Here is a 458732-nt window from a genome sequence, read left to right as displayed (position 1 = left end):
GTCCTCGAACTGGGCGGCTCCGACCCCTTCATCGTCCTAGCCGACGCCGATGTGCAAGAAGCGGCAAAGATTGCAGTCAAGGCCCGCTTCACCAACGCCGGCCAAAGCTGCGTCAACGCCAAGCGGTTCATCATCGAAGACGCCGTCGCGGACGAGTTCGTCGCGGCCTTCACGAGCAATGTCCAAGCCCTCACAGTCGGTGACCCCAGAAGCCCCGAAACCCAAATCGGACCCATGGCCCGCGGCAACCTCCGCAGCGACCTTCACAGCCAGGTCCAGCGCACCCTCGAAGCTGGAGCCACGCTGCTCACCGGCGGCCGCCCCGGCGAAGGCGACGGCTACTACTACGAGCCCACGGTGATCGACAACGTCACCGCGGACCAGGCCGCCTTCACCGAGGAAACCTTCGGTCCGGTCGCAGCGATCATCCGCGTCTCCGGCCCTGCCGAGGCCATCGAACTGGCTAACCAGACCGAATTCGGCCTCGGCGCAGCACTCTGGACCACCGACCTGGCCCGGGCCGACAAACTCGTCCGCGCCATCGACGCCGGTGCCGTATTCGTCAACGGAATGGTCGCCTCCGACGCACGCCTTCCCTTTGGCGGGATCAAGAAGTCCGGCTATGGGCGCGAGCTTGGACCCCAGGGCCTGCGCGAGTTCGTCAACGTCAAAACCGTCTGGTACGGCCCCACTACCGCCCCAACAGGCGCCGTCAACGACACAACAGGAGAATAACCGTGACTTACATACCAACCTCAATCTCCTCCCTGGATGCTGTAATACTTCGCCCCAAGGAGCTGCCACGAAAAGACCGCGGCAACGGCGCCTCCACCGTCCCCCTGGTCGGATCCCACCTGGGCTCCACAACGTTCCTGAACGGCATCACCACCTTCGCCCCCGGGGCCGCTATCGGACACCACTCACACAACTGCGTCGAATCAGTAGCCGTCATCGAAGGCACCGCCTACGTCGACATCGACGGCACAGAGCACCACCTGGAGACCTACGACACCACCTTCGTCCCGGCCAACATCGTTCACCGCTTCCGCAACGCATCAGACACCAAAGAGATGAAAATCTTCTGGACTTACGCCTCCATCGACGCAACCCGCACCATGGCCGGCACCACCGACCGGAACCGGATCGACGAAGAACAAGCCAACCAGCCCCCCGTCACCGAAGGAGCCACCCAGTGATCCACGAAATCGCCACCCTCACCATCAAACCCGGCTCAGAAAAAGACTTCGAAGAAGCAGCCGCCCAAGCAGTCCCTTACTTCCAGAAAACACCCGGCGCGCTGAGCTTCCGCCTGGACCGCACAATCGAAACCCCCAACGAATACACCCTCACCGTAGGCTGGGCGACCCTCGAAGACCACACCGTTGGATTCCGCGAATCACCGGAATTCCAGCAATGGCGCGAACTCGTCGGGCCACACTTCGCGTCCCCACCCCACGTCAAGCACCTACAGCACGCTTACGTGGGCTTCTAACCACATAAGCCAAGCTGACGATTCCGGAAGACACCAGTCCTCCGGAATCCTCGCCACAACCGCGGCCCCAAGACCTGAAGGCTTGGGGCCGCTCGTTGCTCCGGCTGACAAAAGAATTTCGGGCATACTCAGGGACAACCTCGCCGCTCCCGTCGCCCTCACACTGCAGGACCCTGCTACTACGGAAATACTCGCCGTAGCTCGAGACTCCCTCCAGAGCCAATCGAAAGGGCCCAGGCCCTTAGCGAAGAACAATCGCTCAAGTGCGGTGCCATGCGCCGAACGAAGTGGGAGCACTGGACCAATTCTCAGGTTTTGGACGCGGTCCTTCCTGGCCAGTGAGACGTTGATTGATCATCGTAAAATGAGGCCGTCAGGTGGACGTGGTTCAACCTCCGAATTGGCCTCCTACCGTCATACGGAGCTACACCCCAACCTGACGCAAGGGTGTGCTGACAAGGGAGGAATGACCTGTCGGTGCAGCTCCGGGCTGGTTCTCAGACACCTGCCGAGCCGCCGAGTCCCACCGCCGCCCCTTTCGTCCTACGCGTTCCACTTTGCCCCCGTTTCCTAGGGCTATTTCGATGATTCTCGGGCTACCGAACCTCGGTTTCCTGCGCCTGTGACTGTCAGGGTTGGATCTGAGACCGTCATGAGCCAGTGTCAAGAAAACTAAAACTTCGAGTCATTCTGACGCCGGCAGACCGTCAAGTCGAGATTCGCTTACCGTAGGAGACCGGCAGACCGGCGCCGCAAGTAGCCCGCTCCCCCGCTCCCCCGTTCGGCCGGCTCTGCAGTAAGGCGACCTCCGACAGGCCGCGCCCTCTTACGGCTTCGGCTCTCGCGGAGAGGCATGAGCGCTGAGCGCGCGGAACGCATGGGACTGGGTGTTAGCCATCGCGCGGGTCAGTGTTCGCTTCCAGGAGAGCGCACCTTACTCGCAACGCGCGTTGATTGTGCTAGATTTTATCCATCAGACATCGCCCCCCTCTGAGCCTCGGCTCAAGGGGGCGATTTTCATTGTGCGACAAACTGTGCAGCGTGGAGTATACGAAGGAATTCAAAGAGCGCGACGAGCTGCTTCAACAACTCGAAGACCGTGGCCTCGCCGTTCCTGACCGCGATGCAGCCCTGAACTTCCTCACCCGCGTTGGCTACTTCCGCTCCGGCGCGTACAGATACGTCTTCCGTCGCCTGCTCCCGGCGGACCAGATTAACGAACGGCTGCACCAGTACCGCTCGGACGATTACATCCCTGACGCGAGCATTGAGCACGTCATGAAGTTAGAAGCATTCGACTTCAAGCTGGCTCGGATCTGCCAGGAAGGCCTGCTGGAATTCGAAGTCCGGTTGAGGGCAGCTATCGCCCACACGCTGGCTTCGAAGGACGTTGCAGCTCATGCCTCTAAGCAATTTCTTGATCCGCAAAGCTGCGATAGGCCCGCGGGTGAGAAAACGAAGTTTGAAGCATGGTCTAAGACGTGGAGGGAAGCTGTAGCGTCCGCTGCGGAGGATGAAGACTTCCTTAAGCACCACCTGTTGAAGTATCCAGAGCAGGATGTGCCCATCTGGGCCGTCACCGAAGTTTTGAGCTTCGGAAGTCTTCCGTTCCTCTATGAACTCATGCAGACCCCGGACGCGCGTGAGGTGGCCCGGATGTTCGGGTTTAACCACCCCAGCCGTTTCGGCGCTGTGGTGCGTATGATGGTGGACTTTCGCAACGCATGTGCACACGGATCGCGGCTCTTCAACCGAGCTTTCAAAAGATCACTTTCCCTGGGCAAGCACGACACCGCGGGAACGCTGCTAGAGCACTTGCTCGAGCCCGGCTTCACGAGAACCCCCAAAGCAAACCGCAGGCTCTAAATTTACGCGGCCGTTTTGGCGTACATGCTCGGATCTCACACGAGTGGCACCAACTGGCACCTGACCTTCAAGACACAAGTAAAAAAGCTCGATCTCAAACTTCAAGCGCCGGACGGCTTCGAACTCCTGTCGCCCGACTTGAGCATGGGCTTTCCCGTGGAATGGTCTGATTTAGACCTGTGGAAGCCGACCCGCTAAAGCTGTTCTACGTGTGGACCTCGTCAGCAAGCACAGTCAATCCCTGCCTTTAGGTTGACGGAATATCCACTATCGGCGCTTTGGGGTGCGCGGGGGAGATTTCGAAAAGGGCTTCTTTTAGCTGCCGACAAGGTTTCAGTCCGATGCGCGGGAAGCTCACCGCGGACCGCTGAGTTCTGGCGGGCTCCCGAGCTGCTGCAGAAGTTGTCCAGCCAAAACACCGCTGCTGCTTAACGGCTGCCCATACCTTCTCCTCTGCTGCTGTGCCTGGTCAAACTGACAGGAATCTACGGGCCGAAATATTCAAAATACCGGCACCATGGAGGCAAGTAATTCGTGAATGGTTGCGGGAGTATTCGCAGGCGGGCAGGGCGTTGGTATCGTGAGGAGGCCGTGCCAGCGGCCCTGATCGTGCCAAGGAGTATGACGTTTGTCCGAGGATCGTGTGTCGTACGGCTTTCCCCTTCCCGCTGGCGAGGGATGCCCTACCGGGACCTTCAGGCTGTCGATGAGTACCGGCCTGACTGAGTGGTCCGAGGGCATGTACCTCATCCACGGATATACCAAGGGTGAGGTCGTGCCCACTGTAGAGCTCGTTCTCTCCCACAAGCACCCGCAGGACCGGGACGCGGCACGCCAACTCATTCAAACCCTCACCCGTGAGGGCGGCCAAGGTTCGAACTTTCACAGGATCTTGGACAGCAAGGGCCATGAACACCGCGTCCTGACCGTCGCAGAGGCGGACCGGGACGAAACCGGGAAAGTTTCGGCCATTCATGGTCTGACCATCGACCTGACCCGCGCGATCGCCGTCGAGAGCGGACGTGCCGCCGCGGAGGCCCTTGTCAACGCCTACGCCACCCGCGGCATTATCGAACAAGCCAAAGGCATCATCATGGGTTACTTCAACGTCAGCCCCAGCGAGGCCTTCGACCGGCTCGCCGAACAAAGCCAAAACACCAACATCAAAGTCGCAATCCTCGCCGCCCAACTGGTGGCGGCGGCCGAGGAGCTCTGCATCCACGAAGTACTGGGCCAATGGCCGACCCCGCGAGCAGCGCGACAGGGCCGTGGGAGACCCACCACCCCGCTTGAACCAGGGCTCTAGCCGAGGGCAACCGGGCAGGAGATCGGTTGTGATCGGCGCGCACACTCTCAGCCCTTCTCTTTTACAGGCCGGCGAGGAGAGTTCGGGCGGACTCGAGGTAGGCCGGCCCTGCTCCTTCTGCTCCGAGGGCAGATTGAATGGCATAGCCCTGTATCAGTCCCATGACGGCGGGGGCGAGGCGGCGCGCCTGTGAGGCAGCATCCTCCGGAGGGTGGGATGTACGCAGCCATGCCTCGAGATAGTGTTCGATGCGGCTGCGGATTTGGGCGAGAATGTCCCTTGCGACCGCGCCTAACTTGTCGTTCCGGACGGCCTCACCCCACACCTGCACCGCGACGCCCGGAAAGAAGTCCATCTGCATCAGACTGGACATGAGCGCCACCACTGCCTCCGCAGGCGGCGGGACCGAATCATGGCCGGTTAGTTGTTCGAGGGCCTCCATGCGTTCTTCGAAGACCCGTCGGCCGGCGTCGACAATCAGTTCCTCTTTACTGCGGTAATAAACGTAGACAGCACCGGCCGAGAGGCCGGCTTCGGCGATGATGTCCCCCATCGAGACGTTCGACAGGCCCTTCTCCGCCACGCATGCCAAGGCGGCCTGCTGGATGCGCTCCCGCATTGCGACCCTGTGCTCGGCACTTACTTTCGGCATAGCACCCACCATAGCGGAAAGAAAACGAATGCTCGTTCTTGACCGTGGGACACGAACGCGCGACTATAAAGAACGAACGTTCTTTTTCCCGCTTTCCGAAAGGACCAGCATGTCCACGACAGCTGAACGCGCCAAGGTTCCGGCACGGACACCCGATCCAACAACGGGTCCCCACACGCCGTGGCCGCATGCCCTGCGCACAGCCTTGCTCGCAGCGGTTGCTGTCTGCATAGTTTTGTTGGCTTTCGCGTGGCCGAGTGTCACGGCGAAGGTTCAGAACCTGCCTGTCGCCGCCGTTGGCAGTCCAGAGCAGGTCTCCCAAATCATCTCGAACGCTCCGGCAGGGGCATTGGATGTGCGCACGGCTTCGAGCCGCGACGAGGCAGTTGCGCTCATCAAGCACCGGCAGGTCTACGGTGCCATCGTTCTCGGCACCTCGCCCGAGATCCTTATCGCCAGCGCCGGAAGTCCTGTCGCATCGCAGGCCCTGACCCAAATGGCCGCCCAGATGCAGTCGCAGATCCAGGCCCAGGTCATTACCAAACTCCAGGCTGCACTGGCCCAAGCCGCACAGGCCGCGCAGGCGGCTGCGAAAGGACAAACACCCGTGAACGGGCAACCGGCCCAGACCCAGCAGGGCGCCCAGGCCGCCGCGATCCCCCAGGTGGCCGTGACCGACGTCGTGCCCCTCTCCCCTGACGACGCCCGCGGCACCGGACTCGCCGTCGCCGGTCTGCCACTCGCTATGGGCGGCATGATCGGCGGCGTGCTCATCTCACTGCTCGTCTCAGGCACATGGCGCCGGCTCGGAGCGATCCTCACCTACGGCGCCACCGCAGGGCTCGCACTTGCCGGCATCCTGCAGGACTGGTTCCACACCCTCCAAGGCAGCTTCTGGGCCAACGCGGGTGCCATCGGGCTGGGAATTGTCGCTACAGCGGCGATCATCGTCGGCCTGAACGCGCTTATCGGGAAGGCCGGCATCGCGGTGGGCGCGGTCATCACCCTATTCATCGGCAACCCGCTCTCCTCCCTGACCCAGCCCAAAGAGTTCCTCCCCGCACCATGGGGAGATGTGGGCCAGTGGCTGGTCCCGGGCGCCACCGGGACGCTGCTGCGCGATCTCTCCTACTTCCCCGACACATCCACAGCCTTCCCGTGGCTCGTGCTAACCGGATGGGCCGTAGCCGGGGCAGCCCTCATCGCTTTCGGCCACTTCCGAAACGCCCCCGCCATCGCGGACATCTAACACGCTGACTCCGCGCGCCATTCGGGATCAATCCGTGTGGGCGAATACTAGAGAAAGGATTAACAAAGGTTGCGCTCTCCAAGTGATAAGGCATGGCGTTTGCCCGTGAAGCGAGAATTCTCATTGTGCGGCAATCGCGCCGGGCACGACCTGGTCCCCACGGCTGCGGCCAAGGCAGACGGCAAACATGTCTGACGCATTTATTCGTCCCCTTGATTCCCTGCGTGCGACGGATATTCCCCTGGCGGGTGGCAAAGGCGCGAACCTCGGGGAGCTCGTGCGGGGAGGGTTTCGTGTCCCTCCGGGCTTTGTCGTCACGACATCCGCCTACGCCGCGATGGCCGGACGCGCGGGACTCGGCAGGCTGGTCGAGAAGGCTGTCGGTGAGGGAATGTCCACCGGCGATTCGTCCGGTCAGCTGCGCGCGGCCGTTCAGGGTATTGGTGTACCGGAGGAGGTCCGGGAGGCGGTCGCGCGTGCCTACGATGAGCTCGGCGGCGGTCCCGTTGCCGTCCGCTCAAGCGCGACCGCCGAAGACCTCGAAGGTGCCGCTTTTGCCGGTCAGCAGGACACCTTCCTCAATGTTGTCGGCCTGGATGCTGTCCTTGATGCGTTGGTCGGCTGCTGGGCATCACTGTGGACAGACCGGGCGGTCGCCTACCGTGAGCGGGCAGGAGTCGACCAGGCTGGCGTGAGCATTGCCGTCGTCGTGCAGCGGCTCGTTCCGGCCGAAACCGCAGGTGTGCTCTTCACGGCGGACCCGGTGACAGGCGAACGCGGCCACGTCTTCGTTGACGCTGCCGCAGGGCTCGGAGAAGCCGTCGTCTCAGGTATGGTCACACCGGAACACTGGGTCCTGGGAGCCGGCGGCAAGGTCCTAGAGCACCTCTCCGGCGGCGGAGAAGCCGTGGTGCGTCCTGCCCTCCCCGGCGGGACTGTTGTCGAGCATCCACCTTCAGGGGCCGAGGACGCCCCGCCGCTCCTGATGCCCGCCCAGCTCGCTGAACTGGCCAGTCTCGCACGCTCGGCCGAAGAGTATTTCGGGCGGCCGCAAGACATCGAGTGGGCCATCTCAGAGAACGTCGTGTGGCTCGTTCAATCCCGCCCACTGACAGGTTTGCCGCCCCAGCCGCCGCACCTGAACCGCATCCAACGCAAGGTCACAGGCCCCCTCTTCCTCGAGATGTTCCAGACGCGGCCGTATCCACTGGACGTCACCGGGTGGCTCCGTCCAGGAATTTTGGAGATGCTCCGCCGGATGACCGGCAGCATCGGCGTCGTCTTCCCCGATGAGTCGGAACTCCTGCCCCAGGAAGACGGCGTCGTCGTCCAACTGGTGCCGCCCCTCCCCCGGCCCACGCTGCGCATCCTCACCGCCCCGGCTTCTGTCCTGGCCCGCGCCCGCCGCTACGACGCCCGACACTGGACAGAAGACCCCCGGCTGGACGCATTCCTCGCCGAAATTCGAAGGCTTAACGCCATCGTCCTGGATGATCTCGCCTGGTCAGAGGTAACAGGCGCCGCGGAAGACGCCCTCGCCGCGCTGGCCATTGTTGCCGATCTGCGGGTCTCCTATCTGCCAAGTGCTTTCCTCCCACAAGTCTCGTTACGGCTATCCCTCATGCTGCTCGGCCGCCGGAACCTCGGGCCGGCCCTCGTCGCCGGCGCCCCGACGCGAACGAACGCTGCCAACAAAGCGCTCGAAGCCCTCGCCCGGCAGGCAACCTCGGACCCGGAACTGTCCCGCGCCCTCGTCGACGAACCACCCCTGTCCGTCCTCCACCGAGTCAGGACCGAAGACCGGTTTACCGTGTTCCGGGCAGAGCTTGAGGCGTTCCTCGCCGAATACGGCCATCGCGAGACCATAAGCGTCGCCATCGCAAGTGCACCCACCTGGCGAGATGCTCCTGAAACCGTCCTCGGCATCGTCCGAACGCTCTTGAGCAAAGGCCCCACCGAAACGACCGACCGGACTGCCGACGCTCTTACGGAGCTGTGCGGGCACCCTCTCGTCCGTGCCATCACCCCGCTGCGGCGCATGTTGACCGATACTGTCGAACGGGCCCGTGCCGGACTGGCCTTCCGTGAAGACACGCATTTCTACGCGACCATGGTCCTCCCACCCCTGCGCCGCGCGTTTGTGGACCTTGGCCGGCGCCTCACTCACGGCGGCGTGCTCGACACCCCCGACGACGTCTGGCACCTCACTTACGCCGAGCTCGCCGCAGTCACAGACGAGGATGGGGCTCTGCCTGCCTGGGTCCGCGACACATACCGGCCGCTCGTCCAGGCTCGCAAGGAAGAACGCCACCGCCTCGAACCTTTTCCGCTGCTCGACCCACAGCTTCTACTCGAAGACCGACCTGCAACGGAAGGCGCCCTTGTATCCGGAACCGCAACCAGCCGCGGACGAGTGTCAGGCCCAGTTCGCGTGATCCACGGGCCCAACGAATTCGGCCAATTGGCCGCCGGCGAGATTCTCGTCTGTCCCTACACCAACCCCTCGTGGACACCCCTGTTCCAGCGCGCCGCCGCTGTGGTGGTCGACACAGGCGGGCCTGGATCGCACGCCGCCATCGTCGCACGCGAGTATGGCATCCCCGCCGTCATGGGAACCGGGAGGGGCACCTCAGTCCTCAGCAACGGGCAACACGTCCTCGTCGACGGCTCGGCTGGCGCTGTATTCCGCGGAGAAACAGCGTGAATCACGCAGCAACCGTCGGCTCGATGCCGGACCCGCGCTACTGCGACACCCGCTTCTTCTTCAACCCCAATCAGCTGGACGACGAGTTCCCGGACGGCGTCGTCAACGACGGTCGTAATGCCGCTGCTCAGCGAGCAAGACCAAAGTCCTAACAGACTGCCAGACTGCAGCGGCGGTCCCTAGCTGGTTCCCTGACGCTTGGCTACACCCCGTTGACTGACATAACCCATAGGTTGACGAAATCTTCATTATCGGCTCTTTTGGAGCCCGTGGATCTGTCGGATCCGGGGAGTCGATTAAGACAAACAAAAGGTGGATAAATCGTTCCTCCGCCATGGTCGGCGCGCGTTCGACGGTGTGGCGGCGGGCTGGTCGTGGTTTAACCCTCAGAAGCGTCGCGGTCGCTGAACTCGTCATCGGGTTGGTAGTGGTGGAACTCCGTTTCCTGGTCCAACTTCGCCGTCGCGGACGACTTCCCGGTCCATTCGGTGCTGATTTTAGCTGTCGAGCACCTGCAGATCCTCATCCGGCATTTCGCTTAGGTTTCAGCTTTGGCTTCCTTGCCTGAGCGGCGGTGAGGAGCCCGAGGGAAAGAGCCCCTGTCCGGGGCGTACTCTTGGGTTCATTCCCGGCTACAGCCGGGAGTGAACCCAAGACCTCAACCGTGAATCAGCACATACCCGCGCCGCTTACTCTCTTGAAATGAGTAGCGAAGCTCTCGCTGAACTTGCTCTTGGAGGTAGCCAGGAACCTGGCAGCCCCCTCCATTGCCGGGGCCGTAACCCTGGGGCTGCGCTGGTGGGCACCGAAGCTCCGGGGGTACTCCTCGATGGACTTCGACGCAGAGCTCGTGTTCGTGACCCGTGCGGCATCGGAAAATAGTCCGCACGCTTTGTTCCTGCTTCATGAATAGTCCCCTTCATCCTTTGGCGGCAGCACGATGCTTCCGTTTAGGAAGCTATTTGCAGGGTCTGACAAATAGTGCCGGGTGCAGGCCGGCAGTGCGGAACGGGACGGCTCTCTAAGCATTTACTTAAATGACATAAGTTATCGGCGCTTCGGTCGTGTGATTCGGGGTGTGATTTGCCCGTTTTTAGCGAACAGAAGTCCTGAAAGCAGTTGCAGGAGCCCGCGGAGGTCTCAAGGCACAAGATTCCATCCGGGTGTCCGAACCGGAGCTGGACCGACCCGCGGGACATCCTCGGCGCGAAGCTCGTTGCCCACATCGGCTCGGTGAAGGAGACTCGGGCCGTGCGCCAGCGGGCCGACGGCGAACGGAAACCGTCAGCCGAGGTCATGACCCGGCTGCGCCATGCCTACCGCGTGGCGGCATTGCTGGCCGAGCGGGACTCTAGGTCCGTGGTTCAGGCGTGGTTCCAGGGCATGAAACCCTAGCCGGGCGACGTCCCGCCGGCCCGCCTGTTGCGCGAAGGCCAAGTCGAGGACGCAGCGCAGGCCCCGGGAGTGGCTTGACGCCCGCACAGCGACGTTAGCCAAAACTGACCGGCAACTACTGCTCCGTGACAGACTCCCGGTCCATCGCTGTCCTTCATCCGCACTTCATCGGCATGGCACACAGCTTCGGAATACTGGACCTTGGCGCGGCAGCCTTGAAGGATGCCCGGCCACCCGAACTGACCGAGTTCGCGTGTGCGGGGCGCGCCCAACACGAGGCCCCAGCTGAGGGCGCGGGGCAGGAGTTCGGAGACGCCGTCGCGAAGGTAGGTTGCCGCATCCCGGCCGGACCACGACGTTGCCTAGGATTTCCAGGGCTGCCAGTGCCTCTCGTACTGCGGAACGGCCTACGCCAAGCGAGCGGCGAGTGTCCGCTCGGCAGGGAGCCTGACGCAAGCGAATGTCACCGCTGGTGAAGAGGGCCAGCAGGCGCTGAGCTACTTGGGGCACCACTGAGCCCTGCTCTAGGGAGAGGCACGCAGGTCAGGGCCCAAATGACAGTCCAGGCCAGGGCTGCAACAGCGAGGACCTGAACGGAACGGATGCTGGCGCGGCCGAGGCCGTCGGACCACATTGCCGGAAACCTGGCGTCAGTATCGGGCGTACACGTTCAATCCCTTCGCTCGTCGGCTGGGAGTTCACTGAGATTTTCCCTTCACCGCCTCCACCCGCCCGTGACCTGTGGAAGGCTGTGTTGGTGGGGCCTCCTACTAGTGCGCCACCGTGCCGTTACCACCCATTTGAGAGGATCACTATGCCCGTACGAAACGAAGCCTGGCCTGAAGGAACACCGAACTGGATCGACGCCCAGGTGGACGATGTTGAGGCCGCCGCGAGCTTTTACTCCACCTTGTTCGGCTGGGACATTCAGGACGCCGGACCCGGCGCTGGCGGCTACCACATGGCCTTTCTCGACGGATCCGTCGTGGCCGGAATCGGCCCAAAACCAGAGAACGCCGGTCCCATGCCTTCGGTGTGGAGCACATACATCGCTGTTGACGACGCCGATGCCACCGCAGCGAAAATCACCGAAGCCGGCGGATCGCTGATGATGCCGCCATTCGACGTCATGGAACAAGGCCGGATGACCGTGGCCTTCGACTCCGCCGGCGCCGCATTCGGGCTCTGGCAGGCCAAGGCGCACCACGGCATCGCCCGCCACGGCGAACACGGATCCGTCAGCTGGAATGAGCTGCACACTCGCGACTACCAGCGGTCCCGGGACTTCTACGCGCAGGTCTTCGGCTACACCTACACCGACCTCGAGGGCGGGGACGAATTCACCTACGCCACCATCGAACGCGCCGCAGACTCTCAGACCGTCGGCGGCATCAGCCACGACACCTCCCTGGCCGAGGGAATGCCCAACTACTGGCTGACCTGGTTCGCCGTCGCCGACCCGGACGCCACCATCGAGCAAGCCACCGGACTCGGAGCCGGCGTCCTGTTCCCCGCCACCGACAGCCCTTTCGGCCGAATGGCCGTCCTCCAAGGAGCCCAGGGCGAAGTCTTCGGCATAATCCAACCACCCGTCACCCAGCCCACGGATAGTGACCAGGCCTGAGACGCTGGTGGGTAGCCGGTATCCATCCTGCCGGCTACCCTCCGAGGTCCCTGAGGCGAACAAACAACGGCTTTACAGGTGAGGGGCTGGCGGGCCCGGCCAGCGAACCGGAAAGGGTCCCTGCACGCCAGCGAACGGACTGCTGGCGGGAAGGCCCTGCCTTGCTTACAGTTGGCGGCTGCTTTTCGGGCTCAGCCAAAAACGTTCACACTGCTACTAGTTGAAAGGTAAAAATGGCCCACGCCGAAAGTGAGATCACTATCCGCCGCTCACCACAGGATGTCTACGCCTTCCTCGCGGACGGATTGCACAACCCGCAGTGGCGCCGGGGAGTTCAGTCGGTTGCCTTGACAGGTGGAACTCCCGGGGCCTTGGGCGCGGTCTACAGCCAGACACTCACAGGACCGGGCGGCCGTCCGATCGCTGGCGACTACACGATCACCGCCTCCGACCCCGGGAAATGCCTGGGCTTCCAAGTCATCGCCGGTCCGGCGCGCCCCACCGGTGAGTACCAGCTGACCGAAGCGGCCACCGGGACCGTTGTCCGTTTCACACTGGACCTGCAGCCTAAAGGCCTGATGAAACTCGTTGAACCAGTGATTAAGCGGACCATGCGGGCCGAGGTCGACCAACTAGACAACCTCAAGAACATCTTGGAAACGACATAATTGAGTTCATCGGGATAACCACACCACGCGAGGTAGGAATCAGGTGGGTGCGGCTAATTCTTTACGCCCCGGACGTAACGCTCAGAAGGGCAGCCCCGCCACGTGCAACGGGAAATGCGGCCGCACTTTGCCTGCGGCCGAGTACCGCGCTGGCGCCCCCGCCTTCGGCGACGAAGGGCCCCCGCCTTCGGCGACGAAGGGCCCTCACTTGCGGCCCTCGCCAAACAGCACACCGGGCTACCGGTCATCGCCAACGGCAACCTGGACGAACCGGAAGCAGGCCGCAGCAACGAAAAGCCTCGAAGAACTCGACGGAAGCGTGTTCGCACCCCTCGCGGACGTCAAGGACTGGGAACTTGAACCCACCGCCTAGGCCGCGGGCGCATCAGCTTCTCACAAGGAGCGAAACGATGACACTTCTTCCCACACAGACAGCCCCCGACCTTGGCCTGGAACTGGTCGGCGGAGGAACCACCGACGACTTGAACCTGGGCACCGGGGCGGACGGCCACTTCACCCTGGTGGTTTTTTACCGGGGCCTGCACTGCCCCATCTGCCGCAAGCAACTGGCCGAGATCGACAAACGGATCGAAGACCTGCAGGCCGCGGGCATCGGCCGAACCGTCGCCGTCAGCATGGAAACAGCCGAGCGGAGCACCCGCGTCATGAACGATTGGCACCTGGCCAATCTCCCCGTCGCCTACGGACTCAGCGAGACCGCCGCACGGTCATGGGGTTTGAACCTGTCCCGGGCGATCAAGGACGGCGAGCCGGACCTCTTCAACGAACCGGGCATCTTCATCCTCGATGACGACGGAACGCTGTTCTGGTCCAGCACCGCCACCATGCCCTTTGGCCGCCCGTCGCTGGACGACATCATGGCCGGAGTCCGTTACGCCCATGACCACGACTACCCCGCCCGCGGAGCAGCATAGGCTCCGCAGCCACGCTTGCACTCTCCCCCGGCCCTTACGCCTTCGGCTGTCCGCTGCGAAGGCGTACGGGCCGAACCCACCAACGAAAGGTCAGCCTGTATGAAGAAGCCTGCAGTCATTGTTTTCGACGTGAACGAGACCATTTCGGACATGTCCCCCATGGCCCAACGCTTTGCCGACGTCGGGGCAGCTGAGCACATGGCCAAGCTCTGGTTCGCAACCCTGCTTCGGGACGGGTTCGCCCTCACCGCCGCCGGCGACAACGGGTCGTTCGCTGACATCGGAGCCGAAGTCCTCCGCGGCATGCTCACCGGAATGAAGCTGAACCGGGACACCGAGAGCGCCGTCGAGCACGTCATGACCGGCTTTTCAGGTCTCGGCCTGCACCCGGATGTGGTCGAGGGTGTTCAAGCCCTGCACGATGCAGGCTACCGGCTCGTCACGCTGTCCAACGGCTCCACCCAGCTCGCCGAAACACTTTTCACCACCGCCGGCATCAGGGACAAGTTCGAGAAGCTGCTCTCCGTCGAAGACGCCGCGATCTGGAAGCCCGACAGAACGTCCTACGAATACGCCGCTACCATCTGCGGCGTCAACGCGGCGGAGATGATCCTGACCTCTGTCCATCCGTGGGACATCCACGGCGCCGCCCGCGCCGGCCTCTCAACGGCCTGGATCAACCGTGAAGGGGCCCAGTATCCCCAGTACTTCCAGGCGCCTGACCACACGGTGGCCAATCTACCCCACCTCCTCGACGCCCTGGCCACCGAAGGCTAACCCGCGCAGCCGCCAGGAAATCGTCCTCTGCTGACGAAGGGTTCGCTTGGGCGTAGCCCGTCCTCGTGGCCGGCATCGTTACCCGTGCCCGTTGGGATGGGTCTACCGCTGTCTCGGTGCGGTGAGCTCTTTAGTGAGCTGCGGGCTTTACGCGAAGGGCGTCCTTGAGATCCTCCAGAGAGGGTAAACCTGCCAATCCGGCGCTTGTTCCGCAGAGCCTGCATGTTAGGGCCGGTGGCGTCAGGGCAGGGAACAGATCCTGCCCCCCCAGCATGAACGAGGGCGAACCGTGGAAGTGTAGCGACTTGGCTTGTTTCAGTGTGCTCATGCACCACACGCATGTCTCCAGCAGCGTCTTCAGCAGCCAATGCCCGACGGAACAGGTCCAGAGCCGGAGTACTGTTTGGGGAGTCAGAGATGATCAGCAAACGTCATCCATGGTCTCTAGTATCAGGCCCGCAGGCGGGTGCTCTTGGAGGCTCCAGCCTTCCTCGCGCCCACTGTGGGGGGAGCGTGGCCTGACGCCGCTAGTCGTTCCGGCGCCAGATGGGACCGTCTCTGGGTGGAGTGCGGCCACGGCGATCGATTGAGGGGCTCTGGTGGGTCCGTAAACCGGGTTGGAGGCAGCTTCATGCCCAAAATTCGTCGGCGCTGGCTGTATCGGTGAAGTATTCCCGGCCCTCTATTACCTTGCCATCCCGCAGCACGAAAGCGATAACTGTTGCGGCGTCCAGGGTCTTTCCGTTGTTGTGGGCGTGACTTTGCTGGATCCCGACCGTGTGCTCTTCGCCTCCCACGATGTCTTGGACGGTCGCCTGGAAGGTCCCTTGTGACCGGCTTCCGAGTTCCCCAAAGTAGGCCAGAACGGCGTCCCGTCCTTCCTTCTTTCCGGACAAGACGCCAGTGCCTGCCGCATACCAGACGGCATCATCAGCAAAGAGTTCGGCGAGGGTATTCATGTCTCCGGCGTTGAAGGCATCGTAGCCGCGACGGATGAGTTCTGTGTTTTCCTGAGCACCCATTTCAGGCACCCTCCATCAGTATTTGTAAAAAGGGATCATTTATTGCCAGGCCCGCTGCTGGCCTGTTGAGGACGGCCATGGCCGACGTTTGTGCGGAGCTTCGGTGGGTTTTCCGTTGCAGTTGGCAGTAAGTACTGCGCTTTACATACGGGGCATCAGGCCGAGTTGCCCCATCATTGAAGCGACATCGGGGTGGGCGCGGAACGAGACGATCTTTCCGTCCTTGACCGAGGCGAAGTAGGTTCCCGTGCCGACCACTGACTTGCCCGTTGCCGGAATCTCCTGGTCACCCATGCGCAAGGGACCGGTGTTGGTGCCAGTGAATTCCACTTCAGCGGCCACGTCGTTGTCACTGACTACCCGGCTGGTGGTCTTGACATGCATGTCGGGAAAGGCCGAGAACCACGCGTCCATGTAGGACTGGACCTGGTCCCGTGTCCGGAAGGGCTCGGGGGCCATTACATCCGAAAAGGTGAACTCGTCAGCCAGGAGGCCAGCGAATCCGGCCGAATCGTGCTGGTCCCAGGCCGCCATCCCGCGGTCGTCAAGCTGCTCGACTTCAGCGCGTGACATCACACATCTCCTTCTTGAAATTGTCCTGACGCGGATGATGGTAGCCCTGCCGGAGCAAGAATCAATAGGCCGTTGGACCCGAATACCTGGACCACCGCGCTCGAGGGACCCGGCCCCGGCTTTCTTCATCCAAAGGTGTTCATGGTCACCCCTGAGCTTCGCCCCGCGGGATCTCCTTTTTCCAGGGAACCAGAACTGGTGGTGCCGGCGACGGCCTCGTCGTTGTCTGATGTTTGGGCTGTGGAGCAAGTGAAATTGCGGCGTGTCCGCGGCTGCCCTGTGGAGGCGGTCGCGGACACGCGTGGCACTATCTCTGCCCGCTGTTACATCCCGGGGATTTGTTGGGCCTCGTGGACCTCGATCTCGCAGCCGCCGGGCATGGTCAAGTGCGGGTGGATCTTGGCGAGTTCCACGGCCGCTTCAAGACTGTCGGCTTCGATGATGCTGTATCCGGCGACCTCGCGCTGGCTCGGCGCCGTGGCTCCGCCAGGGGATACACGGACGCCGTTGGCCAGAGGCGTTCCGAAGTCGATCAGACCGTTGCCGACCTTGCCGGCCCAGACGTTCCACTGTTCCATGACCGCTGCCATGTCCTCCGGTGCGGGTGGCGCGGCCTCTGCGGGGGTCATCGGGGCGTGGTAGATAAAGACGAACTTGGACATAGTTGTTCCTGCTTTCCTGGAGTGTGTTTGAGGGGTAGCGGATGGAAAAATTCAGACGGTGATGCTTCGGCCGGTGAACGCGATCAGGCGCTCCAGGCTGCTGGCGGTTTCCTCGACCGGCCGGGCAGCGGCGAAGCTGCCGCTGGCCCGGACCTGATCAGAGATGGTCAGCACGGCCAGGGCCTCAACGTGGTCGGTGACAACATCGGAGACGACAAGGTCCTGGCCGGTGGCCTTAGCGAAGTCCCAGGCATGCACGAGCAGCTCGAGATTGACGATCCCGGCAACGACTGTGGCCGGCAATTGCGCGAAGCCCATGTCGATGTTGCCTTCAACGCCGCGGCGGCTGAACGCCTCCAGGGTGGCCTGCGCGAGTCCGGCGATGCGCACTTCCGGGCCTGCCCCGGCGTCGTCCTTCACGTCTGCGCCCAAGGCACCGCCGATCTGCTTCAGTGAACCGGCCAGGTGCTCCAGCAGTTCGTGGGCCGTGAAGTTTTCGCACGGAGTGGCTTTGTCCCGGTCTTCCGGTGTGAGCTTGCGCAGCACGCCAAGGAGCACGGCGAGGGATGCCTCAGCACAACTAATGTGATCGATCGGGTCGGGGGCCGCTGACCACTCGTCCGGACCGGCGCCGGCCGGCGACGAAGTTTCGGCGACCAGCCGGTCCAGATAATGGTTCCAGCCCTCGGCATGTGCTGCGGCCTGTTCCGCGTTCAGCCCGTCGTGGACCAAACGGAGCATGGTCCCATCAGCGTCGGGCTCCAACGTGATGGTCACGGTGGACGCGCCCGGCGCCAGGTCCATACCGGACTCCCACCCCCAGGTGAAGACGACCCGCTTTCCCGGTTCGATCTCCTGGAACGTACCGGCCGCGTGATGGCCGGGAGTGACGGTCCAGCGGTATTCGCCGCCAATCCGCAGGTCAACCCGGGCCGCCACCGTCTGCCAGCGGCGCAGCCGTTCCGGCTCGGTGATGAGTGCAAAGGCCTCGTCCGGGCCAACGGGCAGGTGGATGGTCTTATCGAACGTCATGAGAGTGGTCCTTGTCTTGAGGCGAAAAATCGGAATTGGCCGAAATGTGTTCCGGGAGCCCGGGACGCAGTGCGGCAAGCGCCGCCGCGTCTGATGCCAGCAGATCCAGTTCGGAGGTCCAGAACTGCTCAACGAGTTCACGGAGCCGGCCCATGCCCCCCGGGTCGAGCCTGTAGTACCGGTTCCGGCCCTCTTTGCGCGCAGATACCAGTCCGGCCTGCTCCAATAACAGCAGATGCTGGGAAACCGCGGAGCGGCTCACCGTGAAATGGGCGGCCAACTCCCCCACCGCCTGTTCGTGACTCGCAAGCAGATGCAGCAGGCGTCGCCGGTTCGGCTCCGCTGCTATCTCCAAGGCATCCAACACAAGAAATACGTTAGCGAACACTAACCTATTTCGCAAGGCGCTTCTGGCGCATTTGCTCCAGCCCGTATTGCCTTTGTGGTCGGATCTCGTACGAGTGGCGCCAAACTGGCAACTGACCGTCAAGACACCAGTGAAAAATTCGACTTCAGGATTGAAGCCCCCCAACGCTTCCAATCTCGAGTTCAATGGTCTGACTTAGGCAGGAACCCTGAAGTTGTTCCACATATACCTGTCCTCGTCATGCACAAGGCTGTTCACACGCGAAGGCCGCTGACAGTAGCTCTGCGAATAATTGACCAGTGTCTACATGTCGGTGACCGTGGGAGTTCCCGCGGCCTCCAATAGCCTTAGGAGATGCTTTGGCGAAGTTTCTAGTGACTTATCACGGACCAGGCCACCCGGACGCGGCAGGAATGGAAAGCGCGCGCAAAGACTTCATGGCATGGCTGGGGAATGCCGGATCGGCCGTTGCAGATCCAGGCGCACCCGTGGCCTATACGGACCAGATCTCCGCAGGGGCACCCTCTCCCGCTGCTGAGATTGTTGGCTACTCCGTCATGAAAGCCGATTCAATCGAGGCCATGCAGGAACTGCTGGCCAGCCATCCTTCGTGGCCAGGGACGGAACTCTGCAGATCAACCATGCCATGGCCCGCGCATTCCCCTCACGTGTCCCGCGTTCTAGCTAGGTACCGCGGAACTTCCGTGCCTATGGGGTCTTTGAGGCAGTCACAGCAGCGCTGGTGAGAGGAGCGTTTCGTCGTGCGAGAAGCTGCCAAAAAATCATGCCGGCGGTAATCCACAGGATGGGTACATATACGGCCAGAATGAACCAGGACCAGTTGCTGGCGGTGTCAATCAGGTGGCCGCTAATTCCTGCGACGGTGGCGGATGCCAGATCTGCGGTCCCAATGATCGCCGTTGCCCAGACGAGGACTCTGGCCACGCCCGGCCCGCGACGGAGTGCCGCGATCGAGATCAGCGCCAGTACGGCCGTGATCAGGTCTCCGAATGCGATCGTCTGCAGCGTCCCGCTGGTCGCGTTCAGGCCTCCGACAGCGGCTGCGCTGAAGATCTGCAGTGCTACGTAGCGGAAGGCATGGAACCAGAGCAATGTCGTGAGCGCCACGGTGAGCGGTTTCCGGTTGAGGGCGGGAGCGAGGTACCAGACCGCGATCATGGCGAACGCAACAAGCGAGAGTATCGAGGCGATGAGGTTGGCGGTGAGAAGGTCCATCGGCGTCAGCCCACCAGCCATGTCATGGCGCTCTCTCGGGTCCTGAACCATTGGGTGGGAAATTGGGCCGCAGGGCCATCGAAGATAGGGGCAGCCCCGGATTCCGCTGTAGGTCCGGGGTATCCCTCGGGCATCACGAAAGCGAATTTGTGCACGCCAGCGTTGTTGTAACGCGGGATGACCCTTGCATCCCGCCAGGACATCGCGGACTCCTGGTCTTCAAACCCGTGCCGAAAGGCTGTGGCATCGATCAGGATCGCGGATATCTCTGCTGCCTCGGCTTCTGCCGCGAGCATCATCAGGCCGGTCATCCAGTCCTCGTCAGACATGGCAGCACTTGTTGGCAGCCACGTCAGCTCCAGGACGGCGGACTCTGCCTGCCTGAGAACAAATCCAAATCTGTAACGGGCCAGTTCTTCGGGGGCGATGATTTCAGTATTCACGCTTTCGAAGTTATCGGCCGTGCGTCCCCGGCACTAGCGTCCAATCGGACAACCCTGGGGCGTAATCGGACGCGATGTTGTTTTACCGTTGGCGGTTTCCCGGGCAGTGGTTCAATGATGAGATGGTTCGTGTAGTTGTAATCGCGCCAGTAGAGACAGCCTCAATCACTATGACGGGACTGTTCGATGTCATCGGAAAAGCCGACAGGGCCTTCGGCGCACTGCACGGCCGTCCCGGCCGGGACACAGTCTTCGACGTGAAACTGGCCAGCCTCGACGGGAAGGCCGTCCACTACCAGGACAGGGTGACGGTCAACGTCGACCTCGCCGCTGACGACGTCAATGCCCCAGATCTCGTGATTGTCCCGGGCCTGGATGATGATCTCGGCCCTTCATTCGCCCTCAACGCCGCTTGGGCGCCATGGCTGGCGCAATGGCATGCGGCCGGATCCGTTGTTGCCGCCAGCTGCAGCGGCGCGTTCCTGATGGCAGAAGCCGGGCTGCTCGACGGCCGCACAGCAACAACACACTGGCTCTATGCCGACGATTTCCGCCGACGGTTCCCGGCGGCGCGGCTCGCTGCCCACCGGCTGATCATCGACAACGGCGACGTGATCACCAGCGGAGGCGCGACAACTTTCCTTGACCTTGCCCTCTACCTGGTCGAACGATTCGCCGGCCGGGAACGGGCCAACGCCGCCGCCAGAGTCCTGCTGATCGACGGCGCCCGCACCAGCCAACTGCCCTACGTCACGACCGGAGCCGAATACCGGGACCACGACGATGATCTGGTCCGCAAGGCCCAAAACCTGATCGACACCAAGCTGTCAGGATCGCTTCGGGTAGAAGACTTGGCCGGAAAAGTAGGGCTAAGCAGTCGCACGCTCTCGCGGCGTTTCCACGACGCCGTCGGACAGGGACCGCAGGCCTACATCCAGTACTGCCGCGTGGACACCGCCCGCAAGCTCCTGGAGACAGGCGACCAGCCGATCGAAAACATCCGACGCCAAGTGGGGTACCGCGACCCCACAGCATTCCGCCGCGCATTCAAAGAACAAACCGGCCTCGCCCCCTCCGAATACCGCGACCGCTACGGCTGGACCACCAACGCGGACGCAAGACGACCCTAACGCCCCGACTCTCGACTCGAAAATGCTTGGGGACGCAGCGGGCTCCAACAAAATGAACGTAAACCGCCATTCAAACTGCCGACCTAACCGCCATTTCCTGAGTAACTGAACTGCCTAAAAGTACACCGAAACCTGACGCCCAAAGCGCCTGACATGGGAGGACTCCGCCTGCAGCCGGAGCTTCCCCTTGTTCTCCGACGCGGCGATCCAGCCACAACATGTGACATAGCCACCATGCAAGCTCGCAAGTCCAGATTCACTGCCCTATTCGACTATTCCAAGCCTCCCCAGCCCTATTTCTTGGCCTTCGACCGTCAGGGTGGGATCTGGGAACATCATGAGCCACTGTCAATGAAACTGGATTTCGCACTATTCTGACGCCGGCCACGAAGTCAGCTACCGTTTCTGCTCCCCGGGACAAGTCAAACGTCTACGTGACGAAATCTTAATGGGGCTGGACGGTTTTGCGTCCAGCCCCATTAACTTTTCTCAACCCTCTCGGGCTGGGGACCTGGGCCGGTTAGTGTCAGTCGTCCTCGTGGTTCGTGGATCCGGCAGGGATGCCCGGGACGTCGTCGGGGCCGTAGATCTTCTCATCCCCGGGGTACGGGGTTGCCCAGTTGTGGGCCTGGTACCAGGTCCAGCGGTTGAACAGGTTGGGGTCCGCGTAGTCTTCCTTCGCACCGTTACCTGTCAGGTGCTGCTTCGCGGACCAGTCGTCCCACTTTTCGGCGGTGTCCTTCATCGGGGCCGGGACGGCGGCGGCCTTGGCTGCGGCGTCATTGACCGCGGCGGCAGCGGCTCCGGTCTGGCCCAGGGTGTCGGGCCCGCAGGCCGGTACTGTCTTGACGCCTTCGGTGAGAGGCACCTGGTTCGGGACCGCAGCGTACGATGTCAGGTCGGCCTTGTTGGTGAAGGCGTCGAACATCGGCGTGGCGGCCGCGACCTTCTGGTTCAGCGGCTGGGCCCCCAGAATCTGCTCGATGGTCCGTACCATGTTGATCTGGGAGTAGAAGGTGCTGACGGTCTTGCCGTGCACGGCATAGGGGCTGATGACCTGAACCGGGGCGCGGTGGCCGTCAACGTGGTCGGTGCCGTTCTGGCTGTCGTCCTCGGCGATGAAGATCGCGGAGTCCTTCCAGTACTCCGAGTGCGAGATCTCGTCCACGATCTTGCCCACGGCGAGGTCGTTGTCGGCGACCTGGGCTTCGGGGTCGGCGGTCCCGCCGGTGTGGTCGCTGGAGAGCCAGGTCATCTGGAAGTTCTTCGGGCCGTTCTTCTCGAAGTCCTGCTTCCAGGTTGCATAGCGGTAGATGTCCGGCACCGAGGTGTCGAAGGGTGCCGCGTTCGGGTCCGTGATCTCGTTCAGGGACGGGATGGCCGAGCTGGCGTGCATCTGCAGTGCCGGGGTGAAGAGCTGGGCGGGGTCGCCGCCGGCCATGGTGCTGGTTGCTGCACAGTAGTACTGCTGCCAGGTCGCGCCTGCGGGCTTGCCTTCCTCGGAGTCGAACTCGCCGTAGTTCCTGGCGGTTTTGCCTGCGTCCTTGATGGCGGTCCAGAGGAAGCCGGAGCGCTGGTGGCCCAGGACGTCGTCTTCGGTGTCGTAGGAGCGTTTGTACTCACCGGCGCTGGTCTCGGTGTAGGCGGGGTCGTCGCCCTGCATCATCCAGTTGTGGCCCTCGGCAGAGTTGGTGCCGATGTCGTAGGTGTTGTCGTAGAGGCCGAACTGGCTTGCCAGCGCGTGCTGGTTGGGCGTGATCTTCGCGCCGAATTGTGCAAGCGCTGCATCGCCGTTGCCCTGCTTCATGTCGCCGTAAACCTGGTCGTAGGTGCGGTTTTCCTTGACGATCAGGAAGACATGTTTGATCGTGGACGGCTCGCCGATCCGCTTCGGCACGGCGACTGCCGGGATCTTGGCGGCCTCAGCAGCTGTCGCTTCCTTGACCGAGCTGCCGTCCCAACCGTTTTGCTCGAAGACCGTTTCGGTGTTCTTCTGGATTTCTTCATCGCTGGGCAGGGTGAATTTGGTGAGGGATGCCGTGGTGGAGTGTGTGCCGTGCCCGGTGGCAGCCGTGGTGTTCGGGCCTTCGTTGATGGTCACCTCGGGGCCGCGCGCGTCGATGCCACGGATGTTGGTGACCACGATCTGGCCGTTGACCGCGGTGACGTTGCCCGGGTAGTAGTCCGTGGGCAGGAGGCCGATGTAGCTGGCCGGGTCCTTCGGGTCTTCGTTGTTGACCTTGTAGACCGCGATGGCGTTGGCCCGGCCGAGCGAGATCAGCAGGTGGTCGCCCTGCATGGTGATCGCGGTGGGCTCGTAGCCGACCTGGGAGGAGGCCCAAGGCTGGGTGGCGATGGTCTGGAGGACCTTGTTGCCGTTCGTGTCCACGACGGAAACGGTGTCACTGTTGGTGTTCGCCACGTACAGCGCGGCGCCATCCAGGAACATCGCCGTCGGATGCAGCTGCACGTCGATCGAGGCAACCGGCGCGGCGGCGTTGGCCGTGTCGATGACGCTGAGCGTACCGGTCGTGGTGGTGCCGAGGTTGGTGTCCGCCGGGATGTCCGTGCCGTAGGAGTTCATGGTCGGTTCCCCCGGGAGGGCCGGGCGGCCGCCTTCGTTGGAGACGTAGAGCCGGGCGCCGACGAATTTCAGCTGCCGAGGGGCGATCCCGGTGCCGAAGGTCTGCTTGATCGTGCCGGCGACGGGGTCGATCGCGACAACGGTGTTCTGTCCGTTCACGGCGGCGTAGAGCGTCGAGCCGTCTGGGGAAAACGCCATGCCGGCCGTCAGAGCCTGCTTGTCATCGGCGGTGGGGATGCTGATCTTCGTACCGGCGCCGAGCGAGCCGTCCGCATTGAACGGATAGCGGACAATCCCGGTCGCGACAGGTTCATAGAGGAACTTGCCGTCGGGCGAGAAAACCGGCCCATCCTGGCCGACCGAACCGTCCGTGATGTGCTGGTATGCCATGTTCGCGTACCCGGCGTTGGACGCCGCGGTGGCAAATGCGGTCGCGGCTTGGGTGCCGGCGGCAGCCACCGGCTTATAGGTCGTGAGGTCGAACACCTGCAGGTCAACCGAGCGGTCGGCGCTCGTCCCGACGAGGTAGCGGCCGTCCGGGCTGACGGTAGAGCCCATAATCTTCCCGAAGGGCGTCATCAGGCGGTCACCGATGGGCTTGATCTCCTGGTTCGAGGAGACCTGCTCCCCCCTGTCGTCCTCGGAGCCGACCTGCTGCTTGCCGAACGGGATGGTGGAGGCGGCCGCGATGCCTGCGCCGCCCAGAACGGCCAGCGTGCAGCTGGCTGCAACGATCGCGAGCGGCTTGCGGCCACGTACGAAGGCGGACAGCTTTCGCAGGCTGGAGGCGTTCGGTTCTTGCTCAGTGGTGGATGTACTGGCGGACTCTGTGGGTCTTTTCACGGAAGCGAACCTACGGGTCGTGGATTAAATCCACGTGGCCGTTTTGGTTACTTCAGGCAACGGTTTATCGCCCAACCCGTGCCGTGGGTCTGCTCCCGAAGGCCGTGGACCGGACGTCACCTCGTGTTCACGAAGCAGTCGCCGGGGAGTAACTACCGATTAGTAACAATTGGAGGGCGCTTCACAGCCACCCCCTTCAGCCACTAAAGACTGGATCCCTCATGCCTCATCTCCAGGCTCAACGCAGATTCACCCGTAAAGGCGCCGCGGCTACCGGCGTGGCCGTCCTCGCAGCGTCGGCACTGACGTCAGGCTTGTTCGGTGTCGGCACCGACACCGCGACCGCCGCCGAAAACGCAGCGGGAACGGCAACACCGATCAAGCATGTGGTGGTGCTTTTCCAGGAGAACGTCTCCTTTGACCACTACTTCGCCACCTACCCCAATGCTGCCAACACCCCCGGCGAGACCCAGCAGGGCACCGGCGCCGCAGCTGCCGCGTTCAAACCATCTGAGGACACGCCCAAGGACATCAACACCCTGGCCAACGCGGGCCTGCTGGCACCGAACAACCCCAACTCTGTCCAGCCGGCACGCCTGTCGCCGATGCAGGCCGTCACCTGCGACCAGGACCACGAGTACACGGCCGAACAGAAGGCCTACAACGGCGGGCTGATGGACAAGTTCGTTGAGTTCACCAGCAAGGATGCATGCGCGCCCAACCAGTACGGGCGCCCGGGGCTGACGATGGACTATTACGACGGCAACACCGTCACCGGGATCTGGAACTACGCCCAGAACTATGCCATGAGCGACAACCACTTCAGCACCGTCTTCGGCCCGTCGACCCCGGGCGCGCTGAATCTGGTGTCCGGACAGACCCACGGTGTCCAGGAATTCACCGCCACCGGGCAACCAGTGAAGCCCGCCACCAGCGACTACACGGTCCGCGTCCCCGACGCCAACGGCGTTGGCACCATGATCAATGACCCGGACCCGGTCTACGACGACTGCTCCAACAACAGCCACGCCAAGGCCAACAACCTTGCCGGCATGACCGGGAAGAACATCGGCGATCTCCTCAATGACCAGGGCGTGTCCTGGGGCTGGTTCCAGGGCGGCTTCGCCCCCACCACCCCGGCTACCAGCACCACCCCGGCCACCTGCAAGAGCACCCACAACAACGTGGCAGGAGTCTCCAGCTCGGACTACAACCCGCACCACCAGCCGTTCCAGTACTACGTCTCCACCGCCAACCCGCACCACCTGGCCCCGGCGAACGACGCGGAAATCGGGCACAACGGCCAGGCCAACCACCAGTACGACCTGACCGACTTCAACAAGGTGGTCAACAGCGACAACATGCCCGCGGTGTCCTTCCTGAAAGCGTCCAACTTCCAGGACGGCCACGCCGCCTACTCCGACCCGGTCGATGAGCAGAACTTCGTCACCAAGACGGTCAACGAGATCCAGCAGTCGAAGAACTGGGAGGACACCGCCATTGTCCTCGCCTACGACGATTCCGATGGCTGGTACGACCACGTCGCCGCGAAGGTGAAGAACGCCTCCAACAGCCCCGACGACGCCGCTTGGTGCCAGAACGCAGCTGCAGCCGGTGTTCCGGTGGCCCGGGGCTACGCCGACCGCTGCGGCCCCGGCCCGCGACAGCCGCTGGTCGTCATCTCCCCGTACGCGAAGAAAAACTTCGTGGACCACAACGAGACCGACCAGGCATCCATCCTGCGCTTCATCGAAGACAACTGGCACACCGCCCAAATCGGCGACGCCTCGGCTGACGCGGCAGCTGGGTCCATGAACGGCATGTTCAACTTCCACCACGAACGTAACGACAAGGTCCTGCTCAACGAACAGACCGGCGCCGTCGCCACCATCACCCACAACGGCCGCTGAGCCTAGCTTCTGCCCTCCCCGGGGCAGCGGCAGGGACCCCTACGCGGGGCCGGCGCCCAAACCGGCCCCGCACCACCCCAACACCTATGGAGAACCCATGAAGTACACCAAGCTGCTGACCGCGGCCGCCATCACCGCCGGCCTTGCCCTGGGAACATCCCTCCCGGCCCACGCCGCGGACACGAACCCTAACGGCACCGACAATCACTTTGACCTGCAGGCACACCGCGGCGGCATCGGTCTGACCGTCGAATCGACACTGGCCTCCTTCGCCAAGGGCATCGAGACCGGCGTGTCCACCTTGGAGATGGACCTGCAGATCACCAAGGACGGCCGCGAAGTCATCACCCACGACCGGAAGATCGATGGCCGGAAATGCAGGGACACCGCCCCCGTCACCCCCGGCGACCCGTCTTTCCCCTATGTGGGCAAGTACATCAAGGACCTCACCTTCGACCAGGTCCGCAGCCTGGATTGCGGCTCCCAGACGCTGCCCCAGTTCCCCGGCCAGCAAGCCTCCCCCGGAGCCAAGATGCCGACCCTGGCAGAGGTCTTCGACCTCGCCAACCGTTACCGGGCCAGCCAGGTCAAGTTCAACATCGAAACCAAGGTCGAGGCCGGCGCCCCGGAGCAGACCGCCCCGCGCGAACAGTTCGTCGACGTCGCGCTGCGCGAAATCAACAAGGCCCACATGGCAGAGCGCGTCTCCATCGAAAGCTTCGACTGGGGCTCCCTGCGCCTCGTGAAGGAACGCCAGCCCGGCATCCGCACGGTGGCACTGACCAATAAGGACTTCCTGCAGGCTGGCCAGCCGGGCAAGTCGCCATGGCTCGGCGGCATTGACGCCGATGACTTCGGAGGGGACCTCGTGGACGCCGCCGGCAGCCTCGGCTTTGACGCCATCTCCCCCGTCCACGGCACGCCCCAGAACGGCACCGTCACCGACCCAGGCTACGTCCCCTACGTGAACGCGGACATGGTGACCCGCGCCCACGCCAAGGGCATGCAGGTCATCCCCTGGACCGTCGACGACAAGCCGACCATGCACAAGCTCATGGACGACGGCGTCGACGGCGTCATCACCGACTACCCCAACATGCTGCGCGACGCAATGGCCGAACGGTCCCTGAAGCTGCCCAAGCAGTACACCCTGGAACCGGGCATGTCGGCAGCCAAGTAGCCTGGCCGACAGCGCTTCGAGGCCCAAAGCTTCTGCTCGGCAGACTTGCCAACCAGATCCTAAGCCTGCTTACTATGGATACAGCCGAATGCGAACGGCTGCCAACCAGAGGAGGAAACACCATGGGACTGGGCGACAAGATTGACAACGCTGCCGAGAAGGCAGGCGGCAAGGCCAAAGAGACGGCCGGCGCCGCAACAGGCGACGAAAGCCTGCGGACCGAAGGCCAGGCAGACCAGGCCAAGGGCGATCTGAAGCAGGCCGGAGAAAAGGTCAAGGACGCCTTCAAGCACTGACAGGCATCACGGGAAGGGCGCGCTCAGCGAACGGGGCGCGCCTTTTTCGTGCCCCGAAGTTGCGAGTTCTGACGGTCAGTCCGTCGCACCTTTGGCGTACTCCTCAAGCCAGGTCAGAGCTTGCTGCTCGGCCTCGAAATACTGAACAGGGCAGCCGGGCCAGGCGAGCCCTCGGAGGCTGTGAGCGATCATTCTGTCTACCGCTGAGCGACCGAGAAGCGCGAACGCTGAGACAGTGGCTGCCTCGCTGTAGAACTCGATGGCTTCCCTGCTAACGGACTCGACGCCCGTGATTTCCAGGAGAACTGCTACGGGCCTGCCCTTGGTGAGCGCCAGCAGTCGCGTTTTCGTCCAAGCTCCGTCGGCCTGGGTGATCCGCGACTGAGGCTGGAGAACCAGCCGCAGCATGTCCGCCCCAATACGGGTAATCGTGACCCGAGGGGCGGACTAGTCTTCCGGCGGCTCAATGCCCACGACCATGCGGGCGTCAGTCCACTTCCGAGATGCCATGACCCCTTATTCAGACCGGCAACCCGCGTTGGATGACATAGGGCTGCGCTCCTTGTGCCCGTCTGCTCCAGGCTCTCCGACATGCTATGAGAAAGACGCAGCTAGGTCGAACTGTGACGCACGGCACAGGTTGGTGACGTTCGTTGGAGTTCATTCGGCGACGGAGTTCCAGACGCACCGCCCTGACAGGGTCGTGCCACCTTTTCTAGAGGCCGGGGCGGCTACCTTTTCGTCAGTTGTTGGTCGTGGATTGGCTGGTGCGCCAGGTGTGTTCCGGTTCGAAGCCCAGGAGCCCGCGGGCCTTGTCGATCGAGAGCATGGTCTCGTGTTCGCCCAAGTCCTTGGTCACCTTGACGTTGGGGTAGACCTCCGCTGCGAGGCTGGCGCTGGAGCGGCTCATGACAGTGTCGGCGTTGGCGATGATGAAGGCCTCGAACCCCGGCTTGCCGTTTTCCAGGGCCCGGAGTACTGCCTGCGCGCCATCACGGCCGTCAATGTAGGCCCAAAGGTTCCATTTGCGCAGCATGGCGTCGGCATCGAAGGAGGGGAAGGCGTCGTAGTCTTCCGGGTCCATCACGTTCGAAAACCGCAGCCCGACGATGCTCAGCTCCGGATCCCGGCGTGCCATCTCGACAGCCATCTGCTCTTCCAGGCGTTTCACGAGCGAATACGTCGTTTCCGGCCGGGCCGGGTACTCCTCGTCCACCGGGATATAGGGCGGGTCGACGTCGAACGGCGTGCCCAGCACCGTCTCACTGGAGGCATACACCACTTTCTTGATCCCGGCGCGCCGGGCGGCCTGAAACACGTTGTACGTGGAGAGCATGTTGTTCTCAAACGTTGCTGCGTCCGCCATGAGACCCGGAGCGGGGACCGCGCCGAGATGGACGACGGCATCGAAGCCTGTGTGCCGGCGGTCCACACCGAGGAGCGCATCCAACACCTGCCCATAGTCCCGCAGGTCCACCACAACCAGTTCGGGGCTCCGATCCCCAAGGCGGTCAAGATTCAGAACCCAGTGTCCTTCATCCTTGAGGCGCTGCACTACATGCCTGCCCAACTTCCCACTTCCACCCGTCACTGCAATCCTCATTGAACTCCTCCAAAGTGTTTTGTCCGCCGCCTATAAGGTCATGGCCGCAGGGCTTTATAGCGGACGATCTGCCCGCTCCTTACTAAACCTAGACCGCGTGCCCTCCCTACGCGTGGCCCTCCTGGTCCTAGTTGTACTGCCCAGGGACGTTGGTTCGGTGAATGTGATGACTCGCTGGAGTCGTTGAGCCAAAGGTGAGGACCTCCGGTTGCACAGTGGAGTTGCTTAGACAACCGCTGCAGCGACCAGGAGGTCCTCATGTCCCACGCTAATGCCGCTTTGACTCCGCGCCAACGTTTGCGCGTCGCGCGTCTGGTCGTTGACCACGGCTGGCCGGTATCCCGGGCTGCCGAGCAGTTCAACTGCTCCTGGCCGACCGCGAAACGGTGGGCGGCCCGTTACGCCGCGATGGGTGAGGCCGGTATGGCTGATAGGTCCTCCCGCCCGTACCGGGTGGCCAACCGGACGCCGCAGCAGCTGGTGCGCAAAGTTGTGCGCCGGCGCTGGAAGCAACGGCTGGGACCGGTCGCGATCGGGGCGAAGCTGGCCATGCCGGCCTCGACCGTGCACGCGGTCCTGGTCCGGTGCCGGCTGAACCGCCTGCATCACGTGGACAAGCGCACCGGAGAAGTCATCCGCCGCTATGAGCACGTGACTCCCGGAGCGATGATCCATGTGGATGTGAAGAAGCTCGGCAACATCCCCGACGGCGGCGGCTGGCGCTACGTCGGGCGGCAGCAAGGCAAGCAGAACCGTGCTGCGACTCCGTCAAAGCCGCGCAGCAGACACCGTAGCCCGCTGATCGGGACCGCCTACGTACACACGGTCATTGACGACAATTCACGGGTCGCCTACGCGGAGATCCATGGCGATGAAACAGCGGCCACCGCAGTAGCAGTCCTGCAAAGGGCTGTGTCCTGGTTCGCTGCCCGCGGCGTCATCGTGGAACGGGTTCTCTCTGACAACGGGGCGGCCTACAAATCACATCTCTGGCGGGACACCTGCCAAGAACTGGGGATCAGGGCAAAGAAGACCCGGCCATATCGCCCGCAGACCAACGGCAAGATCGAACGCTTCCACAGAACCCTTGCCGACGGGTGGGCCTTCAAGCGCTTCTACGCCACGGAATCAGCCCGCAGAAACGCCCTCCCGGCATGGCTGCACCACTACAATCACCACAGGCCCCACACCGCAATCGGAGGCCACCCGCCCATCAGCCGCTTAACCAACCTGCCTGGGCAGTACACCTAGGACAGCCGAACCTACTTCAAGTCACGGTGAAGGCGGCCCCGTCAGGGGTCCACGGCATACCCTGGCCGTACTCTTCTGCCCACTCCTTTTGAGAGGTGCGTTGCTGGTCGCGGAAGTCATCCTGGAACCGTTGCCTGGACCGGCGAGGTAGGTCAACCGTCCACAGGCCCCTGTCTGCGCTCAGTTGGGGGCGGCTAGGCTGTGGCCATTCGCTTGAATGACAGGAAAACTCAGATGGGGGACCGTTGGATTCAGCAAGAAGAGCAGCGCTTGCGGCCGGTGTGTTTTACCTCGTGACATTCGCCAGCTCTATTCCCGCCGTCTTCCTTCTGGGACCGGCGCTGAGCGACCCCAACTACGTCACCAGCACCGGCAATGACACCAGGGTGGTCTGGGGCTGCCTGCTCGACCTGGTCAACGCCGCAGCCTGCGTGGGCACCGCAGTGGCCCTGTTCCCAGTGGTTAGGCGGCAAAATGAGAGCCTCGCGCTGGGCTTGGTCACCTCGCGCATGTTCGAAGCCGCCGTTATCGCCATCGGCGTCGTCAGCCTCCTGACGGTGGTGACCTTGAGGCAGACAGGAACTTCCGGAACGGACCACAGCTCCCTGATCGCCGCCGCCCGGGCACTCGTGGACGTGCGGGACTGGACGTTCCTCATAGGACCCGGGATGGTCCCGGCCATCAATGCTCTGCTGCTGGGCTACCTGCTGCTCCGCTCAGAACTCGTACCGCGCCTCATTCCGGTGATGGGTCTCATCGGCGCCCCGCTACTGCTCATCTCGGCAATAACGACCATGTTCGGAATCAACGACCAGGTTTCCGTGCTGTCGGCGGTTGCGACGCTTCCCATCTTCCTCTGGGAACTGTCATTGGGTCTCTACCTGACCTTCAAGGGATTCAAGCCGGCAGCTGTCCTCACCGGACTGGGTTCAAGGCCTACGACCCGCTGACCACCACTAGCCCTTACGGCTTTCACTCCGGCAGCGTAAAGAAGCCGGCCGGGTCATCAGGCCCCAGCAGATCGTGGCAGAAGGGATCGTCCACCGGCCGGGTGTCCAGGAACAGCACCGGGTTGCCGTTTAGCTTGACGCCGTATCCAGGAGCACGTCAGTGACCAGATCGGGATGAGTCACGTAGGGCAGGTGTGGGGCGTCGAGCTCGGCATATCTCCACACCCTGCTCGAACGCGCAGCCTCGGCGAAAGTGTCGAAAGGCGCCGGCTGGCGCGGGCACCGAACGTAGAGCCGATCAATGGCACTGAGGTCGGTGCCGGCAAGGGATAAGGGATCGGTGAAGTGACGATACGGGGTAGGCCGCAGCCGAGGCAGAACCCATTTGATGTCAGCCTCATTGGTGATTTCCCACATCTCGCGCACGATTGTCAGCCAAGGAGGTGGGGCAAACCGTGGGAGGAGCCAGCCGCCGCCTTCGGTCTCCACAAGCGAGTCGAGGGTCGGCCGCCGCTCGGGCGATAGCAGGTCTCGGGTGCACTGGCCGTCGGACGGTACGAAGGCGTCCAAGTAGACGAGCGAGACAACACGATCAGGTATCCGAGCAGCCACGGCGGTAATGACGGTACCGGAGGAACTGCAGCCTACGAGCACCACGTCGCGCAGGTCATCGAAAAGCACGACAGCCGTGACGTCCTCCACATGGGTCAGCAGCCCGACATCCGGACTAGCCAGATGGGCACGCTCCGACAGGCCCGTTAGCGTTGGCGTGTAAACCTGATGTCCATAGGCACGGAGTTGGGGTGCCAGTTTGTCCCAGCACCACCCACCAAACCAAGCGACTTCCTCTGCAAAGAGAAAGCGGGAAGCTGCTGAGGGCTTTGAGACGCTTTAGCTAGGGAGCATCGCTTGCCTCCGGACGGCGGACATGACAATGCCTCGGGCGGCCTCAATGGTTCCCTACCCTCCGGAACGGTCAAGGAGACCCATCTCAGCGACGTCCCTCCCGTGTGGCGGCGAGGACGGTCAAAGGGATGAGGGCGAACAGCCGCCGGCAAGGCGGATAAAGGATCTAGCAGGACTACGGGTCCAGCTCCGCCAGATCGCCAGCGAACACCATCCGGGGGTCCAGGCCCACTGCTTCGAGGATCGCGCGGGCCAGGGCCGGGGCGTGCTCGGCCCGGTATGACAAGGCGGCCGTCACCCCGTCTGCCTGGTCGATCTGGATCGTGGCGTCCTTCTCTGGGCGCGGGATTGGTTTCCACACGTCGAGGTGGTCTTCCTCGATGATGGTGTCCTGGTGGCGATGGACGAAGAAGTCCTCTCCTGAAATTGGGCAAGAGAGCACTATAAGCACCAAGGAGGAGCCCCTGCCAGATGTTGCGCCGTGGTAGCCGAAACTTCATCCCGCCGTCATGTGCGGCTGGTAGTGTCCGGTCATGGATGAGCTGATGACAGACCAGTTCTTGGCCGCTGCTGCCAGGGACTTGGCCGGCCGGGCAGGCTACAACCCCGGATTCCTGGGCGTCCCTGTCCCGATTCCGACACTGGCCGGTGTGAAAACCGTGCTGCTGCACTACACCCACTTCTCGGTCGTGATGCGTCCGGACAAGCGCCTTGCCGCGGTCACCGCTCTGGCGATGGACGGGAAGAAGCTGATGGACCTCGCGCGGGCCGGGATCCCGTGGCGCCTCGATCCCCGCCTGCCGGAAGACCAGCAGACCGGGGAACGGGTGTATGTGGGCAACGACATTGACCGCGGGCACCTGGTCCGCCGCGCGTCCGCCGTGTGGGGCGATACCCGCGCCGAAGCCGAGCAGGCAAACGAGGACACGTTCCACTACACGAACGCGGCCCCGCAGGCGGCGAAGTTCAACCAGGGCATCGAGCTCTGGCTGGGACTGGAGTCCTACCTGCAGGAGAACGCCGCCGACAACAGCCGGCGAATCGTTGTCTTCACCGGGCCCGTCTTCGGCCGCCAAGACCCCCTATACCGCGGCGTGGACATTCCACTGAAGTTCTTCAAGGTCGCAGTGTTCGTTCAGGGCGGGAAGCTGGCGGCAACCGGCTACGTCGTGGACCAGACACCCGAGCTGGCTGACCTGCCGGAAGTGCCCAGGGCCGCCGTCACAGACGAGGCTCCGCCGCTTGGTCCATTCCGGACATTCCAAGTGCCCATCCGTGACATCGCCGCTCTCACCGGGCTGGACCTTGGCCAGCTGGTGGCTGTGGACCGGATGCCGATCGCTTCCGAGCTGCCCAGCGCCCGGGTAACCTCGACATGGCGGCAGCTGCACTCCCCCGAGGACCTGGACCTGGACTTCGACCTGGGCGGGTAAGGGTCATGCCGGTAGAAGGTTTCTGGGCCTGCCGCTACTTCGCAGCCGGCGGGTCCCCCGGGAAGCGTTCCGGGTGCTTGGGGTCCCTGCCCCGCTCGCGCCAGTATTCGTCGCGCTGCCAGAGCGAGAATCGGATCGACACGAACCCGAGGACCACGACCAGGATGGCCATGAGTGCCAGTTTGGCGATCAGTAGCGGCAACGGCGGATTCGGGATGAAGGTGAGGACCAGTGCAACGGCCAGTGCGGGCAGTGAGAAATAGTTCAGCCTGCGGAGCCGACGCGTAGCAGCCTGCTTCGCGGCGGACAGGGGTTGTTCTTCTCCCCTCGGTCCTGTCGGAGTTGCTGCCATGGCTGAACTGAATCACCACCCAAGCCTCCGAGCAAGGGGCTTGACCGGATCTTGCTCCCGGAGCCTATGAAGATGCCGGCCCGACGGCTTCCAGGATCTTCTTGACCGTCGCAGGGCTCGCGGCGATCTCGATGACTCCCCCGTCGGAGTCCAAGGTGATGACCTCGAAGTCGAACGGCACGGCCTGCTTCTTGTCGTAGCGGCCGGCTGTCCGTGGCGGCAGTCCGGTGGTCCCGAGGCCGGTGAGAGCCCTGCTGCGGCCGCTGGGAATGAGTTGGTCGTAGACGGCCGGCTGGAAGTCGATCCGGCTTGGCGAGGGCGTGGCCACACCCATCTGCCAGACGCCGCTCAAGGAACCCGGCAGGACATTCGGGTATCGCAGGAACATCAGCGACTGGCCATGCTCTTCGAGCCTTGCCGCGGTCCTACGGAAGCGCTTCTGGGCGAAGTAGGTCCCTCCGGCCAAAATAAGCGCGTAGAACATTCCACTGAACAGGGCGCTGATGAACTTCTCTCCGAAGATCAAGGCGCCACCTGTGTAGAAGGCAAAGGCGACGACAGCGATGATCGCCACCCGCAGCCCTGGAGGCAGATCAAGCCACCACTTCCTCATGGCGAGAGTCTAGGGTCGACCCCGTGCTTCCGCTACGCCTCCTCGGCGTCCGACCCGGCGTCCTCCAGCTCGCCGGCGGCAATACGTTCGGCTGTGCGCCGGTACGCTTCGGCGATGTAGTCCTCAAGGTCCTGCCGCCCTATGCGCTACATGCCGCGGCCACCAACCTGAAGAGCGCGCAGGCCACCGGCTTTGATCAGCGCGTGGACCTGGTTCGGCTTCACGTTCAGCTCCTCGGCGACCTGGGTGGGCGTCAGGAAGCGGGGCGCTCTGGGTTCGTCAGTCACCCGGCCATCCTATGTGTGGCAGTTCCACCCCACGGCCAACTCACTCGGGCCGGCGCGGATAATCAAGTTCTTCCTCTTCAGCGGTGCCGGCTGGATCCTGACCAACATCTTCCATCTCCCGTGGCCCCTCCCCCGTAGAAGTAGGCACTTCGACCCATCAAAGGCAGCCGATCCACATCCCCAGGCTTTGATCAAGACGATTGCCACACAGCTTTCCCCCGAATAGCGTCTGCTTTTGGGGCGCAGCCCGAACAAGGGGGGACGGATGCGTGGGCTGGACGACTTGCTGGCTGAGTCCGAGGATCGCTGGGCCAGGGCGGAACGGCGCGCTCAGGGAGTCGCCGACAAGGGTCTCGGCAAAGCCCTTACGACCTATTTCAGCTTGTACTTGCCCGCCGCTGTCGTGCTGCTGTTCATTGTCGGGGCTGCGCTCGGAATGCAGCTGTTCCAGGGCGAGTGGGCCAACGTCCATACGTACCTGTTCGCTGGGACTATGCTGGCTGGGATTGTTGCAATCGGCGCGGGCATCACATACAACGCGAAGGTCATTGCTTCCGCAGTGAACATGGGCAGGATGAATGTCACGATGTCCCTTAACGCCGATGAGCAAAAGGCCATTCGACGGGAAATCCTGGGACAAGTCACGCTCAGCCGGAACACCTGTCAGTGAAACGTGCGGCTGCAGTTCAGCTAAGAAAAGCGCTGTCAACGCAGCTCATCGTGCTCGCCCCCATCCTTGAATTCCAGTTCCCGGTGCAAGTGCTGAACGACAAGAATCCCATCGGGTGGCTGTCTGCGATAGTCGGGACCGCGTTCACCGTCTCTCTGGTCGTGCCAGTCCGTCAGTTCTTGGCACTCGGACGACGGAAAGGCGGCAATGGCCGACGACGATCCCTCTGACAAGCTTGCACCTTACGTGCTGGGCACCGGCTGCAGAGGTCGACGCCGGTCAGTAACATTCGGACTGCATTGGATGAGGAAGTCCTCGAAAGCCGGCCAGCAAGGCGTCGGGACGGTGGCAGGGGGAGCCCTGGTCACTCGATAAAGGCGAGGCCAGCGACGGCCAAGATAAGTATCACCACGAATGCAATTAATTCCGGGTAGACAAGGCAGAACGCAACCACGCGACCCACCAGCGAACTTCTCTTGTCCCCGTCATCTTCGTGCTGCACGCGCGCCCCCGGTCTCACGCATCCTGGCGAAAGAGTGCGGTTACCGTAAGCCCGCGCCAAGATCGGAGGGCGCCCGCCAGCCTTTGGCTCCTAGCCAACTGTTGCTTTGATCCAAGGCACGGAGCAGCCCATCAGAGTCCGGGACGTCAAAAAAGGCCATGGCTTGCCCCATGCCTAGGCTGAAAAAGTCCATCCCAGTGTTCTGGTACATCCCCATGCCGAACGCCCCGGCCATGCCCTGAGACCCGAAAGTGACGCTCACATGCCGGCCGTCCTTGGACCGATCGACCTGGTAGGCATGCCGTTGACGGGCGAATCAGATACGGAATTGTTTCCCGTGCAGACGATCGCCCGGCGATCGGTAAGGCCGTACACCGTGCGCAGCTTCCGCCGCTTCTTATAGATGAACCTACCGAAGATGAATTAGAGGCCCACCAGTACGAAGGGGATGCCCCACAGCATGAAAAAGGGCTCCTTAGCCGTGGTCACAACCATGAACTCCCAAAACGCTGCGAACCCACCCCAGAGAATACTGAACGGCACCAGTAAGGCATCCGCGCCGGTAAAGCGGACCCGCGGATCCGGCTGACCGACCCACAGAAGCCTTTCACCTTGACGCAGGAGCGGCAGGATACGGCTTCTGGGATCGTCCATGCCATGAAGTGTTACACATGAGTTGCGGCCAGGGCGGACAGCAATGCTCAGGTGCTCCCAGATGCTCACCGGACCACGACGTCTTTCCAGACGGCCAGACGCCCGGCGGCGGCGGCCAGTCCGACGGTAGTTCAGAGCCCCAGAGCCTCCGGTGTCCAGCAAAACCCAATCAGGGACCCCAATGCGCAAAAGCAGAGCGTTGGGACGATGAAGAACGCGCCCAGGTGGGTCCACTGGTTCCGGACGGGCCGGAGCAGGCGTCCAAGGATCCAGCCCAAGGGCACGCCGATGACGAAGGAGACGCCGTACCCGTACACCAGCACCATCAGGCCCAGGTTAAAACCAGAACCCCTGCGTGGTCACAGCCAGGACGGCATACAGGCCCATCAACCATAGGCTTGTGGTGATCGCCCAGCCCTTGAAGAGCGCGCGGGCGGTGAGGATCACGCCGGGACGGAGCAGGCCGTAGCGCTCCGGCAGGTCCTTCCCGGCGGCGTCGTGTGTCATACAGCCGGCCTCCGTTTCCTTCGCCGCGGTTGCTGCTGGATGAGGAGTCGTCCGGACTCTTCATCGCCAGCATCAGCGGGGGCGGACCCTCTCGAACGATTTTTGTCCGGTTGGAGCAGTAGGTCGTGGCACGAGTCGATAACACCAGGTTCATCGATCATGGTTCGTCCTTTCAGGTCCGAAGGGCACCCCCAAGACCTATGGTCTCGGGGCAGGGTTATCTGCAGGTGTCTCGAAGATGGTTTTTCCGCGGACGTTTCCGAACGCACGCCCTGCAAATGCGCGGCGCATTCTCACCGTTGGTGGCTCCTCTCGCCCCGGACAACGGCCGTCCGACCCGGCAGGGGTAGAACCCCGCCGTTGAATGGCATGGGTTCCCGGGGACAATTTTTCACTCGCCGATAAGTGCCGGCGCCGTCAGCGGTTCAGCCTGTCTTTTGCCGCATGCTCAACCAGAATCGGCACGTAGTCCCGTACCCTGCCTGCATCCAACAATCGGTGCTCCTGCTGCACGATGTCCTCGATATGCTCCCGCGGGACAGCCGGATACTTATCGACGAGCCGGTCCACCACATGGCTGAGTGCCCGCAATTCTTCATTGACTCCCATTCAAGGATTGTCAGCTCCGATCGAGAGATGTTGCAAGACTGCAATTCTGACGCCCGCCATGCTGCAGATTCCCTCGAACGCAAAGGGCTGCTCCCCCTATCGGCCCATTAATGCTGCGGATACCGGGCTGCAACCTTTCCGCGGCATGCTGGACGCATGAAAACCACGGAATTCCCGCCCGCAACCCCCAAAGGGCGCGCCGTGCGCTCCACTGCAGACCTCACCTGCGGGGATCATATCGAGGCGGCATATGGCGGTGCCATAGCCCATCGAGGGCAGGTCATCCGGATCGCTCCCGGACACGAACTGTTCTGGATCACCGACCGCCCGGGCGGGCCCCAACGACTCCTGGACCTGACCGAGTTCGACATCACTCACCTCTAGCCGGTACCACACGTTGACCCGCGCGGACTACGAAAAGCCCATTTGGCGCGGGAATCAGCCCCTGGACGGGCCATCGGGCATCCAGGACCGTGGATCCCGGTCCACGATCATCACGGCCCGCGTACCGCTGCGGTATCAGTTACTGCCCCTCTGCGGCTGGGCCCCGCTGCGATCCGGTGGTCCGGATGGTTTCAGCGGGACCGGCTCCCCCATTGGCTGAGACCGGGAGCCAGTCCCGCCTTTCTTGGCACCTGCCCCGAACGCTGGGGATGCGAGTTCCCATCCCTGTAGTGCGGCGCAGACACCGTCGCATTATCGTCGTGCAGAACCCCGTCGTCAGACAACGAATTCCAGGTGAACAGTAAGCGATCAGTGACCTCCGGTGTGCATAACGCTCCGATGGTCCGGGATCAGGGCCCGGGGTTCGGGCTGGATCCCGGGGACCGGAAGTAGTCCAGCTGGGCGGCGGCGAGCTGCCAGGCCCGGTGCATGGCAGCATCCGAGGCCGCGGCGAGTTCCGTTTTGCCCCTGACCCGATAGAGGTCACTGGCCCATTGAAACTCCGCCGCCGCATCACGGTAGAGGGCTTCGTCAAACAACCGCAGACCAATCTGATGCCGGACCCTCGCTTCCCGGACCGGGGTCCCGGCAAGACGAAGGGCCTGTTCGTGGAGCCGGGCGGCGTCACCCCACAGGTAGCGTCGTTGCAGGATACCGGCCAGAACAAGAAGCAACTCCAACGGCTCTGCCGAGCTCCTCAGCAGGGCCAGCCCTTCCTCCAGTGCCTGTTCCTCCTGACCGAGCAGCGTCATCAGCCATAATTTCTCGGGATCCGGGCACACGGGGATTCTCGCCCGCGCCGCTGTGGCATCAACGATGTAGTCACGCAGGGTGGCGGCGTCGGTCCGCCATAGCTGTTGAGCATTATCCATCCCCACCCCACTGTCCTGATCACGGGCCGACGTCCTTGGTACCCAAGAGTAGCCGCTGACTACGGGCCCCGGCCGGGTCAGTGCAGAGGAAAAACTTCGACGCCCCGGACGCGCCCGCCTGGAAGAGCAACCAGCAGCTGGTGGCGAGGAAAGCCCGCCGGTGGGGGGACCGACAGGCTTTCGAGTTCAACCCTACGGGCACGAGATTTCGCTATCGAATAGACCGATTCCCGGGCGGGTCGACCACCCGATGATCACCCCGGCGGTGGCCCCGGGTTCCGGGAGTTTCGGCACTGGTCGCCCCGTGGGCCTGGCCCTAGAATCGGTGCACGGCCGGCGCAGAAGGCGCGCTGCGGGGTCCGTTGTTGCCCGCGCCAAGACTATGGAGGCGTACAGTGGCCAACATTCATCCATCACAGCCTGTACCCAAGGCCGGGTCGGGAGGCCGGGCATGACAGCGGGGGACAGCACCGAAACGGAGCGCAAGTACGATCCAGGTCCCGGCCCCGGGATACCGGAGCTGACCTCGATCCCCGGTGTTGAGGAGGCCGGGGCGGCCTCCGAGAGGTCGTTGGAGGCTGTCTATTACGACACCGGCACCTTGGAGCTCGCGGCCCGGGGCATGACGTTGCGCCGGCGCACGGGCGGTGTCGACCCTGGATGGCACCTAAAACTGCCCGCCGGCCCGGACAGCCGCACCGAAATTCACAGTCCGCTCGGACAGCCCGACCATGTCCCGGCGGAACTGCTCGACCGGCTCGCGGCCATCACCCGCGGCCGCGACCTCTCCCCCGTTGCCCGGCTCTCCACCCGGCGCACCACCTACGCCCTGCACGGGGCGGCCGGTGAACATCTCGCGGATTTCACGGACGACGTGGTCCATGCCGTCCCGCTGCGCGATACGGGCCCGGAATCGCAGTGGCGCGAATGGGAGATCGAGCTCGTCCACGCCGGACCGAAATTCTTCTCCGCCGCGAAACCAGCGCTGAAAGCTGCCGGAGCCGTCCCCTCAGCCCACGCGTCCAAGCTCGCCCGTGCCCTGGGCGGATCCTGGCCGGAAACGAAGGCCACCGGCACCCGCCCGGCCCGGAAGAAAGGACCGGTCCGTGACGTCGTGACCGCTTACGTAGGGGCACAAATCAGTGCCCTGCTCGCCCAGGACCCCGGGGTGCGACGTGGCGACCCCGACACCGTGCATCAGATGCGTTCGGCCGCCCGCCGGACCCGGTCGGTGCTGCGGACCTACCGCCCCCTGTTCGATAAAGAGACCGTGGCCGGGTTGGAACGGGAACTGCAATGGCTCGGCCGGATCCTGGGCCGGCCCCGGGACGCCGAAGTAATGCGCCGAAGGATCCTCGCGAACCTGAACACCCTGGCCCCGGCGGAAGCCTCCGGTCCCGCCCGTGGACAGCTGGAACACGAGCTCGACACCACCTACAACGCCGGCTACCAGCACGCCCTCACCACCCTGGAATCACACCGGTACTACCGGCTCCTGGACGCCCTCGAACACTTCCGCAACACCCCGCCAGCCAAGGCCAAAGCCGCCAGGAAGGCCCGTAAGGCCAGCGCACGATTCGTGAACAAGGTCGCCAAACGACTCGATAAGGCCCATCGGGCCGCTACCAAGGCCAGGGAAACTCCCGGCTACGACACCGCCCTCCACCGGGTGCGCAAGGACGCCAAACGACTGCGTCACGCCGCCGAGTCCGTCCTGACCATCCACGGGAAACGGGCACACGCCCTGGAAAAGACCAGCCACCGGATCCAGAGCATCCTCGGCGACCACCAAGACGCGATCGTTGCCCGCGATTTCCTGCTCCGGCTAGCCGCGGCACCGGACATCGCGCCCGGAACCGCCGGCGTCTACCAGACCCTGATCGAGCAGGAAACCCGGACCGCAACGAACGCCGAAACCGCATATCGCACACACCGCAAGAAAGACCGCGGTCGCCGCGTCTAAGCACGTCCCGACATCCCGCACCCACCAAGGTGACCCAAACGTGGGTGACGGGCCCTTACAAGATGGGCCATGATCTGACCATGAGCCGCTCCGGGAGGATCCGACCTTGGCGGCTTCCGCCGGTCCTGCGTGGCTACAAGATCGAGTGGCTGCGGCACGACGTGGTGGCAGGCGCCGCGCTCTTCGCGGTGCTGGTCCCCGCGGGCATGGCCTACGCCCAGGCGGCCGGCCTTCCGCCGGTGACCGGCCTCTACGCCACCGTGGTCCCCCTCATTGTCTACGCAGCAGTGGGGCCCTCCCGCGTTCTCATATTGGGACCGGATTCCGCGCTGGCCCCGATGATCGTCGCCGCCCTAGTTCCACTGGCCGCAGCCAACGAACAAAAATTCGTCGCACTGGCGGGCCTCCTGGCGATCCTGATCGGAGCCATGATGCTGGTCGGATCGGCGCTGAGATTAGGACTCGTAACAGGACTGCTCTCGAAGCCCATCCGGCTCGGCTACCTCAACGGCATCGCCTTGCTGGTCACGGTGTCCCAGCTGCCCACCCTCCTGGGGATCTCCGTGGAAAGCGGATCACCCTGGGAGAAACTCCTTGCGGCGGCGCCCCGGGTTCTTGCCGGCGAAACCAATCCGACCGCCGTAGCGGTCGGGCTGGCCTCCCTGGTGCTCATCCTGATTCCCCGCATGCTGAAATGGAGGATCCGGGGCGTGCTCATCGCCGTCGTCACCTCCTGCGTTGCCGTTGCCGTGCTGGGGCTCCACGACCAGCTCAAAGTCACCGGCGCCCTCCCGCAAGGGCTGCCGGCACCGGCACTCGGCGGCCTCGGCTGGGCAGATGTAGTGGCCCTCCTGCCGGCCGCGGCGGCCATCACCCTGATCGTCTTCGTGGACACCGGAACCCTGTCCCAGTCCTTGGCCGCGGCGGAAGACAGCAAGGTCTCCGGCAACCACGAAATGGCAGCCCTCGGCGCAGCGAACGCCGCCAGCGGGCTGCTGGGAGGCTTCCCCGTCTCTGCCAGCGCCTCGCGGACGCCCGTAGCGGTAGAGTCCGGATCAAAAACCCAACTCACCGGAGTTGTCGGCGCCATCCTGGTGCTCGGCTTCATGCGCATCGCACCCGACGCCACCGAATTCCTGCCCGCAACCACCCTCGCCGCCATCGTCATCGCCGCTGCCGCAGGAATAGCCGACCCCGCCGGCGTGCGCCGGCTCATCCGCATGAGCCGCAGCGAATCACTGGTAATGCTTGCCGCCTTCCTGGGGGTCACGGTCCTGGGCGTCCTCCCGGGCATCGCCGTCGCCGTCAGCCTCGCGATACTGGACTTCCTGCGGCGGGCCTGGGACCCGTACCGCGCCGAACTCGTAGATGTCCGCGGAATCCCCGGCTACCACGATGCGAGCCGCCATCCGGAAGGCGACCGCATCCCCGGATTGCTGATCCTGCGCTTCGACGCACCGCTGTTCTTCGGAAACGGCGCCCTCCTGCGAACCTTCGTGCGGGACACCACGGACGCGGCACCGCCAGGCACCGAACGCGTAGTGCTCGCAGCCGAACCCGTAACGGGAATAGACACCACGGCCCTGGACGAACTGGTGCAGCTTGACGAATGGCTGGCCCGGCACGGCGTGGACCTGGTATTCGCCGAGCTCAAGGACCGGTCAAAGATAGACTCCTGCAATACGGCATGGGCTCCCGCTTCACACCGGAGCACTTCTACCCCACAGTGACCCAGGCGGTGCGCTCGTTCCAACGGAAACGGTGAGCCGACAGGAGGTGTGCAACATATCGGGTGATATTCACCATCCGGCGGCCCAAACCCCACCGTCCGGAGGGTGTCTGCAGTTACCGTGAGCATCATGCACATTCTTGAGGCCGCGACACTGATCAACGCCCGGAGCTCCACCGTATGGGAAATCCTCACCGACGCGGGCAACTACACCGTGTGGGACTCAGGGATCACCGACATCGACGGGGAGGTCCGCAACGGAAGCACCATCCGCGTCCGGACGACCAGCAGCGGCGACCGCCGGTACCGGCTCCGTGTGGAACAAATCCCGGGCGAGGTGATGACCTGGACCGGCGGCCTGCCGCTCGGGCTCTACAAGAACGTCCGGACGTTCACCCTCTCCCCTCAAGCGGCGATGACGCACCTGCGCGTGACCGAAGAACACACCGGTCCCCTCGCCGGTCTCCTCGCAAAGCCCGTCCCCGATGCCCAGCAATCCTTCACCAAATACGTCCAGGCCGTGAAAGCCCGCGCCGAATTGTTCGGCTGACCCCCCCTCCCCCGGGCCGGCCGGGATCCATCCAGGCGGTTATTTGCGTTCCGGCCGTGACCGGTAGACATGCCCGGGAGTCAGCGGTGTTCCTTCGAACATCTGCGGGACGGTCACCAGGTGGTAGCCCTGGGTTTGCAGGGTCGTGATCAGTTCCTGCTGGCCCGCGATCGTCGTGGGGTCCACATCATGCATCAGCACCACCGCGCCCGGGGTGATTTCCTTGAGGATTTTCGGGACAAACACCCCCGGGTTTTTGCTCTGCCAGTCGAGCGAGTCGACCGCCCAAAGAATCAACGGCTTACCCACCGCCATCTGGACTGCAGCGTCCGCGGCCCCGTACGGCGGCCGCATCAACGCCGGGACCGAGCCCGTCGCAGCCCGGAGCGCGGCATCGGTCCGGTCAATTTCGCTCCGGACCGCCGCCGGCGACAGCTTGGTCAGATAAGGGTGGCTGAAGGTGTGGTTGCCTATACTGTGCCCGGCGTCCGCGACCTGCCTGGCGATGGCCGGATTGGCGGTCGCGTTGGAGCCGGTCATGAAGAATGTCGCCTGCACGTTCTTCTCTTTGAGGATGGCCAGCAGCTGGGGTGTTGTCCTGGCATCAGGTCCGTCGTCATAGCTCAACGCCGCGCACGGGACCAGATCACAGTTGACGTGTCGCTGCGCCGGCGGCACAGCCGGCGGGGACACCGGAGCGGCCCGCAACCCGCCCAAAACTCTTCGGCCAACCTCACTCAACATCGCATCGGCGTCCCGCGCACCGATGGTTGTTCCCTGCCTGGCCTGGCCGCGGCCTGCCGGGTGCTCCGTGCTGATATGAAGGTCGCCGGAAACATCCAGCACCACATCATTCAAAGCCAGAGCTTGCGACGGTGGGCCGGCGATGCCGGCCGGGACACCAGTCACCCTCGATCGGATGCCGTCCAGGGCCTCTGACCGCAGCAGCTCGGCACCACGACGAACTTCTCCCGAAACCATGTCGGCGTAGACGGTCGCCGAACTCCCGGACCGGGATCCATCCGAGCCCGTATCAACCGTTTCTTCCCGGAAGACAACGACAGTTCCTGCCGTCAACACGGGCTCCGCCGAAACTGTGAGGGCCGGGACCCGGGGCGGTGACGTATTCAATGCCATCGCCGGGCGATAGCGGCCGCCGCCAGGGGCCGCTGCGGTGTCCAGGACGCCCAGCAGCCACGAATCCAAGTGCCCATTCAAGCCAGGTATCCCGTCCACGTACGCCCAGGACGCCTTCACCCGGCGTCCGCCGACATTCGCGGTCAACGACATCCGGTAGCCACCCTGCACAGCAACAGGGGCCCTGAACACCTCCGACAGCGGGGGCCGCGGGGGCCGCGGCAGCGCCGGCAAATTCCCGTCGATCGTCACGGTTGCCTGCGATCGCTGCAAGGCCACCGGAGATCCGGTAACACGGTCGCCGGCGCAAACAAGCCCCAGCGCACCTAACCAGCCCACCGCGATCAGCGCGGCAGCCGCGACCGGCCCGCGCCGGAGCCATGGGTTTTGCCTTGCCAACGAAACAAACTCCTCGGAGTTTCAAGTCGGTTGACGGCCGCGCGGCCCCGAAACCAGGTCCACCGTGCAGCTGATCCCACAACCCGAGAACAATCAGAATACCGGCATCATAAACGATCGCCCCCAACAGAACATGAACAAAGCCCGCGCACGAACCCGCAGCCAGCAAATAACCAAAATCGACACGAGGACCGCCCTCCATGAGCTACCGAGTAAGCGCTAGCTGACATCCACCGGCTCGTGCTTTGAGTCCTACATCGAAGCAGTCAATTTCCGTGCTGAACTATTCGAATTTCTCCTAGCCGAAGGAGCTTTCCCCATTCCTCGACTCATCGCGGATGATGCTGCCGGCTTTCCCGGCCGAAGCTGTTCACCGTCCGTTCACCGCGACGGAGTAAATTCGCGCAGTGAATGTTTCTGATCTGACGGGACCGGCCGGGAAACAGGCAGCTTCTGTCGAGAGTGCCCGAGGGCTGGTTCCCGGTCAGAATAGACGTGTGGCAGCGTACTTGCCCCAGCTGGGTGCCGCCGGGAAGGCCGCCCCGCCCCGCACACTGGTTCAGGTCTTTGAGGAGACGGCACGGCGGTTTCCTGATGCTTCGGCTTTGGATGACGGACGGGTCTCGTTAAGTTATGCCGACCTGCATTCGGCGGCAAAGGAATATGCCCTCCGCCTGCACCGGAACGGGATCGGTGCCGGAGACAAGGTGGGGATCCGGATTCCATCCGGAACCAATGAACTCTACATAGCAATTCTCGGCACACTTTTGGTGGGCGCAGCATACGTACCGGTGGATGCGGATGACCCGGAGGAGAGGGCCAGTCTCGTCTTTGGAGAAGCGGGCGTGGCGGCTATCCTGCGCGACGGCGGGATTTCCGCTGTTCCCGGCAGGGGGAAACCCTTCGCGGCACCCCGGCGGCCCCGGGTCGAGGATGACGCGTGGGTGATCTTCACCTCCGGTTCCACGGGCAGGCCCAAGGGCGTCGCGGTGACCCACCGGTCGGCCGCCGCTTTAGTGGACGCCGAGGCGCGGTTGTTCCTCCCCGCGAATCCAGTGAACTCCACGGACCGCGTGCTGGCCGGCCTGTCCGTGGCGTTTGATGCCTCCTGCGAGGAGATGTGGCTGGCCTGGCGTAACGGGGCATGCCTGGTGCCTGCTCCCCGGTCACTGGTCCGGACCGGGATGGATCTGGGGCCATGGCTGATCACGAATGGGATCACTGTCGTTTCCACCGTCCCTACTCTGGCCGGCCTCTGGCCGGCCGAGTCGCTTGAAGCGGTCCGGCTTCTGATCTTCGGCGGTGAGGCGTGCCCGCCCGAACTGGCTGCCCGGCTCGCCGTGGACGAACGCGAAGTCTGGAACACATACGGACCCACGGAGGCGACCGTTGTGGCCTGCGCCGCCCGGATGGACGGGAGCGCACCCGTGCGGATCGGCCTGCCGCTGGACGGGTGGGATCTCGCCGTCGTTGATCCTTCTGGGATCCCCGTCAGCGAAGGCGGGACAGGTGAATTGATCATTGGCGGAGTTGGTCTTGCCCGGTATCTGGATCCGGCCAAGGACGCGGAGAAGTATGCGCCTATGGAGACCCTCGGCTGGGACCGTGCATACCGCAGCGGGGACTTGGTCCGGTACGAAAGCGAGGGCCTGGTCTTCGTGGGCCGCGCCGATGAGCAGGTGAAACTCGGCGGCCGACGGATCGAACTCGGAGAAATCGACGCGGCCCTCCAGTCCTTGCCCGGTATCCAAGGGGCGGCGGCCGCAGTGAAGGACACCGCCGCTGGGAGCCAGGTCCTCGTGGGCTACCTCGTGCCGGCACCGGGGACGGCCGCGAACCTGGAGCAGGCACGCGACCTGCTGGCCACTCAGCTGCCCGCGGCCTTAATTCCCTTGCTCACCGTGATCGATGGCCTTCCTGTGAAAACCAGTGGGAAGGTAGACCGTCACGCCCTGCCCTGGCCGCTCACCTCAGAGGCTGGGGAACCTGCGATGCCGGACCTGGACGGTCCGACAGCGTGGATTGTGCAGCAATGGGTGGATGTTCTGGGGACCCCGCCCGACAGCCTGGACGCTGATTTTTTCGCCTATGGCGGCGGCAGCCTGACCGCTGCCCGGCTCGTCTCGGCTCTCCGGGTGCGGTATCCCAGCATTGCGGTGGCGGACGTTTACGCGCGCCCGCGGTTGGGCGCCTTGATCGAGTACGCCAGGCTTTCAATGCCCGACGGCGGCATGGAGGCTTCCCCGCTGGCCGAACGTCAGGTGCGGCCCACCGCCCGGAAGTCCCAGGTGTTCCAGTTCGTAGCCGGGTTCCCGCTGCACGTGCTCGTATCGATGCGCTGGCTCACCTACCTGATGACCATCAACAACGTCCTTTCCATGTGGGGTGTGCTGACCGGCGCCCCGACCGTGTCCTGGTGGTGGGTCCTGGCCTCCTGGGTGGTTTTTGTAAGCCCGCTGGGCCGCATGGCAGTCTCCGTAGCGGCGGCCCGCCTCTTGCTCCGCGGTGTGGTTCCCGGCAGCTATCCCCGCTCGGGAAAAGTCCACCTGAGACTGTGGCTCGCTGAACACATCGCGGATCTTTCCGGGGCGGTCAGCCTCGCCGGAGCCCCCTGGGTCCCGTACTACGCCCGTGCCCTTGGCGCCAAGGTGGGCAAGGACGTTGACCTTCATTCCATCCCGCCAGTCACCGGCATGTTGAGCCTGGGCTCCGGTTGCTCGATCGAACCCGAAGTGGACCTTTCGGGCTGGTGGATCGACGGCGACCTGGTACACATCGGCCATGTCCGGGTCGGCCCGGGTGCCACAGTCGGGTCGCGGAGCACCCTGATGCCGGGTGCGCGGATCGGTGCCGGCGCGGAAGTAGCCCCGGGCTCGGCCGTCCTGGGCAAGGTCAAGGCAAACCAGCGCTTCGCGGGCTCTCCCGCCCAGCGCCTGGGCAAAGCCGAACAAAACTGGCCCGCACGGCCGCCGTCGGGCCTGAAGACCGTGCTGGCGTTTGCCGCCTACGCGCTGGCCGCAGGGCTGCTGGCGCTCATTCCGTTCGTCTCTGCCGCTGTGGGCGCGCTGCCCGTCATCGCCGCCATCCGAGGGGCGAGTCTCTGTTCTCGTCGGGTGTCCGGCTACTGTGGGCGGTCCCTTTGGCAGCATCGCTGTGGTTCCTGTCCAACATGACCCTGACCGCCGTCGTCGTCCGTTTGCTTGGCCTTGGACTTCGCGAAGGCCGTTACCGTGTGCGTAGCTTCACTGGCTGGCGGGTTTGGGCCACCGAGCGGCTACTGGATATGGCACGGGACCTGCTCTTTCCCCTGTACGCAAGCCTGTTTACCCCGGTCTGGCTGCGGCTGCTCGGGGCAAAGGTGGGACGGAACGTCGAGGCGTCAACGGTGCTCCTGCTGCCCTCCATGACTACCGTCGGGGACGGGGCCTTCCTGGCCGACGACACGATGATCGCCTCCTATGAACTCGGCGGCGGTTGGATGCGGATCGCTCCGGCGAAGATCGGCAAACGCGCTTTCCTGGGCAACTCGGGGATGACGGGCGCTGGACGAAGCGTGCCCAAAAATTCCCTGGTCGCGGTGCTGTCAGCGACGCCGGCGAAGGCGAAGTCCGGGACATCCTGGCTGGGCAGCCCGCCCGTGCGGCTGCGCCGGGCACGGATGGAGATGGATCAGAGCCTGACGTTCAACCCTCCTCTCCGGCTTAAAATTTACCGGGCGTGCTGGGAACTGTGCCGCGCCGTTCCGGTGGTCCTCACGGCCGCTATTGCGATAGCCATTCTGGTGGTCCTGGACTGGGTGGCAGGCTTCGCCGGATACGCCGCCGCCGCGCTGCTCGGGGCGCCCGTGCTGCTCGCCGCGGGCGGTGTGGCCGCGGCAAGTTCGGTGGCAGCCAAATGGCTGCTCGTGGGGAAGATCGAGGCAAGCGAGCACCCGTTGTGGAGTTCATTTATCTGGCGCAACGAGGTGGTGGACACCTTCATTGAAATGGTGACCGCTCCCTGGTTTGCCCGTGCCGCTGCGGGTACCCCTGCGTTGGTCTGGTGGCTGCGCGGCCTCGGGGCCACCATCGGTCCCGGCGCCTGGTGCGAGAGCTACTGGTTGCCGGAAGCGGACCTGGTCTCGCTCGGCGCGAACTCAACCGTCAACCGCGGCTGCGTTATCCAGACCCACCTTTTTCACGACCGCGTGATGAGCATCGATACCGTTACGCTGGAACCGGGGGCAACCATGGGTCCGCACGGGGTCATCCTGCCGGCTGCCCGGATTGGTGCCGGCGGTACCGTTGGGCCGGCATCTTTGGTGATGCGGGGTGAAACCGTTCCGGCGGCCAGCTACTGGATCGGCAACCCGGTCAGCCCGTGGACCTCCCCCGCCACCACTTTTCCTGCCCGGGAGGCCCAGCGACAGTGACCGCGCACCACGAGCATTCGCCGGGCCCGGCAAGCGGGTTGAGCTCAGCCCCTGCCTCTTGCCCGCTGCCTGATCCCTACACACCCGGGCACGGGTCCGCGGACTACCGGGTTTCCCGCTACGAGCTCTACCTGGACTACCGGGTCACCACCAACCGCCTGTCCGGTCACGCCGCGATCACCGCGCAGTCCTGCGCTCCATTGGACAGAATAGTCCTGAATCTGGCTGGCCTGCGCGTCCTGAAAGTCCAACTCAACGGACAGCGGGTCCAGCGGTTCAGCCAGCGCGGAAACCAGCTCATCATCATCCCGGCACGTCCCTTGGCCACCGGGACGGACTTCAGCCTGGACATCCGCTACGACGGCACGCCCGGGCCCCTGCGTGGCAACTGGGGCGACGTCGGATGGGAAGAACTTACCGACGGCGTCCTGGTAGCCGGGCAGCCCACCGGTGCGCCGTCGTGGTTTCCCTGCAACGACCACCCCAGCCAGAAGGCCAGCTTCGGGTACACCGTTACCACCGAGGCCAACTATCGGGTGATCTGCAACGGGGTGCTGGTCTCGCGGCATGCCAAAGCCAGCCGCGAAACCTGGGTCTTTGAACAGGCCGAGCCCATGGCCACCTATCTTGCGACCGTGCAGATTGGCCGCTACGACCTACGTCCCCTGGCCTTCCAAACCCATGACCCGGCGCACCGGGCAGATGCCCCGCACGGCAGCCGCGGCCCTGTACCGCAGTACATCGCGGCGCCTCCTGCACTCATGGCATCCGCCGCTGCAGCCCTGGGCCGCCAGGGTCAGATGATGGAAAGCTTCGAGGCCTGCTTCGGCCCATACCCGTTCGCCAATTACACAGTGGTCGTGGCGGATGACGACCTCGAAATCCCCTTGGAAGCCCAGTCACTGGCCGTTTTTGGACCAAACCACCTCAGCCAGCAGTGGAACGACCAGCGGCTCATCGCCCACGAACTGGCCCACCAATGGTTCGGGAACTCCCTAACCGTCAAGACCTGGGCTGACATCTGGCTGCACGAGGGCTTCGCGTGCTACGCCGAGTGGATCTGGTCCGAGGCCTCGGGACAAGCAACAGCTCAGCAGCGGGCAACGGCCGCGTGGCAGGGACTCTCCTCCCAAGCCCAGGATCTGCTCGTGGGCGACCCATCCCCCGAGCTCATGTTCGATGACCGGGTCTACAAACGCGGCGCCCTGGCCCTCCACGCCCTGCGGCGCGCGTCCGGCGACGTACCGTTCTTCGAGTTCCTTCGCAGCTGGGCGGACAGCTACCGCCATGGCGGAGTCACCACAGCCGACCTCATGGACACGGCGGACCGGGCCTTCGTCGAACTCCCCGGATTCAACGCCCGCACCATATTCACCCCCTGGCTCTACCGGGCAGCACTGCCTCCGCTACCATGACACCCACCATTCATGGGCTCTCCCTGGCAGCGGTGCGGCTGTCCGACGTCGACCTTGGCCTCATACATATCCTGGACGAAGCGGAGATTATTAGGGCCAACACGTTCCGCTTCCCAGCCCTGCGGGACCGGTTCGTGGCCGGCCGCATAGCGCTGCGCCTTCACATCAGCGCCATCACCGGTGACAATCCCGGCGCCCTCAAGGCAACCTACTTTTGTCCATCCTGCAGCAACCGAAGCGATCACGGACACGGAATCCCTCAGTATCAGCTCCCGTCATATACCGGCAGCCTGCACGTCAGCCTCAGCAGGTACGGGAACTGGTGCCTCCTCGGCGCCAGCCTCGATGAGAACATCGCCGATGTCGGACTGGACATCGAGAACGGAGCCGCGGCCGACTTTGCGGGATTCCAGTTTGTCGCGATGACGGCGAATGAGCGCCGACAGCTGCGAAAGCTGCCCCCTGCATCGAGAACGACCTTCCAGACCCGGCTCTGGGTCCGCAAGGAAGCTGTCCTCAAAGCACTCGGCACAGGCATGGCAACAACCCCATCGCTGCTTGACGTGTCAGGATCAACCCCAATTGGGCTCGGCCGGCCGGAACAGGAACTGTGGAACATAGAAGACCTAGGGCCTGCCGAGGTTGGTCTTCCGGAAGACTTCGCCGCCTCAGTCGCGATACGGCAACATCATCGCGGCAAGTCGGACTAGCCCGGCACTTGTGGATGCCAAGGTGTGGAAGGCGGATTGCTTCGTGTTCGGGCGGATCGCTATGGCGCCAACCGCAGGTCAGAATGTCCGGAATCCCGAATATCCCATGGTCCGGTCTACTTCGGTAGCCTGTCAGGTTGGACGACGCCGCACGTTGCGAGGCCCCCCGGGACAATGATTCGGTAGCAACAACTTCGTGAGGTAGACCTCGACCTCATCACGTGCTGACGTTCGGATTTTCACCGTCCCTGTTCACTTCGCAAGGGCTCAGCGAGGGGACCGCCACATATGTCAGTTGGTGAGCACCGACATACTTGGCGGCACCAGAGAACCGCTGCTCGTAGTGCGGCTGGAGCAATCCACAGGAAGACCGCGGCCGGGCGCATGCGCGCTGGCCCTGATGAGGCTAGCTTCGATGCTCGGGAACGACTAGGACGGGCCTGTTCTGGGTTCGGGTAAGCCTGGAGGCTACAGGACCTTCAATTATCCGGTTGAGTTGCGCGAAAAGACCTTCGCGCCCGTTACCGACCACCAGAATGCATGCGTCGGAGCTGTCGGCCAGTCTGGACAGCGCTGCGCTGATGTCACCGCGAAGCTCTCGGAAGGACCAATGCGTTCCGGGCGGCCCAAGTATTTCTGAGAGTCGGGCCGTAACTGAACTGGCGGGGTACATCGCCTCTTCATTGACGGTCGGATCGAGGGACGCCGCAGTCCGCGACTGGTACGGGTCCCACTCCGTCAGAACACCGGACGGTTCGATATAAGCACACACCAAGTGGACACTCAGGTCGGCAGCAAACTTTGCCGCGGTCTGAACCAGCAGGTGAGGCACCCGCCAAGGAACCCCAAGGACTACAGGCCCGATAGGGGAAGAGGCGTTCCAGGCATCTGCGGAAGATGGATCCGACCCCTGCATCATCTATTCCTCCCTCCAAACGTGCCCATTCTCGTCCCACCAGACCATCCGCCGAGCAGAATGCGATCAAATAACGGTGCCAGCGCGTCCCAGGGGTGCTGTCCTGTAGCGTGCGTCAAGTGACCGTTTATCGCAGGACCGTACGGTGATGTGGACAAACTGGGCGGCTTCGGCCGACCCCTTCCCGCACGATGCTTCCCACTCGAGGATCATTATGGAGCATCGCGGCACAGATTTTGCGAGAACGGTCACAGCTAGTGACCGGAAGCATGAACAATCAGCTGGAAGCTGCTTACGACCGTTCGTGAACACGCATTGCGCGAGGAGGTCCGGTGCGGGCTGACTGAGGAACGGGACGTCTCGAACTGAATAAGGCAGCCTTACGTCTGGTGTATGGGGGCTGCAATGGGATCCCGCAACTTGACGCTTGACGCTGCGGAAGGGCCCGGGGCGCCCCGCCGTCTCCAGCTAGGTTCTGTGCCGCGGACGATAGGGCCCAAAGCATCTGGCCTCAATTGCCTCAACCAGCGGCACCGCGGCCTCGGAACGGCTAATCTAACGGGATATGTCCTTTGCAGCAGCCGCTCTGATCAAAGCCCGCTCCGCCACCGTCTGGGAGATCATCACGGACGCCGGTAACTTCATCGTGTGGCCATCGGCAATTACGTGGATCGACGGCGAACCCGTCGACGGAAACGTGATCCGAATCAAAACCGCCAGAACAAATACCCGGACCATTCGCACCTGCGTGATGCACCTTACCGGACAAGCGATGCGCTGAACGTCCGGCCTACCCCTTGGCCTGATGGATGTCATCCGCACCTTCACGCTCACACCACAAGCGGACCTCACCCATTTTTGTGTGGAGGAAGACTTTACGGGCTTCGTGGCCCGCTTAGCGCACGGACCTCCTCACGATGTGCGGCAGGAACTGGACGACTTTGTCAACGCTGTCAAATACCGCGCTGAACTACTCGACCAGGTACTGTAGCGCACCCCGCGATGGTCCCGTCACGGCCAGACCCGGCGACCCCGCGAAAGGTCTTGACGCAATGCATGGTGCCAGACATCCGAAAGCCCCCTTGGGACCTTGTCCTTGGAGTCGCCACACAGGCTTACGCATCTGATGACCAGGCTGACAGGTGAAGACGTAAGCACTTGTCGATTTATTTGTGCTGAGTCCGCGGACTCCGTTTCTTAGAGTTCTCGCCCGCCCCGGTCGCCGCGAGATTCCCGGACCTGGGTCAACGGCAGCAGGGCCAACGTCCCAGCGGCGATGACCACGGTCTTCGCCGTCCTGCGTGTGGTGCGGGGTTTTCGTGGCTCTCTCGTTTCGGTCAGAGGATGATGACGTTGACAATGAAGGCGACCGGACCGCCTGCAAGCGCCGGAAGGGTTCGACGCCGCAACTCCCGGTCGACGGATGCGACGACGGCCGGCGGCAGGGCCCCCGCGATCAGGCACACTGCGTCCGCCACGCTGACGGCCGGTATGAAGGCCTCGTTCAGGGAGAATGCGTTCGCCAGTACCCGCCAGGCGGTAACGGCCAGCAAAGTGCCCGCAGCGGCGGCGGCCAGGTCTGCCGTCGGCCATCGGGCAAGCCGGCGCTGCTGCAGTCCGTCAGCCTTCGCACTCGATGCAGTAGGAGCGGCCCTTGTCTTCGCGGGCGAGCTGGGACCGGTGCCGGACCAGGAAGCAGGATGAGCAGGTGAACTCGTCCTTGCCCTGCGGGATGACCTGGACGATGAGTTCCTCGGAGACGATTTCCCCGCCCGGGGTCAGCCCTTCGTCCAGGGCGTCGGCTTCGTCCAGTTCGGTGACGACGCTGCGGGCATCCGGGGCGCTGGCGGACTTCAGCGCCTCCAGCGAGTTGTCCTGGGATTCCTTGACGTCGGAACGGACTTCGTCGTAATCGGTAGCCACTTTTGGCGGTTCTCTTTTCTTCTGTGGTGCCGGTTGCTGTCCTGACCAGAGAGCAACGTACACCATCTCGGGCTTGTCCCGTACGGCAAGCAATGGGTCCCCCGGAGAGCCCGCTGTTCTTGCACGTATGGGCGACGCCGGGCAGCGGAGCGTCTTGACGTGTTCGTTGGGGGACCCTGACACTCGTTCTCACAAGTCGAGCATTGGAGGTCGCCGTGAATGGTCAGCGCATCGGCTATGTGCGGGTGAGTACCGTGGATCAGAATGGGGTCCGCCAGCTCGACGGCCAGGTCCTGGACCGGGTTTTCACCGACAAGGCTTCCGGCCGGGACACCGCTCGGCCGCAGCTAACGGAGCTGCTGCGGTTCGTCCGCGACGGGGACGCGGTAGTCGTGCACAGCATGGACCGGCTCGCCCGAAACCTCGATGACCTGCGTGCCCTGGTGCAGAGACTCACCAAGCGAGGGGTGCGGGTGGAGTTCGTCAAAGAACAGCTCGTCTTCACCGGCGAGGACTCCCCCATGGCCAACCTCATGCTCTCAGTCATGGGCGCCTTCGCCGAATTTGAGCGCTCTCTGATCAGGGAACGCCAACGCGAGGGCATCGCGCTGGCCAAGCAACGTGGCGCGTATAAGGGGCGGAAAAAGACCCTGACGCCGGAACGGGCGGCAGAGCTGGTTCAGCGCGCCGACAGCGGCGTTCCAAAGGTCGTCCTCGCCCGTGACTACGGAATCAGCAGGGAAACGGTCTACCAGTACCTTCGCCAAGCGGCGTTGAAGTAAACCCCTTACCCTCCCCAGCTTTCCCAGCCAACCTCAAGGTTTACCCTGCCGGGTTATGTATGGAACTTCGGTCAGGCCCCGCCAGTCGTCAGCCAAGTCCAGATCGTAGGAATCCTGAATGACTTCGACCTGATCAAGAGGGCAGCGCAGCGCCAGCTCCTGTGCCACGCAGGAAGGGCGGCCCCATCCCCGCACCAACGCCCCGGTCATGTCCGCGGCAACCACGAGGAACCTCTGAACAAAGCCGACATCGTATTTATGAGCGAGCCTGGGCGGCAGCCAGGACAGGACCGAAGTACTAGCGATGTCCTCGCGGTCAATTGAGTGAAGCTTTCTCAGGCCGGCCAGATCCTCAAAAAGCTGATCGATCAGGACGGCAGAGGCCTCCCATAAAGCACCGGCCAGCAGTCTTGCCTGAAACAGGCTTCTGTCCCGAACCTCGGGGGTGATCGAGTCCATCCACTCGATGTCATCGGGGCAAAGCAGGCTGCGCTGCTCCGCCGTCAGATCCTCCAACCGCGGTTCAAACCCCAGCTGCTCCAAGCTCAAACCTGTCAGCCTCTCCCCTACCTCCAGGGCGCGCTGGACGTAGTTGTCTTCATGGCTCATGCCCCGATGCTAGCGGCATGCGACCCTCCCTCCCGGCTGGGGCAAAGATGCGTGCTGAACGCCTTGACCGAATCGCGGTTAGCTGTGTTTAGGAGGCTTGAACCTGTGCGGCCAGCGCTTGATTCAAGGCCGGGATGTCCAGGAAGGCGGGATCATAAGGTTCTGTTGAGCCGGTGCTCTCTGCGACCCACTCTGCGTGCCCTGCGTGGTCTGGATGGGTCGGGTCGGCCAGGGCCTCCAGGATCACTTCATACCCTGGGAATCCTCCAGAGTCTTCCAGCGGTCCGCGGCGGGCACCGTCGAGAACTCGGGCCGGCGGCGTGTGTTCGCCCGTCGAGTGTTGCGAAACCAGCTCAAGCCTGTGCAGACAGCTGTCGCCGAAATCGTACTCATAAAAGGCCGCGCCATCGCCCAGCGCCAGCAGTTGAGCAAGGGTTAGATCTTCCTCTGGCCTGTCGTCCGGTTCGTCGCACTCCTGCCGGGGAAGCCATTGCGGCGTCTCTGGAATGTGCCCATCCACTGGCCTCAACGGCGCGAAGGGGTCATCGGCTGTAAACCTGTGCAGGTGGATGTCCTCTCAGCCCAAGGCAATTTGCAGGATCTTGTGGATCCGGTCGAGAGTAAAGGAGCCCCGGACTTCAAGCTGGCGCCAGATTTGTGGCTCGATGTCGACTCGCGCTCATCACGGCAGCAGCGTTCATGCAGGCCATTCTTTCAGCCTCCGCAAGCATGCCTCGGGAACGAGGCGTCTCCCATGCTGTGGAACTCCAGCCGTACAGAACGTTGGCTATCAGTGTCGCATTCGGTCCGGTAGGAGTTGGTGTCTTTGGGCTGCTCCCGAGAGGAGGGTCACTTCGGCTGGATAACAGGCGAAACCTTGCGCCGACAGGCGTCCCTGCGAAAGACTCGGGGAACGCATGCTGAATTGATGAAAATTTGGAGCGGGAAACACCTCGAAAAGCGCAGGCAAAGACGCCTTGCGCCTACTGGCAGCAAGGACGCAGCCCTCGGGATCCCGCAAACCGAAAGGATCGCAATGGCAGGAATGTTCGAACTGTTTATCGATGCAGAATCAGCCTTCAGGTTCCGACTCACAGCCCCGGACGGCACCATCATGGCCGTCTCCAGGCCCTTCGACACCAAGACCGACGCCGTGGCAGGCATCGCCGCCGTCCGCGAGTACGCCGGAATGGGACTAATTACCGACCACTCGACAACGACCACCAATTCCGCACCGCCCCAGATCCACGATGACCCCGCCGCGACGGACGACTCCCTACGTGCCCCAAAGATCGACTTCCACGCGCGCCAGGGCGGTTCGCAGGGCCGTCTCAAGCCCCCGCTGGGCCGGGGCAATACACAACCTCTCCTGAGCGCCGGAGAGGGCTCCCACTGCCCCTTTTCTGCCAGCTTTACAGAGTCTTCATTGTCGGCGTTTCAAAATAGGCGGGGGAATGCCTGCAAATGGGGTGTCTCCCGACAGTATGTGCCGGCGCAGTACGCACCGTCTGGCCTGGCCTGTGACGACTTCTGCCACTGGGATCTGGCCGTCACAGAAAGATTGGACGAGCTGAACGCGTGGACTCCGAAGCGGGGGCTGCGTCCTGGTCAGTGCGCCCACAACGCTCAGCAGTCCCGGCCAGGAATGCTTTCAGAGTGCTTCAGCTGGGAGCACCCATGGACTTTCTGCGCGAAAAAGCCCTCCCGGTGTGTTGAGGAATTCTCGTGCAGGGGGGCTGAAGCACGGGTGGTTCAAGGTCCGCACCCCCGGGTGCTGATGTTAAGCCGACGCGGCGCACAGTCGATGCTCTGAACGGCGCCGACGGGGCAACCGAGCCTAGACTCCTGATCATGATCTCAGTCGAAGAGCAGGGCCAAGCCGAGCATCGCTGGCCCGCCGTGATTGGCCTCCTCACTGCGCTGGGCTTATACGGGACGCTGCCGACGACATTCCTGCCGGGCGTCCGCTACGTCGTCGTGGTGGTCGGACTTGGCCTCCTGATTCCGCTGGTGGTCCTGAATCCTCGCCGGCTCACCCGTGAAACCCGCTGGTCCAGAGTTCTTTCCATTGGCCAGGCGCTCCTCCTGGTCGTGGCCAACGAGGCTGCCTTGGTTCAGCTGGTCATTGCCCTGACGACAACCAACAGCAACGGGCCCACCCTTTTGCTCGCCGCACTTCAGGTATGGGTGACGAACGTGATCGCTTTTGCCTTGGTCTATTGGGAACTGGACCGCGGCGGACCCGTATCCCGCCGACACACCCCGCGGCCCCACCTGCCCAGAGCAGACTTCCGCTTCCCGCAAGATGAAGACCACGACGCCGTCAAGGAAGTTGCCGCCAGATCTTCGGTCAAAACCGGCTGGACGGCTGCGTTCATTGACTATCTGTACTTTTCGCTGTCCAACTCCATGGCATTCAGCCCCACGGATACGATGCCGCTTTCAGCCCGGGCCAAGGGACTGATGGGGTTGGAAGCCTTCGGCGGCTTCGTCCTGCTGGCGTTGGTCATCGCCCACGCCGTCTCCCTGCTCGGCCAATAACAGCCCACGGTGGTTGAACAACCTACGCGTGATCCGCCCGGGACCTTAGTGGCGGCCTCGTTGGCGTTGTCCAGTCCGCGCTCCAGGGCCGCCCCATACTGTTCAGCCATGAACTTGCGGCCTTGGAGTTATCCGCGCATTGACCCGTCTGCACCTACACGTCCTCCCCCGGTTTGAAGGCACTCGAGGTGAGCTGTGCCTTTGCCTGCTCCAAGGGCCATAAATGAGGCCGTTTTTAGGCTCGGGGTCGCGTTAACGGACGCCTCAGAATCTTCGGTGCTAAGAGCTCCCAGGATTCGCGACAACCTCACTTGCAGCAACTTTATGAATTCGGTTAGGAAATTGATCGCCAGATCAGGGCCGCCGGTATCTGCGGCAATCTCCCCATCGTTCTGTGGAGCCAGTACGGGGATCTTCTGCTCATCCCCTGGCCTTGCAGGCACAGATGTTGGTGCTTCATGTCGAACCGGGGCGGGCTCGTGGACGAATGTGGATCGCTCCTGAGGGCTCTTCGCGCTGGTACTCAACGGGATCCTCAAAATGACGAGCGATCGCCGGTACCCCATACACCGAATGGCCACCGCTCTGCATGATCTGACCTCGTTAACCCTGCCCAGAAGCTATCAAGTTCGCGCTTGGACTTGATCAAGGTTCCCGCGGGCTTGAGAGCTGCCCGGAGGCGAACCCTAGCGAAGTTCAAAGGGTTAGCGTTGACTTGGTGTTCTTTGCGCCACGGATCAGGGTGAGCATCACGGATGCCCCGCCTGGGTAATCCTGGACCGCTGCAGTGATTTCCCCGGCATCCTGGATGCCCCGGTTACCGATTCTAGTGATGATGCTCTCTACCACCCGGCGGTCGTCCCGGAAAGGGCGATCCTGCCGGCGGGAAGAGGACGGCAGTAACGGCTGGGTGCGGGCCCACTGCCCGTCACTCAAAACAGAAGTACGAGACGCCCGTCGAGCATCCAAGACGCCGACGTCAGGATTTGGGAAACATGCCCTAAGCGCCCCCGAGTGTCGTGAGGAGGTTGTTCAATGTTTTCTGCTCTGTGGCCGGGTTCGGGGTGTGTGAGCGGACAGCGGACAGGACCGGGTCGATTTGCTTGTCGATGTAGTTCCACGCGGCGCAGTCGGCGGCGTTCAGCGTGTCCTGTTTCTGGTCCCACGCTGTTTCAAGGTCCGTTACCCGGGTCGAGGCTGCGGACTTGTCGCCCTTTTGAACCAGGGCCAGAGTATCGGAGGCGATGGTGCGGAACTCTTCGATGTCCGTGGCCGGGAAGTGCGCCTGCGCCGCTGATTGAGCCTCTGCCTGGGTTAGCGCGTCGGATCCGGGACCACAACTTGGTGCTGACTCCTTTTCGGCGGCCACACTGGCGTGCGGCAAGCTGTTCGTGTATCCGAGGAGCGCGATCGTGGCCGCCGCGACGGCGGCAAGGATCCCCAGTGCTGCACGCCGCCGTGCCGGGGATACTGCCCGGGGCGTCGGGCCCGGCGCGCCCTGAGTGCTTTGGGCGATATCGGCCTTACTGATCGAAAGGTACACCACGGTGACGAGGATAGCGACGAGGAAGACAATGCTCGTCGTCAGGGTGCCAAGGCCCAGTCCGCCCTCGCCCGGGGCCAGCCCGAGCCAGTCTCCGGTATTCGCTCCGAGGGGACGGGTGAGGATGTACGCGATCCAGAACGCGAGAACGGGGTCGGCACCAAAGCGCCAAAGGGCGGTCACGATAACGATGAGTGCCAGGGGCAGCAGGATCGAGCTGCCAGGGCCCCAGCCGGTGAGTTCCAGAGTCCAGTCCCCGAGGGCCGTGCCCAACGCGAAAGTCACCAGAACAGCGAGCCAGTAGAAGGCCTCCCGTGGCAGGGAGACGATGCTGTGGATGGAAAGGGTCCGTTCCTTGGCATACCAGATGCCGAAGACAACGGCGAGCACGGCAGAAAACACTGCGGCGCTCAGCCACAGCGGCACGCCGGCCTGATCCGTGAGCAGGTCAGTGTAAAGGGTTCCAGTGATACTCATCACGACGACGGTGAGCCAGTACACCGCGGCCACGTAACGCCGCAGACGCATCTGCGCGGCGAGCACGACCGCCAAAACCCCAGTGAAGATGCTCGCGGTCGGGACCAGCCCGGCGCCGAGGGCCACGTTGATGAAATCAGCGAAGCTCTCCCCCACGGTGGTGCAAAGAATCTTGATAACCCAGAACCAGACCGTGATTTCGGGGACTTTACTCAACATCCGTCCCGTGAAGGGCGGTGATGTCACCTCTTGTGTACTCACAGTTGCACTCCCTCACTCGATTCCCATCAGGACCGCCCACACGGCAGTGTGAGCAGAGTCTCACACGGCAGGCTGGGAGGAAACCCGAAGCAAGAGAAAGAAATGGTCGGAAGAAGTGCGATAGTACCGTCACAGCGCTCGTGGAATTGTTGCGGGTCCTTCTTCCCATACGATCCCAACTCACCGGATCAGGCAAAATTTCGAGCACGTGGACTGGTCCCAGTCAGACGAAAGATTCGCCGCGTATGCCAACGGTCGACTTCCTTGGACAAGCCAGGGCGGTCCGTCCGGGCCGCCTCAGACCTTCGCTGGGCCGGGCCAATCCACAGCCTTTCCTGAACGGCCAGGGGAGAGGTTTCTCATCTTCCTCCCACACGCAGCTTCACCTAGGCCTTGGATGGCCCTGCGTCTTTTGCTCCGGCAGTTGGCACGAAAAGTCCTGGGCTGGAGAGCTGGTACTCCCTTGACCGCATCAGCCCGCGGGCTCATGCTGGTTGCCTGGTTGTGGTTAGCTCTCGCTCGGAAGGCCGACGATGTTCTTCACCAACTATGCACCCCCTTCTGCACGTTTCCGGTCGTTTTTGGCTGCATCGGCAGCCGCTGTGCTGATGCTCGTCGGCGGACCAGCACAGGCAGTCACCACCGCTGGTCCCGGCAACGACGTGTCCTGGCCTCAGTGCGGCCAAACCCTGCCCAAGACCCAGACTTTCGCCATCGTTGGTGTCAACAACGGTCTAGCGAACAACACCAACCCCTGCCTTGCCGCCGAGCTGTCATGGGCGGCCACTTCGACGGGCGGGACGGGCCAGTCCTTGGTCGCCCTGTACGTGAACACCGCCAACCCGGGGACCGCCGGATCCTGGTGGCCGGGCAGCAACACGTACGGCGGGACAACCGTGCCGAACCCGTACGGGCAGTGCACCAGCGGATCGGTCGGGGCAGCATGCTCATACATGTACGGGTACGCCAAGGCTTATGACGATGCGAACATCCGCGGCGTGAGCAACCCGGCCTCCTACACCTGGTGGCTGGATGTAGAGACAGTCAACAGCTGGTCGACGGACAAGGCGGCAAACAGGGCGGACCTGGAGGGCATGGCGGCCTACTTCGCGAGTATCGGCGCCGGAGTCGGCCTGTACTCCACGAGTGCCCAGTGGACGCAGATTGCCGGCATCGTGCCCGCGACGAGCAACCTGTACACCCTGCGCAGCTGGCTTCCGGGGGCCAGCTCGCCGGCCGCGGCCAAACGCAGGTGCTCCGACGTCCCGCTTACCGGTGGAGGGAAGGTCACGCTCACCCAGTACACCTCGGGCAGCTTCGACTACGACATTTCCTGCATCTAAAAACACCATGGCGGTCAACCGGGAATCCGGATGTCCAGGGCACAGCAATTAGGCGTCCCCGGCAAGGTTGCCCGCGTTGGCCGGCTCACAGGGAAGCCTCAGATTCGGGTGCACATAGCGGACCGAAGCTCCGGTCAACCGCTTTTTGACTGTCGCTTGGCCAATCCCAAGCGCCCGTGGCATGGGTGAAACCGCAGCCGGACACACGAGGAATCACTGCTGTTAACGCCATCCTGGAGACAACCGGGGATCCTCCCGGAAGCCGTCGAGGAGCCCTTCTCAGCCGCAGTTCGGCTTTCAGTCGAGACCGCTTCCAGCTGAGCGCAACGCGCATCTACACGACGGATTTTGCACATACTTACCCTGCCCGCTGCGGGCGCTGTTCAGGATTAGCCCGGGCCCTTGGCATGCTCGCTGCTGGTAGCTCGTCGACGTAACCTACCCGAGGATGTGCGGGCCGATGCAAGGACGCGGTCACGTCGGCCGCCATACGCACCATGGTTAACTGGCCCCAGTGCCCAAGGGCACCGTAAGTAGAGACCGGACAGAAGGAGAGCAGCATGGCTGGAATCAACGCGAAGTTCGACAAGGAATACCTCGACAAGGGCATCGACGAACTGGCCAAAGCGCCGGTTGAAGCCTTGAAAGGCCTCTCGGAAGGCGACGCCCAAAAGCTCAAGGAAGCCCTGAACATCAAGACCGTCAAGGATCTCGGGACCAACAAGTTCTTCCTTTGGGCCCAGTCCGTCGCGAAGCTGGCCGAATAGACCCGTCCTCACGGACTGCCAGGCATTCCGGGAAGGGCGCGCTCAGCGAACGGGCGCGCTTTTTCGGGCTCTCTTGGCGCCGAGTCCTCATCCTAACGGGCGGCCCAGGCCATGTGTCTCTCAGCGGTGATGGCCCGGCGGATACGGCCGGATCGCCCGGTACCATTCCTCCCCCAATACGAAGAAATATACTTTGTCGCACCATTCAGCAAGGCCTGCCCCAGGGAAGCGTGGTCCTTCCCGACGCTGGCCCTGCCACAGGGCCAGCGCCTGCCTAGCGGCACCAGCCGACAGAGCGGGCAAAACTCGACGCCAGCGCTCAAGTCCTTGAACCGCCGCCCCCCAGACGGAAAGTAGACGGCACCAAACTCAGCCCCCGGGCCTCGATCCGTTCACGAGCCCAACTTATGGCGTCCTCTATATCGTTTGTCGGGATGCTGTCCCGGATGGTGACGCCGGGGCTGCGGTGGTGTCCGACTGGTACTACCCCCTCCTGGGAAGCCGGCATGGTGGCCCGAGCTAACGAAATAATTGGCGTTGCTGAACCTGCGTGTCTCTTGGCCGGGGGAACTGAGTATGGAGCCCCCCGCGCGGGGCCACGAAAGAACGGTCCGCGAAGCTGGCAGGGACACCGGGCGGGGTTATTGATGAAGTGAGCCCGATTCGGCACTTGTGGGTTCGTGGCGACAGTCAAGCGCCACGCAGGATGTTGCAGGCCGGAGATCCCGTTGACATTGGCCTGGGAAGACCCTAGCGATTTTTCCGGGCCCGGGGCGGCGATTGCGGCGCGCCTGGACCTGAGCCACCAGAGCGGGTCAGGTCGATTCCTTAAGTGCGCAGTACCCGCACCAGGTCGGTCCTTGGACCCGGGTCATCTCTTTGGTTTCGACGAAAGCGGGGCTGGCTCCAGACGTGCTGAGACCGGGAACCAGCCCCTCCCCCTGCAGCAGGTGCTCCCGGGCAAGGACATGAGAATCGCTCCCCCGACAAGGAAGAACGCCTGCCGCCCCAGATTATCCGGTAGGAAACCGGACATTACCAACCTTTCTTGTGCCCAGCGCATCGAATCCGGCCCGGGCTATTTTCGGGTTGCCTCTGCCAGAGCCGCGGGTCAGTCCACCCGTGCGCTGACTATTTGCGTTCTGGCCGTGACCTGTAGACATGACCGGGCAGCAGCGGTGTTCCCTCGAAGAGCTGCGGCACTGTGACGAGCTGGTAGCCCTGCGTTTGCAGGCTGGTGACCAGTTCCTGCTGGCCCGCGATGGTTGTCGGGTCCACATCGTGCATGAGAATCACCGCGCCCGGAGTGATTTCCTTCAACACTTTGGGCACGAACACTGCAGGGTTCCTACTTTGCCAGTCAAGGGAGTGGACGGCCCAGATGATCAGGGGTTTGCCGACGGCTGCCTGCACTGTGGCGTCGGCTGCCCCGTACGGGGGGCGCATCAGAAGCGGCGCCGAGCCGGTCGCGGCCCGGATCGCGGCATCGGTGCGGTCCATTTCGTTCTTGACCGCCGCGGAGGTGAGTTTGGTCAGGTATGGGTGGCTGTAGGTGTGATTGCCGATGGCGTGGCCGGCGTCGGCGACCTGCCTGGCTGTTGCGGGGTGGGCGGCAGCGTTGGCACCGGTCATGAAGAAGGTTGCCTGGACGTTGTTGTCTTTCAGGATGGTCAGGAGTTGGGGCGTTGTGTTGGCGTCCGGGCCGTCGTCATAGGTCAGGGCCGCACACGGGACCAAGTCACAATTGACATGGCGAAGTGCTGCCGGAACGGCCTGCGGGGCAACTGCAGGAGTCCGTAGTTGGGCCAGTACTTCGCGGCCGGCGCCGTTGATCAGGGCCTCGGCTTCAGCGGCAGGGATAGTGGTCGTCTGCGCCCGGCCGGACGGCCCATGTCCCGCGGCGACGTGAAGCTCTCCGGACGGTGCCAGGACCACATCGGTTGGTGCGGGCTGCTGCCCGGCCGGCGCGGCGATGCCGACGGGAATCCCTCTGGCGCGTGAGCGGAACCCGTCCAGGGCCTCGGGCCGCAGCAAGTCCGAAGAACGGCGCACTTGACCCGAGATCGTGTCGACGGTGAAGGTTTCCGAGCTCACGGTGATTTTGCCGTCCGGACCGGTATCCCTCACTCTCTCCCGGAACATGATGACAGTTCCACCGGCCAGCACGGGCTCGGCCGTGACGGTGAGGGAAGGGACCGGAGCAGGGGCAGCGTTCACGGCCATCACCTGGCGGTAGCGGCCGCCGTAGGGTGCGGCCGCTGCGGCCGCTTTGTCCAAAGTGGCAAGCAGCCAGGCATCCAGGTGCGTGTTTAATCCTGGCAGGCCGTTCACGTACGTCCATGACGCCCTGACTTGGCGTCCTCCGACAACAGCGGTCAAGGACATCGCGTAGCCGCCTGGAACTGTCGCGGCAGGTTGATCCGCGAGCTGGAGGGCTGCCGGGAGCACCAGCGGGGCGGTTGGTTGGCGGACCTTCTCGGCGGGTTGGGACCGGGCCCGGGAGGCAGAGGAGGCGGGTATGCCGTCGCCGCCTGCGAACATGATGGCAGCGGCACAGAACCCGGTCACCGCCGCCAGCGAAACGGCAGCGACCCTCCACCGCCACGGGATTTGCCCCGTCAAACCCAGACCCCTCCTCAGCGCTGCTTCGAAAGGCCCCTGACCATTGAGGGCCCCGAACGGAGCTTACTGTGAAACTGACGCTGCACGGCAATAGATGGAACCAACCGTCACGCTCACGGCACCCCGTGGATGGACCGTTTGGTCGTCCCGGCTATGTCGAGGTTTTGTAGACATCGGGTCCGAAGGGGGTGATGCCGGGTTCTGCTGCTGTGCCGAGGCGGGACAGGGAGAAAAAGTCCTCGATCGTGGCCAGCAGGCTGTAGTGGTTGTACGGCTGCGCGGACGTGCCGCCCGGAGTGCTGTAGGGGGAAAGGACCAGGGCGCCGATCTGTCCGCCAGCGGTTCCCCCGGTCAGTCGATATTGAGGGGCCTGCTCGGCCGCCGTCGGCCTCATCGAAGGTGATGATGAGCATCCCGTCCTGTGCGAACGCCGGAGAGGACAGGATCGGGGGGAACGCGGTGCGTAGCCATTGATCTGCAGCTGCCAGGCCTCCGGGGGTGCCGTCGGAACAGGGCTTGTCGTGGCCGTCGTGGCAGACATTGGGCGAGATGTACGCCAGGTTCGGGGTCGCGGCCACGGAACCGAGGTCCCTGGATAGCTGGTTGTAGTCGACGTCGTTCCCGGCGCAGCTCGTGGAGTCGATGATGGAGCGGAAGTAGACGACGGGGTTGCGCCGCGTCGCGTACTGGTCCTGCGGGGTCTTATGTGAACTGTCTTCAGCGCCGGGGGCCGGGTGCAGGCAGGCGACGGCATGTCTTCCATGTAGCCCTTCCATGTCTCCCGGCAACCGTTAGTTGGCCCGCGAGGGTCGGGACACCGGACCGATACACGCACCCGTCGCCCGTCAGGCGTCCCTTGCTGTCGGTGCCTGTGGTGACGAACGCGCTGAAGGCGTGGCAAATCAAGGGCCGTGCTGTCGTTGGGTGGCTGCCCGGAGATCTGGGCCAGATAATTAGGCAAGGAGTCATGGGCGATGCCGTAATACTGGGTCAGCAACACTCCTTGGGGCCGCAGCGTGCCCGAGAGATACGGGGCCGCCGATTCAGTCCCAAACACCCGGTCGTATCCCTGGTTTTCGAGGTTCAGTGTGGGGCATCGTGCTGGGCGCCGCCGGCTTCGTGGTGGGCGCAGCAACTCTGGGGCTCGTCCTCGCCGGACGCCGTACCCGCAGCGACGCCAAATAACGTTAACCCCGAAGGGCTGCGGCGGCCCGTCCCGCCGCAGCCCGGGCCTCACTGAAAGGACCCTCATGAAGACACAGCGTCACGGTCCCACAGGCCGGCTGTCACGGACACTGCTCCCATTGGTAACCCCTGCGTTACTGATGGCACCCACCGCGGCAGCGCAAGCACACGATGCCCTGGAGTCCAGCGACCCAGCCAATGGCTCCACCGTCAGCACCGTTCCGGCCAAGGTCGGATTGACGTTCGACCACACACCCATTGCCATCAATTCGATCGTCCGCGTGCAGGATGCCACCGGCACCGATCAAGCCGACAGGCCCGTCACCATCATCGACAACCACGTCACCCAAGCCATCAAACCAGACGCTCCGAACGGCAAATACACCGTGGTCTGGCGGGTCGTTTCCTCCGACGGCCACCCCATCGAAGGCACCTTCACCTTCACCGCCGGCACAACCAATACAAACGCACCGACGCAGGCACCATCCGCCGCGGCAACCGAAGGCCCCAGTTTCCAAACAAGGCTGATCACGGCGGTGGCCACTGCGATTGTCCTGCTCATCGCGTTCGGTGTCCTTGCCCTTTTCGTCAGGCGCCGATTGCGAAGCCCCGAAACCGAGAACTAAGCCAGGCAGGCCGTCCAGGCACCCGGGCGAGCTTGAACCACTACCTCGAAAGGGTCCGCGTCCGAGTCCGCGGGCTATCCAGCGCTGCCACTGGCCAGGGCGCTACCCAACGGTTCCGGTTCGGAACCGTGGATGACCCGAATTTACCCCAACGGTGGACCGCTCACAGTCACCGTGCTGGGCAGCGAGTAACTGTCGGTCGGGGCGTGGGCAGGTGGAGGAAATCTCTCTTATCGGCGTTTGAAACCGTCCGGGCAGCACGGCAGGTATTGTGTTCAGTGGCGGCAAACACCGCAGGATTGACCCGCAACGGGGAAAGCCGCCTGATTCGCGAGACTGTCGGTGTTGCTTATGGGGTGTGTGTGGCAGGGCGCAGCGGCCGTCGATGCCGGTGATGTCCCGGGACGGACGTGCCATCGATGTCTCATCCCGCCCGTTTGCCCGGTTGCCCCGCAGGGAGCCGGGATACCAGCACGGTGTTCCAGACGGGCGCGCACATCATGAGAGCAGCGGTGACGACCAGGACGGACGCGGTGACATCGCTGATGTAATGCACGCCTAGGTACACCCTGGAGAACGCGACCACGACGACGAACACTGCACCGGCTCCCAGGCTTGCCAGCTGTGCCTTCCTGCTCCGGGCTAAGACCAGCACGACTGCCACGACAAAGGCCGCTGCGAAAGCGGTATGACCCGAGGGATAGCTGTTGTATCCGGTCTCGGCTATGACCGGATGAAGCGATGCAGCCGATGGCCGTGGCCGTGCCACAAGCATTTTGGCAAGCGTCGCCGCCAGCCAGCCTGAGCCGACGATGAGGGCGAAGGCCAGGGCCTGGGCCGGCTTCTTTCTGATCCAGAGCAGATAGGCGCAGATAATGACCACCAGGGCGGATGCCCCAACGGGGCCGAACGCGTAGTGGATACCTTCGCTCAGAATCACCAGCGCAGGCACCCGGGAGTCGGCCAGGGCAACGTCGACGGCTATTTCCGGATTTCGCTGCCCCAGCAGCGTTAGAGCGCTCCCGACCCAAAGAGTGGCCGCATACAGCCACACGCCCGCCGCTGACCACCACCAGGAACGCATGACAGGAAGCAAAATCCGCTCCTCCATGTGGGCCGCTCCTGACTCCCAATGCACCCGCCCAGGCTTTGCGCCCCACTTTCACACCAGCTTGGACCCGGGCGCTGGGAATGAACTGGGAGAAAACAGATTAGCGAGTGTGGTCAGTCAGAGGCCGTCCTTCGCGTGTGCTCACGCTGCGGCAAGTTTTTTCGCATCAGCTTCGGGCGGTCGCTGACTTTCGTCCCGCCCTACCGTCCGGGATCGTACGGGTCCGCTTGGATCCCTCCCGCGTTCCCGGGAGTATGCGTCGGGCTGCAAGAACGAAAACCTCATCACAGTAGAGCCAATGACGAGAATGAGAATGGCCACGATGACCAGCTTGGCGATCAGGATGGTAAAGGCGCGGATTCTTGATGAGTCCAACATGAGCTCCAAGACTGCGCGGACCAGAGCAAGCAGGTTTGCGCGGCCTACTCGACGCAAAGTGACTTGTCTCTCCGCGGAGGAGGCCTGCTCCCTTCCGGACGTCGGTGAGGTTGCCATGACTGAACTAAAGGGCGCTGAATTCGTGGTGAACTCCCAGACGTTACCCGGGCCGTTACCGGGGTGGATGTGCGATAGTACCGAAACCGGCAAGTCCTGTAACCCAGCCATCAGGAGCGCCACATGGACACAACACGCCTGCTGCATGCACCACAACGATCGTGGAGGCTGCCCCGGCGGCAGCTGCCGGCAGTGTTCATTGTGCTGGCCCTGCTGACGGCCGTCGCTGCCGGGTGCGCGCCATCTGCACCGGGCCCGACAGCACAGGCCGGCACGCCAGGACACGTCTTCGTGATCAACCTGGAGAACAAGGGGTACGACGAGGTGTGGGGCAGCAAGTCCCCTGCACCCTACCTGTCCACAACACTGAGGCAGCAGGGCGTCCTGCTGAGCAACTACTACGGCATCGCGCACAACTCGCTGCCGAACTATCTGGCCCAAGTCTCAGGCCAGCCACCCAACAGCAGCACGGAAAAAGACTGCCCAACCTACACCCGGTTCAGGTCATCCGGCACAGACTCGCAGGGGAGGTTGCTGGGCACCGGCTGTGTCTACCCCGACAACGTTCAAACCATTGCCAGCCAACTCAGGGACGCTGGCAAAACCTGGAAAGCGTATATGGAAGACATGTCCACCCCATGCCAGCACCCGACCCTGGACAGCGCGGACGAAAACGCAAAAGCCACCGCCAGGAACCAATATGCGACCCGCCATGATCCGTTCGTCTACTTCCAATCGGTAACCTCAACGCCTGCCTGCCAGACCAACGTCGTCAACCTCTCCGCCCTCCAGCAGGACCTGAAGTCCGCCGGAACCACCCCCAACCTTTCCTACATCTCCCCTAATCTTTGCCACGACGGACACGACGACCCCTGCGCCGACGACACCCCCGGAGGCTTGCCAGCAGCCGACACCTGGCTGCGCGACAACATCCCCAGCATCCTGGCCTCCCCTGCATTCCAAAAGGACGGAATGCTTGTCATCACCTTCGACGAAACGGACGGGGGCACCGTCGGGCCCTCAACAGGCGTCACAGGCGGAACCGCAGGAGGCCAAGTGGGCGCGCTGGTCATTTCCCCGTTCACTCTGGCCGGCGCCACCTCGGATCACCCTTACAACCACTACAGTCTGCTCGCCAGCATTGAAGGCTTCTTCTCCCTCCCCCGCCTGGCCGGCGCGGGCGAGCCGGGAGTTGACGCCTTCGGCAAGGACGTCTACCGATCCAGAACCTAGGACGAGGGGACCGCGGCCAGTTGCGCCGATGGTCTCAAGAAGCAGCCCTGACCTTTCTCGGGCATCGGAACACTCTTGGTTCCGATGCCGGCGAAACTTGAACCCGCAACCCAGGTTGCACCCAACGCCTTTCCACGACGCGGCGGACGGTATTGCGGGTGCCACCGGTAAGGTCCCCAGCGCAGACCCGGTATGTCTCAGTGTCAGAACGGCCAGTACGCAGCCGACGCCAAATCGCACATCTTCTCCCAGCCGAAATAATGGTCGGCCACTAGTCCTCCGGGGTGAAAGGAGCACAGCAGCGTGATAGTCCCATTTCCACCCAGGCCCGGGGCCGACAAACGAAGCTCACACAGACGCGCCCCTACGGTTCGGCTGCTGCTCCTGGCTCTCGTCACGGTTTCGGCCTGCCAGCCCCAAACCGCACCGGTGCAGCCCACAGTTCCGGCCCCGACTGCCCAGACGCAGAGCCGCGAGGCGACGGCGACCCCGAGCCCCAGCCCCAGCCCCACGCTGACCCCGCAGCCGGCCAATGGTATGTGCGGGGCCCCCGGTCCGGCGCCGGCACAGTACCAGCACATTATCTGGATCACCTTTGAGAACCTGACACTGCAGCACGCCCAGCAGAAGATGCCGTACTTCAATGGCACCGTGGTGAAGAACTGTGGACTCGCTACCAACTTCACGACCGAGCTGCACCCGTCCCTGCCCAATTACATCGCCATGACCTCCGGCTCGACCCAAGGCATCACCGGGGACTCATCGGGCATGTTGAGTGCGGACAACATCTACAACCAGGTCAAGCAGTCCGGGCGGCAGTGGCGGAACTACGCCTTCGGGATGCCGTTCAACTGTGACCACAACGACAGCGCCAACAAAATCTACACGGCGCACCATGAAGCGGTGAACTACTACTCGAACATCGCCGAGGACTGCGCCCAATGGGATGTTCCGGTCGGAAGCCAGAACGTGGTCACCGATACCACGGACGTGACCAATTCACCCCTGGCCACAGCCTTGGATACCGACACCCTGCCAGCCTTTGCCACCCTAGGTCCAACCGATGACGGCGGATGCTCATCCTGCGGCGGCGAGGTTGACCCCGGGCCCGGCGACCTGTTCCTGCAGCGCTGGCTTCCAAAGATCACCAACAGCGCGGCCTACAAGGCAGGTACCGTCCTGGTCTACGTGACCTGGGATGAGCCGGAGGACTTCACCACCGTCCCTTCCCCCCAGGTCGTGGCTACAGCCGTGATCGCCCCGACCATCCCGGCCGGGACAACGTCAGATACAGCGTTCAACCACTACTCGATGCTCCGTGACACGGAGGACGTCCTGGGCATCACCAACCACCTGGGCAACGCGGCCACCGCACCGTCCATGCGGAGCGCCTTCGGCTACTAAGTAAAAACCCTTGGGGGTCCGGCCCCTCGGGGAACCGAGATGCCTATTTGAGGACGGCGCTGGACCTTCATGGAATTCTGTTTGAACTGATCCCTAGGGGCGGTGGCGTCATGGCCGCATGATTCGGGCTCGCCCGATCAATAGGCGTCATGCCCTACTACTTATATTGGCTGACCTCTGCCCCGGCGCTGCTGACGCAGGTTTCACCGCACACCCAGCCAGCTGTGGCGACAAGCAGAGATCATCAACAAGGCAGTCGAAAAGGCAAACGTCGGCCAAGCTATCAGCGTGCCACCGGCCCGCCGCGAAATGACAGTCGTGGAAGCAGCCCTGTCAACCGCATCGGATAAAGACGAAAATTCCTCCGCGCCATGGCCAATGACGACGGACCCGCTGCCGCCGGCGACGTCGACCAAGGGGCCCGCTATTCCCCAGCCCCTGGGAATAGCGAAATTGGCGCTGGTCCCCGGAGCGGGAGCCAATGTCCCCAGCAACATCTGCAGCGCATTGGCGCGCTGACCCTGACGACTAAATCCGCGCAGACGCCTCTTTGCTCCAACGTTTCCCTGATAGCTGGCCGGCTGCAGGGCGCATGGCCAAGGCCTGGAGGTTTAGGAGGGTCGGTGGTAGACGCTGGCCACCAGCGAACGTCTCCATCGAGGATCAGTGCCCTGCCAGGTAATGCCCGACGCGTCGGGACACTTGTTTTCCCGCTTCATGAGTGGCAGCCAAAATCGAGTACTCATCACTCGTGCCCGGCAATCGTATTCGGGTTTAGCATCCATTCCAATGTTCCGAAGCCTAAGAACTCGATGAGGCGACCCGAATGCTCTTAGCACCTACGCCAAAGCTCAAGGAGCTACGAATTACAGTTCCATGTGGGTATCTTCCTCGAGTGCAGGGCCTGCTTCTCTTCTTGTAAGGAAGTGCGAAATGAGCTTTGCTTATGTGTCAAAGGGACCTGTGCAGAAGGGGGTTGACTCGGCACGGACGCGATTGGTGGTTCTTCCGCAATTGCGGCATTGGTTGCAGTGGCCTGCCGTGATGGGCGCGGTGGTTCTGGCTCTTGGCTTTGGCATGAAAAGCCTTCCGGGCCTCACCTCAGCGGAATTCGCGATCGACCAGGACATGAGCACCCACCATACCGGGGCGCTGAATGCGGTGGCCCTCACTTTAGACGCGTTGTTCGGTGACCTCAGTGGCGCGATTCTGCTCATCGTGGCATGCCTGTATCTGTTGGTCATTCGCCATGCCCCCGTGAACGCAATCGCTTTCGGTGCCGTGACTGCTGTCGGCTGGCTTTCCTGCTATATCGTCAAGGCGGTTGTGGGGCGGCGAAGGCCCGACCAAACCCTTTTGGCGGACCCGCTTGTTACTGTGCCAGCCACCCACAGTTTTCCGAGCGGCCAGGTATGCCTGGCCACCGCACTGGCCTTCGCCCTTTACTACCTTGCGCGGCGAACGACTTGGCAGAGGCCAACCTTGGGTTTCGGCATTATCTTGGTCCTCGTTGTGGCTTTGTCCCGGCTCTACCTCGGGGTTCATTACCCAACCGATGTTGTCGCGTCCATTGCTACAGCCTCCGGTGCGATCCTGTTCTTCTCGGGCCTGTGGAACCGGCATACGGTAGCCATTATCAGCAGGATGGGCTTCTTGGCTCCGTTTGGGCCGCTACCCAGCCGCACCGACAAAACCCGGAACCATAAATAATCAAGTTTTCGGCAGGGCTTGCCGATCCCGCGGGCAGAGTCATTTACACCAATCCTCGCCCAGAAGCGGCGCCCTGGGCCGAGTTGCGTCAATTTACCGTCCGAGACCTCAGGCATCGATTCCGGATCTGCAGAGGAATACGCGGACGTTCTGGAACTGGAAGCATCGGTCCACGACCACCCCGCTCCCGACACAGGAGACGAGATTCTGAGGGTGACCCTGAATCAACTGCTTCCATTCCCGTGAAATGCTGCAGCATCAGGCCGACCGGAGCATGGTTCTCCAAATTCGTTGGGCATGCCTGTTTCACGTCAGGGTGGCGCTTCCGAGGCGCCACCCTGGCCGCGCTGTGGCTTAGGTCGGGTCCTCGCAGCGGTCAGGGCGAAGCTGGTCGCACGACGATGGCGGAGCCGCACTGGTTGATGACCGTGCCGGAGCCTGATGCTGCTGTCGCGGTCTTGGTGCCGGTGGCGGACGTATCGGTCAGCGGAAGGGCGTTGACTTCGATGGCCGCATTCGACTTCGCCGCGATGTTGGAGGTCGCGTCGCCCAGTTCGGTTGTCCCTGCCGGTGGCGTGAAGGACGTGGTGGCCGAGTTGGTGCCGTTCCTGACGCCGTGCGCAGTCAACAACAGCGACCCCGGCGTAACCGGCGTGTTGGATGGCGCCCGCACGCCGGGGTAGGCGAGCCCGCTGTTGGTGTCCGTGGTGGGCGTGACGTCCAGCGGCGTGGTGGTGTTGGCGCCCTGCACGGCAACCGTGGACCAGGCATACCGGGAGGCGGGCTCAGGTACGCTCGGCGCGGTGTCGCCGGCCTGCATCACCCGGTACCAGACCGCCTGGTGCGCGGAGGTGGACCCTGCACTGGTGAAGTCGCCTACCGCCCGCGTCCACCCTGCTGGGGCCGTGGTGTTCGCTGACGCGGACGCGGTGATCTGCGAGAACAGGAAGACTGTGTCGCCGGGCTGCCAGCCTGCCGGCAGGGAGGGCGTGTAGGATCCGGCGACCGTCAGTTCACCGGCTCCGGCAGTCGAGGACCGGACCGAGACGGCTGTTGCCGGGGGCGGCGGTGTTGGGGTTGGGGTCGGGGTCGGGGTCGGGGTCGGGGTAGGTGTAGGTGTAGGGGTTGGCGTTGGTATCGGTGTAACGCCGCCGCTGCCGGTGGGGTCGTAGTAGTGCCAGTACCGGCTCGTGGCGTTCACATCGGCGAGCACCAGGAGACCGCTGTTTGCTGTGCCGCGCGCCGCACTGTTGAGGTTTTGTTTTGTCGAGGTTACGTTGTGCACGTACTGGTCGGCGTCAACAATGCGGGCTGTCTTGGTGGTGGTGAAGCTGATCTTGTCCAGCGGTGTGGACTTTTCGTAGATTGCACCCCCCGTAGTGGTGCAGACGCCGGCATTGGTTGTGCCAGCCGGCTTCGGATAGGTAGCGAACGTGCGCAGCATTTGGGTGCTCTCGTCAATCATGACGATCACCCGGTTGGGGCACTCGGAGACGGTCGCGATGGTGTGCGCGGACCAGGTCGTTCCGCTTAAGGCCAGAAGCTGGATCAGCGGCTCGGACGCGGAGGTGAAGGATGTCTTGACGGCGGCGAAAACCCGGCCGCCCGAAGAGTCCAGCCATTTCAGGTTCATGTGGTCATCACCACTCCGAAGCCCGGAAACCGCTGCCACTGGAGTGCTCCAGGACGTGTTCGAGGCGCCGTCGATGTGGTAGCTCCAGTACATGCCGTCGGTGGCGTCGCCGACCTGCCGGCTCCACATGACACCGATCTTCCCGTCGAACGCAATGACGGCTGATGTGTCGTCGACGGAGACGTTGCTCATCGATGCCGGATGCTGGAAGGGGGTTCCCCACGTTTTGCCGTCCGGGGCGGTCACGTTCAGGTAAATCTGGTTTCCTTGCTGCCACGTGGCCCAGACCCGGCCCGTGGAGTCCTTATCGATGGTCAGGACCTCAACTTTGGAGTTGTTGATCTGGGTCGAGCTCAGCAGGGTGTACTTTTTGGCGCTCGAGTCATAGCTGTAGCGGCGCATCGTTGTGGGGAAGTTCGGCTCAGCGGGCAGACCGTCGTTGACGAACCGGTAGCTCGCCACGTTCAACGTGTTTCCGTCCCACAACACGTCGTGATGCGTGCTGGCCCGTGGATCCGTCACCACGCCCGTGTCCACCCAGGAACTCGTTGTCGAATTAAACCTGAAGATGTGGAACTTGGAGCTGGCGGTGTCCCACAGGTTCCCCCACCAGGTCCCGTCGTTGAACCACAAGGCACTGGTTGCACGCTTGGTGCCCGTCGGCTTCCCCGTACCGGAATGCGAAGGACCCTCAACCCCAACATCACCTGCAGCAGCCGAGGCCGCAACCGGCACCACTAAACCACCCAACAGAAGCAACAACGCTGTCAGCAGCGCAGGGAACTGCAAACTAAGCAAGCCGCGACCACCCGGATGAGCTGAATAACCAACTCCCCGCCATACGAAAAGCCAGCGGTTATTGGGACTACCCTCGTCCGTGGGACTCTGCGGATAACGCAGCATTTCTGCTCCCTGAAGTCGAATGGCCGAGCCACTCCCCCGTTGCTTCAGTGTCAGTGGTTGAAACCCCAAAAACAATCCCCGTAATCCCCCCCGTGTGGATACTGTGGATTCCCCTATAGCAATCTCCGGATCCCAGAAACAGCCGGTCCTGAGGCGTGGCCGCGCAGCGATCCCAGACTCTTGATGGGGCCAAACAGCCCATCCGCCGGGGCCACGAATAGGTTTGCCTGGCACATCATATGGCATATCCCGGGGCGCACCCCGGGGGTGAATGAGAGAAAGAAGCCAGGCATGCGCAGTGGTCCGGTACCCGCCGGAGCAGGCACACAGTCGGAACTGTCCTCCTAATGATCACGGCCATGGCAGCCGTGCTGTCGGGCTGCGACGCTGCTCCCACGGGGACCAACCCCACCACGTTAGCCAGTAAGCATGGTTTCACATCGGCCCCGTCCGAAACAGGACACTCGGCGCCCTACCAGTCACCAGCGGCCGGCACCCCGGTACGCCACCGCAGCCGGGCCAGCTCGTTGGCCACATGCCCGGCCATGCCTTCATAATCAACTTGGAGAACAAGGGCTACGACAAGTCCTGGGGCACTGACTCACCGGCCCCCTATCTTTCCCAAACTCTTCGCTCCCAAGGTGTGCTGCTGCGCGAGTACTACGGGATTGCCCACAATTCCGCTCCCAACTACCTCGCTCAGATCTCCGGCCAGAAATCCAATGCAATGACCCGGGCTGACTGCCCAACCTACGAACCCGTAACAGTTACCGGCACAGCTGCCATGGGGCAAGTGGAAGGGAACGGCTGCGTTTACCCGGCATCAGTGCCCACACTGGCCGGGCAGCTAACCTCCGCCGGCAAAACCTGGAAAGGCTATATGGAGGACATGACCAAACCGTGCGAACACCCGGAGCTCGGCGCCGAGGACGACCATCAGAAAGCCACCCCCACGGACCAGTACGCCACCCGGCACAACCCGTTCGTTTACTTCGAGTCGATCACCTCATCCCCCGACTGCGCACGCAACGTGGTCAACCTCGATCAACTGGGCGGCGACCTGAAGTTGGCCGCGAGCACACCCAACCTCTCCTACATCACCCCAAACCTGTGCAACGACGGACACGACAGTCCCTGCGCAGACGCACGACCCGGCGGACTGGAAACCACCGACGCCTGGCTGCAGCACCACGTGCCGACCATCCTGGGATCCCCTGCCTATAAGAAGGACGGCATGCTGGTCATCACCTTCGATGAATCCGAAGGACAAACAACCGGGCCCACCGGAATTGCCGGAGGAACCGACGGCGGCAAAATCGGCGCCCTGGTACTCTCCCCCTTCGCCAAGGGCGGCACCACCTCAGACGTTCCGTATAACCACTTCAGCCTGCTCGCCAGCATCGAAGACATGTTCTCCCTGACCCGCCTCGGATACGCCGGCGCGCCCGGCCTCAACACCTTCGGAACCGACGTCTTCAACGCCCTGACCTAAACCCGACAGATCTGCCCATAGCGCGACAGTACCTTGGGGGCTATCACCGTTCCTGCTGCTGAGGGAGCTTCTTTAGTGACTCCCGATCCAGGCGCAGATAACCTGAGTCGTTCGATTCCTCATCATCCAACGCCGAATTCATACCGCCGACCGCTCCGACACCCTGTTCAGCAGACACCACTCCGTCATCCCGACAAGCATCGGCAAAACGAACTCGTTCACGGTGGGGCCCATCATTGTCCCGACCCGGAATCGTGGTTCCCTTCATCGACGAATTCGGCCACCACCTATGCATTGCCGTCACCAGCGATTCGCTCGAATGTGACCCGAGGGCCCCCGGTAAGGGCGGCCATGCCGCAAGGTGCAAGCCATGGGTAAATCCTCGCCCTCACCGCCGACGAATATATGCGGCTCCCATCTCCGGACAACTGAATTAAATCCAACGGGTCGTATCCTGATCTGGAACAGGGGAACCAAAAGCTGGGAGTCATGTTTGGGGATATTCGAACCTGACACCGCCCGGCCAGGCTGACGGTTCCAATACTCGGCTCTTTGGCGTGGCCTGCTGGAAGGGGGTCGGCAACGCCCTCTTGCTGCCCCTTGTTTCGTTGGTCTGGCTGAGTTCTCGGTGAGATCCCTAGCGGACCGCAACCGCGGGGGTGTACTTTTTGGACACGGAACTCCGTCCTACGGCTCTTGGTCGGAGTTCCGCTACTCGGACCACCATCAGGGAACCGTAGGCGCGTTTGGCGGCCCTACTCGCATGAAGCGCGGCAAGAACAGGCAGTTGACGGTGGATGTGCTCCCCGCGGGCGAAGTCCGGCGTCCAAAGCAGCCCGGCAAGGGAAGGACTGACCGTGCGTGACCCGATCCTGACCCTGACCGGTGCAGCCATCGTTGCCGTAGCCATCGGACTGGCGATTGTCCTGGCCAGGGGCGGCAGCCGGGCGGGGGCAGGCCGGTCGGCAACGGAGGAGATCCGGCAAGAGCAGGCAACGGCCAGGGGGGTGGGCTACCGCTGGGGAATTGCAGGCTGCGCGGCCGCTGCCGCAGCCGGTCTTGATGTCGCGATAGTCCACGGAATCGGCACCTCGCCGACCGCGGGATCCGGCATCACCGTCGAACTCGGTTTTGCCATGATGGGCCTGGCCGTCGTGTGGTTCATCTTCCGTCACCACGTCCTCAGCTATCAGCTTCGGATTGCAGCAGCACTCTACGACACCCCGGATCCGGCTGAGCCGGAGCAGGTCAGAGCCGCCGATGCAGTCGGAAGGGTCCTGCGCCTGGTGCTCTTCCTGCCTGGACTCTTCATCGTGTTGGCCAAGTTGATCCTTCGCTATTAGGGCCGCCACCTATTGGTGCCCCGCCAGAGGGCCACCTACAAAATCCATAGGCCGCTGGAAACGTCCTGCTTGAGGCACACTTCGTCGAGCCTCCCCGTCCGGCTGAGGGAGGTTCCTCGCCTAGAACATATGAAGTCGCTCAGCCCAGTTGGTGGGAGCCGCGGGACAGGAAGGCCTGAGGTGGAAGGTGGCGCCCTTCTTTCAGCCGACAGATAGTTTCAGTCCGGCATGGGTGAAGACCGGAGACGGTCCACTTGACGTCGCACTCAACCTGAACCGGCCGCACATGGGTTCAAGACCGCGAACCGGGCTGTGGCGAGGGCCTTTGGTATCTTTTCCGGGGAGCCTTCAGCGAATGTGGGTCTCCCGGGGGCCTTAGTTGCTGAACCTGCAACGGGGTAACTGTTGCCCACGAGCGGAAGAACGGGAGCGAGCATTCGCCAGGACCAGCAGTGGGATGCGGACACATTATTCAGGGCTCTCTTCCTGGGCGACCCAGCCGTCGGCGCGGGTATAGGTCGCGAGGACGGACCCAGTGCCAAAGACCGGGATTGGGGCAGGGGAATAGAGAACGGCCGCACTCAGGCCATCCAAGCCCCGTACAACTTCATTCGCCTGGACAGGATGATATTGAAATCCAGTCCGTCCATGGCGAAATGTCCGACACTAAGGCCGGTGACGTATTCCAGGACGCACGGCATAGCGACAGCATGTCAGGCCCCACTTGCTGTCGGCTAAGGCCCAAAGGCCCGACCTACTGGCAAGTCGAGACCGGTTTTAATAAGGGAACACCTCGACTGAATCTCCAAGTGACCGGCGCCGGGTGTGACTACGACAACCCTTTGGCCCCGGTAGGACGGGGCCAAAGGGTTCTCCTAGTCACCCGATGAAGAGAGTAAAAACGCCAACGGACGTGCTCCGGCACAGTAAGTCCGAAAGGTAACAGAGGCTGGGAGACTACAGTTGGGAGCGACAGCCAGGACGAAGGAAAGGCGCGCAGTTGGCGTGAGTGCCCCGTTCCGTCTCCAGCGCGCCGCTGCCCTGACTGCTTCGATGTTTACTCTGGCGGCCGGAGCCCATGTGTTCGCTGGAGGCACGCTGCCCGAACCGGGGATTGCAGCTGGCCTTTGGGTGCTGACGTTGGCGCCGGTGATGATGCTGACCGGGGTCAGGATCAGTGCGCCGGTAATGGCCGTGGCGCTGTGGTCCGCCCAGATCACCTTGCACTGGGCCTTCAATGCGCTCTCGGTATCGGTGGGGTTCGGATCCGTTGCCGGGGCGCATTTCGACGGCACCGGGTCATCGCTGCCTGCGGGAGCATCACTGATGGCCGGTCACACGGCGGAGCCGGGAATCCTGATGGTGGTCGTTCACGCCGGTGCGACTCTGCACACGGCCCTGGTTCTGGTCCGGGGCGAGGCGGCCCTGTGGGCACTGGCCGGGTGGTTACGTCCCCTGATCCGGCTGCTGACCGGGATTGTCATCCATCCACGTGGACCGCTCCTGTATGGCCAAGCGTTGTCATTCCTCCCCGGTGGAGACGCCTTCGCCTGCCGGCGCTGCGGGGCCCGCCTTCCGGTTTCCCCACTCCCTGAGGGGCCCCTTCCCACAGACCTGACAGGACGTGGGCTCAGCCCGTCCTGGTCCGGGGCTGGCAATCAATTCATTCCCTGCAGTCCAGTGCCACCGCAACATACCGGCACGCTGCCCCCTTACTCACGCCTGAAAGGCATCCTTATGAACGCCCCACTCCGCCGTACCATCAAGTCGCTGGCGGCCTGCACAGCCACCGCCGGGATTGTTGTCCTGGGTGCCACCGCGGCTTCTGCCCATGTCACGGTTAATCCGGATGACACCGGCGCCAACGGTTACGCGCACCTGACCTTTAATGTCCCGAACGAATCCCCGACGGCCAAGACCAGCAAACTGGAGGTCAAGCTCCCGACCCACACGCCCTTCACGTCCGTTTCGGTCAAACCCCTGGAAGGCTGGAGCGTCCAGGTCATCACCACTGACCTTCCCGCCCCGGTCACCATCGCCGGGACGACAGTGACCAAGGCGCCGAGTTCGGTCGTGTGGACCGCCGACGCCGCCCATCAACTGGGACAGAACGAATACCAGGGTTTCTCCATCTCGGTGGGCAGGCTGCCTGCGGCAGGAACCACTGTGACGTTGCCCGCCACCCAGACGTACACGGACGGAAGCGTCGTGAACTGGGCCGAAACGGTCACGGAAGGTCAGCCGGAACCCCAACACCCGGCCCCGTCCTTCACCACTACCGCCGAAGACGGGGCGGCCACCGCAGCGGCCTCAGCGACGGCCGCCCCAGCCGGTGCCGGCCCTGTCAGCCAGGCCTCCGAAAAGTCCGGAGACGGAGCACCGGTATGGGCCATCATCCTGGGTTCTGCCGGGTTCGTGCTCGGCGCAGCGGCGCTGGGCCTGGTTCTGACCGGGCGCCGCACCCGCGCAGCTAAATAATCTGCCCCGACGGTGGTGCGGAGAGGGTCCTAATCATCCTCGCCGCACCGCCGCCGGAACCCCACGACAAAGGACCTGCCCATGAAGACGCCCAACCTGTACAGCACCAAAACGACGGCGATGGGTGTCCTGATGGCCCTCGCCACGGCAGCGTTCCTGATGCTCCCAACCATCGCGGCACAAGCCCACGACACGCTCGAGAGCACCGTCCCTGCGAAGGGCTCCGTTGTCAGAACTGTTCCCACCCAGATTGGTCTGACCTTCGATCACACCCCTCTCGCGATCGGGTCTGTGATCCGGGTTGAAGACGCCAACGGCATCGACCGGGCGGATGGGCCCGTTGCTATCGTCGACAACCACGTCACGCAGGCCATCACCCCCGGCGCGCCGGAAGGCAACTACACGGTGATCTGGCGGGTTGCCTCCGCCGATGGGCACGCCATCGAAGGTACCTTCACCTTCACCGCCGGCACCGCGAGTTCCACCGCGGGCCCCAAGCCCTCCCCTTTAGCTGCCCCACCCGCCACCGGCACAAGTACCAGCACAGGCCCGCCCACGGGGATAATCGTGGCCGCCGCCGTCGCGCTTTTGCTCACCATCGCGTTCGTGTGGCTGGCGGTCACCGTCAAGCGGCGGCTGAACCGCCCCGACTCCTGACAGCAGGGCAGGACCCAGGTCGCCAAGGGGACTGCCCCATACTGTGTCGAGCAGTTAGCTGTAGAGCGTCTCATGTGCTTCTTGCAGGATCGGGGTGGCTTCCTCGCTGCTGTCGGCAGCATAGCTGTTGGCTGCACCTGTTGTGGCGTTGGTTTTGTGCTTCTAGATTTAGTCCATGACGGCGGGGGCGGGCATCAGTGACGGAGAGCGGCTGTATGCCTTGGTGGCGGCCGAAGACCTTCAAGGTTTCCTGCAGGGGTTGTGCGCGGCCGCTGCGGAGATGATGTACCGGGTGACCGGAACGTGGACCGAAACCGTGATCACTCTGAACAGGCCCAAACGCTCCACTCTGATTGCCGGCAACAGCCCGAACGCATCCAGGCTGGGAGACTCCGTACGACTTCTGTGCCAACGTTCCGGTACCGATGCGCCCGGAGCCGGGGCCCAGACTTTTGTCGTTGATAGTGGCACCGGTTTAGAGCGGGGGGGTCTTGAGAGGGACCTGCCCGGGCCGGAAGGCGGCAGTGTTGTTGGCATCGGGCTGCACCTTGGTAAGGAGGCCAGCGGGGTGCTGGGTTTCTTTGCCCCGGCCCCAGGTGTTTTCGGTGATGGCGTGGTCGCAGAGGCGGTGACCTTCGCTGACACTGCAATCGGGGCCATGCGGGTGGCTTTAAGAGTCGCTGCCGCCGAGGAGGTGTCAACCCATCTACGGGCCGCCCTGGAAAGCCGGACAGCCATCGATGTAGCCTGCGGAATGATCATGGCTGAGAACAGGTGTTCCAAGGACCAGGCCTTCGACATTCTTTGCCACGCGTCAAACCACCGCAACGAAAAAATCGCCTTCATCGCCCAGGAACTCATCACCCGCACCGCCGGCCTAACGGTCACGACAACGCATTTCGATGACTGAACCCGGCTGCTGACCAGAGGAATCCCCGGAAGGACTCCCCCCGATTAGGGGATTTGGTGGCGGTTTACTGCCCTGCCGTGGCAGATGCAGGCCGGGGCCGGCGGTCGAGATTCAGGGCGGTGGCTGCGAGGAGGACCGCGACGCCCTGGGCGAGGGCGGTGAGGGCTTTTTCGAAGAACCAGACCGGTTCATACATGGCGGGGAAGGGCCCGAACGCCGGGACGTCGACATAGCGGTAGAGGAGCAGGACGCCCAGGCCACCGCCGGCGGTGAGCAGGGCAAGGATCCAGGCCGGGCGGCTGCCGCGGATCAGGACGTACAGCCCGGACACCGCAGCGACGGCGGCCTCAGCGAGAAAGAGATTGCCCTCGCCGAAACCTTCGGGAGTGGCGGACTGGTAGCCCGGGGCAAGGCCGGCGTGCACGGCGGCGTCCACGGCCAGGGCCGCGGCGGCCAGGATCCGCAGGACCAGCCCTGCGGTTTTGCCCCGGCCGGCCCGGTTCAGCGGTTTCGTGTTTCCTGTGTCGCTGGGGCCCCGTGTGGATCCTGGGTCCGCACTCATTTGACGGCCAGTGTTCCGTGCATGTTGGAGTGGTAGGTGCAGTGGTAGGTGTAGGTGCCCGGCTTTGCCGGGGCGGTGAACGTGGTGCTCGCCCCGGCTTTGACGACGACGTCGAAGGATCCGTCATCAGCGGTGACCGTATGGGCGACGTTGTCCATGTTCATCACCGTCACCGTTGACCCGGCCGGAACACCCTCGGCGCCGGTGTAGGCGAAGGATTTGATGTGAATCGTCGCGTCGGCCGCTGCTGCGTTGGACCCGCTTGGGGTACCGGTCGTCGCTGCCATGGATGGCGGCATTGATGAGGGCATCGGAGAACCGCTCATGCTCATGCCCGGATCCATGGACGCCGTTGACGCGGTCGTCGTCGACGGGGCGGTCGATGAGCCTGTCCCGGTCCCGGCCGTGCCGCAGGCGCTGGCCCCAATGATGGTCGCGGCACCGATAAGGGTCAGGGTGAGGCGATGGCGGGCCGTGGTCTTCATAGTGTTGCCTCTTGGGGATCGGTGGCGGAAGGCCTGAAGACCGGCCGTGAACGGGCGGGCGGTGCAGGCGTCAGGAAGCTGGGTGGCTGGAGGTGAGGTGCGCGTAGACGACGGTGTTGTCCAGGTATTCCCTGGTGGCGGGGTTGTAGCCGCCGCAGGTGATCAGGCGGACCTCAGGCCGGTCGGCGTTCTGGTAGACCTCGATCGTGGGAAAGGTAGCTTTGCGGTATACATCGACCTTGTCCACGGTGAACACGGCGGCGGTGTGGTCCGCGCGGGTAATGGTGATGTCATGGCCCGGGGTGAGTTCGTGAAGCCGGTAGAACAGCCCGATGTCACTGTTGGTGGCGTTCACGTGGCCAAGGATGATCGCGGACCCGGTTTGGCCCGGAGTCGGTGAGTCCTGATACCAGCCCCCGGGCGAGCCGGGTTCACCGGAGGGGGTCTGGATTTCGCCGTTCGCCTGCTTGCCCAGCGGGGTCAGGGCCGCGTTGATTCCGACGGAGGGCACGTCGATCTGGACCGGGACGGAGGCCGGCAGTGAGGCATCCGGGGCCGGGGGCACTGGCGGGGCCGGTGCAGAAGGAATGTTCGCTGCGGCCGGGACCGGAGCGGGACCGGCCGGGCCGGTCGCGGTACCGGGTGGCGGCGCGGAAACCGAGACACTGGTTGCCGCGGGTGTGGGTGGTTCGGCGTGCAGGCCCAGGCCGATGGTGGTGATGCCGCCGGCCAGGAGCAACGCGGCCGCCGCGGAGGCGATAACGCGTCCGCGGCGGCTGCTGTTTTCAGTTCCCATCAGGGTTCCTGAACTTCCCAGGGCTTTCTTAGGCTCTAGGCTGCGATCTTCTTGCGGAGGGCGTAGGCTCCGCCGGCTGCCAGGACGAGGCCGCCACCGGCGGCGAGGAGGCCCAGGTCAGGGCCGGCCGGGGCCGGGGTGGTGATGCCGGTGCCGGGGGCGCCTGCGGGCATGGCCTTCAGCGTCCCGCAGAGGGCCGGTGAGGTCGCGGCCAGGGGCAGGGACGGAACGAGGTCGCTGGGTTCCTTCTGGGCTGCCGCGGGCAGGGTTGCCGGGTCCAGGCCGTGGACGACGACGACGGCGGTGCCGGCCTTGAGCGAATCGGCGGTCTTCGCGTCCAGGGTGAAGGTCCGGTTGTAGGTGTAGGAGGCGCCCATCCCGGCGACCTTCAGGTCGGTCCCGGCTGCGGGGCTGGTGTCACCGCTGGTGGAGAGGGTCGTGCCGATCCCGCCGTAGAAGGGGGCGCCTTCGGTGGTGCTGATCACGCCGTCCTTGCTGGTGTCGGCCGACATGTCAGGGCAGGTGCCCTTGGCGCCGATATGGATGTGCTGGACGTGCGGGTAGGGGGCGCCGTTGAACTCGGCGGCGAGACCGGAGACTTTTTCGGTGACGGTGGCCTGATCGCCGTTGACGGTGATCATGACGGATCCGGAGGCGTTGCTGCCGTTGATAGCGGCCAGGTTCGCCTGGTAGTTCGTGCCATCCGCGGCGAGGGCCGGGCTGACGGAGAGTGCGAGGGCGCCCAGGGCCAGGGCCGGGGCAATCAGGAAAGCGGATTTCTTCATGATTTTTGTTCCTCCATTGGAATGGACGCTCCCCTGATGGGCGCGCACATGACTGTGACACTAATGGTTCGTTGTGCCCCACGTCACGGATTGGTCAAATGCCAGAGAAACTTTTTCACCGCCCCCTGACCTGCGCAAATGTGGAAGCCTTCTTCTGGGGTCTGGTTCCGGTTGGTTCCGGTTGGCCCTTATTCGGACCAGCAGGCCAGGACCGTGGTCGCGACCTGGTAGGCGAACGCGGCCCGGGTGACCTGGTTGGGTCCCAGCGTGTCAGGCAGGGCTGCCGCGTCCACGGTCAACACGAAGTTGTCTTTGACGAAAACGGCGGAGGCCGGCGTTTGGAACGCCGGGAAGCCGAGGTTCGCTAATCCTTGAATCGGGGCCGCCGCATGCGTGCTCCGCTGCAGATCCTGGAACGTGACGCGGGCAGCATCAGGGTCCGCTGCTTCCTTGACCGAGAGAACGAGGGACCCGGCCGGCAGCGTATAGGTGCAGGTGTAGAGTTTGTCCGCCCAGGACGCCGCGGTCCCGGGAACGGTGGAAAGGGCCAGGATCTGGCTGATGTTGCCCCGGGTTTCCTCCCCACATACCATCAAGGCCGCTGCTGAGGGCCCCCCGGCTGCAGCAACCTGGGTATTAGAGAGCGGCGACGCTGATGGGCTATTGGCTACGGCAGAGGCCGTTATCGAAGTAGCCGGACCGGGCATGGGGTCAGCGGGTCCGGCGCCGCATCCAGCCAGAACCAGCATCGTCAGCCCGGCGAGAGCGGGCAAGAGCACCGGACGCGTTAGTGATCGTGTCGGCGGACTGACTCGTCCCATAAAGCACACACCTTTCAGAAGGTAGTTCTGGCCGACACCCTATCGCCCTGTACTGGGATTCGTTGCCGCGAGGGCCGTGGACGGGCACCAGGATCGACGGAACCGCGCTATCGCGCGCGTGCATCCCTGTCGGCATCAGGTTCCCGGGTCGGCGTACCCTCGGTGTCGGGCTTTCTCAGGACAAGATCGTCAGCCGTCGCAGTACCGCCCCGGCGGGGGTACCGATAACGGGTAACGGTCTGGGCTACCAGGGAGGCGGCCACGGGCACGGTGGCCTTCCCACAGTTCGACCCGCCCTGCCGCAGGCTGAGGACTCCCGCTTCTGGCCACATTGCCCCCGCCCTCGCCGGACGCCGCGATCACCGCCCCCGGACTCGCCGTAACCGACGCCGCCCCGCACGGAGAGCACAGCGGCCCCACCCCAATTCTCCCGGCCGATACACGCCACACCTCATGGGAGAGAGCGGGACCGGGGCAGGAACTCGCCTGGGTAGTCGAATCTTCGTTCCCGGTGTTTGCTCGGCGGTTGCCCCTGGTGCTCCCGTCCCGGAGGAGCCCATCTTTTGGTGTCTCTGTGCCGAATTATGGGCATGAACTATTACAGCCCTGCGGCCCAGGAACGGGTCAAAGACGCAGCCTACGATGCTCTGGAGAGGGTACTGTCGGGCATGTTCGAACCGTTGAGCAGACAAGCTCTTGCAGTTCGCTGGAACCAGGCCGTTGAGGCTATGGCCAAACACCTCGAGGCGCAGGACACCGGCTCCGACTAAGCCTCACGGGCACCAGGGCGGCCGGGGCCGGGAGAAGTACGGGACCCGGCGGTGCGGGGCAGCTGGCAACGCACCGCACCGCGCGTCCCTGGTCGGGCATGTCGGGTGACCGTGCCCGATGATTGGAGACGCACCTTCCCCCACGCTGCCGCGTGGGGGAAGGTGCGTCTCTCTTTTGCCGGACACATAGGGTGCAGGCCCGGCTTTTTGTTCGGTTGTTTTAGTCGTTGTCGTTATCGCCGCTGGTGTTGATGCTGCCATTGACGCCAGCGGGGAAGAAGCCGCCGGAGCTGACCTGCTCGGAGTCGAGGTAGGCGATGTTCAGTACCTGGGCCGCGGTTCGGCTGAAGGCCAGCCCGTTCGCGTCGGTCGGAACGAGGTTGGCCGTGGAGGCGGTGCCGATGCCCTGGTCCAGGTCCGTTGTCCCGTCCAGGCTGTCGCGGGCGTCCGAGATCTTTTGCACGGTGGTGTAAATGGCGGGTGTCTGCACACCGAGGGCGTAGAGCGTTGTGCGGATAATCCCGGCGTGATAGGCCTCCACGGCCAGTAAACCGGCTGCGGCCTCGAGGTAGGTTTTGTTACTGATTAAAGGGGCGGCGCCTTTGTAGGCGGTGACACCGACGTCTTCGAAGATGAACGCCCCGAAGAGGAAGTTCACTTCATTGGCGTAAACATCGAACGTATCGTGGGCACCGATCAATCCGGCGGCCCGGGCTGCGGCGGTGAAGCTGTCGTCAAGGCTGATGCTGGGCCGTGAGACTGCCGCGGAGCCGAGGGCGCTGCGCAGGAAGGCGACGTGGGTTTTTTCGTCCCCGGCGATTTCCTGGGCGTACTTTTGGATCAGTGGGGTTTTGAACGTCACCTGCCGTCCACCGGTCACCGGGCCGCGCTTGCCCGTGCCGGTCGTCATGTTCTCCGGCAGGCCGGTGCCGGTGACCGCACGGAGGTAAAACTCCGCCTCGAGGTATTCCAGGTTCAGGGCGAAGTTCAGGATCGCCGCGTCACTTGGCGCTCCGTCTTCTTCCGCGACGGCTGGGGAAGCGGCCGCGGACGCTGCGACAAACGCCGCGCCGGCCGTGATACCGCTTAGGCCGGCGGCACGGAAAAACCTGCGTCGGTCCACCGCGTTTTCGGCACTGCGGGAAATTGCATCAACTATGAAACGCTGTTCGAACATGGAACATTCTCCTGCCATTCAGATTGAAATGGCGGGGGCAGGACTCGGTCCTTTAGCGCACCCCAGCGCTGCGACGTGCCCTCGTCGCCACAGCCAAAACGGCCGTGATAAGCGCTACCGTACCCTCTCCGTCGATGATGAGGAAGGGAAAAGGCAATGGTGCCGGCCACGACGCGGGAACCTGCCCTCACGGGCGGTCCGGCCCATCCCCGGGCCCCGGCCCCCCGGCAGTCACCCGGCACGGTGCAACACGTGGAGGCCGGCACAGGACGTATGCTCACCCCCAGGCCGGCGGGTCAGCGGGGCTTTGGCGCAGCTTGCGATTCTCGACACGGGCTCACATCAGGGCACGCAGGGGCGTCGTTGCGCGGCTGGCGCACGCTACTTGCCGGGCATTGGCCTGGGGGTTGGAGATGACGGAATGCCGTCAGTGGGGCTGCCCGTGCTGTTGAGGCCGACGGGGGTGGCGTGGAAAGCGACGTCGATGAGGATTTCCGCGGCTGCGCGGGCGTGGTGGGCCGGTGCGGCGCTGGCTGCGATGGCCGCTGTGGTGATGGCCCCCTCGGCCAGAATGGCAAGCTGCGGAGCCAGCGCATCGGGTGCCCCGGCCTCGGCTGCCAGCCGGGCCAGGTAGTCCTGGAAGTGCCTTTTTTGTTCTCTGACGATGTCTTTGATGCGCCCGGAAGCACCTCCGACCTCACCAAAGGAGTTGATGAACGCGCACCCCCGGAATCCCGGTGAGGTGAACCAGTCGGCGAGGAAGTCATAAACCGCCAGGAGCTGTTCGCGCGGCTCCTGTGCTGCCTGGACCTGGGCGGTGATCCCGGCGGTCCAGACGTCTTTCCAGTGGTGGAGAACCTCTTCCACGATGGCTTCCTTGGCCGGGAATAAACGGTACAGCCGCTTGAGCGGGATACCGGATTCTGCCCGCAGTTCATTCATCCCCACCCCGGTAAATCCACGGGCGTAAAACAGTCGGCCGGCGGCCTCGAGTACCAGCTCCCTGGCGGCGGCATCATCGGGCCTGCTTGGGACGGCCCCATTCTCAACTGACTCGGATGGGGCCACAGTGAGTGTTTCTTTCTTGTCGCTTGCCTGGAGAACGATTGTTCTCTAGTGTAAGCGTCATCAGGGAGAACGGGTGTTCTCTCTAGTGATGAATAAGCCGTTTGGCGCCTGTGTCCAGGTTCTGGCCGGTGAACGCCATGGTACGCACGGTGCGGCGTGGGATCTGTTCAGCCTTGGCCGATGGCCTGGGCGCAGCAGCCCGCGCACATCAGGGTGGCCGGATTGCATTACCTGCTGGATCATGGCTGCCCGCTGGGGGCGGTCGTCCCTGACGGCTGAAGGCACGATGAACAGTTCAAGAGAGTCACAACAGCCCGTGCCCTTCGAGACGACCAAGGATTTCCTGGTGCATCTCCTGGGGCGGGCAGGGCAGGGCGATGATGAGGCCTTCAGCGATTTTTATGGCCGAACCTCGGCGCGGGTCTTCGGCGTGATCCTACGGGTGCTCGTTGATCACGGACTCAGCGAGGAGGTAACCCAGGAAGTCTTCGTCGCGGTGTGGCAAACGTCGGCGAAGTACAACCCGGCGGCGGGAAGTCCGATGGCATGGCTTATGACGATTGCGCATCGCCGGGCCGTCGACAGGGTTCGTTCGCACCACAACAGCCACATCCGGGACTTACGGTGGGCGGCCTACGCCGAGAACCGGCCTTACGACGAGGTGTCCGAGACCATCATTAAGAGGATGGATGCACAAGTGCTCCACCGGAGCCTGGGTTGTCTGTCTCCGCTGCAGCGCGAGGCCATTGTCCTGGCCTACTTTGGGTGCCTTACCTACCGCGAAGTCGCCGAACAGCTCGCCACGCCATTGCCGACGATTAAATCGCGCATCAGAGACGGCCTGCTGCGGCTCCGAACGGAACTCGAACCAGCATCACCGCTTCCCTCCGACACGGTCAGTGGCCTGCCCCATTGACCCGTCGAAAAGTCGACGGAGAACGGGACGTGCCACCGGCCGGCCCCACAGCGTCGACTGGAAGCCAGTCTGGTAGTTCCATTTGGAATCCACCCGCGCCTCTGAGTACCGCGGCGCGGAAAGTGGCTGTCAACGCCGACGCCCAGGAGATCAGGCGCCAATCCGCTGGGAGAGCGGCGCCGAATCGTTGTTGAGGTCCCCGTCCGGGGGCCACGACAGCACCGGCCCTGCGCTTTGACCCTGCGAGGGGCCCCGCTCTGAAAGGTCCATGTGTCATGCGCACTTCCCCCAACCGATTGATTGCCACCATGTTTGGTGCCGTTTACCTGCTCGTCGGTCTTCTCGGTTTCGCGGTAACCTCCGGCGTCGGCTTCTTCGCGACCGAAGGACCCCTCCTGATTATTTTTGCCGTGAACCCCCTGCACAACGTCATCCACCTCGCCATCGGCGCGGCCCTGCTGGCCGCCGGCCTGAAGTCCGTCCCCGCCTCCAGGTCGGTCAACACCACGGTCGGGGCGGTGTACCTCCTGGTCGGGATCGTCGGTTTGTTCCTGCTCAATACGTCCCTGAACATCATCGCCCTGAACGGCGCGGACAACGTCCTGCACCTGGCCAGCGCCGTGCTCCTGCTCGGCGTGGGCCTCTCCCAGGACAAGACCGTTAACCCCCACACAACAGTCCGCGCCGGCCGGGCATGAACCACGCGGCCGTAGCAGGGGCAACGGACCGGGCCCGGGGTGAAAGCCCGGCCCGGGGTCTGCTTCTGGCCGAGTCCGTCAGGACCCTGGCAGCGTTCGCCGGCCTCGGTGCCGCTACCCTCAGTTTCGGGACCAGCGCGACATTGCTGACCACGGCCAGCGGAAGTCCCTGGGCGATGGCAGGAACGGTCGCTGCCGGCCTCTGGGGTGCGCCACTCCTGCTGTGGGCGGTGCAAAGTCTCCGCACGGGAGCCCCGGCATGGCCCCGTGTGCTCCTTCGCGTGGCCCCCGTCTGGGTGTTCCTGCACCTGGCCGCCGTCGCGTTGAAGATCTGGTGGCCCGGCGGATCTTCCCGCTCACTGGACGGAACCGCTCTGAGTGCGGCCGTCCTGGAGCTGGTCATCCTTGGCTGCGTGGGCTGGCTGGGCCGCCAAACCTTCCGTCCGAGTGATCGTCCTCCAGCCGCAGGCCCCCTCCTGATGATGACCTTCGCTGCCGCCCTCATCGTCGCGGCGATCACCACCCCCGGCCTCGCCGCAACCGCAGCCGGCCAGCACGCCGTCCCGCATGGAGAACACGGCAGCAGCACCCCAAGTGCCCCGGCCGGCCACCACCACTGACGGCCATACCACCGATGGGAGAGGGCCGGGCCCGACCACGTCAGCCCTGGCCAATGCAATGTCCACCTCCGCTGTTAATCGGCGGTTTGCCGTCTGATGACAGGCCGGAAGCACTGATGGAAGACATTACCTATGACCTGGTCAGCGGCGGCGTTCTGGATCTCGCCGAGCTGTATGCCGCGGACTGCCTGGGCAGCCAGGCCGAGCAGGCGGTGGAGGACTTTCTTCGAACCGGCCCCGAACCGGTAAGACACCAATTTTTCCTTGGCGTCGAACAAACACGTGAAGCGCTGCTGCTTACCTCCGGGTCACTACACGCTGAGCCCACTGCAGACCTACTGCCCAGGATCCTGGCTCAGCTGCCCGTCCCACCGCCCACGACCAAACGCAATCTTTCTGCTGCCCCAGCCCTGCTGACGCTCCCCAACAAGCCCAAGACCGGGACCCGCCCAATGACACGCAAAACCAGCACGAGGACAATGAGAGATCTTCCGGCCCGGTGTGGGGATGCGCGGGTTCACGAAAATTCCCTGGCTCTGACCCATCCACGTCCTGACTCCGGCCGAATAGCCACTGAGACACCAGCCAAGGGCAGCTGTCGATAAACCATAGGTAAGCACGGCCCATCATCGTTCCGGCTCAGTACCATCCCACTACCAGGAGAACTTCAGATGCAGACAATCAAGCGCACCACCTTTACGATCGCAGGCGTTGCAGCGGCCGCTCTGCTCAGCCTCACCGCGTGTGGCGGATCCGGCAGTACCTCCGGGTCCCCGGTGTCCTCGGCGCCGATGTCCTCCGCCCCCAGCTCCAGCATGGCCTCACCGTCATCCAGCGCAATGGCGAAATCCTCCGCCGGCGCCATGGACCCGGCAGCAAACCTGGTCGGCCCCGGCTGCGCCGCCTACGCCAAGCAGGTCCCCACCGGCGCAGGCTCCGTAGCCGGCATGGCCCTGGACCCGGTGGCCGTCGCAGCCTCCAACAACCCCATCCTCACCACGCTCACCGCATCGGTGTCCGGCAAGCTCAACCCCAAAGTCAACCTGGTGGACACCCTCAACGGCGGCGAATTCACCGTCTTCGCACCGGTCGATGACGCCTTCAAGAAAATCGACGCCGCCACCATCGACACCCTCAAGACGGACGATGCCCTGCTGAGCAAGATCCTGACCTACCACGTGGTTCCCGGCCAGATCACCCCCGACAAGATCGCCGGCACCCACGCCACCGTCCAGGGCGGCTCCGTCACCGTCACCGGCAGCGGCAACAACCTCAAGGTCGACAACGCCAACGTCATCTGCGGCGGCGTCAAGACCAAGAACGCCACCGTCTACCTCATCGACTCAGTACTCATGCCCAAGTAACTCAGGTTTGTGCACGATCCTGACCTTGAACTCATCTGCTGCCTCCCGACGCGTGGGCGCAGAAAGATAAGACGAAGGCCGTGAGGGCCTGAGCCGGTACCGCACCGGCTCAGGCCCTTTAGGCGTTGCGGAGAAGCTCCCGCCACGAGGACCGGAGGTTGTATACCATCGCGGCCATAGGAGGACGGAGCCTTCGGGAGCCAGCCCCACCCGTGAGACGGTCCCCATCGACCCACGCCCTGTCTCATCCGTATCCCTGACGTTGTGCCGGGAAGCGGCAGGTGGCGCTATTTCTCACGCTACGGCCGGACGAATAGTGGATACCTCTCCGGCTCTTTCGCTAGTTCATTAGTCGTCGCTGAGACCGCCAGTCCGGATTACCTGCCGCTCCGAACCAGCACCATGACAAAGCTTCGGAACCGCTTGACAGGCCCCTCAGCCCTGGCCGCCCTGGCAGGTGTGGTGGCGGCCGCCGTCGTACTTGCCGTTGCGGAGCTCCTCGGCGCATTTTTCACCGCCAGGGCAACCCCGCTGTTCGCCCTCGGATCCACCTTCATTGACTTCACGCCGCCCCGGCTGAAGGACTTCGCGATCGCCACCTTCGGCACCAACGACAAGACTGCCCTGTTCGTGGGCATGGGACTGACCATCGCGGTGCTCGCATGCATCCTGGGCATCGTGGCCTACCGGAAATGGGCCTTGGGCGTCCTGGGCGTCCTGTTCATGGGCGCGGTGATCGTTGCTTGTGTCGTGACGCGTGCAGGCGTCAGCCGAGTTGACGCCATCCCGTCCGTACTGGGGACGGTGGCCGGCCTGGTGGCCCTCCGCCTGCTGGTGGCACCGCTCTGGCGGCTGAAGGAAAGCAAGCCATGGCCCGAGACTCCCGCGGACCAGGCAGCCGACGCCGACGCCCGGCCGGGGCACGAAGGCGCCAGCCGTCGGCGGTTCTTCGCTGCTGCCGGGGTTACCGCGGTGGCCGCCGGCATCGCCGCGACCGGCGGACGGTTGCTGGGCGCGGCGCGCAACAACGTGGCCAAAGCCCGCGAAGCGCTCACGCTGCCGGCACCTGCCAAAGCCGCCGCCGCGGTTCCCGCCGGCGTGCAGTCCCCCGTCCCTGGCGTCACGCCATGGTTGACGGACAACGCCGACTTCTACCGGATCGACACCGCGCTGAGCGTCCCGGAAATCAACGTCAACGACTGGGAACTGCGGGTCCACGGCCTCGTGGAGCAGGAAGTCACCCTCACATTCCAGGACCTGCTCGACGCCGAGCTCATCGAATCCAACGTCACGCTCACCTGCGTGTCCAACCCCGTAGGCGGCAACCTCGCCGGAAACGCCAAATGGCTGGGCCTTCCCATCCGCGATGTCCTGGCCAGGGCCAAACCCAAAGACGGTGCTGACATGGTGCTCTCCAAGTCCATCGACGGCTTCAGCGCCTCCACCCCCTTGGAGGTCCTCCAGGACGGGCGTGACGCCATGCTGGCCATCGGCATGAACGGCGAACCGCTGCCGCTGGAGCACGGCTACCCGGTGCGGATGGTGGTCCCGGGGCTCTACGGGTTTGTGTCCGCCACCAAATGGGTGGTGGACCTGGAGGTCACCCGGTTTGCGGACAACAAGGCCTACTGGACCGAGCGTGGCTGGTCCGAACGTGGCCCCATCAAGACCATGGCGCGCGTGGAGGTACCCAAGTCCTTCGCCAAGGTCCCCGCCGGAAAAGTCGCCGTGGGCGGTACGGCCTGGGCCCAGACCCGGGGAATCACAAAGGTTGAAATTCAAATCGACAACGGCGACTGGACCGAGACGGTCCTCTCCACGGAAGCGTCCACCATCACGTGGCGGCAGTGGTCCTACGAATGGGACGCCGCACCCGGCCCGCACTACATCAAGGTCCGCGCCACCGACGGTACCGGGCAGGTCCAGACGGACCAGCGCGCAGATCCTGTCCCTGACGGTGCGTCAGGCTGGCAGTCGGTGATGGTCACCGTCCAATAGCCGTCTGCGCCATTCGCACTCCATAAGCTTCCGCCAAAACGTGGGGGTGACCATTCCATCGACTTTTGCATGGGTCAGCTGATGTCCTGGAAAAGTGGCACTGTGTTGAGCGTCGCTGCAGTGAAGCGGTGCTTAGGCGCTGTCGGCGGCCAGGGCTGCGGGTAGTTCGGTCAGGGTAGTGACGGTGTGGTCCGGTGGGGTGAAGTAGGCGGGGTAGGGGGCGCCGGTGCGGTTGATCCAGGCCGTTTGCAGGCCCGCTTTGGCTGCCCCGTGGATGTCCCAGGGGTGCACGGCGACCAGCATCATCTGTGAAGGGTCCGTGCCGGTGACGTGTGCGGCGTAGCCGTAGGCGGCCGGCGCCGGTTTCCACGCGGGTGCGTTCTCGACCGAGAGCAGCGCCTCGAACGCGCCACGGATGCCTGCGGGGTCGAAGAGCTTCTCAGCGACCGTGGCGGAGCCGTTGGTCAAGGTGATAAGCCGGTACCCGGCCTGGTGCAGGGCCCGGACTCCGTCGGGAACCTCGGCGTGCAGGCCGAGTGAGGCCATGCCTGACATGATGTGCTCCACTGCCTGGCCCACGGTGGTGTTGAGCTCGGTCCCGGTCAGCAGGCCGCGCAGCGCTTGGGCTCCGATGCCGGCGAATGTGCCGTTGTCTCCTGCAGCGGTGAGGGCGAACCCGTCCCTGAGCAGGGTGGTGAACCAAAGCTTTGAGAGGGCCTCGGGCGCGCCGACCTCCGCGAAACGTCCTGCCATCGGGGACATGTCCGAAAGGGTTTCATTCACATCAAAGACAATCACTGAGGGGCTGGTGCTCACAACGTTCTCCTCCAGCGCTGGGGACCGGTTTAGGGACCCACTCTGCCTCATGACGGCCACAGATGATAGATGGATGGCCTCCTGACCCGGCCGCCCTGCAGCTATACGAAAAGGGCACGGTTGCAGGGTGGCTGCCTGGACATGCTCGGCTTGGAGGGAATGCGCGGGCGGCGGGCCTTGTTAGCCCGGCTATGACACTTCTTCCCACACAGGCAGCACCCGAGCTTGCCCTCGCCTTGGTTGGCGGGGGAACCACCGATGATCTGAAGCTGGGTACCGGTGCCGGCGGCCGTTTCAGCCTGGTTGTTTTCTACCGGGGCCTGCATTGCCCGATCTGCCGTAAACAGCTGACCGAGATCGACCGGCGGATCGAGGATCTGAAGGCTGCCGGCATCGGCCAGATCGTCGCGATCAGCATGGAAACAGAAGAGCGCAGCGCCCGGATCGTGGATCAGTGGCACCTGGCCAACCTCCCCGTGGGCTACGGGCTGAGCGAGGAAGCAGCCCGGGCCTGGAGCCTGAACCTCTCGCACGCGATCAAGGACGGCGAGCCGGACCTGTTCAACGAACCAGGCATTTTCATCCTCGATGAGGACCGCACCCTGTTCTGGTCCAGCACCGCGACCATGCCCTTCGGCCGCCCGTCCCTGGACGATGTCATTGCCGGTGTCCGCTACGCCCAGGAGCACGACTACCCGGCCCGCGGCGCCGCCTGAGCGGCCCGGCCCCAACAAGCCCGGAGCAGCCGGAAATCACCAGCGCACCGGATTTTACAACCGCCGCAGTGAACGGAAAGGCAACACATCGATGACCACCACCCAAGCCCCCGTACGGCGCGAATACGTCGAGGTCTCCGGGACATCCCTGTCCTATCTGAGCAGCGGCGCCGACCAAGCACCGCCCCTGCTCTTGCTGCACGGCACGTTCTGGAGCCGCGTGTGGCTGCCGGTCCTGCCAGCATTGGGAACCGTCCGGCGATGCATCGCCCTGGACCTGCCCGGATTCGGGCGCAGTGACGGCGAACTCGACCCCGACCAGGCCACCGTCCCGGCCCTCGCCGGAACAGTTCTCGCTGCCGCCGATACCCTCGGGCTGGACAGCTTCGATTTGGGCGGCCACGACATCGGCGGAGGAATAGCCCAACACCTCGCAGCCACCAGCGGCCGGGTGAACAAACTCGTGCTGATGAACTCTGTCATGTTCGACTCATGGCCGGTGCCCGCGGTGGAACGGTTCCGCGACCCTCAGGTCCGGGTAGCCACCACCGCCGCGGAGCTGCTGGAGGCCCGTGCGGTATCCACGCAGCGGGCCGTCAAACGCACCCTGAGCGAGGAGGAACTGGCCGATTACCTCTCGCCGTGGACCGAACCAGCCCGCCACAGCTCGTGGATGGCCATGGCCGCCGCCGCCGATCCCCACTACACCCTGGACCTGGTCCCGCTGCTGCAGGAAACCCACATACCCACCCGTCTGGTCTGGGGCACCGAAGACGACTTCCAAAAAGTCAGCTTCGCTCACCGCTACGTCACCGAGATCACGGGATCGGATCTCGTTGAAGTCAACGGCAAACACATCCCCACCGAAGACGCGCCCGACGCCGTCGCCCACGCCATCCTGGAGCACCTCGGCACATGACCGCGGCCGGAACCCCCTGCACAGACCGCCGGCATGAAAACTTACGTATCCGCCTGAACTCCGGGCACCGGGCTGAACCCGCTCCCCCTGCGCTTGCCCCCGGGCAGGCCAAGGCGCACCATGGCAGATAACCACAAGGGCCGCTCCGCATGGATCGGCCTGGTAACCGTAACGGAGGATCCATGACCAGGGACGCCAATATCCACGCCCAGGAGCGCTTCGGCGCCGCCGTGAACAGCGGCAAACTCGATGAATTCGACGACGTCGTCGCAGCCGGCTGCGTCGATCACGACCCGGCACCAGGACAGGGACCGGGTCCGCAGGGATTCAAGGACCTCTTCACAGGGTTGCGCTCATCTTTTCCCGATCTGCACCTCGAGGTCGAACACCTCACCGCCACCGACGAAGACGTCGCCTTCGCCTGCACGGTCACCGGGACACATCAGGGACCGCTCATGGGCCACCCGCCCACCGGCCGGAACATCAGCATTCGGGGCATGCAGATCGGACGGTTCGAAAACGGCAAACTCGTCGAACGCTGGGGAAGCAGCGACCAGCTGGGCATGCTCACCCAACTCGGACTGGCCCCCCAGCCATGAAACTTGTCCGCGCATTGGCCACCGGGGGCGCAGCAGGCGCAGCGGGGACCACAGCACTGAACACCCTTACCTACCTGGACATGGTGTGGCGTGCCCGGCCCGCCAGCAGCACACCGGAGGCCACCGTCAAAAAGTTGGCCGACATAACTGGGGTCAAGATCCCGGGCACCGACGAAGAACGCACGAACCGCCTGGCCGGGCTCGGCCCGTTGACAGGGCTTATCGTCGGTGTCGGCGTCGGCGCGGTCCTCGGGATTGCCCGGGAAGCCGGCTACCGGCCCGGACTCCTCGGCTCGTCACTGGCCGCCACGGCCGGCGCACTGATCGGCAGCAACGGCCCCATGACCGTTCTCGGAATCACCGATCCACGCACATGGTCTCCCGCCGACTGGGCCAGTGACATCATCCCGCACCTTGCCTACGGCATGGTGACCGGCGTCGCACTGCACGCACTGGACCCGTCCGCTTACCACCCGTCTTGACCTGCCCGGGGCGCGTAGCCGAGGGCACACATCAGCCGCATCCAAGCAAGGGCGTCGCTGTTCCCGTGCTCCTCTGCACTCGCGCCGCCGGCCACTGCTATGCAGCGGGTGCGCTCGTTCCCGGCCCGGAGTTTTCCTTGCCCGCTCCCCCACCAGGGGTGCTCTGAATGTTGTCCAGTGTGCCGGGTTCACTCAGACCCCGGCCCCAGGATTCGGGCGACCTTGGCAACTGCGATGTCGAGTGCTGTGGTGACCGGTCCGCCGCTGGATGCAGCCATCTCCGCTCCCGTCTCTTCATCCGTGATGACCCCGCCGTCGCCCAAGGTGAACATGGACAGGTGCGAGCGATCCCATCGGGAGAAAGCATCGTTGATGGCGTTGGCGAGATCCATGAAGGTGTGCGAGGGCCCGACCGCGAAGATGCGACCAGGCCAGGGCCACAGCTGCTCACCGCGACCACCGAGCAGTTCCACAGTCACCGATAACCAGGTCCGCGCCATACCCTCAGGATGGCACGAACCGCAGGGCCTCCCCCGTCGCGTCACTGCATGACACGGGCGCCAGCATCCCCAAGCACTGCCTTGCGCCCCGGCGTAGGCGGGCGCGGTAGTTTTTTAGCCGAGCAGGTCCACATACTGGGGGCGCGCCTTCATTGCATGAATCAGCAACTCATTGCCGCTGTCGAACCGAAGGACGACGAGTTCAAGCAGGCGGCCCGCGGCATCGAATCCGAGCCTCAACTGCCGGGCCGGGCTGTCCTCGTCGAGATCCGCAACGTACACCGCGTGATCTGCCGCGTGGATCCCATCCTCCGCACTGATGCCGTGTTTAAGAGCGGATGAATGTGCCTGCACTATGCGGCGCTGATCCAGGCCCGGACGGCGGCCCGGATCGCTTCCGAACGGCTTAGGTGATCATGCTCGGCTCGAGCGGTGAGCTCCTGCAGCAGTGCGGCATCCATGCGCACCGGCACCACTTCGCCGGGGCCCTCGCCGACCGGTCGGCGGCCTCGCTTGCGCAACTGCTCGACTGGATAGCCACGCTCCGCTTCGTCGGCCCACGCCTGGATCACCTCGTCAGTGACCGGCACGCCGTTAATCTTCTCATCACTCACATCCAAATCGTAATACGAAATTGAGGCTGATTGAAGGTCCTGACGAAAACTCGCTGCCCACAGCCGGGGACAATCCTGATGGGTTCCACCGCTACTGCTGCTGAGGGAGCTTTCTCGATGGCTCCCGATTCTTCAGCCGTGGATAACCCCTTGAACGTTGGCTATTAGCGCCAGGTTTAGAACAGCTCTGCAGGCGGTTCCTCGCACGGCAGTGGTGCGAGTTTGGTGCGGTGGCCGTCGTCCGGGGTGCAGCCTCTGAACGGGCCATCTGTTGAGAGCAGAACGGACATGTGGTGGTCTGCGTGGTCGCGCCACCACACGCTCATGCCTGTGGTTCCGTCCAGGCGCAGGAACTCCCAAGCCCGCCAGAGCGCTTCGAGGCGGCTGATCGCTTCGGCGTGCTTCCACCACTGCGGGCACCAGGTCACGCCGCCCTGCACGTTGAGCTGCCGGCGGTAGCTAGAGGCCCCTCCTAAAAGCTTCGCAGGGCAACCGAAACTACTGCCGGGTTACAGTGGTGCCATGAGCCGCTATCGTTGCGATCGGTGCAGGGCAGCTATCGAGCCGGTGTATGAAATGACCAACCCGATTGCGGGACAGCTGGACGCGCCGGTGGCACGGATACAACTGGGGTGGCGCTGCACGAATCCGGAGTGCGGAGGCCAGACAGGCAGCCCACACACGGCTAAGCCTCAGGAAGATGCGGGACCGCCCAATTCGCAAGCAATTCCTCTGTGAGAGAAGAGCTCGCGGCGCGAGACCCGTCGGGAATCTTAACCAGGTGCTTTTTGAATTCTCAGTTTGAGCGCAACGCCGATCATTATCGACCCGCCTTTCTCTCCTGATGACACTAAAGGGCCCTTGTCCTGCACTTGAAAATGCACAGACTGGAAGTAGCAAGGAGGAGTACACATGCCCAAGGTGGAATTTGATATCGACTCCCGCGTCCCACCGGAAAAAGTCCAAGGAGCGTTGCTGGACTTCAGCCCACGGCGGCCCGAGACCTGGCCGGGCATATACCCGCCCATGTACGAGGTCTACGAAGTGGGAGAGACCTACGCGGACATAAGGGAGGGAAGCAAGGCGCCCGGCGGCCCGATCTGGGCCAAGGAACACTACGACTGGTCAACCCCCGACACCGTCACCTGGACAGTGCGGGAAAGCAACTTCTGCGCACCCGGAAGCTACGTCACCGCCAGGCTCACGCCCAATGGCAGCGGCGGTTCCAGAATCCACATCACTTGGAACCGACACCCAACGAGCATGGCCGGGCGCATTGCCACGTTCCTTATCGTGGCAATGCGGGGCGCTCCAGTGGCAAGCTCCATGCGCCAGGGACTACGGCGGCTAGAAGCCCAAGGCGCGCCCTAAACCGCCGACGCAGGCTCAAGAGCCCCCTCCTACCACGTGGGAATCACCGCTGTGACACGAGGTTGTGTCATGTCCAGAATTCGTCTGCCTTGGCGGTGTCATCAAAGTATTCCCGGCCCTCGACGACTTTGCCGTCCCGGAGCACGAAAGCAATGACGGTTCCGGCGTCCAGGGTCTTACCGTTGTTTTCGGCATGCGTCTGCTGGATGCCGATAGTGTGGTTTTCGCCGCCGACAACGTCCTGGACCGCCGCCTGGAAGGTCCCCTGGGAGCGGGTTCCGAGCTCTCCGAAATACGCCAAAATCGCGTCTCGACCCTCTTTTGTTCCAGACAGCATGCCGTTCCCGGCCGCGTACCAGACCGCGTCCTCCGCGAAGATCTCGGTGAGTGTCGTCAAATCCCCTGCATTGAAGGCCTCGTACCCGCGCCGGATCAGTTCCGTATTTTCCTGAGCACCCATTTCAGGCACCCGCCTCTCCACTTTCTGCAATCAGGACAATTTAAGGCTATTCCGGTCAGGGAACACTGTCGACGTCGAAATAACAGGACAAGACTGCACCACCCCGTCGCCGACAAGGGACCACCCCCGAACACGGGTGTTATGAACTTCCGGCCACCAGCCACTTCCGGATGGGTTCGGCCACGAGGCCAGCTCCCTGCGCGCACATGCCCCAACGCCATTGGCATTAGCCTCTTGTGGGCGTCCCCGTTCGGTCTCCTGCGGACATGACTGGGTACAGGTAAAGGCTGCGGCGGTCTTGAGCGAACATTGCGCTCAGTATGGGCTGCCGTTTAGGAACGGGTTCTACCGTGGAGGCCAGGACACCGTCGTTGGGGGCAGTGCCCTGGAAGGTGACAGGGTCGGCGGCATTAAGGCATCCCATGAGACAGGGGTGCCGCCCCCCAACCGCCGCCGGCCCAATCCCTTCCATCCCTAGGTTGAAGGACGGTATCCAAGCGCATGCCCGTGGCGAATGTTCATCGGGCGTCGTGTGGCGTCTGTTGGTCACCACGCTTGATTCGGGACGGCTGCGCCCCACTCCGTCATGGCACCGGCTACGGGAAGCGCCGGGTAAATCCAACAGATCAGACCCGACCCCTGATCGGGGCTCGGATGGATGGCGCTACGCCGGCTGTGATGCCAGGACGCACTAGCCGATGCAGGTTCAAGCGGCCCGGTGGGTCGGGCTGAAGTCGGCACGGGGTTTCAGTTTGGGGTGTCCGGCATCTTATGGCATTACATAATTTTCGATTTAGAAGCTTCGATTTGATAATGCTTGGCTGTTCGGCTATGTTTTGGCGCCCGCCGCATCCGCTTGTTCAGCAAGCTGCTAGCCTTAATTCATGGCAAAAAAGACAGTGGTGCTGCTCGAAGACGATATTGACGGTTCGCAAGCCAGGGAAACAATATCTTTCGCCCTAGACGGTAATGAATATGAGATCGACCTCAATGAGGGACACGCTAACGAACTGCGTGAGGCCTTGTCCCGCTTTACCAATGCCGGCCGTAAAGTATCTGGCGGACGTGGCCGTCCGGCTGCCCGGACGAAGTCCCCCCAGACTGGGCCGGACGCCAAGGCGGTACGGTTGTGGGCGGCTGAGCACGGCATTCAGGTAAATACGCGCGGTCGTATCCAGGCGGAAGTCATGGAGAAGTATGAAGCCGCTCACTAGAGCTGGAAGAAATCAGAATCGGGGCTGGAATCCCTAGCAGGATTCCAGCCCCGATTTTTTTGGTTGGGAGCTAGGCCATCACGTAGCAAAAGCCTTTTATGCCGCAACAGTCCGTACATCGGGGAATCAGCCTTCTGGGGCTTTCTTTGGTTCGAGGTCTTGGGGGGGTCGCGGTGTTCTTTCATGTTGCAGGTATAGGACGGTCCTTGGGGGTCCAGGAGGACTCGCATGTGGTGGTCCGCATGGTCCCGCCACCAGACGATTATGCCTGTCGCGGGGTCGGGTCTGGGGTGTTCCGATGCCCACCACGGTGCTTCTATGTGGAGACAGCTTCCGGGTGCAAATACCATTCGCTGCACCAAAGCAGCAGGAATGCTCCTTCGCCGTGGTTAGGCCTTGTCGCCCGATCCGGCCCCTTCGGATCCGGGCAATGGGTCATGTAATCCTTCTGGGCCGGGCGCTAGACTTTGAAAAAATGTAGAAGCTGAGGGGGCGTCTGCCTCAGCCTGGCAGGCAGGCAGGTAATGCAAACTCCGCAATCACCCTCAAAGCGACATGAGTGGGCCCAGCGCATCGAGTCCCGGTAAAGATGCCGATTCAGGAGGCGACGTGATCTATTCCGATCCTCGCCGGGCAGCACTAACCTTGATTGAGTCAGGTGGTCTTTCCGTTGAAGATCTCTGGCATCAGTACCGCATCCGGGGTGGAAAAGCCGACGCCTGGGAGCTGGATGCCTTCATCCACGACGTCCCTATCATGAATGGGATGGAGGTCGAGATTCTGAGGGTGTGTCTCAACCAGCTCCTTCCAAATGTTTCAAAGGCCGGGAGCTCGAAGAGGGGCGGGAAAAGGTTGGTCTTTCCGATTCCTGTGGCCCTCAGACGGGCGCTGGGGCTCCGGACGGAAAGCCACGGGACCAGGGGCCGAAGGAAATCTCCACGGCCCCGAAAGTGACAGCCATGTCGTTCGCCTTTTTGTCGGTATCTGCCGTGGTAATCGTGGCCTCGCTGGTGCTGTACGACCAATGGCTCACCGCAGACCAGCGGGGCAAATCCAGGCAATACAAGAACAGGCGGCTAATCACTCTTTGGATCGGGATCGCAATGAGTGCTGCCTTCTTGCTCTTATTCCTCCAAGGCTGAAGATTCTTCTCGTACCTCCCCAGAAAGTGTCGAGAGGTCCCTGAACGTCCTGCCGGGCCGTCGAGAGCGTCCCCCACGCCAAATCTCTTGCTCCTAGGCGAAGGACCACCGTCGCGATCCCCAAAAGCCAATCGATGAAAGAACCAGAGTTCAGCTAGCCGGTGGTACTGCATGAACCCGCCAGCCGTCGTCCGGCGTGTAGGACGCGAGAACTGGACCTTCGCCGAAAGCGGCGTGTGATGCAGGGGCATGCCGCAGAACAGCGCAGGTGCACGGCAAACCCCCCGCCAGGACCTCCTTGGCCCAGCTGAGAGCATCACAAAAACTGACACATCGGATGACGCAACGGCCAGCGCGATGGTCATCCCCGTATTCGAGGACATACGGCATGCAGCGAAGCCTGACAGGCCAGCAAAGCCCCGTACAGGGCCCTCTGTCCCGTCTTCAGGTCCGTTTTGCGGGTGGCTCATCGCAGCTGCCTTTCAACCCAACCCAGGCAACGGCCCGGGTCTTTTATATATTTGGTGGTGAATCTACTCGCGGCCCGCATTGTGCATACCTTTGGGGTGGGCTCCCCTTGCATCAAAGTCCGCAGCGCTGATTCCGGCAATTCGAGATCTTCTTTGCCCAGGCAATTGATGAACAACGGGACAAGGACAGCGGGCTGGGCCCGGATGAGCTGTATGGCCTTTACACGAGCTGGTGCCTGCTGAACAACGAAGACCTGCAGCAGCCCGCTGCGCTGTGACGACGGTTCATCCACTGAATGAAGAACAACTAGGGCACAGCCCAACCTGACGTCAAGCAGCGGCGAAAAGCGCGTCAGAATAGGGTCCGAAAGGCAGTTCCTGCACATGCCCACTGTTGAGTCTCAGAGTCCTACCTGACAACCAGCTCGGAGGCGCCCACGACGGCAGCCCGATGCACAGAGTTAGGCTCAACGAGGCTGGAGACGTCGAAAATGCCTTCCTTGGTTGCCTCGCGGAGCCGCTGGAGCAGGGCGTGCTGGAGTTGGTGCCAAGATATTAATATGAAGTCTCGCCTCTTCGATCTCAACTCCACCTGGCAGCTCCCCGCCTCGCCCAACGAGGTCTGGGCCGTCATCGCAGACACCGACATGAGTTGGCCCCAGTGGTGGCCGCACTGCACCTTCGCTACGCCCTTGGAGCGAACCGAAGCCGCGAGCAACGCGCAGGAGGATATCCTGATGGCCACCACGGCCCACCTGAACTTCAAGGCGTTCCTGGGTTACACGCTCACCATCACCATTCATCCCACGAAGGTCGCCATGCCTCGTGAGATAGAGTTCGACGCCGGCGGGCACTTGCAGGGGACCGGGCGGGTAAGCCTCGTCCCCCAGGAACAAGGCCAGACAACTCGTATGGACATAGAGTGGCGCGTGCGGCCTACCCAACGCTGGATGAACGTACTGACACCGGTTGCCGCTCCGGCCTTCGTAGCAGCACATGCCCTGATGATGCGGCAGGGGGAAAAGGGCTTGCAGCGAGAACTGGCCAACAACCGCGCCAAGAAACCTGCGTAGACCCGTCTACATTCACCTAGCCAGCTGAGGACAACAGTTCTAGGATGTAAGCAAGTTAGCCGAGCTGGGGAGCCTTCGCAGCCCACAGTTCGAGTGTGCAGTAGCAAGCACTATGAACGGGGGCCACGATGAAGATTCATCCCACCCTCGCTGACAGCCTCCGGCGCCAGGAGAGCCCTTCCTCGAACGACTGGGAAACCACCTTCCGCACCATGGTCCTCTACGATCTGGCGGCAGACATTGAACTTGGCTTCTTCCTCTCGTACTACCGGAATTTTGCTATCCCGCGCATAGCGGCCACTCTCTACCGGAACGGCGAAATCCTGGAGCGTCCCATGAAGCGCTCTTACGACACTGCAATCGTCATTTACGAGCTCATCGCAAGCGGCCTCGATAGCGACCGGGGAGAGCACATGGTCGCCCTGCTCAATCGCGCTCACCGCAACGTCCCCGGCAGCGCGGACGATTACCTCTACGTCCTTCTGACCCTGCTGGTCGTCCCGGTTCGCTGGGCCCAGCAGCATGGGTGGCGCCCGCCCACAGGAGCAGAGCTAACCGCTGCAGCCCGTTTTTTCGCAGAGTTGGGATCCCGGATGAACGTACAGGGTATGCCGGAGACCTATGCCGAAGCGGAGCGTTTCTTCGACCAATACGAGGCAACCCATGTCTCTGCATCGATTGAAGGCCAAAAGCTGATGGACGCGACAGTTCAGGTCTTTCAGAGCCGTCTGCCGCTTCCTCTACGACCCTTCGCTGCAAGAATGATCAGTGTAATGCTCGCTGATGACCGGCTCGTTGGCGCCCTCGGGCTCCCCCGCAGCGGCCGAGGCTCCCGAGCCACCTTGAGAATTATTCTGGCAGTCCGCAACGCCCTCCACCGCCGGCTGCCGTTGCAGCGAAAGCCTCATTTCACGCCAGGAAAGGCCGGCTCGTCTTTGTACCCGGGCAGCTACTCGCTCGATCAAATCGGCCCCGTCAAGGTCCCTGACCCGTCAACCTTCCAAAGCAATGAACTATCGTGAAGCTCGAAAAGTAGCCCGCAAGGCCGAGCAAGGCTTTGGGTTGCCCAAGGCGCCAACGCTCCAGCTCATTCAGGACAAACTGGAACGGCAAAGAAGCCGCCCCATCATTGTCGACGAACTACCCGGCCTATCCGGATCGGAACTCTGCGGGGTCTGGCTCATCTGCGCTGACCGGGACATCGTGTTGCATGCCCCCGTGAAGTCGGCCTGGCACCGGCAGCAGATCGTCCTTCACGAGTTCAGCCACATGATTCTCTGTCATGACCTCGAACAAAGTAGCGCAGACCTTGCCGCGACCTTCCTGCCTGACCTGAGCCAGGACGTACTCCGCGTGCTCGGACGCAGCAGCTACACAGACGGCGCAGAACTCATGGCTGAAGTCTTGGCCGACCAACTCGCTACTCGGATCATCAACAGCGACGTCGATGCCATGCCCGAGCCCTTGGCATTTCGACAAGTATTCGGCTGATGGAAGCGGTCCCTGCCGGCGCACTCTGGGTCCTGACCGTTCTCAGGCTTCCAACAGCGCTCGATGCTCACCGTGGAAGCGTCTTCCGCGCGACTATCCTCGCTGCGATCGCCTGTACCCTTTATGTCCCAGCGGTCTACTACACCGTCGATCCATTACTTGGCGGACACAACCGCGTCGGGCTGGTTACCCTATTGTCCTTGCTCCTGGGGTTCTGGCAGTTTCGCACGGCGATTCTGCTGGCAGCGGTTACAGATACAGAAGTACGACGGCGGCAGCTCGTCTTGGGCAGATTCGCTGCTGCCGCCGTGTGCACCACAGTGACGGCCGGGTTTCTCGCCAGCCGCGTGGATGGCACCGATCCCAACTTGCCGCTGACCTACGCTGACCAGCCCGGGATGGCAGTCTTCCTCTGGACAGGCTCCGCTTTCATCATGTGGGTCTGCCTCGACATAGCCCGGGTGTGCCGCAGCAACGTCCCGCACATGCACGCACCGGCCTTCCGGTCGGCTTTTTCCCTCATCGCAGGGGGATGCGTCCTCTTCGCACTTGTCCTGCTGGACCGGCTGATCTACGGCGCTGTGATTGCAGCTGAAGGCGCCGACAGCCAAACAGCTGCCGCACTGACAGGCTTCTACTGGATCGGAGAGACGGCTGCTGTGCTCCTGGTCAGTCTTGGACTACTTCTCCCCCGCATGGCGGGACGCCTCCGGCAGGGCATCTTCGCGCTGCGGGCAAGGCTACTTCTCATGCAGATCAAGCCAATTTGGAATGACGTTACACGTTGCCAGCGTGAGTTGGTCCTGCAGGACCACCGCCCCGCTTTACTCGTGTTCTTCTCCCGCCACGCGGAAGCCCAGCTTCACCGGCATCTAGTCGAAATCCTAGACTGTGAATTGGCGAGTCCCCTAGCCCGCGAGCGCCTCAACGAACACCACTTGTCGGTAGTCGAACGCGCCGAGCTCTTACTCAAGAGCCGCTCCACGCCCCACCTTCCTCGTTAGAATCCACCCCTCACACCTCTGGCATCCAAGGCGCCAGCGTTAGATGCTGTCACGGCCAGTCATGTCGCCCCGCTGAGCCTCGCTGATGAATCAACGTGAACCAGAAGAATTGCGAAGAGTGCCGTACCACTTTCGAAGCGACGCGGAGGAGCCACCGGTTCTGCTCCCAACGTTGCGCGAACAGGCACCGGAGTCGTCGCCACCGAGCCACAATTCGACCTTCTACAGTGCCGGCAACAACTTTGAGCTCGCCGCACCTCAAAGCGCAGTTGCAGGCTACGAAGCGTCGCCTGGAGTCCGAGAGGATATCCTGCGAGCGCCAACGCCAAGTGGTTCAGTCCAAGCTCCGCTCTCAAGCCGCAGAGATCGACCGGCTCGAAGCCGAGAGTTCGGAACAGCGGCTGAGCACCAACCTCCTCCAGTCGGAGGTCGCACGCCTTAAACGAGCTCAACGGACTAATGTGCAGGACCTGGCGCACACCGCGGCCTTGCTTGTCTCAATCTCCCGTGCCAAGGGAGTGGCTCTTGACGTCCGAACCTTGGACATCCTCCGCCGGCGGGGTTGGGATCCAAGCAAACAGCAGGCAGGGGCACCCCGACTGTGACCATGTCTATCGCACGTCTGTCTGCCCGGTCGGGTCTGCGCTACCTGTTCAAGACAACGATGATGGATGACTTTTCCGGTTCTCCCCCGGACCCCACCACGTACTACATGAAGGCGGGCACACCCCAGGGGCGTTGGATTGGCGGCGGACTAAACGGCATCAGTAAGACGCTGGGTGACGCCGTCACGGAAATCGACGCAAGAGCGGTATTTGACATGGCGGTGCATCCGCTGACCGGCACTCCCCTGGGCAGGCCGCACGCCCAATCTGCCGCTGTCGAGAACAAGGCCGGCCAATCAGCTCAACGGCATGCGGTCATTGGCTTCGACCTGACGTTCAGCGTGCCAAAGTCGGTGTCCGTACTCTGGGCGCTGAGCCCACACAGCAAGCAGCAGCAGATCCTGCGAACCCACCACGAAGCGGTCGAGGCGACCCTTGCGTGGCTGGAAAAGAACGTCATCCACACAAGGGCCGGCCGTAACGGCGTCGCCCATATCGGCACCCAAGGAGCTGTTGCCGCCGCGTTCGACCATTGGGAGTCACGAACCGGGGATCCGCAGCTCCACACCCACCTTGTTATCGCCAACCGCACACAACGTGTCACCGACGGAGCCTGGGTCACCCTCGACTCCCGGGCTCTGTACAAAGCAGCGGTCGCGGCGAGCGAACACTACAACGGCCTGCTGTTCGACGCCCTCCAACGGGACCTTGGGTGCGACCCCGAGATCCGCGCTCCCCTCACCACAACGCACAACCCCAGCCAACAGCTCACCGGGATCGATGAAGAACTCATCCGCGAATTCTCCAATCGCTCCCGCCTCATCGACTTGGAAACTGATCGTCTTGTGGCAGCTTGGACCAAGGATCACGGCCAGACTCCCTCGGCTACGACCACCATCAAACTCCGCCAGCAGGCAACCCTGGCTACGCGCGCCCCGAAGCCCGAGAGTCCCACACCACTGCACCAGCTCTCTGAACAATGGCAGACTCGAGCAATTGCCAAAGGTTTCCAGCCATCTGACGTCCTCGCCCACACCATCAACCGCTCCCGCGTCGCCCCTCTTACCTTTCTGGACTTCACTCCCGACTGGACCTCCGCCGTCGCTACCGTGGTCAGGGAGCGGGTCGCTGGAAAGCGCTCAACTTGGAACCGCTGGAACCTGCTCGCCGAAGCGGAAAGAGTCTGCGCCCAAATCCGCTGCCGCACGCCCTCAGACCGGGCCGCCCTGATAGACGCAGTCGCCACCGCTGCCGAACAACAATCAGTGCCATTAAACGACTACCGCTATTCCCTTCCATCGAACGTTGGTCCGGACCTGCAGCTCAATCACCGGAGCGTTTTCGACTTCCATGGGTCACGCCTCTACACGGACGCTTCAACACTCGCTTCCGAGGACGTCATCATGACAGCAAGGAAGGACGATGGCGGCCCGGCTGTCCGCCCAGAAATTATCATGGAGTCCCTGGACAGTGGTCGCCCGCTGCAGGTCTCGAGGCTGCATTCCGATCAGCGCGCCGCCGTTGCCCACGTCATCCTCAGCGGAAACCGACTGGACGCCATCGTCGGCCCGGCGGGAACGGGAAAAACCACCACGTTGGGCGCGGTGAAGGCGGTTTGGGAGGCAGAGCATGGGGCAGGCAGTGTCATCGGGCTGGCGCCAGCTGCCGCGAGCGCGGAGGTGCTGGGCCAGGAACTTCGCGTGGTCACCGAGAACGTTACCAAGTGGCTGCACGAGTCAATGGGTCAGAGCGCAGCTACGAGGGGCGAGCGCTTCTTCCACATTCAGGAACTCCTGGGTTCGTCCAAGTACAGCGACCGCCGGAGCATTGCATTCGCCCAGGAAGCTGCCCGGCTAGCCGCAACCCAACAGCGCTGGTGCTTCCACCCAAATCAACTCGTCATCATTGACGAAGCGTCCATGGTGTCCACCTTTCAGCTAGCTGCCCTCGTGCAACAAGCAAGGGATGCCGATGCGAAAATCCTCCTCGTGGGAGACCCGGGCCAGTTGGACGCCATCGACGCTGGCGGCGTCCTCGGTTGGCTGGACCGCCAGGGACTAGCGACGCGGCTCAGGACTATCTGGAGGTTCCATGAGGAGTGGGAGCGCGCCTCGTCCCTTAAGCTGCGGGCAGGAGAATACTCGGCGATCGAGGACTATGAGCAGCATCGGCGGATCCGGCACGGCTCCTACCTAAGCATGCTGGACCAGGCGTATCTTGCGTGGCGGGCCGACATGCAGTCGGGTAAGTCGTCCATCCTGATCGCCGCAGACAACGAGACCGTGAACATGCTCAACGAGCGCGCCAGAGCAGACCTGGTGGCCCAGGGAGTTGTGGATGCAGAGCGTACAGCTCAACTCACCGACGGCTTGCAGGCCGGCTCCGGTGACACCGTCATCGCCCGAGCAAACAATCGCCGACTCATCGACAGCGAAGGCGAATTTGTCCGAAACGGCACGTTGTTCGATGTCAGGGCCGTCAACAAGCACGATGGCTCGGTTGCCGCAGTGCGGCGGGAGACTGGAGCAAGCGTCGTACTCCCCCGGACCTATCTTGAGACGTCCGTCGAGCTGGGCTATGCGACTACCGCCCACCGGTCCCAAGGCCTCACGGTCGATACCGGGCACACAGTGATCACACAAGGTCGGTTAACCCGCGAGCTACTCTACGTGAGCATGACCCGCGGCCGGTCCGGCAACTTCGCATACGTCAGCCAAGGCAACGACACTGACCACCAGGCCGTTGATCCTTCGCAGCAGCTGTCGTGGCGCAGCATCCTCGGCGAGGTGCTCGCCGCAGAGGGGGCGGAGCGGGCTGCACACGAGGTCCGCGAGGCAGAGAGGAGGAAGGCGGACAGCCTTGAACGGCTGTATGCCGAGTACGATTACCTCGCGCAGATTGCTGCCGGTGAGGACCTCAGACGCTGTCTGGGAACGCGTGCCCCGCTCGCAGTGCAGGAACTAAGCGCGTCACCGTCGTGGGGCGCCGCAGTTGCCGCCTGGCGAAAAGCTACAGCGGTCGGCCGTCACGGCGCAGAGCGCGTCATGGAGCGGACCGTGCAGGACAGCCATTCAGTGCACGACCCGATGGCCCTCCTTAGCGCGCGGCTTCGTCGCTGCACAAGAGGAACACCGACGACGGCGATAGACCCTTTGCGCGAATCGTTCCCTGTGCTTGGACCCGAGTTGGCAGACATGATCGTCCAGGTCCGCGAACGCATCCGGCAAAGGATGGAATCCGTCACTTGGGCCGCCCTGACGCAGGATGCTCCGTGGAAGGACGAGCTGGCTGCCGCCGTGGGTGCGACAGAATCCTTGGGCGGGCTGATTCGCGATGTTGCCCTGTTCAGGGATAGATGGGGAATCTACGATTCCCACCTGCCATTGGGAGCTCCCCCGGCGGACTACGAGTGGGAACAGTTGCAGCAGCGGGAAGAAATCCAGGAAGCAACTGAAAGCGCCCGAGGCTGTCAGACTGCCCCTCATCCAGAGATGAGTCCACCCGATATGCATCGATCCCAGCAAGTCGTCCTTACTAGTTCAGGCTGGCAGATCTAAGCTGATATAGAGGCAGAACATTGGTCGTGAACCCAGCGGTGAAACCGAGAGTTGCGACAGCCGGGTTGGTACTGGCCAGCGCGGTTGTTCTATCCGCGGCTGCCCTCTCTCTGGTTCTCCTTCTCTCCGCCGGCCTTCCCTTCTCCGCAAAGTTAGGAGGCTGCGCCACGCTGTTCGCTGCTGCACTACTTACTGGATGGCAATGGTGGCGACGGACTAGACAACGCCGGGCCTGGCAGGAACAGGCGACGGAACAGTGGAGATCGTTCAGCAATGCCAAAGCGCTTGGCGGCACAACAGCGGAGGTGACGCTCGTTAGCGTTAACGCAGTGCAGCCCACCGGCTCCTGGGTCACGATCAGATGGAATCGCTTCAACCACACTCAGCGGGCATGGCTGGAGTCGCTTCCGGAACCGATCTGGCCCGGATCTGTCCTGCTCATCTCCCCGGACCCAGCCCAGGTTATGCCTGGCGCGCCATGGCCGGACACGTACTTCATTCAGGCGGTCGATTGTTTGGCCTGGGCTCCTGCCGAAGGGCGCCCGGTGGGTGCTGTAAGGGCTACCGCACTGAATGCACCTAATACCTGAAGCTCCTCTCACTGACCGGTCCCCCGCAAACCGCATTCGAACATATGTTCTATAGTTGTTGCGTGATCAAGTCCGGCTCGCCAGAAGACCTCGAGCGCATGACGGCCCGGATGGACGCTGAGTCCAGCCGTCCGATCGATGATCCGGCGCCTATTCGGGACTTCCCCAAGTATGCCCGGCCGTTAGTGTATGTCGGCGGAATCTATGGCAAGGCCGTTGGCTGGACCCACAAGTACGGTCTTATCGAATGGCTGGATTCCTCCGGCAAGTACCACATGGGATGGGCCCACTCTTCGAGCATCAAGCGGGTGGAACCGGACGAATGGAAGGGCAGTTCGCGGCTATAGCAAGCATCGCGGTCCATCGGCGTGACAGCAAGACAATGGCCCGGTCCTCCGCGGAAGGACCAGGCCATTGCCATGTCTCACTAGCGGGCAAGCCCAGGAGACTCACCCAACGGCGCAGGGTCAGAGACTAACCTCATTCCGCGCCGGCTCGCCGAAAGGGGATACCGACACCGGCCCCTTGGTTGCGATGTTGTACGTCGGCTCCGGCGCCGCCTGCAGGCCTGCCTCGGTGGAAGCGCCAGGCCCAGCGGCACGCGCAGAACGTTGGTATGCAGCGGTACCAAAGCGAAGGTCCGGGCCAATGGTCTCGGCTACGATCCGACGAGCCTCACGCCGCTCCCCATCCTTTTCAAAGGAACGGAATTCCAGCTCACCCGAAACGGTGACGGGGTCGCCCTTCTTCAGCGAATTGGAGGCATTCTCGGCGAGCGCCCGGAACGCGGAGACGTTGTGAAAAACAGGTTCCCCGTCATGCCAGGATCCGTCTGGCCCCTGGACACGCTGGTTCACCGCAACGCGGAGCTTGGTGTGGGCCACCCCCGACTCACCGTAGGTCAGATCCGGATCTGCTACGAGGTTGCCGGCGATGTTGATCGGTATTTTGGTGCTCATATCGTGCGTCCTTCCTTCGCGGACGGGACTTTCCCATCCCACGCTTCAATGGCCGGCCTTAAGGGCCAGAAATCTCCAGACCACGCGATGGTTCCTCTGCCGGTTTCACGCCCGCATATGTTTCCTGGCCTTCAACGTGCAGGGAGGCTTCCGCAGCCGGAACCTTCCCGCCCTGTCCTGGCGGATCGGTCATTTCAAGAACTTCCTTGCTTGCGGCCGTCACCCGGCCGAGCACTGATTTGGCAATATCCACGCGTGAGGCCGGCGACTTTCCAGAAGTAGCCTCGGCTGCTGACTGCTCCGCTTCGATAACTGCATCAGCCCAGCCCGACAGATAGCTTGCTGATTGAGGCCCTCTATCAATTCCGTGCGCCTTAAGCACCGTGTAGGCCACTGACTCCGCCTCGACTTCGGCCAGCCCGCGGTGGTCCACGCTGCTTCCATACAACTTGCCCACATTGTCGTTCGGGCCGTGGAGCAAAACGTGCCCGAGCTCATGCGCGAGCACCGCTGCGCGTTCCTCTGAGTTCAGCCAGCCACCCACCTGAACGCGATGCTGGGCAAAGTCCGTGAAGCCGCTTGTGAGCCCGAACTGCGAGTCCGTGACTTGCACTGAGAAGCCGTGAGCGCGGGCAACTCCAGCCAGCGACTCCCACAGCCGCGGCACCTCGACTGACGTGAGCCCAGCTGATCGAGGAACCAGCAGCGGGGTACCCTCGGTCTGGGAGACGTCGAAGACAGCCTGGCCCCGCCAGCCAGTGATGAGCGTCTTCTTCCCCTCGTCAACGGCGCCGTTGGGAGCCTTGTCGCCAACAGGGATGCGGTGACGCGTGCCGTCCGGCAAGAGCACCTGTTGAACGCGGGCCGTCCTTGGCGCAATCACCCACAAGGCATGCTCACCACGAAGAACATTCCGCCCGTGCCGCTCCCACTCCTTGAAGCCCGCCACGAGCGTGGGCTCGTCGGTACCGCGCTGTGCCATCTGCATCATCAGCAGGGCAACGTTCCCGCCGGAATAGCGCCACAGGCTGGCGGAAGCGTCAAGGAGAACCTGCCAATGTGATGGCGACTCGACAGCCTTTTCAAGAATCGAGTGCAGTCCGTCCATCAAGGCAGCAACACGTTCCTCGGGCGCCAGTCGCTGAGGCTCCAACGGGGAGTTCGGGCCAGCGGAGGGGCTTGACGGAACTTCGGGTGCAGCGGCCACGACAGCCACCCTTCTGTTTCTTGGACCGCAGCTCAGCTGCGCAGACACCAGTTCATGGCGACCAGGTCATTGGAGCGACATGACTCAGAATTCGGGAACCAATTGATGGGCCGCCTTGCACCAGTCGAGGAAGGCCGGATCGTCGTTCGCAAGCATGCGCGGTGCGGGATCCTTGTGTGCCTGCAGTCCTACGCATCCGGCCGCCCTGGTGTGCGTCCTAAGACGTTCGACGGCGTGTGGGAGCCTTTCATGGAAGGCGAGCGGCCCGAAGCCAGGATCGTCCGTTGTGTAGGAGGCCAACTCCGCGCGGTGAAGCGCGTACAACTCAGCCACGATCTCAGGGTGACGCCACCAGCAGTCCGGGACGACCGACGTCGTCAGTTGGTAGGTGGCCACGAGCCATCGCACCCACGCAAATAGCGATCGCCATGCCTCCTGTGATTGCTCGGTCGTCATCTCCCGCCAGCGGCGGGTCACGGACTTGGGCCCAGCCTGTCCGGCAAATGCCGACCTGAAAAGTTGTGCAGTAATCTCGTCGTCCCCAAAGGAACCCGAGGAGGGAACATCAAACTCGTCGACGTTGTCACGGCTATGCATCAGGAGCCCCTTCGGTCTTCTGTTGACGCTGCTTGTGACCGTCGGCCAACAGGCGCTCCATCTCAGCCTTCAGGCGGCGCAGTTCCCCGGCGTCCTTGCGCTTGTGCCATTCCAGGAGATCCAACAAAATAGGCCGCGTGCGCCGACCCAGCATGAGTGCGGTGCCAGCTGGGAGGCGTCGAATCTCGTCCAAGGCGATCACCGGACGGTCGCGAAGCTGTTCGCCGTCCTGCCGGCCCTGTGACGACCAGGAACGCGTGGTGAGCGTCAAGCTGCGCTCGCCGAGCAGACCGGCGAGCGATCGGAGGTCGTGTTCGTCAGATCCGCCTCCGAAAATCACCTTGATGATGGCGGAGTCCCATATTGTTGACGCTTCATCGATGGACCAGCCCGAACGGGCCTGAGAAAGGGATTGGAGGACGACGAGGGTGGAGATGCCGATGCCGCCGCCATCAGCCAGCGCCACGGGTAGGCCCGGCCAGGGAGCCAGGTTGGCGATCTCATCGAGTATGAGGGACAGCGGCGGCTCAAGCCTGCCGCCTGGCGAAACGAACGCCATTTCGCGTGCCGCGCTGTCAATGTCGTCGATCAGGGCGGACATGTATGGACCGGCAGCAGCCGCGCCTGCGCGCGTGCCGATCAAATAGAGCGTGCCCCGTTCCCGAATGAACGCCTTCGGATCAAACTCCTCGGACTCATCCTGCGGGTTCAGTGCAGCCAAAACCTTCGGTGAAGACAGCGGGGCAACCGCTGCCGAGACACCGATCCAGGAGTTCGAGGTATTCCGCGGGTCGTCTTCCAGGATTCCCATCAGGTCTGACTGCCAACCAAGCGCCGCGCCAGGCGTGCCCAGGACTTCCAGCGCTTCCCGGGCAAGCACAGGGCTGGAGGACCAGCGTCGGAATGCAGCCACTCCCTCGCCGGACAGGGCAGCAGCATGGAGCAGGCATTGGAGGACGATCAGCGAGCGCTTCTGCCACGCAGCGTTTTCGCCCTTCATCTCCGTGTCCGCGGTAATGACCAGCGCTCGCCGGGTGGCAACGTCCGGGTCCTCACATCCCCGCACCGGTGACCAGCGGAGGGACGACGGCAAGCCTGACATGCCTTGGGGATCGAACACCGTCACCGGGCGCCCGTCAGAAGCCCTTGCCTTCATGGTCACTACAAGGTTGTCAGCCCGCGTAGACGTCGTTACGACGGCACCGGGCGCGTCGAGGATCGCATTGATGACCACGTAGAGGCCCTTGCCGGACCGGGGAGCACCCTGGATCACCATCGATTCTTCAGTGGAAACGTGGACCGTGACGCCGCGGGATCGACCCAGGGTCCAGGACAGATCCTGCACCGAAGGCTTCACCAGTCCCGGGCGCGTGAACTTCCCCCGCTTCTGCACCGCCCTCGCCCCAAAGTCGTGGACGATTTCGGCGCGACGGGCAACGCCGTCCCGGTTCAGGATGTCCTGCCGGAGCCATGCCCCCGATTGCTTCCACCGCCTCCACGCAACCAGCGCAGCCACGGCGAGCGCTCCGACCAGCAGCAGGGCCGGAGCCAAGATCCACCAAACGCTGTCCGTGCCGACTGCGCAGTCCCCACTGCGGATGACTATCCAGTCCATCCTGTTGGCCAAAAGTCCGACGACGGCACCCGGTTTGAAGGGCGACGGCGGCAAGGCGCCGCAGTGCCAAGAGGTCGCGAGCTGCGCCGCGGCCTGCACCAACGCGCAGAGACATACGTAAGCCGCCGCTCCAACGAGAGCAGCGGTGACGAGCGGATTGTCGCTGGCAGCCCGGGAACTCACTGGCTGTCTCACAGCATCCTGCCGTCAGTCCCGAAAACGTCCAACTCGTCCGTTGTCACCCGGTTGGCAACGATGAAGGAGCGGTTGCCGACCTTCCAGAGACCGACGCCCTTCGGAAGATTCTCAACGTGCTCGCACTCGGCTTCGGTAAGGCCCAGCGCTTCCTTGGTAAGCCGCATTGCGTCGTGCTTCTGGCGGTAGATGATCCTGGTGTCCGCTTCGGTGAGGAGACCCAGGGCTTTCTGCCGATGTCCGCTGGTGCTGTCACCGATCTCGTTGAGGTCAGCGACTTTATGCATGATCAGCAGGTTGGCGATGCCGTAAGTTCTGGCCAAACGCCACTGTTCGCTCATCTTCGCCAGCATGTAAGGATCAGCGAGCATCCGCCAACCTTCGTCGTAGACGACAAGGCGCTTGCCGCCGTCGGGATTGGTGATCGCCGCCTCCAGCCAGGTAGCGCCGCAAGCGGCCGCTAATGACAGGGCTTGCTCCGAAGCCCCAATGAGCGCCGAAGTGTCCATCACCATCATTGGGGCGTCCGCGTCGAAGGCTACGGTGGACGGAGCATCAAACATGCCCTCGAGATCACCGGACACCGTGCGTCTAAGGGAATGGCTGACGGCGGTTCCGCCCTCGACCCCGACGAGAGCCACCATCTCCTTCGACGGTCGCAGCAAATGGTCAAGCACCATGGGCAGCGTGGGGTTGGAGTTTTCCGCCATTGTTTCCATGAGGGCGATATCCAAGGCCGTGTGCTCGACGGGTCGGAGCGGCATTCCTTGACGCATGAGGGAGACAAGTGCCACCAGGAGATACCGGCGCCGCTGGCGAACAACAGCCTGCCACTGTGCTTCAGTGAGGGCGCTTGACCGTGGCCCGGCGTCCAGTGGATTTACTCGTGCGGGGCGGCCTGGTCCGACGGAAATGACCTTTCCGCCTACAGCTTTGGCGACGGCAACCCACTCACCCTTGGGATCGGAGGCGACGGCGGCTTTCCTGCCCAATGTGATGGACCGCGCGACGAGCGACTTGCCGCACATCGACTTGCCTGTGCCGACGGTTCCGATAACGACGATGGATGGGCCGCTGATGATCCCTTTGTCGTAAAGGATCCAGGGATCGTAGGAGAAGGCTCCTGACCCGAAGACATCGGTTCCGATGTAGGTGCCTTCATGCCCCAGCCCGGACTCTGTGAGGAACGGGTAGGCGGCCGCGAATGTCATGGTCGAGGCGCGGTGCGGTGCCGGACGCAACCGGTGTGGGCCCCGGAGCGAGTTCGGCTCCTTGCTCCCCCAATCTCCCGTGAAGCGAAGCTTCTGAAGTCCCGGCTGTTCATCCTCCGACGGAGCACTCGCCCGCTTGGACGCCCAAGGTGCGGACCGCCGTCGTGCTTTCTGATCCCCCCGACTTACCCCCGACGGAAGGTACTCGAAGCTGCCATTCGTCTTGTTCATCGCAGTCCTCTTCCCAAGGGCAAGGCGCTCGCAACGAAAGCCGCCCATTGCTGTCCGTAGAGAAGCCGCAGCTCAACGAAAGCTCCCGCTGCCGCGGACTCAAGCTCCTGGCGGTGTCGTGCCAAGTCCTCCAGTGAGGTTGCTGTGACGGTCATATAAGAGGCCGGACGGACGTCACCGTGGCCGGCGACAATCTCTTCTTCCCTCTGTGTCACTTCTTCTTCCTCGGCCCTTTGCTCACGCGTGAGCGGCCTGTCGAAGCGGGCATTGATACGGCGACGGGTCTCGTGGGCTTCCTGGGCTGAACGGATGTCGCGCAGAGCTTCAGCGGTCGGTACCGCCCGAATAACCTCGGTGAAGGTGTGGCGGAATTCGCCCACATAGATCAGAGGGTGGAGGAAGCCCGGGAAGACTTTCTGCCGCGGCCATTCAGCAATCCAAAAGGTCTGGTGGAAGCCGGAATCTGTCCGCAGGTAGGTCCAGTGCTCCTCTACACCCATCGGGCCTTGCCTCATGAGCTCATCCGTAGACTCTGCTGCTGGTGCACTCGACGCCGAAGCTGTCGCGGCCATCGCTTTACCGGCGGGCAAAAGGGCAGGATCGAAAGCGCCGCGAATGATGGCAAGCAACCCCGCCTCGCCGAACCATTCCTCGACCTTGACGTTGTGAGTACCCAGCGACGTTCGTATCGCATCGACTTCGAGCCGTAGGACGTGTTCAAGGCCGGTGACGCCCCCGCCCGACTCCCTGATCCGCCGTCGCGCCTTACTCGTGTCCAGGACAACCGCGACGACCAGCTCATGGCTCATAGCCGAGCCGGCGGCCCCCAGTAAGTCCTCGTATGCACGATGGCCCCACCCAGCGGCTTCCTTGTTGTCTCGCGCCGGCAGGGCATTTTCCCTGTAAAACTCCCAGAGTGCCGATGACGGGTAGGGCACGGTGTAGTCCTGAATGGCGATGCGGGCAATGCTTTGCCGTTGGGCCATGCCGGCCTGAACCCGTGACCAGGCCTGGACTGCCCACGCTTTATCGTCAGCGTCCAGGAGAGCAAAGGACCGCGTACTGCACCGCAGCACTACGATTGCCTCCTTGCCGTGGCCATCGACCAGGAAGCATTCCCCACGGGCGGTAGTTCGAATCTCCAGATTGCCCAACCCACCGGGAAGGGCAAGCCGGCCGGCGATGCGTGGAGCTTCAGGCTTTGCGAGGAACCTCGTCTGGCCCACAGCTGCGCGGTAGAAGAACGTTGCGATCTGTTGTGCCCAGACTGGATATGGGACACGGGAGTACTGCAGTATTCCGAGCAGTATGAGCACGAGCCACATAGGCCCAGTGGTGAATAGTCCGATTGGACCATGGCTCGCTGATGCAACGATCGCGACGGTAACTCCCGCGGCAACAATGAGCAATTGATACCACTTGAGTCCGAGGAAGAAACCGCGGCGCTCGTACCTTGGGAATTTGACGGCTTCCAACGCGCGCCCGTCTTCAGACATGAGAGGTGCCTCCCTTCGGCGGATCAATTCTGGGTGGCTGGGGTTTCGGAGGTTGCGGGCTCGACGGCGCGGGGCTGTAAGCGGGAGGCCGCGCTCGCGGTCCCAGTTCAGTAGGCGTGCTCTGCCGGGCTGGCGCTGGAACCGCGCCGCCTTGGCTCGGCGGACCTACACGCACGAACCCTGTGGGTTCTGCGGGCTGCGGTGCTTCCGGTGATCCGGTTGAGGGTCCTGTTTTCAAGGCTCTCTGTCCTCCATCGGGGCCTGGTGAGGTCAATCCTGCGGGCACAGGAGGAGCTGACACCTGTGTCGGGAAGACGTTACGGCTCGAACTGATGGGCCGTGTCATGGCGGAACGACTCACCATGTTCGCGAGAGTCAGTCGGCCGCCTGCCTGCCGACTAATTTGCCGGGCCGCAACACTGTTGCTTCGCGAGAGCACGTGGCCACCGCCCGCCGTTTGCGCGGCTGCAGCGAGTTCCCCTCCAGCGAAGCTCACGAGGCGCAGGGCCATCATGGGTGCCCCACATGCGAGGGCCATGCCTACGGTTCCGGCTGCCAAGCCCGCGAAGGACTTGGAATCAGCAAAGAGCTTTACGGCGACGGCCAAGACTGTTGCAGCCAACGGCTTGGCCACAACCAACGCGATGACGACCTCACACCAGCGACGAGCCCATGATTTTGTCTTGTCCCAGGGCAGCAGCATGAGGGCCACGGGGGCGACGGCAGCGAGGACAACGAGGGCGAACGAGCGGAAGATCATCGAGCACATCAGAATGAAGGCGAGTATCCAGACGACCACGACTGCCATCATGGTCACCACGGCCGCGCCCGCCGGGCCGCCGGTGTTTCCGGGAGCCAGTGAAACCAGGTTCCATTCCCGGCCACTTCCCTGCGGCGCTCGTTCAAAGCCGAAGAGCCGCATGAAGACAAGATAGGGGTCGGAACCAATCGATTGGAGGAGGGCGGCAGACGCTAGATCTGTTGTCCTCGTCAACTGCCGGACGAGGTAGACGGCTGCGCCCACCAGTGGGATGGCGACGGCGCCGCCTATCATCGCCCTTCCAATGCGTCTGGGTTGCTGGCTAATTAGCCCCGAGAGCAGCTGCAAAATCATTGCGACGGCGAGCGGAGTCAGCATTACTACCACCCACCAGCTCGTGAGTCCCTGGATGGACAACCACTGGGAGCCGTCGACGTTCGACACAGTGAAGGCACCCGTGATGAAGGCCCACAGCCACGACGCCATGTTCTGCAGAATGTTTGCGAACAGTGACGTGACCGCGCCGAGGGCGTTGTCGTTTGCCTGTGACACCAAGCCGCATCCGGGCGGCCACCATCCATTGAGATCGCACTCAACCGGCATGACCTAGAACCCGAGAGGGAATGCGGTTTGCGACCAGAGGATGTAGCCGTTGATGCCGCCAAGGATGGCAGCCACGGGGCCTGTCCATAGGAGGATCACGCCTCCGCTGGAGGCCAGGCGCGATGATTGGCTCAGCTTGCCCGCTAGCAGTAGCGCTGCGCCGATGATCGCCACGATGGCGATGATGATGAAGGCGCCAACGAGGATGCCGCCGCCTATCTGTTTGAGCGATTCAAGGAAGGGGAAACTCGCGTTCGGCGTGATCCCCGGGTCCACCGCTGCAAAATACATGAGTGCTCCGTCCGTCGTATTCCATGGAGTGAGCAAATGAGCTCAAACGTTCATGGGAGGTGAAGCATGGAACGACATGACCTGAACATCGAACACGCCTATCGGACACGACCACGACCAGACTTGCATTGACCCCAGACAAAGTTCGCAAAAGGGGTGGGTTGATCGCGGGGCAGACCCGTCAGTGCAGCTTAGACGCAATTGCATTGTCTTCGAGCTACCGCATGTCGGAGTCGACCATGTGGAGATGACTCCGGCCTCGCCGGGGTCGACCCAGCGAGGCAGCGTCCGTGCCGGGGCGAGTCGATATGGAGTTGTCCAGGTGGGGGAAGCGCCTGGGTCAAGGACAGCAGCGGATGAGACGAGGCGGCGCAAGTGGCTTCACCGGCTCATAATCTTCCGTTCAACTGTGGGCGTGTTGAAGCTCTTCATCCCTGTTATTCCGCGAATTCAGCGCTTAAGAATTGAGCTTTTACAGTTGGGGGATCTACCCGGCTTATCGTCTCGAGGCGCAGTACGATGGCTTCCCACTCGGACAGGAGCACTGCGGGAAAGTTGACCATGCTCGACCGTCCATGGAGAACGTCCGAAGTTCGCCGGTAAACGTGGCGCGCGAGTCTTAGGAGACCGAGTAGTTCCGACGGGGCTGCGCGGGACTCATAGGCAATCAGTACAAACGCCAGTTGATTGCTGATTTTAGCCTCGTCCACCTTGAGTGAATGGCTCGGAAATGCGTCAACCAAAGCCCGAGTTGCAACTTTCTCTATCCGGAGGCGCAGATTCATGACTGCCAGGCGCGTTCTAGAACCACTCGTCAAGCCATCTCTGGTCATAACGCGGCAGCCAATATCTTGCAAGCATCGCGCGCCGCCCGGATCTCCTCTTTTGTAGCATCGGTTAGTTGAGAATTTCCATGGATGGATTGATTCCAAAACTTCAAAGGCGTCTGGCATTTCTGAACGGCGCGCAAGACGGGATTGACGGCAGGAGCCATCCCCTGCCAAAAGGTCGCGGCGACCGCGAGCCGATCCTTAGTCGTGTATTTCTTGTCGAGCATTCTAAGGTCGGTTTCCGTGTCCCGTCCGAAGAGGACTGCGTTCCGAAGGACGAAGGTCCTGAGCGCGTTGTCGACACTCATTCGGCACAACCCGCGAATTCCGTCCGTAACATCCCTTGTGGATCCGGTCTTTTCGAGAGAGAGATCAAGAACTGTTCGTGCATCGAGCAGCAATTGGTCCCAGAAATGACGGCTGTCATCGACTTCAACCGCCCCTGTGGCACCGGAGCGTTCCACTAACCGCGTGTCGCATGTGTGAGCTCTAGCCGCCAAATGCTCTTTGAGTCGATCGTCATGTGTCAGGACGATCACCCGGCGCGTTTCAGCCAGCAAGGCCAGCGAACCAGCGAGCCTATCGATCCTCAGCTCGTCAAATGCGTGCACCGGGTCATCGAGAACGAGGAACTCAAAAGGTCCGGCGTCCACGGACGCGAGCAGGGGGGCCAGGAGGACAGCGTTTCTCTGTCCTGCGCTCAGCATGCCGAGGTCGACTCGATTGCCGTTCTGGTCGACAAGTTCCATCGATGCTTTGGTCGCCAGAGCGTTGATTTTATTCAGCTTTAGCTCAGCATCGGACAGAAGTTCAGCCACGCGCGCGCCGGCTCTTCCTTCAAGCGCGTCGCTTCGCCTCTTGCGCAAATGATTTCGGAGGTCGTCAACCCGGCTTGAGGTAGCCGTCCACATGGCCGACTCTGCAGCAGAACTGCCATCCGTTTCCCATATTGCCGCGAATTTCTCGACTGCCCGCGCTCTAGCAATGCGCCATTGCTTGGTAGCATCGGTCCGTTTCACGGCCTCATTCACCAAGGCTTTTGCCTCATCGGAGCAAAGCCAAGCCGCAAGTTCTGTCGTTGCAGTCAGGACCGCGTGCTGAGCGGCAATTCGACTCTCGCGTGCCAAGTCGAATTTGGTCAACAGTTTCTGCCCGGTGGAGGTCAACTTTCTTATAGGATCAGCGTCGTCCGCCTGAGAACCGACTTTGAGGACTGCGGTAAGCAACTCATGGGCAACGTCCGCCAAAGCCTTGGTGTCCGCGGCGACCTTTGCCCTCAGGGATGCCAGGCTTTGATTCCTCTTGACGGTCTCACTCAGAGTTGTCAGCCACTCCGTGTTGGCTGTCGCACAAACAGGACAGGTGCCGTCTTCCAGATGACGGTTCTTGGCCTCTTCATGCAAGTGCTCCAAGGTTCCCGCGAGAACTTGCTCCACAGTACTGCCGGCTTTTTCAAAATCATGAATAGTGGCTTGTATAGTCTTGGCCACCCGCGAAAGTTGCTCCCAACTGTCAGTCGGCAGCGAGTCAGAGTCTAGGCCGGGCTCCAGCAATCCAGCGTTCTTCAGCCACTCATCCCTGGAATCGCTTATGGTTGGCTCAGGCACCGGGTCGAGGGGCGTTACGTTCCCTGAAGAACGTCGATCGCTGTCGATCTGGGTAAGAGCACGCATGGCCTCACCTTTTGCACTGCGCCACGTGCTTAGTGCTTTTGTGGACTGGTTCCCACGGAGAGTGATCGTTTCTTGGAGGGCACTGAAACTCCCGCCCAGTGCCAACAGGCCTTCGAAGTAGGTCGCAAGGTCTTTGCTCAACTGAACGCGCCGCTCAAGCGATGCATAAGCAAATACGGGTTGATGGCTGGCCAATGCTTGGTGCCAGTTCGAACCGAGATCGACCTGTTCCGAGCCGTCCGCGCTTTCGAGGTGAGCTACATGGGACTCGACTTCACCTTTTTCATCTAAGACTGCCGCAAGAAATAGTCGATCACTTTGCGAAGAGAGAGTCACCTCGACATGTGCCGACGATGCCCCTCTCGCGAGATGTACAGGATCCCAGAGGGCAGCGTTCCCAGCCGTTCCACCCGTACCAGCGGGCGTAGTCCCGCTGAGTGCCAGATCTAGCGCGTCGCTGATGCTGGACTTGCCGGCTCCGTTTAAGCCATGTAAAACAGTGATCCCCGGCGTGGGGTCAAAGACAAGCACGAGAGGTTCTTCGTTAGAGATCCCGCGATAGTTGGCTATGGAGATCCTCTCTAGTCGCCAGCTCCGCCCGGGATTCATCCAATTTGTGTCGCCGCCTGATGAGCCGGCAAGTTCCACGGCAACAGCATGAAGCCGGTCCCAGCTTTCGGTCCCTTGGCGGGCCGACGCTCGCTTAAGTTCGATCTCGTGCAGAAGCTCCTCATACGAAAACATCGTGAGAGCCTCGGTTTGTTCTATGTCTGCCAACTGCGTCACGCAGTTCCCCCAAATTTTAATCGCATGTACGAAATTTCAGATTTCTCACGGCATATATACCGACTTTGTCACTTGGCTGGCACCGCTGAGCTTATTCAGTGAATATTTCCAGATCATCTAGTACTTTCCACCCAGTTTACGGAATAGCTGCTCGATGGCTTCCTTGGACGCTGCCCCGGCCAACTTTTTCTCCAGGGTGTCGTCGGTTTGGCCGAATAGCTGGATGGCTGACAGCGTTCCCGCAGAGTCTTTGATGACGATCGCAGCTCGGCGGAAGTCCTCATCGTGCTCTCGGACGTACCGGGCAAGGGCAGCCCACTTTCATCAGCTTCGCTACAGAGGCTTCAGACGAGGTAGCTACAACCCCCATCATGGACCGAATCGTCGTGAAATGGTTCAAGAACCACTGCCAAGAGGTCGGCCCCCTGTGGCTTACCTGGCATAGCGCCAATAGCTACCGCCGGTACACAGAACGCATGGCGGAATGGGCAGTCGTACTCGGCAGCGAACCCGAGCAGGTCGAACAGCTCATCTTTAGGCGGGACTGAGCGCGGAGGGGACTTGCGCCCCCAGAGGAAAATCCTTCGTCGCGCCTCTAGCCGAACCCAGGGTGCGTTCGATACAGGACGGCTGTAAACGAACCGTCTTCCATCTCTTGCCAACTCTGGTACGCGTATCCCTTGGGTACCCAGAAAATCACGGAATTTAAGCCATTGCTGTGGAAGGTTCCTTCACCCTTCCAGGAGATGGGTCCCTTGTCCTCAGCGTTGCCCTGGTCATCCGTGAACCGCACCCACCAAGTACCGTCTGGTCTCGGGTAGACCGTCATGCTGATTGGTTCGACCGCGTTATTCATGGCTTCAACCTACCGCGGCCCGGGCTCATTTACCGCGAGGTACGAGGCATAGGTACGCACCGTTCAAGCAGTCTCTTCATCATCTCCGTGCCCTTGTCTTCAGCGGTCCTTCCTTTCGAGATGCGTCGGCTCGTGGCGGCCAGATGTCGCGGCGCTCTTCGCTATGGAACGGTGAGGCCAAGCGCTGATCACCTTCCTGTCCCCTCAACCCGATCCGAAGCCAGCTCGACACAAGCTCGCGGTGCACATTCACCGAACTGCCCCAGCCCTGCTCCGATCAGGTTGAGACCGCGCCGGCTCTTTGTTGACTCGGGGTCTTCGGCCGGTAGGAGCGAGGTCCGCCTGATTTTTTCGTACTCGATCGGCGTGAGTTTTCCCAGCCGTCGATCCCGTCGCCGGCGGTGTATGAGCTCCCCACCTTTTCGGACGAGGCTCACTCTGTCACCACTTAGGACCCGGTACTAGCATGGGCTCGAACAACCAGGAGGTAGTGATGGCGATAACAGCGACTGAAGCCCGCCGCGACCTTGCCCGCCTCACCGAGCGCGTCAACGTCGACCGTACGGAGGTTGTGATCCTGTCGAAGCGGGGATCCGCGGTTTTGTTGTCTAAGGATGCGTACGACGCCTTGGTGGAAACAAGCTACTTGCTCAGCTCACCCGCAAACGCACCACATTATGTCCGCTCTGGAATCGATCCGCCAGGTCGAAACCGACAAGCACAAGCCTTAGAACCTAATAGGACACTCCGCGGCTCGGGCTGACTGTGTGAAGACCGTGTGCACGGCCAAAGCCGGCTCTCTGTACGGGCGGCGCTTTCGCTCATGGTCGAGGCGTCAATCAAGACGGATTAGCCGCCGACTTGGCGCTGTTACGGGCGCTTCAGTCGTGCCGGTCCCTCAGCTGGGCACGAAGAAGCGGCCATACCGTGAGGCGGCCTTGTCTTGGGCTTGCCCGCGTGCGCCGAGGTGGAAGACTTACGAAGTGATCAATAGCGATGAGACCATTCCTGGGTCGGTGCAGGTGAAGCTGGATCGGGCCCGCGAACATGTTGGGCATTTAACCGAGGCGGTACGGAACTATGTTCGCGATGAGTTGAGTGTCCGTCGTCAGGTCGAAAGTGATGGCCGGGAGCACGTGTTCTTTTGGGAAACATACTCAGCGCCGCCTCCGCGGCTTGGTTTAGTTATTGGTGATGCAGTTCATAACCTTCGCTCCGCGCTTGACCATCTGGTCGTGAGCTTGGCAAAGGAGGGTGCGCAACGGAGTGGCACCATGCTTTCGGTTGAGGATGAGCACCGGCTGCAATATCCAATTTTCACAAGTGAAACGAAGTTCAATCAGAAGCGGGCTCGCTACCTGAAGTTTGTCCCCGAATCAATGGTGGAATACATTCGGGGGCGACAGCCCTTCACGATCGCTTCGGCTTCCCATGTTCATTTTTTGGCTCGGATACACGAGTTGGATAACACCGATAAGCATCGCCAGATTAACGTTCCTGTCATGCTGCGACGCGATCTTCTCACTGATTGGCCGCCGGAGATCGAATGCACAGTCGTTGACCGAAACACTACCCCCCAAGTTGGCGCCGAACTGACTCGCTTTGTTTTCCGAACCCCCCAGGAGGCGAGGAACGTGCCTATACAGCTGACCTTTTCCGTACAGCTGCCGGGCCCGGGTTCTGTACAGAGCGCCGACTACGTCCTTAGTTCCTACATAGACAACGTCGAGGCTTTGATAAGGGACATCGTGACCGGCGCGGTCGCGGTCGGGTCGTTAATTATGCCCAACGAGGACAGTTAGTCCCTGAATAGCCCGCCGAATCCTGTGCATAGCGGTCTATTTAGGACCTCTTTCGAAACAGGGGGACCGATTCCTTCGAGGCCCGCGGTGTATATGATCCGGTGGTGGATGTGATTAGTTGTGGGGACGCCCTGTGGGTCTCCTGCGGCACGTGGGTGGCCGTATGGAATGGTGCCGTGGGAGCTTTTGTTGCCTCCGTAATCGGCGGCCTTGTTGCGTTGATGGTGGTTCGCCTCACGAATAAGCACCAATCGAAGGTCGCAACACACGGCCGGGTTGTAGCCGCTTTCGCCGACTTTCACGCCGCCCTTTCTCAGATGCCCCGCAGGTACATGGAGGGGCGGGACGTGATACAACGGCTGGTAATCGAGGCCGACGCGGCAAGCAACCGAATCACGATGGATATTGAAGACTGGGCGCTTGCAGAGGAGCTAAGCCTTTGGGCCTCCGATCTCGGATTACTGTCCATACGCGCGGCTGAATTCCGTGAGGAGGGATACCTGGACAGGTCCGAGGAATGTTGGCTGATGCTTCGTCGCGGTCTTGGTTTTCTCGTTGGGACGACACAACGCTGGGGCAGGATCCCGGCTAAGGACCGGAAAAACTGGGCCCCGGCCTTGACATCCCTGCGAGAAAAACTGGCGGCAGACCGTGATTCGCTTGGCGGGTAATGTCCTTGCGCGGTTACCGCTTGGATACTTCCGCCAGGCGTACGACAAGGTCGCGGGCGCTCGGCGTGCAAGCGCCTGAAGATATGCTCCAGCCATGACTATCGATTTAAACGCGGCAGGCTTGCTTGCCCAAGTAATTCCGGCCCTGTTGGTGTTCCTCGCACTTGAGGACCGGCTTTCACCTGTTCACATTCCGCGCCCGAAGGTGCGCCAATGGCTCAGAAAATGGCGGGAAGCTGCGGTGGTCCTCAACCTGGTTTCCCTTTTCCTTTGCCTCGCTACTGTCGTCACTCGGACGGAGTTCGAGCTCTTTGGCATTTTCATTTCATTCAGCATGATTTTCCTCCTCGCTGTGCTGGTTCTCCTTTTTGCTGGGATGTTCGCCAGGGAAGATGAACCTGTCCCACAGTCGGCTGCGGCTGAGGAATAGCCCCTGCTCAAGCTGGATTGAGATCCCACATGAAGACGATCCAGGACCGCTTCTGAACAGGATCGAGCTTCTCGTGATCGACAAGCGGGACAGGGCTGTGCGCCGGGCCTGTCAGGAACCATTCCCAGCCGTCGGCCGGCCCGCAGCCGGGACAGGCTAGAGCCCCTTGCCACCCTTCCATTCCTCCGCCGGCACTCGCTTGATGCTGGTGACGCGTTGTGGTCACCGACCGTGCCGTTGTGCACTGTAGGCTCTGGTTGTTTGGGGCCGTCAAAGAGCGCTCCCGCCGGCCACAAGGAGCGCCCGCCCGTATGAGCTATGACCAGCAGTCTTCCCACCAGCAGCAGTGGCTTTCGGAGCCAGGACCCGAGGTGGAAATCCTCTCCCCGGCGGACGACGCGAAGTCGCAACGGTGGCGGCTGGTCCTGGGATGCAGTTCTGTGTTCCTGGGCCTCATGTCCGGCTTCTACGCCTATACGAACATCTCCGCGCTCGTTCGGGTGATGGATACCGTCGCGAGGTCCGGAGGCTACATCCCCGGCGACGCCATGAGCCGCGCTATCGCGATCATCGCGGTCTTCTGCGTGCTCGCCCTCGCCTACGTCGGAGTAGGGACCTGGAACATCATTGCCGGGCACTCCACGTCCAAGCCATCTTTGATCGCGGCCATCGGCCTGACGGTGGCGGCATCCGTCCTGATCGTCCTCTATATGACGACAAAGTCGCCCGGCGGAGTCGAATACAGCGCTCTCGGCCTGAACGCGCTCATCATCTCCCGATGCGCCATCGTGTTGCGGATGAAGAAGGTCCCTGCCTCACGCAGCCTCGCTTAGACTGCTCCTGTGCCAACAAGGCACGGCGCTCGTCGTCTGTACCCTTTCCCCGCTCTCCCAGAGCGGTAAGAAATTCCGGTCCATCCAGCCGTGCTAAGAAAAGCTCGGTGACTACCTTGTCCAAGTGCGAATCACGCATAGCGACATGGAACCCGGTCTTGCCAGGCGCGCCGACGCATATGTACGTGTTGTAAGACGGGTACGACAGCTCATCGCCATGCTCATTTAGAGGGCGTGACAATGGCTCGCCTGTGGTTTTGTCTTTTCGGCGCCCAGCGTTTTGCTTCTCGATTCGCATAGGAGCCCCACAGACACCGCACGTAGCAATACCGGTAAGCAGGTGTCGGGCCGGCCAGTCATTAGTTCGCTTACGTTCAGGAGGACTCATCACGTTTTGCAGTTTCTCCCACTGAGTCGGGTCAATGAGCGCTGGCCACATGGCCTCGCAGATGATCGCTCCGCGGTGCTGGCGTTTAGCAGCGTAGGCGGCCATTGTCAGCATCTGTTTGATGGCCGGAGGAGTCCAGCCAAGACCTTGACGATGAGTCTTGAAAGTGTTCCGACGAGGCGGAATGCCTCGTTCGTTGAAGTCTTTGGCGATGGCATAGAAGGTCTCGCCGGCCAGGATGCGCCGTGCCGCCTCCTGCACAATAGGAGCCTCTTCCTCATGGGGTTTGACTCGGATAAGGGCACCCGTCTCGGCGTCCTTCACACGGCGGTAACCGTAGATCTTCCTGCCGCGCGGCCGGCCTTTCTCAGCATTGGAGCGCAAGTCTCTTTTCAGGCGCTTGCTCGTCTTGGCGCTCTCGTATTCAGAATCGACAGCGTCTTCAAGCAGGGACCGGCGGTCACGGGCGTTCGCCGGATCATACAACCTGCCGTGTGTCGCCAACCAGATGCGGATGCCGCGTTCCTCACACAGTTCGATCAGGTCGAACAATTCCCCTGTCCGCCGTGATCCGCGGCTGGACTCCCACAAGCCCAAGGCCCCGGCGGCGAAGGTGAACTGGTCCCCGAAAGTTGGACTCTTAAATGGCTGACGTTCTACTTTAGCGGTCAGCGATCGGCTTGGCTTTTTGAAGAAGGCTCCGTCCCACCAAGGACGGGGCCTTCTTTGCGTGGAGATGGACCAACGGCCCCCATCGTCATCCGATGGAACGTCGTGGATCAGGTTTTTCAGTGGGACGTACGCCTGTCACTTGAGCGCAATCAGGGTTAGCCTGAGCCATGGCTGGCGGCTATCAACCTCGGAGCAAACCTAGGCTAGTGCTGTGGATCGCAAGCGGCATCCTTGTCGGCGTGGTAGCCGGGTTGACTATGGGCTGGCAACTTGCGCCCGCTTTTGTCCTCATCTATTTCGCTGTTGGCTGGGCTGCGAACCAAGGCCAGAAGCATAAGCGGGAGACAGACATCTACCGCGAGCAGTGGCTAAATAAGCGCAGGACCGGCAATGACGGATTGCAGTCGCCGCCTGAGTAACGGATGAGGGCCTAAGCCGCGAGGGCCGTCAAACGGTATTGAATCGGGCTCTGGCCGTTGAGCTTGGTTGAAATCCTCTTAGTGTTGTACCAGTAGATGTATTCGTGCAGTGCTGCCGTTAGGACTTCAATGTTGAGGAAGCGGACACGGTGGAAGAGTTCTTCCTTGAGGTGTCCGAAGAAGTTTTCCATCACGGCGTTGTCGTAGCAGTTGGCCTTGCGGGACATTGATTGAACCGCGCCGGCGTTCGCCAAAAGGGTGCGCCACGATACGTGCTGATACTGGAAACCCTGGTCCGAATGCACGAGTGGCTGCTGCCCAGGCTCCAAGCATTCCAAGGCTGCGCGCAGGGAGTTGTTAGTTAGATCCAAGTTCGGCGATGTGCTGATGCTGTGGGAAATAATCTGGCGGTCGAAGAGGTCCATGACAGGCGAGAGGTAGAGCTTGCGGTCTCCGACACTGAACTCTGTCACGTCAGTGACCCACTTCTGGTTGGGTGCAGTGGCATCGAATTTCCTGTTCAGGAGGTTCGGCGCGATCATGCCTTGCTCGCCTTGGTAGGAGCTGTAGCGCTTCCTGCGCCGGACCTTGCAGAGCAGACCGAGTGCCCGCATCACCTTCAGCACGGTCTTTTTTGCAACGGTCCAGCCAAGGTTGAGCAGTTCTCTGTGAACGCGCCGGTGCCCGTAGCGCCCATGGTTTTTCTTAAAGATCTCCGCGATGGAAGACTTGAGCTCCCCTTGGGGGTCAGGGGCTTGAAGGCGCGCTTGGTGATAGAAAAACGTGGATCGGGGAAGGCCCGAGACCTGAAGAAGAATCGGCAGCGGGAAGTCAGCCTTGAGGGCGATGAGGGCCTGGACCTTCACCTTTGTTTTGGAGCCCTCAAGGCTCGCAATTTTCCCAGATACGCGACTTGGGCCCGCAGGCGTTCGTTCTCCCGCCGCAATTTTTCCAACTCGGATACCTCAGCCGGCGGTGGGGAGTCGGGCTTCCGGGGCCTGCCCTTGGGCTTGGGGCGTAAGGCGTCCACGCCTTCACGACGGTAGGTACGCACCCACGACTTGAGAAGCACGGCCGAAGATAAGCCGGCCTCTTCCGCCAAGGCCGGTGCAGTCTCACCAGCAAGGAACCGTTGCACCAAAGCGAGCTTGAATTCGAACGTGTATGACTGAGCAGGCTTGGTCACCAGCGCACCTTGGCCATGAATCCTCCACCGCCGATACAGCCTCTTAATAGGCCCACTAGACTCACGAGACACACCCAGCATGGTGGCTGTCGCCGTATATGCAAGGCCTTTCTCAAACCACGCTACAGCCGTCGCGCGCTGATCGGCCGACAAAGAACTACTTGAACGCAAAACTGCTCCCCGGAAGTCGAAACTGAATTTTCAGTCCAACTTCCGGGGAGCAGTTCAAGGCGTCTTCCTCCAGGTCGCTCATCAGCTTGGCGAAAGCCCTCACGCGCCTGCTAGGAGTAACGGCTGGCGCTTCTGTCGTTGTCCCGGTATGGCCAGGGTGGATGTCCCATCCCCGGTACTCGATGGCTGCAGCATTCTCATCATGCTGCTGGTCAGGGCTCTTACCCCTTCCGGAACGGTCCTTAATACGCGAAGATGTTCACGAACGAGGAGATTCTTAGGGTCCATGAACCCACCCTGGTTTATATAGTTGTCCCCACTCACCGCGGTGAAGTGGGTCTCCCAACAGGACGTCGCTTATGCGCTGACGCGCCTATGGCCGGGATGCCCACTGCCCGCGACACGAGCCCTCAGCGCGGAAGCAGATCAAAGTAGGCGGTGCCAGAATTCCAGCTAATTGGATGCAGTAATGTACCGACGGCGGGGTTCAAGGCGCTCCACATCATGCCGTTGCCCGCGTAGATGCCAACGTGCCCCCAGTTATCCGGTCCTTGGGGATTCTGAACCACCAGGTCCCCCGGCTGCGGGTCGTCGGTCCGTACCCCACCACGCCACTGCTCCACCCGCGGCAGTTCGATTCCAGCCTGCCGATAGATCCACTGCACGTAGCCGGAACAGTCCCAGGCTTTGAATGCTGTGCCACCCCACACGTACCGTCCACCTAGACCTTCCTGCGTGAACCGCAGGATGTCCTGGCGGAGCTGACTCAGGTTTTTCCAAGAGGCCGCAGGCCCCGCTTTGGGCGCCGAAGATGAGCAAGGAGCCGGCGATGTGTCCGGTTCCAACGCAGCAACGACCGCTGTCGCCGCACGCTCCCAACGCGCGTAAAGCTCGGGAAAAGCAGATACCTGGACTGCCTGAGCAGCCAGGTCTTTGTCCATCGCCTGCCACCCCGGTACGTCGAGCAGCCCTCGAGGACTTCCTCGGTTGGGACCCAAAGGGCCGCCGTAGAAGGCGCGAGCGTTGTAGAAAACGTCCATGAGCTGCTCAACGCTCCCCCACCCCGCCGGGGGACGTTGTTGAGCCGAGCCTATCGAGTCGTGGTCGCTCCCAGCTCCGTCATTCGGAAAGCCCATGGAAGCCGGCACCCTGGGGTTTGCGAGTACGCGCAAACTTGACTCCTGCATCGCCATCATGATGGCAATGATCTGTCCCGAACGGGGTACGCCAAGCTGTTTCCCGACCCCAATGTACGCGCGAGCCACGCTTTCCTGTCGCGAGTTCAGCTCGTATAGCACTTGGCTGCCATCGCGGACCTCCAGACCCTCGGCAGTCCCCATACCCGTGCTAGTAGATGCAGCATCGGCCGGAGCACAAGCGACAGTGGGCTCGGCTCTCGGACCGGCAACTAGAGCCACACCCGCGACGGACTCCATCAGGCCGAGAAGCACAAGGACAGTCACAGCGGCAGCGACACCCTTCAGCAGTGCCCGTCGCCTGACCAGACTCACCACTGCCACAAGACCGATCATCAGTAGACGATCCGGTCTGCGGTCGCATAGAAGGCAACCATGGCGCAGTGGTCCGCAGGGGCTGTAACCGCGGGCGGGCAGTTCAGGATCACCGTTATAGGTGTTGAATAAGTGTTTCGATCCCTGCTGGTCTCATCGACCACTTGCACGATCACAGTGCACACATGAAGGCCTGCCCAGGGAGGTGGGAATTCCTGAACTTTGGCCAACTCAAGATCGCAGCGAACAGATTGCGCTGTGCCGGTCCGGCGCGCCGACTCCCGTCCAAGGCTCGCGAAGGAAGTGGCAGTCACACCGGTGGCCTCGAACTCTTTGACCAACACCGATAAAGGGTTGGATCCGTCGGGAAGCAACTCCCACCACGAGCGCACCCGTGCATACACATCCGAATACGACGACGAGCGGCTGTCCCAGGTGTAGATTCCCCTTGCTGCCTCAATAGCGAGCGCACGGAAGTCGCGCGTTGGCGAAAGATCAACAGGCGACTTCCGTGCGGCCACATTGGTTTCGCCAGGAAGAGCAGAGGGCGCGCCCGTTGCTGAGGGTGTCCCGGAAGGTACTGACGCTGGAGGCATGCTTGGGACCGGCGCCGCAGCGGGCCTATCGACCGGCCAAAACAGGATGACAAGGCCGCCTATCAGCAACACAACGAAGAGTCCGGCAACGAACGAGCGCTGACGGCCCACCGCAAGGAGTGCACGCAGTCCCCGGCTCCCCATCCCCCAGCCAACCATGACTTATGCAGTCTGCCTGTTGGCCTCGTGTTGGAGCACGCGCCAAGCTGTCCGGTACAACTGCCGCGCGAAACCGATATTCACGGCGACATACCGCTCAGTGACACCAAGCTCCGTCGCCAGCGCCGCCATCTGCACAGACCTAGGCAGGCCGCGCAACCCTGGACGGACTATGGTCTCCGCGACTCTTCTCAGAACAGCCGTGGGAAGGCAATCCGCAGCGCACCGGCAAAGACCTTCCATGCTGACCCCCGGCTCGGGGTGGCAGTTCAAAGCAGCATTGATAGTCATGGCGGTCTGCCGCACGACGGTAACGGCATGCCAGCGCCTCCTGTCCCTTGGCGAGGGCGGCCCGTAATGTCTTGGCCCGACTAGGCTTGAGACAGCCAATTGCCAGATATCCTCCCTCACGTTTCTTTGCACCAGGCCAAGCATGGCCTGAGCCCAGGCGTGATCGACATACTTCTCGGTGCTGTCCCAACCCAACCCGGCGCTGACGACAGCAAGCACTTCAGGTGAGGGTTCCGCCGTCGTGAAATCCATGAGCAGCGGCAAAGTCTGATGACTAAGTTCGCGCCGGACGTGTGCCGCGCAGATCTTGTTGCAGACACCTTGGACCCAGGCTTCGAACGGAATGCCCGGCAACTCCCGGTAGCGCCCCTTCGTCACGCCGTCCCAGACCGCGACCCGAATGTCCTGCATTATGTCGTCCACATCGCAGGTACGCCCAATCCGCGCCAAGCGCGACACGACGTAACCCTGCACGCTGTTCACCGCGCTCATGATTTGGTCGAGCGGTATGTTGCACTCCCCTGCCGCAGGAGGGTTCAGCAACGAGACGTCGACAGTGACGGTCTTGGATGGTTCCGAGCTGTTTTGATTTGGCTTAGCGTCAATTTCCACGACTTCACCACTTTGTTCAGATCGAGTAGTTAGCAGAGTCGCGGGAAGAGGCCTCTCGCGGACGTGGATACGCAGATCCAGCAACGATTAGTAGAAGCTACAGAAATTATTGTCGAAGATACTTATATTATCGTCAAGGGTGCCGTTCTTACTTTTTCACCAACCTTCGGGAAGAATGACGCTATGCCGCGGATAACCCAGCCACACGACGCCGCTTGGTCGGCTGACGTTGAGGCTGCCGTCGCTACCTTTGGCAACCGGTCGCGGAACGAGATTCTCCGATTCCTCACGGCGAATGGACCGGCGACGCGAGGCGACATTGTCGCAGCCGTCAGCGCCGGCGAACCGAGCGTAGCTAAGCACCTCACCGTCCTGGAGGACGCGGGCGTGGTGATAGTCGACGTGGAACCTGGGCGCCGGCACGGGCGCTCGCCCCGGTACTCTGCCAACGCAGCCCGAATAAAGGAACTGCTCGACGCGCACCTAAGCTACCTGCTCGAGAAGTAGTGGCAACGTTTGCGACGGCGGTAGCGCCTGTTCGATCTATTCCACTGCTTCACCCGCGTCTGACGATGAACCCGCCGCTGCTTGCTCGCCTTCCGGCCGCCGGCTGATGTCTCTGTTCAAGTACTCTGTGATGGCACGAAGCGTCTCCGGGGACACATCACCAAGAGTTCTGGCGGCAAAGGTCTTCACACGCGCTGCACGCAGGGACTTCACAAACTCAAGCTGTGAATCAATGCGCTCGGGCAGGTCAGCGGCCTCGCCACCCTGCAGATACCCAGGGTCGACATTGAAGATTTCACACAGAGCTCCAAGCAATGCCGGGTCACTGACGAGCCTCCCAGTGCCGTCCTTCATGTAGAACCAGCGGGCTCTGGAAAGCTTGATGCCCCTGCTCTGCAGCTTCTGCTGAACTTCACGGAACGTGACGGGGTGACCTCGCTCGGCGACCACAACATCAAGCAAAAGGTTCAGGCGTCGTGCCAACTCTGCTTGTGGAGACAAGCCAGCACTGAATGCCTCTTGGTTAGAAGACAAGACCCGCCTCCCTCCTGGTGCGATGGTTCCCGCCGGCCCTGGTGCCAGTATTCCTTTGGCGAACGCCGCCTGCAACGACGGCCGCCGGACGCTTCCATCGCCCTATGGATGAGCGTATCGTTCTCCTGTAGACCCGTCTACACTTGACCTAGCCCCCCCAACGTCATTCGGTGGTGGTCTCCTTGGCAGAGGACATCTTGATGAACCGGACGCGAAGCCAACTACTTCGCTTCCTGATCGCGTTCGGCCCAGGGTCTTGCGAGGATGTCTCTCTTGCCCTGGGACTGTCACGGTCGACCGTCCGTCGCCAGATGGCGTTGCTGCGCGGCGCAGGCGTTGTCACGTTGTCGGCAGGAAGATTCACCGCCCAACTGGACCAGATTGAGCAGCAGCTTCGGGAGCTATCCGCCATGTTCCAAACTCCCACTGGCGACTTCGGGAACCCAACCGCTGACGCCTCCCAGCCAAGGGTAAGGCCGTTCCACTTATGCGAACGGCCCGAAACGTCAAAAGAAATTAGCTGAACAGGATCTAATCGACTCCTTGCGAATTGCTCTGAAGCTACAACAGGACTTGGCCTGGCCACAGTGAAATGGTGATGAGGTCGCCGACGACATGCCAAGGTCATCCAAACGGCCATAATTACCATGTCCGCAGCTCCGCGTTCCCTGCTGGAACTGATCCCGGCGAAGGGGCTCAGCGGAGGGTACGGCACTGGCGACAGCTTCAGCTTCCTGCGGCAGACGGTCCGGACCAACAACGCGGCCCTGTCGCTGACGGGGCTTGAAGCCAACGTCGGTGTACTCGCTCACCGCAGCTGAGGACCGGGTTCGGGTCATTGCCCACCTGTCGGAACCGGTCCCTGAGCGATACTTCGCGGACCACGCGAACCTTGAGGACTTCCTCCGGACCGAGATGGAGGCCGGGCTTTACCTGGCCCTATAGAACTAGGTCGTGCACGGCGACGGGACCGGGGAAAACCTGACCGGCCTGCTGAAAACATCCGCCATCATCTTCCAAGCCTTCGCTACGGACGCCTTGACCTCCATCCGGAAAGCCATGACCAGCCTGGAGGTCTACAGCTATACAGCATCACGCCGACCGCGTTAGTCCTGAATCCGGTCAACGCCGAAGCGCTGGACCTGCTGCGGGAGTCCGGGGCCACCGGACAGTACCTGCTGGGCGATCCGGGCGGCGACGGCGTGGAGAAGCTGTGAGAGGTCCCACGCGTTCTTCCATCGCGGTCCCGGCCGGTAGAGCGGTCTTAGGCGACTGGCCGCAACCCCAGGTCATCGTCCGGGAAGACGCAACTCTGGCCTTGGGACGGTCCGGGGAAAGCTTCACCAAGAACCTCGTCACCATGAGGCTCGAGGGACGCTTCGGGTTCGCGATGAAGCGGCCGAACGCGTTCGTAGACGTCGCGCTGGCCGGCTAGGTCACTGCGAACGGCGTCAACCTCACCCGGCACTGGCTTTTCCTATGCTTTTCACGGTGACTCGGGATGGATAGGAGCGGAGCAAATCTTTCCGGCGATGATGCCCCCAGCGCCTTGCACGAAGCCCTGCCTCCCTATGGAGGGCCGGGCTTCATTCTTGCGCACCTCCGGCCGTGGTTGCGAAATCTTCGCATGTAGGTGGATGGACCCTGCGGGGGTCCAGGCGGTCCGTCCGCCTCCTACGAAAGAAGGTAATAATCCATGTCCGAGCTATTCACCGAGCTTCTCAAATGGCTCGTCGTCCTGGCGCACCTGGCGATGAGGCGGTGCGCTGCGGCGGTCATCCTGGCCCTTCCGGGCGCGTGGCAAAAAGTCGAAGGAATCGTTCCGCCTGAGTAGATGACCGTCTTCAGCGTGCTGATCTGCCTGTGGGCGGTCTTCGGCACCGTCTACAGCAAGAGCGTGGCAGACAAGACCAAGCCCGGGAAAGCTATCCGCCTCTCTGCATCCGTCGTCTTCCGTGCCGTGTCCTGGCTCTGGCGGCACCTGGGCGGGTAGGGGCGCCTCAATCACGTGACGAAGCGTCGGCGGCCCCGTTTGCCGGGGCAGCGGTCCCTCTCCCCCCGACGTTTGACCGGGGGTCGCGCGTGCGCGCGAGGCACAGCGTCTAACTTCCTCTAGACGCTCAACAAGACCTACCCAGCAGCGCTGACAGGCCGCCCGGTGTGGTCCGACACGCCGTGCACTTACGACACGCCAAAGTGTGCAAAAGTGGCTAAGTACTCCACAATCTATGGACTACCGTCTAGAATCCCGCGTCATTCCGAGGATTTCGAGCCTCTCACCCTGTGGATTAAGGGGGCATTAAATGACATACATGTAATACATCATCTTGGGGTTCCAAAGAGGCGTCTGCACTACACGTAGTATCTACATACAGCTGCAGCCAGTAGCTGTAACGCAACAAACCCCGCCATGCGGACGAGGGTACGAACCTCAAAAGCAACAGGCGGGGTGTCCATCAGGTCTGGGCCGGTATCGATGCCATCAACCTAACAGGGGTTATGTTGTCCTCCCCAAGGTAGTGGTAGCGGATGCCAGAGTCAAAGACATTCTGTGAGTGTCCTGCCGCGTCAGGAAACGTTCAGGAGTGGCGGAGGCGGGGCCAGACCCTCCTACCGAAAGGGTCCAGTAGTGGGAAAGCAGTCCGCGCGGAAGAAGCGCACCAAAATTAAACGGTCTGCCTTTAACGAGGCAATCCACGAAACGGCACAGACAGCCAGGGAGTTGTCCCTCCTGGTAGCAGTCATGGCTCCGATCTGGTTGCCCCTCCTCAGGTAGCCGGGGACGTGGGGCGGTGGGCTCTTGGCCTTCAAGAGTCCACCGCCGACACTGGCCGGCGCAGTCGCAGCGCTCTGCTCAAACCCCGGGAAACGGCGTCTTCGCCTCACCATCGGCGCACCGGTCAACGTCGGCACCGTCCACAGTTACACTTCCGGACCAGCTGAACGTGTCACCCAAGCCAACGAGTTTGGCCAGTGGATAGCGGGTACTGACCGTCTTGTCTGCGGCGACCGCCCCATTGGTGATGTTTTCTTGTTTGTTCGTAACGACGTTATAGACGAAGTTGGCCACTTCCTTGCCGTTCTGAAACTTCGCGCCGAGTTGGTAGCCGGTCTTGCCGTCAGGGCTCCAGGCAGTCACGGAGTACAAGACCGTCCCTGAGGTGGGTATGTTGGCAGTCGTTGTAAAAGTCACGAACACGAGGCTGCCATCGCTCAACAGCCTGACTTGACCCAGGTCAACGGCACTGGATTTTGAGTCGCCTGCGGCGTCCTTGCAAATCGACTCCCCGATTTCCGCCTTGGATGATGCGGCGGTCGATGCGGTCGTCGCCGCGCTCTTTTGTGTCTGCACCGGGACTGCGTCGGCACTCGTTCCGCAACCCGTCAAAGTCACCGCGGCCACGACCAGAATCCCCCAAGCTTTCCCCATGGTGCTTATCTAACCATGAGGATGAGTTGCATGTATGCCGAGCACCGACGGTAGGGCCTGGGAATAATCCGCAGTGGAGGTGTTCTCCCCGGCAGGCATAGGAAGTGAGCAGATTTTGGGTTACTGCATTAGCCCTAGCGAAAGTGTGTTGCTTACGATCTTGACCCGACCCGGGCAAAGGAACACCCACGCTGATGGTCGCATCATGACTTACACGGCTACTGGCAATTCTTCAGGACGCCCGCGAGGGCGTCATGCTCGGCCGGCGTAACCCAGAGGTTGTGTTTGGCCTTGACGGCGGTTTGCCGCTCCACGTATTCGCATCGGAAGGCTTTGTTCGGGGGAAGCCAGGTGGCTGCGTCTTTGTCGCCCTTAGCGCTGTTGGTGGGTCCGTCGGCTGCCATGAGGTTCAGCGGGTCGTTCGCGAGTTCCTTGCGCTGATCCGCGCTCAGCTGCTGGGCACCTTTCTGCCACGCATCGCTGAGTGGAACGATGTGGTCGATCTGGATGTCCGCGCTGGTGTCCTGTCCCCGGACGAATTGAATAGTGGTCCCGGTGTACTTGTCCGCAAGAGTGCCTGACACGACGACGCAGTTGTTGGTGCCAGGCTTGAACGTCTCCCCGGTCAGGTCGCGGGCGAGGATGTCATTGCGGGTGTCGCAACCGTTGTGGTCCGTATCGGCCCAGGCGGGTCCGAACTCATCGCGGGTGTAACCAGTCTTTGGGGCTCGGCCCTTGACCGGGATGCTCTCAAGCTGGACGAGAGCCTGGGCTGCTTCACTGGCAGAGCCACCGCCGCTCGGGTGGCCCGCAGAGTTATTTGGAGCAGATCCGATGCCCTCAATGGCATGGGCGACAGAGTCACAACCAGCAAGCGGCCCAACCAGGAGGAGGGCGGCGACAGCGGTCAAGGCTGGGGCGATGGAGCGAATAATTTGAACGGCCCTTCTAGGTTGCGGGAAGTTGTTCCACGGTAGCGTCGGCTGCCTCATGGAAGCGGTAAGGGGACCTGTCGTGCCCGCCACACTGGATCGTGTGAAAAACCAAACCGAAAGGCAGCTGGGAGCTCGAATCAGTTCACCGTTGCCAGGCGGACCTTGGAACGCGTCCCAATGAGCCGCTGCTTCGTTAGTGGTTGCTCCTGTGCGTGTTCAGACCCAGTGCCGCTAGGAAGGATTTCGCTCAATCTCGCAATCTCCCGGATGTGCTCTGACGTGAAAATAATCTTTCCTTTGCCCCAGCAGGCGTGAGGGAATCGTCCGCTGGTCGCGCCATCGCGCAACCAGGACTCCGTGCAGCGCATGAGTGCTGCTGCTTCGGCCGGCTCAAAAAATTCGATGTCCACGGCGTCTCCAAAAGGAAAGGTGCAGGTTTCTCTGGTTCATGCGGGCCGCAACAGCCGCCAACATGACCAAAGCTCTCTGCCGTCAGGAAGGAGCGCTCTGCAGAACAACAACCAATTGCTCCCTACAGCCGCTGGAAAGCCGTCACGGACCGCTCAGTGGCGTCGGCACCCACCTGCAATGCCTCAGGCATCAAGTGCCCGTAAACCTGCTCGGTGGTCTTCGTGGAGGCGTGCCCGAGCCGGCGCGAGATAGTGAATAAGGGGACGCCGTCCTGGATCAGCCAGGACGCGTGCGTGTGGCGCAGGTCGTGGATTCGCGGGTTTTTGGTCAAGCCGATTGCCTGGGCCGTTCGAACGGCTGGGAGCCAGTAGTCATCCCAGTAGAGCTTGTGATAGATCCGGTCGCCCTTCGGCGACGTGAACACAAGTTCTTTTCCTGGCCTGCTTGCCACCAAGGGGATCAGGAGCTCAACCAGCGCGGGGTTCAGGCCGATGGTGCGCTTACCGGCTCCGGTCTTGGTCGGGCCAACGTAGAACTGGTTCTGCCCGTCCCGCTTCCATGCCTTGTTGATCCGAGCGGTGGGTGGTTTGGAGAGCAAGTCGACGTCGGCCACGGTAAGGGCAGTGGCCTCGCCAAAGCGGGTACCCGTCATGACAAGGAAATTGGTGAAGGCTTTGTACCGCTCCCCCATGCCCTCCATGATGAGGCTGAACTCAGCGTGGGTCAGAAACATGGCCTCATCCTCAGCTTTCTCAATGTTCGGCAGCTGCACCCCACGACAGGGATTGCGGCTAATGTACCCGAGCATCTCGGCGGTGTTCATCGAAGCTGAAATCAGGCCATGGATGTTATGGATAGTCTTGGGTGCCTTGCCCTTGGCCATCATCGACTTCACCCAGTGCGCGATAACGCGGTAGTCGAGCTTATCCACGGGAACGTGACCGATGACTGGCCGGATGTGGAGTTCCAGCATGGTTTGGTAGGTCTTGACTGTTCCGCTCGATGGGCGAACCAGAAGGTCGATGTGTTCCTGGATGACTTCCGCCACATTGGGCGGGCGCTTCTCATTCGTCAGGATGGCGTGCTGGGCGATTTCGAAAGACTGACCGTTGGCATCCAGCAACCGCTTCAGGGTTTCGGCTTCGGCGATGGTGGGAACTGTCAGGCCCTGTTGCTCGCGGCTCTTGGGGTCGCGCCACAGCACCATGTAGGACGATGTACCGTCCTTTTTGGTGCGTTTGCGAATGCTGGCCACACAAAAAACGGTACGCCGCTGTCAACACTTTGGGCGGCTTTGTCAACACCCAAAGACAAAACAGGCCCTTGACCTGCGGAAACACTGTGCCCGAGGTGGGACTCGAACCCACACACCTTTCGATACCGCATTTTGAGTGCGGCGCGTCTGCCAATTCCGCCACTCGGGCGCGGATTACATGAACCGAAAGTACGCCCACAGCTGACTGTGAGCAACGCGATCGCTTCACGTACGCGGAATTACTCTACATGCAGATAGGCTGAATTCCAGAATCGCGCCGCCGTCGCCGCAAACGAACCCTGCAAGCCAAGTACAGCCGCGGTGGCACCTAAGATAGTGATGTCCCGCCGTACCTTTTCAAGGAGATCCCGTGACTGAACAGACGGAGTCCAAGCCCACGTCCCAGCCGGCGCGCCGCGTCATTGTGGCAGAGGATGAAACCCTCATCCGCCTCGACATCATCGAGATCCTGCGCGGTGAAGGCTATGACGTCGTGGGCGAGGCGGACAACGGCGAGAAGGCCGTCCAGCTCGCCGAGGAACTGAAGCCGGACCTGGTCCTGATGGACGTGAAGATGCCCGTCATGGACGGCATTTCCGCGGCCGAGAAGATCGTCAAGGCCCGCATCGCCCCCGTGGTGCTGCTGACCGCCTTCAGCCAGAAGGAACTGGTGGAGCGTGCCCGCGACGCCGGCGCCATGGCTTACGTGGTCAAGCCCTTCACACCCGCTGACCTCATCCCGGCCCTCGAGATCGCACTCTCCCGCCACGAGGAAATCAAGGCCCTCGAAAGCGAAGTTTCCGACCTCCAGGAGCAGTTCGCCACCCGGAAGCTCGTCGAACGAGCCAAGAGCCTGCTGACCACCAAGATGGGCCTGACGGAACCGGAAGCGTTCCGCTGGATCCAGAAGACTTCCATGGACCGCCGCCTCAGCATGCGCGAGGTCGCCGAAACCATCATCAACCAGGTCAACTAGGCCCCGGCCGGGCCGGGATCGTACGACGACGGCCCGGCCCCAAGGCTCGAACGGTCACCAAACGGCCAGCACAACGAAAAGGACCCCTGCCAACCGGCAGGGGTCCTTTTCGTTGAAGCCTAGGCCTGGGTGGCCTGGTTCTTCTTCTTCTTTTCCGGCCAGGGGCCGAGCTTCTCACGGTTGCTGCCCGGCTCGCCGCCCTGGCTGCCTGCGTCGGCGAGGTCGCCCACCTTGTGGACCTTCAGCATGTTTGTGGAGCCGGCTTTTCCGGGAGGGGAACCGGCGGCAATTACCACCAGGTCGCCGTCGTCCACCAGGTCCATTTCCAGCAGGCTGCGGTCAACCTGGGACGTCATCTCGTCGGTGTGCCCCACCATGGGGACCAGCACCGGCTGGATGCCCCAGGTCAGCGCCAACTGGTTCCACACGTGCTCCACCGGGGTGAAGGCAAACACGGCCTTGATGGGCCGCAGGCGGGAAAGGCGCCGGGCGGAGTCGCCGGACTGGGTGAAGGTACAGATGTACTTGGCATCCAGCTGGTCGGCAATTTCGACGGCGGCACGCGTGATGGCGCCACCACGCGTCTTGGGCTTCGTCCCCAGCGGAGGAACGCGCTCCAGGCCATGGACCTCGGTGGACTCGATGATCCGGGCCATGGTCTTGACCGTCTCGATGGGGTACTTGCCCACGCTGGTCTCACCCGAAAGCATCACGGCGTCAGCACCGTCCAGCACGGCATTGGCGCAGTCGGATGCCTCTGCACGGGTCGGGCGGGGGTTGTCGATCATGGACTCCAGGACCTGGGTGGCCACGATGACCGGCTTGGCCCAGCGGCGTGCCAGCTCCACGGCGCGCTTCTGGACGATCGGCACTTCCTCCAGCGGCAGTTCCACACCGAGGTCGCCACGCGCCACCATGATGGCGTCGAACGCGTCGATGATCTCGGGCAGCTGCTCCACGGCCTGCGGCTTTTCGATCTTGGCGATGACCGGCACGCGGCGGCCTTCCTCGTCCATGATCTCGTGCACGCGGGTGATGTCCGAGGCATCCCGGACGAATGACAGCGCCACCAGGTCAACGCCGCGGCGGATGGCCCAGCGGAGGTCGTCCTCGTCTTTTTCGCTCAGCGCGGGGACGTTGACTGCCACACCGGGGAGGTTGATGCCCTTGTTGTTGGACACCATGCCGCCGACGGTGACCTCGGCGACCACCTTGACGTCGTCAACCTCGATGGCGCGAAGTGCCACCTTGCCGTCGTCGATCAGCAGGGAGTCGCCCACATTGACGTCCTCGGTGAGGCTCTTCAGTGTGGTGGAGCAGATGTCCTTCGTACCCGGAACGTCCTCGGTGGTGATGGTGAAGATGTCACCAACAGCGAGGGCGTGCGGGCCGTCAACGAAGCGGCCCAGGCGGATCTTGGGGCCCTGCAGGTCGGCCATGATAGCCACTGCCTTGCTCAGGTCGGACGCGGCCTTGCGGACGTTCTCGTAGGTGTTGTCATGCACGGTGTAGTCACCGTGGCTCATGTTCATGCGGGCGACGTCAACGCCGGCTTCCAGCACCGCGAGGGTGTTTTCGTAGCTGGCAATTGCCGGGCCGAACGTAGCCACAATTTTTGCGCGTCTCATATACCTACCCTATTGGTCTCTTGCATTGGTTAAGTTGTCTGCGAGGTGAACCCTCGATGCATCCCCCGGGACAGCGGTCAGAGGACGGCGATGGCGCGGTCCGTTGGCGCTACAGGCGCAGGAAGGATGGTGCTTCCCATCAGGTACTTGTCCACCGCGGCCGCGGCGGCGCGGCCCTCGGCGATGGCCCACACGATCAGGGACTGCCCGCGGCCGGCGTCACCGGCAACGAACACACCTTCGGTGTTGGTCATGTAGTAGCCATCGCGCGCCACGTTTCCGCGGCCGTCGAATTCAGCGCTTACCTGCTCGGTGATTCCGGCCGGTTCAGCGCCGGTGAAGCCGAGGGACAGGAACACCAGGTCGGCGGGAATGATCCGCTCGGTGCCGGCCTTGGGGAGCCGCTTGCCATCCACGAACTCGGTCTCGGCCACCTTCACCCCGGTAAGCCTGCCGTTTTCGCCCACGAACTCGACGGTGGAGGCGAGGTAGGTGCGTTCGCCGCCTTCCTCGTGGGCACTGGCAACCTCGAACAGGGTCGGGAACGTCGGCCACGGCTGGTGGCTGGCCCGCTCAGCCGGGGGCTGCTTGCCAATCGCCAGCGTAGTCACGGACGCGGCGCCATGCCTGTGCGCTGTGCCCAGGCAGTCGGCACCGGTATCGCCGCCACCCAGGATCACCACGTGCTTGCCGTGGGCGTTGATCTGGTTCTCGATGGTTTCCCCGGCCACCGCGCGGTTGGCGGGCACCAGATAATCCATGGCGAAGTGGACGCCGTCCAGGTCGCGGCCCGGGATGGGCAGGTCCCGTGGCACGGTGGCACCCGTGCAGACCACGACGGCGTCGTAGCGCCTGCGCAGCTGCTCCCAGGTGACGTCCGTCCCCACGGACACGCCGGTCCGGAAGCGGGTGCCTTCCGCCTTCATCTGCTCGACCCGGCGGTCCACCTGCTCCTTTTCCATCTTGAAGTCGGGGATGCCGTACCGCAGCAGGCCGCCGATCTTGTCGTCCCGCTCGTAGACGGCAACGGTGTGGCCCACGCGGGTGAGCTGCTGGGCGACGGCCAGGCCGGCAGGACCGGAGCCGACCACCGCAACAGTCTTGCCGGTGAGGCGCGCCGGCGGCAGCGGGTTGACCCAGCCGTTGTCCCAGGCCTCGTCAATGATCGAAACCTCCACCTGCTTGATGGTGACGGCGGGCTGGTTGATTCCCAGCACGCAGGACGCCTCGCAGGGTGCCGGGCAGAGCCGGCCCGTGAACTCGGGGAAGTTGTTCGTGGCGTGCAGGCGCTCGATTGCTTCATCGCCCTTGTCCCGCCACATGAGATCGTTCCACTCGGGAATAAGGTTTCCCAAGGGGCAGCCCTGGTGGCAGAACGGAACACCACAGTCCATGCAGCGTCCGGCCTGGGCCTTCAGCGTGCCCTTTTCCTGCGCCTCGTAGACCTCTTTCCAGTCCATGATGCGGACGGGAACGGGACGGCGCGGCTGGGTTTCACGCTGGCGTACTTTCAGAAATCCGCGTGGATCAGCCACCGGTAACCTCCAGGATTCGAGACCATACTTCTTCGCCGTCGGGGTCAAGGCCCTCTTCGATGGCGTCGAGACGGGTTTGCAGCACGGCCGCGTAATCGCGCGGCAGCACCTTGGTGATGCGGGCAGCGGTGTCATCGAAGTTTTCGAGGAGGCGTGCCGCCAGCTGGGAGTCAGTTTCTTCCACGTGCTTGACCAGCAGGTTGTGGACGATGTCGCGGTCCTCCGAGTCCAGCTCGCGCAGCTGCAGCTCGCCGGACTCCAGCGCCTGCTTGTTGACGCGGGTGGTCCGCAGGTCCAGGACGTAGGCGGTTCCGCCGGACATGCCCGCACCGAAGTTGCGGCCGGTGCGGCCGATGATCAGCGTCTGGCCGCCGGTCATGTACTCGCAGCCGTGGTCGCCGATGCCTTCGACGACGGCGGTGGCACCGGAGTTGCGGACCAGGAAGCGTTCGCCCACCTGGCCGCGCAGGAACATCTCGCCGCTGGTGGCGCCGTAGCCGATCACGTTGCCGGCGATGACGTTGGTCTCCGCCTTGAACACGTTGGTGCGGTCCGGGCGGACGATGATCCGGCCGCCGGACAGGCCCTTGCCCACGTAGTCGTTCGAGTCGCCGTACAGCCGCAGCGTGATGCCCGCGGGCAGGAAGGCGCCCAGGGACTGGCCGGCGGTGCCGTTGAGCGTCACGTCGATGGTGTCGGTGGCCAGGACGTCGGTACCAAAGGTCTTGGTAACCACGTGGCCCAGCATGGTGCCCACCGAGCGGTCGGTGTTGATGACGTCCACGGTAATCTTGACCGGGCTACGGTCCGTCAGCGCCTCGGTGGCCATGGTGATCAGGCGCTGGTCAAAGTGCTTGTCCAGCTCGTGGTTCTGCCCGGTCATGTTCCGCAGCGGCGCGTCGTCGTCGAACTCCAGGCCATGCAGGATCGGGTCCAGGTCCAGGCCGTCGGCCTTCCAGTGGTCCACCGCGTCGCGGGTGTCCAGGACCTCGGCGTGGCCGATGGCCTCCTCGAGGCTCCGGAACCCAAGCTCCGCCAGGATTTCGCGGACTTCCTCGGCCAGGAACTCGAAGAAGTTGACCACGAACTCCGGCTTGCCGCTGAAGCGGGCCCGCAGTTCGGGGTTCTGCGTGGCGACGCCCACCGGGCAGGTGTCCAGGTGGCAGACGCGCATCATGATGCAGCCTTCCACCACCAGCGGGGCGGTGGCGAAACCGAACTCCTCACCGCCCAGCAGGGCGGCGATGACAACGTCGCGGCCGGTCTTGAGCTGGCCGTCCACCTGGACCACCACGCGGTCGCGCAGGCCGTTGAGCATCAGCGTCTGCTGGGTTTCGGCCAGGCCGAGCTCCCACGGAACACCGGCATGCTTGAGCGAGTTCAGCGGCGAGGCGCCGGTGCCGCCGTCGTGTCCGGAGACAAGGACGACGTCGGCCTTGGCCTTGGTCACGCCGGACGCTACGGTGCCGATCCCCACTTCGGAGACAAGCTTCACGTGCACCCGGGCCGAGGGGTTGGCGCGCTTGGCATCGTAGATGAGCTGGGCCAGGTCCTCGATCGAGTAGATGTCGTGGTGCGGGGGCGGGGAAATCAGGCCGACGCCCGGGGTCGAGTGCCGCGTGCGGGCAACCCACGGGTAGACCTTCTGCGCCATCAGCTGGCCGCCTTCGCCGGGCTTGGCACCCTGCGCCATCTTGATCTGGATGTCGTCGGCGTTGGTCAGGTAGAGGCTGGTCACGCCGAAGCGGCCGGATGCGATCTGCTTGACCGCGGAGCGGCGCTTGGGGTCGAGCAGGCGGTCCACGTCCTCGCCGCCCTCACCGGTGTTGGACTTGCCGCCCAGCTGGTTCATGGCGATGGCCAGCGTCTCGTGGGCCTCCTGGGAGATGGAGCCGTAGCTCATCGCACCGGTGGAGAACCGCTTGACGATGCTGGAGACCGGCTCGACTTCCTCAAGGGGAACGGACGGGCGCTCGTTCTTGAACTTGAGCAGGCCGCGGAGGGTCATGAGGTTGGTGGACTGGTCGTCCACTCCCCTGGTGTACGCCTTGAAGATGTCGTAGCGGCGTTCACGCGTGGCGTGCTGCAGCCGGAAGACGGTCTCCGGGTTGAACAGGTGCGGCTCGCCGTCGCGGCGCCACTGGTACTCGCCGCCGCCCAGTAGCGGCCGGTGCGGCTGTTCGATGCCGCCCTCGGGGTAGGCCATCTGGTGGCGGGCGGAGACCTCCGCGGCGATGACGTCCAGGCCCACGCCGCCCAGCTGGGAGTGCGTGCCGGCGAAGAATTCGTCCACCAGGTCCTGGCCCAGGCCCAGTGCCTCAAACGTCTGGGCGCCGGTGTAGGAGGCCACCGTGGAGATGCCCATCTTGGACATGATCTTCAGGACGCCCTTGCCCAGGCCCTTGATGAGGTTGTAGACGCCGTCCTGCGGGGTCACGCCGGTGACGTCCCCGGCCGCGATGAGCTGCTCCACGGATTCCATGGCGAGGTACGGGTTGACGGCGGAGGCGCCATAGCCGATCAGGACTGCAACATGGTGCGTCTCGCGGACGTCGCCGGCCTCGACCACCAGGGCGGTCTTGGTGCGGTTGGCGCTGCGCAGCAGGTGGTGGTGCACGGCGCTGACCAGCAGCAGCGACGGGATCGGCGCCCACTGGGCGTTGGAGTCACGGTCGGAGAGCACGATGTACTGCACGCCGCGGTTGATGGCGCCGGAGACCTGCTCGCAGATTTCCGTGAGCCGGGCGCGGAGCGCGTTCTCGCCGCCTTCGGGGCGGTACAGGCCGCGGACCTTCATGGCAACGCGGTTGCCGTCGGCGTCCTCGATGTTGGCGATCTTGGCGAGCTGGTCGTTGTTGATCACCGGGAACGGGAGCTGGACCTGCGGCTGGCGGACCTGCTTGGTGTCCAGGAGGTTGCCGTTGGGTCCGATGGCGCAGGTCAGCGAGGTGACAAGCTCCTCGCGGATGGCATCCAGCGGCGGGTTGGTGACCTGCGCGAAGGACTGCACGAAGTAGTCGAACAGCAGGCGCGGACGCTTGGACAGCACGGCAACGGGGGTATCTGAACCCATGGCGCCGAGGGGCTCGGCGCCGGTCCGGGCCATGGGGCCCAGCAGGATCTTCAGTTCCTCGGTGGTGTAGCCGAAGGTGCGCTGGCGGATGTTCACGGACGCGGCGGTGTGGACCACGTGCTCACGCTCGGGCAGGTCGTTGAGGTCGATCAGGTTGTCCTTGACCCACTCGGCCCACGGGTTGGCCGCAGCAACTTCAGCCTTGACCTCTTCGTCGTCGATGATGCGGCCGGCATCGGTGTCCACCAGGAACATCTTGCCCGGGGACACACGGCCTTTCTTGACCACCTTGGAGGGTTCGACGTCGATCACGCCCACCTCGGAGGCGAAGACGATCAGTCCGTCCTCGGTAATCCAGAAGCGGCCGGGACGCAGCCCGTTGCGGTCCAGGGTGGCACCAACCAGGTTGCCGTCGGTGAAGGAGACGGCGGCGGGGCCGTCCCAGGGTTCCATCAGCAGCGAGTGGTACTCGTAGAAGGCACGGCGGGCCGGATCCATCGTGGCGTGGTTTTCCCAGGCCTCCGGGATCATCATCATGATCGAGTGTGTGATGGGGCGGCCGGAGAGCCACAGCAGCTCCGCCACCTCGTCGAAGGATGCGGAGTCGGAGGCGCCGGGGGTGCAGATGGGGTACAGCTCTTCCGGCGAGTCACCCAGCAGCGGGTTTGCAAGCTGCGACTGGCGGGCGCGCATCCAGTTCCGGTTGCCCTTGACGGTGTTGATTTCACCGTTGTGGGCGATGGTCCGGAACGGCTGCGCGAGCGGCCAGGACGGGAAGGTGTTGGTGGAGAAGCGCGAGTGCACGATCGCGAGCTTGGTCTTGAACCGCTTGTCGGACAGGTCCGGGTAGAACGGCTCCAGCTGCGCGGTGGTGAGCATGCCCTTGTACACAATGGTGCGGGAGGACAGCGACGGGAAGTACACGCCGAACTTGTTCTGGGCGCGCTTGCGGATCCGCCAGGCGCGGGAGTCCAGCTCGTTGCGGTCCAGTTCCTCGCCGTTGGCGGAAGCCAGGAAGGGCTGGGAGAAGTACGGCATGCACGCACGGGCCATGGCGCCTACCAGGTCGGCAACCACCGGCACTTCACGCCAGCCGAGGACCTTCAGGCCTTCGTCGGCGGCCAGGCCTTCAATACCTGCCTTGGCGGCGTCGGCCTCCCGCTGCTCGGCAGGAAGGAACGCGGTACCGGCCACGTACTGGCCGGGAGCCGGCAGCTCGAACTCGGTGACGGCCCGGAAGAACTCGTCGGGGATCTGCATGAGCAGCCCCGCGCCGTCGCCGGTCCCCTCGTCGGCGCCCACGGCGCCGCGGTGCTCAAGGTTGCGCAGCGCGGTCAAGGCGGCATCGACGATGTCGTACCCGGGTTCGCCGCGGAGCGTCGCAATAATGGCGAGTCCGCAGGCGTCCTTCTCCTGTTCCGGGTTGTACAGCCCGGCGGCCTCGGGCATGGCTGCGAAGCGCTTGAACGGCGACACTGCAACCTCAGGCTGATCCGGTCCGGACCAGCTGGGAGTGTTAAGAGTTTGGGTCATGGGAGACGTCCTTCCTCCTGATCGTGCGTATGGAAGGGACACCGTTGGCCCCACTCGTCGGCGCCGTTGCAAGGGCACAACAAAGTGTTGATTACTGGAAATTGTAGGTCAGCGCAGCCTGCTGAACTAACGGTTACGCAGGCACCTGCCCGGGGCAACACCGGACAGCAGCTTCACGCTGTCCGGACGGTGCCCCATGCCACGACATTGTGGTTCCGGGCTCTTCGAGCGGTGGCTCTACTGCCCTGCCTGGACGGCACCCTACTTTCCGGTGCCGGCCTCCGACGCGGGTCCCGTGGCTGTGCTGCCGGAATGTCCGGCAGCCGTTGCATCCGTTCCGGGCTTTGAGCCGGCCGGCGCCGCCGCGGCTTCTTCCGTGGGGTCGGAAGCATGCCTGGAACCGCTGTGGTTATCAGGGAGATTACCACGCGAATCACTATCTGAGACAACATTGTCCGGATCACGGACCTCTGTGACGGTCTTAGAATGTGGGCCGGCCGTAACCGGCTGGTCCGGTTCATGACCCGCGAGATACACCGTGTCCGGATCCGGGCGCCCCTTGAGCCCCAGGATAACGAAGAACGCCAGGGCTGCCAGGAACACGAAGATGCTGGTCCAGACATTGAGCCGGGTGGTGATGCCCAGGATGCTGATCTGCTCGGCGTCGTCGATCCGCATCGCTTCGATCCAGACGCGGCCCAGCGTGTAGTACATGGCGTACAGCCAGAAAAGCCTGCTCCGCCGGAAACTGAACCGCCGGTCCAGGGCCAGCAGGATCACCACGCCGGCCAGGTTCCACAGCGACTCGTAGAGGAATGTCGGGTGGAAAAGGGTGTCGGCCGGCATTCCGGCGGGAAAGTTGGGGTTGTTGGCGTCGATCTGCAGGCCCCACGGCAGGGTGGTGGGCCCACCGAAGAGTTCCTGGTTGAAGTAGTTGCCCCACCGGCCGATGGCCTGGGCCAGGAGCAGTCCCGGCGCCGCGGCATCGACGAAGGCGCTCAGCTTCACGCCGCTGCGCCGGCAGCCAATCCACGCACCCACGGCACCGAGGACGACGGCGCCCCAGATTCCCAGCCCGCCGCGCTGGATCTGGGGGATCAGGGAGAGGTCTCCGGTGCCGTTGAAGCCGGGGCCGAAGTAAGCGTCCGGGGACGAGACCACGTGGTAGAGCCGGCCCCCGATGATGCCGAAGGGAATGGCCCAGATGACGATGTCCCAGACGCTGCCTTCAGGGGCGCCGCGTTTGGCCCAGCGGACTGACGTCAGCCACAGGCCCACCACAATGCCGGCCAGGATGCACAGCGCATAGGCGTGGATCCGCAGGCTGCCCCAGGGGAGGGGGATGTCGAAGCCGGACCAGTCCGGGCTGGGGATGCTGGCGGACACCAACGTGGGTGCCAGGGCGGTTGCCTGAAGGAGCGGCTGCACGGCTACGCCCTGGTTTCCTGCGAAAGGCCGGATTGCCGGGCCAGGCCGGTGGCGAGGTCCTTGGTGAGGGCGCCGACGGCGTCCACTCCCCCGTCCCGAAGCGCTGCCACAAGGGCGGTGCCCACGATGACCCCTTCGGCGTAGGCGGCGATTTCGCGGACCTGGTCAGCGGTGGAGACGCCGAGGCCCACGCAGACGCGTTCTGCGCCGGCTCCGTGTGCGGCTGCCACAACATCCTTGGCGGCCGTGCTGACGGATGTCCGGGCACCTGTGACGCCCATGATGGACACGGCGTAGACGAAGCCGCGGCTTGCGTCCACGGTCCGCTGCATGCGCTCCGCCGTGGAGGACGGAGCCACCAGGAATACCCGGTCCAGCCCGTACTTGTCAGAGGCTGCCATCCATTCGGCGGCCTCGTCCGGGATCAGGTCCGGCGTGATCAGGCCAGCGCCGCCGGCCTCGGAGAGGCGCCGGGAGAATTCATCCACGCCCATGCGGACCACAGGGTTCCAGTAGGTCATGACCAGGACGGCAGCATCGGTCTTGCTGGTAATACCGGCAACGACGTCGAACACCTGGCTGACGTGGAAGCCCTTGGCCAGGGCCTCGGTGGTGGCGGCCTGGATGACCTGGCCGTCCATGACGGGGTCGGAGTAGGGGATGCCGATTTCGATCAGGTCGGCACCGTTCTCCGCGAGGGCAATGCCCGCGGCGATGGTGTCCTCAACGGTGGGGTAGCCGGCGGGGAGGTAACCGATGAGGGCCGAGCGCCCCTGGGCGCGCGCCCTGTCGATGGCTGCTGCCGACTTGCTGGTGGTTCCTGCCTGGCTGGCGATGTCTGCGCTGTTCACAGCTGCTCCCCCTCTTTGCCGATTTCGGATTCGGCGGAATTCTTGTCCAACAGGTCAAACCATTCCGCGGCGGTGGCCACGTCCTTGTCGCCGCGTCCGGACAGGTTGACGATCACGATCTTGTCGCCGGCGGAGGCCGGGTCTTCGGCGGCGAGCCGCTGGCCCACCTTGATGGCTCCTGCCAGCGCGTGCGAGGACTCGATGGCCGGGATAATGCCTTCGGTGCGGCAGAGGAGACGGAAGGCTTCCATCGCTTCACCGTCCGTGATGGGCTCGTAGCTGACGCGTCCGATGTCGGCCAGGTAGGAGTGCTCCGGGCCGACGCCCGGGTAGTCGAGTCCGGCGGAGATGGAGTGCGACTCGATGGTCTGCCCGTCGTCGTCCTGCATCAGGTAGGAGCGTGCGCCATGCAGGACACCGGGCTTGCCCAGGGTGATGGTGGCTGCGTGACGGCCGGTCTCCACGCCGTCGCCGCCGGCCTCGAACCCGTAGATCTTCACGCTGGGATCGTCCAGGAACCCGTGGAAGATACCGATGGCGTTGGAGCCGCCGCCGATGCAGGCGCAGACCGCGTCCGGGAGCCGGCCCTCCTGCTCGAGGATCTGGGCGCGGGCCTCCTCGCCGATGACTTCGTGGAAGTAGCGGACCATGGCGGGGAACGGGTGGGCTCCGGCGGCGGTGCCCAGGAGGTAGTGGGTGGTGGAAACGTTGGCTACCCAGTCACGGAGGGCATCGTTGATGGCGTCCTTGAGGGTCTGGGACCCGCTGGTCACGGGAATGACCTTGGCCCCAGCAGCTCCATCCGGGCAACGTTCAGGGCCTGGCGGCGGCAGTCCTCGGCCCCCATGTACACCACGCACTCCAGGCCCATGAGGGCGGCAGCGGTGGCACTGGCCACGCCGTGCTGGCCGGCGCCGGTTTCGGCGATGATGCGGGTTTTGCCCATGCGCTTGGCGAGCAGTGCCTGGCCCAGGACGTTGTTGATCTTGTGCGAGCCCGTGTGGTTCAGGTCCTCGCGCTTGAGGAACACCCTTACTCCCCCGGCGTGCTGGGAGAACCGCTTGGCTTCCGTGAGCAGGGACGGACGGCCGGAGTAGTTCTTGTTCAGGTCGGCGATCTGCGCCCGGAATTCGGGATCGTCCTTGGCCTTGTTGAAGGTCTCTTCGAGTTCGTCCAGGGCAGCGATGAGCGACTCAGGCATCCATCGCCCGCCGTAGTTGCCGAAGTACGGCCCGGGGGCGTGGCGCAGGGATCCGCCCTGCAGGAATGCTTCCGCGGTCTTGTTGTCAGCGTTTCCCGAGGGTGCGTCAGCCATCAGTCCTGTCCTGTTCGGTTGGTAGTGGTCAAAAGTGTGCGGCTCCGGCCGGAGGCCGGAAATATGTGCCTGCCCTGCCGGCCCGCCAGCGGCCCCGCAGGATGAATGCTGTGTGCCTCAGGCGCGGGCAGCGATCGCGGCGGCACCCGCGGCAGTGAATTCGGCGATCCGCTCCCGGGGGGTCGCGTGGCTCACCAGGGCCTCGCCCACCAGTATGGCGTTGGCACCGCTGGCGGCGTAATGCGTGACGTCGTCAGCGTCCCGGACGCCTGACTCGGCCACCACCACGGCCTCTGCGGGGATCATTCCCGCGAGTGAGGCAAACACGGAACGGTCGACGTCGAGCGTCTTCAGGTTGCGTACGTTGACGCCGATGATCCGGGCGTTGGCCGCCACGGCCCGGTCGATTTCCTCCTCGGTGTGCGTCTCCACCAGGACGTTCATGCCGAGCTCCCGGCTGAGGGCGCTGAACTCGGAGAGCTGGGCGTCCGACAGGGCCGCCACGATGAGCAGGATGAGGTCGGCGCCGTGGGCGCGGGCCTCCCAGACCTGGTACTCGTCGAGCGTGAAGTCCTTGCGCAGCAGCGGGATGTCAACTGCGGCGCGCACGGCATCAAGGTCGGCCAGGGACCCGTTGAAGCGGCGCTGCTCGGTGAGGACACTGATGACGGAGGCACCGCCGTCGGCGTACTGCCTGGCGAGCGACGCCGGATCCCCGATGCTGGCGAGATCGCCTTTGGAGGGACTGCGGCGCTTGATTTCGGCGATGACTTTCAGCTGTTCCCGCGTTGGGGACGTCCCGCCGAGGGCTGCCCAGGCGTCGCGGGCGGGTGCCGCGGCCTGGGCCAGGTCCTTCAGCTCGGCCAGGGTAACAAGGCGCTTCCTGGCGTCCATATCCTCCCTGACACCGGCGTTGATGTCATCGAGAACAGTGGCCATCAGTGGCCGGAGTTCTTCAGCTTGCTGCCCTCAACGCCGTAGCCGGCTTTGCGCATGACGTAACCGAGGATCAGGCCGATCACCATGACAACGGCGCCGCCGATGAAGATGGGGGTGCTGGCGATGACGAAGGCGATGGCTGCGATGAGCGCGCCGACGAGCATGACGATAACGCAGGTCCATGCGGCCGGGCTGTTGCCGTGGCCGAGTTCCTGGCTGTGGTCAATGGCGCCCGGGGCGACCTGGCGGGTGCCGGACTTGGAAACGGACGCAGGTGCTTTGCTCATGGAAAATCTCCTCAGGGTGGATACTGCTTACATTCTGCCATTTTTTGGCCGCCGCCCGCGTACCGCAGGGCTGGAGGCCCTTGCCCGGCGGTGGCGGCCGAAGGCCTTAGGTCGGGTCCTCGCCGCGGGAAAGCCGGTCCCAGCTGTCGATCTCATCCACCGGCCCGGCCGCTGCAGCGGTCCCGGCGGCGCCGGGTGCGTCATATTTCGTCCGTGTCTTCCAGTGGCGGGACGCCGGCAGGATCAGCAGGGCTGCCAGCGCCAGCAGGCAGCCGGCGACGACGGCGAGTGCCGGGAAGGGGGTGAGCTCAACGTGCGCCTGGCTGCCGGAGATCCCGGTGGCGCCTGCGATGGTGCCCTGCGCGGCCGCGAGCGGGTCCGCCAGGACGATCGCCGCGGCGGTAACAACGCCGGCGGAGGCCAGGACGATGATGGCGGTGATGACCCACCGGGCGATCCTGCCGGCAATGGCAGCGGCAAGTCCGCCGGCCAGGGCCACCAGCGCCAGGGCCGTAACGGTGGTGGCGGCCTTGCTGCCCTGCACCTGGATGACACTTTGCGCGGCGCCGGCCTGCCCTACCTGGTTGGGGTCAAGGGTGGCTGTCATCCAGGTTTGCGTGGTGCTGCCGAAGGCTGCCAGCGCGAGGACCGTGATCAGCAGCACCAGCGTGGACTTGCGTGCCCACGCGGGCGTGGCGCGGCGCGTCCCGGGTTTGCCGGCACCGCCTGGTGTGCCGGCGTTGCCTGCGGGGTCAACCGTTGCTCCGGAACCCGTCATCAGGAATCGGTCCCGCCGGGGAGGGATTCCGCCGAAATGTTGTGCAGGGATCCGGCGGTGTGGACCGCACGCAGCGGGGCGGCGGCCTTGTTGACGGTTTCCATGGCCTCGGTGGGGTTCACCGAGTCTGCCACGATGCCGCCCCCGGCCTGGACGTAGGCGCGCCCCTCGCGGAGCAGCGCGGACCTGATGGCAATGGCCATGTCCATGTCGCCGGCGAAGTCGAGGTAGCCCACCACGCCGCCGTAGATGCCGCGGCGGTGCGGTTCCAGTTCATCGAGGAGGCGCAGCGCCCTGGGCTTGGGGGCCCCGGAGAGCGTGCCGGCCGGGAAAGTGGCCTTAAGGACGTCATAGGCTTTGGCCTGCGGGGCGAGTTGCCCCACCACGGTGGATACCAGGTGCATGATGTGGCTGAAGCGCTCCACCTCCATGAACTGGGTGACATCGACGGTGCCGGCAACGCAGACCTTGGAGAGGTCATTGCGGGACAGGTCCACCAGCATGAGGTGCTCGGCGCGTTCCTTTTGGTCGGCCAGCAATTCCTCGGCCAGTGCCTTGTCCGCTTCGACGGTCTTGCCGCGGGGGCGGGAACCGGCGATGGGGTGGGTGATGACTTCCTCGCCGGTGACCGTTACCAGTGCCTCCGGGGAGGACCCGACGATGGAGTATTCGCGGTCCTCGGCGTCTTCAAGGCTGAAGATGTACATGTACGGGCTGGGGTTGGTGTTACGGAGCACGCGGTAGACGTCCAGGGCAGATGCCTTGCACTCCATCTCGAAGCGACGCGAGATCACCACCTGGAAGACCTCGCCGTCAACAATGGCTTCCTTGCCGCGGTCCAGGGCTGCCAGGTACTCGGCTTCGTCCCAGCGTTCCTGGACGCTGGACGCAAAGTCCAGGGCTGCCGGTGCCAGCACGGAGACCGGCTGCACCACGGGCGCGCTGATCCTGGCCAGGAGTTCCTTGACCCGGGCGACGGCGTCATGCCAGGCCTCATCGACGCGCTCGGAGCTGTTGTCGAAGTTGATGGCGTTGGCAATCAGCAGGACCGTGCCGTCAACGTTGTCGTGCACCGCCATGTCCGTGACCAGGTTCAGGGCCATCTCGGGCAGGTGCAGATCGTCCTCCGGCGGACTGACCAGCCGCTCCCAGTGGCGGACAGTTTCCCAGCCGAGGAAGCCCACCAGGCCGGACGTGAAGGGCGGGAGCCCCTCGAACCGGTCCGTGCGCAGGGCCTCGATGGTGTCGCGGATGGCGTCCACCGGGCTGCCGCTGACCGGTACCCCGGCGGGCGGCTCGCCCAGCCAGTGCGCCTGGCCGTCCTTGGTGGTCAGCGTGGCCCGCGACCGGGCACCGATGAAGGAATAGCGCGACCAGGCTCCGCCCACGGCGGCCGATTCCATCAGGAAGGTGCCGGGCTGCCCCTGGGCCAGCTTCCGGTAAAGGCCGATGGGGGTTTCGGCGTCGGCGAGCACCTTGAGCCGGACGGGAATGACGCGGCTGTGGCCGGCGAGTTCGCGGAACTCCTCAAGGCTGGGGCTGATGGTTCCGAGGTCCTGCATGGCTGTGCTTGTCCGCCTGTTCTTCGAAAGGCCCGGCAGCGCCGGTTCCTTGGATGTGCTTTGCATGGGATGCCCGCAGCCGGCTGCCGGCCGGCCCGGGCCATGTGTTCGGCCTAGCCTGCCTGGCCCGCGACGGCGTCAAGGTCCCTGCCGTCGAAGCAGGTCCGGGTCCCGGTGTGGCAGGCGGCACCCACTTGGTCGACGCGCACCAGGAGGGCGTCGCCGTCGCAGTCCATGGCTACGGACTTCACCCACTGGACGTGTCCCGAGGTGTCCCCCTTGCGCCAGTACTCCTGGCGGGAGCGGGAGTAGAACGTCACGCGGCCGGTGGTCATGGTGCGGTGCAGGGCTTCGTCGTCCATCCAGCCGAGCATGAGCACTTCGTTCGTGTCATACTGCTGCACCACGGCGGCCACCAGGCCCGCGCCATCGCGCTTGAGGGCGGCGGCCACCTCCTTGGGAAGCGGGCTCGCCGGTGAGGATCCGACGGACGACGCCGGCACGTGGGACGCGGCGGATCCTGCGGTTTGGACGGGGGTTGGCTGCTCAGACATCGCCTCAAGTCTAGTGCCTCCGCCGGAGCCTTCTCCTGATGTGAACAACGGCACGCCACCGGCCGCCGCAGTGCTGCCCATCTCCACACCACTCGTGCTAGTTTCACAAGTGATGCATTTCGTCGAACCGTCCCGAGAAGTCCTTGCCGAAACCCTGCTTGCGGCCGGCCCTGATGCGCCCACGCTGTGCAAGGGCTGGCGCACCAGGGACCTTGCCGCGCACCTTTACCTGCGCGAGCGGAAGGCCGCCGTCGGGCTCGGTTTGATCATCAAGCGCCTGGCAAAGGCCTCGGACCAGGCCACCGCGAAGCTGGCCGCCAAGCTCACCACCAACGAGGACTACGCCCGGCTGGTGAACACCTTCCGCGCCGGGCCGCCTGCCCTCTCTCCGATGAGCATCCCTGCGCTGGATGAGAGCGCCAACCTGATTGAATACTTCGTCCATACGGAGGACGTCCGGCGCGCCGTGGACCGGTGGGCGCCCAGGGCCCTGGACGAGGCCTACTCGGATGCGTTGTGGGACGAACTGGTCAAGCGTGCCGCCATCCTCTACCGCGGCGTGGACCTGGGCATTGTCCTGGTCCGTCCGTCCGGCCCCCGCCACGTCGCAAAGCGGGCACCTGTTTCGGTGGCAATCGTCGGTGAGCCGGGTGAATTGCTCATGCACGCCCATGGCCGCACCCGCCACGCCCTGGTCACCTTCGAAGGCCAGCCCGACGCCGTCGCCCTCCTCCAGTCAGCCGAAGTAGGACTCTAAAGGCGGGCCCAACGCCCGCAGGGGTCCCTGGCCGAAGCGGGGTGAGGGAGCGGGTGGGGACTACCTGACTTCGAAGCCTGCTTCGCGGATCGCGTCCTTGACCTGGGACATCATGTTGTCCGGTCCCCAGTGGAAGATCGAGGCGGCCAGGACCGCGTCCGCACCGGCCGCGACGGCGGGCGGAAAGTGCGCCGGCTCCCCCGCTCCGCCGGACGCGATGATCGGAACCCTGACCGCGGCGCGGACCAGCTTGATGAGTTCGAGATCGAAGCCGTCCTTGGTGCCGTCCGCGTCGATGGAGTTCAACAGGATCTCCCCCACCCCGCGGTCGGCCGCTTCCCTGGCCCACTCAATGGCGTCGATCCCGGTACCGGTGCGGCCGCCATGGGTGGTCACTTCAAACCCCGACGGCGTGGGCTGGGACCCCGGCCGGGTGCGGCGGGCGTCAACGGAAAGGACCAGCACCTGGGAACCGAAGTGCCGGGTGATTTCGTCGATGACGCCGGGCCGGGCCACGGCGGCGGTGTTGATGGAGGCCTTGTCCGCGCCGTAGCGCAGGAGCTTGTCCACCTCTGCCACGCCGCGGACGCCGCCGCCAACGGTGAGCGGAATGAAGACTTCCTCGGCGGTGCGCCGGACGACGTCGAACGTGGTCTCGCGGTTGCCTGAGGAGGCCGTGACATCGAGGAAGGTCAGTTCATCGGCGCCGGCGTTGTCGTAGCGGTGGGCGAGCTCCACGGGGTCGCCGGCATCGCGGAGGCCCTCGAAGTTAACGCCCTTGACGACGCGCCCGGCGTCGACGTCGAGGCAGGGAATGACGCGGACTGCTACTGCCATGGGAACTCCTGGATATTCAGTGCTGCTGGGGGTCGCCGATGCTCAGATGCGGCAGGCGTGGATGCTGCTGACCAGGATGGCGCGGGCGCCCAGGTCGTACAGTTCGTCCATGATCCGGTTGGTTTCCTTCTTGGGAACCATGGACCGGACCGCCACCCAGTCGGAGTCGCGCAGGGGGGAGACGGTGGGCGATTCAAGGCCCGGGGTCAGGCTGGCGGCCTTCTCTACGAGCTCCTTCCGGATGTCGTAGTCCATCAGCACGTACTGGCGCGCCACCAGGACGCCCTGGAGCCGGCGGATAAGGACGTCGATCTCCTTGGCCGTGCCGTTCGCTTCCCCGCCGGAACCGGTGCGCCGGATGAGGACGGCTTCGGATTTGAGGATGGGTTCGCCGAAGATTTCCATCCCGGCGGCCTTGAGGGTGTTGCCGGTTTCCACGACGTCAGCGATTGCGTCCGCGACGCCGAGGCGTACGGAGGATTCAACGGCGCCGTCGAGCCGGACCACCCTCGCGTTGATGCCGCGTTCGGCCAGGTAGTTGCGCAGCAGGCCGTCGTAGCTGGTGGCCAGGCGCTTGCCTTCGAGTTCGGCGGCGGAACTGAAATCGCCCACCGGGCCGGCGAAGCGGAACGTTGACGCGGCGAATCCCAGTGGCAGGAGCTCTTCGGCTTCCACCTCGGCGTCCAGCAGCAGGTCGCGGCCGGTGATGCCGACGTCGAGCGTTCCGCGGCCTACGTAGACCGCGATGTCGCGGGGGCGGAGGAAGAAGAACTCAATGTCGTTGTCAGGGTCCACCATGACCAGCTCGCGGCTGTCGCGCCGCTGGCGGTACCCGGCTTCGGAGAGCATGGCGGACGCGGCTTCGGACAGGGAGCCCTTGTTGGGGACGGCTACTCGCAGCATGGGAAATTCTTTCTGGGTGGAAGGTCTGGGTTTCAGGCAATGCAGGCCACAGGAGGCCGGCGGCAAAGCGCCGGCCGGTGGCTACAGATGCTTGTAGACGTCTTCCAGGGTCAGGCCTTTTGCGAGCATGAGGACCTGCAGGTGGTACAGCAGCTGGGAGATTTCCTCGGCCGCAGCTTCATCGGATTCATATTCGGCAGCCATCCATACTTCGGCTGCTTCCTCAACGACTTTTTTGCCGATGCCGTGAACACCGGACTCCAATTCAGCGACGGTGCGGGAGCCTTCCGGGCGGGTGGCTGCCTTCTCGCTGAGCTCAGCGAACAGCGTCTCGAAATTCTTCACGCCCTCCAGCCTACTTGCTGCGGACGCAGCGGCGCTTCCCGGGCGGTTGCATGACGGGCGCGATGTGAGGGAATACACACCGCGCCCGTGCAGCGCGGTGCCGCTTAGCTGCGGTACTGCTTGAGGACGACGGCGGTGGCCAGCGCCGCGGTGACGGCCTCGTGGCCCTTGTCTTCCTTGGAGCCGGGCAGCCCGGCGCGGTCGAGGCCCTGCTGTTCGTTGTCGCAGGTGAGCACGCCGAAGCCGACCGGCACGCCGGTGGAGACGCTGACGTCGGTGAGTCCCGACGTCGCGGCCTGGCAGACGTAGTCGAAGTGCGGCGTGCCGCCGCGGATCACGACGCCGAGGGCAACCACGGCGTCAAAGTGCGGTGCCAGGCGGGCGGCGGCAACGGGAAGTTCGAAGCTGCCGGGGACCCGCAGCACGGTGGGCTCGGCGATCCCGGCGTCCTTGGCGGCGCGGAGTGCCCCGTCCAGGAGGCCGTCCATGATCTGCGTGTGCCAGCTGGCTGCAATGATGGCCAGCTTCAGCTGCGAGGTTTCAGCCGGGTTGAGGGTGCTGAGGTCGATGTCGGGGGCGCCGTGTCCGCTCATGGGTTTTCAGTGTTCCGTTCGTTCGTGAAGACGTCAGTCTTGTTCGTGGTGGTAGGGGGTTTCGGAAGCCGGGACGGGCACGGGAGCCACCTGGGAGTCCAGCAGCAGCCGGTGTTCCATGCGGTCCTTCTTGGTGCGCAGGTACCGGATGTTCTGTTCACGGGAGGGGACCTCCGTGGGAACCATTTCCACCACCGTCACCCCGGCCTTGGCCAGCCTGTTCTGCTTGTCCGGGTTGTTGCTCAGCAGCCGTACTTCATGCAGGCCCATTTCGGCCAGGATCTGCGCCGCGGCCTTGTAGCAGCGGGCATCAACGGGAAGGCCCAGCTGTTCGTTGGCCTCCACGGTGTCGAAGCCGGCTTCCTGCAGCGCGTAGGCCTTGATCTTGTTGGCAAGGCCGATGCCGCGGCCTTCCTGGCCGCGAAGGTAGAGCAGTGTTCCGCCGTTGTCCCGGATCAGCTCCAGCGCGAAAGCGAGCTGTTCCCCGCAGTCGCACCGGTAGGAGCCAAAGACATCGCCGGTAAGGCACTCGGAGTGCAGCCGGACCAAGGGAGCTTTTCCGTCGGTGGGAGCGTTTGGCGAGCTGACGGCCAGGTGCTCCACACCGGTCACAAGGTCGGTCCACGCCTGCGCCACGAAGTCGCCAAAGGCGGTGGGCAGTTGCACTACCGGTCCTCCGCTGACGGGATGGGGCGCCTCGCCGGACACCGCGTGGGACTTGCGGTGACCGTTGTGCTGGCTGTCGTCGCTGGCTGCCGCTGCCGTCATCGTTTCTCCTTTTCTCCACCCGGGACCACCCGGGCATCCTCATCCGGGGCGCCCCCGGCCCCGGCTTCAAGATACGCCACCAGGTCCTCGATGGAGATGAGGGGGCACCCATGTTCAGCTGCGAACGAACGGAGCCCGTCCAGGCGCATCATTTCGCCGTCGTCGTACACCACTTCCGCGATCACCCCGACAGGCTCAAGGCCCGCAAGGCGGCACAGGTCCACAGCGGCCTCTGTGTGGCCCTGGCGTTCCCGCACACCACCATCAACGGCACGGAGCGGGAAAATATGCCCCGGCCTGGTCACGGACGCCGGTCCGGCCTGCGGGTCGGCCAGGATCCTTGCGGTCAGGGCCCGGTCCGTGGCGGATATTCCCGTGCTGACACCGATGGCCGCATCACAGGAGACGGTGTAGGCGGTGCCTTTAGCGTCCTCGTTGACAGCCGTCATGGGAGGCAGGGCCAGTGCGTCGGCGCGGTCCCCGGTCAGCGGCACGCAGATCACTCCGGAGCTGTACCGGATGGTCCAGCCCATCAGCGCCGGAGTTGCGTGCTGGGCGGCGAAGATGATGTCGCCTTCGTTTTCGCGGTCCTCGTTGTCGACCACCAGCACCGGGCGCCCGGCAGCCATGGCCCGCACGGCGTCCGCGATGGAGTCCAGTCCCCGGGCTGGTCCGGATGACGCGCCGACCGCCGAGGAGCCACCGGTTACCGGCTGGCTGGTTTGGGGATCGTTCGCGACGGCGGGTTCCAGGCGCACTGCAGCGTTCACCGTGCACCTCCCGCCAGGGCGGCTTCGCCGTTTCCTGCCGGTGAGCCGGCGCCGCGGAAAGCAAGCAGCCGTTCGGTGTATTTGGCCAGGACGTCCACTTCGAGGTTCACGCGGCTGCCGGTGGTCTTGGTGCCCAGGCCGGTTTCGGCGAGGGTGGTGGGGATCAGGCCCACTTCGAACCAGGGTTCCTGCTCCGCCGCCGGGCTGACGGCCGTCACGGTGAGGGAGACGCCGTCGATGGCGATGGAGCCTTTCTCGGCGATGTAGCGGGCCAGGTTGGCGGGAACGCCGAAGCGCAGCCGCTCCCAGTTGCCTTGGGCTTCCCGTTCCAGCAGGACACCCACGCCGTCCACGTGGCCTTGCACCACGTGGCCATCCAGGCGGCCGCCTGCGGGAACGCACCGCTCCAGGTTGACGGAGTCGCCTGCGGTGAGCTCGCCGATGGTACTCCGCACCAGGGTCTCCCCCATGACGTCGACGCTGAAGTCCTTGCCGTCAATCGCTGTTGCCGTGAGGCAGACACCGTTGACGGCGATGGAGCCCCCAAGTGCCAGGCCCTCGGTGGAGGCGGGCGCATGCAGCCGGACGGTGGCGCTGGTGTTGCCGTCCCGCTCGACGGACAGCACCTGCCCCTGCTCGGCAATAATTCCGGTAAACATCAGTAGCCTCCCTGGGCTGGCTCCGCGGCTGCGCGGGTTGGTGGGTGGTCAAGTGCAACATGCCGTTGCGGTCTGAGGTGGAGCCTGAGGTCCCGGCCCAGCGTCCGTACCGCGCCGCCGTCGGACGCATCCCATTCCCATTGCTGGGCGTCGGGAAGGCTGGTGATGCCCAGCCCGTTCAGTGCAGGGGTGCCGGATCCCAGCAGTGTGGGCGCCAGGTACACGATGAGTTCATCCACCAGGCCGGCCGCCAGGAAGGAGCTCAGGATGCTGGACCCCCCTCCACCATGACGTGCCGGATGCCGGACGAATACAGCGTTGACAGGGCTTCGTGCGGATCACGGGTGGGAAGGTGGACGGCCAGGCCGTCGTCCCCATGGATGGCGGCGTCCTCCGGGATGGCACGCAGGCCCATGACCGCACGAACGGGTTGTTTGGATGCCGGGTTGCCGGCGGCATCCCGGGCGGTCAGCCGCGGGTTGTCCACCATCACGGTCTGGGTGCCCACCAGGATGGCATCGATGCGGCCGCGGATCCCGTGGTTGTCCGCCAGGGACTCCGGGCTGGAGATCCACTGGCTGGTGCCGTCTTCGGCAGCGATGCGGGCGTCAAGGGTCTGCGCGATGTGGAGGGTGACGAAGGGCCGCTTGGCAGCCACTGCCTCGAACCACTGGCGGTTCAGGTCCAGGGCTTCATCGGCGCCCAGTCCGCTGCGGACCCGGATGCCTGCTGCACGCAGTGTCGCCGCGCCCCCGGCAGCAGGGTCATGGGGGTCGTCCACGGCGTATACCACGTCCGTGATCCCGGCGGCGATGATCGCTTCCGTGCAGGGACCCGTGCGGCCCACGTGGTTGCAGGGTTCCAGCGTGACCACCATGGTGCAGCCGGACAGATCCAGTCCGACGGCGGCGGCCTGGGCTATTGCGTCGGCTTCGGCATGTGCGGTCCCGGCACCGCGGTGGTGGCCGGAAACCAGCTGCCGGCCGTCAGGCCCGACGACGACCGCCCCCACGAGGGGATTCGCGCCGCGGGGGCCTTCCAGTGCTGCTTTAAGGGCGTCTTCCATGGCGCCCGTTTCGGCGGCGCTGAAGGCTGTGACCGCGCCGGCGCCCGGCTGGAGTTTCGCGGCGCCCGTCATGCGGCTGCCGATGCGGAGTAGTTGCCTGCCTTGGAAGCGGCAGGACTTGCGACGTTTAAGAGCCATCGCTGGGGGTTCATTGTGCGTCGTTCCTTCCCTGTCGAACCGCGATGGCTCCGGGGATACGACAGCAGAACGCTGCGGAGCCCAAAGGCTGCGCAGATACAGCTGTACGTGCTTCTCTCATCCAGACTTTAACTGTCGGTACCGGAATTCCACCGGTTCAACCGTCTGCCGGAATCCTCCTGGGAGGACACCGGCTCGCGGGTCGCGGACTGTCACCGCCGGTTCGGACTTACACCGACCCCGGAGCACGTATGTGTGTTGTTATTGTGCCACAACCCGGATGGCCTCCCGGTTATTCCGTCGCGGCACGTAATGTCCGGCTGCCCTTGGCTCGCAGCAGGTCGATCGCAGCGGACGGATCCTCGGCGCCATACACAGCGGAACCGGCCACAAAGACGTTCGCCCCGGCTTCGGCGGCGCGGGCAATGGTCTCTTCGGTAATGCCGCCATCCACCTGGATCGCAACCCCCAGTCCGGAACCCTCCACGGCCGCCCGGGCCCTGCGGATCTTGGGCAGGGTGATGTCCAGGAACGCCTGGCCGCCGAAGCCCGGTTCCACGGTCATGATGAGCAGCATGTCCAGTTCCGCCAGCATGTCCAGGTACGGTTCCACTGCCGTCGCGGGGCGCAGGGCCATCCCTGCTTTGGCTCCCCTGCTGCGCAGTTCCCGCGCCAGCTTGATGGGCGCAACGGATGCTTCCGCGTGGAACGTCACGGAGGCCAGGCCGGCGTCCGCGAAACCAGGCGCCCAGCGGTCCGCGTCCGCGATCATCAGGTGCGCATCGAGCGGTACGGGGCTGACGGCCTGGATCCGCTGCACCACGGGCAACCCGATGGTCAGGTTGGGAACGAAGTGGTTGTCCATGACATCGACGTGCACGGCATCGGCATTGCTGATCCGCTGCAGTTCAGCCTCAAGGTTGACGAAGTCGGCGGAGAGGATGCTCGGGTTGATGCAGCACTGCGTCACGGAAATGCCTTTCGCTGGTTGTTCTGGTCCCACGGCATGGATCACGCCGTGGCTGCTGGGTGTCGCGCCGTTCCTGATGGTCAGGCTTTCTTCCTGATCAGGGCAAGGAACATCGCGTCGGTGTGATGGATGTGGGGCCAGAGCTGGGCAGTCAGCTCGTGGCCGGCACCAAGGGACCCGGTCAGACTGACCGCGTCCAGGGCGGCTCCGGCGTCAAGGAGTTCAAGGTCGGTGCGCTTGCGCAGGACGTCTGATACCACCGCTGTTGTCTCCGCCGGATGCGGTGAACAGGTCACGTAGGCCACCACTCCCCCTGGCCGGACGGCGGCCAGGGCCGAGGCCAGCAGTTCGCGCTGCAATGGCCCGAGGTCCGCGATGTCCTTGGGCGAGCGACGCCACCGGGACTCGGGTCTGCGGCGGAGCGCGCCCAGGCCGGTACAGGGAACGTCAGCCAGGACACGGTCATAACGCTCCGGCTGCTCACCGCCCACTTCACGGCCGTCGCCGGTGCGGACTTGCCAGCTGCCATGCGGCACGGCGGACAATGCCTGGCTGACCAGCTTGGCCCGGTGCGGCGCCGGTTCGTTCGCCAGCAGGGTGGCGCCCCGCTGGTGCGCCAGCGCACCCAGGAGCGCCGCCTTCCCGCCGGGACCGGCACAAAGATCGAGCCACGCTTCAGCGTCGCCGTCCACCGCTGGAGCGCTGACGGCCGCGCTTCCGTCCGCCGGCCCGCCAAGATCCACCGCGGCCAGGGCCCTGGCCACCAACTGGGAACCGACATCCTGTACACGGGTGGTGCCGGCGCGGACGGAAGCCAGCCGGCCAAGGTCGCCGCCACTGGAAAGCGCTGAGCCTTCAACAAGCTCCCCGGGAGCGGCGCCACTTTCCAGTGCTTCGTCCAGGCTGCCCAGGCCGGGCAGCGCAACGAGGTTGACCACCGGGGCGGCGTTGTCAGCTTCCAACAGCTCGTCGATCTCCGCCGCGGACCGGCCGTGGGCCACGAGGGACTGGCGCATGGCGCGCACGATCCACTCGGGGTGCGCGTACTTCACCGCTGCTACCTTCGTAGCGTCGGTTTCGCCTTCCACCAACAGGTCCAGCCACTCCTCGAGGCTCCGGGCGGCGACCTTGCGCAGGACGGCGTTGATCAGTGTTGACGGTCCGGCGCCGATCACCGCGCGGGCGAGCCCCACGGTCTGGTCCAGGGCAGCGTGGGCCGGGACCCGCATGGCAAGCAGTTGGTGGGCACCGATGCGGAGCGCATCAAGGATGGCCGGGTCCAGCTGGGCCAGGGGACGGTCCACGCACCGTGCCAGGATGGCGTCATAGGTGCCTTGGTTGCGGAGTGCGCCATAGCTCAGTTCGGTGGCGAACCCGGCGTCCCGCTTGTCCAGGTGGTGGTGCCGGATCCGGGCCGGCAGCACGAGGTTGGCGTAGGCGTCTTCCGCCGCGACGGCGCGGAGCACCTCGAAGGCCACGAGGCGGGCGGGATCCGCGCGCCTGGTGCGCTGGGACGGAGCCTGCCCGGTGAAGCTCCGCTGCGGCCCGCGGTTGCGTTCGCGGCCCTTGGCGTTCCGCCGGCTGGCGTCCCGGGGACCGCCGTTGCCACGGCCGCCGCCGGGAGGTCCGCCGCTGCCGCCCTGCCCGCCTTTCCCGCCGCTGCCCCGTCCGCCTGTATTGCCTCCTGACCCGGTCATTCGAACACCACGCTCTCCAGTGAAGCCAAACCGCGCGCCCAGTCGGGGGCGGCCATCATCTTTTTCCCGGCAGGCTGGATACGCGTCAGTTCCACCGCGTGCGACCCTGTTCCCACCAGCACGGCTTTGCCGTTTAGTTCCACGGCTCCCGGGGCCAGCCCGGAAACATCCGGCCGCAGCCGGACCGGCTCGAGCTTGACCCGCTGCCCGTTGAGCAGGGTCCAGGCACCGGGCTCGGGGGTGACGCCGCGCGCCTGCCTGCTGATGGCCAGGGCCGGATGCGCCCAGTTCAGGTGGCCGTCCTCCAACGTCAATTTCGGCGCGAGCGACACATCGCCGGCCTGTGCCTGCGGCGCTGCTTTTCCGGCGTCGATGGCGGACAGGGTTTGGGCCAGCAGGACCGCGCCGCTGTGGGACAGCCGTTCCAGGAGTTCACCGGCGGTGTCCTGGGGCTTGACGGCCTCGGTCAGGGTGCCGAAGACGGGACCGGTGTCCAGGCCTTCCTCCAGCTGGAACGTCACGGCGCCGGTGACGTCGTCTCCGGCCATGATGGATCGCTGGACCGGCGCCGCTCCGCGCCAGGCCGGCAGCAGGGAAAAGTGCAGGTTGACCCAGCCGTGCCGCGGGATGCCCAGGGCATCAGGGGGAACCAGTCCGCCATAGGCGACGATGGCCGCGACGTCCGGCTGCACGGCGGAAATGCCGGCTATGGCATCGGCGTCGACGCGCGCCGCACGGATGACCTCGATGCCCAGTTCCGCAGCCCGCTGGGCAACGGGCGACGGCGTCAGCACGCGCTTGCGGCCCAGCGGCGCGTCGGGCCGGGTCAGGACGGCAACGACGTTGAAGCCGGCGTTGACCAGCGCGTCCAGGGATGGGACTGCGACGGCGGGTGTCCCCGCGAAGAGGACCCTCACCCGGCTGCGCCGAAGCTGGAGCCGGGGGTGCTGGTTCCACCAAAGCTGGCGCCGCCGAAGCTTGACCCGACACTCCTGGCGCGTTTGGCTGTGGTGCGTCCGGCGACGGCGTCGTAATTGGCGTTGCGGATGGACCTGAGCGCCGCCTTCCTGTCCTCGCCCTCGAGGCGGTCGGTGTAGAGGATGCCGTCCAGGTGGTCGTTTTCGTGCTGGAAGCAGCGCGCCAGCATCCCTTCACCGTCAATGGCGACCGGGTTGCCGTGCATGTCAACACCGGTGACGCGGGTGGCGCGGAAACGGCGCACCGGGAAGCCGAGGCCCGGGATGGAGAGGCAGCCCTCCACATGGTCCGGCTGGTAGTCCTCGCTGTTTTCCAGGACAGGATTGATGATGTGGCCCTCGACGCCGTCGATCCGGTACGTGAAGATGCGCTTGCTGACGCCGATCTGGGGAGCGGCGAGGCCGGCGCCTTCGACGTCCTCCATGGTTTCGGTCATGTCGGCGACCAGTTTGGCAAGGTCGGGTCCGAATTCCGTCACGGGATCGGCGACTGTGCGCAGCACAGGATCGCCGATGATGCGGATATTCAGAATAGCCATGCGCTGTGTGTCCTCACGGTTGGCGGCAAAAAGGGAACCTGTCCAGTTTAGGTGCAGTCTCTCCACGTGCACCGTTCCGTTAGGCGGTGCGGGCCAGGGGTGGAGGCGCGATGGGCAACAGCGCGGTGCCGGCGCTGAGGGTGTCTGCGGAGAGCTCCCAGACGCGGCGCAGGGCGCAGAACTTCCACCAGTGGTGCTTAAGGACTTCCGGGTTGGCGCGGACCGGGCGGACTTCCGTCTCGCCGATGGCCACGGCCAGCAGGACCGGGTCCTCGCCGTACTTCCAGGGTTCCCAGGTCCCCGCTTCCGGGTCCACGAGGCTCTCTTCCGCCTTCATGCCGGCCACCAGCTGCATGACCACTTTGTCATCCAGCGGCTTGACCTGCCCGTCCCGCGTTGTTCCCTTGGTCTTGTAGTCGATCAGGCAGATGCGCCCGTTGATCCTGGCCACGAGGTCAAGTGTGCCGGCGTATCCCACTGAGTCGTTCCAGACCGTGATTTCCGGAGCGATGGGCTCCACGCGGAAGAGCTCCCACCACTCGTCGAACCGAACAGCGAAGGCTTCCTCACCGTTGGCGGCCAGCGCCTCGCGGGCTTCCTTCATGGCATGGGGGCGGCCCAGTGCCCTTAGTGCCACCTGTTCGCAGTAGTTGTGGACACGGTCTCCGCGGCGTGCGGCGTCATCCCGGTAGGATTCGGCGGCTTTGGCTGCACGGTTGATGGCCTGCTTGATCTTGGCAGGGCTCCCCAGGCAGTCGGACAGCAGCGGATCGTTGGCCAGGCTGCTGGCGCCCATGTAGCCGAACCAGCCGTCGAGCCCATGCGGCTGCTGGCTGATTACCGTGGTGATGGAAGGCACCGAGAACTGCTCAGACGTTGACCGTGCGTACATCCGGCCGTATTCGGTGGCGTGGGCGAGAAGCGGATCAGTCATACAAAAGACTCTTTCACAGGGGGCCGACAAAAGCTCCGGGGGTCCGGAGCCGCACACAAAAAAGGTCCGTTTCCGCTGCTGATGAGCGGAAACGGACCTCTGCGGTGGGCGATACTGGGTTCGAACCAGTGACCTCTTCGGTGTGAACGAAGCGCGCTACCACTGCGCCAATCGCCCCGATGCATTTGAATGCTAGCCCACGTCCGCCCCAATTCAAAAATCGGTGATGCCGCAGCCCGGAGCGCTCCTTCCCCCGGCCTGCCGAACGCGGCACCTTCCAATCCCTTGACCCGGGAAGCCAACCGCCGCCGTCGGAAATTACACGCCTGTAACTCGACAAAATCCGCGTGGACGCTGGGAAGGACGGCGGTTCGCAGTTGCGCGACTCCCTCCGATTTGGAGTTTCCCGGAACCTCCTATATTGTTTTTACTCGTTGGAACGCGAGGAAATGCTGGAAACGGCAAGGAATCAAGCCTCCAAAATGCGGACGTAGCTCAGCTGGTAGAGCACCACCTTGCCAAGGTGGATGTCGCGAGTTCGAATCTCGTCGTCCGCTCGCAGGACACTGTCACGGCAAACATTCTTAGGAATCGGCGCCAGCACGGTGGGTTGGCCGAGAGGCGAGGCAGCGGCCTGCAAAGCCGTATACACGGGTTCGAATCCCGTACCCACCTCGGTGAAAACCAGGGTTTCCGGAGTTCCGGATGCAATGGGCGATTGGCGCAGCGGTAGCGCGCTTCCCTGACACGGAAGAGGTCACTGGTTCGATCCCAGTATCGCCCACTCGGCAAGGCAACTTGCCGGCAGTACCACCGGATCCTCCGGAACAACCTGCACAAATGCGGACGTAGCTCAGCTGGTAGAGCACCACCTTGCCAAGGTGGATGTCGCGAGTTCGAATCTCGTCGTCCGCTCTCTTACATCCCACAGCCGGTCTTCCGGTTTCGGGGCGATTGGCGCAGCGGTAGCGCGCTTCCCTGACACGGAAGAGGTCACTGGTTCGATCCCAGTATCGCCCACACACGAACAGCAGCTCTCCGGAGCTGCTTTTTTCGTTTCCGGGTATCCGCTGCAGGCGAACGGGATTCCCTTGGCACGCCTCCCGCGCCCGGCTAGGATCGAATGCGCGAGGAGCGACCTGGCTCCGCGATAGAAGGGAGGTGTCCGTGGGTTTGATTGACGATCTAAAGGGCAAGGCTCAGGGTCTCATCCGCGGCAACGAGCAGGCTATCAAGGACGGCATCACCAAGGCCGGCGATTTCGTCGACACCAAGACCGGCGGCAAGTACGCAGGCCACGTCGACAAGATCCAGGATGGCGCTTCCAAGCTTGTTGACCAGAACGGCACCCCGGGGCACGCACCTGCCACCGAGCAGGTTCCCCCGGCAGCTCCTGGTAATCCGGTTCCGCCGGTAGACAGGGCTCCGTAAAGGATTCGGCCAGGGCTCTTGCCCGGCACGTCAAGGAGGTGCGGGTCCCGCCGGGAGGCGGCACCCGCACCTTTGGCGCTTAACGGCTTCTTCCGGAGCTCCCGATTGCCGGTTGGGAAACCTGCGCCGGTACCCTGCCGGTATGCCCAAGTCCCCCGCACCCGCAACATCCGCCGGTCCCGGACTGGTCCGGACCGATTCCAGGCCGGTCATCGCCGGGATCGTCACCGCATTGGTCGGATTCACCTCATCGTTCGCTGTTGTCCTGGCCGGCCTCACGGCGGTGGGTGCCAATCCCGCCCAGGCGGCGTCCGGCCTGCTGGCGGTGACGCTCACTGTTGGCCTCGGCGTACTCTTCCTCTCGTGGCGTTCCCGGGTCCCGGTAACCCTGGCCTGGTCCACACCGGGCGCAGCGCTGCTTGCTGCATCGGGAGTGCCCGACGGCGGGTGGCCGGCCGCCGTCGGAGGCTTCCTTGGGGCGGGGCTGCTGCTGGCGCTGACCGGCCTGGTGCCTGCGCTCGGCAGGCTGATGGCCCGCATCCCGCCATCCCTGGCCCAGGCCATGCTGGCCGGTGTCCTGCTTCAGCTCTGCCTGGCACCGTTTAAGGCCCTTGGTTCGGTGCCCCTCTTCGTGGCACCGGTGATCCTGTGCTGGCTGCTGATGATGAAGTTCGCCCCGCGGTGGGCGGTGCCCGCCGCCCTACTGGTGGCATTGGGCGTCATCGGAGTGTCGCTGGCGTCGGCAGGAACGCCCGTTGCACCTGCCACTTTGGTCCCGGCCCTGGCGTGGACCATGCCCACATTCAGCGTGCAGGCCATGGCCGGAATCGCAGTACCGCTGTTCGTGGTGACCATGGCCTCCCAAAACATTCCAGGGGTGGCCGTCCTCAGGTCCTTTGGCTACGAAACACCGTGGCGGCCGGCCATGGTCGTTACCGGGGCAGGGACCCTCGCCGGTGCACCCTTCGGCGGCCACGCCATCAATCTCGCCGCACTCAGCGCCGCCCTTGCGGCCGGGGAGGAAGCGGGCGCGGACCGCAGCCGCAGATGGATCGCGGGCTTCACGTCCGGCGCGGCGTACCTGGTGCTGGCAGCCTTCTCGGCGGCCCTGGTATCGCTGGTCAGCAAGGCACCGGCCGGGATGCTTGAAGCCGTTGCCGGGCTGGCACTGCTGGGAACCCTGGCCTCGGCCGCCTCGGCGGCGCTGGCGGACGCCGAGGACCGGATTGCCCCCGCCGTCACGTTCCTGATGGCCGCCTCCGGCCTGGTATTCGGCGGGATCGGATCGGCCTTTTGGGCGCTCCTGGCGGGCCTGGTGGTCCGGCTGGTGCTGCAACCCCGGCCTGGTGGCCGGGCCGGCAGGAAGTCCGCCTAGGAAGGCTCGTGGTTCTGGCCTTCGCGGGCCAGGGCGGTCAGGCGGGACACGGCGCGGAAGTACTTCTTCATGTACCCGCCGGCCATCATTTCCTCCGTGAACAGCTGATCGAAGGGGACGCCGCTGGCCAGGATGGGCACGTCCTTGTCGTAGAGCCGGTCGGCAAGGACAACGAACCGCAGTGCCACGGCCTGCTCCGTGATGGTCTCCACGTTGCGCCACACCACGCCGTCGATGCCGTCGACCAGTTGGCGGTAGCGGCTGGGGTGGACGCCGGCCAGGTGGTGGATGAGGGTGGAGAACTCGTCCTGGGCCACCGTCTTCCCGTCGAACTCCGCCTTCATGTGCGCATTGAGTTCGCTGTTCTTCAACGGTGCCGGTGCGGCAGGGAGGCCGCGGTGCCGGAAGTCCTCGCCGTCGATGCGGATGACGTCGAACTGGTCCGCCAGGACCTGGATCTCACGCTGGAAGTCCACGGCGGCGAAGCGGCCGTCGCCCAGGGAACCGGGCAGCGTGTTGGACGTGGCGGCAAGCTTGACGCCGGCGTCTGCCAGTTCACGCATGAGCCGGGACATCAGGACGGTGTCGCCCGGATCGTCCAGTTCGAATTCGTCGATGCACACCAGCTGGTAGCTGCTCAGGGCATCGACGGTTTTGCGGAAGGAGAGGGCACCCACCAGGTTGGTGTACTCGACGAATGTACCGAAGGCCTTGGGTCCCGGTGATGCGTGCCAGAGGGACGCCAGCAGGTGGGTCTTGCCCACACCAAAACCGCCGTCCAGGTAGATTCCCGCCCTGGATTCGTCCTTCTTGCCGAACAGCTTCTTGAACAGGCCGCCCCCGTTACCTGACCCCACGCCGTCGGCAAATCCCTCAAGGGCACGCACGGCGGCGGCCTGGCTGGGCTGCTTGGGGTCCGGGCGGTAGCTGGAAAAGGAAACCTTTCCGAACCGGGGCGACGGGTAGAAGCCCTTGAGGAGTTCATCCACCGAAACTGCCGGAGTGCGGGCGGCAAGCTGTTCGATCTGTACCAAGGTGGTCCGTTCTGCTGGTGGTTGGTCCCCAGAAAGGATACCGGCAATGCGGGCCGTACCCGGTTGGAACGCCGCCCAGTCGCCCCTGGGCGTGACGAAGGCAACATTTCGCCCTATTAACGGAATACGGACAACCCTTCAGGCGCTGGCTAGGGTGGGAACAGGTTCCAATGCATGTTCCACGGTTTCCCGTGCTCTTACTGAAAGGCCAAGCCATGCCATACCCGGTTGAACAGAATGAGAAGTTCGCAGCCTACGCCCACCCGGAGCGGCTCGTTTCCACCGACTGGCTCGCGGCCGCCATCAGCAGCGGCGCAGTGGCCAACGGCGACCTCATCGTGGTCGAATCCGACGAAGACGTTCTCCTGTACGAAACCGGCCACATTCCAGGCGCGGTGAAGATCGACTGGCACACGGACCTGAACGACGAAGTTTCCCGGGACTATGTGGACGGCGCGGCCTTCGCCGAACTCGCGGCGTCGAAAGGTATTTCCCGCGACAGCACCGTGGTGATCTACGGCGACAAGTCCAACTGGTGGGCCGCCTACGCCCTCTGGGTCTTCACCCTGTTCGGCCACCAGGACGTCAGGCTGCTGGACGGCGGCCGCGACAAGTGGGTTGCCGAAGGCCGCGAACTGACCAAGGACCGGCCTGCTCCGGCTCCCGGAAACTACCCCGTGGTGGAGCGCAACGACGCCCCGATCCGCGCCTTCAAGGACGACGTCCTGGCACACCTGGGCAACGGCCCGCTGATCGATGTCCGCTCCCCCGAGGAATACACCGGACAGCGCACCCACATGCCGGCCTACCCGGAGGAGGGCGCCCTGCGTGGCGGCCACATCCCGACGGCAGCGTCCATCCCCTGGGCCCGCGCGGCCGCCGGGGATGGCACCTTCCGCAGCCGGGAAGAGCTGGCCGCCATCTACCTGGGCGAGGCCGGCCTGGCCGAGGGCGACGACGTGGTGGCCTACTGCCGCATCGGCGAGAGGTCCAGCCACACCTGGTTCGCCCTGAAGTACCTCCTGGGCTTCGAGACCGTCCGCAACTATGACGGATCGTGGACCGAGTGGGGGAACGCCGTCCGTGTGCCGATCGTGAAGGGCGCCGAGCGGGGTTCCGTTCCGGTCGCCGTCGGAGCCTGACCACGCCCCCCGCGTAGACTTGGAACGATGACTACTCAAGCTTTGCCTTCCGCCCTGGCGGCAATCGTGGATGACTTCCAGTCCGTGTCCGAACCCGAGAGGCTGCAGCTGCTGCTGGAGTTCTCGGAGGGACTTCCGGAACTTCCGGACCGGCTGAAAGACCACCCTGAGCTCCTTGAGCAGGTTGTGGAGTGCCAGTCGCCGCTGTTCCTCACCATTGAGACGGGAACCAACGACGACGGCGCGGTCCGCCTGTTCTTCAAGGCGCCGCCCGAGGCACCCACCACCCGTGGTTTTGCCGGTGTGCTGCACGAGGGGCTGGATGGCCTGACGGCGGCGGAGATCCTGTCCGTGCCCGACGACATGCCGGAACTGCTGGGCCTCACCCGCGCCATTACCCCCCTGCGCATGCGGGGAATGACGGCCATGCTGGGCCGGATCAAGCGCAAGGTCGCCGCAGCATCCAGCAGCCGGGCCTGACTACGCTGCATGGCACGCAGGAACAACTCCCAGGGAACCCCGGCCACAGCGGCACTGACCGCGGCCGGGGTTCCCTTTGTGCTGCATCCGTATACCCATGACCCCTCGGCAGCGAGCTATGGCACGGAGGCCGCCGAAGCCCTGGGGATCGACCCGTCCCGGGTCTTCAAGACCCTGGTGGTGGACGTGGAGGGCAGGCTCGCGGTGGGCATCGTCCCGGTGAGCGGCACCCTTGACCTGAAGGCCATGGCGGCGGCGCTGGGCGCCAAGAGGGCCGCCATGGCCGATCCTGCGGCGGCCCAGCGGCGCACCGGCTACGTACTGGGCGGGATTTCCCCTCTCGGCCAGAGGCAGCCCTCCCCCACTGTCCTGGATTCCAGCGCCGCGGCACTGGACACCCTGTTGGTGTCCGGAGGCCGCCGCGGCCTGGATATTGAGCTGGCCCCGGCTGACCTGGCCAGGCTGACGGGCGCCGTCACCGCGCCCATCAGCTCCCTGGCCGCCGGCAATCCCCGGTCATGACCACCCGGTCCTGGTACGGGCAGCTACTTGATGGTGTAGCGCTGCATCATGTCGTTGTCCTCGTGCTCCAGGATGTGGCAGTGCCACACATAGTCGCCCTTGAACGATGAGCCAATCGCCAGGGGCTTTCCGCCTGCCGCCCCTGCACCGAAGGGAACCCGGATCCTGGTGACTTCGCCCGGAAGCGCCACCACGGTGTCCTTCCAGCCCTGCTCGTTGGCGGCCGCATCCCTGGGCCGGCCAATAAGGAAACGCTCGACTTCCACCGCTTTGCCCCGTCCCGGCGTGACAAGGCCGGTGGCGGGATCAATATAGCCGGTCTCCTCCAGGTAGGCGTCCGCATGGAATTTTTGCCGGTTGAGCACCTGGAACTGGGTGAAGTGCAGGTGGATCGGGTGGGCGTCCTCGGTGGTGTTGACGAGCTCCCACTGTTCCAGCGTGTCGCTCTCCACCTCGGTGGTGTCCGGGCTGTCGAACATCCTGTTGTTCAGCAGGGCCATCACGGGAACGCCGTCCGTGTTGGCTACTTCCACGAGCGCCATCCGACGGATTTTCGCCGGTGCTGCCTCCCGAAAGCTGGTGACTTCCCCGCCCTTGTCCCGCAGCCGGGCAGGCAGGGGCGCGGTATAGCCGGTCCGGGACGTGACGGTGAACTGCATGACCTGCGGGAGCGGGATGGCGCCGCCCGCCACGGATTCCGGCCCGTCCGGGTACGGCACCCGGGCGCTGTTGCGCAGGACCACCCGCGATCCGGCCCGGAGCCCGGCAAAGTCCACTACGAGATCCGCCCGTTCCCCCGGGCCAATCACCAGCCGGTCCAGCCGGACGGGCGCGTTGAGGAGCCCGCCGTCGGACCCGATCTGGTGGAAGGCCAGTGCCGGGCCGCCGGCGTCGAACGTGAAGTCGTAGAACCGGGCGTTGGAGCCGTTGAAGACGCGGAAGCGGTACCGGCCTCGGGCGACGTCGAGGTTCGGCCGGACTTTGCCGTTGACCGTCGCCACGTCCCCGAAGAACTCGGGCGCCCAAGGGCGCGGGGCCCCGTCGGGGCCCTTGAGGTCCGGGTTTGGCGGGTAGGCGAGCGTACCGTCGGGGTTGAACATCTTGTCCTGGATGATCAGCGGCACCTCGTACGGCGGTGGGGGAAGCTGCGTGCCGTCCCCGGTGTCGATCCCGTCCCTGAGCAGGTAGCTGCCGGCAAGTCCTGCGTAGACGTTCAATCGGGTCATTCCAAGCGCGTGGTCGTGGTACCAAAGCCCGGCAGCATCCTGGTTGTTGGCGTAGTGGTACGTGTAGGAGTCGCCGGGCGCAAAGGCTTGGTCCGGGCCGCCGTCCGACTGCGGGCTGACGTTGCCGCCGTGCAGGTGTACTGACGTCCGCGGCCGCTTCGCATCGTTGCTGCCGCGGGGGACCAGCTCGCTGTCGATGGCGGAAGCCAGGGGATGGCATTCGGCTGCGTTGCGGACCTTCAGCTCAAAGGGAACTCCTTTCCTGGCGATGATGACGGGCCCAAGGTAGGTCCTCGACGAGCCGGCCTCCTGGTAGGCCAGGGTATTCGCCGGGCCCATGTTTTCCTGGAACCGGTGGGAGGCGTTACGGACCCACAGCGCGGTACGGCCCCCGCCCCGCATGTCCAGGACGCCCAGCTCGGCCAGGGTGGGCAGTTGCTCGGTGAACATGGCCTGCTGGCCGGCCGCAGGACCGCGCGCCGCGGCTGCAGATATGCCGGGCGGGGCCAGGAGTCCCGCCCCGGCCACAGCGCCGGCCTGTAACAGTTGTCGTCTTGTCATGCGCATTTCGGGGCCCCATTTCTTCGCAGGTTTCCCCCCTTGAGCAGCAGGATAGACCTCTGCGCCGGCCTGTCACAGGGTCACGGGCCCCCGCACAAAGCTGCGGGCCTACCCCGAATGTCCTCCGGTCCGGCCCGGGGCGCGGCCGGTGAAGTGGTCCATGGTCCGGTTGACTCCCAGGACATCCATGAGCCGGTCAAAGACGCCGACCGGAAGCACCCGCAGGACCGGGAGCAGGTTCACGAGGGGCGGCAGGACCAGCTTCCGGTGCCCGGCCTCGATCGCGTCGAGGACCCTGGCTGCCACGTCCTCTTCCTCGAGGATGGGGAGCAGGAGGGGCCAGCGGGTCCGGACGCCGTCGAACATCCCCGTGTTGATGTAGAAAGGGCACACCACCAGCGTGTTGACATCCGCGCGGTCCGCCCGGAGCTCCGCGCGGAGTGACTCGTTGAAGCCGACGGCGGCGAACTTGCTGGCGGAGTAGTCCGTCTGCCGGGCGACTCCCACCAGGCCGGCGGCACTGGCGACGGTGACCACGGTGCCGCGCCGGCGCTCCACCATCCCGCCCAGGAAAGCGCGCGTGACCCAGTACAGGGCCAGGACGTTGACGTTCATGGTCCGTGCGATGGCGTCTTCCGTGGCATCGAGGAGCCGCTGTCCGCTGACTACGCCCGCATTGTTGACCACCACATCCACCGTGCCTGCCTCTGCCGCGGCAGCCTTGACCGCATCCCGGTCAGTCACGTCCACGTACTGGGCGTCGGCCTGGCCGCCGGCCGCCCGGATCTCGTCGCGAACCGCCGCGCCCGCTGCCGCATCCACGTCCCAGATCACCACCCGGCTCCCGCGCCTGGCAGCGCCGAGCGCCATGCGGCGGCCCAGCCCGCTTCCGCCTCCAGTGACCAGCAGCGTTGCGCCGGCAAGTCGGGTTCCTTTGGCCATCCCAGTTCTCCTTGGGTTTTCTTCTGACTGTGTCAGCGGTTTCGGGGAAAGCGGCCCATCAGCGTGATGGCGCCTTTCATGATCCGCGCGTAGGCGTGGTTGGACATTCCCGGGGCGGGGGCTACCGGGAGCAGCCGCTGCACGGAGATGGTCTGCGGTTCCGTGTATTTGAGGATGCCCTCCCGGCCGTGGCGGCGGCCGGCACCGGAGTCCTTCATGCCCCCGATCGGAGCATCATGGGATGCCCAGGTGGCGGCGTAGCCTTCGTTGACGTTGACAGTCCCGGTCAGCAGCTTTCGGGCCACCTCTTCGCCGTGGGCGGCGGACCAGACGCTGGCGTTGAGCCCGAATTCCGAATCGTTGGCCTGGGCGACTGCTGCATTGTCGTCTGCGGCACGGTAGACGGCGACCACCGGCCCGAAGGTCTCTTCCCTGGCGAGGAGCATGTCGTCCGTGATCCCCGTCAGGACGGTCGGCTCATAGAACAACGGGCCCAGGTCCGGCCGGCGCCGTCCGCCTGTGAGCAGCTGCGCGCCTTTGGCGAGCGCATCCTGGACATGGAGGTCCACCCGCTCCACCTGTGCCGCGCTGATGAGGGACCCCATGCCAATCTCCCAGTCCGGCCCGGCGCCCATGCGGATCCCCTCCACCTTGGCGGTGAACGCCGCAAGGAACCTGTCATGGACGTCGGCGTGCACGTAGATCCGCTCGATGCTGACGCAAAGCTGCCCTGAGTTGGAGAAGCAGGCGTACACGGCACCGGCGGCTGCCTTGGCTATGTCGGCGTCCGCCAGTACCAGCATGGGGTTCTTCCCGCCCAGTTCGGCGGAGAAGCCGATCAGCCGCTCCGCGCACTGCCTGGCGACGGTCTTGCCGGTCTGGGAGGATCCGGTGAACATCAGGAAGTCCACCTGCCCGATCAGGGCAGGGCCTATGGAGCTTCCCGGCCCGGTGACGATCCGGAACAGGTCCTCCGGAAGGCCTGCCTGCCTGAGGAGTTTGAGCATCAGCAGCGCCGTGAAGGGCGTCTGTGAGTCAGGTTTCAGGACGATGCCGTTGCCCGCGAGCAGGGCCGGGATGGCGTCCGAAACGGCAAGGGTCAGTGGATAGTTCCAGGGGCTGATGACCCCTACCACCCCCTTCGGAATACGGTATTCGGTGGTGCGGGTCAGGACCGGAGCCGCGCCCTTCCGCCGGCGTGGGCGCAGGTGCCGCCCGGCGTTGCGTTCGTAATAGCGGGCTGTGAGGATGACGTCCGCGAACTCCTCGAAGGCGCTAAGCCGGGACTTGCCGCTCTCTGCCTGCACCAGGTCAAGGATGTCCTGCTCCCTGTCCAGCAGCAGCGCAACGAACCGCGCCACCACGGCACGGCGTGCGGCCAGGGAGCGGGCCGCCCAGAGCTGCTGCGCCGTCCGGGCAGTCTCGACGGCGGCCCCGACGTCGTCCTGCGTGCTGATGGGTACTTCGCCAAGCAGGGTGCCGTCGAAGGGGGCGTGCGAGGCCTGGACCGGCCTGCCCGGGGATGACGCCACCAGGGCCGCCAGGCCTGCGGCCAGTTCCCTGCCACGGTCGGTTACGGCTCCCGCCGGACGTTGTTTCGGCACCTTACGCTCCCGCGGGCGTCGGGCGGCCCGGCGTGTTCGAGTTAAGGCCCGGGTCCGGGCCGGATCCCGGGTTGAGGCGCGGCGCGAGCTGCTGGCGCAGCCACGCCTTCACCAGCCGCTCCCAGCGCTCGGGGTCCACGTTCCATTCCTTGGTGTGGCGGGCGTGGTTGAACGTCTCGAACGTGACCATCTCCGGGTTCCGTTCGGCCAGCAGGGCCGAGGGTCCGTACGGCACGTACTCGTCGTCGACGCTGTGGATGATCAGGCTGGGCGTCCTCAGCTCCACGGCGCGGGAGACCCAGTCCATGACTTTGAGGTCCACTGGCGCCGAGAGACCCGTGAGCCGCCGTCCCAGCGGGTGGCCCAGCATCAGCTGCCCATACTTGCCCACCAGGGACGGAATCCGGTTCAGCTGCGCATGGTGCGCCAGCACCGTCACCCAGTCAATGACCGGCGCGTCCAGCACCATCGCCCGGATCAGGTGGCGGTAGCGGGAGAGATCGGCGGTCTGCAGGCAGATGGCCCCTCCCATGGACCAGCCGAACAGGACAACTTCCTCGGCACCGTTGGCCAGGGCATACCCGATGGCGGCTTCAATGTCCTGCCACTCGGTGGACCCCAGGCCGTACCGTCCGTCGTCCGCCGAGGGCGCCAGCCCGTCATTCCGGTAGGACACCAGCAGGCTGGTCAGGCCCAGTTCCAGGGCCGGCCCCACCGCCCGGAGCGCTTCCTGGCGGGTTGCCCCGCGGCCGTGCACCATGATGGCCCAGGTCCGCGCGGTTCCCTTGGCCCGGACCAGCCAGGCGGGGGCTTCACCGCGTTCAACGGGGACCAGGACGTCCTCGGCCGGAATTCCGGCGGCGGCCGGGTCCGGGTAGGTGGCCCCGCTCCACCAGCCCCAGCGTGCAGTGGAAAGATCCCCGCTGTAGACGGCTTCCACCTCGCGCAGCACCGTCCGGTCCGCCGGCGAGTAGGAAACGATGCGGCCGATCCGCGCATGCCCCTTCCCGCCGTCGAAAAAGAATCCATAGACCCCGTCCACCGTGGTGTCCTCATTGGCGGCCAGGATCACCTGCTGCTTTTGCCCGTCGCGGATCACGGCCAGGACTTCCTTGTCCGCCGTCCGCTGACGGGCAGGGGTGATGACCCGGCGCGCGAAGTACACGGCGAGCGCCGAGGAGCCGGCCCCCAGCAGGCTCGCCACCGATCCCCCGGCGATGGCTCCCCCAATGGCCCACTTGGCTCCCGGCGACACGCCGCTGGTATCCCTGGAAGGTGCAGTCACTGCAGGGCGCGCTCGCCGGAAAGGTGCCATGTGACTATTGTTACCGGCACCGCCGCAGATGCCTGCATTCGGGAACCGGACGGGAACGGCGCGGCAAGGTCAAGGCGGAACCGGAAGTGGGCCGGAACCGGCGGAATGGCCAGTCAGTGCATGTGGCACGCGGGCGGGACTAGGCTAAGGCCATGAGTGATCCCATCGTCATCCTGACTGAAGAACCCCTCGGCGCGGACGACCGCCTGAACATTGAACGGCTGGTGGACGGCGCGGACAGCCGCCTGGTGGTCCTGGTGCCGGCGAACACAGAGCGCCACCTGCTGGTGGACTTCCTCGAGAACCTGTCCATGCTGGACGTTGCCAAGGCTTTCCGCGAACTGGCGGCACGCAACCCGGACGCCGCCGCAGAGCGGGCCCAGGCCGGCGAGACCCTGGCCGCTTCGCTCGCAGCGCTGCAGGGACTGGGCTCGGACGTGACCGGCCAGGTGGTGGACGGAAAGGCAGTGGACGCCCTGGTGGCCAAGGTCCGGGAAACGGGCGCCTCGCAGGCAGTGGTGATCACCAGGCCGCACGCCGTGGCCGACACCTTCCACACCGACTGGGCCAACAAGGCCCAGGACCAGCTCGGAGTGCCCGTGCTCCACCTCTATGCAGGTTCGGGATTTATCGGCGACTCCTAGGCGTTGGTAAAACTATGAGCATCTTTGGAAACAGCATCTTCGGCAACAAGGCACCGGGCGTCGACGGCGGGACACGGCAGGGCACCGCGCAGGAGGCTGCGGCCCAAGCCGGGTCCGTCGCGAAAAGCGATACCCAGTGGCGTGAGGAACTGACCCCGGAGGAATACCACGTCCTGCGGCAGGCCGGCACGGAACGGCCCTACACGGGAGAGTACTGGGATACGCACACGGAGGGCACGTACCAGTGCCGCGCCTGCGGCGCTGAGTTGTTCACGAGCAACGAGAAGTTCGATTCCCATTGTGGCTGGCCGTCCTTCTGGGCTCCCCTGGCCGAGGGCAAGGTCCGCTACATCCATGACCGGACCCTCGGCATGGAAAGGATCGAAGTCCGGTGCGCCTCGTGCGACTCGCACCTGGGCCACGTATTCGAAGGCGAGGGTTACGGCACCCCCACGGACCAGCGCTACTGCATTAACTCCGTCTCCCTCCGGCTCGTCACCAAGGATGAGACGGAAAACCAGGGGGCAGACCATGGGGCGCAGGGCTAACGGGGCGTAGCCCTGGATCCACGGATCCCACAGCCAAAGCACGGTCTCGATCCAGCAGGCAACGGCACTAGGCTAAGTTCTGCTTATGCAAAGGCCGTCCGGGCATAAGTCCTACTGGTTGCTTGCTACGCTCGCCAGAGAAGCAAGCAACCAGAAAGGCAGCCGACGATGACAGAGACCCTGACCACCGCCGTTACCGGTATTTCCGCGCAGAACCAGGACTGGCTGCGGCTCAAAGGCGCAGCCACCGCCCTCCAGGCACTCCAGGTCCAAGACGGATCAATTCCCGAGGCGGCCGACCACGCGACAGCTGCACGCCACGTGGAAACCATCGTGGACGCCGTCACGGCCCTCTCCCCTGCCTTTCCGCACGATGCCGCCTACCTCGAGGCCGCGTGCGCTGATTTCCGGGCATGGGCCGCGGGCGGATTCGCCGTTCCGGACTTCCTGTCCTCGCTGCTGGCGTTCCAGCCACAGGAGCAGCGCCGCGACGGCCTGCAGCACCTGGTGGTGTTCCCCATGTACACCCAGAACGGCAGCAGCAGCCGGCTGGTGGAGGCCGTGCTGGTGGAGGTGATCTGGCCGGAGTTCATCGCGGGCCTGGAAGCCGGCGGGCACTCCAACAAACTGTTCGTCCCCATCCGCTTCGTGGACTTCACCCCGGGCTACGACACCAACTCGGCCGTGCTCTTCCCCGAGACCGTGGCTGTCAGCCGGACCCCCACTTTCACGTGGGGTGCCATCTTTGCCGACCGGGAAGCTGCCCGGTTCCGCCGGGTACTCAAGGCCGCCGCGGAGATCACCTCCCTGGAACTCCCGGCGGGCGCCGCGGAACTGCTCGTTGACCAGGACCTCACCGAAGCGACCTTCGTCATGTGGGACCTGATCCACGACCGGACGCACATGCGCGGCGACCTGCCCTTCGATCCCTTCATGATCAAGCAGCGGATGCCCTATTTCCTGTACTCGCTGGAGGAACTGCGCTGCGACCTCACCGCCTTCCGCGAATCCGTCCGGATCGAAAAAGACGATGACGCCGACCCCGAAGCCCGCCGGCACGCCAAGCTGGTCCAGTACGCCATCATCTTTGACCGCATTTTCCGCTTTGCCATCACCGGCAGCCGCGTCCGCAACTACGACGGCCTCGGTGGCCAGCTCCTGTTCGCCTGGCTGCACCAGCAGCACGTTCTGCACTGGACGGACACACGGCTTACCATCGATTGGGATGAGGTGGCCGACGCCGTGATCGCCCTCGGAGCCGGCATCGACGATCTGTACTGGCGCTCCATCGACCGGCCCAAGACCGCCCACTGGCTGGCGGCCTACCAGCTGGTATCGGCCACCGTCACCCCCAACCCGGCCTCCGTGTGGGCCAAGGGCCCGGACGCGCTGCCGCTGGCGGGGACGCCCCGCGGACTCACGGACCAGGTCCTGGACGACGAATTCCCGTTGTCCATGTTCTACGAAGCATTGGAGAAGAAGATGCGCCCCGTCATCGAGTCGACCGCCGGCATCACCGGCCACTCCGCCCTGTGACCGGCCCCGGCGCTGCCCGCGTCCTGGTCACCGGCGGCAGCGGCCCGTCCGGCGTCGCCGTTGCGCGTGCCCTCGCTGCCGCGGGCCACCGCGTGGCCACCGTGGGATCGGACCAGGCCCGGATCGCGGCGGCGGCGGAGAAGGCGGGCGACGGCGTCGCCCCCTTCACGTGCGACCTCGCGGATTTCGACGGCGTCCGGCAGCTCCGGGAGCAGCTCGGCGGAGCCTTCGGGCCGGTTGACGCGGTGATCCACCTGGTGGGCGGCTGGCGCGGAGCCAAGGGCATCGCCGATCAGTCCGACGAAGACTGGGACTTCCTGGAACGCGGGGCGGTCACCACGCTCCGGAATGTCTCACGCGTCTTTTTTGACGATATCGCCGCGTCGCCTGCCGGCAGGTTCGCCATGGTGTCCTCCACCGCACTGGACAAACCCACCGCGGCGGTGGCCAGCTACGTGGCAGCCAAGGCGGCCGCGGAGGCCTGGACCATTGCCATGGCGGACGGCTTCCGCCGCGCCTCCGGGGACGGCGGGAGCCTTGCCGCTGCCACCATCCTGGTGGTCAAGGCACTGGTTGACGACGAACTGCGCCGCGCCCACCCCGAGCGGAAGTTCCCCGGGGCCACGGACGTGGCTGACCTGGCTGCCGCCGTCGTCCGGCTCTTCGACACCCCGGCGGCCGGACTCAACGGCGCCCGGCTCAGGCTGGCCGACTGAGCGCGGCCGTGACTGTACCTAGACTGAAAGCGTGAACAACCCCATGACCACCACAGCAGAAACAGGCTCGGCGCTCCGGCTGCACGATCCGAACGTGCGCGGCTTTGCCTCCGACAACTACTCCGGCGTCCACCCCGAGGTGCTGGCAGCCCTGGCCGCCGCCAACGAGGGCCACCAGGTGTCCTACGGCGAGGACGACTACACCGCGCGGCTCCAGGAACTCATGGTGGACCACTTCGGCCCGGGCATCGAATGCTTCCCCGTCTTCAACGGTACCGGCGCCAACGTCCTGTCCCTGCAGTCCATGCTCCCCCGCTGGGGCGCCGTGGTATGTGCGTCCACCGCGCACATCAACATGGATGAAAACGGGGCACCCGAGCGCATCGGCGGCATGAAGCTGCTGCAGGTCCCCACCCCGGACGGCAAGCTGACCCCGGAGCTGATCGACCGGGAGGCCTGGGGCTGGGGCGACGAGCACCGCGCCCAGCCGCTGGCAGTGTCCATCACCCAGACGACGGAACTGGGCACGTGCTACACCCCGGAGGAAGTGCGCGCCATCGCCGACCACATCCATGCCAAGGGCATGAAGCTGCACATGGACGGTGCCCGGCTCGCCAACGCGGCCGCCCACCTGGGCGTTCCCCTGCGGGCCTTCACCAAGGACGCCGGTGTGGACATCCTCTCCTTCGGCGGCACCAAGAACGGCCTCCTGTTCGGCGAAGTGGTGGTGGCCCTCAATCCCGAGGCAGCCCACGGCCTGGTCTACCTCCGCAAGATGAATATGCAGCTGGCGTCCAAGATGCGTTTCATGTCTGCCCAGTTCATCGCCCTGCTCGAAGGGGGGCTCTGGCTGCGCTCCGCTTCGCACGCGAACGCCATGGCAGCCCGGCTGCGTGCCGCCGTCGACACCATCGAGGGCGTCCGCCCCACCCAGAAAACCGAATCCAACGGCGTCTTCGCCATCCTTCCGCCCGGCGTGGCGGACAGGCTGCGCACTTCCTTCAGGTTCTACGACTGGGATGAGGCAGCAGGGGAGGTCCGCTGGATGTGCTCCTTTGACACCACGGAGGAGGATGTTGATGCGTTCGCCGCTGCCATCCGCCGTGAGCTGCGGGATTACCGGGACGGACGGGCAGGGTGACCGGCCGTTGACGGCGAGCCTTCCTCCCCGGCCGCGCCCCGCCCCGTAATCTGCCAAGGTGAACGCACTTGACCAGGTTCCCCCGGATTTTCTCCACGCCTTGGGAACCCTCAGGAAAGCCCGGTGCCGGAAGGAACTGCGCCTGGCCGAGATCCCTGCCCCCGCGCGGCTGGCCCCCTTCGCCGTCGCGCTGGGCGCTGAAGTCATGGCGCCCGGCACCGGTGCCCCTTCGACGCCGGTCCACGGGCCGGCGGCCCTGGCTTTCGCCGCGGCCGGCGGTCCAACCGGGGCCGGAACTGCGGACGAGGACGGGACCGAACTCGCAACCGGACGTTTCATCCTCCTGCATGACCCGGACGGCTCAGCGGTCTGGGACGGCGAGTTCCGCATCGTGACCTACATCCGGGCCGAGCTGGAACCGGAAATGGGCAACGACCAAATGCTGGGCACCGTGGCATGGACGTGGCTGGTGGAAGCGCTGGAAATCCACAAGGCCCCGTACCGGGCGGCCGGTGGCACGGCCACCCGCGTCCTGTCCGAAAGCTTCGGCACCCTGGCCGGCCGGCCAGGGTCCATCGACATCGAGCTCCGGGCCTCCTGGACGCCGGGTTCCTCCGATGTGCAGGCGCACCTGGAAGCCTGGTCCGACATGGTGTGCACGTTCGCAGGCCTGCCGCCGCTGCCCGACGGCGTCACGGCCCTGCCGCCCCGGCGGCGGGGCCAGCAGAACGGTTTCGGGGCAGCCCGGTAAACTGGGGGCATCATGACCCCAAACATTCCGGAAAACACCACAGCCGGCGTCCCGGCTGCTGCTGCCGCGCCGCACATCACGGTGGAGGGCTTTGACAGTCCCATCCCCGAAATCATCGATCTCGACGCACCCCGGGACGGCGTTCCCCTGGTCATCGAAACCCAGTCCGGCCTGGAACGCTGCGCCGCCGCCATCGCCGCCGGCACCGGGCCGGCCGGTGTTGACGCCGAACGCGCCTCCGGGTTCCGCTACGGCCAGCGCGCCTTCCTGGTCCAGATCCGGCGCGAGGGCGCAGGGACCTGGCTGATCGACCCCGAACCGTTCGGGAACCTGGACATCATCAACGACGCCCTGCGCGGGGTCGAATGGATCCTGCACGCTGCCAGCCAGGACCTCCCCTGCCTGTCCGAACTCGGGATGTGGCCGGACAAGCTTTTCGATACCGAACTCGCCGCGCGCCTGGCCGGGCTGCCCCGGGTGGGGCTGGCGGCGGTCATCGAACAGCTCCTGGGATTCGGGCTTGCCAAGGAGCATTCAGCGGCCGACTGGTCCACCCGCCCCCTGCCCGAACCGTGGCTCCGGTACGCCGCCCTGGACGTCGAGGTCCTCACCGAGCTGCGTGAGGAACTCATTGAGCTGCTCCAGGCCGACGGGAAGCTGGAATATGCCGAGCAGGAGTTTGCCGCCATCCTCGAAGCCGGCATCGCTCCGCCCCGGGTGGACCCCTGGCGGAAAACCTCCGGCCTGCACCAGATCCGGGACCGCCGCCAACTGGCTGCGGTCCGCGAATTGTGGCTGGAACGCGACTCCCTGGCGCAAAAACGCGACGTGGCGCCCGGCCGCCTCATTCCCGATTCGGCCCTGGTGGCTGCCGCGAAGGCGATGCCGGCCACTGTCCCGCAGCTTCTGGGCACCAAGGGATTCCATGGACGCGCCGCCCAGCGCGAGGCTCCGCGCTGGCTGCGCTGCATCGCCGCTGCACGGGACATGCAGGAACTCCCACCGCTGCACCTGGCCACCAACGCCCCACCGCCGCCGAGGGTCTGGGCAGACCGCGATCCGGAGGCGGCTGCCCGCCTGGGCACGGCCAGGCCCCTGCTGCAGGCAAAAGCCGAGGAGCTGAACCTGCCGCTGGAGAACCTGCTGACACCCGATTACCTGCGGCGGGTGGCGTGGCGGCCTCCTGCAGATGTCAGCGAGGACTCGATTGCTGCTGAGCTGCGTGCCCTCGGTGCGCGCAAGTGGCAGGTGGAACTCACCGCCCCGCTGATCTCCAGCGCCTTCCTGAACCCGCAGCCATTGCCACCCAAGGAACCCAAACCCGTCGCAGTTGCCGGCGGCCAGTAACCTTCCTGGACCAGGCCCTTGCAGGCTAAGTTACTCACGAGTAACATCGGTGTGACCGACGCTTGGCTGCTGCCGCACTCCGGCATGCACCCGGCGCGCCACATCTCGATGAGGAGTTACACGTGAGCCAGCACGGAAGCGGCGCATCTACGCGCACTGTCCGCGACGTCGTCTTTGTGGACGGCATCCGCACACCCTTCGGCAGGGCCGGTGAGAAAGGGATTTACGCCGGGACCCGGGCCGATGACCTGATCGTGAAATGCATCCGCGGCCTGCTGCGCCGCAACCCGTCGCTGCCCGCCGGGCGGATCGACGAGGTGGCCATCGCCGCGACCACCCAAACAGGTGACCAGGGCCTTACCCTCGGCAGGACCGCCGCACTCCTGGCCGGCCTTCCACGGACTGTTCCCGGCTTCGCCATCGACCGCATGTGCGCCGGCGCGATGACCGCTGTCACCACCACGGCCGGCGGCATCGGCTTCGGCGCCTACGACGTGGTGGTTGCCGGCGGAGTGGAACATATGGGACACCACCCCATGGGCTCCGGCGCCGATCCAAACCCCCGGTTCATGTCCGAACGGCTGGTGGACCCGGCAGCCCTGAACATGGGCAACACCGCGGAGAACCTCCACGACCGGTTCCCCGCCATCACCAAGGAACGCACGGACGCCTACGCCGTGGCCTCGCAGGACAAGCTGGCCGCTGCCTACCAGGACGGCCGGATCCAGCCGGACCTCGTTCCCGTTGCCGCCCGCAGGCCCGGAGAGGGCTGGACGGTCCACAGCAAGGACGAACCGCCCCGGCCCGGCACCACCCTGGCCGACCTCGCCGGCCTCCGCACGCCCTTCCGCGCCCACGGCCGGGTCACGGCCGGAAACGCCGCCGGCTTGAACGATGGCGCAACCGCTGCCGTCCTGGCCTCCGCTGATGCGGCCGCCGAACTTGGCCTGCCGGTCAAGATGAGGCTGGTCAGCTACGCTTACGCAGGAGTGGAGCCGGAGGTCATGGGCATCGGACCTGTGCCGGCCACCGAAAAAGCCCTGAGGAATGCCGGACTGACCATCGATGACATTGGCCTGTTCGAAATCAACGAGGCCTTCGCCGTCCAGGTCCTCAGTTTCCTGGACCACTACGGCATCTCCGACGACGACCCCCGGGTTAACCGCTACGGCGGGGCCATCGCCGTAGGCCACCCCCTGGCGTCCTCCGGCGTCCGGCTGATGATCCAGCTGGCCCGCCAGTTCGAGGAAGACCCATCGGTCCGCTACGGGATCACCACCATGTGCGTGGGTCTTGGCATGGGCGGCACCGTGATCTGGGAGAACCCGCACCACCCCGACTACAGTGGAACTCCCGCCGGGGAGACCGCTGCTACCGCTTCCGAAGGAGCCATGGCATGAGCGCCGCAGATTACCGCACGTTGGCGGACCTCTTCCCCAACGAAACCGTGACCCACTCCTACGTCCAGGACATCGCCCTGCCGGGAACTTCAGGGAAGCCCAGCCCGGGAACCTTTGCCCTGGTCACCCTCGACAACGGCCTGGACCACACCAAGCCCACCACCCTTGGCCCCAACACCCTCGTGGAGCTCGGCACGGCGCTTGAAGGCCTGCGGGAACGCGCAGCCCGCGGCGAAATCGTGGGCGTGGGCGTCACCGGCAAGCCGCACTACCTCGTGGCCGGGGCGGACCTCTCCGCCGTGAAGTCGCTCGAAAAGCGCGAACACGGACTGTGGATGGCGCAGCTGGGCCACGACGTCTACGCCACCCTTGCCAACCTGGGCGTCCCGAGCTTCGCCTTCATTAACGGCGTCGCACTGGGCGGCGGCCTGGAGATCGCGCTGCAGTCCACGTACCGCACGGTCTCCACGGGGGCCAGCGCCCTGGCCCTGCCGGAAGGTTTCCTGGGCCTGGTTCCGGGCTGGGGCGGCGTGTACATCCTCCCCCGCCTGGTGGGTCCGGAAAACGCGGTCAAGGTCATGATCGAGAACCCGCTGAGCAACAACCGGACACTGACCGGTGCACAGGCATTCGGCATGGGAATCGCGGACGCCGTCTTCGAGCCTGCCGACTTCCTGGAGCAGTCGCTGGCCTGGGCCGCGGGAGTCATCTCCGGCGACGTGGTCCCGGAGCGGCCCAACGCCGTCGACCCCGCCTCACCGGAGGCTGCCGCCCGCTGGACCGCCGCCGTGGCCGCGGGGCGGAAGTTCGTGGAGGGCAAGACCTCCAACGCCTCTCCGGCCCCCGCCAAGGTCCTGGACATTCTCGAAGCCAACCGCACCATGACCGCGGCTGAATCCGCGGTCCTGGAATGCGAAACCCTGGCCGACCTGATGCAGACCGATGAGTTCCGGTCCACCGTCTACGCGTTCCTCGATCTGGTGCAGAAGCGCGGCAAGCGGCCCGCCGGCGCTCCGGACAGAAAGCTGGCCCGGCCTGTCACCAAGGTGGGCGTGGTGGGCGCGGGCCTGATGGCCGGCCAGCTGGCACTGCTCTTCGCGCGGCAGCTGAAAGTACCGGTGGTCCTGACCGACATCGACCAGGCCCGGGTGGACAAGGGTGTGGCCTACGTCCATGGCGAGGTGGACAAACTCCTGGCGAAGAAGCGCGTCAGCCCGGACGCTGCCAACCGCACCAAGGCGCTGGTGACTGGCTCGGTGTCAAAGGAAGCCTTCGCGGACGCCGACTTCGTGATCGAGGCCGTCTTCGAGGAACTGCACATCAAGAAGCAGGTCTTCGCCGAACTGGAGGCCATCGTGTCGCCAGAGTGCATCCTGGCCACCAACACGTCATCGCTCTCGGTGACGGAGATGGCCGCGGACCTCAAGCACCCGGAGCGCCTGGTGGGCTTCCACTTCTTCAATCCGGTGGCCGTCATGCCGCTGCTGGAGATTGTCCGTGCCCCGCGGACCGACGACGCCGTGCTCGCGACCGCCTTCGAGCTGGCCAAGGCCCTGAAGAAGACCGGTGTGCTGGTCAAGGATGCGGCCGCGTTCGTGGTCAACCGCATCCTGCTGAGGCTCATGGGCGAAGTGACGGCAGCCTTCGACGAGGGCACCCCGGCGGAGGTTGCGGACGCCGCGTTGCGGCCCATGGGGCTGCCCATGACGCCGTTCACGCTGCTGGCCATGGTGGGCCTGCCCGTTGCGCAGCATGTCCAAGAGTCCCTGAACGCCGCCTTCGGCGACCGCTTCCCGGTCTCCGATAACCTCAAGAAGCTCATCGACAACAACGTCAAGGCACTCTGGGATACCGCCCCTGACGGTTCCCGGACCATCCCCCAGTCCACGCTTGAGCTGCTGTCCTTTGGCTCCAGCCCGTCCACGGCGGAGCAGGTGCTGCACCGCGTCCAGGATGCCCTGGCCGAGGAAATCGGCCTGATGCTGGACGAAGGCGTGGTCGCCGGACCCGAGGACATCGACCTGTGCATGATCCTGGGCGCGGGCTGGCCCATGTTCCTGGGCGGCATCACGCCGTACCTGGACCGGGTGGGTGCATCGGAGCGGGTCAATGGCAGGCGTTTCCTGCAGCCCGGCATCGCGTCGAGCAAGGCCCGGGACTAGGCGCAGCGGCGGTCAGGCGGGGTGCAGCCGGCCGCCGTCGAGCGCCAGGATGCGGTGCGCCGCCGCGCGTGCATAGCCCAGGTCATGGGTGACCAGCACGACGGCGGCGCCCGAGTCCGCTGCCGAGCGCACGGCAGTGTCAAGCAGGGCCAGCCCGTTCCCGTCCAGCGCAACGGTGGGTTCATCCAGCGCCAGGACGGCGGGCCGGCGGGCCAGGACGGTGGCCAGGGCCAGCAGCCGCTGGGCGGACGCGGGAAGCTCGGCCGGATGCTCCCGTGCCGCATCCGCCAGGCCAACAGCCTGGAGTGCCGCGCCGGCGCGCTCCGCAGCCTGGGCCGGCCCACACAGGCGGTCCAGGCCGAACCCGACCTCCCGCAGCACGGTCCGTTCGAACAGCTGCTCGCGGGGCTGCTGGAACAGCAGGCCCACGGAGGCTGCTGTTTTTCCCACTGGAGCTCCGGCAATGTCACTGCCGCGGACCAGGACAGTCCCTGAAGTGGGGCGCAGCAGCCCGTTGAAGTGCCGCAGCAGGGTGGACTTGCCGGCACCGTTTGGCCCGGTGACAGCCACGATTTCCCCCGGGTGGACTGCCAGGTGGACGTCGGCCAGCACCATCGCCCGGCAGCCAGGTTCCCGCCTCCGGCGCCTGAATCGGGATACTGGAGCGTCCGGGTAGCCAAAGGACACGTCCCGCAACTCCAGCGCTGCAGGCTTCGCTGGCGGCACCTGCCCCGGGCGGCTGGACGTTGCGGCGGTGGATGGCCCTGTGGCCTGGATGCCGCCGGGCCACCGGATGGCTGGCGGCAGCAGCCCGGAGCCAGGGCGCATCGCCGCGGGAGGCCCGCCGCCGGCGAGCCTGCCATCCGCGAGGACCAGCCACGTGTCGGCTTCCAGCAGCAGCGCGTCAACAGCCTGGCTGAGGATGACGACGGCGGTCCCACCCCTGATCAGCTCACGGACCACGGACGCCAGCTCGTTGGTCCCTGCCGCGTCCAGGGAGGCGAAGGGCTCGTCCATGACCAGCACCGGGGGCCCGGGGATGATCGCGCAGCCGATGGCCAGCCGCCGCAGCTGGCCGCCGGACAGCCTCGCGGGGTCCTGGCCCAGCAGGCTGCCAAGTCCGAGCAGGCGGGCGGTCCGCTCCACGGCGGCTTCCATCCCGGCACGGTCCATGCCGGTGTTTTCCAAACCAAACGCGAGCTCCTCGGCCACCGTGGCCCGGACTGTGGAGAGGACGGCGGCAGGGTCCTGCGGCACGAACCCCACGTGCCGGCCCCACTGGGCCGGATCAATCCGCGGGTCCCCCGGTCCGCCGTCGAACTCAAGCCGCGTACCGGCCAATTCGAGGAAGCCTGCCAGCGTGCCGTGCCCACCCGGTGGCAGCCAGCCGGACAGCAGCCGGCCCAGGGTTGACTTGCCGCTTCCGGATGCGCCGAGGATGGCCGTGAACGAGCCGGGTGGACACGAAACAGTGATATCCCGCAGGACAGGGGCGGGCGCCTCGTGGAAGGTGAAGTCCCTGATGCCGGCAGCCAGGACGGGAGCGGACGCACTGCCGGCTTTGCCGTCACTGTTGGGTACGCCGGAGCCGCCCGTGACCATGTGTTCAGCCACCGGTACCTGCCAGGACCACACGGACAACCACGGAGGCCAGTGCCAGGAGCACCAGGACGGACCGTGCCGCCCGCTGCAGCGTGGAATCCGGCACCATCCGGTAACTGGTCCGCGGCCCGGCGTTGCCCAGCCCACGGGCCTCCAGGGCAGCAGCCCGGGTACCCGCATCCTCAATCAGGGAGAGGACCAGCGGAATGGCCTGCAGCCGGAACGCCGCCGCCCTGGAGACCAAACTCCGGGAGATGACCAAGCCCCGCGATTCCTGGGCCTGCCGGATACTGCGTGCCCGCCCGGCGATGGCCGGAAGCAGGGTCAGCGTGGATGCCAGCACGAAAGCGAACCGGCCCTGTACGCCCCGGGCGGACAACGCCGCCACCAGGTCCGGGACCCTGACACTGAAGGAAAACACCAGCAGGGCCATGACGACGGCGGCCAGTTGCAGGGTGCGTTGCCCGGCAAAGTCCAAGCCCTCTGCCGTGATGCGTGCAGGCCCCCACGCTGCCAGCACTGTCCTGCCTTCCGGGAAGAACAGCCCGTGCAGGACCAGCAGGGAAACGCCGAGCGGAACCATGACCGCCGCCGCCGCCGGCAGCACGCGGTGCGCCGTCCCTGCAGCCAGTGACAGGACAATGCACGCGGCAACCACGGTGAGGGACCACGGCCAGCTTGCCGCCGCCGTCGTCATGACTGCCGTGCTGCCTGCGACGGCGAAGGAGGTCAGCGGGTTGAGCCGCTCCCGCTCCGCCGTTGCCGGTGCTGCCGTGTTGCCTGCCGGGGGTGCCGTCACGGTGCCCGGGTCAGCCGTTCAGTGATGAATCGTTGGCCGGCCCGGACCCATTCCCGTGGGCGGGTGCCGGCGCTGAAGCGTCCACCCGGGTTCCCTCCGGCGTCGAAGCAGGCTTGGCGCCGGCGAGCACCCGGTGGCGCCGGATGAAGGGGAACTGCTGGCGCGCCCGGCGGGGCAGCGCGTAGACCAGGATGGCAACGATGGTGAACACGATGGCCTTGTCCATGGGGTCGGACAGCAGTGCCTGCTTGGTGATGGCCGCCAGGAGGGTGTCCCCCATGGCCCGGAAGGCGCTGACGATGGCGCCGGTGGCCACGCCCGACGTTCCGCCGAAGACGAAGGCTGCCACGGGGGCGGACACCACACCGGCAATGATGCCGGTGATGAAACCCGCCACTGGTGCCAGGTAGAACCGGCGGAAGAGGCCGTAGCGTGCCGCGAGGCCGGCCAGGCAGCCGATGAGCGCGGCGCCAGCGGCGAACGGCAGTACCGTGGGGTTGAAGAAGGACCAGACGATGCTGCTGAGGGCGCCGGTGGCGGCACCGGCGGCCGGCCCGGCCAGGACGGCGATCAGCACGGTGCCGATGGCGTCGAGGTAGAAGGGAACAAGGGTGCTGCCGACGAATTGTCCCAGCACGATGTTCAGGACCAGTGCGACCGGGATCAGCACCAGGGTGGACGCCGGGAGGGTGGGCAGCACGGCAATGATCAGCAGGACCGCCCCTGCCAGGAACCCGGTGAGGGCGATCAGGGCCGACGCGCTTCCCGGGCCGCCGGTGATGTCTGCCGGCTGGTTGAGGACCAGGTAGACGTAGGTGGCCGCGATGGCCAGGGCGCCAAGGATCTCCAGCAGCCTGCGGCGTGCCGCGGGGCGTTCCTGGGACGGGAGCGTCAAAGAGGGCGATGACATGGGGAATGTTCCTTTGGGTGCAGGCGGTGGGCCCGGCAGTACCGGGCCGGAGTGGGGCTGCCTATGTCACCTCGGCAGAATCCGGCGGCAACTGCGCCGGGCCGGTCCGGAGCCTATTCTACCGGCGATTGCCCACGGAGGGGCGTTCCTCAGCCCACGCGGCGGGCCAGGCTTCCGACGGCGGACACGAGTTCGCGGAACGCCTGCTCCGGGTTGTTGCCGGACACGACCCGCGCGTTCGGGGGTGCTCCCCACAGTCCGCGGAAGTCGGCCACGGTTGTTCCCATCAGGAGCGGGGAGTCTGTTTCGACGTCTACGGTGGCTGGGCGGGCGGTGTACTCGAGCGTGCCCGCGGCCACCCCGGCCGCAAAGAAATCGTGGACGTGGGCCAGGTAGCCCTGGTCGTAGTGCCGGTGGAACTCGAAATAGAAACGCAAGGCATCGGACAGGTGCCTGACCAGGGTGTTGCCGGAGGTGCTGCGGAGCCCCTCCGGGTCCCCCGGGAGGACCAGTTCCGGAGCCGCGGCGCCTGCCGCCCGTGCCAGCGCCTCAACGTGGGCCGGGTGCAGTTCCATCCGCTCGGTGGTGTCCAGGGAGCAGACGATGGGTAGTTTCTCCGGCTGCCGTCCCCGGTACGCGGCGTAGACCTCCTTGGCCGCATGGGGGTCCACATGGGTGTTCCACTCGGCGGTGGGGGTGGTGTTGCCCTGGTGGTAGAAGCTCCCGCCCATGATCACCACCTTGGCAAGGAGGTCGGGGAGCTCCGGTTCCCGCCGCAGTGCCAGGGCGAAGTTGGTCAGCGGCGCCGTGATCAGGGCGGTGAGCTCACCCGGCCTGGCGCGGGCGTGTTCGATCCACAGGTCAACGGCGTTCCGCGCCGAGACCTGTCCGGCGGGCCCGGGCAGCACCGCGTAGCCGATCCCCTGCGGCCCATGGGTTTCGGGTGTGGTGGTGAGCGGAATGGACAGCGGCCCGCGCGCCCCGATGGCCACCTCGACGCCCGGCCTGCCGCACAGCTCCAGCAGTGCCAGGGTATTCCGGGCCACCTGGTCGGCATCGACGTTGCCGGGGGTGGCCGTGACCGCCACGAACTCCGTGTCCGGGAGCGCGGCAAGGTAGGCAAGGGCAAGGGCGTCGTCGATGCCGGTATCGACATCAAGGAGGTAGGCGGGCATCGTGGCCTAGAACAGCGCGACCTTGGGCACGGCGGGGAAGATGTCGTCGAGGGTGGCGATGTCCTCCGGGGTGGGGGTCCAGTTCGCGGCTTCGGCGTTTTGCCGGACCTGCTCCGGCCGGGTGGCGCCGGCGATGACGCTGGCCACCGAGGGCTGGGCGGCGAGCCAGGAGAAGGCCACCTCGATCTCCGTGAGGCCTCGTTCTTTCGCGAAGGCGCTGTACCTGCCCAGTTGGTCCCAGTCGGCGTCGTCCACCATGTTGGTGCGGGTGTGGCTGAGCCGCGACCCTTCGGGGGCGTAGCCCGGGGAGTACTTGCCGGTGAGCAAGCCGTTGGCCAGCGGGAAGTAGGGCAGGACGCCCAGGCCGAACTCCTCCGCGGCCGGGGTCACTTCCAGTTCGGCCCGGCGGTCCAGCAGGTTGTAGTGGTTCTGCGAGGAAATAAACCGGGAAGTCCCCAGTTCGCGGGCCACGTATTCAGCCTGGGCGATCTGCCACCCGGAGCGGTTGGAGTGGCCGATGTAGCGGACCTTGCCACCGCGGACCAGGGTGTCCAGCGCCGCCAGGGTCTCGTCGATGGGGGTCAGTGGGTCCGGGGTGTGGAACTGGTAAAGGTCGATCCAGTCCGTGTCCAGGCGCCGCAGCGACGCTTCGGCTGCCTGGATAATGTACCGCCGGGAGCCGCGGGCACCGAAGTCGGGGCCGTTGGCGCCCCGGGTGTCCATTCCGAACTTGGTGGCGACGACGACGTCCCCGCGCCGGCGGCCGAGCGCCTTGCCGAGCATGGTTTCGCTGAGCCCGGGTTCCTTGCCGTAGTTGTCTGCGACGTCGAACAGGGTAATGCCGGCGTCGATCGCGGCGTTCACGACGGCGTCCGTTGCGCCCTGCGACTCGGTGGCGGTGTTGGCGCGGCCCAGGTTGTTGCAGCCCAGGCCTACGGTGGAGACCGTCAGCCCTGATTTTCCAACACGGCGGTAACTGGTCACGAACGTCTCCTAGAGGCTGAAGCTGCTGGCGGGCTTGGCGGAATGCTTGAGCTTGTAATGGTCCGGCTGGCTGTACGGGGCAGCCCCGATGCTGAGCTTGGTGAAGTCGAGGTCCTCGTTGCGGGCGCAGACCTTGATGGCGCTGACGGCCTTGTTCACATCCGGGCACAGGCAGAAGATGCTGAGCTTGTAGTCGGTGAATTCGGAGCGTTCCACCGTTCCCAGGCCGCGCCAGGCCAGGTGGCTGACGAGGGCGTCCTTGGCCTTCTGTTCAAGGCGGCGGTCACGGTCGGTGCCGTCCTTGGTCTTGAGGGCGAACTGGGCCACCACCCAGGACTGCTCCTCGTTGGGGACCTCAGCGTAGCCGTCCTCGGCGCACTGGGCTGCGAAGGCGTCCAGGAGGCCGTCGGCAGCGGCGGCGTCGGGGACATCGGTTTCCTCGGTCTTGCTCTGGTGCCCCACGGCACCGAAGTTCATGACGAACTGGGAGTATTCCTCGTCAAACCAGGCCTCCCTGAAGTGCAGGGCGCCGTCGTCGTCGCGCTTGTAGACCCTGACAATGCCGCTCATATGGTGCGTCCTTTGGTAAACCATTCGACGTCGGTGCCGTCGAATGGCGCGTGCTGTGCCTTCACGGCATGGTAGAGCCCGTCCGCGGCAGCCTGGATATCCTCGATCAGCCGCTGGGGGTAGTGCATGGAGACGCTGTGCGCCGCAAACTCGTCCTGGTCGTCGATGAAGACGCCGCGGGCCTCGGTCCGGATGACGTCCAGATCCATGTCGATCACATGGAACTCGGTCACGGCAGGCCGGATGTGTGTCCACTCATGGCCTACCGCGAGGTCGATGTAGACCCGCACTCCACCGGGGTGCGCGGAGTCGTAGAACGTGGCCACCCAGTCCCCCTGCCGTGGCACCAGCAGGACAGCGTCCGAGCGCGTATAGAACGCAGCGCCTGGGCGGGAGCAGAATTCGTTGGTTCCCTGGAAGATCCACCATCCGTGCCGGTCCTCGCCGAGGTACCGCCCGGGGACCACCCAGTGGGCTTTGCCGTTCCATTTCCGGTTCCTGGAGACCACCAGCTGGCCCGGCTCCAGACCATTCGGAACCCGCGTGGTGGTGGTGTGCAGGACTGGTCCGGACTCCCCCGCCGGCCCGGGATACTTCAGCTCGTCTTCGTCCCTCACAGGATCGGAAGGCTGCCGGTGGTGGGGTGCTGCTGCCCGGGGAGGGGCCGCGCGAAGGGGACCTTGGTTCCCAGGACCTGCGCGACGACGTCGTGCGTGATCTGCTGGGCGGTCAGCCCAACCCGCTCCAGCACTTGGTTGCGGGTGCCATGGTCCAGGAACTCCACGGGCAGGCCTACCTCGTTCAGTGCCGTATCCACGCCGGCAGCGCGCATCTCCTGCCGGATGCGGGAGCCGACGCCGCCCGCGCGGACGCCGTCTTCGATGCAGATGACCAGGCGGTGGTGCGAGGCCAACGCGATGATCGAACGGCGGACGGGGAGGACCCAGCGGGGGTCCACCACGGTGGTGCTGATGCCCTGCGCGCCGAGCCGGTTGGAGACGTCGAGGGCCAGTTCGGCCATGGCGCCCACGCTGACGATCAGTACGTCGTTCTCGGTGGAACCTGACGGCCGGCGGGCCAGGATGTCCACGCCGTCGCTGAGCCGTTCCACTGCCTCGACGGCCGGGCCGACGGATCCCTTGGAGAAGCGGACAACGCTGGGCGCGTCGTTTATGGCCACAGCTTCACGCAGTTCCTCCCGGAGCCGGGTGGCGTCGCGGGGCGCGGCGAGGTGCAGCCCGGGGACGATCTGGACCATGGCCATGTCCCACATGCCATGGTGGCTGGCGCCATCCGGGCCGGTAACGCCGGCGCGGTCGAGGACGATGGTGACGCCTGCCTTGTGGAGGGCCACGTCCATGAGCAGCTGGTCGAAGGCCCGGTTCAGGAACGTGGCGTAGACGGCCACCACCGGGTGCAGGCCGCCGAAGGCCATGCCTGCGGCGGCGGTCAGCGCGTGCTGTTCCGCGATGCCGACGTCGATGACGCGCTTGGGGTGCTTGGCGGCGAACTTGTGCAGGCCCACGGGAATCAGCATGGCTCCGGTGATGCCCACGATGTCGTCGCGTTCGTCGGCGATGGCTGAGATCTCGTCGGCAAACACCGAGGTCCAGGACTGGGCGCCGCCGGTACCGGTGGGCTCGCCGGTTTCGGGGTCGATGATCCCCACAGCATGGAATTGGTCCGCTTCGTGGGCACGCGCGGGCGCGTAGCCGTGGCCCTTCTCCGTCATGGCATGGACGATCACGGGACCGCCGTAGTTCCTGGCGGTGGACAGTGCGTGCTCCATGGCCTGGAGGTTGTGGCCGTCCACCGGGCCGATGTATTTCATGCCGAGGTCCTCGAACATGCCCTGCGGCGCCCACCAGTCCTTGATGCCCTTTTTCATGGCGTGCAGGCTCTTGTAGGTGAACTGCCCCACGGGGCCGCCGTCCTGCAGCTTCTTTTTCCACCAGTCGAGCGCGCCTTCGTAGGCCGGGGCGGCGCGGAAGGAGTCGATGGTGGGGCGCAAGGACGCCAGGTAGTCGGCGAACCCGCCGACGGTGGGGGCGTAGGAGCGGCCGTTGTCGTTGACGACGATGACCACGCGGCGCTTCTTGTCCGCCGCGATGTTGTTGATGGCTTCCCAGGCCATCCCGCCGGTGAGGGCGCCGTCGCCGATGATGGCGACGACGTGCCGGTCACCTTCCCCCGTGAGCTGGCGGGCGCGGGAGATACCGTCCGCCCAGGACAGGGATGACGACGCATGGGAGCTTTCCACGATGTCGTGTTCCGATTCCGCCCTGTCCGGGTAGCCGGAGAGGCCGCCTTCCTGGCGGAGCGTGCTGAAGTCCTGGCGTCCGGTCAGCAGCTTGTGGACGTAGGACTGGTGCCCCGTGTCAAAGACGATGCTGTCGCGGGGAGATTCGAAGGTGCGGTGCACGGCAAGGGTCAGTTCCACGACGCCGAGGTTGGGCCCGAGGTGGCCGCCCGTCTGGGAGACGTTCGTGATCAGGAAATCCCTGATCTCCGAGGCCAGCTGTTCCAGCTGTTCCTCGGTCAACTCGTTCAGGTCCTGCGGATTCCGGATGGTGTCCAAGATTCCCAATGACCCCTCCTTCGGGTGGTAGACGTGCCGTTTAACTCTAACGCCTTGGCTTGAATGCAAAGCCGAAGCCCCGGCTGGTCGGTGACCGGCCGGGGCTTCGGGGTGGATCGTTGCTGCTGTTGGAACCCGCTAGTTCGCGGAGATCTGGCGCAGCACGTACTGCAGGATGCCGCCGTTGCGGTAGTAGTCCGCTTCACCCGGGGTATCGATGCGCAGCACGGCATCGAACGACTTGGAGGAGCCGTCCTCTGCGGTGGCGGTGACCTTCAGGGTCTTGGGCGTGGTGCCCTCATTGAGGGCGGTGACGCCCTCAACCGAGAAGGTTTCCGTGCCGGTCAGGCCCAGGCTGGCAGCGTTCTCACCGGCCGGGTACTGCAACGGCAGGACACCCATGCCGATGAGGTTGGAGCGGTGGATGCGCTCGTAGCTCTCGGCGATGACGGCCTTGACGCCCAGCAGGGCGGTGCCCTTGGCTGCCCAGTCACGCGATGATCCGGAACCGTATTCCTTGCCGGCCAGGACCACCAGCGGGGTGCCGGCTGCCTGGTAGTTCTGCGCGGCGTCGTAGACGTATGCCTGCGGGCCGTCGGCCTGGGTGAAGTCGCGGGTGAAGCCACCCTCAACGCCGTCCAGGAGCTGGTTCTTGATGCGGATGTTCGCGAACGTGCCGCGGATCATCACTTCGTGGTTGCCACGGCGGGAGCCGTAGGAGTTGAAGTCCTTGCGCTCCACGCCGTTGGCCAGCAGGTACTGGCCGGCGGGGGTGTCGGACTTGAAGGAACCGGCCGGGGAGATGTGGTCGGTGGTGACGGAATCGCCGAGCTTCAGGAGCACGCGGGCACCCGAGATGTCCTTGACGGGTTCGGGCTGGGCCTTCATGCCGTCGAAGTACGGGGGCTTCCGGACGTAGGTGGACTTCTCATCCCAGGCGAAAGTGTCGCCGGCCGGGGTGTCGAGGGCCTTCCAGCGGTCGTCGCCGTCGAAGACGCCCTCGTAGCCGCGGGCAAACATGCCCTTGTCGATCGAGGAGTCGATGACCTGCTGGACCTCGACCGGGTTGGGCCAGATGTCCTTCAGGAAGACGTCGTTGCCGGCTTCGTCCTGGCCCAGTGCGTCGTTCTCGAAGTCGAAGTCCATGGTTCCGGCCAGGGCGTACGCGATGACCAGCGGCGGGGAGGCCAGGTAGTTCATCTTGACGTCCGGGTTGATCCGGCCTTCGAAGTTGCGGTTGCCGGAGAGGACTGCGGTGACGGAGAGGTCGTTGGCCTGGATGGCCTCCGAGATTTCGGCGTCGAGGGGGCCGGAGTTGCCGATGCAGGTGGCGCAGCCGTAGCCCACGATGTAAAAGCCGAGCTTCTCCAGGTAGGGGGTCAGGCCCGACTTGTTGTAGTAGTCGGTGACAACCTTGGAACCGGGGGCAACGGAGGTCTTGACCCACGGCTTGGCGGCGAGGCCCTTTTCGACGGCGTTGCGGGCCAGCAGTGCTGCCGCCAGCATCACGGACGGGTTGGACGTGTTGGTGCAGGAGGTGATCGAGGCGATCGACACCGCACCGTGGTCCAGCTCGAATTCGCGGCCGTCAGCGGTCTTGACAGCCACCTTCTTCGTCGGGCGGCCGTTGGACTTCGGTCCGTGGGCGTGCGGGGCTTCCTCGGTGAGGTGGGTTGCCGTGGCGGTGAACGAGGGTGAGTCGGACGCCGGGAAGCTCTCGTCGATCGCTTCGTCCAGGCTGCCGTCGGCGAGGTCCACCTTGACGTAGTTGCGGAGGTCCTCGCGGAACTGCGCCTTGGATTCGGTGAGGATGATGCGGTCCTGCGGGCGCTTCGGGCCGGAGATCGACGGAACGACGGTCGACAGGTCCAGCTCGAGGTACTCGGAGAACTTGATGTCGCGGGAGGGGTCGTGCCAGAGGCCCTGTTCCTTCGCGTAGGCCTCGACCAGGGCGACGTTCTCGTCGGACCGGCCAGTGAGGCGCAGGTAGTCCAGGGTGACGTCGTCGATGGGGAACATGGCGGCGGTGGAACCGAACTCGGGGCTCATGTTGCCGATGGTGGCGCGGTTGGCCAGCGGCACTGCTGCGACGCCTTCGCCGTAGAACTCGACGAACTTGCCCACCACGCCGTGCTGGCGCAGCATTTCGGTGATGGTCAGCACCACGTCGGTTGCGGTGGCGCCGGCGGGGATGCTGCCGCTGAGCTTGAAGCCCACGACGCGCGGGATGAGCATGGAGACGGGCTGGCCGAGCATCGCTGCCTCGGCTTCGATGCCGCCGACGCCCCAGCCCAGCACGCCCAGGCCGTTGACCATGGTGGTGTGCGAGTCGGTGCCAACGCAGGTGTCGGGGTAGGCGCGCAGCGCACCGTCCACTTCGCGGGTCATGACCGTGCGGGCCAGGTACTCGATGTTGACCTGGTGCACAATGCCGGTTCCCGGGGGAACAACCTTGAAGTCGTCAAACGCGGTCTGGCCCCAGCGCAGGAACTGGTAACGCTCACCGTTGCGCTGGTATTCGATCTCCATGTTGCGCTCCAGTGCGCCGGAGTTGCCGAAGGCGTCGATCTGGACGGAGTGGTCGATGACCATCTCGGCGGGGGCCAGGGGGTTGACCCGCTTGGGATCGCCGCCCAGGTCCTTGACTGCCTCACGCATGGTGGCAAGGTCGACCACGCAGGGAACGCCGGTGAAGTCCTGCATGATCACGCGCGCCGGCGTGAACTGGATTTCTGTATCGGGCTCCGCATTCGGATCCCAGCCTGCCAAAGCGCGGACGTGATCGGCAGTGATGTTCGCGCCGTCCTCGGTCCTCAGCAGGTTTTCAAGCAATACCTTGAGGCTGAACGGAAGGTTTTCTGCACCTTCAACGGAGTTCAACCGGAAAATTTCGTATTCGGTTCCGGCTACATTAAGTTTGCCTTTTGAACCGAAGCTGTCCACAGTGCTCATCGCAGGACTCCTCTCGCAACAGTTTCATCTTTGTCGCGCGGTTGACCGCCTGCTAGTTAGGAAGCCCTAAGTAGCTCCAGGGCCCGAAAATTTGCACACGGCCGGCCGAGAATTCGGGCGCGACGTGGGACTACTACGGCCATCGTAGTCGATAACCGCAGCGGCATCACGGAGCCGGAGCCAGCAATGCGACCGTCTCGAGGTGGTGGGTGTGGGGGTACAGGTCGAAGGCCCGGAGCCCGGCGAGTACCCACCCGGAGCGGCGGAAGTAACCGAGGTCACGTGCGAACGACGCCGGATCGCAGGACACGTAGGCGATGGCCCGGGGCTGGGCGGCCATGAGTTGCCCGACGACGGCTTTCCCGGAACCGGCGCGCGGCGGGTCAAGGACCAGCGCGTCGAAATTCCGCGGTTTCTGGCGAAGGACCCGTTCCACGCGCCCTTGGACCACTTCCACCTGGGGCGCAGAATGCAGGTTCTTCCGGGCGTCGCGGCTGGTGCCCGGGGCCCCTTCGACCGAGAGGACGGATCCCGTCCCGCCTACGGCGTCCGCCAGTACGGCGGTAAAGAGTCCCGCGCCGGCGTAGAGATCAGCCACCACCGCACCGGGGTTGAGGTAGTCCCCCTGATGCAGGAATTCTGTGACAGCCCCCACAAGGGTCCCGGGCGCGTCGCGGTGGATCTGCCAGAAACCCTCGCCGGTCACCCGGTAGTCATGGCCGGCGGCGGATTCCTGCACCCAGGTGCGCCCCCGGAGCTGCGCGACCGTGCCGGCCAGCGGATCGAAGGCGGCCACCGATGCCTCGGCCGGCAGCGCGGCGGCGATGGCCCGCAGCCGCTTGTCCTTGGTACCGGGCGAAGGGGCCAGGAGTACCAGGGGGCGGGACCCGTTGGCCGGAGCGGCCACCTCCACCCGGTCGATGCCCTGCAGGTCCAGGTCCCAGAGGCGCAGGGCGTTGATGGCTTCGCTGGCAAGCGGCATCTCCCGCACCGGAACAATGTAGTCGGAACGGTGCGCGTGCATGCCCAGCCTGCCGCCGGGGGTGACCGAGAAACTGGCCCGCGTGCGCCATCCAAGGCCGGTGCCGCCGTCGTCCGCTTCCCCGACGGGTTCCACGGCACCGTTCCACACCGAGGGCACCTGCTCAAAGCCGGCAAGGCGGGTGAGCTGCTCGGCGAGGACGTCCGCCTTCAGGCTGCGCTGTTTGGCCAGGGTCATGTGCCCGAATTCGGCACCGCCCACCGGCGGGTGGCCGTGGCCCCAGGCACGCAGGGAATCTGCCACGTGCCAGAAGTGCTCCACCCGGTCGGGGGATGGATCGAGCACCTCGATGACGTCCGCGCGCCAGAATTTGGCATCGTCGCCCGCATCGGTCAGCCGGACCCGGACCTTCTCGCCCGGAACGGCGTGCCGGACAAAGACCACGCGGCCCTCATGGCGCGCCACGCAGTGCCCGCCGTGGGCCACCGGTCCGACGTCGAGCACGGCCTCCTGGCCGGTGTGGCCGGCCTGGTCCCCTTCCGCCGGAGCAGCTGCCGGCCGGATGGCGCGGGAAGTTCTGGTGCTCACTGGACGTCCTGGAGGTTCTTGGCTTCTTCGGAGGATTTGAGCTGCCAGGGAACGCTGGCCACCATGACGCCCGGTTCGAAGTGCAGCCGGGTCTTGATGCGGAGGGCTGTCTGGTTGTGCACCAGCTGCTCCCACCACTTACCCACCACGTACTCGGGGATGTACACCACCACCAGGTCCCGCGGGGAGTCCAGGCGCATTTGCTTGACGTAGTCCATGATCGGTGTGACGGTCTCGCGGTACGGGCTGGCGAGGACGGTCAGCGGCACCGGGATCTCAAGCTTTTCCCAGTCGGCGATGGTGTGCGCCGTCTCGTCCGGGTCGATGTCCACGGTGATGGCGTCCAGCCGGGAGGGGCGGGACGCGCGGGCGTATGCCAGGGCGCGCAGGACGGGCTTCCGGACGTGCGAGACCAGCAGGACGGCGTGCACCCTGGTGGGCAGGGCGCGCGGTGAGGAGTCCTCGTCCACCGCGAGTTCCTTGGCGACATTGTCGTAGTGGGCCCGGATGCTCCACATGATCAGGAAGAGGATGAACATGGCCAGCAGCGCGATCCAGGCGCCCTGCTGGAATTTGGTGATCAGGACGATGACCAGCACCAGTCCGGTCATGCCGAAACCGATGCTGTTGATGGTCCGCGACTTGATCATCTTGCGCCGGACGGCCTTGTCCTTGGCCAGCTTCAGTTCGCGGCCCCAGTGCCGGATCATCCCGAGCTGGCTGAGGGTGAAGGAGATGAAGACGCCCACGATGTAGAGCTGGATCAGCTTGGTGACGTCGGCATCGAAGGAGATGATCAGGATCAGCGCGCCTGCCGCGAGGGCCAGTACGCCGTTGCTGAACGCGAGCCTGTCGCCGCGGGTGCGGAGCTGGCGGGGCAGGTAGCCGTCCTGGGCAAGGATGGAGCCCAGGACCGGGAAGCCGTTGAAGGCAGTGTTGGAAGCGAACACCAGGATGACGCCGGTGGCGGCCACCACGATGTAGAAGGGAATGCTGCCGGCGCCGAAGATCGTTTGCGCAATCTGGCTGATGGCCGGGTTCTGGATGTAGCCCTCGGGCAGCGGGTTCCCATTGAGCAGGAATTCCTTGGCCGGGTCCAGGACGATGTGGACCTTGGTGGCGTTGGCCAGGTAGATGATCCCGGCCAGCATGGCGGCGCCGATCATGCCCAGCAGCAGCAGGGTGGTGGCGGCGTTCCTGCTCTTGGGATGCCGGAAGTTGGGGACGCCGTTGCTGATGGCTTCGACGCCGGTGAGCGCCGCGGCGCCGGAGGAGAAGGCCCGCAGCAGCAGGAACGCACCGGCCAGGCCCACCAGGCCCTGGTCGAAGCCCTCGGCCGGGACGATGGTGAACGCGGCCGACGGCGCCTGCCCCAACTGCCCGGTGGCGGCCTGGAACATCCCCACGGCCGTCATGCCCAGGATCGAGGCCATGAAGATGTACGTGGGGACCGCGAAGACGCTGCCCGCTTCCTTGATGCCGCGAAGGTTCACCAAGGCAAGGATCACGACGCCGATGGTGGCAATGATTGCCTGCTGGCCGTGCAGGGACGGGACAGCCGTGGTGAGGTAGGCCGCAGCCGAGGACATGGACACGGCAACCGTCAGGACGTAGTCCACCAGGAGGGCCGAGGCCACGGTCAGGCCGGCGTATTTTCCCATGTTCACATTGGCGATCTCGTAGTCGCCGCCGCCGGACGGGTAGGCGTGCACGTTCTGCCGGTAGGAGGCCACCACGGTCAGCAGCACCACCATGACGGCCAGGCCAACCCAGGGCGAGATGGCCACGGCGCTGACGCCGGCCAAAGCCAGGGTGAGCAGGATCTCGTCCGGTGCGTAGGCCACCGACGACAGGGCGTCGGAGGCGAAAATCGGGAGGGCGATCTTCTTGGGGAGCAGGGTATGGGCCAGGCGGTCATTCCGGAAGGGCCTGCCCACCAGGACGCGTTTGACGGCGTTCAGTATTGTCAACACCCCACAAAGCTAGTCTGATTCGCGGTCGATGTCATGACGGGCGCCTGCCAGGCCTAACAGGTGCCATGCCGGTAGAGTTCTAGCTGCACGATCCTGACACAGATACAGAGGAGATACGGTGGCGCATTTCGTGATCATGGGATGTGGCCGGGTGGGGGCAACGCTGGCGCACACGCTGGAGGATGCCGGCCATTCCGTGGCCATCATCGACCAGGATGACCGCGCGTTCCGCCGGCTCCGCCAGGGCTTCACCGGCCGGAAGGTCACCGGTGTGGGCTTTGACCGGGAGACCCTTAAGCAGGCTGGCGTGGGCGAGGCCTACGCCTTCGCTGCCGTCTCCAGCGGTGATAACTCAAACATCCTGGCCACCCGGGTGGCCCGCGAAACCTTCCACGTCCCGCACGTCGTCGCCCGGATCTACGATCCGGGACGTGCCGAGATCTACCAGCGCCTGGGCATCCCCACGGTGGCCGCCGTCCGCTGGAGCGCGGACCAGGTGCTGCGCCGCATCCTTCCCGAACAGCACCTCGCCGGTGATTTCCGTGAACCTTCCGGGCGGCTGGTCCTGGCTGAACTGGACCTCGATGCCGGCTGGATTGGACACCGGATCAGCAGCATCGAAAAGGCTGCCGACGTCCGGGTGGCCTATGTGACCCGCTTCGGCGAGGGCCTGCTCCCTGACGCTGGAACGGCGTACCAGGACGGGGACACCGTGCACGCCATGCTGCAGGTGGACCGCAGCGCCCAGATCGCCCAGATCCTCGCCAAAGCCCCTGCCAAGGAGTACCAGTGAAAGTCGTTATCGTCGGCGCCGGCAGCGTCGGATCATCCATTGCCCGGGAACTGCTGGCGCACAAGCACGAGATCCTGCTGATCGACCTCAAGCCCGAGGTGATTGGCCGGAGCGGGCTCAGGGGCGCCCACTGGCTGGTGGGCGACGCCTGCGAACTCTCCACCCTGCAGGGCGCCAAGGTGGAGGACGCCGACGTCGTGGTCTCCGCAACAGGCGACGACAAGGTCAACCTTGTGGTGTCCCTGCTCGCAAAGACAGAGTTTGGGGTGGGCCGCACCGTGGGCCGGGTCAACAACCCGAAGAACGACTGGATGTTCAACGATTCCTGGGGCGTCGACGTGGCCGTCAACACGCCCCAGCTGATGACCGCCCTGGTGGAGGAGGCGGTGGAGATCGGCGACCTGGTCCGCCTGCTGACGCTGCAGACCGGGGTGGCTTCACTGGTGGAATTCACCGTGCCCCATGATTCCCACGTGATCGGCATGACGGTGGGAGACATCCACTGGCCCGAGGACGCCACCCTGGTGGCGATCCTGCGCGACCAGGCACCCATCACGCCCAGCCGGGACGACGTTATCGACGGCGGGGATGAGCTCTTCTTCGTGACCACCATCGCGGCCGAGGACAGGCTGCGTGAGCTCCTCTCCTCCGCCCCGGGCAGCATTGACACCGGGGAGCGGGCCGCGGGCGACGCCGAGCCGGCCGCCGCGGCCGGCCACGGCCACGCGCAGGACGACGACGGCTTCGACGGTTAGTCTGCCGGCGCGGTTTTGGGTTCCGGCCGGGTTACCAGCCAGGCCACCCAGATGCCCAGGATGTACAACGGTGCGCCCATGATGAGGCGGGTGGTGGCCAGTGCGGCCAGCCCGTCCGTGCCCATGAGGTAGAGCGGCACCTGGACGATGAGCCGGAGGGCCAGGACCGCCACGATGATCCACGTGCCCAGGCGGTAGGCCTTGACCCGGGCCGGTTCCTTGCGCCACTCCACGCCCTCGTTGCGGATGAAGCCGAAGAGGAGGCCGGCCACGGGCCACTTGACCGCAATGGAGAGAACCATCGCCAGGATGTACGCGCCGTTCGTGAAGAAACCGGGAAGGTAGAAATCCTCTGCCTTGCCGGTGGTGTTGGCCAGCCACGCGGAAATACCGACGCCGGCCACGCCGGCCAGCGCCTGGGTCAGCGGACGCCGCTGCACCAGCCGGACAACGGTGAAGATGGCGGCCGAAGCCAGGGCGGCCACCAGGGACAGGCTGAGTTCGCGTGTGACGGTGAAGGCGACCAGGAAGACCAGGCCGGGAACGATGCTCTCGGCAATGCCCTGCACTCCCCCGGCGCTCCGGAGGACGTCCACCTGTCCGTCATGGGTGCGGTGAAGTCCGGCTTTGGCCGCATACTCGGCGGCCAGTCCTGCAACCGGAGAGGGGCCGGCACCCTGCGGCCTGCCCTGCTGCCCGGTCCCGCCGGGGTTCTCGGGGCCGGTTGGCTGTTCGGGCTGGTGCTCGGTCATTCGTTCTCCTGGCGGGACAGAATCTCGTAGCGGGGGTTGAAGATGGTGGGCATGTCCTTGCCGCGGGCCAGCATCCCCTCAACCCGGATTTCCGCACCGGCTTCGATGCCCGGAACCCGGCGGCGGCCCAGCCAGACAACACGGAGCCTCGGGGGCCTGCCCGGCCCTGGTCCGGCGGGACGGACAGCGTCGTCCTCCGTAACGATGGCGCTGAATTCGGCCGTCCGGTCTGCCGGGACGAATGTCACGGATTCGATGTGCCCCTGGCACAGGACCCTGCCCCGGTCCGGCAACTGGCCCAGCGGGGTGATTCCGCGTCCCGCCTGCGCGCTGCCGTTCTCCGGGGACTTAGCCGATCTGGGTGATTTCGGGACCACGTTCGGGCTCCTCCAAAGTGGTCGCGGCGGGCGGAGGAGTGGTTGAGGCATCCTTGGGCAGTCGCAGCTGCAAGAGGTCGCGCGGCGGCATGGGGCTGTCTCCGCGGACCACCACGACCTGCCGGAATAGGGCCTCGAGGGGCTCGGCGGCCGGGCGTTCCAGCGCCGCGGGTCCACCCAGGACACCGCGCAGGAACCATCGGGGTCCGTCCACGCCGATGAACCGGGCCACGCGGTAGCCCTGGCTGCCATCGGGCAGCCCGGCCGGCAGCTTGGCCACCAGTTCCGTGCCGAAGGCACCTTCCACCTCCTCAACCTGTCCGCCCTGCGCGCCCACCGACTGGCCAATCTGTTCGCGGATCTCGTCCCACAGTGTTTCCGTCTTGGGGGCGGCGAAGGCCTGAAGCTGGAGGCTGGAGCCGTTCAGGTCCAGGGTGACTGCCACCACCCGCTGGGTGGCTTCTTCCACCTCAAGGCGGAGCTGGAGGCCCTCGCTCGGGGTGATCAGCAGGGCGCCCAGGTCAACGAAGCCGTCACGGCTGCTGATTTCGGCCTCGTCGAAGGGGCCGTCCTGGCGGCGGGCAGCGGTGCCCGGTTCGCCTTCCCCGTCCTCTGCAATCGTCAGTTCTTCAGCCGGCTGCGCCGGTTCTTCGTTCTTTGCTTTCCTGCCGAGCCCAAAGACCATGGGTGACTCCTTATTCCTGAAATGTGCCAGTTCTGGATGGTGCCGGTGGGACCCGTGGAGGTCCCGCCGTCGTACGTGCTGGCGTGGCAGCGGATGCGTTTGCGGGGTCAGGCCCCAGGAACGGTGAATCCGCCCGTGGACCCGAAGCCGCCCGTGCCGCGCACGGAACCGCTCAATTCGCTGACAGGAATGAACTGGGCGTACTCAACCCGCTGGATGACCATTTGGGCAATTCTATCGCCGCGCCGCAGCTCTATCGGCTGGGACGAGTCGGTATTCAGGAGGGTCACCGAGATCTCGCCCCGGTAGCCCGCGTCCACGGTGCCTGGAGCGTTGACAATGGTCAGGCCGTGCTTGGTGGCCAGGCCCGAGCGGGGGTGGATCAGCGCCACGAAACCCTCCGGCAGCGCAATCGCGACGCCGGTGGGAACCAGCTTGCGCTCCCCGGGGAGCAGGACAACATCCTCGCGGGCACGCAGGTCCGCGCCGGCGTCACCCGGATGTGCGTAGGACGGCGCTTCCAGGTCCGGATCCAGCATTTTCAACTGGACCTGGAGAGTGGGGACAGCAGGCGCTGGCAATGCTGTGTCCGGGGCAATGTCTACCGTGGCGGGATGATCAGTCACAGTCACTCACTCTAACCCGCGCCCACGGAACAGTCCTAAGGAACCCGTGGTGGGCGGACCTCCCGGCGGCTCCACCCAAGGTGAAATAGCGGGCCAAAGGTGGAAAGCTTGGCCTATGCCCGAATCAAGCTCGCCCGCGTCCGTTCCCAGCACACCCTCCGCCGGGGCACCCGTCATCTACCGGGAGAAGCTGTGGCCCAACGCCTGGATCTGGGTCATCGCTGCCGGTGTTTCCGCAGCAGGCATCCTGGTCTTCGCACCTATCAGCATGGCGGCGGGCTACACAGCGGCATTGATACTGCTGGCCATCATTACGGCGCTCCTGGTCCTTTCCACCCCCGCCATTACCGTCACGGCGGATGCCCTCACGGTTGGACGGGCCACCATCGAACGCCGGTTCGTGGGAAGCGTTCAGCACTTTGAAGCCGGCGAAGCGACGGCGGAACGCGGCACCCGGCTCAACGGCGTGGCCTACCTTTGCATCCGCGGCTGGATCGATCCCGTGGTGAAAATCGAAATCACGGACCCTGCCGACCAAACCCCCTACTGGCTGGCTTCCACCCGGCATCCGGACAAGCTGACGGCCGCCCTGGCCACGCCATAACGCTGCCTTCACTCCACGTCCGGGCCCGGATCCGGCGGAAAATCACGGCGCGCCCTGTTCCTTGAGCCAATTCAGCGCTGCCGGGTGGCAGAGTTTCAATTGATAGTAATGCCAGGGTGGAGGATTTTGTATGCAGGATCTACGGCTTGTAGGCGTGCACGACGACGGGACGCATCTCCTGTTGAGCGGGGCCGGCGGCGAGATGTTCCAGCTGCCGATCGATGAAGCCCTCAGGACGGCCAGCCGGTCCACGGCCAAACCGCGGATGGAGCGGCCAGCCGTTCCGATGTCTCCACGGGACATCCAGGCCCGGATCCGCGCCGGCGCCACCGCTGCCGACGTAGCGGAACTGTCCGGCATGCCGCTGGCCAAAGTGGAGCGCTACGAGGGCCCGGTCCTTGCTGAGCGCGAGTACGTTGCACAGCAGGCACGGAAGGTTGAAGTCGCGGCACCCTCCCCCGGCCATGACGCATTCCGGTCCGCGTTTGGCGACAACCCGGCAACCCTGGACGACATGGTGGCCCACCGCCTCTCTGCGCATGGCATCGACCCCGCCACCGTGGAATGGGACTCCTGGCGGCGCCAGGACGGCACCTGGACAGTCTCGGCAAACTTTGAGGCAAAACCCGGCGGGACCACCGGCATTGGAGAAGAGCCGCCTGCGCTCTGGACCTTCAGCCCAGGACGCAAGTCGCTTCAGAACACCAACCGCTGGGCCCAGCAGTTGAGCGAACTCGAACCGTTGGATGGCCCCGTTCCGGCCCGCCGCCTCACTGCGGTTTCCGACCGCCCGTTCGATTTTGAAACTGACGCGGACAGCGCAAAGGCATCTCCCGGCAGCCAGGGTCCTGCCCAGGACCCCGGGAAGGAATCCGACGGGCTCCTGGACATGCTCCGGTCACGGCGCGGCCAGCGGCTGGGTGTGGACGAGGATTCGGACGACGCCCTGGCGCTGCTCCTGGCGCACGGCGTACCGGCTGCCCACCCGCGGCCTTCCGAGGTGGTCGCCGAGGCGCCGGCCGAGCCGGAACCGGAAGAAACCGAACCACAGGACGGGCCGCAGGAAACACCGGCAGCGCAGGGTGATTCGTTCATCCGCCGCCGAGATGCGAGGCCGTCGATGTTGTCCCGGCTGAGCCTGCTTCCGCCGCACCGGGATGGCAACGACGACGCCCTGCGGCTTCACGACGGCGTCAGCACCGACACCCGGGAAATCACCATTGCGGCGTCCCCGCAAAAGCCGTCCGGTTCCGCGCCTGCTGCCGGATCCGGCAATTCCGGCGGGGCCGGCCTGGATGAGCTGCTGGGCAGCAATCCCCGCCGTCCGGCACCCAAGCAAAACGATGCGTCCCCGTCCACCGGCCAGTTGCCGGAGACCGAAGCCCCCGAGCGCCCTGCCCGGCCCAAGCGTTCCAGTGTCCCGTCCTGGGACGAAATCGTGTTCGGCACACGGAGCGATTAGGACCTTTCCTTCGTCCCGTTCCCGGGGGTAGTTCCTGCCACTGCTGCATGTTAGGCTCCCCGCACCCGATCGGTCAGAAGCTGCACTTAACCCTGGAGGTTCGCTGTGCCGGACACCACCTGCCACATGTCAATGTCCCTGGACGGGTTCGTCGCCGGGCCCGACCAAAGCCGCGAGAACCCGCTGGGCAAGCGCGGGCTGGAACTCCACGGCTGGCACATCGGCGATCCCCGCGCCAATGAGGCCAACGGGATCGCGGCTGATTGGCTGATGCGACCGCGGGGCGCCTACGTGATGGGCCGGAACATGTTTGGTCCGGTCCGCGGGGACTGGGACGAGGAATGGAGCGGATGGTGGGGCCCCGAGCCGCCCTACCATGCACCGGTGTTCGTCCTTACCCATTACCCGCATGATCCGATCCAGATGGAGGGAGGGACAACCTTCCACTTCGTCACCGACGGCTTCGAGGCGGCGTACGCTGCGGCGCTCGAGGCGGCCGGCGGCAAGGGCGTTGATATTGCAGGAGGGGCATCCACGGTCCGGCAGGCATTGGCGGCTGGGGTGGTTGACGAACTGACCCTCGACATCGCACCAGTGCTGCTCGGATCAGGTGAGCGGATCTTCGACGGGATTGCGTCCTTCGATTTCGAACCCGTTGAGGTGCTCCACTCTCCCCTGGCCACCCACATCCGCTACCGCCGGACGCACCAGTAGCTGTCAGCGCTGCTCAGCCGGCGGCCCGCTGCAAGCGGGTGCGTCACGCGGCAAGGTACTGGACGAGGGCATCTTCCAGAAGGCTCTGTTCTCCAAGTCTGTTGCCGGCCCCGGGCAATAACCCGGACGGCCACCCCTTCGGCCAGTGGGGTGGTTCCCAGTCCTGGTGTTCGCTGGCGTAGTGCCGGCCTGTGGGTGAGGTCCAGCCTGGTGGTTCGTTCTTGGTGGCGGGGGTGGGTTTCCAGCCGGTGGTGTGTCGGAGTTTGTGGTGTTTCGGGCAGGGTTGTCCCAGGTTGCTGATTCCGGTGGTGCCGCCGTTGGCCCAGGCGAGGAGGTGGTCGGCCTCGTTGTCGAGGGAGTGGTTGCTGCAGCCGGGGAACGGGCATTTGGCGTCGCGCAACCTTAGCCAGGCTCGCATGGCTTTCGTGAGGCGGTAGCTGGTCCTGCCGATTTCCAGCGGTGCCCCGTCCCGCGGGTCCACCAGGACCCGGTGGAACGACTCACTCCCGCCCGCAACCAGGTCCCTGGCCATCGAAGCCGGGATCGGCCCGTACCCGTCCAGCATTGCCGGTTCACCGGTCAGGCCCAGCAACGAGAACACGGGAACGGTGACCAGCACCTGCGCCCTTATTGATGTCGGCAGGACATCTGTTTCTTCAACGCTGCCGGCCGCGGTACCACTGGCGTCCGTGCTGGCGGGAATCCCGCTGCCCAGAACCGCGGACGCGAACAGGTCGGCGCGGAGTTGGGTCATGGTCCGGGTCTCGTCCGGGCCCTGCATTGACCGGGCCTCGGCGGTGAGCCGGTTCCAGCCCGCCACCGCCTGATCCGCGGGCAGGCACGCGCTAAGCCAGGCCATCCCGTCCCGGTCCGGCCGGAACTCCACCCGCCGCTCCACCACCCCCTTGGCGTGGCGCGTCTCGATCGACTCCGCATGGTGGCGTTCCCGCCATGTCCGCGCCTTGGCCCGAAACCGGTGCGCCGGCAACTCCCCGACCGGGCAACCCCGCGCACCATCCGGCACTCCAGGGTCCAGGAAATGCGCCTCCAACGCCGCCGCCCCGGCAGCATCCAGGCCAGCGGTTTCATCGGCCATCACCACCGCGTGCTGCCACGAAACCGTCCCGGCCCGCAACGCCGCCAACGTCAGCGGCAACCCGGCCGTCAAGGCATGGGAGGTGGCCAGGAACGACCCCGCGGCCCGCGGCCCCAACACCAACACACACCCGATCTCCGCCGCGACCGCCATCTCCTGCGCCACCACCGGCACATCCGGACCCGCAACGGCACAAGCAGACTCCGAATACTTCACCGCCGCCTTCGCCTTCAACGCCGCGAACCCGGCCTCCACCTCCCGCGCACCAGCCAGAACATCCAGGCACCCATCCGCCAAACCAGCCAGAGGGTCACCCGCAGAAAACGGTAACGAGCCTTGGCCGTCAACCTCCGCGTCCAGCACGGCGAGGGCAGACCTGATGTCCGCATAAGCCTTGGCCACCGCTGCTGTCCCCATAAAGCCATCATGACAAGGGGGTCTGACAATTACACGGGCATCATCGGAGTAAATCAGCCGACGGGGTCACGGGGGTCAGGTGGGCACCGTAGCCCTGTGTTTCGACTTCGCCGGACAGCCCTACGCATTTTGGGTCTGCTTCCCTAGATCAATACCAACCGTGACAGATCGGTCCTGGCGCCGCTATCCGTAGCAGGGAAACCATGTTGAGCGCCTCAGCCAGGGCCCGCCGGCGTGCAGACGGGACAGACTCCCCCGGTACCTTTGAAGCGGCCCCCAAGCAAACATCGGCGGGTCCATCGTGGAACTGCTAACGGGTCTCGAGGAGGACCAGACCAGTGCGATGGTATGTAGCGTTTAGGGCACCTTCACCGGGCATTTTTGCGGGCCGGGTATACGGGACACCCCAAACTGCGCGCCTGCAACACCGCACGTCAGAGCAAGGTCATAGCGGTAAGGGACCGGCTTACGGGACAGTTAGCGGGCGGCCCCCTTACGGGACAGCGACGGCCGTTACGTCAGCCGCGCGTACCTGCAAGATGGGCGCGAGCGAGCGGAGGCTCCTGTTTGATGCGTACCGACGAGCCGGCATATCCGAACACAGAGATTCTGCTGTGATTGAGTAGCTCTATGAATGACTATTCGACCGGTGGAGCAGTTTGGTTCGCCATCGCCTTAATAAATGCCGGGTTGGCTGAACAGAAAAACCGCAGCAGGATCGTATGGTTCCTCATTTCCGTCTTCATCGGCCCTTTCGCCACACTGTTAATCGTGGTGCTCCCGCCACCGAAACCGGTCCCGAAAGTCAGCTATGGGCAAGCGCGTCGGCAATGATGTGAGCCCTAGGGTGAAAGGCTCAGCGTCGCACCCCGACGAAAGATCCCGAAGGCTTGCCACCTCTGGACGCTGCACTAATCCCGGGTGGTCCGTAGGGGATCGGCATACGGACAGACTGATCGAGACCGGAGAGCCGACATTAGGACGGCCACTTTGGGCTAGTCTTTGGCCATGTCAGACGACGCCGCCCGTCGAGTCATCCGCCTGTTCCCTGACTACGGGCACCGGTGGCCACTTTGGGAGAACAGCACCCCCGGCAATCCGAGCAAATACACGATGGAGCCCGCAGACTTCGGACTGTCAGACAACCTAACTGACCGACTCCGTGCCTGGTACGACGCTTGGGATGTCGAGAATCTTTATGAGAACGGTTGGAGTTCACGAACCAAGGAATTGGCCTGGAAGGCTGAAGGCGCACTTATCGCCGAGCAACTTCGGGCAGAGGTCAAGGCATTCGCGGATGTGGAATACAGCGAGTAGCTGCCTCGACACCGCAGGTGCGTTGCAGTGAAGGATCCCTTACGGGACGCACCGGACCAGCGTGGGCGGCGCTAATCTGATGAATAGACGGTTCAGTTTGCCGTACCAGTTTTCGGGCGCAAAGGAGATGCCGAGGTGGTCGAACGCCAGATGCTAAATGTTCCCGATCTGGTTGGGCAGCCTGTACATATCGCACAGGAGACTGCGGCGAACCTTGGGTTCGGTCTCGCAGCCGGGGACCCTGATGGTCCAGGCCTTCGCTCGCGCACGTGGCCAGGGCTATTCTGGGTGACCTCCCAAGATCCTCCGGCGGGATCGGTCCTATCGCGGGGAAGCCACGTTCAGATCACCTTCGTTCAGGACGGTCAAGCACGAAGCGACGTGCCGGAGCAGACGGGCGGGCCGACCCCCTCATTGCAAACTCATGCGGAGGGCGACACGGAGTCGTGAGTTGTCCGGTGAGGGATCCCCTTACGCGACACCAGGAGTCACACAAAAGGGCACCGTCACCAACCACCGCGAGAGCGAACCCTTCAGTCTCTCAATCTCTACTCCCCGGCCCGCGGCTCTCGCCCGGCCCGCCCGATCCGTGCCAGAGGCAGGCATCGACCTCGAATGGCAGCAACTGGTCCTGCTGTGCCATCAAGGACGCTCCGTGCGCCGTCACGCGCCGCATGAAATGGCGGCGGCATAACGTCTCGTAACCCACAACGGGTACGTGCCCGGCCTCAGGGGCAGCAGCTTCCATCACCATGTCCACGTCGCCCACCACCACCTGCGCACCTTCGGTGACCATCACGCCGTCGACCGTCCTGGCGTTGTGCGTAGCCCGTCGGCCGCACCAGCACAGCGCCTCCACCTGGAGCACCTGCACCCGGTCGGCGAGCTCGATCAGGCGCTGGGAACCGGGGAACAGCCGGGTGCGGAAATCAGCGGTGATGCCGAACGCGAAGACATCGACGTCGATCTCGTCCACTACCTTGGCCAGCTGCTCCACCTGTTCGGGCGTATAGAACTGGGCTTCGTCGCAGATCAGGTAGTCAACCCGCTGGCCCCGGGTGCGGCGCAGCATGACTTCCTCCCAGAAGTCGGTGCTGTCCAGGACCTCCACGGCATCCGTCTCCAAACCCAGGCGGCTCGAGATCCTGGACTCGCCGGCGCGGTCATTCCGGCTGAACCGGACGCCGCCACGGCCGCGGGCCCGGTGGTTGTAGTCCATCTGCAGGGCCAGGGTGGACTTCCCGCAGTCCATGGTGCCGGAGAAAAAAATGAGCTCAGCCACGCCGCCGCGTCCTTCCTTCAGCAGTGAAGCACAGCAGCGGGACTTCCCGCTCCGCCTTGGTCAGCGAGCCGTGCTGGCCCACCACCTCCATGGCAGTTGGCCGCATGCGCCGTCCGTCGTAAAGCGCGACGGCGTCCCGCGCCGCGATCATGACGTCACCAATCCTGCCCTCAACAGCGGGCCGGACGTCAGCACCAAAGAGTCCTCCCGCGATGGCCTCCCCGCGGGTAAAGGCCCAGATCCGGGTGCCGAACCGCGCCTTCCAGGCCGCCAGCAGCCGCTCCGCGCCGCCGTCCGACAGGTGGGTTTCCTCGAGGTACAAGTGCACCATCCGTGGTTCCCCTGCCGTGTGGCGGACGCCCTGCACCAGCGCGGGGTCGGTGGAAAAGTCGATCCGCTGCGGTTCGTCGACGTCGAGCATGCCGTGGTCTGCCGTTAGAAGGATGGTGGTGCCCGCGGGAAGGGTGGAGTTCAGGCGCTTGACTGTGGCATCGAGCTCTTCGAGCTGGTGCTCCCACTGTTCCGAGCGGCAGCCGTAGCGGTGGCCGGCCTTGTCCAGGTCGTTGACGTAGAAATACATGAGGGCCGGGCCGGGTGCCGCCATGGCTTCGGCAGCGGCGGCCGTCCGGGCGTGAGCTGTTGTCCCTGGAATAAACCTGCCGCCGCGGAGGGCGGCCCGGGTCATCGGCGAGCCGTCGAACTGGGAGAGGCTGACGGTGCTGACGTCCACCTGGCCGGCAATCCGTTCAAACACGGTGGGAAAGGGCTGCCACGCTGACGGATCCACGCCGGGATCCCAGTTCCCCAGCAGGTTGACCACCTTGTCCTGGCCGGGGTCCAGGACGTCGTAGCCCACCATGCCGTGCTGGCCGGCGGGAAGCCCGGTCCCAAAGCTGGAGAGGGCCGCTGCGGTGGTGGAAGGGAAGGCGGAGTCCAGCCACACCGGGACGTCGCCCTGCCCGGCCTGCAGCACAGAGCGCAGGAAGGGTGTGTGCGCGGATTTCTGCTTGAGGAGGTTCCGGCCCAAGCCGTCCGCCAGGACCACGCAGACCCGTGAGGCCACCGGGAGTCCAAGGGTGTTGGTGAATCCGTCCACGCCAAGGCTTGCCGCTGCGCTGGTCAGGACCTCGGCGATGGAGCGGTGCCCGTAGGCGGGAGCAGGCGGAAGGTCGGGAATGCGTCCAGTGGTTACTGCGGCTTGGTGGCTGTCGTCGGGCATCAGCGCTGCTGGTGCCCGCGGCTGAGCCGGTTGCCGAACACCCCGGACCGCGGCCGCGGCCCCATGGACTGGGCGTGCGATACAGGAGCGGCGGAACCGGTGTTGACCGCACGCAGTGCCCGGGCAAACAGTTTGGCGTCCTGTACGGCCTGCAGTCCGTCCGCCTCGGCGCTGATGCGCAGCACGATGTCCTCCTGCGCGATGGTTCCGGTATAGCCATGGTCGGCCTCGCACTGCGGATCACCGCAGCTGGCGGGGCCCATGTCCAGCCGCTGGCCGCCCGACCATGCGATGGACAGCGTCAGCTCCCGGACGGGGTCGGAGGGCTTGTAGTTCTGCGGCTGCGCGTACATGTAGCTGAGCACCACAGACCGGATCTGGGCAACGGGAACGGACTCGGTGGAGATCTGGGCCACGATCTGCTCCCCTGCCTCGTCCAGCTGCTGGTCGTCCACGTGGGTGATGACCAGCATGTCCGCGGTCAGGACCAGGACCGTGATGTGGCGGCGCACTTCTGCCCGGTCGAAGTGGGTTTCCAGGTGCACCAGGTGGGCTACGCAGTCCCGTCCGTCGAGTGCATCGTCAACGACGTCCGACACCAGGCGGGGGTAGAAGCCGGCCTTTTGCAGCGCGTCCTCCAGGCTTTGGCCCTGGACTCCGTGGTTGTGTGAGCTGTGCTGGCGGACTGCCTGGTTTTCGTTGCCGGGCGTTTCGGGCGCCGAAGCGGAAGGCTGGAAGCTCATGCCCCCATTTTCACAGATCGTCCGGTCACTTGCTAACCGCCTCAGCCCAGCATCGCCCGGCGCGCGCTGTCCGTGCGCTGCGCGGCGTTGCCAATCCGCACGTCGGCGGCAAGGATGGTGGCACCCGCCGGGCCGCACAGGACAGGGTTGAATTCCACCAGCGCAATCTCCGGATGGTTGTCCTTCATCCACGCCAGCCGGGCGGCAAGATCCTCCAGGGCCTGCACGTCGACGGCAGGCAGGCCCTGGTAGCCAAAGAGCTTCCGGGACGCCCTGGGGGCGCGGATGAAATCGTGGACGTCCGCTGCGGAGAGCGGTGGAACGCGGTGGGCCCAGTCGTCCAGGAGGTTCACGGCGTCACCGGCGAGGCCAAAGGAGATGACAGGACCCAGCAGCGGGTCCTCGATGGCCCGGAAAGTGCACGCCTGGCCCACCGGGGCCATGGCCTGGACCTCGAGCGCCGGGTTTCCGTAGGCGGCGAGCGCACGCCGCATCTGCAGCACGTTCAGGCGCAGCGATTCGGCGTCCTCGATGCCAAGCCGCACGCCGCCAAGGTCCAGCCTGTGCCGGAGGGCGGGCTCGGTGGTCTTGAGCACCACCGGCCAGCCCAGCGAGTCGGCGGCGGCAACGGCTTCATCCGGGGTGGTGAACGGTGCCGAGGGCAGGACGGAAATGCCGTAATGGCCCAACAGTGACGTCGTCGCCGCCGGATCCAGTTGCTTGAGTTGCTCGCCGCTGACGTCCGCCAGCAGTCCATCAAGTTCAGCCGCCGCCTGGCGGGGGTCACAGCCGTCGGGTTCCACGAAGTGCCCATGGTCGCGCGCGGCCCATTCCGCGTAGCGGACCACGGCAGCGAGGGCGGCCACGGCTGCACCGGGATTGGAGAAGCAGGGAACGGTGCAGCCTTCCGTTCCCACCAGGCCCTCCACGGTGATGGTGGGGTCCAGGATCCCAGTGAACGCCGCCACTACCGGTTTCCCGGCTGCTGCGGAGCATTCCGCGAGGACTCCGGCCACGGCGTCGACGGTCAGGCCGCGCGCGGGCAGCAGGGCGGCGACGGCGGCGTGCACGGCGTCGGAGGCCAGGGCATCCAGGAGGGCCTTCCGGAGCAGGGGCAGGGCCACGGACTGGCCGGCGTCGAGGTCGAGTCCGGAGACCACCTGCGCCACTCCCAGCCCATGCGCGGCCGCACTGTCCGCCACCACGTTGCCCAGGGCCTGGGAGTTGCTGAAGATGGCGACGTCGGGCCCGGCAGGGAGGGGCTGGGCTGATACCACCTGTGCCACGTCCACCAGCTGTTCAACGGTTTCGACGCGGATCACCCCGGACTGGCGCAGCATGGCGTCGAGCGCTCCCGCCGGCGCCTGCGTGGTTCGGACGGCATGCCCCGGCGGCAGGCGGAGCCCCATGGTGTCGGATTTGGCCACGATGACCGGTTTGGTGCGTGCCAGCCGCCGTGCGATGCGGGAGAACTTGCGCGGGTTGCCGATCGACTCCAGGTACAGGCCCACGGCCGAGGTGTCGGCGTCGTCCTCCCAGTACTGCATCATGTCGTTGCCGGAGACGTCAGCCCGGTTGCCTGCCGAGAGGAGGCTGGACAGGCCCAGCTTCCGCCGGCTCGAGGCGGCGTACAGCGAGACGCCGATGGCCGCCGACTGGCTGAACAGGCCCAGGCTCCCGCGCAGGGGCATCGTCGGGGCCATGGAGGCGTTCAGGGACACGTCCGGGTGGGTATTGGCGATGCCCAGCGAGGCCGGCCCGATCACCCGCATCCCGTTGGCCCTGGCCTGCCGCACCAGGGCGCGCTGGCGCAGCAGGCCGCGCTCGCCGTCGTCCGTAAAGCCTGCGGAGGCGATCACCACACCCTTGACGCCGGCCGCCGCACACTCCTCCACCACGCCGGCGACCTCCTCGTAGGGCACCGCGATGATGGCCAGCTGGACCGGCTGGGGCACCTCGGAGAGCTTGCCGTAGGACAACATGCCCGCCAGCTCCAGCGCCTCGGGATTGATGGCGTACACCGGGCCGTGGAAACCGCCCTCGATGATGTGCTCCAGCAGCTGGTAACCCACGGTCCCCCACCGGCGGCTGGCACCGATCACGGCAACGGACGACGGCGCCAGCAACTCCCGGACGCTCCTCGCCTCAGCGCGGTGCTCACGGGATTCCATCACGGCACGGGATTTTTCGGTGGGGTCAATGTTGAACTCGAGGCTGACGACGCCGTCGTCGAAGTGGCGCTTGACGTCGTAGCCGGCGTCGGAGAAGACCATCAGCATCTTGCGGTTCTCCGGCAGGACCTCGGCGGTGAACTTCCGGATGCCGTTTTCGTGCGCTGCGGCGGCAAGGTGCTCCAGCAGGATGGAGCCGATACCCCTCCCCTGGTGGGAGTCCGCGATGTTGAACGCGACCTCTGCCTCGGTGGGATCGCTCAGCCGGTCATAGCGGCCGATGCCGATGATGTCGCCGCCGATGGTGATGACGAACGCCACCCGGTCCTTGTAGTCCACCTCGGTGAACCGCTTAAGCTCCTTGGCGGACAGCCGGGCCTTGAACGCAAAGAACCGCATGTAGATTGAATTCTGCGACTGCCCGGTATGGAAGGCCTGGACGGCGTCCGCGTCCGACGGGTGGATGGGCCGCAGATGCGCTGTCCCGCCGTCACGCAGGACGACATCGGCTTCCCAATGTTCCGGATATTCGCCGTCCCCGGGCTGATCCACCATAGGCTTAGCCTAGCCAAAAACTATCGCAGCACACCCCAAGGCTGCGCAGTAACCGCAGAAGGATTCACCAAACCCCATGGCCCGCCGGCAAAGTTCAAAACCCATCGTGGACGACAGCTACACGGAAAACATCGTCGATATCGACGTGACGTCCGAAATGCAGGGCTCCTTCCTGGAGTACGCGTACTCGGTGATCTACTCCCGGGCCCTGCCGGATGCCCGCGACGGGCTTAAACCGGTCCAGCGCCGCATCCTGTACATGATGAGCGACATGGGACTGCGCCCTGACCGCGGCCACGTCAAGAGCGCCCGCGTGGTGGGCGAGGTCATGGGCAAGCTGCACCCGCACGGCGACGCCGCCATCTACGACGCCATGGTCCGCATGGCGCAGGACTTCTCCCTGCGCTTGCCGCTGATCGACGGGCACGGCAACTTCGGCTCGCTCGACGACGGCCCGGCAGCACCGCGGTATACCGAGGCGCGGCTGGCCGCGGCGGCCCTCACCCTCACCAACCACCTGGACGAAGACGTGGTGGACTTCGTCCCCAACTACGACAACCAGCTGACCCAGCCGGACGTCCTTCCCGCCGCTTTCCCCAACCTGCTGGTCAACGGCGCCACCGGCATCGCCGTCGGCATGGCCACCAACATGGCCCCGCACAACCTGGTGGAGGTTATCTCCGCAGCACGGCACCTGATTGCGCACCCCGACGCCACCCTGGAGGACCTCATGCGGTTCGTCCCGGGCCCGGACCTGCCCAGCGGCGGCCGGATCGTGGGCCTGGACGGTATCCGCGACGCCTACGCCACCGGGCGTGGATCCTTCAAGACCCGGGCCAAGGTGGAGATCGAACAGCTCTCGGCACGCCGCACCGGCCTGGTGGTCACCGAACTGCCGTACATGGTGGGCCCGGAGAAGGTGATCGAGAAGATCAAGGACGCCGTCAACGCCAAGAAGCTGACCGGCATCAGCGACATCGTGGACCTGACAGACCGCAAGCACGGGCTGCGCCTGGTGATCGAGTTGAAGAACGGCTTCAACCCGAACGCGGTCCTGCAGCAGCTTTACCGGTACACGCCGATGGAGGACTCCTTCGGCATCAACAACGTCACGCTGGTGGACGGGCAGCCGCAGACGCTGGGCCTGGTGGACCTTTTGAGCGTCTACGTCAACCACCGGATCAACGTGGTCCGCCGCCGGACCGTCTTCCGCCTCGGCAAGAAAAAGGACCGCCTCCACCTGGTGGAGGGCCTCCTGATCGCCATCGTGGACATCGACGAGGTCATCCAGATCATCCGGTCCTCGGATGAGGCCGCGGCGGCCCGTGAGCGGCTGATGTCCATCTACGACCTTACCGAGGTCCAGGCAAACTACATCCTTGAACTCCGCCTGCGGCAGCTAACGAAGTACTCCCGGATCGAACTGGAAAAAGAACAGGACGAACTCCGCCGCGACATCGCGGAACTGCAGGCCATCCTGGACTCCGAGGAGCTGCTCCGCACCGTGGTCTCCGACGAACTCGGCGCGATCGCCGAGGAACACGGCACCCCGCGCCGCACCGTGCTCCTGGAGTCCGAGGCCGTGTCCCCCACTGTCGCCGCCGCCGAGCTTGCCGGGGCCAAGAAGGGCAAGGCTGCCCCGCTGTCCTTGGAAATCGCCGACGACCCCTGCTGGGCCATCCTCACCGCGTCCGGGCAGGTGGCACGCACCAGCAACCAGGAACCGCTCGCCGAGGCAGGTCCCCGGAGCAGGCACGACGTATACACCTCGGTGGTCAAGACGTCGGCCCGCGGCGAAATCGCGGCGGTCACCTCGCAGGGCCGGATGCTCCGGCTTCAGGTCATGGACATGCCGGTCCTGCCGCCCGTGGCCGGCCTGCCCAACCTGGCCGGCGGCGTCCCTGCCAAGGAGTTCCTCACCCTGGTGAAGGGTGAAACCCTGGTGGCGTTCGTGCGGCTGGATGAAGTCCTGGCCGTCGGCACCGCCCAGGGCGTGGTGAAACGCGTCCAGCCGGACTACCCGCTGAACCGGGAAGACTGGGAAGTCATCACCCTCAAGGACAAGGACGTGGTGGTGGGAGTCGCTCCCGCCGGCGGCGATGACACCGAACTGGTGTTCCTCACCCGGGAGGCCCAGCTGCTGAAGTTCCCCGCCGCCGTGGTCCGCCCCCAGGGCCGCACCGCCGGCGGCATGGCCGGAATCAAACTCGCCGCTGGTGACCAGGTGATTTTCTTTGGTGCCGTACAGCCCCAGGATGAGGCCGCCGTCGTGGTCACCATCGCCGGGACCAACGGCGCCCTGCCGGGCACTGCCCCGGGCACGGCCAAAGTCACGGCGTTCTCCGAATATCCGGCCAAGGGGCGCGCCACTGCCGGGGTCCGGTCGCACCGGTTCCTCAAGGGCGAGGACATGCTCCTGCTGGCCTGGGCGGGCCACGGGCCGGCCAAGGCGTCCTCCGCGGCAGGAGTGGCGCGGTCACTGCCCCAGGAGCATGGCCGCCGCGACGGCTCGGGCGTCCCGCTCTCCCAGGCCGTCGAAGCAGTCGGCCCTGCCATGGCGTGGATGGACGGCGGCGCAGCCGGCGACACCGCGGAGTAGTGCCGGCGGCGTGGCCGGCTCAGCCGGCGACGTCCCGGCGCCGGAATCCGGCGACGGCGAGCGCCACCAGCACCGCGATGGTCACGGCAGATACCAGCACACTGTCCCAGGCGGTGCCGTTGCGGAGCGGGTCGTGGGCGATGTACTGGAAGAACGGCGAGACCTTCTGGATCCGGTCAAAAACGTCCACCATGGGTGCCAGGGCATTGACGATGTAGGCCAGGACCGCCAGCACTGCAGGGACGCCGCGGCTGAGCCCGGTCCGACCGGTCGCCGCTGACAACGCCAGGGCGAGCGCCCCGAACACGACGCCCAGGAGCGCCAGGTGCAGCATGGCCGCTGCCACCTTGTCCGCCGGCAGGACCAGGTCCACCAGGTTGCCTTCAAGCAACAGGGACAGACCCATGACGGCGGCCAACAGGAACGTGCCCGCCACCATGGCGAGGAACTTGTCCACCACCACCCTTCCCCGGCCCACGGGGTTGGCGAGCAGCAGGTCCATGGTGTGGCGGTCCTCTTCCCCGCCGATGGCTCCCGCACCGGAGCTGACGGCGTAGATCAGGACTGCGATGGGACCCATGAAGGACAGCAGCTCCACCTGGATGTACCCGGTGGGGGTGGACAGGTCTGCACTGGAAGTGGCAAAGAGGGAACGGAAGGCCTCCGGCATCTGCTCGATGAAGGCGCTGATGGAGGGCTGGGACTTCACCGAGGGCCAGACGGCTGCGTACATGGCCACGACAAGGGCCAGGGAGACGGCCCAGGCGACCAGCAGCCTGCCCTGGTCCCGGAGCGTTTTCAGCAGGACGCTAGCCAGCACGGTGCCCCACCGCTCCGGCCGCGCGTTCCGCTGGGCCGGGCGCAGCGCTGCCGTCCGCCCGGTCCATCCCGTAATAGCTCAGGAACGTCTCCTCCAGCGGGGCCTCGGAACATTCGAAGTCCTCCACCTCCCGGGCACTGACCCGTTTCAGCAGGGCGTCCAGGGCCGATTGCGGGGCGTTGCAGCTCAGGGTCCGGCCGTCCACCAGCACGTCCCGTACCCCGGGGACGCCGGTAAACTCGGCCACGGATACGTCGCCGGCGAATCTGGCCCGCACCCGGTGCAGGGAGCGGGCGGCCAGGTCCTGCAGCCGCTCCACCGCCACCAGTTTGCCGCCCCGGACCACCCCGATCCGGTCTGCGACGCGCTCCACCTCGCCCAGGACATGGGAGGAGAACAGGGCGGACCCGCCGCCGGCCGTGTGCTCGCGCAGGATGGAGTGGAACACCTGCTGCACCAGCGGGTCGATCCCGCTGGTTGGTTCGTCCAGCACGAGCAGCCGCGGCCTGGACATGACCGCGAGGACGATGGCGAGCTTTTGCCGGTTACCGCGTGACAGCGTGCGGGCCGGTTTTCCCAGGTCCAGTTCCAGCCGGTCCGCCACCTCTGCCGCACGCCCGCTGTCGTCCCGGTGCCGCAGATGGGCGCAGTAGGCCACGTGCTGGTGGCCGGTCAGGCGGTCGTAGAGCGCCGGCTCGCCGGGAACGTAGCCCACCACCCGGTGGACGTCGCGGGATTCGCGCCAGGTATCCATTCCCAGGACGGACGCCGTTCCGGATGTGGGCCGCAGCATTCCCATCAGCAGCCGGATGGTGGTCGTCTTGCCTGCCCCGTTCGGGCCCAGGTAGCCGAACACCTCGCCGGACCCAATGGTGAGGGTCACGTCGTCGAGCGCCGTGTTCCGGCCGAACCGCTTCGTCAGGCCGGCCAGCTGCACCATGCTTTGCGCGTCCTTGCGCGCTTCCGGGCTCATGCGGCCACGCTAGCCCGGACGCTCCCTGCGGCCCAGAGTCTTTTGGCCCGCACAGCTTAGACTGCTCCCATGCCTATCGTGCCTGATGACAAGGACTGGACCTGGGTCCTCTCCCGGCCCTGCCCGGAGTGCAACTTCCACGCCCCAACCGCCACGCCCGCCACGGTTCCGGGAAGCGTCGAAAGCATGATTCCCCGCTGGCTGGCCGTCCTTCGGCGGCCGGACGCGGCCGAGCGCCCCAACGGACAGACCTGGTCCGCGGTGGAGTACGCGTGCCATGTGCGGGACGTCTTTACCCTGTTCAACCAGAGGCTGAACCTGATGCTCGCCGAGGACGACGCCCGCTTCGCTGACTGGGACCAGGACCGGACGGCCATCGAGAAGGATTACGCCAACGCCGACCCGTCCGAGGTGGGTCCGGAGCTGGCAGCGGAGGGACACGAGGCCGCCGAAGCCTTCGCCGGCGTCCCCGAAGAGGACTGGGGGCGCAAGGGCGTGCGCAGCAACGGCTCCGAGTTCACCGTCCTGACGCTCTCGCAGTACTTCCTGCACGACGTGGTCCACCACCTGCACGACGTCGACGGCTGACCGAAGCGCGCTTGGCCGCCGGAGCCGCGGCGGCCAAGCGCGTCCGGCAGCGCTTAGCGGGAAGGGGCCAGGGAGCCCCAGGACTGTCCGGCCGGCTCCGAAAGTTCCAGCCGGGCATCACCGGCCTGGATGTCGGCGGGGTTGTGGGTCACCAGCACCACGGTGCGGTCCCGCAGTCCGGCGCGCAGGTCCGCCAGCATGGTGGCCGCGGACTCCGCGTCCAGGTGCGCGGTGGGCTCATCGAGCAGGATCACTTCCGCCCCCGTCAGCAGGGTCCGCGCCACAGCCAGGCGTTGGCGCTCGCCGCCGCTGAGGAAGGCGCCGCCGGGGCCGATGCGGGTGTCCAGCCCGGCTGGCAGCCTGCCCACCAGCGCGGAAAGGCCGACGGCGGCAAGCACCGCCTCCAGCTCGCGGTCGGACGCCGGCGCCGGGCCGTCCTCGATCGGCCGTCCCAGCAGCAGGTTTCCCCTGATCGTGGAATCGAACAGGTGGGCCTCCTGCGGGCACCACGCTGCCCGGCCGGTGACCAGGACCTGTCCGGATGCCGGCGGCAGGAAGCCCAGCAGCACCGACAGCAACGTCGATTTGCCGGAGCCGGACGGTCCGGTGACCGCCAGCCAGCGCCCGGGAACTGCCACAGCAGTGATGCCGGAGAAGACCGGGGGGCCGCCCGGCCATTCCGCGGCCAGGTCCAGGAGCTCAACGCCCGGCGTGTCCCCGTCCCGGCGGGAAACGGGCTGCAGGCCCCCGCGTGGTTCGCTGCCGGCCGCCAGGGCGCCGGACTCCCCCACCCGGCGCATGACGGACCGCAGGGCGGGGTACTGGCGCACCGCCGTCGTCATCGCCGCGTAGGGTTCCACCAGGGCAAGCAGGAGAAGGACCACCACGGCGGCGGCCGCCGGTGCCACCTGGGCCGCGAGGACTGCGGGCCCCGCCAGCCAGGCAGCAGCCAGGGCTGCCGTCCCACAGGCTGCTGTGGCAACGGCATGGCCCAGCCCGTCCGCCCAGGCGGAGCGCCGCGAAGCGCGGGTGGCGTCCCGGTCTTCCGCCAGCAGCGCCTCGAGCACGCGTGGTGCCACGCCGTTGGCGTGCAGCTCCGCGCGTGCATCGAGGGCAGCGGTGACGCGGCGCAGCACGCCCGAGCGCAGGGACTGCTCGGCGGCAGCGGACTTGCGGTCGCCCCACAAGGCCGCGGCGGGCGCCAGCAGCAGGCCGCCGACGGCCGCACCGGCCACGGCGGGAAGGGCATCCGGTACCAGGATGCCGGTGGCGGCCACGGCCAGGACGGACACCGCCAGCGCGGTGGCGGGCGGCAGGACCACCCGGGGCAGGAGGTCCCGGACGGTATCGACGTCGTCAATCACCGTACCCAGAACGTTGCCGCCCTGCAGCAGCCGGCGCAGCGAGAGGGCACGCCGGCTCAGCGACTCCCAGAGCCGGCCGCGGAGCCGGGTGAGTGCGGCGAACACGGCGTCGTGCAGCAGCAGCCGCTCCCAGTAGCGGGACACGGCCCGGCCGATGCCGAAGAACCGGACTCCGACGATGGCGGTCAACAGGTACAGGATGGGCGGTTGTTCGCTCGCCCGGATGATGAGCCAGCCGGACAGGCCGGAAAGCGCGACGGCGAAGAGGGCCGCCAGGGTGCCGACGAAGGCGGCGGCCGCGAACTTGCCCCGCACCGGAGCCAGGAGTGCTGCCAGCAGGCGGAAGGCCCCGGGGGCAGCCTTTTCAGCGGCACGTACGGCCGGGTTCCGCGTGACGGGGTTGTCCGTCGAAGCGCGGTCCGTGGCCGCCCCGTCTGCAGCGCTGGCTCCATGCGGGACGCCGGCGGGGGCCGCAGGCAGCAACGCGGCATCGGCGTCGTCCTGCCGGGCCGTTGTGTGGGTCCGGGCCGCAGGCGCCACCGGTACCAGCAGGTCCGCCAGCTGCCGCGTGCGCTGGTTGTGGGCCACCAGGACCACCGTGACCTGGCCGCGGAGCCGGCGGATGGCGTCCTCCACGATCACGGCCGACGCGTCATCCAGGTGCGCGGTGGGTTCGTCGAGCAGCAGGAGGGTGGCACCGGCCTCGATCCTGGCCAGGCCGCGGGCCAGTGCGACGCGGCGCAGCTCACCCGGGCTCAGTTCCGCCTGGTGCTTTGGGGCCAGGTGCCCGGCTCCGGCACGTGCCAGGCAGCGGCGGGCGGCATCTTCATCGGCGAACCGGTCCGGGCCGTGCCCGGAGTCAGGCGACAGGTACAGCAGTACCTCGTCCAGGACGGTTCCGGCCACCATGACCGGGTGCTGCGGCACCCATGCCACGGAGCGGCGGTCAAGCCCGCTGATGGAGCCGGTGACGCTGGTCCCGCCACCGTGGCCGATGATCCCGGCGAGGACGCCCAGGACGGTGCTCTTGCCGGCGCCGCTGGGGCCGTCCAATGCCGTGATCCTGTCCAGCGGCGCGGTGAACGTCATGGGCCCGACGGCGGTTGCGGACCGCCCGGCGTATGTCACGGTCAGTCCGGTGACTTCCAGCGGGGCACCGGGCCTGCCGGCCTTGGCGGCCGGGAGCGGTGCCGGCTCGGCGGCACTGGTCACGGCGGCCGTTTCCGCGAGTGCGACCCTGCCGTCGTCGCTGGCGTGGTGGGCGGTGCCGAGTTCCCGCAGCGGAAGGTAGCAGTCAGGTGCCAGGAGGAGGGCCAGCAGGCCGGCTTCCAGCGGCATGTCGCCATGCACCAGCCGCACACCGATGAAGACGGCCACCACTGCCACCGAGATGGTCGCGATGAGCTCCAGGGCCAGGGCGGACAGGAAAGCAGTGCGAAGGGTGCCCATGGTGCGGGAGCGGTACTCCTCCGAGATCTCCTCAAGGGCCTTCCGCTGGGCGGTGGCACGTCCCAGCCCCACCAGGACCGGCAGGCCCTTGGCCAGCTCCAGCATGTGCGCCGACAGCCGCGCCAGGGTGGCCTGGGCTTCCCGCACGCTGTCCTCGGTGTACCTGCCGATCAGCACCATGAACACCGGGATCAGCGGAACTGTCAGCACGATCACCAGCGCGCTGACCCAGTCCGCGAAGAGGATCCGGGCCCCCAGCAGCAGCGGAACGGCGGCGCAGTTGACCAGTGCGGGAAGGAACTGGGTGTAGTAGCTGTCCAGGGCGTCCAGGCCGCGGGTGGCAAGGACCGCCAGCCCGCCGTCGCCCGGGCCGGATCCGCGCACACCCGTGCGCAGGGCCCGCTCCAGCAGTTCGGCGCGCAGTTCCTCCTTCACGCCCAGGGCAGCGCGGCGGGCAGCGACGGCCTGGCCCCAAACGGTCAGGGACCGGAGCACGACGCCGGCGAGTCCGGCAGTCAGTTGGCTCCCCCAGGCCGGGTTCCCGGCGACGAGTCCGGCCAGGACCGATGCCACCGCCTGGCCGATCAGGACCAGGGACAGGGCCTTGAGCGCCGCCAGGAGTCCCAGCCAGTAGATTGCCGAGCGGGTGGACGGACCGGCGGGAAATGTTGGCCGCACGTCAGCCCTTGGTGGTGAAGGCCCTGGCAGCGACCGCCGGGAGGAAGCTGTGGGCTTCCGGGATGTGCGCGGTGCTTACCCGGCGGCGGAACACCCAGTAGGTCCATGCCTGGTACGCAATCACCAGGGGAAGGCCGAATGCCGCCACGATGCTCATCAGCCCCAGCGTGTAGTCCGAGGAGGATGCGTTGGAGACAGTGAGGTCGAAGGCGCTGTCCAGCGTGGAGGGCAGCACCACGGGGAAGACCGCACCAAAGATGGATGCCGTGCCCAGCACCAGGAAGCCGCCGAGGGCCAGGAAGGCCCTGCCTTCAGCGCCCTTCCGGGCCAGCAGCCAGGCAGTGATGGCGGCGGCGACGGCCAGGACGACGGCGGCCCAGGTCCAGGGCTTCCCGTCCATGAACTGGATGGCCAGCGCCCATGCGGCGATGGGCAGCAGCAGGACCGGCAGGAGCCGCACGAACCACTGGCGGGCACGGTGCCGGACATCCCCGTCCGTCTTCAGTGCCAGGAATGCCAGCGCATGGAGGAGCGAGAAGCCCACCACTGCCGCGCCGCCAAGGAGGGCGTACCCGCTGAACCAGGCCATGGGGCCGCCTTCGCGGTCACCGTTGGCGTTCAGCGGCAGCCCGGTGGTGGTAAGGGCCAAGGCGGCGCCGACGCCGAATGCGGCGAAGAAGGAACCCAGCGCGATGGCCCAGTCCCAGCGGTTCCGCCAGCTGTCGGTGTCCACCTTGCCGCGGTACTCGAACGCCACCGCGCGGAAGATCAGGGCGAGCAGGACCACCAGGAGGGGGAGGTAGAGCGCGGAGAACAAGGACGCGTACCAAAGCGGAAAGGCCGCGAAGGTGGCGCCGCCGGCAGTCAGCAGCCACACCTCGTTGCCGTCCCAGACGGGCCCAATGGTGTTCAGGAGAACGCGGCGTTCGGTGTTGTTGCGGGCGAAGAGCTTCATCAGCATCCCTACGCCCAGGTCGAAACCTTCGAGGAAGAGGTAGCCGGTCCACAGCACCGCAATGGCGATGAACCAGATGGTGGGCAGCAGTTCCATTGTGTGTTTCCTCTGCTAGTAGGCGAAGGCCAGGACGTCGTCGGCGGGCTTGGGGCCGCCGCCGGGGCCCGGGGTTTCATCCTCGTCCACCGGAGCGTGGCCGAGTTCCGGCATAGCGGAGACCACGCCGCCGCGGATGTACTTGACCAGCAGTTTTACTTCCACCACCAGCAGGACGGCGTAGACGGCGGTCAGGGCCACCAGCGAGGCGATCAGCTCCCCTGCGGACACACCGGGTGATACGGCGGCGGCGGTGAACATGAACACCTGGTCGATGCCGCTCGGGTCGGGATTGGGTGCCACGACGAACGGCTGGCGGCCCATCTCGGTGAAGATCCAGCCGGCGGCGTTGGCACCGAAGGGTGCAAGGATGCCAAACACTGCCAGGCGCATCAGCCACCGGGATTCCGGTACCGTCCCCTTGCGGGTTATCCAGAGAGCCACCAGCGCAGCCAGCGCCGCGAGGCCGCCGAAGCCGATCATCATCCGGAAGCCCCAGTAGGTGACTTCCATGACGGGTACGTACTGGATCTCCTGGCCGGCGCGGTCCCCGTAGATCGGGTTGTCCGGGAGCGTGGTTCCGTACTTTTCCTTGTACTCGGGCAGCAGGCTGTTGACGCCCTTCACCTCGGTGGTGAAGTCACCCTTGGCCAGGAAGGAAAGGATGCCGGGGACCTCGATCACTGCCACGACGTCGTCGCAGTTCTTCGAGCCCACGTTGCCGACGCTCAGGACGGAGAAGCCGGTGCCGTCGTGGCACGCGGCCTCTGCTGCGGCCATTTTCATGGGCTGCTGCTGGAACATGAGCTTGCCCTGCAGGTCACCGGTGACGGCGGTGCCGGCAAAGGAGATCATGGCCACCACTGCACCGATGCGCAGGGACCGGATCCACACCTTGTAGTCGGCCCGGTCGCGGCCGGAAATGCTGGCGTCTTCGCCGGGGATGATCCGGCCGTCGGCGCCTACGGTGTCGACGCCGTCGTGCCGCCTCCGCCACAGGTGGTACCAGGCGATGCCCAGGAGGAAGCCGCCCGCCACGGCGAGGGCGCCGAACAGGGTGTGCGGTACGGCAACCAGGGCGGTGTTGTTGGTGAACACGGCCCAGGCGTCGGTCATGACGGGCCGGCCGTTGATCATTTCCACGCCCACCGGGTGCTGCATCCAGCTGTTGGCCACGATGATGAAGTAGGCGGACAGCGCCGAGCCGATGACGGCCACCCAGAGGCAGGCAAGGTGGATGGCGGGCTTGAGCTGCTTCCACCCGAAGATCCACAGGCCCAGGAAGGTGGACTCGACGAAGAAGGCCAGGAGGGCCTCGAGGGCCAGCGGGGCGCCGAAGACGTCACCGACGAAGCGGCTGTACTCGCTCCAGGCCATGCCGAACTGGAACTCCTGCACAATGCCGGTGGCAACGCCCATGATGAAGTTGATGAGGAAAAGCTTTCCCCAGAATTTGGTCATGCGCAGGTACTCCGGCTTGCCGGTGCGGTACCAGGCCGTCTGGATCACGGCGACCACCAGGCCCAGGCCGATGGTCAGCGGCACCATCATGAAGTGGTAGACGGTGGTGATGCCGAATTGCCAGCGTGCGATTTCCAAGGCGTCCATGGCAGTCCCTACTGTTAGCCAATGCATTTTTCTACGCTTCGTAGAACTGTAACTTCTACAAAGTGTAGAACATGGTCGGCGGCGGACGAAAACCAACCGTCCTCCCTAGGATCGCCCACCTGGGCGCGGCGCGCCAGATGTTCTACCCGATGTAGAAGGTTCGGCGTTTTCGGGGTAAATTTAGTTGTGTAGTTGAACAACCGCGTGACGTCACCTGGCGCACAGCGCACGGTGCGGGGAAATAAAAGGAAAAGTGACATGGCTAGTCTTGGTGAACTGGAACGGGCAGTGATGGACCTGCTCTGGGCGGGCCAGGAAGCGGCTACGGCCAATACCCTGAGGGATCAGTTGGCGCGCACGTCGGCGGCGCAGGGCGGCCCCGGCCACGAAGGCAAGGAACTCGCCGTCACCACGGTGCTTACCGTACTTTCCCGCCTGGAAAAGAAGGGCCTGGTCGAACGCGAACGCGGCACCCGCCCGCACCGGTACCAGGCAGTGTCCAGCCGTGCAGACCACACCGCCGAACTCATGCATGAGGTCCTTGGGTCGGCCCCGGACCGCGAGGCAGTGCTGGCCCGCTTCATCGGGTCTGTCTCCGAAGGTGAAGCCGAAACGCTGCGCAAACTGCTGGGTCATCTCTAGCACACCATGTTCTGGGCCTCATACCTGCTGGCGGTCCTTGCGATAAGCCTGGCGTGGCCGGTGCCAATCCTCCTGTCACGGGCACAATGGCCGGCCAGGTCGCCCTTCACGGCCATGCTGCTGTGGCAGGCGATCGCACTCGCAGGTGGTCTCTCCATGATCGGCGCCATGCTGGTCTACGGCCTGGAACCTGTGGGTGACAACCTCATCGCAGGGCTGCGCGCCCTTGCCGGCATGGTGCTCTTCAATGCCCCCACCACGGCGCTGGGGTTCTGGCATATCTTTGCCCTCTCCGCTGCCGCCCTGCTCACGGCCCACTTGGTCTTCACCCTGTTGCTGACGTACTACAAGATCCAGCGGCAGCGGCGCCGGCACCGCGAACTGCTCGCCATCCTGGCTTCCCCGTCAGGCCAGGACGCCGGCACGCTGGTCATCAGCCACGATTCCCCCGTTGCCTACTGCCTTCCGGGAGGCGCCCGCTCGGTCACCGTACTGTCGGATGGCCTGATGGCTGCCCTTGAACCGGCTGAGCTTCGTGCCGTCCTCATCCACGAGAACGCCCACCTGAGCCAGCGGCACCACCTGCTCCTGTGGGCCTTCGCGGCCTGGCGGCAGGCCCTCCCCTGGCTGCCCACCACCCGGCTTGCGCAGGAGTCGGTGAATTCGCTGATCGAGATGCTGGCCGACGACGTCGCCCTTCGGACGGAAAGCAAGGCGACGCTCATCAAGGCCATCGCCATTGTGGCCAGCGGTTCGGCGGGCAACGCCGGCGGCGGCGACATCCGGCCGTCGTCCCCTAGCCTTGCCCTTTCGGGCCTTGAGGCGGCATCGGGCGGCCCGGGCTCGGATGCGGTCCGGACGGCTGCCTCCCGGGTCAGCCGGCTCCTGACGCCGCAGCCCCAGCTTCCTGCCGCTGTCCGCAGCGCCGTCCTGGCCGGCTGCATCCTCCTGCTGGCGCTGCCTACCGCCCTGCTGGTGGTACCCGGACTGCTCGGCTGACGCGCCGCCGTCGCGCGCTGCCTCCTGGTGGTTCAGCCGCGCGAAAACCGGCGGCTGTCAGGCGTCGATACGCTCCCGGTCCAGGCTGGAGGCGCCGGCAATGATGAAGTCCTTGCGCGGGGACACGTCCGAGCCCATCAGCAGGTCGAAAATCTCCTCAGCCTGCTGCGCATTCTCGATCCCCACCTTGCGAAGGGTGCGGTGCCGCGGATCCATGGTGGTCTCGGCCAACTGCTCGGCGTCCATCTCCCCCAGGCCCTTGTACCGCTGGATCGGCTCCTTGTACCGCTTGCCCTCCTTCGCCAGGCGGGCCAGCAGCACGTGGAGCTCGGCCTCGGAGTAGGTATAGATCATCTCGTTGGCCTTCTGGCCGGCGTTGATGACCTCCACCCGGTGCAGCGGCGGCACGGCGGCGAACACCCGGCCCTCAAGGATCATGGGACGCATATAGCGGAAGAACAGGGTCAGGAGCAGTGTCCGGATGTGGGCGCCGTCCACGTCGGCGTCGGTCATGAGGATCACCTTGCCGTAGCGGGCGGCGCTGATGTCGAAGCTGCGGCCGGAACCTGCCCCGACCACCTGGATCAGGGCGGCACACTCGGCGTTGGAGAGCATGTCCCCCACCGAGGCCTTCTGGACGTTCAGGATCTTGCCGCGGATGGGCAGCAGCGCCTGGAAGTCCGAGGAACGGGCCAGCTTGGCCGTGCCCAGCGCGGAGTCACCTTCCACGATGAACAGTTCGGAACGCCCGACGTCGTCCGTCCGGCAATCGGCAAGCTTGGTGGGCATGGAGGAAGTTTCCAGCGCGTTCTTGCGCCGCTGGGTCTCCTTGTGCACGCGCGCCGAGATGCGGGACTTCATCTCGTTGACGATCTTCTCCAGCAGCAGCGCCGACTGGGCTTTGTCGTTCCGGTTGCTGGAGGACAGCTTGGCGGAGATTTCGCGCTCCACCACCTTGGCCACGATGGCGCGGACGGCGCTGGTTCCCAGGATTTCCTTGGTCTGGCCTTCGAACTGCGGTTCGGCGAGCCGGACGGTCAGCACGGCCGTCAGGCCGGCGAAGATGTCGTCCTTTTCAATCTTGTCGTTGCCGGCCTTGAGCTTCCGGGCGTTGGCCTCCACGGCTTTCCGGAAGGTCTTGATCAGGGCCTGTTCGAACCCGGACTGGTGGGTGCCGCCCTTCGGGGTGGCGATGATGTTCACGAAGCTCCGCACGGAGCTGTCGTAGCCGATCCCCCAGCGGAGCGCCACGTCCACCTCGCAGTCGCGCTCGACCTCGGCCAGCTGGCTGTGTCCGCGCTCATCAAGGACCGGGACCGTCTCCTTGAACTTTCCGGAACCGTGAAGCCGCCAAACGTCCGTGACGGCCGGATCGGCTGCAAGGAACTCGACGAACTCGGAGATGCCGCCGTCGTGGTGGAAAACCTCTTCGAAGGGACCTGCTTCACCGGGGGTCCCGGGGACCCTGCGCTCGTCCCGGACGGTCAGCTTGAGGCCGGGCACCAGGAACGAGGTCTGGCGTGCGCGGGCAACCAGGTCATCGTAAGAGAACTTGGCATCGGGGGTGAAGATCTGCCGGTCAGCCCAGTAGCGGATCCGGGTTCCGGTCACGCCGCGCTTGGCCTTGCCCACCACGTCCAGCACGGAGTCGTTGACGAACGGCGTGAACGGAGCTGCCGGATCCAGGCGGGACCCGGTGTCCTTGAAGCGGCCGGGCTCACCGCGGCGGAAGGACATCCTGTAGGTCTTGCCACCCCGGTCCACCTCGACGTCCAGGCGCGAGGACAAGGCGTTGACCACCGATGCGCCCACACCGTGCAGGCCGCCGGAGGCCGTGTAGGACCCGCCGCCGAACTTGCCACCGGCGTGCAGCTTGGTGAACACCACTTCGACGCCGGTGAGCCCCGTCTTTGGCTCCTTGTCGATGGGGATGCCGCGGCCGTCGTCGTGGATTTCCACGGAGTTGTCCGCGTGCAGGATGATCCGGATGTCGTGGCCGAACCCGGCCAGGGCCTCGTCCACGGAGTTGTCGATGATTTCCCAGAGGCAGTGCATGAGGCCGCGCGAGTCGGTGGAGCCGATGTACATGCCCGGGCGCTTGCGGACGGCTTCGAGGCCTTCCAGGACGGAAAGGTGCCGGGCGGTGTACTCAGAGCTTGGTGCCACTGGTGATGAACTCCTTCAGGGACGTCGATGCGGCGCTGGGACCGCACCTTCTAGGGTAGTCCGCTGCAGCGGGCAGAACCGTCTGCCACACCCGCGGCCCGGTGTGCGGCGCGCCACGGACCGTGGTGGCGGGCGGAACTGGGAAGTTCTTGACCGAACCTTGCGGATACGCGCACAGCGAACTTGCCCCATCCTTGCGATGGATTGGATACGAATGCTGGTTATATAGATGTACTGATCTACTAAGGAGGCCGACATGACAACAGCAGTGGCAGACCGCACGCTCAACGCACTGGACCGGTGCGATCGTTGCGGAGCCCAGGCATATGTCCGGGTTGTACTCGAGTCCTCCGGCGGGGAGCTGTTGTTCTGCGGCCACCACGCCCGTGCAGTCGAAGCGACGCTCAAGCCGTTGAGCTCCGACTGGCACGACGAGACGGGAAAGCTTCACGAGAAAGCTGCCGTGGAAATCGACTAGATGAGGCATCGGTAACAACGACCCTGCGGGACTCTTCCATTCGGAGGGGTCCCGCAGGCGTTTAAGGACCCCTGGCCGGACTGGGCCGGGCCCGCACGGGACATGGCGCTGCAGACCAGGAGACAACAGAGCGAAACAGCAGGGGCCGTCCGGGACCCACTTTTCAGTGGGTCCCGGACGGCCCCTGCCTGGCCATTGCGGGGACTTAGTCCAGGTAGTCCCGCAGCACCTGCGACCTGGAGGGGTGCCGCAGCTTGGACATGGTCTTCGATTCGATCTGGCGGATCCGCTCGCGGGTCACGCCGTAGACCTTTCCGATTTCGTCTAAAGTCTTCGGCTGTCCGTCGGTCAGGCCGAAGCGCATGGCAACCACGCCGGCCTCGCGCTCGGAGAGAGTGTCCAGCACCGAGTGCAGCTGCTCCTGCAGGAGGGTGAAGCTCACGGCGTCGGCGGGGACAACGGCCTCGGAGTCCTCGATCAGGTCGCCGAACTCGGAGTCGCCATCCTCGCCCAGCGGGGTGTGCAGCGAGATCGGTTCACGGCCGTACTTCTGGACTTCGACAACCTTTTCAGGGGTCATGTCCAGTTCCAGTGCCAGTTCTTCGGGCGTGGGTTCTCGGCCCAGGTCCTGCAGCATCTGGCGCTGCACACGGGCGAGCTTGTTGATGACCTCGACCATGTGGACCGGAATACGGATGGTGCGGGCCTGGTCCGCCATGGCGCGGGTGATGGCCTGGCGGATCCACCACGTGGCGTACGTGGAGAACTTGAAGCCCTTGGTGTAGTCGAACTTTTCGACAGCGCGGATCAGGCCCAGGTTGCCTTCCTGGATGAGGTCCAGGAACAGCATGCCGCGGCCGGTGTAGCGCTTGGCGAGCGAGACCACCAGGCGGAGGTTGGCCTCGAGCAGGTGGTTCTTGGCGCGCTTGCCGTCGTGGATGATGAATTCGAGTTCGCGCTTGTACTTCGGGTCCATGGATCCGTCGTCCGCGGCGATCTTCTCCTCTGCGAACAGCCCGGCTTCGATCCGCAGTGCCAGGTCCACTTCCTGCTCCGCGTTGAGCAGTGCCACCTTGCCGATCTGCTTCAGGTAGTCCTTGACGGGGTCGGCCGTGGCACCGGCAGACATGACCTGCTGCACCGGGGCGTCGTCGTCGTCCGCGTCGGAGTAGACAAAGCCCTTGCCACTGCCGGCTGCACCCTTGACGGGATCAGCGTCGGCGTCCTCGGGGGCCTCGGTACCGTCGATGACGATGTCGTCGAGGTCTTCCTCGACTTCTTCGACCTCATCCGGGTCGGTGTCACCGGCGGACTTTCCCGCGGCCGCTGCTGCAGCCTTGGCGCCGGGCTTGGGCCCACGCTTCTTGGGCTCGCGCTTGCCGTCCGCTGCAGCCTCGCCTGCCGAAGCCTTGTTGGCAGCACGTGTGGCTGCCCGTTTGGCATTGGTCGCGGCCTGCTTCTCCTCAGGGGACAAGACATCCTGGGCGGCGGAATCCTTCTTCGTGGAAGACGGGGTCACAGAAAACCTTTCTAGCGGTGGTCTGTGGAATCACCATACGGGCAACACCACTATGACCCTGTCAAGTCCGTGATGAAAACCAAGCGCCACCACGGCCGGCAGAGTCACTTAAGACAACTCCCGGAGCGGCTGTAATGTTCCCTTGCGGGGACGCTTACAAGCACTCGGTACACGGACCCAACCGGGTCTCGGCATCCATTGTCTCATGATTTGCCCGGATCCGGCCTCTCCTGCCGCCATCCGTTACTGCTGCCCCCGCATGGTGCCGCTGACAGTGCCGCCGCGCCGGGCGGCCGCGCCCCTTCCATGGGTGGACATCTCCGTGCCGGCAGGATCCCGGCTCCGCTCACTCCCCGGCCGGGACCTCCCGGAACTTCTGCCAGGCCGCGTCTTTCCGCGCAGCCCAGCCGCAAAGGGTTCCCCTGCCCACGAGGTCCTGCAGAAGTTCCGCCAGCCGGTAGCCCGGCTCAAGCTCAAGGGCCTGCCCCAGGTAGGCAGCCGAGTACGAGCCGCGGCCCCGGCACCACGAGACCCAGCCCCGAAGCGTCAGGGCTGCCGCGGCCGCAGGCCCGCCCAAGGCAGCCAACTGCCCAAGGACCCGGTCCAATGCTTCCAGGGCCTCCCAATCGGGAACCTCGGGTGCCATGCCCATGAGGACCTCTCCGTAGCCTGCGGGAACGGATTCGGCGCGTACCCCTGTTCCCCGCGCGGGAAGCGGCACCCGTGGACGGAGCGCCGCGGGCCCTGCCGCAGCGGCCCCTGCCCGGCCTCCCCTCGGCTTCCGGCGCGCACCTGCTGCCGGCGGCAACAGCGGCAACGGCACCACGGAGGCGTCAATGCCGTCGCCGGCCGGGTCCTCGAAGACACCAAAGTGGACGGCCCCGGCCGCCGCGGCGGTCCTGCCGGCGGCTGCCATCACCAGCACGGCATCACGCCAGGTGTGGCAGAGCAGGGTGGCCCTGAGGAAGGCGTCCCGCTCAACGTCCGGGATCCACGGCCCGGACCCGTTCCGCTCCAGCAGCATCTCCCAGAAGTCGAGCACGGCATTGAACTGCTGCCTGCTCCCGGAGCGCCTGCCAAGCGCTTCCTCCCAGCCGGCCTGCGCCTCAAGGACAGCTGCAAGGTGGATGGCGGGGACGGCCGCTGCCGGCCCGCCGCCTGCTGCCGGAGCCGGGCCGACGCTGCTGCCCCTGTACACCATTTCGGTGTACAGCGTGCTGTCCCGGATCTGCTGCACCGGGCGCCCCGGAAGCGGGCAGCATGAAGGATCGGCGCACAGTGCGTCACGCCAGTACTTCTCCCCCACGAACCAGGCGTCCCGGACGGGCATCCCGGCCCGCCCCAGGACTGACTGCACCACCAGGACCAGGCGGTGGTACGCCGATGGCGGAGCCATCATCGCGTCGCTGGTGAAGATGGCCAGCAACGAGCCGTCAGCTTCCTGGTCGGACTCCAGGTAACTCCGGACGGCGCCGGCAAAACCGGCGGGGTCTGCTTGGATACCCGGCCCCGGGAGGTCGAGCCGCAGGGTGGCGCCGAGTCTGGTGCCGTGGAGGGTGATGGCCACCAGGCTGGAGGCAGGCCAGTACCCCAGGGAATGTGGAATGAAACTGAGAATATCTTCCGGTCCGCGGACTGTTAATCGTTCTGAAGCTGTCATGGCTCCAGCCTTTGTCCGGACGCGGCACAGCGTAAGGGAGTCCCGGCCGTATGTGGACAAGTCCGGCCGCCCATGGACCCATGCTGGTCCAGCCCGCATCAAACGCGGCCTGTGCAGGAGCAGTCAGTCGTCGCTGGGCGTTGTCTGGCGGCGGCGCGCCAGGATTTCGCGGCGCTGGCGGGCCAGCGCGCTGCGCAGCGGCGGCACCACGATCCCCTGTGCCGCCATCTGGCGGCGCACCTTCCGCCGTGAGGCGAGGATGGCGGCGGCGCCGAAAGCAAGGACCAGGAACTGGACGCTCAGTGCCAGCCGGAAGGGGTCCAGGCCGTACAGCACCCCCTGGGAGAACCCGGAAGCGTAGAGGACGTCGAGCACCAGGCCGATCAGGAAGATCGACACCAGGGCCGCGATGAAGCCGCCAACGTTGACGATCCCGGTGGCGGTGCCGATCCGGTGCGCGGGGTTGAAGGTCCGGGCGAAGTCGAAGCCGATCATGGACCCCGGGCCGCCAATCGCGAGCACCACCACCAGGCCGGCCAGCAGCCACAGCGGGGCACGGCCCGGCAGCAGCAGCACGGCGGCCCACGCAGCGGCGGTTCCCCCGGCTATCAGCAGCACCATGGTGGAACGGCGCAGCGGGTGCCGCGAAACGAAACGTCCAATGAAGGGGCCCACGGCCATGGCGGCCGCAACGTAGAGCGCCATCAGGGCGGCAACGGTTCCGGCATCCAGGCCCTGCCCGGAGATCAGGAACGGATAGCCCCAGGTCATGGCAAAGACTGTGCCCGAAAACTGGATGGTGAAATGGCTCCACATGCCCAGCCGGGTGCCGGGCTGGCGCCAGGCACGGGCAAGTGATGCCCCGGTGGCCCTGAGCCCCTGCCGGGCGTGCGGCCGTTCGCTGCCCGGCGGCGCGTCCTGCAGCATCAGGACGACAAGTACGACGGCGAGAGCGGACATTCCTGCCAGCATCAGGAAGGCCGGGGTCCATCCGGACAGGTGCAGCACCAGCGCGAAAGGCAGGACACTGAACAGCTGCCCCAGCTGCCCGGACATCCCTGTCAGCTGGGTGACCAAGGGCACGCGGGCGGGGGCGAACCACAGCGGAATGAGCCGGATCACGGAGATAAAGGTCATGGCGTCGCCGGCGCCCACGAGCACGCGGCCCAGGACTCCGCCGGGGATACTTTCGGCAAAGGCGAGCTGCAGCTGTCCGAGTCCCATCAGGACCGCACCGCCGGCGATCATGGCCCGCGATCCAAACCTGTCCACCAGCAGTCCCACGGGGATTTGGAGACCCGCGTAGACCAGCAGCTGCAGGACGGTAAAGAAGGAGATGGCAGAGGCGGTGGCGTGGAACCGCTCGGTCGCCTCCAGGCCCACCACACCAAACGATGTCCGCTGCGCCACGGCCACCAGGTACCCGAAAATTCCAATGGTCCAGATAAGCCAGGCGCGGGGTGCAGTCACTCCTTCATTATGCCCGGCCCGCGGGCGCCCCCGCGGATGCTGTGACGCCGCGCTACTGCCCGGGGTTCTCCCTGGCCAGGTAAGCCTCCACGGCGGCACCGAGGTCGTCGGCGTCGGGAAGCTCGTCGTTTTCGTTGGCCAGGAGCGAGCGCCGCACCATGCCGTCTGCCTTCTCGTCATAGCGGATTTCGAGGCGGGACACCACCTGCTGGACCTCCTCGGAGGCCTCGATCTGCTCGGCGATTTGGCGGCTGACCTCGCGGCCCGATTCGCGGAGCCGGTCGGTAGGCAGCATGAGGGACGCCGCAGCGCCCAGGTATTCCAGGCCGGCGACGGCGGCGGTGGGGTATTCAGCTTCAGCCAGGTAGTGCGGGACGTGGATGACGTACCCGGCGACGTTGCGTCCGGCCTCCACGAGGCGCAGCTCCAGGATATGGCCGACGGCGGCAGGAACTTCGACGGTGGGCTTCCATACCGAAATGCCCTCGATCAGCTCAGGCCGGTTTCCGTGAACCGTCACGCCCACGGGCCGGGTGTGCGGCACGGGCATCGGAATGGAGTGGATCCAGGTGACCAGGTTGACGTCCAGCTTCTCCACGATGTTCACCACGGCACGGGCAAAACGTTCCCACTGCAGGTCCGGTTCGAAGCCGGCCAGGAGGAGGAACGGCTTCCCCAGCCCGTCCACCAGGCGGTAGAGGGCCAGCCGGGGCTCCTGGTAGTCCTCGATGTGGTCCTCAACGAAACTCAGGTGCGGCCGCCGGGACCGGTAGTCAATCAACTGGTCCGCGTCGAAGACCGCGACCGGCTGGGCATCAAGGGAATCCAGCAGTTCCGCATTGATCTGCTTCACCACGTGGCCGGCGTCGGCAAACCCGGTGAAACCCATGACCAGGTTCAACCCCTGCAGGTCGGGGCTGTGGAACAGCTCGATGTTGCTGGCATAGAGCGCGTCGGGGTCCAGCAGGGAGCCGGAAATCCGTTCAAGCACGGCATGTTCCTTTCAGGGGTGCGGGTGGACATCATTCATAACGCTGCACGGGCACCCGGCATTCCTCGGGCCGGTGTGGCGCACCTCTCAGGAAATTCCCATGCTGCGCCGGGGAAGGGCTACGATCGGAACTGGCCTGCCAGCCGGGCCTGAACCCACCCCGTGACCGTCCGGAACGGCCGGATCCGGGCCATTATGGCAGCGCGCCCAACATGCATCCCTGCCCGAACGTTTCGAGAATTGAGGACTCATCCCTGTGGTCAAGAATACTGAAGTCAACCTTAGTACCGTCTCGCGGGACCTGAAGAAGAGCCCCAGCGACGCAGTGGTCATCGGGGTGGGGCAGGGAACTGACGGCCCCGTCCTGCTGGAGAACCCGCTGACGGCAAAGTCCGCAGAGGCACTCGCAGACTCACTTAAGGCACTCGGAGTGACCGGCGCTGCAGACCAGCTGGTCCGCCTGCCGGGCCTGCCCGAGACCGGTGCCGGCATCCTGGTCCTGGCCGGCGTCGGAAAGGTCCCCGCTGCGGGGGCGCTCACAGGTGAGGCACTTCGGAGGGCAGCGGGGTCGGCCGTGCGGCAGCTGGCCGGTTTGGCCACGGTCACCCTGGCATTCCCGACGGCGGGCGTCCAGGACGTGGCGGCGGTCGCCGAGGGTGCCGCGCTGGGCGCCTACTCCTTCACCGAGTTCCGGTCCTCAACGGACGGGCTCAAGGATCCGGTCCGCAACGCGATGATCTTCACCGAACTCGCTGGCAGCGCAGAGCTCGAAGCCGCCCTCAAGCGTGCCGGACTGGTTGCCAGGGCCGTGAACCAGACCCGCTCCCTGGTCAACACGCCGCCCAGCCATCTGTACCCGGAATCCTTCGCAGAGGCAACCAAGGACCTGGCCAAGGGCCTGCCCGTGAAGGTCACCGTGTGGGATGAGAAGCGCCTGGAAAAGGAAGGCTTCGGCGGCATCATGGGCGTGGGCAAGGGCTCCACGCGCCAGCCCCGCCTGGTCAAGGTCGAGTACGCCCCCGCCAAGGCAACCGCAAAGATCGCGCTCGTTGGCAAGGGCATCACGTTCGACACCGGCGGGATCTCGCTCAAGCCGGCCCTGAACATGGGTGACATGAAGAGCGACATGGCAGGCGCCGCCGTCGTCCTCAACACCGTCCTGGCCCTCGCCGGACTGGGCCTGCCGGTTAAGGCCACCGCCTGGCTCTGCATTGCCGAGAACATGCCCGGCGGCGGCGCCTCACGCCCCGCCGACGTCCTGACCATGTACGGCGGCAAGACCGTGGAAGTCCTCAACACCGACGCCGAAGGCCGTCTGGTCATGGCCGACGGCATCGTCGCTGCCAGCCGCGAACTCCCCGACGCCATCATCGACGTGGCCACCCTGACCGGCGCGCAGCTGATCGCACTGGGCAACCGCACCGCCGGCGTCATGGGTTCGGACAGCGTCACCGGTGCGCTCAAGGAGGCGGCGGACCGTGCGGGCGAGCTGGTGTGGCCCATGCCCCTGCCGGAGGAACTGCGCCCCACGCTGGACTCCCAGGTGGCGGACCTGGCCAATATCGGCGAACGGCACGGCGGGATGATGACCGCAGCCGTGTTCCTGCGTGAGTTCGTGGGTAAGGACAAGGCAGGCGAACAGATCCCCTGGGCGCACATCGACATCGCGGGACCGTCCTTTAATAACGGGAGCCCGTACGGCTACACGCACAAGCAGGGCACCGGATGCACTGTCCGGACCCTGGTGGCCTACGTGGAGGACATCCTGGCCGCCGCCTGAGAACGGCTGCAGCCCCCGTGCCACGCGGCCCTGCGGCCAGGTGATTCCTGTGCCACAGAGCCGCGTGACACTGGACACAAGCGCTCCACAAACGCAGTGCCAAGGTGGAGCATGGATAGGTGGTTCGCTAAGGTGAACCACGGTAGTCACAAATGCAAGAGAGTTGCCCTGCTGACATAATCACGGCAGTGCAAGTTCCAAGACCAGATGATGCGCGCTGAACGCGTCATCGTTCACGCGAGGGAGCGTTTTAGTGGCCGATCAGGCAACTGCGCAAGAATTCGACATCCTGGTACTCGGTGGCGGCAGCGGCGGATACGCTGCGGCCCTGCGTGCGGTACAGCTCGGCCTCACCGTCGGCCTCGTGGAGAAGGGCAAGCTGGGCGGCACCTGCCTCCACAACGGCTGCATCCCCACCAAGGCCCTGCTGCACTCTGCAGAGCTCGCCGACCACGCCCGTGACTCCGCCAAGTACGGCGTGAACGTCACCTTGGACAGCATCGACATCAACGCTGTCAACGCGTACAAGGACGGCATCATCGCCGGCAAGTACAAGGGCCTGCAGGGACTCATCAAGTCCAAGGGCATCACCGTCATCGAGGGTGAAGGCAAGCTGCAGGGCACCGACACCGTCGTCGTGAACGGCACCGCCTACAAGGGCAAGAACATCGTCCTGGCAACCGGCTCCTACTCCCGCACCCTGCCCGGCCTGGAAATCGGCGGCAAGGTCATCACGTCGGACCAGGCCCTCACCATGGATTACATCCCCAAGAGCGCCATCATCCTGGGCGGCGGCGTCATCGGCGTCGAGTTCGCCTCGGTCTGGAAGTCGTTCGGCGTGGACGTCACCATCGTCGAAGGCCTCCCCTCCCTCGTTCCCAATGAGGACGCCACGATCGTGAAGAACTTCGAGCGTGCCTTCAAGAAGCGCGGCATCAAGTTCTCCACCGGCGTGTTCTTCCAGGGCGTCGAGCAGAACGACGACGGCGTCAAGGTCACCCTGGTGGACGGCAAGACGTTCGAAGCCGACCTGCTGCTGGTCGCCGTCGGCCGGGGCCCCGTCACCGCGAACCTCGGCTATGAGGAAGCGGGCATCACCATCGACCGCGGCTTCGTCATCACCAACGAGCGCCTCCACACCGGCGTCGGCAACGTCTACGCCGTCGGCGACATCGTCCCCGGCGTTCAGCTGGCACACCGCGGCTACCAGCAGGGCATCTTCGTGGCCGAGGAAATCGCCGGCCTGAAGCCGGTGGTCGTCGAGGACATCAACATCCCCAAGGTCACCTACTCCGAGCCCGAGATCGCCACCGTTGGCTACACCGAGAAGGCTGCCAAGGAGAAGTTCGGCGAAGACCAGGTCCAGACCCAGGAATACAACCTGGCCGGCAACGGCAAGAGCTCCATCCTGGGCACCTCCGGCCTGGTCAAGCTGGTCCGCCAGAAGGACGGCCCCGTCGTCGGCGTCCACATGATCGGTGCCCGCATGGGCGAGCAGGTGGGCGAAGCCCAGCTGATCGTGAACTGGGAAGCCTACCCTGAGGACGTGGCGCAGCTGCTGCACGCCCACCCCACCCAGAACGAAGCCCTTGGCGAAGCCCACCTGGCGCTGGCCGGCAAGCCGCTGCACGGCTAGTTCCCCCAGCATTACCAGGCCCGGTGCACCCGGCCGCGCAGGCCGGGTGCACTAGGCTTCCAACAAGGCAGCAATCATTCGCACTAAAGATCAATAAGGAGAACGGGGACGACATGTCTGAATCCGTTAACTTGCCCGCCCTCGGTGAGAGTGTCACCGAAGGAACCGTCACCCGCTGGCTCAAGCAGGTAGGTGACCGGGTAGAGGTGGACGAGCCGCTGCTCGAAGTCTCCACCGACAAAGTAGACACTGAAATCCCCTCTCCGGTAGCTGGCGTGATTGAAGAAATCCTGGTCGCTGAAGACGAGACCGCCGAGGTCGGCGCACCGCTGGTGCGCATCGGCGACGGCTCTGGCGGCGGTTCCGCCCCGGCCGAAGAAGCTCCCGCTGCCGCTCCGGCACAGGAGGCTCCGGCACAGGAGGCTCCGGCCCAGGAAGCACCCGCTGAAGCAGCACCTGCCCAGGAAGCGCCCGCCCAGGACGCTCCGGCTGCCGGCGGCGAAAGCCATGAAGTGACGCTCCCCGCCCTCGGCGAGAGCGTCACCGAGGGCACCGTCACCCGCTGGCTCAAGGCCGTGGGCGACTCCGTCGAGGTCGACGAGCCCCTGCTCGAGGTCTCCACCGACAAGGTAGACACCGAGATCCCCTCGCCGGTTGCCGGCACGCTGCAGGAAATCCGGGTCAACGAGGACGAGACCGCCGAGGTTGGTTCCGTGCTGGCCGTCATCGGCTCGGGTGCCCCCGCTGCCGCCGCCCCGCAGGCTGCACCCGCGGCTCCCCAGCAGGAAGCCCCCAAGCAGGAAGCCCCCAAGCAGGAAGCTCCCGCTCCGGCCGCAGCACCGGCCCCCGCCGCAGCTCCCGCTCCCGCCCCGCAGGCTGCACCCGCAGCCCAGGAAGCCGCCCCGGCCGCAGGCTCGGAATCCGGCTACGTCACTCCCCTGGTCCGCAAGCTGGCCAACCAGCACGGCGTGGACATCGCTTCACTGTCCGGCACCGGTGTTGGCGGCCGTATCCGCAAGCAGGATGTCATGGCCGCCGCTGAAGCCAAGGCTGCCCCGGCCGCGGCTCCGGCAGCCGCCCCTGCCGCTTCCGCCCCGGCCGCGTCGGCTGCAGCTGCCTCGTCGCTGCGCGGAACCACCCAGAAGGCTCCCCGCATCCGCCAGGTCATCGCCCGCCGCATGCGCGAATCCCTCGAGGTCTCCACCCAGCTCACCCAGGTGCACGAAGTGGACATGACCAAGGTGGCCAAGCTGCGCGCCCGCGCCAAGAACTCGTTCCAGGCCCAGAACGGCGTCAAGCTGACCTTCCTCCCCTTCATCGCCAAGGCAGTGGCCGAGGCCCTCAAGCAGCACCCCAAGCTCAACGCTGCGTACGACGAGGACAAGCAGGAAATCACCTACCACAACGCCGAGCACCTGGCCATCGCCGTCGACACCGACAAGGGCCTGCTGGTTCCGGTCATCGCCGACGCCGGCAACCTGAACCTCGCCGGACTGGCAGGCAAAATTGCGGACGTTGCCTCGCGAACCCGCGACGGAAAGATCGGTCCGGATGAACTGTCCGGTGGCACGTTCAGCATCACCAACATCGGTTCGGTTGGCGCACTGTTCGACACCCCGATCATCAACCAGCCGCAGGTAGGGATCCTGGGTACCGGCGCGATCGTCAAGCGTGCCGTTGTGGTTGCCGACGAAAACGGTGACGACTCGATCGCCATCCGCTCCATGATGTACCTGTCCCTGACGTACGACCACCGCCTGGTGGACGGCGCGGACGCGGGCCGGTTCCTCCAGACGCTGAAGGCACGCCTCGAAGAAGGCGCCTTCGAAGCGGACCTGGGGCTGTAACAGCCAGCCACGAGCAGCGGCGGCGGGTGCCAAACGGTGGGATATCCACCGGAGGCACCCGCCGCCGTCGTTGTTTAATGGGCACCCAGGCGTGGGTGGCCAGCGTGGCTTTGCTACAGGCGGTAGAACTGACTGGCTAAGCTGGAGCCATGACTATCCTCTTTAACATCCTGGTTTTCCTGCACGTCGTGGGCGCGGCCATGATCGTGGGCTACTGGATCGCCACGATGCGGACCCCTACCGTGCACCCGCGCCAGCGTGACGGCGCCTTCCTTCAGCTTCTTACCGGCATCGCCATGATGGGCATCCTTCCGTTCCTGCCGGACAAGGACCCGAACTACGCCAAGCTGGGCATCAAGTTCGTCATTGCCATCGTCGTTGCAGTCCTCGCCATCATCGGCACCCGCAAGGTCAAGAAGGGTGAGCCTGTGTCCACCGGCCTCGCCCACGGCGTAGGCGGCCTGGCCCTGGTCAACATCGCCATCGCCACCATCTGGCAGTAAAGCCCGTCCGGGGACCGGTCATAATCCTCTGAGAGCGGACAATCCGTGCACCGCAGGGGCCGGATCCCTAGGATGGGAAACGGTGGGCCCGGCCGTGCTGCCGGACCCGGACCGAATCGACGTTGAGGAGAGACATGGCTACAACACGCAATGCCCACACCGTATGGACCGGAAGCCTGACCGAAGGCTCGGGCAACACCACCCTGGACAGCTCGGGCCTGGGCACCTTCGATGTCACCTGGAAGGCGCGCACGGAGGCTGCCGGCGGAAAGACCAGCCCGGAAGAGCTGATCGCAGCGGCCCACTCGGCCTGTTTCTCCATGGCCTTCAGCCACGAACTCAGCCAGGCGGGCTTCACTCCGGAAGAGGTCAACACCAAATCGGAGGTCGGCTTCCAGCCCGGAACCGGTATCACCGGCAGCCACCTGACCCTCAGCGCCCGCATCCCCGGCATCTCGGAAGAAGACTTCCAGCGCATTGCCGAGGCCGCCAAGAAGGGTTGCCCGGTGTCCCAGGCCCTGGCCGGCATCGAGATCACCCTCGACGCCACGCTGCAGTCCTAGGTTCCGCACAACGCACAACGCAAAGGCCCTGCCCTTCCGGAAATCCGGAAGGGCAGGGCCTTTGCCGTTGCCGGCCCGGGTTAGCCGTCGTGCCGGCGCGCGGGAAGCGGGGCAGGCTTCAGCTTCCGGTAGCCGGAGCGCGCCGGCGGCCGGTCGGTGGGCAGTTCCTGGATCATTTCCTTCAGCGCCCCGATGCCGTACTCCAGCTGGGGGTCCCGCCCGGCGGCGTAGGCGTGCGGCGGGTAGGTGACCTCGATGTCCGGGTCTACGCCGTAGTTCTCCACGCTCCAGCCCACGCCGCCGCCGAACCAGTTGGCATAGCGGGGCTGGGTGACGCCGGTGCCGTCCGCCAGCGTGAACCGGTTGTCGATGCCGACCACACCGCCCCAGGTGCGCGTTCCGATCACCGGGCCGATGCCGCGGAGCTTTGACACCTGGGTGATGATGTCGCCATCGGACCCGGCGAACTCGTCCGCGAGGATGATCACGGGCCCCCGCGGCGCATGGTGGGGGTAGGTGCGCGGCTTCTCGCCGCGCGGCATGCTCCATCCTGTGACCTTGCGGCCAATGAGCTCGGCAACAAGCTGGGAGGTGTGCCCCCGCGGTTGCGGCGGACATCGACGATCAGGCCATCGAATGCCGTTTCGGTATCCAGGTCCCGGTGGAGCTGGGCCCAGCCGTTGGCCATCATGTCAGGGATGTGCAGGTAGCCGAAGGTTCCGTTGGAAGCCTCGCGGACCGTCCGCCGGTTGCCCGCAACCCATTCCTGGTACCGCAGGCGTTCCTCATCCTTGACAGGCACGACGGCGACCCTCCGCTGGGTGCCCTCAGCGCCGCCGTGTCCGGGGCCGTTGAGGAGGGTGAGCTCCACGGCGCGGCCGGCGGCCCCCACCAGCTGCATGGCAGGGGTGGTGCCTTCGGACAGCGGGACGCCGTCGACGGCCAGGAGGACGTCCCCTGCCCTCGCGCCGACGCCGGGCCTGGTCAGCGGCGACGTCGCCAGCGGGTCAGAGGACTCGCCCGCCAGGATGCGGGTGATCTCCCAGCCGCGGGCGGTGTGTACGAGGTCGGCGCCGAGCCGGCCTTGTCCACGGCTGCCGCGTTCGGTGACGGCTGCAGGGCGCACGTAGGCGTGGGAAGTTCCCAGTTCGCCGTGCAGTTCCCACAGGAGGTCCACGAGGTCGTCATGCGAGCCGAGCCGTTCCACCAGCGGCCGGTACCGGGCGTGGATGGATTCCCAGTCCTGGCCGGCCATGTCCTCGGCCCAGAAGAAGTCGCGCTGCAGGCGCCAGGCCTCGTCAAATGCCTGTCCCCAAACGCTGAGCGGGTCCATCAGGACGCGGATCCTGCCCAGGTCCACCTTGACCAGCTTTCCGGATTCCTCGTCCGTCTTGGCGTCCGACGGAACAACAGTCACCTGCTTATCGGCGACCGCCACCACTTTGCTGCGGTCACCCGAGAGCCGGTAGCTGTCCACGGCATCCACCAGGGTGGTCTGCTTGCGCCGGGCGATGTCATACCGGACCAGGCTGGGACGGGCGTCCTTGTCCTCCTGGCTGGCTTTCCCGTCGCCGGTCACGCCCGCCAGGACGGAGTCGAGCCAGAGGAGCGCGCCGTCAACGGCCTTCAATGAGCTGTAGTTGCCCTGCGGCACGGGAACGCCGATCACGCGGTGGGCAAGGCCCTCCGGATCGACAGTGACGGCGGGCACCGCACCGTCCGCGGCACCGTCCGCGGCTTCTGCGTCCGGCTCCCGGCCCGCGGGATCAACCGAAGGGCCAAAGGGCGACGGCGTCCCGGCAGCAAGCGCCACCAGGTACGGCTTGATGGGGCTGGGGAAGGAGAGGTCGAACGAGTGCCCGTCGTACACGGGGTCGAAGCTGCGGTTGGACAGGAACGCAAGGAATTTCCCGTCCGGGGTGAAGGCCGGGGAAGCGTCGCGGAAGCGGCCGTCGGTAACCTCCACGGGTTCCGCGTCGAGCCGGTCCACGGTGGCCAGGCGCAGCCGGCTGCGCGAACCGAAGGAGGTGACGGGCTCGGACCAGACCAGCCAGCGCGAATCCGCCGACCACCCCAGTTCGGAGATGCTGCCCTCCCCGATGCTGGCTACCGGTGTGAGGTCTCCGGTGCGGGTGTCCACCACGAAGACATCACCAAAGGAGGTTCCAAGGGCAACCCACCGGCCGTCGGGGCTCGGCTCCAGGGAACTGGCCCGGGACGGCGTCGGCACGGTGACACCGGCGTCCGCCGCCGGAGCCTGGGCTTCGGTGCCGGGGGCATCGGCCTGGGGCGCCACATCCGCCTGCTGCTCGTCATCGGTGGACGCGTGGGCCGTTGTTGCCGCCGGCACTTTGGCGCCGGACGCCGGGACAGGCTGGGGCAGGCTGACCGCCTCCGCTTCATCCTCAACGGGTGCTGCTGCCCCGGCGCGGGCATCCTGGGCCTGGGTGCCCGGATTTCCAGCGGTGTGCGGAACAGGTGCGGCGATGTCCTTGATATGCAGTGCTTCGACGCCGCCACGGTCGGCGATGTAGGCAATGCGTCCGTCTCCCAGCGGCCGCGGCAGCCGGCCGCGGACACCCGGGGTGGCCTCGATGATGCGTGACGGGCCGTCCTTGTGCCGCAGCCAGTGGATGGTGCCGTGGGATTCGACGGCGCTGGCGGCGCCCGCCACATCCGGTGCCACCGCACCGAGGTGCTTGACGGCGTCGAGCAGTGCGGGGCGCCTCGTCTGGCTGGCGGATCCGAGGCTAATGTCCAGTTTCACTGCGTCCGAGCCAAGGTCGTGGAGGACCCAAAGTTCGCCGGCCGATTCAAAGATGACCCGTTTGCCGTCGGTGGCCGCGTGCCGGACATAGAAGTCCTGATGGTCGGTGTGCCTGCGCAGGTCCTTACCGCTGGGCAGGACCGAGTACAGGTTGCCGTAGCCCTCATGGTCGGACAGGAAGGCGATCCGGCCGTCCACCCAGAGGGGGTCGGCGAGGTTGCCGTCAAGGTCCGGGAGGAGGCGTTCGAATTCGCCGTTGCCGTCGCGGTCGATCCACAGCTTCCCAGCAGTTCCACCCCGGTACCGCTTCCACCATGCAGGTTCGCGGGAGAGAACACTGGCCAGGACCACGGGGCGTTCATCGCCGACTTCGGGGCCGAAGGCAACGGACTCGACAGGGCCATAGGGCAGCTCCTGGGCCCAGCCGCCGTCGAGCGGGACGCTGTAGGCGTGGGTATGCCGGCTTTCGGCCTGGCGGAACGCGCTGGTGACCACCACGGAACCGCCCGTGGTGAATCCCTTGACCTTGGTGGTGCTGTGGCCGAAATACGTGAGCTGCCGGTACCCGCCGCCGTCCACCTGTGCAGAAACTACCTCCGGCGCCGTTCCCTGGACTACGGTCCACACCAGGCGCTTGCCGTCAGGGGTAAAACGCGGGTTGCGGGCAGGGAGCTGGAGGGAGGAGACACGCCAAGCGCGGCCGCCGTCCAGGGGCGCGATCCACACGTCGTCCTCGGCCACGAAAGTGACCAGATCACCGTGCAGATGCGGGAAACGGAAGTAGCTGGAAGAGGTCATCGTTCGATCATAGCCATCCCCTCCCCTGCCCCGCGGGAGATACACAACCCGTGCTGCCGTGGTGAGATGGACCATGCATATCGTCATGGCCGGCGCCTCCGGGCTCATCGGCACCTCCATGTCCGCAGCCTTCCGCCGTGCCGGCCACTCTGTGGTGACACTGGTCCGCAGGCCCCCGGCCAATGCCGGCGAAGTTCGCTGGGATCCGGCGGCCGGGGTCCTGGATCCCGCGGTGTTGTCCGGCGCGGACGCAGTGGTCAACCTTTCCGGCGCCGGCATCGGCGACCGGCCGTGGACCCGGCACCGCGTGGAGGAACTGTTCAGTTCCCGGCTGGGACCCACCAGGACCCTGGTGCAGGCTATGGCACGGTCCGACGCTCCACCCGCAGCCTTCATCAGCCAGTCCGGTTCGGGCTACTACGGTGACGCGGGCAACACCGTCCTCCGGGAAGATGCAGCGGCAGGCGAGGGGACACTCGCGCAAATCTGCATTGAGTGGGAGCAGGCCGCGCTGATGGCGCCGGCGGGCGTGCGGGTGGTGACGCCGCGGACCGGAGTGGTGTTCAGCCAGTCCGGCGGGGCGTTGGGCAAGCTGCTCCCGCTGCTGCGCCTGGGGGTGGGCGGCCCGTTTGGCAACGGCAGGCAATTCTGGCCTTGGGTAACGCTTCCCGACGTTTCGGCCGCATTCCTGTTCCTGTTGGCCTCCCCGGTCTCCGGGCCGGTCAATGTGGCCGCCCCTGAACAGGCGGATGTGAACAACATCGTGGCGGCCCTGGCCAGGGCCCTGCACCGGCCGGCGTTGCTGCGGGTCCCCGCCCCCGTGCTGCGCACCGTGATGCCCGGCCTGGGTGAGGAGCTCCTGCTGTACAGCCAGCGGATGGAGCCGGCCGTCCTGGCAGCTGCCGGGTTCCAGTGGCAGCACGGGCACCTGGCAGATGCAGCCCAATGGGTGGCGGGAAAGGCCGGCGCGGTCCAGCGGGGCTAGGCAGTGGGGCGACCCGGCAATGCTGGATGCCAGGGTTCCCCGGGCTGTTCACTAAGGCTGTTCACTGGCCGGGCAGGATGTCGCTGACCCGCCACCGGCCATCGACGGACACCAGGACCAGCCGCAGCGGCTGCGGCCGGCTCGCGGGCCCCGTGGCCAGCACGGTGTCATCCGGGTCCAACACCTGGTACCCGGACGAAGTGGAGACGGCCCGCACCACCGCGTGGACGCCGGTGGCCCCGTCCTCGACAGTCAACCCCGAGAGCGTGGTGCTGAATCCGGCGAGCCGCCGGCCCGCGGCGACCTGGCTGGAGATCCTCTGGTCAGCCGCAGCCGCGGCCGACCCGGGGGCGTTCACGTCCGCCAGAAGTTCCATTCCACCGCTGCTGAAGGCGTAGTCGCGAACCGCCGCCAGCCCCTGCGCGGCTGTTACGGGATCAGCTGCCCCTGCCTGCTCCCGCGCCACGTCCAGGGGCACGGCCTCCCGGCCACCGCCACCTGTTGCGGCCGGGGACGCACCTGGTGGGACCGGACCGTGCGCAGAATTACCGGGCCACATGCCGTGCCCGGCAGACGCTGACAGCCACCACAGCACTGCGGCAGCCGCGGCAACGAGCGGCAGCACGGAACGGCGTAGAAGCCGCAGCACCTGGCCACCGGCGGGGCCCACCGCGTGCTTTCCCCTGGCCGGCGGGGTTGTAGTTGTTGCCGCGCCCGGCCACGCGGACCACCGGGAGGCCTCCGCCCGGCGGCGGAGCCCCTGGATTTTCTCCCGGAGTCCGCTGCCCCGCGACACAGGGGGAACGTGGCGGCGGGTCAGCAGCTCCGGCAGGACGCTGGGGTGAACGGCGCCGGAGAGGTCCACGGGTTGTGGTTCAGCACTGCGGTACACGGCAGTGGCCAGCGCCAGCGCGTCAGGTCGCAGCCTCCGCTCATCGTTCAGTCCTGCTTCCAGGGCGGCTGCCAAGTCTTTGGGAACGCCGGGAACCAGCAGGGACAGCGGAGGCCGGTCGGCGGTCCGTCCCGGCGGATCACCCGTCAGGCAATACCAGCCCAGGGCGGCCACCGAGTACACGTCGCGTTCCGGCTGCAGGCCGGCGCGGACGGCGTCCACCGGGGACGGATCCACGAATCCTCCGGTTCCGGAGGCCCCCGCACGGCCGGGATCGCCCAGCATCCGGGCAATTCCGAGGTCCGACAGCACCGGTTTTCCCTGCCCGGTGAACAGGACATTTCCCGGGGACACATCCGAGTGCGTGAAGCCCTTGGCATGCAGGTAGGCCAGGGCCTGGGCTATAGGCGTGAGCACCGTGACCGTTTCCCCCACGCTGATCCTGCCCCGGGAAGCGACCAGCTGGGCCAGCGAACCGCCGGCAGCATAGTCCATGGTCAGGGCCGCACCGCTGCCGGGTTCGGTGCCCTGCACCGCCCCGTGGGCCTTGACCAGGTGCTGGTGGTCCAGGACTGACAGGATGCGGATCTCCCGCCGCACTTCCTCCTGGGTGATTCCCGGACTGCTGCCCGCGCCGCTGCCGCCGGCGCGGAAGCACTTCAATGCGTATTCCTGTCCGGTCCGGCGCTCCCGTACCAGCCACACATCCGCGCTGCCGCCCCGCCCCAGCAGCCTGCCGACGTCGTACCCCGGTACTTCGGGTGCCTGTGCATCGTCCATGGTCCATGTCTAGCCGACTTCCGGCCGCGCCGCAGAAGTTATCCACAGCCTCCGGCGGCCGTGGTCACATTGAGTCCCGCCGGTGAGCTTGGACACTAAACCGGGCCGGTGCGGCTGCGGGGTCTAAGCTGGATGCCATGACTCTTGAGTTTTCACAGCTGGGTCTTGCCCCCGACTTCGTTGACTACATGGAAGGCTGGGATGCCCAGCGCGAACTCCATGACAAAGTTGTCGCGGGAAGTGCGCCCAGCACAGTCCTTCTGTTGGAGCACGCCGCTGTCTATACGGCCGGCAAGCTTACCGAGGACCACGAGCGGCCCTTTGACGGTACGCCGGTCGTCGCGGTGGACCGCGGCGGCAAACTTACGTGGCACGGCCCGGGCCAACTGGTTGCCTACCCCATCCTGAAGCTCAAGAACCGCTCCGGAATCAGGGACTACGTGGAGCGCCTTGAAGCGATCATGATCGCCGTCATGGCGGACTACGGCATCAACGCAGAACGCATCAAAGGCCGCGCGGGCGTATGGATCAAGGCCGATTCAAAAGGCCCCGACCGCAAGATCGCTGCGATCGGCATCCGTGTCCTGAACGGCGTGACCATGCACGGCGTCGCCATTAACTGCAGCAACGACCTTGCGCCCTACGGCCAGATCATAGCCTGCGGCATCACCGACGCCGGAGTGACCACCATGTCCCTTGAAACGGGCAGGGAAATCCACCCCGCGGACATCGCGGAGCGGTTCGTGGAGGAATTCCGCAAGCATGAAGAAGTATTGGTTTCGAGCCCTGAAGGAGCTCTACTGTGACATTGGCACCTGAAGGCCGGAAGATGCTGCGGATCGAGCAGCGCAACGCTGCGGTCCCGGTGGAACGCAAGCCGGAGTGGATCAAGGCCAAGGTCCAGATGGGCCCCGAGTTCGTCGGGCTGAAGAACCTCGTCAAAAAAGAAGGCCTGCACACCGTCTGCGAAGAAGCCGGCTGCCCCAACATCTTCGAATGCTGGGAAGACAAGGAAGCGACCTTCCTCATCGGCGGCTCCGAATGCACCCGCCGCTGCGACTTCTGCCAGATCGACACCGGCAAACCCTCCCCCGTGGACATGTTCGAACCCACCAAGGTGGCCCGCTCCGTCCACTCCATGCAGCTGCGCTACGCCACCGTCACCGGCGTGGCCCGCGACGACCTCGAAGACGAAGGCGTCTGGCTCTACGCCGAAACCGTCCGCAAGATCCACGAACTGAACCCCGGCACCGGCGTCGAACTGCTCATCCCCGACTTCTCCGGCAACCCCGACCACATCAAGGCGATCTGCGACTCCGCCCCCGAAGTCTTCGCCCACAACGTCGAAACCGTCCCCCGGATCTTCAAACGGATCCGCCCCGCGTTCCGCTACGAACGCTCCCTGGACGTCATCACCCAGGGCCGGAACCTGGGCATGGTCACCAAATCCAACCTCATCCTGGGCATGGGCGAAACCCGCGAAGAAATCAGCGAAGCCCTCCGCGACCTCCACCAGGCCGGCTGCGACCTGATCACCATCACCCAGTACCTCCGCCCCTCCGAACGGCACCTGCCCGTGGACCGCTGGGTCAAACCCCAGGAATTCGTGGACCTCCAGCACGAAGCCGAAGAAATCGGCTTCCTCGGCGTCATGTCCGGACCCCTGGTCCGCTCCTCCTACCGCGCCGGCCGCCTCTGGGCCACCGCCATGCGCAAAAAAGGCCGCGACATCCCCGCCGAACTCGCCCACATCGCAGAAGGCATCCAGGACTCCGGCACCACCCGCCAGGAAGCCGCCACCCTCCTCGCCGCACACTCGTGACCTCTCCTTTATGAAGTGGCATAGGGCCGGGCTCTGGAAGAATCCAGCGTCCGGCCCTTTGGTTTAAGTCACGTAGAATTGAGGCACTATGGCGAAATCCCCTGACTCCAGCAACTCCACCCCGGCGGGCTCCAGCGCGGTGAAGCGCGGCCTGTTCACGCGCAAGCCCAAGGAAGCGAAGGCCAAGAAGCCCAGCAGGCTCAAGCAGATCGGCGAGGTCTTCACCATGACCCGCCGCCACGATCCCATGGTTCCGTGGCTGATGCTTTTGGTGTTCCTCGGCGTCGTGGCCGTGAGCTTCCTGGTGGGTTTCTGGCTGGACAACTGGATCACGGGCTTGATCATCGGGATCCCGCTCGGCCTGCTGGCCGCTACGTTCATCCTGTCCCGCCGGGCCGAGCGTGCTGCGTTCGCGCAGATCGAAAACCAGCCCGGCGCTTCGGGCGCTGCCCTGGGGACGCTGCGCCGCGGCTGGATCACCGAAGACCAGCCCGTTGCCGTTAACCCGCGCACGCAGGATGCCGTGTTCCGCGCCGTAGGCCGTCCCGGCGTCGTCCTTGTCAGCGAAGGCCCCACCCACCGGGTGAAGCCCCTGCTCGATGCCGAGCGCAAGCGCCTTGCCCGCATCCTCCCCAACGTTCCGGTCCACACCATCCAGACCGGCCGCGGCGAAGGCCAGGTACCGCTGAGCCAGGTGGCCAAGCAGATGGGCAAGATGAAGAACGAACTGACCAAGCTCGAAGTGAGCACGGTCTCCAAGCGCATCGCGTCCATGGGTACCAGGCTTCCCATTCCCAAAGGCATTGACCCGTACAAAGCCCGTCCCAACCGCGGACGCTAGCTGGTAGAACGCCCCGGTACCGGCCCTGCCGGTGGCCGGGGCGTTTTTTTGCGCCCTCCCCGCCGCACGCAGGGCTTCCGCTTTCTGCGCCTCCGCTGATCACACCACGACAGGACATGACCATGCCCCTCAGGACAACGATGATCCGCGCCTTCCGCATCCTCGCCGTGGCCGAGGCCTGCAGCTGGGCAGCACTCCTTGCCGGCATGTACTTCAAATGGATTGCCGGCACCACGGAACTCGGCGTCCAGGTGGCGGGCCCCATCCACGGCGCCCTCTTCATCGGCTACGGGGTTGCCGCGCTCATGCTGTGGCGCGTGCAGCGCTGGCCGTTCCGGGTGGCAGCGCTGGCCGGGTTCTCGGCAATTTTTCCGTTCGCTACCCTGTTGTTCGAACGCTGGGCCGGGCGCCGCAGGTACCTCACCGCAGTCGAAGCAGCGGACGCCGCCACGGCCCTCGAATCAAGCCGCGCCTAACGAATGGGACACCGCTGTGGAATCCGTTGAGCAGGGACTGACGGCACAGCCGTCCGACGCGGCGGAGGTGCGGGCCGCCGGTCACCCGCGGCGCAAGCGTACGGTGGCCGTTCTCTCCCTGCTGGGAGCAACGCTGTTCTGGGCCGGCAATTATGTGGTGGGTGCGGACGCCGTCCACAGCATCGACCCCCTCAGCCTGGTCTTCCTGCGGTGGGCCATTGCGCTGGTGCCGCTGCTGCTGATCGCCCAGCTGGTGGAGCGGCCGTCGTGGCGGGCGGTTCTGGCTGCGTGGCCATGGCTGCTGGCGCTCAGCGTGTGCGGGCTGCTCGGCTACAACCTCCTCCTGTACTTCGCCCTGGAACATACCGATGCGTTCAACGCCTCACTGATCAACGCCTTCAACCCGGCACTGATCACGCTGGCGGCGGCGGTGTTCCTGCGCGAACGGCTAACTCCCCTGGCTGTGGCCGGCGTCGTGACGGCGCTGGCGGGCGTCCTCATCGTCATCAGCGGAGGGGACGTGGGCCGGCTGGCCACTGCCGGTTTTGGCACCGGGGAAGTCTTGATGGTGGGTGCAGTGGTGGTGTGGACGGCCTACACGGTCGTCGGCCGCCTGGCACCGAAGGTCCCGCCGATTACGGCCACGGCCGTCCAGGCAGCCGTGGCCGTGGCCCTGCTGGCGCCCGTCCACCTCGCCAGGGGCGGCCTGGCCCTCCCCGCCACAGACAGTGGATGGGCGTCCTTGCTCTTCATCGCGTTCTTTCCGTCGGTACTGTCCTACGTGCTGTGGAACCGCGCACTGACGGTCCTGCCGGCGGGAGGAGCAGGGGTGTTCCTCAACCTGATCACCGTCTTCACCGCCGTCCTGACCATGCTCGCCGGCTCCGTGCATACGGCCGCGCAGTTTGTGGGTGGCGCCATTGTGGTTGGCGGTGTGGTCCTCACGAACGCGCCGGCATTCCGGCGGCAGCAACGCGGGAGGCAACTGCCCCGCCGCTAGAACGCCGATACCTGCCGGCGGGTGGGGATCAGCGCCGGATGAGAAGCGTATTCAAGGCCTTGTCGTGCAGGCCGCGCTGGTCCGGGTCGAAAATGACGGCGGGGATGACCAGGCAGAGGAGCACTGCCCTCACCAGGCCGGCCAACGGCCCGGGAGTGCCGCCGCCCGGCTTGATCACGGCTATGCCCATGATGCGGTGGCCGATGCTGTATCCGAGGGTTCCCACCAGCAGGGTCTGTTCGATGGCGAAGACGGCCAGGGTGGCCCAGGAATCGCCACCAAAGGCAAAGTTGCTGATGAGCAGGGCGATACCCCAGTCGATCATGATCGCAGCGATCCTCCGCCCTGCCCGGGCAATGGACCCGGGACCTGACTCCGGCAGACCCAGGCGCTCCCCCGGATATTTGGAGATGCCGGAAGTGTCCGGTCCGGTGAGCCAGGAGCCTATGTCTTTGCGATCAACCACCGTCCAAGTTTACCGATCCGCGCGCCGGCGGCGCGCCCACACTGTGGATAGGGCTCGACCACAGTGTGGACGGACGATACCGTGGTCATAGCAGGGCATTCTGTAACCTGCCCGAAACAATGCGGACACGGACGGGAAATCCCGGATCCATAGTCTGTTAGAAGTTTCAAGCAATCCCCCCGGCAGGTACACGCGACAGGGACAACAGGCGTTCTCCCTGATTTTGGATTGCGCTGGATCACGTGGCGTGCATGCCATATTTACATATGCGTTAGGAGCATAGATGTTCAAGACTGCGGACGAAGTCCTCAAGTTCATCAAGGACGAAGATGTAAAGTTCGTCGATATCCGCTTCACCGACCTTCCGGGTGTCCAGCAGCACTTCAACGTCCCGGCGAAGAGTGTCGACGCTGATTTTTTCGTCAACGGACAGCTCTTCGACGGTTCCTCCATCCGCGGATTCCAGGGCATCGCCGAATCTGACATGCAGCTGATCCCGGACGTCACCACCGCGTTCCTGGACACCTTCCGCATGGAGAAGACCCTCGCGCTGAACTTCTCGATCGTCAACCCGCGCACCGGCGACCCGTACCACCGCGACCCCCGCGGCGTAGCCGAAAAGGCCGAGGCCTACCTGGCCTCCACCGGCATCGCCGACACCGCGTTCTTCGCTCCTGAAGCCGAATTCTTCGTGTTCGACAACGTCCAGTACCAGTCCTCCCCCGAGGGCAGCTTCTACAAGATCGACTCCGAAGAAGCCCACTGGAACACCGGCCGCGAGGAAGAGGGCGGCAACCTGGGCTACAAGACCCCGGTCAAGGGCGGCTACTTCCCGGTCTCCCCCACCGACAAGCAGGCTGACCTGCGCGACGCCATGTGCGTTGCCCTGGACGAAGCCGGCCTCGAGGTCGAGCGCAGCCACCACGAAGTTGGATCCGCCGGCCAGGCCGAGATCAACTACAAGTTCACCACGCTGACCCACGCTGCCGATGACCTGCAGAAGTTCAAGTACGTCATCAAGAACACCGCTGACGCCTGGGGCAAGTCCGTGACCTTCATGCCGAAGCCGGTCTTCGGTGACAACGGCTCCGGCATGCACTGCCACCAGTCACTGTGGAACGGTGGCGAGCCGCTGTTCTACGACGAGAAGGGCTACGCCGGCCTGTCCGACACCGCGCGCTGGTACATCGGCGGCCTGCTCAAGCACTCCTCCGCCGTCCTGGCCTTTACCAACCCGACGGTGAACTCCTACCGCCGCCTGGTCAAGGGCTTCGAGGCCCCGGTCAACATGGTCTACTCGCAGGGCAACCGCTCCGCCGGTATCCGTATCCCCATCACGGGTTCAAACCCCAAGGCCAAGCGCATCGAATTCCGCGCACCGGACCCCTCCTCCAACCCGTACCTGGCCTTCGCTGCCCAGCTGATGGCCGGCATTGACGGCATCCGCAACCGCATCGAGCCCCCGGCTCCCATCGACAAGGACCTCTACGAGCTCCCCGCCGAGGAAGCCAAGGACATCCCCAAGGCTCCGGGCACCCTCGAGGAAGCCCTGGAGGCCCTCCGCGAGGACAACGAGTTCCTGCAGGCCGGCGGCGTCTTCACCCAGGACCTGATCGACACCTGGATCGAGTACAAGTACGAGAACGAGATCCGCCCGCTGTCCCTGCGCCCGAACCCCTACGAGTTCGAGCTCTACTACGGCGTCTAGTCTGCGGCCTGCACCGCAGGAGCGTTGAAGCAGCGAAAGGCGGCCACCGGTTCAACCGGTGGCCGCCTTTCGCGTTGTCCGGGCCGCGATGCCACGGACTGAGACCGTTAAGGTGGGGGCCCGCCTCCAGACGTGCTGAGACCGGGAGCCGGACCCCCTGACGAATGCCCCCCGAGACGAAGACTCAGTACAGCCTTCCCCCCAACAAGGTTGAAGAACACCGCCAATCCACATGATCGGGCAAACGCTTGCTGAGCGCAATGCCGGTCCGGCGCGTTACGCCGGCGCGGCGCCTGCGAAGCTGCGGAACATGGTCCGCTGTGGCCCCGCCGAACCGCCGAGGTACCGCCCTGTGTCGACGAAACCGGCGCGGCTGTACGCGAAGAAACCCGCAGGGTTCTCCTCATTGACGGAAAGTACGACGCCGGACTCGCAGCTTTGGTGCCGGGCGGTGAGCTTGCGTGCGGCCTCCACAGCGGCGGTAGCCGCCAGGGTGCCCAGCCCCTTCCCCTGGTGCCGGCTGTCGATGAGGAAGCCCCGCAGCAGCCAGGCTGAGCTGTCGTCGGGCCACCCTGCAAGGCCTGCCGCCCCCGTCTGGAGGGTCAGGACACCGGCTGCGTTTCCGCCGGACTCTACGACGTAGGGGTGCCGTGACTCTTCCGCGAGCCCTGCCAGGGCCATGCGCAGGGGGTCGCCCACGAACCGTTCCTGGCCGGGCAGCAGCGACATGTCCGCGATCGCGCCGAGCTGGATGGCCCGGGCGTCGGCGTCCAGGTCACGGAGCGGAATGAGCCAGACCCAGTCAGTGCCCATAGAAGACACGTTCAAAGACGGCCCGGGCCCGCCGGCTCACCCGCAGGTAGTCCTCCTCCAGCGCTGCGGCATGGCCCGGCTCGTAGCCGCACCAGCGCGCCACGGCCTCGAGGTCGCGGCGCGAGGACGGCAGGAGGTCGGAGGCCTTGCCGCTCCAGATGACGTTGGCCGACCGGATGCGGCTGGCCAGCCGCCAGGCCTCTGCAAGCAGGCCGGCGTCTGCAGCGTCCAGCAGGCCAAGATCCGCTGCGGCTCCAAGGGCCTCGAGCGTGGAGGTGGTCCGGAGTTCCGGGTGTTTCCCGGCCTGCTGGAGCTGCAGCAACTGCACCAGCCACTCGACGTCGCTCAGGCCGCCGCGGCCCAGTTTGAGGTGCCGTGCAGGGTCGGCGCCGCGCGGCAGCCGCTCCGATTCCACCCGGGCCTTGATGCGCCGGATCTCGCGTACGTCCTGTTCCGCTATGGCTTCCGGGTACCGGATGGGATTGATCAGCTTGAGGAAATCAGCGGCCAGGGCATCGTCGCCGGCCATGGGCCTTGCCCTCAGCAGGGCCTGCGCCTCCCAGATGAGGGACCAGCGGCGGTAGTACTCGGCGAAGGAGTCCAGGGAACGCACCATGGCCCCGTTCTTGCCCTCGGGGCGAAGGTCGGCGTCCATCTGCAGGACGCGTTCCGCCATGATGGCCGGCTTCAGTGGCTGGGTGAGCAGGCTGGACACCTTCGCCACGATGCGGGCGGCCTGTTCCTGCGCCTCCGCTTCGGAGAAACCCGGCAGGGCACGGTGGACGTACATGACATCCGCGTCGGACCCGTAGCCGATCTCCCTGCCGCCCTGGCGGCCCATGGCCACCACCAGCACGGTGGTCTTGAGCGGTCCGCCGGCGGAGACAATCCCTTCGGCCACCCGCAAGGCGCCCAGGACTGCGGCGCGGTCGGTGTCGGCGAGGGCCCTGCCCACGTGGTCCTGGTCCAGGAGGCCGGCGGAATCGGCGATCGCGATGCGGAGGATTTCCCGGCGCCGGATCAGCCGGATCAGGCGCATGGCGCTCTCGGGGTCCTCGTGCCGCGACATTTTGGCGGTGATTTCCTGCCACTGGGCTTCGAAGCCCACCGGAACCAGGTCCTTGTCCTGGCCCAGCCACGCCACGGACTCCGGCGAAACCTCCAGCAGGTCGGCTATCAACCGGGAATTGGACAGCATGTGGCACAGCCGTTCGGCGGCGGCGTTGGAGTCCCGGAGCAGCCCGAGGTACCAGTGCGTGGTGCCCAGCGCCTCGCTGACGCGGCGGAAGGCAAGCAGGCCGGCGTCCGGGTCCACCCCCTCGGCGAGCCAATCGAGCAGGATCGGCAGGAGCTGGCGTTGCAGGGCTGCCCTGCGGCTCACCCCTGCCGTGAGCGCCTCAATGTGCCGCATCGCGCCCCGCGGGTCCTGGTAGCCCAGCGCCGCAAGCCGTCCCTGCGCCGCCTCGGGGGTGAGCCTGGCGTCCTCGCTGCTGAGCTTGGCCGCCGTGTTGAGCAGCGGCCGGTAGAAGATGCGCTCGTGCAGTTCGCGGACCGAGCGCTTGGTGCGCTGCCACGCGGACAGCAGGGTGTCCGGGCTGGGCCGTTCGTTGGAAAACGGCCCCAGCACCGCCTTGGCCAGGGAGCGCAGCGCCGGCTCCGCAACCGGCATGAGGTGGGTGCGGCGGAGCTGGAACAGCTGGATCCTGTGTTCCAGGAGGCGCAGGTACCGGTAGGCGTTGTCAAAGGCGGCGGCGTCGGAGCGGCCAATGTAACCGCCCGCTGACAGTGCGGCGATCGCCGAGGTGGTGTCCCGCCGTCGTAATGTCTCATCTGCCTTGCCGTGCACCAGTTGGAGCAGCTGGACGGTGAACTCGACGTCGCGCAGCCCGCCGCGGCCCAGCTTGATCTGGCGCTGCTCCTCGGCGGCCGGAATGTTTTCGGTGACCCGGCGGCGCATTGCCTGCACGGATTCCACGAAGCCGTCCCGCCCGGCCGAACTCCAGATCAGCGGGGCCACGGCTTCTTCGTAGGCCCGGCCCAGTGCGGCATCGCCGGCGATGGCACGGGCCTTGAGCAGCGCCTGGAATTCCCAGCTCTCGGCCCACCTGGCGTAGTACGTCTCGTGCGAGGCGAGGGTGCGCACCAGCGGCCCCGACTTGCCCTCCGGCCGCAGGTTGGCGTCAACCTCCCACAGACCCGGTTCCCGCGCCACGGACGATATGGCCCGCGAGATGCCGCTGGCCAGGGCCGTGCCGATGGTGTTGGCCTGCGCGTCCTCCAGGCTTCCGGCGTCCACCACGTAGATGACGTCGACGTCGGAGATGTAGTTCAGCTCCCGGGCTCCGCATTTGCCCATGCCAATGACGGCGAGGCCGACGTCGGCGATGTCGGCTGCGCTGTGCTGCTCCGCGGCTTCGGCGCGGGAGACCGCCAGCGCGGCCTCGATGGCGGCAGCGGCCAGGTCCGCCAGTTCGCCGCCCACCGATGGCAGGAAGTCCAGCGGGTCCGCGGCGCAGAGGTCTTTCACGGCGAGGTCCACCAGCCCGCGCCGGTAGGCGGTGCGCAGGGCGGCGTAGGCGTCCGTTCCCGTGGCGGCAGCAACGGGCCGGGCGGCACGTGGGTCGGCGCCCACGGACTGCAGGAGGGTGGCGCGCAGCCGTCCGGGATCGGCCGGCAGCGGCTCGGGGCCGGCCCGGACCTCGAACGCGTCCAGGTGCTCCGGGTGCCTGATGAGGAACTCCCCCAGGGCCTCGGAGGCGCCCAGGACCCGGTACATGGGCTCGCTTTCCTCCAGGTCGGCAGCTGCCAGGTTCCGGAGTTGCGGGTGCTTTTCAATCAGCCGGACCAGGGACTGCAGGGCGGTATCGGGGCTGGCGGCAAGCTGCAGTCCGGCGAAGAGCCTGTCCTGGTCCAGGCCTTCGAGTTCGCGCGCGGCAAGGAACCGTTCGCCCTTTTCCAGGTCGCTGAATCCGGCCGCAATGAGGCGGCGTGCCAGGCTCACGCCGGGCACCTAGAGGATGCCGAGGTTGCGCTGCAGCTCGTAGGGCGTCACCTGCAGCCGGTAGTCCTGCCACTCGGCCCGCTTGTTGCGCAGGAAGTGCTCGTAGACCTGTTCGCCAAGGATCTGCGGCATCAGCTCGGAGTCCTCCATGGAGCGGATGGCGTCGTGCAGGCTGGCCGGGAGCGGATCATGGCCCATGGCGCGGCGTTCGGCCGAGCTCAGCGACCAGACGTCGTCCTCGGCTGCGGCCGGGAGGTCATAGCCTTCCTCGATGCCCTTCAGGCCCGCGCCGAGCAGGACAGCGTAGGCGAGGTACGGGTTGGCGGCGGAGTCGATGCCCCGGTACTCGATCCGGGCGGACTGGCCCTTGCCGGGCTTGTACAGCGGCACGCGGACCAGGGCGGAGCGGTTGTTGTGGCCCCAGCTGAGGTAGCTGGGGGCCTCGCCGCCGCCCCACAGGCGCTTGTAGGAGTTGACGAACTGGTTGGTGACCGCGGTGAACTCCGGGGCGTGCTTGAGGATGCCGGCGATGAACTGGCGGGCCGTCTTGGACAGCTGGAACTCCGCTCCTGCCTCGAAGAACGCGTTGCTGTCGCCTTCGAAGAGCGAGAAGTGCGTGTGCATGCCGGACCCGGGGTGGTCGGTGAACGGCTTGGGCATGAAGGTGGCATACGTGCCCTGCTGCAGCGCCACTTCCTTGATGACGGTGCGGAACGTCATGATGTTGTCGGCCGTCTGCAGGGCGTCCGCGTAGCGAAGGTCGATCTCGTTCTGGCCCGGGCCGGCCTCGTGGTGGCTGAATTCAACCGAGATGCCCACGGATTCCAGCATGGTCACCGCGGTGCGGCGGAAGTCCTGGGCCACGCCGCCCGGCACGTGGTCGAAGTAGCCGCCCTCATCAACGGGTACCGGAGCGCCGTTCGGACCCGGTTCGTGCGACTTGAGCAGGTAGAACTCGATTTCGGGGTGCGTGTAGCAGGTGAAGCCCATGTCCGCAGCCTTGGCCAGGGTGCGCTTGAGCACGTTGCGCGGATCGGCCGCGGAGGGCTCGCCGTCAGGGGTAAGGATGTCGCAGAACATCCTGGAGGTCTGCTCGGTCTCGCCGCGCCATGGCAGGATCTGGAAGGTGGCGGGGTCCGGCTGGGCCAGCATGTCAGACTCGAAAACACGGGCCAGTCCCTCAATGGAGGAGCCGTCGAATCCGAGGCCTTCCTCGAACGCACCTTCCACTTCCGCCGGTGCCAGCGCCACGGACTTCAGCGAACCCACGACGTCGGTGAACCACAGGCGCACGAAACGTACGTCGCGCTCTTCAATTGTGCGCAGGACAAACTCTTGCTGGCGGTCCATGATGGCCTCTTCTCCGGTCAACGTCCATGCTCCGGGTCCGCGCAAAGGGGAAAGCCGGCAGCAGTTCACCATCACTGTACTAATCATTCGGCGCCGATGCTTGAGCCTGCGCCGTGCGTAACACACCATTAACCTGGCGGTTCCCCAATCGGGCCTCCGTACCGGCGCCGCCGGCGGTATGCAGGCCCGAGCAGGGACGCAGCTATGGCGCTTATCACCTTTTGGCGGCGATGCCTGCGGTAGCTAGGACGGCCGGTACCGCACTACGCTCATCCCATGGCTTCCAACAGCTCCGGCTCCAGCGCGTCCGCAGAAGTACCCGCCCCGTACGGCAACGGCCCCGGCGTGCCGGTTCCTGCCGAACGGAAGCCCGCCAAGGTCCGTATCCACCACCTTCAGCAGGCCAAGCGGGACGGCACCAGGTTCGCCATGCTTACGGCGTACGAACAGTACACAGCCGGGATCTTTGACGCTGCCGGCATTGAAGTGCTCCTGGTCGGTGACTCGGCGTCCAACAACGTCTTTGGCAATGAAACCAGCCTGCCGGTGACCGTAGACGAGCTGCTCCCCCTCTGCCGGGCGGTGGCGAGGTCCGCAAAGCGCGCCCTGGTGGTGGCAGACCTGCCGTTCGGAAGCTACGAGGTCAGCGCGGAACAGGCTGTCGCCGCCGGCGTCAGGTTCCTGAAGGAAGGGCTGGCCCACGCGGTGAAGATCGAGGGCGGAAAATACTACGCCCCCACGGTCCGCGCCATGGTGCAGGCCGGCATCCCGGTGATGGCCCATATCGGCTTCACGCCGCAGAGCGAACACGTCCTCGGCGGCTACCGCGTCCAGGGCCGCGGCAATGACGCCCAACGGCTGATCGAGGACGCACGCGCACTTGAAGAGGCCGGAGCGTTCTGCGTGCTGATGGAAATGGTTCCCGCGGAGACGGCCGCGGCGGTCGACGCGGCGCTGACCGTCCCCACCGTGGGTATCGGTGCGGGGAAGGCCACCACGGGCCAGGTCCTTGTGTGGCAGGACATGGCGGGGCTTCGCGGCGGCCGGATGGCCAAATTCGTCAAGCAGTACGCGGACCTGCGCAGCACCCTGCACGACGCCGCCACCGCCTACGGGGACGATGTCCGCTCCGGTACGTTCCCCGGCCCGGAGCACTCCTTCTAGCCAGGAAGCGGCCGGTCAGTCGTCGTCGCCCTTTTCCCAGGCGTCGTTGCGCGCCTTGACCTTCTCGATGGCGTGCTCCGCTTCTTCGCGGGTCTTGTAGGGCCCAATGAGCTGGCTCCAGTCCGAGAGCCGGTCTTCTTCCACTTCGTGGGTGTTGATGTTGAACCAGTACTCAGTCATCGTTGCTCCTCGTTCAGGACAGGAAACCGGGGTGATCCACGTAACACAGACACTTACGCGCGCCCTCCCCAGCTTGTCGGTTGTTAGGCGTTCTGTGGTCCCTTATATGATCAATCTATGCCTTCCCTTGCCTCCACTGCACCCATTGGCACCCTCACCCCGGGTACTTTGAGTCCGCAGCGTCCCGTCCCGGCGTCCATCCCCCGTCCGGAGTACGTCGGCAAGCCGGCCCCCGCCAAATTCACCGGCTCCGAGGTCAAGAGCGCGGAGACCATCGAGAAAATCCGGATTGCCGGGAAGATCGCGGCGCAGGCCATCGTGGAGGTGGGCAAGCACATCCGCCCCGGCGTCACCACGGACGAGCTGGACAAGGTGGGCCACGAATTCCTGCTGGACCACAACGCCTACCCTTCCACGCTCGGGTACCGTGGATTCCCCAAGTCCCTGTGCTCCTCTCTGAACGAGGTCATCTGCCACGGCATTCCGGACAGCACCGTGGTCCAGGACGGCGACATCCTGAACATAGACATCACCGCATACCTCAACGGCGTCCACGGAGACACCAACTACACGTTCCTGGTGGGGGACGTGGACGAAGAATCGCGGCTGTTGGTGGAGCGAACCCAGGAGTCACTGAACCGCGCCATCAAAGCCGTGGCGCCCGGGCGTGAAATCAACGTGATTGGCAGGACCATCCAGTCCTACGCCAAACGTTTTGGCTACGGCGTGGTCCGCGACTTCACCGGCCACGGCGTCGGGGAAGCCTTCCACACCGGGCTGATCATCCCCCACTACGACGCCGCCCCCGCCTACAACACCGTGATCGAGCCGGGCATGGTGTTCACCATCGAGCCGATGCTCACCCTGGGCACGGTGGAATGGGACATGTGGAGCGACGACTGGACCGTGGTCACCCGGGACCGCAAGCGCACCGCCCAGTTCGAGCACACCCTGCTGGTCACCGAGACCGGCGCCGAAATCCTCACCCTGCCGTAGCCCCGCCCATGCCCGCTACCGGGCATGTTGCAGGTGCCACCCGGCCGCCTGCCACGGGCCGCACCCCAGCGGCCCACTATCCTGCCCGCCCCTGTCAAGAACGGAATCCCATTGGCCAAGAAGGACGAGAAGTCGCACAAGAACGCACCGCTGATCGGTATCGACATCGGTGGTACGGGCATCAAGGGCGGCATTGTCGACCTGAAGAAGGGCAAGCTCCTGGGCGAACGCTTCCGGGTGCCCACCCCGCAGCCCGCCACGCCTGAAGCAGTCGCCGAGGCCGTAGCCCTGGTGGTGGCCGAACTCTCGGCCCGCCCGGAAGCTCCGGAGGCCGGTTCCCCCGTGGGCGTGACCTTCCCCGGAATCATCCAGCACGGCGTGGTCCACTCCGCCGCCAACGTGGACAAGAGTTGGCTGGACACGGATATCGACGCCCTCCTCACAGCCCGGCTTGGCCGTCCGGTGGAAGTCATCAACGACGCCGACGCCGCAGGGCTGGCGGAGGCGCGGTACGGTGCCGGCGCCGGAGTCTCCGGAACGGTCCTGGTGATCACGCTCGGTACCGGCATCGGTTCAGCCTTCATCTTCGATGGAAAGCTCGTGCCCAACGCAGAGCTGGGTCACCTTGAAATTGACGGCCACGACGCCGAATCGAAGGCGTCCGCCGTTGCCCGCGAACGGGACGGCCTGTCATGGGACGAGTACAGCGTGCTCCTGCAGCGCTACTTCTCGCATGTGGAGTTCCTGTTCTCACCGGAACTGTTCATCGTGGGCGGCGGCATTTCCAAGCGCGCCGACGAGTACCTTCCCAACCTCAAGCTCCGCACCCCGATTGTCCCGGCTGTCCTGCGGAACGAGGCAGGCATTGTGGGCGCAGCCCTGGAGATCGCACTCCAGCACAAGCTGGCAAAGTAGGAGTGGTGCCGGTGGCGGCTGCGGCTTCCCCTCCGCTGCCGCCACCGGAGTTTTAGAGGGGGCTCTTCTCGGAGCTCTTTGCGGCACCGGCTGCGCCCTTGGCGCCTTCGCCGGCCTCGTGGCGGAGCAGTGCAATGGCAGTCTCGAAGTCCTCGAGGGAATCAAAGGCCTGGTACACGCTGGCAAAGCGGAGGTAGGCCACCTCATCGAGTTTCTGCAGCGGTCCAAGGATGACCAGTCCCACTTCATGGGCTTCGATTTCAGCGGCCCCGGATGCACGGATCTGCTCTTCGACTTCCTGGGCCAGCATGGCGAGGTCGTCCTCGCTCACGGGCCGGCCCTGGCAGGCCTTGCGCACACCGTTGATCACCTTGCTGCGGCTGAACGGTTCACCGACGCCGGAGCGCTTGATGACGGACAGGCTGGTGGTTTCCACGGTGGTGAAGCGGCGGCCGCATTCGGGGCACTGACGGCGCCTGCGGATGGCCGAGCCGTCGTCCGTCATCCGGCTGTCCACCACGCGGGAATCAGGGTTTCGGCAGAACGGGCAGTACATGGCGTTCCCCCTTTTCGCTCGTGGTGTGCAACGGTGTGGAAGCCAGCAGCACCGCCGGGGGGCGGTGCCGTGGCATGACCCAGTTTACGGGCAGATGTGGGGTAATAACAATCCTGTAATTACTACATGTAGTGGTCACTGGTCGCCCGGGAACCGTGCCGTGACGGCGTCCCCATGGGCCGGAAGGTCCTCGGCGCGGGACAGGCTTACGATGTGCCCGCTGACCTCAGCCAGGGCGTCCCGGCTGTAGTTGATGACCTGGATGGCCCGCAGGAAGGTGGTCACGTTCAGGCCGGAGGAAAAGGCGGCCGTCCCGCTGGTGGGCAGCACATGGTTGGAGCCGGCGCAGTAGTCGCCAAGGCTGACCGGACTGTAATCTCCCACGAAGATGGCGCCGGCATTGCGGATGCGGGCGGCCACGGCGGGGGCGTTCCGGGTCATGATTTCCAGGTGTTCCGCGGCATAGGCGTCACAGGCAGCGATCCCTTGTTCCAGGCCGTCAACCAGCACCACGCCCGACTGCGGGCCGGACAGCGCCTCCTGCACCCTGGCCGAGTGCTTGGTAGCGGCGGCCTGCAGCGCCAGTTCAGCACGCACGGCGGCGGCCAGGTCTTCGGAGTCGGTGACGAGCACTGACGCGGCCTTGGGATCGTGTTCGGCCTGGCTGAGAAGATCGGCGGCCACCAGGGCGGGCTGGGCGGAATCGTCGGCGAGGATCGCAATCTCCGTGGTTCCCGCCTCGGAGTCGATGCCCACCACGCCCTTGACCAGGCGCTTGGCCGTGGCGACGAAAATATTGCCGGGGCCTGTCACCACATCCACCGGTTCCAGTGCCGGACCAGCCTCAGCGGCTTCGATGCCATAGGCGAACGCGGCGATGGCCTGGGCCCCGCCAATGGCGTAAACCTCGGTGATGCCAAGCAGCGCTGCCGCCGCCAGGATGGTGGGGTGCGGCAGGCCGCCGAATTCCTTTTGCGGGGGCGAGGCCAAGGCAATGGATTCCACGCCGGCCGCCAGGGCCGGCACGACGTTCATGATCACCGACGACGGGTACACGGCGAGGCCGCCGGGAACGTACAGTCCCACGCGGGCCACAGGCACCCAGTTCTGGCTCACCACGGCGCCGTCGCCGAGCTGGATGTCGACATTGCGGGGACGCTGCCCGTCCGCAAACTTCCGCGCGCGGCTGATGGATTCCTCGAGTGCGGCCCGCACGGCCGGGTCAAGCTGGTCCAGTGCTGCGGCGATTGCCTCTCCGGGAACCAGCGGGTGCTGCTGCTCCACGCCGTCGAACCGTTCAGCAAGTTCTGCCAGCGCCGCGAAGCCGCCCTGCCGGACGGCGAAAATGATCTGCAGGACCTTCTCCTCGGCGTCCGCCACGGTCTGGCCCTTGGCACGCGGTACCGCGGCCCGCAGAGCCCGCAGAGTCAGGTTGCGGCCCCGAAGGTCAATGGTGCGGAAGTCGACGGCGGCTGTCACGGGGGCGGGGAAATCCGGGGATGTGGTCACCGCTCTATTTTACGGGGCTGTTCGCCCCCGCCGATTCCATCCCGGCTTCGTCGGGCTGCCTGCCGGCCGCTGTAACCAGTTCAAGGATGAAGACCGACACGGCAGTCGCGGCGGGCCAGAGCAGGAGGACCGGCCATGCCCGCAGGGAGAAGGCGATGCTGGCATTCGCTCCGGTGTCCACGGCAGGGCCCCACAGCCGTCCGGCCAGGACCCCTGTCCCCCAGGCCACGGCGCTGCCCGCCAGCGCCCCGGCCAGCCCGGCCAGCAGGGCCACCTGCGGGTCGGAACGCTTGCGGTCGGCCAGGAACACGGCCAGCAGGCAGCCGGCCACAACCAGGATGCCTGCGAGGGTGAGGTCGCGGGGAAGCCACACCAAGGGCGCCGTTCCGGCTGCCAGGGCGGGGTCCCGGGTAATCAGGTTCAACCCGCCCGGCGCCAGGATCCACCATAGGAGTCCCGCCGGAATGCCAGCCGCCGCCGGGACCAGCAGCAGGGACCAGGGCAGCCGCCGCCTGGCGGGGCGGGCGAAGTTCGTCATGCAACACACCTTAACAAAGGTTCCTGCAAGGTCATTCGAGCCGGTCCCCCCGCCGCCTGTTTTCCGGCCATGACCGCGGGCCAATACGCTTGGGGAAAGAGTTACGCCACCTAGTCCAGGAGTTCCGGTGACCGACAACAGCGAGCCGTTCGAGCAGACGTTCAGGGAGATGTTCCGCCGCCATGCCGCGGGCGTCGCCATCATCACCGTGAATTACCAGGACGAGCCCTATGGCTTTACCGCCACGTCGGTGGCTTCCCTGTCGGCAAAGCCGCCGCGCTTCACCTTCAACATGGCGCGCAGTTCCAGGTCCTGGCCCGCCGTGGCCAACACGCAGTACTTGGGAGTGCACATGCTGGGCCTGGACAACCAGGAACTTGCTGCCCGCTTCGCCCGCCCCGGGAACCGCTTTGAAGGAAACCACTGGGAAATCGGTCCGCACGGGGTGCCCATCCTCAAGGATGTCGCCGGGTGGCTGATCGGCGAGATCCAGATGCGCCTTTCCTTCGAGAACAACGCCGTCGTGGTGGTCCAGGTGGTGGACGGCCAGGTGGGCGGCGAAGGATCGCCGCTGCTCTACCACGGGGGCGCCTATGGGCAGCCGGTGCCGCTGGACTACGAGATCTGACAGCTTGGGTGGAACGGCACAAAGGGGCGGCCGACGGCGGGAGGTGATTCCCGGCGTCGGCCGCCTGTTTGTCAGGCGTCCAGGCAGGCCGGGCCCAGCAGGACCTTGAGGTCACCGAACAGCGACGGGCTGGGGTTCACCCGAAGGTGGACGGGGAGGCCCATGATCTCGGTCCGGGTGTCACCTTGCAGGTGCAGCCGGACCTCCGAGTTGCCCCGATGGGTGCGCAGCACGTCCCCAAGCTCCGTGACCACGGCCTCGGTGGCCTTGTGCGTGGGCATGGTGATCACCAGGGGCCCGTGCAGCCCTTCGCTGAGGTCCGGAACGGAAAGCTCCATGCAGTTCAGGGTGATGGCGCCGTCGTCGCGCTTCTGGAGCCTGCCCTTGACCACCACGATCAGGTCCTCGGCAAGCACGGAGGCGATGGGTCCGTAGACCTGGCCGAAGAACATGACTTCAATCGAACCGCCCAGGTCCTCAATTTCCGCACGGGCGTAGGCGTTGCCGCTGGCTTTCGCGATGCGGCGGCTCAGGGAGGTGATCATGCCCGCGATGGTGATGATGGCCCCGTCCTGCGGGCCGTCCTCGCCCAGGATCGTGGTGATGCTCATTTCGGCGTGCTGGGCCAGGAGGCCTTCGAGCCCCTGCAGCGGGTGGTCGGAGACGTACAGGCCCAGCATGTCGCGTTCGAAGGAGAGCTTGTCCTTCTTCTCCCACTCAGGCAGGTCCGGAATCTCGATGCTGAGGGACGCCTCCGACTCGGCCTCCTCGAAGCCGGCAAAGAGGTCGAACTGGCCGATCGCCTCGTTCCGTTTCAAGGTGATGACGGAGTCGATGGCCTCTTCGTGGATCATGGCCAGCGCGCGCCGGTGGTGGCCCAGGGAGTCGAAGGCCCCGGACTTGATCAGGGATTCGATGGTCCTCTTGTTGCAGACCACCGCCGGCACCTTCATCAGGTAGTCCTTGAAGGACGTGTAGGCTCCTTCGCTCTCGCGTGCCGTGACCATGGCCTCGACGGCATTGGCACCGACGTTGCGGATGGCGCCCATGCCGAAGCGGATGTCATTGCCCACAGGGGTGAAGTTCAGGGCGGACTCGTTGACATCCGGTGGAAGCACCGTGATGCCCATGCGGCGGCACTCGTTCAGGTAGATGGCGGACTTGTCCTTGTCGTCACCGACCGACGTCAGCAGCGCTGCCATGTACTCGGGTGCGTAGTGCGCCTTCAAATACGCGGTCCAGTAGGAGATGACTCCATACGCTGCCGAGTGTGCCTTGTTGAAGGCGTAGTCGGAGAAGGGCAGGAGGATGTCCCAGAGGGTCTTGACCGCTTCCATGGAGTAGCCGTTGTCCTGCATGCCCTGCGAGAAGCCGGCAAACTGCTTGTCCAGCTCCGACTTCTTCTTCTTGCCCATGGCGCGCCGGAGGATATCTGCCTGGCCCAGCGAGTAGCCGGCCAGCTTCTGGGCTACGGCCATCACCTGCTCCTGGTACACGATCAGGCCGTACGTTCCGCCCAGGATCTCCTTGAGCGGTTCCTCCAGCTCCGGGTGGATGGGAATGACTTCCTGGATCCCGTTCTTGCGCAGCGCATAGTCGGTGTGCGCGTTGGCGCCCATGGGGCCCGGCCGGTAGAGCGCCAGCACGGCGGAGATGTCTTCGAAGTTGTCAGGCTTCATGAGCTTGAGCAGGGACCGCATGGGTCCGCCGTCGAGCTGGAACACGCCCAGGGTGTCGCCGCGGGCCAGGAGCTCGTAGGACGGGGCGTCGTCGAGCTCCAGGTTTTCCAGGTCCAGGTCGATGCCGCGGTTCATCTTGATGTTCTCGAGGGCGTCGGAAATGATCGTCAGGTTCCGCAGGCCCAGGAAGTCCATCTTGATCAGGCCCAGGCCCTCGGACGTGGGGTAATCGAACTGGGTGATCACCTGGCCGTCCTGGAAGCGGCGCATGATGGGGATGACATCGATGATGGGGTCCGAGGACATGATCACGCCGGCGGCGTGCACGCCCCACTGCCGCTTCAGGCCTTCGATGCCGAGGGCCGTCTCGAAGACCTTGGCAGCCTCGGGGTCGGTGGCGATCAGCTGCCGGAAGTCGCCGGCCTCGCTGTAGCGCTTGGCGTCCGGGTTCTGGATGTCCGCGAGGGGAATGTCCTTGGCCATGACTGCGGGAGGCAGCGCCTTGGTCAGCGTCTCGCCCATGCTGAACGGGTAGCCCAGGACGCGAGAGGAGTCCTTGAGGGCCTGCTTGGTCTTGATGGTGCCGTAGGTGACGATCATCGCCACGCGTTCGTCACCGTATTTGCGGGTGACGTAGTCGATGACTTCCGAGCGCCGCCGGTCATCGAAGTCGACGTCGAAGTCGGGCATGGAGACGCGGTCCGGGTTAAGGAAGCGTTCGAAGATCAGGCCGTGGCGCAGGGGGTCGAGGTCGGTGATGCGCATGGCGTAGGCCACCATGGAGCCTGCACCCGAGCCACGGCCGGGGCCAACGCGGATGCCGTTGTTCTTGGCCCAGTTGATGAAGTCGGCGACCACCAGGAAGTAGCCGGGGAACCCCATGGACGTGATGACGCCGAGCTCGTAATCAGCCTGCTTGCGGACCTCGTCCGGGATACCGCCCGGGTAGCGGTACTGCAGGCCCTTGTCCACTTCCTTGACCAGCCAGGAGGTTTCGTCCTCGCCGGGCGGGCAGGGGAACCGGGGCATGAAGTTGGCGTCCGTGTTGAAGGACACCTCGCAGCGTTCGGCGATCAGCAGGGTGTTGTCGCAGGCGTCGGGGTGGTCGCGGAAGAGCTCGCGCATTTCCTGCGGGGACTTGAGGTAGTAGCCGCTGCCGGAAAACGCGAACCTCGAGCCGCCGTTGTCATAGGTGGGTTCCAGCAAAGTGGAGCCGGACTGGATGGCCAGCAGGGCCTCGTGCGCCTTGGCGTCGTGCTCGTGGGTGTAGTGCAGGTCGTTGGTGGCCACCAGGGGCAGGTTCAGGTCCTTGGCGAGCCGCAGCAGGTCGCCGGTGACCCGCCGTTCGATGTCCAGCCCGTGGTCCATCAGTTCGCAGAAGTAGTTCTCAGCGCCGAAGATGTCGCGGAACTCGGCCGCGGCCTCCAGTGCTTCGCGGTACTGGCCGAGACGGAGCCGGGTCTGAACCTCGCCGGAGGGGCAGCCCGTGGTGGCGATGAGTCCCTCTGAATACGTGTTGAGCAGCTCCCGGTCCAGCCTGGGCCACTTGCCGAAGACCGAGTCGAGGGAGGCGATGGACGAGGCCCGGAAGAGGTTCCGCATGCCCACGTTGTTGTAGCTCAGGAGCGTCATGTGCGTGTAGGAACCGCCGCCGGAGACGTCGTCCTTGCGCTGGGACTCATCGCCCCAGCGCACGCGTTCCTTGTCCGTCCGGGCAGTCCCGGGCGTTACATACGCTTCGACGCCGATGATCGGCTTGATGCCCTTGTCCGTGGCCTTGCGCCAGAAATCGAACGCGCCGAACAGGTATCCGTGGTCGGTGGTGGCGAGGGCCGGCATTCCCAGGCGCTCGGTTTCATCGAACAGCTCCCCCAGGCGGGCAGCTCCATCCAGCATGGAATATTCGGTGTGGGTGTGCAGGTGGACAAACGAATCATTGCTGGAACTCACCGCACTATTCTAAGCGCTGCCCCCGGGCGGTCCGGCCAGGCCGGCCGTGTCAGGCCTGGCCGGACTCCAGCACTTCCAATGCGTAGGCCAGGTCCTGCGGGTACTCGCTGCTGACCGTAACCCGCTCCCCCGTCACAGGGTGGTCGAAGGCGAGTTGACGGGCGTGCAGCCACTGCCGGGTCAATCCCAGGGTGGCGGCCAGGCGGGGATCGGCGCCGTAGGTCAGGTCACCGGCGCAGGGGTGCCGGAGCGCGGAGAAATGGACACGGATCTGGTGCGTGCGGCCCGTTTCGAGGTGGACCTCCACCAGGCTGGCCTTGCCGAACGCCTCCAGGACTTCGTAATGGGTCACGGAGGGGCGCCCGTCCTCGATGACGGCGAAACGCCAGTCGTGCCCGGGGTGGCGGCCGATCGGGGCGTCGATGGTTCCGGTCAAGGGATCAGGCAGGCCCTGCACCACGGCGTGGTAAACCTTGTCCACGGTGCGCTCCTTGAAGGCACGCTTGAGGGCTGTGTAGGCGCGCTCGGATTTGGCCACCACCATCACCCCGGAGGTGCCGACGTCGAGCCGGTGGACGATTCCGGCACGCTCCGGGGCACCCGAGGTGGAGATGCGGTACCCGGCGGCGGCAAGGCCGCCCACCACAGTCGGCCCCACCCAGCCCGGTGAGGGATGGGCCGCCACGCCCACGGGTTTGTCGACGACGACGAAATCGTCGTCATCGAGCAGGATATTCAGGCCTTCCACGGCTTCCTCCACGACTTCAAGCGGGTCCCGCCGTTCCGGGACGGTGACCTCCAGGGTGTCCCCGGTGACGAGTTTTGCCGACTTGCCCAGGGCCTTGCCCCGGTTGAGTACGTGGCCGTCGGCAAGCAGGGAGGCGGCGACGGACCGCGAGACGCCCAGGATCCCGGCCAGGCCGGCATCAGCACGTGCCCCGCCGTACTCTTCGGGGATAACCACGTGGTCAGTCATGGCCGGCCGTGTCCTTGTGTGCGCTCCCCAGCCGCGTTCCGTCCAGGGCGATCCCGCGGATGGTCAGGATGCAGATGATGGCGACGGCGGACACGACGGCGGAGTCGGCAATGTTGAAGATCGCGAAATTGGGGAGCTGGATGAAGTCCACCACGTGTCCCATGCCGAAGGACGGTTCACGGAAGAGCCGGTCGGTAAGGTTGCCCAGCGCCCCGCCCAGCAGCAGGCCCAGGGCCAGGGACCACCAGGCGGAGCCCAGCCGGCGGACCTGGAACAGGATGGCGATGGCGACACCGGCCATGATGATCGAAAACACCCAGGTGACGTTCTCGCCGATGGAGAAGGCAGCCCCGGAGTTCCGGATGAAGTACCAGTGCAGCAGTGGGGGCAGGACCGGGATCCGCTCCCCTTCCACCATGGTGGACGTGACCCAGAGTTTGGTCAGCTGGTCCAGGACGTAGGCGAAGACCGCGAACCCCGCGAAGAGGGACAGCAGCACCGCCCGGCGGGGGCGCGGCGAAGGTGGGACAGGGCGTGCCGCATCGGCGGCAAGTTCGTCAGTCATGGTGCTTTCAATTCGTGGAACTTGGGTGTGAATGCCAAAAGCCGGTGGCCGAGGAATCCTCAGCCACCGGCTTTCAGAATACGTGCTGCCAGCCTTAGTTGGCTTCGCTGACTTCCGGGGTCGCGACGGAGCCGCGGGCATCCAGGTCGCGGAGCTGGCCTTCGATGTAGGCCTTGAGGCGTGAACGGTAATCGCGTTCGAAGCCGCGGAGCTGCTCCACCTTGCGTTCCAGGACGGAGCGCTGCTGTTCCAGGGCACCGAGGATCTTGCGGGACTTTTCCTGCGCGTCGTTGACGAGGCTGCTGGCTTCGATCTGCGCTTCGGCGATGATCTTGTCCTTCTGGGCCTGGCCGTCGGCGACGTGGCGGTCATGCATCTGCTGTGCCATGGCCAGCAGGCCGGCGGCGGATTCAGCAGAAGGCGTGGCAACAGCGGCGGGCGCGGCCGGTGCAGCTGCAGCCGGGGCGGCCGGCTGGACGTCCTTCTTCTTGCTGGCTTCGGCTGCCTTGGCCTCTGCCTCTGCCTTCTCGCGGGCTTCGTCCTTGTCGGACTTGGCCGGCGCGGGGACCTTCTCCACCACGGGAGCGGCGGCAGAGCTTGCCGGAACGCTGGAACCTGCTTCGGCGAGCTTCTTGCGGAGCTCGTCGTTTTCCTGGTTCAGGCGGCGGAGTTCGACGACGATTTCGTCCAGGAAGTCGTCAACTTCGTCCTGGTCATAGCCCTCACGGAACTTGGTGGGCTGAAAGCGCTTGTTGACAACGTCTTCTGGCGTCAAAGCCATCTGGTCACCTCACTGGTCTGGTTAGTCAGTAGGCCTTCCGGCCGTCAAAACTAAGGTACCTAAATTTGGTCTGCTTACTCTAATTCAACACTGCGGTGTCAAACGGGAGGTTTCTTCGCTTTACAGTAGCCGTTCCGGGAGGGAACAGGCTGCATTGCTGGGCCTGGCGGAAAAATCAGGCCAGTCCCCTGGTGACGTTCATGGCGATACTGACGCCGATGAACAGGATCAGGAAGCCCAGGTCCAGGGAGACTCCGCCAAGCCGCAGCGGCGGGATCAGCCGCCGCAGGCCCTTCAGTGGAGGGTCCGTGATGGAGTAGACGGCGTGCGCTGCCACCAGCGCAGCGCCCCGGGGCCGCCATTCCCTTGCGAACATCTGTACCCAGTCGAACACCAGGCGGATGATGAGGGCCACGAAGAACAGCAGCAGGGCGAGATAGAGAAGTCCGAAAACAATTCCCATGACTTATTTCATATCTCCATATTCATGCGGGCCGGCCCTGGCGGCGGCCGCTGTCGTACTGCTGTTGTCTTGTCTATTTCAGCACAGATGCCAGACAGGTGTCCCTGCCTGGCATCTGTGAACAGCCTGCGGTGCTTAGCTTTGGTTGAAGAAGCTGGCCTGCGTGTCGCTGACCTTCTTGTCGTCACCAATCACTTCGACGTAGGACGGTGAGAGCAGGAACACCTTGTTGGTGACCCGTTCGATGCTTCCGCGCAGGCCGAAAACCAGCCCTGCCGAGAAGTCCACCAGGCGCTTGGCGTCGGCCTCACCCATGTCCGTGACGTTCATGATCACCGGAATACCATCCCGGAAGCTCTCGCCGATGAGCTTGGCATCGTTGTAGGAGCGGGGATGGATGGTGGTGATCTGGCGCAGGCCGGTGTTCTCTTCACGGCTCGAGGCCGCACGCTTTATGGGGGTCACAGGGGCGCGGTATTCCTCTTCAGGGGCGTAGGACGCCTCGCGGCTGACTTCGCGGACCGGCGCCGGGGCACGGCGTTCTTCGCGGTCGACTTCCATCGGTTCGTCCTCATCCTTACGTGTGGTCTGTTGCTCGGGCTCGTAATGCTCATCGCCGTCGGCGAGCCCAAGATAGATCATTGTCTTGCGCAGAGCGCCGGCCATGGTCGACTCCTAATCGTGTCCCGTAAGCGGGCCGCCCAATGATTTGACAGCACTGGAGTCCCCCGCCCATCACTTCCAATAGGACCGACGCTACCCCACGGCAGGACGGGAACCGAGAATATCGGAACCGATTCGCAGGTGTGTCGCCCCGAACTTGATGGCAGCCTCCAGGTCCTGGCTCATACCGGCTGAGATGGCACCGGCACCGGGGTGCGCCGCCACCAGCAGTGCGGAAACGGCTGCCAGTTTTTCGAACGCCGGCCCGGGCGGGGCGCCCAGCGGAGCCACTGCCATGACGCCTGCCAGCTTGAGGCCATCGGCACCGGCAATCCGCTCTGCCAGGAGTGGCACGTCGGCGGGTGCTGCCCCGCCGCGGTGCGTGCCGCCGTCGTCGTCGTCCAGGCTTACCTGGATGAAGCACTCCAGCTGGGCACGCCCACTGGAATCCATCTCGTTCCGCACGGCCTTCGCCAGGGCGTCCACCAGCTGCGGCCGGTCCACCGAATGGACGGCGGCCGCGTAGCGCGCCACGGACCTGGCCTTCTTTGTCTGCAGCTGGCCCACAAAGTGCCACCCCAGCTTTAGGTCGGCGAGCTCCAGCGCCTTGGCGGCAGCTTCCTGGTCCCGGTTCTCGCCCACATCCGTGACACCGAGGGCGGCCAGGCGCCGGATGTCAGCAGCCGGGTGGAACTTGGTGACCACGATCAGCGAGGGAAGGTTGCCACTGCGGCCCGCTTCGCCGGCCGCTGCGGCGATCCGCTTCCGCACCACGGCGAGCCTGTCGGCGAGTTCTGCGCTGCGGGGATCACGTTCCGGCTGGTCGTCCGGCCGCTCAACCATGGCACCAGACCAATCCGGCGAAGCGGCCCGTGTTCCGGTCCCGGCGGTACGAGTACAGCGAGTCCGTTTCCAGGGTGCAGCCGCCCGCATATTCCACCTGCACCCCCGCAGCCTCCAACTGCGCCCGGGCACCGGCGGGCAGGTCCAGCGCCGGCGTGCCCCAGGCGGTGGTGCTCCGGGTTGCCGGAACCAGGGCTGACACCTCAGCGCGCAGGGCGTCGGGGACTTCGTAGCAGGAACCGCATATCGACGGACCCAGCCAGGCCCGGATACGGGCGGCGCCCAGGGACTTCATGCTGTCCACGGCGGCCGGCAGGACGCCGTTGGCGATCCCGGGGCGGCCGGCATGCGCGGCGGCAAGGACGGGTCCGTTCCCGGACTCCCCCGCCAGCAGCACCGGAATGCAGTCCGCCACCATGACAGCCAGGGGCAAACCGCGGGACACCATGGCGTCGGCTTCGGGCGCAGGTGACCCGGCGTCCATGATGGCCACGGTATTGCCGTGGACCTGGTTCATGAAGCGCAGCGAGCCGGGGGCCGCGGCTATGGACTCTTCCAGTCTGGACCGGCGCTCCCGGACCGCGGCGGGATCATCCCCCACGTGCAGGGCAAGGTTTCCCGCTCGCGTGTCGGTGAATGCGGCCGACACCCCGGGAAGGATGTCGGCGCGCCAATGGAACAATCCGCTGCCTACTTCAGGAAGTCGGGAACATCCAGGTCATCCGGGTGCGATCCGGTCAGGTCCGGCTCCACCACGGAGGGCAGGTCCACGTCGAAGCCGGAGTCAGCGGGAACGGCCTGCGGACGCTGCTGCCCCCAGTTGCTCAGTCCCGCGGCGCCAACACCAGCGTGGATCGGCTGCACGTTCTGCTGGTGGTTTCCGTTGTTCGAGTGGGCCGAGGCGGGAGCAGCAGCAGGGGCAGCGGGCCGCTGGGGCGCGGCCTGCGGCTGGGACTGGTCCATGGAGGGTGAGGTGGCCTTGACGTCGTCGAAGCCTGCAGCGATCACAGTGACGCGTGCTTCATCACCCAGGGCGTCGTCAATGACGGCACCGAAGATGATGTTCGCCTCGGGGTGGGCCACTTCCTGCACCAGGCGGGCGGCCTCGTTGATTTCGAACAGGCCAAGGTCCGAACCGCCCTGGATGGACAGCAGCACGCCATGGGCGCCATCGATGGACGCTTCGAGCAGCGGTGAGGCGATGGCGAGTTCCGCGGCCTTCACGGCGCGGTCTTCGCCACGCGCGGAGCCAATGCCCATGAGGGCCGAGCCTGCACCCTGCATGACCGACTTGACGTCAGCGAAGTCAAGGTTGATCAGGCCCGGGGTGGTGATGAGGTCGGTGATGCCCTGGACACCGGAGAGCAGGACCTGGTCGGCGGAGCGGAACGCGTCAAGGACGGACACGTTGCGGTCGCTGATGGACAGCAGGCGGTCGTTGGGGATCACGATCAGCGTGTCCACTTCGTCGCGCAGCGCATCGATGCCTGCCTCGGCCGAACCGGCGCGGCGGCGGCCTTCGAAGGTGAACGGACGGGTGACCACGCCAATGGTCAGGGCGCCCAGCGAGCGGGCGATGCGGGCTACGACGGGTGCGCCGCCGGTACCCGTGCCGCCGCCCTCGCCGGCGGTAACGAAGACCATGTCGGCGCCGCGGAGGACTTCCTCGATCTCGTCCGCGTGGTCCTCGGCGGCCTGCTTGCCCACCTCGGGGTTGGCACCGGCACCGAGGCCACGGGTCAGCTCGCGTCCGACGTCGAGCTTCACGTCGGCGTCGCTCATGAGCAGGGCCTGGGCGTCGGTGTTGATGGCGATGAATTCAACACCCCTGAGGCCGACCTCGATCATGCGGTTGACTGCGTTCACGCCACCGCCGCCGATGCCGACGACTTTGATGACGGCCAAGTAATTCTGCGGAGCTGCCACGTTACGTGTCCCTTGTTCGTGTCTTATTGCGAAAACTGATGGAGAGCTTGAAGGCTGAAACCTTAACCTTCGAGTTGAAGGTTATAGTTATGTCAAGTAACTCTTGTCTGTGACGGTATTTCCTCTGGTTCCGACATTCAATAACCGGGTCCGCGTGTCGGATTAATACCGGGAAAGAAAGCGCTCAGCGCGTCACGGGGTGCCGGGGCACACTGACATCGTAGACCCTGACCGGGTTCTTGGGGTCCACCGGAGCCTTGAGTAGGGCGGCCAGGACCTTGGCCTTAAGTTCCTTCTCCGAGGCGTTGCCCCACACGATCGTCTGGCCATCAACCAGCTTGAGCTCCACGGCATCCACGGACTGCGCCGACGCATTGGACAGCTTGGCCAGGATGTCGGCCGGAAGCGCACCCAGCACTGCCGCGGTGGCGCGGAACAGGTCCTGGCCGATCGCGCCGGCACCGCCATCGATGACCGGAAGCGACGCCGACGCCGGATCGTCCGTGGTTGCCAGCTGGACGCCGTCGACGTCCACCAGCTGGTACTGCTCCCCCTGCTTGACCAAGGCCACCGGCACCCGCTCATGCACGGCAACGGCGAGGGTGGATGGCGGCCGCGCCTCGACTGATATGGATTTGACCTGGACCAGGGACCCGAGGAGGCCCCGCACGTCGTCGTCGCTGATCTGGGGCAGCGGCTTGCCGCGCAGGGGTTCGAGCGCCGCCTGCACTTGGGCAGGCGCCACGAAGTGCGTCCCCGTGACCGAAATGGTCTGTAAGGCCAGGACCGGTGAGTAAATGGCGGCGGCCAGCAGTCCCGCCACCAGCGACAGCACTGTTCCAGCGGCGAGCAGGACTTTCTTCCTGCGGCGCCGCCCTTTGGGCTCGGGAAAGGCCAGGACCGTTGCGCCGGAGGGCTTTTCCACCTTCGCCTGCTTGGGCGCCGACGGCTCCGGGATGCTGCGGGATGCCGTAATAACGTCAGAACCGGAGGTGCCCTTTGGGGATGTGGCGGCCCGCGCCGCTGTTTCCGTGTTGTCCGCGGCCGGCGCGTCGGGGCGGACACTCCGCTTGGGCGGGGCGTAGGTGGGCCGGCGGGAGCTAGGCACGCAGCGCCTCCACGATCAGCGGGCCGTAGGCTGTGACGTCACCCGCGCCGACGGTGAGCACCACATCGCCGTCCGCCGCGGCTTCGGCCAGGGTCCCGACGGCGTCGGACGCCGCAGTGAGCCGCCCGCCTGCGGCGAGGTGGTCTGCAATGAGCTGGCTGGTGACGCCCGGAATGGGGTCCTCCCTGGCGGGGTAGATGTCCAGGACCAGTGCGGTATCGGCAAGGTTGAGGGCGTCCGCGAACTGCTCCGCAAACTCCCGGGTACGGGAGAACAGGTGCGGCTGGAACAGGACATGGACCCGGTGGCCGCCCGCTACCGAACGGGCTGCGGTAAGGGCCGCCCGGACCTCCGTGGGATGGTGGGCGTAGTCATCGAAGACCCTGACGCCTCGCGCTGATCCCTTCAGTTCGAACCTGCGTGAGGCGCCGGCGAAGTGTGCCAGGCCGGCGGCGGCTGCCGCAGGCTCCACGCCAAGTTCCAGGGCCACGGCAAACGCTGCCGCGGCATTCAGCGCGTTGTGGCGTCCGGGAACCTGCAGTGACAGCCCGTACCGGGCGCCGTCTGCCTCCACCGCAACCTGGCCGGGACCGTCGTCGTGCAGGCGTATGTCCGCAGCCGCGTTGGTGCCGTACAGCAGGACCCGCGTGTTGCTCCTCGCCCTGGTCCGCTCCGCCAGGGCCAGCGCCCCCGCGTCGTCCGCGCAGGCCACCAGGAGGCCGTCGGCCGGCAGCAGGGCAGTAAAGCGGTCGAACGACTCGTACACGGCCTCAGCCGTGCCGTAGTAGTCAAGATGGTCGGGCTCCACATTGGTCACGACGGCGATGCGGGGCCGGTAATTCAGGAAGGACCCGTCGGATTCGTCAGCCTCGGCCACGAAGATGCCGGACGTGCCGTGCGCGGCATTGACGCCCAGCGCGGGGATCGTGGCGCCCACCGCGAACGACGGGTCCAGTCCCGCCGCCTGCAGCAGGACTGTGACCATGGAGGTGGTGGTCGACTTGCCGTGGGTTCCGGCTATCGTGACCACGGTGTCATCACCCATGGTGGCCGCCAGGGCCTGGGAACGGTGCAGTACCGGCAGCCCTGACTGCCGCGCCGCCGCCAGTTCCGGATTGTCGTCCCGGATGGCCGACCCCGCCACAACAGTCTCCGCATCGCCCAGGTTGCCGGCGTCGTATCCGACGGCGATGCGCGCACCGCCCGCGGCCAGGTCCGCCATTACGGGGAGGTCCTTTGCGTCGGAGCCGCTGACCGGTACGCCTCGTGCCACCATGATGCGGGCCACGGCGGACATTCCTACTCCCCCGATACCGATGAAGTGCACCCTGCCGAGGGAGGCCAGTTGGGGGGTGGTGTGGGCGTTCATGCAGATACCGCTTCCAGGACAAGACCAGCCATGCGCTGGTCGGCGTTTCGGATACCGAGCCGGTAGGACTTCGCCTCCATGGCGGCGAGCCGGGCTTTGTCGGTAACGAGCGGGACCAGTTCCCGGGCGACCCATTCCGGCGTGAAGTCCCGGTCGGCCACCAGCACCGCGCCGCCTGCGGCCACCAGGCCCGCCGCGTTCAGTGCCTGTTCCCCGTTTCCAATGGGAAGTGGCACCAGAACTGCCGGGACGCCCACCGCGGCAACTTCGCATACCGTGGCAGCCCCGGACCGGGCCAGCAGGAGGTCGGCCGCGGCGTAGGCGTGTTCCATGCCGTCGATGTACTCCACCTGCCGGTAGCCCTTGGCGGCCAGGGGTTGGCCGGAGGGGTCAAGGACGGTCTTTCCGCGGCCGGTGACGTGGAGGGTCTGGATGCCGGCGTCTGCGAGGAGCCCGACGGAAGCGGCAACAGCCCGGTTGATGCTCTGTGCTCCTGACGATCCGCCCGTCACGATCAGGGTGGGCTGCTGGGGATCGAGCCCAAGGGCCCCGCGGGCCGCTGCCCTTGCCGCTTTCCGGTCCAGGCCGGAAATTTCCTTGCGCATTGGCATGCCCACGTGCACGGCGTTGCGGAGCGGTGTGCCCTCGAAAGCCACGGCAACCCGGCCGTTCAGGAAGGCGCCCACGCGGTTTGCCAGCCCGGGGCGGGCGTTGGCTTCATGGATCACGATGGGAATGCGGCGTTTCCGTGCCGCCAGGTACAAGGGGGTGCAGACGTAGCCGCCGACGCCAACCAGTACGTCGGCCTGCGCCCGGTCAAGGATGGCACCGGCCTGCCGGACTGCCCCGGCGAGCCGCCCCGGCAGGCGGAGCAGGTCGGCGGAGGGCCGGCGGGGAAACGGCACACGGTCGATCGTGGCCAACTGGACCCCGGCGGCGGGGACCAGCCGGGTTTCCATTCCCGATGGCGTTCCAACCGCCAGGATCGAGGCATCCGGGGCTTCGCTGCGCAGGGCCGCGGCGATGGCGAGGAGCGGGCTGATATGGCCGGCCGTGCCGCCACCTGCCAGGACGATGGAAGGGTGTGTCGGAGTCATAGGGGGTTAGGCACGCTTTCTGGAATTCTTGGGCTGTTTGTTGTCCCGCCCCGGCTTGGGCCTGAACTTCAGCATCCGTTTGGGCCGCATGGCAGGCGCCATTTGCTCGCGGGCCAGGGACAGGACCACGCCTACGGCACACAGTGACATCAGCAGTGCCGAGCCGCCATAGGAAATAAAAGGCAGCGGAACGCCGATGACCGGCATCAGGCCGGTGACCACTGACATGTTCACTGTGGCCTGTCCCAACAGCCAGACCATGATGGTGCCGGCAAGGACGCGGTGGAACATGTCTTCCTGTGCCACCACCACACGGTAGATCGCGGCGCCAAGGATGGCGAAGAGGACCAGGACGACGACGGTTCCCACCAGGCCGAGTTCCTCGCCGATGATGGCGAAGATGAAGTCGTTGTGGGCTTCGGGGATCCAGCTGTACTTTTGCCGGCTCTGCCCCAGGCCCACCCCAAGCCAGCCGCCGGAGGCAAGGCCGTACATGCCGTTGGTTGCCTGGTAGTTCGCGTCAATGCCGTCGGCACAGGACTGCCCGGTCCACCAGGAAGTGATGCGGCACATGCGGTTGGAACTGGTGACGGCCATGACGGCAGTGCCGGCGGCCGCGGCGATGCCTGCAATGCCGAAGAGGTAGAGCGGAACGCCGGCGAAGAACAGCGCAGCGGCCATGATCATCATGATGATCATGGCCGTGCCAAGGTCGTTGCCCACCAGGATCAGGACAATGACGATGGCCGCCATGGGTATGGCGGGTACGAGCACGTGCTGCCACCGGCTCAACAGCTTGCCTTTCCTCGCCAGCACCGTCGCCAGCCACAGTGCCAGGGCAAGTTTGGCCGCCTCTGAAGGCTGGAACGTGATGCCGCCAAGATCGATCCAGTTCCGGTTGCCGTTGATCTCGGTACCCACCACCTGGACCAGGCCCAGGAGCAGCACGGCTGCCCCGACGGCGGGCCATGCGAGGCGCTTCAGCCAGACGACATTGATGCGTGAGAGCACGAACATGGTGAAGATGCCGATTGCGGCGAAGACGCCCTGTTTGAGGGCGTCGCCATAGGGGGACTTCCCTGCGGCAATGGATTCAACGCTTGAGGCTGAAAGGACCATCATGATGCCAATGGCCGTCAGGGCCAGGGTGGCGCCAAGAATGAGGTAGTAGGTGGACCCGTTCCGGGACTTGCCGGTGCCCTCCAGCGCCGACCAGAACCGGCGGTACAAGGTGCGCAGCTGTGCACCGGCAGCGGCGGGCTGCCGGACGGCGGTTGAGCCGGGCCGCGGTTTGCCGCCCTTCGGCGTGGCACCCTGTTGCCGGGTGGGCGTGCTGACCATTGTTACTCCTCGCCGGTCTGGGCCTGCCCTTCCACCAGCTCGCGGACAGCGTCGATGAAAGTACCACCACGGTGAGCGTAGGAAGAGAACTGATCCATGGAAGCAGCTGCCGGAGCCATGAGCACGGTGTCGCCGGATTCGGCGAGCCGGGCCGCTGAAGCAACGGCCCAGGCCATTACCTGTTCGCCGTTGCCGGGGGTACCGGCAGGGGTGCCACCGGGCGCCGAAGCAGTCTCCACTCCTTCAGTGTCACCTGCCCCCGGTTCGATCACCGGGACATCTGGCGCGTGTCGCTGCAGGGCTTCCCGAAGGTGCGAGGTGTCGGTACCGATCAGGACAACCGCCTTGAGCCGTGCTGCGTGGTCACGGACCAGGTCGTCGTAGCTCACGCCCTTGGACAGGCCGCCGGCGATCCAGACCACCTTGCTGAAGGCCGACAGGGACGCCGACGCGGCATGGGGGTTGGTGGCTTTGGAGTCGTTGACCCACAGGACACCGTTCATCCGGGCGACGGGCTGGATGCGGTGGTCGCCGGGCACGTAGTCGAGGATGCCCTGCCGGACGGCCTTGGCGTCCACGCCGTAGGCGCGCACCAGGCCTGCAGCTGCAAGGGCGTTGGCCACCATGTGTCGGGGGGCCAGCGGGCCGAGGTCGGCCATCGAGGCAAGCTCCGCTGCGCTGTCCCGGCGTTCTTCGATGAAGGCCCGGTCCACCAGCAGCCCCTCGACGACACCGAGCATGCTGATGGCGGGCGTCAGGGTGGTGAAGGCAACGGCGCGGCAGCCTTCCACCACGTCGGCGTTTTCCACCATGCGCTCGGTTTCCACCTGCTCGGCGTTGTAGATGCAGGCTTTCTGGGTGCGCTCGTAGACCTTTGCCTTGTCGGCCAGGTAGGAATCGTAGGAGCCGTGCCAGTCGACGTGGTCTTCGCCGACGTTGAGGCAGACGCTCGCCACCGGCGAGACGGATTCCGCCCAGTGCAACTGGAAGCTGGACAGCTCCACCGCGAAGACGTCATAGTCCACCGGATCGCGGAGGGCATCAAGGATCGGGGTCCCTACGTTGCCGACGGCGATCGCCTTAAGTCCGGCGGCCCGCAGCATCGATTCTGTGAGGCCCACAGTGGTGGTCTTGCCGTTGGTGCCGGTGATGGCCAGCCAGTCCGCCGTCTTCCGGCCTTCCCTGACCCTTACCCGCCAGGCAAGTTCGACGTCGCCCCAGACCGGGATGTGCGCCCGTGCCGCTGCGGCAAGCAGCGCCTGGTCCGGCCGCCAGCCCGGCGAGGTCACGATCAGTTCCGGAAGTTCGCCATCGATCCTTGGCAGGTGGGCCACCGCGTCCGGGCCCAGCAGGACATCGGCGGCGCCCACGATCTTCAGGGTGTCGGCATGTGCGCGGGCTGTGTCGCTGGTGGCGGCATCCACCACCACCACGCGGGCACCGAGCTCGATCAGGGTGTCCGCGGCGGCAAATCCGGACACGCCGATACCCGTCACGGCGACGCGCAGGCCGGCCCAGTCAGAGTCCCAGGAAACGAGGTTTGCCAGGCGCGGGGAAACAGTCACAGCAGTACAACCCATTCAGCGTAGAAAATGCCAAGGCCCGCAGCGACGAAAAGTCCGCCCAGAATCCAGAACCTGACCACGACGGTCACTTCGGCCCAGCCCTTCAGCTCGAAGTGGTGCTGCAGAGGCGCCATCTTGAACACGCGTTTCCCGCCGGTTGCCTTGAAGTAGCCCACCTGGATGATGACGGACAGCGTGATCAGCACGAAGAGGCCACCCACGATGCCAAGCAGCAGTTCGGTGCGGGACAAGATGGCAAATCCGGCCACGGCCCCGCCGATGGCCAGCGATCCGGTGTCGCCCATGAAGATTTTTGCCGGTGACGTGTTCCACCACAGGAAGCCCACCAGCGCGGCGCTGAGGATGGCGGCCAGGAGGGCCAGGTCCAGGGGGTCCCTGACCAGGTAGCAGCCGCTGCCGGCTTCCCGGGGGGAACCGCAGGCCTGGTTGCTCTGCCAGATGCCCATGAGGGTGTAGGCGCCGAACACCATGATGGAAGCTCCGGCGGCGAGGCCGTCCAGTCCGTCGGTGAGGTTGACGCCGTTGGTGGCGGCGGTGACGATCAGGTTGGACCAGATCACGAACAGCACCGCGCCCAGGACGGTGCCGCCAAAGGCAAGGTCGAGCCAGGGCACGTCCCGGACGAGCGAGATCTTTGTTGACGCAGGGGTCAGCCCGGCGTGGTTGGGGAAGTTCAAAGCGAGGATGGCGAAGATGATGCCGACGGCTGCCTGGAGGATGAGCTTTGCCTTGGCGTTCAGGCCAAGGCTCCGCTGCCGGGAAATCTTGATGAAATCATCCAGGAAGCCCACCAGGCCCATGCCAACCATGAGGAACAGCAGGATGAGGGCCGAGGCCGAGGGACCGGGGGAATCAGGGTTCATCATCAGCATGATGAGGTGGGTGATCCCATAGCTCAGCAGGACCGCAGCCACCACCACGGTGCCGCCCATGGTGGGCGTTCCGCGCTTGGTGTGGTGCGATGTGGGGCCGTCGTCACGGATGAACTGGCCGTAGCCGCGGCGCACCAGCAAGCGGATGAACAGCGGGGTGCCCACCAGGGCAAAGAGGAGGGCAAGGCCTGCGCCGATCAGCAGAGCAATCACAGCAGAGTGCTCCTTTCGTCGGCAGGGGTCGGGGCTGGGGGTAATGCTATCCGATCGCCCAAGTGGCGAAGTCCCACGCTGTTGGAGGACTTGAACAGCACCAGGTCACCTGGCTGGAGTTCCGCGTCAAGGACGTCGTAGGCCTCATCGAGCGTTTCCGCGAAGAGGCATTCGTCGCCCCAGGATCCCTCCTGCACTGCGGAGACGTAGAGGGCCCGCGCTTCCCGGCCCACCACCAGCAGCCGCGAGATGTTGAGCCGCACTACCTGGGTTCCCACGGCGGTGTGCTCGCGGATGGAGTCGTTGCCCAGTTCCAGCATGGCACCGAGCACGGCCCAGGTTCGGCGTCCCCGGCCAAGATCGGCGAGGGTGCGCAGGGCGGCGCGCATTGATTCCGGGTTGGCGTTGTAGGCATCGTTAATGATGGTGACGCCGTCCGGCCGCTCCGTGCGTTCCATGCGCCAACGGCTGGCGGCAGCCTGGTTGCCCAGGGACTGGGCGATGTGGTCTCCCGGGACGCCCGCAGCCCAGGCGGCCGCTGCGGCTGCCAGCAGGTTACCCGTGTGGTGCGCTCCAATGAGCTTGCTGCTGACGTGCCGGGGCGCGGCCCCGTCGGGCAGCAGGAGGTCGAATTCGGGGCCGCCTCCGGTGTTGGTGTCGGCGTTCAGGGCCTGCACCTGTGCGTCCGGGCGGCCTTCCGCGGAAAAGCCGAGGACCGTGGCATGGGTGCGGCTGCGCATGGCTGCTACGCGTTCGTCGTCAAGGTTGATGATGGCGGTCCCCCCGGCCGTGAGGCCCTCCACCATTTCCCCCTTGGCCAGTGCGATGTTTTCCACTCCGCCGAACTCGCCGGCGTGGGCGGTACCCACTGCGAGGACGACGCCGATGTCCGGTTTGACCATCTCTGCGAGGTAGCGGATGTGGCCGATGCCGGTGGCCCCCATCTCGATAACCAGGTAGCGGGTGTCGGTGCCTGCCCGGAAAACCGTGAGCGGGACGCCCACCTCGCCGTTGTAGGAACCTTTGGGTGCCACGGTGTTGCCCTGCGTCGCCAGGATGCCGGCAAGCAGGTCCTTGGTGGTGGTCTTGCCGGCCGAACCGGTAATGCCGACGACCGTCAGCTGGCTGCCGGCTTCAGCACGGGCGGCGCGGATGCGGCGGACTGCTTCGGCGGCGAGGGCCCCCATCGCCAGGACGGCGTCGGCCACCACGATTGACGGGCGGGCAGTACCGTTAGGGCCGGCCACGGGACGCTCGACCAGGGCCAGGACCGCACCGGCAGCGAAGGCCGCGTCAATGAAATCGTGGCCATCGGCCTGCTCGCCCGGCTTCGCGACGTACAGCGAACCCTGGGTGGCTTCGCGTGAATCCGTCACCACCGAGAGGGGCGTAATTCCGGGATCGGCGTCCAGGCGCCCGCTGGTGATTTCGGCGATTTCCGCCGCAGTAAATGCAATCATCTCGGTCTAGGACTCTATCCGGTCGTCGTGGAGAACGTTGAATCCCCTGCCTGTCAAGGCGGTCCGCAGCTCCACCCTGTCGTCCAGGGCGATATTCACGCCCTTCACTTCCTGCCATACTTCGTGGCCGCGGCCCGCCACAAGGATGGTGTCCTGTGGACGTGCAAGGGCTACAGCGTGCCGGATGGCCTCCGCACGCGGGAAGACCTCCTGCAGCTCGGAGCCAAGGGACTCGTTGTCGAGGGCTGCACGGGCGCCTGCCATGACATCGGCGCGGATCGCCGCAGCATCCTCGTCATGGGGGTCGTCATCGGTGATGATCACGGTGTCGGCGAGGCGGGCGGCGATGGCTCCCATGGCCGGCCGTTTGCCCTGGTCCCGCTGCCCTGTGGCACCGAAGACAACGATCAGGCGCGAATCCGGTTCCGGTGAGCGGACCGCTTCCAGCGCGCGCGCCAGGGCATCGGTGTTGTGGGCGAAATCCACTACGGCGGCCGGCCGGTGGGAGACCAGCTGCATCCGTCCGGGCACCGCTACCGTGAAGGGGTCCGCGGTGTCCAGCGCAGCCTGCAGGGCAGCAGTATCGACGCCGGAGGCCAGGACCATGAGGACGGCCAGGGCGGCATTGGCGACATTGAAGCTGCCGGGCAGCCCGGTGTGGACCTCGAGAATGGCGCCGCCGGGTCCGCTGAGCGTGAACCCGGTCCCCAGGCCCCGTGGCGAAGCAGCAGTGACGGTCCAGTCCGCCGGGCCCGATCCCGTGGTGCTGAGCGTGGTGACCGGCACCTGGGCGGTGCCGGCCAGCCGCCGGCCCCACTCGTCGTCGACCGTTACAACTGCCCGCCGGGCACGGCCCGGCGTGAAAAGCTCTGCCTTGGTGGCGAAGTACTCCTCCATGGTGTTGTGAAGGTCCAGGTGGTCCTGGGTGAGGTTGGTGAACCCCGCGACGTCGAAGAGGAGCCCATCCACGCGCTGGTATGAAATGGCGTGCGAGGACACTTCCATGGCTGCCGCGTCGAGCCCACGTTCGCGCATCAGGGCAATAAGGCCGTGCACCTCGGTCGACTCCGGAGTAGTCAGGAGGCTTGGAATCGGCTCCCCGCCGGCCAGGATCTCGATGGTGCCGATCAGCCCGGTCTTCCGGCCCAGGGCGCGCAGCAGCGAGGTGATGAAGTAGGTGGTGGTGGTTTTGCCGTTGGTACCCGTGACACCGAAAAGCTGCAACGGGTCCCCGTCTGAGGGCTGGCTCCCATAGATCATGGCCGAGAGCGGCCCCACCACGTTGCGGGGTTTCTCGACGACGAGCACGGGTACCGGCGTTTCCGCCGAGAGCGCGAGCAGGCGGGCTCCGGCGTCGTCCGTCAAAACGGCCACAGCCCCGGCGCCGATGGCGTCAGTGGCAAAGTCGGCCCCGTGCCTGCTGGCACCGGGCAACGCCACGTAGAGGTCCCCGGGCTCCACGGTGCGCGAGTTGAGGGATATGCCGGTGATCTCCATGTCGGCGGCCGGAGCGGGTATCGCCACGCCGAGGGCCTGCCCGACGGCGGCCAGCGGAACAGGCGCTACGGCTGCAGGGCGGAAGCGGCCTGCTTTCTCATCCCGGGCAGCGTCGCTGCCGGGCGTGGTGAACTCTGACAAGGGGATCTCCGATGGTGCTAGTTCGCCCGGCATGGTTCTCCCCGGGCACTGTGATGCGCTGGATGCTGCTGGTACTTCCGGCCTGGAACAGCTGCTACTTGGCGTACTGGGGCAGCCTGGCCGGCTCGCCGGTTGAAGGCTGGACGTTGTAGGTCCGCAGCGCCTGGCTCATCACGGACCGGAACACCGGCCCGTTGGTGATGCCGTAAATGCTGCCCTTCGGCCGCTGGAGCACCACCTCCACAATAAACCGCGGATCATCCATTGGTGCCATTCCCACGATGGAGGCGGTGTAGCCGCAGTAGCCAGGCTTGCCGTCGTCGCAGGGCGATTCGGACGTACCGGTCTTGGCCCCCACCCGGTAACCGTCGATGCCGGCATCCTTGATTTCGCCCTCGGTGACGGCACTTTCCAGGATGTCCTGGACCTGGTGGGCCGTGCTGTCCGAAACGACCTGCCGGGACGGCTGGGCGGGCACTTTCTCCTCGGTGCCGTCCGGCGAAATGTAGGAATCGATCAACCGCGGCTGCAGCATGACGCCGTTGTTGGCGATGCTTTGGTAGGCGCGGACCGTCTGGAGCGTGGATTGGGATACGCCCTGCCCAAACAGGACGGTGTACTGCTGGCGCCCGTCCCACTGGTCCGAGGGTGTCAGGATGCCCGATGCGGTGGCGGGCAGCCCGATATCCGGGGCTTCGCCAATGCCGAACTTCTTCAACCAGTCGTAGCGCTGTTCCTTGCTGAGCCGCTGGCCCGCCATCACGGTCCCGGTGTTCATGGAGTATCCAATGATTCCGGCCAGCGTCCGTTCCTCCGTGCCATGGGTGAACGCGTCGCTGAACGTCTGGCCGTCAACCGTGTAGGTGGGTGGAATGGTGAACGTATCCAGCGGCTTGGCCAGGCCCTCATCGATCACGGCTGCTGCCGTCATCATCTTCTCAACCGAACCTGGCTCATATGCCGCGGTCACGGAACGGACTCCGCGGTCCTTGGCGGCCACAGCGCCGGGGTTATTGGGGTCGGGGGCGTTCGTGTCGGCCAGGGCCAGCAGGTTGCCCGTCTTGGCATCCATCACGATGATGACGCCCCACTCAGCGCTCAGTTTGTCTGCCTGGCTCTGGATGGCCTGCTGGGCAAAGTACTGGAGATCGGAGTTGAGGGTGAGTTTGACATCCTTGCCGTTCTGGGGCGGCGTCAGCTCGTCCAAACCAACCGGGATCCGGAGCCCGTCGGCACCGATCTCGAACAGTCTCTTGCCGTCCGTTCCCTTCAGCTTGTCATCCTGCGTCTGCTCAATGCCGGCCTGCCCGGTGGTCCCGTCCTGGAGGAATCCCACTACTCCTCCGGCCACGGCACCGTTGGGGTATACGCGCTTGCTGACGCCCTCGGCGACGATGCCTGGAACCTGGAGCTTGGAGATCCGGTCCTCGACGTCTGGCTTCACGTCCTTGGCCACAATGTAATACGGCTGCGTTCCGGTGACCGCGTCGCGGACGGCATTTGTGTCCATACCCAGGGCCGCCGCAAGTTCGGAAATGGCTTGGTCGCGGCTGACGTCCACCAACTTGTCACGGCCGTCAGCCTGCGGCTCATACCGCTTGTAGGACTCGGTCTTGGTGTTGACCCGCTGGTCAACCACGATGTTGTAGCGGATCACACTGTTGGCCAGGACGGTGCCCCGCGAGTCCAGGATGCTGCCGCGCTCGGCGGGCAGGATGGCCGAGGTCATGCGGCTGTTCAGGGCAGCTTCGGCCATGCCGCCGACATCCAGCCCCTGGACCAGGAAGAGCTTGCCGCCCACCACCAGCAGGAGTGTGAGCATAATACCCAGTCCCAGGCGCAATCGCTTTGTGGCGTTGGGTACCTTGCTTTTTACTGCTTTGCCGGTCGTCTTCGCCACCGTGAATTTCCTTGCTGCTCGACGCTGCTGCCTGGCCTGCGTGCCAGCCTACTGGCCGGGGACCTTTTGCTGGGGAGCCGGCACCGAGCCGCCGTGAAGTTCAGGGGCCGGAGTTGCTGCCGCCTGTGCGGCTGCGGCCTGGGCAGCGGCCTGGGCCTGTGCTGCCGCCTGGGCCGCTTCCGCCGCGGGGGCGGAGGAAGTGCGGCCTGCAACGGGAGCTGGTGCGTTGCCGGCGGCGGCGTCCTTGGCGGACGGTACGATCAGCTGCCCTGCGACGGCCGGCGCGGGGATCACCGCTCCCGCGGGTGCCCCTTTGACTGCGGGGGTGGCTTTTCCAGTTACCGAGAGCGTGGAGAGGTCAATCTGGCCCTTGACGGTGGAGGCGACCATTCCGAGCTCGGTGGCCTTGGCAGCGAGGTTCTGGGGAGCTTCGAAGCTCTGCACCTGCTGGGTCAGGTCCTGGTTGGTCTTTGTCAGCGAGCTCTGCTTGGCGCGCAGCTCCACCAGCTGATACTGGGCGGTGGACACAGAGATGTTCAGGACCAGCACTGCCACCAGGGCCACTGCGAGCATGGCAAAGCACAGCACGACGAAGGGCGCACGGCGCTTCCGCGGGGCCGAGCGGACCACGGAGAGCGGCGTGCGGGCCTTCTGTCCCCCGCCGGGTTTGCCCGCCGGCCTGGTGGCGGGCGCCGAGCTACCGGAAACAACGGGAAAGTTCTTGACGGCGGCGGTGCTCATGCAGCTCTCCTGGCTCTGATTCGTTCTGCCGCACGAAGCCTGGCGGAGGCAGCACGCGGGTTTTCGGCGATTTCGACGGCGGTGGGCACCTCGGTGCCTTTGGTCAGGGTCTTGAGTTCGGGTTTGTGTTCCTCCAGTTCCACCGGAAAACCGAGGGGAGCCGAAGATTTGGAGCGGGACTGGAAGACGCCTTTGACGATCTTGTCTTCCAGCGAGTGGTAGGACATGACCACGATGCGTCCGCCCAGGGCCAGGGATTCGACGGCGGCAGGAACGGCGCGTTCCAGGACGTCGAGTTCTTCGTTGACCTCGATCCGCAAAGCCTGGAAGGTCCGCTTGGCGGGATGTCCACCCGACTTGGCAGCGGAGGCCGGCACCACGGAACGGATCTGTTCCACGAGTTCGCCGGTGGTGGTGAATTCCTTCACGGCACGCGCCGCTACGATCCTGTTGGCGATCCGGCCGGCGAACTTCTCCTCGCCCCATTTGCGGATGATCCGGACCAGGTCTTCTTCGCTGTAGGTATTGACCACGTCCGCGGCGGTTTGGCCACGGCTGGTATCCATTCGCATGTCCAGTGGCGCGTCGAAGGAGTAGGCGAATCCCCGCTCACGTTCGTCAAGCTGCAGGGAGGAGACACCCAGATCCATGAGGATTCCATGTACCTCGGCCACGCCGAGGTCGGCCAGGACATCCTGGATCTCGTCATACACCGCGTGGACCAGGTCAGTCCGGGCTGCGAACGGTGCCAGCCGCTCCCTGGCGAGTGCCAGGGCTTCCTCGTCGCGGTCAATGCCGATGAGGTGGAGGTCAGGGAACCGCTGGAGCATGGCCTCCGAGTGGCCGCCCATGCCCAGCGTGGCGTCGACGGCAATGGGGGTTTCGCCGCGCAGTCTCGCCGCCTCGAATCCAGGTGCCAACAAATTGATGCACCGGTCGCGAAGGACCGGTACGTGGCGTTCGGACGTGGGCTTGGGTTGATCGGTCACGCCTTGTCCTTTCCCGCCGTCGTTGTCCCCTGCTGTTCCTGGGATCAGATCCCCATCCGCGCCTACCGTCCTGCCCGCCTGGCTCCGGGGAAGGTGAGCCAGGTTGGCAGCCGATGGGCCGGCTGGAGATCTCATCCAAGAAACGTCCCTGCCGTTCCCTCCGGGATTCAGAGAATGCCCGGGATGGGATCGTCAGTTTCGGAAAAGGCTGTTTCCTTCTCCGCGAGGTATTCATTCCAAGCCTGGGCGTCCCAGATCTCGGCGCGGGTACCGGCGCCGATGACGGCAAGTTCCCTTCCGAGTCCTGCATACTCCCGGAGCGCCGGTGGAATAGTCACGCGCCCCTGCTTGTCAGGTACCTCGTCCGAGGCTCCAGAGAGAAAAACGCGGATGTAGTCACGTGCCTGCTTGGAGGAGATTGGAGCCTCCCGCATCTGCTCGTGGACCCGCGCAAATTCCTTCTCGCTGAAGACGTAGATGCAACGTTCCTGGCCCCTCGTGAGCACCAGGCCGCTGGCAAGTTCATCGCGGAACTTAGCGGGGAGAATGATCCGTCCCTTTTCATCCAGACGCGGCGAGTGAGTGCCCAGAAACACTGGCCCACCGCCTGTCCGCCGTCAGGAACTGCACATCCCCTATGTTGCAACCACCCTCTTATGTCCTCCACATTACTCCACTTTCCACCACAGTCAACGCAAAACCGCCCCCGACGAGGGCAAATATTGGGAATCATCCCGCGAAATGCCGCGGATTCGAGGCGGTGGTGGGAAGTGGAGGAATTTCCCGCCAGCGGCGCCCGCGGATTGCGGCGGGACGCAGGGGCGGGCGGTATTCGCAGGAAATTGCCACTTAAATGCGAAAAGACCCGCCGGAGCGGGTCTTTTCGCATCAATCCCCATGGTCAGGGGAGCGAAATGGAGGAGCCTGGAGCCGGAACGCGGCCAGCCCCGTGCCGGGGGTTAGGGTTCACCCCTGCGACGTTCATCCCAGCGCTCTTCCAGGCTGCTCATGAAAGAACTGCGCTGCTTGCCGGTCTTTCCGCCCCCCGCCTTGGATCCGGGTTTGCCGCGGGAGCTGCGCATAGTGGCGAAGTAAACCCCGCCGCCCATCACCACAAATCCCAGCACACCCACAAGGATGCTCTGCAGCGTGACGCCCACCAGCAGCAGGAACACGCCGGCCAGCGCAGCGAGGACGCCGATGACCACATGCCTGGTTGACCATGAACGCCCGGGATCCGAACCCATGGAGTTCGCGAATTTCGGGTCGTCCTCGTGAAGCTGCTTCTCAAGCTGCTCAAGCAGCTTCTGTTCGTGCTCCGACAGCGGCATCACGACCTCCTTTTGTAGGCCAACGTCCGGGCTGATCCCAGCCACTACCTCTACTCCGTAGAACGCCTGCCATTGCTGGAAAGTTCCCGCCTGGCCGGCCTTGGCCAACAGGGGAACCCAGCATGCGGTCGCGGGAGCGGGAGCATGTCCAAGAGGGTCCGGCAGTAAGTCCATTCACTCGAAACTATGTATCTATAAGGATAGATTGTCGAGGGCTGATCTGAAAGACGGCAATGACTTCGGCGGACCCCGTCAGGCGGGCCGTTCGGTACTGCCGTCCGGCCGGTTTCCGGGCTCCATCAGACGGGCGGGAAGGACCGATTTGTCGCCGAATTTAAGCGCCACTTGGTCGAGTACCTGCTCGGCCACGCGCCAGTTGTCATCCCTGCGGTCGATGCTCAGCTGAAGCGAGGTCCGCGCTGCTTCCTCAAGCTGTTCAGCCCTGACTCCCACCAGCCGCACGGCCATGGCCCTGGTTCCGACGGACTCGAGGAGCTGGAGTGCCACGGCGTAGAGCAGCTGGGCGCTGTCCACCGGGGTCTGGACCGTCCGGCTGCGGGTGATGGTGGAGAAATCGGCGAAGCGCAGTTTCAGGGCCAAAGTGCGCGCCACCATTCCGGAACTCCGCAGGCGGCCGGCGGTGCGGTGGGAAAGGCGGAGCAGCTCCCGTCGAAGGAGGGCATCGTCGTCGGTATCTGTGGCAAAGGTCTCTTCCGCGCCGATGCTCTTTTCAAGCCGCACCGGCGTCACCCGTCGGGGATCGATGCCCCAGGCGAGCTGGTGGACGTGCTCCCCCGTTGCGCCGAGGACCTTCTTCAACGATGACACTGGAGTTGCGGCAACGTCAGCCACGGTACTGATTCCCATCTTCGCCAGCACCTCCTTGGTCTTGGCGCCCACCCCCCAGAGGGCACCCACGGGCAGGCTGTGCAGGTACGGCACCGTCTGGTCAGGGCCGATGAGCAGCAACCCGTCCGGCTTGCACCGGGTGGACGCGATCTTGGCCACGAACTTGGTCTCCGCAATGCCCACCGAGGCGGTGATGCCGAGCTCGGCTGCCACCCGGCGTCGGATCAGCTCCCCGATGCCGCGGGGCGGTCCCAGCCTGCGGAGCGCACCTGTGACGTCAAGGAAGGCCTCGTCAACGCTGAGCGGCTCGACTAATCCGGTGATGGATTCAAAGATGGCCATCAGCTGCCCGGAGACTTCGTAATAGAGCTTGTGCCGCGGCTCGATCACCACGGCCTGAGGGCACATCCGCAGCGCCACAGCCATGGGCATCGCAGATTTAACGCCGAAGTCCCGGGCCTCGTAGGAGCCGGAGAGGACTACTGAACGCTCACCAGGGAAGCCGACGATCACCGGCTTGCCACGCAGTTCGGGCCGCGTCCGCAGCTCCACCGAAACGAAGAAGGCATCCATGTCGACGTGCATGATGCAGGTACGCCGGCGGCCCTGAAGGCGCTCGGCGGATACCTGGTTCATACCTGCTGGCCCCACGGCTGCAATCCTATCCGTTTGTCAGGGCGGGACCGGTTTGTCGGGAGCGCATTGCATGCTGGCTAAACTGGAGGCTGGTTCCGCCAACAACACCAGGAGGAAAGTCTTCGTGACGGCTATTGGATACTTGAAGCCAGCTGGCCTGGCCGCGCTTGCCGCTGTTGGGGCGCTGGTCCTGGCCGGATGCAGCCAGACACTGTCCGGACAAGCCCAGCCGTCCCCGTCCGTCTCCGCCTCCCAATCCGCCCTTACGGCTTCACCCAGCCCCTCGGCGTCGCCCAATACGTCCGCCACCGTGGGCGCCGTGGTGGCGGGCTTCCCGCAGCAGCTGCTCCCGCTCATGACGGGGGCGACGGTGGTATCCAGCAGCTTTGACAAGGCTTCCACTCCAGCAACGGCGGCACTTGTGGGCACTGTGACGGCTCCCACCGCAGCCGTTATCGACTTCTACACCAAGGCTCTGGAAGACCAGGGCTTCAAGGCCGTCCCCGGAGACAAGGTGGGCGGCGTGGCCTCCAAGGATTTCGTCCGCGGTGACAACGAGACTGTCAACCTCTCCGTGGTTGAAGCCGCGGGCGTGGCCACCTTCACCATCGGTGCCAACGTGGCAGCTGAGTCAGCCAAGTGACGGCCGCCGAGCAGCTGAGGAACGAACAGGCCGACTTCGTGGCGGGGGTGGCCGGTGAACTCACCGGCTTCCTGACGGCACGGCAATCCGTGATGTCCGGCATCTCCCCCGACATCGAACCCATCATGGGCTCGATCTCCAACCTGGTGACCGGCGGGAAGCGCCTCCGCGCCCTCATGTGCTACTGGGGCTGGCGGGGCGCCGGCGGCGAGGCGGGTGCGGGGCAGGTGGTGACGGCCGGCGCAGCGCTGGAGCTGTTCCAGGCGGCCGCCCTGATCCACGACGACATTATCGACCGTTCAGACACCCGGCGGGGCGGCCCCAGCGTGCACCGCCGTTTCAGCCAGCTGCACACCTCGCAGGGCTGGGCCCTGGACAGCGAACGGTTTGGCCAGGCGGCTGCCATCCTCGCGGGCGACCTTTGCCTGTCCTTCAGTGAGGAGGCGTTCACTGACATCGGCGAGCGGGCCGCATCCGGAAGCAGGGCGCGGCTGATCTTCAACCTCATGCGGGCCGAGGTCATGGCGGGCCAGTACCTGGACATCCTGGAGGAGGTGGCTGGTCCGGTCCGGGACCGGGCCGGTGCCGTTGGAAGGGCACAGTCGATCATCCGGTTCAAGAGCGCAAAGTACTCCACGGAACACCCCCTGGCCCTGGGCGGGGCCCTGGCGGGCGCCACCAACGATCTGCTCCGGGGCTACTCAGCGTTTGCCCTGCCGCTGGGCGAGGCATTCCAGCTGCGGGACGACGTCCTGGGTGTGTTCGGCGATCCGTTGACCACCGGCAAGCCCGCGGGCGATGACCTGCGCGAGGGGAAGCGGACGGTCCTGGTGGCACTGGCCCTGGACCAGGCGTCCCCGGAGGAGTCGGCCTTTATTGATGCAAGCCTCGGCAGCCCCGATTTGTCTGACGCTGACATCCTGGAAATCCGGCGGATCATCGAGGATTCCGGTGCACTGCAGGCCACCGAAGTCCTCATCAGCGAATTCGGCGCGGCAGCTTTCGAGGCTCTCGACGGGCTTGAATTGGAAGACTTGCCTAAAACCGCCCTCCGGCGGCTGGCTGAGGCAACGGTCAGCCGAGCCTCCTGAAGGAGGCTGTTACCAGGCCAGGGTTTGGGCCCGGCGCCGGATTTCCGTCTTGCGGCCTTCCCGCAGGGCGTCGATGGGACGGCCGCGGAGGGATTCGTCCTCGGTGAACAGCCACACGATAAGGTCTTCATCCGAGTAGCCGGCATCGGCCAGCACCACGATGGTTCCCTTTAAGCTGTCCACCACCTGGCCGTCCTGGATGAACTCCGCGGGCACCGACCGGATTTTCCGCTCGCCCACGCGCAGGGCCGCCAGGGAACGCTCGTCAATCAGGCTGTGCACCTTGGTGACTGAAACATCCAGCAAACGGGCGACGTCGGGCAGCGGCAGCCATTGGCCCACCAGGTTTTCTACATTACTCACGGATCAAGGTTGCCACGCCGGCCGCCCCGGCGCCTAGTCGGGGCAATGGAATGCGCCCCTGGCCTGCGGACACTCCCGAAAAGAAGCCTTTACCCGAATTCTGAAACTTCTTGTGCTATCCGCAAATTCATGAGAGATTCACACACATCACAGTTGTAACACTATTAACTTAAGTCACAGTAGTATCAAGATTGACAGCGGCATCCCCGTCCGCGTCCGCACCCGCAGTTGAGAAGAGGATTCTTTCCGATGACGATGTCCCGCTCGCGCAAGCAGCCCCCCAAGCCGAGTCTGCCCATGATTGCCGCTACCACAGCGGCGCTGCCAGCGGTCGTCCTGTCATCATTGGCCCTCGCCGAGCCGGCCACGGCCCAGCAGCCCGTGAGGAACATTCCCAGCAGCCTCGCGGCAGCAATGCAGGCCCAGGCCGAAGCGAAAGCGGCCGGTGCCATCATTCCTGCCGCCGTTGTCTCCACCACCATTCCCGCAGCGTTCCAGCCCGCGCAGCCGGCAGCACCCGCGGAGTACACGATCGTCCGCGGGGATACCGTCAGCGGGATCGCCGGCCGTTTCGGGCTGGCTACCGGGGACATCCTGAAGCTGAACAACCTGCAGGCCAACACCATCATTTACCCGGGCCAGAAGCTTAAGCTGTCCGGCTCGGCGGAGCCTGCCGCTCCCGCTCCCGCACCGGCCGCGGCCCCTGCAGCGCCGGCACCCGCGGGCGGGGCAACCTACACGGTTAAGGCCGGGGATACCCTGGGGGCCATCGCCGCAAAGCACAACGTGTCCCTTTCGGACGTCTTTGCCTGGAACAACCTGTCCATGCGCTCCATCATCTATCCGGGACAGAAGGTCAAGGTGGGCGGCGGCGACGCCGCTCCTGCCCCCGCAGCCCCGGCACCGGCAGCCCCGGCCGCGCCGGCACCTGCGCTGGCAAACACCTCCGCTCCGGCAACAGGCTCCTACACCATCAAGGCGGGCGATACACTCTCCGCCATTGCGTCCCGGCACGGCGTCAAACTGTCGGACCTCCTCGCAGCCAACAAGCTGGGAATGACCACTGTCATCTACCCGGGCAGCAAGCTGGTCATTCCCGGGGGTGCCAGCCAGCCGGCTGCACAGCCCGCGGCAGCACCCCAGCCGGCTGCCGCACCCCTGGTGCCAAGCTCCTTCCTGGGATTCAGCTACCCGGCCGCTGTTGTCAGCTCAGCCAACGAAAACAAGGCACTCCTGAACGCTTCTCCCGTTCCTTCCCGGGATGAAATGAAGAACATCGTTGCCGACACTGCACGCCGCATGGGGGTGGATACCTCGCTGGCCCTGGCTTTCGCATACCAGGAATCCGGTTTCAACCAGCGGTCCGTCTCGCCGGCCAATGCGATCGGCACCATGCAGGTCATTCCCAGCTCCGGACAGTGGGCCTCTGACCTGGTGGGACGGAAGCTGAACCTTCTGGACCCGTATGACAATGCCACGGCCGGCGTGGCCATCATCCGGCAGCTGCTGGCCACCAGCAAAGACCAGGACACCGCCATAGCTGGTTACTACCAGGGCCAGTACTCGGTAAGCAAGTACGGCATGTACGACGACACCAAGGCGTACCTCGCGGCCATCAAGGCACACCAGAAGAACTTCAGTTGAGCTTCGGCCACTGACAGCTGCAAGTCTGCGGGTCCGAACCGTTACCGGTTCGGACCCGCTTTCATTTCGGACGCGTTTTGCTGCGGGACTAGGATCGTAAGGTGCAGGAACACGTGTCAGACCCAGTTGTAGGGACGCTGGTGGACAACCGCTATGCAGTCACTTCCAGGCTTGCCCGTGGCGGGATGTCCACCGTCTACCTGGCGGTGGACCAAAGGCTGGACCGTGAGGTGGCGCTGAAGGTGCTCCATCCCCACCTCGCTGCCGACGAAAACTTTTTGGGCAGGCTGGGCCGTGAAGCCAAAGCTGCTGCCCGGCTGTCCCACCCGCATGTGGTGGGAGTCCTCGACCAGGGCAATGACGGCAATACCGCCTACCTGGTCATGGAATACATCAAAGGCCATACCCTCAGGGACCTCCTCAGGGAGAGGGGCGGCCTGACACCCCGCCTGGCGCTGGCCCTGATCGATCCGGTGGTGGAGGGCCTGGCCGCCGCCCACGCGGCCGGTTTCATCCACCGCGACGTTAAACCGGAAAACGTCCTGATCGCCGACGACGGCCGGATCAAGATCGGTGACTTTGGCCTGGCCCGTGCGGTCACCAGCTCAACCAGTACCGGCGCCTTGATTGGAACAGTGGCGTACATCTCGCCTGAACTGGTCCTGGGCAAGCCGGCGGATGCCCGCAGTGATGTCTATGCCGTAGGCATCATGCTGTACGAAATGTTGACCGGGCGGCAGCCCTTCGAGGGTGAAGTACCCATCCAGGTGGCGTACCAGCACGTCAACGACGTGGTGGGACCGCCGTCGGACCTGGTCCCGCGGTTGGCCGGCGAGGTGGACGAACTGGTGCAGTGGTGCACCGCCAACGATCCGGAGAACCGGCCCGTGGACGGCAATGCGCTGCTCCAGGAACTGCGCCACATCCGCACCAACCTCACCGACGCGGAACTGGACCTGCAGCCCCCGGCAGCCGCGGCGGCTGCCGGTATGCACCAGACCGAGGTCCTTGGCCGCGCCGGCAACCCGACAACCCTGATGCCCCCCTCCCGGCCGGCTGCACCCGCCTACCCGCCGCGGCAGTACCAGCAGGCGGAGGCCAACCCGACGGAGCAGGTGGCCTACCACCAGCGTCCGGGACTTACGCTGCCCGACGACGACGAGGCCGGCAGCGGCTGGTCTCCCCCGCCGCCGCGGCTGGGCAAGCGGGCACAACGGAAAGTGGACCGGGAAAGCGAGAAACTCCGCGCCGCAGCGGCCGCCACACCGGTGCGAACGCTGCGGGAGGGAAATCCGCGCCGGCGCGGCCTTGTGTGGGTCGTGATCCTTTTCCTCGCGGCCCTCCTGGCAACGGGCGCGGGATGGTTTTTCGGCATGGGTCCCGGTGCAGCCGCCGCGGTTCCCGCGGTGGCCAACAAGACCGTGGCCCAGGCCCAGCAGCTCCTGGACACGGTGGGCTTCCACTCCACCACGAGCGACGTCTTCGACGACGACGTGCCCACGGGACTCGTGGTGGGCAGCGAGCCGGCGGCGGGAACGGAAATACGGAAGTTCCAGCCGGTCTCCCTGCTGGTGTCCAAGGGTCCGCAGCTTTTCCCCCTGCCGGACCTCACCCACGGGAACCTGGACGACGCGAAGATGGCCCTCAACGGGGCGGGGATGGCGCTGGGGACGGTCACGGAAAAGTTCGACGACCAGGCAGCGGCCGGAAGCGTCCTGTCCCAGGATCCAGCCGCCGGCACTCCCGCCCGCCACGGGACACCGGTGGGGATCACCGTTTCCAAAGGTCCGCAGCCACTTCCGGTGCCGTCGGTAGTGGGAAAGAAGGGGGACGATGCCGTTGCGGCCATTGAGGCAGCAGGCCTAACGGCAAAGGTGGCACCGGACCGGGTGTTCGACCGGAATGTTCCGGAGGGCGCCGTCGTCAGCCAAACCCCGGCTGACGGGACGCTCATCCGGGGCGGAACCGTTACCCTGACCCTTTCCAAGGGTCCCAAAATGGTGGCGGTCCCCAGCTTTATCGGCAAGCAGGCCGCCGAGGCGGAACAGGCCCTGAAGAAGCTGGGATTCGAAGTCCGCCGGAACAACATCCTGGGCGGCTTCTTCGGCACAGTCCGGGACCAGTCGCCGGTGAACCGGGAAGTCCCGGAGGGCTCCGTGGTCACCATCACCGTGGTGTAGTCCGGTGGGCCGGCCATGCCGGCCCACCGGGACGCGCGGGCTCCGTCCCTAGTGCTTGGCCAGGGCGCCGGCCACCAGGAAGGCCATCTCGAGTGACTGCATGTGGTTCAAACGTGGATCGCAGACAGATTCGTAACGGTCCAGGAAAGCATCCTGGTCGATCGGGTCGGCGCCGCCCAGGCACTCTGCCACGTCGTCTCCGGTCATCTCCACATGCAGGCCCCCCGGTACCGTGCCCAGTCCGTGGTGCACTTCGAAGAAGCCTCGCACTTCGTCGATGACGTCGTCGAAGTTGCGCGTCTTGTAGCCGTTGGGCGAGGTGACCGTGTTGCCGTGCATGGGGTCGGTGACCCACAGGACCTGTGCCCCGGAGGCGGTGACTTTCTCGACGACGGCGGGCAGCTTCCCGCGGATGTTGCCCGCGCCCATGCGCGTGATGAAGGTCAGGCGGCCGGGTTCGCGTTCCGGGTCCAGTTTGTCGATGAGGCGCAGGGCGTCGTCCCCGGTGGTGGAGGGCCCCAGCTTCACACCGATCGGGTTGCGGACGCGGGAGAGGAAGTCGACGTGGGCGTCCTCGAGCCCGCGGGTCCGCTCCCCGATCCACAGGAAGTGGGCGGAGGTGTCGTAGGGGAAGCCTGTGCGGGAATCGATGCGGGTCAGTGCCCGCTCGTAGTCCAGCAGCAGGGCTTCATGGCTTGCGAAGAACTCCACGCGCTTGAGGGCTTCGAAGTCCGCACCGCAGGAGGCCATGAACTTGATGGCACGGTCAATGTCCCGGGCCAGGGATTCGTAACGGGCATGCGCCGGGTTTTCGGTGAAACCCTTGTTCCACTGGTGAACCGAGCGGAGGTCCGCGAAGCCGCCCTGGGTGAAGGCCCTGATCAGGTTCAGCGTGGAAGCGGAGGTGTGGTAGGCCCGGAGCATCCGGGAGGCGTCATGGCCGCGGGACTCGGGAGTGAACTCATAGCCGTTCACAATGTCCCCGCGGTACGCCGGCAGGGTCACGCCGTTGCGGGTCTCGTCATTGGATGAACGCGGCTTGGCGAACTGGCCGGCCATCCGGCCCATCTTGATGACCGGCATCGCGGCGCCGTAGGTGAGCACCACTGCCATCTGGAGGATGGTCTTGACGCGGGCGCTGATCTTGTCCGCCGTAGCGGCATCGAAGGTCTCCGCGCAGTCGCCGCCCTGCAGCAGGAACGCCTTGCCCTGGGCGGCGGCGGCCAGCCTCTCGCGCAGGACATCCACTTCACCTGCAAACACCAAGGGCGGAAGGATCGACAATTCCTTCACGGAAGCCTCGAACACATCCCGGTCCTGCCAGCTGGGTTGCTGGGAGATGGGGAGGTCCCGCCAGTGGTCCAGTCCGGGATAGTTGGCCGCTCCGCTCTGGGCGGTGCTGGACAGAGAAAAGGCTGGTTTTGCAGATAGCTCAGTCACCCTCTAAGACTAGCGGCAGCGCGGCAGCGGCGGGCACCGGACCGTCACGCTGCCCACTGTCCCCGTCACAACTGCTGCCGGGCCTGCCAAAGGGTTCCGCTATCACCCGGCCTTGGTGCCGTCGTCGTCCTTGACCGCCGGCTGTGGAGCCGCTTCGCCGGCACCGGCCTCCTGGACGAACCCTGCGCCGGAGGCCGCAGGGGCGGCAAGGGGCTCGGCCGCCGCCTGGGGTTCCACGGGCTTGCCGGCAAGCCGCAGCTTCACCACGGCCGCATATTCATCCACGTACTCCTGGCCGGAGAGCCGCAGCAGCCTGGACATGATCTGGTCCGTTACCTGGCGCTGCACTGCCCGGTCCTCAGCCTGGTCCCGGTACTGGGTGAAATCCAGCGGTTCGCCAAAGATCATGCCAATCCTGCGGATATTGGGCAGCCGCTTGCCAATGGGCTGGACCTTGTCAGTGCCGATCATGGCAACCGGGATCACGGGGACCCCCGCCTGCAGCGCCAGCCTGGCAACCCCAACCTTTCCGCGGTACAACCGCCCGTCCGGGCTTCGCGTGCCCTCCGGGTAGATGCCCAGCAGGCCGCCGGCCTCCAGCACGTCCATCCCGGCATTCAGGGACGCTGCGGAAGCGGCGCCCCCTGAGCGGTCCATGGGCAACTGGTTGGTCAGGCGGAAGAACGCTGCCGTAAGCCGGCCCTTAATACCGGTTCCGGTGAAGTATTCCGACTTGGCAAGGAAGACCACCGGGCGCCGCACCATGAGCGGCATGAAGATCGAATCCGAGAACGACAGATGGTTGGAGGCGATGATGGCGGCCCCCTGCGCCGGGATGTTGTCCAGGCCCTTGACCCACGGCCTGAAAAGCAACTTGATCACTGGACCGAGGAAGATCCGTTTCATGACCCAATAGAACACGTGGTGAACCTCTCCGGAAGGCAGCCCCAGGCCCTGCGTCGGGCCTGGCCAGCGATTCAATGCAACCCTACTCTAGTGAGATTTGGCTGGAACAGTGACACGATGGACTCATGACTGAAAGCAGCACCCCGTCCCGTCCGGCCGCTTTCAGTTACCCGGGACATGGCGCCAATGCGCGCACCGGGGTCGCCATTTGCCACGGTTTTACCGGCAGTCCCCTGAGTGTCATGCCGTGGGCAGAGCACCTGGCGGACTTGGGATATGCAGTCTCCGTCCCCCTCCTGCCGGGGCACGGCACGGACTGGCGCCAGCTCGCGCGGACAGGCTGGCAGGACTGGTACCGCAGCTACGAGCAGGCCCTGCAGGATTTGGCGGACCGGACCGATTCCTGTTTCGCCGCGGGCCTGTCAATGGGCGGCGCCATCGCGCTGCTTGCGGCGTCCCGCCATCCGGTGGCCGGGGTCAGCGTGGTCAACCCTGGCCTGAGCTTCTACGACCGGCGGGTCCGGATCATCGGACTCCTTAAGTATGTCCAGCGCACCACCGTCCCCCTCCAGGAAGACCAGACCGGCGCCCCCGCCACCGACGACGGCGACTATTCGCTGACCCCGCTGGCCGCCGTGCATGAGCTCAAAAAACTGTTTCGCGCTGCCGTACGCTCCCTGCCAGCCGTGGACGTCCCCGTCCAGGTCTTCAAGTCGCGCACGGACGCTGTGGTCCCGCCGACGTCGCTGGCCTTGCTTCGGAAAGGGCTGGGCGGAAACCTCGCCGAGGTGGTGGACCTTGCCAGCAGCGGACATGTGGCTACTCTGGACGTTGACGCGCCCTCGATCTTCGCCAAGTCGGGCGAATTCGTCGCCGCCCATGCCCGCCGCACCAGTACCTTGGAGACGCCATGACCTCCGGACCGGACCACAGCCCGTTTTCCAGCGCCTTCAGCGGCGAAGGACCCCGCGCCGGGGTGGTGCTGTCCCATGGGTTTACGGGAAGCCCCCATGGCCTGCGCGCCTGGGCGTCGGCGTTCGCTGATGCGGGCTTCGCCGTCCGGATGCCGCTGCTTCCGGGCCATGGCACCACATGGCAGGACCTGGCACGCACCCGCTGGCAGCAATGGCACGGCGCCCTGGATGACGCCTTCCTGGAACTGGACGCCGAATGCGACCAGGTGTTCGCGGCCGGCCTGAGCATGGGCGGAGCCCTGGCACTGCGCATCGCCGCCACGCGGTCCGTGGCCGGAGTTCTCCTGGTGAACCCGTGCCTGATGATCGACGATCCCCGCGCGCCGCTGGCAGGAATCCTGAAGCTGGTGCTCAAAAGCACCCCATCCATCGGCAATGACATCCTCAAGGCCGGGATGGACGAGGGCGCGTATGCGCGCACGCCTGTGGCGGCCGCCCACGAACTGAACAAGATGGTCCGGGATACGGCCCGGCTCCTTCCCAGGGTCACCGCGCCCGTGCAGGTCTACCGCTCCACCGTGGACCACGTGGTGTCGGACGCCAGCATGAACGTCCTTCGGCGGGGGCTCACCCACGCTCCGCTGGAAGTGGTGCGGCTGGAGAACAGCTACCACGTGGCCACCCTCGACAACGACGCCGACCGCATCTTCGAAGGGTCCGTGGACTTCATCAAGCGGGTCCTGCGCGACTCAGCCGGCCGCCCGGCGGGACCGGGCCAGGAGGTCCGCAGTGAACAGGCCTGACTCCGACCAGCCGGACCAGGGCGCCAACCAGGACGACGCCGTGTGGCTGGACCTCGTGGCCCGCCTCGAATCGGACACCGTGGCCATCCGGCCCGATGCCGCCCCGCGGGAGCAAGCCCCCACCGGCACGGCGGCGGCTGCGCCCGATGCGCCGGCACAGCCCTCCTTCCGCGACTTTGACCCCCTCGGGCTGGCGGGGACTCCGCCTGCCGAAAAGCCTGCAGCTGAACGCGGGGCGGGGCCGCAGGCCGGCCCTGAGCCGGATGTGCCCGCAGCGGGCCCCAGGGACTATGACGTGGACGACGACGGCGGGGAGTTCGTTCCGGAGGAGCCGCCCAGCCTGGCCGGCACGGATCCCCTGACCATGCTCGCCTGGCTCGGGGCCGTGGGCGGACCAGTGGCACTGCTGCTCTCGGCCATGTTCTGGCGGTCGGCACCCCTGCTGGCCATCGTCGGCATCGTGGCCGTCTTCGTGCTGGCAACGGTGTACCTGATCATGAAGCTGCCACAGGAAAAGAACGGCGACGACGACGGCGCAAGGGTTTAGCGCCCCTGCAGCCAGCCAGCCGTCGTCGTCAGCCGTGGACGCGGCTGCTGACGCGGGACAGGTCGGCCGCTCCGATGAGGCCCGCATTGGGGCCCAGGGCCGCCAGTTCGATCCCTGCCGCCGGGCGGAATCCCCGCCCTGTCAGGTTCCGCGCGAACGCCTTGCGGGCCGGCCCCACCAGCAGGTCACCGGCAGAGCACAGCCCGCCGCCGATGACGAACAGGCCAGGGTCCAGGGCCGCGGCCAGATTGGCCAGCCCGAGCCCGAGCCATTCACCGACCTCTTCAATCAGCTCCCGGGAGGCAGGGTCCCCCGCCAGGGCCAGCTCGGTCACGATGGCTCCGGTGATTGCTTCGGGATGTCCGTCCACGGCCGCCAGCAGGTCCTGGGCTACCGGCGAATTGGACCGGGCCAGTAGCCGGGCTTCCCGTCCCAGGGCGTTGCCGGAGGCGTACTGTTCCCAGCAGCCGCGGTTGCCGCATTCACAGCGGTGGCCGCCCGGCATGATGATTTGGTGGCCGAACTCCCCTGCGACGCCGAACCGGCCCCGTTCCACCCTGCCGTCCATCACCATGGCCCCGCCGATGCCGGTTCCCAGAGTGATGCAGACCAGGCGGTCCTCCCCCCGGCCGGCGCCGAAACGCCATTCCGCCCAGGCTGCCGCGTCGGCGTCGTTGGTCAGGAGCACCGGGCGCCGGAGGAGCCGCTGGAGGTTTTCACGCAGCGGCTCGTTGCGCCAGGCCAGGTGGGGGCTGAAGAGGACGGTGCCGCCGGCCAGGTCCATCCAGCCGGCAGCACCGATGCCAACAGACCAGATGCGGTGCCCCCGGCCCAGTTCCTCCACGAGTTCAACGATGACCTGCTCCACCGCCCGTGGATCGGTCCCGGGGGTGGAGCGGCGGGCCTCGCTGAGGATCCGGCCTTCGGCGTCCACCACGCCGGCGGCCACCTTGGTTCCGCCGATGTCGATCCCGATGGCCAGTCCCTTGCGGCCCAGTCGGAGGTGCCCGCCGACGCCCCCATGCAGTTGCCCGGCACGGTGGCTCGCGGGACGTCGGCGCCAGGGTGCCGGTCTTTTCAGGGGGCCGGCCTGATCGCCGGGCAACGGTCCGTACATAGTCCACCATTCTAGGCCGGGAGGCAGGATTGCCTTGACAAAAGCCGTGCTTCGCGGTGTCCATTGACGCATAAGTTACTGGCCAGTAGGTTTGTGTACTGCACTGTTCCGGCCGGGGTACTAGTCTTTAGGCAACCCCTGCGCGGGACTTCAGATATCAAAGGAGCTATAGTGCGCGAATTCAGTGTTCCGCCCCTGGTTGTTGTCCCACCCGAAACCAACATCACGGATCTGGTGTTGCGCCAGGCGGTCAAGCCCAGCAACCCGGCACTGTTTTCGCGCCTGGATGCTGCGGGCACTTGGCGCGACGTTCCCGCCACCGAGTTCCTCGCGGACGTCAAGGCCCTGGCCAAGGGGCTCATTGCCAGCGGAGTGGGCGCCGGCGACCGGGTCGGCATCATGTCCCGTACCCGCTACGAATGGTCGCTGGTGGACTTCTCCATCTGGTTCGCCGGTGCCGTCTCGGTTCCCATTTACGAAACCTCCTCCCCTTCCCAGGTGGCCTGGAACCTCGGTGACTCCGGTGCCGTTGCAGCCTTCGGCGAATCCGCCCACCATGAAAATGTCATCCGGCAGGCGGTCACAGCCGAGGGGCTTACCGACGTGCAGCATGTCTGGCAGCTGGAGGGCCAGGGACTGGACAGCCTCCGGGAGGCGGGGCGCGGCGTCAGTGACGAAGACCTCGAGGCACGCCGCAGCGCAGCCGGGCTGGAGGACGTGGCCACCATCATCTACACCTCCGGAACCACGGGACGCCCCAAGGGGTGCGAACTCACGCACGGCAACTTCGTGGAACTCTCGGACAATGCCCTGGCCATCATCGGCGAGATCGTCCATGAGAAGGCCAAGACCATCATGTTCCTGCCGCTGGCGCACGTGTTTGCCCGGTACATCTCGGTGCTGGCCATGGCTGCCGGAACCACGGTGGCCCACACCCCGGACATCAAGAACCTCCTGGCTGACCTGCAAAGCTACGAACCGACGTTCATCCTGGCGGTGCCCAGGGTGTTCGAGAAGGTCTACAACTCGGCCCTCACCAAGGCCGAAGACGGGGGCAAGGGCGCCATCTTCCACCGGGCCGCCGAGACAGCCATCGCCTACTCGAAGGCCAGGCAGGACGGACGCGTGGGGCTGGGCCTGAAGCTGCGGCACGCGTTGTTCGACAAGCTGGTCTACGGCAAGCTGCGGGCGGCCATGGGTGGGCACGTTGCCCACGCCGTGTCCGGTGGCGGTCCCCTGGGCGAGCGGCTGGGGCACTTCTTCCAGGGCATCGGCCTGCAGGTGCTGGAGGGATACGGGCTTACTGAAACCACCGCGCCCATCACCGTGAACACCCCGTCGCGGATCAAGATCGGCTCCGTGGGCAAGCCCCTCCCGGGCAACTCCGTCAGGATTGCCGACGACGGCGAGATCCTGGCCAAGGGAGTGTGCGTGATGCGGGGGTACTACAGGCGTGACGACCTGACCGCGGAAGCCTTCACCGACGGCTGGTTCCATACCGGGGACATTGGACAGCTCGATGACGAGGGGTTCGTCTGGATCACCGGCCGCAAGAAGGAAATCATCGTCACAGCGGGGGGCAAGAACGTCATCCCGGCCCTGCTTGAGGACCAGATCCGCGCCGACGCCCTTGTGTCGCAGGTCCTCGTGGTGGGCGACAACAGGCCTTTCATCGGCGCCCTGGTGACCCTCGACCAGGAGGCCCTGCCCGGCTGGCTCCAGCGCCACGGCCTCCCCGCGGACACCACCCTCGAGCAGGCAGCGGCCAACCCGGTGGTGAAGGCGGCAGTCCAGGATTTGGTTACCGCAGCAAACACCTCGGTCTCCCAGGCCGAGGCCATCAAGTCCTTCCGCATCGTCCCGGCCGACTTCACGGAAGCCTCCGGCCACCTCACCCCGTCCATGAAGGTGAAGCGGGCGCAGGTGATGAAGGACTTCGAAACGGTCATCGAGGAGATGTACTCGGCCCCGCGCCCCTGACGCCGGCAGCGATGAAAGGGTCTTTCCGCAAGGGAGGGCCCTTTCTCCTTTAACTGTCCGCCCCTGGCCGGGGATCGGGGACTACAGTGGTGGCATGGCTGCCAGCCGCAAACCGCTCGACGACCTGCGTGAAACGCTCGGCCACCTGGCCGATCAGCTCAAGCTGCCCGGATCGGAGCGCGTGGACGATCTTGTGGGCGACCTCATGGGTGCCAGGCCCGGGCCGGCCCGGCCGCTGTCCGAGCTGCAGGCGGAGCTCGACGCGCTGGTTGGGCTGGAGACTGTGAAGGAACAGGTGCGCGCCCTCGTCGCACTGCTGCAGGTCCAGGCGCGCCGCAAAGCGCACGGCCTGCCGGAGGTGGCCACCTCCCAGCATCTGGTGTTCCTCGGAAACCCGGGCACCGGCAAGACCACCGTGGCGCGGCTCCTGGCCGAGATGTACCGGGCGGTGGGCCTGCTGCAGAAGGGCCACTTGGTGGAGGTGGACCGTTCGGGCCTGGTGGGGCAATACGTCGGGCAGACTGCCATCAAGACCGACCGGGTGATCAGGCGTGCCCTGGACGGCGTCCTGTTCATCGACGAAGCCTACGCGCTGGCCCCGGAAGACGGCAGGATGGACTTCGGCCCCGAGGCGATCGAGGTCCTGCTGAAGCGGATGGAGGACCACCGCCACCGCCTGGTGGTGATCGTTGCCGGCTACCCGCGGCTGATGGAGTCGTTCCTGCTCTCGAACCCCGGGCTGCGCTCCCGCTTCGCCCGCGAGATCACCTTCCCCGACTACTCTGTTGAAGCACTCCAGACGATCTTCCACCAGATGCTGGCCCAGCACGAGTACATGCTGGAGCCGGGGGCGGACCAGATGCTGCGCCGCATCTTTACCGGGCTGCACGCGGGCGAGGACTCCGGCAACGCACGGTTCGCGCGCACGTTGTTTGAGCAGGCCCTGAACCGGCAGGCCCTGCGGCTCTCGCTCGACGAGGACCAAAGCCTCGAGTCGCTTGACCGGGAAGCTGTCATGACCCTTACGGCCCACGACATTGCCGGAGCCGCAACGGCCCTGGGCGAAGAGCCGGAGCTGGAAGCTGAGCCGGTACCGGAACCGGGGCAGTCAAAGTGGTGGCGCTGGCTGGCCTGACCGGCCCCCGCCCCGGTTGCACGCAGTCCTGGGTTCGCGGATAGAGACCGTCATGGAACTGCTCCCCGAAGACTGCACTGGATTACCCGGTGCAGTCTTCGGGGAGCAGCCAACGAAGGGGTTGATCCCTTCGGCGCCTTCGGGCCCCTCCTACTGTTCGATGACCAGCAGCAGGTCCCCGCCCTGGACCTGCTCTACCGCGGAGATGGCGAGGCGGGACACCTTGCCGGCCACCGGCGTCGTAATGGATGCTTCCATCTTCATTGCCTCGATGGTGGCCACGGTATCTCCTGCCTTGACCGTCTCCCCCGGCTTGACGGTGACAGTGACGGCTCCGGCGAAGGGAGCGGCCACCTGGCCCGGCTGGGCGGGATCGGCTTTCTCGGCGGCCTTGACGTTGCTGACCACGGAACGGTCGCGGACCACCACGGGGCGGGACTGGCCGTTGAGGGTGCACATGACGGTGCGCATGCCCTTCTCGTCCGGCTCCGACACCGCCTCGAGGGAGGCTATCAAGCGCACGCCACGCTCCAGCTGGATCTCGTGCTCGGTGCCGCGCTGCAGCCCGTAAAGATAATCACGGGTATCCAGGACCGAGATGTTGCCGTACGTCTCCACGCTCTTGAGGTAGTCCTTGGTGGGGCCCTCGAAGAGCAGCCGGTTCAGCGTGTGCTGCCGTGTCTTGGAGTCGGACTTGAGCGCTGCGCTGTCCTCGGCGCTGAGCTCCACGTCGCGGACCTTCACGCTCCTGCCCTGCAGGGCCTTGGTGCGGAACGGCTCCGGCCAGCCCCCGGGAGGGTCGCCGAGTTCGCCCGAAAGGAAGCCGATGACGGAGTCCGGGATGTCGTAGTTCTGCGGGTTCGCTTCGAAGTCGGCGGGATCGGCGTTGAGGCCCACCAGGTGCAGGGCGAGATCGCCAACCACCTTGGAGGACGGCGTGACCTTCACCAGGTGCCCCAGGATCCGGTCCGCTGCGGTGTACATGTCCTCGATCGCCTCGAACTGCTCCCCCAAGCCAAGGGCCATGGCCTGCTGGCGCAGGTTGGAAAGCTGGCCACCCGGGATCTCGTGCTTGTACACGCGGCCGGTGGGGCCTGGCAGGCCGGACTCGAACGGGGCATAGACGCGGCGGACCGCTTCCCAGTAGGGCTCGAGCGAGCTGACGGCGTCCAGGCTGAGGCCGGTGTCACGCGGCGTGTGGGCCAAGGCAGCAACAAGGGCCGACGCCGACACCTGGCTGGTGGTTCCCGCGAGGGATGCGGAGGCCACGTCTACCGCGTCCACGCCGGCGTCGACAGCGGACAGGAGCGTAGCCAGCTGGCCACCTGCGGTGTCGTGGGTGTGCAGGTGGACGGGCAGGTCGAAGCGCTCACGCAGCGCGGCGACCAGCTTGGCGGCGGCAGCGGGCCGGAGCAGCCCGGCCATGTCCTTGATGGCAAGGATGTGGGCTCCGGCGTCGACGATCTTCTGTGCCAGCCCGAGGTAGTAATCCAGGGTGTACAGCTTCTCTTCCGGGTCCAGCATGTCGCCGGTGTAGCAGAGGGCCACCTCTGCCACGGCGGTGCCGGTGGCCCGGACGGCGCGGATGGCCGGAGCCATCTGGCTGACATCGTTCAGGGCGTCAAAGATGCGGAAGATGTCGATGCCGGTGGCGGCCGCCTCGTTGACGAAGGCTTCGGTGACTTCTTCCGGGTAGGGCGTGTAGCCGACAGTGTTGCGGCCGCGCAGCAGCATCTGGATGCAGACGTTCGGCATGGCCTTGCGCAGGGCCGCGAGCCGGTCCCAGGGGTCCTCGCCCAGGAAGCGCAGCGCGACGTCGTAGGTGGCGCCGCCCCAGGCCTCGACGGACAGCAGCTGCGGCATGAGCGCCGTCACGGCGGGGCCGGCGGCGACGAGGTCGCGGGTGCGGACACGCGTGGCCAGCAGGGACTGGTGCGCGTCCCGGAAGGTGGTGTCGGTGACGGCAACGGCATTCTGTTCGCGCAGTGCCTTCGCGAAACCTTCCGGGCCCAGCTCAAGGAGCTTCTGGCGTGAACCGGGTCCCGCCTGCAGGTCCTTGACGTCGGGCAGCTTTCGGGCGGGGTCCGAGTGCACCGCCAGGTCGCCGTTTGGCTTGTTGACAGTGACGTCGGCAAGCCATGTCAGGAGCTTGGTGCCCCGGTCGGCCGAGACCCGGGCCTTGAGCAGTTCCGGACGCTGGTCGATGAAGTTGGTGGCCACATCCCCGGCGATGAAGTCAGGATCATCAAGGACGGCCTGGAGGAAGGGGATGTTCGTGGAGACGCCGCGGATGCGGAACTCCGCCAGGGCGCGGCGGGCGCGGGCAACCGCGGCAGGATAATCCCGGCCGCGGCAGGTGAGCTTGACCAGCATGGAGTCGAAGTGCGGGCTGATCTCGGCGCCGGAGTAGACCGTGCCGCCGTCCAGGCGGACACCGGCTCCACCGGCCGAGCGGTAACCGGTGATCTTTCCAACGTCGGGGCGGAACCCGTTGGCGGGGTCCTCCGTGGTGATGCGGCTCTGGAGGGCAGCGCCGCGAAGCCGGACCGTGTCCTGGGACAGGCCAAGATCGGCAAGGGTCTCGCCGGCGGCGATCCGCATCTGGGCCTGGACCAGGTCCACGTCCGTGACTTCCTCGGTGACCGTGTGCTCCACCTGGATACGCGGGTTCATTTCGATGAAGACGTGCTGGCCCGCCCGCTCGCCTTCAGTGTCAACCAGGAACTCGACGGTACCGGCGTTGACGTAATTGAGCGCCTGTGCAAATTTCACCGCGTCCCGGTACAGGGCCTGGCGGATGTTGTCGTCCAGGTTAGGGGCAGGCGCGATCTCAATGACCTTCTGGTGCCGCCGCTGGATGGAACAGTCACGCTCAAAGAGGTGCATGACGTTGCCCTCTGCGTCCGCGAGGATCTGCACTTCGATGTGCCGCGGCCGCAGGACCGCCTGCTCCAGGAACATGGTGGGATCGCCGAAGGCAGCATCGGCTTCGCGCATGGCCGACTTCAGCGCTTCGGGGAGTGCCTCGCGGGTATCAACGCGGCGCATGCCGCGGCCACCGCCGCCGGCAACGGCCTTGGCGAAAATGGGGAACCCGATCTCATCGGCCGCAGCCAGGAGTTCGTCCAGGTCCTTGGACGGCTCGCTGGACTTAAGGACCGGCACGCCTGCCTCGCGGGCGGCCTTCAGCGCCGCCACCTTGTTGCCGGCAAGCTCCAGCACCTCGGCGGGCGGACCCACGAAAGTGATACCGGCCGCCTTCGCCGCACGTGCCAGCTCCGGGTTTTCCGAGAGGAAACCGTAGCCCGGGTAGATGGCGTCTGCGCCGGCCTCTTTCGCGACCCGCACCACCTCGGCCACGTCCAGGTATGCCCGGACGGGGTGACCTTCCTCGCCAATCAAGTAGGCTTCGTCCGCCTTCTGCCGATGGATCGAGTTACGGTCCTCCTGGGGAAAAACGGCAACGGTCTTTGCGCCCAGCTCATAGCCGGCGCGGAAGGCCCTGATCGCGATCTCGCCGCGGTTGGCCACCAGAACTTTGGAAAACATACTTCTCCTGCATCATTGCGGGTGGATCGATGAGTGGTCACAGTGTCTAGGACCTGCAAGGACAAACACAAATCTTTGTGGCCACGGTCACAGATTTTCCCGTCATGGACCGAACGCTTTGAGCCTGGCTGGCGGAAACCGCCCCGGCAGCACAGTCGGTGCCATGCCGACGCCCGATAAAGCAGGATTCGCCGACGCATCAACATATGATGAGTAGGGCGGCAGGACCGTCCGGCTTCGGCTCTGCCGAGGCAAACATTACCCCCAACACGGCATCCGGCGTTAGGTTTTGGTCTCTCAAGTGCAAGTAGTCAGCATCAGCAGCCTCAAGGGTGGAGTCGGCAAGACTTCCGTCACCACAGGATTGGCGTCTGCGGCGCTGGCCGCAGGAGTCCGCACGCTGGTGGTGGACCTCGATCCGCACGCCGATGCCACCACGGCCCTCGGCGTCCAGCCAGGCGACCAGCTGGATATCGGCAGAATGCTGAAGAGCCCGCGCCGGGCCAAGCTGGCAGAGAATGTAGTGCGCAGCAGCTGGGCCGACCGTGCCACGTCCAACGGTTCCGGACCTGCCGTCCTCGATGTCGCCGTCGGCTCTGCCTACACCGGAATCTATGACCGTCCGGACCTTGGCCGCCGCGATCTCCGCCGGTTGTCCTCCGTACTCGCCGGCGCAGACGATTACCAGCTTGTCCTGGTGGACTGCCCTCCCTCACTCAACGGCCTGACCCGCATGGCTTGGGCAGCAAGTGACAAGGTTGCCCTGGTCGCCGAGCCCGGCCTGTTCTCGGTGGCCGGTACCGAACGGACCATGCGAGCCATCCAGCTGTTCAGGCAGGAGTTCGCGCCCAACCTTTCCCCCGCAGGAATCGTGGCCAACAGGGTCCGGAGCGGTTCCTCGGAACACACCTACCGGCTGGCGGAGATGGAGTCGATGTTCGGCGAACTCCTGCTCAGCCCGCGAATTCCCGAGCAGGCCAACTGGCAGCAGATCCAGGGCGCCGCCCACCCCGTGCACAACTGGCCCGGCGATTCGGCCAAGTCCGCAGCCGCCCTGTTCGATGACCTGCTGTCCAACCTGATGGCTGCAGGATCCGGGCTGCGCAGCCGCGCCCGCTAGGAACACGTCCAACGAGTAGGGGCCACCCTCCATCAGGAGGGTGGCCCTTACTTCTTGAACTCTGTGTCAGCTGATTTTCCGCGCTGCCCGCCGCTTACTCAGTTCGTCGTCCGGAAAGGACTGCTCGGCGGCGTGCTCACTGGGCAGCGAGGCAAGGCTTCCTTCGACCTCGCGCCATACACGTCCTACGGCGATGCCGAAGACGCCCTGGCCGCCTTGAACCAGGTCAATGACCTCGTCAGCTGAGGTGCATTCGTAGACGCTGGCACCGTCGCTCATGAGCGTGATCTGGGCCAGGTCCTCAACTCCACGTTCCCGCAGGTGTTCCACGGCGGTGCGGATCTGCTGCAGCGAGACACCGGTGTCCAGGAGCCGTTTGACCACCTTGAGCACCAGGATGTCGCGGAACCCGTAAAGCCGCTGGGACCCCGATCCTGCTGCGCCGCGGACAGCAGGCTCGACCAGGCCGGTGCGCGCCCAGTAGTCCAGCTGGCGGTAGGTGATACCGGCGGCCTTGCAGGCGGTGGGACCCCGGTAGCCGGCGTCTTCATCCAGTACCGGCAGGTCTTCGGTGAACAGGAGGCCCTGTGCACCGCTCACGGGCACAGCAACACCGGCCGTGGGCTGTTTAAGCCCGCCTGCTTCGCCTTTGGGACTCACCTGGATCCTCCTTGTCGTACGCTCCCCCGGAACTGGCACAGCAGCCGTGGCAGCAAGGCCATGGGTGTAATTTCTCCGCGGGGCGCACTTTCCAGTGTGACTTGCGCGGCTGCCGTAAGCAAGGGAACTTGATACCTCGACGTTAGGCCCGGCGGGCCCCGAGGTCAAAGACCTCGGGGCTTAGTTGAGGCGTGTCGAAACTTTCAGCCTCAACTTTAACCTTAACGTGACCTTAGCCGTCGAAATCCTCGGGTTCGACGTCATCCAGGAATTCCCGGAAGCGCCGCAGTTCACGCTCCTCATCGACGGTGGGACCCGGCTCGGCGTCTTCGCCCTCATCGTGCTCCGTAATGCGCACCCCGGCCTCGTCCATCACGGAATCGGCGCACCAGATCCGGCACTTGGCCCGCAAGGCAACCGCCAGCGCATCCGAGGCGCGGGAACTCACCGTGGTGCCATTTTCAAACTGCAGCTGGCCATAGAAGATGTTGTCCTCCACGGCGACGATGTTGACGCTGACCACGGAGTGGCCCAGCGACTCCACGACGTCCACGAGGAGGTCGTGGGTCATGGGCCTCGGCGGCACCACGCCCTGCTGGGCCAGGGCGATGGCACTGGCTTCCGGCGTGCCAATCCAGATCGGGACGTGGCGTTCGCCGTGCATCTCCTTGAGCAGGACAAGGGGCTGGTTGGAAGGCAGTTCAATGCGAACGCCAACAATCTCGACTTCGATCATCAGATGTCCATGCGTGAGATATGGTCCTGCACCAGGGCCCGGTGCAAGGTGAGGCAAAGATCGCTGATCTCGCGCGCCGCCTCAGCCGCGCGTGCCTGTGATGCCGAGTCCTTGCGGGAGGCGAGGGGTGCGACAGCACGCTCCACCAGGCCGAATTCCCGTTCGGCTGCCGCCTGGAAGGGCCTGAGGTGACGGGGTTCCAGTCCGTGGCTTTCCAGCTGGACGCAGGCGCGGGCAACCTGCAGGGCATGCTCGTCGAACTGGCCGTTGCTGTGGCTGATGAGGCCGAAGCTCAGGAGCGACTGCAGCAGGGGGACGCTGGCACCGGACTCGGCGCGAAGCTGCTCCTCGCTCAGTTTGCGGCCCCGGTTCTGGAGTTCGGCAGCCAGTTCATCGGAAACAATGCGGGGGGAAACCACGACGCCGGGCGGGAGGTTCTCCGGCCGCTCGCCCCTGTCGATGGCGTCAAGGTAGTCCTTGATGACCTTCAGGGGCAGGTACTGGTCCCGCTGCAGGGCCAGCACGAAGCGCAGCCGCTCCACATCGCCGTCGGAGTACTGACGGTAGCCCGCAGGGGTGCGGCGGGGGTTGATCAGTCCCTTTTCCTCAAGGAACCTGATCTTCGACGCGGTCATGCCGGGGAAGTCGGCGCTCAACTGGGCGAGGACCTCACCAATGTTCAGGACCTGGGGGCCCCGGCGTTCCGGTTGTGCCATTGCCACAGGCAGCGGTCCCCGGTTCAGCTGCGGCCTGCAGCCGTGGCAGGGCTCAGATAGAAGGTGAGGCGGAACTTGCCGATCTGGACTTCGCTGCCGGACTTCAGTTCCACGCTGTCCACGCGGTCGTGGTTGACGTAGGTGCCATTGAGGCTGTTCTTGTCCACCACTTCGAAGCTGCGGGCGGTGCGCCGGAACTCCACGTGGCGCCGCGATACCGTGACGTCATCCAGGAAGATGTCCGCATCCGGGTGGCGGCCCGCAGTAGTGACATCCGAATCCAGCAGGAACCGGGCACCGGCGTTGGGGCCGCTGTGGGCCACCAGCAGCGCCGAGCCGGCAGGCAGGGCCTCCACCGAGTTGCGCTCGTCGGAGGAGAGCCTCGGGGTGATGGTGGGTTCGTCAGTGACGGGGGTGAGGTGGATCGAGGTGGTCTCCGACGCCCTAGCCGCACCCGTGCCGTAATCCCCATCGGCAGGGTTGTGTCTGTGGCCAGCCATGGATTCCTCCTCTTAGACGTTGCGGGCATGGAACCTGCAACTAACGGTTAGTCTCCGGCCCTGCCCGGCAGGTCCGGCACCGGCTCCCGATCCGGGCTCTGACGTGCGGAGACGCCGTGCCCGCGACGCGGGGCCGGACCGGAAATACCGGTTAGCTTTAGCCTACCTGTTGTTCGTACTCGGATGCACTGAGCAGGGACTCAACGGCGTCAGCTTCGGCCAGTTTGATCTCGATGAGCCAGCCATCACCGTAGGGATCGCTGTTGATCAGGGCCGAATCGCTGTCCAGGGACTCGTTGCGGGCCACAACTTCACCGGAAACCGGGGCGTAGATGTCGCTGACGCTCTTGGTGGACTCGACCTCGCCCACCACTTCGTTTGCCGTAATCTTCGTGCCAACCTCTGGCATCTGGGCGTAGACGACATCCCCAAGGGCGTCCTGGGCAAAATCGGTGATTCCCACGCGGACCACGCCGTCGGCATTCGGGGAGGTTACCCACTCGTGTTCGGCGGTGTAGGACAGGTCTTCGGGAATGTTGCTCATGGGAGGCCTTTCATCGGTGTACGCGCCTATGTCACAAGGGGCCCGGAAATCGGGCCGCCGCTGAAAGTATAGGCACATCTGCCAGGGCCGGCACCGGCGTTTCTGACAAGATGGGAGCCATGAGCGCAAGCACCGGTGCAGCATCCTTGGGACAGTGCAGGTAGGCCATGCCGGAACTGCCTGAAGTCGCCGGCCTCGCCGGGTTCCTTGACGAACAGCTGCGGGGCTGCGTGGTCACCAAACTGCAGGTCGTCTCCTTCGCCGTGCTCAAGACGGCGGATCCGCCCTTCGACGCCCTTGAAGGGCGCACGGTCTCCGGCGTCCGGCGCTTTGGGAAGTTCATCAGCATCGATACCGGCGGCATTTCCCTGGTGTTCCACCTGGCGCGCGCGGGCTGGGTGCGCTTCACCGACTCCCCCGCCGACAGCCAGCTCCGAATGGGCAAGGGCCTCATCGCAGTCCGGTGCGCGTTCTCAGGGCCCAACGGACCGCGCGGCCTGGATCTGACGGAGGCGGGGACCAAGAAGAGCCTGGCCGTCTACGTGGTGCGTGATCCGCAGGAGGTACCGGGTATCGCCTCGCTGGGTCCCGATCCTTTTACGGAAGCGTTCGACGCCGACATGCTGGCAGAGATCCTGGGCGGCAGTTCCCAGCAGATCAAGGGACTCCTGCGCAGCCAGAGCGTGATTGCGGGAATTGGCAACGCCTACAGCGACGAGATCCTTCACGCCGCCCGGATCTCACCGTTCGCCATCGCGAAGTCACTCGACCGGGAGAGCGTGCAGGTGCTGTACGAAGCCATCCACAGCGTCCTGGGCGAAGCCCTCAAGGAGGCTGCGGGCAAGCCGCCCAAGGATCTCAAGGACGTCAAACGAAGCCACATGCGGGTGCACGCCAGGGCCGGCCAGCCCTGCCCCGTGTGCGGCGACACTGTCCGGGAGGTGTCGTTCGCGGACACCGCACTGCAGTACTGCCCCACCTGCCAGACCAAGGGGAAGATCCTGGCTGACCGGAGGACGTCGAAGTTCCTGAAGTAGGAAGATTCGGGACTTCCGGTCCTGCCCGGGCACGCCCCCCCCGGGCGTAGCGTCTTGATCAAGGCTCGCAAGTCTCGGTCAACACGAAGGGGCAACCATGCGCAGGTCTCGACCCGCCGTCCTCGGAATGGCCTTGGCCATCGCCCTCGGCGGTGCCCTCGGGGATGCGGCCCTGGGCCAGCCGGCGGCCAGTGCGTCAGCGGCAGCCTCGCAACCAGGCGTTCCGGCGTCTATGGCGGTCCTGCAGGTTGGCGACGACGCCATCATCCAGCACTATGAGCAGCTCGGCGGGGGCGCATCGTTCCTCGGCACGCCTGTCGGCAGCCCGTACGATATCGCTGGGGGCCGCGCCCAGAGATATACAGGCGGCACGATCTACTGGAGCCCCGGCACCGGAGCCCACGAAATACACGGCTCAATCGGCGGACACTACGCAGAACTCGGCGGCCCAGCCGGCTTCCTCGGCTTCCCCCGCACCGACGAAACCGGAACCCCCGGCGCCGCCGGCCGCTACAACAACTTCGCCGGCGGGTCCATCTACTGGAGCCCCGCCACCGGAGCCCACGAAATACACGGCTCAATCGGCGGACACTACGCAGAACTCGGCGGCCCAGCCGGCTTCCTCGGCTTCCCCCGCACCGACGAAACCGGAACCCCCGGCGCCGCCGGCCGCTACAACAACTTCGCCGGCGGGTCCATCTACTGGAGCCCCGCCACCGGAGCCCACGAAATACACGGCTCAATCGGCGGACACTACGCAGAACTCGGCGGCCCAGCCGGCTTCCTCGGCTTCCCCGTCACGGACGAGACCGGAACCCCCGACGGCGTTGGCAGGTTCAATCACTTCGCCGGGGGCTCGATCTTTTGGAGCCCCGCCACCGGAGCCCATGAGGTGCATGGAGCCATCCGGGGGCAGTGGGCGGCCCTTGGTTGGGAGCACAGCAGGCTCGGCTACCCGACCAGCGACGAGTACGGCATCACGGGCGGACGCCGCAGCGACTTCCAGCACGGTTCGATCCTGTGGCACCAGGCCAGCAGCAGGATTGAGGTCATCCATGCCACTATCCCTGCGGCACTCCTGGGCGTAGACCTCGAGCGCATTCCGACTACGCAGAAGGTTGTCGCGCTCACCTTCGACGCCGGCGCCAACGACGCCGGCCTCCGATCGATCCTTGCCACCCTCGCAGCCAACGGCGTCCCCGGCACGTTCTTCCTCACGGGAGACTGGGTCAGCCAGTTCCCCTCCGACCCGGCGCTTATCTACAACGCGGGAAACAGGATCGGCAACCACTCCATGACCCATCCGGACTTCACCACCTTGACCGACGCCCGGATCGCAGCCGAGATCAGCAGCGCGCAGGGGACCATCGAAGCCGCTGGAGGTGACCCGCTTCCGTTCTTCCGCTTCCCGTTCGGTGCCCGCAATTCCGGCACGATCGCGGCCGTTAACGCCGACGGCTACGCAGCGATCCGATGGACAGTTGACACCCTCGGCTGGCAAGGCACGATGAACGGAACGCGCGGCCCGGACTTTATCGTCCAGCGCGTCATGGCTTCAGCGCAGCCCGGTGAGATCGTCCTGATGCACCTCGGCTCCAACCCGGATGACGGCTCAACGCTCGACGCCGCGGCCCTCCCCCAGCTGATCTCCCAACTCCGGGCTGCAGGCTACGGCTTCGTCACCCTGGACGCCGCCCTCGGCTGACCAAAAAAGCGGAAAGCGCCGGAGAAATTCTCCGGCGCTTTCCGCTTTCTGGTCGGGCTGACAGGATTTGAACCTGCGACCCCTTGACCCCCAGTCAAGTGCGCTACCAAGCTGCGCTACAGCCCGCTGGTTCCGCCGTTCTCCGCTGAACCCAACCCGAAGGTTTTCATCAGCAGTCCGGCCGAACCACCTAGAAGAGCTTACACGATCCGAAGGGGTGCCAGTGACACTTTCCGGTGATCAGCCCCAAGGTGTGTCGCAATTAACGCTTGCGGCCACGCTTCTCGCGGACGCGCATGCTTACCTCAATCGGCGTGCCCTCGAAACCGAAGGTCTCCCGCAGGCGGCGGGTGATGAAGCGGCGGTAGCCCGGGTCCAGGAATCCGGTGGTGAAGAGCACGAACTTCGGCGGGCGGCTGGAGGCCTGGGTACCGAAGAGGATGCGAGGCTGCTTGCCGCCACGGACCGGGTGGGGGTGAGCGGCAACGAGCTCACCCAGGAAGGCGTTGAGGCGGCCGGTGGGAATACGCCGGTCCCAGTTCTCCAGGGCAAGGTCCAGGGCCGGGACCAAGCGGTCCTTGTGCCACCCCGTCTTTGCGGAGATGTTGACCCGCGGCGCCCAGTCAACATGTGCCAGGTCCTGTTCGATCTCGCGTTCCAGGTAGCGGCGGCGTTCGTCGTCCAGGAGGTCCCACTTGTTGAAGGCCAGGACGAGGGCGCGGCCGGATTCGATAGCCAGCTGGAGGATGCGGACGTCCTGTTCACTGAGGACCTCGTCGACGGCAAGGAGCACGACGGCGACTTCCGCCTTCTCGAGCGCGGCCTGCGTCCGGAGGGAGGCGTAGTAGTCCGCGCCCTGCGCCATGTGCTGGCGGCGGCGGATGCCGGCGGTGTCCACGAAGCGCCAGGTGCGGCCGCCGAGTTCGATGAATTCGTCGACGGGATCACGGGTGGTGCCGGCGGTGTTGTCCACCACCACGCGTTCGGATCCGGCGAGCTTGTTCAGCAGTGAGGACTTGCCCACGTTCGGGCGGCCGATCAGTGCGATGCGCCGCGGACCGCCGGAGCGTTCCACGCCTTCAACGGTGGAGAACTCGGGCAGGACATCCATAACGTGGTCCAGGAGGTCGGCCACGCCGCGGCCGTGCAGGGCCGACACCGGGTAGGGCTCGCCGAAGCCAAGGCCCCACAGCGCGGCGCTGTCCGCTTCCTGGGCAAAGTCGTCCACTTTGTTCGCCACCATGATGACCGGCTTCTTGCTCCGGCGCAGCATCTTCATGACGCCTTCGTCCGTGGCGGTGGCGCCGACAGCGGAGTCCACCACGAACAGCACGGCGTCAGCGAGTTCCACTGCCATCTCGGCCTGCTCCGCGACCCTGGCGTGGATGCCGCGGGCGTCGTGTTCCCATCCCCCGGTGTCCACCAGGGTGAAGTTGCGTCCGTTCCAGTTCGCGGAGTACATCACGCGGTCGCGGGTGACGCCGGGGGTATCCTCAACCACTGCTTCGCGGCGGCCCAGGATGCGGTTCACCAGCGTGGACTTGCCCACGTTGGGACGGCCGATGATGGCCAGGACGGGGTCCAGCTTGAGGGGGCCTTCGAGGTCCTCGTCGCCGTACTCACCGCTCAGCAGGGCGGCGTCGTCCTCGTCCAGCTCATAGTCCTCCAGCCCGGCCCGGAGGGAGGCGGCGCGGAGCTCGGCCTCGTCGTCCCCAATCGCCGCCAGGCGCTCTGCAACCTGGTCGGTTCCGGTGGGGGTGTATTCGTCGTCGGCGCCGGAGTGGCCGGTAGCCTGGGTGGTGTCGCTCATTGCACTGTCCTTAGGGGTCATCTGCCGGCGTCCCCGGCTACTGCTGTCAAGTCTTGGTCTCCAGCGGACGGCAAGGGCTGCCCGCTGAGTTGAATGGTGTCCTGGACGTGCCCAGCCAGCGCTGCACGGATGTCCTGCGCGGCCCTGTCCATTGAAGCACGGCCGGTTTCGCCGGCGCGGCGGGCCAGGGTAAGGGCCGCTCCGAAGCTGACGTGGAAGCGGCGCCCGGGCCGTGGAACGAAGTCAAGGTGCTCATCGCCCTGCCGGGTGCCCAGGATGGCGACCGGCACCACGGGGGCTCCGGAATTCAGGGCCAGCCACGCCACTCCGCCGTTGATGTCCGAGGCTGCGCCGCTCCCCCGCGTACCTTCCGGGAGAATCCCAACGCAACGCCCGGCGTCGAGCACGTCCTTGCAGCGCTGCAGCGCGGCACGGTCGCCGCGGCGGTCCACGGGCAGCTGCCCGGAAGCGGTGAGCACCCGGCCGAGCAAACCCTTGAACATCTCCTGCTTCACGAGGATGTGCATGGGCCGCGGCGCGGCGCCGAACATCACCGGCCCGTCAAGGAAGCTGATGTGGTTGCCCGCGAAGATCACCGGCCCGCCCGTGGGCACGTTGGTCCTGCCGGTCACGGTGGTCCGGTAGACCAGATGGTCCAGGATCCATCCCACCGGCCTGCTCCACACCATGGTCAGCCCGGACGGCAGGCCGGTGCCGGCGTCAGTCACGGTTGAGGACCTTGGTGACAATCACGAGGGCTGCATCCACGGTCTGTTCGAAGTCCAGATCCGAGGAGTCCAGAGTCACGACGCCGGAGGCGGCCTGGGTGAAGTTCACTACGGTGGAGTCCTTGGCGTCCCGGTGCGTGACCTGGGCAGCCAGCTGCTCGGCGTCCTGCGTCCCGCCCAGCTGGAGGCCGCGCCGGCGAAGCCGGGCTTCCTCGCTGGCGGTGAGGAGCATGCGCACCTCGGCCCCGGGCGCGACGACGGTGGTGATGTCCCTGCCTTCCACCACCATCCGGCGGTGGTGCTTTTCGATCAGGTCCCGCTGCCGCCGGATCAGTTCTGTCCGTGCGCCGAGGGTGGTGGCGACCGCACTGACGGCGGCCGAGATGGCCGGCTCCCGGATGGCGTCCGTGACGTCTACGCCCCCCACCCGGACATATTCCTCCAGCGGGCTGGTGCTCAGTTCAAGCACAAAGTCCCGGGATGCCTGCTCCACGGCAGCACCGTCCTCGAGGTCGATGCCTTCAGTGACGCAGTACCAGGTCAGGGCCCGGTACATCGCACCGGTGTCCAGGTAGGCCAGCCGGAGCCTGCGGGCAACTTCCTTGCTCACGCTCGATTTTCCGGAGCCGGACGGCCCGTCGATGGCCACCACCAGCGGGCGGCCGATGCGCAGGGCGCGCATGGATTCGAGGAGTTCCTGTGTCATTACTGAAGTACCCGCCATCCGCGGTCGTTAAGGGCTTCGATCAAATGGTCGTGCTTGTTCGGCAACACGGAGATTTCCACCATACCTACGTTTTGGCCCGACGAGTGGTCCAGCCGCATGTCCTCCAGGTTGACGCCGATCTCGCCGATTTCGGTAAGCAGCTGTGCGATCTGGCCGGGCTTGTCATCCACCAGGACGGTGAGCCACGCGTAGGCCTGCGGGGGCCCGCCGTGTTTCCCGGGGATCCGCGCCTGTCCGGCGTTCCCCTCGCTGATGAGCTGGGCGAGGTCCAGCCTGGCGCCGGGCGCGGCAGGATTCTCCAACGTGCCGATCAGCCGGTTCAGGTCGTCCCGGACATCGTAGAGGATCTCCACCACCTTGGCCGCGTTGCCGCCGAGGATCTGGACCCACAAGGTGGGGTCGCTGGCTGCGATCCTCGTGACGTCGCGCAGGCCGTTGCCCGCCAGGGACAGTGCGTGCAGCGGAGTTCCCTGCAGCCGGCTGGCCAGCAGCGAGGACATGACCTGGGGCAGGTGCGAGACCAGCGCCACAGCTTCATCGTGCTCGTCGGCGGTGAACTGCGAGACGACAGCCCCGAGGTCGGAGGCGAGCGATCGGGCCACCTGCAACGCGTGGCCGGAGGTTTCTTCCGAGGGGCAGAGCACCCACGGCATGGACGTGAACAGCTCGCCGCGTGCAGCTACCGGGCCGGACTTTTCGCGTCCTGCCATGGGATGCGTCCCTACGTAGCGGGACAGGTCGACGCCGGATTCCCGCAGCCGGGCCAGGATGTCCGCCTTCACACTGGCGATATCGATGACCACGGCATCCGGGTAGCTGGACAGCGCGGCAAGGACGACGCCGGCCGTGACGTCCGGCGGAGCGGCTACCACCACCAGCTGCGGCGACGCGTCGCCCAGTTCCGGCAGCGGGCGGCCGGCACCGATGTCCACGGCCACCGCCTGGTTGGTGGGCGACGGGTCCGACAGGAACACGGGTACGCCACGCCCCCGCAGGCCCAGCCCAATGCTGGTGCCCAGCAGCCCGGTGCCGATGACCACCACCGGGCCATCCAGGTGGCCGCGGCCCTGGCTTTTGAACGCGGACATGCCTTACAGCCCTACGGATGCCAGCAGGTGGCCGACTTCCTGCTTGCCAAGGTTGCGGATGCTGCCCTGTCGCTGGTCGCCGAGCCCGATGGGGCCCACCTTGACGCGGACCAGCCGCTGGACCGGGAAGCCAACAGCGTCGAACAGGCGCCGGACAATGCGGTTCTTGCCGGAGTGGAGCACAACCTCAATCAGCACGTGGCCCGGGGTGGAGTCCACCAGGCGGAAGGAGTCAACGGAAGCGAACCCGTCCTCCAGTTCGACGCCGGCCTTCAGCTGGGCGCCGACGCCCTGCGGGAACGGCCCACGCACCTGTACCAGGTAGGTCTTGGGTACCTCATAGGAAGGGTGGGTCAGCCGGTTGGCGAGTTCGCCGTCGTTGGTCAGCAGCAGCAGGCCTTCGGTGGCGACGTCGAGCCGGCCAACGTGGAAGAGGCGTTCGCCGGTATTCTTGTTGTTCTTCAGGAAGTCGCTGATGCAGGGCCGGCCTTCGGGGTCCTCCATGGTGGACACCACGCCCTTGGGCTTGTTGAACACCATGTAGACCAGGTTTTCGTCCAGCTGGATCCGCAGCCCGTCAACGTGGATGACGGCAGTCTTGGGGTCCACGCGGACACCGAGTTCGGTGACTACCTGGCCGTCGACTTCGACCCGGCCCTCGGCGATCATCTCCTCGCAGACGCGCCGGGAGGCAACCCCTGCGGAGGCCATCACCTTCTGGAGGCGGACGCCGTCGGCATCGTGGAGTTCAGACTGGGGAACGTTGCCCCGGGGGCCTTTCTTCCGGACGGGCTTTCGGACCGGACCCAGGTTCTGGCCGAAGCGTTCGCTGCCGAAGGCACGTGAGGCGGCTGCACCGGGTGCGCCGGTGCGTGGCTTGGGCTTGGGGGCACCCGGCGTGCCGGGAGCCTTCTTGGCACCGGGCTTGCGGGCAGCCGGCTTGCGCGACGACGGCTTGGCGCCCCGGGCAGCCTCAGCTCCGCGTCCCTGCTGGTCCCCTGCCAGGTCGGGATCGATGAATCGCTCTTCGCGCGGCTTGGGCGAACGGTGCGGGCGGTCCCCACCGAATCCTGCGGCACGTTTGCCTGCTCCGCCGCGGGAGCCCCCGCTGAAGCTGCCGCCCTGTGCCGGGTTGCGCTGGGAACTGTTGCGTTCGTTCCCGCCGCGTCCCGAACTGTTACGTGGTGAACCCTGGCGTCCCGCCTGTGTCATGACCCGTCCTTCAATATGTTTTGGCCGGCTGAGATGTCCAAAAACAACCTTAGCCAGCCGCGCAGACTTCGTCTGCCCTGATAAATAACCCTTGCTGGATGGATGGTGCGGGCAGGGGTGTCCTGCCTACATCGTCCCGGCGTCGTAGAACTCTGCGATCCCGTCGAGCCCCGGAAGGTGCGGCGACAGGTTGGGCAGGTCCTCCACTGAACTGATCCCCATCCGTTCGAGGAAATACGAGGTAGTCCGGTAGAGGATTGCGCCGGACTCGGGATCCGTTCCCGCGTCCTCGACCAGCCCCCGTTGGGCCAGCGTCCGTACGACAGAGTCAACATTGACCCCGCGAATTGCAGACACGCGCGCCCGGGAAACGGGCTGGCGGTACGCGATGACTGCCAGTGTTTCCAATGCCGCCTGGGTAAGCCTGGCAGTCTGCCCCTCAAGCACGTACTTGCCCACAATGTCGGCAAATTCCGCGCGGGAGTAGATGCGCCAGCCACCGGCGATGTTCCGCAATTCAAAACCCCGGGGACTGGATCCGATACCAGCGCTGCTGGCACTCTCCACCTCCGGGGCTTTAACAGTATAGCCGTTATACTCGCGTTCCAGTTCTGCCAGCAGGGAGCGGACCGCGTGGACCGTCAGCCCTACTCCCGCCGCCAGCTCCTCCTCAGTGGCCGGCTCGTCCAGAACCATGAGGACCGCTTCCAGGGCAGCCTTGGCCCCGCCGGGAAGGTGGGCGAAGTCCGGCCCGTGGCCGGTGGCGTCCTGCTGCGGCGTGTCCTGTGACGGGTTCACAGTTGCTCCTCGAATTCTTCGCTTAGGTTTTCCGCCGACCAGTCCGGGCGGTCGGCCGTCCAGTGGACGGCGAGGTCCGCCAGCGGGGACAGCTGGTCGAATGAGACGGCCCGGTCCCGGAACAGTTCCAGGAGTGCCAGGAACCTGGCCACGACCACCAGGGTAGAACCGGCATCGGCAATCAGCGAGCGGAAGGTCAGCGGCGACTCCTCCCGCAGCCTGCGGCCCAGCACTTCGGCCTGTTCTTTGACGCTGACGTTGCTGCCGTGGAGGTGGCCGAGCGCTACCTGCGGTGGCTGCGCAGGCGACTTGGGCCTCAGGGCCGCCTCGGCCAGGGCAGCGAACTGGTGGGGTGTGTGCTTCCAGACGAGTTCGGGAAGCATGGCCGCAAAATGCTCTTCGAGGGCCACCTGGCGTGGAAAACGGCGCCCTTCCTGGTCCAGGGTTTCGCCCAGGATTCCCGCCACCTGCTTGAAGGCCTTGTACTGGAGCAACCGGGCAAAGAGCAGGTCCCTGGCCTCCAGCAGGGCGATGTCCTCGTCGTCCTCGACTTCACCTGCCGGGAGAAGCCGGGCCGCCTTGAGGTCGAGGAGGGTAGCGGCTATCACCAGGAACTCGCTTGCCTCGTCCAGGGCCCATTCTTCACCGAGCTGCTGCAGCTTGCGGATGTACTTGATGAACTCGTCCGTAACCGTGGCGATGGCTACTTCGGTGATGTCCAGCTGGTGCTTGGCAATCAGTCCCAGGAGGAGGTCGAACGGACCCGTGAAGTTGGCCAGCCGGACCTCGAAGCCGGGCTTGGATTCGGCCACGGCGTGCTTAGGGTGCGCCGCCGCGGGAGATCAGCTCCTTGGCGAGCCGGCGGTAGGCGTCGGCACCCACGTGGTTTCCGGCATAGCTGGTGATGGGCTCGGCAGCCACGGTGGCATCGGCAAACTTGATGGAGCGCTTGATCACGGTTTCGAAGACCTTGTCGCCGAACGCCTCCACCAGCCGGGTGATCACTTCGCGGCTGTGCAGGGTCCGGGCGTCGTACATGGTGGCCAGCACGCCGTCCACCTGAAGCCGGGGGTTCAGCCGGTCCTGCACCTTGTCGATCGTTTCCACGAGGAGTGCAACGGCACGCAGTGCGAAGAACTCGCAGATGAGCGGAATGATGACGCCGTGGGCCGCCGTGAGCGCGTTGACGGTCAGGAGCCCCAGGGAAGGCTGGCAGTCGATAAGCACGACGTCGTAGTCGTCTTCGACCTTCTTCAGCGCACGGTCCAGGACCTGTTCGCGCGCCACCTCATTGACCAGCTGCACCTCTGCCGCGGAAAGGTCGATGTTGGCCGGCAGCAGGTCGACGTTTTCGACACCGGTCTGGTGGATGGCGTCGCGGATATCCACCTTGCGGTCCATCAGGACGTTGTAAACGGTGAGGTCAAGCTCATGCGGGTTGACGCCGAGGCCCGCGGACAACGCGCCCTGGGGGTCGAAGTCCACCAGCAGGACACGGCGGCCGTACTCGGCGAGCGCGGCGGCCAGGTTGATGGTGGAGGTCGTCTTCCCGACGCCGCCCTTCTGGTTAACCATGGCGATGACGCGGGCCGGACCGTGGGAGGGCAGCGGCGCAGGTTCCGGGAACTCGCGGTATGGGCGTCCAGTGGGGCCCATCACTGCGTTTTCCAGGTCGAATTCCGTGCCCTCCAGAGTTGCTGAACCCTGTTCGCTGCTCACGTATCTGTCCACACTTTCGATGACGGTGATTTCCTGCCGCTGGCGTACCAGCGCCGTTCGTTCTGCTCCCTAGGCTACAGCGCCCGACACGGTATTTGACGGAGCTTGACTTTCCGCGAATGTTGAGCCTTGACCCTCTAGCTGAGGTCGAAGGTTCGTCGCGGGGACAACGTAAAACCGCCCCCGCAGCGTGGCTGCGGGGGCGGTTCCGTGTCGTTGAGCGGGTGGGGCTACGCCTTGGCGGCTTCCCGTGCGCCCTCTTCCTTGGGTGCCATCCCGCCGTGGCCGGCGATCATGGTCTGCTCGTCGAAGGGAACCTCGCCGGAGAGGACGCGGGCAACCTGGCCGCCGTCGATCTCCTTGACCCAGGTGCCCACCAGGACGGTGGCCACGGCGTTGCCGGTGAAGTTGGTCAGTGCCCGTGCCTCGGACATGAAGCGGTCGATGCCGACGATGATGCCCACTCCTCCAAGCAGTTCGGGGCGGTGTGCCTGCAGGCCGGCTGCGAGGGTGGCCAGGCCGGCGCCGGTGACGCCTGCAGCCCCCTTGGAGGCGATGATCATGAAGACCAGCAGGGAGATCTGGGCACCGAGGTCCAGCGGGGTGCCCATGGCGTTGGCCACGAAAAGGGACGCCATGGTCAGGTAGATGGCGGTGCCGTCCAGGTTGAAGGAGTAGCCCGTGGGAACGGTGACGCCGACGACGGGCTTGGAGACGCCGAGGTGTTCCATCTTGGCGATCAGGCGGGGCAGCGCCGCTTCGGAAGACGAGGTGGAGAAGATGATGAGGTATTCGCGGGCCAGGTACTTCATCAGCTTGAAGATGTTCACGCCGGCAACAACCTGCAGCAGGCCGCCCAGGATGACGACGATAAACAGCGCACAGGTGATGTAGAAGGCGATCATCAGGGTGAACATGCTCACGATGGCCTGGACGCCGGTGGCTCCGACGACGGCGGCGATGGCGCCGAAGGCGCCAACCGGGGCGAGCCACATGATCATGATCAGGATGCGGAAGACAAGGGCCTGGGCGTGGCCGATGGCCTTGAGGATGGGGGTGCCCTGGGCGCCCATCTTCTGAAGTGCGAAGCCAACCAGGATTGCGGCCAGCAGGGTGGGCAGCACCGGAATGTCGCTGGGAATGATGCCCATCAGGAAGTCCACGGTGCTGTCCGTGGCGGCCTTCTTGTTGGGATCGTAGGGCGTCAGCTTCAGGCCTTCACCCGGGTGGATCAGGTTGCCCACCACCAGGCCGATGGCCAGCGCGAAGGTGGACATGATGATGAAGTAGCCCAGGGCGAGGCCGCCCACCTTGCCGACGGTGGCCGCCTTGGCGATGGAGCCGATGCCCAGGACGATGGTGCAGAAGATGACCGGCGCGATCATCATCTTGATGAGCTTGACGAAGCCGTCACCCAGGGGCTTGAGCGACTTGCCAACCTCCGGGAAGAGCAGGCCCACCACCGCGCCAAGGACGACGGCGGCGATGACGGCAATGTAGAGGTAGTGGGACTTGTCCAGTCCCTTGCGCCGCGGCGTCGCGGTCTCGAGCGACTCTCCTCGTTGAGAAGCCATGATGTGTCTCCTTGTGGATATTCTGATAGACGCTGCGGCGCAATCTCTGGGCTCAACACGTCCGTACAATGTGATATCCATCATTGGGCACCCCGTGATCCAGCTCACCGTTGCGTTCATATTGGTCGCAGTAGTCCCGGGATTCAGATGGAGGCAGCATGATCCACCGCTGGAGTATCGCCCGCCGGCTCTTCCTGGCGAACCTGCTGATCGTCGTATCCTTCATTGCCATCGTGGGGACTGCGGCCTACGTGGATGCACGGGACCGTACGTATGACGAAGCGGGGCGCCGCATGGAGGGAGTGGCTGCCTCGATCGCAGCCAATCCCCTGGTGCTCCAGGCCGCTGCCACGCCGGACCCGTCCGCCCTGCTGCAGCCTTACGCCAAGGACGTCACCAGCGCCGCCCACATAGATTTCATCACCATCATGGCTCCGGACCGGACCCGCTGGACGCACCCCCGGGACGAGGAGCTGGGCCGGCCCTACATCGGCTCCATTGATGAAGCACTGCGCGGCCACACCTACACCGAAGTCACCGCCGGCACCCTTGGCCCTTCGGTCCGGACCATTGTTCCGGTCAAGGACGCGGGCGGAACGGTTAAGGCCCTGGTGGCGGCCGGGGTGACCGTCCGCAGCGTCGATGTTGCGTTCACCGGCCGCCTGCCGGTCCTGCTCGCCGTCGGCATTGCCTTGCTGGTGGGCGGATCCCTTGCGTCCTGGCTGCTGGGCAGGTACCTCCGCCGGGTGACGCGCGGCTGGGGGCCGGAGCAGCTGGCGCAGCTTTTCACCTACTACGAATCGGTCCTGCACTCGGTACGCGAAGGGCTGATCCTTATCGATGCCAGGAAGCGCGTGGTGATGTACAACGACCAGGCTGCCGAGCTCCTTGGCCTGGCCGACACCGGCAGTAACGATCCCACCCGGCCCCCGTCGCTGGCGGACCTCCCGCTGGACAGCGAACTGCGCGCCCTGTTTGATTCCGGGCGCACCACCAAGGACGAGATGGTGCTGACCGGTTCGCGCGTGCTGGTGGTGAACCAGGGGCCTGCCCGTGGCCCCGAATCCCCCGGGGCGCGCGGGAAGGTTCCGGTCTACGGGACGGTGGCCACCCTCAGGGACCGGACGGAGATCGAGGCCCTCGGCAACGAACTGCAGACCATGCGCACGCTGTCCGACGCGCTGCGGGCCCAGACCCACGAACACGCCAACCGGCTTCACACCATGGTCTCGCTCCTGGAACTTGGCCGGACCGGGGAAGCCCTCGAATTTGCCACCCGGGACCTGGCCTTGAGCCAGCAGCTGACGGACGACATGGTGAGCTCGATTGACGAACCCGTGGTGGGCGCACTGGTCATGGGCAAGGTGGCCGAGGCCCACGAGCGGGGCGTCCAGCTGGATGTCTCCACCCTCGGCTCCGGCGCGGCACCCGGGATTGCAGTGCAGGACCTGGTGACGATCCTGGGAAACCTGCTGGACAACGCCATCGATGCGGCCGCGGATGCGCCGCCGCCGCGGCGCGTGGTGCTGACGCTGGAGGCGGACGACGAGGGGCTGGACATCGCCGTGAACGATTCCGGGGCTCCCATCGACCCCGGGGATTCCGAAAAGATCTTCCGGCACGGATTCAGCACCAAGCCTGCAGGGGCGGGCGGCCGCGGCATTGGCCTGGCACTGGTCCGGCAGGCGGTGCAGCGTTTGGGCGGTACGCTGGCCACTAACGGCCGGCGCGGCGCCAAGTTCGAAGTATTCCTGCCTGCAGCGGTGTCCGCGGAGAAGGAGCACAGACAGTGAGCAGCATCCGGGTCCTCGTCGTCGAAGACGAGGCCATCGCTTCGGCGGCCCACGCCGCCTACGTGGGCCGGCTGGACGGTTTTGAGCTGGCGGGCACCGCCCCGGACGGCCAGTCCGCACTGCGGCTCCTGAACGAATTCGTTGCGGCGGGCAAGCCGGTGGAACTGGTCCTGCTGGACATGAACCTGCCCGACCTGCATGGCCTGGACATCGCCCGGCGGATGCGGTCGGCGGGGATCCTGGCGGACATCATCGCCATCACCGCCGTGCGTGAGCTGGCAATTGTCCGCAGCGCCGTTGCCATCGGTGTGGTCCAGTACCTGATCAAGCCGTTCACGTTCGCCACGTTCTCCGACAAGCTGGAGAACTACCGCCAGTTCCGGCAGCAACTGGCGGATCCGGGCAGCGGTCCCAGCAAGGGCGGCGCCTCGCAAAGCGAAGTGGACCAGGCGTTCGCCAGCCTGCGGGCGCCGTCGGAACTTCCGCTCCCGAAGGGCCTTTCCACCTCGACCCTCGGCTCGGTCCAGGAGTTCCTCCGGGGCCAGCCCGACGCAGTGTCCGCCACCGAGGTCATGGATTCGCTGGGCATGTCCCGGGTGACGGCGCGGCGCTACCTGGAGTATCTGGCCGACGCCGGCACGGTTTCCCGGACCGCCCGCTACGGAACCCCGGGACGGCCGGAAAACGAGTACCGCTGGAACGCCCGCTGACGAATTGCAGGGCTGGATTTCCCGGCGGTGCCGTCAGCCGGCGTCCGTCCCGCCCCGGAGGGCGCCGATCAGCTGGTCAATGACGCCCGGATCCTCGATGGTGGAGGGCACCGTATATTCGTCGCCGTCGGCGATCTGGCGCATGGTCTTGCGCAGGATCTTTCCGGACCGGGTCTTAGGCAGCGCGTCCACCACCGTCACATGCTTGAAGTCCGCCACGGCACCGATGTCCCGCCGAACCAGTGCCACCAGGTCCTTGGCCAGGACGTCTTCGGGGATGTCGACCCCGGATTTGAGCACCACGTAGCCGCTGGGGCGCTGGCCCTTGAGGGGGTCGGCGAGCCCGATCACGGCGCACTCGGCGACGGCAGGGTGCTGGCCGATCACCTGTTCCATGGCGCCGGTGGACAGCCGGTGGCCGGCAACGTTGATGATGTCGTCGGTGCGGCCCATGACGAACAGGTACCCGTCCTCATCGCGGTAGCCGGAATCGCCTGTGGCGTAGCAGCCGTCGAAAGCCTGGAGGTAGGACGAGATGAAACGTTCGTCGTTTCCCCACAGGGTGGTCAGGGTGCCCGGCGGAAGGGGCAGCCCCAGCACGATGTTGCCTTCGATCCCCGGTTCGACTTCCCCGCCCCCGCCGTCAAGGACCTGCAGCCGGAACCCTGGCATCGGAACGGTCGGGGAACCAGCCTTGATGGGCAGCGGCTCCAGTCCACGCGGATTGGAGCAAATGGCCCAGCCGGTCTCGGTTTGCCACCAATGGTCCACCACGGGCACGCCCAGGACCCGGGAGGCCCAGTGGAACGTGTCCGTGTCCAGCCGCTCGCCGGCGGCGAACAGCGTCCGCAGGCTGGAGACATCGTAGTTTCGCAGCAGCGATGCTTCAGGATCGGCCTTGCGGATGGCCCGCAGTGCCGTTGGTGCGGTGAACAGCACGTTGACCCGGTGGTCCTGCACCACGCGCCAGAACGCCCCGGCGTCGGGCGTGCCAACCGGCTTTCCTTCGTACATCACGGTGGTGGCCCCGGCCAGCAGCGGCCCATAGACGATGTAGGAATGCCCCACCACCCAGCCGACGTCCGACGCAGTCCACATGACGTCACCGGGGCCGATGTCGTAGATATTTTCCATGGTCCAGCGCAGGGCGACGGCGTGGCCGCCGTTGTCGCGAACCACCCCCTTGGGCGCGCCGGTGGTCCCGGAGGTGTACAGGATGTAGAGCGGGTCCGTGGCCTGCACGGCGACAGGGGCCACAGGCTCGGCCGAGTCCATGGCCGTGTCCCAGTCCAGCCAGCCGGCGTGGTCCGCAGCGGCCGACACGAAGCCGGCGCGTGCCTTGACCAGGACTGGGATGTCCGGCGCGCCGGCCAGCCCAAGGGCCTCGGCGACCGCCGGGAGGTACTCGATGCGCCGGGACGGTTCGATGCCGCCGGACGCGGTGACCACCGCAGCGGGCGCGGCATCGCGGATTCGCGCGGCAAGCTCCTTCGGTGCGAAGCCGCCAAAAACCACTGAGTGCACCGCACCAAGCCGGGCGGTGGCCAGCATGGCGATGGCAGCTTCCGGGATCATGGGCATGTAAATCACCACACGGTCTCCCTTGCCGACCCCGTGGCTCCGCAGCACGCCGGCAAAGCGTGCCACGAGGTCCGTCAGTTCCGCATACGTGTAGCGCTGCTGCGTTCCCAGCATGGCGGAGTCATGGATCAGGGCGTCCTGCCCTCCGCGGCCTTCTGCCACGTGCCGGTCCAGGGCGTTATAGCAGGTATTCAGGGCTCCGTCAGGGAACCAGCTGTACAGCGGCGCCCGGCTGGAGTCCAGGGCCCTGCCGGGCGGAGACGTCCAGGAGATTTTTTGCGCTGCCTCCAGCCAAAATTCTTCCGGCTGTTCGACACTGCGGCGGTAGCTGTCCCGGTAGCTGTTGGTGACCATGAGGTTATCCCGTCCACGACGTTGTGATGCTGCCCATGGTAGACGCCGGCAGGGGCAGCCGACAAGAGTTTTGTATACAGAGTTGCGCCCAACTCCGCTATTTCTAAAAACTGCTGGCCTCTTTTCTTCGGCTGTGTATACACTGATGGTGTCACCGAGGAAGGAGGACACCATGCGAGCCAGCGACAAGGCCTACGCGGCGCTGCGGGACGACATCATCGAATGGCGCCTTGCGCCCGGCACCGTCCTGGCCGAGGTGGAACAGTCCGAACGCCTTGGCGTCTCGCGCACACCGCTGCGGGAGGCGCTGGGCCGCCTCACGGCGGAAGGGCTCACGACGGCGGGCGGCCGCGGCGTCGTCGTCACCGACATCTCCCTGGAGGACATCGACGAACTGTTCGAACTGCGCCAAACCCTGGAGGGCAAGGCCGCGGCACTGGCTGCCCGGCGCGGGGATACCGCCACCTTTGAGCGCCTGCAGTGCGAACTGCTCAATGCCCCCGCGCTGATCAACGGCGGGGACCCCGCCCTGCATGATTACTACGAACTGGTGGGCAGGCTGGACACAGCCATCGACGCCGCCATCTCAAACTCCTACCTGGCCCAGGCCATGCGCAGCCTGCGCGTGCACCTGGTCCGGATCCGCCGGCTGGCCGCCGACGACGCCAACCGCCTGACCGCCGCGGCAGCCGAGCACGCCGCCATCGCGGAGGCCATCGCCGCCGGCAACCCGGCACTCGCCGAGGCGGCAACGATCGTCCACCTGCACCGCAGCCTCTCCCACGTCAAAGCGACCCACGCATCCCACCCGAAGGAGCACCATGGTTAAGGAACACCACGTCCGCGTCTACAAGAGCGAAGAAAACCTCCCCCGCGAGGACCAGCTTGCCTACAAGATCGCCCAGGTGGCGGCAGATCCCGTCGCCGTCACGGACGAAGTGACGGACATGGTGATCAACCGCATCATCGACAACGCCTCGGTGGCCATCGCCTCACTGAACCGTGCTCCGATCGTCGCGGCCCGGGCCCAGGCCCTTACCCACGGTCCCAGCACCGGCGGCAAGGGCTCCAAGGTCTTCGGCATCGAGGAACGGGTTGCACCGGAATGGGCTGCCTGGGCAAACGGGGTGGCCGTCCGCGAACTCGACTACCACGACACTTTCCTGGCAGCCGAGTACTCCCACCCCGGTGACAACATTCCCCCGATCCTTGCCGTTGCCCAGCACGTTGGCGCCAGCGGCCACGACCTGGTCCGCGGCATCACCACCGGCTACGAGATCCAGGTCAACCTGGTCAAGGCGATCTGCCTGCACAAGCACAAGATCGACCACGTCGCGCACCTCGGCCCCTCGGCTGCCGCAGGTATCGGCACACTGCTGGACCTCGACGTCGAAACCATCTTCCAGTCGGTGGGCCAGGCACTGCACACCACCACGGCGACCCGGCAGTCACGCAAGGGCGAGATCTCCACCTGGAAGGCCCACGCCCCGGCGTTCGCCGGCAAGATGGCCATCGAATCAGCCGACCGGGCCATGCGCGGCCAGACTTCACCGGTGCCGATCTACGAAGGCGAAGACGGCGTCATCGCCTGGATGCTCGACGGTCCGGACGCGTCCTACATGGTCCCGCTCCCCACCCCGGGCGAAGCCAAGCGTGCCATCCTGGACACCTACACCAAGGAACACTCCGCCGAGTACCAGGCGCAGGCCTGGATCGACCTGGCACGCAAGCTGCACCGTGAACATCCAGAGGTGACTGACCCGGCCAACGTCGAATCAGTCCTGATCAAGACCAGCCACCACACCCACTACGTGATCGGCTCCGGCGCCAACGACCCCCAGAAGTACAGCCCCACCGCCAGCCGGGAAACCCTGGACCACTCCATCCCGTACATCTTCACCGTTGCCCTGCAGGACGGCGCCTGGCACCACGTGGACTCCTACGCACCGGAACGCGCCGCACGGCCGGACACCGTGGAACTGTGGCACAAGGTGACCACGGAGGAGGACGCGGAGTGGACCCGGCGCTACCACTCCCTGGACATCGCAGAGAAGGCCTTCGGTGGCTCCGTGGAGATCACGCTGAAGGACGGTACGGTCATCACCGACCAGATCGCCGTCGCCGACGCCCACCCGCTGGGCGCCCGGCCTTTCGCCCGCGGGCAGTACGTCAACAAGTTCCGCACCCTCGCCGCCGGGCTGGTGGAGGAGGCTGAAATCGAAAGGTTCCTCGCCGCCGTCGAACGCCTCCCCGAACTGGCCGCCGGCGAGCTGGACCAGCTGAACATCACTGCAGCGCCCGGGGTCATCGACCTGGCCGCGGCACCGAAGGGACTCTTCTGATGCTGTATTCGAAGACCACCCCCGAGCAGAAGCGGATCCGGTTCCGGGAACTGCTGTCCTCCGGCACCATCCAGCAGTTTCCGGGCGCGTTCAATCCACTCTCCGCCCGGCTCATCGAGGAAAAGGGCTTCGCCGGGGTCTACATTTCCGGCGCGGTCCTTGCCAACGACCTTGGCCTGCCGGACATCGGCCTGACCACCCTGACCGAGGTAGCCACCCGGGCCGGGCAGATCGCCCGCATGACCGAACTGCCTTCGATCGTCGACGCCGACACCGGCTTCGGTGAGCCGATGAACGTGGCCCGCACGGTGCAGGAGCTGGAAAACGCCGGCCTGGCCGGCCTGCACATCGAGGACCAGTTCAACCCGAAGCGCTGCGGCCACCTGGACGGCAAGAACGTGGTGGACCTGGATACCGCCACCAAGCGGATCCGGGCCGCAGCGGATGCCCGCCGCGATCCGAACTTCCTCATCATGGCCCGCACCGACATCCGCGCCACCGATGGGCTGGAGGCGGCGCAGCAGCGGGCCAAAGCCCTGGTTGAAGCCGGCGCAGACGCGATCTTTCCCGAGGCCATGAAGGACCTCAGCGAGTTCAAGGCCATCAGGGACGCGGTGGATGTGCCGATCCTGGCCAACATGACCGAGTTCGGCAAGAGCGCACTGTTTACCGTGGACGAACTGGCCGGCGTGGGCGTCAACATGGTCATTTATCCGGTCACCCTGCTCCGTAGTGCCATGGGCGCTGCTGAGCGTACTCTGGAATCGATCAAATCCGACGGCACCCAGGAGGCACAGGTTCCAAGCATGCTGACCCGTGCCCGGCTCTACGACCTTGTTGACTACGAGGCCTACAACCACTTTGACACCGGGGTCTTCAACTTCCGGATCCCCGGAACCTGACATCCGCCCTGGCACCACACCGGAACGCCGGCACCTGCCGGACACCTGGCTTTAGGAACAAAGGAGTTTCAGCAATGGCTGAAAATGAGATCAAAAAGGGCCTCGCCGGCGTCGTGGTGGATTACACCGCCGTCTCCAAGGTCAACCCTGACACCAACTCCCTGCTCTACCGCGGGTACCCGGTCCAGGAGCTGGCCGCCCGGTGCAGCTTCGAGGAAGTGGCCTACCTGCTCTGGAACGGCGAATTGCCCACCACGGAGCAGTTGGCGGAGTTTACCGCGAGGGAACGCGCGGGCCGCGCCCTTGACCCGGTGGTCAAGCAGGTCATCGACGCCTTGCCGGTGACCTCGCACCCGATGGACGTCTGCCGGACCGCGGCCTCCGTGATGGGTGCCAGGCATCCGCAGGCAGAGGACTCCTCGCGCGAGGCCAACATGGCCAAGGCCGTTGACCTGTTCGCCGCCATGCCGGCCGTGGTGGCCTATGACCAGCGCCGCCGCCACGGCCAGGAGCTCGTGGAGCCGCGTGATGACCTGGGCTATTCGGCCAACTTCCTGTGGATGGCCTTCGGCGAGGAGCAGGTTCCGGAGGTGGTGGAGGCCTTCAACGTCTCGATGATCCTCTACGCCGAGCACTCCTTCAACGCATCCACGTTCACCGCCCGCGTCATCACCTCGACGCTTTCGGACCTGCATTCGGCAGTGACCGGAGCCATTGGTGCCCTCAAGGGACCGCTGCACGGCGGAGCGAACGAAGCTGTGATGCACACGTTCGACGAGATCGGCATCCGGCAGGAGGAGTCCCTCGAGGAGGCTGCGGCGCGGGCCAAGGCCTGGATGGAGGACGCCCTGGCGCAAAAGAAGAAGGTCATGGGCTTCGGCCACCGCGTCTACAAGCACGGCGATTCCCGGGTTCCCACCATGAAGGCCGCCCTGGACAAGATGATTGCCCACTACGGCCGCCCCGAACTGCTGGGCCTGTACAACGGCCTGGAAACTGCGATGGACGAGGCCAAGGCCATCAAGCCGAACCTGGACTACCCGGCCGGGCCCACCTACCACCTGATGGGCTTCGACACCCCAACCTTCACTCCCCTGTTCGTGGCCAGCCGGATCACGGGCTGGACCGCGCACATCATGGAGCAGCTGGACGCCAACTCCCTGATCCGGCCGCTGAGCGAATACAACGGCGTGGAGGAACGGCACCTTCCCTAGCGCTGGCGTGGAACGCCCGACGGCGGGGCGGGCACTTTGGTGCCTGCCCCGCCGTCGGCGGTTTAGCTGTCCAGTGGGCGGCCCGCCTGGCCCAGGAGGCTGCGCGATGAGGCGACCGACTCATTGTCCGTGGCCATGGTGACCACCACGTTGACCTTCCGGCCTTCCAGCACCACCGGAAGCCAGTGGTCCGCGTCCTGCCACATCCGGTCCACGGGAAGGGTGTCCACGCGGAACCAGCCGGGGAGGATTTCGTCGCTGGGTTCCGGTTCGCCCTCCCAGGTGCGGGCAGTGAACAGGCTGGTTTCCATGTCCCACTCAGGCCGGGACGGGAAGACAAAGTGCACGCTGCCGGCATCACGGAGGTCTTCCTGCCGCAGGACCACACCGGTTTCTTCCAGGACTTCCCGCACCACGGCCTGCGCGTGCGACTCCCCCGGTTCCACATGGCCGCCAATGCCCACGATTTTGCCTTTGCCAAACCCCGTCTGCTTGAGCCCCAGAAGGACCTCGGAACCGTTCTCCCCATCACGGAGAAGGAAGCATAGGGTCACAGCGGCTGCGGTCATGGCACCAGCTTAATGTCAGGGCGGGCGCCGGTGACCGCCCCTGTCGTTCGTGTCCGCGGGTCCTAGCCCAGTGCCCGTGGGTGGGCCGCGGCGTAAATCTCGCGCAGCGTATCGGCGGTGACCAGGGTGTACACCTGGGTAGTGGTCACGGATGCGTGGCCCAGCAGTTCCTGCACCACGCGGACGTCCGCGCCGCCTTCCAGAAGGTGGGTGGCGAAGGAGTGGCGCAGCGTGTGCGGTGACACGTCGCGGGTGATGTTGGCCTTCTCCGCCGCCGCCTTCAGGATGGTCCAGGCACTCTGGCGGCTGATCCGCCCGCCGCGGGCATTGAGGAACAGCGCGGGCGTGCCCTTGCCTTTGGCGGCAAGCAGCGGACGCCCGCGGACCAGGTAGGCATCGAGTGCCCGGGCCCCGTAGGAGCCCAGCGGCACCAGGCGTTCCTTTGACCCCTTGCCGAACAGGCGGACGATCGCGGGCCCGGATCCCGGTTCGGCGAGGGAGATGTCGTCAACGTCCAGTCCCACCGCTTCGCTGATCCTGGCCCCGGTGGAGTAAAGGAATTCAAGCAGGGCGCGGTCCCTCAGCCCGGTGGCGGTGTCAGTTCCTGCCGCTTCGAGGATGCGGGTCACTTCAGCGACGCTGATGGCTTTGGGGAGCCGCTTGCCGGCCATGGGCGGGTGTACCTCGCTGGCTGGATCCGCCGTGGTGTGGCCCTCCAGGGCCCAGAACTTGTGCAGGCCCCGGACGGCCACCACGGTCCGGGCGGCGGAACGCACGCCCAGGGCCGAGCCGCCGTCGGACCCGTCCGAGAGGGCACGGACGTACCCCGTCACGTGGTGCCGGGTGATGTCACCGGGGCGTGTGCAGCCGGCTCCGGCGAGGTAGCGGGCGTACCTGGCCAGGTCCCGCCGGTAGGCTGCGAGCGTGTTCGCGGCCAGCCCGCGTTCGACGCCGAGGTGCTGGAGATAGTCGGTGATTCCACGGTCGATCGCGGCCGGGACGGGGTCCGGGGCGCCGCCTGCTGTTGCCCCGTCCGCTGAGGCGGCGTCCGGGGCCCGCTCGGCCTCCGGGACCGCTTCAGCCGATGGACCAGGCACCATCAGCGCTGGCTGGGGTGGGCGGGCCAGGGGGCGTCGGCGGGGCGGAGTCCCTCATAGCTGGAAGAACGGGCAGCGGCAGCGGCAAGGATCCCGACGACGGCGGAAGGGTTATGCAGGCGGCCGGCCAGGACGGAGGCCACGGCATCGTCCAGGCTGATCCAGTGGAATTCGATCTCCGCTTCCTCGTCCGTCCGCTCGTGGCGTTCGTGGTGCGGCACCTCGGTGAGGTCGCGGGCCAGGTAGATGCGGATGGCCTCGCTGGACGATCCGGGGGAATTGAAGACATCGGCCAGGACGTTCCAGGTGCCTGCCGCCAGGTCCGCTTCTTCGGCGAGTTCCCGCGCCGCCCCCACCACGAAGTCCTCGCCTTCGACGTCCAGCAGGCCCGCGGGGACTTCCCAAAGATCCATGCCAACGGGGTGCCGGTACTGCTTCAGCAGCAGGACCTGGCCTTCGTCATTCATGGGCAGGACAGCGACGGCGCCCGGGTGGTCGATGTAGTCGCGGGTGAGGGCGTCGCCGGACTCGGAGAGCTGGAAGGTATCACTGACGACGTCCCAGATCCTGCCCTGGTAGACCTTCTCCGTGGACAAAAGACGGCGCGGGCTTGGTGCATCCGAAACCTGTTTGGCAGGGGTGGCTTCAGGTGTACCAGGCATCGCGCCGTCCTTTTTGTTCTGTTGACTACTTAGCGGTAACGCTACCCGATACTGCAGGCTCCTCCGCCGCGGGGGCAGCCGTGTCGGCAGTGGCCTGCTGGCCCGCGCCCTGGTGGTCCAGGGCCGCCTTGATCAGGCCGGTGAACAGCGGGTGCGGGCGGGTGGGCCGCGAGCTCAGCTCGGGGTGCGCCTGCGTTGCGACGTAGTACGGGTGGACGTCGGCAGGCAGCTCAACGAATTCGACGAGCTTGCCGTCCGGGGAGGTGCCGGAGAAGACCAGGCCCTTCCCGGCAATCTGCTCGCGGTACTTGTTGTTGACCTCGTAGCGGTGCCGGTGGCGTTCGCTGACCGTGGTCTTGCCGTAGGTGCCGGCGATGACCGAGCCCTCGTCCAGCTTGGCTTCGTAGAGTCCGAGGCGCATGGTGCCGCCGAGGTCGCCGCGGCCTTCGACGAACTCCAGCTGCTCTTCCATGGTGGCGATGACCGGGTACTTGGAATCCGGCTCGAACTCGCTGGAGGAGGCACCTTCCAGGCCCACCACGTTGCGGGCGTACTCGATGACCATGCACTGCAGGCCAAGGCACAGGCCCAGCACAGGCAGCTTGGTTTCGCGGGCGAACTTCAAAGCACCGAGCTTGCCTTCGAGGCCGCGGATGCCGAAGCCGCCCGGCACGCAGATGGCGTCCACGCCGTCGAGCGCCTTGATGGCACCCTCCCGGGTTTCGCACTCGTCTGAGGGAACCCACCGGATCTTGACCTTGGCCTCGTTGGCGAAGCCGCCGGCGCGGAGGGCCTCCGTGACCGAGAGATAGGCATCCGGAAGGTCGATGTACTTGCCCACCAGCGCGATTTCGACCTGGTGCTTGGGGTTGTGGACGGCCTCCAGGAGGCGGTCCCAGCTGGTCCAGTCCACGTCCTTGAACGGCAGGTCCAGGGCGCGGACGATGTAGGAGTCCAGGCCCTGGGAGTGCAGCGTCTTGGGGATGTCGTAGATGCTGGGAGCGTCCGGGCAGCCGATGACTGCTTCGAGGTCGACGTCGCACATGCGGCCGATCTTGGCGCGCATGGCCTCGGGGATCTCGCGGTCGGACCGGATCACGATGGCTTCGGGCTGGATGCCGATGGAGCGCAGTGCTGCCACCGAGTGCTGCGTGGGCTTGGTCTTCAGTTCCTGGGACGGTCCGATGTACGGGACCAGCGAGACGTGCACGAAGAAGACGTTGCCGCGGCCAACATCCTGGCGGACCTGGCGGGCCGACTCGAGGAACGGCTGGGACTCGATGTCGCCAACGGTGCCGCCGATTTCGGTAATGATCACGTCCGGGGCGTTCTTGCCCTCGGCGGGCAGCCGCATGCGGCGCTTGATCTCGTCCGTGATGTGCGGAATGACCTGGACGGTGTCGCCGAGGTATTCGCCGCGCCGTTCCTTGGCGATCACAGTGGAGTAGACCTGCCCGGTGGTCACGTTGGCCGAACCTTCGAGGTTTTCGTCAAGGAAGCGCTCGTAATGCCCGATGTCCAGGTCCGTCTCGGCGCCGTCGTCCGTGACGAAGACCTCACCGTGCTGGAAGGGGTTCATCGTGCCCGGATCCACGTTCAGGTAGGGATCGAGCTTCTGCATCGTGACGGACAGGCCGCGGGCCCGGAGCAGGTGACCGAGGCTGGATGCCGTCAGTCCCTTGCCGAGGGAGGATGCCACACCGCCGGTGACGAAGATGTGCTTAGTCATCTTGGAGGAGCCCGGGAACCGGGAATTTACACGGGAATTTGATCGCTGCACCACGGAATTCGAGCCTATCATCAATTGCGCCGTCCCGTGGCTGTTCCCGTCAGGCCCGCTGCGGCAGGAGCTTGGCGTCGTCCAGCAATTCCTGGGCGTGCGCCCGGGCGGACTCGGAGTCCTCCTGGCCGGCCAGCATGCGGGCGAGTTCACGCACGCGTTCCGGGCCGTCAAGGAGGCGGACGTCACTGGAGGTGAATCCGGTGGCGGTGCCCCCGTCGGCTCCCCTGGTGGACGTCTTGGTCACGGTGATGTGCTGGTCCGCAAAGGCAGCAACCTGGGGAAGGTGGGTGACCACCAGAACCTGCACGTGCTGCGCCAGCATGGCCAGGCGGCGGCCGATCTCGACGGCGGCGCGTCCGCCCACACCGGCATCCACCTCGTCGAACACAAACGTGGGAACGGGGTCGACGGCCGCCAGCACCACTTCGATGGCCAGCATCACGCGGGACAACTCACCGCCGGACGCGCCCTTGCCCAGCGGACGGGCCGGGGCACCGGAGTGCGGCTGCAGCAGGAAGCTGATGTCGTCCGCACCGTGCGGACCCAGCTGCCCGGCGGGCTCGAGGTTGATCACCAGGGTGGCGTCTGCCATGGCCAACGCCTTCAGCTCGGCGCTGACCCGGGAAGAAAGGTCCTTGGCCGCCTTGGTGCGGATCTTGCTGATGGCTGCGGACTGCTTGGTCAGTTCCGCTTCGGCGCGGACCACGTCCGCGTCCAGGGCCTCGATGCGGGAGGAGTCGTCCTGCAGTTCGTCGTACCGGACGCGCGCGGTTTCGGCCCACGCCAGCACCTCATCGATGGTGGGGGCATACTTGCGGACCAGCTTGGCCAATGCTGCCCGGCGGTCCTCGATTTCGGCGAGCCGTTCCGGCCCCTCGGTGTCCAGGCCGGCCTGGTAACTGGCCAGTTCGGTGGCGATGTCGTTGAGCAGGAAGCCAACTTCCGCCAGCCGGGCTGCCGCCGAGCCGAGTTCGGCGTCGTGCTCGGCCACATGCTCCAGGGTGCGTTTGGCGGAGTCCACCAGGGTGGTGGCGTCACCGGTTTCGCCGAAGTCCTCGGCGATGAGGGCCTGGTGGGCCGTGCTGGCCGCGATCCGGAGCTCCTCCACGTTGGCCAGCTTGACGGCCTCCGCCTTCAGGAGCTCGTCCTCCCCCGGCTGCGGATCCACCTCGTCTATTTCGGCGAGGGCTGCCTCCAGGGATTCTGCCTCGCGCAGCCTGTCCCGCGCGGCGCTCCGCAGGCTGTCCAGTTCTGCCTGGTTGGCCTTCCACCGGCTGTACAGCTCCTGGTACGCGGCCAGGGGGCCGGCGAGGTGGTCGCCGGCGAACTTGTCCAGGGCTTCCCGCTGGGCTGTGGCGCTTTTGAGCCGGATCTGGTCCGACTGGCCGTGCACCACCACCAATGATTCGCCGATTTCGGCCAGGACGCCCACCGGGGCAGCCCGCCCACCGAGGAAGGCGCGGCTGCGCCCGTCGGCACCCAGGCGGCGGGCCAGGATCAGCTCGGCGCCGCCGTCGAACTCTTCCGTGTCGGCGCCGGCGTCAAGGGCCCGGGCAATGGCCGGGTGCCCGGCGTCGAGCTTGAGCACCGCTTCCGCGGTGGCACTTTTCGCGCCGCTCCGAACGGCTCCGGCGTCAGAGCGCGCCCCCAGCAACAGTCCGACGGCGGTGACCACCATCGTCTTGCCCGCGCCGGTTTCACCGGTCACCACGCTCAGTCCCGGGCCGAGCGGGAGCGTTGCATCGGTGATGACGCCGAGGTCGCGGATTCTCAGTTCTTCAAGCATGGATTCACTTCGCAGTCGACGGATCGGGATCGCTGCCGGGGTTCTCCGCATTCGGGACCGGCAGCGGCGGCATGGGCCGGGGCGTCCGCACAATGGGGATAGGGCCGGTGTGCACGGCATCGGACTTGGGGACCGGGCCGCGCCAGCCGTGGATGGGCAGCTCGAACTTGCGGACCAGCCGTGCCGAAAAGGGCGTCTGGTGGGTGCGGGCCAGGCGGACCGGGGTGGCCGACTTGGTCACTTCCACCCGCGCGCCCGGCGGCAGGTCCACGGAGCGCCGGCCGTCGCACCACAGCACCCCCTGGGCGTCGGTGCGGCCCAGCACCTCGACGGCGAGCCTGGACCTGGGCGACACGACAAGGGGCTTGGCGAAGAGCGCGTGGGCACTGATCGGCACGATCACCAGAGCCTCCACCTCCGGCCAGACCACGGGTCCACCGGCGGAGAACGCGTAAGCCGTGGAGCCCGTGGGGGTGGCCAGCACAATGCCGTCGGAGCCAAAGGACGTCAGCGGGCGCTCGTCCACTTCCGTGACGACTTCCAGCATGCGTTCCCGGTTGGCTTTTTCGATGGCGGCTTCGTTTAAAGCCCAGGTGTGCCAAATCTTCTGGCCGCGGACCCAGACCTGGACATCGATGGTCATGCGCTCTTCGACGGTGTACTCCCGGCTGGCAATCCATTCGACGGTCTGGGCAAGGTCCGCCCGCTCACTTTCCGCCAGGAAGCCCACGTGGCCCAGGTTCACGCCCAGCAACGGCACATCCACCTCGCGCACCAGCTCCGCGGCGCGCAGGATGGTTCCATCGCCGCCAAGGACCATGACAAGTTCCACGTCGGGCAGCTGGACATGGTCGTGAAGCACCTCCACCGGCTGGGCCAGGTGGCCGAAGAACCGTTCCATGTCGCCCAGCTCGGACTCCTGCATCACCGGGACCATGCCGGACGCATGCAGCAGGGCGCAGGCTTCCCAGGCGGCCTTCAGTGACTCCTCGCGGCCGGTGTGGGCAAGGACCAGTACACGCCTGCTCATCAGGTTCCGCTCTCTAGTGGTTAGGCCAGATTTGTCCGAGCAAGGCAGCTGCTGCCGCCTCTCGCTCTTCGATCTTAGGCAAGTCTTGGGTGATCCTGCGTTTTATCCACAGGAAGTATTCGACGTTTCCGTCCTGCCCGGGCAGCGGACTGACCGCCAGGCCGCACAGGTCCAGGCCGGCGTCGAGCGCTGCCCTGGCCACCTTCTCCACGGCCATCCGCCGTTCACGCTCCGAGGTGACCACGCCGGTGCGGCCCAGGCGGTCCTTGCCGATCTCGAATTGCGGCTTGACCATCAGCACCAGGTCGCCCCCGGGCCCGGTGCAGTCAGCCAGGGGCTGAACCACGAGGGTGAGGGAGATGAAGGAAAGGTCGGCGACGGTCAGGGCCGCGGGGCCGCCGATATCGGCGGGCGCCATGTACCGGACGTTCATGCCCTCGTGGACTTCCACGCGCGGGTCGTCCCGGAGGTGCGGCACCAGCTGGCCGTGCCCGACGTCGACCGCCACCACGTGCGCGGCCCCCCGCCTCAGCAGGACGTCCGTGAAGCCGCCGGTGGAGGCACCGGCGTCAAGGCACCGTTTGCCTTGGGCCGAAACGCCGGGGAACGCGTCCAGGGCGCCGGCCAGCTTGTGCCCGGCACGGCTGGCGTAGGTGTCCTGCTCATCGTGCTCGACGGCCAGGTTCCTGCTCTCGTCAACCTGCAGGGATGCCTTGCCAAGGACCTGGCCACCGGAACTCACTTTGCCTTCGGCGATCAACGAGGCTGCATGCGTTCGCGACCTGGCCAGCCCGCGGGCCACCAGGGCCTGGTCGAGGCGTACCGGCATCAGGCGGCCCCGCCATCCGGCCCAGTGCCTGGGAAAGCAACGTCTGCGGGATCGCTGTTGAGCGCGGCCAGCAGGTCATCGTGAACCAGGTTGTAGACGGACTCGTGGTCCGCTGCGGGAAGCCCGGGCAGGTCCAGGAGCCGGGCGATGGACTGCGCCACCTGCGGATCCGTTAGGTCCTGCCGGTCGGCCTGCGGCCATTCCGGTGCCGGCTGGATTGTCGGGTCTTCCGGTTCAGTCAGCTCGGTCATGGAACCAGTCTAGTGATCCAGCCACACCAGCTTGGGCGCCTGCGGGGCTGCGGCGTCAGGCGTCGCGGCCCACCAGGCGGCACACGCCGCCCGCCACGAGTCCAGGTTGTCCTGGCCGCCAATGATGCCCACGGCTCCGTTGGCCACGCGCGCCGTTGACTGCCCGCAGGTGTAGGTGCCGTCGTCGTGCGTCACGTCCGGATATGGACGGTGAAGGTCGGCAAGGTTCGCAATGATGTATTCGGGGCGTTCCGCCGCCCTGGCCGCCAGGATGGTTTCGCGCGTGTCGACCCCGGTCAGGACCGCTACCGTGGCGAAACCGGCGTTATTGCCGCCCAGGATGTCCGTGTCCAGCCGGTCGCCAACCACCAGGGGACGCTCGGCCCCGAGGCGTTTGGCTGCCGAATGGAACAGCGGCGCCTCCGGCTTGCCCGCAACCCGGGGCTGCTGGCCGGTGGCTGCGGCGACTGCGGCGACCAGGGTGCCGTTTCCCGGCGCTATGCCGCGCGCCTGCGGGATGGACATGTCCGTGTTGGTGGCCACCCAGAGGGCACCGGCATTGACCACATAGGTGGCTTCGGCCAGGTCCTTCCATCCGATGGCGGGGCTGAACCCCTGGACCACGGCGACCGGGTCCTCATCCTGCCCGGCTACCGGTACCAGGCCCACCAGCTCAATTTCCCGGGCCAGGGCCGGGCTGCCAGTGATAAGGATCCTGGACCCGGGCGCGAGCATCGAGGCAAGCAGCTCGGCCGCCGCCTGGGACGAACTCACCACCTGGTTGTCCTCTGCGGGCGCACCAAGCTCACGGAGATGCGCTGCCACGTCCGCAGGTGACCGGGATGCGTTGTTGGTGACATAGCCCAGTCCGATGCCCAGCCCCGAGAGCTGTTGCAGCGATTCAACAGCTCCCGGAATCGCGTCAGGTCCGGCGTAAACCACGCCGTCCAGGTCGGCGAGGAGTGCATCGAAGCGGGAAACCAGAGAAACGTCACTCATCTGTGTTCAGTCTTCCCGGCGCTCTTCGTTGTGCTCAGTGCCTGCATCGTCCTGGGCAGCCGTGTCGGCTGCGCTGGCGTCGTCAGCACCGGCGTCGTCGGCGGCCACGGAGTGGAACTCGTCGTGTTCTACCGAGTCCTGGTCCGATTCTGCGTCGTCGGAAACGAAGTAGTCGGCATCCTGGTCGTCGATGCTGCTGTCTTGCGAGGACTTCGCCTCGGCTGCGCGGGCGCTCCTGGCAGCTGCTTCCGTGGAACCTGCTGCGGGCGTTTCGGCCCCAGCGCCCTTGGAGGCCCGGTCCAGCATCCGCCGGCGTTCTGCCTCTTCCCGGGCTTCCTCTTCCTCGTCCCAGCCGAGGTCGATGATTTCGGGTTCTTCGTCAGCGCCCAGGCCCAGGGCATTTTCTGCCACGACGGCCTGCCGGCTCCACTTCTGCGACTCGTCTTCGCGTCCCACCGCAGCCAGCGCATCGGCATAGGCGCGGAAGAGGCGCGGGCTGTAGGAGAACGCGCGGTTCATGTCCAGCTGCGGGATTTCAAGTTCGGCTACTGCCGCGTCAAGCTGGCCCAGGTCGGTGCGCGCACCGGCGGCGACGATTGCCAGTTCCACCTTGCCGGGGGCATCCAGGTCCTGGGCTTCCTCCGAGCGGGCTACGTCGAGGGCGCGGTCCGGGCGGCCCAGGCCACGTTCGCAGTCGGCCATGACGGGCAAGTGAACGTTGGAGCCGCTGATACGGCGGAAGGTGCGGAACTCGCGCAGCGCCTCACCATAGTGGCCGGCTGCGTAGGCCGTGAGGCCCACGGCTTCGCGGACAGCGGCGAGCCTGCCCCCACGACGGCTGGCGGCGAGTGCGTGCTGGAATGCCAGCTCCGGCTCGTCGTCAATGAGGCGGCCCGCCATCACCAGGTGGCGTGCCACCCACTCTGAGCTTTTGGCTTCAAGGGTCTTGATCTGGTGCTGCGTGGCGCGGTCCAGTTCCTTGCCCGTGACGTCTTCATCAATTTCGGGGGAACGTTCCCGGTCCGGACGGTTGGCGCTGCGGAGGTCGGCAGCGTTGGGCACGCGGACAGGACGGTCTTCCTGCCGGTCGCGGCCAAAGCTGCGGGGTCCGGAGCCACGGCCTGACTCGGCGAGGGAATCACCACGGTCGAAGCTGCGGGGTGCGCGGTCCTGCCGGTCCCCGAACGGCTTGCGGTTATCACCGCCACCAAAACCACGACGATCACCCTCACCATCGCGACGCGGACGGTCACCAAACGGCTTACGGTCACGATCACCGCCACCAAAACCACGGCGGTCACCCTCACCCTCGCGACGCGGACGATCACCAAACGGCTTACGGTCACGGTCACCGAACGGCTTACGCTCGCCACCACCGGCACCGCCACCAAAACCGCGACGGTCACCCTCACCCTCGCGACGCGGACGATCACCAAACGGCTTACGATCACGATCACCGAACGGCTTACGCTCGCCACCACCGGCACCGCCACCAAAACCGCGACGGTCACCCTCACCCTCGCGACGCGGACGATCACCAAACGGCTTACGATCACGATCACCGAACGGCTTACGCTCGCCACCACCGGCACCGCCACCAAAACCGCGACGGTCACCCTCACCATCACGGCGCGGACGATCACCAAACGGCTTACGATCACGATCACCGAACGGCTTACGCTCGCCACCACCGGCACCGCCACCAAAACCACGGCGGTCACCCTCACCATCACGGCGCGGACGATCACCAAACGGCTTACGATCACGATCACCGAACGGCTTACGCTCGCCACCACCGGAAGAGCCGCCGCGCGAGAAATTGTTGCCATCGCGGTCGGAGCGGGACCGGAATCCGCGGGGATCACCGCCGGAGTTGTTGTTGCCGCGGAACGCGCCCCGGTCGTTGCCTCGGTTGCCACCGTTATGCTCGGCCATTTGGATTCCTCCTGTTGTGAGCCGACCACTGGCGCAACTGCAGCCGCTCTTTTCGTTTCCTACGCAACCCGAAATCAAGCGCTTCGAAGTCCGTACATCTTCATCAATTCTAGTGGAGCCACCAAATCCCCCCGGACAGCGCGGGCCCTGGGAGCGGTATCGTGGCCATCTTCACAACGGCGACAGCCTGCGGTGGCCGCTGCCCGCTGCAACCGAGCCGCCGGCCATGGGCTCCGCCTGCCGGACGTCGTTGGTGTCTCCTGGTGGTGTTTGGTGTTTAAATGTGGGAGGCCCCAACCGTGTGGTTGGGGCCTCGACCATTAATAGTTGTTCCGGCGGTGACCTACTCTCCCACACCCTCCCGGGTGCAGTACCATCGGCGCTGTGGGTCTTAGCTTCCGGGTTCGGAATGGGACCGGGCGTTTCCCCCACGCTATGACCGCCGTAACCCTTGTACCCGGCCAACCCTGGGGGTTGGTGGGAAGTTTTGTGGTTACAACATGGTGTTGTTATTTAGTTGTGGTGGTTCCGTGCCGTGACAACCCGTGTTGGGGGGTTGTTGGTTGGGAACCACATAGTGGACGCAAGCAGAGTTTTGTATGTATCTGTGTGGTGTAAGTTGTTGGCCTATTAGTACCGGTCAGCTTCACGAGTCGTTAGTCCTCGCTTCCACATCCGGCCTATCAACCCAGTGGTCTGGCTGGGGGCCTCTCACACATAAATGTGTATGGAAATCTCATCTTGAAGCGAGCTTCCCGCTTAGATGCTTTCAGCGGTTATCCCATCCGAACGTAGCTAATCAGCGGTGCACTTGGCAGTACAACTGACACACCAGAGGTTCGTCCGTCCCGGTCCTCTCGTACTAAGGACAGCCCTTCTCAAATTTCCTGCGCGCGCAGCGGATAGGGACCGAACTGTCTCACGACGTTCTAAACCCAGCTCGCGTACCGCTTTAATGGGCGAACAGCCCAACCCTTGGGACCTACTCCAGCCCCAGGATGCGACGAGCCGACATCGAGGTGCCAAACCATGCCGTCGATATGGACTCTTGGGCAAGATCAGCCTGTTATCCCCGAGGTACCTTTTATCCGTTGAGCGACGGCCATTCCACAATGTACCGCCGGATCACTAGTCCCGACTTTCGTCCCTGCTCGAGATGTCTCTCTCACAGTCAAGCTCCCTTGTGCACTTACACTCGACACCTGATTGCCAACCAGGCTGAGGGAACCTTTGGGCGCCTCCGTTACTTTTTAGGAGGCAACCGCCCCAGTTAAACTACCCATCAGGCACTGTCCCTGACCCGGATTACGGGCCGAAGTTAGATGTCCAAAGTGACCAGAGTGGTATTTCAACGATGACTCCACCCGAACTGGCGTCCGGGCTTCAACGTCTCCCACCTATCCTACACAAGCCACTCCGAACACCAATACCAAACTATAGTAAAGGTCTCGGGGTCTTTCCGTCCTGCTGCGCGTAACGAGCATCTTTACTCGTACTGCAATTTCGCCGAGTTTATGGTTGAGACAGCGGGGAAGTCGTTACTCCATTCGTGCAGGTCGGAACTTACCCGACAAGGAATTTCGCTACCTTAGGATGGTTATAGTTACCACCGCCGTTTACTGGGGCTTAAATTCTCAGCTTCGCCTTGCGGCTAACCGGTCCTCTTAACCTTCCAGCACCGGGCAGGAGTCAGTCCGTATACATCGTCTTGCGACTTCGCACGGACCTGTGTTTTTAGTAAACAGTCGCTTCCCCCTGGTCTCTGCGGCCCCGATCCCCTCCACACCGCGAAGGTGTATCAAGGTTGGGGCCCCCCTTCTCCCGAAGTTACGGGGGCATTTTGCCGAGTTCCTTAACCATAATTCTCTCGATCGCCTTAGTATTCTCTACCTGATCACCTGTGTCGGTTTGGGGTACGGGCGGCTAAAACCTCGCGTCGATGCTTTTCTCGGCAGCATAGGATCACCAAATCCCCCCAAACGGGGGTCCCATCAGATCTCAGGCACCATGAGTGGCGGATTTGCCTACCACTCGCCCTACATCCTTAGACCGGGACAACCATCGCCCGGCTCGGCTACCTTCCTGCGTCACACCTGTTAATACGCTTGCCTCCCAGGATCAGGTCCCGCGCTCCACCAAAACCCTTCACCCACAAGGGGTGTCGGGCAGGTCTCGGGCGGTTAGTATCCCCTGTTCAACATGGACGGTTTTTCGCCGGTACGGGAATATCAACCCGTTGTCCATCGACTACGCCTGTCGGCCTCGCCTTAGGTCCCGACTTACCCAGGGCAGATTAGCTTGACCCTGGAACCCTTGATCATTCGGCGGACGGGTTTCTCACCCGTCTTTCGCTACTCATGCCTGCATTCTCACTCGTGTAGGCTCCACCACTGGTTTACACCGCAGCTTCACTGCCCACACGACGCTCCCCTACCCATCCACACTCCTGAACCACAAAGGCTTGGAAAATATGTGAATGCCACAACTTCGGCGGTGTACTTGAGCCCCGCTACATTGTCGGCGCGGAATCACTTGACCAGTGAGCTATTACGCACTCTTTTAAGGGTGGCTGCTTCTAAGCCAACCTCCTGGTTGTCTGGGCAACTCCACATCCTTTCCCACTTAGCACACGCTTAGGGGCCTTAGTTGGTGGTCTGGGCTGTTTCCCTCTCGACTATGAAGCTTATCCCCCACAGTCTCACTGCTGCGCTCTCACTTACCGGCATTCGGAGTTTGGCTGACGTCAGTAACCTTGTAGGGCCCATTAGCCATCCAGTAGCTCTACCTCCAGCAAGAAACACGCAACGCTGCACCTAAATGCATTTCGGGGAGAACCAGCTATCACGAAGTTTGATTGGCCTTTCACCCCTACCCACAGCTCATCCCCTCCATTTTCAACTGAAGTGGGTTCGGTCCTCCACGACGTCTTACCGTCGCTTCAACCTGGCCATGGGTAGATCACTTCGCTTCGGGTCTAGATCACGCCACTCACACGCCCTATTCAGACTCGCTTTCGCTACGGCTGCCCCACACGGGTTAACCTCGCGACGTAACACTAACTCGCAGGCTCATTCTTCAAAAGGCACGCCGTCACCAGAACAGAGCCGGCTCCGACGGATTGTAAGCACACGGTTTCAGGTACTGTTTCACTCCCCTCCCGGGGTACTTTTCACCTTTCCCTCACGGTACTGGTCCGCTATCGGTCATTAGGGAGTATTTAGGCTTATCAGGTGGTCCTGACAGATTCGCACGGGATTTCTCGGGCCCCGTACTACTTGGGATACTCTCACAGGCGGTACAAACACATTACGGTTACGGGACTAACACCCTCTCTGGCCGGCCTTTCAAAACCGTTCACCTATGCGCGCACATCACACCCCACCAGCCCGGCAGAACTGGTACGGAAAGTCCCACAACCCCGACCATGCAACGCCCGCCGGCTATCACACATGGAACGGTTTAGCCTGATCCGCGTTCGCTCGCCACTACTAACGGAATCACTATTGTTTTCTCTTCCTGCGGGTACTGAGATGTTTCACTTCCCCGCGTTCCCCCCACGCACCCTATGTGTTCAGGTACGGGTCACCAAGTCACTCGCGCGCTCAGCGGGGTTTCCCCATTCGGACACCCTGGGATCACAGTCCGGTTATCGACTCCCCCAGGCTTATCGCAGATTCCTACGTCCTTCTTCGGCTCCTAATGCCAAGGCATCCACCGTGTGCTCTTAAAAACTTGACCACAAAGATCAAAAACAAAAAACACTCGAGAGAACCACAGAAACTGCCCCGCACACCCAAAAGGGCACACGAACCAGATCCAGGTTCATATTCTTGGAAATTGCTTCTTATACAAGATGCTCGCGTCCACTATGTAGTTCTCAAACAACAACCCCACACCACACACCCCACACACACGTGCGTGGACCGTCATGGCAGGGAAACCAGAAACACACAAACCCACCAGAACAACCCCCACCAAAGGCAGGGACCATTCCCGTGGTCCTGTTGCCTCAGGACCCAACAGTGTGCCAAACACAAAACCACGCATCCCCACGCCCACCGTTCCAGAACCATCACTGGCTCGTACTAGACAAGACACAAAAACACGCGGCCGCTATTTGTTGATATTCCACCCATGAGCACCCGCCACGGAACAATCGTCCGTGCTACGGGCTTGCTTCCTGACAACACCACACCACCAACATGCGCTGGTGACCGGTTGTTGTAGGTGCTCCTTAGAAAGGAGGTGATCCAGCCGCACCTTCCGGTACGGCTACCTTGTTACGACTTAGTCCCAATCGCCAGTCCCACCTTCGACAGCTCCCTCCCACAAGGGGTTAGGCCACCGGCTTCGGGTGTTACCAACTTTCGTGACTTGACGGGCGGTGTGTACAAGGCCCGGGAACGTATTCACCGCAGCGTTGCTGATCTGCGATTACTAGCGACTCCGACTTCATGGGGTCGAGTTGCAGACCCCAATCCGAACTGAGACCGGCTTTTTGGGATTAGCTCCACCTCACAGTATCGCAACCCTTTGTACCGGCCATTGTAGCATGCGTGAAGCCCAAGACATAAGGGGCATGATGATTTGACGTCGTCCCCACCTTCCTCCGAGTTGACCCCGGCAGTCTCCTATGAGTCCCCACCATCACGTGCTGGCAACATAGAACGAGGGTTGCGCTCGTTGCGGGACTTAACCCAACATCTCACGACACGAGCTGACGACAACCATGCACCACCTGTAAACCGACCACAAGTGGGGGACCTGTTTCCAGATCTTTCCGGTTCATGTCAAGCCTTGGTAAGGTTCTTCGCGTTGCATCGAATTAATCCGCATGCTCCGCCGCTTGTGCGGGCCCCCGTCAATTCCTTTGAGTTTTAGCCTTGCGGCCGTACTCCCCAGGCGGGGCACTTAATGCGTTAGCTACGGCGCGGAAAACGTGGAATGTCCCCCACACCTAGTGCCCAACGTTTACGGCATGGACTACCAGGGTATCTAATCCTGTTCGCTCCCCATGCTTTCGCTCCTCAGCGTCAGTTAATGCCCAGAGACCTGCCTTCGCCATCGGTGTTCCTCCTGATATCTGCGCATTTCACCGCTACACCAGGAATTCCAGTCTCCCCTACATCACTCTAGTCTGCCCGTACCCACCGCAGATCCGGAGTTGAGCCCCGGACTTTCACGGCAGACGCGACAAACCGCCTACGAGCTCTTTACGCCCAATAATTCCGGATAACGCTTGCGCCCTACGTATTACCGCGGCTGCTGGCACGTAGTTAGCCGGCGCTTCTTCTGCAGGTACCGTCACTTACGCTTCTTCCCTACTGAAAGAGGTTTACAACCCGAAGGCCGTCATCCCTCACGCGGCGTCGCTGCATCAGGCTTGCGCCCATTGTGCAATATTCCCCACTGCTGCCTCCCGTAGGAGTCTGGGCCGTGTCTCAGTCCCAGTGTGGCCGGTCACCCTCTCAGGCCGGCTACCCGTCGTCGCCTTGGTAGGCCATTACCCCACCAACAAGCTGATAGGCCGCGAGTCCATCCAAAACCACAAAAGCTTTCCACCAACCACCATGCGATGGAAGGTCATATCCGGTATTAGACCCAGTTTCCCAGGCTTATCCCAGAGTCAAGGGCAGGTTACTCACGTGTTACTCACCCGTTCGCCACTAATCCACCCACAAGTGGGCATCATCGTTCGACTTGCATGTGTTAAGCACGCCGCCAGCGTTCATCCTGAGCCAGGATCAAACTCTCCGTTGAAAACAAACAGACACAACCAAAACCACCGGAAATAACGGCGCCAATGGCTGCACAAAATTTGAAACCAGCTGTAAAAACCAGGCCCCATCCACGGGGTGGACAGACCCAGCAAATTCAACCAATCACATTACATAATCGGTATCAACAAACTTGGCACACTATTGAGTTCTCAAACAACAGACACATTCGAATATTCCCGGAACAATTCAGAAAGAATTTCTTTTCCGTATTTCTTCGCTGCAATGTTTTTATCTTATTTCATTCTTGTTCGCTTTTGCAAATCCGGCTATTTTCCCGGAATTCACTCAACGGAATGAATCCGCCCAGCAAAAAGGGGAGCAATTTTCGTTCCATGCACCGCATGGCCGAGAATTGCTTCTCAATATCAGTTGGGGGTTTGTCACCACTCAGCGGCGGCGACTCAGAAAACAATACACGCCCCTCCGCGGCCGCGCAAATCGGCTGCAGAGGGGCGTGCAGGTGGTAGGTTGCGCTCCCGCGTCAGGGAACAAGAACCTCGACGGTTGCCAGGTTCTTCTTGCCCCTGCGCAGGAGCAGGTACTGGCCATGCAGGAGTTCCGACTCCGCAATCACGGCTTCAGGATCGGAGACTTTTTCGTTGTTCACATAAGCTCCCCCTTCGCCCACGGTCCGGCGCGCGGCGGACCTGCTCTCGGAAAGGCCGGAGGCCACCAGCAGGTCCACGATTCCCATTTCGTCCACCTGGACTGTGGTGGAAGGAAGCTCGGAGGTGGCAGCCTGCAGCGTTGCCTTATCCAGCGCAGCCAAGTCGCCGTTCCCAAAAAGGGCAGCCGAAGCGGCGATGACCTTTTCGGTGGCGTCAACGCCGTGAACCAGGGAGGTCACCTCAAAGGCGAGCTTCCGCTGGCCTTCGCGGGCGAACGGACGCTCCGCCACCGACACTGCGATCTTTTCGATCTCGGCGCGCGTCAGGAAGGTGAACACCTTGAGCCGGTCCACCACGTCCGCGTCGGCGGTGTTGAGCCAGAACTGGTAGAACGCATAGGGGCTGCACATGCCGGCGTCGAGCCAGATGGCGTTGCCTTCGCTCTTGCCAAACTTGGTTCCGTCAGAGTTGGTGATCAGCGGGGTTCCCAGGGCATGGACGCTCTTGCCCTCAACCTTGCGGATCAGCTCCGTACCGCTGGTGAGATTGCCCCACTGGTCCGAGCCGCCGGTCTGCAGTACACAGCCGTAGTCGCGGTAGAGCTGCAGGTAGTCCATGCCCTGCAGGATCTGGTAGCTGAACTCGGTGTAGCTGATGCCTTCATCCGAGTTCAGCCGGGATGCCACGGCGTCCTTGCGAAGCATGGTGCCCACGCGGAAATGCTTTCCCACCTCACGCAGGAAGTCGATGGCGCTCAGCGGCGCCGTCCAGTCCAGGTTGTTCACCATCCTGGCGGCGTTGTCCCCGTCGAAGCTGAGGAAACGCTGAACCTGGGCCTGCAGGTAGCCAACCCACTCCGCTACCGTGTCCTTGGTGTTCAAGGTGCGTTCCGCCGTCGGACGCGGGTCCCCGATCATGCCGGTGGAGCCTCCCACGAGGCCGAGTGGCCTGTGCCCTGCCAGCTGAAGCCGCCGCATGACCAGGAGCTGGACCAGGTTACCCAGGTGGAGGCTTGGCGCGGTGGGGTCGAAGCCGCAATAGTACGTGACCGGCCCGTTGGCGAGGAGCTTTTCGAGCTCCGCTTCGTCGGTGGAGACATGGACCAGCCCACGCCACTTCAGTTCCTGCCAAATGTTGGCGAAAGTGGGGTCGTTGCGCTGCGGTTCGAGGTTGTTCAGTTCAGGCACGCTTCCTAAGTTAGCAGTAACGCCCAACGCCCGGTCAGCCGGCAATCCCGGCAGGCACGGGTTGCGAGGCAATCAGCCGCAGGCGCTGCGTGGCCCGGGTCATGGCCACGTACAGGTCCCCCACCTTGCCGTGCTCGTGGTTGAGCATGACCGATGGTTCCAGGACCACGACGCCGTCGAACTCCAGGCCCTTGGCCTCGCGCGGGCTGATCACCACGATGTCCTGTTCGTAGCTGCCGGCGCCGCTGCCAATCCTGCGCCCATAGACCTCGCGCAGGGCTGCCGATGCCTGGGGCAGGAGGTCACCGTCGGCAATCACGGCGAGCAGGCCGCCGTCGAGCGCCGCAAGCTCCTCGGGGAGGACCTCCACCAGCCGCTCCACCACCGCGCCGGCAGACACTTCGTCGATAATGGGGTCCCAGCGGCCCTCACGGACAGCCTTCGGCGCGGAAACCACCAGGCCGGCGGCGTTGGCCATCCTCACGGCAGCCTCGGCGATCTGGGACGGGGTGCGGTAGTTGACGGTCAGCTCCTCCAGCTGCCAGCGGTCACCGAACATCGGGGCCAGCGCGCCCTGCCAGGAATTGGCGCCTGCCACTGAACTTGTCTGCGCGATGTCACCCACGATCGTGAAGGACTTCAGCGGGCACCGGCGTACCAGAAGCCGCCACTGCATGGGGGAAAGCTCCTGGGCTTCATCCACCACAATGTGTCCGAAGGCCCACGTGCGGTCGCTCGTTGCGCGTTCGGCCGCCGTCTGCCGGGCTTCCTGCTCCCGGTTCTGCTCCGCCAGTTCTTCCGCGGACATCAACGGATCAACTCCGGCGGCCTCCATGTTGACCAGGGTCTGCTTTGCGTTGGCGAGGTCCCGGGCCCGGTCGTGCTCCTGCTGGGCCAGCCCGCGGCCAGCCGCCGGGTCCAGCTCCCCGAGCAGTTCGGCGGCTTCATCCAGCAGCGGGACGTCGGACTCTGTCCACGGCGCATCGGCCGGACGCTGCAGCAGCGCCCGCTCGGCAGGTGTCAGGTGCGGGGTGCAGAACTCCAGGATTTCCGGCTTGCTGAAGAGATCGGAGATCAACTTCTCCGGCGTCATGGGCATCCAGCACAGGTTCAGGGCGATCCGCACGTCGCGCGCGGTCCGGACGTCCTCGGCGAGGTAGGAACGGTCTGCGTTGTTGCCGATGTTTCCGGCCTCGACGAGCTCGGTCATCTGCTCGGTCAGTTCGCGCAGCAGGATCTTAACGAACGTCACGCGGGCCTCGTTGTAAGGCTTTCCGGTGGCGCGGGCGCGTTCCCGCGCGCGGCGCACTTGCCGGGGCGTGAGGGTCAGCTTGCGGCCGTCCACCTCGAGGATCCTGTTCTGGGCGGGGACGCGCATGCGGTTGGAGACGGCGTTGGCCACGATGGTGGCCATGTCCAGCCGCCCCTTGATGGCTGCGACGCCGGCGTCTGTTTCGGGCACGGCATGGATGCCGGGCATCAGGCGGCCAAGGCTGGCCATGACCACTCCGGTCTCACCCAGCGATGGCAGCACCCGTTCGATGTATTTCATGAACGACGACGATGGCCCCACCAGCAGCACGCCGGCACTCTTGAGGCGGTCACGATGGGTGTAGAGCAGGTAGGCGGCGCGGTGCAGGGCCACAGCGGTCTTGCCTGTGCCGGGTCCACCCTGGACAACGACGGCGCCGGAGATGGACGAGCGGATGATCCTGTCCTGCTCCGACTGGATGGTGCTGACGATATCCGACATGCGGCCGGTCCGCTTGGAGTTCAGGGCAGCCAGCAGGGCACCTTCGCCCTGGAGCGATTCGTCGTCCGTGAGCATGCCGGCGTCCAGGACATCGTCCTCGATGGCCTTGACCTCACGGCCCTGCAGGATCAGGTGCCGCCGGCGGCGGACGCCCTGCCGGTCAAAGGCCGTGGCCTGGTAAAAGTGCCCGGCCTCCGGGGCACGCCAGTCCACCATGAGCCGTTGGAGGTCTTCGGTGGTGAGGCCGATGCGGCCGATGTACTGGGCTTCGCCGGAGTCCAGGTCCAGGCGGCCAAAGACCAGCCTGTCATCCACCGCGTCCAGCTGCGCCAGGCGGTCCTCATACAGTGCGGCGAACGCGTCACGTTCCGAAACGTTCTGCATGGTGCCCACGGCTCCAGCGCGGCGGACCTGTGCCAGCTGGCCGCGCTTCTCCTCCCGGAGTTCCTCCAGCCGGGCGTACAGGCCGGCTACATACTCCCGTTCGTGGGCCAATTCGGCGTCGTGCATTAACGTTCCCCTATCGCGAAAGACAGACCGTCCATTCTACAACCATTTCCGTTAACGCTGGTGAAACCCGGGCGGCGCACCGGCGGTGTTTCGGTTCCTCGGTTTTGCCGCCTTGTACTTTGACACGGTGGGGTCGCCGGTGAGCCAGAACCGCCAGGCGTATTCTTCCGTGCCTCCGGCTCCGGCCACCCCTACCCGGGGACCGGAACTGACCGCGCCGGCGGGAACGGACGGAAGTTCCAGCCGGAACGGCGGAGCCAGCGCGTCGCGGCCGCTGTCCGCCGTCGTCAGTCCCAAGGCCTTGGCAAGGCGGGCGGGCCCGCTGGCCAGGTCCGCAGGAGTTTTCGACGTCGGCCTGCGGCGCCGGGCCAGCGCCAGCCCGTCCACGACCTCCCCCGCCCGCAGCAGCAGCGCGGACGCGACGCCGGCGGGACCGCAGACGATGTTGGTGCAGTGGTGCATCCCGTACGTGAAATAGACGTAGAGGTGCCCGGGCGGCCCAAACATGGGGGCGTTGCGCGGAGTCGGGCCACGGTAGGTGTGCGATCCGGGGTCCGGGTGCAGGGAGTCCTCCGGCCCCATGTAGGCCTCCACCTCCGTAAGCCGGATGGACACAGAGCCGTCGCGGGACTCGTGGGTGAGCAGGGCTCCGAGCAGCTGCGGTGCGAGTTCGCGGGCGTCTGCGGACAGGAAATCCCGCAGGTGTTCCCGCGCCCCAGTGCTGTGGTTCATTGCTTGACCTTACCCGGATGCTGCGGTCTTCATCCGTCCCCTGCACGTGGTCCGGGGAGCCGTTTCGGGGCCGACGGCCATGTCCGATTTCCGCTAGCAGCGCCTGCCGCCGGCTGGCAGGATGGAGCCATGGACTTCTGGCAGCGCTACCGGGCAATCGACGCCCGCGATACCCGGTTCGACGGCCAGTTCTTCACAGCCGTCCGCACCACGGGAATCTACTGCCGCCCCTCCTGCCCCGCCCGGACGCCCAAGGCCTCCAACGTGACGTTCTACGAGACGTCCGCCGCGGCACACGAGGCAGGCTACCGCGCCTGCAAACGCTGCCTGCCGGAAGCGGTCCCGGGCACCCCGGCCTGGAACGTGCGGCAGGACATCGCGGGGCGCGCAATGCGCCTGATCAGCGATGGCGTGGTCAACCGCGACGGCGTGGCGGGCTTGGCCGCCCGGCTGGGATATTCGCCGCGCCAGCTGAACCGGATCCTGGGCCAGGAACTCGGTGCCGGCCCCCTGGCATTGGCCCGCGCCGCAAGGGCCCAGACTGCCCGCACCCTGCTGGTTTCAACGTCCATAAAGCTCGCTGACGTCGCCTTTGCAGCTGGCTTCAGCAGCGTCAGGCAGTTCAACGAAACCATCGCCGAGGTGTTCGATATGACTCCCACGGCGCTCAGGAAGACCGTCCGTCATCCGGTGATCGGCGCCGGCGCTGCGGCCCTGATCCTGGACCTGCCCTACCGGCCGCCCTTCGATCCCGGCATCTTCTCCTTCCTGGCGGTCCGCGCCATCCCGGGGATCGAGGAGGGAACCTCAACCTCTTATGCCAGGACACTTCGCCTCCCCCACGGGGACGCGCGGTTCCGGGTGGAGTACGACGGCGGGGCCAGGGAACGTCCGCTGACACTCACCATCGGCGCGGTGGACCTTCGCGACCTTCCTGCGCTGCTCAGCCGCGTCCGCCGGCTCTTCGACCTGGACGCGGACCCTGAAGCTATCGACGGCACCCTGGCCGCTGATGCCCGGCTCGCCGGGTCCGTCGCAGGCGTGCGTGGGATGCGCCTGCCGGGCGCCGTGGATCCGCAGGAACTGCTGGTCCGGGCCATGGTGGGGCAACAGATCACGGTGGCAGCCGCCAGGACCGCCCTGACCCAACTGTCCGCCGCGGGCAGTCCCACCAGTGCACCCGGCGACGGACTGGACCGCCTGTTTCCCACCCCAGCGGAAATCGCGGCCGCCGGACACCTGCTCCGCGGCCCCCGGCGCAGGACCGAATCGCTGCTGCACGCCGCGTCCGCAATGGCTGGCGGCCGCCTGGAGTTCGGCTACGGCGACGACGTCCCCAGCCTCACCGCAGCGCTTTTGCCGCTTCCCGGCGTCGGGCCCTGGACCGTGGGGTACGCCGCCATGCGTGTCCTGGGCGCCCCTGACATCTTCCTCGCCAATGACGCCGCCGTGCGGAACGGCATCCGCGCCCTCGATAATGGAACCAGCGCCCTGAGCCTTGACTTCCGGGAGGCCAGCCCCTGGCGCTCCTACGCCACCATGCACCTCTGGCGCGCCGCCGCCCGGCCCGCCGCGCCAACCACCATTCCCGCGAAAGGGACGCCATGAAAGCCCAACTTGTCCAGCTGTCCACGCCTGACGGACCGTTTACTGTCCTCGCCCGGGACGGCGTGGTCCTTGCGTCCGGCTGGACGGCCGGGATGGCGGAACTCACCGGCCAGGTCCATCCCACACTGCGGCCCGACGCCGTGGAAGAGGTAACGGACCTTGGCGGGATCTCATCGGCCGTGGAGGCCTTCTACGCCGGCGACCCTGCCCCGGCCATGGCAGTGCCGGTCCGCCAGCAGTCCGGACCGTTCCGCGCCCACGCCTGGGATGTGCTGCGCCAGGTCAAGCCAGGCTCACCCGTTACGTACACGGAGTACGCCGCTCTGGCGGGGAATCCACGCGCCGTGCGGGCCGCCGCCAGCGCCTGCGCGTTTAATGCCGCGGCCCTGTTCGTGCCATGCCACCGGGTCATCAGGACCGATGGCTCATTGGGCGGTTTCCGCTGGGGCCTGCGCATCAAGGAGAGCCTGCTGGCCCGCGAGGCCGCCTGACCGCTCCCCTGGCTATTTGGGGTCCGGCATTGCCGACGGCCAGGGCAGCAGGCCGGGAAGATCGGTGCCGTCCCCGGCGGCCGTGGCCCGCAAGCTGTCCAGTGACGGCTCCCGGCCCGCAAGCCAGGCGGCGATGTCCGTCACCATCCCGCTGACGACGACGGTGCTTCCGCCCGTTCCGAGGGTCAGCGGCGGCAGTGCCATGGGCTGCAGGACCAGCCGGGTTTCCGCCGGCACCCGGGCGGCGAGGAAGTCGAAAAGGTGGGAGCAGAAGGCCCTGTTCCACGTTTCGGGTCCCGAGCCGGTGTCCAGGTCCGCGGTGTGGATGACCAATTCGCGCCACAGGGCCAAACCGGCGTCGAAGATCACGCCGTCACGGAAGGCGATGCGCGTCTGCCATTCGTCTTCCCCCAGCGCATCAAAGGCGGCCAATGCCCGCTGCACCGCGGCCGCGACGTCCTCCCGGTGATCCTCCAGGCTGTGGCCGGCGGCAAGCTCGATGGCCCGGTTGCGGCCGTCCACTCCACCGTCGTAGAGCTCCACCGTTTCGCCGCGGCGTCCGTATTCCACCTGCCGGGCCAGCGCATTGCAGATTCCGGCGACGTGGGCCAGGAGGTGGCCGCGGCTCCAGCCGGGAAGGGTGGAGGGGGCCTTTTCGCCGCCGGCCGGAATCCGGTCCACCGCAGCGGTGAGTGCGTCCGCGGCTTTGTGCAGTTCAGCGGGGAGGGCGGCAGGGGAAGGTGACGTCATGCGGCAAGCCTAGCCGAGCAGTCAGACCAGGGGGCTTCCGTCCGGCCCGACACGGTGGCGGACGTGCCGGCGGTCGTTGCTGGCCTGCCAGAACTCGATTTCGGCCGGCTGGAGGGCGTAGAGCTGCCAATCCGGGTTGTCGCTGCCATCGGCCCGGGGCCGCTCGTGCCAGTCGACGGCGGAGGCTTCGGCGGACAGTTCTGTCACCGCTCCCACCACCCGCACCTGACGGCCCAGGGCCGCCCAGTAGAAGTTCATCGCCGCGCGCGGTGACTCCGACAGTTCGCGGCCCTTGCGGGAGGTGCGGGACGTAGCGAAGTGCCAGCCGTCGTCGTCAATGTTCTTCAGGATGAGCATCCGCGACGAAGGCTGGGGAGCGCCGCCGGCCCCCGCGCCCACCGTGGCCAGGCTGAAGGCATGCGGCTGGTGCTCCCCCGCATCCAGCGCCTCGTCCAGCCACTGCTTGAAGAGCAGCGCCGGGTCCTGCGGTGCACTGGCCGGGTCGAAGCCGGGCAGGTCGGAGGGAAAGTCGGGCAGCGTGCGAAGGAACTTGCGGAAGGTTTCGCTCATGGAGCCAGCTAACCACAGACGCCAAGGGGCCCGGCGGAAACCGCCGGGCCCCTTAAACACGGCTGACTACCCTGCGTACTCCCGGACGCCGGCAAGTTCGCCTTCCAGCGCGGCCAGCTGGCGTTCGACGGCGGCCGGTGCTGTTCCGCCCTGGGAGTTGCGGCTGTTGAGCGAGCCTTCGGTGGACAGGACCGTGCGCACCTCGGGTGTGAGGTGCTCCGAAATGGCGGCATACTCCTCATCCGACAGATCCCACAGCTCCACGCCGCGGGACTCGGCCTGCTTGACCGCGGCACCGGAGAGCTCGTGCGCCTCGCGGAACGGCACGCCCTGGCGGACCAGCCATTCGGCGATGTCCGTGGCCAGCGCGAAGCCCTGCGGGGCCAGCGATTCCATCCGTTCGGTGTTGAACGTCAGGGTCGCGATCATGCCGGAGACCGCCGGAAGCAGGACTTCCAGGGTGTCCGCGGCGTCGAAGACCGGTTCCTTGTCCTCCTGCAGATCACGGTTGTACGCGAGCGGCAGGCCCTTGAGCGTGGCCAGCAGCCCGGTGAGGTTGCCGATCAGGCGCCCTGCCTTGCCGCGGGCCAGCTCTGCCACATCCGGGTTCTTCTTTTGCGGCATGATCGAGGACCCCGTGGAGTACGAATCATGCAGCGTGACGAAGGAGAACTCCTTGGTGGCCCAGAAGATGACTTCCTCTGAGATCCGGGAGAGGTCCACGCCGATCATCGAGCAGACCCAGGCGAACTCGGCGAAGACGTCGCGGGAGGCGGTGCCGTCGATCGAGTTGTGCGTGGCGGAGAAGAAACCGAGGTCAGCCGCCACCGCTTCCGGGTCCAGGCCCAACGAGGAACCGGCCAGCGCGCCTGAACCGTAGGGCGAAACTCCGGCCCGCTTGTCCCAGTCCTGGAGCCGCTGAACGTCGCGCAGCAGGGCCCAGGCGTGGGCCAGGAGGTGGTGGCTGAGCAGGACCGGCTGGGCGTGCTGCAGGTGGGTGCGGCCGGGCATGGCAACGCCGTGGTGCGCCTTGGCCTGCTCAACCAGGGCATCCACCGTGGCAAGGACGCCGCGGGCGATGATCCGGGCGTGGTCGCGCAGGAACATCCGGCCCAGGGTGGCCACCTGGTCGTTGCGGGACCGGCCCGCGCGGAGCTTGCCGCCCAGCTGGGCACCGGCACGTTCGATCAAGCCGCGTTCCAGCGAACCGTGCACGTCCTCATCGGACTCCGCCGGCAGGTAGGCGCCGGACGCCACATCCTCGTCCAGCTGCGTCAACGCCGCGAGCATGCCTTCCAGCTCGGCGTCGTCCAGCAAGCCTGCCTTGTGCAGCACGCGGGCGTGCGCCTTGGAGCCGGCGATGTCGTAGCGGGCCAGCCGCCAGTCGAAGTGTGTGGACTTGCTCAGCGCCGCGAGGGCGTCCGCGGGGCCGCCGGCGAACCGGCCGCCCCACAGCGCACCTGCGTTCGTAGCCTCCGTCTTCTGCTCAGCCACGCGGGCTACTTTCCTGCGACGCGGATGTCACGGCCGGAGGCAACCTTGGCGGACATGCCCCACAGCTCGATGAAGCCCTTGGCCTGGGACTGGTCGAAGGTGTCGCCGGTGTCGTAGGTGGCCAGCGAGAAGTCGTACAGCGAGGTATCGGAGCGGCGGCCGTTGACGATGGCCTGGCCGCCGTGAAGGGTCATGCGGATGTCGCCGGAGACGTACTTCTGGGTGTCCTCGATGAAGGCGTCCAGGGAGCGCTTCAGCGGGGAGAACCACTGGCCGTCATAGACCAGCTCGGCCCAGCGCTGGCCAACGGTGGCCTTGAAGCGGGCCTGCTCGCGCTCCACGGTGATGTCCTCAAGGTGCTTGTGCGCGGTGATCAGGGCCATGGCACCGGGGGCTTCGTAGATTTCGCGGGACTTGATGCCCACCAGGCGGTCCTCGACGACGTCGATCCGGCCCACGCCCTGGGCGCCGGCACGGCGGTTCAGTTCCTTGATGGCCTGCAGCGGGGTGACCTTGACGCCGTCGATCGCTACCGGGACGCCGGCTTCGAAGGAGATGATGACCTCATCCGGGGCCGGCGGGAACTCCGGGGTGGCGGTGTAGTCGTAGATGTCCTTGGTGGGGGCGTTCCAGATGTCCTCGAGGTAGCCGGTTTCCACGGCGCGTCCCCAGACGTTCTGGTCGATGGAGTACGGGTTCTTCTTGGTGGTCTCGATGGGCAGTCCCTTTTCCTCGGCGAAGGCGATGGCCTTGTCGCGGGTGAGGGCAAGGTCGCGGACCGGTGCGATGCACTTCAGATCCGGGCCGAGGGTCTGGATGCCCACTTCAAAGCGGACCTGGTCGTTGCCCTTGCCGGTGCAGCCGTGCGCCACGGTGGTGGCGCCGAATTCGCGGGCTGCCTTGACCAGGTGCTTGACGATGACCGGGCGGGAGATGGCGGACACCAGCGGGTAGTGGCCCTGGTAGAGGGCGTTGGCCTTCAGCGTGGGCACGCAGTATTCGTTGGCGAACTCGTCCGAGGCGTCGGCCACGTAGGCCTCGACGGCGCCGCAACCGAGGGCGCGCTGGCGGATGGTTTCCAGCGATTCGCCGCCCTGTCCGACGTCGACCGCCACGGCGATGACCTCGGCACCGGTGGCTTCACCGATCCAGCCGATGGCGACGGACGTGTCCAGGCCGCCGGAGTAGGCCAGCACAATGCGTTCAGTCACTTTAAATGCTCCTTGTTGGGGTTGGTTGATTCGTTGTCTTCAAGCTTATTGCCCGGCTTCCTCGGCGAGTTGCAGGAAGCGGGCGGCGAGGTCCGGGCCGCCCAGCGGGTCACGGGAGACCAGCAGGACGGTATCGTCACCGGCGATGGTGCCCAGGATGGAGGGCATCACCGAGTGGTCGATGGCCAGGGCCAGGAAGTTCGCGGCACCGGGCGGGGTCCGCAGGACGGCGATGTTGGCGGAGGCTTCGGCGGTGACCAGCAGTTCGCTGCACAGCCGGGCGAGCCGGGCATCCAGGATCTCCTGGGTGACGCCGCTCCTGGCGCCCCGTTCGCCCCCCTCGCCGGGGACGGCGTACACCAGGACGCCCTCCTTGCCGCGGACACGGACGGCCCCCAGCTCCACGAGGTCACGGGACAGCGTGGCCTGGGTGACCTGCACGCCGTCGTCCGCCAGCAGCGCCGCCAGTTCCGCCTGGGAACGCACGGACTGCCCGGTGAGGATGGCGGTGATGCGCGCCTGCCGGGCGGTCTTGGTGGCGGGGCTGGTGCCCGGGGAGGACGGCTGGGAGGACACTAGAACGTGCTCTCCCCGGTGCCCTCGACGGGCGAAAGGCCGTCCACGAAGGCCAGGCCGGACCGGTGCATCAGCCAGGCCATCAGCGCTTTCTGGGCGTGGAGCCGGTTCTCGGCTTCGTCCCACACGATGGACTGCGGGCCGTCGATGACGTCGGCGGAGATTTCGTAGCCGCGGTAGGCGGGCAGGCAGTGGAGCACGACGGCGTGATCCGCAGCGAGTGCCATGGCGCCTGAGTCCACGGAGTACTCGCGGAACAGCTGCATCCGGGCTTCCTTCTCGGCTTCCTGGCCCATGGACACCCAAGTGTCGGTGGCCACGACGTCCGCCCCCTGCAGCGCTTCCTTGGCATCGGTGGTGATGAGCACGGAGCCGCCGGTTTCGGCCGCCCGTTCCTTCGCGGCAGCCACGATGTCCGCGGCCGGCAGGTAGCCTTCCGGGCCGGCAATACGGACGTGCATCCCGGCCGTGACGCCGGCCAGCAGGTAGGAGTTGGCCATGTTGTTGGCGGCGTCGCCCAGGTAGCTCATGGTGAGCCCCTTGAGGTCGCCTTTGTGTTCCTTGACGGCGAGCAGGTCAGCGAGCAACTGGCACGGGTGGTAATCGTCGCACAGGGCGTTGATGACCGGGACTTTGGAGTTGGCGGCCATGGCCACCAGGCCGTCGTGCGCGCCGGTGCGCCACACGATGGTGGACACCATCCGCTCAAGGACTTTGGCGGTGTCCTCCACGGATTCCTTGTGCCCGATCTGCGCTTCGCCAGGGTTGATGATCAGGGCATTGCCGCCCATGTCCGCGATGCCCGTGGCGAACGACACGCGCGTCCGGGTGGAGGTCTTGTCGAAGATGACAGCCACGGTCTTGCGGCCGCTGCCCTCCGCGGCGAAGGGCTGGACGCTGTACGGGGCGGCCTTCATCCGGGCTGCGAGTTCCAGCACCTCTGCCTGCTCGGCGGGGCTGAGGTCGGTGTCCTTGAGGAAGTGCCGGGTGCTGCCAGGCACCGTACCAAGGGATGAAGCTGTGGGGGTCACTGGGCGTCCTTAGCTGCTCGGAGGATTGCCGGGAAAGTGGAGAGGAAGGTGTCGGCCTGCGCTGTGGTGAGGATCAGCGGAGGTGCCAGGCGGATGGTTCGCGGACCCGGGCTGTTGACGATGAAGCCGGCGTCGAGGGCGGCCTGCACCACGGCAGGCGCGACGTCGCCGTCCAGGTCGAAGCCGATCAGCAGTCCTTCGCCGCGGACTTCGGTAACGCCGGGGATGGCGGCCAGCGCGGAGCGCAGGTGCTCCCCCACCGCCGCCGCATTGGCCAGCACGTGCTGGCTTTCCAGGACGTGGAGGGTGGCCAGGGCCGCTGCGGTCGCCACGGGATTTCCGCCAAACGTGGTCCCGTGCTGGCCTGGGGACAACAACGACGACGTCTGCTCACCAAAGGTGACCAGGGCGCCGATGGGGAAGCCCCCGCCCAGCCCCTTGGCCAGGGTGATGGCGTCGGGCACGATGCCCGCGTCCTCGCTGGCGAACCATTTGCCGGTGCGGCCGATGCCGGTCTGGACCTCGTCCAGGATGAGCAGGGCGCCCACTTTGCTGGTGGCCTCCCGCGCCGCCTTCAGGTAACCGGGCGGCAGCGGACGGACGCCTGCTTCGCCCTGGATCGGTTCCAGGAACACGGCGGCGACGGTGTCGTCCACGGCGGCTTCCAGTGCGGCAATGTCACCGAACGGGATGTGCACCACGCCGCCGGGCAGCGGCTCGAAGGGTGCCCGGTAGGATTCCTTCGCGGTGAGGGCCAACGCCCCCATGGTCCGGCCGTGGAAGGCACCTTCAAGGGCGATGATCTTGGCCCGTTTCACCGGCCCGTCTCCGGTGTTGCGGCGCGCCAGCTTGAAGGCGGCCTCGTTCGCTTCGGTGCCGGAGTTGCTGAAGAACACCTTGGAACCGGCGGGCGCGTGGGCCAGGTCAAGGAGTTTTTCGGCCAGCGCCACCTGGGTGGGGCTGGTGAAGAAGTTGGAGACGTGCCCCAGGGTGGCCAACTGGCTGGCGATCACCGAGGTCACGAACGGGTGCGCGTGGCCCAGGGCGTTGACGGCGATGCCGCCGAGCAGGTCCAGGTACTCCTTGCCGTCCGCGTCCCAGACCAGGCAGCCGGCGCCGCGGACCAGGACCCGCTGCGGCGTGCCGAACACGTTCATCAGCGAACTGGAGTAGCGGGAGAGCCACTCGGAGCCTGCGTGGCCCGTGGTTTCCACGAGCTCAGTCACGGGGGACTTTTCCATGGTGTTCATCCGTTGATCTCCTCGTCCGGGACTACCTGGGTGCCGATGCCCGCCGTCGTAAATGTTTCAAGAAGCATGGAGTGGGCCAGCCGCCCGTCCACGATGTGTGCGCGTTCCACGCCCTCGTCGACGGCCTTGAGGCACGCGGCCATCTTCGGGATCATGCCCGACTCAAGCTTCGGAAGCATCTTCCGCAGTTCCGACGCGGTGAGGGACGAGATCAGGGAGGACTTGTCCGGCCAGTTGGCGTAGAGGCCTTCGACGTCGGTCAGGATCACCAGCTTGGAGGCGCCAAGCGCCGCGGCCACGGCGGCCGCTGCCGTGTCGGCGTTGACGTTCAGGACCTGGCCGGTGGGCTGGAACCGCGCGGCCCCCGCCACGCTGTCACCGCCGTCGACAATTTCCGGGGCCACCGTGGAAATCACGGGGATGCGGCCCGCGGCGAGGATGTCCATGATGCCTGCGGGGTCGACGCCGACCACCTCGCCCACCAGCCCCAGGTCCACCTCCTTGCCGTCCACCACGGTGCCGGTGCGGACGGCCCGGAGCAGGCCGCCGTCTTCGCCGGACATGCCGACGGCGTAGGGCCCGTGGGAGTTGATCAGGCCCACCAGTTCGCGGCCCACCTGGCCGGTGAGGACCATGCGGACCACGTCCATCGCCTCCGGGGTGGTGACGCGCAGGCCGCCCTTGAACTCGGATTCGATGCCCAGGCGGCCCAGCATGGCGTTGATCTGCGGGCCGCCGCCATGGACCACGACGGGGTGGATGCCCACGTGGTGCAGGAAGACGATGTCCTCGGCGAAGGCACGCCGGAGTTCGTCGTTGACCATGGCGTTTCCGCCGTATTTAATCACCATGGTGGTGCCGGCGAACCGCTGGATCCAAGGCAGGGCCTCGATCAGGGTTTCTGCCTTGTCCTGGGCGGCGGACATGCTGGTGGTTTCACGCGTCTGGGTGTTCATGGTGTCACTTTCCACGGCAGTTTGGGCCTGGCGGGTCGCGCGCCGGCTGGGATTCCTAGCTGGAGTAGGCGCTGTTTTCGTGCACGTAGTCGTGGGTGAGGTCATTGGTCCAGATGGTGGCTTCGGCCTCGCCTGCCTGCAGGTCGATTTCCACCAGGACTTCGCGGGGTTCCAGGTCCACCAGGGAGCGGTCATCGCCGATGCTGCCGTTCCGGCAGATCTGGATGCCGTTCATGGCGACGTTCAGCTTGTCCGGTTCGAAGATGGCATCGGTGGTGCCCACGGCGGAGAGCACGCGGCCCCAGTTCGGGTCCTTGCCGAAAATGGCGGCCTTGAAGAGGTTGGAGCGGGCCACGGAGCGGCTGACCGTCTCGGCGTCGGCTTCGCTGGCTGCGTTGAAGGTCCGGATGGCGATGTCATGGCTGGCGCCTTCGGCATCGGCAATCAGTTTGCGTGCCAGCTCGGCGCAGACCTGCGTCAACCCGGCACCAAACGCCTCGGCGGACGGCACAGCCCCGGAAGCGCCGGAGGCCAGCAGGACCACGGTGTCGTTGGTGGACATGCAGCCATCCGAATCGGCGCGGTCAAAGGTGACACGGGTGGCGTCGCGGAGGACGACGTCGAGCATTTCCGGCTGTACGTCGGCGTCCGTGGTGAGCACCACCAGCATGGTGGCCAGGCCCGGGGCCAGCATGCCGGCTCCCTTGGCGATGCCGCCGATGCTGAACTCCTGGCCGTCGGCGTCGGTGCCGATGAAGAGCGCTGACTTGGGCACGCTGTCCGTGGTCATGATGGCGGTTCCGGCGGCGGGACCGCCATCGGTGCTCAGCGCCGCCGCGGCAGCCTCCACGCCCGGCAGGATCTTGTCCATGGGAAGCTGCTCGCCGATCAGTCCGGTGGAGCAGACGAAGACGTCGGTGGCCGAAATGCCGAGGACCTTCGCCACTTTCTCCGCGGTGCTGTGGGTGTTCTGGAAGCCTGTGGGGCCCGTGCAGGCGTTGGCTCCGCCGGAATTGAGGATCACGGCGTCGACGCGGCCGTCGGAGACCACCTGGCGGGACCAGTGGACCGGGGCGGCTGCCACGCGGTTGCTGGTGAACACGGCGGCCGCGGCCTTGGCCGGGCCGTCGTTGACCACGAGGGCGAGGTCCGGGTTGCCGGAAGCCTTGAGGCCGGCGGTGACGCCGGCTGCCCGGAATCCCTGGGGGGCGGTGATGGTCACGGGGCTACTCCCTGCAGGTTGAGGCCGTCGGTTTCCGGCAGGCCGAGTGCGATGTTCATGGACTGGACGGCGCCGCCGGCAGTGCCCTTGGTGAGGTTGTCGATCACGCAGGTGACGATGACCCGTCCGATATGCGCGTCGAAGGCCAGCTGCATGGCGGCATGGTTGGAGCCCTGGACCGATTTAGTCGTCGGCCACTGGCCTTCCGGCAGCAGGTGGACGAACGGCTCGTCGTCGTACGCCTCGGCCCAGGCCAGGCGCAGCTGCGCGGCCGTGGTGCCTGCTTTGACTTTGGCGGTGGCGGTGGTCAGGATGCCGCGGCTCATCGGGGCAAGGGTGGGCGTGAAGGAAACGGAGACCTGCTCCCCCGCAGCATTGGACAGGCCCTGCTCGATTTCCGGAGTGTGCCGGTGGCCGCCGCCCACGCCGTACGGGCTCATGGAGCCCATGACCTCGGAGCCAATCAGGTTGACCTTGGCGGCCTTGCCCGCACCTGAGGTCCCGGAAGCGGAAACGATCACGACGTCGTCGGCCTCCAGCAGGTGCCCCGCGAAGCCGGGAGCCAGGGCGAGGAGGGCGGACGTGGGGTAGCACCCGGGAACGGCGATGCGCTTGGCGCCCTTGAGTGCTTCGCGCTGGCCGGGCAGCTCCGGAAGTCCGTAGGGCCAGGTGCCGGCGTGGGCGGAGCCGTAGAACTTTTCCCAGGCGGCGGGGTCCTCGAGCCGGTGGTCTGCGCCGGCGTCGATGACCACCGTGCCCTCCGGCAGCTGGGCGGCGATCTCCGCGGAAGCACCGTGGGGCAGGGCAAGGAAGACGACGTCGTGGCCGGAGAGGTTCTCCACCGTCGTGTCCTCGAGGATGCGGCTGGCCAGTCCGTGCAGGTGGGGCTGGAGTTCACCGAGGCGGGAACCGGCGTTGCTGTGGGCTGTGATGGCGCCGATGGTCACACCGGGGTGCCCGGCAAGCAGGCGGAGGACCTCTCCCCCGGCGTAGCCGCTGGCTCCCGAAACCGCAACAGAAATAGTCATGCTTCGACTATACAGCAATAGTTATGCATTGCTACTGATAATTATGCATACAGGATGGCTATCAGGCGGTTGGTACTTGTCCTGCCATCCCACTGTGTCCCTAGGATGGGTTCGGCAGCCGGGGCCGGAGATGCCGGGACCCGCGAAAGGAGCGCCATGACGCACGCAATCGTCGCACGGCAGGCAGGCGGACCGGAAGTCCTTGAGTACACGGAGTCGGAGCCCCCCGTTCCGGGCCCGGGGCAGCTGCTGGTCAAGGTCGGCGCGGCGGGCGTCAACTTCATCGATACCTACAAGCGCAGCGGCACCTACAAAGTCTCCTACCCCTTCACTCCCGGTTCGGAGGCAGCGGGCACGGTGGAGGCAGTGGGCGAGGGCGTGACCGGCTTCGCCGCGGGCAACCGGGTAGCCACCGCGGAAGGCGTCAGCTGCTACGCGGACTACGCCCTGGTGGATGAGGATGCGGCACTGCCGGTACCCAAAGGCCTGGATGTCTTCACTGCCGCAGCGCTCCCCCTGCAGGGCGTTACCGCCCACTACCTGATGAATTCCACCTTCAAGGTGGAACCAGGCCACAAGGTCCTGCTGCACGCGGGCGCCGGCGGCGTGGGGCTGCTGCTGATCCAGCTGCTCAAGGCACGTGGCGCGGAAGTCATCACCACGGTCTCCACCGACGAAAAGGAACAGCTTGCGCTCGACGCCGGCGCGGACCACGTGCTGCGCTACGACGGCTTCGCGGAGCGGGTCCGGGACATCACCAGCGGAACCGGCGTCGACGTCGCCTACGACGGCGTGGGGAAGGATACGTTCGACGGCTCCCTGTCAGCGCTGCGGATCCGGGGCATGCTGGTGCTGTTCGGAGCAGCATCCGGGCCCGTCCCGCCGTTTGACCCGCAGCGCCTCAACGCCGCGGGCTCCCTGTTCCTGACGCGCCCCACGATGGGCCACTACCTGCGGGACGCGGCGGAACGGCGCTGGCGCTCTGACGAGGTGTTCGCTGCCGCGGCCGACGGCAGCCTGAAGGTCCGGATCGGCGCACGCTACCCGCTCAGCCAGGCCGGGCAGGCGCACCGCGACCTCGAGGGCCGCAAGACCACCGGAAAAGTCCTCCTGGTGCCATAACCGCGGGGCGACGTGAACAACAGGCAAACGCCCGAACGGCATGAATCGGACCGTCCGGGCGCGCGCGACACCTTCCGTTCATCTTGTCCCGGCACAATGCGCAGGTGACTCAGCAGCAGGTCCCCTTCGGGGATTCCGGTTCCGGCGTGGAGCCAGCCAGCATCATCCGGGACGGCGCAGGAGCCGGTGGCCGGGACCAGGCGTCCGGGGACGCCGGCCACGGCATTGCCGTTCACCGGCCCCAGCTGGCCGGGGCTCCCGCGGCACCGCCTGCCCGCACCCTGATTGATGTGCTGCAGGACACGGCGGCACGGTTTCCCGACGCCTCGGCACTGGACGACGGCCGCACGTCGCTCAGTTACGCCCAATTGCTGGACGAGGTCCGAGCCACGGGACGCCGGCTCCACCTTGCCGGACTGGGCGCCGGTGACAGGATCGGCGTGCGGATCCCGTCCGGAACCAGCGAACTGTACGTCTCCATCCTTGCCATCCTCCTGGTGGGCGCGGCCTACGTTCCCGTGGATGCGGACGATCCCGAAGAACGGGCCCGGCTCGTGTTTGGCGAAGCCGGGGTGGCAGCGATCCTTGGGGCCGGGGGCTCGATCGAGCCAGGGCCGGCGGGTACGGTACGCAGCGGCCCGTTCAAGGGTGCGCGCCCGCCCGAACCCGGGGACGACGCCTGGATCATCTTCACGTCGGGGTCCACGGGAACGCCCAAGGGGGTGGCCGTCCGGCACCGGTCGGCTGCAGCCTTCGTCGATGCGGAGGCCCGGCTGTTCCTCCAGGATGATCCGCTGGGCCCGCAGGACCGCGTCCTGGCCGGCCTTTCGGTTGCCTTCGACGCTTCCTGCGAGGAAATGTGGCTCGCCTGGCGCCACGGCGCCTGCCTGGTACCCGCACCGCGCGCCGTCGTCCGCACCGGCATGGACCTAGGCCCCTGGCTGATCAACCACGCAATCACCGCCGTCTCCACCGTGCCCACGCTCGCAGCACTGTGGCCCGCGGAATCCCTCGAAAACGTCCGCCTCCTGATCTTCGGCGGCGAAGCCTGCCCGCCGGAACTCGCCGAACGCCTGGCCGTGGAGGGCAGGGAAGTCTGGAACACGTACGGGCCCACGGAAGCAACGGTGGTGGCCTGCGCGGCGCCGCTGGGCGGGCCTGGACCAATACGGATCGGGCTGCCCCTGGCGGGTTGGGACCTTGCCGTTGTCGATGCCGCCGGCGTTCCGGTGCCCGAGGGCGGAACGGGTGAACTGATCATCGGCGGGGTGGGCCTGGCCCGCTACCTGGACCCGGCCAAGGATGCGGAAAAGTACGCCCCGATGCCCAGCCTGGGGTGGAACCGGGCTTACCGCTCGGGCGACCTCGTGCGGTTCGAACAGGCGGGTCTGATCTTCCAGGGCCGCGCGGACGATCAGGTCAAGCTGGGCGGCCGCCGGATCGAACTCGGCGAGATCGACGCAGCCATGCAGGCCCTCCCCGGGGTGGCCGGCGCCGCGGCCGCCGTGCAGACCACCGCGGCAGGCAACCAAATCCTGGTGGGCTACCTTGCCTCCACCCCGGGCCATGACATGGACCTGGGTGCGGCACGGGAACAGCTGGCGGCAAGCCTTCCGGCGGCGCTGGTGCCGTTGTTGACGACTGTTGACTCGCTGCCCACCAAGACCAGCGGAAAAGTGGACAGGCACGCCCTGCCGTGGCCGCTGGCGGGTGCGGGCGCCGCAGAGGCGGATGCGGCTCCCTTGAACCTTCCGGATGATGCCGGGTGGATCGTGGAGCAATGGAGCAGCGTGCTGGGCAGCCCCGTCACCTCGCTGGACGCCGACTTCTTCGCCTACGGCGGCGGTTCGCTGTCCGCCGCCCAGCTGGTCTCCGCGCTGAGGGCCCGCTACCCCACCATCACGGTGGCCGACGTCTACGCGACGCCGAGGGTGGGGGCGCTGGTGGAGCTGGCGCGGCAAGTCAACCAGGGCGGCGACTTCGCTCCGGCGCGGGAACGGACGGTGCGGCCAACTGCCAGGAAGTCGCAGGTCTTCCAGACGCTGATGGGCGTGCCGCTGCACATCCTGGTGGGCATGCGGTGGCTGACCTACCTCATGGCCGTCAACAACCTGCTGGCAGGACTCGCCGGATTTACGGCCGCACCAACCATTTCATGGTGGTGGGTGGCGGCGTCCTGGCTGGTCTTCGTCAGCCCGGCCGGACGAATGCTGCTCTCCATCGCGGCCGCGAGGCTCCTCCTCCGCGGCGTCGGGCCAGGCATCTATCCCCGGTCCGGGCGGGTCCACCTGCGGTTGTGGCTTGCGGAGCAGATCCAGGACCTGGCAGGAGCCATCAGCCTCGCCAGTGCGCCGTGGGTGCCGTACTATGCCCGGGCGCTGGGGGCGAAGATCGGCCAGGACGTCCAGCTTCATTCGCTGCCGCCCGTCACGGGACTGCTGACGCTGGGCAGCGGAGCCAACGTGGAACCGGAGGTGGACCTGTCGGGCTGGTGGATCGACGGCGACGACGTGCACATCGGGGCCATCCGCATTGGCCGCGGCGCCAGCGTGGGTGCGCGCAGCACGCTGATGCCCGGCGCCTCGATTGGGGCCGGGTCGCAGGTGGAAGCAGGTTCCGCGGTGCTGGGGAAGGTGAAGGCAGGCCAACTTGCGGCAGGTTCACCGGCCCGCCGTCAGGGCAAGGCCAAGCACAGCGTGCCGAGTGCCCCGGCCCAGGGCAGGTTTGCCGCACGTGCGTGGTTTGCCGGATTTGCCCTGGCGTCCGCGGGCCTGTCCGTCATTCCGTACCTGTCTGCTGCCGCCGCGCTGTGGGTCGCGTTCACCTTCATCCAGGGCAGTACCTCGCTGACCGGGGCCCTCCCCCGGCTGCTGGCGGCCCTAGCCCCGGCATCGCTGGTGTGGTTCGCGACGAACGCCTTCCTGGTCCTGGTTGCCACGCGCCTCCTGTCCACCGGGATCACGGAGGGCTACTACCGGATCCGCAGCCGGGTGGGCTGGCAGATCTGGGCCACCGAGCGGGTCCTGGACCTGGCCAGGGACCTGCTCTTCCCCATCTACGCGAGCCTGTTCACGCCGGTATGGCTGCGCCTGCTGGGCGCCAAGGTCGGAAGGAACGTGGAGGCCTCCACGGTGCTCCTGATCCCGAAGATGACCACCGTGGGTGAAGGGGCGTTCCTCGCCGATGACACCATGGTGGCTTCCTACGAGCTCGACGGCGGCTGGCTGCGGGTGGCACCGGCAAAGATCGGCAAAAGGTCGTTCCTCGGCAATTCGGGCATGACCGCCGCCGGCCGCAGCGTTCCCAAGAACTCACTCGTAGCCGTCCTGTCCGCTACACCGGCGAAGGCAAAATCCGGCACCTCCTGGCTGGGAAGCCCGCCCGTCCGTTTGCGGCGGACCGCGATCGCCTCCGACGATTCGCGCACTTTCCAGCCCCCGGCGCGGCTGAAAGTCGCCCGCACCCTGTGGGAGCTGGGCCGGTTTGTGCCGGTCATGCTCACGGTGGCCATCGCTGCCGGAACCATGCTGGCCTTCGACTGGATCGCTGCCATGCTGGGCTATGCCGCCGCAGCCGTGCTCACGGGCGTGGTCATGCTCCTGGCGGGCTTTGTCGCCGCAGCCGCGTCCGTCGTCGCCAAGTGGATCCTGGTGGGCCGGATCCGCCCCGGTGAGCACCCGCTCTGGAGCTCGTTCATCTGGCGCAACGAAGTAGTGGACAGCTTTATCGAGATGGTTTCTGCGCCGTGGTTTGCTCGGGCTGCTTCCGGCACGCCGGCCCTGGTCTGGTGGCTGCGTGGGCTCGGCGCGAAGATCGGCAGCGGCACATGGTGTGAAAGCTACTGGCTGCCCGAAGCCGACCTGGTGACGCTCGGCCGGAACTCCACGGTGAATCGGGGCTGCGTGGTGCAGACGCACCTGTTCCACGACCGGGTCATGAGCATCGACGCTGTTACGCTCGAGGACGGGGCCACCATGGGCCCGCACGGGGTTATCCTCCCCCAGGCCAGCATCGGCGCAGGCGGAACGGTGGGGCCGGCATCCTTGGTGATGCGCGGCGAAGCAGTGCCCGCCGCAACGTACTGGATGGGTAACCCGGTCAGCCCATGGAGCGGGCCCGGATCGCCGTCTGCCACCTAACCGAAGGTCCCATGAGTTCTTCAGCATCAGCCGCCCGGGGCACTACTCCCGCAGCCGCCGGAACCTCCCCGGACCCGTACCTGCCCGGCGCCGGGACAGATGCCTTCCGCGTCGAGCGGTACGAACTGGACCTGGACTACCGCGTGGCCAGCAACCGTCTCAGCGGCAAAGCGGTGCTGCACGGCGTGACCTGCGCTCCGACGTCGGCCATTGTCCTGGACCTTGTTGGCCTGCGGGCAACGAAGGTCCTGCTGGATGGCCGCAAGCCGCTCCGGTTCAGCCAGCGGGCCGGGCAGCTGGTGGTGACTGCGCCGCGCCCCTTCGAACCCGAACAGCCCTTCACCCTGGAGGTGCGCTACGAGGGCAGTCCGAGGCCCCGCCGCGGGCCGTGGGGCGAGGTGGGCTGGGAGGAACTTACGGACGGTGTCCTGGTGGCCGGGCAACCCAACGGTGCGCCCTCCTGGTTCCCGTGCAACGACCACTCCGGGGATAAGGCCAGCTACCGGTTCACGGTCACCACTGAAGCGAACTACCGGGTGGTGTGCAACGGCGTTCTGCAATCGCATACTCCCCGCGCCAGCCGGGAAACCTGGGTCTACGAACAGGCGGAGCCGATGGCCGCGTACCTGGCCACGGTGCAGATTGGCCGCTACGCACTGCTGGCGCTGGACAGTGGACGGCACGGGATGCCAGTTCCGCAATCCGTGGCCGTCTCCCCCGCGCTGGCAGAGCGTGCCATCGCGGGATTGGCCTGGCAGCCGGCCATGATGCGCACGTTCAGCAGTTGCTTCGGGCCCTATCCGTTCCCCGGTTACACGGTGGTGGTAACGGATGACGAACTGGAGATTCCGCTGGAGGCCCAGTCGCTGGCCATCCTGGGGCCCAACCACCTGGACCTGGAGTGGGAGTCCCAGCGCCTGATCGCCCATGAGCTGTCGCACCAGTGGTTCGGCAATTCCCTGACCGCTGCCGGGTGGCAGGACATCTGGCTGCACGAGGGCTTCGCCTGCTATGCCGAGTGGATCTGGTCCGAGGAGGCAGGCGTTATGAGCGTGGCTGAGCGGGCCGCGGCGGCCTGGCACCGGCTGGCGGCGGAGGACCAGGACATCCTGGTGGGCGATCCCGGTCCTGAGCGGATGTTCGACGACCGTGTGTACAAGCGCGGTGCGCTGGCCGTGCACGCGGTCCGGATGGCCGTGGGCGACCTCGCTTTCTTCGCGGTGCTGCAGGAATGGACCGCCGGCCACAGGCACGGCTCGGTCACCACGCAGGATTTCATCGTGGCCGTCAGTGGTGCCACGGCCGTCGATGCGGAGACGCTGCTGCACCCCTGGCTTTACGAGGAGCCGCTGCCGCCACTGCCGCTGGCCTGAGCGCGCACGGAAAGCGCGACGGCGGCCGCAAAGTGTGGAGGCAGCCCGGCTTCGGCCGGGTCCAGGTCACGCAGGCCGGGACGTTCCCGCACATCAACGGTGGAAGGAGCAGTGCGGAGCCCGTCGCCAGCCATTTTCAGCCAGGCTTCCTTGCGTGTCCAGAGCCTGGCCCTCGCCGCCGGCAGCAGTTCGGCCTTGACGTCCCGGAGGGTCCGGCGCTCCGCGGTCGTCAGGGCCACCTCGTCAAACCCGTCGAAGCCGGTACGGGCCGGCTCCTCGATGTCGGCGCCCAGCCGCGTTCCAGGGGAGGCGTCCACCACAGCCGCGAGCAGCGTCCAGCCACCGGCCCGGGACAGGCTCAGCGCCAGGGGCGCAGGGGCACCCCGGTAGCTGTATCCCGGCCGGCCGTGGCCGAGACCGGGGCCTGTTCCGCACTGCGGGCAGCTGTAGGCCACGGTGAGGTCTGCGGCGGGAACTGAGAGCAATTGGCCTGCAAAGACCCTCTGGGAAACGCGGCCGGCAAGGAACATCCAGCCCGCGGCAGGTGCCATGGCCGCGGCCCGCGTGAGTTCGGCGCTGTCCAGGAGGCGTTCGGCGTCCCGCTGCACCGCGGCCGCTTCCCCGGGCAGCAGGAAGGGCGGGACTGCACGCATTTCACATTGCGCCATGACCCGCCCTTCCTGCTCCGAACAGTATCTAGCGCTGGACGGCTCCGAAGCGTTCCGCTGCCAGGGCCACGGCGCCTTCACGCGCTGCCGAGGCCTCGTCCGCGGTCAGGGTGCGGTCGGCGGCCCGGAACCGGAGCCCGAAGGCCAGCGACTTCTTGCCGTCCTCAATGCCCTTGCCGGCGTAAACGTCGAACAGTGCCACGTCTTCCAGCAGCTCTCCGGCGCCTTCCCGCAGGGCGGCAAGGACGTCGTCTGCCGGTACGTCGGCCGGGACCACGAGCGCCACGTCCTGGGTGGCCACCGGGAACGTGGAAATGTGGCGCGCCACAATCACATCGGGTGCGGCCTCGAACAGGGCATCGGCGTCAAGTTCCAGTGCCACCGAACGGGCAGGCATGTCCGAGGCGGCCAGCAGCTTGGGGTGCAGTTCGCCGGCATAGCCTATGGTCTCCCCCGTGCGCAGCGCCAGCCGGGCGGTGCGGCCGGGGTGGAACGCCTGGTGGCTGCCCTGGCTGACCACCAGGTCCACTCCCAGCACATCGCCGGCAAGGCGGGCTACGTCCAGTGCGTCGGCCCAGTCCCACACGCGGGGCGTGTGGTTCGCGGCGGCCGGGGAATCGTGGCCGGTGAGGACCGCCGCGATGTGGAATGGCTGGTTCGGGACGCCGTCGTACAGTGCGTCCAGAACCTCATCGGCAGGTTTGGCGCCCAGCGGCGGGATGTCAGCAGTTCCCACGGTCCCCTCCGGCAGGAACACCAGGCCGGATTCAAACAGGGCCAGGTCCCGGAAGCCCCGGGAGTGGTTACGCTTGGCCACCTCGATCAGTCCAGGCAGGATGGACGTGCGCAGGTAGCCGTGCTCCTCGCTGATCGGATTGGCCAGCTTGAGGGCGGTCCGCGCCCCTCCTTCGTCAGCCACGCCGAACGTGTCGTTGGCCGCCTTGGACACGAAGGGGTAGGACAGGACCTCGGTGAGTCCGGCGTCCGCCAGAGCCTGGATGAGGCGGCGGCGCTGCTGCTGGACGCGGGTCAGGCCACGGCCCGGAGGGGCGACCGGCAGGGTGGCGGGGATCTTGTCGTAGCCCACCAGCCGGGCGATTTCCTCGGTGAGGTCTTCCTTGGTCTCCAAGTCGCTGCGCCAGCTCGGCGGCGTAACCGTCCACCCGGCGTCGTTCTTTGCTACCACGGCGCCCAGGTCCTCGAGGGACGTGACAATCTGCTGCCCAGTGAAGTCGATGCCGATCCGTGCAGCGGCGAAGCCTGCGGGCAGCTCGATGGTGACGGTGTCCGGGGCGGTCCCGACGTCGGTTCCCGCTTCGTCAGCGGTGCCGCCGGCCAGTTCCACCAGGAGGTCAACCACGCGTTGGGCGGCGACGCCGGCCACCTGCCAGTCCACGCCCCGCTCGAACCGCTTGGACGCCTCGGACGGCAGTTTGTGCCGGCGCCGGGAACGCCCGATGGAGACGTCGTCAAAGTGCGCCGCCTCAACCAGGATGTTCGACGTCGAGTCGCTCACCTCGGTGGCCGCGCCGCCCATGACACCTGCGATGCCGATGGCCCCGGAGTTGTCAGTGATGAGCAGGTCCTCGGCGTCAAGGGTGCGTTCCTTGCCGTCCAGGGTGGTGATCTTCTCCCCTGCGGTTGCGCGGCGCACCACGATGTCGCCGGAGAGCTTGTCCAGGTCATAGCAGTGCGTGGGCTGGCCGAGTTCGAGCATGACGTAGTTGGAGATATCCACGGGCAGGGAGATGGAGCGGATGCCGGCGAGCCGGAGCCGGGAGACCATCCACGGCGGGGTGGGCCGGGTGGCGTCCACGCCGCGCACCGTGCGGGCCACGAACCGGTCGCAGCCGGCTTTGCCGTAGATGGGGGCGTCGTCGTTGAGCTTGACGCCGTAGCCGCCGGAAAGTTCGGCCGGTGCCTGGACCCTGGAGGCGGGATCCGTGAAGGCGGTGCCGGTGGCATGCGCGTATTCGCGGGCGACGCCGCGGATGGAGAAGGCGTAGCCGCGGTCGGGGGTGACGTTGATTTCGGCCGCCTGGTCGTAGAGGCCCAGGAGCTCCATGGCGTCGGTGCCCACCTCTGGGTCCAGCCCGATGCGGGAAAGCACCAGGATGCCGTCGTGGTCCTCGCCGATCCCCAGTTCGCGGACCGAGGCGATCATGCCGGCGGACAGGTGGCCGTACGTCTTGCGGGCGGAGATGCGGAAGTCGCCGGGCAGTACGGCGCCTGGCAGCGTGACCACCACTTTGTCGCCCTCAACGAAGTTGTGCGCGCCGCAGATGATGCCCTGGACGCCGGACGGGTCGATGCCGTCCCCCGTGAGGGTCTGTTCCTTGCCTTCGGGGACAACCCGGACCTGGCACCAGTTGATGGTCTTGCCGTTGGTCTGCGGTTCCTTGACCAGGCTCAGGACCTGGCCCACCACCACGGGGCCCTGGAGGGTGTCCGTGGGGCGGTGGACGGCTTCTTCTTCAAAGCCGACCTTGACCAGTTCTTCCATGACGTCTTCGGCCGTTGCTCCGGCCGGTACTGCTGCGAATTCCCGCAGCCAGGAAAGTGGGATACGCACTGTTAGATCTCCATCCCGAAGTGCTCGCTGAACCGTACATCGCCTTCGATCATGTCGTGCATGTCGGCAACCTCGTTGCGGAACATGAGGGCACGCTCGATGCCCATGCCGAAGGCAAAACCTGAATAGACGTCCGGATCGATGCCGGCGGCGCGCAGGACGTTGGGGTTGACCATGCCGCAGCCGCCCCACTCGATCCAGCGCGGGCCGCCCTTGGCGCCGGGGTGGAAGATGTCCAGCTCGGCGGACGGCTCGGTGAACGGGAAGTAGTTGGGCCGCAAGCGGACCTTTGCCTCCTCACCGAACATCTGGCGGGTGAAGTGCTCCAGGGTGCCGAGCAGGTCCGCCATGGACAGGCCCTTGTCGATGGCCAGGCCTTCGAACTGGTGGAACACCGGGGTGTGGGTGGCGTCCAGTTCATCGGTGCGGAACACCTTGCCCGGGCAGAGCACGTAGATGGGAACTTCGCGCTCCAGCATGGAGCGGACCTGCACCGGGGAGGTGTGCGTGCGCATCAGCAGGTGGGCTTCGGGCGGCTCCACGAAGAAGGTGTCCTGCATTTCGCGGGCCGGGTGGTCGGGCTTGAAGTTCAGGGCGTCGAAGTTGAACCATTCGGATTCCACTTCGGGGCCTTCGGCGATCTCCCAGCCCATGCCCACGAAGATGTCCGCGACGCGGTCCTGCAGGGTGGACAGCGGGTGGCGCGCACCGGCGCGGCGGCGGCGGGGGGCGGCGGTGACGTCAACGGTTTCCTCGACCAGGATCCGGGCGTCGTTCTCGGCTTCGAGCACTTCGGCGCGCTCGGCGAGCGCCTTGTTGACCCGGCCGCGGGAGGCACCCATGAGCTTTCCGGCGAGCGCCTTCTGGTCCTTGGGCAACCGGCCGATTTCGCGGTTGGCAAGGCTGAGCGGGGATTTCTCGCCGCTGTGGGCCAGGCGTACCGCCTTCAGCTCGTCAAGGGTGGCCGCACCGGCGATGGCGGTGATGGCCTGGTCTACAGCGGCGTTGATGGCGGCCTCATCCGTGGGGTTCGGGATGGCGGCGCCCGGCAAAGTTTCAGTCATCTACTGTTCTTAGCTACGAGTCGTGGCTGCCGGCAGCCGGTCAGCCATGCACGGTTTCCCGCGCGGCCCGTCCGTCGCCGGCAGGTCATGGATGAATGCGCTGAACGTCAGTGTCATTCAATGACCAGGTCAGGGCTCGCCGGAAGGACCGGCGGCCACTGCCCTCCAGTCTAGTAGAACCCTCCAGTTACCATGGCCTCATGACTTTGCGGCAGCACGCAGGTTCGGTGAATGGCCCGACGACGGCCCAGCGGCTCAGGCGGGCAGCCAACCTCCTCAACGGGAGCACCCTGGCCGGGCTCGCCGTCGCCCTTGCCGCCAGGACACACATCAGGCACGGCCCGCGCGGGCTGATCATTGCGGCCGGCTACCGCTGGCGGCTGCCTTTCGCCGGCGCCTACACCCTGGGCAACGTGGTGCTGTGCCGCGGCACGGCCGAGGACCTGTTGTCCCGGCCTGCCCTGCTGGGACACGAGGAACGGCATTGCAGCCAGTACGCGTGGTGCCTGGGGCTGCCCTTCATCCCCCTATACCTGGTGGCCGCCGGCTGGTCCGTGCTGCGAACCGGCAATCCGGGGACAGCCAACATCTTTGAGCGTCGGGCCGGCCTGGCCGCCGGCGGCTACCCGCTCCGGGCGGCGAGGCATCCGTGACGGGCCGCGACCCCCAGGCCAGCCGGGATCCGGGGACCATCACCGTCACGGGGACCGGATGGGCGGAAGCCGCACCGGACCTGATGCTTGTCTCCATAGGTGTCGAGTGCCGCGCCGAATCGGTCGTTGAAGCTTACGCGGCAGCAGGCAAGGACCTGGCGGCAGTTGGCTCGGCCCTCCGCAGCCGGGGTGTTGGGCCGGACGATATCCGCTCGGCCGGCCTTGCTGTCCGCGCCGACCTCGCCTGGCGGGACGGTGAAGGCCAGCGGCTTGTGGGCTACATAGCCTCCAGCAGCCTCGCGGTCAGGCTGCGGGACCCAGGCAGCGCGGCCGCCACCGTTTCCGCAGCCGTCCACACGGCCGGGGACAATGTCCGCCTCAACAGCCTGCAGCTGGTCCTTTCGGACGACTCGGGGGTCCGGGCACAGGCCCGTGACGCTGCATGGCAGGACGCGCTCAGTTCCGCTGCGCAGTATGCCGCATTGGCCTCGGCCGGCCTGGGCAGTGTCCTGTCCGTCACCGACCAGCGCCCGGCCCCGGGACCGGTGCCGCTTGCCGGTTTGCAGCGGGCATCCGCCACGGAAGGGCCACAGGTTGAATTGGGCCTGAACCGGGTGGAGGCAGCCGTCACCGTCACCTGGGAGCTGCTGCCCTAGCCCGCAGCCGTACCCGCCGCGTCGAGCCGTTGTTTCGCCTGGGCTGGACTGCGTGGCGCCTTGACTTAAATTCGAACATGTTTTCGAATGGTGCCATGAGATGGGAAGCGCAAGCACTGGTGCCCACGCCGGATGCCGCAGGAGGACCCGGCCCCGCGCTGCTTCCGCTTGCCGGTCTGGTCCGGTCCGTCACCACCCCCGAGTTCGCCGGGATCACGTTCCACGAGGTCACCGCAAAATCTGTGCTCAACAGGGTCCCGGCGGGATCGAAGATGCCTTTCGAGTGGACAGTGAATCCCTACCGCGGCTGCAGCCACGCCTGCGTCTACTGCTTTGCCCGCAAGAGCCACACCTACCTGGACTTCGACGCCGGCATGGACTTCGACAGCCAGGTGGTGGTGAAGGTCAACGCCGCGGAAGTCCTCCGGAAGGAACTTAACAAGGCCTCCTGGACGCGCCAGCAGGTGGCGCTGGGCACCAACACCGACCCCTACCAGCGGGCCGAGGGCAGGTACCGCCTCATGCCTGGCATCATCAATGCCCTGGCGGAATCCGGCACTCCCCTGTCCATCCTCACCAAGGGGACCCTGCTGGCACGTGACATTCCCTTGCTCAAGCGCGCCGCTGCCCAGGTACCCGTGGGACTTGGCATCTCCCTGGCCATGACCGACGAAGCTCTCTCCGAGGCCATCGAACCCGGCACTCCCGGGCCCCGGGCCCGCCTCAAACTGGTGTCCCGGCTGCGCGAGGCAGGCCTGCCCTGCGGCGTGATGGCCATGCCCATCCTGCCGTGGCTCTCCGACAGCGACGAAGCCCTGGATGCCCTGTTCGCTTCCCTGGCCGCCGCCGGAGCAACCGGCGTCACCGCCGGCGCCCTGTACCTGAAGCCGGGCACCAGGGAATGGTTCATGAAGTGGATCGCCGCCAACCATCCTGAACTGGCCGGGCGCTACCGGCGGCTCTACGGCACCGGTTCCTATGCATCCAAGGAGTACCGGACGTGGCTTGCGGGCAAGGTCCGCTACTTCAAGGCCCGCTACGGCTTTACGCACTCCTCCGGCTTCAGCCACAGGGACCTTGACGATCCACGGGCCGAGGAAGCGGCGTACCCGGCGGGGAGCATTCCCACCGCGGTTCCCGGCGGACCCCTTGCAGGCTCCCCCGCGATGACTTCTTCGGTGTCCGGGACAGCCGTGCAGGATTCCCTCTTTTAGCCGGTTTTGGCGTTGGCCCCGCCTGCAGGCCGGTCCTCTACCGGGGACTGCGGCACCAGCGCCGACACAGAGTCCAGGAGTGCGTGCACAATCGGATAGTCGGCCGGTATCCAAGGCAGGCCAAGGACAGCGGCGTGGTCCTCCAGCCGGATCCAGCGCAGTTCGTCATGGTCTTCAAGCGGCGCGGGTTCGCCACTGGCCACCTCGGCGAACCACACCCTCATGCTGGCCCGGTCGTTGAGGCGCCAGCCGGCCGGGGTTTCCGCCGGCAGCTCTGCTCCCAGCCGCACGCCGATTCCCAGCTCCTCGGCCAGTTCGCGCACCAGCGCCGCTTCGGGAGCCTCACCGGGTTCCACCTTGCCGCCCGGGAACTCCCACAGCCCGGCCAAATGCTCCGGAGCGCTCCGCCGTGCCACCAGCAACGCCCCCGGATTGGCCAGCGTATCCACTACTGCCCCGCCAACCACCTGTATCAGTCCAGTCACCGCCCCATTCTATGGGCGACAATGGGAGGGGCCCGGAACGGCATCTCCCTCAGGGGGAATAGTGGCCCGCCCCCCAGGGTTTGCCCCACTGTCCGGACCTTCCTGCCCCATTGCCGTGGCGTCCGTCCCCTTTCCGGTTCCACCTTCAGAAAAGCAGGCATATGAGCAGCGTCCTCTCCCCGTCCACGGCAGCCCGCACCACGACTCCCCGCGTCGGCATGGCCATCTTTGCGCTGGCCATGGGTGGCGTGGGCATCGGCGTCACCGAGTTCACCATGATGGGCCTGCTCAAGGAAGTGGAGCAGGGCCTTGGGATCAGCACCCCTGAAGCCGGGCACCTGATCTCCGCGTACGCGCTGGGAGTGGTGGTCGGGGCTCCGCTGCTGGCCGCCGTCGGCGCCAAACTGCCCCGCAAGAGCCTGGCCCTGGGCCTGCTGCTGTTCTTCACGGTGGCCAATCTGACCTCATTCATGGCCCCCGACTACGGGTCGATGCTCGTGTCCCGCTTTGCCGCCGGGCTGCCCCACGGGGCGTTCTTCGGAGTTGCCGCCGTGATCGCTGCATCCTTGGTGCCCCCCACCCGGCGGGGCTGGGCCATCTCCATGGTCATGGCCGGCCTCAGCGTCTCCAACGTGGTGGGCGTACCGTTCGCCACGTGGCTGGGCCAGACTTTCGGCTGGCGCCTGCTGTTTGTCCTGGTGGGCGCCATCGGCCTGGTGGCACTGCTCATGGTGTGGAAGTTTGTCCCGTTCCAGGCCGCGCACCCTGACGCGAGCATCCGCCGTGAACTCGGCGCCCTCAAGCGGCTCCAGGTCTGGCTGGCCCTCCTGGTGGGCATCGTCGGCTTCGGCGGCTTCTTCGCCACCTACACCTACATCGCGCACACCATGACGGCTGTTGCCGGCATCCCGCCGGGGCTGCTCCCCCTGGTGGTGGCTCTCTACGGGTTGGGCATGGTGGCCGGAAACATCGTGGGGGGCAGGCTGGCCGACAAATCCGTGATGGGCACGCTCCACCGCGTCCTCCCGGCCATTGCCGTGGCCCTGGTGGTTTACGCGGTGGCAGCCCACTGGCCGTGGAGCGCCATGGTGATGGTGTTCGTGGTGGGCGCCTCCGGCTCCATGCTGATCCCGGCACTCCAGACCCGCCTCCTCGACGCCTCGCCCGACGCACCGTCGCTGGCATCGTCCCTCAACCATGCCGCGCTGAACGTTGCCAACGCACTCGGCGCATTCCTCGGGGGGCTTGTCATTGCGCTCGGGTGGGGCTTCGTCGCCCCCGCGCTGGTGGGCGCTGTCCTTGCGGTCCTCGGCTTCGGCGTCGCCCTGCTCAGCGGACTGCTGGAACGCAAAAGGCCGCTCGCTGCCTGAGCGGCCCGGGCTCTGGTCCCGGCCGTCCCTTCGCCGGTGCGGCAGCAGTGAACAGACCTCCCGTGACGGGTCTTAACGATGCGGCAACGCCCGCTTTGGAGCTACTGACTTTGCCGGGTGGGTATGTTAGCTTGAGGCTCATCGGGACTATTAATCCCGGTCACAATAAGGAGGAGACATGGGTTTTCTTGCTTGGATTATCCTGGGCCTGATTGTCGGGGCCATCGTTAAGGCCGTTATGCCCGGACGGGTCGGCGGCGGCTGGGTCACCAGCCTCATCCTGGGTGTCGTTGGAGCCATCGTTGGCGGCTGGATTGGCAGCCTCCTGTTCAACAAGGGCGATCTTGCCTTCTTCGACCTCGGCACCTGGATTCTCGCTATTGTTGGCGGCCTGGTTGTCGCCGGCATCTACGGAGCCGTCACCGGACGCGGGAAAGCCACTCGCGCACCCTGATCAATCTGTCCAGCAACAGTCAATGGGCCCCGGATTTCCGGGGCCTTTCTTTGTGCCCGGACGCACTAGCCGTTGTGGTCCTGGGCGAGCGGGGCGGGGCGGCGCTGGGATCGGGCGCTGGCGTAGAGGCACACGGTGGCTGCGGTCCCAAGATTGAGGCTTTCGGCCGCACCGTACACCGGAACCGCAACCCGGTGGTCTGCCAGTTCAAGCTCCGCCTCGGAGAGCCCCTGGGCCTCGTTCCCAAAGAACCAGGCGGTAGGTGCAGCGAGGTCGTAATCAGATCCGGGGCCGGCTCCGGTGAGCCTGCGGCGGGCGTTCTCGTCCTGCAGGACATCGAGGTCCAGCTGCCCGTAACCGTCGGCAGCGAGGACACCGATGCCCCGGGCCTTGCAGGCGGCAGCAAGTTCCGCGGGATCTGCGGCCAGGACGACCGGCAGATGGAACAGCGACCCCGCGGTGGAGCGGACAGCCTTGGGGTTGTAGATATCAACGCTGGACGCTGTGAAGATGACGGCGTCCGCGCCCGCCGAATCGGCCGCACGCAGCACGGTGCCTGCGTTTCCCGGGTCCCGGACCTGGCACAGCACGGCAATCAGGCGCGGGCCGGCGTCGAGCACGTCCGCCAAGGCAACGTCCACGAACCTGCAGACGGCCACGATTCCCTGCGGGTTGACGGTGTCCGCCATGGCTGCCAGGACCTCGTCGGTGGCCAGCCGGGCGTTGGTGCCTTCGGCGAGCTCTTCGAATTCGGGGAAGCGGTCCAGGCAGCTTTCGCTGGCGAAGACCTCGGTGACCACTCCGGGCGCTCCCGCCGCGAGGCGCTGCTGGTGGAGCTTGAGGGCTTCCCGGACAGCCTGCGGCCCCTCCGCAAGGAACTGGCCGCGCTTTAAACGGGCCGGGCGCCCTGCAAGCTTTGCCACGTCCCTGACCCGATCGGCTCGGGGGTTGGACAGTGGAAGATCTTGCGGGCGCCCGGATTCGTTCATACAAGAACTGTAGTAGCTGACGCTTCCAGTTCCTGAACTGGCCCCTCAGGCGAGGGGCGGCAGCGGCTGCTAGGCTGCGGCAACCTTCTTGGCGGAGGTGTCTGCCGGCAGGGAGTCCTTGGCCACCTGGACCAGTGCGGCGAAAGCGTTGGCGTCGGAGACGGCAAGCTCGGCCAGCATGCGGCGGTCAACCTCAACCTCGGCGGCCTTCAGGCCCTGGATGAGGCGGTTGTAGGTGAGGCCATTGGCGCGGGACGCAGCGTTGATGCGCTGGATCCACAGGCGGCGGAAGTCGCCCTTCTTCTTCTTGCGGTCACCGTAGCTGTACACAAACGAGTGCAGCAGCTGCTCTTTGGCCTTGCGGTACAGGCGCGAACGCTGTCCGCGGTAACCCTTCGCCCGTTCAAGAACAACCCGGCGCTTCTTATGGGCGTTGACCGCCCTCTTCACACGTGCCACGTGCGTACTCCTTCGAAAATCTGATCCCAAGCATCTGTTGCCGGTGTCCCGGCGGCCTGAGAAGGCTGTTTGGCAGGTGACGGACCACCGGCGGGCGGCCCATCAATAAACTTGGAAACTAGATGCCGAGCATCTTCCGGATGACCTTGGCGTCGCCCTTGAAGACGATCTTGTCGCCGGCAAGGCGGCGGGTCAGGCGGCTGGACTTGTGCTCCAGGTAGTGGCGGCGGTTGGCCTGCTGGCGGCGCAGCTTGCCGCTGCCGGTCAGCTTGAAGCGCTTCTTAGCACCACTGTGGGTCTTCATCTTCGGCATGGGAACCGATCTCCTTACGTTTCTGCGGGCCCGGGGGCCGGCAGTTCTATCGCGCAGCCACCCCCGCGGGCAGCATGCTGGTTGCTGACTGCCGGAACAGGCCCGGCAGCTGTGAACTAGTTGGTCTTCTTACCGGCCGGCTTCGGCACTGCCTTGGGGGCAGGACGTGCAGCAGGCTTCGGTGCAGCAGGCCTGGCCACCGGCTTGGGCGGCGCAGGCACACCGGCCGGCTTCGGCGCAGCCGCTTCCGGCTTGGCGGCAGCTGCAGGCTTGGGCGCCGGCGCGGCGGCCTTCGGTGCAGCAGCCTTGGGTGCAGCAGCCTTCGGCGCTTCCTGCTTCGGAGCCGGAGCCTTGGGGGCCTCCTGCTTCGGAGCCTGGGCCTTGGGCGCTTCCTGCTTCGGAGCGTCCTGCTCAGGAGCGGCAGCAGGCGCTTCGGCCGGAGCGTTGTCGGCGGCAGGTGCCTCCGGCTCGGTGGACACGGTGAAGCCTTCCGGCAGGAGGTCCGCCAGTGACTGCGTCATGGGGGTCTGGTCCTGGCCGGAGGTGTCAACGCGTCCTGCAGCCTTGGCTTCGTTCTGGGCCTTGGCCTCGGCGCGCTGGGTTGCCCGGCGTGCCTCCGCCTTGGCCTCAGCCTTGTTCTTCAGCGGGCCAACCACCATGACCATGTTGCGGCCGTCGATGCGGGGGCTGGACTCCACCACGCCGACTTCGGCGACGTCGTCCGCGAAGCGCTGGAGCAGGCGGATGCCCATCTCCGGACGCTGCTGCTCACGGCCACGGAACTGGATCATGGCCTTGACCTTGTCCCCGGCACCGAGGAAGCGCAGGGCGTGGCCGCGCTTGGTCTCGTAATCGTGGGTGTCGATCTTCAGGCGGAAGCGGATTTCCTTCAGAACGGTGTTCGTCTGGTTCTTCCGGGCCTCACGTGCCTTGACCGCGGCCTCGTACTTGTACTTGCCGAAGTCCATCAGCTTGCACACCGGAGGCTTCGCCTGAGGTGCAACTTCAACGAGATCAAGGTCGGACTCGGCAGCCAGGCGCAGGGCATCCTCAATACGGACGATTCCTACCTGTTCACCTGCAGGGCCGACCAGCCGCACCTCGGGGACGCGGATACGCTCATTGATTCTTGGCTCGCTAATGTTAAAGCTCCTGTGTTTGTTGTTGAGTCCGGCAAATGAAGAAGGCCCCCAATTGCCGGAGCAATCGAAGGCCTCAAAGAGGTTGGACCGGCAACCCGCTAAGGGCTGCACGTGCACAGTCCCGGCAAATGCCGGCCCATGCCCAACCAGGTACCCGGCAACCTTGCGTCCCTGCGGGTTCCAAAGGAACGGGCGGGACAACGGCTGACGCGGGTGGGAGAGAACTCCGCTTGCAAACTGGATGCCATTCTACAGAAAAAATTCCCGTCAACGCCGCGAAGCGCTGCTGGGAACCTGATCGTTTAGGACAATCCCTGAAATAACTACATCCAGTCGGTCTGTGTCAAGCTTACCAGTATGAGCACCCCAGACAGTAATTCATACGTCTTCGAGCCCGGCGACGCAGGCGCAGACGTCTCACAACAGATCCGCGACATCTCCGAAGTTCCCGCCATCGAGGTCATCACCACGGCGGCCGTGCACCTGATGAGCGCCGCAGCGGTGAAGCTTGGCCTGGCCGAAGAGGACAACGCAGCCGAACTCAAGGACCTCGACGAGGCCCGGAAGCTGATCACCGCACTGGCCGGCCTCGTGACCGCGGCCGCCCCGGAAATCGGGTCCCAGCACGCCGGACCCTTGCGCGACGGCCTGCGGTCCCTGCAGTTGGCCTTCCGCGAAGAGTCGCTGATTCCGGATGCACCGGGCAAGGGTCCGGGCGAAAAGTACACCGGGGCAGTCAACTAAAGCCCAACTCCCCCAAGCACCGTCCGACGGCGGGACGCCCCCTTTGCGGGCCGTCCCGCCGTCGCATTTTAAAGCGGCTGGCCGGGAGACCCAGGGGCCGGCCTGCGGCGCCGCTGCTGAAGCGCGAGCCCGACGACGCAGAGCACCACGCCGGCGGCTCCGACGGAGACGAAACCGCCGGAAGGGCCCATGACGTCGATGAAGACCCCGGCCAGCGGCGAACCGAACGCAACTCCGGCGGTCAACGCGGAGCCGTACCAGCCCATTGCCTCCCCCCGCCGCTCCTCCGGGACCAGCTCCGCGACCTTTTCGGAGGCCGCGGACAGCACAGGGGCGCACAGCAGCCCTGGCAGGACGGAGACAAAGGCAAGCGTCCAGGTGTCGTGGGCGAAGGCCATGGGCAGGGTCAGCGCGGCCATGCCGAGCAGCAGGAAGATCGGCGGAATGGGCCGGTGCATGGCCCCGTAGACCAAACCGCCCACCACCGAAGCCGCGCACCAGAAGACGAAGACGATCCCGATCTCGCTCTGGTGGCCGTCGATTTCCAGCGCGGCCACAATGCCGACGTCGGTGCCGCTGAGGACCATTCCGGCGCCCGCGGCAACGGCGAAGAGGGCCGCGACTGTTGCGGTGAACCAGGAAAAGCCGCCCGCCAGTCTTCCCCTGAGGCCCTGCGCGGCGCTGGTGGCCGCCCCGGCGGGCGCCAGTTCCGCGGCGGCTTCCTGCACATGCCCCGGGGCCGTGGACACCACCGCGGCCTCGGCGGCATGCTGCTCATCCGCCGCGCACTCCAGGCTCAGTCCTTCGCTGCGGGTGGGCGGGTTGAACCACATAAGGAACAGGCCGGCCAGCGATGTTGAAACGCCCACCACCGTTAGCCCTGCGGTGGTGAAGCCGCTGGTGGCCACCACGGCGCCGGCCGCCGGGCCGATCATGAAGACCACCTCCGTAGTGATGGCGTCGAGGGCAAACGCGGTGCGGCGCTGCTCGCCCTCCGCCAGGACGCCCAGGGATTGCCGGACCACGCTGAAGATGGGGAGCGTGAGCAGGCCGCCGACGAAGACCAGCGGAAGGAGCCACTGGTAGGACACGTGCGGCACCACCGACCAGATCACCGTCTCCGAGATCACCGATGGGATGAGCGCGGTCCGGAGCCCCGCCGTGTCCACGCGCCTGCCACGCCATGGCGCACCCAACGCAATGCCGATGGTCATGACAGCCGCGGCGGCACCGGCGGCGGCATAGCCCTGGCCCAGGGTAAGGACGATGTGCAGGGTGAGCAGAACACCGGCGGCTGAGTGCGGGATCCGGGCAACCATGCCCACCAGCAGCAGCCGGCGGATGGGCCGGACGGCAAGCAACTCCCGGTAGAGAGCGAAATTCACGAAAGCGGTCCTTCAGGATGCGCCGCAGCCCCTTGGGGATCACCCATCCGGCTGGCGGCTAGTCGGGAGCGCGCCTCAGTTTGATTTCCAGGGAATCGACGCGCTCCCCAAACAATACATTCCGGGACCACTCGGCCTGCAGGCCGGCTACCAGATCCTGGACACCGGCCGCGTCCAGGCCGTCCTCGAGGTACAGCACCACCTGCAGTTCCGGCCCGGTACCGCCACCAGGGAGCAGGGACCCGTCGGCGGCCCTGGCGACGACTCCCCTGCCGGGCAACAGTTCGACGCCGCGGACGGCCGCGAAGCCGGCGGCAGCGTTGCCCATTTCGGCGGCGAGGGCCCGGTCACTGTAGGAGGGAGTCCAGGCATGCTGCTTGGCGAGGGCCCAGACACCGGGGCGGCGCACCACGAAGGTTACATCCGCACCCGGATCCAGGACCAGGAGTTCTGCCCCTTCGGCGACCGCAGAGAGGGCCGCCCGGGCGGCATAGACCGCTACCGGCCGGGCGTCGGGATGCCATGCGGCCAGTGCGGCCGCAGAAGTGAACGCCGGCAGCGCGGTCCTGCCGTCGGCGGCCTTCAGCGTCACCAGCGCCATGTCCGCCTGCTTGTCCGCGTGCAGCCCGTGCGCTGTCCCGGCCTCTTCGGCGAGCTGGGCCACGATGGGAATGAACACGCGGGCCGTGGCCAGCGCGGCAACGACGTCCGCCTCGTCGCCCCGCCCCTCCCGGAGCGCGGCAATTGCGGTGAGGTAGCCGGCGTCGGCCGTTCCGTCGTCGTCCTCGAAGTTGTGGATCTTCGCATCATCTCCAGCCAGGCTGCGGCCGGCCCATGGCTGGCCCGCGGAATCCGTGGCACCACCGGCGCCGGCCAGGGCCGCCGCAATATGGCCGGGGAGTTGGCGGGCGGGAGGGCTTACCGGTTCTTCGGAGCTGGGCATGGCCGGGCTGCTTCCCCGCGCCTACCGGCGGCCGGCGACGTCGAGGGCTTCGGGCAGCGTGAAGGCGCCGGCGTAGAGTGCCTTGCCCACAATGGCGCCTTCGACGCCCAAGGGGACCAGCGAGCGGAGGACTTTGAGGTCGTCCAAACTGGAAATGCCGCCGGACGCCACCACGGGCTTACCGGTCTTCTCCACCATCTGGCGCAGGAGTTCAACGTTCGGGCCCTGCAGGGTGCCGTCCTTGGTCACATCGGTGACCACGTAGCGGGCGCAGCCGGCCTCCTCCAGGCGGCCCAGGACGTCCCACAGGTCCCCGCCTTCCTTCGTCCAGCCACGGCCGGCCAGGGTGGTGCCCCGGACGTCCAGTCCGACGGCGATCTTGTCGCCGAAGCGCTCGATGGCCCGCGCGGTCCAGTCAGGGTTCTCCAGTGCTGCGGTCCCCAGGTTGACCCGGGCGACACCCAGGTCGAGCGCTGCCTCCAGGGTCTCATCGTCGCGGAGGCCGCCCGAGAGCTCTACCTTGATGTCCAGCCGGCCCACCACCTCGCGGAGCAGGTCGGCGTTGGAACCGCGCCCGAAAGCAGCGTCAAGGTCAACCAGGTGGACCCATTCAGCACCCTGCTGCTGCCAGTTCAACGCGGCTTCGAGGGGGTGCCGTAGCTGGTTTCGCTGCCCGCCTCGCCCTGGACCAGCCGGACGGCCTGGCCGTTGACAACGTCGACGGCTGGCAGGAGTTCAAGTACCGGCAGGTCATGTGCGGTGGTCATACTCATCCTCGGTGTTGGTTCTTCGGTTGGGACTAAAGCGGGGGCGGCCGGCAACCGTTTATGCTCCGTGCCGCCCCCGGACTGTCAATTGCCCGGCAGCGTGAGCAGGTAGGCGGCAACCAGTGACATGGCAGCCAGGGCGTAGAACGACACCTGGAGCCACAGGGGCCTGGCCTGCTGCCGGAACGAGATGCCGCCGCCAATCAGCAGGCCGGCGAGGCCCATCAGGAGTACGGACCACATCTAGGCGCCACTGCCGGCGCTGGCAGGGCCGCCGGAATCGGCGCCGGCCGGCCTGCGCAGGCCCTCCACCCAGTTGCGCAGGAGCCGCGCGCCGGCATCGCCGGATTTTTCGGGGTGGAACTGGGTTGCGCAGAGCGGGCCGTTTTCCACGGCCGCGATGAACGGGCCGCCGTGCTCGGACCAGGTCACCAGTGGCGGTGCCATCCGCGGCTGGATGACGTCGAAGTTCCATTCCTGCACGCCGTAGGAGTGCACGAAGTAGAACCGTTCGTTTTCGACGCCGGCAAAGAGCTTCGAGCCTTCGGGGACCTTGACGGTGTTCCAGCCCATGTGGGGTACGACCTCCGCCGGGAGGGCCTCCACCTTTCCGGGCCATTCACCGATGCCCTGGGCTTCAGTGCCGTGTTCGACGCCGGCTTCGAACAGGACCTGCAGGCCCACGCAAATGCCAAGTACCGGGCGCCCGCCGGCCACGCGCCGGCCGATGAGCCGGATGCCGTCCACGGCCTTGAGTTCGCGCATCACGGTTTCGAATGCGCCGACGCCGGGCACCACCAGGCCGTCCGCGTTCAGGACGTCCTCCGGTTTGGCGCTCAGGATCACTTCCGCGCCGGCGCGTTCCAGGGCACGCACCGCGGACCTGACGTTCCCGGAACCGTAGTCCAGCACCGTGACGGTGGGCTTGCCCTCAGGCGACGGCAGCCTGCGGGACGCCGAGGGGTCGATGATGGCCCCGTCCTTCAGTTCCGGGCCGCTCACAGGGCACCCTTGGTGGAGGGGATGCCCTCAACCCGGGGATCCGGTTCGACGGCGGCGCGGAGCGCGCGCGCAAAGGCTTTGAACTGGGCCTCGACGATGTGGTGGGGGTCCCGGCCGGCCAGCACGTTCATGTGGAGGCAAATTCCGGCGTGCAGCGTGATGGCCTCAAAGACATGGCGGGTCAGGGACCCGGTGAAGTGGCCGCCAATGAGGTGGTATTCCTGGCCGGCGGGCTCACCGCCGTGCACCAGGTAGGGGCGGCCGGAAACGTCCACCACCGCGTTGGCGAGGGCCTCGTCCAGCGGCACCGTGGCCTCGCCAAACCGGCGGATGCCCGCTTTGTTGCCGAGGGCCGTCCGCAGGACTTCACCGAAGGTGATGGCGACATCCTCAACGGTGTGGTGGACGTCTATGTGGGTGTCCCCGGTGGCCTTGACCGTCATATCGATCAGGGAGTGCTTGCACAGGGCCGTCAGCATGTGGTCGTAGAACGGCACCGAGGTGTCGATGTCCGAGACTCCGGTACCGTCCAGGTTGATCTCCACGAGTACCGAGGACTCGCTGGTGGCACGCTCCATGCGGGCGGTCCGGGCTGCAGCCGTATTCGATCCGGTTGAACTCATGGTGAAGGATCCTTTGTGCGAGAAGAAGTGGTTCAAGGCGTCCAGCGCCGCCGTATCAAGTCTAGGCGTGAAGCGCGGCGTGGCCGGCAAGGATGCGTTCCAGGGAGGTCAGGAAGGCTGTGGTTTCCGCCTCAGTGCCCGCCGTGACGCGGAGGTGGCCCGGGATGCCCACATCGCGGATGAGCACGCCGGCGTCAAGGAGCTCCTGCCAGACCTGGTGCGGGTTTTCCAGGCCGCCGAAGAAAACGTAGTTGGAGTCCGATGCTGCGGGCTTGAGTCCCATCCTGGTCAGCTCGGCCACGATGCGGTCCCTCTGCTTCTTGATGTCCTCGACGTCGGCCATCAGCGCTTCGCGGTGTTCGAGGGCCGCCAGGGCGGTGGCCTGGGTGATGGCGGAGAGGTGGTACGGCAGGCGCACCAGACGCAGGGCATCGGCGACCTCGGGGGCTGCGGCCATGTAACCGAGCCGTGCCCCCGCCAGGGCGAAGGCCTTGCTCATCGTGCGGGAGACGATCAGACGTTCACGGCCGGGCAGGAGTGTCAGTGCGCTCGGCGTTCCGTCGTGTGCGAACTCGTGGTACGCCTCGTCGACGATCACGATGGCCTGGCTGTCCGCGCCGGCGTCATAGACGGCTTCCACGACGTCCAGCCCAAGCCCGGTCCCGGTGGGATTGTTGGGTGAGCAGAGGAACACGATGTTGGGCTGGAGTTCCTTGACCTGGCGGGCCGCGGACTCTGCGCTGAGGTCATAGCCTTCCGCGCGTTCCCCCGTGATGTACTGCGTGTCCGTTCCGCTGGCCAGCAACGGGTACATGGAGTACGTCGGCGGGAAGCCAAGGGCCGTGCGCCCTGGGCCGCCGAAGGCCTGGAGGATCTGTTGCAGGACCTCGTTGGAGCCGTTGGCTGCCCACAGGTTGGTTTCGTCGAGCCCATGCCCGAGATATTCCGCCAGGGCCTTCCGGAGCGCGGTGAACTCGCGGTCCGGGTAGCGGTTGAGGCCTGCGGCGGCTTCCGTAACGGCGGCGCTGATGGCGGCCCGCACATCGGCAGGAACCCCATGGGTGTTTTCGTTGACGTTCAGCAGGATGGGGACGTTCAGCTGGGGAGCCCCATAGGGAGTCAGTCCGCGAAGGTTGCTGCGGAGGGGAAGCCGGTTCAGACGTTCTAGCTGCTGGTTCACCTGAACAGTTTAGTTGCCGCGGCAACTACCGGAAAATGTGACGGTTCCCGCGGCTTCCCCCTCAGTGGGTGGGAACGAACAGCTGCTGGCCTGGAAGGACGGTGCCGGCGTCAAGGTTGTTGAGCTGGACAATGTCCGCCACGACGTCGCGGGCGTCCCGGCCCGGCGCGACGGTACCGGCAATGGCCCACAACGACTGTCCGGGCTGCACCGTCACGGTAACGGTGGGTGTCACCGCGAGGTCCGCAACCGAATCCGAGGCCTTGGCCGGGGAATGGAAGAACCCGGCGAGTGACAGCAGGAGAACAGCGAGGACTACAAGCGGGACCCCAATCAGGACGATCCTCCCCCGGCGGGTGAGCCGCAGCGGTGCAGGCGATGGTGAAACCTGGTGAAGAGTTAAAGCTGACATGAACTAAGCCCTCCTGGACTTGCCGTGCTGCCCGGGTGTCCGCCCGCAACGCCCTTGCCGTTCCAAACCGCCGCCGGGCACATCTTCCGGCCGGGTATTCGAAGGAGGCATCTGCTGGTTAGAACACATATTCGAACTTTGCTGGTTAAGTTTTAGCACCTATCAACGAACATTGTCGAGACTCGCTAGAACAAATGTTTGAAAAAGCACTATGGCTGGCCTAGTTTTGGAACCAAGAACAACCACTCCTGAAGTTGACCAGCAGGGTCTGACAATGACAGTGGGAGTCCTTCCACCGGCACGGCGGAAACAGCGCCCGGCGGAAGTTCCGGCGGCAAGCGAAAGGCAATGGCGAATATGGCAGCAGCAGCCGCCGGGGGCAGGACCGCCCCGCAATCCAAGAGGACCACCAAGGGGCTGACTCCCCGGCAGAAGAAGATCCTCGAGACCATCCAGCGCTCCGTTAACGAGAACGGGTATCCGCCGTCCATGCGGGAAATCGGCGACACGGTCGGCCTTGCGAGCCTGTCAAGCGTGACCCATCAGCTCTCGCAGCTGGAAAAGCTGGGCTATCTTCGGCGCGACCCCAAGCGGCCCCGTGCCATGGAAGTGTTGATGCCGCTGACGCTGGACGGCGGGGGAAAGAGTGCGGGCACGTCCCGTGCGCCCCAAGCCGCAGGGGACAGCGCCACCGTCACGGAGCTGCCTACTGCTCTGGATACGGCCATGGTTCCGCTGGTGGGCCGGATTGCCGCCGGCGGCCCCATCCTTGCCGAACAGCTCGTCGAAGATGTCATGCCGCTGCCCCGCCAGCTGGTTGGCCAGGGCGAACTTTTCATGCTGAAGGTGGCCGGCGATTCGATGGTGGATGCCGCCATTTGCGATGGTGACTGGGTGGTGGTGCGGCGCCAGGCTGACGCTGCCAACGGGGACATCGTCGCTGCACTGCTGGATGACGAGGCGACGGTCAAGACCTTCCGCCAGCGCGACGGCCACACCTGGCTGCTGCCGCAGAACACCCAGTACGAACCGATCCTGGGCGACCATGCCACCATCATGGGCAAGGTCGTCTCAGTCCTGCGTTCGCTCTAGCCTGCGCACGCCTGCCCGGCATCCGTGCAGGCGCTATCCGGCCGTTCTCAGGACGCGTCGGCGCCCAGCCTGGTGAGGGCTGCCAGCGCTTTGGCGCGGTCAGTGGTGGCCCAGAACGGCGGGAGGGCGCCGCGCAGGAATCCCGCATAGCGCTCGGTGGCCAGCCGCGAGTCCAGGACTGCCACCACTCCTTTGTCCCCGGTTGACCTGATCAGGCGGCCGGCCCCCTGGGCAAGCCGGATGGCAGCGTGGGTTGCCGAAACAGACATGAAACCGTTCCCGCCGGCCTGCGCCACGGCACGCGAACGCGCCGTCATGAGGGGGTCGTCCGGCCGCGGGAACGGGATGCGGTCAATCACTACCAGCCGGCAGGATCCACCGGGAACGTCCACACCCTGCCACAGGGACATGGTTCCGAAGAGGCAGGTGTCCGGTTCGTCCGCGAATTGTTTGACCAGGGCGGTCATGGTCGACTCGCCCTGGCAGAGGACAGTCATGTCGAGCTTCGGGCGGAGGGCATCGGCGGCTTCCCCGGCCGCCCGCCGCGAGGAGAACAGGCAAAGCGCTCCCCCGTTGGAGGCCTTGATGAGCGCTTCGAGTTCGGCCAGGGCTTCCGGTGAAACACCTCGGCCGGGCTTGGGCAGGTGGCCGGCAACGTAAAGGATGCCCTGTTTGGGGTAGTCGAAGGGCGAGCCAACATCCACGCCCGTCCAGCTGGGCGCTCCGTCACCGATCAGGCCCAGGCCTCCTGCGGCCGGTTCGAAGGCGGAACCGATCGCCAGGGTGGCAGAGGTCAGCACCACGGTGTGGCCGGCGAAGAGCCCCTCCCGCAGCCTGCCGGCGACGGACAGCGGCGCAATGTTGATCAGGACCGGCGCGCTGTCATCGGGCTGCGAATAGCCTTGGTCGGGATCGAAGGTGCTGGCGCGGGAGAACCACACCACTTCCCGGTTTTCCCGGGCAGCGATCAGCCGCTCGCACAGTTCCAGGATGAGCATCAGCCGGGAACGCGCCAGCTGCCGCCCGCCGTCGGCCGTGGTATTGCTGTCCCCTTTGGAATCGGACAACGCAGCCCTGCACGCTTCACGCAGCTGGTCCACGCAGTCAAGCTGTTCATCGTTCAGTCCGTTGGGGAGAAGTCCGTTGGGCGCGCCCGCGAGGGCCATTTCCAGGTTGGCAGCTGCGGCGTTCAGGGCGTCAACGGTGATGGCGGTGTGTTTCCGTGCGCCGGAAGCGGCCGCGTGGACCATGGCCACGGACAGCTGCCCGGAGACGGCTCCCGTCACCCGGTCCTGCAGCTCGTGCGCTTCGTCCACCACCACGACGTCGTATTCGGGCAGGACTGCCAGTCCTTCGAACGCGCTGACGGCCAGCATGGCGTGGTTGGTCACCACCACGTCAGCCTCGGCGGCATCCTGCCGGGCGAGCTCGCTGAAGCATTCAGCGGCCATCGGGCATTTTTGGGCGCCGAGGCATTCCATTGAGGTGACGGAAACCTGCCGCCATGCACGGTCGGTCACTCCAGGCAGCAGCTCGTCGCGGTCGCCGGTGGCCGTCTTCTCCGCCCATTCGCGGAGCCGCACCACTTCCTTGCCCAGCTGTGACGATGGTCCGCCCACGGAGGCGGCGAAATGCGGAACGCTGGTGTCCTCCCCCAGGGAAAACAGCTGCCCTTCCGACGGTTCCTCGGAAGGGAACCCGCCTTCAAGCTTGTGGCGGCACACATAGTTGGACCTGCCCTTGACCAGTGCAACCTTGACCGGCCGGTCCAGCGCCGGGGTGATGTTCTTCAGGAGCCGGGGCAGGTCCCTGCCGACAATCTGGGTCTGGAGCGCCAGGGTCGCCGTGGAGACCAGCGCAGGCTTGTTGCTTTCCAGGGCGTGGGCGATCAGCGGTATCAGGTAGGCCAGCGATTTGCCGGTGCCGGTACCTGCCTGGACCAACAGGTGGTTGCCGGTTTCGATGGCCCTGGCCACCTGGCGGGCCATTTCGTGTTGTCCGGTGCGGCTTTGTCCGCCCATGCCGGCGACGGCGCGGTCGAGCAGTTCGATAACGAACTGCTCGCCCGCCGTCTGCGCAGCTTCGCCGGCTGCGAGGTCAGTCATTGACGACGAATTGTTCCAGTTCGGACGCGAGGCCCTCCCGGACCATCACCGCAGCCCTGGTACCGGCCTCGAGGTGGTCCAGGCTGAGGATCTCGGCGTCGGACTCATGGAGCTTGCTGATCAGGTCCCCGCGCTCGTACGGGATGAGCAGCTCCATCTTGACCGATGGCCGGGGAATGGACTCGCTGATGGCCTTCAGCAATTCCGGGATGCCTTCCCCGGTCCTGGCCGAGACCACCACGTGCCGTGGCTCGCGCTGCTTCAGCCGCTCCACCACAAAGGGGTCCGCCGCATCGGCCTTGTTCAGGACGATGATTTCAGGCACCTTGCGGGCGTCGACTTCGCTGAAGACCTTCCGGACCGCGGCGATCTGCCCTTCCGGGTCGGGGTGCGACACGTCCACCACATGCAGGATCAGGTCCGAGTCCGCCACCTCCTCGAGGGTGGAGCGGAAGGCTTCCACCAGCTGGGTGGGCAGTGAACGGACGAACCCGACGGTGTCCGCCAGCGTGTACCCCAGGCCGTCAGCGGTTTCGGCCTTGCGGACAGTGGGATCAAGGGTGGCGAAGAGGGCATTCTCCACGAGGACCCCTGCGTCGGTGAGCCGGTTGAGCAGCGAGGACTTGCCGGCGTTGGTGTAGCCGGCGATTGCCACGGAGGGCACTTCATTACGACGCCGGTTGGCCCGTTTGGTCTCCCGTGCCGGCTTCATGGCGGCGATTTCGCGCCGCAGCTTGGCCATCCGGGTACGGATCCGGCGCCGGTCGAGTTCGATCTTGGTCTCACCTGGACCACGGGAGCCCATGCCGGCGGCGGCGCCGCCCACCTGGCCGCCGGCCTGGCGGGACATCGACTCACCCCAGCCGCGCAGGCGGGGAAGCAGGTATTCCAGCTGCGCCAGCTCCACCTGCGCCTTGCCTTCGCGGCTCTTGGCGTGCTGGGCGAAGATGTCCAGGATCAGGGCTGTTCGGTCGATGACCTTGACCTTGACGATGTCTTCAAGGCCACGGCGCTGGGAAGGAGCCAGTTCGGCGTCCACCACTACGGTGTCCGCGCCGGTGGCCATGACGATGTCCTTGAGTTCCTGCGCCTTGCCGGAACCCAGGAACGTCCCGGGGTCCGGCTTGTCGCGGCGCTGCACCAGACCGTCGAGGACTTCCGAGCCCGCAGTCTCGGCCAGGGCGGCCAGCTCCCGCAGTGAGTTTTCGGCGTCGGCGAGCGTTCCCTCTGACCAAAGCCCGGCCAGGACCACGCGTTCGAGGCGCAGCTGCCGGTATTCAACTTCGGTGACGTCCTCAAGCTCGGTGGACAGACCCGCCCTGCGGCGCAGGGCGCGGCGTTCCTCGAGGTCCTGCTGGTCGCCGTCGTACGTTGAATGTTCTTCGTCGAGCCGGGAAATGGCTTGGGCCTTGCCAAGGACGGCTTTACCGCTGCCGCCTTCACCGCCGGACGTGCCGGCATTTTTGGCGGGAACGTCCTTGGCGAGGATCCGGTCGATGACAGCCTGGATCTCCTGCGGACTCATGTCCTGGGCGGCTGGATCGGAACCGGTATTGGGCTGGCTGGTCATGGTCTCCTTTGAAGATTCGGCAGTTCCAGAATAGTGCTGATTGGCTCGAAGTTGGAATGTATTCGCGCTGGGCTGACGGCCTGCGGTCATGCGTTTCTCCTGGTTGTTGCGCCGCCGGCTGCGATGCCGGGGCTCGAATGCCGCGTCAGATCGGCGGCAGGGCTGGAAAGGCCGGACCAAGGCGGGAAGTGCAGCAGTGGGCTGACTTTCGAGTTGTGTCCGGCGGCCGGGCCAGACGGCATGGTCTGGCCGGTGCGCAAAAGCGGAAGGTATGGAAACCTGCGTCGCTGCGGGACGGACTGCCGCTGGAGGACAGCCTGCGGGACGGGCGCGCCCGTACCAGCTACTCGAAGATCAGGAACATGCCCTCCAGCGTAGCAGAGGGCCCTCAGGCCGGTTTCCCATTACGCTGCAGGGGGAACTACTCTGGCCAGTTATGGAGTCCGCACACTATTTCAGCACGTCCCCTGCCGGCCCCTTCACCAGGAAGCCCCTGACAGTGGAATTGGCCGGTGGGACGCGGCAGCTCCAGACCTCCCCGGGGATCTTCAGCCCCGACGGTATCGACAAAGGCACCGCAGTGCTCCTGGCCGGCGTTCCTGCGCCGCATCCCCAAGGCAACCTCCTGGACATCGGGTGCGGCTGGGGACCCGTGGCGCTCACCATGGCGCTGCTGGCCCCCGGTTCCAAGGTGTATGCCGTGGACGTCAACGAACGCTGCATCACCCTGACCAATGAGAACGCAGCCGCCCTGGGACTGGCCAACGTGGTCGCCAGCACACCCGCGGCCGTAGATCCGGAGGTCCGCTTCGACACCATCTGGTCCAACCCGCCCATCAGGATCGGCAAGGACGAACTGCACGCCCTGCTGAAGCTGTGGCTTCCGCGCCTGGCGGACGGCGGCACGGCATGGCTGGTGGTGCAGAAGAACCTGGGCTCGGATTCGCTTCAGCGCTGGCTGGCGGCCGAACTGGACGGCTCCTTCACCGTAACCCGGGAGTCCACGTCAAAGTCCTTCCGGATCCTGAAGGTCACGAAAGCGTCCCACTCGCCACAATGACGGCAGGGCCGCTGAGCTCCACGTGCTCGTGGCCGCCGGGGGCGGCAAAGAACTTCACGCCCACCACTCCGCCGGGAACGTGGACCCGCCAGGCGTCCGGCGCCTCCGCCCCGGCCCAGTGCCGGATGGCGACGGCGGCAGCGCAGGCACCGGTCCCGCAGGACTGGGTCTCCCCCACGCCGCGCTCGTGCACCCGCATGGTCACAGAGCCCACACCGTCATGGACCAACGGTTCTGCCGGGACCACGAATTCCACGTTGGTCCCGTTTGCAGGAACGGGATCGACCTTGGGAGCGGTGAAGAGCCGGGTGCCCGTGAGCTCAGAGAGTTCGGCGAGGGCCACCACCGTATGCGGGTTGCCCATGCTCACGGAGAGGGCCGGCCGGGCAACTTCAAGCCCGTCGGCGGTGACCAGGGAATCCATGGCTTTGGCGCTTGCCTCCCCGGGGAAGATGAACTCCCAAGGACCCATGTCCACGGCATAACCGTTCCCTGTCCGGACCACGGTCTTGACCCCGCCGCGGGTGCCGATGGTGAGGGATCCGCCGTCGGGCAGGTCGATCAGGCCCTCCGTCCGCAGGAAATGGACGAAGACCCTGACCCCGTTGCCGCACATCTCGGACAGGGAGCCGTCGGCATTGCGGTAATCCATGAACCATTCCGCGTCCGGGGCTTCCGTGAGCAGTTCCCGGCCCTCGGGCAGGAAGCGGGACGGGACCGCCCTGATCAGGCCGTCGGCCCCGATCCCGCGGTGCCGGTCGCACAGCGCCGCGGCCTGGTCCGCGCCGATGGCACGGACGCCCTCGGGGTCGGCCACCAGGACGAAATCGTTGCCGGTGCCGTGCCCCTTGGAAAAGCGGAGCCCGCTCAGCGTGTGCAGGACGGGTCCGGTGGTTTCGGCGGGGGTTGCATTCATGGTCCCAAGCGTAGCGGCGCATGCCGCCGGCGCTGAAACTGCAGCTACCGGCACAACTCCGCTGCCTTGCCAACGAGTCCCGGTTCCTGCCAGTCCAGCCAGGTGATGCGGGGGTCGGGGCGGAACCAGGTCAGCTGGCGGCGGGCGAACTGCCGGGTGGCCACGATGGTTTCCTCGGCGGCGTCTGCAACGGTGGACGTGCCATCGACCACGCGCAGGAACTGTGAATAGCCAAGCGCCCGGGACGCGGTTTTGCCGCGGCGCAGGCCGCTGGCGTCGAGCAGCCGGATTTCGTCCAGCAGGCCGGCGTCCACCATCCGGTGCACGCGTGCGGCCAAGCTGTCCCGCAGGACCTCGCGGTCCACGCTGAGGCCCAGCTGGGTGGCGGGCTGGTGGTACTCCCGCCGGGGCATGAAGGAGCTGAAGGGCCGTCCGGTGAGTTCGTGCACCTCGAGGGCCCGGATGATGCGCCGGGCATCGGAGACGCGGGCGGCGGAGGCGGGATCGACGGTCCGGAGCCTTGCAAGGAGTGCCTCGGTACCGAGTTCGGAATGCTCCGCCTCAAGGCGGGCCCGCAGTGCGGGATCGGTCCCCGGAAACTCCAGGACGTCAAGCGCGGCCCGGACGTACAGCCCGGAGCCACCAGCCAGGATGGCGCGCTTGCCGCGCCGATGGATGTCGTCGATGGTCTTGCGTGCCTGGGACTGGAAGTCGGAAACGCTGGCTTCCTCGGTGACGTCCAGGGTGTCCAGGAGGTGGTGCGGCACTCCCCTGCGCTCGGCCAAGGTGATTTTGGCGGTGCCGATGTCCATGCCGCGGTAGAACTGCATGGCGTCGGCGTTGATGACCTCGCCGTCCAGGGCGAGGGCAAGGTTGACGGCGAGGTCAGACTTGCCTGAGCCGGTGGGACCGACGACGGCGATGACGGGCGGGGCAGCCACCTGTCAGCGGGTGCGCAGCGGCAGTGCGGGCATGCCGAGGGAGACGCCCTTGCGTTCCCCGGGTGAAGCCGGGGATGGTGCCCCGCAGGAGTCGGCCTGGGACCTGTCCCATGCGTCCCCTGCCCGGGACCGGCGCAGGCTGTAGTCCTCAAGCGTGGGATCGGACACCAGGTGGAAGGCCGCCGCTTCGGTAATGGTGACGGTGACGAGGTCCCCGGGCCTGGGGGCGGGTGCGCCCTCAGGGACCGAAAAGTGGACCAGCCGCTGGTCCTGCGACCGGCCGGAGAGCCGGTGGGTCTCCTCCGACTTCCGCCCGGACTGGGCCGTGACCATGACTTCGAGCCGACGGCCAAGCTGCTTCCGGTTTTCTTCCGCGGCGATGCGGTCCTGCAGGGCGGTGAGGCGTTCGAAGCGTTCCTGGACTACGGCCTTGGGGAGCTGGTCGGGCAGGTCGGCCGCCGGCGTGCCCGGACGCTTTGAATACTGGAAGGTGAAGGCGGTGGCGAAGCGGGACTGTTCCACCACGTCCAGGGTTGCCTGGAAGTCCTCTTCCGTTTCGCCTGGGAAGCCGACGATGATGTCGGTGGAGATGGCGGCGTGGGGGATCCTTTCACGGACCTTGTCCAGGATTCCCAGGAACTTGGTGGACCGGTAGGAACGCTTCATGGCCCGGAGGATGCTGTCCGACCCGGACTGCAGCGGCATGTGCAGCTGCGGCATGACGTTGGGAGTCTCTGCCATGGCGTCAATGACGTCATCGGTGAACGCGGCCGGGTGCGGGCTGGTGAAGCGGACGCGTTCCAGCCCCTCAATCCCGCCGCAGGCACGCAGGAGCTTGGAGAATGCCTGACGGTCCCCGAACTCCACCCCGTAGGAGTTGACGTTCTGGCCGAGCAAGGTGACTTCAATGGCGCCGTCGTCCACGAGTGCCTGGATTTCCGCGAGGATCTCTCCGGGCCGGCGGTCCTTTTCCTTGCCGCGCAGGGCCGGCACGATGCAGAAAGTGCAGGTGTTGTTGCAGCCTACGGAGATGGACACCCAGCCCGAGTAGACGGAGTCGCGTTTGGTGGGCAGCGTGGAAGGGAAGACATCCAGGGACTCCAGGATCTCCAGCTGGGCTTCGTTGTTGTGCCGTGCCCGGTCCAGGAGGGCCGGCAGGGCACCCACGTTGTGGGTACCGAAGACGGCATCCACCCAGGGCGCCTTTTTAAGGATGGTTTCGCGGTCCTTTTGTGCCAGGCAACCGCCCACGGCAATCTGCATGCCGGGGTTGGCCGCTTTCACCGGGGCCAGGATGCCCAGGTTGCCGTAGAGCTTGTTGTCCGCGTTTTCCCTGACTGCGCACGTGTTGAACACCACGACGTCGGCATGCCCGCCCTCTGCGGGCACGTAACCGGCGGCCTCAAGCAGGCCGGACATCCGTTCAGAGTCATGAACGTTCATCTGGCAGCCGAAGGTGCGCACCTGATAGGTGCGGGGCATCGCTTCGGACTGCGGCACCGCCCCTGCTTCGACGGAAGGGGTGGCGTCGGATTGGGGGGAAGGAATGGTCAAACTCACCCGTTAAGGGTACCGGCTCTGGAGGCGGTCGTTGTCGGGGTCCTGCCGGGAATCGAGGACCTCGTTGACGATCCGGAACGCCTGGGAGGGTTGGTAGCCCTTGCGTGCGAGCATTGACGCCAACCGCCGTACGGCTTTGTCCCGCTCGCCGGGACCGGCCAGGTCCGTCCCAGGGCGGAGCTTGCGTTCCACCAGGGCACGGGCTGCGGCTTCCTCGTCGGCGTCGGTCAGCTGCTCCAGGGCCGAAGCAGCCGTTTCCTGGTCGATGCCCTTCTCAGCGAGCTCCCGCCGGAGCGCACCCTTGGCCAGCTTCCTGGACTGGGCCCGGCTCCTGACCCACATGTCGGCAAATTCGGCATCGTTGATCAGCCGGACTTCCTGGAACTTGTCCAGCACGGCCTCGGCGACGGGTTCCGGGATGTTCCGCTCCGCCAATTTCCGGGCAAGCTGGAGCCGGCTCTTGGGCGCGGCTGTGAGCTGCCGGTACACGATGGCCTGGGCAACCGAGAACGGATCCGGTTCGGCGTCCGCGGCCTGCGGGTCCTCAGGGGCGGCAAACCCGTCCGGCGCCCCGGTTGAGGGGCTGCCGGAACGGGTCCGCCGTGTTCGTGGGCCGGTCAAGGGCTAGAACCCGTCGACGGCTTTCAGCTTTGGCGCGTCCTTGGACTCATCCTCGGCAGGCTTGACGCCGACACCGAGCTTCTCCTTGATCAGGCGCTCCAGCTCGGCGGCAAGCTCCGGGTTGTCACGGAGGAAACGGCGCGAGTTTTCCATGCCCTGGCCCAGCTGGTCGCCGTCGTAGGTGAACCAGGAACCCGACTTCTTGATGATGCCGTGCTCCACGCCCATGTCGATGATGCCGCCTTCGCGGGAGATGCCCTGGCCATAGATGATGTCAAACTCGGCCACCTTGAAGGGCGGAGCCATCTTGTTCTTGACGATCTTGGCCTTGGTCCGGTTGCCGACCGAGTCGGCGCCCTCCTTGAGGGTCTGGATCCGCCGGACGTCGATGCGGACCGACGCGTAGAACTTCAGGGCCTTACCGCCTGTGGTGGTTTCGGGGGAACCGAAGAAGACGCCGATCTTTTCCCGGAGCTGGTTGATGAAGATGGCGGTGGTCTTGGTCTGGCTCAGGCGTCCGGTGATCTTACGCAGGGCCTGGCTCATGAGGCGGGCCTGGAGGCCGACGTGGCTGTCGCCCATGTCGCCTTCGATTTCTGCCCGCGGCACCAGGGCGGCCACGGAGTCGATGACGATGACATCCAGCGAACCGGAGCCGACCAGCATGTCCATGATTTCCAGGGCCTGCTCGCCGGTATCCGGCTGCGAAACCAGGAGGGCATCGGTGTCCACGCCCAGCTTGGCGGCGTAGTCGGGGTCCAGGGCGTGCTCGGCGTCGATGAAGGCTGCGATCCCGCCCGCGCGCTGGGCACTCGCCACCGCGTGCAGGGCCACGGTGGTCTTACCTGAGGATTCAGGACCGTAAATTTCGATGACGCGGCCGCGCGGGAGCCCGCCAATGCCAAGGGCGACATCCAGGGCGATGGAGCCGGTGGGGATGACTTCGATCGGAGCGCGGACTTCGTCGCCCAGGCGCATGACCGAGCCCTTGCCGAACTGCTTGTCAATCTGGGCAAGTGCTGCTTCCAGCGCTTTTGCACGATCCGGGGCTGCCGCCATGGTTGACACCTCTAATGCTTTCTCGATGGTGGCCTTCGCGGCCATTGTGTTGGTCATCTCTGACGCTAAGGGGACCCACTGACATTCCGGCCGGAAGACAACGGCTATGTGGATAAACCCGATGAAAAAATCATAGCCTTATCCGAACAGGTATTCGAAGAGTGGAGCTCCTGCGGCGTGTCCGCCGGCAGGATCCCCGCCCCGGCAGCGCCGTGCCCTCCGCTAGTCGCGGCGCGGGGCGATGTCGCGGCCCAGCCGCCGTTCCGACGGGACATCCTGGACGTCGCAGACCGCAAGCCAGACCCGGCGCGGCTCAACCCCGGCCGCCAGGGCCTGGTCAGCGGTGCGCCCACCGACGCCGGCAAGGACCAGGGTGCTGCTCAGCACGCGGGAGTATCCCGCGCCGAACTCGTCATCCATCAGACGCCAGTACTCGCTGATTCGCATCGGTAAATCCTCTCATGATTGTGGACCCTAGAATTGTTGCCATGAGCAACTCCCCGGACCTCCCGCCGCGGCAGGACACAGGCAATGACGCCGCCGATGCCGCGCTGCAAAATGTTGAACACCAGATCAGCCTTTTTTGGCGGCGGGCGCGGGCCATCTCCAACCAGCTTTCGCGCGAGGTCCACCCGGACATGGAGCCAGCGGCGTACGGGCTGTTGACGATTATCCGCCGGGAAGGCCCCATCCGGCTGACTGAGCTGGCCATGAACATCGGTGTGGGCAAGCCGTCGGTCAGCCGGCAGATCGCGTTCCTGGAAGGTCTGGGCCTGGTGTCCAAGGAGGCGGACCCCCTGGACCGCCGGGCGCAGTCGATCCGGCTGACGCCCAAGGGCGAAGAGAAGATGCACCAGGTCCAGGACGCCAGGCGACAGGTCTTCCAGGAGCGGCTGCGCGAGTGGCCGGTGGAGGACCTTGAGGAATTGGCCCGCTGCATGGCCAGGTTGAACTCCACTTATGAGCGTGACGGATTCCCCAGGGAGGCCGCTGACGGGCCGGGCTCACCGGAGCGGGCGCAGCAGGACTCATGACAGCAGGAAGCCCCCGGCATGGCCGGGGGCTTCCTGTTGTCCGGCGCCCACCCTGCGGTGGGGCTCCTTACCGGGCTCCGGAGAGGAGTCCCGTGGAGAGTTCGTCGTTCAGTTCAGTGTTGAGGTCGCGTTCCAGGTCACGGCCGTAACGCTGGGAGAATTCCTGCGGGACGGTGTCCGGAACGGCGACGCCTTCGGCTACTGCCACGCGGTCGCTGACCTCGCGGAGCATGCTTGACAGCGGAACATCCAGTGCCGAGCAGATCGAGGACAGGAGCTCTGACGATGCTTCCTTTTGGCCGCGCTCCACTTCGCTGAGGTATCCCAGGGAGACACGGGCGCTGTGCGAAACTTCACGGAGCGTGCGCCCCTGACGCTGGCGGACATCGCGCAGGACATCACCGATTTCGTGACGAAGTACTACCATCTTGCGCTCCTTCTGTTCGCTCTTAGCCTGTTCGGCGAGGCCCACATCCTTCCAGCGGACAACGCCGTTTACGGATACGGGCTGCTTTACCATCTGTATCGCCTTGCTCCCTCATTGGTCAGGTCCGCCGCCGGCGAACCTGTCTTGGTCATTTCATCCTAGGCGCCTCCGCTCTTCGGAAGCGACACAATGTAATAACTAATCGGTAATGGCTTTTGTTCCCGGCAACTTTACGCGCGGTAACTTGGCGGCCTGCGCGGCTTAGCCGGCGAGGGCTTCGAGGAGTCTTTCGAGGGCGGCGGCGCAAGTGGCGGCGCGGATGTCCGGCCGGTTTCCGGTGAAGGAGTACTCGAAACCGGCGGTGCCTGCGGCTGTGGCGATGCCGATGTAGACCCGGCCCACGGGTTTGCCGTCGTGGGCCTCGGGACCGGCGACGCCGGTGGTGGAAAGCCCGACGTCGGCGCCCAGGACAGTGCGCGCCCCGGCGGCCATGGCCCGGGCGACGTCGGGATCGACGGAGCCGGCACTGGCCAGCAGGTCGGCGGGCACGTGCAGCACCGCCTCCTTCACCGAGTTTTGGTATGCCACCACCCCGCCCTGCAGCATGCCGGAGGCGCCCGGGGTGTCAGCCAGGACAGCGGACACCATGCCGGCCGTCAACGACTCCGCAGTGGCAACGGTCCGTCCGGAGTCAAGTGCCTGCCGGACGGCCTGTGCCGCCAGCCGGTGAAGGTTGCTCATGCCTGTTCCCGTCCCTCGGTTCCCGCCTGCCGCTTGCCCCTGGCGCGCAGGCGCAGGGCTTCAACCACGTACTCGACGCCGGTCCACAGCGTGATCGCCACGGCTGCCATCATGACGGCGAATGCCACCCAGGACATCCAGGGCGCGAATGCCCCGAGCGGCAGCAGGTACAGGAAGATTGCCGCGGTCTGGACAACGGTTTTGAGCTTGCCGCCGCGGGAGGCGGGGATGACTCCGTAGCGGATCACGAAGAACCTCAGGGCCGTAATGCCCCATTCACGGACCAGGATCACCACGGTTGCCCACCAGGGGAGCTCGCCCAGCAAGGACAGCATCACCAGCGCGGAGCCGATGAGCAGCTTGTCGGCAATGGGGTCGGCAATCTTGCCGAAGTCAGTGACCAGGTTCCGGCTCCTGGCGATGTCGCCGTCGAGCTTGTCCGTGTAGATGGCGACGGCGAACGCGGCCACCGCCGCCCAGCGCCACGGTCCGGAGGTGCTGTGCAGCCCGGGGGCGTCGGCCACGAGGAACCACACGAAGAACGGGACCAGCGCGATGCGGATCATGGTCAGGACATTGGGGAGGTTCCAGACCCCGGCACGGCCTTGGCCGGCGGCGGTTGCATCGGTGCTAGTCACGTTCCTAGGCTACCGGGCTAGCGTCCGGTGAGGGACCAGGCGTCCTCGGAGCCGTCGTCGTCGCCCGGGGCGGAATCCGATCCGTCGTAATATTCGACGTTCTGCTTCCGCTGGTCCAGGTCAGCGGCCACCAGGTCTTCGGCGTAGCCGCCCTGGGCAATGTTGGCGTTGGCGTTGTCACTGAGCGCTGCCGTCTGTGAATCGGCCACGGCCGGCGGCTCCTGGCCTTTCATCGCGGCGAGGACCGCGGCGAGGTCGTCCGGCTTGACCAGGACGTCCCGGGCCTTGGAACCCTCGGAAGGTCCCACCACTCCCCTGGACTCAAGGAGGTCCATGAGCCGGCCGGCCTTGGCGAAGCCGACCCGGAGCTTGCGCTGCAGCATGGAGGTGGAGCCGAACTGGGTGGTGACCACAAGCTCCGTGGCCTGCAGCAGCACCTCGAGGTCGTCCCCGATGTCGTCGTCGATCTGCTTCTTTTCCGCTTCGGGGGCGACGTCGTCCCGGTAGACAGCCTGCAGCTGCCCCTTGACGTGCTCCACCACTTTATGGATCTCCGATTCGGTGACCCAGGCGCCCTGGACACGCATCGCCTTGGACGCTCCCATAGGCAGGAAGAGGGCGTCGCCCTGACCGATCAGCTTCTCGGCGCCGGGCTGGTCGAGGACCACGCGGGAGTCGGTGACGGAGGACGTGGCGAAGGCCATGCGCGAAGGCACGTTGGCCTTGATGAGGCCGGTGACCACGTCCACGGACGGGCGCTGGGTGGCCAGGACCAGGTGGATGCCTGCGGCGCGGGCCAGCTGGGTGATGCGGACGATCGAGTCTTCTACGTCGCGCGGGGCGACCATCATCAGGTCGGCAAGCTCGTCCACGATCACCAGCAGGTATGGGTAGGGCCGGATGACGCGCTTGGAGTCCACCGGCGGGTGGACCTTCCCGGCACGGACGGCCTTGTTGAAATCGTCGATGTGCTTGAAGCCGTAGTTGGCCAGGTCGTCGTAGCGGGCGTCCATTTCCCGCACCACCCACTGCAGCGCCTCGGCGGCCTTCTTGGGGTTGGTGATGATCGGCGTGATGAGGTGCGGCACGCCCTCGTACGCGGTCAGTTCCACTCGTTTGGGGTCCACCATGACCATGCGGACCTCATCCGGGGTGGCCCGCATCAGGATCGAGGTGATCATCGAGTTCACGAAGGACGACTTGCCGGCACCGGTGGCACCAGCCACCAGGAGGTGGGGCATCTTGGCCAGGTTGGCCACCACATAGCCGCCCTCCACGTCCTTGCCCACGCCCATCACCATGGGGTGGTCCGTGCGGCGCGCGTTCTGGCTGCGGAGGACATCGCCCAGGGAGACCGTTTCACGGTCGGTGTTGGGGATCTCGATGCCGATGGCGGACTTACCGGGGATGGGGCTGAGGATCCGGACGTCGCTGGAGGCAACGGCGTACGAGATGTTCTTGGACAGGGCGGTGACGCGCTCCACCTTGGTGCCGGGCGAGAGCTCGATTTCGTACCGGGTGACGGTGGGGCCGCGGCTGAACCCGGTGACCGTGGCATCAACATTGAACTGGGTCAGGGTGTCCGTGAGGGCGGCGACGACGGCGTCGTTGGCTTCCGTGCGCTCCTTCGGGATGGACCCGGGGGTCAGGAAGTCCGAGGCCGGCAGGGTGTAGGTCACGTCGCCGGCCAGCGAGAGCTGCTCGGTCCGCTGCGGGATGGGAACGGGCGGCGGCGCGGGCGCCACCGGGTTCGAGGGCACCGTGGGCGCGGCGGCAGGCTTGCCGGGAGCCGCGGCACCGGGGATAACCAGGGGGATGGCCTCGGTGGCGTTTTCCGGCGGGGCCGCCTGCGCACCGGCGCCCAGGCCCTGGGCGGCCTTGATCTTCTCGACGGCGATCTCCGCCTGGGTGGGCCGCCGCACTCCGGGCGCGGGCCGCGCCGGTTCGCCCTCGTCGTCGTCAATGACAGCGTGCTCGAAGGCTTCGTCGCCCACGTAGCCCTCAAGGCCTGCCCCGGCTTCCTGGTCCTTCCCGAAGAACTTCCGCTTCTTCTTCCGGGGTGCGGGCGGCGCCGTCCGCTCGAGGTAGCTGCGGTCGTGGACGTCGGCGCGTTCCGGATCCATCAGGTCGATGCCCATGAGGTGCTCGTACGCTCCGCGGATGCGGCGCGGAATGGCGGTGAACGGGGTGGCCGTGATGATCAGCAGGGATACGAATGCGAGCAGGCCGTAGAGGGCCACCGGCACGGCGGGATGGATGGCGGCCAACGGCGTGGCGGCCAGGAAACCGAGCATGCCGCCCGCCCTGCGGAGCCCGTCGAAGCCGTCGGCCACCGTGGGCTGGCCGCCCAGGATGTGTGCCAGGCCGCAGCCGGCGAATGTCATGATCAGGAAGCCGATGCCCACCCTGTTGTTGCCCCGGCCATCGGAGGGCTGCCGGAACAGCCGGAAGGCACAGACGAAGAGCATGAGCGGAAGCAGCAGGGAGATCCACCCGAACGTGCCGTTCACCACGGCGTAGACGGCGTCCGGGAACCAGCCTGTCAGGCCCCACCAGGCGAACGTGGCGATGAAGACGCCGAGCGCCAGGTTGAACAGGGCGGCTCCATCGCGGCGGTCCTCGGGGGGGAGGTCGCTGACGTCGTGGCCGATGCGGCGCACTCCCCCGCCCACCAGGTGCCCCACGCCAAGCCATGCGCCGCCCACTACGCGCAGCAGCCACGGCTGGTGGTGTTCGACGGCGGGAAGCTGGCGGGTGCGTGCGGTGCTTGATGAGCCGCCACGCCCCGCCCTGCCGGCGGTGGAGCCGGTTCCGCGGCCTGTGGGGCTCCCGGATTTGCTGCCGGAGCTGCCCCTGCCGGTACCTTTGGGCGCGGAAGTAGTACGTGTGGCCATAGTAGTTACGCTACCGGAAGCATGCGGTGATTCCGGGGATATCGGGGCCGGGAGCATCCCCGCTCCCCGCTGTTAAAGGCCTCCGGCCCGCACTCCTGCCTGCGGCGGGGAGGGCGGGCCGGAGCCGGCGGGGTGGACCATCAGGCCTCGAGGACCACCGGGATGATCATGGGCTTGCGGCGCAGCTTGCGGTTGACCCAGGTGCCCACGACGCGGCGCACCACCTGCTGGAGCTGGTGGCTGGTGTGGTCCGCATTGTTCTGGACCGCTTCTTCCAGTGCCGCGTTGATCTTGGGGATGATGTCGTCGAAGACGGAGTCGTCTTCGGCAACGCCGCGGGCATGGATCTCGGGGCCGGACACCACCTTGCCGGTGGCGCGGTGGATCACCGTGATGATCGAGATGAAGCCTTCGTCGCCCAGGATCCTGCGGTCCTTGAGGTCGGCGTCCGTGATCTCCCCAACGCTGGAGCCGTCAACGTAGACGAAGCCCACCTCCACCTGGCCCACGATGTCTGCCTGGTGGTCGCGAAGGTCGATGACGGTGCCGTTGTCCGCGAGGATGACGCTGGCTTCCGGAACGCCGGACTCGATGGCGATCTTGCCGTTGGCGATCAGGTGGCGGGTTTCGCCGTGAACCGGCATCGCGTTGAGCGGCTCGAGGATGTTGTAGCAGTAGAGCAGTTCGCCGGCCGCGGCGTGGCCGGAGACGTGGACCTTGGCGTTGCCCTTGTGGATGACGTCGGCGCCAAGCTTGAGGAGGCCGTTGATGATCCGGAACACGGCGTTCTCGTTGCCCGGGATGAGGCTGGAGGCCAGGATGACGGTATCGCCGTCCCCCACCACCACCCGGTGGTCACCGTTTGCCATCCGGGACAGGGCCGCCATGGGCTCGCCCTGCGAACCGGTGGACATCAGGACCACCCGGTTGTCCGGCAGGTTGTCGATGTTCTTGATGTCGACGATCAGCCCGGCCGGGACGTCCAGGTAGCCCAGCTTTTCGGCAATGGCCATGTTGCGGACCATGGAGCGGCCCACGAAGGCCACCTTGCGGTTGTGCTTGGCGGCGGCGTCGAGGACCTGCTGCACGCGGTGCACGTGGGAGGAGAAGGACGCCACGATGATGCGCTTGGTGGCCTGACCGAAGAGGCGCTCCAGGGTCGGCCCGATTTCCTTCTCGGCCGTGGTGAAGCCGGGGACGTCGGCGTTGGTGGAGTCGGACATGAAGAGGTCAACGCCCTCTTCGCCCAGCTTGGCGAAGTGGCGCAGGTCGGTGATGCGTCCGTCCAGCGGCAGCTGGTCCATCTTGAAGTCACCGGTGTGCAGGACAGTGCCGCCGGCGGTGCGGATAAAGACGGCCAGGGCATCCGGGATGGAGTGGTTCACGGCGACGAATTCGCATTCGAACGGCCCGAACTTCTCCACCTGGCCCTCTTCGACCGTCAGCGTGTAGGGCCGGATGCGGTGCTCCTGCAGCTTTGCCTCGATCAGGGCAAGCGTCAGCTGGGAACCGACCAGGGGAATGTCGTTGCGCAGGCGCAGCAGGTACGGCACGGCGCCGATGTGGTCCTCGTGGCCATGGGTGAGGATGACGGCCACGACGTCGTCCAGCCGGTCCTCGATGTAGGAGAAATCCGGCAGGATCAGGTCAACGCCGGGCTGGGTTTCCTCGGGGAAGAGGACGCCGCAGTCCACGATCAGCAGCTTGCCGTCGATTTCGAACACGGCCATGTTCCGGCCGATCTCCCCGAGTCCGCCAAGCGGAACGATCCTGAGCGTGCCCTGGGGCAGGCGCGGAGGGGTGACAAGGCCGGTAAGGGCAGTTTGGGTCATAGTGCACTACTTTCCAGGCGGAAGGGTGCCGGTCTTAGCCTCAGGAGAAGACCAGCCCCGCTTCCGCCAAATCCCCGCGGATGGTTTCGATCTCGGTTTCGTCCGGCTCCACGAGGGGCAAACGGACAATCGAGTTGGGCAGGACTCCCTGCCATTTAAGAATCTGCTTGGCCGCCACGGCCCCCTGGACGCGGGTCATGGTGGCGCGGACGACGGGCTGCAGCTCGAAGTTGATCTTGCGGGCAGTCCCAAGGTCATTGGCGTTGACGGCGTCGATGAGCTCGCGGAAGCGGCGGGTGGCCACGTGGGTGGTGACCCCGACCAGGCCGACTGCGCCCAGCGCCATCCAGGGAAGGGTCAGCCCGTCATCGCCCGAGTAGAAGAGGAGGTCCGTTTCGGCCATGACGCGGGTGGCTGCGGTGAAGTCCGCCTTGGCGTCCTTGACGGCGACGATGTTGGGGTGCTGGGCCAGCCGGATCATGGTGTCGGGCTCAATCGCGATGGAGGACCGGCCCGGAATGTCGTAGAGCATGACGGGGACGTCCACTGCGGAGGCGATGGTCTCGAAGTGCGCGCGAACGCCGGCCTGGCTGGGCTTGTTGTAGTAAGGGGTCACCAGGAGGAGGCCGTCGACGCCGAGGGCGGCTGCCTGCTGGGAAAGGTGCACCGAGTGCGCTGTGTCGTTCGTGCCGGTACCGGCAATGATGGCTGCTCGGCCGCCCACGGCATCCTTGACGGCGCGGAACATGCCGAGGTTCTCTTCGTCTGTCAGCGTGGAGGTTTCGCCTGTGGTGCCGGTGACCACAAGGCCGTCGCAGCCGTCGTCAACCAGTTTGCTGGCCAGCGCTGCCGCCTGGTCGTAATCCACTGCGCCGTCCTTGGTGAACGGCGTGACCATGGCGGTCAGGAGGGTACCGAGGGCAGGGATGTGCGCGGAAGAGTCAGCCATGGAAAAAACGTTACCCTGTCCCCGGCTGGTTAGGACAATGCCACGGGCGTGACGAGCGTCAAATACCGCGCCGGTCCGGCCGCGGTGCGTCCGCTCCGGCATGGCAATAGCGGCCGACGGCGGTTTGGCGCAGGCCCTCTGCCCATGCCGCGAGACGCTGCGCCGCGCGCACATAGTGGAACAACTCCGTAGGCGTCAGCGCATCAAGGTCCGTTTCAGCAAGCCGGCGGGCCAGTTCCGCCCCTTCGGGCTGGGCAGCCAGGCTGATGCCCTCCCGTTCCCATGCCACGTCCTCCGCCGGCCGGCCGGAAACAAGCTGGCGGAACAGGTAATCCACCACTCCCGGACTCATCGCCCTCAGGGGCCCACCGCCGGAGCCGCTATCCACCGCCGACTGGGTGGCGGGGCCAATCCGGCGCGGCTTGCCGGCGGACTGCGGATTGTCCGCCGGCTGGTTCCCAGGACGCGCTGCCCCAGCCCGCCCGGGTCCGTGCTGCTGGCGCCCCTGCTCCCGGGGTGCGGGGATTCCTGCTGGTCTGATCTCCATGGCTGCCATGATATTCGAACATATATTCGAAAACAAGGATGTCCAGGTATCCTCTGGATGGTGCGTGGCTGCCCGGACGGTCCGGCCTTTCAGGGCCCGGGGCCGGTCCTGCCGTGCTGTGACAAGCTGCGCCGGCGGCGCATGTGAGACGATCTGGTCATGACGTCCCGATCCGCGGCCACCCGGTCCCGCAAGGCCACTGGAAGCCGGCAACCGGGGCGTCTTCGGGGCATCGACGCTGCGCGGGGCGTGGCCCTGCTGGGCATGATGGCCACCCACCTGCTGCCCACCTTCGAATCGAATGCAAACCTCACGCCGACCTGGATCGGCCTCACCTTCTCCGGCCGCGCTGCTGCCCTCTTCGCCGTGCTGGCGGGCGTGGGGCTCGCCCTGTCCACCGGGAAGAACACGCCGCTCGAGGGTGCCCAACTCTCCGCCGCCCGGCGCGGCGTGGCACTGCGCGCCCTGGTGGTTGCCGCCGTCGGACTTACCCTGGGCGGACTCGAAGTGAATGTGGCCATCATCCTGGTGCACTACGCCGTGCTGTTCCTGTGTATCCTGCCTTTCCTGGGGCTCGGGGTGAAGCCGCTGTGCGCGTGGGCCGCGGGATGGATCCTTGCGTCGCCGGTGCTGGCGTACCTCCTGCGGCCATGGCTGCTGGCCCCCGAACCCCCGCTGAACCTGGGCCACAACCCCGCCTGGGATGACCTGGCTACGCCAACACGGCTGCTCGCGGATGTCTTCCTCACCGGCTACTACCCCGTGTTCCAATGGCTGTCCTACCTGCTGGTGGGACTGGTGATAGGCCGCCTGGTGCTCCCCAAGGCAGTCACCCCGGTGCTGCTGCTGGTAAGCGGAACCGTGGTGGCCGTGGCGGCCAAGGCCCTGGGTACGGCGGCCATGGAAGACTGGGGCGGCCGTGCAGCGCTGGAGCAGTTCCTCAACGCTCCGGGGTACCCGTTGGGCAGCGTCCTGCAGGTCAACCTGACAGGCATCCAGCAGGAGGGTTCCTGGTGGTGGCTGGCGTCAGCGGCACCGCACTCGGGAACCCCGCTTGACCTGCTGCATACCTCGGCGGTGGCCGCTGCCGTCATCGGCGCCTGTCTGCTCCTGGAGCGCCTCGCGGAGTGGGTGGACCTGGACCTGCTGCTGCCGTTGCGCGGGGCCGGCGCCATGACGTTGACTCTCTACACCGTCCACGTCTGGGTTGTCTCCGGGTTTTACCTGAAGCCCCTTCCCGCCGGCTGGACCGAGGACGGGATGTTCTTCGCCCAGGCGGCCACCGCCGTCACGATCGGCATCGTTTTCGCCCGGCTGCGGTGGCGCGGCCCGCTGGAGTGGGTAGGCCATACGGCCTCGCTTGTGGGCCGCGGAGGCTTCAAGGCCCTTTCCTGACCCTCCCGCTGCCCAAAGCGCCGGCCGGAATGAAAGGACCCGCGCCCCGGGTGGGGGCGCGGGTCCGGTTCCGGCGCCGGGGCCGCCTGCTATTGCGGCGTCAGCGTGAAGGCGGCCGCCTTGTCGCCGAAGTCATCGTTGAGGACAACCTGGACCGGGCCCTTCTTCACATCGAACGCGATGACGCCCTGGCGGAGATCGCCGGCACCCACCTCATCGGTGGGCAGGGCGCCCATGCCGTCATCGAGGTAAACCAGTTCGCCCTCCTTGCCGTCAGCGTCGAAGACCATGAAGTTCGAGGGGCTGGCGAAGCTGCTCCCGGTCAGCGTCTCCCAGGAGACCTTGACGGCCAGGAATCCGCCATTCTTGGGCTGCAGGTACGTCATGCCCGGAATTTCCGTGGTGTAGATGGAGTCGAGGACGCTGACCTTGACGGTATTTCCTTCCGAGGCGGTGGCCACGAAGGAGTTCGCGCCGGCAGCCGATCCACTGGGTGGGGCGGATCCGGTGGACGGCGCCGGGGCGGCCTGTGAGGCCGACGGAACATCGGGCGCTCCTGGGATCGTCCGCTTCTCAAGGGCGGCGCCGGCCACTGCAAGGGACACGAGGGTCAGCAGGATAGCGGTGATGATACTCACCAGCCAGAGGATGCCGGTGATGATCCAGGCCTTCTTCTTGTTCTCCGGGTAGCCCTCCAGCGGGCGGCCTTCCTTGTCCCTGGTGTTCCCCGTCAAGGTCATGATCAGGTCAACGAGGGCCCAGATGCCCAGGCCACCGGCGGTCAAGAGCTTGGCGACACCCGAGCCGGTCTTGCCCAGGTAGAAGCGGTCCGCACCAAATGTTCCCAGCAGCAGGGACAGGATCCAGGTGGTGATGAAGGACTTTCCGGGGCCGCCGGAGTAGAAAGCGTTGCCGTGGGGCCCGGGCTGGTATTCCCCCTGCGGACCTGCAGGAAACTGCCCCTGGAAATTGGGCCGTCCGCCGTAGGTGGATGGTGCCGGCGGAATGGGTGGAGCGGCCGGTCCGTTGTGGGGCGGCTGCGGGAAATTTGGGTGGCTCATTGATGGTCCTTCTGGTCAAGGGTGCGGTGCGGCACGCAGGGCGCGGCTGGGCCCAGGAGTAACTGCGCGCGGCGTCAGGAAGCCTCGGGCGGCACGGCGTGGAGGAGCGAAGTGGTGGGGTTGAGGGGCGGGGGCCCTGCCTTCGGTTCCGAAGAGCCGGAACCGTGGCACAGATACGGCCAGCCTCATGCTTTCCCCCAAAGCTAAAGAGTATTTACTAAATAAACCTACCGCGGGCGGAGGCGGACTGCGATGGGCAGAAATGCCCATCGCAGTTACCCGCAGCGCCACCGCGAGGCTGGGGCCGGGCCGGCGCCGGCGGTGGATCAGGAGGCGGCGGTAAAGAGCTTCACGGCGTCACGCATGGACGCCCGCGCACGTTTGCGGTCGCCGGCGGCGTCGTAGGCGCAGCTGAGGCGGAACCAGGAACGCCAGTCGTTGGGGGCGGCTTCGGCTTCGGCCCGGTACTTTTCGAACTCCGCGTCTGCTGCGGCCCGAACGATCCGGCCTCCGGGCGTGCGTGGGAGCTCATCGACGGGCAGCCCGCCTTCGGCTTCCAGGACTTTGGCCATCTGCTCGGTGCGGGCGCCGAACATGAGCTCCCGGATCAGGGCCCAGGCGCCCACAACGGGCAGCACCAGGTAGGCGGCGCCGATGGCCTTGGCTGTCAGGTTGCTGTCCGTCAGGAGCAGGAGCGAACGCTGGAAGGAGACCACCAGGTAGAAGACCAGCAGGAGGGTGACCGCACCCACCCAAATCTTGGTGCGGTTTTTCCGGAAGCCGGCCAGGAGACCATTCATGGCCTAAAGTCCCAGGTCCAGGTATCCATCCAGGCCCACCGTCAGGCCCGGGTGCGCCGCAACGTTGCGCACGCCCAGGAGCACGCCGGGCATGAACGAGGCGCGGTCGAAGGAATCATGGCGAAGGGTCAGCTGCTCCCCCGGACCACCCAGGAGCACCTCCTGGTGCGCCACCAGGCCGCGGAGCCGGACGCTGTGGACGCGGACGCCGTCCACCTCGCAGCCGCGGGCCCCGGCACGCTCGCTGGTGGTGGCATCCGGGCTTTGCGGAACCTGCGCCGCCGCGCGCTCGGCGGCGATCAGCTGGGCGGTGCGGACAGCGGTGCCGGACGGGGCGTCGACCTTGTCCGGGTGGTGCAGTTCGATGATCTCCACCGATTCAAAGTACTTCGATGCCTTCGCTGCGAAGGCCGAGGCCAGGACCGAGCCCAGGGCGAAGTTGGGCGCAATGAGGACACCGGTGCCCGGGTGCGCTGCCAGCAAAGACTCCAGGTCTGACAAGCGTCCCGCGTCCCAGCCGGTGGTGCCCACCACGGTGTGGATGCCGTGCTCGACGGCGAAGCGGACGTTGGCTTCGGTGCTTTCGGGAACCGTCAGGTCCACCACATACTGGGCGCCCGAGGCGGCCAGCTGCTCCAGCGAGTCACCCCGTCCCAGGGCTGCGACGAGCTTCATGTCGGGCGCGGCGTCGACGGCTTTGACGGCCTCGGCGCCCATGCGTCCGTTGGCGCCCAGGACGGCCACCAGCTTGGGAACGGAGTGTTGTTCGGTCATGCCGTTAACCCTACCGGCGGGACCTGCGCGCGCAGGAACCGGGCGGCGTGCGTTACCTCGCAGTCCCGGGGGCGCTCCGGACAGTGCCGCATCAGCTGCCTGCGCCGACCCATTCCACGGTGCCGTCAGTGAAGAATTGTTCCTTCCAGATAGGTACCTGTTCCTTGATGCGGTCCACCAGCTCGGAGCAGACGGCGAACGCCTGCCCGCGGTGGGCTGCGGACACGGCGCACACCAGGGCCGGGTCCCCAATCTCCAGCATGCCGATCCGGTGCGCCGCCCAGATCCGGACGGGCTGTCCGGGCCCGGCACCTGCTTTGGCGTTCTGCTCGGCAACCAGGCGCCCGACGACGTCTGCCATGACCTGGTGCGCCGTGGGGTGCGCACTGTAGCTGAGGCGATTGACGGCCTTGCCGCCGTCGTGGTTGCGCACCACGCCGCTGAAGCTGACCACGGCACCGGCTGTATCGCTTTCCACAGCGGCAATCGCCTGGTCCACCGAGATGGGCTCAGCGCTCAGGACCGCGCTGACTACTTCGAATGCTTCAGTGCCCATGTCCGCCCTCCAGCTGGTCGCACAGATGCCCGATGAGCGGGTCCAGGACGCCCAGTCCGTCCATGACGCCCTTCGGGGAGCCGGGCAGGTTCACGATGAAGGTCCGCCCTGCGGCGCCGGCATACCCCCGGCTCAGGGCAGCAAGCGGGGTTTTGGCGGCTCCGGCCCGCCGGATGGCCTCCATGATTCCGGGGATTTCCCGGTCCAGCAGCGGCAGGGTGACGTCTGGAGTCCGGTCGTCGGGGCTGAGGCCGGTGCCGCCGCTGGTGATGACGACGGCGGGGTGCTGGGTAAGGAGCGCGCGGATGGCTGCGCCCGCGGGGTCGCCGTCGGGGACCACCATGGCGGGAAACACGTCAAAGCCGTGTTCGGTGAGCCAGTCGGTGATCACGGGCCCGGTTTCGTCGTCGTAGATGCCGGCGGCGGCGCGGGTGGAGGCGATGACGACGCCGGCTTTCCGTCCCTGGACGTCGCCATGCCGGTGCGGTTCGGGAACCCGAAGGGTGTTGGGGGTAGTCACAGGGCCCAGTCTCCGCTCTTGCCGCCGCTCTTGGCCAGCACCTTGATGTCCGTGAGGACGGCATGTTTGTCCACGGCCTTGATCATGTCGTAGACGCTCAGCGCAGCCACGGACGCCGCTGTCAGGGCCTCCATTTCCACTCCGGTGACGCCCCGTGTCTTGACGGTGGAGCTGATGGCGACGGCGTCCAGGCCAAGGTCGAAATCGACCGTCACCTTGGACAGCGGGAGCGGATGGCACAGCGGAATCAGGTCCGGGGTCTTCTTGGCGGCCATGATGCCTGCCACGCGCGCAACGGCCAAGGCATCCCCCTTGGGGAGGCCGCCGGTGCCCAGGAGCCGCATCACCTCCGGTGTGGTCCGGACCGTAGCGGTGGCCGTGGCCTCGCGGGTTGTTTCTGCCTTGGCGGAAACATCCACCATCTGGGCGCTGCCGTCCTGGCGCAGGTGCGTCAGCGCGGGGGTCTGTTCTGCGTTCACAGCATCCATACTTCCACCTCGTCGCCGGCGGCGAGCTCCGTTACGCCAACGGGGACGTGGACCAGGCAGTTCGATCCCGCGAGCGCGTGCATCAGGTGCGAGCCCTCGCCGCCCTCCAGCTGCACGGTCCCGTCAGGCTGCAGGCTTCCCCGCCGGACCTGGTGCTTGTGCCCGGGTGACTCCAAGGGCTGGGCCAGGCGGCCGCGCAGCGGCTGCCTGGCCGCCGGCGACCCGAGCAGTCCCGACAGGGCGGGGCGGAGGAACATCTCGAAGGACACCAGGCAGCTGACCGGGTTGCCGGGAAACCCCAGGAAGGGGACGCCGTCGAACAGTCCTATCCCTTGGGGTCCGCCCGGCTGCATGGCCACGTGCAGGAACTCGGCGGGCTGGTCCGCCATGGCCTGGCGCACCACCTCGTACGCGCCCTTGCTGACCCCGCCCGTGGTCACGATCAGGTCCACGTCATGGCCGGCGGTCCGCAGCAGGGCCTGGAGTTCGGCGGGATTGTCGGTGGAGATGCCGGTGCGCCGGACGTTGAGTCCAGCCTGTTTCATGGCCGCTTCCAGGAGGGTTCCGTTGGAGTCGTAGATCTTGCCCTGCGGCAGTGGTTGTCCCGGTTGGACTACCTCGTCCCCGGTGGTGACGAGCAGGACAGTCACTGCCCGGTACACCTCCACCTCAGCCATACCGAGGGCTGCGAGAAGTCCCAGCTGCGCCGGTCCCAGGCACGTCCTGGCGGCCATGGCCCGCTCCCCCGCCGCAATGTCGCTGCCGGCGGTACGCACGTAGGTCCCCGGAACGGTTGCGGGCAGCTTCACCAGCCCATCGCTGCCCTCCGTGCGGAAGTGGTCAGGCACCGCCTTTTCGATGGGGACGACGGCGTCCGCCCCCGCCGGGATCATGGCACCGGTCATGATGGGCGCCGCGGTCCCGGGCCGCAGCGGCTGGGGGCTGGACCCGGCGGGAACCGGGGGCATGATGCGCAGGTCAGCTCCGTCGTCGGAAATGTCCACTGAGCGGACGGCGTACCCGTCCATTTGGGAGTTGTCGAATGGGGGAAGGCTGATGGGCGCCAGTAAGCCGTGCACCAGTGCCCGGCCGAGCGCACCGGACAGGGGGAGGACTTCCGCGCGGGACTCTGCCGCCAGCCGGCCCAGGAGGTCCGTGACCGCCGCCAGATGCTCGGCAACGGAGCGGGCGTGGTGGGCCGGGCCTGCTTTGCCGTGGGGGTGGCTGGTCATGGGTACGCCTTTGGTCGCGGCCGTCAGGATTTCAAGTCCACTCTAACGGTGTGGAATCCCGTGGCTCCGTCCGGCGCGGGAGGCCGCTCAGTCTCATCCTGGGCCACACCGTTGAGATCGGTGGCGCGGACCTGGACCTCATACTGCCCCGGGACCAGGCTGACCGCCAGCGTCCACTGGTACCAGGTGTCTATGGAGATGCCCGGCGCCAGCTCGGCTTCCCGCCACGGCCCCCGGTTGACCCGCAGTTCCACCTTTTGGATGCCGGTGTGCTGGGCCCAGGCAACGCCCGCCAGGAGTACGGTTCCGGCACTGACCGGACGCCCGCTGCGGGGTACGTCGATGCGCGACGACGTCTTGATGGGACCGCGCGCCGACCAGCCCCGCGGCGTCCAGTACCCGGCGTCGTCGGCGAACCTGGTGACCTTGAGTTCAGTAACCCACTTGGTGGCCGACACATACCCGTAGAGGCCGGGGACCACCAGGCGTACCGGGAATCCGTGCTCCAGCGGCAGCGGTTCGCCGTTCATGCCTACGGCAAGGAGCGCGTCCCTGCCGCCGTCGGTTAGGGCCTCCAGTGGCGTTCCGGCAGTCCAGCCATCGGCACTGCGGGAGAGGACCATGTCGGCCCCCTGGTGGGGAACAGCCAGGGCCAGCAGTTCGCGGACCGGCCAGCCGAGCCAGCGGGCGTTTCCGATCAGGTCGCCGCCCACTCCGTTGGAGACGCAGGCAATGGTCATGTGGCGTTCCACCAGGGGCTTCCCCAGGAGGTCGGCGAAGGAGAGCTGGACTTCCCGGGCCACCATTCCGGTGACTTTCAGGACCCAGGTCTCCGGGTTGACCGTGGGAACAGCCAGGGCAGTGTCGATCCGGTAGAACCCAGGGTTGGGGGTGACCAGCGGCGGCATCCCGGGTACGCCCGCCTCTGCGTCCGCCGGAATGGGCGGTGCCGCTGACGCAGGGGCCGGCAGGGTGATCCGTGCCCTGGCTTCGGTGGCGGCGATGGCGGCTCCGCGCCAGAATCCCGCGAGCACTCCCCCCAGGGCTGAGGCGGCTGAGGTGGCGGCGAGAGCCTGGAGGAAGCCGCGGCGGGAACCGGCGGTTCCTCCGGGCCCTGCCTTCCCCGGGGCGGAGCCTTCCCACGACTGCAGCCGCCGGACCAGGAACCGCAACAGCACGACGGCGGCTGCCGCGGCCAGGACCGGCAGCATGGGGGCCAAAGGGGTCGCCTGGGCCCGTGTGAGGACCGCAGCCAGTCCCGCCAGCCCGAAAATCCCCATCACGGAGGCACCGGCCCATCGGCGGCGGAGCTCCAGGACCCCGGCCACGGCCGCCAGAGCGGCAATGGCCAGCCCCATGCCCGCCAGGAGCGCGGCCTTGTCCGCAGTGCCGAAGAGGGTGATGGCCCAGTCCTTGACTCCGGGCGGGACGGCATCGATGACAGCGCCGCCCACAGCGGTCAGGGGCGAAAGGGAGGGGCTGGCAAAACCCGCCAGCAGCTCCCCCGCCGCGAGGCCGCCGGCGGCCGCTGCGATCCCGGCGGCCGCAGCCCACCGTGCCCCGGGCCGCGGGACTGACTGGTGCGGGACTGCCTGGTGTTGGACGGGACTTTCCGCATGCTCCGCGGGGCCGGCGCCGTCGTCGTCCGCCCCGTGCTGTTGCGGGGAACTCTTCACAACTTCCAGCATAGGTTCGGCGGCGGTCCCCGGCGCAGGTTCCGTCCGGTGGTTCTGCGCCGGTCACGGGTGTGATGCGCAGCGCAACGTGGCGTAGCCTGAAATCATGAGTCTCCAGCTAGGAATGCCGCAGCCGCGGGAGGAAGCAGCCCCTGCGCTGCCAGGCGTTCCGGCGCGCCGCCCCGCTGACGCGCCGGACGGGCTGGCGGACCGGTATGGCCGCCGCGCCACGGACATGAGGCTGTCCCTAACGGACAAGTGCAATCTCCGCTGCACCTACTGCATGCCCGCGGAAGGCCTGGAATGGCTCGCCAAGCAGGCAGTGATGTCCGCAGCGGAAATCGTGCGGATCGTGAAAGTCGGCGTGGAGCAGCTGGGGGTCCGGGAACTGCGGCTCACGGGCGGTGAGCCGCTGGTCAGGCATGACCTGGTGGACATCATCGCCGCCCTGCGGGCCAACCACCCGGACCTGCCGATCTCCATGACCACCAACGGGGTGGGCCTGGCCAGGAAGGCTGCCGCGCTGAAGGATGCAGGGCTGACCCGCATCAATGTGTCGCTGGACTCACTGCATGAGGAGACGTTCACCAAACTGACCCGGCGCCCCTTCCTCGGCCAGGTCCTGGCCGGAGTGGACGCCGCCTGGGCCGCCGGCCTGGGCCCGGTCAAACTGAATGCTGTCCTGATGCGGGGCATTAACGACGCCGAGTCGCCCCAGCTGCTGGCCTGGGCGCTGGAGCGCGGGTACGAACTGCGGTTCATTGAACAGATGCCGCTCGACGCCGATCACGGCTGGACCCGCCGCAATATGATCACCGCCGCCGAAATCCGCGCCCTGCTGTCCCGGGACTACGTCCTCACCCCCGATCCCCGGGCGCGTGACGGCGCTCCTGCGGAGCGGTTTGAGGTACGACGGCGGCAGGACGGTCCGGCGGACGGCGCCGGCAGTCCCCTCCTTGGGACGGTGGGGATCATCGCCTCCGTCACCGAACCGTTCTGCGCTGACTGCAGGCGGACCAGGATCACTGCCGAAGGCAAGATCATGAGCTGCCTGTTTTCCCGGGAGGAGTTCGACCTGCTGGGCCTGCTGCGCACTGGTGCCGGCGACGACGAGCTGGCGCAGCGGTGGCAGGATGCCATGTGGATCAAACCAAAGGCCCATGGCATGGACCACGTGGGACTCGACGCTCCGGACTTCGTCCAGCCGGACCGCAGCATGAGCGCCATCGGGGGCTGACACGGATGCTTGTACGTTATTTTGCTGCCGCGCGCGCTGCCGCCGGGCGTGAGGAAGAAAAGTTCGACCTGCCCGACGGTGCCACGGTCGCCCATCTCTTGGAAGCTGTGCTGGGGGTGCCTCGCGCCGAGCCGCCGGCAGGCACTCCTCCGCTCGCTCGGCTCCTGTCCCGCAGCAGCTTCCTGCTCAACGAGGTGGCCGTCCGGGACCAGTCAACGGTTCTTGGGGCCGACGACGTGGTCGACGTGCTTCCCCCCTTTGCTGGCGGGTAGGTAATACAAGCATGTCCGGGCGTCTGGGCAGCGGCTGGCCAGCCCTGCCAAGGCTGCGTCCGCTTTGAATGTCAGACCCCTGTTGGATGATGTTTTCATGGGAATCGGTGCGGATCTCGCGGTGGTGATGGAGGGTGTTTCTGCCTCTGTTGCTGCCCTGAGCGGGCTGGTTCTGGATGATTGTTCCTTGGCTTCGGGCGCTCATGTTGGTGCTGACGTGGATGTGTTGCGGCGCCGGTATGAGATCCGGTTGGAGCGGCTTGAAGTCGTGGCCCGGTTGGAGGCCCAGCTCGCAGCGGTCAAGGTCAGTGATGTTGCCGAAGCCGTCGAAATCCAGCTGGCACAGGTTGCACCTGACGCCCCGGTCCATGAGTGCACGTTTGCGGAGATGTCCGCGGTGGAGGAGATCGCCGGGATCCTCACCATCAGTTCGGGGGCGGCCGGTGCGTTGGTGGAGCAGTCCCGGCGGGTCTGTTCCCTGCCGGCTGTGGTTGAGGCCCTGTCCATGGGTGGGGTGTCGTGGCAGCACGCCCGGATCGTGGCCGACGAAACCGAAGGCCTCACCCCCGACTCTGCCGCCGGCCTGGTGGCGCATTTCTTTGACCCTGACGCGCCCAACCCGGCCCGGGGCGCCGCGCCCGGTGACCTTGTCCCGTCCAGGTTTCGGGCGAAGGTCCGGGCTTGGCGGGAACGCCACCACCCTGAGTCCTTGGAGAAACGGCATGTGAAGGGGGTGGCGGACCGGCGGATGGACTACGCCCCGGACCGGGACGGGATGGCCTGGCTGTCCCTGTACCTTCCCGGCGATACCGCGTGCGCCATCTGGAACCGCAGCACCGCCACCGCCCGCGGCGTCCAAAACCCCACGGAGGAGCGGACCCTCACCCAGCTCCGCGCCGACGTCGCCGCGTCACTGCTCCTCGGCGCCGGAAACACGACGGCCGCGGGTGAAGCTGCCAGGAGCACCGGTGATATTGGGAAAATCCCCACACCGCGGGCCGACATCCTGGTCACGGTCCCGGTGTTCTCACTGCTTGGCCTCACCGATGAGCCCGCGGTGCTGGACGGATTCGGGCCGATCCCGGCATCCATGGCACGGAGGCTCGTCGCCGGCGGGGCGGAATCGTTCTACCGGGTCCTGGTCGACCCGCGCGACGGGGCACCCCTGGAGATCGGACGCACCCGCTACCGGCTCCCGGAGACCAGCAAGAAATGGATCCGGCTGCGGGACTGCAAATGCACCTTCCCAGGCTGCACCAACCACACCCCCGACAACGACACCGACCACCTCACCGCCTGGCAACACGGCGGCAAAACAGACATCCGAAACTTGGCCCAGCTCTGCCCAAAACACCACCGCCTCAAACACACCAGCACCTGGGTCCCTGACGCGGCGACCCCGAATGAACCGCCCGGCTGGACCTCACCCACCGGCCGACACTACAAACCCGAACAAGCAGACTCCCAACCAACCCACTGGCCACCAGGAATCCTGGCGCCGAAGGCCATCGTCTCCGGGAAGTCCGCACCGACAGCGTTGGACGCACCAGGGGTGGGCCCAGCCGGGTTGGGCGCACCGGCGACAGCGGACGAAGTGGGACCAATGGAACCACCATCGGAACTGCCGGTGGAACTGCCGCTATGGCGCCAGTTAGTGACAGACACGCTGGAGTGGCCGGACGAGCCAGCCGAGGAACCGCCTGGCGGCAACTTGCTTGAGCCGGATGAACTCCCGCCGACAGATCCTTTGTGGGACGATTTCTACGCCATGCCGTTCCTGCTGCCACCAGACCCGGCGGGACATTGGGACGTGCTCCTGTCGTAGTACTTCCCCAGGGGTGTGTGTCAGCGGGTGGGTACAGGGGCCGATGGCCCCCCGCTGGACGCGGGCCCCGTTGCCAGTGCCATGGCCAGCAGTGACGCCCGGCTGTGGACTCGGCAAGCCTTGAAGAGTTGCTTGAACTGGTCCTGGACCCGTGTACGGCGTCACTCCCTGGGCGTCCGCCATGGCTGCCGTACCGGCCCCTGCTGCAGTGAGCCAGAGCAGTTCCCCCTGCCGGGGTGTCAGGCCAAACGCCCGGGCAAACATGTCAAGCCTCGCGGCAGGCGTGCTGGCCTGAATCGTCACGGCCACCGGTGGAGTGGGTCCGGACCCCCCCGACTCCATGCGGTTGGCCCGCAGGGAGGCCCAGCGGCCCGCCCCGACGTAGACCCTGCATTCCGCGGGGTGGGTGTCCACCAGCGCTTCCCTTGCCGCCAGCTGGGCCGCAACGTTCAACACCTCAGCCGGCACGTGATCGTGAGGAACCGGACCAGGCTGAAGCAGCTGGAGCCAGTCGTCCACGGACGCCGTTCGGCCAGCTATCGCCAGATCGTCGTCCAGGGTGAGGACAGCCTGCTCCGGCAATCCGGGCTGCCCGGCTCCTGTCCCGGATGCGTGGTCCGGGCCAGGTTCCGGGGGCGGTCGAATCCAAAATTGCCTGGCTACGGACCTCCGCAGACCCGCGGTCACTGCCGCTGCGAGCTCGCCCAGGTACGCAGTTTCTTCGTCCGTGAAGGGGACCGAACGCCGGTACGCCACAAATCGAGCCAGACCCAACACCCATACTTGTCGGCAAAGACGGCGGACAGGACATCGCGGACCCCATAGCGCTGCAACACGCCACTCCACACCGGGCTGCGGCAGGGCTCTCCCTGCGTTGCCGTCAGGAGGGACTCCGCCGGCTCCGGCGAATGCATCAGCTCGGTCCAGCGGCTGGCCCCGGAGAGGTACTTGAGGCGGATAAGTGTGGGCAATTCCTGGGGGCAGGGAATCCTGGCCCTCGGAGCCATCCCCACCGTCGTTTCGGGATCACACAACGGCCAAACGAATGCATCGAAAGGCACCATGGTGGCCACTTCTGCCAGAATCGCTGTCCGGAGAGCTTGGTGATCCAGGTCCGAGCCTGCCAGGAGTCGGATGCGCTCCTGGCTCCGGTTTCCAGCCCAGCCCTTGGTCATGTTCCAAGTATGCTCCGGCCATCCCGGGCAACCCGGAGGCGGTGCCACCCAGAATTCTGGGATACCCGCCGCAGCCCGACCGTTTAGCTTTAGCAGCGTGGAGCGTCCTCCAACCTGGCGGGACGAGTAAGGAGACTGGGATGTTCACCCTGCAGATCGAACACAGCATCACCGATTTCAGCACGTGGAAGGCGCCATTCGACCGTGATCCGGTGGGCCGGTCCGCGTCAGGGGTTCTCGCGCACCGGATAGGCCGGCCCGTGGGCGAACTGCAATACATTGTTGTGGAACTCGACTTCGCGGACCTGGCCCTGGCAGAGCAGCTGCTCAAGAACCTTCGAACACAGGTATGGCGTTCGCCCGCCAACGCCCCTGCCCTCGCCGGTGCGCCGAAAACGCGCATCATCGAGGCGGCATCCTAGCCCATGCCTCACGCGCGGTGGAACTCCGAGCGCATGAATGGCCTGTACGGCGATTCATTACCGTCGGTTCCAGCCTCCGGGGTGTCGCCGCCGTCGTCCTGCCCGGCAGAACGTAGTTCGGTGACGTGCGTCAGGACACCGTCCGCCACCTCGATGGAGTGGCGCGTCCAGCTTCCGGCAGTGCGGCGTTCAACGCGGAGGACACCGTCGCGCCAAGTGCAGCGGGTGGCGCTGCCGAGCGGAACGCCGGCGCTGTCCACGTAGTACCACAGCACATCGTTGTGGACCGGATCGATCGTGAAGATGCCGTGGCCTTCGAAATGGCTGCCGTCGGGTTCAACGTGCCGGTAGCTCTGCACGACGCCGAGACCTCCGGCCACCTGGCTGTAGGTCACTTCTGCATCAACGCTGCGTTCGGGCCCCCACGGACCTGCAGCGACCTGGGTCCGTCCCCGCCAGTGACCCAGCAGGCCGGATAACGCATGAGGTCCGTGCCGCACTCCCGCCCCGTTCACCGTTCCGCCTTCCCAAACGAAGATCGCTCCCCAACTTAGGATGGACTCTGGAGGGCCGGGCCGCCAGCGTCTCCGCGGCGCCAGGTTGCTACAACCCGAACGTCTCCGTCTCCTCGAACGGGCCAACCACGGTGACGGTCCGCGGGGCTGCGGCGAGTTCGGCGGCCAATTCCTGGACTTGTTCTGCGGTGACCGCCTTGATGAGCCGCAGGGTTTCGTCGATGTCCTGGTATTCGCCGGAGACCAGTTCGGCCCTGCCCAGGCGGGACATCCGTGAGCCGGTGTCCTCCAGGGCCAGGACGATGCCGCCGCCGAGCTGTCCCACGGCCTTGCGGAGCTCGTCGTCGGAGATGCCGTGTTCGGCGAGCTTGTCCAGCTCCACAGCCAGCAGGTCCAGCACCTGCCTGACCTTGGACGGCGTGCAGCCCGCGTACATCCCAAAGTAGCCGGCGTCGGCGTAGGACGAGGCAAAGGAGTAGGTGGAGTACACCAGGCCGCGCTTCTCGCGGACTTCCTGGAACAGCCTGGAGGACATGCCGCCCCCAGGACCGCATTCAGCACACTCATGACGTAGCGGCGTTCATCGGTGGCAACGATGGTGGGGCAGCCCATGATGATATTCGCCTGCTCCACAGCGCGCTTGACCACGTGCAGGCCTGCGGTCCCGGTGATGAGGGCGCGTTCGGTGGAGCGCCGCTGCACCGGTGCGGCGTCGGGCCCAAGCGACCAGCCCGCGGTCTGGAGGGCATCCACCACGAGTCCGCAGACGACGTCGTGGTCCAGCCCGCCCGCGGCGGTGATGACCAGCTCCTCCGGTTTGTAGTACCTGCGGTAGTGCTCCCACACGGAGTCCCGGGCCACGGCCTTGATGGCGGCGGGAGTGCCGCCGATGGGGCGGCCCAGCGGGTGGCTGCCCAGGACCGCGGCGACGAAGTGCTCGTGGGCGACGTCGGTGGGGTCATCGCTGTCCATGGCGATTTCCTCGAGGATGACGTCCCGTTCCTGCTCCATCTCGTCAGGGTCCAGCACGGCGCCGGTGATCATGTCCGCGATGACGTCGATGGCCATGGGAAGGTCCGAGTCCAGCACCCGGGCAAAGTAGCAGGTGCTTTCCTTGGCAGTGGCCGCGTTCGATTCGCCGCCCACCTCGTCAAAGGCGGAGGCAATCTCCAGGGCCGTGCGGCGCCTGGTCCCCTTGAACAGCAGGTGCTCAAGGAAGTGGGTGGACCCGTGCTGGCCGGGAGCCTCGTCACGGGATCCGACGCCCACCCAGAACCCGATCGTGGCTGACCGCTGGCCCGGCATCGCCTCGGTCAGTACCCGCACTCCCCCTGGCAGCACTGAACGCCGGACCTCGGACCCGCCGTCGGAGCCGTGGACCAGGGTGTCGCCGGCGTGGTTCTGCTCAAGCGGCAGGGGTACAACAGTCATTGATGCCTTTCAGGACGGGCAGCCGGATCTGGCTGCCATCGTAACAGCGGCGGGACCGGTGGATCATCCACCGGTCCCGCCGATTCATGCTTATGCCGGGAAGCCCCTGCTGTTAGACCTCAGCGCCTTCAGCAGGCTCCGTGGCGTGAACGCGCTCGGTCTCGTCGGCGCCTTCCTCTTCAGCCACGACCGGAGACAGGGACAGCTTTCCGCGGTCATCGATCTTGGTGATTTCCACCTGGATCTTCTGGCCCACGGAAACAACGTCATCAACGTTGTCCACCCGCTTGCCGCCGGCGATCTTGCGCAGCTCGGAGATGTGCAGGAGGCCGTCCTTGCCCGGGGTCAGCGACACGAAGGCACCGAAGGTGGTGGTCTTGACGACCGTACCCAGGTAGCGCTCGCCGATTTCCGGAACCTGCGGGTTGGCGATGGCGTTGATGGCGGAGCGTGCTGCGTCGGCAGACGGACCGTTCGTGGCGCCAATGTAGACCGTGCCGTCGTCCTCGATGGAGATGTCGGCGCCCGTGTCTTCCTGGATCTGGTTGATCATCTTGCCCTTGGGGCCGATGACCTCGCCGATCTTGTCCACGGGGATCTTGACGGCGATGACGCGCGGTGCGAACTCGGAGAGCTCGTCCGGGGTGTCGATGGCCGAGTTGATGACCTCGAGGATGTGCAGGCGGGCTTCGCGGGCCTGCTTCAGGGCTGCCGCGAGCACCGAAGCGGGGATGCCGTCGAGCTTGGTGTCCAGCTGGATGGCCGTGACGAACTCGGCGGTGCCGGCAACCTTGAAGTCCATGTCACCGAAGGCGTCTTCGGCGCCCAGGATGTCGGTCAGCGCTGCGTAGCGGGTCTGGCCGTCCACCTGGTCGGAGACCAGGCCCATGGCGATACCGGCGACGGCGGCCTTCAGGGGCACACCGGCGTTCAGCAGGGACAGGGTGGAGGCGCAGACGGAACCCATCGACGTCGAACCGTTGGAACCGAGGGCTTCGGATACCTGGCGGATGGCGTAGGGGAATTCCTCGCGGGACGGCAGGACGGGCACGAGTGCACGTTCGGCCAGGGCACCGTGGCCGATTTCGCGGCGCTTGGGCGAGCCCACGCGGCCGGTTTCACCGGTGGAGTACGGCGGGAAGTTGTAGTTGTGCATGTAGCGCTTGCGCGTCACGGGAGACAGCGAGTCGATCTGCTGCTCCATCTTGAGCATGTTCAGCGTGGTGACACCCATGATCTGGGTCTCGCCGCGTTCGAAGATGGCGGAGCCGTGGACGCGGGGCAGGACCTCGACCTCGGCGGTCAGCTGGCGGATGTCCGTCAGGCCACGGCCGTCGATGCGGACCTGGTCCTTGAGGATGCGCTGGCGCACAACGTGCTTGGTGACCGAGCGGAATGCTGCGGACAGTTCCTTCTCGCGGCCTTCGAACTGGCCGGCGAGGTTGGCGAGGACCTCGTCCTTGAGTGCGTCGGAGGCGTTGTCGCGTTCCTGCTTGTCGGCGATCTGGAAGACGGCGGCGAGCTTGTCGGCAGCAGCGGATTCGACGGCGGCGTAAGCGTCGTCCTCGTAGTCCAGGAAGACCGGGAACTCGACCGTGGGCTTGGCAGCGCGTGCGGCGAGGTCGGCCTGGGCGTCGCAGAGTGCCTTGATGAACGGCTTGGCAGCTTCGAGGCCCTCGGCCACAACCTCTTCGGTGGGGGCGGTGGCGCCCTGTTCCTTGATGAGGTTCCAGGAGTTGTCGGTTGCTTCGGCTTCGACCATCATGATGGCGACGTCGTCACCGGCAACGCGGCCGGCAACCACCATGTTGAACACGGAGTTTTCCAGCTGGGAGTGCTTGGGGAAGGCAACCCACTGCGATCCGTTTTCGTCGTTGACCAGGGCAACGCGGACGCCGCCGATGGGGCCGGAGAACGGGAGGCCGGACAGCTGGGTGGACATCGAGGAAGCGTTGATGGCAACGACGTCGTACAGCTCATCGGGGTTGATGGCCAGGACGGTGACCACGATCTGGACCTCGTTGCGCAGGCCCTTGATGAAGGCGGGGCGCAGCGGGCGGTCCATCAGGCGGCAGGCCAGGATGGCTTCGGTGGACGGGCGGCCTTCGCGGCGGAAGAACGAGCCCGGGATGCGGCCGGCAGCGTACATGCGCTCTTCGACGTCGACCGTCAGCGGGAAGAAGTCGAAGCCTTCACGCGGGTGCTTGCCGGCGGTGGTTGCGGACAGCAGTGCGGTGTCATCGTCGATGTACACCATGGCTGCGCCGGCGGCCTGCTTGGCGAGGCGGCCGGTTTCGAAGCGGATTACGCGCTTGCCGAAACGGCCATTGTCAATGACTGCTTCCGAGAACTGGATTTCGGGACCCTCCAAGAGAGTCACCTCCGTTTCTTTTTACGGAAGTCCAGCCGCATCAACCCAGCCAGCATCTGTCTACTGGCCCTGCACCCGGTCATCGATCGAGACCCACGGGCCGCCGGCTTCAGTCAACGAAGCCGTTCCCGGGGATCACTACCGAGGACCGCGAATGCGTGATGCGGTTGATCCTCCTGTTTAGTTTTTATTTGAAGAAGGCGGCCCGTTCCGGAGGGAAAGGGCCGCCCCAAAGTGTGACTAGCGGCGCAGGCCGAGACGCTCGATGAGCGAACGGTAGCGGGCGATGTCAGTCTTCTTGAGGTAGCTCAGCATGCGCTTGCGGCGACCAACCATGGCCAGCAGACCGCGCTGGGTGTGGTAGTCGTGCTTGTGCTCCTTCATGTGCTCAGTCAGATCCTTGATCCGCTGGGTCAGGACGGCAACCTGGACCTCGGGTGAACCGGTGTCACCTTCGCCAGTTGCGTATTCCTTGATGATGGACTGCTTTACAGCGGCGTCAAGTGCCACAATATCTCCTTGGGATGTGCCGTGCGGGCCCAGGTCAGTAACTCACTGCCGGGTCTGCCGTGTTGGTCCTGATCCGGATAACCGGAGAAGGCCGACTACAACAGGAACCAGCCGCCACGGACTGCAGCCGGATCCATCGTCCAGTTTACCGGGCGCGGCCTAACCTTGTCGAAACACGCCCGCCAGGTTCGCAGGGCGCTCAGCCCTGCAGCCTGTCCCGGATCGCCGCCATGCCGTGCAGCACCTCGGCGAAGCTGGTGCTCAGCGGCGACAAACCCACCCTGATGCCGTGCGGCGAGCGGAAGTCCGGGATGACGTCGCCGTCCCACAGGGCCTCGACCGTGGCCTTGGTGAAGTTGGGATGGTCCACCGTGATGTGCCCGCCCCGCTCCTCCGGGTTCCTCGGCGACGCAAGCCCGGCCCCCAGCGGTGCCAGCCACGCGTCGAAGACCTCGACGGCGAAGGCGGTGAGGTCTTCGGACTTCGAACGGACGGCCGCCATGCCGGCTTCTTCGATGAGCTCGAGCGTGGCCTGCATGGCGATCATGCCGAAGATGGCGGGAGTGCCGCTGAGGAACCCGCGGATCCCTTGGGCCGGTTCATAACCGGACGCCATTTCGAAGGCGTCCTTGCGTCCCATCCAGCCCCAGATGGGCTGGTTCAGCGAGGGCAGGTGGCGGGCGTTGACGTAGGCGAACGCCGGGGAGCCGGGGCCCCCGTTGAGGTACTTATAGGTGCAGCCCGCAGCGAAGTCGACGTCGGCACGGTCCAGGTCGATCTCCACCGACCCCGCGGAATGGCACAGGTCCCACACCACCAAGGCGCCGGCGTCGTGCACTGCCGCGGTGATGCCCGGCAGGTCCGCCAGGTGGCCCGACCGGTAGGCGATCTGGCTGAGGAGGACGACGGCGGTGCGCGGCCCGGTGGCCTGGCGCACCTGGTCAAGGGTCACCCCGGCGGCCGGGTCGGGCTCGATCCAGCGCAGGGTGAGGCCTTCCTCAAGGGCGATGCCCTCCACCAGGTAGCGGTCCGTGGGGAAGTTTTCCGTATCCAGCACCAGCTCGTTGCGGTCTGGATCCTGTACGGCGGCCAGGGCAGCCCTGATCAGCTTGTACAGCACCACCGTGGTGGAGTCGGCAATGATGGTCTGCCCCGGCGCTGCCCCGAGGACGGCACGTCCGAGCTGGTCCCCGATGGCCTGCGGCATGCTGAGCCACTGTTCGTCCCAGCCCCGGATGAGGCGTCCGCCCCACTCATCCCGGATGAAGGCGGCGACGTCGTCGGCAGTACGCTTCAGGGGCCGGCCCAGGGAGTTGCCGTCCAGGTAGGACAGCGGGGTGTCGGTACCAATGAAAAGGTCCCGGTAGTGCGCCAGGGCGTCCCGGCGGTCCAGCTCTTCAGCGCGCCCCCGGAGCGCTTCAGCAGACACGTCGAGGTGGTTTTCCTGGTGGATGCTCATTGTCCGATCTCCGTCCTGACGGCGAATAGTTCCGGGAAGAACGTCAGTTCCAGGGCCTTCTGCAGGAAGGTCACACCGCTGGATCCGCCGGTGCCGGTCTTCATGCCGATGGTCCGCTGGACTGTGCGCAGGTGCCGGAACCGCCAGAGCTGGAAATTGTCCTCCAGGTCCACCAGTTCCTCGCAGGCCTCGTAGGCCGCCCAGTTGTCCGCCGCATTTTCGTAAATGTGCTTGAAGAGCGGTACCAGCTCCGGGACGAACTCGTGGGCCAGGGTCACGTCCCGGTCCAGGACTGCCGGCGGGACATCGAACCCCTGCCGGGAGAGGTAGGCCAGGAACTCGTCGTAAATGCTGGGGGCGGCCAGCAGTTCCGCCAGCATGCCGTGCGCCTCAGGATCGGATTCGAAAACCGGCAGCATCCTGTGGTTCTTGTTCCCCAGGACGAATTCGACGGCCCGGTACTGCGCGGACTGGAAACCTGATGAGTTGCCCAGGAAGCCGCGGAACTGCGAGTACTCGGTGGGCGTAAGGGTGGCCAGCACGGACCACTGTTCGGTGAGGGTCTTCTGGATGTGCTTGACCCGGGCGATGCCCTTGAGCGCCGAACCGAGGTCGTCCTCCCGGAGCCAGGCGGCTGCGCTGCGGAGTTCATGCAGGACCAGCTTCAGCCACAGTTCAGTGGTTTGGTGCTGGATGATGAACAGCAACTCATCGTGGTGCTCAGGCTTGCTGACCGGCTGCTGCGCGCTGAGCAGGGTGGGAAGCTGCAGGTAGGAGGCGTAGCTCATCCGGGAGCTGAAGTCGCGGACGATCCCCTCATCCAGCGTGCGGGTGTTCTTCTCGACGGACACGTCCTGCCTTTCGCTTGCTGCCACCGGGTAGTCTTGTCAGTGGCCGGCCAGGAGCTGGTGGGCCTGCGCCACGTCCAGGCGCATCTGTTCCACCAGGGCCTCAGGGCCACGGTAGGCCACCATGCCCCGAAGCCGTTCCACGAATTCGACGATCACTGTCTGGCCGTACAGATCGAAGTCCTCAACGGCCTCCTTGGGCCGGTCAATCACGTGGGCCTCTACCTGGCGGCTGACGCCGTCGAAGGTGGGGTTGGAGCCTACGGAGATGGCTGCCGGCCAGCGCTTGCCGGCCTGGTCCACCAGCCAGCCGGCGTAGATGCCGTCGGCGGGAATCAGCCCCGTGGCATTGGAAGCGAGGTTGGCCGTGGGGAACCCCAGCGCCCTGCCGCGGGCGGCGCCGTGGACCACCTCGCCGCGCATCCGGTGCGGCCGGCCCAGGACCGAGGCGGCGGTGGTGACGTCTCCGGCCTGCAGTGCTTCCCGCACCCAGGTGGAGGAACAGCGGCGGTCCGTGCCGCCGTCGTCATGCAGGGGGTAGCCTTCGGCCCCGAATTCGCTGATCACCTGGACATCGAAGCCGAACTTTTCGCCCAGCGCCTTCATGGTGTCCAGGTCACCGGAGTTGCCGCGGCCGAACCTGGCATCGTGGCCGATGACCACGTGGCTGGCGTGCAGGCAGTCCACCAGGTACTGCTCCACGAACTCTTCGGCCGTGAGGCTGGCGAGGTCCAGCGAGTACTTGACCACCAGGATGGCGTCCAGGCCCAGCTCACCCAGCGCGTCCAGCTTGTCATCCAGCCCCATGATCAGTTCCGGCGCGGCCTCCGGGCGGTGGATTACTGCCGGGTGGGGGTCGAACGTCACGGCCACTGCCTTGGCATGGGACAGGCGGGCCGACCGGATCAGCTGGGACAGCACCTGCTGGTGGCCGCGGTGAACGCCGTCGAAGTTGCCGAAAGTGACAACGGATGGGCCGAAGTCCGCCGGGACATCGGACGGATCGTTCCAGATGTAAACCATCACCCTCGCCTTAAGCTGCCTGAAAGCTTCAACGTTCCCGGACCCTTCCGGCCGCGGAACTCTTCAAGGTTACCCGGATTCACTGCGCAGCTTTGGCGCGCGATGGCCGGCGCCGGTACAGCCACACCAACCCAAGGATGGGCAGCAGCAGGGGGATGAAGCCGTAGCCGCGTCCGAACAGCGACCAGACGGTTTCATGCGGGAACTGCACGGAGTCCAGGATGCTCAGGGTGCCCACCACCAGGACGCCGGCAAGTTCAACCAGCACCGCCGCAACCGAAACCTTGAACCATGTGGTTCCGGCCTTGGCCAGTGACACGGTGGCCAGGATATACACCAGGGCCGCAAAGGCGGACAGCAGGTAGGCCAGGGGTGCTTCGGAGAACTTTGTGAGGATCTGGTAGCCGGCGCGGGCGGTGGCCGAGATGGCGAACACACCGTACACCGCGATCAGGAGGCGTCCCGGTCCCGTGTTGCGGGTGTTGCGGACGGTTTCTCCGGTGGCCGGCTGGGCCTGCTGGTCTTTCATTTCTGCTGCTTCTTCCACTTCAGTACCAGATCTGGTTCATTCGGGCAGCCATCACCAGCGCTGTGACGCCGACGGCGGCCAGGACAAAGTTGCTCCACCGCGTGCGCTCCAGGATGGACCAGTAGATGGCGGCGGGCGGCAGGAGCATCGCGGTGGCCATGTAGCCCCAGAACTCCCAGGCTTCCCCCGCGATCGGTTCGCCGGCGATCACGCGGACGATGGACCCCACCAGGTAGACCACCAGGGACACTTCGACGGCCACGACGGACAGGATGGTGATGTCGTTGGGTGCCTTCTTCAGGATTCCGGCGCCCAGGCACAGGAGGGTTGATGCCAGGCCGACCACCAGGATGATCCAAAAATATGCGTCCATCCGCTATGCCTCCGCAGGCGCGGTTGCGGCCGGGCCGGTGCCTGGGGCGAAAACCAGGACCGGTTTGGCGTAGCTGCCCGCGTCGGCAAGAAGGGCCACCAGGCTGCCGTCCGGAGCGAAGGCCGCGGCAGGGTGCTCCACCGTGGCGGCGCCGGCGGTGCCGGGGGCGGCACCGGCCGCGATCCGCCGCCCGAAGGAGATTTCGGCGGTTTCTTCGGCGGTGAGTTCGCGGTTGGGCATCAGCGCCCTGGCGGCGAGGGACATGTCCAGGACGTTGAGTTCACCGGCGAGCTGTTCCAGGGTACGCGCCTGCTCAAGGGAGTAGGGGCCCACCTGGGTCCGGCGGAGCGCCGTGAGGTGGCCTCCCACGCCAAGGCCGTTTCCGAGGTCCCGGGCCAGGGCGCGGATATACGTGCCGGACGAACATTCGACCGTCACGTCCAGGTCCACCACCCCTGCTGCATCGTCCCGGCGGATGCCGTGGACATCAAAGCGGTGGATGGTGACGGGGCGCGCGGCGAGCTTGACGTCCTCGCCGGACCGGACGCGCGCGTACGCCCGTTCGCCGTTTACCTTGATCGCGCTGACGCTGCTGGGCACCTGCTGGATGTCGCCCTTGAGCGCCGCAACGCCGTCGTCGATCTGCTGGTCCGTGATGCCGGCAGCGCTGGTGGTGGCCGTGACCTCGCCCTCCGCGTCGTCGGTCACCGTGGACTGCCCCAGCCGGATGGTGGCGGTGTAGGTCTTGGAGGTGCCCACGATGTAGGTCAGCAGCCGGGTGGCTTTGTTGATGCCAAGCACCAGGACACCGGTGGCCATGGGATCGAGGGTTCCTGCGTGCCCCACTTTCCGGGTCCCTGCGAGGCGCCGCATCCGGCCAACCACATCATGGCTGGTCCATCCCTGCGGCTTGTCCACTATCACCAGTCCAGAAAGCACGCCTCCCAGTATATGGGCGCAGGTTGGGGCGCATGTGCAGGGAACCGGCAGTGTGCGGACGACGGCGGCGCCCCACCACGCGGCCACGTCACCGGGCGGGACGGAGGCAGGGCAGGGGACGGCTAGGATGGCTGGCATGCCTGCGCTTGCCGCCCATGTCCGCGACGTGCCCATCAACCAGATTCGTGAGATCACCGAGGCCGCGTGGCGCACTCCCGGCGCCGTGGTGCTCAGCATCGGGGAGCCCGGTTTCCCCCTCCCCCGCCATGTCCTGGACGCGGGCATCGCCTGCCTGGACCGGGATGAGACCAACTACACGCCCAACGCCGGGATACCGGCCCTGCGCGAGGCGTTCGCCGCCAGGTTCCGCGAGGAGCAGGGCGTGGATGTCGGCGCGGAGCGCGTGTACGTGGTGTCCGGCGCGCAGCAGGGCCTGCACTTCGCCATGAGCCTGCTGCTCTCCCCCGGCGATGAGGTCCTGATCCCGAACCCGGGCTACCCCACCTTCGCCATGACCGGCCGGCTGTTGAACGCCGTTCCGGTGGGCTACCCCCTGCACCCGGACCACGGATTCCAGCCCCGGGTCGCCGACGTGGAAGCCCTCATCACCAGCCGCACCCGCGTCCTGGTGCTCAACTCCCCGTCAAACCCGCTGGGCGCTGTGCTCAGTGAAGACCTGGTCCGGGAGTTGGTGGAGTTGGCCCGCAGGCATGACATCTGGGTCATCTCGGACGAGTGCTACGAGGCATTCACCTACGATGTCCCCCACGTCAGCCCGGCAAGGTTCGACGGCGGCACGGCGGAGGATGCGCGGGTGTTCACTTCGTTGACGCTGTCCAAGACCTACGGCCTGACGGGCCTCCGGATTGGCGCGCTGATTTGCCCGCCGGGGCTTGGACAGAAGATGGACAACGTCATGGAATCGATCGTCTCCTGCGTGGCGTCCGCCCCGCAATACGCCGCGCTCGCAGCCCTCACCGGGCCGCAGGAATACGTGCGTCACGCGCACCGGCACTACCGGGAAAACCGGGATGCGGCCTCCGCGGTGCTGGCTGCGAAGGGGATCCGTTACCTGCCGGCCCAGGGGGCGTTCTATCTGTGGGCGGACATGTCGCATGTGACCGGCGGGGATGTGCGCAGCTGGGTCCGGCGGTTCCTGGCCGACTCCGGGGTGGCGCTGGCCCCCGGGACTGCGTTTGGGTCCATTGGCGAGGGGTGGGTGCGGATTGCGCTGTGCGGCCGGAAGCAGGACCTGTTGGAAGGACTGTCCCGGTTACCGGGCGCCGGCGGCCGGTAAAGGGGTATCAGGGGCGGGTGCCGGCCAGCGCTTTGTCCAGCCAGGTACGGAGCGCCTCGGCCGGGGCGGCACCGGCCTGCCGTGCCGCGACCCTGCCGTCCACGAGCACCATCAGGGTTGGGATGGCCTGCACGTCGAACCGGCGCGAAAGGCCGGGCGACGTGTCCACGTCCACCTTCACCAGCTTGATCTTCCCCGGCCGTTCCCGTGCCAGCTTGTCCAGGACGGGGCTGACCATCCGGCAGGGCCCACACCAGGCCGCCCAGAAATCGACCAGCACCGGAACTGACGACTGCTCCGCCACGGCAGCGAAGTCGGCATCGCCTGCCGACACGATCCACGGCAGGTCCGCCTTGCAGTTCCCGCAGCGGGGGTGGCCGGCAGCCTGTGCCGGCACCCGGTTGGTCTTCCCGCACTGGGGGCAGCTGAGGAGTGTGGTTTCCATGCCTAGTATTCCTTCCTGCTGTCAAGGCCGCGCCACGCCTGGAAGGGGAGGTCCGACGTCGGGACCTCACCCCGGGTGACCGGCATCAACTCAGGCGCGGCGCCGCTGAAGTAATCGTAGAAGAGTGCGTCATCAAAACCTGCTGCCGCGGCCCCGTGCCGGTCCGCGGCGAAGTAGACGTGGCCGATCCTGGCCCACAAAGCGGACGCCAGGCACATGGGGCACGGCTCGCAGCTGGCATAGAGGACGGAGCCGCTGAGGTCGAAGTCCGCCGTTGCCGCCGCTGCTGCCCGGATGGCCACCACCTCAGCGTGGGCGGTGGGGTCGTTGTCCCGGGTCACCCTGTTCACGCCGGTGTGGACCCGCCCGTCAGGCGTCACCACCACCGCACCGAAGGGGCCACCGCCCTGACCGACATTCTGCACGGCGAGGTCCACGGCCTGCCCAAGATACCGGCTCGAGTCGGGGTGGCGGGAGGGGCTGTTACCGGGGTCCGCGGAGGTCATAGCACGATCCTAGCCACGGGGACCCCGTTGGGGGATGGATTGGGGGCCAAGAAGGGGAGGCTCACCTCAGGACTACTGGCTGGTAGCGGCCTACGCTGGCGCCCGGGGGATGTATTTCGCCTCTACCGAGGCTTCCATATCCAGCCCGCAAGGGCCTCGCACCCCGGAGTACCCCATGAAACGAAAACTCACTTTTATCGCCTGCGTGGCCGCCGGCCTGGTGGTCCAGGCCGCGCCGGCGTTCGCCTCTGATCCCCACCAGGACTATGAAGTCATGGCCACCGGCCTGCTTTCACCCCTGCACCTGGCGGTAGGCGATGGCGAATCCGTAAAGGTCAGCCAGGATTTTTCCGGAATGCTCACGCAGGTCGAGCACGATGGAGAGCGCCACGACGTCTACACCGCCAGGAAAGGGTGGGAAGTCGCCGGGGCAGAGATCCGCGGCGACAAGACCTATTTCCTGGAAAGCATTGGAGCGGGCCAAGGTGACCCGGCCGCACTGCACGGCTACCTGAAGTCCATCGACGCCAAGGGCCACGTGGAGACGATCGCCAACTTCGCCGACTACGAGCGGAAGGCCAATCCAGACGCCAAGCAGCATTATGGCCTGGAACCTGACGCCAGCCAGCAGTGCCTCACGGAGGCTGGTGGCCTGCCGGACGCGCCCCCGCCGCAGTATACGGGCACAGTGGACTCACATCCTTACGCCCTGGCCCTCTGGAAAGACACGGCCTACGTCGCGGACGCGGGCATGAACGCCATCCTGAAAGTCGACCTGGAGTCCGGGAAGATTTCCACCGTGGCAGTCCTTCCGCCGCGCCCATTGACCCTGACCAAGAAGATTGCCGCGACCCTGGGCGCCCCGGACTGCGCCGGCTTCTCGTACGCTTTTGAGCCCGTGCCAACGGACGTGGAAATCGGTACGGACGGCTGGCTGTACGTGACGTCGTTGCCGGGTGGACCCGAGGACCCGTCGCTCGGTGCCCGTGGAGCCGTCTTCAAGATCAATCCGTGGAGCGGCGACGCGGACGTTTGGGCGGACCACATCATGAGCCCCACCGGCCTCGCTGTGGGTGACGATGGCGATGTGTATGTTGCGTCCCTTTTCGGCGGCGAAATCCTGAAGTTCGACTGCCAGGGACACCGGTCACAATTCCTGGCCGTCAACCAGCCCGCCGACGTTGAGTTCAGGAACGGCGACCTCTTTGCCACGGTTGACGCACTGGTGGGTGCACCCGATCCCATGGCGCCCAGCGGCGGTCCGACGCCCCAACCCGGGGGCCGACTGATCGAGGTCGACCACCGCTGACCCGGACAGGAAAACGGCAGGACCGCACGCGGTCCTGCCGTTTCCATGCTGTGCGGGTGTTGCCGGGTCCTACTTGTTGCTGTCTTCCTCGACGTCTCCGTCAACGCTGAGGTCGGTGTCTTCCTCGTCGAAGTCGTCTTCGTCGATTTCGACCTCACCGGAGGCATCGGTCTTGTAGGGGTCTGCGTCACCCGCGTGCTGCGCGTTGGCAGCAAGCGCGGCTACCTCGGCATCGCGCTTCTTCGCCTCACGAAGGAGTTCTTCGAGGTTTGAAGCGACCACCGGGATCTGGTCAGCCACAAACTCGAGGGTGGGGGTCAGGCGCACGGTAATGTTGCGTCCAACCTCCTGCCGAAGCACCCCCTTTGCCTTCTCAAGCCCCTTGGCGGCATCCGCCTGGACGGCCTGGTCGCCAAGCACGGTGTAGTAGACAGTGGCGTGCTGCAGGTCATTGGTCACACGGGCATCGGTGACAGTAATGCCCTCGAGCCGGGGATCCTTGACCTTCCGGCCCAGAGCCTCAGCAACAACAACCTTAATCCGCTGCGCCAACTTGGCAGCACGTGCCGGATCAGCCATGAACAACTCCTAAAGAAGAAAAATTTGGGACGTACGACGGCGGCGAGGGGCCGGCGTCGAACGTTTCAGTTATGTGCCACGCACCAAAGGCGGGCCAAGGGCGATGCCGGCGGGTTCTTCCGGCGGCGCTCTGGAGCCGTGAAGGGGGCCCGGGAGTGGCATCGGGCCTGCCGGAGACGGGTTGCTGGCGATCGTAGATCGCCAGCAACCCGTCGTAGGGGCGGGGCCCCCTTCACGGCGGAAAAGCGCGGGGTGCCCCCAAAACTTGGAGGCACCCCGCCCTCGGACCAGCCTAGACGCGCGGCTTCTCGCGCATCTCGAAGGTCTCGATGATGTCGCCTTCGGTGATGTCGTTGTACGACCCAAGACCGATACCACATTCGAAGTCCGTGCGGACCTCGGTGGCGTCGTCCTTGAACCGCTTGAGCGACTCGACCGTGAGGTTGTCACCGATGATCTTGCCGTCGCGGGTGACGCGTGCCTTGGCGTTGCGGCGGATGATGCCCGAGCGGACGATCGAGCCGGCGATGTTTCCGAACTTGGAGGAGCGGAAGACTTCGCGGACCTCGGCCGTGCCGAGCTGGACCTCTTCGTACTCCGGCTTGAGCATGCCCTTGAGCGCTGCTTCGATGTCATCGATTGCTGCGTAGATGACGGAGTAGAAGCGCATGTCCACGCCTTCGCGGTCTGCCAGTTCGGCAACCCGCTCGGCGGGCTTGACGTTGAAGCCGATGATGACGGCGGAGTCGACCGTTGCCAGGTTGACGTCGTTCTGGGTGATGGCACCCACACCGCGGTGGATGACGCGCAGCTGCACGCCTTCGCCGACGTCGATCTTGAGCAGCGCGTCTTCGAGGGCTTCCACGGCACCGGACACGTCACCCTTGAGGATGAGGTTGAGGGTGTCGATCTTGCCTTCGGCGACGGCCTGGTCGAAGTCTTCCAGGCTGATGCGCTTGCGGCGCTTGGCCAGGGCGGCGTTGCGGTCGGCGGCTTCACGCTTCTCGGCGATCTGGCGGGCGGTGCGCTCGTCAGCGGTCACGAAGAAGGTGTCACCGGCGCGCGGGACGTTGGACAGACCCAGCACCTGTACGGGGCGGGACGGGCCTGCCTCGGTCAGGGCGCTGCCGTCGTCGTCGAACATCGCACGGACGCGGCCGTGGGCCGTGCCTGCCACGATGGTGTCGCCGACGCGCAAGGTACCGGACTGCACCAGGACGGTGGCAACCGCACCGCGGCCCTTGTCCAGGTTGGCTTCGATCGCGATGCCGCGGGCGTCCTTGTCCGGGTTGGCGCGCATGTCCAGGGCAGCGTCCGCGGTGAGCAGGACGGCCTCGAGCAGCTCGTCGATGTTGAGGTTCTGGCGGGCAGAGACCTCCACGAACATGGTGTCGCCACCGTATTCCTCGGGAACCAGGCCGTACTCGGTCAGCTGGCCGCGGACCTTCTCCGGGTTGGCGCCTTCCTTGTCGATCTTGTTCACGGCCACGACGATCGGCACGTTGGCCGCCTGGGCGTGGTTGAGGGCCTCAACGGTCTGCGGCATAACGCCGTCGTCCGCTGCGACCACCAGGATGGCGATGTCGGTGACCTTGGCACCACGGGCACGCATGGCGGTGAACGCCTCGTGGCCCGGGGTATCGATGAAGGTGATCTTCCGGTCGGTGCCTTCGTGGCTGTGCGTGACCTGGTAGGCACCGATGTGCTGGGTGATGCCGCCGTGTTCGCCCGCCATGACGTCGGACTTGCGGATGGCATCGAGCAGCCGGGTCTTACCGTGGTCGACGTGGCCCATGACGGTGACTACCGGAGGACGTGCTTCCAGTTCCTCGTCGCCTTCGGCTTCGAGTTCGGCGTCAAAGTCGATGTCGAAGCTGGAGAGCAGCTCGCGCTCTTCGTCTTCCGGCGAAACGACCTGGAGCTTGTAGCCCAGCTCCTCGCCGAGCAGGGCGAAGGTGTCTTCGTCCAGCGACTGGGTCGCGGTGGCCATTTCACCGAGGTGGAACAGCACGGTGACCAGTGCGGCGGGGTTTGCCTCGATCTTGTCGGCAAAGTCCGTGATGGACGAGCCACGGCGAAGCCGGATGACGGTGTTGCCGTCGCCGCGGGGTACGCTCACGCCACCCAGCGACGGGGCACTCATCTGCTCAAGTTCCTGGCGCTTGGCGCGCTTGGACTTGCGCTGCTTGCCACGGCCTGCGCCGCCCTTGCCGAAGGCACCCTGGGTGCCGCCGCGGCCGCGGCCGCCCTTGCCGAAGCCGCCGCCGGCGGGAGCACCGCCGCCACCGGGACCACCGGTACCGGGAGCGCCACCGGGGCGTCCGGGACCGCGGCCGCCGCCGGGACGGCCTGCACCTGCCGGTGCGGGACGCTCAGTGCGGTTGGGCATCATGCCGGGAGTGGGACGGGGACCGCCGGGACGCGGTGCACCCGGACGGGGTCCGCCTGCGCCTGCGGCGGGGCGGGGACCACCGGCACCGGCTGCGGGACGCGGCCCACCGGGACGCGGTCCGCCGGCACCGGCTGCGGGACGGGGACCACCGGGGCGGTCGCCGTCGCGGCCGCCGCCCGGACGGGGCATGCCCTGGGACGTGGCGAACGGGTTGTTGCCGGGACGCGGGGCGCGGTCACCGTCTCCGCCGCGGCCACGGGGCATGCCCTGTGAGGTGGCGAAGGGGTTGTTGCCCGGACGGGGACCGCCGGGACGGGGACCGGAAGCACCGGGCGTTGAACCACCCGGACGTGCGGACGGAGCAGGGGTCTCGGCCTTGGGGGCCGGACGTGCACCGGGCTTGGCACCGGTGGACGGAGCACCCGCAGACGGTGCTGCCGGGGCTGCGGGAGCCGGGGCTGCCGGTGCGGCTGCCTTGGCTGCCGGCTCGGCGGGGGCTGCCGGAGCCGGCGCCTCTGCCTTGGGGGCCGGCGCCTTGGGCGCAGCCGGGCCGGGAGCCGGTGCTGAAGGACGGTTGCCTGTTGCGGGGGCGGGTGCCTTGGGGGCAGCGGCGGGCGCTGCGGCCGGTGCCGCCGACTTTGCGGCAGCGTCGGGGAAGGCGTTGCGCAGTTTCCGCACAACGGGGGCCTCGATGGTTGACGAGGCGGAGCGAACGAATTCGCCCAGTTCCTGCAGTTTGGTTACTGCATCTTTGGAAGTTATACCGAGCTCTTTGGCGAGCTCATGTACGCGGACCTTGGCCACATTTCTCCTGTCTCGGTCCGCACCGAGCCAGGCACGAACCGTCTACTTCTTACTGCGGACCCCAGCCGCTGTTGATGCGAAGGGGCCCATTGCAGAGCGCAACAAAGTTGTCATCGTTACGCACTCATCGCTGGGAACTCATCGGGTTTCCATCAGATTTCTGACCCGCTTTCAGGTTGGACGGTTGGTGTTGCAGCCACCGGGGCGGCGTCAACGTTCGGGCCTGACGTGATCCGGTGTTCGACGGCGGCGGTCCCGGTTGCGCCCTGGAGGGCACGTCCGAAGGCTCGCCGCTTGATCGCCAGAGCCAGGCACGATGTGCTGGGGTGCAGCCATGCACCCCGGCCAGCCATCCGGCGTCGTTCATCCACCAGGACAGCGGTTGACCCGCTGCCTTCGGCGACGAGCCGGAGCAACTGCGACCGCGGGCCCTTTTTCCGGCATCCGATGCAGGTACGCTGGGGCTGATTCCCGGTGGAAAGCACTTCTGCCACGGTCATCGTCCTGACGTTCTTTCTGCTGGCCGCAGGTTGTCCGCCTCCGCAGTCACGGAAACGAGCACGCCCAAGGCACACGGCTGCCGGCCGTTAGGCGCGGTCTTGTCTATTCTAGCCCCTTCAGGCCGTTATGCCCGAAACCGGGCGGCTGCTGCGCTGCATCAGCCGCCCGGGCCGGACCTCACTTATCGCGGTTGCCCGCGGCGTCGGAGACGATGTCGATGCGCCACCCGGTCAACTTGGCCGCCAGGCGGGCGTTCTGGCCCTCCTTGCCGATGGCCAGGGACAGCTGGTAGTCCGGGACCACGACCCGGGCGGAGCGCGTGGCCTCGTCCGTGATGGTGACCGAATTCACGCGCGACGGCGACAGGGCGCTGGCAATGAAGGTTGCCGGGTTCTCGCTGAAGTCGACGATGTCGATCTTTTCGTCGTTCAGTTCGTTCATGACGGCGCGGACGCGGGAGCCCATTTCACCGATGCAGGCGCCCTTGGCGTTGATCCCCGGCGTGTTGGCCTTCACGGCAATCTTGGTGCGGTGCCCGGCTTCGCGGGCCAGCGCCACGATTTCCACCGAATGGTCGGCGATTTCGGGTACTTCGAGTTCGAAGAGCTTACGGACCAGGCCCGGGTGCGAGCGGGACAGCGTCACGGACGGGCCCTTGGTGCCGCGGTGCACGTCAATGACCAGGGCGCGGAGCCGGTTGCCGTGGATGTACTTTTCACCGGGAACCTGTTCGGGCGGCGGCAGGAGCGCCTCCAGCGATCCAAGGTTGACCTGGATCATGTGCGGGTTGTTTCCCTGCTGGATGGTGCCGGATACCAGTTCGCCCTCACGGCCCTTGAATTCGCCCAGGACGTTGTCGTCCTCGACGTCGCGGAGCCGCTGCAGGATGATCTGCCGTGCGGTGCTTGCGGCGATGCGGCCAAAGCCTTCGGGGGTGTGCTCGAATTCACCGATGGGGGCGCCGTCGTCGTCAATTTCGACAGCCCAGATGGTGACGTGGCCGCTCTTGCGGTCGAGTTCGGCGCGCGCTTTTTCGAAGGCGCCGGGCGACTTGTGATACGCCACCAGGAGCGCCTGCTCGATGGTGGGGATCAGGAGGTCCAGCGGGATTTCACGCTCACGCTCCAAAAGTCTCAGTGCGCTCATGTCAATATCCATCAGGCCTCCTCGGAAGGTCCATTGTGTTCAGGTTCCAGACCATCCTCCGGGAGGTGGCTGAATTCGATCTCGACTTTTCCGTTGCGGATCCTGTCGAAAGGAAGCGTTACTGGTTCGCCCTGCCGGGGCTTCATGCCCTTCTTGACGGGCACTTCGGGGATGAGCGTCACTCCCCCGCCGTCCACGGCCTGGATGCGGCCGGTGACGTTTTCGCCCTGGATGACGTTGACCTTGACCATCCGGCCGCGGGCGCGGTGCCAGTGCCGGGGTTCGGTGAGGGGACGCCCGACGCCGGGTGAGGACACTTCGAGGTCATAGGGGCGGCCGTCGTCGTTGGGGTCGTTGTCCAGGACATCGGAGAGCACCTTGGAGATGTCCGCAATGACGTCCAGGCTGACTCCGCCGGTCTCTTCCTGCGGCAGGTCCACCACCACGTGGACCACGCGGTGGGAGCCGGGGATGATGGCTACGTCCTCAAGGTACAGGCGGTTGGCCTGGACGGCGGGTTCCAGGAGGGCCCGGAGCCGGGCGGCTTCGGGATTGTGGGCCGGCGCGGATCCGCTTCCCGTACCGGTGTGGTCTGGTGAAGCTGTGGCTTCTGCATTGCTCACGATGCCGGCCGCCCTCCCTATAGATGATGTGGTGTTTACTAGCGTAGCTATTTTACCGGCCCAGTGGTGCACCCGGGTGCCCCCTCAGCGTGACACCATGGTCTGTTGTGAAAGACCGCCGCCCGGACCCCAAGCACGGCATGCGCCCGTTCCGATATGCCGTCCTTGCCCTTGCCGCCCTGGTTGTCCTGAGCCTCGGTTTTGCC

414 protein-coding genes, 8 tRNA genes, 3 rRNA genes, 9 pseudogenes and 1 riboswitch (2 of these 435 only partly in view) are annotated in these 458732 nt (G+C 65.6%); of the genes and pseudogenes, 169 read left to right on the top strand and 265 right to left on the bottom strand.

The genetic code is table 11. The features are described 5' to 3' along the window. The 5 genes from NIBR502770_RS06590 to NIBR502770_RS06570 all read left to right on the top strand — a co-directional run. Window positions 1-735 carry the 3' portion of an NAD-dependent succinate-semialdehyde dehydrogenase gene (locus NIBR502770_RS06590; protein ID WP_141181420.1) on the top strand. 672 nt of this gene lie to the left of the window's left edge, so only the last 735 of its 1407 coding nucleotides appear in the window; its start codon lies beyond the left edge, outside the window; the stop codon is at window positions 733-735. Between the two features lie 2 nt (window positions 736-737). Further along, complete coding sequence (locus tag NIBR502770_RS06585) at window positions 738-1196, top strand: cupin domain-containing protein (RefSeq protein WP_141181419.1); 459 nt, start codon at window positions 738-740, stop codon at window positions 1194-1196. Beyond that, complete coding sequence (locus NIBR502770_RS06580) at window positions 1193-1492, top strand: antibiotic biosynthesis monooxygenase (RefSeq protein ID WP_141181418.1); 300 nt, start codon at window positions 1193-1195, stop codon at window positions 1490-1492. Before NIBR502770_RS06585 ends, NIBR502770_RS06580 begins: the two co-directional genes overlap by 4 nt. Window positions 1493-2533: 1041 nt before the next feature. Further along, window positions 2534-3358, top strand: coding sequence for an Abi family protein (locus NIBR502770_RS06575; protein ID WP_168223135.1), 825 nt, complete (start codon window positions 2534-2536; stop codon window positions 3356-3358). Between the two features lie 706 nt (window positions 3359-4064). Beyond that, window positions 4065-4664: a PAS and ANTAR domain-containing protein gene (locus NIBR502770_RS06570; RefSeq protein ID WP_141181416.1), complete on the top strand. Its 600-nt coding sequence runs from the start codon at window positions 4065-4067 to the stop codon at window positions 4662-4664. A 61-nt stretch (window positions 4665-4725) separates the two neighbouring features. On the opposite strand, the gene NIBR502770_RS06565 is transcribed toward NIBR502770_RS06570, so the two are convergent. After that, the gene (locus tag NIBR502770_RS06565) at window positions 4726-5283 is read right to left on the bottom strand and encodes a TetR/AcrR family transcriptional regulator (RefSeq protein WP_168223134.1); all 558 of its coding nucleotides are present in this window, start codon (window positions 5281-5283) and stop codon (window positions 4726-4728) included. Window positions 5284-5425: 142 nt separating this feature from the next. On the opposite strand from NIBR502770_RS06565, the gene NIBR502770_RS06560 reads away from it, so the two are divergent. From NIBR502770_RS06560 to NIBR502770_RS06520, 10 genes are all read left to right on the top strand, one after another. Beyond that, on the top strand, window positions 5426-6565 hold the full coding sequence (locus tag NIBR502770_RS06560; RefSeq protein ID WP_141181414.1) for an ABC transporter permease: 1140 nt from the start codon (window positions 5426-5428) through the stop codon (window positions 6563-6565). 187 nt (window positions 6566-6752) lie between these two features. Continuing rightward, on the top strand, window positions 6753-9269 hold the full coding sequence (locus NIBR502770_RS06555; RefSeq protein ID WP_141181413.1) for a PEP/pyruvate-binding domain-containing protein: 2517 nt from the start codon (window positions 6753-6755) through the stop codon (window positions 9267-9269). Further along, the gene (locus NIBR502770_RS21170; protein WP_168223133.1) at window positions 9266-9421 is read left to right on the top strand and encodes a hypothetical protein; all 156 of its coding nucleotides are present in this window, start codon (window positions 9266-9268) and stop codon (window positions 9419-9421) included. The genes NIBR502770_RS06555 and NIBR502770_RS21170 overlap by 4 nt, the downstream gene beginning before the upstream one ends. Before the next feature lie 575 nt (window positions 9422-9996). Next, complete coding sequence (locus NIBR502770_RS06550; protein ID WP_141181412.1) at window positions 9997-10182, top strand: hypothetical protein; 186 nt, start codon at window positions 9997-9999, stop codon at window positions 10180-10182. Between the two features lie 338 nt (window positions 10183-10520). Beyond that, a complete protein-coding gene (locus NIBR502770_RS21165; protein ID WP_168223132.1) occupies window positions 10521-10664 on the top strand; it encodes a hypothetical protein in 144 nt (47 codons plus the stop codon). Between the two features lie 814 nt (window positions 10665-11478). Beyond that, on the top strand, window positions 11479-12288 hold the full coding sequence (locus NIBR502770_RS06540; protein WP_141181411.1) for a VOC family protein: 810 nt from the start codon (window positions 11479-11481) through the stop codon (window positions 12286-12288). Window positions 12289-12521: 233 nt separating this feature from the next. Next, the gene (locus NIBR502770_RS06535) at window positions 12522-12956 is read left to right on the top strand and encodes an SRPBCC family protein (RefSeq protein ID WP_141181410.1); all 435 of its coding nucleotides are present in this window, start codon (window positions 12522-12524) and stop codon (window positions 12954-12956) included. 208 nt (window positions 12957-13164) lie between these two features. Continuing rightward, entirely contained in the window at window positions 13165-13329 is a 165-nt protein-coding gene (locus tag NIBR502770_RS21160) for a hypothetical protein (protein WP_168223131.1), read from the top strand. Between the two features lie 37 nt (window positions 13330-13366). Further along, window positions 13367-13891, top strand: a complete 525-nt coding sequence (locus tag NIBR502770_RS06525; protein ID WP_141181408.1) for a redoxin domain-containing protein — start codon at window positions 13367-13369, stop codon at window positions 13889-13891. 99 nt (window positions 13892-13990) lie between these two features. Further along, on the top strand, window positions 13991-14668 hold the full coding sequence (locus NIBR502770_RS06520) for a haloacid dehalogenase type II (RefSeq protein WP_141181407.1): 678 nt from the start codon (window positions 13991-13993) through the stop codon (window positions 14666-14668). A gap of 629 nt (window positions 14669-15297) precedes the next feature. On the opposite strand, the gene NIBR502770_RS06515 is transcribed toward NIBR502770_RS06520, so the two are convergent. From NIBR502770_RS06515 to NIBR502770_RS06485, 7 genes are all read right to left on the bottom strand, one after another. Further along, complete coding sequence (locus tag NIBR502770_RS06515; RefSeq protein WP_141181406.1) at window positions 15298-15690, bottom strand: nuclear transport factor 2 family protein; 393 nt, start codon at window positions 15688-15690, stop codon at window positions 15298-15300. Between the two features lie 141 nt (window positions 15691-15831). Next, entirely contained in the window at window positions 15832-16263 is a 432-nt protein-coding gene (locus tag NIBR502770_RS06510) for an ester cyclase (protein ID WP_168223130.1), read from the bottom strand. Window positions 16264-16586: 323 nt separating this feature from the next. Further along, complete coding sequence (locus tag NIBR502770_RS06505; RefSeq protein ID WP_141181404.1) at window positions 16587-16925, bottom strand: YciI family protein; 339 nt, start codon at window positions 16923-16925, stop codon at window positions 16587-16589. 51 nt (window positions 16926-16976) lie between these two features. Further along, window positions 16977-17957 carry a TIGR03086 family metal-binding protein gene (locus NIBR502770_RS06500; RefSeq protein ID WP_141181403.1) on the bottom strand — a complete coding sequence of 327 codons (981 nt, stop codon included), beginning with the start codon at window positions 17955-17957 and terminating at the stop codon, window positions 16977-16979. After that, complete coding sequence (locus tag NIBR502770_RS06495; protein ID WP_246857425.1) at window positions 17944-18345, bottom strand: helix-turn-helix transcriptional regulator; 402 nt, start codon at window positions 18343-18345, stop codon at window positions 17944-17946. The genes NIBR502770_RS06500 and NIBR502770_RS06495 overlap by 14 nt, the downstream gene beginning before the upstream one ends. Before the next feature lie 687 nt (window positions 18346-19032). Next, window positions 19033-19560 (bottom strand): hypothetical protein, encoded by a 528-nt coding sequence (locus NIBR502770_RS06490; protein WP_141181402.1) that lies wholly within the window; start codon window positions 19558-19560, stop codon window positions 19033-19035. A gap of 5 nt (window positions 19561-19565) precedes the next feature. Then, window positions 19566-20003, bottom strand: coding sequence for a hypothetical protein (locus NIBR502770_RS06485; protein ID WP_141181401.1), 438 nt, complete (start codon window positions 20001-20003; stop codon window positions 19566-19568). Between the two features lie 170 nt (window positions 20004-20173). On the opposite strand from NIBR502770_RS06485, the gene NIBR502770_RS06480 reads away from it, so the two are divergent. Further along, entirely contained in the window at window positions 20174-21133 is a 960-nt protein-coding gene (locus tag NIBR502770_RS06480; RefSeq protein ID WP_168223129.1) for a GlxA family transcriptional regulator, read from the top strand. A gap of 526 nt (window positions 21134-21659) precedes the next feature. Here NIBR502770_RS06480 and NIBR502770_RS06475 read toward each other — a convergent pair. Then, window positions 21660-24560, bottom strand: coding sequence for an alkaline phosphatase family protein (locus NIBR502770_RS06475; RefSeq protein ID WP_246857424.1), 2901 nt, complete (start codon window positions 24558-24560; stop codon window positions 21660-21662). Between the two features lie 221 nt (window positions 24561-24781). Between NIBR502770_RS06475 and NIBR502770_RS06470 the strand changes: the two genes are divergently transcribed. From NIBR502770_RS06470 to NIBR502770_RS06460, 3 genes are all read left to right on the top strand, one after another. Next, window positions 24782-26470 carry a phospholipase C gene (locus NIBR502770_RS06470; RefSeq protein WP_141181399.1) on the top strand — a complete coding sequence of 563 codons (1689 nt, stop codon included), beginning with the start codon at window positions 24782-24784 and terminating at the stop codon, window positions 26468-26470. Window positions 26471-26567: 97 nt separating this feature from the next. Then, window positions 26568-27650: a glycerophosphodiester phosphodiesterase family protein gene (locus tag NIBR502770_RS06465; protein ID WP_141181398.1), complete on the top strand. Its 1083-nt coding sequence runs from the start codon at window positions 26568-26570 to the stop codon at window positions 27648-27650. A 122-nt stretch (window positions 27651-27772) separates the two neighbouring features. Continuing rightward, on the top strand, window positions 27773-27946 hold the full coding sequence (locus NIBR502770_RS06460; RefSeq protein ID WP_134164429.1) for a CsbD family protein: 174 nt from the start codon (window positions 27773-27775) through the stop codon (window positions 27944-27946). A 75-nt stretch (window positions 27947-28021) separates the two neighbouring features. On the opposite strand, the gene NIBR502770_RS06455 is transcribed toward NIBR502770_RS06460, so the two are convergent. Together NIBR502770_RS06455 and NIBR502770_RS06450 are read right to left on the bottom strand one after the other, a co-directional pair. Beyond that, window positions 28022-28354 carry an STAS/SEC14 domain-containing protein gene (locus NIBR502770_RS06455; RefSeq protein WP_141181397.1) on the bottom strand — a complete coding sequence of 111 codons (333 nt, stop codon included), beginning with the start codon at window positions 28352-28354 and terminating at the stop codon, window positions 28022-28024. A gap of 334 nt (window positions 28355-28688) precedes the next feature. Beyond that, entirely contained in the window at window positions 28689-29549 is an 861-nt protein-coding gene (locus NIBR502770_RS06450; RefSeq protein WP_141181396.1) for an NAD(P)-dependent oxidoreductase, read from the bottom strand. A gap of 258 nt (window positions 29550-29807) precedes the next feature. Here NIBR502770_RS06450 and NIBR502770_RS06445 point away from each other — a divergent pair, with 258 nt between their 5' ends. Together NIBR502770_RS06445 and NIBR502770_RS06440 are read left to right on the top strand one after the other, a co-directional pair. Then, window positions 29808-30800 carry an IS481 family transposase gene (locus NIBR502770_RS06445; protein ID WP_141181395.1) on the top strand — a complete coding sequence of 331 codons (993 nt, stop codon included), beginning with the start codon at window positions 29808-29810 and terminating at the stop codon, window positions 30798-30800. A 281-nt stretch (window positions 30801-31081) separates the two neighbouring features. Beyond that, window positions 31082-31750, top strand: a complete 669-nt coding sequence (locus tag NIBR502770_RS06440; RefSeq protein ID WP_256371931.1) for a DUF4386 domain-containing protein — start codon at window positions 31082-31084, stop codon at window positions 31748-31750. Window positions 31751-31879: 129 nt separating this feature from the next. On the opposite strand, the pseudogene NIBR502770_RS06435 reads toward NIBR502770_RS06440, so the two are convergent. Beyond that, window positions 31880-32578, bottom strand: a pseudogene (locus NIBR502770_RS06435) (alpha/beta fold hydrolase); the annotation flags it as partial. 253 nt (window positions 32579-32831) lie between these two features. Then, entirely contained in the window at window positions 32832-33098 is a 267-nt protein-coding gene (locus NIBR502770_RS06430) for a hypothetical protein (protein WP_210418923.1), read from the bottom strand. A 103-nt stretch (window positions 33099-33201) separates the two neighbouring features. Between NIBR502770_RS06430 and NIBR502770_RS06425 the strand changes: the two genes are divergently transcribed. Next, the gene (locus tag NIBR502770_RS06425) at window positions 33202-34089 is read left to right on the top strand and encodes a DNA/RNA non-specific endonuclease (protein ID WP_141181391.1); all 888 of its coding nucleotides are present in this window, start codon (window positions 33202-33204) and stop codon (window positions 34087-34089) included. A gap of 34 nt (window positions 34090-34123) precedes the next feature. Here NIBR502770_RS06425 and NIBR502770_RS06420 read toward each other — a convergent pair whose 3' ends face one another. From NIBR502770_RS06420 to NIBR502770_RS21820, 3 genes are all read right to left on the bottom strand, one after another. Next, window positions 34124-34441, bottom strand: a complete 318-nt coding sequence (locus NIBR502770_RS06420; protein WP_246857422.1) for a hypothetical protein — start codon at window positions 34439-34441, stop codon at window positions 34124-34126. A 64-nt stretch (window positions 34442-34505) separates the two neighbouring features. Further along, a complete protein-coding gene (locus NIBR502770_RS06415; RefSeq protein WP_141181390.1) occupies window positions 34506-35054 on the bottom strand; it encodes a hypothetical protein in 549 nt (182 codons plus the stop codon). 146 nt (window positions 35055-35200) lie between these two features. After that, a complete protein-coding gene (locus tag NIBR502770_RS21820) occupies window positions 35201-35341 on the bottom strand; it encodes a helix-turn-helix domain-containing protein (RefSeq protein WP_371416499.1) in 141 nt (46 codons plus the stop codon). Between the two features lie 265 nt (window positions 35342-35606). Between NIBR502770_RS21820 and NIBR502770_RS06405 the strand changes: the two genes are divergently transcribed. Next, window positions 35607-36011, top strand: a complete 405-nt coding sequence (locus NIBR502770_RS06405; protein WP_141181389.1) for a hypothetical protein — start codon at window positions 35607-35609, stop codon at window positions 36009-36011. A gap of 925 nt (window positions 36012-36936) precedes the next feature. Here NIBR502770_RS06405 and NIBR502770_RS06400 read toward each other — a convergent pair. The 4 genes from NIBR502770_RS06400 to NIBR502770_RS06390 all read right to left on the bottom strand — a co-directional run bounded on the left by NIBR502770_RS06400 (window position 36937) and on the right by NIBR502770_RS06390 (window position 38283). Next, window positions 36937-37167: a hypothetical protein gene (locus NIBR502770_RS06400; protein ID WP_141181388.1), complete on the bottom strand. Its 231-nt coding sequence runs from the start codon at window positions 37165-37167 to the stop codon at window positions 36937-36939. Between the two features lie 131 nt (window positions 37168-37298). Beyond that, a complete protein-coding gene (locus tag NIBR502770_RS06395) occupies window positions 37299-37493 on the bottom strand; it encodes a hypothetical protein (RefSeq protein WP_141181387.1) in 195 nt (64 codons plus the stop codon). 10 nt (window positions 37494-37503) lie between these two features. Further along, the gene (locus NIBR502770_RS21155) at window positions 37504-37674 is read right to left on the bottom strand and encodes a hypothetical protein (RefSeq protein WP_168223128.1); all 171 of its coding nucleotides are present in this window, start codon (window positions 37672-37674) and stop codon (window positions 37504-37506) included. 417 nt (window positions 37675-38091) lie between these two features. Then, window positions 38092-38283, bottom strand: coding sequence for a three-helix bundle dimerization domain-containing protein (locus tag NIBR502770_RS06390; protein ID WP_141181386.1), 192 nt, complete (start codon window positions 38281-38283; stop codon window positions 38092-38094). Between the two features lie 156 nt (window positions 38284-38439). On the opposite strand from NIBR502770_RS06390, the gene NIBR502770_RS06385 reads away from it, so the two are divergent. Further along, a complete protein-coding gene (locus NIBR502770_RS06385; RefSeq protein ID WP_141181385.1) occupies window positions 38440-38667 on the top strand; it encodes a hypothetical protein in 228 nt (75 codons plus the stop codon). A 410-nt stretch (window positions 38668-39077) separates the two neighbouring features. On the opposite strand, the gene NIBR502770_RS06380 is transcribed toward NIBR502770_RS06385, so the two are convergent. Continuing rightward, a complete protein-coding gene (locus NIBR502770_RS06380) occupies window positions 39078-39599 on the bottom strand; it encodes a hypothetical protein (RefSeq protein ID WP_141181384.1) in 522 nt (173 codons plus the stop codon). A gap of 451 nt (window positions 39600-40050) precedes the next feature. Between NIBR502770_RS06380 and NIBR502770_RS06375 the strand changes: the two genes are divergently transcribed. From NIBR502770_RS06375 to NIBR502770_RS06365, 3 genes are all read left to right on the top strand, one after another. Continuing rightward, a complete protein-coding gene (locus NIBR502770_RS06375; protein ID WP_141181383.1) occupies window positions 40051-41562 on the top strand; it encodes a CYTH and CHAD domain-containing protein in 1512 nt (503 codons plus the stop codon). 80 nt (window positions 41563-41642) lie between these two features. After that, on the top strand, window positions 41643-43292 hold the full coding sequence (locus NIBR502770_RS06370) for a SulP family inorganic anion transporter (RefSeq protein ID WP_246857421.1): 1650 nt from the start codon (window positions 41643-41645) through the stop codon (window positions 43290-43292). A gap of 129 nt (window positions 43293-43421) precedes the next feature. After that, window positions 43422-43841: an SRPBCC domain-containing protein gene (locus NIBR502770_RS06365; protein WP_141181382.1), complete on the top strand. Its 420-nt coding sequence runs from the start codon at window positions 43422-43424 to the stop codon at window positions 43839-43841. A gap of 39 nt (window positions 43842-43880) precedes the next feature. Here NIBR502770_RS06365 and NIBR502770_RS06360 read toward each other — a convergent pair whose 3' ends face one another. Further along, window positions 43881-45047 (bottom strand): polysaccharide deacetylase family protein, encoded by a 1167-nt coding sequence (locus NIBR502770_RS06360; protein WP_246857420.1) that lies wholly within the window; start codon window positions 45045-45047, stop codon window positions 43881-43883. An 827-nt stretch (window positions 45048-45874) separates the two neighbouring features. Between NIBR502770_RS06360 and NIBR502770_RS06355 the strand changes: the two are divergent. The 3 genes and pseudogenes from NIBR502770_RS06355 to NIBR502770_RS06345 all read left to right on the top strand — a co-directional run bounded on the left by NIBR502770_RS06355 (window position 45875) and on the right by NIBR502770_RS06345 (window position 51913). After that, window positions 45875-49788: pseudogene (locus NIBR502770_RS06355) on the top strand (Pls/PosA family non-ribosomal peptide synthetase). Window positions 49789-49826: 38 nt separating this feature from the next. Continuing rightward, entirely contained in the window at window positions 49827-51203 is a 1377-nt protein-coding gene (locus tag NIBR502770_RS06350; RefSeq protein ID WP_141183347.1) for a M1 family metallopeptidase, read from the top strand. Next, window positions 51200-51913 carry a 4'-phosphopantetheinyl transferase superfamily protein gene (locus tag NIBR502770_RS06345; protein WP_141181380.1) on the top strand — a complete coding sequence of 238 codons (714 nt, stop codon included), beginning with the start codon at window positions 51200-51202 and terminating at the stop codon, window positions 51911-51913. Before NIBR502770_RS06350 ends, NIBR502770_RS06345 begins: the two co-directional genes overlap by 4 nt. Before the next feature lie 406 nt (window positions 51914-52319). Here NIBR502770_RS06345 and NIBR502770_RS06340 read toward each other — a convergent pair whose 3' ends face one another. Beyond that, window positions 52320-52829, bottom strand: coding sequence for a universal stress protein (locus NIBR502770_RS06340; protein WP_141183346.1), 510 nt, complete (start codon window positions 52827-52829; stop codon window positions 52320-52322). Between the two features lie 565 nt (window positions 52830-53394). Between NIBR502770_RS06340 and NIBR502770_RS06335 the strand changes: the two genes are divergently transcribed. Further along, on the top strand, window positions 53395-53610 hold the full coding sequence (locus NIBR502770_RS06335) for a hypothetical protein (protein ID WP_141181379.1): 216 nt from the start codon (window positions 53395-53397) through the stop codon (window positions 53608-53610). A 24-nt stretch (window positions 53611-53634) separates the two neighbouring features. Further along, window positions 53635-53820 (top strand): hypothetical protein, encoded by a 186-nt coding sequence (locus NIBR502770_RS06330; RefSeq protein WP_141181378.1) that lies wholly within the window; start codon window positions 53635-53637, stop codon window positions 53818-53820. Between the two features lie 346 nt (window positions 53821-54166). Here the strand turns inward: NIBR502770_RS06330 and NIBR502770_RS06325 are convergent, their stop codons facing one another. Continuing rightward, entirely contained in the window at window positions 54167-54382 is a 216-nt protein-coding gene (locus tag NIBR502770_RS06325; RefSeq protein WP_141181377.1) for a hypothetical protein, read from the bottom strand. Between the two features lie 67 nt (window positions 54383-54449). Then, complete coding sequence (locus NIBR502770_RS06320; protein WP_141181376.1) at window positions 54450-54752, bottom strand: DUF4193 domain-containing protein; 303 nt, start codon at window positions 54750-54752, stop codon at window positions 54450-54452. A 215-nt stretch (window positions 54753-54967) separates the two neighbouring features. On the opposite strand from NIBR502770_RS06320, the gene NIBR502770_RS06315 reads away from it, so the two are divergent. After that, window positions 54968-55534: a recombinase family protein gene (locus NIBR502770_RS06315; RefSeq protein ID WP_141181375.1), complete on the top strand. Its 567-nt coding sequence runs from the start codon at window positions 54968-54970 to the stop codon at window positions 55532-55534. 33 nt (window positions 55535-55567) lie between these two features. Here the strand turns inward: NIBR502770_RS06315 and NIBR502770_RS06310 are convergent, their stop codons facing one another. Both NIBR502770_RS06310 and NIBR502770_RS06305 read right to left on the bottom strand, forming a co-directional pair. Then, complete coding sequence (locus NIBR502770_RS06310; protein ID WP_141181374.1) at window positions 55568-56143, bottom strand: hypothetical protein; 576 nt, start codon at window positions 56141-56143, stop codon at window positions 55568-55570. 88 nt (window positions 56144-56231) lie between these two features. Continuing rightward, a pseudogene (locus NIBR502770_RS06305) lies at window positions 56232-56810 on the bottom strand (plasmid pRiA4b ORF-3 family protein). 261 nt (window positions 56811-57071) lie between these two features. Here NIBR502770_RS06305 and NIBR502770_RS21815 point away from each other — a divergent pair. Both NIBR502770_RS21815 and NIBR502770_RS06295 read left to right on the top strand, forming a co-directional pair. Then, the gene (locus tag NIBR502770_RS21815; RefSeq protein WP_371416498.1) at window positions 57072-57956 is read left to right on the top strand and encodes a YegP family protein; all 885 of its coding nucleotides are present in this window, start codon (window positions 57072-57074) and stop codon (window positions 57954-57956) included. A 38-nt stretch (window positions 57957-57994) separates the two neighbouring features. After that, window positions 57995-58684: a hypothetical protein gene (locus NIBR502770_RS06295; protein WP_141181373.1), complete on the top strand. Its 690-nt coding sequence runs from the start codon at window positions 57995-57997 to the stop codon at window positions 58682-58684. A 1000-nt stretch (window positions 58685-59684) separates the two neighbouring features. On the opposite strand, the gene NIBR502770_RS06285 is transcribed toward NIBR502770_RS06295, so the two are convergent. Next, entirely contained in the window at window positions 59685-60965 is a 1281-nt protein-coding gene (locus tag NIBR502770_RS06285) for a hypothetical protein (protein ID WP_246857419.1), read from the bottom strand. Between the two features lie 533 nt (window positions 60966-61498). On the opposite strand from NIBR502770_RS06285, the gene NIBR502770_RS06280 reads away from it, so the two are divergent. Both NIBR502770_RS06280 and NIBR502770_RS06275 read left to right on the top strand, forming a co-directional pair. Continuing rightward, the gene (locus NIBR502770_RS06280; protein WP_168223127.1) at window positions 61499-62308 is read left to right on the top strand and encodes a hypothetical protein; all 810 of its coding nucleotides are present in this window, start codon (window positions 61499-61501) and stop codon (window positions 62306-62308) included. A 560-nt stretch (window positions 62309-62868) separates the two neighbouring features. Then, the gene (locus NIBR502770_RS06275) at window positions 62869-63075 is read left to right on the top strand and encodes a hypothetical protein (protein ID WP_141181371.1); all 207 of its coding nucleotides are present in this window, start codon (window positions 62869-62871) and stop codon (window positions 63073-63075) included. A gap of 1131 nt (window positions 63076-64206) precedes the next feature. On the opposite strand, the gene NIBR502770_RS06270 is transcribed toward NIBR502770_RS06275, so the two are convergent. The 3 genes and pseudogenes from NIBR502770_RS06270 to NIBR502770_RS21640 all read right to left on the bottom strand — a co-directional run. Next, window positions 64207-65697, bottom strand: a complete 1491-nt coding sequence (locus NIBR502770_RS06270) for a polysaccharide deacetylase family protein (protein WP_246857418.1) — start codon at window positions 65695-65697, stop codon at window positions 64207-64209. Window positions 65698-65848: 151 nt separating this feature from the next. Continuing rightward, window positions 65849-66091, bottom strand: coding sequence for an alkaline phosphatase family protein (locus tag NIBR502770_RS21645; RefSeq protein ID WP_256371925.1), 243 nt, complete (start codon window positions 66089-66091; stop codon window positions 65849-65851). Window positions 66092-66137: 46 nt separating this feature from the next. Further along, window positions 66138-66473: pseudogene (locus NIBR502770_RS21640) on the bottom strand (phosphoesterase); the annotation flags it as partial. Window positions 66474-66947: 474 nt separating this feature from the next. Here NIBR502770_RS21640 and NIBR502770_RS06260 point away from each other — a divergent pair. Next, window positions 66948-67508 carry a copper resistance CopC family protein gene (locus NIBR502770_RS06260; RefSeq protein WP_141181370.1) on the top strand — a complete coding sequence of 187 codons (561 nt, stop codon included), beginning with the start codon at window positions 66948-66950 and terminating at the stop codon, window positions 67506-67508. Between the two features lie 424 nt (window positions 67509-67932). Here the strand turns inward: NIBR502770_RS06260 and NIBR502770_RS06255 are convergent, their stop codons facing one another. Beyond that, window positions 67933-68619, bottom strand: a complete 687-nt coding sequence (locus NIBR502770_RS06255; RefSeq protein WP_141181369.1) for a phosphatase PAP2 family protein — start codon at window positions 68617-68619, stop codon at window positions 67933-67935. Window positions 68620-69237: 618 nt separating this feature from the next. Between NIBR502770_RS06255 and NIBR502770_RS06250 the strand changes: the two genes are divergently transcribed. The 3 genes from NIBR502770_RS06250 (at window position 69238) to NIBR502770_RS06235 (ending at window position 73461) form a co-directional block, all read left to right on the top strand. Beyond that, window positions 69238-70347, top strand: a complete 1110-nt coding sequence (locus tag NIBR502770_RS06250; RefSeq protein WP_141181368.1) for an alkaline phosphatase family protein — start codon at window positions 69238-69240, stop codon at window positions 70345-70347. 429 nt (window positions 70348-70776) lie between these two features. Continuing rightward, a complete protein-coding gene (locus NIBR502770_RS06245; protein WP_141181367.1) occupies window positions 70777-71751 on the top strand; it encodes an alkaline phosphatase family protein in 975 nt (324 codons plus the stop codon). Between the two features lie 933 nt (window positions 71752-72684). After that, a complete protein-coding gene (locus NIBR502770_RS06235) occupies window positions 72685-73461 on the top strand; it encodes a phosphatase PAP2 family protein (RefSeq protein ID WP_168223126.1) in 777 nt (258 codons plus the stop codon). 376 nt (window positions 73462-73837) lie between these two features. Here the strand turns inward: NIBR502770_RS06235 and NIBR502770_RS21455 are convergent, their stop codons facing one another. Then, window positions 73838-75727, bottom strand: coding sequence for a hypothetical protein (locus tag NIBR502770_RS21455; protein WP_246857417.1), 1890 nt, complete (start codon window positions 75725-75727; stop codon window positions 73838-73840). A gap of 832 nt (window positions 75728-76559) precedes the next feature. On the opposite strand from NIBR502770_RS21455, the gene NIBR502770_RS06225 reads away from it, so the two are divergent. The 5 genes from NIBR502770_RS06225 to NIBR502770_RS06205 all read left to right on the top strand — a co-directional run bounded on the left by NIBR502770_RS06225 (window position 76560) and on the right by NIBR502770_RS06205 (window position 82877). Then, window positions 76560-77489 (top strand): alkaline phosphatase family protein, encoded by a 930-nt coding sequence (locus NIBR502770_RS06225; protein ID WP_246857416.1) that lies wholly within the window; start codon window positions 76560-76562, stop codon window positions 77487-77489. An 857-nt stretch (window positions 77490-78346) separates the two neighbouring features. Next, window positions 78347-78832: a hypothetical protein gene (locus NIBR502770_RS06220; RefSeq protein ID WP_141181364.1), complete on the top strand. Its 486-nt coding sequence runs from the start codon at window positions 78347-78349 to the stop codon at window positions 78830-78832. A 1005-nt stretch (window positions 78833-79837) separates the two neighbouring features. Further along, window positions 79838-81310, top strand: a complete 1473-nt coding sequence (locus NIBR502770_RS21810) for a YcnI family protein (protein ID WP_371416497.1) — start codon at window positions 79838-79840, stop codon at window positions 81308-81310. An 81-nt stretch (window positions 81311-81391) separates the two neighbouring features. After that, on the top strand, window positions 81392-81967 hold the full coding sequence (locus tag NIBR502770_RS06210; protein ID WP_141181363.1) for a copper resistance CopC family protein: 576 nt from the start codon (window positions 81392-81394) through the stop codon (window positions 81965-81967). Window positions 81968-82190: 223 nt separating this feature from the next. Further along, complete coding sequence (locus NIBR502770_RS06205) at window positions 82191-82877, top strand: ANTAR domain-containing protein (protein ID WP_168223125.1); 687 nt, start codon at window positions 82191-82193, stop codon at window positions 82875-82877. Between the two features lie 64 nt (window positions 82878-82941). Here NIBR502770_RS06205 and NIBR502770_RS06200 read toward each other — a convergent pair whose 3' ends face one another. The 5 genes from NIBR502770_RS06200 to NIBR502770_RS06180 form a co-directional block, all read right to left on the bottom strand. Beyond that, window positions 82942-83439: a hypothetical protein gene (locus NIBR502770_RS06200; protein ID WP_246857415.1), complete on the bottom strand. Its 498-nt coding sequence runs from the start codon at window positions 83437-83439 to the stop codon at window positions 82942-82944. Next, window positions 83436-83924 carry a cupredoxin domain-containing protein gene (locus NIBR502770_RS06195; protein WP_210418922.1) on the bottom strand — a complete coding sequence of 163 codons (489 nt, stop codon included), beginning with the start codon at window positions 83922-83924 and terminating at the stop codon, window positions 83436-83438. The genes NIBR502770_RS06200 and NIBR502770_RS06195 overlap by 4 nt, the downstream gene beginning before the upstream one ends. A 70-nt stretch (window positions 83925-83994) precedes the next feature. Next, entirely contained in the window at window positions 83995-84720 is a 726-nt protein-coding gene (locus tag NIBR502770_RS06190; RefSeq protein ID WP_141181361.1) for a class F sortase, read from the bottom strand. 35 nt (window positions 84721-84755) lie between these two features. Beyond that, the gene (locus NIBR502770_RS06185) at window positions 84756-85505 is read right to left on the bottom strand and encodes a hypothetical protein (RefSeq protein WP_141181360.1); all 750 of its coding nucleotides are present in this window, start codon (window positions 85503-85505) and stop codon (window positions 84756-84758) included. Window positions 85506-85693: 188 nt separating this feature from the next. Next, window positions 85694-86101: a hypothetical protein gene (locus NIBR502770_RS06180; RefSeq protein ID WP_141181359.1), complete on the bottom strand. Its 408-nt coding sequence runs from the start codon at window positions 86099-86101 to the stop codon at window positions 85694-85696. 815 nt (window positions 86102-86916) lie between these two features. Between NIBR502770_RS06180 and NIBR502770_RS06175 the strand changes: the two genes are divergently transcribed. Continuing rightward, complete coding sequence (locus NIBR502770_RS06175) at window positions 86917-87096, top strand: hypothetical protein (protein ID WP_141181358.1); 180 nt, start codon at window positions 86917-86919, stop codon at window positions 87094-87096. A 220-nt stretch (window positions 87097-87316) separates the two neighbouring features. Here the strand turns inward: NIBR502770_RS06175 and NIBR502770_RS06170 are convergent, their stop codons facing one another. Both NIBR502770_RS06170 and NIBR502770_RS06165 read right to left on the bottom strand, forming a co-directional pair. Beyond that, window positions 87317-88273: a ferritin-like domain-containing protein gene (locus NIBR502770_RS06170; protein WP_141181357.1), complete on the bottom strand. Its 957-nt coding sequence runs from the start codon at window positions 88271-88273 to the stop codon at window positions 87317-87319. 381 nt (window positions 88274-88654) lie between these two features. After that, window positions 88655-89341 carry a TetR/AcrR family transcriptional regulator gene (locus NIBR502770_RS06165; RefSeq protein ID WP_141181356.1) on the bottom strand — a complete coding sequence of 229 codons (687 nt, stop codon included), beginning with the start codon at window positions 89339-89341 and terminating at the stop codon, window positions 88655-88657. A 73-nt stretch (window positions 89342-89414) separates the two neighbouring features. Here NIBR502770_RS06165 and sigK point away from each other — a divergent pair, with 73 nt between their 5' ends. From sigK to NIBR502770_RS06135, 5 genes are all read left to right on the top strand, one after another. Continuing rightward, window positions 89415-90257: an ECF RNA polymerase sigma factor SigK gene (gene sigK, locus NIBR502770_RS06160; RefSeq protein WP_210418921.1), complete on the top strand. Its 843-nt coding sequence runs from the start codon at window positions 89415-89417 to the stop codon at window positions 90255-90257. 275 nt (window positions 90258-90532) lie between these two features. Then, window positions 90533-90955, top strand: coding sequence for a DUF4383 domain-containing protein (locus tag NIBR502770_RS06155; RefSeq protein ID WP_141181355.1), 423 nt, complete (start codon window positions 90533-90535; stop codon window positions 90953-90955). After that, on the top strand, window positions 90952-91575 hold the full coding sequence (locus tag NIBR502770_RS06150) for a hypothetical protein (RefSeq protein WP_141181354.1): 624 nt from the start codon (window positions 90952-90954) through the stop codon (window positions 91573-91575). The genes NIBR502770_RS06155 and NIBR502770_RS06150 overlap by 4 nt, the downstream gene beginning before the upstream one ends. A gap of 671 nt (window positions 91576-92246) precedes the next feature. Further along, entirely contained in the window at window positions 92247-92939 is a 693-nt protein-coding gene (locus tag NIBR502770_RS06140) for a fasciclin domain-containing protein (RefSeq protein WP_141181352.1), read from the top strand. A gap of 402 nt (window positions 92940-93341) precedes the next feature. Continuing rightward, window positions 93342-94937, top strand: a complete 1596-nt coding sequence (locus tag NIBR502770_RS06135) for a molybdopterin-dependent oxidoreductase (RefSeq protein WP_141181351.1) — start codon at window positions 93342-93344, stop codon at window positions 94935-94937. Window positions 94938-95069: 132 nt separating this feature from the next. On the opposite strand, the gene NIBR502770_RS06130 is transcribed toward NIBR502770_RS06135, so the two are convergent. Beyond that, complete coding sequence (locus tag NIBR502770_RS06130) at window positions 95070-95753, bottom strand: haloacid dehalogenase type II (protein WP_246857414.1); 684 nt, start codon at window positions 95751-95753, stop codon at window positions 95070-95072. Window positions 95754-95944: 191 nt separating this feature from the next. Here NIBR502770_RS06130 and NIBR502770_RS06125 point away from each other — a divergent pair, with 191 nt between their 5' ends. From NIBR502770_RS06125 to NIBR502770_RS06110, 4 genes are all read left to right on the top strand, one after another. After that, a complete protein-coding gene (locus tag NIBR502770_RS06125) occupies window positions 95945-96469 on the top strand; it encodes a redoxin domain-containing protein (protein WP_141181349.1) in 525 nt (174 codons plus the stop codon). A 91-nt stretch (window positions 96470-96560) separates the two neighbouring features. Beyond that, the gene (locus tag NIBR502770_RS06120) at window positions 96561-97388 is read left to right on the top strand and encodes an alpha/beta fold hydrolase (protein WP_141181348.1); all 828 of its coding nucleotides are present in this window, start codon (window positions 96561-96563) and stop codon (window positions 97386-97388) included. A gap of 182 nt (window positions 97389-97570) precedes the next feature. Continuing rightward, window positions 97571-97987 (top strand): ester cyclase, encoded by a 417-nt coding sequence (locus NIBR502770_RS06115; RefSeq protein ID WP_141181347.1) that lies wholly within the window; start codon window positions 97571-97573, stop codon window positions 97985-97987. After that, window positions 97984-98469: a hypothetical protein gene (locus tag NIBR502770_RS06110; RefSeq protein WP_141181346.1), complete on the top strand. Its 486-nt coding sequence runs from the start codon at window positions 97984-97986 to the stop codon at window positions 98467-98469. Before NIBR502770_RS06115 ends, NIBR502770_RS06110 begins: the two co-directional genes overlap by 4 nt. 188 nt (window positions 98470-98657) lie before the next feature. On the opposite strand, the gene NIBR502770_RS06105 is transcribed toward NIBR502770_RS06110, so the two are convergent. Beyond that, the gene (locus tag NIBR502770_RS06105; protein WP_210418920.1) at window positions 98658-98948 is read right to left on the bottom strand and encodes a hypothetical protein; all 291 of its coding nucleotides are present in this window, start codon (window positions 98946-98948) and stop codon (window positions 98658-98660) included. A 177-nt stretch (window positions 98949-99125) separates the two neighbouring features. Between NIBR502770_RS06105 and NIBR502770_RS21805 the strand changes: the two genes are divergently transcribed. Continuing rightward, entirely contained in the window at window positions 99126-99311 is a 186-nt protein-coding gene (locus tag NIBR502770_RS21805) for a hypothetical protein (protein ID WP_210418919.1), read from the top strand. Window positions 99312-99322: 11 nt separating this feature from the next. Here NIBR502770_RS21805 and NIBR502770_RS06095 read toward each other — a convergent pair whose 3' ends face one another. Both NIBR502770_RS06095 and NIBR502770_RS06090 read right to left on the bottom strand, forming a co-directional pair. Then, window positions 99323-99583 carry a ribbon-helix-helix domain-containing protein gene (locus tag NIBR502770_RS06095; RefSeq protein WP_141181344.1) on the bottom strand — a complete coding sequence of 87 codons (261 nt, stop codon included), beginning with the start codon at window positions 99581-99583 and terminating at the stop codon, window positions 99323-99325. A gap of 176 nt (window positions 99584-99759) precedes the next feature. Continuing rightward, window positions 99760-100032: pseudogene (locus tag NIBR502770_RS06090) on the bottom strand (DUF4913 domain-containing protein); the annotation flags it as partial. A gap of 463 nt (window positions 100033-100495) precedes the next feature. On the opposite strand from NIBR502770_RS06090, the gene NIBR502770_RS06085 reads away from it, so the two are divergent. Beyond that, the gene (locus NIBR502770_RS06085) at window positions 100496-100954 is read left to right on the top strand and encodes an SRPBCC family protein (protein ID WP_141181343.1); all 459 of its coding nucleotides are present in this window, start codon (window positions 100496-100498) and stop codon (window positions 100952-100954) included. Between the two features lie 67 nt (window positions 100955-101021). On the opposite strand, the gene NIBR502770_RS06080 is transcribed toward NIBR502770_RS06085, so the two are convergent. Next, window positions 101022-101435: a nuclear transport factor 2 family protein gene (locus tag NIBR502770_RS06080; RefSeq protein WP_246857475.1), complete on the bottom strand. Its 414-nt coding sequence runs from the start codon at window positions 101433-101435 to the stop codon at window positions 101022-101024. A gap of 863 nt (window positions 101436-102298) precedes the next feature. Between NIBR502770_RS06080 and NIBR502770_RS06075 the strand changes: the two genes are divergently transcribed. Beyond that, on the top strand, window positions 102299-102628 hold the full coding sequence (locus NIBR502770_RS06075; protein ID WP_141181342.1) for an Lsr2 family protein: 330 nt from the start codon (window positions 102299-102301) through the stop codon (window positions 102626-102628). Here the strand turns inward: NIBR502770_RS06075 and NIBR502770_RS21800 are convergent. Next, entirely contained in the window at window positions 102625-102978 is a 354-nt protein-coding gene (locus NIBR502770_RS21800) for a DUF4913 domain-containing protein (RefSeq protein ID WP_371416496.1), read from the bottom strand. The two genes, NIBR502770_RS06075 and NIBR502770_RS21800, sit on opposite strands and share 4 nt — an antisense overlap. A gap of 1822 nt (window positions 102979-104800) precedes the next feature. On the opposite strand from NIBR502770_RS21800, the gene NIBR502770_RS06065 reads away from it, so the two are divergent. The 6 genes from NIBR502770_RS06065 to NIBR502770_RS06035 all read left to right on the top strand — a co-directional run bounded on the left by NIBR502770_RS06065 (window position 104801) and on the right by NIBR502770_RS06035 (window position 112907). Next, the gene (locus NIBR502770_RS06065; protein ID WP_168223124.1) at window positions 104801-105313 is read left to right on the top strand and encodes an SRPBCC family protein; all 513 of its coding nucleotides are present in this window, start codon (window positions 104801-104803) and stop codon (window positions 105311-105313) included. 128 nt (window positions 105314-105441) lie between these two features. Beyond that, entirely contained in the window at window positions 105442-106335 is an 894-nt protein-coding gene (locus NIBR502770_RS06060; protein ID WP_246857412.1) for an oxygenase MpaB family protein, read from the top strand. Beyond that, entirely contained in the window at window positions 106322-106804 is a 483-nt protein-coding gene (locus NIBR502770_RS06055; RefSeq protein ID WP_134164281.1) for a hypothetical protein, read from the top strand. The genes NIBR502770_RS06060 and NIBR502770_RS06055 overlap by 14 nt, the downstream gene beginning before the upstream one ends. Next, a complete protein-coding gene (locus tag NIBR502770_RS06050) occupies window positions 106804-107808 on the top strand; it encodes a hypothetical protein (RefSeq protein WP_141181340.1) in 1005 nt (334 codons plus the stop codon). The genes NIBR502770_RS06055 and NIBR502770_RS06050 overlap by 1 nt, the downstream gene beginning before the upstream one ends. Window positions 107809-108415: 607 nt before the next feature. Further along, on the top strand, window positions 108416-111970 hold the full coding sequence (gene mobF, locus NIBR502770_RS06040; protein ID WP_141181339.1) for a MobF family relaxase: 3555 nt from the start codon (window positions 108416-108418) through the stop codon (window positions 111968-111970). Between the two features lie 652 nt (window positions 111971-112622). Beyond that, window positions 112623-112907 (top strand): hypothetical protein, encoded by a 285-nt coding sequence (locus tag NIBR502770_RS06035; protein ID WP_141181338.1) that lies wholly within the window; start codon window positions 112623-112625, stop codon window positions 112905-112907. Window positions 112908-113027: 120 nt separating this feature from the next. Here the strand turns inward: NIBR502770_RS06035 and NIBR502770_RS06030 are convergent, their stop codons facing one another. The 9 genes from NIBR502770_RS06030 to NIBR502770_RS05990 form a co-directional block, all read right to left on the bottom strand. Further along, on the bottom strand, window positions 113028-113519 hold the full coding sequence (locus tag NIBR502770_RS06030) for a single-stranded DNA-binding protein (RefSeq protein WP_109864365.1): 492 nt from the start codon (window positions 113517-113519) through the stop codon (window positions 113028-113030). Between the two features lie 58 nt (window positions 113520-113577). Next, window positions 113578-114627, bottom strand: coding sequence for an ArdC-like ssDNA-binding domain-containing protein (locus tag NIBR502770_RS06025; RefSeq protein ID WP_210418918.1), 1050 nt, complete (start codon window positions 114625-114627; stop codon window positions 113578-113580). Window positions 114628-114810: 183 nt separating this feature from the next. Then, the gene (locus NIBR502770_RS06020; RefSeq protein WP_141160684.1) at window positions 114811-115323 is read right to left on the bottom strand and encodes a hypothetical protein; all 513 of its coding nucleotides are present in this window, start codon (window positions 115321-115323) and stop codon (window positions 114811-114813) included. Further along, window positions 115316-116875 carry a type IV secretory system conjugative DNA transfer family protein gene (locus NIBR502770_RS06015; protein ID WP_168223123.1) on the bottom strand — a complete coding sequence of 520 codons (1560 nt, stop codon included), beginning with the start codon at window positions 116873-116875 and terminating at the stop codon, window positions 115316-115318. The genes NIBR502770_RS06020 and NIBR502770_RS06015 overlap by 8 nt, the downstream gene beginning before the upstream one ends. A gap of 254 nt (window positions 116876-117129) precedes the next feature. Beyond that, a complete protein-coding gene (locus tag NIBR502770_RS06010) occupies window positions 117130-118344 on the bottom strand; it encodes an ATP-binding protein (RefSeq protein ID WP_133247125.1) in 1215 nt (404 codons plus the stop codon). A 227-nt stretch (window positions 118345-118571) separates the two neighbouring features. Continuing rightward, complete coding sequence (locus NIBR502770_RS06005) at window positions 118572-120071, bottom strand: SCO6880 family protein (RefSeq protein WP_109864360.1); 1500 nt, start codon at window positions 120069-120071, stop codon at window positions 118572-118574. Then, window positions 120064-121383 carry a type IV secretion system protein gene (locus tag NIBR502770_RS06000; RefSeq protein ID WP_168223122.1) on the bottom strand — a complete coding sequence of 440 codons (1320 nt, stop codon included), beginning with the start codon at window positions 121381-121383 and terminating at the stop codon, window positions 120064-120066. Before NIBR502770_RS06000 ends, NIBR502770_RS06005 begins: the two co-directional genes overlap by 8 nt. A gap of 54 nt (window positions 121384-121437) precedes the next feature. Beyond that, window positions 121438-121725 (bottom strand): hypothetical protein, encoded by a 288-nt coding sequence (locus NIBR502770_RS05995; RefSeq protein ID WP_141181334.1) that lies wholly within the window; start codon window positions 121723-121725, stop codon window positions 121438-121440. Between the two features lie 829 nt (window positions 121726-122554). After that, window positions 122555-125014, bottom strand: a complete 2460-nt coding sequence (locus tag NIBR502770_RS05990; RefSeq protein WP_141181333.1) for an AAA family ATPase — start codon at window positions 125012-125014, stop codon at window positions 122555-122557. 323 nt (window positions 125015-125337) lie between these two features. On the opposite strand from NIBR502770_RS05990, the gene NIBR502770_RS21795 reads away from it, so the two are divergent. The 6 genes from NIBR502770_RS21795 to NIBR502770_RS05960 all read left to right on the top strand — a co-directional run bounded on the left by NIBR502770_RS21795 (window position 125338) and on the right by NIBR502770_RS05960 (window position 129606). Further along, window positions 125338-125562 carry a hypothetical protein gene (locus NIBR502770_RS21795; protein WP_371416514.1) on the top strand — a complete coding sequence of 75 codons (225 nt, stop codon included), beginning with the start codon at window positions 125338-125340 and terminating at the stop codon, window positions 125560-125562. A gap of 774 nt (window positions 125563-126336) precedes the next feature. After that, window positions 126337-126633: a type II toxin-antitoxin system Phd/YefM family antitoxin gene (locus tag NIBR502770_RS05980; protein ID WP_371416495.1), complete on the top strand. Its 297-nt coding sequence runs from the start codon at window positions 126337-126339 to the stop codon at window positions 126631-126633. A gap of 220 nt (window positions 126634-126853) precedes the next feature. Next, window positions 126854-127672 carry a hypothetical protein gene (locus NIBR502770_RS05975; protein WP_141181331.1) on the top strand — a complete coding sequence of 273 codons (819 nt, stop codon included), beginning with the start codon at window positions 126854-126856 and terminating at the stop codon, window positions 127670-127672. A gap of 176 nt (window positions 127673-127848) precedes the next feature. Continuing rightward, window positions 127849-128343, top strand: a complete 495-nt coding sequence (locus NIBR502770_RS05970) for a hypothetical protein (protein WP_141181330.1) — start codon at window positions 127849-127851, stop codon at window positions 128341-128343. 94 nt (window positions 128344-128437) lie between these two features. Further along, a complete protein-coding gene (locus NIBR502770_RS05965) occupies window positions 128438-128773 on the top strand; it encodes a hypothetical protein (protein ID WP_141181329.1) in 336 nt (111 codons plus the stop codon). 311 nt (window positions 128774-129084) lie between these two features. Continuing rightward, window positions 129085-129606, top strand: coding sequence for a hypothetical protein (locus NIBR502770_RS05960; RefSeq protein ID WP_141181328.1), 522 nt, complete (start codon window positions 129085-129087; stop codon window positions 129604-129606). On the opposite strand, the gene NIBR502770_RS05955 is transcribed toward NIBR502770_RS05960, so the two are convergent. Beyond that, complete coding sequence (locus NIBR502770_RS05955) at window positions 129542-130585, bottom strand: recombinase family protein (RefSeq protein ID WP_168223121.1); 1044 nt, start codon at window positions 130583-130585, stop codon at window positions 129542-129544. The genes NIBR502770_RS05960 and NIBR502770_RS05955 overlap by 65 nt on opposite strands. A gap of 287 nt (window positions 130586-130872) precedes the next feature. On the opposite strand from NIBR502770_RS05955, the gene NIBR502770_RS05950 reads away from it, so the two are divergent. Beyond that, window positions 130873-131085 carry a hypothetical protein gene (locus NIBR502770_RS05950; protein ID WP_141181037.1) on the top strand — a complete coding sequence of 71 codons (213 nt, stop codon included), beginning with the start codon at window positions 130873-130875 and terminating at the stop codon, window positions 131083-131085. Window positions 131086-131096: 11 nt separating this feature from the next. Here the strand turns inward: NIBR502770_RS05950 and NIBR502770_RS05945 are convergent, their stop codons facing one another. From NIBR502770_RS05945 to NIBR502770_RS05940, 3 genes are all read right to left on the bottom strand, one after another. After that, window positions 131097-131951, bottom strand: a complete 855-nt coding sequence (locus tag NIBR502770_RS05945) for an IS3 family transposase (RefSeq protein ID WP_371416457.1) — start codon at window positions 131949-131951, stop codon at window positions 131097-131099. Beyond that, the gene (locus NIBR502770_RS21790) at window positions 131948-132352 is read right to left on the bottom strand and encodes a helix-turn-helix domain-containing protein (protein WP_371416512.1); all 405 of its coding nucleotides are present in this window, start codon (window positions 132350-132352) and stop codon (window positions 131948-131950) included. The genes NIBR502770_RS05945 and NIBR502770_RS21790 overlap by 4 nt, the downstream gene beginning before the upstream one ends. A 500-nt stretch (window positions 132353-132852) precedes the next feature. After that, window positions 132853-133482, bottom strand: coding sequence for a C40 family peptidase (locus tag NIBR502770_RS05940; protein WP_141181326.1), 630 nt, complete (start codon window positions 133480-133482; stop codon window positions 132853-132855). Window positions 133483-134256: 774 nt separating this feature from the next. Here NIBR502770_RS05940 and NIBR502770_RS21150 point away from each other — a divergent pair. Then, window positions 134257-134394 (top strand): hypothetical protein, encoded by a 138-nt coding sequence (locus NIBR502770_RS21150; protein ID WP_168223120.1) that lies wholly within the window; start codon window positions 134257-134259, stop codon window positions 134392-134394. 317 nt (window positions 134395-134711) lie between these two features. On the opposite strand, the gene NIBR502770_RS05935 is transcribed toward NIBR502770_RS21150, so the two are convergent. After that, window positions 134712-135611, bottom strand: coding sequence for a hypothetical protein (locus NIBR502770_RS05935; RefSeq protein ID WP_141181325.1), 900 nt, complete (start codon window positions 135609-135611; stop codon window positions 134712-134714). 63 nt (window positions 135612-135674) lie between these two features. Here NIBR502770_RS05935 and NIBR502770_RS05930 point away from each other — a divergent pair, with 63 nt between their 5' ends. Then, window positions 135675-136118, top strand: a complete 444-nt coding sequence (locus tag NIBR502770_RS05930) for a helix-turn-helix transcriptional regulator (RefSeq protein WP_141181324.1) — start codon at window positions 135675-135677, stop codon at window positions 136116-136118. A gap of 36 nt (window positions 136119-136154) precedes the next feature. Here NIBR502770_RS05930 and NIBR502770_RS05925 read toward each other — a convergent pair whose 3' ends face one another. Next, window positions 136155-136652: a hypothetical protein gene (locus NIBR502770_RS05925; protein WP_246857411.1), complete on the bottom strand. Its 498-nt coding sequence runs from the start codon at window positions 136650-136652 to the stop codon at window positions 136155-136157. 200 nt (window positions 136653-136852) lie between these two features. On the opposite strand from NIBR502770_RS05925, the gene NIBR502770_RS21785 reads away from it, so the two are divergent. The 6 genes from NIBR502770_RS21785 to NIBR502770_RS21125 all read left to right on the top strand — a co-directional run bounded on the left by NIBR502770_RS21785 (window position 136853) and on the right by NIBR502770_RS21125 (window position 138645). Next, the gene (locus NIBR502770_RS21785) at window positions 136853-137176 is read left to right on the top strand and encodes a winged helix-turn-helix domain-containing protein (protein WP_371416513.1); all 324 of its coding nucleotides are present in this window, start codon (window positions 136853-136855) and stop codon (window positions 137174-137176) included. A gap of 123 nt (window positions 137177-137299) precedes the next feature. Next, window positions 137300-137473, top strand: a complete 174-nt coding sequence (locus tag NIBR502770_RS21145) for a hypothetical protein (protein ID WP_168223119.1) — start codon at window positions 137300-137302, stop codon at window positions 137471-137473. 133 nt (window positions 137474-137606) lie between these two features. Continuing rightward, window positions 137607-137762, top strand: coding sequence for a hypothetical protein (locus NIBR502770_RS21140; protein ID WP_168223118.1), 156 nt, complete (start codon window positions 137607-137609; stop codon window positions 137760-137762). A gap of 103 nt (window positions 137763-137865) precedes the next feature. Further along, window positions 137866-138087 (top strand): phage major capsid protein, encoded by a 222-nt coding sequence (locus tag NIBR502770_RS21135; protein WP_168223117.1) that lies wholly within the window; start codon window positions 137866-137868, stop codon window positions 138085-138087. A 261-nt stretch (window positions 138088-138348) separates the two neighbouring features. Next, complete coding sequence (locus NIBR502770_RS21130; protein ID WP_168223116.1) at window positions 138349-138486, top strand: hypothetical protein; 138 nt, start codon at window positions 138349-138351, stop codon at window positions 138484-138486. Beyond that, window positions 138487-138645, top strand: coding sequence for a hypothetical protein (locus NIBR502770_RS21125; protein WP_168223115.1), 159 nt, complete (start codon window positions 138487-138489; stop codon window positions 138643-138645). It begins immediately after the preceding gene. A gap of 861 nt (window positions 138646-139506) precedes the next feature. On the opposite strand, the gene NIBR502770_RS05910 is transcribed toward NIBR502770_RS21125, so the two are convergent. The 5 genes from NIBR502770_RS05910 to NIBR502770_RS05890 all read right to left on the bottom strand — a co-directional run bounded on the left by NIBR502770_RS05910 (window position 139507) and on the right by NIBR502770_RS05890 (window position 142852). Beyond that, window positions 139507-140004: a hypothetical protein gene (locus tag NIBR502770_RS05910; RefSeq protein WP_210418917.1), complete on the bottom strand. Its 498-nt coding sequence runs from the start codon at window positions 140002-140004 to the stop codon at window positions 139507-139509. A gap of 296 nt (window positions 140005-140300) precedes the next feature. Continuing rightward, window positions 140301-140993: an HNH endonuclease family protein gene (locus NIBR502770_RS05905; protein ID WP_246857410.1), complete on the bottom strand. Its 693-nt coding sequence runs from the start codon at window positions 140991-140993 to the stop codon at window positions 140301-140303. 161 nt (window positions 140994-141154) lie between these two features. Further along, window positions 141155-141427: a hypothetical protein gene (locus tag NIBR502770_RS05900; protein ID WP_141181320.1), complete on the bottom strand. Its 273-nt coding sequence runs from the start codon at window positions 141425-141427 to the stop codon at window positions 141155-141157. Window positions 141428-141549: 122 nt separating this feature from the next. Continuing rightward, window positions 141550-142683, bottom strand: a complete 1134-nt coding sequence (locus NIBR502770_RS05895; protein WP_141181319.1) for a site-specific integrase — start codon at window positions 142681-142683, stop codon at window positions 141550-141552. An 87-nt stretch (window positions 142684-142770) separates the two neighbouring features. After that, window positions 142771-142852, bottom strand: a tRNA-Leu gene (locus NIBR502770_RS05890). A gap of 201 nt (window positions 142853-143053) precedes the next feature. Here NIBR502770_RS05890 and NIBR502770_RS05885 point away from each other — a divergent pair. Next, complete coding sequence (locus NIBR502770_RS05885) at window positions 143054-143659, top strand: ANTAR domain-containing response regulator (protein ID WP_009358190.1); 606 nt, start codon at window positions 143054-143056, stop codon at window positions 143657-143659. A 119-nt stretch (window positions 143660-143778) separates the two neighbouring features. Here NIBR502770_RS05885 and pyk read toward each other — a convergent pair whose 3' ends face one another. The 11 genes and pseudogenes from pyk to hisI all read right to left on the bottom strand — a co-directional run bounded on the left by pyk (window position 143779) and on the right by hisI (window position 159142). Continuing rightward, entirely contained in the window at window positions 143779-145287 is a 1509-nt protein-coding gene (gene pyk, locus NIBR502770_RS05880) for a pyruvate kinase (RefSeq protein WP_141181318.1), read from the bottom strand. Window positions 145288-145364: 77 nt separating this feature from the next. Next, a complete protein-coding gene (locus NIBR502770_RS05875; protein WP_141181317.1) occupies window positions 145365-146822 on the bottom strand; it encodes a glutamate synthase subunit beta in 1458 nt (485 codons plus the stop codon). Further along, window positions 146815-151428: a glutamate synthase large subunit gene (gene gltB / locus NIBR502770_RS05870; RefSeq protein WP_141181316.1), complete on the bottom strand. Its 4614-nt coding sequence runs from the start codon at window positions 151426-151428 to the stop codon at window positions 146815-146817. The genes NIBR502770_RS05875 and gltB overlap by 8 nt, the downstream gene beginning before the upstream one ends. Before the next feature lie 261 nt (window positions 151429-151689). Further along, complete coding sequence (gene lgt, locus NIBR502770_RS05865; RefSeq protein WP_141181315.1) at window positions 151690-152856, bottom strand: prolipoprotein diacylglyceryl transferase; 1167 nt, start codon at window positions 152854-152856, stop codon at window positions 151690-151692. Between the two features lie 2 nt (window positions 152857-152858). Continuing rightward, on the bottom strand, window positions 152859-153707 hold the full coding sequence (gene trpA, locus NIBR502770_RS05860) for a tryptophan synthase subunit alpha (RefSeq protein ID WP_141181314.1): 849 nt from the start codon (window positions 153705-153707) through the stop codon (window positions 152859-152861). After that, window positions 153704-155022 (bottom strand): annotated as a pseudogene (gene trpB / locus NIBR502770_RS05855) (tryptophan synthase subunit beta). The gene trpA and the pseudogene trpB overlap by 4 nt, the downstream one beginning before the upstream one ends. Window positions 155023-155139: 117 nt before the next feature. Continuing rightward, window positions 155140-155961, bottom strand: a complete 822-nt coding sequence (trpC, locus tag NIBR502770_RS05850) for an indole-3-glycerol phosphate synthase TrpC (protein WP_141181313.1) — start codon at window positions 155959-155961, stop codon at window positions 155140-155142. Continuing rightward, window positions 155961-156248, bottom strand: a complete 288-nt coding sequence (locus tag NIBR502770_RS05845) for an HGxxPAAW family protein (protein WP_141160741.1) — start codon at window positions 156246-156248, stop codon at window positions 155961-155963. The genes trpC and NIBR502770_RS05845 overlap by 1 nt, the downstream gene beginning before the upstream one ends. 106 nt (window positions 156249-156354) lie before the next feature. Then, window positions 156355-157026, bottom strand: coding sequence for a Trp biosynthesis-associated membrane protein (locus NIBR502770_RS05840; protein WP_141181312.1), 672 nt, complete (start codon window positions 157024-157026; stop codon window positions 156355-156357). Beyond that, a complete protein-coding gene (locus NIBR502770_RS05835) occupies window positions 157026-158588 on the bottom strand; it encodes an anthranilate synthase component I (RefSeq protein WP_141181311.1) in 1563 nt (520 codons plus the stop codon). The genes NIBR502770_RS05840 and NIBR502770_RS05835 overlap by 1 nt, the downstream gene beginning before the upstream one ends. Before the next feature lie 113 nt (window positions 158589-158701). Beyond that, window positions 158702-159142 carry a phosphoribosyl-AMP cyclohydrolase gene (gene hisI, locus NIBR502770_RS05830; RefSeq protein ID WP_141181310.1) on the bottom strand — a complete coding sequence of 147 codons (441 nt, stop codon included), beginning with the start codon at window positions 159140-159142 and terminating at the stop codon, window positions 158702-158704. Window positions 159143-159254: 112 nt separating this feature from the next. Between hisI and NIBR502770_RS05825 the strand changes: the two genes are divergently transcribed. Beyond that, window positions 159255-159899 (top strand): TIGR03085 family metal-binding protein, encoded by a 645-nt coding sequence (locus tag NIBR502770_RS05825; protein ID WP_141160744.1) that lies wholly within the window; start codon window positions 159255-159257, stop codon window positions 159897-159899. Window positions 159900-159959: 60 nt separating this feature from the next. Here the strand turns inward: NIBR502770_RS05825 and hisF are convergent, their stop codons facing one another. The 14 genes and pseudogenes from hisF to NIBR502770_RS05755 all read right to left on the bottom strand — a co-directional run bounded on the left by hisF (window position 159960) and on the right by NIBR502770_RS05755 (window position 171272). Then, entirely contained in the window at window positions 159960-160736 is a 777-nt protein-coding gene (hisF, locus tag NIBR502770_RS05820; protein ID WP_141181309.1) for an imidazole glycerol phosphate synthase subunit HisF, read from the bottom strand. Window positions 160737-160778: 42 nt separating this feature from the next. Beyond that, on the bottom strand, window positions 160779-161639 hold the full coding sequence (hisG, locus tag NIBR502770_RS05815; protein ID WP_141160746.1) for an ATP phosphoribosyltransferase: 861 nt from the start codon (window positions 161637-161639) through the stop codon (window positions 160779-160781). A gap of 81 nt (window positions 161640-161720) precedes the next feature. Further along, window positions 161721-161984 (bottom strand): phosphoribosyl-ATP diphosphatase, encoded by a 264-nt coding sequence (locus tag NIBR502770_RS05810; RefSeq protein WP_009358176.1) that lies wholly within the window; start codon window positions 161982-161984, stop codon window positions 161721-161723. 104 nt (window positions 161985-162088) lie between these two features. Continuing rightward, window positions 162089-162577, bottom strand: coding sequence for a 6,7-dimethyl-8-ribityllumazine synthase (ribH, locus tag NIBR502770_RS05805; RefSeq protein ID WP_018770776.1), 489 nt, complete (start codon window positions 162575-162577; stop codon window positions 162089-162091). Window positions 162578-162610: 33 nt separating this feature from the next. Beyond that, a complete protein-coding gene (gene ribA / locus NIBR502770_RS05800) occupies window positions 162611-163345 on the bottom strand; it encodes a GTP cyclohydrolase II (RefSeq protein ID WP_141181308.1) in 735 nt (244 codons plus the stop codon). Further along, a complete protein-coding gene (gene ribB / locus NIBR502770_RS05795; protein ID WP_141181307.1) occupies window positions 163342-164115 on the bottom strand; it encodes a 3,4-dihydroxy-2-butanone-4-phosphate synthase in 774 nt (257 codons plus the stop codon). The genes ribA and ribB overlap by 4 nt, the downstream gene beginning before the upstream one ends. After that, a complete protein-coding gene (locus tag NIBR502770_RS05790; RefSeq protein ID WP_141181306.1) occupies window positions 164112-164774 on the bottom strand; it encodes a riboflavin synthase in 663 nt (220 codons plus the stop codon). Before NIBR502770_RS05790 ends, ribB begins: the two co-directional genes overlap by 4 nt. After that, window positions 164774-165912, bottom strand: a pseudogene (ribD, locus tag NIBR502770_RS05785) (bifunctional diaminohydroxyphosphoribosylaminopyrimidine deaminase/5-amino-6-(5-phosphoribosylamino)uracil reductase RibD). Before ribD ends, NIBR502770_RS05790 begins: the two are co-directional and overlap by 1 nt. Window positions 165913-166082: 170 nt before the next feature. Further along, window positions 166083-166231, bottom strand: a riboswitch (FMN riboswitch). 39 nt (window positions 166232-166270) lie between these two features. Further along, window positions 166271-166948: a ribulose-phosphate 3-epimerase gene (gene rpe, locus NIBR502770_RS05780; RefSeq protein ID WP_141160751.1), complete on the bottom strand. Its 678-nt coding sequence runs from the start codon at window positions 166946-166948 to the stop codon at window positions 166271-166273. Between the two features lie 80 nt (window positions 166949-167028). Next, a complete protein-coding gene (locus NIBR502770_RS05775) occupies window positions 167029-168645 on the bottom strand; it encodes an RsmB/NOP family class I SAM-dependent RNA methyltransferase (RefSeq protein ID WP_141181305.1) in 1617 nt (538 codons plus the stop codon). Next, a complete protein-coding gene (gene fmt, locus NIBR502770_RS05770) occupies window positions 168642-169562 on the bottom strand; it encodes a methionyl-tRNA formyltransferase (protein ID WP_141160753.1) in 921 nt (306 codons plus the stop codon). Before fmt ends, NIBR502770_RS05775 begins: the two co-directional genes overlap by 4 nt. Then, on the bottom strand, window positions 169559-170161 hold the full coding sequence (def, locus tag NIBR502770_RS05765) for a peptide deformylase (RefSeq protein WP_141160754.1): 603 nt from the start codon (window positions 170159-170161) through the stop codon (window positions 169559-169561). Before def ends, fmt begins: the two co-directional genes overlap by 4 nt. Window positions 170162-170240: 79 nt before the next feature. Then, window positions 170241-171095 (bottom strand): cytochrome, encoded by an 855-nt coding sequence (locus tag NIBR502770_RS05760; RefSeq protein WP_141181304.1) that lies wholly within the window; start codon window positions 171093-171095, stop codon window positions 170241-170243. Window positions 171096-171200: 105 nt separating this feature from the next. Next, window positions 171201-171272 (bottom strand) — tRNA-Val (locus NIBR502770_RS05755). Between the two features lie 307 nt (window positions 171273-171579). Between NIBR502770_RS05755 and NIBR502770_RS05750 the strand changes: the two genes are divergently transcribed. The 7 genes from NIBR502770_RS05750 (at window position 171580) to NIBR502770_RS05720 (ending at window position 173901) form a co-directional block, all read left to right on the top strand. Continuing rightward, a tRNA-Gly gene (locus NIBR502770_RS05750) sits at window positions 171580-171652 on the top strand. Between the two features lie 47 nt (window positions 171653-171699). Then, window positions 171700-171770: transfer RNA gene (locus NIBR502770_RS05745), tRNA-Cys, on the top strand. A 37-nt stretch (window positions 171771-171807) separates the two neighbouring features. Beyond that, window positions 171808-171879: transfer RNA gene (locus NIBR502770_RS05740), tRNA-Val, on the top strand. A 58-nt stretch (window positions 171880-171937) separates the two neighbouring features. Further along, window positions 171938-172010 (top strand) — tRNA-Gly (locus NIBR502770_RS05735). Window positions 172011-172043: 33 nt separating this feature from the next. After that, window positions 172044-172115 (top strand) — tRNA-Val (locus NIBR502770_RS05730). 147 nt (window positions 172116-172262) lie between these two features. After that, on the top strand, window positions 172263-172526 hold the full coding sequence (locus NIBR502770_RS05725; protein ID WP_141160756.1) for an antitoxin: 264 nt from the start codon (window positions 172263-172265) through the stop codon (window positions 172524-172526). 142 nt (window positions 172527-172668) lie between these two features. Next, complete coding sequence (locus NIBR502770_RS05720; protein ID WP_141181303.1) at window positions 172669-173901, top strand: benzoate/H(+) symporter BenE family transporter; 1233 nt, start codon at window positions 172669-172671, stop codon at window positions 173899-173901. Here the strand turns inward: NIBR502770_RS05720 and zapE are convergent. After that, window positions 173898-174935 (bottom strand): cell division protein ZapE, encoded by a 1038-nt coding sequence (zapE, locus tag NIBR502770_RS05715; RefSeq protein ID WP_141181302.1) that lies wholly within the window; start codon window positions 174933-174935, stop codon window positions 173898-173900. The genes NIBR502770_RS05720 and zapE overlap by 4 nt on opposite strands. 215 nt (window positions 174936-175150) lie before the next feature. Between zapE and NIBR502770_RS05710 the strand changes: the two genes are divergently transcribed. Genes NIBR502770_RS05710 through ybaK form a run of 3 tightly spaced genes read left to right on the top strand, consistent with a single transcriptional unit; the run spans window position 175151 to window position 177079 of the window. Further along, entirely contained in the window at window positions 175151-176077 is a 927-nt protein-coding gene (locus NIBR502770_RS05710; protein ID WP_141181301.1) for a sulfurtransferase, read from the top strand. A 27-nt stretch (window positions 176078-176104) separates the two neighbouring features. Continuing rightward, on the top strand, window positions 176105-176557 hold the full coding sequence (locus NIBR502770_RS05705) for a SufE family protein (RefSeq protein ID WP_141181300.1): 453 nt from the start codon (window positions 176105-176107) through the stop codon (window positions 176555-176557). 9 nt (window positions 176558-176566) lie between these two features. Beyond that, window positions 176567-177079 (top strand): Cys-tRNA(Pro) deacylase, encoded by a 513-nt coding sequence (gene ybaK / locus NIBR502770_RS05700; RefSeq protein WP_141181299.1) that lies wholly within the window; start codon window positions 176567-176569, stop codon window positions 177077-177079. A gap of 23 nt (window positions 177080-177102) precedes the next feature. On the opposite strand, the gene NIBR502770_RS05695 is transcribed toward ybaK, so the two are convergent. The 4 genes from NIBR502770_RS05695 to NIBR502770_RS05680 all read right to left on the bottom strand — a co-directional run bounded on the left by NIBR502770_RS05695 (window position 177103) and on the right by NIBR502770_RS05680 (window position 182727). After that, the gene (locus tag NIBR502770_RS05695; RefSeq protein ID WP_246857409.1) at window positions 177103-178866 is read right to left on the bottom strand and encodes a multicopper oxidase family protein; all 1764 of its coding nucleotides are present in this window, start codon (window positions 178864-178866) and stop codon (window positions 177103-177105) included. A gap of 108 nt (window positions 178867-178974) precedes the next feature. After that, window positions 178975-179808: an SDR family oxidoreductase gene (locus NIBR502770_RS05690; protein ID WP_141181297.1), complete on the bottom strand. Its 834-nt coding sequence runs from the start codon at window positions 179806-179808 to the stop codon at window positions 178975-178977. Window positions 179809-179840: 32 nt separating this feature from the next. Then, window positions 179841-181412, bottom strand: coding sequence for a succinic semialdehyde dehydrogenase (locus NIBR502770_RS05685; RefSeq protein WP_141181296.1), 1572 nt, complete (start codon window positions 181410-181412; stop codon window positions 179841-179843). 1 nt (window position 181413) lies between these two features. Beyond that, entirely contained in the window at window positions 181414-182727 is a 1314-nt protein-coding gene (locus NIBR502770_RS05680; RefSeq protein ID WP_371416493.1) for an alpha/beta hydrolase family protein, read from the bottom strand. A 152-nt stretch (window positions 182728-182879) separates the two neighbouring features. Between NIBR502770_RS05680 and NIBR502770_RS05675 the strand changes: the two genes are divergently transcribed. From NIBR502770_RS05675 to NIBR502770_RS05635, 9 genes are all read left to right on the top strand, one after another. Beyond that, complete coding sequence (locus NIBR502770_RS05675; RefSeq protein WP_141160765.1) at window positions 182880-183371, top strand: hypothetical protein; 492 nt, start codon at window positions 182880-182882, stop codon at window positions 183369-183371. 14 nt (window positions 183372-183385) lie between these two features. Then, on the top strand, window positions 183386-183919 hold the full coding sequence (gene msrB, locus NIBR502770_RS05670; protein ID WP_141181294.1) for a peptide-methionine (R)-S-oxide reductase MsrB: 534 nt from the start codon (window positions 183386-183388) through the stop codon (window positions 183917-183919). A 168-nt stretch (window positions 183920-184087) separates the two neighbouring features. Next, a complete protein-coding gene (locus NIBR502770_RS05665) occupies window positions 184088-185455 on the top strand; it encodes a DUF6421 family protein (protein WP_141181293.1) in 1368 nt (455 codons plus the stop codon). Further along, the gene (locus tag NIBR502770_RS05660; protein WP_141181292.1) at window positions 185452-186171 is read left to right on the top strand and encodes an SDR family NAD(P)-dependent oxidoreductase; all 720 of its coding nucleotides are present in this window, start codon (window positions 185452-185454) and stop codon (window positions 186169-186171) included. Before NIBR502770_RS05665 ends, NIBR502770_RS05660 begins: the two co-directional genes overlap by 4 nt. A gap of 43 nt (window positions 186172-186214) precedes the next feature. Beyond that, a complete protein-coding gene (locus tag NIBR502770_RS05655; protein WP_141161612.1) occupies window positions 186215-187312 on the top strand; it encodes a low specificity L-threonine aldolase in 1098 nt (365 codons plus the stop codon). A gap of 58 nt (window positions 187313-187370) precedes the next feature. Further along, window positions 187371-188063: a DUF3000 domain-containing protein gene (locus NIBR502770_RS05650; RefSeq protein ID WP_141181291.1), complete on the top strand. Its 693-nt coding sequence runs from the start codon at window positions 187371-187373 to the stop codon at window positions 188061-188063. A 12-nt stretch (window positions 188064-188075) separates the two neighbouring features. Then, a complete protein-coding gene (locus NIBR502770_RS05645) occupies window positions 188076-189410 on the top strand; it encodes an HRDC domain-containing protein (RefSeq protein ID WP_141160770.1) in 1335 nt (444 codons plus the stop codon). Window positions 189411-189532: 122 nt separating this feature from the next. Next, window positions 189533-190810, top strand: coding sequence for an acetyl-CoA C-acyltransferase (locus NIBR502770_RS05640; RefSeq protein WP_141181290.1), 1278 nt, complete (start codon window positions 189533-189535; stop codon window positions 190808-190810). Further along, window positions 190807-192972, top strand: a complete 2166-nt coding sequence (locus NIBR502770_RS05635; RefSeq protein WP_141181289.1) for a 3-hydroxyacyl-CoA dehydrogenase NAD-binding domain-containing protein — start codon at window positions 190807-190809, stop codon at window positions 192970-192972. Before NIBR502770_RS05640 ends, NIBR502770_RS05635 begins: the two co-directional genes overlap by 4 nt. A gap of 12 nt (window positions 192973-192984) precedes the next feature. Here the strand turns inward: NIBR502770_RS05635 and NIBR502770_RS05630 are convergent, their stop codons facing one another. The 11 genes from NIBR502770_RS05630 to NIBR502770_RS05580 all read right to left on the bottom strand — a co-directional run bounded on the left by NIBR502770_RS05630 (window position 192985) and on the right by NIBR502770_RS05580 (window position 208085). After that, window positions 192985-194586, bottom strand: coding sequence for an ABC transporter ATP-binding protein (locus NIBR502770_RS05630; protein WP_371416492.1), 1602 nt, complete (start codon window positions 194584-194586; stop codon window positions 192985-192987). Next, window positions 194579-195373 (bottom strand): energy-coupling factor transporter transmembrane component T, encoded by a 795-nt coding sequence (locus tag NIBR502770_RS05625; protein WP_141181288.1) that lies wholly within the window; start codon window positions 195371-195373, stop codon window positions 194579-194581. Before NIBR502770_RS05625 ends, NIBR502770_RS05630 begins: the two co-directional genes overlap by 8 nt. A gap of 10 nt (window positions 195374-195383) precedes the next feature. Next, window positions 195384-196283: an ECF transporter S component gene (locus NIBR502770_RS05620; RefSeq protein ID WP_246857408.1), complete on the bottom strand. Its 900-nt coding sequence runs from the start codon at window positions 196281-196283 to the stop codon at window positions 195384-195386. A gap of 149 nt (window positions 196284-196432) precedes the next feature. Further along, window positions 196433-197458 (bottom strand): nucleoside hydrolase, encoded by a 1026-nt coding sequence (locus NIBR502770_RS05615; protein WP_141160775.1) that lies wholly within the window; start codon window positions 197456-197458, stop codon window positions 196433-196435. Between the two features lie 6 nt (window positions 197459-197464). After that, entirely contained in the window at window positions 197465-198442 is a 978-nt protein-coding gene (locus NIBR502770_RS05610) for an aldo/keto reductase (RefSeq protein WP_141181287.1), read from the bottom strand. Window positions 198443-198451: 9 nt separating this feature from the next. Further along, window positions 198452-199012 carry a hypothetical protein gene (locus NIBR502770_RS05605; RefSeq protein ID WP_141181286.1) on the bottom strand — a complete coding sequence of 187 codons (561 nt, stop codon included), beginning with the start codon at window positions 199010-199012 and terminating at the stop codon, window positions 198452-198454. Then, window positions 199009-199629, bottom strand: a complete 621-nt coding sequence (locus tag NIBR502770_RS05600; protein ID WP_141181285.1) for a DUF402 domain-containing protein — start codon at window positions 199627-199629, stop codon at window positions 199009-199011. Before NIBR502770_RS05600 ends, NIBR502770_RS05605 begins: the two co-directional genes overlap by 4 nt. Further along, window positions 199626-201599, bottom strand: a complete 1974-nt coding sequence (gene dxs / locus NIBR502770_RS05595) for a 1-deoxy-D-xylulose-5-phosphate synthase (RefSeq protein ID WP_141160779.1) — start codon at window positions 201597-201599, stop codon at window positions 199626-199628. Before dxs ends, NIBR502770_RS05600 begins: the two co-directional genes overlap by 4 nt. Window positions 201600-201728: 129 nt before the next feature. Next, window positions 201729-204542, bottom strand: a complete 2814-nt coding sequence (locus tag NIBR502770_RS05590) for an aconitate hydratase (RefSeq protein WP_141160780.1) — start codon at window positions 204540-204542, stop codon at window positions 201729-201731. 166 nt (window positions 204543-204708) lie between these two features. After that, entirely contained in the window at window positions 204709-206112 is a 1404-nt protein-coding gene (locus NIBR502770_RS05585) for a class I SAM-dependent RNA methyltransferase (protein ID WP_141181284.1), read from the bottom strand. Further along, on the bottom strand, window positions 206109-208085 hold the full coding sequence (locus NIBR502770_RS05580) for an APC family permease (protein ID WP_141160782.1): 1977 nt from the start codon (window positions 208083-208085) through the stop codon (window positions 206109-206111). The genes NIBR502770_RS05585 and NIBR502770_RS05580 overlap by 4 nt, the downstream gene beginning before the upstream one ends. 118 nt (window positions 208086-208203) lie before the next feature. Between NIBR502770_RS05580 and NIBR502770_RS05575 the strand changes: the two genes are divergently transcribed. Together NIBR502770_RS05575 and NIBR502770_RS05570 are read left to right on the top strand one after the other, a co-directional pair. Then, window positions 208204-208878, top strand: a complete 675-nt coding sequence (locus NIBR502770_RS05575) for a TrkA family potassium uptake protein (RefSeq protein ID WP_141160783.1) — start codon at window positions 208204-208206, stop codon at window positions 208876-208878. Next, window positions 208875-209633, top strand: coding sequence for a TrkA family potassium uptake protein (locus tag NIBR502770_RS05570; protein ID WP_141181283.1), 759 nt, complete (start codon window positions 208875-208877; stop codon window positions 209631-209633). The genes NIBR502770_RS05575 and NIBR502770_RS05570 overlap by 4 nt, the downstream gene beginning before the upstream one ends. Here the strand turns inward: NIBR502770_RS05570 and NIBR502770_RS05565 are convergent. The 4 genes from NIBR502770_RS05565 to dut all read right to left on the bottom strand — a co-directional run bounded on the left by NIBR502770_RS05565 (window position 209630) and on the right by dut (window position 212073). Next, window positions 209630-210385 (bottom strand): DUF3159 domain-containing protein, encoded by a 756-nt coding sequence (locus NIBR502770_RS05565; RefSeq protein ID WP_141181282.1) that lies wholly within the window; start codon window positions 210383-210385, stop codon window positions 209630-209632. The two genes, NIBR502770_RS05570 and NIBR502770_RS05565, sit on opposite strands and share 4 nt — an antisense overlap. After that, window positions 210382-210687 carry a hypothetical protein gene (locus NIBR502770_RS05560; RefSeq protein WP_141183331.1) on the bottom strand — a complete coding sequence of 102 codons (306 nt, stop codon included), beginning with the start codon at window positions 210685-210687 and terminating at the stop codon, window positions 210382-210384. The genes NIBR502770_RS05565 and NIBR502770_RS05560 overlap by 4 nt, the downstream gene beginning before the upstream one ends. Before the next feature lie 46 nt (window positions 210688-210733). After that, window positions 210734-211447 (bottom strand): DUF3710 domain-containing protein, encoded by a 714-nt coding sequence (locus NIBR502770_RS05555; protein WP_141160786.1) that lies wholly within the window; start codon window positions 211445-211447, stop codon window positions 210734-210736. 107 nt (window positions 211448-211554) lie between these two features. Further along, window positions 211555-212073 carry a dUTP diphosphatase gene (dut, locus tag NIBR502770_RS05550; protein ID WP_141181281.1) on the bottom strand — a complete coding sequence of 173 codons (519 nt, stop codon included), beginning with the start codon at window positions 212071-212073 and terminating at the stop codon, window positions 211555-211557. A 115-nt stretch (window positions 212074-212188) separates the two neighbouring features. Between dut and NIBR502770_RS05545 the strand changes: the two genes are divergently transcribed. The 3 genes from NIBR502770_RS05545 to NIBR502770_RS05535 all read left to right on the top strand — a co-directional run bounded on the left by NIBR502770_RS05545 (window position 212189) and on the right by NIBR502770_RS05535 (window position 214853). Further along, a complete protein-coding gene (locus NIBR502770_RS05545; protein WP_141181280.1) occupies window positions 212189-212677 on the top strand; it encodes a DUF3093 domain-containing protein in 489 nt (162 codons plus the stop codon). A 130-nt stretch (window positions 212678-212807) separates the two neighbouring features. Continuing rightward, on the top strand, window positions 212808-214139 hold the full coding sequence (gene sepH / locus NIBR502770_RS05540) for a septation protein SepH (protein WP_141181279.1): 1332 nt from the start codon (window positions 212808-212810) through the stop codon (window positions 214137-214139). Window positions 214140-214244: 105 nt separating this feature from the next. Then, window positions 214245-214853 (top strand): dihydrofolate reductase family protein, encoded by a 609-nt coding sequence (locus tag NIBR502770_RS05535; RefSeq protein ID WP_141160789.1) that lies wholly within the window; start codon window positions 214245-214247, stop codon window positions 214851-214853. 43 nt (window positions 214854-214896) lie between these two features. Here the strand turns inward: NIBR502770_RS05535 and NIBR502770_RS05530 are convergent, their stop codons facing one another. After that, window positions 214897-216366: an HNH endonuclease signature motif containing protein gene (locus NIBR502770_RS05530; RefSeq protein ID WP_141181278.1), complete on the bottom strand. Its 1470-nt coding sequence runs from the start codon at window positions 216364-216366 to the stop codon at window positions 214897-214899. Between the two features lie 1008 nt (window positions 216367-217374). Between NIBR502770_RS05530 and NIBR502770_RS05520 the strand changes: the two genes are divergently transcribed. Together NIBR502770_RS05520 and NIBR502770_RS05515 are read left to right on the top strand one after the other, a co-directional pair. Further along, window positions 217375-217683, top strand: a complete 309-nt coding sequence (locus NIBR502770_RS05520; protein ID WP_141160792.1) for a hypothetical protein — start codon at window positions 217375-217377, stop codon at window positions 217681-217683. A gap of 150 nt (window positions 217684-217833) precedes the next feature. After that, window positions 217834-218133, top strand: coding sequence for a PASTA domain-containing protein (locus NIBR502770_RS05515; protein WP_246857471.1), 300 nt, complete (start codon window positions 217834-217836; stop codon window positions 218131-218133). 91 nt (window positions 218134-218224) lie between these two features. On the opposite strand, the gene NIBR502770_RS05510 is transcribed toward NIBR502770_RS05515, so the two are convergent. From NIBR502770_RS05510 to NIBR502770_RS05495, 4 genes are read right to left on the bottom strand one after another with little or no spacing between them, the layout of a single operon-like run. After that, a complete protein-coding gene (locus NIBR502770_RS05510) occupies window positions 218225-218965 on the bottom strand; it encodes a thymidine kinase (protein WP_141181276.1) in 741 nt (246 codons plus the stop codon). After that, window positions 218958-220184, bottom strand: a complete 1227-nt coding sequence (locus NIBR502770_RS05505) for an alkaline phosphatase family protein (RefSeq protein WP_141181275.1) — start codon at window positions 220182-220184, stop codon at window positions 218958-218960. Before NIBR502770_RS05505 ends, NIBR502770_RS05510 begins: the two co-directional genes overlap by 8 nt. Beyond that, on the bottom strand, window positions 220184-220927 hold the full coding sequence (locus NIBR502770_RS05500; protein ID WP_141160799.1) for a DUF5998 family protein: 744 nt from the start codon (window positions 220925-220927) through the stop codon (window positions 220184-220186). Before NIBR502770_RS05500 ends, NIBR502770_RS05505 begins: the two co-directional genes overlap by 1 nt. A 41-nt stretch (window positions 220928-220968) precedes the next feature. Continuing rightward, on the bottom strand, window positions 220969-223653 hold the full coding sequence (locus NIBR502770_RS05495) for a bifunctional GNAT family N-acetyltransferase/acetate--CoA ligase family protein (RefSeq protein WP_141181274.1): 2685 nt from the start codon (window positions 223651-223653) through the stop codon (window positions 220969-220971). A gap of 76 nt (window positions 223654-223729) precedes the next feature. Here NIBR502770_RS05495 and NIBR502770_RS05490 point away from each other — a divergent pair, with 76 nt between their 5' ends. Further along, entirely contained in the window at window positions 223730-226252 is a 2523-nt protein-coding gene (locus NIBR502770_RS05490) for a DNA topoisomerase (ATP-hydrolyzing) subunit A (RefSeq protein ID WP_141181273.1), read from the top strand. A gap of 19 nt (window positions 226253-226271) precedes the next feature. Here NIBR502770_RS05490 and NIBR502770_RS05485 read toward each other — a convergent pair whose 3' ends face one another. Then, window positions 226272-227072, bottom strand: a complete 801-nt coding sequence (locus NIBR502770_RS05485; protein WP_141181272.1) for an ABC transporter permease subunit — start codon at window positions 227070-227072, stop codon at window positions 226272-226274. Next, window positions 227062-228045, bottom strand: a complete 984-nt coding sequence (locus NIBR502770_RS05480; protein ID WP_141181271.1) for an ABC transporter ATP-binding protein — start codon at window positions 228043-228045, stop codon at window positions 227062-227064. Before NIBR502770_RS05480 ends, NIBR502770_RS05485 begins: the two co-directional genes overlap by 11 nt. A gap of 69 nt (window positions 228046-228114) precedes the next feature. On the opposite strand from NIBR502770_RS05480, the gene NIBR502770_RS05475 reads away from it, so the two are divergent. Beyond that, window positions 228115-228633, top strand: coding sequence for a DinB family protein (locus tag NIBR502770_RS05475; protein ID WP_141181270.1), 519 nt, complete (start codon window positions 228115-228117; stop codon window positions 228631-228633). A gap of 53 nt (window positions 228634-228686) precedes the next feature. Here NIBR502770_RS05475 and cydD read toward each other — a convergent pair whose 3' ends face one another. Genes cydD through NIBR502770_RS05460 form a run of 3 tightly spaced genes read right to left on the bottom strand, consistent with a single transcriptional unit; the run spans window position 228687 to window position 234783 of the window. Then, the gene (gene cydD, locus NIBR502770_RS05470; RefSeq protein WP_141181269.1) at window positions 228687-232124 is read right to left on the bottom strand and encodes a thiol reductant ABC exporter subunit CydD; all 3438 of its coding nucleotides are present in this window, start codon (window positions 232122-232124) and stop codon (window positions 228687-228689) included. Window position 232125: 1 nt separating this feature from the next. After that, on the bottom strand, window positions 232126-233175 hold the full coding sequence (gene cydB / locus NIBR502770_RS05465; RefSeq protein ID WP_141160805.1) for a cytochrome d ubiquinol oxidase subunit II: 1050 nt from the start codon (window positions 233173-233175) through the stop codon (window positions 232126-232128). A 15-nt stretch (window positions 233176-233190) separates the two neighbouring features. Then, window positions 233191-234783: a cytochrome ubiquinol oxidase subunit I gene (locus NIBR502770_RS05460; protein ID WP_141181268.1), complete on the bottom strand. Its 1593-nt coding sequence runs from the start codon at window positions 234781-234783 to the stop codon at window positions 233191-233193. A gap of 258 nt (window positions 234784-235041) precedes the next feature. Here NIBR502770_RS05460 and NIBR502770_RS05455 point away from each other — a divergent pair, with 258 nt between their 5' ends. Beyond that, window positions 235042-235425, top strand: a complete 384-nt coding sequence (locus NIBR502770_RS05455) for a BlaI/MecI/CopY family transcriptional regulator (RefSeq protein ID WP_018769682.1) — start codon at window positions 235042-235044, stop codon at window positions 235423-235425. Window positions 235426-235431: 6 nt separating this feature from the next. Further along, a complete protein-coding gene (locus tag NIBR502770_RS05450) occupies window positions 235432-236424 on the top strand; it encodes a M56 family metallopeptidase (protein WP_141181267.1) in 993 nt (330 codons plus the stop codon). 57 nt (window positions 236425-236481) lie between these two features. Here NIBR502770_RS05450 and NIBR502770_RS05445 read toward each other — a convergent pair whose 3' ends face one another. Then, the gene (locus tag NIBR502770_RS05445) at window positions 236482-238590 is read right to left on the bottom strand and encodes a type IIA DNA topoisomerase subunit B (protein WP_141181266.1); all 2109 of its coding nucleotides are present in this window, start codon (window positions 238588-238590) and stop codon (window positions 236482-236484) included. Between the two features lie 256 nt (window positions 238591-238846). Here NIBR502770_RS05445 and NIBR502770_RS05440 point away from each other — a divergent pair, with 256 nt between their 5' ends. After that, window positions 238847-239068 (top strand): hypothetical protein, encoded by a 222-nt coding sequence (locus NIBR502770_RS05440; RefSeq protein ID WP_013600696.1) that lies wholly within the window; start codon window positions 238847-238849, stop codon window positions 239066-239068. Window positions 239069-239273: 205 nt separating this feature from the next. On the opposite strand, the gene NIBR502770_RS05435 is transcribed toward NIBR502770_RS05440, so the two are convergent. The 4 genes from NIBR502770_RS05435 to NIBR502770_RS05420 all read right to left on the bottom strand — a co-directional run bounded on the left by NIBR502770_RS05435 (window position 239274) and on the right by NIBR502770_RS05420 (window position 244708). Continuing rightward, window positions 239274-240587: an RNA polymerase sigma factor gene (locus tag NIBR502770_RS05435; protein WP_141181265.1), complete on the bottom strand. Its 1314-nt coding sequence runs from the start codon at window positions 240585-240587 to the stop codon at window positions 239274-239276. Window positions 240588-240933: 346 nt separating this feature from the next. Next, window positions 240934-242247 (bottom strand): DUF4192 family protein, encoded by a 1314-nt coding sequence (locus NIBR502770_RS05430; RefSeq protein ID WP_141181264.1) that lies wholly within the window; start codon window positions 242245-242247, stop codon window positions 240934-240936. 123 nt (window positions 242248-242370) lie between these two features. Beyond that, the gene (locus tag NIBR502770_RS05425) at window positions 242371-243717 is read right to left on the bottom strand and encodes a nitrate/nitrite transporter (protein WP_141160812.1); all 1347 of its coding nucleotides are present in this window, start codon (window positions 243715-243717) and stop codon (window positions 242371-242373) included. A 52-nt stretch (window positions 243718-243769) separates the two neighbouring features. Then, window positions 243770-244708 carry a proteasome assembly chaperone family protein gene (locus NIBR502770_RS05420; protein ID WP_141181263.1) on the bottom strand — a complete coding sequence of 313 codons (939 nt, stop codon included), beginning with the start codon at window positions 244706-244708 and terminating at the stop codon, window positions 243770-243772. Between the two features lie 256 nt (window positions 244709-244964). Here NIBR502770_RS05420 and NIBR502770_RS05415 point away from each other — a divergent pair, with 256 nt between their 5' ends. The 5 genes from NIBR502770_RS05415 (at window position 244965) to NIBR502770_RS05395 (ending at window position 251037) form a co-directional block, all read left to right on the top strand. Continuing rightward, window positions 244965-246488 carry a leucyl aminopeptidase gene (locus NIBR502770_RS05415; protein WP_141181262.1) on the top strand — a complete coding sequence of 508 codons (1524 nt, stop codon included), beginning with the start codon at window positions 244965-244967 and terminating at the stop codon, window positions 246486-246488. 253 nt (window positions 246489-246741) lie between these two features. After that, window positions 246742-248124, top strand: coding sequence for a dihydrolipoyl dehydrogenase (gene lpdA, locus NIBR502770_RS05410; RefSeq protein ID WP_141181261.1), 1383 nt, complete (start codon window positions 246742-246744; stop codon window positions 248122-248124). Window positions 248125-248237: 113 nt separating this feature from the next. Further along, complete coding sequence (gene sucB, locus NIBR502770_RS05405; RefSeq protein WP_141181260.1) at window positions 248238-249971, top strand: 2-oxoglutarate dehydrogenase, E2 component, dihydrolipoamide succinyltransferase; 1734 nt, start codon at window positions 248238-248240, stop codon at window positions 249969-249971. 149 nt (window positions 249972-250120) lie between these two features. Then, entirely contained in the window at window positions 250121-250474 is a 354-nt protein-coding gene (locus NIBR502770_RS05400; protein ID WP_141160817.1) for a hypothetical protein, read from the top strand. A 134-nt stretch (window positions 250475-250608) separates the two neighbouring features. Next, window positions 250609-251037 carry an OsmC family protein gene (locus NIBR502770_RS05395; RefSeq protein WP_141181259.1) on the top strand — a complete coding sequence of 143 codons (429 nt, stop codon included), beginning with the start codon at window positions 250609-250611 and terminating at the stop codon, window positions 251035-251037. A gap of 80 nt (window positions 251038-251117) precedes the next feature. Here NIBR502770_RS05395 and NIBR502770_RS21780 read toward each other — a convergent pair whose 3' ends face one another. Both NIBR502770_RS21780 and NIBR502770_RS21635 read right to left on the bottom strand, forming a co-directional pair. Next, on the bottom strand, window positions 251118-251579 hold the full coding sequence (locus NIBR502770_RS21780; protein ID WP_371416491.1) for a S41 family peptidase: 462 nt from the start codon (window positions 251577-251579) through the stop codon (window positions 251118-251120). Then, window positions 251522-254602 (bottom strand): PDZ domain-containing protein, encoded by a 3081-nt coding sequence (locus NIBR502770_RS21635; protein WP_371416490.1) that lies wholly within the window; start codon window positions 254600-254602, stop codon window positions 251522-251524. Before NIBR502770_RS21635 ends, NIBR502770_RS21780 begins: the two co-directional genes overlap by 58 nt. 73 nt (window positions 254603-254675) lie before the next feature. Between NIBR502770_RS21635 and NIBR502770_RS05385 the strand changes: the two genes are divergently transcribed. Beyond that, the gene (locus NIBR502770_RS05385) at window positions 254676-255587 is read left to right on the top strand and encodes a TIGR01777 family oxidoreductase (RefSeq protein ID WP_141181258.1); all 912 of its coding nucleotides are present in this window, start codon (window positions 254676-254678) and stop codon (window positions 255585-255587) included. Between the two features lie 61 nt (window positions 255588-255648). On the opposite strand, the gene NIBR502770_RS05380 is transcribed toward NIBR502770_RS05385, so the two are convergent. Next, complete coding sequence (locus NIBR502770_RS05380; RefSeq protein ID WP_141181257.1) at window positions 255649-257259, bottom strand: serine/threonine-protein kinase; 1611 nt, start codon at window positions 257257-257259, stop codon at window positions 255649-255651. A 128-nt stretch (window positions 257260-257387) separates the two neighbouring features. Here NIBR502770_RS05380 and lipB point away from each other — a divergent pair, with 128 nt between their 5' ends. The 5 genes from lipB (at window position 257388) to NIBR502770_RS05355 (ending at window position 261398) form a co-directional block, all read left to right on the top strand. Next, entirely contained in the window at window positions 257388-258065 is a 678-nt protein-coding gene (gene lipB / locus NIBR502770_RS05375; protein WP_256371929.1) for a lipoyl(octanoyl) transferase LipB, read from the top strand. Then, complete coding sequence (lipA, locus tag NIBR502770_RS05370; protein WP_141181255.1) at window positions 258062-259081, top strand: lipoyl synthase; 1020 nt, start codon at window positions 258062-258064, stop codon at window positions 259079-259081. Before lipB ends, lipA begins: the two co-directional genes overlap by 4 nt. An 88-nt stretch (window positions 259082-259169) precedes the next feature. After that, a complete protein-coding gene (locus NIBR502770_RS05365; RefSeq protein WP_141181254.1) occupies window positions 259170-259922 on the top strand; it encodes a DUF4191 domain-containing protein in 753 nt (250 codons plus the stop codon). A 122-nt stretch (window positions 259923-260044) separates the two neighbouring features. Beyond that, window positions 260045-260398, top strand: a complete 354-nt coding sequence (locus NIBR502770_RS05360) for a DUF3817 domain-containing protein (protein WP_141160825.1) — start codon at window positions 260045-260047, stop codon at window positions 260396-260398. 16 nt (window positions 260399-260414) lie between these two features. Continuing rightward, window positions 260415-261398 carry a DMT family transporter gene (locus NIBR502770_RS05355; RefSeq protein ID WP_371416489.1) on the top strand — a complete coding sequence of 328 codons (984 nt, stop codon included), beginning with the start codon at window positions 260415-260417 and terminating at the stop codon, window positions 261396-261398. Between the two features lie 28 nt (window positions 261399-261426). On the opposite strand, the gene NIBR502770_RS05350 is transcribed toward NIBR502770_RS05355, so the two are convergent. Then, window positions 261427-261864 carry an RDD family protein gene (locus NIBR502770_RS05350; protein WP_141181253.1) on the bottom strand — a complete coding sequence of 146 codons (438 nt, stop codon included), beginning with the start codon at window positions 261862-261864 and terminating at the stop codon, window positions 261427-261429. Window positions 261865-262147: 283 nt separating this feature from the next. On the opposite strand from NIBR502770_RS05350, the gene glnA (NIBR502770_RS05345) reads away from it, so the two are divergent. Further along, window positions 262148-263572, top strand: coding sequence for a type I glutamate--ammonia ligase (glnA, locus tag NIBR502770_RS05345; protein WP_141160827.1), 1425 nt, complete (start codon window positions 262148-262150; stop codon window positions 263570-263572). A 276-nt stretch (window positions 263573-263848) separates the two neighbouring features. Here glnA (NIBR502770_RS05345) and NIBR502770_RS05340 read toward each other — a convergent pair whose 3' ends face one another. Genes NIBR502770_RS05340 through glnA (NIBR502770_RS05330) form a run of 3 tightly spaced genes read right to left on the bottom strand, consistent with a single transcriptional unit; the run spans window position 263849 to window position 268736 of the window. Next, the gene (locus NIBR502770_RS05340; RefSeq protein WP_141181252.1) at window positions 263849-264385 is read right to left on the bottom strand and encodes a GNAT family N-acetyltransferase; all 537 of its coding nucleotides are present in this window, start codon (window positions 264383-264385) and stop codon (window positions 263849-263851) included. Beyond that, complete coding sequence (locus tag NIBR502770_RS05335) at window positions 264375-267386, bottom strand: bifunctional [glutamine synthetase] adenylyltransferase/[glutamine synthetase]-adenylyl-L-tyrosine phosphorylase (RefSeq protein ID WP_141181251.1); 3012 nt, start codon at window positions 267384-267386, stop codon at window positions 264375-264377. Before NIBR502770_RS05335 ends, NIBR502770_RS05340 begins: the two co-directional genes overlap by 11 nt. A 9-nt stretch (window positions 267387-267395) precedes the next feature. Continuing rightward, window positions 267396-268736, bottom strand: coding sequence for a type I glutamate--ammonia ligase (gene glnA, locus NIBR502770_RS05330; protein ID WP_141160830.1), 1341 nt, complete (start codon window positions 268734-268736; stop codon window positions 267396-267398). A 276-nt stretch (window positions 268737-269012) separates the two neighbouring features. Between glnA (NIBR502770_RS05330) and panB the strand changes: the two genes are divergently transcribed. Beyond that, window positions 269013-269900 (top strand): 3-methyl-2-oxobutanoate hydroxymethyltransferase, encoded by an 888-nt coding sequence (panB, locus tag NIBR502770_RS05325; RefSeq protein ID WP_141181250.1) that lies wholly within the window; start codon window positions 269013-269015, stop codon window positions 269898-269900. A gap of 15 nt (window positions 269901-269915) precedes the next feature. On the opposite strand, the gene NIBR502770_RS05320 is transcribed toward panB, so the two are convergent. After that, window positions 269916-270080 (bottom strand): SPOR domain-containing protein, encoded by a 165-nt coding sequence (locus NIBR502770_RS05320; RefSeq protein ID WP_141181249.1) that lies wholly within the window; start codon window positions 270078-270080, stop codon window positions 269916-269918. A gap of 117 nt (window positions 270081-270197) precedes the next feature. Between NIBR502770_RS05320 and map the strand changes: the two genes are divergently transcribed. Beyond that, a complete protein-coding gene (gene map / locus NIBR502770_RS05315) occupies window positions 270198-271076 on the top strand; it encodes a type I methionyl aminopeptidase (protein WP_141181248.1) in 879 nt (292 codons plus the stop codon). Between the two features lie 111 nt (window positions 271077-271187). Then, window positions 271188-271991, top strand: coding sequence for a polyphosphate--glucose phosphotransferase (ppgK, locus tag NIBR502770_RS05310; RefSeq protein WP_141160834.1), 804 nt, complete (start codon window positions 271188-271190; stop codon window positions 271989-271991). Between the two features lie 52 nt (window positions 271992-272043). On the opposite strand, the gene nrdR is transcribed toward ppgK, so the two are convergent. The 3 genes from nrdR to NIBR502770_RS05295 form a co-directional block, all read right to left on the bottom strand. Next, a complete protein-coding gene (nrdR, locus tag NIBR502770_RS05305; protein WP_141160835.1) occupies window positions 272044-272547 on the bottom strand; it encodes a transcriptional regulator NrdR in 504 nt (167 codons plus the stop codon). A 135-nt stretch (window positions 272548-272682) separates the two neighbouring features. Beyond that, a complete protein-coding gene (gene hisD / locus NIBR502770_RS05300) occupies window positions 272683-274056 on the bottom strand; it encodes a histidinol dehydrogenase (protein WP_141181247.1) in 1374 nt (457 codons plus the stop codon). A gap of 4 nt (window positions 274057-274060) precedes the next feature. Then, on the bottom strand, window positions 274061-274594 hold the full coding sequence (locus NIBR502770_RS05295; protein WP_141181246.1) for a hypothetical protein: 534 nt from the start codon (window positions 274592-274594) through the stop codon (window positions 274061-274063). 127 nt (window positions 274595-274721) lie between these two features. Between NIBR502770_RS05295 and NIBR502770_RS05290 the strand changes: the two genes are divergently transcribed. Next, window positions 274722-275222 (top strand): flavin reductase family protein, encoded by a 501-nt coding sequence (locus NIBR502770_RS05290; RefSeq protein WP_141160838.1) that lies wholly within the window; start codon window positions 274722-274724, stop codon window positions 275220-275222. A gap of 71 nt (window positions 275223-275293) precedes the next feature. Here the strand turns inward: NIBR502770_RS05290 and dnaE are convergent, their stop codons facing one another. The 23 genes from dnaE to dinB form a co-directional block, all read right to left on the bottom strand. Continuing rightward, window positions 275294-278851, bottom strand: a complete 3558-nt coding sequence (dnaE, locus tag NIBR502770_RS05285) for a DNA polymerase III subunit alpha (RefSeq protein ID WP_141181245.1) — start codon at window positions 278849-278851, stop codon at window positions 275294-275296. 49 nt (window positions 278852-278900) lie between these two features. Next, window positions 278901-279827 carry an RluA family pseudouridine synthase gene (locus NIBR502770_RS05280; RefSeq protein WP_141160840.1) on the bottom strand — a complete coding sequence of 309 codons (927 nt, stop codon included), beginning with the start codon at window positions 279825-279827 and terminating at the stop codon, window positions 278901-278903. Next, the gene (lspA, locus tag NIBR502770_RS05275) at window positions 279820-280392 is read right to left on the bottom strand and encodes a signal peptidase II (RefSeq protein ID WP_141160841.1); all 573 of its coding nucleotides are present in this window, start codon (window positions 280390-280392) and stop codon (window positions 279820-279822) included. The genes NIBR502770_RS05280 and lspA overlap by 8 nt, the downstream gene beginning before the upstream one ends. 94 nt (window positions 280393-280486) lie before the next feature. After that, the gene (locus NIBR502770_RS05270; protein ID WP_141181244.1) at window positions 280487-281173 is read right to left on the bottom strand and encodes a DivIVA domain-containing protein; all 687 of its coding nucleotides are present in this window, start codon (window positions 281171-281173) and stop codon (window positions 280487-280489) included. 175 nt (window positions 281174-281348) lie between these two features. Continuing rightward, window positions 281349-281636: a YggT family protein gene (locus NIBR502770_RS05265; protein ID WP_141160843.1), complete on the bottom strand. Its 288-nt coding sequence runs from the start codon at window positions 281634-281636 to the stop codon at window positions 281349-281351. 135 nt (window positions 281637-281771) lie between these two features. Then, on the bottom strand, window positions 281772-282302 hold the full coding sequence (locus NIBR502770_RS05260) for a cell division protein SepF (protein ID WP_141181243.1): 531 nt from the start codon (window positions 282300-282302) through the stop codon (window positions 281772-281774). A 90-nt stretch (window positions 282303-282392) separates the two neighbouring features. Beyond that, entirely contained in the window at window positions 282393-283142 is a 750-nt protein-coding gene (locus NIBR502770_RS05255) for a YggS family pyridoxal phosphate-dependent enzyme (RefSeq protein WP_141181242.1), read from the bottom strand. Continuing rightward, on the bottom strand, window positions 283135-283824 hold the full coding sequence (locus tag NIBR502770_RS05250) for a polyphenol oxidase family protein (protein ID WP_141181241.1): 690 nt from the start codon (window positions 283822-283824) through the stop codon (window positions 283135-283137). The genes NIBR502770_RS05255 and NIBR502770_RS05250 overlap by 8 nt, the downstream gene beginning before the upstream one ends. Before the next feature lie 8 nt (window positions 283825-283832). Beyond that, window positions 283833-285068, bottom strand: a complete 1236-nt coding sequence (ftsZ, locus tag NIBR502770_RS05245) for a cell division protein FtsZ (protein ID WP_141181240.1) — start codon at window positions 285066-285068, stop codon at window positions 283833-283835. A gap of 184 nt (window positions 285069-285252) precedes the next feature. Further along, on the bottom strand, window positions 285253-286176 hold the full coding sequence (locus tag NIBR502770_RS05240) for a cell division protein FtsQ/DivIB (protein WP_141181239.1): 924 nt from the start codon (window positions 286174-286176) through the stop codon (window positions 285253-285255). Continuing rightward, window positions 286169-287545 carry a UDP-N-acetylmuramate--L-alanine ligase gene (gene murC / locus NIBR502770_RS05235; protein WP_141181238.1) on the bottom strand — a complete coding sequence of 459 codons (1377 nt, stop codon included), beginning with the start codon at window positions 287543-287545 and terminating at the stop codon, window positions 286169-286171. The genes NIBR502770_RS05240 and murC overlap by 8 nt, the downstream gene beginning before the upstream one ends. Then, a complete protein-coding gene (murG, locus tag NIBR502770_RS05230; protein WP_141181237.1) occupies window positions 287542-288642 on the bottom strand; it encodes an undecaprenyldiphospho-muramoylpentapeptide beta-N-acetylglucosaminyltransferase in 1101 nt (366 codons plus the stop codon). Before murG ends, murC begins: the two co-directional genes overlap by 4 nt. 6 nt (window positions 288643-288648) lie before the next feature. Next, entirely contained in the window at window positions 288649-289983 is a 1335-nt protein-coding gene (gene ftsW, locus NIBR502770_RS05225) for a putative lipid II flippase FtsW (protein ID WP_141181236.1), read from the bottom strand. 2 nt (window positions 289984-289985) lie between these two features. Beyond that, on the bottom strand, window positions 289986-291563 hold the full coding sequence (murD, locus tag NIBR502770_RS05220) for a UDP-N-acetylmuramoyl-L-alanine--D-glutamate ligase (RefSeq protein ID WP_210418916.1): 1578 nt from the start codon (window positions 291561-291563) through the stop codon (window positions 289986-289988). After that, on the bottom strand, window positions 291545-292654 hold the full coding sequence (gene mraY / locus NIBR502770_RS05215; RefSeq protein WP_141181234.1) for a phospho-N-acetylmuramoyl-pentapeptide-transferase: 1110 nt from the start codon (window positions 292652-292654) through the stop codon (window positions 291545-291547). The genes murD and mraY overlap by 19 nt, the downstream gene beginning before the upstream one ends. Further along, window positions 292651-294114 carry a UDP-N-acetylmuramoyl-tripeptide--D-alanyl-D-alanine ligase gene (gene murF, locus NIBR502770_RS05210; RefSeq protein ID WP_141181233.1) on the bottom strand — a complete coding sequence of 488 codons (1464 nt, stop codon included), beginning with the start codon at window positions 294112-294114 and terminating at the stop codon, window positions 292651-292653. The genes mraY and murF overlap by 4 nt, the downstream gene beginning before the upstream one ends. Window positions 294115-294120: 6 nt before the next feature. Beyond that, window positions 294121-295752 carry a UDP-N-acetylmuramoyl-L-alanyl-D-glutamate--2,6-diaminopimelate ligase gene (locus NIBR502770_RS05205; protein ID WP_141183329.1) on the bottom strand — a complete coding sequence of 544 codons (1632 nt, stop codon included), beginning with the start codon at window positions 295750-295752 and terminating at the stop codon, window positions 294121-294123. A gap of 94 nt (window positions 295753-295846) precedes the next feature. After that, window positions 295847-297652, bottom strand: coding sequence for a penicillin-binding protein 2 (locus tag NIBR502770_RS05200; protein WP_141181232.1), 1806 nt, complete (start codon window positions 297650-297652; stop codon window positions 295847-295849). Between the two features lie 48 nt (window positions 297653-297700). Beyond that, window positions 297701-298393 (bottom strand): hypothetical protein, encoded by a 693-nt coding sequence (locus tag NIBR502770_RS05195; RefSeq protein WP_141160857.1) that lies wholly within the window; start codon window positions 298391-298393, stop codon window positions 297701-297703. Beyond that, window positions 298390-299382 carry a 16S rRNA (cytosine(1402)-N(4))-methyltransferase RsmH gene (rsmH, locus tag NIBR502770_RS05190; protein WP_141181231.1) on the bottom strand — a complete coding sequence of 331 codons (993 nt, stop codon included), beginning with the start codon at window positions 299380-299382 and terminating at the stop codon, window positions 298390-298392. Before rsmH ends, NIBR502770_RS05195 begins: the two co-directional genes overlap by 4 nt. Window positions 299383-299549: 167 nt before the next feature. Continuing rightward, window positions 299550-299978: a division/cell wall cluster transcriptional repressor MraZ gene (mraZ, locus tag NIBR502770_RS05185; RefSeq protein ID WP_141181230.1), complete on the bottom strand. Its 429-nt coding sequence runs from the start codon at window positions 299976-299978 to the stop codon at window positions 299550-299552. A gap of 363 nt (window positions 299979-300341) precedes the next feature. Beyond that, window positions 300342-300713: a DUF3040 domain-containing protein gene (locus tag NIBR502770_RS05180; protein ID WP_141160860.1), complete on the bottom strand. Its 372-nt coding sequence runs from the start codon at window positions 300711-300713 to the stop codon at window positions 300342-300344. 252 nt (window positions 300714-300965) lie between these two features. After that, window positions 300966-302198 (bottom strand): DNA polymerase IV, encoded by a 1233-nt coding sequence (gene dinB / locus NIBR502770_RS05175; protein WP_141181229.1) that lies wholly within the window; start codon window positions 302196-302198, stop codon window positions 300966-300968. 124 nt (window positions 302199-302322) lie between these two features. Between dinB and NIBR502770_RS05170 the strand changes: the two genes are divergently transcribed. Next, the gene (locus NIBR502770_RS05170; RefSeq protein ID WP_141181228.1) at window positions 302323-302841 is read left to right on the top strand and encodes a hypothetical protein; all 519 of its coding nucleotides are present in this window, start codon (window positions 302323-302325) and stop codon (window positions 302839-302841) included. Further along, window positions 302838-303932 carry a polyprenyl synthetase family protein gene (locus NIBR502770_RS05165; RefSeq protein ID WP_141160862.1) on the top strand — a complete coding sequence of 365 codons (1095 nt, stop codon included), beginning with the start codon at window positions 302838-302840 and terminating at the stop codon, window positions 303930-303932. The genes NIBR502770_RS05170 and NIBR502770_RS05165 overlap by 4 nt, the downstream gene beginning before the upstream one ends. A gap of 9 nt (window positions 303933-303941) precedes the next feature. On the opposite strand, the gene NIBR502770_RS05160 is transcribed toward NIBR502770_RS05165, so the two are convergent. Beyond that, window positions 303942-304295, bottom strand: coding sequence for an Rv2175c family DNA-binding protein (locus tag NIBR502770_RS05160; RefSeq protein ID WP_168223113.1), 354 nt, complete (start codon window positions 304293-304295; stop codon window positions 303942-303944). A gap of 249 nt (window positions 304296-304544) precedes the next feature. Here NIBR502770_RS05160 and NIBR502770_RS05155 point away from each other — a divergent pair, with 249 nt between their 5' ends. Beyond that, on the top strand, window positions 304545-305939 hold the full coding sequence (locus NIBR502770_RS05155) for a lytic transglycosylase domain-containing protein (protein ID WP_141181227.1): 1395 nt from the start codon (window positions 304545-304547) through the stop codon (window positions 305937-305939). Between the two features lie 101 nt (window positions 305940-306040). After that, window positions 306041-308119, top strand: a complete 2079-nt coding sequence (gene pknB / locus NIBR502770_RS05150) for a Stk1 family PASTA domain-containing Ser/Thr kinase (RefSeq protein WP_141181226.1) — start codon at window positions 306041-306043, stop codon at window positions 308117-308119. A gap of 48 nt (window positions 308120-308167) precedes the next feature. Here pknB and NIBR502770_RS05145 read toward each other — a convergent pair whose 3' ends face one another. Both NIBR502770_RS05145 and NIBR502770_RS05140 read right to left on the bottom strand, forming a co-directional pair. Beyond that, entirely contained in the window at window positions 308168-309559 is a 1392-nt protein-coding gene (locus NIBR502770_RS05145) for a class II 3-deoxy-7-phosphoheptulonate synthase (protein ID WP_141160864.1), read from the bottom strand. Window positions 309560-309661: 102 nt separating this feature from the next. After that, a complete protein-coding gene (locus NIBR502770_RS05140; RefSeq protein ID WP_141181225.1) occupies window positions 309662-310480 on the bottom strand; it encodes a 1-acyl-sn-glycerol-3-phosphate acyltransferase in 819 nt (272 codons plus the stop codon). Window positions 310481-310590: 110 nt separating this feature from the next. Here NIBR502770_RS05140 and NIBR502770_RS05135 point away from each other — a divergent pair, with 110 nt between their 5' ends. The 3 genes from NIBR502770_RS05135 to NIBR502770_RS05125 are packed head-to-tail and all read left to right on the top strand — an operon-like array spanning window position 310591 to window position 312729. Then, window positions 310591-311379, top strand: coding sequence for a carboxylesterase (locus NIBR502770_RS05135; protein WP_141181224.1), 789 nt, complete (start codon window positions 310591-310593; stop codon window positions 311377-311379). Then, entirely contained in the window at window positions 311376-312182 is an 807-nt protein-coding gene (locus NIBR502770_RS05130) for a carboxylesterase (RefSeq protein WP_141160867.1), read from the top strand. The genes NIBR502770_RS05135 and NIBR502770_RS05130 overlap by 4 nt, the downstream gene beginning before the upstream one ends. Further along, window positions 312169-312729 (top strand): hypothetical protein, encoded by a 561-nt coding sequence (locus NIBR502770_RS05125; RefSeq protein WP_141181223.1) that lies wholly within the window; start codon window positions 312169-312171, stop codon window positions 312727-312729. The genes NIBR502770_RS05130 and NIBR502770_RS05125 overlap by 14 nt, the downstream gene beginning before the upstream one ends. A 28-nt stretch (window positions 312730-312757) precedes the next feature. On the opposite strand, the gene NIBR502770_RS05120 is transcribed toward NIBR502770_RS05125, so the two are convergent. Continuing rightward, a complete protein-coding gene (locus NIBR502770_RS05120) occupies window positions 312758-313846 on the bottom strand; it encodes an ROK family glucokinase (protein WP_246839720.1) in 1089 nt (362 codons plus the stop codon). A 171-nt stretch (window positions 313847-314017) separates the two neighbouring features. Here NIBR502770_RS05120 and NIBR502770_RS05115 point away from each other — a divergent pair, with 171 nt between their 5' ends. Then, entirely contained in the window at window positions 314018-315826 is a 1809-nt protein-coding gene (locus NIBR502770_RS05115) for a long-chain fatty acid--CoA ligase (RefSeq protein WP_141181222.1), read from the top strand. A gap of 94 nt (window positions 315827-315920) precedes the next feature. Beyond that, a complete protein-coding gene (locus tag NIBR502770_RS05110; protein ID WP_141181221.1) occupies window positions 315921-316961 on the top strand; it encodes an AAA family ATPase in 1041 nt (346 codons plus the stop codon). A 150-nt stretch (window positions 316962-317111) separates the two neighbouring features. Here the strand turns inward: NIBR502770_RS05110 and NIBR502770_RS05105 are convergent, their stop codons facing one another. After that, window positions 317112-320510: a pyruvate carboxylase gene (locus tag NIBR502770_RS05105; RefSeq protein ID WP_141181220.1), complete on the bottom strand. Its 3399-nt coding sequence runs from the start codon at window positions 320508-320510 to the stop codon at window positions 317112-317114. A 301-nt stretch (window positions 320511-320811) separates the two neighbouring features. Between NIBR502770_RS05105 and NIBR502770_RS05100 the strand changes: the two genes are divergently transcribed. After that, window positions 320812-321630: a ParA family protein gene (locus tag NIBR502770_RS05100; protein ID WP_141160872.1), complete on the top strand. Its 819-nt coding sequence runs from the start codon at window positions 320812-320814 to the stop codon at window positions 321628-321630. Window positions 321631-321696: 66 nt separating this feature from the next. On the opposite strand, the gene NIBR502770_RS05095 is transcribed toward NIBR502770_RS05100, so the two are convergent. From NIBR502770_RS05095 to gcvH, 5 genes are all read right to left on the bottom strand, one after another. Further along, a complete protein-coding gene (locus NIBR502770_RS05095; RefSeq protein WP_018763528.1) occupies window positions 321697-322290 on the bottom strand; it encodes a MerR family transcriptional regulator in 594 nt (197 codons plus the stop codon). Window positions 322291-322522: 232 nt separating this feature from the next. Continuing rightward, window positions 322523-323026 carry a bifunctional nuclease family protein gene (locus NIBR502770_RS05090; RefSeq protein WP_056331728.1) on the bottom strand — a complete coding sequence of 168 codons (504 nt, stop codon included), beginning with the start codon at window positions 323024-323026 and terminating at the stop codon, window positions 322523-322525. Continuing rightward, window positions 323026-323742 carry a MerR family transcriptional regulator gene (locus NIBR502770_RS05085; protein ID WP_141160874.1) on the bottom strand — a complete coding sequence of 239 codons (717 nt, stop codon included), beginning with the start codon at window positions 323740-323742 and terminating at the stop codon, window positions 323026-323028. The genes NIBR502770_RS05090 and NIBR502770_RS05085 overlap by 1 nt, the downstream gene beginning before the upstream one ends. 23 nt (window positions 323743-323765) lie before the next feature. Next, window positions 323766-324242, bottom strand: a complete 477-nt coding sequence (locus NIBR502770_RS05080; protein ID WP_141181219.1) for an FHA domain-containing protein — start codon at window positions 324240-324242, stop codon at window positions 323766-323768. 157 nt (window positions 324243-324399) lie between these two features. Next, window positions 324400-324786 (bottom strand): glycine cleavage system protein GcvH, encoded by a 387-nt coding sequence (gcvH, locus tag NIBR502770_RS05075; protein WP_141160876.1) that lies wholly within the window; start codon window positions 324784-324786, stop codon window positions 324400-324402. Between the two features lie 167 nt (window positions 324787-324953). Between gcvH and NIBR502770_RS05070 the strand changes: the two genes are divergently transcribed. Both NIBR502770_RS05070 and NIBR502770_RS21310 read left to right on the top strand, forming a co-directional pair. Beyond that, window positions 324954-325823: an Fpg/Nei family DNA glycosylase gene (locus NIBR502770_RS05070; RefSeq protein WP_141160877.1), complete on the top strand. Its 870-nt coding sequence runs from the start codon at window positions 324954-324956 to the stop codon at window positions 325821-325823. 97 nt (window positions 325824-325920) lie between these two features. Beyond that, window positions 325921-327528 carry a polysaccharide deacetylase family protein gene (locus tag NIBR502770_RS21310; protein ID WP_210418914.1) on the top strand — a complete coding sequence of 536 codons (1608 nt, stop codon included), beginning with the start codon at window positions 325921-325923 and terminating at the stop codon, window positions 327526-327528. A 49-nt stretch (window positions 327529-327577) separates the two neighbouring features. Here the strand turns inward: NIBR502770_RS21310 and NIBR502770_RS05060 are convergent. The 10 genes from NIBR502770_RS05060 to NIBR502770_RS05015 all read right to left on the bottom strand — a co-directional run bounded on the left by NIBR502770_RS05060 (window position 327578) and on the right by NIBR502770_RS05015 (window position 337184). Next, a tRNA-Pro gene (locus NIBR502770_RS05060) sits at window positions 327578-327654 on the bottom strand. A 136-nt stretch (window positions 327655-327790) separates the two neighbouring features. Continuing rightward, window positions 327791-329338 (bottom strand): ribosome biogenesis GTPase Der, encoded by a 1548-nt coding sequence (der, locus tag NIBR502770_RS05055; RefSeq protein WP_141160902.1) that lies wholly within the window; start codon window positions 329336-329338, stop codon window positions 327791-327793. A 17-nt stretch (window positions 329339-329355) separates the two neighbouring features. Beyond that, complete coding sequence (locus NIBR502770_RS05050; protein ID WP_141183328.1) at window positions 329356-330009, bottom strand: 1-acyl-sn-glycerol-3-phosphate acyltransferase; 654 nt, start codon at window positions 330007-330009, stop codon at window positions 329356-329358. Window positions 330010-330058: 49 nt separating this feature from the next. Beyond that, window positions 330059-330772, bottom strand: a complete 714-nt coding sequence (gene cmk / locus NIBR502770_RS05045) for a (d)CMP kinase (protein WP_141160903.1) — start codon at window positions 330770-330772, stop codon at window positions 330059-330061. Further along, window positions 330772-331881 carry a prephenate dehydrogenase gene (locus tag NIBR502770_RS05040; protein ID WP_141181218.1) on the bottom strand — a complete coding sequence of 370 codons (1110 nt, stop codon included), beginning with the start codon at window positions 331879-331881 and terminating at the stop codon, window positions 330772-330774. The genes cmk and NIBR502770_RS05040 overlap by 1 nt, the downstream gene beginning before the upstream one ends. A gap of 3 nt (window positions 331882-331884) precedes the next feature. Further along, entirely contained in the window at window positions 331885-333093 is a 1209-nt protein-coding gene (locus NIBR502770_RS05035) for a pseudouridine synthase (RefSeq protein WP_141181217.1), read from the bottom strand. Window positions 333094-333219: 126 nt separating this feature from the next. Then, window positions 333220-333891, bottom strand: coding sequence for an SMC-Scp complex subunit ScpB (locus tag NIBR502770_RS05030; protein WP_141181216.1), 672 nt, complete (start codon window positions 333889-333891; stop codon window positions 333220-333222). After that, window positions 333888-334703, bottom strand: coding sequence for a ScpA family protein (locus tag NIBR502770_RS05025; RefSeq protein ID WP_141160907.1), 816 nt, complete (start codon window positions 334701-334703; stop codon window positions 333888-333890). Before NIBR502770_RS05025 ends, NIBR502770_RS05030 begins: the two co-directional genes overlap by 4 nt. Window positions 334704-334710: 7 nt before the next feature. Continuing rightward, on the bottom strand, window positions 334711-335610 hold the full coding sequence (locus tag NIBR502770_RS05020; RefSeq protein WP_056331794.1) for a ParA family protein: 900 nt from the start codon (window positions 335608-335610) through the stop codon (window positions 334711-334713). 230 nt (window positions 335611-335840) lie between these two features. After that, complete coding sequence (locus NIBR502770_RS05015; protein WP_141160908.1) at window positions 335841-337184, bottom strand: cation:dicarboxylate symporter family transporter; 1344 nt, start codon at window positions 337182-337184, stop codon at window positions 335841-335843. Between the two features lie 158 nt (window positions 337185-337342). Between NIBR502770_RS05015 and NIBR502770_RS05010 the strand changes: the two genes are divergently transcribed. Both NIBR502770_RS05010 and NIBR502770_RS05005 read left to right on the top strand, forming a co-directional pair. Beyond that, window positions 337343-338977: a sensor histidine kinase gene (locus tag NIBR502770_RS05010; RefSeq protein WP_141181215.1), complete on the top strand. Its 1635-nt coding sequence runs from the start codon at window positions 337343-337345 to the stop codon at window positions 338975-338977. Continuing rightward, window positions 338974-339687 carry a response regulator gene (locus tag NIBR502770_RS05005; protein ID WP_141160910.1) on the top strand — a complete coding sequence of 238 codons (714 nt, stop codon included), beginning with the start codon at window positions 338974-338976 and terminating at the stop codon, window positions 339685-339687. Before NIBR502770_RS05010 ends, NIBR502770_RS05005 begins: the two co-directional genes overlap by 4 nt. Window positions 339688-339720: 33 nt before the next feature. On the opposite strand, the gene NIBR502770_RS05000 is transcribed toward NIBR502770_RS05005, so the two are convergent. Further along, entirely contained in the window at window positions 339721-341622 is a 1902-nt protein-coding gene (locus NIBR502770_RS05000; protein WP_141181214.1) for a propionyl-CoA synthetase, read from the bottom strand. 172 nt (window positions 341623-341794) lie between these two features. Here NIBR502770_RS05000 and NIBR502770_RS04995 point away from each other — a divergent pair, with 172 nt between their 5' ends. From NIBR502770_RS04995 to NIBR502770_RS04980, 4 genes are all read left to right on the top strand, one after another. Beyond that, entirely contained in the window at window positions 341795-342451 is a 657-nt protein-coding gene (locus NIBR502770_RS04995; protein WP_141181213.1) for a GntR family transcriptional regulator, read from the top strand. Next, a complete protein-coding gene (locus tag NIBR502770_RS04990; protein WP_141181212.1) occupies window positions 342444-343964 on the top strand; it encodes an MmgE/PrpD family protein in 1521 nt (506 codons plus the stop codon). Before NIBR502770_RS04995 ends, NIBR502770_RS04990 begins: the two co-directional genes overlap by 8 nt. Next, window positions 343964-344866 carry a methylisocitrate lyase gene (gene prpB / locus NIBR502770_RS04985; RefSeq protein ID WP_141181211.1) on the top strand — a complete coding sequence of 301 codons (903 nt, stop codon included), beginning with the start codon at window positions 343964-343966 and terminating at the stop codon, window positions 344864-344866. The genes NIBR502770_RS04990 and prpB overlap by 1 nt, the downstream gene beginning before the upstream one ends. A 74-nt stretch (window positions 344867-344940) precedes the next feature. Then, entirely contained in the window at window positions 344941-346080 is a 1140-nt protein-coding gene (locus tag NIBR502770_RS04980) for a bifunctional 2-methylcitrate synthase/citrate synthase (protein WP_141160915.1), read from the top strand. A 62-nt stretch (window positions 346081-346142) separates the two neighbouring features. On the opposite strand, the gene NIBR502770_RS04975 is transcribed toward NIBR502770_RS04980, so the two are convergent. From NIBR502770_RS04975 to NIBR502770_RS04900, 17 genes are all read right to left on the bottom strand, one after another. After that, on the bottom strand, window positions 346143-346649 hold the full coding sequence (locus tag NIBR502770_RS04975) for an 8-oxo-dGTP diphosphatase (RefSeq protein WP_141160916.1): 507 nt from the start codon (window positions 346647-346649) through the stop codon (window positions 346143-346145). 62 nt (window positions 346650-346711) lie between these two features. Continuing rightward, window positions 346712-347749, bottom strand: coding sequence for a site-specific tyrosine recombinase XerD (gene xerD, locus NIBR502770_RS04970; protein WP_210411252.1), 1038 nt, complete (start codon window positions 347747-347749; stop codon window positions 346712-346714). After that, window positions 347749-348408 carry an NUDIX hydrolase gene (locus NIBR502770_RS04965; protein ID WP_141160917.1) on the bottom strand — a complete coding sequence of 220 codons (660 nt, stop codon included), beginning with the start codon at window positions 348406-348408 and terminating at the stop codon, window positions 347749-347751. The genes xerD and NIBR502770_RS04965 overlap by 1 nt, the downstream gene beginning before the upstream one ends. Window positions 348409-348433: 25 nt before the next feature. Next, window positions 348434-350209, bottom strand: a complete 1776-nt coding sequence (locus tag NIBR502770_RS04960; RefSeq protein WP_141160918.1) for a CTP synthase — start codon at window positions 350207-350209, stop codon at window positions 348434-348436. Window positions 350210-350237: 28 nt separating this feature from the next. Then, entirely contained in the window at window positions 350238-351977 is a 1740-nt protein-coding gene (gene recN / locus NIBR502770_RS04955; RefSeq protein ID WP_141181210.1) for a DNA repair protein RecN, read from the bottom strand. Window positions 351978-351981: 4 nt separating this feature from the next. Continuing rightward, window positions 351982-353007, bottom strand: coding sequence for an NAD kinase (locus tag NIBR502770_RS04950; RefSeq protein ID WP_141160919.1), 1026 nt, complete (start codon window positions 353005-353007; stop codon window positions 351982-351984). Between the two features lie 13 nt (window positions 353008-353020). Continuing rightward, on the bottom strand, window positions 353021-353836 hold the full coding sequence (locus NIBR502770_RS04945; RefSeq protein ID WP_141181209.1) for a TlyA family RNA methyltransferase: 816 nt from the start codon (window positions 353834-353836) through the stop codon (window positions 353021-353023). After that, entirely contained in the window at window positions 353836-354087 is a 252-nt protein-coding gene (locus tag NIBR502770_RS04940; protein WP_141181208.1) for a hypothetical protein, read from the bottom strand. The genes NIBR502770_RS04945 and NIBR502770_RS04940 overlap by 1 nt, the downstream gene beginning before the upstream one ends. A 9-nt stretch (window positions 354088-354096) precedes the next feature. Beyond that, on the bottom strand, window positions 354097-355086 hold the full coding sequence (locus tag NIBR502770_RS04935) for an HAD-IIA family hydrolase (protein ID WP_141181207.1): 990 nt from the start codon (window positions 355084-355086) through the stop codon (window positions 354097-354099). 6 nt (window positions 355087-355092) lie between these two features. Continuing rightward, window positions 355093-355986 carry a hypothetical protein gene (locus NIBR502770_RS21440; protein WP_246857469.1) on the bottom strand — a complete coding sequence of 298 codons (894 nt, stop codon included), beginning with the start codon at window positions 355984-355986 and terminating at the stop codon, window positions 355093-355095. Further along, the gene (locus tag NIBR502770_RS21435; protein ID WP_246857407.1) at window positions 355986-357005 is read right to left on the bottom strand and encodes a hypothetical protein; all 1020 of its coding nucleotides are present in this window, start codon (window positions 357003-357005) and stop codon (window positions 355986-355988) included. Before NIBR502770_RS21435 ends, NIBR502770_RS21440 begins: the two co-directional genes overlap by 1 nt. Before the next feature lie 346 nt (window positions 357006-357351). Continuing rightward, window positions 357352-357468: ribosomal RNA gene (rrf, locus tag NIBR502770_RS04925) — 5S ribosomal RNA — on the bottom strand. A gap of 162 nt (window positions 357469-357630) precedes the next feature. Further along, a 23S ribosomal RNA gene (locus tag NIBR502770_RS04920) occupies window positions 357631-360759 on the bottom strand. A gap of 500 nt (window positions 360760-361259) precedes the next feature. Next, window positions 361260-362781: ribosomal RNA gene (locus NIBR502770_RS04915) — 16S ribosomal RNA — on the bottom strand. The 16S, 23S and 5S rRNA genes sit together here, the layout of an rRNA operon. A gap of 501 nt (window positions 362782-363282) precedes the next feature. Next, on the bottom strand, window positions 363283-364596 hold the full coding sequence (gene tyrS, locus NIBR502770_RS04910; protein WP_141181205.1) for a tyrosine--tRNA ligase: 1314 nt from the start codon (window positions 364594-364596) through the stop codon (window positions 363283-363285). Between the two features lie 34 nt (window positions 364597-364630). Next, window positions 364631-366859 carry an AAA family ATPase gene (locus NIBR502770_RS04905; RefSeq protein WP_141181204.1) on the bottom strand — a complete coding sequence of 743 codons (2229 nt, stop codon included), beginning with the start codon at window positions 366857-366859 and terminating at the stop codon, window positions 364631-364633. 51 nt (window positions 366860-366910) lie between these two features. Then, window positions 366911-367591, bottom strand: coding sequence for a DNA-3-methyladenine glycosylase (locus tag NIBR502770_RS04900; RefSeq protein ID WP_141181203.1), 681 nt, complete (start codon window positions 367589-367591; stop codon window positions 366911-366913). A 129-nt stretch (window positions 367592-367720) separates the two neighbouring features. Here NIBR502770_RS04900 and NIBR502770_RS04895 point away from each other — a divergent pair, with 129 nt between their 5' ends. Next, a complete protein-coding gene (locus NIBR502770_RS04895; RefSeq protein ID WP_141181202.1) occupies window positions 367721-369199 on the top strand; it encodes an AlkA N-terminal domain-containing protein in 1479 nt (492 codons plus the stop codon). Then, window positions 369196-369690, top strand: coding sequence for a methylated-DNA--[protein]-cysteine S-methyltransferase (locus NIBR502770_RS04890; protein ID WP_141181201.1), 495 nt, complete (start codon window positions 369196-369198; stop codon window positions 369688-369690). The genes NIBR502770_RS04895 and NIBR502770_RS04890 overlap by 4 nt, the downstream gene beginning before the upstream one ends. A gap of 12 nt (window positions 369691-369702) precedes the next feature. Here NIBR502770_RS04890 and NIBR502770_RS04885 read toward each other — a convergent pair whose 3' ends face one another. The 10 genes from NIBR502770_RS04885 to argC form a co-directional block, all read right to left on the bottom strand. After that, on the bottom strand, window positions 369703-370440 hold the full coding sequence (locus NIBR502770_RS04885; RefSeq protein ID WP_141181200.1) for a maleylpyruvate isomerase family mycothiol-dependent enzyme: 738 nt from the start codon (window positions 370438-370440) through the stop codon (window positions 369703-369705). Window positions 370441-370461: 21 nt separating this feature from the next. Next, on the bottom strand, window positions 370462-371010 hold the full coding sequence (locus tag NIBR502770_RS04880; RefSeq protein WP_141181199.1) for a pyridoxal 5'-phosphate synthase: 549 nt from the start codon (window positions 371008-371010) through the stop codon (window positions 370462-370464). Between the two features lie 66 nt (window positions 371011-371076). Further along, window positions 371077-372504: an argininosuccinate lyase gene (gene argH, locus NIBR502770_RS04875; protein WP_141181198.1), complete on the bottom strand. Its 1428-nt coding sequence runs from the start codon at window positions 372502-372504 to the stop codon at window positions 371077-371079. Window positions 372505-372509: 5 nt separating this feature from the next. After that, on the bottom strand, window positions 372510-373715 hold the full coding sequence (locus NIBR502770_RS04870) for an argininosuccinate synthase (RefSeq protein ID WP_018771557.1): 1206 nt from the start codon (window positions 373713-373715) through the stop codon (window positions 372510-372512). 45 nt (window positions 373716-373760) lie between these two features. Further along, window positions 373761-374291, bottom strand: coding sequence for an arginine repressor (locus NIBR502770_RS04865; RefSeq protein WP_141160932.1), 531 nt, complete (start codon window positions 374289-374291; stop codon window positions 373761-373763). Then, window positions 374291-375292, bottom strand: a complete 1002-nt coding sequence (gene argF, locus NIBR502770_RS04860; RefSeq protein ID WP_141183327.1) for an ornithine carbamoyltransferase — start codon at window positions 375290-375292, stop codon at window positions 374291-374293. Before argF ends, NIBR502770_RS04865 begins: the two co-directional genes overlap by 1 nt. Before the next feature lie 26 nt (window positions 375293-375318). Beyond that, window positions 375319-376572 carry an acetylornithine transaminase gene (locus tag NIBR502770_RS04855; RefSeq protein WP_141181197.1) on the bottom strand — a complete coding sequence of 418 codons (1254 nt, stop codon included), beginning with the start codon at window positions 376570-376572 and terminating at the stop codon, window positions 375319-375321. Then, a complete protein-coding gene (gene argB, locus NIBR502770_RS04850; RefSeq protein WP_141181196.1) occupies window positions 376569-377528 on the bottom strand; it encodes an acetylglutamate kinase in 960 nt (319 codons plus the stop codon). Before argB ends, NIBR502770_RS04855 begins: the two co-directional genes overlap by 4 nt. A gap of 55 nt (window positions 377529-377583) precedes the next feature. Beyond that, window positions 377584-378750, bottom strand: a complete 1167-nt coding sequence (gene argJ / locus NIBR502770_RS04845) for a bifunctional glutamate N-acetyltransferase/amino-acid acetyltransferase ArgJ (protein WP_141160935.1) — start codon at window positions 378748-378750, stop codon at window positions 377584-377586. Then, the gene (gene argC / locus NIBR502770_RS04840; RefSeq protein ID WP_141181195.1) at window positions 378747-379778 is read right to left on the bottom strand and encodes an N-acetyl-gamma-glutamyl-phosphate reductase; all 1032 of its coding nucleotides are present in this window, start codon (window positions 379776-379778) and stop codon (window positions 378747-378749) included. The genes argJ and argC overlap by 4 nt, the downstream gene beginning before the upstream one ends. A gap of 156 nt (window positions 379779-379934) precedes the next feature. Here argC and NIBR502770_RS04835 point away from each other — a divergent pair, with 156 nt between their 5' ends. From NIBR502770_RS04835 to NIBR502770_RS04825, 3 genes are all read left to right on the top strand, one after another. Beyond that, window positions 379935-380900, top strand: coding sequence for a quinone oxidoreductase (locus tag NIBR502770_RS04835; RefSeq protein ID WP_141181194.1), 966 nt, complete (start codon window positions 379935-379937; stop codon window positions 380898-380900). A gap of 224 nt (window positions 380901-381124) precedes the next feature. Continuing rightward, complete coding sequence (locus NIBR502770_RS04830) at window positions 381125-385039, top strand: Pls/PosA family non-ribosomal peptide synthetase (RefSeq protein WP_141183326.1); 3915 nt, start codon at window positions 381125-381127, stop codon at window positions 385037-385039. Between the two features lie 11 nt (window positions 385040-385050). Then, on the top strand, window positions 385051-386412 hold the full coding sequence (locus NIBR502770_RS04825; RefSeq protein WP_141181193.1) for a M1 family metallopeptidase: 1362 nt from the start codon (window positions 385051-385053) through the stop codon (window positions 386410-386412). On the opposite strand, the gene NIBR502770_RS04820 is transcribed toward NIBR502770_RS04825, so the two are convergent. From NIBR502770_RS04820 to pheS, 3 genes are read right to left on the bottom strand one after another with little or no spacing between them, the layout of a single operon-like run. Then, the gene (locus NIBR502770_RS04820) at window positions 386376-387080 is read right to left on the bottom strand and encodes a 4'-phosphopantetheinyl transferase superfamily protein (protein WP_246857406.1); all 705 of its coding nucleotides are present in this window, start codon (window positions 387078-387080) and stop codon (window positions 386376-386378) included. The genes NIBR502770_RS04825 and NIBR502770_RS04820 overlap by 37 nt on opposite strands. 28 nt (window positions 387081-387108) lie before the next feature. Next, window positions 387109-389652 (bottom strand): phenylalanine--tRNA ligase subunit beta, encoded by a 2544-nt coding sequence (pheT, locus tag NIBR502770_RS04815; RefSeq protein ID WP_141181192.1) that lies wholly within the window; start codon window positions 389650-389652, stop codon window positions 387109-387111. A 2-nt stretch (window positions 389653-389654) separates the two neighbouring features. Beyond that, window positions 389655-390716, bottom strand: coding sequence for a phenylalanine--tRNA ligase subunit alpha (gene pheS, locus NIBR502770_RS04810; protein WP_141160940.1), 1062 nt, complete (start codon window positions 390714-390716; stop codon window positions 389655-389657). 200 nt (window positions 390717-390916) lie between these two features. Here pheS and NIBR502770_RS04805 point away from each other — a divergent pair, with 200 nt between their 5' ends. From NIBR502770_RS04805 to NIBR502770_RS04795, 3 genes are all read left to right on the top strand, one after another. Continuing rightward, complete coding sequence (locus NIBR502770_RS04805) at window positions 390917-391369, top strand: hypothetical protein (RefSeq protein ID WP_141160941.1); 453 nt, start codon at window positions 390917-390919, stop codon at window positions 391367-391369. Next, a complete protein-coding gene (locus NIBR502770_RS04800; protein ID WP_246857405.1) occupies window positions 391366-392025 on the top strand; it encodes an SIMPL domain-containing protein in 660 nt (219 codons plus the stop codon). Before NIBR502770_RS04805 ends, NIBR502770_RS04800 begins: the two co-directional genes overlap by 4 nt. 95 nt (window positions 392026-392120) lie before the next feature. Continuing rightward, a complete protein-coding gene (locus NIBR502770_RS04795) occupies window positions 392121-393239 on the top strand; it encodes an Rv2578c family radical SAM protein (protein WP_141183323.1) in 1119 nt (372 codons plus the stop codon). On the opposite strand, the gene NIBR502770_RS04790 is transcribed toward NIBR502770_RS04795, so the two are convergent. Continuing rightward, the gene (locus tag NIBR502770_RS04790; protein WP_141181191.1) at window positions 393236-393724 is read right to left on the bottom strand and encodes a (deoxy)nucleoside triphosphate pyrophosphohydrolase; all 489 of its coding nucleotides are present in this window, start codon (window positions 393722-393724) and stop codon (window positions 393236-393238) included. The genes NIBR502770_RS04795 and NIBR502770_RS04790 overlap by 4 nt on opposite strands. Before the next feature lie 161 nt (window positions 393725-393885). Between NIBR502770_RS04790 and NIBR502770_RS04785 the strand changes: the two genes are divergently transcribed. Together NIBR502770_RS04785 and NIBR502770_RS04780 are read left to right on the top strand one after the other, a co-directional pair. After that, window positions 393886-395094 (top strand): MFS transporter, encoded by a 1209-nt coding sequence (locus NIBR502770_RS04785; protein WP_141181190.1) that lies wholly within the window; start codon window positions 393886-393888, stop codon window positions 395092-395094. Between the two features lie 178 nt (window positions 395095-395272). After that, entirely contained in the window at window positions 395273-395548 is a 276-nt protein-coding gene (locus tag NIBR502770_RS04780; RefSeq protein WP_141160945.1) for a GlsB/YeaQ/YmgE family stress response membrane protein, read from the top strand. A 65-nt stretch (window positions 395549-395613) separates the two neighbouring features. Here the strand turns inward: NIBR502770_RS04780 and NIBR502770_RS04775 are convergent, their stop codons facing one another. The 4 genes from NIBR502770_RS04775 to infC form a co-directional block, all read right to left on the bottom strand. Beyond that, window positions 395614-396537, bottom strand: coding sequence for an RNA methyltransferase (locus NIBR502770_RS04775; protein ID WP_141181189.1), 924 nt, complete (start codon window positions 396535-396537; stop codon window positions 395614-395616). Window positions 396538-396606: 69 nt separating this feature from the next. After that, window positions 396607-396996 (bottom strand): 50S ribosomal protein L20, encoded by a 390-nt coding sequence (gene rplT, locus NIBR502770_RS04770; protein WP_018763610.1) that lies wholly within the window; start codon window positions 396994-396996, stop codon window positions 396607-396609. 118 nt (window positions 396997-397114) lie between these two features. After that, entirely contained in the window at window positions 397115-397309 is a 195-nt protein-coding gene (gene rpmI / locus NIBR502770_RS04765; protein ID WP_009358635.1) for a 50S ribosomal protein L35, read from the bottom strand. 116 nt (window positions 397310-397425) lie between these two features. After that, window positions 397426-398409 (bottom strand): translation initiation factor IF-3, encoded by a 984-nt coding sequence (gene infC, locus NIBR502770_RS04760; RefSeq protein WP_246857404.1) that lies wholly within the window; start codon window positions 398407-398409, stop codon window positions 397426-397428. Window positions 398410-398808: 399 nt separating this feature from the next. Between infC and NIBR502770_RS04755 the strand changes: the two genes are divergently transcribed. After that, entirely contained in the window at window positions 398809-399195 is a 387-nt protein-coding gene (locus NIBR502770_RS04755; RefSeq protein WP_141181188.1) for a DUF1844 domain-containing protein, read from the top strand. A gap of 68 nt (window positions 399196-399263) precedes the next feature. Here NIBR502770_RS04755 and NIBR502770_RS04750 read toward each other — a convergent pair whose 3' ends face one another. From NIBR502770_RS04750 to NIBR502770_RS04720, 8 genes and pseudogenes are all read right to left on the bottom strand, one after another. Next, window positions 399264-400580, bottom strand: a complete 1317-nt coding sequence (locus NIBR502770_RS04750; RefSeq protein WP_141160948.1) for an MFS transporter — start codon at window positions 400578-400580, stop codon at window positions 399264-399266. Window positions 400581-400638: 58 nt separating this feature from the next. After that, on the bottom strand, window positions 400639-401523 hold the full coding sequence (locus NIBR502770_RS04745) for an SseB family protein (RefSeq protein WP_141181187.1): 885 nt from the start codon (window positions 401521-401523) through the stop codon (window positions 400639-400641). 21 nt (window positions 401524-401544) lie between these two features. Beyond that, window positions 401545-402290, bottom strand: a pseudogene (gene priA, locus NIBR502770_RS04740) (bifunctional 1-(5-phosphoribosyl)-5-((5-phosphoribosylamino)methylideneamino)imidazole-4-carboxamide isomerase/phosphoribosylanthranilate isomerase PriA). Window positions 402291-402374: 84 nt separating this feature from the next. Continuing rightward, complete coding sequence (locus NIBR502770_RS21120; RefSeq protein WP_168223112.1) at window positions 402375-402533, bottom strand: hypothetical protein; 159 nt, start codon at window positions 402531-402533, stop codon at window positions 402375-402377. Then, on the bottom strand, window positions 402534-403292 hold the full coding sequence (gene hisH, locus NIBR502770_RS04735; protein WP_141181186.1) for an imidazole glycerol phosphate synthase subunit HisH: 759 nt from the start codon (window positions 403290-403292) through the stop codon (window positions 402534-402536). Beyond that, window positions 403289-403915 carry an imidazoleglycerol-phosphate dehydratase HisB gene (gene hisB / locus NIBR502770_RS04730; RefSeq protein ID WP_141160952.1) on the bottom strand — a complete coding sequence of 209 codons (627 nt, stop codon included), beginning with the start codon at window positions 403913-403915 and terminating at the stop codon, window positions 403289-403291. The genes hisH and hisB overlap by 4 nt, the downstream gene beginning before the upstream one ends. Before the next feature lie 61 nt (window positions 403916-403976). Further along, window positions 403977-405095, bottom strand: a complete 1119-nt coding sequence (locus NIBR502770_RS04725; RefSeq protein WP_141181185.1) for a histidinol-phosphate transaminase — start codon at window positions 405093-405095, stop codon at window positions 403977-403979. A gap of 61 nt (window positions 405096-405156) precedes the next feature. Next, a complete protein-coding gene (locus NIBR502770_RS04720) occupies window positions 405157-405507 on the bottom strand; it encodes a LysM peptidoglycan-binding domain-containing protein (protein WP_141160954.1) in 351 nt (116 codons plus the stop codon). Between the two features lie 357 nt (window positions 405508-405864). Between NIBR502770_RS04720 and lexA the strand changes: the two genes are divergently transcribed. Continuing rightward, entirely contained in the window at window positions 405865-406599 is a 735-nt protein-coding gene (lexA, locus tag NIBR502770_RS04715) for a transcriptional repressor LexA (protein WP_141160955.1), read from the top strand. A gap of 47 nt (window positions 406600-406646) precedes the next feature. On the opposite strand, the gene NIBR502770_RS04710 is transcribed toward lexA, so the two are convergent. Both NIBR502770_RS04710 and hflX read right to left on the bottom strand, forming a co-directional pair. Beyond that, window positions 406647-408704: an ATP-dependent DNA helicase gene (locus tag NIBR502770_RS04710; protein ID WP_141181184.1), complete on the bottom strand. Its 2058-nt coding sequence runs from the start codon at window positions 408702-408704 to the stop codon at window positions 406647-406649. After that, on the bottom strand, window positions 408697-410274 hold the full coding sequence (gene hflX, locus NIBR502770_RS04705; protein WP_141181183.1) for a GTPase HflX: 1578 nt from the start codon (window positions 410272-410274) through the stop codon (window positions 408697-408699). Before hflX ends, NIBR502770_RS04710 begins: the two co-directional genes overlap by 8 nt. A gap of 436 nt (window positions 410275-410710) precedes the next feature. Between hflX and NIBR502770_RS04700 the strand changes: the two genes are divergently transcribed. Continuing rightward, window positions 410711-411334: a class I SAM-dependent methyltransferase gene (locus NIBR502770_RS04700; RefSeq protein ID WP_141181182.1), complete on the top strand. Its 624-nt coding sequence runs from the start codon at window positions 410711-410713 to the stop codon at window positions 411332-411334. Here the strand turns inward: NIBR502770_RS04700 and dapF are convergent. From dapF to NIBR502770_RS04670, 6 genes are all read right to left on the bottom strand, one after another. Further along, on the bottom strand, window positions 411306-412250 hold the full coding sequence (gene dapF, locus NIBR502770_RS04695) for a diaminopimelate epimerase (RefSeq protein WP_141181181.1): 945 nt from the start codon (window positions 412248-412250) through the stop codon (window positions 411306-411308). The genes NIBR502770_RS04700 and dapF overlap by 29 nt on opposite strands. Before the next feature lie 44 nt (window positions 412251-412294). Then, window positions 412295-413191: a tRNA (adenosine(37)-N6)-dimethylallyltransferase MiaA gene (gene miaA, locus NIBR502770_RS04690; RefSeq protein ID WP_141181180.1), complete on the bottom strand. Its 897-nt coding sequence runs from the start codon at window positions 413189-413191 to the stop codon at window positions 412295-412297. 3 nt (window positions 413192-413194) lie between these two features. After that, entirely contained in the window at window positions 413195-414751 is a 1557-nt protein-coding gene (gene miaB, locus NIBR502770_RS04685; protein WP_210418912.1) for a tRNA (N6-isopentenyl adenosine(37)-C2)-methylthiotransferase MiaB, read from the bottom strand. 3 nt (window positions 414752-414754) lie between these two features. Then, entirely contained in the window at window positions 414755-415243 is a 489-nt protein-coding gene (locus NIBR502770_RS04680; protein WP_141161627.1) for a regulatory protein RecX, read from the bottom strand. Window positions 415244-415375: 132 nt separating this feature from the next. Continuing rightward, window positions 415376-416431 (bottom strand): recombinase RecA, encoded by a 1056-nt coding sequence (gene recA / locus NIBR502770_RS04675; RefSeq protein WP_141161628.1) that lies wholly within the window; start codon window positions 416429-416431, stop codon window positions 415376-415378. Between the two features lie 222 nt (window positions 416432-416653). Beyond that, window positions 416654-416878 (bottom strand): DUF3046 domain-containing protein, encoded by a 225-nt coding sequence (locus NIBR502770_RS04670; protein ID WP_141160961.1) that lies wholly within the window; start codon window positions 416876-416878, stop codon window positions 416654-416656. Window positions 416879-416919: 41 nt separating this feature from the next. Here NIBR502770_RS04670 and NIBR502770_RS04665 point away from each other — a divergent pair, with 41 nt between their 5' ends. Further along, window positions 416920-417465: a MarR family winged helix-turn-helix transcriptional regulator gene (locus NIBR502770_RS04665; RefSeq protein ID WP_141160962.1), complete on the top strand. Its 546-nt coding sequence runs from the start codon at window positions 416920-416922 to the stop codon at window positions 417463-417465. Between the two features lie 67 nt (window positions 417466-417532). Here the strand turns inward: NIBR502770_RS04665 and NIBR502770_RS04660 are convergent, their stop codons facing one another. The 7 genes from NIBR502770_RS04660 to NIBR502770_RS21430 all read right to left on the bottom strand — a co-directional run bounded on the left by NIBR502770_RS04660 (window position 417533) and on the right by NIBR502770_RS21430 (window position 425493). Beyond that, a complete protein-coding gene (locus NIBR502770_RS04660) occupies window positions 417533-417985 on the bottom strand; it encodes a helix-turn-helix domain-containing protein (RefSeq protein ID WP_018771597.1) in 453 nt (150 codons plus the stop codon). 168 nt (window positions 417986-418153) lie between these two features. Beyond that, the gene (locus tag NIBR502770_RS04655) at window positions 418154-418633 is read right to left on the bottom strand and encodes a CinA family protein (protein ID WP_141181179.1); all 480 of its coding nucleotides are present in this window, start codon (window positions 418631-418633) and stop codon (window positions 418154-418156) included. After that, window positions 418630-419271, bottom strand: a complete 642-nt coding sequence (gene pgsA, locus NIBR502770_RS04650) for a CDP-diacylglycerol--glycerol-3-phosphate 3-phosphatidyltransferase (RefSeq protein ID WP_141160964.1) — start codon at window positions 419269-419271, stop codon at window positions 418630-418632. Before pgsA ends, NIBR502770_RS04655 begins: the two co-directional genes overlap by 4 nt. 17 nt (window positions 419272-419288) lie before the next feature. After that, on the bottom strand, window positions 419289-422165 hold the full coding sequence (locus tag NIBR502770_RS04645) for a DNA translocase FtsK (protein WP_141181178.1): 2877 nt from the start codon (window positions 422163-422165) through the stop codon (window positions 419289-419291). Between the two features lie 140 nt (window positions 422166-422305). Beyond that, window positions 422306-423997: a ribonuclease J gene (locus NIBR502770_RS04640; RefSeq protein WP_141160966.1), complete on the bottom strand. Its 1692-nt coding sequence runs from the start codon at window positions 423995-423997 to the stop codon at window positions 422306-422308. 40 nt (window positions 423998-424037) lie between these two features. Then, on the bottom strand, window positions 424038-424946 hold the full coding sequence (dapA, locus tag NIBR502770_RS04635) for a 4-hydroxy-tetrahydrodipicolinate synthase (RefSeq protein ID WP_141181177.1): 909 nt from the start codon (window positions 424944-424946) through the stop codon (window positions 424038-424040). A gap of 58 nt (window positions 424947-425004) precedes the next feature. Then, entirely contained in the window at window positions 425005-425493 is a 489-nt protein-coding gene (locus NIBR502770_RS21430; protein WP_246857403.1) for a hypothetical protein, read from the bottom strand. 159 nt (window positions 425494-425652) lie between these two features. On the opposite strand from NIBR502770_RS21430, the gene NIBR502770_RS04625 reads away from it, so the two are divergent. Then, window positions 425653-426888 (top strand): heparan-alpha-glucosaminide N-acetyltransferase domain-containing protein, encoded by a 1236-nt coding sequence (locus NIBR502770_RS04625; RefSeq protein ID WP_141181176.1) that lies wholly within the window; start codon window positions 425653-425655, stop codon window positions 426886-426888. A gap of 89 nt (window positions 426889-426977) precedes the next feature. Here the strand turns inward: NIBR502770_RS04625 and NIBR502770_RS04620 are convergent, their stop codons facing one another. The 8 genes from NIBR502770_RS04620 to NIBR502770_RS04585 all read right to left on the bottom strand — a co-directional run bounded on the left by NIBR502770_RS04620 (window position 426978) and on the right by NIBR502770_RS04585 (window position 433854). Next, on the bottom strand, window positions 426978-427949 hold the full coding sequence (locus NIBR502770_RS04620; protein ID WP_141181175.1) for a TM2 domain-containing protein: 972 nt from the start codon (window positions 427947-427949) through the stop codon (window positions 426978-426980). A gap of 326 nt (window positions 427950-428275) precedes the next feature. After that, window positions 428276-428749, bottom strand: coding sequence for a hypothetical protein (locus NIBR502770_RS04615; RefSeq protein WP_141160970.1), 474 nt, complete (start codon window positions 428747-428749; stop codon window positions 428276-428278). Between the two features lie 3 nt (window positions 428750-428752). Next, window positions 428753-429523, bottom strand: coding sequence for a 4-hydroxy-tetrahydrodipicolinate reductase (dapB, locus tag NIBR502770_RS04610; RefSeq protein ID WP_141181174.1), 771 nt, complete (start codon window positions 429521-429523; stop codon window positions 428753-428755). 91 nt (window positions 429524-429614) lie between these two features. Then, on the bottom strand, window positions 429615-430079 hold the full coding sequence (locus NIBR502770_RS04605; RefSeq protein ID WP_141181173.1) for a molybdenum cofactor biosynthesis protein MoaE: 465 nt from the start codon (window positions 430077-430079) through the stop codon (window positions 429615-429617). Beyond that, the gene (locus NIBR502770_RS04600) at window positions 430069-430599 is read right to left on the bottom strand and encodes a MogA/MoaB family molybdenum cofactor biosynthesis protein (protein ID WP_141181172.1); all 531 of its coding nucleotides are present in this window, start codon (window positions 430597-430599) and stop codon (window positions 430069-430071) included. The genes NIBR502770_RS04605 and NIBR502770_RS04600 overlap by 11 nt, the downstream gene beginning before the upstream one ends. Next, the gene (gene moaC, locus NIBR502770_RS04595; protein ID WP_141181171.1) at window positions 430596-431087 is read right to left on the bottom strand and encodes a cyclic pyranopterin monophosphate synthase MoaC; all 492 of its coding nucleotides are present in this window, start codon (window positions 431085-431087) and stop codon (window positions 430596-430598) included. Before moaC ends, NIBR502770_RS04600 begins: the two co-directional genes overlap by 4 nt. After that, the gene (gene glp, locus NIBR502770_RS04590) at window positions 431075-432319 is read right to left on the bottom strand and encodes a gephyrin-like molybdotransferase Glp (protein WP_141181170.1); all 1245 of its coding nucleotides are present in this window, start codon (window positions 432317-432319) and stop codon (window positions 431075-431077) included. Before glp ends, moaC begins: the two co-directional genes overlap by 13 nt. 23 nt (window positions 432320-432342) lie before the next feature. Continuing rightward, the gene (locus tag NIBR502770_RS04585; protein WP_246857467.1) at window positions 432343-433854 is read right to left on the bottom strand and encodes a molybdopterin-dependent oxidoreductase; all 1512 of its coding nucleotides are present in this window, start codon (window positions 433852-433854) and stop codon (window positions 432343-432345) included. Window positions 433855-434101: 247 nt separating this feature from the next. On the opposite strand from NIBR502770_RS04585, the gene moaA reads away from it, so the two are divergent. From moaA to NIBR502770_RS04570, 3 genes are all read left to right on the top strand, one after another. After that, the gene (gene moaA, locus NIBR502770_RS04580; protein WP_371416488.1) at window positions 434102-435232 is read left to right on the top strand and encodes a GTP 3',8-cyclase MoaA; all 1131 of its coding nucleotides are present in this window, start codon (window positions 434102-434104) and stop codon (window positions 435230-435232) included. A 5-nt stretch (window positions 435233-435237) separates the two neighbouring features. Next, window positions 435238-435504 carry a MoaD/ThiS family protein gene (locus NIBR502770_RS04575; RefSeq protein WP_141181168.1) on the top strand — a complete coding sequence of 89 codons (267 nt, stop codon included), beginning with the start codon at window positions 435238-435240 and terminating at the stop codon, window positions 435502-435504. Between the two features lie 97 nt (window positions 435505-435601). After that, entirely contained in the window at window positions 435602-437329 is a 1728-nt protein-coding gene (locus NIBR502770_RS04570) for an HNH endonuclease signature motif containing protein (RefSeq protein ID WP_141160978.1), read from the top strand. Window positions 437330-438012: 683 nt separating this feature from the next. Here NIBR502770_RS04570 and NIBR502770_RS21425 read toward each other — a convergent pair. Further along, window positions 438013-438504 (bottom strand): hypothetical protein, encoded by a 492-nt coding sequence (locus tag NIBR502770_RS21425; protein WP_246857402.1) that lies wholly within the window; start codon window positions 438502-438504, stop codon window positions 438013-438015. Between the two features lie 140 nt (window positions 438505-438644). Here NIBR502770_RS21425 and NIBR502770_RS04560 point away from each other — a divergent pair, with 140 nt between their 5' ends. Continuing rightward, entirely contained in the window at window positions 438645-438926 is a 282-nt protein-coding gene (locus tag NIBR502770_RS04560; protein WP_141160979.1) for a hypothetical protein, read from the top strand. 8 nt (window positions 438927-438934) lie between these two features. Here the strand turns inward: NIBR502770_RS04560 and NIBR502770_RS04555 are convergent, their stop codons facing one another. From NIBR502770_RS04555 to truB, 10 genes and pseudogenes are all read right to left on the bottom strand, one after another. After that, window positions 438935-439321 (bottom strand): DUF1579 domain-containing protein, encoded by a 387-nt coding sequence (locus NIBR502770_RS04555; protein ID WP_246857400.1) that lies wholly within the window; start codon window positions 439319-439321, stop codon window positions 438935-438937. Between the two features lie 208 nt (window positions 439322-439529). Next, window positions 439530-440872: pseudogene (locus tag NIBR502770_RS04550) on the bottom strand (M16 family metallopeptidase). Window positions 440873-440984: 112 nt separating this feature from the next. After that, a complete protein-coding gene (locus NIBR502770_RS04545; RefSeq protein ID WP_141183319.1) occupies window positions 440985-443243 on the bottom strand; it encodes a polyribonucleotide nucleotidyltransferase in 2259 nt (752 codons plus the stop codon). Between the two features lie 240 nt (window positions 443244-443483). Further along, entirely contained in the window at window positions 443484-443753 is a 270-nt protein-coding gene (rpsO, locus tag NIBR502770_RS04540) for a 30S ribosomal protein S15 (RefSeq protein ID WP_013600532.1), read from the bottom strand. Window positions 443754-443952: 199 nt separating this feature from the next. After that, window positions 443953-445212 carry a kynureninase gene (locus tag NIBR502770_RS04535; RefSeq protein ID WP_141181166.1) on the bottom strand — a complete coding sequence of 420 codons (1260 nt, stop codon included), beginning with the start codon at window positions 445210-445212 and terminating at the stop codon, window positions 443953-443955. Further along, window positions 445209-446063: a tryptophan 2,3-dioxygenase gene (kynA, locus tag NIBR502770_RS04530; protein ID WP_141160983.1), complete on the bottom strand. Its 855-nt coding sequence runs from the start codon at window positions 446061-446063 to the stop codon at window positions 445209-445211. The genes NIBR502770_RS04535 and kynA overlap by 4 nt, the downstream gene beginning before the upstream one ends. Window positions 446064-446099: 36 nt before the next feature. Beyond that, entirely contained in the window at window positions 446100-447083 is a 984-nt protein-coding gene (locus NIBR502770_RS04525; protein WP_141160984.1) for a bifunctional riboflavin kinase/FAD synthetase, read from the bottom strand. Between the two features lie 79 nt (window positions 447084-447162). Beyond that, a complete protein-coding gene (locus tag NIBR502770_RS04520) occupies window positions 447163-447612 on the bottom strand; it encodes a hypothetical protein (protein WP_141160985.1) in 450 nt (149 codons plus the stop codon). A 19-nt stretch (window positions 447613-447631) separates the two neighbouring features. Beyond that, entirely contained in the window at window positions 447632-447985 is a 354-nt protein-coding gene (locus NIBR502770_RS04515; RefSeq protein WP_141181165.1) for a hypothetical protein, read from the bottom strand. A 3-nt stretch (window positions 447986-447988) separates the two neighbouring features. Continuing rightward, window positions 447989-448924 (bottom strand): tRNA pseudouridine(55) synthase TruB, encoded by a 936-nt coding sequence (gene truB / locus NIBR502770_RS04510; protein ID WP_210418911.1) that lies wholly within the window; start codon window positions 448922-448924, stop codon window positions 447989-447991. A 136-nt stretch (window positions 448925-449060) separates the two neighbouring features. Here truB and NIBR502770_RS04505 point away from each other — a divergent pair, with 136 nt between their 5' ends. Continuing rightward, on the top strand, window positions 449061-450221 hold the full coding sequence (locus NIBR502770_RS04505; RefSeq protein WP_210418910.1) for a pyridoxal phosphate-dependent aminotransferase: 1161 nt from the start codon (window positions 449061-449063) through the stop codon (window positions 450219-450221). Window positions 450222-450228: 7 nt separating this feature from the next. Here the strand turns inward: NIBR502770_RS04505 and trxA are convergent, their stop codons facing one another. Together trxA and NIBR502770_RS04495 are read right to left on the bottom strand one after the other, a co-directional pair. After that, complete coding sequence (trxA, locus tag NIBR502770_RS04500) at window positions 450229-450666, bottom strand: thioredoxin (protein ID WP_141181162.1); 438 nt, start codon at window positions 450664-450666, stop codon at window positions 450229-450231. Window positions 450667-450668: 2 nt separating this feature from the next. After that, window positions 450669-451172: a nucleoside deaminase gene (locus tag NIBR502770_RS04495; protein ID WP_141181161.1), complete on the bottom strand. Its 504-nt coding sequence runs from the start codon at window positions 451170-451172 to the stop codon at window positions 450669-450671. 175 nt (window positions 451173-451347) lie between these two features. Here NIBR502770_RS04495 and NIBR502770_RS04490 point away from each other — a divergent pair, with 175 nt between their 5' ends. Next, window positions 451348-452481 (top strand): ScyD/ScyE family protein, encoded by a 1134-nt coding sequence (locus tag NIBR502770_RS04490; RefSeq protein WP_141181160.1) that lies wholly within the window; start codon window positions 451348-451350, stop codon window positions 452479-452481. A 69-nt stretch (window positions 452482-452550) separates the two neighbouring features. On the opposite strand, the gene rbfA is transcribed toward NIBR502770_RS04490, so the two are convergent. The 5 genes from rbfA to rimP all read right to left on the bottom strand — a co-directional run bounded on the left by rbfA (window position 452551) and on the right by rimP (window position 458526). Continuing rightward, window positions 452551-453060, bottom strand: coding sequence for a 30S ribosome-binding factor RbfA (rbfA, locus tag NIBR502770_RS04485; RefSeq protein ID WP_141160992.1), 510 nt, complete (start codon window positions 453058-453060; stop codon window positions 452551-452553). Window positions 453061-453352: 292 nt separating this feature from the next. Beyond that, complete coding sequence (gene infB, locus NIBR502770_RS04480) at window positions 453353-456256, bottom strand: translation initiation factor IF-2 (protein ID WP_141181159.1); 2904 nt, start codon at window positions 456254-456256, stop codon at window positions 453353-453355. A 152-nt stretch (window positions 456257-456408) separates the two neighbouring features. Next, complete coding sequence (locus NIBR502770_RS04475; protein ID WP_141181158.1) at window positions 456409-456756, bottom strand: YlxR family protein; 348 nt, start codon at window positions 456754-456756, stop codon at window positions 456409-456411. A gap of 178 nt (window positions 456757-456934) precedes the next feature. Then, window positions 456935-457915, bottom strand: coding sequence for a transcription termination factor NusA (nusA, locus tag NIBR502770_RS04470; protein ID WP_141160995.1), 981 nt, complete (start codon window positions 457913-457915; stop codon window positions 456935-456937). Beyond that, on the bottom strand, window positions 457915-458526 hold the full coding sequence (gene rimP, locus NIBR502770_RS04465) for a ribosome maturation factor RimP (RefSeq protein ID WP_141181157.1): 612 nt from the start codon (window positions 458524-458526) through the stop codon (window positions 457915-457917). Before rimP ends, nusA begins: the two co-directional genes overlap by 1 nt. Window positions 458527-458633: 107 nt before the next feature. Between rimP and NIBR502770_RS04460 the strand changes: the two genes are divergently transcribed. Beyond that, window positions 458634-458732: the start of a DUF4439 domain-containing protein gene (locus tag NIBR502770_RS04460; protein WP_246857399.1), read on the top strand. It continues 1014 nt past the right edge of the window; only the first 99 of its 1113 coding nucleotides appear in the window; the start codon lies at window positions 458634-458636; the stop codon falls past the right edge of the window.

Source organism: Pseudarthrobacter sp. NIBRBAC000502770 (genome assembly GCF_006517815.1).
In the GTDB taxonomy this organism is placed as follows: domain Bacteria; phylum Actinomycetota; class Actinomycetes; order Actinomycetales; family Micrococcaceae; genus Arthrobacter; species Arthrobacter niigatensis.
This window is presented reverse-complemented; position numbering and strand designations above follow the sequence as displayed.

What these genes read in the sequence shown, in the direction of transcription:
- NIBR502770_RS06570 (WP_141181416.1), top strand. Translation starts at nt 4,065, where the DNA reads ATGAGTACCGGCCTGACTGAGTGGTCCGAGGGCATGTACCTCATCCAC.
- NIBR502770_RS06565 (WP_168223134.1), bottom strand. Translation starts at nt 5,283, where the DNA reads ATGCGGGAGCGCATCCAGCAGGCCGCCTTGGCATGCGTGGCGGAGAAG.
- NIBR502770_RS06560 (WP_141181414.1), top strand. Translation starts at nt 5,426, where the DNA reads ATGTCCACGACAGCTGAACGCGCCAAGGTTCCGGCACGGACACCCGAT.
- NIBR502770_RS06555 (WP_141181413.1), top strand. Translation starts at nt 6,753, where the DNA reads ATGTCTGACGCATTTATTCGTCCCCTTGATTCCCTGCGTGCGACGGAT.
- NIBR502770_RS06540 (WP_141181411.1), top strand. Translation starts at nt 11,479, where the DNA reads ATGCCCGTACGAAACGAAGCCTGGCCTGAAGGAACACCGAACTGGATC.
- NIBR502770_RS06535 (WP_141181410.1), top strand. Translation starts at nt 12,522, where the DNA reads ATGGCCCACGCCGAAAGTGAGATCACTATCCGCCGCTCACCACAGGAT.
- NIBR502770_RS06525 (WP_141181408.1), top strand. Translation starts at nt 13,367, where the DNA reads ATGACACTTCTTCCCACACAGACAGCCCCCGACCTTGGCCTGGAACTG.
- NIBR502770_RS06520 (WP_141181407.1), top strand. Translation starts at nt 13,991, where the DNA reads ATGAAGAAGCCTGCAGTCATTGTTTTCGACGTGAACGAGACCATTTCG.
- NIBR502770_RS06515 (WP_141181406.1), bottom strand. Translation starts at nt 15,690, where the DNA reads ATGGGTGCTCAGGAAAACACAGAACTCATCCGTCGCGGCTACGATGCC.
- NIBR502770_RS06510 (WP_168223130.1), bottom strand. Translation starts at nt 16,263, where the DNA reads ATGTCACGCGCTGAAGTCGAGCAGCTTGACGACCGCGGGATGGCGGCC.
- NIBR502770_RS06505 (WP_141181404.1), bottom strand. Translation starts at nt 16,925, where the DNA reads ATGTCCAAGTTCGTCTTTATCTACCACGCCCCGATGACCCCCGCAGAG.
- NIBR502770_RS06500 (WP_141181403.1), bottom strand. Translation starts at nt 17,957, where the DNA reads ATGACGTTCGATAAGACCATCCACCTGCCCGTTGGCCCGGACGAGGCC.
- NIBR502770_RS06490 (WP_141181402.1), bottom strand. Translation starts at nt 19,560, where the DNA reads ATGGACCTTCTCACCGCCAACCTCATCGCCTCGATACTCTCGCTTGTT.
- NIBR502770_RS06480 (WP_168223129.1), top strand. Translation starts at nt 20,174, where the DNA reads ATGACGGGACTGTTCGATGTCATCGGAAAAGCCGACAGGGCCTTCGGC.
- NIBR502770_RS06470 (WP_141181399.1), top strand. Translation starts at nt 24,782, where the DNA reads ATGCCTCATCTCCAGGCTCAACGCAGATTCACCCGTAAAGGCGCCGCG.
- NIBR502770_RS06465 (WP_141181398.1), top strand. Translation starts at nt 26,568, where the DNA reads ATGAAGTACACCAAGCTGCTGACCGCGGCCGCCATCACCGCCGGCCTT.
- NIBR502770_RS06460 (WP_134164429.1), top strand. Translation starts at nt 27,773, where the DNA reads ATGGGACTGGGCGACAAGATTGACAACGCTGCCGAGAAGGCAGGCGGC.
- NIBR502770_RS06455 (WP_141181397.1), bottom strand. Translation starts at nt 28,354, where the DNA reads ATGCTGCGGCTGGTTCTCCAGCCTCAGTCGCGGATCACCCAGGCCGAC.
- NIBR502770_RS06450 (WP_141181396.1), bottom strand. Translation starts at nt 29,549, where the DNA reads ATGAGGATTGCAGTGACGGGTGGAAGTGGGAAGTTGGGCAGGCATGTA.
- NIBR502770_RS06445 (WP_141181395.1), top strand. Translation starts at nt 29,808, where the DNA reads ATGTCCCACGCTAATGCCGCTTTGACTCCGCGCCAACGTTTGCGCGTC.
- NIBR502770_RS06425 (WP_141181391.1), top strand. Translation starts at nt 33,202, where the DNA reads ATGACAGACCAGTTCTTGGCCGCTGCTGCCAGGGACTTGGCCGGCCGG.
- NIBR502770_RS06420 (WP_246857422.1), bottom strand. Translation starts at nt 34,441, where the DNA reads ATGGCAGCAACTCCGACAGGACCGAGGGGAGAAGAACAACCCCTGTCC.
- NIBR502770_RS06415 (WP_141181390.1), bottom strand. Translation starts at nt 35,054, where the DNA reads ATGAGGAAGTGGTGGCTTGATCTGCCTCCAGGGCTGCGGGTGGCGATC.
- NIBR502770_RS06405 (WP_141181389.1), top strand. Translation starts at nt 35,607, where the DNA reads ATGCGTGGGCTGGACGACTTGCTGGCTGAGTCCGAGGATCGCTGGGCC.
- NIBR502770_RS06400 (WP_141181388.1), bottom strand. Translation starts at nt 37,167, where the DNA reads ATGGACGATCCCAGAAGCCGTATCCTGCCGCTCCTGCGTCAAGGTGAA.
- NIBR502770_RS06395 (WP_141181387.1), bottom strand. Translation starts at nt 37,493, where the DNA reads ATGGTGCTGGTGTACGGGTACGGCGTCTCCTTCGTCATCGGCGTGCCC.
- NIBR502770_RS21155 (WP_168223128.1), bottom strand. Translation starts at nt 37,674, where the DNA reads ATGACACACGACGCCGCCGGGAAGGACCTGCCGGAGCGCTACGGCCTG.
- NIBR502770_RS06390 (WP_141181386.1), bottom strand. Translation starts at nt 38,283, where the DNA reads ATGGGAGTCAATGAAGAATTGCGGGCACTCAGCCATGTGGTGGACCGG.
- NIBR502770_RS06385 (WP_141181385.1), top strand. Translation starts at nt 38,440, where the DNA reads ATGAAAACCACGGAATTCCCGCCCGCAACCCCCAAAGGGCGCGCCGTG.
- NIBR502770_RS06380 (WP_141181384.1), bottom strand. Translation starts at nt 39,599, where the DNA reads ATGGATAATGCTCAACAGCTATGGCGGACCGACGCCGCCACCCTGCGT.
- NIBR502770_RS06375 (WP_141181383.1), top strand. Translation starts at nt 40,051, where the DNA reads ATGACAGCGGGGGACAGCACCGAAACGGAGCGCAAGTACGATCCAGGT.
- NIBR502770_RS06370 (WP_246857421.1), top strand. Translation starts at nt 41,643, where the DNA reads ATGAGCCGCTCCGGGAGGATCCGACCTTGGCGGCTTCCGCCGGTCCTG.
- NIBR502770_RS06365 (WP_141181382.1), top strand. Translation starts at nt 43,422, where the DNA reads ATGCACATTCTTGAGGCCGCGACACTGATCAACGCCCGGAGCTCCACC.
- NIBR502770_RS06345 (WP_141181380.1), top strand. Translation starts at nt 51,200, where the DNA reads ATGACACCCACCATTCATGGGCTCTCCCTGGCAGCGGTGCGGCTGTCC.
- NIBR502770_RS06340 (WP_141183346.1), bottom strand. Translation starts at nt 52,829, where the DNA reads ATGCAGGGGTCGGATCCATCTTCCGCAGATGCCTGGAACGCCTCTTCC.
- NIBR502770_RS06335 (WP_141181379.1), top strand. Translation starts at nt 53,395, where the DNA reads ATGTCCTTTGCAGCAGCCGCTCTGATCAAAGCCCGCTCCGCCACCGTC.
- NIBR502770_RS06330 (WP_141181378.1), top strand. Translation starts at nt 53,635, where the DNA reads ATGGATGTCATCCGCACCTTCACGCTCACACCACAAGCGGACCTCACC.
- NIBR502770_RS06310 (WP_141181374.1), bottom strand. Translation starts at nt 56,143, where the DNA reads ATGAGCCATGAAGACAACTACGTCCAGCGCGCCCTGGAGGTAGGGGAG.
- NIBR502770_RS21815 (WP_371416498.1), top strand. Translation starts at nt 57,072, where the DNA reads ATGAAAATTTGGAGCGGGAAACACCTCGAAAAGCGCAGGCAAAGACGC.
- NIBR502770_RS06295 (WP_141181373.1), top strand. Translation starts at nt 57,995, where the DNA reads ATGATCTCAGTCGAAGAGCAGGGCCAAGCCGAGCATCGCTGGCCCGCC.
- NIBR502770_RS06280 (WP_168223127.1), top strand. Translation starts at nt 61,499, where the DNA reads ATGTTCTTCACCAACTATGCACCCCCTTCTGCACGTTTCCGGTCGTTT.
- NIBR502770_RS06275 (WP_141181371.1), top strand. Translation starts at nt 62,869, where the DNA reads ATGGCTGGAATCAACGCGAAGTTCGACAAGGAATACCTCGACAAGGGC.
- NIBR502770_RS21645 (WP_256371925.1), bottom strand. Translation starts at nt 66,091, where the DNA reads ATGAGGCCGACGGCGGCCGAGCAGGCCCCTCAATATCGACTGACCGGG.
- NIBR502770_RS06260 (WP_141181370.1), top strand. Translation starts at nt 66,948, where the DNA reads ATGAAGACACAGCGTCACGGTCCCACAGGCCGGCTGTCACGGACACTG.
- NIBR502770_RS06255 (WP_141181369.1), bottom strand. Translation starts at nt 68,619, where the DNA reads ATGGAGGAGCGGATTTTGCTTCCTGTCATGCGTTCCTGGTGGTGGTCA.
- NIBR502770_RS06250 (WP_141181368.1), top strand. Translation starts at nt 69,238, where the DNA reads ATGGACACAACACGCCTGCTGCATGCACCACAACGATCGTGGAGGCTG.
- NIBR502770_RS06235 (WP_168223126.1), top strand. Translation starts at nt 72,685, where the DNA reads ATGAGCTTTGCTTATGTGTCAAAGGGACCTGTGCAGAAGGGGGTTGAC.
- NIBR502770_RS06210 (WP_141181363.1), top strand. Translation starts at nt 81,392, where the DNA reads ATGAAGACGCCCAACCTGTACAGCACCAAAACGACGGCGATGGGTGTC.
- NIBR502770_RS06200 (WP_246857415.1), bottom strand. Translation starts at nt 83,439, where the DNA reads ATGAGTGCGGACCCAGGATCCACACGGGGCCCCAGCGACACAGGAAAC.
- NIBR502770_RS06195 (WP_210418922.1), bottom strand. Translation starts at nt 83,924, where the DNA reads ATGAAGACCACGGCCCGCCATCGCCTCACCCTGACCCTTATCGGTGCC.
- NIBR502770_RS06190 (WP_141181361.1), bottom strand. Translation starts at nt 84,720, where the DNA reads ATGGGAACTGAAAACAGCAGCCGCCGCGGACGCGTTATCGCCTCCGCG.
- NIBR502770_RS06185 (WP_141181360.1), bottom strand. Translation starts at nt 85,505, where the DNA reads ATGAAGAAATCCGCTTTCCTGATTGCCCCGGCCCTGGCCCTGGGCGCC.
- NIBR502770_RS06175 (WP_141181358.1), top strand. Translation starts at nt 86,917, where the DNA reads ATGAACTATTACAGCCCTGCGGCCCAGGAACGGGTCAAAGACGCAGCC.
- NIBR502770_RS06170 (WP_141181357.1), bottom strand. Translation starts at nt 88,273, where the DNA reads ATGTTCGAACAGCGTTTCATAGTTGATGCAATTTCCCGCAGTGCCGAA.
- NIBR502770_RS06155 (WP_141181355.1), top strand. Translation starts at nt 90,533, where the DNA reads ATGCGCACTTCCCCCAACCGATTGATTGCCACCATGTTTGGTGCCGTT.
- NIBR502770_RS06150 (WP_141181354.1), top strand. Translation starts at nt 90,952, where the DNA reads ATGAACCACGCGGCCGTAGCAGGGGCAACGGACCGGGCCCGGGGTGAA.
- NIBR502770_RS06140 (WP_141181352.1), top strand. Translation starts at nt 92,247, where the DNA reads ATGCAGACAATCAAGCGCACCACCTTTACGATCGCAGGCGTTGCAGCG.
- NIBR502770_RS06135 (WP_141181351.1), top strand. Translation starts at nt 93,342, where the DNA reads ATGACAAAGCTTCGGAACCGCTTGACAGGCCCCTCAGCCCTGGCCGCC.
- NIBR502770_RS06125 (WP_141181349.1), top strand. Translation starts at nt 95,945, where the DNA reads ATGACACTTCTTCCCACACAGGCAGCACCCGAGCTTGCCCTCGCCTTG.
- NIBR502770_RS06120 (WP_141181348.1), top strand. Translation starts at nt 96,561, where the DNA reads ATGACCACCACCCAAGCCCCCGTACGGCGCGAATACGTCGAGGTCTCC.
- NIBR502770_RS06115 (WP_141181347.1), top strand. Translation starts at nt 97,571, where the DNA reads ATGACCAGGGACGCCAATATCCACGCCCAGGAGCGCTTCGGCGCCGCC.
- NIBR502770_RS06110 (WP_141181346.1), top strand. Translation starts at nt 97,984, where the DNA reads ATGAAACTTGTCCGCGCATTGGCCACCGGGGGCGCAGCAGGCGCAGCG.
- NIBR502770_RS21805 (WP_210418919.1), top strand. Translation starts at nt 99,126, where the DNA reads ATGAATCAGCAACTCATTGCCGCTGTCGAACCGAAGGACGACGAGTTC.
- NIBR502770_RS06085 (WP_141181343.1), top strand. Translation starts at nt 100,496, where the DNA reads ATGCCCAAGGTGGAATTTGATATCGACTCCCGCGTCCCACCGGAAAAA.
- NIBR502770_RS06075 (WP_141181342.1), top strand. Translation starts at nt 102,299, where the DNA reads ATGGCAAAAAAGACAGTGGTGCTGCTCGAAGACGATATTGACGGTTCG.
- NIBR502770_RS21800 (WP_371416496.1), bottom strand. Translation starts at nt 102,978, where the DNA reads ATGGTATTTGCACCCGGAAGCTGTCTCCACATAGAAGCACCGTGGTGG.
- NIBR502770_RS06065 (WP_168223124.1), top strand. Translation starts at nt 104,801, where the DNA reads ATGAAGTCTCGCCTCTTCGATCTCAACTCCACCTGGCAGCTCCCCGCC.
- NIBR502770_RS06060 (WP_246857412.1), top strand. Translation starts at nt 105,442, where the DNA reads ATGAAGATTCATCCCACCCTCGCTGACAGCCTCCGGCGCCAGGAGAGC.
- NIBR502770_RS06055 (WP_134164281.1), top strand. Translation starts at nt 106,322, where the DNA reads ATGAACTATCGTGAAGCTCGAAAAGTAGCCCGCAAGGCCGAGCAAGGC.
- NIBR502770_RS06050 (WP_141181340.1), top strand. Translation starts at nt 106,804, where the DNA reads ATGGAAGCGGTCCCTGCCGGCGCACTCTGGGTCCTGACCGTTCTCAGG.
- mobF (WP_141181339.1), top strand. Translation starts at nt 108,416, where the DNA reads ATGTCTATCGCACGTCTGTCTGCCCGGTCGGGTCTGCGCTACCTGTTC.
- NIBR502770_RS06030 (WP_109864365.1), bottom strand. Translation starts at nt 113,519, where the DNA reads ATGAGCACCAAAATACCGATCAACATCGCCGGCAACCTCGTAGCAGAT.
- NIBR502770_RS06025 (WP_210418918.1), bottom strand. Translation starts at nt 114,627, where the DNA reads ATGGACGGACTGCACTCGATTCTTGAAAAGGCTGTCGAGTCGCCATCA.
- NIBR502770_RS06020 (WP_141160684.1), bottom strand. Translation starts at nt 115,323, where the DNA reads ATGCATAGCCGTGACAACGTCGACGAGTTTGATGTTCCCTCCTCGGGT.
- NIBR502770_RS06010 (WP_133247125.1), bottom strand. Translation starts at nt 118,344, where the DNA reads ATGACATTCGCGGCCGCCTACCCGTTCCTCACAGAGTCCGGGCTGGGG.
- NIBR502770_RS06005 (WP_109864360.1), bottom strand. Translation starts at nt 120,071, where the DNA reads ATGTCTGAAGACGGGCGCGCGTTGGAAGCCGTCAAATTCCCAAGGTAC.
- NIBR502770_RS05995 (WP_141181334.1), bottom strand. Translation starts at nt 121,725, where the DNA reads ATGTATTTTGCAGCGGTGGACCCGGGGATCACGCCGAACGCGAGTTTC.
- NIBR502770_RS05980 (WP_371416495.1), top strand. Translation starts at nt 126,337, where the DNA reads ATGGGCTCGAACAACCAGGAGGTAGTGATGGCGATAACAGCGACTGAA.
- NIBR502770_RS05965 (WP_141181329.1), top strand. Translation starts at nt 128,438, where the DNA reads ATGACTATCGATTTAAACGCGGCAGGCTTGCTTGCCCAAGTAATTCCG.
- NIBR502770_RS05960 (WP_141181328.1), top strand. Translation starts at nt 129,085, where the DNA reads ATGAGCTATGACCAGCAGTCTTCCCACCAGCAGCAGTGGCTTTCGGAG.
- NIBR502770_RS21790 (WP_371416512.1), bottom strand. Translation starts at nt 132,352, where the DNA reads ATGCTGGGTGTGTCTCGTGAGTCTAGTGGGCCTATTAAGAGGCTGTAT.
- NIBR502770_RS05940 (WP_141181326.1), bottom strand. Translation starts at nt 133,482, where the DNA reads ATGGACGTTTTCTACAACGCTCGCGCCTTCTACGGCGGCCCTTTGGGT.
- NIBR502770_RS21785 (WP_371416513.1), top strand. Translation starts at nt 136,853, where the DNA reads ATGAACCGGACGCGAAGCCAACTACTTCGCTTCCTGATCGCGTTCGGC.
- NIBR502770_RS21145 (WP_168223119.1), top strand. Translation starts at nt 137,300, where the DNA reads ATGTCCGCAGCTCCGCGTTCCCTGCTGGAACTGATCCCGGCGAAGGGG.
- NIBR502770_RS21130 (WP_168223116.1), top strand. Translation starts at nt 138,349, where the DNA reads ATGTCCGAGCTATTCACCGAGCTTCTCAAATGGCTCGTCGTCCTGGCG.
- NIBR502770_RS21125 (WP_168223115.1), top strand. Translation starts at nt 138,487, where the DNA reads ATGACCGTCTTCAGCGTGCTGATCTGCCTGTGGGCGGTCTTCGGCACC.
- pyk (WP_141181318.1), bottom strand. Translation starts at nt 145,287, where the DNA reads ATGAGACGCGCAAAAATTGTGGCTACGTTCGGCCCGGCAATTGCCAGC.
- gltB (WP_141181316.1), bottom strand. Translation starts at nt 151,428, where the DNA reads ATGACCCAAACTCTTAACACTCCCAGCTGGTCCGGACCGGATCAGCCT.
- trpC (WP_141181313.1), bottom strand. Translation starts at nt 155,961, where the DNA reads ATGGCCACTGTTCTCGATGACATCAACGCCGGTGTCAGGGAGGATATG.
- NIBR502770_RS05845 (WP_141160741.1), bottom strand. Translation starts at nt 156,248, where the DNA reads ATGAGCAAAGCACCTGCGTCCGTTTCCAAGTCCGGCACCCGCCAGGTC.
- NIBR502770_RS05840 (WP_141181312.1), bottom strand. Translation starts at nt 157,026, where the DNA reads ATGACGGGTTCCGGAGCAACGGTTGACCCCGCAGGCAACGCCGGCACA.
- NIBR502770_RS05835 (WP_141181311.1), bottom strand. Translation starts at nt 158,588, where the DNA reads ATGCAGGACCTCGGAACCATCAGCCCCAGCCTTGAGGAGTTCCGCGAA.
- hisI (WP_141181310.1), bottom strand. Translation starts at nt 159,142, where the DNA reads ATGTCTGAGCAGCCAACCCCCGTCCAAACCGCAGGATCCGCCGCGTCC.
- NIBR502770_RS05825 (WP_141160744.1), top strand. Translation starts at nt 159,255, where the DNA reads ATGCATTTCGTCGAACCGTCCCGAGAAGTCCTTGCCGAAACCCTGCTT.
- hisF (WP_141181309.1), bottom strand. Translation starts at nt 160,736, where the DNA reads ATGGCAGTAGCAGTCCGCGTCATTCCCTGCCTCGACGTCGACGCCGGG.
- hisG (WP_141160746.1), bottom strand. Translation starts at nt 161,639, where the DNA reads ATGCTGCGAGTAGCCGTCCCCAACAAGGGCTCCCTGTCCGAAGCCGCG.
- ribH (WP_018770776.1), bottom strand. Translation starts at nt 162,577, where the DNA reads ATGAGCGGACACGGCGCCCCCGACATCGACCTCAGCACCCTCAACCCG.
- ribA (WP_141181308.1), bottom strand. Translation starts at nt 163,345, where the DNA reads ATGACGGCAGCGGCAGCCAGCGACGACAGCCAGCACAACGGTCACCGC.
- NIBR502770_RS05790 (WP_141181306.1), bottom strand. Translation starts at nt 164,774, where the DNA reads ATGTTTACCGGAATTATTGCCGAGCAGGGGCAGGTGCTGTCCGTCGAG.
- NIBR502770_RS05775 (WP_141181305.1), bottom strand. Translation starts at nt 168,645, where the DNA reads ATGACCGGGTCAGGAGGCAATACAGGCGGACGGGGCAGCGGCGGGAAA.
- def (WP_141160754.1), bottom strand. Translation starts at nt 170,161, where the DNA reads ATGGCTATTCTGAATATCCGCATCATCGGCGATCCTGTGCTGCGCACA.
- NIBR502770_RS05760 (WP_141181304.1), bottom strand. Translation starts at nt 171,095, where the DNA reads ATGACTGATCCGCTTCTCGCCCACGCCACCGAATACGGCCGGATGTAC.
- NIBR502770_RS05720 (WP_141181303.1), top strand. Translation starts at nt 172,669, where the DNA reads ATGCCCAAGTCCCCCGCACCCGCAACATCCGCCGGTCCCGGACTGGTC.
- NIBR502770_RS05710 (WP_141181301.1), top strand. Translation starts at nt 175,151, where the DNA reads ATGCCATACCCGGTTGAACAGAATGAGAAGTTCGCAGCCTACGCCCAC.
- NIBR502770_RS05705 (WP_141181300.1), top strand. Translation starts at nt 176,105, where the DNA reads ATGACTACTCAAGCTTTGCCTTCCGCCCTGGCGGCAATCGTGGATGAC.
- ybaK (WP_141181299.1), top strand. Translation starts at nt 176,567, where the DNA reads ATGGCACGCAGGAACAACTCCCAGGGAACCCCGGCCACAGCGGCACTG.
- NIBR502770_RS05695 (WP_246857409.1), bottom strand. Translation starts at nt 178,866, where the DNA reads ATGACAAGACGACAACTGTTACAGGCCGGCGCTGTGGCCGGGGCGGGA.
- NIBR502770_RS05690 (WP_141181297.1), bottom strand. Translation starts at nt 179,808, where the DNA reads ATGGCCAAAGGAACCCGACTTGCCGGCGCAACGCTGCTGGTCACTGGA.
- NIBR502770_RS05680 (WP_371416493.1), bottom strand. Translation starts at nt 182,727, where the DNA reads ATGGCACCTTTCCGGCGAGCGCGCCCTGCAGTGACTGCACCTTCCAGG.
- NIBR502770_RS05675 (WP_141160765.1), top strand. Translation starts at nt 182,880, where the DNA reads ATGAGTGATCCCATCGTCATCCTGACTGAAGAACCCCTCGGCGCGGAC.
- msrB (WP_141181294.1), top strand. Translation starts at nt 183,386, where the DNA reads ATGAGCATCTTTGGAAACAGCATCTTCGGCAACAAGGCACCGGGCGTC.
- NIBR502770_RS05665 (WP_141181293.1), top strand. Translation starts at nt 184,088, where the DNA reads ATGACAGAGACCCTGACCACCGCCGTTACCGGTATTTCCGCGCAGAAC.
- NIBR502770_RS05655 (WP_141161612.1), top strand. Translation starts at nt 186,215, where the DNA reads ATGACCACCACAGCAGAAACAGGCTCGGCGCTCCGGCTGCACGATCCG.
- NIBR502770_RS05645 (WP_141160770.1), top strand. Translation starts at nt 188,076, where the DNA reads ATGACCCCAAACATTCCGGAAAACACCACAGCCGGCGTCCCGGCTGCT.
- NIBR502770_RS05635 (WP_141181289.1), top strand. Translation starts at nt 190,807, where the DNA reads ATGAGCGCCGCAGATTACCGCACGTTGGCGGACCTCTTCCCCAACGAA.
- NIBR502770_RS05620 (WP_246857408.1), bottom strand. Translation starts at nt 196,283, where the DNA reads ATGTCATCGCCCTCTTTGACGCTCCCGTCCCAGGAACGCCCCGCGGCA.
- NIBR502770_RS05615 (WP_141160775.1), bottom strand. Translation starts at nt 197,458, where the DNA reads ATGCCCGCCTACCTCCTTGATGTCGATACCGGCATCGACGACGCCCTT.
- NIBR502770_RS05605 (WP_141181286.1), bottom strand. Translation starts at nt 199,012, where the DNA reads ATGAGCGGCATTGTCAGGGTCTACAAGCGCGACGACGACGGCGCCCTG.
- NIBR502770_RS05590 (WP_141160780.1), bottom strand. Translation starts at nt 204,542, where the DNA reads ATGAGCACTGTGGACAGCTTCGGTTCAAAAGGCAAACTTAATGTAGCC.
- NIBR502770_RS05565 (WP_141181282.1), bottom strand. Translation starts at nt 210,385, where the DNA reads ATGACCGAGCACCAGCCCGAACAGCCAACCGGCCCCGAGAACCCCGGC.
- NIBR502770_RS05555 (WP_141160786.1), bottom strand. Translation starts at nt 211,447, where the DNA reads ATGGTCTTTGGGCTCGGCAGGAAAGCAAAGAACGAAGAACCGGCGCAG.
- NIBR502770_RS05545 (WP_141181280.1), top strand. Translation starts at nt 212,189, where the DNA reads ATGCCCGAATCAAGCTCGCCCGCGTCCGTTCCCAGCACACCCTCCGCC.
- sepH (WP_141181279.1), top strand. Translation starts at nt 212,808, where the DNA reads ATGCAGGATCTACGGCTTGTAGGCGTGCACGACGACGGGACGCATCTC.
- NIBR502770_RS05530 (WP_141181278.1), bottom strand. Translation starts at nt 216,366, where the DNA reads ATGGGGACAGCAGCGGTGGCCAAGGCTTATGCGGACATCAGGTCTGCC.
- NIBR502770_RS05520 (WP_141160792.1), top strand. Translation starts at nt 217,375, where the DNA reads ATGTCAGACGACGCCGCCCGTCGAGTCATCCGCCTGTTCCCTGACTAC.
- NIBR502770_RS05515 (WP_246857471.1), top strand. Translation starts at nt 217,834, where the DNA reads ATGCTAAATGTTCCCGATCTGGTTGGGCAGCCTGTACATATCGCACAG.
- NIBR502770_RS05505 (WP_141181275.1), bottom strand. Translation starts at nt 220,184, where the DNA reads ATGCCCGACGACAGCCACCAAGCCGCAGTAACCACTGGACGCATTCCC.
- NIBR502770_RS05500 (WP_141160799.1), bottom strand. Translation starts at nt 220,927, where the DNA reads ATGAGCTTCCAGCCTTCCGCTTCGGCGCCCGAAACGCCCGGCAACGAA.
- NIBR502770_RS05495 (WP_141181274.1), bottom strand. Translation starts at nt 223,653, where the DNA reads ATGGTGGATCAGCCCGGGGACGGCGAATATCCGGAACATTGGGAAGCC.
- NIBR502770_RS05490 (WP_141181273.1), top strand. Translation starts at nt 223,730, where the DNA reads ATGGCCCGCCGGCAAAGTTCAAAACCCATCGTGGACGACAGCTACACG.
- NIBR502770_RS05480 (WP_141181271.1), bottom strand. Translation starts at nt 228,045, where the DNA reads ATGAGCCCGGAAGCGCGCAAGGACGCGCAAAGCATGGTGCAGCTGGCC.
- NIBR502770_RS05475 (WP_141181270.1), top strand. Translation starts at nt 228,115, where the DNA reads ATGCCTATCGTGCCTGATGACAAGGACTGGACCTGGGTCCTCTCCCGG.
- cydB (WP_141160805.1), bottom strand. Translation starts at nt 233,175, where the DNA reads ATGGAACTGCTGCCCACCATCTGGTTCATCGCCATTGCGGTGCTGTGG.
- NIBR502770_RS05460 (WP_141181268.1), bottom strand. Translation starts at nt 234,783, where the DNA reads ATGGACGCCTTGGAAATCGCACGCTGGCAATTCGGCATCACCACCGTC.
- NIBR502770_RS05455 (WP_018769682.1), top strand. Translation starts at nt 235,042, where the DNA reads ATGGCTAGTCTTGGTGAACTGGAACGGGCAGTGATGGACCTGCTCTGG.
- NIBR502770_RS05450 (WP_141181267.1), top strand. Translation starts at nt 235,432, where the DNA reads ATGTTCTGGGCCTCATACCTGCTGGCGGTCCTTGCGATAAGCCTGGCG.
- NIBR502770_RS05440 (WP_013600696.1), top strand. Translation starts at nt 238,847, where the DNA reads ATGACAACAGCAGTGGCAGACCGCACGCTCAACGCACTGGACCGGTGC.
- NIBR502770_RS05430 (WP_141181264.1), bottom strand. Translation starts at nt 242,247, where the DNA reads ATGACAGCTTCAGAACGATTAACAGTCCGCGGACCGGAAGATATTCTC.
- sucB (WP_141181260.1), top strand. Translation starts at nt 248,238, where the DNA reads ATGTCTGAATCCGTTAACTTGCCCGCCCTCGGTGAGAGTGTCACCGAA.
- NIBR502770_RS05400 (WP_141160817.1), top strand. Translation starts at nt 250,121, where the DNA reads ATGACTATCCTCTTTAACATCCTGGTTTTCCTGCACGTCGTGGGCGCG.
- NIBR502770_RS05395 (WP_141181259.1), top strand. Translation starts at nt 250,609, where the DNA reads ATGGCTACAACACGCAATGCCCACACCGTATGGACCGGAAGCCTGACC.
- NIBR502770_RS21780 (WP_371416491.1), bottom strand. Translation starts at nt 251,579, where the DNA reads ATGCCGCGCGGCGAGAAGCCGCGCACCTACCCCCACCATGCGCCGCGG.
- NIBR502770_RS21635 (WP_371416490.1), bottom strand. Translation starts at nt 254,602, where the DNA reads ATGACCTCTTCCAGCTACTTCCGTTTCCCGCATCTGCACGGTGATCTG.
- NIBR502770_RS05385 (WP_141181258.1), top strand. Translation starts at nt 254,676, where the DNA reads ATGCATATCGTCATGGCCGGCGCCTCCGGGCTCATCGGCACCTCCATG.
- NIBR502770_RS05380 (WP_141181257.1), bottom strand. Translation starts at nt 257,259, where the DNA reads ATGGACGATGCACAGGCACCCGAAGTACCGGGGTACGACGTCGGCAGG.
- NIBR502770_RS05365 (WP_141181254.1), top strand. Translation starts at nt 259,170, where the DNA reads ATGGCGAAATCCCCTGACTCCAGCAACTCCACCCCGGCGGGCTCCAGC.
- NIBR502770_RS05360 (WP_141160825.1), top strand. Translation starts at nt 260,045, where the DNA reads ATGCCCCTCAGGACAACGATGATCCGCGCCTTCCGCATCCTCGCCGTG.
- glnA (WP_141160827.1), top strand. Translation starts at nt 262,148, where the DNA reads ATGTTCAAGACTGCGGACGAAGTCCTCAAGTTCATCAAGGACGAAGAT.
- NIBR502770_RS05340 (WP_141181252.1), bottom strand. Translation starts at nt 264,385, where the DNA reads ATGGGCACTGACTGGGTCTGGCTCATTCCGCTCCGTGACCTGGACGCC.
- glnA (WP_141160830.1), bottom strand. Translation starts at nt 268,736, where the DNA reads ATGGACCGCCAGCAAGAGTTTGTCCTGCGCACAATTGAAGAGCGCGAC.
- panB (WP_141181250.1), top strand. Translation starts at nt 269,013, where the DNA reads ATGGCTTCCAACAGCTCCGGCTCCAGCGCGTCCGCAGAAGTACCCGCC.
- NIBR502770_RS05320 (WP_141181249.1), bottom strand. Translation starts at nt 270,080, where the DNA reads ATGACTGAGTACTGGTTCAACATCAACACCCACGAAGTGGAAGAAGAC.
- map (WP_141181248.1), top strand. Translation starts at nt 270,198, where the DNA reads ATGCCTTCCCTTGCCTCCACTGCACCCATTGGCACCCTCACCCCGGGT.
- nrdR (WP_141160835.1), bottom strand. Translation starts at nt 272,547, where the DNA reads ATGTACTGCCCGTTCTGCCGAAACCCTGATTCCCGCGTGGTGGACAGC.
- NIBR502770_RS05295 (WP_141181246.1), bottom strand. Translation starts at nt 274,594, where the DNA reads ATGACGAACTTCGCCCGCCCCGCCAGGCGGCGGCTGCCCTGGTCCCTG.
- NIBR502770_RS05280 (WP_141160840.1), bottom strand. Translation starts at nt 279,827, where the DNA reads ATGACTGACCACGTGGTTATCCCCGAAGAGTACGGCGGGGCACGTGCT.
- lspA (WP_141160841.1), bottom strand. Translation starts at nt 280,392, where the DNA reads ATGACTGACGAACTTGCCGCCGATGCGGCACGCCCTGTCCCACCTTCG.
- NIBR502770_RS05270 (WP_141181244.1), bottom strand. Translation starts at nt 281,173, where the DNA reads ATGGCTTTGACGCCAGAAGACGTTGTCAACAAGCGCTTTCAGCCCACC.
- NIBR502770_RS05265 (WP_141160843.1), bottom strand. Translation starts at nt 281,636, where the DNA reads ATGGGAATTGTTTTCGGACTTCTCTATCTCGCCCTGCTGCTGTTCTTC.
- NIBR502770_RS05260 (WP_141181243.1), bottom strand. Translation starts at nt 282,302, where the DNA reads ATGGCCGGCGCTCTGCGCAAGACAATGATCTATCTTGGGCTCGCCGAC.
- NIBR502770_RS05255 (WP_141181242.1), bottom strand. Translation starts at nt 283,142, where the DNA reads ATGGTTGAGCGGCCGGACGACCAGCCGGAACGTGATCCCCGCAGCGCA.
- murC (WP_141181238.1), bottom strand. Translation starts at nt 287,545, where the DNA reads ATGAACGCCCACACCACCCCCCAACTGGCCTCCCTCGGCAGGGTGCAC.
- murG (WP_141181237.1), bottom strand. Translation starts at nt 288,642, where the DNA reads ATGACTCCGACACACCCTTCCATCGTCCTGGCAGGTGGCGGCACGGCC.
- ftsW (WP_141181236.1), bottom strand. Translation starts at nt 289,983, where the DNA reads ATGGTCAGCACGCCCACCCGGCAACAGGGTGCCACGCCGAAGGGCGGC.
- murD (WP_210418916.1), bottom strand. Translation starts at nt 291,563, where the DNA reads ATGGGTTGTACTGCTGTGACTGTTTCCCCGCGCCTGGCAAACCTCGTT.
- murF (WP_141181233.1), bottom strand. Translation starts at nt 294,114, where the DNA reads ATGATTGCATTTACTGCGGCGGAAATCGCCGAAATCACCAGCGGGCGC.
- NIBR502770_RS05195 (WP_141160857.1), bottom strand. Translation starts at nt 298,393, where the DNA reads ATGAGCACCGCCGCCGTCAAGAACTTTCCCGTTGTTTCCGGTAGCTCG.
- NIBR502770_RS05180 (WP_141160860.1), bottom strand. Translation starts at nt 300,713, where the DNA reads ATGCCGCTGTCGGAGCACGAACAGAAGCTGCTTGAGCAGCTTGAGAAG.
- dinB (WP_141181229.1), bottom strand. Translation starts at nt 302,198, where the DNA reads ATGAACCAGGTATCCGCCGAGCGCCTTCAGGGCCGCCGGCGTACCTGC.
- NIBR502770_RS05155 (WP_141181227.1), top strand. Translation starts at nt 304,545, where the DNA reads ATGACGATGTCCCGCTCGCGCAAGCAGCCCCCCAAGCCGAGTCTGCCC.
- NIBR502770_RS05135 (WP_141181224.1), top strand. Translation starts at nt 310,591, where the DNA reads ATGACTGAAAGCAGCACCCCGTCCCGTCCGGCCGCTTTCAGTTACCCG.
- NIBR502770_RS05130 (WP_141160867.1), top strand. Translation starts at nt 311,376, where the DNA reads ATGACCTCCGGACCGGACCACAGCCCGTTTTCCAGCGCCTTCAGCGGC.
- NIBR502770_RS05120 (WP_246839720.1), bottom strand. Translation starts at nt 313,846, where the DNA reads ATGTACGGACCGTTGCCCGGCGATCAGGCCGGCCCCCTGAAAAGACCG.
- NIBR502770_RS05110 (WP_141181221.1), top strand. Translation starts at nt 315,921, where the DNA reads ATGGCTGCCAGCCGCAAACCGCTCGACGACCTGCGTGAAACGCTCGGC.
- NIBR502770_RS05105 (WP_141181220.1), bottom strand. Translation starts at nt 320,510, where the DNA reads ATGTTTTCCAAAGTTCTGGTGGCCAACCGCGGCGAGATCGCGATCAGG.
- NIBR502770_RS05090 (WP_056331728.1), bottom strand. Translation starts at nt 323,026, where the DNA reads ATGATCGAAGTCGAGATTGTTGGCGTTCGCATTGAACTGCCTTCCAAC.
- NIBR502770_RS05085 (WP_141160874.1), bottom strand. Translation starts at nt 323,742, where the DNA reads ATGGCACAACCGGAACGCCGGGGCCCCCAGGTCCTGAACATTGGTGAG.
- NIBR502770_RS05080 (WP_141181219.1), bottom strand. Translation starts at nt 324,242, where the DNA reads ATGGCTGGCCACAGACACAACCCTGCCGATGGGGATTACGGCACGGGT.
- gcvH (WP_141160876.1), bottom strand. Translation starts at nt 324,786, where the DNA reads ATGAGCAACATTCCCGAAGACCTGTCCTACACCGCCGAACACGAGTGG.
- NIBR502770_RS05070 (WP_141160877.1), top strand. Translation starts at nt 324,954, where the DNA reads ATGCCGGAACTGCCTGAAGTCGCCGGCCTCGCCGGGTTCCTTGACGAA.
- NIBR502770_RS21310 (WP_210418914.1), top strand. Translation starts at nt 325,921, where the DNA reads ATGCGCAGGTCTCGACCCGCCGTCCTCGGAATGGCCTTGGCCATCGCC.
- der (WP_141160902.1), bottom strand. Translation starts at nt 329,338, where the DNA reads ATGAGCGACACCACCCAGGCTACCGGCCACTCCGGCGCCGACGACGAA.
- cmk (WP_141160903.1), bottom strand. Translation starts at nt 330,772, where the DNA reads ATGACACAGGAACTCCTCGAATCCATGCGCGCCCTGCGCATCGGCCGC.
- NIBR502770_RS05040 (WP_141181218.1), bottom strand. Translation starts at nt 331,881, where the DNA reads ATGTCCGCGTTCAAAAGCCAGGGCCGCGGCCACCTGGATGGCCCGGTG.
- NIBR502770_RS05035 (WP_141181217.1), bottom strand. Translation starts at nt 333,093, where the DNA reads ATGACACAGGCGGGACGCCAGGGTTCACCACGTAACAGTTCGGGACGC.
- NIBR502770_RS05015 (WP_141160908.1), bottom strand. Translation starts at nt 337,184, where the DNA reads ATGGCTTCTCAACGAGGAGAGTCGCTCGAGACCGCGACGCCGCGGCGC.
- NIBR502770_RS05010 (WP_141181215.1), top strand. Translation starts at nt 337,343, where the DNA reads ATGATCCACCGCTGGAGTATCGCCCGCCGGCTCTTCCTGGCGAACCTG.
- NIBR502770_RS05000 (WP_141181214.1), bottom strand. Translation starts at nt 341,622, where the DNA reads ATGGTCACCAACAGCTACCGGGACAGCTACCGCCGCAGTGTCGAACAG.
- NIBR502770_RS04995 (WP_141181213.1), top strand. Translation starts at nt 341,795, where the DNA reads ATGCGAGCCAGCGACAAGGCCTACGCGGCGCTGCGGGACGACATCATC.
- NIBR502770_RS04990 (WP_141181212.1), top strand. Translation starts at nt 342,444, where the DNA reads ATGGTTAAGGAACACCACGTCCGCGTCTACAAGAGCGAAGAAAACCTC.
- prpB (WP_141181211.1), top strand. Translation starts at nt 343,964, where the DNA reads ATGCTGTATTCGAAGACCACCCCCGAGCAGAAGCGGATCCGGTTCCGG.
- NIBR502770_RS04980 (WP_141160915.1), top strand. Translation starts at nt 344,941, where the DNA reads ATGGCTGAAAATGAGATCAAAAAGGGCCTCGCCGGCGTCGTGGTGGAT.
- NIBR502770_RS04975 (WP_141160916.1), bottom strand. Translation starts at nt 346,649, where the DNA reads ATGACCGCAGCCGCTGTGACCCTATGCTTCCTTCTCCGTGATGGGGAG.
- xerD (WP_210411252.1), bottom strand. Translation starts at nt 347,749, where the DNA reads ATGGTGCCTGGTCCATCGGCTGAAGCGGTCCCGGAGGCCGAGCGGGCC.
- NIBR502770_RS04965 (WP_141160917.1), bottom strand. Translation starts at nt 348,408, where the DNA reads ATGCCTGGTACACCTGAAGCCACCCCTGCCAAACAGGTTTCGGATGCA.
- NIBR502770_RS04960 (WP_141160918.1), bottom strand. Translation starts at nt 350,209, where the DNA reads ATGATAGGCTCGAATTCCGTGGTGCAGCGATCAAATTCCCGTGTAAAT.
- recN (WP_141181210.1), bottom strand. Translation starts at nt 351,977, where the DNA reads ATGCTTGAAGAACTGAGAATCCGCGACCTCGGCGTCATCACCGATGCA.
- NIBR502770_RS04950 (WP_141160919.1), bottom strand. Translation starts at nt 353,007, where the DNA reads ATGAGCAGGCGTGTACTGGTCCTTGCCCACACCGGCCGCGAGGAGTCA.
- NIBR502770_RS04945 (WP_141181209.1), bottom strand. Translation starts at nt 353,836, where the DNA reads ATGCCGGTACGCCTCGACCAGGCCCTGGTGGCCCGCGGGCTGGCCAGG.
- NIBR502770_RS04940 (WP_141181208.1), bottom strand. Translation starts at nt 354,087, where the DNA reads ATGACCGAGCTGACTGAACCGGAAGACCCGACAATCCAGCCGGCACCG.
- NIBR502770_RS04935 (WP_141181207.1), bottom strand. Translation starts at nt 355,086, where the DNA reads ATGAGTGACGTTTCTCTGGTTTCCCGCTTCGATGCACTCCTCGCCGAC.
- NIBR502770_RS21440 (WP_246857469.1), bottom strand. Translation starts at nt 355,986, where the DNA reads ATGGCGGGCCGCCTCATTGACGACGAGCCGGAGCTGGCATTCCAGCAC.
- NIBR502770_RS04905 (WP_141181204.1), bottom strand. Translation starts at nt 366,859, where the DNA reads ATGCACGACGCCGAATTGGCCCACGAACGGGAGTATGTAGCCGGCCTG.
- NIBR502770_RS04900 (WP_141181203.1), bottom strand. Translation starts at nt 367,591, where the DNA reads ATGAACCACAGCACTGGGGCGCGGGAACACCTGCGGGATTTCCTGTCC.
- NIBR502770_RS04895 (WP_141181202.1), top strand. Translation starts at nt 367,721, where the DNA reads ATGGACTTCTGGCAGCGCTACCGGGCAATCGACGCCCGCGATACCCGG.
- NIBR502770_RS04890 (WP_141181201.1), top strand. Translation starts at nt 369,196, where the DNA reads ATGAAAGCCCAACTTGTCCAGCTGTCCACGCCTGACGGACCGTTTACT.
- NIBR502770_RS04885 (WP_141181200.1), bottom strand. Translation starts at nt 370,440, where the DNA reads ATGACGTCACCTTCCCCTGCCGCCCTCCCCGCTGAACTGCACAAAGCC.
- NIBR502770_RS04880 (WP_141181199.1), bottom strand. Translation starts at nt 371,010, where the DNA reads ATGAGCGAAACCTTCCGCAAGTTCCTTCGCACGCTGCCCGACTTTCCC.
- NIBR502770_RS04855 (WP_141181197.1), bottom strand. Translation starts at nt 376,572, where the DNA reads ATGAACACCATGGAAAAGTCCCCCGTGACTGAGCTCGTGGAAACCACG.
- argB (WP_141181196.1), bottom strand. Translation starts at nt 377,528, where the DNA reads ATGAACACCCAGACGCGTGAAACCACCAGCATGTCCGCCGCCCAGGAC.
- argC (WP_141181195.1), bottom strand. Translation starts at nt 379,778, where the DNA reads ATGACTATTTCTGTTGCGGTTTCGGGAGCCAGCGGCTACGCCGGGGGA.
- NIBR502770_RS04835 (WP_141181194.1), top strand. Translation starts at nt 379,935, where the DNA reads ATGACGCACGCAATCGTCGCACGGCAGGCAGGCGGACCGGAAGTCCTT.
- NIBR502770_RS04825 (WP_141181193.1), top strand. Translation starts at nt 385,051, where the DNA reads ATGAGTTCTTCAGCATCAGCCGCCCGGGGCACTACTCCCGCAGCCGCC.
- NIBR502770_RS04820 (WP_246857406.1), bottom strand. Translation starts at nt 387,080, where the DNA reads ATGGCGCAATGTGAAATGCGTGCAGTCCCGCCCTTCCTGCTGCCCGGG.
- pheS (WP_141160940.1), bottom strand. Translation starts at nt 390,716, where the DNA reads ATGACTGAAACTTTGCCGGGCGCCGCCATCCCGAACCCCACGGATGAG.
- NIBR502770_RS04805 (WP_141160941.1), top strand. Translation starts at nt 390,917, where the DNA reads ATGACTTTGCGGCAGCACGCAGGTTCGGTGAATGGCCCGACGACGGCC.
- NIBR502770_RS04795 (WP_141183323.1), top strand. Translation starts at nt 392,121, where the DNA reads ATGAGATGGGAAGCGCAAGCACTGGTGCCCACGCCGGATGCCGCAGGA.
- NIBR502770_RS04785 (WP_141181190.1), top strand. Translation starts at nt 393,886, where the DNA reads ATGAGCAGCGTCCTCTCCCCGTCCACGGCAGCCCGCACCACGACTCCC.
- NIBR502770_RS04780 (WP_141160945.1), top strand. Translation starts at nt 395,273, where the DNA reads ATGGGTTTTCTTGCTTGGATTATCCTGGGCCTGATTGTCGGGGCCATC.
- NIBR502770_RS04775 (WP_141181189.1), bottom strand. Translation starts at nt 396,537, where the DNA reads ATGAACGAATCCGGGCGCCCGCAAGATCTTCCACTGTCCAACCCCCGA.
- rpmI (WP_009358635.1), bottom strand. Translation starts at nt 397,309, where the DNA reads ATGCCGAAGATGAAGACCCACAGTGGTGCTAAGAAGCGCTTCAAGCTG.
- NIBR502770_RS04755 (WP_141181188.1), top strand. Translation starts at nt 398,809, where the DNA reads ATGAGCACCCCAGACAGTAATTCATACGTCTTCGAGCCCGGCGACGCA.
- NIBR502770_RS04745 (WP_141181187.1), bottom strand. Translation starts at nt 401,523, where the DNA reads ATGCCCAGCTCCGAAGAACCGGTAAGCCCTCCCGCCCGCCAACTCCCC.
- NIBR502770_RS21120 (WP_168223112.1), bottom strand. Translation starts at nt 402,533, where the DNA reads ATGTGGTCCGTACTCCTGATGGGCCTCGCCGGCCTGCTGATTGGCGGC.
- hisB (WP_141160952.1), bottom strand. Translation starts at nt 403,915, where the DNA reads ATGAGTTCAACCGGATCGAATACGGCTGCAGCCCGGACCGCCCGCATG.
- NIBR502770_RS04720 (WP_141160954.1), bottom strand. Translation starts at nt 405,507, where the DNA reads ATGTCAGCTTTAACTCTTCACCAGGTTTCACCATCGCCTGCACCGCTG.
- lexA (WP_141160955.1), top strand. Translation starts at nt 405,865, where the DNA reads ATGGCAGCAGCAGCCGCCGGGGGCAGGACCGCCCCGCAATCCAAGAGG.
- NIBR502770_RS04710 (WP_141181184.1), bottom strand. Translation starts at nt 408,704, where the DNA reads ATGACTGACCTCGCAGCCGGCGAAGCTGCGCAGACGGCGGGCGAGCAG.
- hflX (WP_141181183.1), bottom strand. Translation starts at nt 410,274, where the DNA reads ATGACCAGCCAGCCCAATACCGGTTCCGATCCAGCCGCCCAGGACATG.
- NIBR502770_RS04700 (WP_141181182.1), top strand. Translation starts at nt 410,711, where the DNA reads ATGGAGTCCGCACACTATTTCAGCACGTCCCCTGCCGGCCCCTTCACC.
- dapF (WP_141181181.1), bottom strand. Translation starts at nt 412,250, where the DNA reads ATGAATGCAACCCCCGCCGAAACCACCGGACCCGTCCTGCACACGCTG.
- recA (WP_141161628.1), bottom strand. Translation starts at nt 416,431, where the DNA reads ATGGCGGCAGCCCCGGATCGTGCAAAAGCGCTGGAAGCAGCACTTGCC.
- NIBR502770_RS04670 (WP_141160961.1), bottom strand. Translation starts at nt 416,878, where the DNA reads ATGCGAATCAGCGAGTACTGGCGTCTGATGGATGACGAGTTCGGCGCG.
- NIBR502770_RS04665 (WP_141160962.1), top strand. Translation starts at nt 416,920, where the DNA reads ATGAGCAACTCCCCGGACCTCCCGCCGCGGCAGGACACAGGCAATGAC.
- NIBR502770_RS04660 (WP_018771597.1), bottom strand. Translation starts at nt 417,985, where the DNA reads ATGGTAAAGCAGCCCGTATCCGTAAACGGCGTTGTCCGCTGGAAGGAT.
- NIBR502770_RS04655 (WP_141181179.1), bottom strand. Translation starts at nt 418,633, where the DNA reads ATGAGCAACCTTCACCGGCTGGCGGCACAGGCCGTCCGGCAGGCACTT.
- NIBR502770_RS04645 (WP_141181178.1), bottom strand. Translation starts at nt 422,165, where the DNA reads ATGGCCACACGTACTACTTCCGCGCCCAAAGGTACCGGCAGGGGCAGC.
- NIBR502770_RS04640 (WP_141160966.1), bottom strand. Translation starts at nt 423,997, where the DNA reads ATGACCCAAACTGCCCTTACCGGCCTTGTCACCCCTCCGCGCCTGCCC.
- dapA (WP_141181177.1), bottom strand. Translation starts at nt 424,946, where the DNA reads ATGGCTGACTCTTCCGCGCACATCCCTGCCCTCGGTACCCTCCTGACC.
- NIBR502770_RS21430 (WP_246857403.1), bottom strand. Translation starts at nt 425,493, where the DNA reads ATGGAGATCAGACCAGCAGGAATCCCCGCACCCCGGGAGCAGGGGCGC.
- NIBR502770_RS04625 (WP_141181176.1), top strand. Translation starts at nt 425,653, where the DNA reads ATGACGTCCCGATCCGCGGCCACCCGGTCCCGCAAGGCCACTGGAAGC.
- NIBR502770_RS04620 (WP_141181175.1), bottom strand. Translation starts at nt 427,949, where the DNA reads ATGAGCCACCCAAATTTCCCGCAGCCGCCCCACAACGGACCGGCCGCT.
- NIBR502770_RS04615 (WP_141160970.1), bottom strand. Translation starts at nt 428,749, where the DNA reads ATGAATGGTCTCCTGGCCGGCTTCCGGAAAAACCGCACCAAGATTTGG.
- dapB (WP_141181174.1), bottom strand. Translation starts at nt 429,523, where the DNA reads ATGACCGAACAACACTCCGTTCCCAAGCTGGTGGCCGTCCTGGGCGCC.
- NIBR502770_RS04605 (WP_141181173.1), bottom strand. Translation starts at nt 430,079, where the DNA reads ATGGGCACTGAAGCATTCGAAGTAGTCAGCGCGGTCCTGAGCGCTGAG.
- moaC (WP_141181171.1), bottom strand. Translation starts at nt 431,087, where the DNA reads ATGGATGCTGTGAACGCAGAACAGACCCCCGCGCTGACGCACCTGCGC.
- glp (WP_141181170.1), bottom strand. Translation starts at nt 432,319, where the DNA reads ATGACCAGCCACCCCCACGGCAAAGCAGGCCCGGCCCACCACGCCCGC.
- moaA (WP_371416488.1), top strand. Translation starts at nt 434,102, where the DNA reads ATGAGTCTCCAGCTAGGAATGCCGCAGCCGCGGGAGGAAGCAGCCCCT.
- NIBR502770_RS04575 (WP_141181168.1), top strand. Translation starts at nt 435,238, where the DNA reads ATGCTTGTACGTTATTTTGCTGCCGCGCGCGCTGCCGCCGGGCGTGAG.
- NIBR502770_RS04570 (WP_141160978.1), top strand. Translation starts at nt 435,602, where the DNA reads ATGGGAATCGGTGCGGATCTCGCGGTGGTGATGGAGGGTGTTTCTGCC.
- NIBR502770_RS21425 (WP_246857402.1), bottom strand. Translation starts at nt 438,504, where the DNA reads ATGACCAAGGGCTGGGCTGGAAACCGGAGCCAGGAGCGCATCCGACTC.
- NIBR502770_RS04560 (WP_141160979.1), top strand. Translation starts at nt 438,645, where the DNA reads ATGTTCACCCTGCAGATCGAACACAGCATCACCGATTTCAGCACGTGG.
- NIBR502770_RS04535 (WP_141181166.1), bottom strand. Translation starts at nt 445,212, where the DNA reads ATGAGCATCCACCAGGAAAACCACCTCGACGTGTCTGCTGAAGCGCTC.
- NIBR502770_RS04525 (WP_141160984.1), bottom strand. Translation starts at nt 447,083, where the DNA reads ATGGTTTACATCTGGAACGATCCGTCCGATGTCCCGGCGGACTTCGGC.
- NIBR502770_RS04520 (WP_141160985.1), bottom strand. Translation starts at nt 447,612, where the DNA reads ATGAAAGACCAGCAGGCCCAGCCGGCCACCGGAGAAACCGTCCGCAAC.
- NIBR502770_RS04515 (WP_141181165.1), bottom strand. Translation starts at nt 447,985, where the DNA reads ATGGACGCATATTTTTGGATCATCCTGGTGGTCGGCCTGGCATCAACC.
- NIBR502770_RS04505 (WP_210418910.1), top strand. Translation starts at nt 449,061, where the DNA reads ATGCCTGCGCTTGCCGCCCATGTCCGCGACGTGCCCATCAACCAGATT.
- trxA (WP_141181162.1), bottom strand. Translation starts at nt 450,666, where the DNA reads ATGGAAACCACACTCCTCAGCTGCCCCCAGTGCGGGAAGACCAACCGG.
- NIBR502770_RS04495 (WP_141181161.1), bottom strand. Translation starts at nt 451,172, where the DNA reads ATGACCTCCGCGGACCCCGGTAACAGCCCCTCCCGCCACCCCGACTCG.
- NIBR502770_RS04490 (WP_141181160.1), top strand. Translation starts at nt 451,348, where the DNA reads ATGAAACGAAAACTCACTTTTATCGCCTGCGTGGCCGCCGGCCTGGTG.
- rbfA (WP_141160992.1), bottom strand. Translation starts at nt 453,060, where the DNA reads ATGGCTGATCCGGCACGTGCTGCCAAGTTGGCGCAGCGGATTAAGGTT.
- NIBR502770_RS04475 (WP_141181158.1), bottom strand. Translation starts at nt 456,756, where the DNA reads ATGACCGTGGCAGAAGTGCTTTCCACCGGGAATCAGCCCCAGCGTACC.
- nusA (WP_141160995.1), bottom strand. Translation starts at nt 457,915, where the DNA reads ATGGATATTGACATGAGCGCACTGAGACTTTTGGAGCGTGAGCGTGAA.